General features: G+C 40.7%; 379 protein-coding genes and 1 pseudogene (1 of these 380 running past the window's edge). 221 read left to right on the forward strand and 159 right to left on the reverse strand.

Going from position 1 to position 443,217, the window contains the following annotated elements; genetic code table 11:
* Nucleotides 1-67, reverse strand: partial view of a hypothetical protein gene (locus IRQ78_RS01990; protein ID WP_194441204.1) — the 5' portion only. It extends 2,063 nt beyond the left edge of the window; the window shows 67 of its 2,130 coding nt (coding positions 1-67); the start codon lies at nt 65-67; its stop codon lies beyond the left edge, outside the window.
* 120 nt (nt 68-187) lie between these two features.
* Nucleotides 188-1,492 (reverse strand): NAD(P)/FAD-dependent oxidoreductase, encoded by a 1,305-nt coding sequence (locus IRQ78_RS01995; protein ID WP_054563253.1) that lies wholly within the window; start codon nt 1,490-1,492, stop codon nt 188-190.
* A gap of 258 nt (nt 1,493-1,750) precedes the next feature.
* Here IRQ78_RS01995 and IRQ78_RS02000 point away from each other — a divergent pair, with 258 nt between their 5' ends.
* Entirely contained in the window at nt 1,751-3,685 is a 1,935-nt protein-coding gene (locus IRQ78_RS02000; RefSeq protein WP_194441205.1) for a RecQ family ATP-dependent DNA helicase, read from the forward strand.
* A 7-nt stretch (nt 3,686-3,692) separates the two neighbouring features.
* On the opposite strand, the gene IRQ78_RS02005 is transcribed toward IRQ78_RS02000, so the two are convergent.
* From IRQ78_RS02005 to IRQ78_RS02020, 4 genes are all read right to left on the reverse strand, one after another.
* Nucleotides 3,693-4,613: a nucleotidyl transferase AbiEii/AbiGii toxin family protein gene (locus tag IRQ78_RS02005; RefSeq protein WP_194441206.1), complete on the reverse strand. Its 921-nt coding sequence runs from the start codon at nt 4,611-4,613 to the stop codon at nt 3,693-3,695.
* A 1-nt stretch (nt 4,614) separates the two neighbouring features.
* Nucleotides 4,615-5,139, reverse strand: coding sequence for a type IV toxin-antitoxin system AbiEi family antitoxin (abiEi, locus tag IRQ78_RS02010; RefSeq protein WP_194441207.1), 525 nt, complete (start codon nt 5,137-5,139; stop codon nt 4,615-4,617).
* A gap of 111 nt (nt 5,140-5,250) precedes the next feature.
* Nucleotides 5,251-6,618: a TrkH family potassium uptake protein gene (locus tag IRQ78_RS02015; protein ID WP_138599351.1), complete on the reverse strand. Its 1,368-nt coding sequence runs from the start codon at nt 6,616-6,618 to the stop codon at nt 5,251-5,253.
* Nucleotides 6,615-7,274, reverse strand: a complete 660-nt coding sequence (locus IRQ78_RS02020) for a potassium channel family protein (protein ID WP_054553462.1) — start codon at nt 7,272-7,274, stop codon at nt 6,615-6,617. The genes IRQ78_RS02015 and IRQ78_RS02020 overlap by 4 nt, the downstream gene beginning before the upstream one ends.
* A gap of 177 nt (nt 7,275-7,451) precedes the next feature.
* Here IRQ78_RS02020 and IRQ78_RS02025 point away from each other — a divergent pair, with 177 nt between their 5' ends.
* The 3 genes from IRQ78_RS02025 (at nt 7,452) to IRQ78_RS02035 (ending at nt 10,413) form a co-directional block, all read left to right on the forward strand.
* Entirely contained in the window at nt 7,452-8,756 is a 1,305-nt protein-coding gene (locus IRQ78_RS02025; protein ID WP_228482475.1) for a DUF4118 domain-containing protein, read from the forward strand.
* Nucleotides 8,749-9,417 (forward strand): response regulator, encoded by a 669-nt coding sequence (locus tag IRQ78_RS02030; RefSeq protein ID WP_194441208.1) that lies wholly within the window; start codon nt 8,749-8,751, stop codon nt 9,415-9,417. The genes IRQ78_RS02025 and IRQ78_RS02030 overlap by 8 nt, the downstream gene beginning before the upstream one ends.
* 126 nt (nt 9,418-9,543) lie before the next feature.
* A complete protein-coding gene (locus IRQ78_RS02035) occupies nt 9,544-10,413 on the forward strand; it encodes a diguanylate cyclase (RefSeq protein WP_161804351.1) in 870 nt (289 codons plus the stop codon).
* A 1-nt stretch (nt 10,414) separates the two neighbouring features.
* Here IRQ78_RS02035 and IRQ78_RS02040 read toward each other — a convergent pair whose 3' ends face one another.
* From IRQ78_RS02040 to IRQ78_RS02055, 4 genes are all read right to left on the reverse strand, one after another.
* Nucleotides 10,415-11,110: a class I SAM-dependent methyltransferase gene (locus tag IRQ78_RS02040; RefSeq protein ID WP_194441209.1), complete on the reverse strand. Its 696-nt coding sequence runs from the start codon at nt 11,108-11,110 to the stop codon at nt 10,415-10,417.
* Nucleotides 11,111-11,234: 124 nt separating this feature from the next.
* A complete protein-coding gene (locus tag IRQ78_RS02045) occupies nt 11,235-11,738 on the reverse strand; it encodes a GNAT family N-acetyltransferase (protein ID WP_054553467.1) in 504 nt (167 codons plus the stop codon).
* Between the two features lie 57 nt (nt 11,739-11,795).
* Nucleotides 11,796-12,413 carry a glutathione S-transferase family protein gene (locus IRQ78_RS02050; protein ID WP_054553468.1) on the reverse strand — a complete coding sequence of 206 codons (618 nt, stop codon included), beginning with the start codon at nt 12,411-12,413 and terminating at the stop codon, nt 11,796-11,798.
* 47 nt (nt 12,414-12,460) lie between these two features.
* Nucleotides 12,461-13,492, reverse strand: a complete 1,032-nt coding sequence (locus IRQ78_RS02055) for an NADP-dependent oxidoreductase (protein ID WP_206769703.1) — start codon at nt 13,490-13,492, stop codon at nt 12,461-12,463.
* A gap of 166 nt (nt 13,493-13,658) precedes the next feature.
* Between IRQ78_RS02055 and IRQ78_RS02060 the strand changes: the two genes are divergently transcribed.
* Together IRQ78_RS02060 and IRQ78_RS02065 are read left to right on the forward strand one after the other, a co-directional pair.
* Nucleotides 13,659-14,093 carry a hypothetical protein gene (locus IRQ78_RS02060; protein WP_054553470.1) on the forward strand — a complete coding sequence of 145 codons (435 nt, stop codon included), beginning with the start codon at nt 13,659-13,661 and terminating at the stop codon, nt 14,091-14,093.
* 11 nt (nt 14,094-14,104) lie between these two features.
* Nucleotides 14,105-14,947 (forward strand): SMP-30/gluconolactonase/LRE family protein, encoded by an 843-nt coding sequence (locus IRQ78_RS02065; protein ID WP_194441210.1) that lies wholly within the window; start codon nt 14,105-14,107, stop codon nt 14,945-14,947.
* Here IRQ78_RS02065 and IRQ78_RS02070 read toward each other — a convergent pair.
* The 3 genes from IRQ78_RS02070 to IRQ78_RS02080 form a co-directional block, all read right to left on the reverse strand.
* The gene (locus IRQ78_RS02070) at nt 14,944-15,177 is read right to left on the reverse strand and encodes a helix-hairpin-helix domain-containing protein (RefSeq protein ID WP_054553472.1); all 234 of its coding nucleotides are present in this window, start codon (nt 15,175-15,177) and stop codon (nt 14,944-14,946) included. The genes IRQ78_RS02065 and IRQ78_RS02070 overlap by 4 nt on opposite strands.
* Nucleotides 15,167-16,162: a hypothetical protein gene (locus tag IRQ78_RS02075; protein ID WP_054553473.1), complete on the reverse strand. Its 996-nt coding sequence runs from the start codon at nt 16,160-16,162 to the stop codon at nt 15,167-15,169. Before IRQ78_RS02075 ends, IRQ78_RS02070 begins: the two co-directional genes overlap by 11 nt.
* 159 nt (nt 16,163-16,321) lie before the next feature.
* Nucleotides 16,322-19,057 carry a TonB-dependent receptor domain-containing protein gene (locus IRQ78_RS02080; RefSeq protein WP_194441211.1) on the reverse strand — a complete coding sequence of 912 codons (2,736 nt, stop codon included), beginning with the start codon at nt 19,055-19,057 and terminating at the stop codon, nt 16,322-16,324.
* Nucleotides 19,058-19,316: 259 nt separating this feature from the next.
* On the opposite strand from IRQ78_RS02080, the gene IRQ78_RS02085 reads away from it, so the two are divergent.
* Nucleotides 19,317-20,522 (forward strand): anhydro-N-acetylmuramic acid kinase, encoded by a 1,206-nt coding sequence (locus IRQ78_RS02085; protein ID WP_194441212.1) that lies wholly within the window; start codon nt 19,317-19,319, stop codon nt 20,520-20,522.
* A 3-nt stretch (nt 20,523-20,525) separates the two neighbouring features.
* Here the strand turns inward: IRQ78_RS02085 and IRQ78_RS02090 are convergent, their stop codons facing one another.
* The 6 genes from IRQ78_RS02090 to IRQ78_RS02115 all read right to left on the reverse strand — a co-directional run bounded on the left by IRQ78_RS02090 (nt 20,526) and on the right by IRQ78_RS02115 (nt 28,751).
* Entirely contained in the window at nt 20,526-21,002 is a 477-nt protein-coding gene (locus IRQ78_RS02090; protein WP_054553476.1) for a hypothetical protein, read from the reverse strand.
* Between the two features lie 222 nt (nt 21,003-21,224).
* Entirely contained in the window at nt 21,225-23,567 is a 2,343-nt protein-coding gene (locus IRQ78_RS02095) for an arylsulfatase (protein ID WP_138617946.1), read from the reverse strand.
* A gap of 221 nt (nt 23,568-23,788) precedes the next feature.
* A complete protein-coding gene (locus IRQ78_RS02100; RefSeq protein WP_194441213.1) occupies nt 23,789-25,621 on the reverse strand; it encodes a GGDEF domain-containing protein in 1,833 nt (610 codons plus the stop codon).
* 149 nt (nt 25,622-25,770) lie between these two features.
* A complete protein-coding gene (arsH, locus tag IRQ78_RS02105) occupies nt 25,771-26,481 on the reverse strand; it encodes an arsenical resistance protein ArsH (RefSeq protein WP_054553483.1) in 711 nt (236 codons plus the stop codon).
* Nucleotides 26,482-26,544: 63 nt separating this feature from the next.
* A complete protein-coding gene (sigZ, locus tag IRQ78_RS02110; RefSeq protein WP_054553484.1) occupies nt 26,545-27,081 on the reverse strand; it encodes an RNA polymerase sigma factor SigZ in 537 nt (178 codons plus the stop codon).
* A 95-nt stretch (nt 27,082-27,176) separates the two neighbouring features.
* Nucleotides 27,177-28,751 (reverse strand): arylsulfatase, encoded by a 1,575-nt coding sequence (locus tag IRQ78_RS02115; protein ID WP_187489899.1) that lies wholly within the window; start codon nt 28,749-28,751, stop codon nt 27,177-27,179.
* Nucleotides 28,752-29,064: 313 nt separating this feature from the next.
* Here IRQ78_RS02115 and IRQ78_RS02120 point away from each other — a divergent pair, with 313 nt between their 5' ends.
* Together IRQ78_RS02120 and IRQ78_RS02125 are read left to right on the forward strand one after the other, a co-directional pair.
* Nucleotides 29,065-29,886 (forward strand): hypothetical protein, encoded by an 822-nt coding sequence (locus IRQ78_RS02120; protein ID WP_228482476.1) that lies wholly within the window; start codon nt 29,065-29,067, stop codon nt 29,884-29,886.
* Nucleotides 29,887-29,928: 42 nt separating this feature from the next.
* Nucleotides 29,929-30,405 carry a hypothetical protein gene (locus IRQ78_RS02125; protein ID WP_194441214.1) on the forward strand — a complete coding sequence of 159 codons (477 nt, stop codon included), beginning with the start codon at nt 29,929-29,931 and terminating at the stop codon, nt 30,403-30,405.
* Between the two features lie 34 nt (nt 30,406-30,439).
* Here the strand turns inward: IRQ78_RS02125 and IRQ78_RS02130 are convergent, their stop codons facing one another.
* The 3 genes from IRQ78_RS02130 to IRQ78_RS02140 form a co-directional block, all read right to left on the reverse strand.
* Nucleotides 30,440-30,775 carry a hypothetical protein gene (locus IRQ78_RS02130; protein WP_054553487.1) on the reverse strand — a complete coding sequence of 112 codons (336 nt, stop codon included), beginning with the start codon at nt 30,773-30,775 and terminating at the stop codon, nt 30,440-30,442.
* Between the two features lie 685 nt (nt 30,776-31,460).
* Nucleotides 31,461-32,498: a methionine synthase gene (locus IRQ78_RS02135; protein ID WP_194441215.1), complete on the reverse strand. Its 1,038-nt coding sequence runs from the start codon at nt 32,496-32,498 to the stop codon at nt 31,461-31,463.
* An 11-nt stretch (nt 32,499-32,509) separates the two neighbouring features.
* Complete coding sequence (locus tag IRQ78_RS02140; RefSeq protein ID WP_194441216.1) at nt 32,510-33,487, reverse strand: DUF1852 domain-containing protein; 978 nt, start codon at nt 33,485-33,487, stop codon at nt 32,510-32,512.
* 375 nt (nt 33,488-33,862) lie between these two features.
* Here IRQ78_RS02140 and IRQ78_RS02145 point away from each other — a divergent pair, with 375 nt between their 5' ends.
* The 3 genes from IRQ78_RS02145 to IRQ78_RS02155 all read left to right on the forward strand — a co-directional run bounded on the left by IRQ78_RS02145 (nt 33,863) and on the right by IRQ78_RS02155 (nt 38,400).
* The gene (locus IRQ78_RS02145) at nt 33,863-34,672 is read left to right on the forward strand and encodes a sulfite exporter TauE/SafE family protein (RefSeq protein ID WP_187489903.1); all 810 of its coding nucleotides are present in this window, start codon (nt 33,863-33,865) and stop codon (nt 34,670-34,672) included.
* A 130-nt stretch (nt 34,673-34,802) separates the two neighbouring features.
* Entirely contained in the window at nt 34,803-35,939 is a 1,137-nt protein-coding gene (locus tag IRQ78_RS02150; protein WP_194441217.1) for a serine hydrolase domain-containing protein, read from the forward strand.
* Between the two features lie 499 nt (nt 35,940-36,438).
* Complete coding sequence (locus IRQ78_RS02155) at nt 36,439-38,400, forward strand: TonB-dependent receptor plug domain-containing protein (RefSeq protein ID WP_194441218.1); 1,962 nt, start codon at nt 36,439-36,441, stop codon at nt 38,398-38,400.
* Nucleotides 38,401-38,439: 39 nt separating this feature from the next.
* Here IRQ78_RS02155 and IRQ78_RS02160 read toward each other — a convergent pair whose 3' ends face one another.
* Nucleotides 38,440-39,351: a LysR family transcriptional regulator gene (locus tag IRQ78_RS02160; RefSeq protein WP_171043833.1), complete on the reverse strand. Its 912-nt coding sequence runs from the start codon at nt 39,349-39,351 to the stop codon at nt 38,440-38,442.
* Between the two features lie 97 nt (nt 39,352-39,448).
* On the opposite strand from IRQ78_RS02160, the gene IRQ78_RS02165 reads away from it, so the two are divergent.
* The 3 genes from IRQ78_RS02165 (at nt 39,449) to IRQ78_RS02175 (ending at nt 41,278) form a co-directional block, all read left to right on the forward strand.
* Complete coding sequence (locus tag IRQ78_RS02165; protein WP_166338370.1) at nt 39,449-39,865, forward strand: VOC family protein; 417 nt, start codon at nt 39,449-39,451, stop codon at nt 39,863-39,865.
* 11 nt (nt 39,866-39,876) lie between these two features.
* Nucleotides 39,877-40,977 (forward strand): alkene reductase, encoded by a 1,101-nt coding sequence (locus tag IRQ78_RS02170; RefSeq protein ID WP_194441219.1) that lies wholly within the window; start codon nt 39,877-39,879, stop codon nt 40,975-40,977.
* 79 nt (nt 40,978-41,056) lie between these two features.
* Nucleotides 41,057-41,278, forward strand: a complete 222-nt coding sequence (locus tag IRQ78_RS02175; RefSeq protein ID WP_194441220.1) for a hypothetical protein — start codon at nt 41,057-41,059, stop codon at nt 41,276-41,278.
* Between the two features lie 110 nt (nt 41,279-41,388).
* On the opposite strand, the gene IRQ78_RS20555 is transcribed toward IRQ78_RS02175, so the two are convergent.
* The 3 genes from IRQ78_RS20555 to IRQ78_RS02185 are packed head-to-tail and all read right to left on the reverse strand — an operon-like array spanning nt 41,389 to nt 43,171.
* Nucleotides 41,389-41,679 (reverse strand): helix-turn-helix transcriptional regulator, encoded by a 291-nt coding sequence (locus IRQ78_RS20555; protein WP_228482477.1) that lies wholly within the window; start codon nt 41,677-41,679, stop codon nt 41,389-41,391.
* Nucleotides 41,680-41,709: 30 nt separating this feature from the next.
* Entirely contained in the window at nt 41,710-42,387 is a 678-nt protein-coding gene (locus tag IRQ78_RS02180; RefSeq protein ID WP_228482478.1) for an AraC family transcriptional regulator ligand-binding domain-containing protein, read from the reverse strand.
* A 1-nt stretch (nt 42,388) separates the two neighbouring features.
* Nucleotides 42,389-43,171: an SDR family NAD(P)-dependent oxidoreductase gene (locus IRQ78_RS02185; RefSeq protein WP_138617924.1), complete on the reverse strand. Its 783-nt coding sequence runs from the start codon at nt 43,169-43,171 to the stop codon at nt 42,389-42,391.
* Between the two features lie 176 nt (nt 43,172-43,347).
* Between IRQ78_RS02185 and IRQ78_RS02190 the strand changes: the two genes are divergently transcribed.
* From IRQ78_RS02190 to IRQ78_RS02225, 8 genes are all read left to right on the forward strand, one after another.
* Nucleotides 43,348-44,112 carry a metalloregulator ArsR/SmtB family transcription factor gene (locus IRQ78_RS02190; RefSeq protein WP_138617921.1) on the forward strand — a complete coding sequence of 255 codons (765 nt, stop codon included), beginning with the start codon at nt 43,348-43,350 and terminating at the stop codon, nt 44,110-44,112.
* A gap of 9 nt (nt 44,113-44,121) precedes the next feature.
* Nucleotides 44,122-45,144, forward strand: a complete 1,023-nt coding sequence (gene arsB, locus IRQ78_RS02195; RefSeq protein WP_194441221.1) for an ACR3 family arsenite efflux transporter — start codon at nt 44,122-44,124, stop codon at nt 45,142-45,144.
* A 13-nt stretch (nt 45,145-45,157) separates the two neighbouring features.
* Entirely contained in the window at nt 45,158-45,658 is a 501-nt protein-coding gene (locus IRQ78_RS02200) for a phosphatase domain-containing putative toxin (RefSeq protein ID WP_194441222.1), read from the forward strand.
* 2 nt (nt 45,659-45,660) lie between these two features.
* Complete coding sequence (locus IRQ78_RS02205; protein ID WP_194441223.1) at nt 45,661-46,671, forward strand: ArsJ-associated glyceraldehyde-3-phosphate dehydrogenase; 1,011 nt, start codon at nt 45,661-45,663, stop codon at nt 46,669-46,671.
* Nucleotides 46,672-46,676: 5 nt separating this feature from the next.
* Nucleotides 46,677-47,885, forward strand: coding sequence for an organoarsenical effux MFS transporter ArsJ (gene arsJ / locus IRQ78_RS02210; RefSeq protein ID WP_194441224.1), 1,209 nt, complete (start codon nt 46,677-46,679; stop codon nt 47,883-47,885).
* Nucleotides 47,886-48,025: 140 nt separating this feature from the next.
* Nucleotides 48,026-49,207, forward strand: a complete 1,182-nt coding sequence (locus tag IRQ78_RS02215) for a MerR family transcriptional regulator (protein ID WP_194441225.1) — start codon at nt 48,026-48,028, stop codon at nt 49,205-49,207.
* Complete coding sequence (locus IRQ78_RS02220) at nt 49,204-49,743, forward strand: GNAT family N-acetyltransferase (RefSeq protein ID WP_194441226.1); 540 nt, start codon at nt 49,204-49,206, stop codon at nt 49,741-49,743. Before IRQ78_RS02215 ends, IRQ78_RS02220 begins: the two co-directional genes overlap by 4 nt.
* Nucleotides 49,744-49,748: 5 nt before the next feature.
* Nucleotides 49,749-49,886 carry a hypothetical protein gene (locus tag IRQ78_RS02225; RefSeq protein WP_228482479.1) on the forward strand — a complete coding sequence of 46 codons (138 nt, stop codon included), beginning with the start codon at nt 49,749-49,751 and terminating at the stop codon, nt 49,884-49,886.
* Nucleotides 49,887-49,935: 49 nt separating this feature from the next.
* On the opposite strand, the gene IRQ78_RS02230 is transcribed toward IRQ78_RS02225, so the two are convergent.
* Nucleotides 49,936-50,337: a hypothetical protein gene (locus tag IRQ78_RS02230; RefSeq protein ID WP_194441227.1), complete on the reverse strand. Its 402-nt coding sequence runs from the start codon at nt 50,335-50,337 to the stop codon at nt 49,936-49,938.
* Nucleotides 50,312-51,196 (reverse strand): alpha/beta hydrolase family protein, encoded by an 885-nt coding sequence (locus tag IRQ78_RS02235; RefSeq protein WP_194441228.1) that lies wholly within the window; start codon nt 51,194-51,196, stop codon nt 50,312-50,314. The genes IRQ78_RS02230 and IRQ78_RS02235 overlap by 26 nt, the downstream gene beginning before the upstream one ends.
* A gap of 74 nt (nt 51,197-51,270) precedes the next feature.
* Here IRQ78_RS02235 and IRQ78_RS02240 point away from each other — a divergent pair, with 74 nt between their 5' ends.
* On the forward strand, nt 51,271-51,633 hold the full coding sequence (locus tag IRQ78_RS02240; RefSeq protein ID WP_194441229.1) for a MerR family transcriptional regulator: 363 nt from the start codon (nt 51,271-51,273) through the stop codon (nt 51,631-51,633).
* A 127-nt stretch (nt 51,634-51,760) separates the two neighbouring features.
* On the opposite strand, the gene IRQ78_RS02245 is transcribed toward IRQ78_RS02240, so the two are convergent.
* Nucleotides 51,761-52,660, reverse strand: coding sequence for a LysR family transcriptional regulator (locus IRQ78_RS02245; protein WP_194441230.1), 900 nt, complete (start codon nt 52,658-52,660; stop codon nt 51,761-51,763).
* Between the two features lie 101 nt (nt 52,661-52,761).
* Between IRQ78_RS02245 and IRQ78_RS02250 the strand changes: the two genes are divergently transcribed.
* From IRQ78_RS02250 to IRQ78_RS02270, 5 genes are all read left to right on the forward strand, one after another.
* Nucleotides 52,762-53,661: an EamA family transporter gene (locus IRQ78_RS02250; protein ID WP_194441231.1), complete on the forward strand. Its 900-nt coding sequence runs from the start codon at nt 52,762-52,764 to the stop codon at nt 53,659-53,661.
* 63 nt (nt 53,662-53,724) lie between these two features.
* On the forward strand, nt 53,725-54,699 hold the full coding sequence (locus IRQ78_RS02255) for a hypothetical protein (protein ID WP_194441232.1): 975 nt from the start codon (nt 53,725-53,727) through the stop codon (nt 54,697-54,699).
* Between the two features lie 37 nt (nt 54,700-54,736).
* Nucleotides 54,737-55,144 carry a hypothetical protein gene (locus tag IRQ78_RS02260; RefSeq protein WP_166338401.1) on the forward strand — a complete coding sequence of 136 codons (408 nt, stop codon included), beginning with the start codon at nt 54,737-54,739 and terminating at the stop codon, nt 55,142-55,144.
* Between the two features lie 336 nt (nt 55,145-55,480).
* Nucleotides 55,481-56,452, forward strand: a complete 972-nt coding sequence (locus IRQ78_RS02265; protein WP_194441233.1) for a calcium/sodium antiporter — start codon at nt 55,481-55,483, stop codon at nt 56,450-56,452.
* Between the two features lie 35 nt (nt 56,453-56,487).
* A complete protein-coding gene (locus IRQ78_RS02270) occupies nt 56,488-57,324 on the forward strand; it encodes a mechanosensitive ion channel family protein (protein ID WP_138602278.1) in 837 nt (278 codons plus the stop codon).
* 54 nt (nt 57,325-57,378) lie between these two features.
* Here IRQ78_RS02270 and IRQ78_RS02275 read toward each other — a convergent pair whose 3' ends face one another.
* Entirely contained in the window at nt 57,379-57,714 is a 336-nt protein-coding gene (locus IRQ78_RS02275) for a zinc ribbon domain-containing protein YjdM (protein ID WP_054553514.1), read from the reverse strand.
* A gap of 172 nt (nt 57,715-57,886) precedes the next feature.
* Here IRQ78_RS02275 and IRQ78_RS02280 point away from each other — a divergent pair, with 172 nt between their 5' ends.
* The 4 genes from IRQ78_RS02280 (at nt 57,887) to IRQ78_RS02295 (ending at nt 60,354) form a co-directional block, all read left to right on the forward strand.
* Complete coding sequence (locus tag IRQ78_RS02280) at nt 57,887-58,339, forward strand: TlpA family protein disulfide reductase (RefSeq protein ID WP_194441234.1); 453 nt, start codon at nt 57,887-57,889, stop codon at nt 58,337-58,339.
* Between the two features lie 82 nt (nt 58,340-58,421).
* The gene (locus tag IRQ78_RS02285) at nt 58,422-59,009 is read left to right on the forward strand and encodes a DUF4202 domain-containing protein (protein WP_194441235.1); all 588 of its coding nucleotides are present in this window, start codon (nt 58,422-58,424) and stop codon (nt 59,007-59,009) included.
* A 20-nt stretch (nt 59,010-59,029) separates the two neighbouring features.
* Nucleotides 59,030-59,545 carry a TFIIB-type zinc ribbon-containing protein gene (locus IRQ78_RS02290; RefSeq protein WP_054553516.1) on the forward strand — a complete coding sequence of 172 codons (516 nt, stop codon included), beginning with the start codon at nt 59,030-59,032 and terminating at the stop codon, nt 59,543-59,545.
* 65 nt (nt 59,546-59,610) lie between these two features.
* Complete coding sequence (locus IRQ78_RS02295) at nt 59,611-60,354, forward strand: hypothetical protein (RefSeq protein WP_323741519.1); 744 nt, start codon at nt 59,611-59,613, stop codon at nt 60,352-60,354.
* A gap of 96 nt (nt 60,355-60,450) precedes the next feature.
* On the opposite strand, the gene IRQ78_RS02300 is transcribed toward IRQ78_RS02295, so the two are convergent.
* From IRQ78_RS02300 to ndk, 11 genes are all read right to left on the reverse strand, one after another.
* Entirely contained in the window at nt 60,451-60,750 is a 300-nt protein-coding gene (locus IRQ78_RS02300; protein ID WP_228482480.1) for an MDR/zinc-dependent alcohol dehydrogenase-like family protein, read from the reverse strand.
* A 148-nt stretch (nt 60,751-60,898) separates the two neighbouring features.
* Complete coding sequence (locus IRQ78_RS02305; RefSeq protein ID WP_054553520.1) at nt 60,899-61,279, reverse strand: VOC family protein; 381 nt, start codon at nt 61,277-61,279, stop codon at nt 60,899-60,901.
* A 115-nt stretch (nt 61,280-61,394) separates the two neighbouring features.
* A complete protein-coding gene (gene der, locus IRQ78_RS02310) occupies nt 61,395-62,864 on the reverse strand; it encodes a ribosome biogenesis GTPase Der (RefSeq protein WP_054553521.1) in 1,470 nt (489 codons plus the stop codon).
* A gap of 75 nt (nt 62,865-62,939) precedes the next feature.
* The gene (gene bamB / locus IRQ78_RS02315) at nt 62,940-64,118 is read right to left on the reverse strand and encodes an outer membrane protein assembly factor BamB (protein WP_138601964.1); all 1,179 of its coding nucleotides are present in this window, start codon (nt 64,116-64,118) and stop codon (nt 62,940-62,942) included.
* 9 nt (nt 64,119-64,127) lie between these two features.
* Nucleotides 64,128-64,748, reverse strand: a complete 621-nt coding sequence (locus IRQ78_RS02320) for a YfgM family protein (protein WP_187489352.1) — start codon at nt 64,746-64,748, stop codon at nt 64,128-64,130.
* Nucleotides 64,749-64,772: 24 nt separating this feature from the next.
* Entirely contained in the window at nt 64,773-66,047 is a 1,275-nt protein-coding gene (gene hisS / locus IRQ78_RS02325; protein ID WP_194441236.1) for a histidine--tRNA ligase, read from the reverse strand.
* Between the two features lie 132 nt (nt 66,048-66,179).
* Nucleotides 66,180-67,298, reverse strand: coding sequence for a flavodoxin-dependent (E)-4-hydroxy-3-methylbut-2-enyl-diphosphate synthase (gene ispG / locus IRQ78_RS02330; RefSeq protein ID WP_054553525.1), 1,119 nt, complete (start codon nt 67,296-67,298; stop codon nt 66,180-66,182).
* Between the two features lie 5 nt (nt 67,299-67,303).
* Complete coding sequence (locus tag IRQ78_RS02335; protein ID WP_054553526.1) at nt 67,304-68,188, reverse strand: RodZ domain-containing protein; 885 nt, start codon at nt 68,186-68,188, stop codon at nt 67,304-67,306.
* Nucleotides 68,185-69,972 (reverse strand): type IV pilus biogenesis/stability protein PilW, encoded by a 1,788-nt coding sequence (pilW, locus tag IRQ78_RS02340; RefSeq protein ID WP_194441237.1) that lies wholly within the window; start codon nt 69,970-69,972, stop codon nt 68,185-68,187. Before pilW ends, IRQ78_RS02335 begins: the two co-directional genes overlap by 4 nt.
* A gap of 114 nt (nt 69,973-70,086) precedes the next feature.
* Complete coding sequence (locus tag IRQ78_RS02345; protein ID WP_194441238.1) at nt 70,087-71,217, reverse strand: bifunctional tRNA (adenosine(37)-C2)-methyltransferase TrmG/ribosomal RNA large subunit methyltransferase RlmN; 1,131 nt, start codon at nt 71,215-71,217, stop codon at nt 70,087-70,089.
* 170 nt (nt 71,218-71,387) lie between these two features.
* Nucleotides 71,388-71,819 carry a nucleoside-diphosphate kinase gene (gene ndk / locus IRQ78_RS02350; protein ID WP_036972405.1) on the reverse strand — a complete coding sequence of 144 codons (432 nt, stop codon included), beginning with the start codon at nt 71,817-71,819 and terminating at the stop codon, nt 71,388-71,390.
* A 766-nt stretch (nt 71,820-72,585) separates the two neighbouring features.
* Here ndk and trhP point away from each other — a divergent pair.
* Nucleotides 72,586-73,971: a prephenate-dependent tRNA uridine(34) hydroxylase TrhP gene (gene trhP / locus IRQ78_RS02355; protein ID WP_194441239.1), complete on the forward strand. Its 1,386-nt coding sequence runs from the start codon at nt 72,586-72,588 to the stop codon at nt 73,969-73,971.
* A 38-nt stretch (nt 73,972-74,009) separates the two neighbouring features.
* Here the strand turns inward: trhP and IRQ78_RS02360 are convergent, their stop codons facing one another.
* The 10 genes from IRQ78_RS02360 to IRQ78_RS02405 all read right to left on the reverse strand — a co-directional run bounded on the left by IRQ78_RS02360 (nt 74,010) and on the right by IRQ78_RS02405 (nt 82,490).
* Nucleotides 74,010-74,915 (reverse strand): AraC family transcriptional regulator, encoded by a 906-nt coding sequence (locus IRQ78_RS02360; protein WP_194441240.1) that lies wholly within the window; start codon nt 74,913-74,915, stop codon nt 74,010-74,012.
* A gap of 15 nt (nt 74,916-74,930) precedes the next feature.
* Complete coding sequence (locus tag IRQ78_RS02365) at nt 74,931-75,551, reverse strand: flavodoxin family protein (protein ID WP_194441241.1); 621 nt, start codon at nt 75,549-75,551, stop codon at nt 74,931-74,933.
* Between the two features lie 107 nt (nt 75,552-75,658).
* Nucleotides 75,659-76,594, reverse strand: coding sequence for an alpha/beta hydrolase (locus tag IRQ78_RS02370; RefSeq protein ID WP_194441242.1), 936 nt, complete (start codon nt 76,592-76,594; stop codon nt 75,659-75,661).
* A gap of 59 nt (nt 76,595-76,653) precedes the next feature.
* A complete protein-coding gene (locus IRQ78_RS02375) occupies nt 76,654-77,568 on the reverse strand; it encodes an alpha/beta hydrolase (RefSeq protein WP_138617873.1) in 915 nt (304 codons plus the stop codon).
* A 387-nt stretch (nt 77,569-77,955) separates the two neighbouring features.
* Nucleotides 77,956-78,369 carry an Rrf2 family transcriptional regulator gene (locus tag IRQ78_RS02380; protein ID WP_194441243.1) on the reverse strand — a complete coding sequence of 138 codons (414 nt, stop codon included), beginning with the start codon at nt 78,367-78,369 and terminating at the stop codon, nt 77,956-77,958.
* A gap of 1 nt (nt 78,370) precedes the next feature.
* Entirely contained in the window at nt 78,371-79,291 is a 921-nt protein-coding gene (locus IRQ78_RS02385; RefSeq protein WP_228482481.1) for a DMT family transporter, read from the reverse strand.
* Between the two features lie 98 nt (nt 79,292-79,389).
* Nucleotides 79,390-80,100 (reverse strand): AraC family transcriptional regulator, encoded by a 711-nt coding sequence (locus IRQ78_RS02390; protein ID WP_323741520.1) that lies wholly within the window; start codon nt 80,098-80,100, stop codon nt 79,390-79,392.
* Between the two features lie 59 nt (nt 80,101-80,159).
* Complete coding sequence (locus IRQ78_RS02395) at nt 80,160-80,762, reverse strand: LysE family translocator (protein ID WP_194441244.1); 603 nt, start codon at nt 80,760-80,762, stop codon at nt 80,160-80,162.
* A 26-nt stretch (nt 80,763-80,788) separates the two neighbouring features.
* Nucleotides 80,789-81,619, reverse strand: a complete 831-nt coding sequence (locus tag IRQ78_RS02400; RefSeq protein ID WP_194441245.1) for an AraC family transcriptional regulator — start codon at nt 81,617-81,619, stop codon at nt 80,789-80,791.
* Between the two features lie 94 nt (nt 81,620-81,713).
* Complete coding sequence (locus IRQ78_RS02405; RefSeq protein ID WP_194441246.1) at nt 81,714-82,490, reverse strand: DeoR/GlpR family DNA-binding transcription regulator; 777 nt, start codon at nt 82,488-82,490, stop codon at nt 81,714-81,716.
* A 200-nt stretch (nt 82,491-82,690) separates the two neighbouring features.
* On the opposite strand from IRQ78_RS02405, the gene IRQ78_RS02410 reads away from it, so the two are divergent.
* Nucleotides 82,691-83,839 (forward strand): MFS transporter, encoded by a 1,149-nt coding sequence (locus tag IRQ78_RS02410; RefSeq protein ID WP_194441247.1) that lies wholly within the window; start codon nt 82,691-82,693, stop codon nt 83,837-83,839.
* Nucleotides 83,840-83,966: 127 nt separating this feature from the next.
* A complete protein-coding gene (locus IRQ78_RS02415; RefSeq protein WP_138601940.1) occupies nt 83,967-84,821 on the forward strand; it encodes a DUF417 family protein in 855 nt (284 codons plus the stop codon).
* A 37-nt stretch (nt 84,822-84,858) separates the two neighbouring features.
* Here the strand turns inward: IRQ78_RS02415 and IRQ78_RS02420 are convergent, their stop codons facing one another.
* The 7 genes and pseudogenes from IRQ78_RS02420 to IRQ78_RS02445 form a co-directional block, all read right to left on the reverse strand.
* Nucleotides 84,859-85,743, reverse strand: a complete 885-nt coding sequence (locus IRQ78_RS02420; RefSeq protein WP_228482509.1) for an alcohol dehydrogenase catalytic domain-containing protein — start codon at nt 85,741-85,743, stop codon at nt 84,859-84,861.
* 60 nt (nt 85,744-85,803) lie between these two features.
* Nucleotides 85,804-86,610 (reverse strand): annotated as a pseudogene (gene dkgB / locus IRQ78_RS20560) (2,5-didehydrogluconate reductase DkgB); the annotation flags it as partial.
* A 9-nt stretch (nt 86,611-86,619) separates the two neighbouring features.
* Nucleotides 86,620-87,522 (reverse strand): TIGR03571 family LLM class oxidoreductase, encoded by a 903-nt coding sequence (locus IRQ78_RS02425; RefSeq protein ID WP_194441248.1) that lies wholly within the window; start codon nt 87,520-87,522, stop codon nt 86,620-86,622.
* Nucleotides 87,523-87,691: 169 nt separating this feature from the next.
* Nucleotides 87,692-88,894, reverse strand: coding sequence for a low temperature requirement protein A (locus tag IRQ78_RS02430; RefSeq protein ID WP_194441249.1), 1,203 nt, complete (start codon nt 88,892-88,894; stop codon nt 87,692-87,694).
* Between the two features lie 12 nt (nt 88,895-88,906).
* Entirely contained in the window at nt 88,907-89,272 is a 366-nt protein-coding gene (locus IRQ78_RS02435) for a cupin domain-containing protein (RefSeq protein ID WP_228482482.1), read from the reverse strand.
* A 9-nt stretch (nt 89,273-89,281) separates the two neighbouring features.
* Nucleotides 89,282-89,830, reverse strand: coding sequence for a redoxin domain-containing protein (locus IRQ78_RS02440; protein ID WP_054553544.1), 549 nt, complete (start codon nt 89,828-89,830; stop codon nt 89,282-89,284).
* A gap of 9 nt (nt 89,831-89,839) precedes the next feature.
* Nucleotides 89,840-90,421 carry an NAD(P)H-dependent oxidoreductase gene (locus IRQ78_RS02445; protein ID WP_054553545.1) on the reverse strand — a complete coding sequence of 194 codons (582 nt, stop codon included), beginning with the start codon at nt 90,419-90,421 and terminating at the stop codon, nt 89,840-89,842.
* A gap of 127 nt (nt 90,422-90,548) precedes the next feature.
* Between IRQ78_RS02445 and IRQ78_RS02450 the strand changes: the two genes are divergently transcribed.
* Nucleotides 90,549-90,905: a winged helix-turn-helix transcriptional regulator gene (locus tag IRQ78_RS02450; RefSeq protein WP_194441250.1), complete on the forward strand. Its 357-nt coding sequence runs from the start codon at nt 90,549-90,551 to the stop codon at nt 90,903-90,905.
* 29 nt (nt 90,906-90,934) lie between these two features.
* Here IRQ78_RS02450 and IRQ78_RS02455 read toward each other — a convergent pair whose 3' ends face one another.
* Together IRQ78_RS02455 and IRQ78_RS02460 are read right to left on the reverse strand one after the other, a co-directional pair.
* Nucleotides 90,935-91,996 (reverse strand): fatty acid desaturase family protein, encoded by a 1,062-nt coding sequence (locus IRQ78_RS02455; RefSeq protein WP_194441251.1) that lies wholly within the window; start codon nt 91,994-91,996, stop codon nt 90,935-90,937.
* Nucleotides 91,993-93,036: a flavin reductase family protein gene (locus IRQ78_RS02460; protein WP_194441252.1), complete on the reverse strand. Its 1,044-nt coding sequence runs from the start codon at nt 93,034-93,036 to the stop codon at nt 91,993-91,995. Before IRQ78_RS02460 ends, IRQ78_RS02455 begins: the two co-directional genes overlap by 4 nt.
* Nucleotides 93,037-93,359: 323 nt before the next feature.
* Here IRQ78_RS02460 and IRQ78_RS02465 point away from each other — a divergent pair, with 323 nt between their 5' ends.
* The 4 genes from IRQ78_RS02465 to IRQ78_RS02480 all read left to right on the forward strand — a co-directional run bounded on the left by IRQ78_RS02465 (nt 93,360) and on the right by IRQ78_RS02480 (nt 102,583).
* On the forward strand, nt 93,360-95,474 hold the full coding sequence (locus tag IRQ78_RS02465) for an EAL domain-containing protein (RefSeq protein ID WP_194441253.1): 2,115 nt from the start codon (nt 93,360-93,362) through the stop codon (nt 95,472-95,474).
* 87 nt (nt 95,475-95,561) lie between these two features.
* Nucleotides 95,562-96,830, forward strand: a complete 1,269-nt coding sequence (locus tag IRQ78_RS02470; RefSeq protein WP_194441254.1) for an ABC transporter substrate-binding protein — start codon at nt 95,562-95,564, stop codon at nt 96,828-96,830.
* Between the two features lie 9 nt (nt 96,831-96,839).
* A complete protein-coding gene (locus tag IRQ78_RS02475; RefSeq protein ID WP_194441255.1) occupies nt 96,840-99,098 on the forward strand; it encodes an ATP-binding protein in 2,259 nt (752 codons plus the stop codon).
* 20 nt (nt 99,099-99,118) lie between these two features.
* Nucleotides 99,119-102,583, forward strand: coding sequence for an ATP-binding protein (locus IRQ78_RS02480; protein WP_194441256.1), 3,465 nt, complete (start codon nt 99,119-99,121; stop codon nt 102,581-102,583).
* Nucleotides 102,584-102,879: 296 nt separating this feature from the next.
* Here the strand turns inward: IRQ78_RS02480 and IRQ78_RS02485 are convergent, their stop codons facing one another.
* The 5 genes from IRQ78_RS02485 to exbB are packed head-to-tail and all read right to left on the reverse strand — an operon-like array spanning nt 102,880 to nt 106,101.
* The gene (locus IRQ78_RS02485; protein WP_228482483.1) at nt 102,880-103,317 is read right to left on the reverse strand and encodes a YbaN family protein; all 438 of its coding nucleotides are present in this window, start codon (nt 103,315-103,317) and stop codon (nt 102,880-102,882) included.
* Nucleotides 103,310-103,915 carry a biliverdin-producing heme oxygenase gene (locus IRQ78_RS02490; protein WP_187489363.1) on the reverse strand — a complete coding sequence of 202 codons (606 nt, stop codon included), beginning with the start codon at nt 103,913-103,915 and terminating at the stop codon, nt 103,310-103,312. The genes IRQ78_RS02485 and IRQ78_RS02490 overlap by 8 nt, the downstream gene beginning before the upstream one ends.
* A gap of 23 nt (nt 103,916-103,938) precedes the next feature.
* Nucleotides 103,939-104,793, reverse strand: coding sequence for an energy transducer TonB (locus IRQ78_RS02495; RefSeq protein WP_138617835.1), 855 nt, complete (start codon nt 104,791-104,793; stop codon nt 103,939-103,941).
* Nucleotides 104,793-105,224, reverse strand: coding sequence for a biopolymer transporter ExbD (locus tag IRQ78_RS02500; protein WP_054553556.1), 432 nt, complete (start codon nt 105,222-105,224; stop codon nt 104,793-104,795). The genes IRQ78_RS02495 and IRQ78_RS02500 overlap by 1 nt, the downstream gene beginning before the upstream one ends.
* 4 nt (nt 105,225-105,228) lie before the next feature.
* Nucleotides 105,229-106,101 carry a tonB-system energizer ExbB gene (exbB, locus tag IRQ78_RS02505; RefSeq protein ID WP_228482485.1) on the reverse strand — a complete coding sequence of 291 codons (873 nt, stop codon included), beginning with the start codon at nt 106,099-106,101 and terminating at the stop codon, nt 105,229-105,231.
* A gap of 286 nt (nt 106,102-106,387) precedes the next feature.
* Here exbB and IRQ78_RS02510 point away from each other — a divergent pair, with 286 nt between their 5' ends.
* From IRQ78_RS02510 to IRQ78_RS02585, 16 genes are all read left to right on the forward strand, one after another.
* Complete coding sequence (locus IRQ78_RS02510) at nt 106,388-106,891, forward strand: sigma-70 family RNA polymerase sigma factor (RefSeq protein ID WP_200909101.1); 504 nt, start codon at nt 106,388-106,390, stop codon at nt 106,889-106,891.
* A 6-nt stretch (nt 106,892-106,897) separates the two neighbouring features.
* A complete protein-coding gene (locus IRQ78_RS02515; protein WP_138599164.1) occupies nt 106,898-107,863 on the forward strand; it encodes a FecR family protein in 966 nt (321 codons plus the stop codon).
* Nucleotides 107,864-107,964: 101 nt separating this feature from the next.
* Nucleotides 107,965-110,469, forward strand: coding sequence for a TonB-dependent receptor (locus IRQ78_RS02520; protein WP_194441258.1), 2,505 nt, complete (start codon nt 107,965-107,967; stop codon nt 110,467-110,469).
* Between the two features lie 17 nt (nt 110,470-110,486).
* The gene (locus tag IRQ78_RS02525) at nt 110,487-112,427 is read left to right on the forward strand and encodes a choice-of-anchor tandem repeat GloVer-containing protein (protein ID WP_194441259.1); all 1,941 of its coding nucleotides are present in this window, start codon (nt 110,487-110,489) and stop codon (nt 112,425-112,427) included.
* Between the two features lie 106 nt (nt 112,428-112,533).
* The gene (locus tag IRQ78_RS02530) at nt 112,534-113,172 is read left to right on the forward strand and encodes a heme acquisition protein HasA (RefSeq protein WP_138599167.1); all 639 of its coding nucleotides are present in this window, start codon (nt 112,534-112,536) and stop codon (nt 113,170-113,172) included.
* Between the two features lie 54 nt (nt 113,173-113,226).
* On the forward strand, nt 113,227-115,122 hold the full coding sequence (locus tag IRQ78_RS02535) for a hypothetical protein (protein ID WP_194441260.1): 1,896 nt from the start codon (nt 113,227-113,229) through the stop codon (nt 115,120-115,122).
* A complete protein-coding gene (locus tag IRQ78_RS02540; RefSeq protein WP_194441261.1) occupies nt 115,119-116,831 on the forward strand; it encodes a type I secretion system permease/ATPase in 1,713 nt (570 codons plus the stop codon). The genes IRQ78_RS02535 and IRQ78_RS02540 overlap by 4 nt, the downstream gene beginning before the upstream one ends.
* Nucleotides 116,828-118,111 (forward strand): HlyD family type I secretion periplasmic adaptor subunit, encoded by a 1,284-nt coding sequence (locus IRQ78_RS02545; protein ID WP_194441262.1) that lies wholly within the window; start codon nt 116,828-116,830, stop codon nt 118,109-118,111. The genes IRQ78_RS02540 and IRQ78_RS02545 overlap by 4 nt, the downstream gene beginning before the upstream one ends.
* 112 nt (nt 118,112-118,223) lie before the next feature.
* Nucleotides 118,224-118,739: a sigma-70 family RNA polymerase sigma factor gene (locus IRQ78_RS02550; protein ID WP_194441263.1), complete on the forward strand. Its 516-nt coding sequence runs from the start codon at nt 118,224-118,226 to the stop codon at nt 118,737-118,739.
* A 5-nt stretch (nt 118,740-118,744) separates the two neighbouring features.
* Nucleotides 118,745-119,725 carry a DUF4880 domain-containing protein gene (locus IRQ78_RS02555; RefSeq protein ID WP_194441264.1) on the forward strand — a complete coding sequence of 327 codons (981 nt, stop codon included), beginning with the start codon at nt 118,745-118,747 and terminating at the stop codon, nt 119,723-119,725.
* Between the two features lie 77 nt (nt 119,726-119,802).
* Nucleotides 119,803-122,505 (forward strand): TonB-dependent receptor, encoded by a 2,703-nt coding sequence (locus tag IRQ78_RS02560; protein ID WP_194441265.1) that lies wholly within the window; start codon nt 119,803-119,805, stop codon nt 122,503-122,505.
* A 29-nt stretch (nt 122,506-122,534) separates the two neighbouring features.
* Nucleotides 122,535-124,970, forward strand: coding sequence for a PKD domain-containing protein (locus tag IRQ78_RS02565; RefSeq protein ID WP_194441266.1), 2,436 nt, complete (start codon nt 122,535-122,537; stop codon nt 124,968-124,970).
* 622 nt (nt 124,971-125,592) lie between these two features.
* On the forward strand, nt 125,593-126,198 hold the full coding sequence (locus IRQ78_RS02570) for a hypothetical protein (RefSeq protein ID WP_152967131.1): 606 nt from the start codon (nt 125,593-125,595) through the stop codon (nt 126,196-126,198).
* 379 nt (nt 126,199-126,577) lie between these two features.
* The gene (locus tag IRQ78_RS02575; protein ID WP_054553587.1) at nt 126,578-126,823 is read left to right on the forward strand and encodes a YfhL family 4Fe-4S dicluster ferredoxin; all 246 of its coding nucleotides are present in this window, start codon (nt 126,578-126,580) and stop codon (nt 126,821-126,823) included.
* Between the two features lie 88 nt (nt 126,824-126,911).
* Nucleotides 126,912-128,231, forward strand: coding sequence for a methyl-accepting chemotaxis protein (locus IRQ78_RS02580; protein WP_054553588.1), 1,320 nt, complete (start codon nt 126,912-126,914; stop codon nt 128,229-128,231).
* Nucleotides 128,232-128,507: 276 nt separating this feature from the next.
* Complete coding sequence (locus IRQ78_RS02585; RefSeq protein WP_054553640.1) at nt 128,508-129,824, forward strand: methyl-accepting chemotaxis protein; 1,317 nt, start codon at nt 128,508-128,510, stop codon at nt 129,822-129,824.
* Nucleotides 129,825-129,826: 2 nt separating this feature from the next.
* Here IRQ78_RS02585 and IRQ78_RS02590 read toward each other — a convergent pair whose 3' ends face one another.
* Together IRQ78_RS02590 and IRQ78_RS02595 are read right to left on the reverse strand one after the other, a co-directional pair.
* Nucleotides 129,827-130,078: a TIGR03643 family protein gene (locus tag IRQ78_RS02590; RefSeq protein ID WP_054553589.1), complete on the reverse strand. Its 252-nt coding sequence runs from the start codon at nt 130,076-130,078 to the stop codon at nt 129,827-129,829.
* 45 nt (nt 130,079-130,123) lie between these two features.
* Entirely contained in the window at nt 130,124-131,008 is an 885-nt protein-coding gene (locus IRQ78_RS02595; protein ID WP_054553590.1) for a LysR family transcriptional regulator, read from the reverse strand.
* 102 nt (nt 131,009-131,110) lie between these two features.
* Between IRQ78_RS02595 and IRQ78_RS02600 the strand changes: the two genes are divergently transcribed.
* The 3 genes from IRQ78_RS02600 to IRQ78_RS02610 all read left to right on the forward strand — a co-directional run bounded on the left by IRQ78_RS02600 (nt 131,111) and on the right by IRQ78_RS02610 (nt 133,547).
* Nucleotides 131,111-131,740, forward strand: coding sequence for an NAD(P)-dependent oxidoreductase (locus IRQ78_RS02600; RefSeq protein WP_054553591.1), 630 nt, complete (start codon nt 131,111-131,113; stop codon nt 131,738-131,740).
* A gap of 68 nt (nt 131,741-131,808) precedes the next feature.
* The gene (locus IRQ78_RS02605) at nt 131,809-132,831 is read left to right on the forward strand and encodes a Kelch repeat-containing protein (RefSeq protein WP_054553592.1); all 1,023 of its coding nucleotides are present in this window, start codon (nt 131,809-131,811) and stop codon (nt 132,829-132,831) included.
* Complete coding sequence (locus tag IRQ78_RS02610; RefSeq protein ID WP_054553593.1) at nt 132,828-133,547, forward strand: SIR2 family NAD-dependent protein deacylase; 720 nt, start codon at nt 132,828-132,830, stop codon at nt 133,545-133,547. The genes IRQ78_RS02605 and IRQ78_RS02610 overlap by 4 nt, the downstream gene beginning before the upstream one ends.
* Nucleotides 133,548-133,583: 36 nt before the next feature.
* On the opposite strand, the gene IRQ78_RS02615 is transcribed toward IRQ78_RS02610, so the two are convergent.
* Nucleotides 133,584-135,176 (reverse strand): carboxylesterase/lipase family protein, encoded by a 1,593-nt coding sequence (locus IRQ78_RS02615; RefSeq protein WP_194441267.1) that lies wholly within the window; start codon nt 135,174-135,176, stop codon nt 133,584-133,586.
* Between the two features lie 253 nt (nt 135,177-135,429).
* Here IRQ78_RS02615 and IRQ78_RS02620 point away from each other — a divergent pair, with 253 nt between their 5' ends.
* Nucleotides 135,430-136,041, forward strand: coding sequence for a MarC family protein (locus IRQ78_RS02620; protein ID WP_194441268.1), 612 nt, complete (start codon nt 135,430-135,432; stop codon nt 136,039-136,041).
* A gap of 40 nt (nt 136,042-136,081) precedes the next feature.
* On the opposite strand, the gene IRQ78_RS02625 is transcribed toward IRQ78_RS02620, so the two are convergent.
* Nucleotides 136,082-137,080: a DUF4382 domain-containing protein gene (locus tag IRQ78_RS02625; RefSeq protein ID WP_194441408.1), complete on the reverse strand. Its 999-nt coding sequence runs from the start codon at nt 137,078-137,080 to the stop codon at nt 136,082-136,084.
* A gap of 229 nt (nt 137,081-137,309) precedes the next feature.
* Here IRQ78_RS02625 and IRQ78_RS02630 point away from each other — a divergent pair, with 229 nt between their 5' ends.
* Nucleotides 137,310-137,750 (forward strand): hypothetical protein, encoded by a 441-nt coding sequence (locus IRQ78_RS02630; protein WP_054553598.1) that lies wholly within the window; start codon nt 137,310-137,312, stop codon nt 137,748-137,750.
* A gap of 37 nt (nt 137,751-137,787) precedes the next feature.
* Here IRQ78_RS02630 and IRQ78_RS02635 read toward each other — a convergent pair whose 3' ends face one another.
* The 6 genes from IRQ78_RS02635 to IRQ78_RS02660 all read right to left on the reverse strand — a co-directional run bounded on the left by IRQ78_RS02635 (nt 137,788) and on the right by IRQ78_RS02660 (nt 143,963).
* Entirely contained in the window at nt 137,788-139,476 is a 1,689-nt protein-coding gene (locus IRQ78_RS02635) for a methyl-accepting chemotaxis protein (RefSeq protein ID WP_194441269.1), read from the reverse strand.
* Between the two features lie 98 nt (nt 139,477-139,574).
* Nucleotides 139,575-140,084 (reverse strand): GNAT family N-acetyltransferase, encoded by a 510-nt coding sequence (locus tag IRQ78_RS02640; RefSeq protein ID WP_194441270.1) that lies wholly within the window; start codon nt 140,082-140,084, stop codon nt 139,575-139,577.
* Between the two features lie 3 nt (nt 140,085-140,087).
* On the reverse strand, nt 140,088-141,431 hold the full coding sequence (astB, locus tag IRQ78_RS02645; RefSeq protein WP_194441271.1) for an N-succinylarginine dihydrolase: 1,344 nt from the start codon (nt 141,429-141,431) through the stop codon (nt 140,088-140,090).
* A gap of 48 nt (nt 141,432-141,479) precedes the next feature.
* A complete protein-coding gene (locus tag IRQ78_RS02650; protein WP_138617797.1) occupies nt 141,480-141,710 on the reverse strand; it encodes a helix-turn-helix domain-containing protein in 231 nt (76 codons plus the stop codon).
* A gap of 714 nt (nt 141,711-142,424) precedes the next feature.
* Nucleotides 142,425-143,438, reverse strand: a complete 1,014-nt coding sequence (locus tag IRQ78_RS02655) for a zinc-binding alcohol dehydrogenase family protein (protein ID WP_194441272.1) — start codon at nt 143,436-143,438, stop codon at nt 142,425-142,427.
* 93 nt (nt 143,439-143,531) lie between these two features.
* Nucleotides 143,532-143,963 (reverse strand): MarR family winged helix-turn-helix transcriptional regulator, encoded by a 432-nt coding sequence (locus tag IRQ78_RS02660; protein WP_054553603.1) that lies wholly within the window; start codon nt 143,961-143,963, stop codon nt 143,532-143,534.
* A 123-nt stretch (nt 143,964-144,086) separates the two neighbouring features.
* Between IRQ78_RS02660 and IRQ78_RS02665 the strand changes: the two genes are divergently transcribed.
* On the forward strand, nt 144,087-144,515 hold the full coding sequence (locus IRQ78_RS02665; protein WP_194441273.1) for an organic hydroperoxide resistance protein: 429 nt from the start codon (nt 144,087-144,089) through the stop codon (nt 144,513-144,515).
* 27 nt (nt 144,516-144,542) lie between these two features.
* Here IRQ78_RS02665 and IRQ78_RS02670 read toward each other — a convergent pair whose 3' ends face one another.
* Nucleotides 144,543-146,276 (reverse strand): GMC family oxidoreductase, encoded by a 1,734-nt coding sequence (locus tag IRQ78_RS02670; RefSeq protein WP_194441274.1) that lies wholly within the window; start codon nt 146,274-146,276, stop codon nt 144,543-144,545.
* Nucleotides 146,277-146,427: 151 nt separating this feature from the next.
* On the opposite strand from IRQ78_RS02670, the gene IRQ78_RS02675 reads away from it, so the two are divergent.
* On the forward strand, nt 146,428-148,551 hold the full coding sequence (locus tag IRQ78_RS02675; RefSeq protein WP_054553606.1) for a methyl-accepting chemotaxis protein: 2,124 nt from the start codon (nt 146,428-146,430) through the stop codon (nt 148,549-148,551).
* Between the two features lie 643 nt (nt 148,552-149,194).
* Here IRQ78_RS02675 and IRQ78_RS02680 read toward each other — a convergent pair.
* The gene (locus tag IRQ78_RS02680; RefSeq protein ID WP_138602336.1) at nt 149,195-149,446 is read right to left on the reverse strand and encodes a LexA family protein; all 252 of its coding nucleotides are present in this window, start codon (nt 149,444-149,446) and stop codon (nt 149,195-149,197) included.
* 59 nt (nt 149,447-149,505) lie between these two features.
* Between IRQ78_RS02680 and IRQ78_RS02685 the strand changes: the two genes are divergently transcribed.
* Entirely contained in the window at nt 149,506-150,621 is a 1,116-nt protein-coding gene (locus IRQ78_RS02685; protein WP_194441275.1) for an IS630 family transposase, read from the forward strand.
* 583 nt (nt 150,622-151,204) lie between these two features.
* A complete protein-coding gene (locus IRQ78_RS02690; protein WP_194441276.1) occupies nt 151,205-152,668 on the forward strand; it encodes a DUF3360 family protein in 1,464 nt (487 codons plus the stop codon).
* Nucleotides 152,669-152,701: 33 nt separating this feature from the next.
* On the opposite strand, the gene IRQ78_RS02695 is transcribed toward IRQ78_RS02690, so the two are convergent.
* Entirely contained in the window at nt 152,702-153,283 is a 582-nt protein-coding gene (locus IRQ78_RS02695; protein ID WP_194441277.1) for a TetR/AcrR family transcriptional regulator, read from the reverse strand.
* 102 nt (nt 153,284-153,385) lie between these two features.
* Here IRQ78_RS02695 and IRQ78_RS02700 point away from each other — a divergent pair, with 102 nt between their 5' ends.
* Nucleotides 153,386-153,928: a carboxymuconolactone decarboxylase family protein gene (locus tag IRQ78_RS02700; protein ID WP_194441278.1), complete on the forward strand. Its 543-nt coding sequence runs from the start codon at nt 153,386-153,388 to the stop codon at nt 153,926-153,928.
* 75 nt (nt 153,929-154,003) lie between these two features.
* On the opposite strand, the gene IRQ78_RS02705 is transcribed toward IRQ78_RS02700, so the two are convergent.
* On the reverse strand, nt 154,004-154,528 hold the full coding sequence (locus tag IRQ78_RS02705) for a hypothetical protein (protein ID WP_054553611.1): 525 nt from the start codon (nt 154,526-154,528) through the stop codon (nt 154,004-154,006).
* 52 nt (nt 154,529-154,580) lie between these two features.
* Here IRQ78_RS02705 and IRQ78_RS02710 point away from each other — a divergent pair, with 52 nt between their 5' ends.
* A complete protein-coding gene (locus IRQ78_RS02710) occupies nt 154,581-154,940 on the forward strand; it encodes a DUF1294 domain-containing protein (protein WP_194441279.1) in 360 nt (119 codons plus the stop codon).
* A gap of 50 nt (nt 154,941-154,990) precedes the next feature.
* On the opposite strand, the gene IRQ78_RS02715 is transcribed toward IRQ78_RS02710, so the two are convergent.
* Together IRQ78_RS02715 and IRQ78_RS02720 are read right to left on the reverse strand one after the other, a co-directional pair.
* Nucleotides 154,991-155,335 carry a PEGA domain-containing protein gene (locus tag IRQ78_RS02715; protein ID WP_138618862.1) on the reverse strand — a complete coding sequence of 115 codons (345 nt, stop codon included), beginning with the start codon at nt 155,333-155,335 and terminating at the stop codon, nt 154,991-154,993.
* A gap of 116 nt (nt 155,336-155,451) precedes the next feature.
* Nucleotides 155,452-157,410 (reverse strand): serine/threonine-protein kinase, encoded by a 1,959-nt coding sequence (locus tag IRQ78_RS02720; protein ID WP_194441280.1) that lies wholly within the window; start codon nt 157,408-157,410, stop codon nt 155,452-155,454.
* Nucleotides 157,411-157,669: 259 nt separating this feature from the next.
* Here IRQ78_RS02720 and tagH point away from each other — a divergent pair, with 259 nt between their 5' ends.
* From tagH to IRQ78_RS02875, 31 genes are all read left to right on the forward strand, one after another.
* The gene (gene tagH, locus IRQ78_RS02725) at nt 157,670-158,977 is read left to right on the forward strand and encodes a type VI secretion system-associated FHA domain protein TagH (RefSeq protein WP_138618866.1); all 1,308 of its coding nucleotides are present in this window, start codon (nt 157,670-157,672) and stop codon (nt 158,975-158,977) included.
* 26 nt (nt 158,978-159,003) lie between these two features.
* Nucleotides 159,004-159,462 carry a type VI secretion system lipoprotein TssJ gene (tssJ, locus tag IRQ78_RS02730; RefSeq protein WP_138618868.1) on the forward strand — a complete coding sequence of 153 codons (459 nt, stop codon included), beginning with the start codon at nt 159,004-159,006 and terminating at the stop codon, nt 159,460-159,462.
* Between the two features lie 10 nt (nt 159,463-159,472).
* The gene (tssK, locus tag IRQ78_RS02735; protein WP_194441281.1) at nt 159,473-160,801 is read left to right on the forward strand and encodes a type VI secretion system baseplate subunit TssK; all 1,329 of its coding nucleotides are present in this window, start codon (nt 159,473-159,475) and stop codon (nt 160,799-160,801) included.
* A 15-nt stretch (nt 160,802-160,816) separates the two neighbouring features.
* Entirely contained in the window at nt 160,817-162,094 is a 1,278-nt protein-coding gene (tssL, locus tag IRQ78_RS02740; RefSeq protein WP_194441282.1) for a type VI secretion system protein TssL, long form, read from the forward strand.
* Nucleotides 162,095-162,104: 10 nt separating this feature from the next.
* Complete coding sequence (gene tssM / locus IRQ78_RS02745) at nt 162,105-165,605, forward strand: type VI secretion system membrane subunit TssM (RefSeq protein ID WP_138618874.1); 3,501 nt, start codon at nt 162,105-162,107, stop codon at nt 165,603-165,605.
* On the forward strand, nt 165,587-166,315 hold the full coding sequence (gene tagF / locus IRQ78_RS02750; RefSeq protein ID WP_138618876.1) for a type VI secretion system-associated protein TagF: 729 nt from the start codon (nt 165,587-165,589) through the stop codon (nt 166,313-166,315). The genes tssM and tagF overlap by 19 nt, the downstream gene beginning before the upstream one ends.
* Complete coding sequence (locus tag IRQ78_RS02755; RefSeq protein WP_138618878.1) at nt 166,308-167,099, forward strand: PP2C family protein-serine/threonine phosphatase; 792 nt, start codon at nt 166,308-166,310, stop codon at nt 167,097-167,099. Before tagF ends, IRQ78_RS02755 begins: the two co-directional genes overlap by 8 nt.
* Before the next feature lie 155 nt (nt 167,100-167,254).
* Entirely contained in the window at nt 167,255-168,361 is a 1,107-nt protein-coding gene (gene tssA, locus IRQ78_RS02760) for a type VI secretion system protein TssA (RefSeq protein WP_194441283.1), read from the forward strand.
* 12 nt (nt 168,362-168,373) lie between these two features.
* Complete coding sequence (gene tssB / locus IRQ78_RS02765) at nt 168,374-168,877, forward strand: type VI secretion system contractile sheath small subunit (RefSeq protein WP_119853120.1); 504 nt, start codon at nt 168,374-168,376, stop codon at nt 168,875-168,877.
* Nucleotides 168,874-170,367, forward strand: coding sequence for a type VI secretion system contractile sheath large subunit (gene tssC, locus IRQ78_RS02770; protein WP_138618882.1), 1,494 nt, complete (start codon nt 168,874-168,876; stop codon nt 170,365-170,367). Before tssB ends, tssC (IRQ78_RS02770) begins: the two co-directional genes overlap by 4 nt.
* A gap of 27 nt (nt 170,368-170,394) precedes the next feature.
* Nucleotides 170,395-171,921: a type VI secretion system contractile sheath large subunit gene (tssC, locus tag IRQ78_RS02775; protein WP_138618884.1), complete on the forward strand. Its 1,527-nt coding sequence runs from the start codon at nt 170,395-170,397 to the stop codon at nt 171,919-171,921.
* 2 nt (nt 171,922-171,923) lie between these two features.
* Nucleotides 171,924-172,691, forward strand: a complete 768-nt coding sequence (locus IRQ78_RS02780; RefSeq protein WP_138618886.1) for a type VI secretion system accessory protein TagJ — start codon at nt 171,924-171,926, stop codon at nt 172,689-172,691.
* A gap of 13 nt (nt 172,692-172,704) precedes the next feature.
* The gene (gene tssE / locus IRQ78_RS02785; RefSeq protein ID WP_166338540.1) at nt 172,705-173,190 is read left to right on the forward strand and encodes a type VI secretion system baseplate subunit TssE; all 486 of its coding nucleotides are present in this window, start codon (nt 172,705-172,707) and stop codon (nt 173,188-173,190) included.
* Complete coding sequence (gene tssF / locus IRQ78_RS02790) at nt 173,187-175,013, forward strand: type VI secretion system baseplate subunit TssF (RefSeq protein WP_187489395.1); 1,827 nt, start codon at nt 173,187-173,189, stop codon at nt 175,011-175,013. The genes tssE and tssF overlap by 4 nt, the downstream gene beginning before the upstream one ends.
* A complete protein-coding gene (tssG, locus tag IRQ78_RS02795; protein ID WP_194441284.1) occupies nt 175,010-175,990 on the forward strand; it encodes a type VI secretion system baseplate subunit TssG in 981 nt (326 codons plus the stop codon). Before tssF ends, tssG begins: the two co-directional genes overlap by 4 nt.
* A gap of 19 nt (nt 175,991-176,009) precedes the next feature.
* Nucleotides 176,010-178,613, forward strand: coding sequence for a type VI secretion system ATPase TssH (gene tssH / locus IRQ78_RS02800; RefSeq protein WP_194441285.1), 2,604 nt, complete (start codon nt 176,010-176,012; stop codon nt 178,611-178,613).
* Nucleotides 178,614-178,837: 224 nt separating this feature from the next.
* Nucleotides 178,838-179,317 carry an Hcp family type VI secretion system effector gene (locus tag IRQ78_RS02805; protein WP_105181734.1) on the forward strand — a complete coding sequence of 160 codons (480 nt, stop codon included), beginning with the start codon at nt 178,838-178,840 and terminating at the stop codon, nt 179,315-179,317.
* Nucleotides 179,318-179,389: 72 nt separating this feature from the next.
* On the forward strand, nt 179,390-181,243 hold the full coding sequence (locus tag IRQ78_RS02810; RefSeq protein WP_194441286.1) for a type VI secretion system Vgr family protein: 1,854 nt from the start codon (nt 179,390-179,392) through the stop codon (nt 181,241-181,243).
* A 1-nt stretch (nt 181,244) separates the two neighbouring features.
* Nucleotides 181,245-181,601 carry a hypothetical protein gene (locus tag IRQ78_RS02815; protein ID WP_194441287.1) on the forward strand — a complete coding sequence of 119 codons (357 nt, stop codon included), beginning with the start codon at nt 181,245-181,247 and terminating at the stop codon, nt 181,599-181,601.
* Nucleotides 181,602-181,621: 20 nt separating this feature from the next.
* Nucleotides 181,622-181,912 carry a PAAR domain-containing protein gene (locus IRQ78_RS02820; RefSeq protein ID WP_135926857.1) on the forward strand — a complete coding sequence of 97 codons (291 nt, stop codon included), beginning with the start codon at nt 181,622-181,624 and terminating at the stop codon, nt 181,910-181,912.
* Nucleotide 181,913: 1 nt separating this feature from the next.
* Complete coding sequence (locus tag IRQ78_RS02825; RefSeq protein ID WP_194441288.1) at nt 181,914-182,903, forward strand: hypothetical protein; 990 nt, start codon at nt 181,914-181,916, stop codon at nt 182,901-182,903.
* A 2-nt stretch (nt 182,904-182,905) separates the two neighbouring features.
* Nucleotides 182,906-183,748 (forward strand): hypothetical protein, encoded by an 843-nt coding sequence (locus tag IRQ78_RS02830; protein WP_187489399.1) that lies wholly within the window; start codon nt 182,906-182,908, stop codon nt 183,746-183,748.
* Nucleotides 183,748-188,010, forward strand: coding sequence for an RHS repeat-associated core domain-containing protein (locus IRQ78_RS02835; protein ID WP_194441289.1), 4,263 nt, complete (start codon nt 183,748-183,750; stop codon nt 188,008-188,010). The genes IRQ78_RS02830 and IRQ78_RS02835 overlap by 1 nt, the downstream gene beginning before the upstream one ends.
* 212 nt (nt 188,011-188,222) lie before the next feature.
* Nucleotides 188,223-188,711: a hypothetical protein gene (locus tag IRQ78_RS02840; RefSeq protein WP_194441290.1), complete on the forward strand. Its 489-nt coding sequence runs from the start codon at nt 188,223-188,225 to the stop codon at nt 188,709-188,711.
* Between the two features lie 115 nt (nt 188,712-188,826).
* Nucleotides 188,827-189,276, forward strand: a complete 450-nt coding sequence (locus IRQ78_RS02845) for a hypothetical protein (protein ID WP_194441291.1) — start codon at nt 188,827-188,829, stop codon at nt 189,274-189,276.
* A gap of 127 nt (nt 189,277-189,403) precedes the next feature.
* Nucleotides 189,404-190,177 (forward strand): ChaN family lipoprotein, encoded by a 774-nt coding sequence (locus IRQ78_RS02850; RefSeq protein WP_194441292.1) that lies wholly within the window; start codon nt 189,404-189,406, stop codon nt 190,175-190,177.
* On the forward strand, nt 190,171-190,761 hold the full coding sequence (locus tag IRQ78_RS02855; protein WP_194441293.1) for a hypothetical protein: 591 nt from the start codon (nt 190,171-190,173) through the stop codon (nt 190,759-190,761). The genes IRQ78_RS02850 and IRQ78_RS02855 overlap by 7 nt, the downstream gene beginning before the upstream one ends.
* An 82-nt stretch (nt 190,762-190,843) precedes the next feature.
* A complete protein-coding gene (locus tag IRQ78_RS02860) occupies nt 190,844-191,110 on the forward strand; it encodes a hypothetical protein (protein ID WP_194441294.1) in 267 nt (88 codons plus the stop codon).
* A gap of 90 nt (nt 191,111-191,200) precedes the next feature.
* A complete protein-coding gene (locus IRQ78_RS02865) occupies nt 191,201-191,914 on the forward strand; it encodes a hypothetical protein (protein ID WP_194441295.1) in 714 nt (237 codons plus the stop codon).
* A gap of 140 nt (nt 191,915-192,054) precedes the next feature.
* Nucleotides 192,055-192,570, forward strand: coding sequence for a DUF6795 domain-containing protein (locus IRQ78_RS02870; protein WP_105181748.1), 516 nt, complete (start codon nt 192,055-192,057; stop codon nt 192,568-192,570).
* A 30-nt stretch (nt 192,571-192,600) separates the two neighbouring features.
* Nucleotides 192,601-193,767, forward strand: coding sequence for a lipase family protein (locus IRQ78_RS02875; RefSeq protein ID WP_138618920.1), 1,167 nt, complete (start codon nt 192,601-192,603; stop codon nt 193,765-193,767).
* Between the two features lie 36 nt (nt 193,768-193,803).
* On the opposite strand, the gene IRQ78_RS02880 is transcribed toward IRQ78_RS02875, so the two are convergent.
* On the reverse strand, nt 193,804-194,406 hold the full coding sequence (locus IRQ78_RS02880; protein ID WP_228482486.1) for a hypothetical protein: 603 nt from the start codon (nt 194,404-194,406) through the stop codon (nt 193,804-193,806).
* Between the two features lie 57 nt (nt 194,407-194,463).
* A complete protein-coding gene (soxR, locus tag IRQ78_RS02885) occupies nt 194,464-194,919 on the reverse strand; it encodes a redox-sensitive transcriptional activator SoxR (RefSeq protein ID WP_166338572.1) in 456 nt (151 codons plus the stop codon).
* Nucleotides 194,920-194,995: 76 nt separating this feature from the next.
* Between soxR and IRQ78_RS02890 the strand changes: the two genes are divergently transcribed.
* The 3 genes from IRQ78_RS02890 to IRQ78_RS02900 are packed head-to-tail and all read left to right on the forward strand — an operon-like array spanning nt 194,996 to nt 196,631.
* Nucleotides 194,996-195,460 carry a flavodoxin family protein gene (locus tag IRQ78_RS02890; protein WP_194441296.1) on the forward strand — a complete coding sequence of 155 codons (465 nt, stop codon included), beginning with the start codon at nt 194,996-194,998 and terminating at the stop codon, nt 195,458-195,460.
* 47 nt (nt 195,461-195,507) lie between these two features.
* On the forward strand, nt 195,508-196,032 hold the full coding sequence (locus tag IRQ78_RS02895; RefSeq protein ID WP_194441297.1) for a DsrE family protein: 525 nt from the start codon (nt 195,508-195,510) through the stop codon (nt 196,030-196,032).
* On the forward strand, nt 196,032-196,631 hold the full coding sequence (locus IRQ78_RS02900) for an SGNH/GDSL hydrolase family protein (protein WP_194441298.1): 600 nt from the start codon (nt 196,032-196,034) through the stop codon (nt 196,629-196,631). Before IRQ78_RS02895 ends, IRQ78_RS02900 begins: the two co-directional genes overlap by 1 nt.
* Here the strand turns inward: IRQ78_RS02900 and IRQ78_RS02905 are convergent.
* Together IRQ78_RS02905 and IRQ78_RS02910 are read right to left on the reverse strand one after the other, a co-directional pair.
* Nucleotides 196,628-197,296: a LytR/AlgR family response regulator transcription factor gene (locus tag IRQ78_RS02905; protein ID WP_166338578.1), complete on the reverse strand. Its 669-nt coding sequence runs from the start codon at nt 197,294-197,296 to the stop codon at nt 196,628-196,630. The two genes, IRQ78_RS02900 and IRQ78_RS02905, sit on opposite strands and share 4 nt — an antisense overlap.
* Entirely contained in the window at nt 197,289-198,323 is a 1,035-nt protein-coding gene (locus tag IRQ78_RS02910; protein WP_228482487.1) for a sensor histidine kinase, read from the reverse strand. The genes IRQ78_RS02905 and IRQ78_RS02910 overlap by 8 nt, the downstream gene beginning before the upstream one ends.
* Nucleotides 198,324-199,103: 780 nt before the next feature.
* On the opposite strand from IRQ78_RS02910, the gene IRQ78_RS02915 reads away from it, so the two are divergent.
* Both IRQ78_RS02915 and IRQ78_RS02920 read left to right on the forward strand, forming a co-directional pair.
* Nucleotides 199,104-199,973, forward strand: a complete 870-nt coding sequence (locus IRQ78_RS02915; protein WP_194441299.1) for an ABC transporter ATP-binding protein — start codon at nt 199,104-199,106, stop codon at nt 199,971-199,973.
* The gene (locus IRQ78_RS02920; RefSeq protein ID WP_194441300.1) at nt 199,967-203,119 is read left to right on the forward strand and encodes a M1 family aminopeptidase; all 3,153 of its coding nucleotides are present in this window, start codon (nt 199,967-199,969) and stop codon (nt 203,117-203,119) included. The genes IRQ78_RS02915 and IRQ78_RS02920 overlap by 7 nt, the downstream gene beginning before the upstream one ends.
* 77 nt (nt 203,120-203,196) lie before the next feature.
* Here the strand turns inward: IRQ78_RS02920 and IRQ78_RS02925 are convergent, their stop codons facing one another.
* Nucleotides 203,197-205,455: a TonB-dependent receptor gene (locus tag IRQ78_RS02925; RefSeq protein ID WP_138599237.1), complete on the reverse strand. Its 2,259-nt coding sequence runs from the start codon at nt 205,453-205,455 to the stop codon at nt 203,197-203,199.
* 256 nt (nt 205,456-205,711) lie between these two features.
* Here IRQ78_RS02925 and IRQ78_RS02930 point away from each other — a divergent pair, with 256 nt between their 5' ends.
* The 4 genes from IRQ78_RS02930 to IRQ78_RS02945 all read left to right on the forward strand — a co-directional run bounded on the left by IRQ78_RS02930 (nt 205,712) and on the right by IRQ78_RS02945 (nt 210,450).
* A complete protein-coding gene (locus tag IRQ78_RS02930) occupies nt 205,712-206,716 on the forward strand; it encodes a LacI family DNA-binding transcriptional regulator (RefSeq protein ID WP_054554018.1) in 1,005 nt (334 codons plus the stop codon).
* Nucleotides 206,717-206,820: 104 nt separating this feature from the next.
* Complete coding sequence (locus IRQ78_RS02935) at nt 206,821-208,077, forward strand: MFS transporter (RefSeq protein WP_054554017.1); 1,257 nt, start codon at nt 206,821-206,823, stop codon at nt 208,075-208,077.
* Nucleotides 208,078-208,079: 2 nt separating this feature from the next.
* Nucleotides 208,080-209,588: a trehalase family glycosidase gene (locus IRQ78_RS02940; protein WP_138599239.1), complete on the forward strand. Its 1,509-nt coding sequence runs from the start codon at nt 208,080-208,082 to the stop codon at nt 209,586-209,588.
* Between the two features lie 163 nt (nt 209,589-209,751).
* Nucleotides 209,752-210,450, forward strand: coding sequence for a helix-turn-helix transcriptional regulator (locus tag IRQ78_RS02945; RefSeq protein WP_054554015.1), 699 nt, complete (start codon nt 209,752-209,754; stop codon nt 210,448-210,450).
* A gap of 148 nt (nt 210,451-210,598) precedes the next feature.
* On the opposite strand, the gene IRQ78_RS02950 is transcribed toward IRQ78_RS02945, so the two are convergent.
* Genes IRQ78_RS02950 through IRQ78_RS02965 form a run of 4 tightly spaced genes read right to left on the reverse strand, consistent with a single transcriptional unit; the run spans nt 210,599 to nt 213,730 of the window.
* Nucleotides 210,599-211,372, reverse strand: coding sequence for a CsgG/HfaB family protein (locus IRQ78_RS02950; RefSeq protein WP_054554014.1), 774 nt, complete (start codon nt 211,370-211,372; stop codon nt 210,599-210,601).
* Complete coding sequence (locus tag IRQ78_RS02955; RefSeq protein WP_054554013.1) at nt 211,372-211,797, reverse strand: curli assembly protein CsgF; 426 nt, start codon at nt 211,795-211,797, stop codon at nt 211,372-211,374. The genes IRQ78_RS02950 and IRQ78_RS02955 overlap by 1 nt, the downstream gene beginning before the upstream one ends.
* Entirely contained in the window at nt 211,787-212,179 is a 393-nt protein-coding gene (locus IRQ78_RS02960) for a curli production assembly/transport protein CsgE (protein ID WP_138599254.1), read from the reverse strand. Before IRQ78_RS02960 ends, IRQ78_RS02955 begins: the two co-directional genes overlap by 11 nt.
* A 36-nt stretch (nt 212,180-212,215) precedes the next feature.
* The gene (locus IRQ78_RS02965; protein ID WP_138599242.1) at nt 212,216-213,730 is read right to left on the reverse strand and encodes an autotransporter outer membrane beta-barrel domain-containing protein; all 1,515 of its coding nucleotides are present in this window, start codon (nt 213,728-213,730) and stop codon (nt 212,216-212,218) included.
* Nucleotides 213,731-214,286: 556 nt separating this feature from the next.
* Here IRQ78_RS02965 and IRQ78_RS02970 point away from each other — a divergent pair.
* Entirely contained in the window at nt 214,287-216,785 is a 2,499-nt protein-coding gene (locus IRQ78_RS02970; RefSeq protein WP_194441301.1) for a S8 family serine peptidase, read from the forward strand.
* A 134-nt stretch (nt 216,786-216,919) separates the two neighbouring features.
* Nucleotides 216,920-218,137: a sugar efflux transporter gene (locus IRQ78_RS02975; protein ID WP_323741521.1), complete on the forward strand. Its 1,218-nt coding sequence runs from the start codon at nt 216,920-216,922 to the stop codon at nt 218,135-218,137.
* 49 nt (nt 218,138-218,186) lie between these two features.
* Here the strand turns inward: IRQ78_RS02975 and IRQ78_RS02980 are convergent, their stop codons facing one another.
* Nucleotides 218,187-220,586 carry a TonB-dependent siderophore receptor gene (locus tag IRQ78_RS02980; protein ID WP_194441302.1) on the reverse strand — a complete coding sequence of 800 codons (2,400 nt, stop codon included), beginning with the start codon at nt 220,584-220,586 and terminating at the stop codon, nt 218,187-218,189.
* Between the two features lie 152 nt (nt 220,587-220,738).
* Complete coding sequence (locus tag IRQ78_RS02985; protein ID WP_194441303.1) at nt 220,739-221,959, reverse strand: MFS transporter; 1,221 nt, start codon at nt 221,957-221,959, stop codon at nt 220,739-220,741.
* A 138-nt stretch (nt 221,960-222,097) separates the two neighbouring features.
* Between IRQ78_RS02985 and gtfA the strand changes: the two genes are divergently transcribed.
* Complete coding sequence (gene gtfA, locus IRQ78_RS02990; RefSeq protein WP_194441304.1) at nt 222,098-223,570, forward strand: sucrose phosphorylase; 1,473 nt, start codon at nt 222,098-222,100, stop codon at nt 223,568-223,570.
* On the opposite strand, the gene IRQ78_RS02995 is transcribed toward gtfA, so the two are convergent.
* On the reverse strand, nt 223,567-224,598 hold the full coding sequence (locus tag IRQ78_RS02995; protein ID WP_138599246.1) for a LacI family DNA-binding transcriptional regulator: 1,032 nt from the start codon (nt 224,596-224,598) through the stop codon (nt 223,567-223,569). The genes gtfA and IRQ78_RS02995 overlap by 4 nt on opposite strands.
* 129 nt (nt 224,599-224,727) lie before the next feature.
* Here IRQ78_RS02995 and IRQ78_RS03000 point away from each other — a divergent pair, with 129 nt between their 5' ends.
* Nucleotides 224,728-225,399 carry a YoaK family protein gene (locus tag IRQ78_RS03000; RefSeq protein ID WP_187489420.1) on the forward strand — a complete coding sequence of 224 codons (672 nt, stop codon included), beginning with the start codon at nt 224,728-224,730 and terminating at the stop codon, nt 225,397-225,399.
* Here the strand turns inward: IRQ78_RS03000 and IRQ78_RS03005 are convergent.
* A complete protein-coding gene (locus IRQ78_RS03005; RefSeq protein WP_194441305.1) occupies nt 225,389-226,297 on the reverse strand; it encodes an AraC family transcriptional regulator in 909 nt (302 codons plus the stop codon). The two genes, IRQ78_RS03000 and IRQ78_RS03005, sit on opposite strands and share 11 nt — an antisense overlap.
* Nucleotides 226,298-226,474: 177 nt before the next feature.
* On the opposite strand from IRQ78_RS03005, the gene exaC reads away from it, so the two are divergent.
* From exaC to map, 4 genes are all read left to right on the forward strand, one after another.
* Complete coding sequence (exaC, locus tag IRQ78_RS03010) at nt 226,475-227,995, forward strand: acetaldehyde dehydrogenase ExaC (RefSeq protein ID WP_194441306.1); 1,521 nt, start codon at nt 226,475-226,477, stop codon at nt 227,993-227,995.
* A 655-nt stretch (nt 227,996-228,650) separates the two neighbouring features.
* Nucleotides 228,651-230,135 carry a S41 family peptidase gene (locus tag IRQ78_RS03015; protein WP_194441307.1) on the forward strand — a complete coding sequence of 495 codons (1,485 nt, stop codon included), beginning with the start codon at nt 228,651-228,653 and terminating at the stop codon, nt 230,133-230,135.
* 72 nt (nt 230,136-230,207) lie between these two features.
* Nucleotides 230,208-230,414: a ParD-like family protein gene (locus IRQ78_RS03020; protein WP_138618367.1), complete on the forward strand. Its 207-nt coding sequence runs from the start codon at nt 230,208-230,210 to the stop codon at nt 230,412-230,414.
* Nucleotides 230,407-231,189, forward strand: coding sequence for a type I methionyl aminopeptidase (gene map / locus IRQ78_RS03025; protein ID WP_138599384.1), 783 nt, complete (start codon nt 230,407-230,409; stop codon nt 231,187-231,189). The genes IRQ78_RS03020 and map overlap by 8 nt, the downstream gene beginning before the upstream one ends.
* Nucleotides 231,190-231,197: 8 nt before the next feature.
* Here map and IRQ78_RS03030 read toward each other — a convergent pair whose 3' ends face one another.
* The 3 genes from IRQ78_RS03030 to IRQ78_RS03040 form a co-directional block, all read right to left on the reverse strand.
* Nucleotides 231,198-231,659 carry a hypothetical protein gene (locus IRQ78_RS03030; protein ID WP_054553999.1) on the reverse strand — a complete coding sequence of 154 codons (462 nt, stop codon included), beginning with the start codon at nt 231,657-231,659 and terminating at the stop codon, nt 231,198-231,200.
* A 110-nt stretch (nt 231,660-231,769) separates the two neighbouring features.
* The gene (locus tag IRQ78_RS03035; protein ID WP_323741522.1) at nt 231,770-232,939 is read right to left on the reverse strand and encodes a BamA/TamA family outer membrane protein; all 1,170 of its coding nucleotides are present in this window, start codon (nt 232,937-232,939) and stop codon (nt 231,770-231,772) included.
* Nucleotides 232,940-232,981: 42 nt separating this feature from the next.
* Nucleotides 232,982-233,773, reverse strand: coding sequence for a hypothetical protein (locus IRQ78_RS03040; protein WP_138599386.1), 792 nt, complete (start codon nt 233,771-233,773; stop codon nt 232,982-232,984).
* A 335-nt stretch (nt 233,774-234,108) separates the two neighbouring features.
* Here IRQ78_RS03040 and IRQ78_RS03045 point away from each other — a divergent pair, with 335 nt between their 5' ends.
* On the forward strand, nt 234,109-235,605 hold the full coding sequence (locus IRQ78_RS03045; RefSeq protein ID WP_054553996.1) for an arylsulfatase: 1,497 nt from the start codon (nt 234,109-234,111) through the stop codon (nt 235,603-235,605).
* Between the two features lie 47 nt (nt 235,606-235,652).
* Here the strand turns inward: IRQ78_RS03045 and IRQ78_RS03050 are convergent, their stop codons facing one another.
* From IRQ78_RS03050 to IRQ78_RS03065, 4 genes are all read right to left on the reverse strand, one after another.
* Nucleotides 235,653-237,893 carry a cytochrome c3 family protein gene (locus tag IRQ78_RS03050; RefSeq protein ID WP_194441413.1) on the reverse strand — a complete coding sequence of 747 codons (2,241 nt, stop codon included), beginning with the start codon at nt 237,891-237,893 and terminating at the stop codon, nt 235,653-235,655.
* Between the two features lie 126 nt (nt 237,894-238,019).
* Nucleotides 238,020-239,246, reverse strand: coding sequence for a threonine/serine exporter family protein (locus tag IRQ78_RS03055; RefSeq protein ID WP_082389304.1), 1,227 nt, complete (start codon nt 239,244-239,246; stop codon nt 238,020-238,022).
* A 149-nt stretch (nt 239,247-239,395) separates the two neighbouring features.
* Entirely contained in the window at nt 239,396-240,616 is a 1,221-nt protein-coding gene (locus IRQ78_RS03060) for a glycosyltransferase (protein WP_194441308.1), read from the reverse strand.
* Nucleotides 240,613-241,620: a LacI family DNA-binding transcriptional regulator gene (locus IRQ78_RS03065; RefSeq protein ID WP_194441309.1), complete on the reverse strand. Its 1,008-nt coding sequence runs from the start codon at nt 241,618-241,620 to the stop codon at nt 240,613-240,615. The genes IRQ78_RS03060 and IRQ78_RS03065 overlap by 4 nt, the downstream gene beginning before the upstream one ends.
* A 162-nt stretch (nt 241,621-241,782) precedes the next feature.
* Here IRQ78_RS03065 and IRQ78_RS03070 point away from each other — a divergent pair, with 162 nt between their 5' ends.
* The 3 genes from IRQ78_RS03070 to IRQ78_RS03080 all read left to right on the forward strand — a co-directional run bounded on the left by IRQ78_RS03070 (nt 241,783) and on the right by IRQ78_RS03080 (nt 246,157).
* Nucleotides 241,783-244,236 carry a S9 family peptidase gene (locus tag IRQ78_RS03070; RefSeq protein ID WP_194441310.1) on the forward strand — a complete coding sequence of 818 codons (2,454 nt, stop codon included), beginning with the start codon at nt 241,783-241,785 and terminating at the stop codon, nt 244,234-244,236.
* Nucleotides 244,237-244,351: 115 nt separating this feature from the next.
* Nucleotides 244,352-244,951 carry a hypothetical protein gene (locus IRQ78_RS03075; RefSeq protein WP_054553991.1) on the forward strand — a complete coding sequence of 200 codons (600 nt, stop codon included), beginning with the start codon at nt 244,352-244,354 and terminating at the stop codon, nt 244,949-244,951.
* A 108-nt stretch (nt 244,952-245,059) separates the two neighbouring features.
* The gene (locus IRQ78_RS03080; RefSeq protein ID WP_228482488.1) at nt 245,060-246,157 is read left to right on the forward strand and encodes a serine hydrolase domain-containing protein; all 1,098 of its coding nucleotides are present in this window, start codon (nt 245,060-245,062) and stop codon (nt 246,155-246,157) included.
* Nucleotides 246,158-246,181: 24 nt separating this feature from the next.
* On the opposite strand, the gene IRQ78_RS03085 is transcribed toward IRQ78_RS03080, so the two are convergent.
* Entirely contained in the window at nt 246,182-247,087 is a 906-nt protein-coding gene (locus tag IRQ78_RS03085; RefSeq protein ID WP_194441312.1) for a LysR family transcriptional regulator, read from the reverse strand.
* Between the two features lie 110 nt (nt 247,088-247,197).
* Between IRQ78_RS03085 and IRQ78_RS03090 the strand changes: the two genes are divergently transcribed.
* Both IRQ78_RS03090 and IRQ78_RS03095 read left to right on the forward strand, forming a co-directional pair.
* Entirely contained in the window at nt 247,198-247,956 is a 759-nt protein-coding gene (locus tag IRQ78_RS03090) for an SDR family NAD(P)-dependent oxidoreductase (protein ID WP_194441313.1), read from the forward strand.
* Between the two features lie 91 nt (nt 247,957-248,047).
* Nucleotides 248,048-248,665: a LysE family translocator gene (locus tag IRQ78_RS03095; RefSeq protein WP_194441414.1), complete on the forward strand. Its 618-nt coding sequence runs from the start codon at nt 248,048-248,050 to the stop codon at nt 248,663-248,665.
* Between the two features lie 58 nt (nt 248,666-248,723).
* Here IRQ78_RS03095 and IRQ78_RS03100 read toward each other — a convergent pair whose 3' ends face one another.
* Nucleotides 248,724-249,632, reverse strand: a complete 909-nt coding sequence (locus IRQ78_RS03100) for a LysR family transcriptional regulator (RefSeq protein ID WP_138599394.1) — start codon at nt 249,630-249,632, stop codon at nt 248,724-248,726.
* A gap of 118 nt (nt 249,633-249,750) precedes the next feature.
* Here IRQ78_RS03100 and IRQ78_RS03105 point away from each other — a divergent pair, with 118 nt between their 5' ends.
* From IRQ78_RS03105 to IRQ78_RS03165, 12 genes are all read left to right on the forward strand, one after another.
* Nucleotides 249,751-251,727: a ligand-gated channel protein gene (locus IRQ78_RS03105; RefSeq protein WP_228482489.1), complete on the forward strand. Its 1,977-nt coding sequence runs from the start codon at nt 249,751-249,753 to the stop codon at nt 251,725-251,727.
* A gap of 221 nt (nt 251,728-251,948) precedes the next feature.
* The gene (locus IRQ78_RS20565) at nt 251,949-254,129 is read left to right on the forward strand and encodes an extracellular catalytic domain type 1 short-chain-length polyhydroxyalkanoate depolymerase (RefSeq protein WP_228482490.1); all 2,181 of its coding nucleotides are present in this window, start codon (nt 251,949-251,951) and stop codon (nt 254,127-254,129) included.
* A 585-nt stretch (nt 254,130-254,714) separates the two neighbouring features.
* The gene (locus tag IRQ78_RS03120; protein WP_138618280.1) at nt 254,715-255,593 is read left to right on the forward strand and encodes an NAD(P)-dependent oxidoreductase; all 879 of its coding nucleotides are present in this window, start codon (nt 254,715-254,717) and stop codon (nt 255,591-255,593) included.
* A gap of 98 nt (nt 255,594-255,691) precedes the next feature.
* Entirely contained in the window at nt 255,692-257,944 is a 2,253-nt protein-coding gene (locus IRQ78_RS03125) for a polysaccharide lyase 6 family protein (RefSeq protein WP_194441315.1), read from the forward strand.
* A 9-nt stretch (nt 257,945-257,953) separates the two neighbouring features.
* Entirely contained in the window at nt 257,954-260,152 is a 2,199-nt protein-coding gene (locus IRQ78_RS03130) for a heparinase II/III domain-containing protein (protein WP_194441316.1), read from the forward strand.
* Nucleotides 260,153-260,163: 11 nt separating this feature from the next.
* The gene (locus IRQ78_RS03135) at nt 260,164-260,511 is read left to right on the forward strand and encodes a cupin domain-containing protein (protein ID WP_166338616.1); all 348 of its coding nucleotides are present in this window, start codon (nt 260,164-260,166) and stop codon (nt 260,509-260,511) included.
* A gap of 1 nt (nt 260,512) precedes the next feature.
* Nucleotides 260,513-261,808: an MFS transporter gene (locus IRQ78_RS03140; RefSeq protein ID WP_138618286.1), complete on the forward strand. Its 1,296-nt coding sequence runs from the start codon at nt 260,513-260,515 to the stop codon at nt 261,806-261,808.
* A gap of 57 nt (nt 261,809-261,865) precedes the next feature.
* The gene (locus IRQ78_RS03145) at nt 261,866-262,792 is read left to right on the forward strand and encodes a sugar kinase (protein WP_166338618.1); all 927 of its coding nucleotides are present in this window, start codon (nt 261,866-261,868) and stop codon (nt 262,790-262,792) included.
* 73 nt (nt 262,793-262,865) lie between these two features.
* On the forward strand, nt 262,866-263,486 hold the full coding sequence (gene eda, locus IRQ78_RS03150) for a bifunctional 4-hydroxy-2-oxoglutarate aldolase/2-dehydro-3-deoxy-phosphogluconate aldolase (RefSeq protein WP_138618290.1): 621 nt from the start codon (nt 262,866-262,868) through the stop codon (nt 263,484-263,486).
* 11 nt (nt 263,487-263,497) lie between these two features.
* A complete protein-coding gene (fbaA, locus tag IRQ78_RS03155) occupies nt 263,498-264,589 on the forward strand; it encodes a class II fructose-bisphosphate aldolase (protein ID WP_194441317.1) in 1,092 nt (363 codons plus the stop codon).
* Complete coding sequence (locus IRQ78_RS03160; RefSeq protein WP_194441318.1) at nt 264,577-265,542, forward strand: class 1 fructose-bisphosphatase; 966 nt, start codon at nt 264,577-264,579, stop codon at nt 265,540-265,542. Before fbaA ends, IRQ78_RS03160 begins: the two co-directional genes overlap by 13 nt.
* 765 nt (nt 265,543-266,307) lie before the next feature.
* Nucleotides 266,308-269,268: a TonB-dependent receptor gene (locus tag IRQ78_RS03165; RefSeq protein WP_194441319.1), complete on the forward strand. Its 2,961-nt coding sequence runs from the start codon at nt 266,308-266,310 to the stop codon at nt 269,266-269,268.
* A gap of 104 nt (nt 269,269-269,372) precedes the next feature.
* On the opposite strand, the gene IRQ78_RS03170 is transcribed toward IRQ78_RS03165, so the two are convergent.
* Nucleotides 269,373-270,104, reverse strand: a complete 732-nt coding sequence (locus tag IRQ78_RS03170) for a FadR/GntR family transcriptional regulator (protein WP_054553975.1) — start codon at nt 270,102-270,104, stop codon at nt 269,373-269,375.
* A gap of 255 nt (nt 270,105-270,359) precedes the next feature.
* Between IRQ78_RS03170 and IRQ78_RS03175 the strand changes: the two genes are divergently transcribed.
* On the forward strand, nt 270,360-271,004 hold the full coding sequence (locus IRQ78_RS03175; RefSeq protein WP_194441320.1) for an HAD family hydrolase: 645 nt from the start codon (nt 270,360-270,362) through the stop codon (nt 271,002-271,004).
* Between the two features lie 41 nt (nt 271,005-271,045).
* Here IRQ78_RS03175 and IRQ78_RS03180 read toward each other — a convergent pair whose 3' ends face one another.
* The 5 genes from IRQ78_RS03180 to IRQ78_RS03200 form a co-directional block, all read right to left on the reverse strand.
* On the reverse strand, nt 271,046-273,124 hold the full coding sequence (locus IRQ78_RS03180; protein ID WP_194441321.1) for a TonB-dependent siderophore receptor: 2,079 nt from the start codon (nt 273,122-273,124) through the stop codon (nt 271,046-271,048).
* 235 nt (nt 273,125-273,359) lie between these two features.
* A complete protein-coding gene (locus IRQ78_RS03185; protein ID WP_194441322.1) occupies nt 273,360-274,904 on the reverse strand; it encodes a hypothetical protein in 1,545 nt (514 codons plus the stop codon).
* 268 nt (nt 274,905-275,172) lie between these two features.
* Complete coding sequence (locus IRQ78_RS03190) at nt 275,173-276,054, reverse strand: EamA family transporter (RefSeq protein ID WP_138599398.1); 882 nt, start codon at nt 276,052-276,054, stop codon at nt 275,173-275,175.
* Between the two features lie 150 nt (nt 276,055-276,204).
* Nucleotides 276,205-277,773, reverse strand: a complete 1,569-nt coding sequence (locus IRQ78_RS03195; RefSeq protein ID WP_194441323.1) for a PepSY-associated TM helix domain-containing protein — start codon at nt 277,771-277,773, stop codon at nt 276,205-276,207.
* Entirely contained in the window at nt 277,770-278,060 is a 291-nt protein-coding gene (locus tag IRQ78_RS03200) for a hypothetical protein (RefSeq protein ID WP_054553967.1), read from the reverse strand. The genes IRQ78_RS03195 and IRQ78_RS03200 overlap by 4 nt, the downstream gene beginning before the upstream one ends.
* A 444-nt stretch (nt 278,061-278,504) precedes the next feature.
* Here IRQ78_RS03200 and IRQ78_RS03205 point away from each other — a divergent pair, with 444 nt between their 5' ends.
* Complete coding sequence (locus IRQ78_RS03205) at nt 278,505-280,520, forward strand: TonB-dependent receptor (RefSeq protein WP_194441415.1); 2,016 nt, start codon at nt 278,505-278,507, stop codon at nt 280,518-280,520.
* A 36-nt stretch (nt 280,521-280,556) separates the two neighbouring features.
* Here IRQ78_RS03205 and IRQ78_RS03210 read toward each other — a convergent pair whose 3' ends face one another.
* The 7 genes from IRQ78_RS03210 to IRQ78_RS03240 form a co-directional block, all read right to left on the reverse strand.
* Nucleotides 280,557-282,233 carry a methyl-accepting chemotaxis protein gene (locus IRQ78_RS03210; RefSeq protein ID WP_194441324.1) on the reverse strand — a complete coding sequence of 559 codons (1,677 nt, stop codon included), beginning with the start codon at nt 282,231-282,233 and terminating at the stop codon, nt 280,557-280,559.
* A gap of 151 nt (nt 282,234-282,384) precedes the next feature.
* Entirely contained in the window at nt 282,385-283,371 is a 987-nt protein-coding gene (locus tag IRQ78_RS03215) for a Gfo/Idh/MocA family protein (RefSeq protein ID WP_054553965.1), read from the reverse strand.
* Between the two features lie 2 nt (nt 283,372-283,373).
* Nucleotides 283,374-284,174 (reverse strand): class I SAM-dependent methyltransferase, encoded by an 801-nt coding sequence (locus tag IRQ78_RS03220; protein WP_194441325.1) that lies wholly within the window; start codon nt 284,172-284,174, stop codon nt 283,374-283,376.
* 4 nt (nt 284,175-284,178) lie between these two features.
* A complete protein-coding gene (locus tag IRQ78_RS03225) occupies nt 284,179-284,550 on the reverse strand; it encodes a hypothetical protein (RefSeq protein ID WP_054553963.1) in 372 nt (123 codons plus the stop codon).
* Nucleotides 284,551-284,604: 54 nt separating this feature from the next.
* Nucleotides 284,605-285,024 carry a DUF3429 domain-containing protein gene (locus IRQ78_RS03230; protein WP_138618328.1) on the reverse strand — a complete coding sequence of 140 codons (420 nt, stop codon included), beginning with the start codon at nt 285,022-285,024 and terminating at the stop codon, nt 284,605-284,607.
* A 78-nt stretch (nt 285,025-285,102) separates the two neighbouring features.
* Nucleotides 285,103-286,641 carry an AMP-binding protein gene (locus IRQ78_RS03235; protein ID WP_194441326.1) on the reverse strand — a complete coding sequence of 513 codons (1,539 nt, stop codon included), beginning with the start codon at nt 286,639-286,641 and terminating at the stop codon, nt 285,103-285,105.
* A gap of 92 nt (nt 286,642-286,733) precedes the next feature.
* Nucleotides 286,734-287,753 (reverse strand): AraC family transcriptional regulator, encoded by a 1,020-nt coding sequence (locus IRQ78_RS03240; protein WP_194441327.1) that lies wholly within the window; start codon nt 287,751-287,753, stop codon nt 286,734-286,736.
* Between the two features lie 141 nt (nt 287,754-287,894).
* Between IRQ78_RS03240 and IRQ78_RS03245 the strand changes: the two genes are divergently transcribed.
* From IRQ78_RS03245 to ahpF, 3 genes are all read left to right on the forward strand, one after another.
* A complete protein-coding gene (locus IRQ78_RS03245) occupies nt 287,895-288,398 on the forward strand; it encodes a 2,4'-dihydroxyacetophenone dioxygenase family protein (protein ID WP_194441328.1) in 504 nt (167 codons plus the stop codon).
* A 207-nt stretch (nt 288,399-288,605) separates the two neighbouring features.
* Nucleotides 288,606-289,175 carry an alkyl hydroperoxide reductase subunit C gene (gene ahpC / locus IRQ78_RS03250; RefSeq protein WP_054553958.1) on the forward strand — a complete coding sequence of 190 codons (570 nt, stop codon included), beginning with the start codon at nt 288,606-288,608 and terminating at the stop codon, nt 289,173-289,175.
* Nucleotides 289,176-289,330: 155 nt separating this feature from the next.
* A complete protein-coding gene (gene ahpF, locus IRQ78_RS03255) occupies nt 289,331-290,911 on the forward strand; it encodes an alkyl hydroperoxide reductase subunit F (protein WP_054553957.1) in 1,581 nt (526 codons plus the stop codon).
* 88 nt (nt 290,912-290,999) lie between these two features.
* Here ahpF and IRQ78_RS03260 read toward each other — a convergent pair whose 3' ends face one another.
* From IRQ78_RS03260 to IRQ78_RS03315, 12 genes are all read right to left on the reverse strand, one after another.
* Nucleotides 291,000-291,470: a DM13 domain-containing protein gene (locus IRQ78_RS03260; RefSeq protein ID WP_138618337.1), complete on the reverse strand. Its 471-nt coding sequence runs from the start codon at nt 291,468-291,470 to the stop codon at nt 291,000-291,002.
* Between the two features lie 2 nt (nt 291,471-291,472).
* Nucleotides 291,473-292,279, reverse strand: a complete 807-nt coding sequence (locus tag IRQ78_RS03265) for a substrate-binding periplasmic protein (RefSeq protein ID WP_138618339.1) — start codon at nt 292,277-292,279, stop codon at nt 291,473-291,475.
* Nucleotides 292,280-292,317: 38 nt separating this feature from the next.
* A complete protein-coding gene (locus tag IRQ78_RS03270) occupies nt 292,318-293,943 on the reverse strand; it encodes a methyl-accepting chemotaxis protein (RefSeq protein WP_194441329.1) in 1,626 nt (541 codons plus the stop codon).
* A gap of 194 nt (nt 293,944-294,137) precedes the next feature.
* Complete coding sequence (locus tag IRQ78_RS03275; protein WP_194441330.1) at nt 294,138-296,336, reverse strand: carbohydrate-binding family V/XII; 2,199 nt, start codon at nt 296,334-296,336, stop codon at nt 294,138-294,140.
* An 88-nt stretch (nt 296,337-296,424) separates the two neighbouring features.
* Entirely contained in the window at nt 296,425-297,261 is an 837-nt protein-coding gene (locus IRQ78_RS03280) for a patatin-like phospholipase family protein (protein ID WP_194441331.1), read from the reverse strand.
* Nucleotides 297,262-297,364: 103 nt separating this feature from the next.
* Complete coding sequence (locus tag IRQ78_RS03285; protein WP_194441332.1) at nt 297,365-297,817, reverse strand: NfeD family protein; 453 nt, start codon at nt 297,815-297,817, stop codon at nt 297,365-297,367.
* Nucleotides 297,818-297,825: 8 nt separating this feature from the next.
* Nucleotides 297,826-298,779, reverse strand: a complete 954-nt coding sequence (locus IRQ78_RS03290) for an SPFH domain-containing protein (protein ID WP_130052753.1) — start codon at nt 298,777-298,779, stop codon at nt 297,826-297,828.
* 170 nt (nt 298,780-298,949) lie between these two features.
* A complete protein-coding gene (locus IRQ78_RS03295) occupies nt 298,950-299,369 on the reverse strand; it encodes a DUF1801 domain-containing protein (RefSeq protein ID WP_194441333.1) in 420 nt (139 codons plus the stop codon).
* A 19-nt stretch (nt 299,370-299,388) separates the two neighbouring features.
* Nucleotides 299,389-300,306, reverse strand: coding sequence for a sensor domain-containing protein (locus IRQ78_RS03300; protein ID WP_138599411.1), 918 nt, complete (start codon nt 300,304-300,306; stop codon nt 299,389-299,391).
* Between the two features lie 222 nt (nt 300,307-300,528).
* Nucleotides 300,529-301,416 carry a bile acid:sodium symporter family protein gene (locus tag IRQ78_RS03305; protein ID WP_194441334.1) on the reverse strand — a complete coding sequence of 296 codons (888 nt, stop codon included), beginning with the start codon at nt 301,414-301,416 and terminating at the stop codon, nt 300,529-300,531.
* Between the two features lie 9 nt (nt 301,417-301,425).
* A complete protein-coding gene (locus IRQ78_RS03310) occupies nt 301,426-302,175 on the reverse strand; it encodes a class II aldolase/adducin family protein (RefSeq protein WP_228482491.1) in 750 nt (249 codons plus the stop codon).
* A gap of 9 nt (nt 302,176-302,184) precedes the next feature.
* On the reverse strand, nt 302,185-302,505 hold the full coding sequence (locus IRQ78_RS03315) for a DUF962 domain-containing protein (protein ID WP_054553946.1): 321 nt from the start codon (nt 302,503-302,505) through the stop codon (nt 302,185-302,187).
* A gap of 97 nt (nt 302,506-302,602) precedes the next feature.
* Here IRQ78_RS03315 and IRQ78_RS03320 point away from each other — a divergent pair, with 97 nt between their 5' ends.
* Nucleotides 302,603-303,550 carry an AraC family transcriptional regulator gene (locus IRQ78_RS03320; RefSeq protein WP_194441335.1) on the forward strand — a complete coding sequence of 316 codons (948 nt, stop codon included), beginning with the start codon at nt 302,603-302,605 and terminating at the stop codon, nt 303,548-303,550.
* Between the two features lie 49 nt (nt 303,551-303,599).
* On the opposite strand, the gene IRQ78_RS03325 is transcribed toward IRQ78_RS03320, so the two are convergent.
* Entirely contained in the window at nt 303,600-305,780 is a 2,181-nt protein-coding gene (locus tag IRQ78_RS03325) for a TonB-dependent hemoglobin/transferrin/lactoferrin family receptor (protein WP_194441336.1), read from the reverse strand.
* A gap of 179 nt (nt 305,781-305,959) precedes the next feature.
* On the opposite strand from IRQ78_RS03325, the gene IRQ78_RS03330 reads away from it, so the two are divergent.
* From IRQ78_RS03330 to IRQ78_RS03350, 5 genes are all read left to right on the forward strand, one after another.
* Nucleotides 305,960-306,487 (forward strand): MotA/TolQ/ExbB proton channel family protein, encoded by a 528-nt coding sequence (locus IRQ78_RS03330; RefSeq protein WP_054554592.1) that lies wholly within the window; start codon nt 305,960-305,962, stop codon nt 306,485-306,487.
* Between the two features lies 1 nt (nt 306,488).
* Entirely contained in the window at nt 306,489-306,833 is a 345-nt protein-coding gene (locus IRQ78_RS03335) for a DUF2149 domain-containing protein (protein WP_054554591.1), read from the forward strand.
* Nucleotides 306,830-310,732: a cobaltochelatase subunit CobN gene (gene cobN, locus IRQ78_RS03340; protein ID WP_194441337.1), complete on the forward strand. Its 3,903-nt coding sequence runs from the start codon at nt 306,830-306,832 to the stop codon at nt 310,730-310,732. Before IRQ78_RS03335 ends, cobN begins: the two co-directional genes overlap by 4 nt.
* 137 nt (nt 310,733-310,869) lie before the next feature.
* Nucleotides 310,870-311,763, forward strand: coding sequence for a cation diffusion facilitator family transporter (locus IRQ78_RS03345; RefSeq protein WP_054554589.1), 894 nt, complete (start codon nt 310,870-310,872; stop codon nt 311,761-311,763).
* A 579-nt stretch (nt 311,764-312,342) separates the two neighbouring features.
* A complete protein-coding gene (locus tag IRQ78_RS03350) occupies nt 312,343-314,616 on the forward strand; it encodes a response regulator (RefSeq protein ID WP_235523722.1) in 2,274 nt (757 codons plus the stop codon).
* Here IRQ78_RS03350 and IRQ78_RS03355 read toward each other — a convergent pair.
* Nucleotides 314,588-319,123: an EAL domain-containing protein gene (locus IRQ78_RS03355; RefSeq protein WP_323741523.1), complete on the reverse strand. Its 4,536-nt coding sequence runs from the start codon at nt 319,121-319,123 to the stop codon at nt 314,588-314,590. The two genes, IRQ78_RS03350 and IRQ78_RS03355, sit on opposite strands and share 29 nt — an antisense overlap.
* Before the next feature lie 168 nt (nt 319,124-319,291).
* On the opposite strand from IRQ78_RS03355, the gene IRQ78_RS03360 reads away from it, so the two are divergent.
* The 3 genes from IRQ78_RS03360 (at nt 319,292) to IRQ78_RS03370 (ending at nt 321,888) form a co-directional block, all read left to right on the forward strand.
* Nucleotides 319,292-319,846 (forward strand): isochorismatase family protein, encoded by a 555-nt coding sequence (locus IRQ78_RS03360; protein ID WP_194441339.1) that lies wholly within the window; start codon nt 319,292-319,294, stop codon nt 319,844-319,846.
* A 76-nt stretch (nt 319,847-319,922) separates the two neighbouring features.
* Nucleotides 319,923-321,389 (forward strand): methyl-accepting chemotaxis protein, encoded by a 1,467-nt coding sequence (locus tag IRQ78_RS03365; protein ID WP_166340753.1) that lies wholly within the window; start codon nt 319,923-319,925, stop codon nt 321,387-321,389.
* Between the two features lie 13 nt (nt 321,390-321,402).
* Nucleotides 321,403-321,888, forward strand: coding sequence for a DUF6436 domain-containing protein (locus tag IRQ78_RS03370; protein ID WP_082389332.1), 486 nt, complete (start codon nt 321,403-321,405; stop codon nt 321,886-321,888).
* A gap of 52 nt (nt 321,889-321,940) precedes the next feature.
* Here the strand turns inward: IRQ78_RS03370 and IRQ78_RS03375 are convergent, their stop codons facing one another.
* Complete coding sequence (locus IRQ78_RS03375; RefSeq protein ID WP_194441340.1) at nt 321,941-324,208, reverse strand: CHRD domain-containing protein; 2,268 nt, start codon at nt 324,206-324,208, stop codon at nt 321,941-321,943.
* Nucleotides 324,209-324,507: 299 nt separating this feature from the next.
* On the opposite strand from IRQ78_RS03375, the gene IRQ78_RS03380 reads away from it, so the two are divergent.
* Nucleotides 324,508-324,924, forward strand: coding sequence for a hypothetical protein (locus IRQ78_RS03380; RefSeq protein ID WP_194441341.1), 417 nt, complete (start codon nt 324,508-324,510; stop codon nt 324,922-324,924).
* A 57-nt stretch (nt 324,925-324,981) separates the two neighbouring features.
* Here the strand turns inward: IRQ78_RS03380 and IRQ78_RS03385 are convergent, their stop codons facing one another.
* A complete protein-coding gene (locus tag IRQ78_RS03385; protein WP_194441342.1) occupies nt 324,982-325,680 on the reverse strand; it encodes a hypothetical protein in 699 nt (232 codons plus the stop codon).
* A gap of 430 nt (nt 325,681-326,110) precedes the next feature.
* Between IRQ78_RS03385 and IRQ78_RS03390 the strand changes: the two genes are divergently transcribed.
* The 12 genes from IRQ78_RS03390 to IRQ78_RS03445 all read left to right on the forward strand — a co-directional run bounded on the left by IRQ78_RS03390 (nt 326,111) and on the right by IRQ78_RS03445 (nt 340,584).
* Nucleotides 326,111-326,440: a type II toxin-antitoxin system PrlF family antitoxin gene (locus IRQ78_RS03390; RefSeq protein ID WP_194441343.1), complete on the forward strand. Its 330-nt coding sequence runs from the start codon at nt 326,111-326,113 to the stop codon at nt 326,438-326,440.
* Nucleotides 326,441-326,442: 2 nt separating this feature from the next.
* Nucleotides 326,443-326,943: a type II toxin-antitoxin system YhaV family toxin gene (locus tag IRQ78_RS03395; protein ID WP_323741524.1), complete on the forward strand. Its 501-nt coding sequence runs from the start codon at nt 326,443-326,445 to the stop codon at nt 326,941-326,943.
* A 282-nt stretch (nt 326,944-327,225) separates the two neighbouring features.
* The gene (locus IRQ78_RS03400; protein ID WP_054554573.1) at nt 327,226-327,420 is read left to right on the forward strand and encodes a (2Fe-2S)-binding protein; all 195 of its coding nucleotides are present in this window, start codon (nt 327,226-327,228) and stop codon (nt 327,418-327,420) included.
* A 158-nt stretch (nt 327,421-327,578) separates the two neighbouring features.
* Nucleotides 327,579-329,111, forward strand: coding sequence for a phospholipase D family protein (locus IRQ78_RS03405; RefSeq protein WP_194441344.1), 1,533 nt, complete (start codon nt 327,579-327,581; stop codon nt 329,109-329,111).
* Between the two features lie 253 nt (nt 329,112-329,364).
* Complete coding sequence (locus IRQ78_RS03410) at nt 329,365-331,620, forward strand: acyl-CoA dehydrogenase (protein WP_194441345.1); 2,256 nt, start codon at nt 329,365-329,367, stop codon at nt 331,618-331,620.
* Between the two features lie 145 nt (nt 331,621-331,765).
* Nucleotides 331,766-332,713 carry an aminoglycoside phosphotransferase family protein gene (locus tag IRQ78_RS03415; RefSeq protein ID WP_194441346.1) on the forward strand — a complete coding sequence of 316 codons (948 nt, stop codon included), beginning with the start codon at nt 331,766-331,768 and terminating at the stop codon, nt 332,711-332,713.
* Between the two features lie 2 nt (nt 332,714-332,715).
* Nucleotides 332,716-333,687: a Gfo/Idh/MocA family protein gene (locus IRQ78_RS03420; protein WP_194441347.1), complete on the forward strand. Its 972-nt coding sequence runs from the start codon at nt 332,716-332,718 to the stop codon at nt 333,685-333,687.
* Nucleotides 333,688-333,830: 143 nt separating this feature from the next.
* Nucleotides 333,831-334,460, forward strand: a complete 630-nt coding sequence (gene upp / locus IRQ78_RS03425) for a uracil phosphoribosyltransferase (protein ID WP_054554568.1) — start codon at nt 333,831-333,833, stop codon at nt 334,458-334,460.
* A 9-nt stretch (nt 334,461-334,469) separates the two neighbouring features.
* A complete protein-coding gene (locus IRQ78_RS03430) occupies nt 334,470-335,708 on the forward strand; it encodes a uracil-xanthine permease family protein (protein ID WP_138599427.1) in 1,239 nt (412 codons plus the stop codon).
* Between the two features lie 138 nt (nt 335,709-335,846).
* Nucleotides 335,847-337,589, forward strand: a complete 1,743-nt coding sequence (locus IRQ78_RS03435; protein WP_194441348.1) for an HAD-IIB family hydrolase — start codon at nt 335,847-335,849, stop codon at nt 337,587-337,589.
* A complete protein-coding gene (locus IRQ78_RS03440; RefSeq protein ID WP_194441349.1) occupies nt 337,582-338,802 on the forward strand; it encodes a glycosyltransferase family protein in 1,221 nt (406 codons plus the stop codon). The genes IRQ78_RS03435 and IRQ78_RS03440 overlap by 8 nt, the downstream gene beginning before the upstream one ends.
* Nucleotides 338,803-338,814: 12 nt before the next feature.
* A complete protein-coding gene (locus tag IRQ78_RS03445) occupies nt 338,815-340,584 on the forward strand; it encodes a sugar phosphorylase (RefSeq protein ID WP_194441350.1) in 1,770 nt (589 codons plus the stop codon).
* A 12-nt stretch (nt 340,585-340,596) separates the two neighbouring features.
* Here the strand turns inward: IRQ78_RS03445 and IRQ78_RS03450 are convergent, their stop codons facing one another.
* Both IRQ78_RS03450 and IRQ78_RS03455 read right to left on the reverse strand, forming a co-directional pair.
* Nucleotides 340,597-341,640, reverse strand: a complete 1,044-nt coding sequence (locus tag IRQ78_RS03450) for an ABC transporter substrate-binding protein (protein WP_194441351.1) — start codon at nt 341,638-341,640, stop codon at nt 340,597-340,599.
* A gap of 170 nt (nt 341,641-341,810) precedes the next feature.
* Nucleotides 341,811-344,741, reverse strand: coding sequence for a TonB-dependent receptor domain-containing protein (locus tag IRQ78_RS03455; protein WP_194441352.1), 2,931 nt, complete (start codon nt 344,739-344,741; stop codon nt 341,811-341,813).
* A 300-nt stretch (nt 344,742-345,041) separates the two neighbouring features.
* On the opposite strand from IRQ78_RS03455, the gene IRQ78_RS03460 reads away from it, so the two are divergent.
* The gene (locus tag IRQ78_RS03460; protein ID WP_054554562.1) at nt 345,042-345,428 is read left to right on the forward strand and encodes a cytochrome b562; all 387 of its coding nucleotides are present in this window, start codon (nt 345,042-345,044) and stop codon (nt 345,426-345,428) included.
* A gap of 51 nt (nt 345,429-345,479) precedes the next feature.
* Here IRQ78_RS03460 and ykgO read toward each other — a convergent pair whose 3' ends face one another.
* Complete coding sequence (ykgO, locus tag IRQ78_RS03465) at nt 345,480-345,617, reverse strand: type B 50S ribosomal protein L36 (RefSeq protein WP_054554561.1); 138 nt, start codon at nt 345,615-345,617, stop codon at nt 345,480-345,482.
* Between the two features lie 18 nt (nt 345,618-345,635).
* On the reverse strand, nt 345,636-345,887 hold the full coding sequence (locus tag IRQ78_RS03470; protein ID WP_054554560.1) for a type B 50S ribosomal protein L31: 252 nt from the start codon (nt 345,885-345,887) through the stop codon (nt 345,636-345,638).
* 249 nt (nt 345,888-346,136) lie between these two features.
* On the opposite strand from IRQ78_RS03470, the gene IRQ78_RS03475 reads away from it, so the two are divergent.
* Entirely contained in the window at nt 346,137-346,364 is a 228-nt protein-coding gene (locus IRQ78_RS03475; protein ID WP_220095044.1) for a hypothetical protein, read from the forward strand.
* 69 nt (nt 346,365-346,433) lie between these two features.
* Here IRQ78_RS03475 and IRQ78_RS03480 read toward each other — a convergent pair whose 3' ends face one another.
* Entirely contained in the window at nt 346,434-350,210 is a 3,777-nt protein-coding gene (locus tag IRQ78_RS03480; protein ID WP_194441353.1) for a S8 family serine peptidase, read from the reverse strand.
* Nucleotides 350,211-350,446: 236 nt separating this feature from the next.
* Nucleotides 350,447-351,100, reverse strand: a complete 654-nt coding sequence (locus IRQ78_RS03485) for a DUF6058 family natural product biosynthesis protein (RefSeq protein ID WP_194441354.1) — start codon at nt 351,098-351,100, stop codon at nt 350,447-350,449.
* Between the two features lie 161 nt (nt 351,101-351,261).
* On the opposite strand from IRQ78_RS03485, the gene dapA reads away from it, so the two are divergent.
* The 25 genes from dapA (at nt 351,262) to IRQ78_RS03610 (ending at nt 373,923) form a co-directional block, all read left to right on the forward strand.
* Nucleotides 351,262-352,176 carry a 4-hydroxy-tetrahydrodipicolinate synthase gene (gene dapA / locus IRQ78_RS03490; protein ID WP_194441418.1) on the forward strand — a complete coding sequence of 305 codons (915 nt, stop codon included), beginning with the start codon at nt 351,262-351,264 and terminating at the stop codon, nt 352,174-352,176.
* A 105-nt stretch (nt 352,177-352,281) separates the two neighbouring features.
* Entirely contained in the window at nt 352,282-352,992 is a 711-nt protein-coding gene (locus IRQ78_RS03495; RefSeq protein ID WP_194441355.1) for a beta-ketoacyl synthase chain length factor, read from the forward strand.
* The gene (locus tag IRQ78_RS03500; RefSeq protein ID WP_194441356.1) at nt 352,982-353,767 is read left to right on the forward strand and encodes a lysophospholipid acyltransferase family protein; all 786 of its coding nucleotides are present in this window, start codon (nt 352,982-352,984) and stop codon (nt 353,765-353,767) included. Before IRQ78_RS03495 ends, IRQ78_RS03500 begins: the two co-directional genes overlap by 11 nt.
* Nucleotides 353,764-354,021, forward strand: a complete 258-nt coding sequence (locus IRQ78_RS03505) for a phosphopantetheine-binding protein (RefSeq protein WP_054554555.1) — start codon at nt 353,764-353,766, stop codon at nt 354,019-354,021. Before IRQ78_RS03500 ends, IRQ78_RS03505 begins: the two co-directional genes overlap by 4 nt.
* Nucleotides 354,022-354,046: 25 nt before the next feature.
* Nucleotides 354,047-354,292 carry an acyl carrier protein gene (locus IRQ78_RS03510; protein ID WP_054554554.1) on the forward strand — a complete coding sequence of 82 codons (246 nt, stop codon included), beginning with the start codon at nt 354,047-354,049 and terminating at the stop codon, nt 354,290-354,292.
* 119 nt (nt 354,293-354,411) lie between these two features.
* Nucleotides 354,412-354,867, forward strand: a complete 456-nt coding sequence (locus IRQ78_RS03515) for a COG4648 family protein (protein ID WP_228482515.1) — start codon at nt 354,412-354,414, stop codon at nt 354,865-354,867.
* Nucleotides 354,854-356,212, forward strand: coding sequence for an AMP-binding protein (locus IRQ78_RS03520; RefSeq protein ID WP_194441358.1), 1,359 nt, complete (start codon nt 354,854-354,856; stop codon nt 356,210-356,212). The genes IRQ78_RS03515 and IRQ78_RS03520 overlap by 14 nt, the downstream gene beginning before the upstream one ends.
* Nucleotides 356,196-356,549, forward strand: coding sequence for an ApeI family dehydratase (locus IRQ78_RS03525; protein WP_119853021.1), 354 nt, complete (start codon nt 356,196-356,198; stop codon nt 356,547-356,549). Before IRQ78_RS03520 ends, IRQ78_RS03525 begins: the two co-directional genes overlap by 17 nt.
* 3 nt (nt 356,550-356,552) lie before the next feature.
* Nucleotides 356,553-357,290, forward strand: a complete 738-nt coding sequence (locus IRQ78_RS03530) for a glycosyltransferase family 2 protein (protein ID WP_194441359.1) — start codon at nt 356,553-356,555, stop codon at nt 357,288-357,290.
* Nucleotides 357,290-358,258 carry an LpxL/LpxP family acyltransferase gene (locus tag IRQ78_RS03535; protein ID WP_187490020.1) on the forward strand — a complete coding sequence of 323 codons (969 nt, stop codon included), beginning with the start codon at nt 357,290-357,292 and terminating at the stop codon, nt 358,256-358,258. The genes IRQ78_RS03530 and IRQ78_RS03535 overlap by 1 nt, the downstream gene beginning before the upstream one ends.
* 1 nt (nt 358,259) lies before the next feature.
* Nucleotides 358,260-359,804: an HAL/PAL/TAL family ammonia-lyase gene (locus tag IRQ78_RS03540; RefSeq protein WP_194441360.1), complete on the forward strand. Its 1,545-nt coding sequence runs from the start codon at nt 358,260-358,262 to the stop codon at nt 359,802-359,804.
* Nucleotides 359,797-360,222: an acyl-CoA thioesterase gene (locus IRQ78_RS03545; protein ID WP_138616499.1), complete on the forward strand. Its 426-nt coding sequence runs from the start codon at nt 359,797-359,799 to the stop codon at nt 360,220-360,222. Before IRQ78_RS03540 ends, IRQ78_RS03545 begins: the two co-directional genes overlap by 8 nt.
* Nucleotides 360,222-360,740, forward strand: a complete 519-nt coding sequence (locus IRQ78_RS03550; RefSeq protein ID WP_138616501.1) for an outer membrane lipoprotein carrier protein LolA — start codon at nt 360,222-360,224, stop codon at nt 360,738-360,740. The genes IRQ78_RS03545 and IRQ78_RS03550 overlap by 1 nt, the downstream gene beginning before the upstream one ends.
* Entirely contained in the window at nt 360,737-362,956 is a 2,220-nt protein-coding gene (locus tag IRQ78_RS03555) for an MMPL family transporter (protein ID WP_138616503.1), read from the forward strand. Before IRQ78_RS03550 ends, IRQ78_RS03555 begins: the two co-directional genes overlap by 4 nt.
* Nucleotides 362,957-362,959: 3 nt before the next feature.
* On the forward strand, nt 362,960-364,201 hold the full coding sequence (locus IRQ78_RS03560; protein WP_138616505.1) for an NAD(P)/FAD-dependent oxidoreductase: 1,242 nt from the start codon (nt 362,960-362,962) through the stop codon (nt 364,199-364,201).
* Nucleotides 364,189-364,740 carry a DUF3261 domain-containing protein gene (locus tag IRQ78_RS03565; protein ID WP_194441361.1) on the forward strand — a complete coding sequence of 184 codons (552 nt, stop codon included), beginning with the start codon at nt 364,189-364,191 and terminating at the stop codon, nt 364,738-364,740. Before IRQ78_RS03560 ends, IRQ78_RS03565 begins: the two co-directional genes overlap by 13 nt.
* 2 nt (nt 364,741-364,742) lie before the next feature.
* On the forward strand, nt 364,743-365,906 hold the full coding sequence (locus IRQ78_RS03570) for a beta-ketoacyl-ACP synthase (RefSeq protein ID WP_194441362.1): 1,164 nt from the start codon (nt 364,743-364,745) through the stop codon (nt 365,904-365,906).
* Entirely contained in the window at nt 365,893-366,348 is a 456-nt protein-coding gene (locus IRQ78_RS03575; RefSeq protein ID WP_054554542.1) for an ApeP family dehydratase, read from the forward strand. Before IRQ78_RS03570 ends, IRQ78_RS03575 begins: the two co-directional genes overlap by 14 nt.
* Nucleotides 366,345-367,070: a 3-oxoacyl-ACP reductase FabG gene (gene fabG / locus IRQ78_RS03580; protein WP_063707666.1), complete on the forward strand. Its 726-nt coding sequence runs from the start codon at nt 366,345-366,347 to the stop codon at nt 367,068-367,070. The genes IRQ78_RS03575 and fabG overlap by 4 nt, the downstream gene beginning before the upstream one ends.
* On the forward strand, nt 367,070-368,296 hold the full coding sequence (locus tag IRQ78_RS03585; RefSeq protein WP_194441363.1) for a beta-ketoacyl-ACP synthase: 1,227 nt from the start codon (nt 367,070-367,072) through the stop codon (nt 368,294-368,296). Before fabG ends, IRQ78_RS03585 begins: the two co-directional genes overlap by 1 nt.
* Nucleotides 368,293-369,123, forward strand: coding sequence for a MipA/OmpV family protein (locus tag IRQ78_RS03590; RefSeq protein ID WP_194441364.1), 831 nt, complete (start codon nt 368,293-368,295; stop codon nt 369,121-369,123). The genes IRQ78_RS03585 and IRQ78_RS03590 overlap by 4 nt, the downstream gene beginning before the upstream one ends.
* Nucleotides 369,124-369,555, forward strand: a complete 432-nt coding sequence (locus tag IRQ78_RS03595; protein WP_054554538.1) for a hypothetical protein — start codon at nt 369,124-369,126, stop codon at nt 369,553-369,555.
* A gap of 67 nt (nt 369,556-369,622) precedes the next feature.
* Nucleotides 369,623-370,924, forward strand: a complete 1,302-nt coding sequence (locus IRQ78_RS03600; protein ID WP_194441365.1) for a DEAD/DEAH box helicase — start codon at nt 369,623-369,625, stop codon at nt 370,922-370,924.
* Between the two features lie 220 nt (nt 370,925-371,144).
* Entirely contained in the window at nt 371,145-373,391 is a 2,247-nt protein-coding gene (locus IRQ78_RS03605) for a carbohydrate binding family 9 domain-containing protein (protein WP_194441366.1), read from the forward strand.
* A gap of 25 nt (nt 373,392-373,416) precedes the next feature.
* Nucleotides 373,417-373,923: an Sbal_3080 family lipoprotein gene (locus IRQ78_RS03610; protein ID WP_138599449.1), complete on the forward strand. Its 507-nt coding sequence runs from the start codon at nt 373,417-373,419 to the stop codon at nt 373,921-373,923.
* An 18-nt stretch (nt 373,924-373,941) separates the two neighbouring features.
* On the opposite strand, the gene IRQ78_RS03615 is transcribed toward IRQ78_RS03610, so the two are convergent.
* From IRQ78_RS03615 to IRQ78_RS03625, 3 genes are all read right to left on the reverse strand, one after another.
* A complete protein-coding gene (locus IRQ78_RS03615) occupies nt 373,942-374,460 on the reverse strand; it encodes a protein tyrosine phosphatase family protein (RefSeq protein WP_194441367.1) in 519 nt (172 codons plus the stop codon).
* Between the two features lie 19 nt (nt 374,461-374,479).
* A complete protein-coding gene (locus IRQ78_RS03620; protein ID WP_187490031.1) occupies nt 374,480-376,216 on the reverse strand; it encodes an amidohydrolase in 1,737 nt (578 codons plus the stop codon).
* Between the two features lie 72 nt (nt 376,217-376,288).
* Nucleotides 376,289-377,266 carry a Solitary outer membrane autotransporter beta-barrel domain gene (locus IRQ78_RS03625; RefSeq protein WP_166340797.1) on the reverse strand — a complete coding sequence of 326 codons (978 nt, stop codon included), beginning with the start codon at nt 377,264-377,266 and terminating at the stop codon, nt 376,289-376,291.
* Between the two features lie 296 nt (nt 377,267-377,562).
* On the opposite strand from IRQ78_RS03625, the gene IRQ78_RS03630 reads away from it, so the two are divergent.
* The gene (locus tag IRQ78_RS03630; RefSeq protein ID WP_194441368.1) at nt 377,563-378,237 is read left to right on the forward strand and encodes an outer membrane beta-barrel protein; all 675 of its coding nucleotides are present in this window, start codon (nt 377,563-377,565) and stop codon (nt 378,235-378,237) included.
* Nucleotides 378,238-378,361: 124 nt separating this feature from the next.
* Nucleotides 378,362-387,688: an Ig-like domain-containing protein gene (locus IRQ78_RS03635; protein WP_194441369.1), complete on the forward strand. Its 9,327-nt coding sequence runs from the start codon at nt 378,362-378,364 to the stop codon at nt 387,686-387,688.
* Between the two features lie 54 nt (nt 387,689-387,742).
* Here IRQ78_RS03635 and IRQ78_RS03640 read toward each other — a convergent pair whose 3' ends face one another.
* The 3 genes from IRQ78_RS03640 to IRQ78_RS03650 all read right to left on the reverse strand — a co-directional run bounded on the left by IRQ78_RS03640 (nt 387,743) and on the right by IRQ78_RS03650 (nt 389,983).
* Nucleotides 387,743-389,338 carry an AbgT family transporter gene (locus IRQ78_RS03640; protein ID WP_135926342.1) on the reverse strand — a complete coding sequence of 532 codons (1,596 nt, stop codon included), beginning with the start codon at nt 389,336-389,338 and terminating at the stop codon, nt 387,743-387,745.
* Between the two features lie 77 nt (nt 389,339-389,415).
* Entirely contained in the window at nt 389,416-389,715 is a 300-nt protein-coding gene (locus tag IRQ78_RS03645; protein ID WP_054554529.1) for a hypothetical protein, read from the reverse strand.
* A 7-nt stretch (nt 389,716-389,722) separates the two neighbouring features.
* Complete coding sequence (locus IRQ78_RS03650) at nt 389,723-389,983, reverse strand: DUF3081 domain-containing protein (protein WP_054554528.1); 261 nt, start codon at nt 389,981-389,983, stop codon at nt 389,723-389,725.
* Nucleotides 389,984-390,184: 201 nt separating this feature from the next.
* On the opposite strand from IRQ78_RS03650, the gene IRQ78_RS03655 reads away from it, so the two are divergent.
* Nucleotides 390,185-391,051 carry a TlpA family protein disulfide reductase gene (locus IRQ78_RS03655; RefSeq protein WP_194441370.1) on the forward strand — a complete coding sequence of 289 codons (867 nt, stop codon included), beginning with the start codon at nt 390,185-390,187 and terminating at the stop codon, nt 391,049-391,051.
* A gap of 79 nt (nt 391,052-391,130) precedes the next feature.
* Nucleotides 391,131-392,411 carry a flavohemoglobin expression-modulating QEGLA motif protein gene (locus IRQ78_RS03660; protein ID WP_166340802.1) on the forward strand — a complete coding sequence of 427 codons (1,281 nt, stop codon included), beginning with the start codon at nt 391,131-391,133 and terminating at the stop codon, nt 392,409-392,411.
* Between the two features lie 82 nt (nt 392,412-392,493).
* Here the strand turns inward: IRQ78_RS03660 and IRQ78_RS03665 are convergent, their stop codons facing one another.
* The 6 genes from IRQ78_RS03665 to IRQ78_RS03690 form a co-directional block, all read right to left on the reverse strand.
* Complete coding sequence (locus IRQ78_RS03665) at nt 392,494-393,711, reverse strand: type III PLP-dependent enzyme (protein WP_188728802.1); 1,218 nt, start codon at nt 393,709-393,711, stop codon at nt 392,494-392,496.
* Between the two features lie 260 nt (nt 393,712-393,971).
* Nucleotides 393,972-394,799, reverse strand: coding sequence for a hypothetical protein (locus IRQ78_RS03670; RefSeq protein ID WP_166340804.1), 828 nt, complete (start codon nt 394,797-394,799; stop codon nt 393,972-393,974).
* Between the two features lie 17 nt (nt 394,800-394,816).
* Nucleotides 394,817-395,620 (reverse strand): DUF1338 domain-containing protein, encoded by an 804-nt coding sequence (locus IRQ78_RS03675; RefSeq protein ID WP_138616539.1) that lies wholly within the window; start codon nt 395,618-395,620, stop codon nt 394,817-394,819.
* A gap of 40 nt (nt 395,621-395,660) precedes the next feature.
* A complete protein-coding gene (gene astD / locus IRQ78_RS03680; RefSeq protein WP_194441371.1) occupies nt 395,661-397,133 on the reverse strand; it encodes a succinylglutamate-semialdehyde dehydrogenase in 1,473 nt (490 codons plus the stop codon).
* Between the two features lie 18 nt (nt 397,134-397,151).
* Nucleotides 397,152-398,186 (reverse strand): arginine N-succinyltransferase, encoded by a 1,035-nt coding sequence (gene astA, locus IRQ78_RS03685; protein WP_054554521.1) that lies wholly within the window; start codon nt 398,184-398,186, stop codon nt 397,152-397,154.
* Between the two features lie 46 nt (nt 398,187-398,232).
* Nucleotides 398,233-399,438, reverse strand: a complete 1,206-nt coding sequence (locus IRQ78_RS03690; RefSeq protein ID WP_194441372.1) for an aspartate aminotransferase family protein — start codon at nt 399,436-399,438, stop codon at nt 398,233-398,235.
* A 204-nt stretch (nt 399,439-399,642) separates the two neighbouring features.
* On the opposite strand from IRQ78_RS03690, the gene IRQ78_RS03695 reads away from it, so the two are divergent.
* On the forward strand, nt 399,643-400,071 hold the full coding sequence (locus IRQ78_RS03695) for an Lrp/AsnC family transcriptional regulator (protein WP_054554593.1): 429 nt from the start codon (nt 399,643-399,645) through the stop codon (nt 400,069-400,071).
* 34 nt (nt 400,072-400,105) lie between these two features.
* On the opposite strand, the gene IRQ78_RS03700 is transcribed toward IRQ78_RS03695, so the two are convergent.
* Together IRQ78_RS03700 and IRQ78_RS03705 are read right to left on the reverse strand one after the other, a co-directional pair.
* Nucleotides 400,106-401,032 (reverse strand): hypothetical protein, encoded by a 927-nt coding sequence (locus IRQ78_RS03700; RefSeq protein WP_138616545.1) that lies wholly within the window; start codon nt 401,030-401,032, stop codon nt 400,106-400,108.
* A 48-nt stretch (nt 401,033-401,080) separates the two neighbouring features.
* A complete protein-coding gene (locus IRQ78_RS03705; RefSeq protein WP_194441373.1) occupies nt 401,081-402,994 on the reverse strand; it encodes a putative bifunctional diguanylate cyclase/phosphodiesterase in 1,914 nt (637 codons plus the stop codon).
* 942 nt (nt 402,995-403,936) lie between these two features.
* Here IRQ78_RS03705 and IRQ78_RS03710 point away from each other — a divergent pair.
* The 11 genes from IRQ78_RS03710 to rluF all read left to right on the forward strand — a co-directional run bounded on the left by IRQ78_RS03710 (nt 403,937) and on the right by rluF (nt 420,559).
* The gene (locus IRQ78_RS03710; protein WP_054551968.1) at nt 403,937-404,236 is read left to right on the forward strand and encodes an isoamylase early set domain-containing protein; all 300 of its coding nucleotides are present in this window, start codon (nt 403,937-403,939) and stop codon (nt 404,234-404,236) included.
* Nucleotides 404,237-404,244: 8 nt separating this feature from the next.
* Nucleotides 404,245-406,221: a 4-alpha-glucanotransferase gene (malQ, locus tag IRQ78_RS03715; protein WP_194441374.1), complete on the forward strand. Its 1,977-nt coding sequence runs from the start codon at nt 404,245-404,247 to the stop codon at nt 406,219-406,221.
* On the forward strand, nt 406,221-408,458 hold the full coding sequence (gene glgB, locus IRQ78_RS03720) for a 1,4-alpha-glucan branching protein GlgB (RefSeq protein WP_194441375.1): 2,238 nt from the start codon (nt 406,221-406,223) through the stop codon (nt 408,456-408,458). The genes malQ and glgB overlap by 1 nt, the downstream gene beginning before the upstream one ends.
* Complete coding sequence (gene glgX / locus IRQ78_RS03725; RefSeq protein ID WP_138599467.1) at nt 408,448-410,505, forward strand: glycogen debranching protein GlgX; 2,058 nt, start codon at nt 408,448-408,450, stop codon at nt 410,503-410,505. The genes glgB and glgX overlap by 11 nt, the downstream gene beginning before the upstream one ends.
* Nucleotides 410,498-413,020, forward strand: coding sequence for a glycogen/starch/alpha-glucan phosphorylase (locus tag IRQ78_RS03730; RefSeq protein WP_194441376.1), 2,523 nt, complete (start codon nt 410,498-410,500; stop codon nt 413,018-413,020). Before glgX ends, IRQ78_RS03730 begins: the two co-directional genes overlap by 8 nt.
* Before the next feature lie 18 nt (nt 413,021-413,038).
* Complete coding sequence (gene glgC / locus IRQ78_RS03735) at nt 413,039-414,337, forward strand: glucose-1-phosphate adenylyltransferase (RefSeq protein ID WP_054551973.1); 1,299 nt, start codon at nt 413,039-413,041, stop codon at nt 414,335-414,337.
* 123 nt (nt 414,338-414,460) lie between these two features.
* Nucleotides 414,461-415,999 (forward strand): glycogen synthase, encoded by a 1,539-nt coding sequence (locus IRQ78_RS03740; protein ID WP_194441377.1) that lies wholly within the window; start codon nt 414,461-414,463, stop codon nt 415,997-415,999.
* Between the two features lie 91 nt (nt 416,000-416,090).
* Nucleotides 416,091-417,305 (forward strand): EAL and HDOD domain-containing protein, encoded by a 1,215-nt coding sequence (locus tag IRQ78_RS03745; protein ID WP_054551975.1) that lies wholly within the window; start codon nt 416,091-416,093, stop codon nt 417,303-417,305.
* A 7-nt stretch (nt 417,306-417,312) separates the two neighbouring features.
* Nucleotides 417,313-418,395 carry a DUF418 domain-containing protein gene (locus IRQ78_RS03750; protein ID WP_194441378.1) on the forward strand — a complete coding sequence of 361 codons (1,083 nt, stop codon included), beginning with the start codon at nt 417,313-417,315 and terminating at the stop codon, nt 418,393-418,395.
* A gap of 50 nt (nt 418,396-418,445) precedes the next feature.
* Nucleotides 418,446-419,525, forward strand: coding sequence for an ABC transporter substrate-binding protein (locus IRQ78_RS03755; RefSeq protein ID WP_228482493.1), 1,080 nt, complete (start codon nt 418,446-418,448; stop codon nt 419,523-419,525).
* An 89-nt stretch (nt 419,526-419,614) separates the two neighbouring features.
* Nucleotides 419,615-420,559, forward strand: a complete 945-nt coding sequence (gene rluF / locus IRQ78_RS03760; protein WP_194441379.1) for a 23S rRNA pseudouridine(2604) synthase RluF — start codon at nt 419,615-419,617, stop codon at nt 420,557-420,559.
* 72 nt (nt 420,560-420,631) lie between these two features.
* Here the strand turns inward: rluF and IRQ78_RS03765 are convergent, their stop codons facing one another.
* From IRQ78_RS03765 to IRQ78_RS03775, 3 genes are all read right to left on the reverse strand, one after another.
* The gene (locus IRQ78_RS03765) at nt 420,632-421,174 is read right to left on the reverse strand and encodes a hypothetical protein (RefSeq protein WP_194441380.1); all 543 of its coding nucleotides are present in this window, start codon (nt 421,172-421,174) and stop codon (nt 420,632-420,634) included.
* 729 nt (nt 421,175-421,903) lie between these two features.
* Nucleotides 421,904-424,975 carry an efflux RND transporter permease subunit gene (locus IRQ78_RS03770; protein WP_187490048.1) on the reverse strand — a complete coding sequence of 1,024 codons (3,072 nt, stop codon included), beginning with the start codon at nt 424,973-424,975 and terminating at the stop codon, nt 421,904-421,906.
* Nucleotides 424,975-426,060 carry an efflux RND transporter periplasmic adaptor subunit gene (locus tag IRQ78_RS03775; protein ID WP_194441381.1) on the reverse strand — a complete coding sequence of 362 codons (1,086 nt, stop codon included), beginning with the start codon at nt 426,058-426,060 and terminating at the stop codon, nt 424,975-424,977. The genes IRQ78_RS03770 and IRQ78_RS03775 overlap by 1 nt, the downstream gene beginning before the upstream one ends.
* A 117-nt stretch (nt 426,061-426,177) precedes the next feature.
* Here IRQ78_RS03775 and IRQ78_RS03780 point away from each other — a divergent pair, with 117 nt between their 5' ends.
* Nucleotides 426,178-427,089 (forward strand): LysR family transcriptional regulator, encoded by a 912-nt coding sequence (locus tag IRQ78_RS03780; RefSeq protein WP_194441382.1) that lies wholly within the window; start codon nt 426,178-426,180, stop codon nt 427,087-427,089.
* Nucleotides 427,073-427,381: an MGMT family protein gene (locus IRQ78_RS03785; RefSeq protein ID WP_323741525.1), complete on the forward strand. Its 309-nt coding sequence runs from the start codon at nt 427,073-427,075 to the stop codon at nt 427,379-427,381. The genes IRQ78_RS03780 and IRQ78_RS03785 overlap by 17 nt, the downstream gene beginning before the upstream one ends.
* On the opposite strand, the gene trhA is transcribed toward IRQ78_RS03785, so the two are convergent.
* The gene (gene trhA / locus IRQ78_RS03790; RefSeq protein WP_194441384.1) at nt 427,378-428,007 is read right to left on the reverse strand and encodes a PAQR family membrane homeostasis protein TrhA; all 630 of its coding nucleotides are present in this window, start codon (nt 428,005-428,007) and stop codon (nt 427,378-427,380) included. The two genes, IRQ78_RS03785 and trhA, sit on opposite strands and share 4 nt — an antisense overlap.
* 258 nt (nt 428,008-428,265) lie before the next feature.
* Here trhA and IRQ78_RS03795 point away from each other — a divergent pair, with 258 nt between their 5' ends.
* From IRQ78_RS03795 to IRQ78_RS03865, 15 genes are all read left to right on the forward strand, one after another.
* Nucleotides 428,266-428,544 (forward strand): hypothetical protein, encoded by a 279-nt coding sequence (locus IRQ78_RS03795; protein ID WP_054551984.1) that lies wholly within the window; start codon nt 428,266-428,268, stop codon nt 428,542-428,544.
* A gap of 220 nt (nt 428,545-428,764) precedes the next feature.
* Complete coding sequence (locus tag IRQ78_RS03800; RefSeq protein WP_194441385.1) at nt 428,765-429,343, forward strand: LON peptidase substrate-binding domain-containing protein; 579 nt, start codon at nt 428,765-428,767, stop codon at nt 429,341-429,343.
* A 62-nt stretch (nt 429,344-429,405) separates the two neighbouring features.
* Nucleotides 429,406-430,029: a sigma-70 family RNA polymerase sigma factor gene (locus IRQ78_RS03805; protein ID WP_054551986.1), complete on the forward strand. Its 624-nt coding sequence runs from the start codon at nt 429,406-429,408 to the stop codon at nt 430,027-430,029.
* Entirely contained in the window at nt 430,022-430,672 is a 651-nt protein-coding gene (locus IRQ78_RS03810) for a ChrR family anti-sigma-E factor (protein WP_194441386.1), read from the forward strand. Before IRQ78_RS03805 ends, IRQ78_RS03810 begins: the two co-directional genes overlap by 8 nt.
* Nucleotides 430,673-430,682: 10 nt before the next feature.
* Complete coding sequence (locus IRQ78_RS03815; protein WP_054551988.1) at nt 430,683-431,636, forward strand: YbgA family protein; 954 nt, start codon at nt 430,683-430,685, stop codon at nt 431,634-431,636.
* Nucleotides 431,636-433,027 (forward strand): deoxyribodipyrimidine photo-lyase, encoded by a 1,392-nt coding sequence (gene phrB / locus IRQ78_RS03820; RefSeq protein ID WP_194441387.1) that lies wholly within the window; start codon nt 431,636-431,638, stop codon nt 433,025-433,027. Before IRQ78_RS03815 ends, phrB begins: the two co-directional genes overlap by 1 nt.
* Nucleotide 433,028: 1 nt before the next feature.
* Nucleotides 433,029-433,475, forward strand: a complete 447-nt coding sequence (locus tag IRQ78_RS03825) for a nuclear transport factor 2 family protein (RefSeq protein WP_054551990.1) — start codon at nt 433,029-433,031, stop codon at nt 433,473-433,475.
* Entirely contained in the window at nt 433,475-434,185 is a 711-nt protein-coding gene (locus IRQ78_RS03830; protein WP_194441388.1) for an SDR family NAD(P)-dependent oxidoreductase, read from the forward strand. Before IRQ78_RS03825 ends, IRQ78_RS03830 begins: the two co-directional genes overlap by 1 nt.
* Nucleotides 434,182-435,438, forward strand: a complete 1,257-nt coding sequence (locus IRQ78_RS03835) for an NAD(P)/FAD-dependent oxidoreductase (RefSeq protein ID WP_194441389.1) — start codon at nt 434,182-434,184, stop codon at nt 435,436-435,438. The genes IRQ78_RS03830 and IRQ78_RS03835 overlap by 4 nt, the downstream gene beginning before the upstream one ends.
* Nucleotides 435,431-436,162: a DUF1365 domain-containing protein gene (locus IRQ78_RS03840; RefSeq protein WP_166340822.1), complete on the forward strand. Its 732-nt coding sequence runs from the start codon at nt 435,431-435,433 to the stop codon at nt 436,160-436,162. The genes IRQ78_RS03835 and IRQ78_RS03840 overlap by 8 nt, the downstream gene beginning before the upstream one ends.
* A gap of 22 nt (nt 436,163-436,184) precedes the next feature.
* Nucleotides 436,185-437,447, forward strand: coding sequence for an SAM-dependent methyltransferase (locus IRQ78_RS03845; RefSeq protein WP_166340823.1), 1,263 nt, complete (start codon nt 436,185-436,187; stop codon nt 437,445-437,447).
* Nucleotides 437,425-437,919: a DUF2878 family protein gene (locus IRQ78_RS03850; protein WP_166340824.1), complete on the forward strand. Its 495-nt coding sequence runs from the start codon at nt 437,425-437,427 to the stop codon at nt 437,917-437,919. Before IRQ78_RS03845 ends, IRQ78_RS03850 begins: the two co-directional genes overlap by 23 nt.
* Nucleotides 437,920-437,974: 55 nt before the next feature.
* Complete coding sequence (locus IRQ78_RS03855) at nt 437,975-438,472, forward strand: chalcone isomerase family protein (RefSeq protein ID WP_166340825.1); 498 nt, start codon at nt 437,975-437,977, stop codon at nt 438,470-438,472.
* Entirely contained in the window at nt 438,465-438,998 is a 534-nt protein-coding gene (locus IRQ78_RS03860; protein ID WP_054551997.1) for a DUF3833 domain-containing protein, read from the forward strand. Before IRQ78_RS03855 ends, IRQ78_RS03860 begins: the two co-directional genes overlap by 8 nt.
* 204 nt (nt 438,999-439,202) lie before the next feature.
* Entirely contained in the window at nt 439,203-439,478 is a 276-nt protein-coding gene (locus IRQ78_RS03865) for an HU family DNA-binding protein (RefSeq protein ID WP_004586404.1), read from the forward strand.
* 82 nt (nt 439,479-439,560) lie between these two features.
* Here IRQ78_RS03865 and ilvN read toward each other — a convergent pair whose 3' ends face one another.
* The 3 genes from ilvN to IRQ78_RS03880 all read right to left on the reverse strand — a co-directional run.
* Nucleotides 439,561-440,058 (reverse strand): acetolactate synthase small subunit, encoded by a 498-nt coding sequence (gene ilvN, locus IRQ78_RS03870; RefSeq protein WP_054551998.1) that lies wholly within the window; start codon nt 440,056-440,058, stop codon nt 439,561-439,563.
* Nucleotides 440,058-441,782, reverse strand: a complete 1,725-nt coding sequence (locus tag IRQ78_RS03875) for an acetolactate synthase 3 large subunit (RefSeq protein ID WP_054551999.1) — start codon at nt 441,780-441,782, stop codon at nt 440,058-440,060. The genes ilvN and IRQ78_RS03875 overlap by 1 nt, the downstream gene beginning before the upstream one ends.
* A gap of 791 nt (nt 441,783-442,573) precedes the next feature.
* Nucleotides 442,574-443,217: transposase (locus IRQ78_RS03880; protein WP_194441390.1), on the reverse strand; the 644-nt coding region annotated here is incomplete at its 5' end.

The following is a 443,217-nucleotide window of genomic DNA, read 5'->3' on the forward strand; positions in this document are numbered from 1 at the left end:
CTAATATCAGGTAGGCCCCACAGGCACAAAGCACTGCAAAAACGGTTAGCGAAATACCTTTTTTCATCTTCAATCCATGGAGCTATCTTGCTTGAAGTGTATGACTTTGTAGAGTGATGTCAATTACCTAGGGACGAAGTGCATAAATAGCCGACAAACAACTAATTTGCCGGCTTTATGCCGTAGCTTAATGCAGTTTCATTTTTGGCCTAACAACGCGGAGTACTTTTTCGCTGATCCACAGTGCAAAAGTTTTTGCACTGCCATGGATAGCACGTTGATGCATACGATAGAGCGAAATATACATAAATCGCGCTATTTTACCCTCTATAAAAAAGCTATTACTGGTTAGGTTGCCCATTAAACTGCCTACCGTGCTGTAGCGTGACAAATTAACTAAAGAGCCATGATCACTGTAGGTAAAGGCACTCAGAGGCTGGTCTTTGAGTGTAGCTATAAGGTTTTTTTCAACACATTGCGCCATTTGATGAGCCGATTGTGCTCTGGGTGGCACTTGTGTGCCATCTTCTTGAGTAAATGCACAGCAATCACCAATCACAAAAATATCGTCGTTAACGCTACTTTGCAGATATTGGTTCACCTTAATTTGGTTATTGCGGGTGAGCTCAAAGATACCAATATCTTTAATGAAATCAGGTGCTTTTACACCCGCAGCCCAAACCATAATGTCGGCTTTGATATGTTCATCGTTTTTGGTAATAAAGCTGTTTTCTGTGGCTTCTTTTACTTGCGTGCCTTCGCGGACTGTTACTCCTAATTTAACCAGTTCACGCTTAGCTGAGTTTGCAATGCGCTCGGGTAATGCGGGCAAAATTCGCGGCCCCGCTTCAATTAAATCAATGTGTAAGCGTTTCGCGGTCATTTTATTAAGGCCATACATTTTTAGCATGTCTGACACATGATAAAGCTCTGCCGACAGCTCAACCCCGGTTGCACCACCTCCCACTATAGCAATGGTTAAAGAATGCTGTGGGTCGTCATCTTGATGTAAACGGGTGAAGTTATCGAGTAGAGCATGCTGAAAGCGTTCAGCTTGCTGGTTTGAATCAAGGTAAAAACAGTGCTTGTTAACGCCAGGGGTATTAAAGTCGTTACTGACACTGCCTATAGCAAGTACAAGGTAGTCATAACTGACTTGGCGCTCGGGTAAAATTCGGTGGCCAAGCTCGTCTTTTAACTCGCTTAAAGTGATGGTTTTGTTGGTTTGATCTAAGTGGCAAAAGCTGCCGAGTTGAAAATTATAATGATGTTTTGCTGCATGAGCTGAGTATACAACGCCGTCTAAATCGGCATCAATCGACCCCGTCGCTACTTCATGAAGTAACGGCTTCCAAATATGGCTGCGGTTTTTATCGATTAAAAGTATCTCTGCTTGACGTTTTTTCCCGAGTTTGTGTCCTAATTGTGTTGCTAGCTCTAAGCCACCAGCGCCACCACCGACTATCACGATTTTAGGAGGTTGGTTAATCATTACGTTGCCCTCAAAAGTATAATACCTAAACACTCTTGCGAAAAAGCGCTTAGGTATTGCAAGTCCATCCATCAATACCCCATGGCAACGCGCCCATTGTGCGCCTTTTTACTGGTTTTGTCAGTACCTGTTAAGAACAATATAGTGCGCTTAGTTATATCAATGGCCTTGGGAGATTGAGTTAAACACGTTAACATGGCTAATTCGCAGTAAGAGACCTATCATTACCTGAAAAGGGAATGAAAGTGAGGGATCAGGATGACTACACCACTACACACTTCGTTGAATCAATACTTTGGCTTTAATGAGTTTCGCCAAGGTCAGCAACAAACCATTGAGCAGCTATTAAATCAGCAATCGTCGTTGGCAATTTTTCCAACTGGCTCAGGTAAATCTTTGTGCTATCAATTAACCGCATTGCACTTACCCAACTTGACCTTAGTGGTATCGCCATTATTGGCACTGATGAAAGATCAAATCAGCTTTTTAAATAGCAAAGGTATTTACGCGGCAAGCCTTGATTCAAGCCAAACCAGTGAGCAAAGCCATACGGTAATGAGTGATGTGCGAGCAGGGAAGGTGAAAATTTTAATGGTCTCAGTTGAGCGTTTTAAGAATGAGCGCTTTCGTGAATTTATTAAACAAGTGCCTATTTCGATGCTGGTGGTTGATGAAGCACACTGTATATCTGAATGGGGCCACAACTTTAGGCCTGATTATCTAAAACTGCCGCGCTATCGTGAAGAGCTTAATATTCCGTTGGTATTGCTACTTACCGCCACCGCAACTAAAAAAGTAAAGCGCGATATGTGTGAGCGTTTTGCCATTGCCCCAGAATGTGTAGTGCAAACAGGCTTTTACCGAAGCAACCTCGATTTATCAGTGCTCAGTGTTGCAAGCCAAGAAAAACCTCAGCAATTAGCAAATATCATAGCCAGCCAACAAGGGGCAGGGATTGTCTATGTCACCTTACAGCATACTGCTGAGCAAGTGGCCGAAGGCTTGGCAAGAGCGGGCTTTAATGCAGTGGCCTATCATGCAGGCCTTGAGGATGATAAACGCTGGCAAATTCAAGACGATTTTATGGCGGGTAAAATTAATATCGTCGTAGCAACCATTGCTTTTGGGATGGGTGTTGATAAGTCTGATATTCGTTTTGTGATCCACTATGATTTGCCAAAATCGATTGAGAACTATAGCCAAGAAATTGGCCGCGCAGGGCGAGATGGTTCGCCTTCAAACTGTTTTACCCTAGCAAACCTTGATGGCTTAAATACCGTTGAGAACTTTGTTTATGCCGACACGCCCGAGCAAAGTGGGATTGACTATGTCATTAATAACATTCGCAACGAACAAACGAACAACCAGTGGGAAATGCAAGAGTACAGCTTATCTAGCGAAAGTAATATTCGTGCTTTAGCGTTAAAAACCTTACTAGTGCAGTTAGAAATGCAAGGGGCTATTACGCCTTTATATGCCTATTACGCCGATTTTAAATATAAGTTTTTAACGGATCAAAACGAGCTACTTAGCCAGTTTGATGCTGACCGACAAGCGTTTTTACAACAGGTATTCAAACACACTGAGTTTAAGAAAATTTGGGGCACACTTAATTTTGATGCGTTAACCCGTGCCACTCAAGTTGATAGAAAACGTGTGGTTGCAGCGCTCGATTATTTGGCCGAGAAAGGTCATATAGCCCTTGAGACCAAACGCATCACGCAAGTGTATGAGGTGAATAACTCGGTAATAAACCACGCAGATTTAGCACAGCAACTGCACCAATATTTTATCGAAAAAGAGCAGGCTGAAATTAAACGTATCGCCACTTTAGTACGCTTTTTTGAGCTAGATAGCTGCTTAAGCTATAACTTAGCCCGCTATTTTGATGACCAGAATGCACCCCAGCAATGTGGCCATTGTTCAGTGTGTAGAGGCCAGCAAGTAAAGCTTAGTTATTCATTAGTGCATCAAATGCCTGAGCAAAATGTGATTGCCAGCAAAGTTGCTGAGCTTAAACAGCACTTAGCCTCTAAAGGGATTAGTGATGTCAGCATCGATACTCAGTGCCGGTTTTTAGCGGGCATGAGCGTGCCTTTATTTACTCGTAATAAAGTCAGACAACTTTCAGGTTTTGGCCTTTGCGAGCAACAACGATACATTGACATTAAAGCCTTGCTACAGCAGTTGTAGTAAGGTCTTACATTTTAAAATCAGGCTCTGTAGCTTCGGTAAACATTTTTGACAGAACTGTCTTGAATAACTCTGTCAGGGTGTTTTGTAAGTACAACTGAAACTTTTCTTTACCGAGAGTTCTATCGAATACTTCGGTATCTAAAAAGCGTTTCATTTCACCGATAAACTCAGGGCTCGTGGTAAGTTCGGGTAACCTATCAATTAAATGAGAGAGCATGGACTGATATTGCTCAAGTTGATAGTCAGCAACTTTATTTTTAACTAGTTCAATATCTAATTGAGCCCCTTGCTGTTGCAACCAAGCAAGATCCCAAATGTCTCGATGTCGCACATACTTTGTTGTGGCTGGTAATGAAATTATTTTGTCAGCCATCACCTCATCGAGTGTTTCAGCTAAGATCAGTGTATCGCTGTATCCATCAGGCAGAAAATCATAGTTCACATTCAGTGGTAAAGGCTGCTTTGTGTAGGCCGGAATATTGGCAACTTCTAACTTAATTTTTTGTTTGGGTAAATCCTTTCTTTGTGGTGCAGTTACTACTGTAACTTGCCACTTATCAATTTTTAATTCTGAGTATTTAGGGTCTTTTTTTAACTCTTTTGGTTCTTTAACTGTCACCTCAAGGCCGTATCTTTTGCCAATATACTTTTCAATACATGCTTTTATATCTTTTAACATGAGTGAATTGAATTCTTTACCACCAGCAAAATCTAAATCTTCACTAAAGCGATTTCCGCCATAACATAATCTTAAAGAAGTGCCTCCTTGAAATACTAGCTTATCAAGGAATCCACCTCGTTCGAGAGCAAATAGGATGTCGTAATGCAATAACTCTTTTTCTATAACAGCCCGCATATGAGAAACATTTGTGGTTTGCATAGCGAGATTTACCAGTTGCGCAAAGTTCTCTTGTTCAGCTTTCATCTTATGCTTCCTCTGCAATTAAATGAGTATTTCGGCCAACTCTTTTTAAATCCCTTAGAGCAGTATTTTTCGTTGCAAATCTCAAAGAGCGATCCGTTTTAATCGTGTTTTTTAGAATGTCTAAACGGTTTCGCTTAGTGTGAGTAAATTCAATCGTACCAAAAGGCGTTTTATATTCACCCGATCGACCTGTTGTCATAATGGTCAATCTGCCAACGGGGATTTGTGAAATAATTCCATACTCTGAAAGTGCAGACTCTAAACTAACGTAATTGTACTCACCACGGCGGATTGTTTTTGCAATTACCTCCAGCGTATCACTTCCTTTTGACTGAGCAAGAGCGTAAATAAAAATGCCATTTGCAACTCTAATTAAAAAGCCATCATCGATGAGTCGCGAGATCCCCGCTCTCAAGCTCCTATTAGTATCATCAAAAAAAATTTTTTCAAAATCAGACATTGTAAAAATATAACGTCCTTGTTTATCAAATTCTGATAGCTTTTTGATTGCATCTGACTTTTTCAATTTATTTCTCAAGTAATGATTAATGGCATATTTATATGTCATTATTGTAGACTTATTTTAGTGCTTTTCAAGTTCACAAATTTAACACTAAAAAGTGTCAAAATTGTACACTTAACCAATTTGAATACTGGTAGTCGGGTAGGTCAAAGGTTGGCCGTGCTGGCGAGCAAAACAATAAGCAAAGGTTAATGGCCCAACCCGACCTATCAGCATCAGCAGTATGATGATGAGCTGACTAGGCGCACTTAAATCCCCAGTTATACCCCGCGAAAGGCCTACGGTACTGAGTGCCGAAATTGCCTCAAAGGTGATATCAAGTAACGACCCTTGTTCAAGCTTGGTGATGATCATAATGCTGGTAAAAGCGATAAATAAGTACAGTATCATGACGCTTAATGCCTTGATCACTAACTTGTCGCTCAGCTGACGGTTAAACACGGTGACCGTGGTTTGCTGTTTTAAATAGCTGCGCATCGCTAAAATTAGGATCACAAAGGTGCCTAGTTTTATGCCGCTCGCCGTACTAACTGAACCACCGCCAATCACCATCAGCAGCATAGTCAAAAGCGTTGAATCTTGACTCAAGCCATCAATCGGTAAGGTATTGAACCCTGCGGTACGAGGTGTCACCGCTTGAAACCAAGTCGTTAATATTTGCTCAGACGTTGATAGCGGCGCTAATGTCGCGGGATTGGCGTGTTCAAAGAAAAAAATCAATATAAATGCGATGCAGTTGAGCACTAAGGTGGCAATTAGCACCAGGCGGGTATTGGTTGATAGTAATGACCAGCGCTTTTGTTTGTAGATATCAATCAGTACAGTAAACCCTAAACCGCCGATGATAAACAAAGCGGTGATCACTACGTTTACGGTTATATCGCCCTTGAATGCCGATAAGCTATCGCCACTTAGCGCAAAGCCCGCATTATTGAACGCCGAAATCGTATAAAACAGACTGTGATAGGCGCTTTTTAGTGCGCCATAGTCATCGAACCAACTAATAAAGAGTAAGCAAAATGCCACCGACTCAATCACTAATGAATACACTAAAACATACTTAGCAACTTTGATCACCGAGGTTAAATCGTTAGTGTCAAAAGCGCGGCTAGCGAGTAAGCGTTGTTGTAAGCCTAGGGTTTTTCCTAAACTTAAAATTGAAATCACCGCCACGGTCATAAAGCCAATGCCACCTATTTGAATCAGCAGCATGACCACGCTTTGACCAAATACAGTCAGATCAGTACCTGTGTCGATGACCACCAGCCCTGTTACTGTAACCGCAGAGGTTGCTGTAAATAATGCATCGAGCCAGCTGATCGGTTGGGTGCTTGCCATTGGTAGCATAAGCAAGCCCGTGCCGAGCATAATTAACACAATAAAGCCGATAGTAAGCACTAAAGGTGGGTTTATTTTTTGCCGCTTACGGCACTTTACACCGCTAAATTGTTTTGGATAAACGTTGGCTTGCCAGTTAATCATAATGCACGAAACCGTTTTGCTAATTTAGTTAAGTAAGTTTTAGAGCCCAGTAGCACCAGACTATCGCCGTGACGCAGTTCGGTGTCGTTAGTCAGCTCTGTATTGAAGTAATCATCACGTCGTAGTGTGAGTGGTTTAATATCGCTATTACGTTCTTTGAGTAGCCAGCCAATTTTGCGACCTGAAAGCTGCAGATCAATGCCTAGTTCAACAATAAACGTGGATTGGTTAAGCGGGAAATACTGATTAACCATTGGGTAGTTAAGCGCTTGCGCAACCCTCACGCCCATTTCTTCTTCAGGGTGAATTATGCGGTCAACGCCAAGTTTACTTAGTATTTGATGGTGGCTTTTGGTACAGGCTTTTACCCAAATTTGCTTTACGCCTAAGTTTTTTAAGTGCAATACACATAAAATACTGGCTTCAATATTCTCGCCAATGGCCACCAATACGGCTTGGCAACTGGGTAAATCGAGCCGTGCTAATTGTGTTTCATCACTGGCATCAACCACCACGGTAAAACTGAGTTGGTCGGCATAGTGATTAACGGTGCTTTCGCTAATATCGGCGGCACACACTGTATGACCTTGTTTTGAAAGTTCTAAACAGGCGGTTACGCCAAAACGTCCTAATCCGATTACTGCAAACTGAGCCATAGTCTTTCTCGCTATTGTGGGTACGCGCTAAATGCTAATGGCAAAAAAACAGAAGTCTCTAGAGAGCTTGAAAGCTTTATAAAGATTTTATGCCGAGATAAAAAAACTTTATAAAAACTTTATAGTGACAAAATTGAAAACCCTTTAATCTAATAGGGATAAACAATAAGTGAAAAGATGATGCAGTCAGTATTCAAAATACAGTATTTAAAAGCCGCATTTTTAAGTGTGTTTATGCCACTTGTGGTGGTGCTTGCGATATTCCCATTTCGAGAACTGTTTACAACCACCGATATTGTGATGCTTCAGCTTTTGTGGGTGACATGGGTTGCGGTGCGCAGTAATCGCCGTGTTGCAGCGCTTACCACCTTGGTGAGTGTTGCCTGCACGGACTGGTTTTATGTGGTGCCGTATTTCACTTTTCACATCGAAAATATTGAATATGTGGTCACCTTTTTAGTGATGTTGATTGTGGGGTTAGTGATAAGTCACTTAGCCGGGGAGCTCAATACTAAGGTTCGCGATGTGCAAGCCCATGCAAGTAATAGTCGCTTATTGTATGAGTTAGCAAAAAAGCTTAATGATCTCGATAGCCTTGAGGAGCAAAAGCAGCTGTTTTTAACAACCATGGCCGCGCATTTAAAGGTTGCGTGTGATTGGCAGCTAACAGCCTCTAAGCAGTTTATTTATTTAAACGAACAACAAGCTGAATTTGGCGGTATTGCGTTTACAAAAGCACTTAATGCAGAGCAACAGGCTTTGGCGAATACAGCGTGCTCTTTACTGTATCAGGTTCAAGAAAAAACCTTACTGCGAGAGCAATCAGCGGCGATAAAAGTACAGGCGGAGCTAGAGAGGTCAAAAAACACCTTGTTGCGCAGTTTATCCCATGACTTACGCACGCCATTAGCGACCATTATGGGCGCATCAAGCATGTTGGCTGATGATGATATCCAACTAAGCTCTGAGGTTATCAAAGAGCAAGCTGCTAACATTTATGAGCAAAGTAAAATACTTAACCAGCACTTTGATAAAGTCATGGAGCTCAGTAAAGTTAATAAGTTAGCTGAGAATATTAAATGGCAAAAGCTGCCTATTTTGACCTTAATTAGCGAAGCAAAATCTCGTCGTCAGCAGCAACTACAAAACTTTAAACTGAGCATCGAGGCTCAGCAACAAAGCATCTGTTTTGGCGATGAAACCCTACTAGAAATTGCCTTTGCCAATATGCTCGAGAACGCAGCTCGTTACGGAGATGGTTCGGCGAATATGCAATTTATTGAAACACACAATGAATATCAAATTGTGCTAACCAATCCTTTTGCGAATAAGCATGAGGCGAGTCAAGATGAAGGCGTTGGTTTGGGGAGTGTGATCTGCGATGTGGTTGCTAAATGTCATCAAGGGCGCTTTGAATTAACCCTCAATGAGCAAACAAAGCAAGCAACAGCTATATTAATTTGGAGTAACAGTCGTGGCTAATATTTTGGTTTTAGAGGATTCACCACCTCTGCAAAGTTTTTTAAAAACACTATTAAAAGCCAGTGATCATGAAGTTAGTGTGTGCGCCAAAGGGCTTGATGCGTTTGCACTATTAAGCCAGCAGCAGTTTGATTTAGTGCTGCTTGATTTAGGCTTGCTCGATATGGATGGGCAAGATTGGCTGGTGGAGTTTAGGCAGTGGAGCCAGCTCCCTTTATTAGTACTTTCTGCACGCGACGGCGAAACAGAAAAAGTCACCGCCCTTGATAACGGCGCCAACGATTATCTAACCAAACCATTTAGTGCAAACGAATTACTAGCGCGCATTCGGGTGCTACTTCGCACACAAACAACACCCAGCCTAACTTTGCAATGTGGCGATATTCACATCGACCCACATAAGCACGTGGTCCGTAAAGGCGCGGAAGAAGTCAAACTAACTAAAAAAGAGTACGCTATTTTACTGTTGTTGTTTCAGCAAAAAGATAAGGTGTTAACGCATAACGCTATTTTATCTGAAGTGTGGGGAGAGCAGTATATTAACCGTCCTGAATACGTGCGAGTACATATTGGTCAGTTAAGACAAAAACTTGAACAAAATGCGGCGAGCCCTAAACATATCTTAACCGAGCCCGCCGTAGGTTACCGCTTAGTTGAATAAACTATCTCTTTACCTCGCTTTGGGTTGAGTTTGTAACATTCCTTAGGTACTGTTTTAGATAATAATAATAAAGCGGAACTCCCTTCATTGGCCATGCATCAAATTAACAGACAAGGTATTAGTTCATTGTCGAATACACAGCTCGAAGATGTGATTGCAGAAATTGAGCAAGCTATTGAGTGGCACCAGTCATGGTATAAAAACTTATTAAGGTGTCTAATTGCAGATACTCCCGCAAATGAACAAGATTTAGCAGATAATGCTCATAACTTTTGTCGCTTTGGGCAGTGGTTTAATAAGCTACCTGATCAGACTATAAAGCTTCACCCTCACTTTTCTGAAATCGCTTCTGCACATAAAAAAATGCATCAAGGAGCGAAAGTCTTGTTGTCGTTAAAAGAGTCTAAGACTGTTATTCCAGTAAACTTATTAGACCAATTTCATGCGGATTTAGATAGATTACGCGAGTTATTTGACTGCCTTATCGATGAGTTTACTGAAGTGCTTCACACACGCGACCCTTTAACGGGTGCATCAAATCGTACGAACTTATTAGAAAACCTGCAAAAAGAACACGAGCTGTGTAAGCGCAAATCACTAAGCTGCGCACTGATAATGATCGACCTTGATCACTTTAAGCAAGTAAATGATGAATTTGGTCATGCTGCGGGCGATAAGGTGTTAATAGCCCTCGTGAAATGCATTAAATCTCAGCTAAGAAAATACGATCAATTATATCGCTATGGTGGCGAAGAGTTTTTAGTCTGCTTACCACAAACAGAGCTTGATGATGCTAAGTCATTTTCTGAACGGCTAAGAGCTGGCGTTGAGGCTTTAAAAATCGACATTAGCAACGATAATCACATTAATGTTACTGGCTCATTTGGCGTAACGCTGATAAGCGCCGATGATAATATTGAAACGGCAATCGAAAGGGCCGATGAAGCTATGTATCAAGCTAAAAAGTCAGGCCGCAATCGAGTGTGTGTGGCTTAAACTATTCTTTAACGGCGGTAAATGCTTTTATTAGGCCAGCTTGATAAAAAGAGTAAACGCCTGTAAAGCCTGATTCGGCAATGATGTTTTCGATGACTTGAGATTCTTTTAAAGCAACGTCATTTTCATAAGCTAGTTTTACTTTTTCAATTTGTTCAGGACTGACTGTGGCTGATGACATAACGCTTAACCAGTGACTAAGCAGCAGTGGGTAAGTTTTGGCACTTTGATTAGCACTTAAGTCTGCGCTGACAAGTAACCCACCTGCTTTTAAACGTTTGTGAATATCTGCAAAAAATGCCACTCGTTTAGGTTCATCCACAATAAACTGCGATACTAACACGGCTGTCGCTGCATCAAAGGGCATCAAGTTCTTAAGTGAATCTACGTAACCATTATGAAACTGGCAGCGATGTGCCACCCCTGCTTGCGTTAAATTGTGTTTGCATACTTTGATCATTTCACTCGAGGGTTCGACTGCGGTGAAACTAAATGTAGGGAAGGCCTGTGCTAAATGCAAAATTTCATTTCCGGTGCCCGCTCCAACGCAAAGAATATGCGCATTGCTTGGTAGTTTGCTGAATAAAGGTGTCATCATAAAATACAAGGCCTGGCTAATGGGGGCCATGTTTTGCCATTGTGAATCATAATTAGCTGCTTGTTGATCAAATAAGGCGGTGACTTCGTGTTGTTGCATAGTAAAAACCTAGTAGGTAACTTTAAGTGTTACAGAAGTGGATAGCTTACTTTATTTTAGGAAACTTTAAAAGTTACTTAATGGGGCATTCAAATGATTTGGTAATGTATGCATACTCATTTGCTTAATTTTTAGGTTTTAACAATGAAAAAAGGTGCGCATTAAATAAGTGTCCTTTCTTGAACATCGCGTTTTTTAAAACTGCATCTTGTTCGAAGCCTAATCTTTGCAGAACCTTCATTGAGGCAGGATTATCTTCGCACACGTAAGCAAACACTCTGGCGATTGTCGTTTTAGAGAATACTGTTTCGAGTAGCATAGATGCAGCTTTTACAGTGATACCTTGCCGCCAGTACTCTTTTGCCAGCCAGTAACCTAACTCACCTGAGCGATCAAATTCAAACTCACCTGGGTGCACACTCACGCATCCAATAAGTTTATCGTTAAATATAACGGCTTTAATGAGCTGACTTTGACTACCTTCATTAATCCACCACTGAGCATCCTCGTAACTATAAGGAGAGGGGATTTTAGTTGATAGGTATTGTGTAACATTTATGTCGTTAAGAATTGCAACAAGTTGTTTTGCATCTGACTCTACGAAGTCTCGAAGTGTAATCACGCTCATCCTTTGGAGTTTTGTAAGTGTGTGTGCGAAGGCATTGGAGTATGCCTTTGCTTGTCTTTATCCGTATTTGGCTTCTAACTCATTTGCTGTGCGATAGCTCTCATAGGTGTTTAATCGCTCGAAATACCGCTCTATTTCTGCAAAATGAGACAGCATGCCAGACTCAGCGACTTTCTCTATGACGAATGACATCATAAAATCAGCGCCAGTAAGGTTGTCATCAACAAAGTACTTTCTACCTTTCAGATGTTGATTAACATAGCTGAGTATTTTACCAATTTCATGGTCGGCATAATCAGCAATGAAGTTAGTTTTACAGCCATCTTTTGTAATAAATAGTTTTAATAAAAAAGGCACCATTGCTGAGCTTTCAGCAAAATGGAGCCATTGTTGATAATCAATGTAACTCTCACTTTGCTGGTTTGGCATAAACTTACCTTTGCCATACTGAGTTATTAGGTAGTCAGTTATCGCACCCGATTCAGTAATTACTTTACCGTTATCTTCAATCACAGGAGCTTTACCGAGAGGATGAATTTGTTTTAACTCATCAGGTGCTAAAAATGTCTCTTTATTACGTTGGTAGGCAATAATGTCGTAATCAACGCCAAGCTCTTCGAGCAGCCAAATAATCCGCTTAGAGCGTGATTTGTTTAAATGGTGTAATTTAATCATTTGTTATCCTTAATAGTGGCGCAACATTATTTGTTGCGCCTAATTTTTTAAATTGGCTGCTGAACTTGCACCACGGTTTTACCAAAGTTTTCACCATTTAACATGGCGTTAAAAGCATCTAGGGTTTTTTCGAAATCAGTTTCAAGGTGCTCTTTGTATTTTATCTTGCCGTCGTTCAGCCATTGTTGCATATCTTGTGCAAACTCACCGTAACGATCGCTGTAATCATCAAAGATAATAAAGCCTTGTACTTTAATACGTTTTCTAAGAATTAAGCCCATCAACATAGATAGGCGATCAGGCCCTGGTGGTAACTCAGTTGCATTATATTGTGATACTAAACCACATAGTGGGATTCGTGCTTTTGTGTTAAGTAAAGGCAGTACCGCATCTAAAACATGACCACCGACGTTCTCGTAGTAAACATCAATACCTTGATCACAGGCGTCCTTAAGCTGTTCTTCAAAGTTATCGGCTTTATGATCTATGCATGCATCAAACCCTAAGTTCTCAATCGCATGCTTACATTTTTGTGAGCCTCCAGCGATACCAACGACTTTACAACCTTTTAATTTGGCTATCTGACCGACGGTTGCTCCCACCGGCCCTGTTGCTGCAGCTACAACCACTGTTTCGCCTGCTTTTGGTTCACCAATATCTAGTAGTCCCATATAAGCAGTAAACCCTGGCATACCTAAAATACCGAGTGCATAGGAAGGAGTATCTGGACTTTCTCCTAACTTCATCAGTCCTTCTGTATTACTTATCGCATACTCCTGCCAACCAGTATAGGCAAGTACCCATTCACCTACTTTATAATCAGGGTGCTCTGATTGCTCCACCTGACACACTGTCGCACCAACCATCACATCGCCAACTTCAACAGGGTCAGCATATGATTCTGCATCGCTCATACGGCCTCGCATATAAGGGTCAAGAGATAAATAAATTGTTCTTAGTAAAACTTCACCTTGTTTAGGTGAGGCAAGAGTAGATGTTTTTAAAACGAGGTTATTTTCTGTTGCAGGGCCTGTTGGACGTGATTCAAGAATATACTGACGGTTTTTAATTTCAGTCATACTTATCTCCTATGATTTGTTTTAAATCCTGTTTAATAAATAGGTGCGGGCATGTAATTAGAAATCAATGGCGAAATTGTTACCGAGTAGAAAATGATAATTTCATTCAAACGACAATCCATTTTGCACGGTATAGTGTAAAGGTGTATGCTGGAAAAATATTCAAATGGCGAAACAAATTGATATGAAAGGTATTTCTCTTATAGCTTTTACGCTTGTTGCGGGTTTTATGGCAAGGAGTGCGCATGCTAATACAAGTGTTTTATCGGTTGATCCTATCACTCCAGGAAACGTATTTGCGTTTGAAAACGACGCAAGACGTTATCCAAAGCAAAGTGAGTTTAGTATTGTTCACAGTGTTTCGATGAGCAGTGAAAGCGGCCGACGATTAGCTGTGGTAACTGTTGAAAACAAAGCATCAGGATCGCGTATCTTACAAGCAGACCATATTATGGCTTTATTTGCCGATGGGCGTCGCTTACACCCGTTAGCTTTTGATGAAGGTATCAAGTTAGATGATGGTGAAAAGCGCTCACTGACTTTATCTTTTGGTGAAAATGAATACCCCATTTTAGCGGTATACACGAGTTTAGATGAGTAAAAGGCAGGCCCATGAAATTACCTAAGCCACTGGCAATAACACTACTTTTAAGCTCACCGTTAGGTTTTGCTATTGATAGCCAAGACTTTGTTAAAGATAACGTGTTCACGCAAGGCATTGAAGGGCCAACCATGTATAACGGTGCCCTATACGCTGTGAACTATGCCCAGCAAGGAACGATTGGCCGCGTAGATAACATGGGCAAAACATCGTTGTTTGTGCGGTTACCGAATGACAGCGTTGGTAATGGCTTACAGTTTGACTCACAAGGTAATTTATTTATTGCCGATTACGTTAACCACAATATTTTAAAAGTACCTGCTGGCAGCAATAAAGCAGAAGTGTTCGCCCATGATAGCAAGATGAATCAACCCAATGACATTGCTATCACTCAACATGGGGCGCTGTTTGCAAGTGACCCTAACTGGGCGAACGAAACGGGTCAGCTATGGCGTATTAATGCGGATGGCAGCACCCATTTACTCGAAAAAAACATGGGGACTACCAATGGAGTAGCGGTTAATAACGACAATACCAAGCTATATGTGAACGAAAGTGTGCAACGAATCGTTTGGCAATATGACTTAGATGACAACTTAAACATTAGTAATAAAAAAGTTTTGATTAAATTTGCTGATCATGGCTTAGACGGCATGCGCGTTAATAATCAAGGGCATGTGTTTATTACTCGTTATGGCGCAGGGAAGGTGCTTGAAGTCTCGCCTACCGGCAAGCTTTTAAATAGCTATCAATTAAAAGGCCAGCATCCAACGAATTTGGCTTTCAACGAAACGCAAAACAAAGTGTATGTCACCATGCAAAAGCGCGGGGCAATCGAAGTGATTGAACTTTAGCCTTGCTTTGCTCGCGTAATAGCAGCGGTGATTGCCGCTTTTGCTTGCGGACTATTCTTCCAGCAATTTGAATGCAGCATCGACGCTACTCGCTCAGCAATAGTGTTGGCATCAAACCCAGCTAAGTCTTCAAACGATTCAATCCCAACTTCTTCGAACCGTTTTATAACCGTTGGCCCTACACCCTTGAGTGCTAAAAGCGCGCTGCGTTCTTGTTCGTTAAATGGCATGTTTTTGTTCCTTGTTCATTGCGTTTATAAACTGATGAGGGTCATCTAGCCCCAGGAAAACAGTGTTAATATCACCCATAGGTTCATTGAGCTTAATTTTAATATTCGGGTAGCCAGAGTAGTTGTAACGTTTGATTGAACGAGCGCGTGCAATAAAGTCGGTATTTAAATCAATGGATTTGATATTTTTTAAAGCAATATTGTAAGCAGGATAGAGCCCATAGCGAATAATGAGTTGCGATTTACTAATAGAAACAGGGCGCTTTGCAACTGCTCGGTATTCTGCAATGAAGAATAAAAGGCTAAATATAGTTAAACCAGTGATTATGTTTGCTGCTGTTGATGACCACACAAAGTGTATGAAGAAGTGCATCATGGGCAGTTCTAATAAGATAATAAAAATAAAGCCAAGTAAGTTAGCTTGTGCGCCGTCTTTATTATGATAACTAAAATGCTGTTCACCAGTGAAATAACTAGGTTTAATGTGTTTAGCGTAAAAAAAGAAAGCCCACATCCGTGTTTCGAAACATAAAAAGTTTGCAATAGCACTTTGTTTGAAAAGCTTGTTAATTGGCCGTTCGATAGCTATATCAGGATCTGTCTGCTGGCTTAAAGCGGATTTTATTGCCAGGTACACAGTAATGAGAGCACTTAGCTCTAAAATTACAATCAAAGCTAAAAGCCCGTAACGACCTTGCTCTAAGTAATTCATTAAAAATTTGTTTTGTTCGGGAATAATGTAACTCCCCACTAAAATAGCGAGTGAGCACATCATCAATGCTTTAAAAGCCGCTTCTTTCTTATTTTTAATTAATATTAAGCAAAGTACAGGTAATACTATCAGTGCATCAAGCAGGTATAACCATTCAAAATTTGCTTTGCCAAAGTCATTTAGTGGATGCTTTCCCTGATAATAAATGCCCCAAAAAAGACTAATACTGATTAGGAAAATAAATGGAATTTTTGACTTTATTGATTTGAGCATAACACCTTCCTTGCAGTTTTACTGCTTATATCTTAAACAACAATCTATTCACTGTCCCTTTTTATTCTGAATATACTCGTACTTTCTAAAATAAAAAAGCGCACCGGGCAGGGTGCGCTTGAGGGGATCAATCCTGTGTAGCTAAAACAGTAGGATTAATTAGAAGCTTGGGGCATATCTCAGTGAAACACCGACTGAACGGCCAATCACACTGTAATCACTCACGGTGTTAAAGTGGTTTGCGCCTACCTCAGGTGTTGGTGGTTCACGGTCTAATAAGTTATCGACACCAAAGTTAACAGCAAGTTCCTCGTTAACTTGCCATGCAGCAGCAAAATCTAAGTAATTTTGTGCTGAAATTGTTTCTGAACGGTCGACAGCATACTCTACTTCACCTATTCTGCGCCAGCCAAGTTGGAAGTTCATGTTGTCTAACTGCCAATCAATGCTTGCGCGATGTTTGTAGTCAGCTTGCAAGATACTCGCAAAGTCGCCCGAACAGGCGCTGCCATAAGTTCCTTTACAGTCAACTTCAGGCACTGTGCTGTTGTTTTGACGGGTTTGTTTAGTAACAAAGTTTCCTTGGTACGAGAATCTAAAACGACCACCCATTTGCTCTGGTGCATCAATCACATAATTTGCTGCAACGTCGATACCTTCTTGCTCAATGGCGGCTAAGTTAAAGTCATTAACGATGGCTGTGCTAATAAACCCCGTGTTTGGATCGCGAAGTACCGCACCACACAATGGGTTGTTCGGGTTCGGGTCATCAACATAACAGCTTTGTAGTGCCGCACCTGGCTGAATTTGGCTTACCGCATCTGTAACACGAATACTGTAGTAATCGAGTGATAAATCAAAGCCTTCTAAATAGCTAGGTGTATAAACAATGCCTAAGGTGTCTGATTCGGCTTGTTCAGGTTTAATATTTGGGTTACCACCATAGGTGTACTCTGCGGTACTTGAATCGAACTCAGTGCCAACAGGTGGCGCACCAAACGCAGCACATTGAGTTGCATCACCGGTGCCAAGTAAACATGGATCGCCGTTATAACGCCCTGCTAGTCGTGGCACAAACTGGTCGCTATTTTGGTCAAATAACGATAACGAGAGCGCTGTGATTGGGCTGGCAAATTCACCTAAGTTAGGTGCTCTAAATGCGGTTAAGCGGTTGGCGCGAATACGAATGTCGCTGTTTATTGCCCAGTTGATACCTAGTTTGTAAGTGTCTTCTGCTTCGGTATTTGAGTAATCAGAAATACGGTAGGCACCTTCAAAGCTAAGCTCTTCAGCAAACGGTTTATCAACTAAGATAGGCACTAAAATTTCAGCATAAAACTCTTCAGAGCTAAAGCTTGCATCCATATCAAATGCGCTAATGGATGCAAAGCTGGTGCCGTTTCTAAATGCATCGCCCGGTGTTTGTTTACCGGTTTCTTTACGGTATTCGTAACCGATTGCAAAATCGATAGCACCGGCTGGTAATTCAAATAAGAACCCAGAATCACCCGATAGTGTTGCTGAGATCACACTTTGAGTACGGTCGCGAGTGGTATAAAGCAGCGGATCGCTAAAGTCGCTGAAATCATGGTTGGGATCAAAAATATCGACTGAATTTGCAAGGGCAGCAAAACGACTATTACCGCTGTTATCATTGCGGTATGCGTTGTTGTAAATGGTGGCTACTTCGTCCGTTTTGCCGTACTGACCATATACGTCATAACGTAAGTAGTCAGTTAAATCACCTTTTAAGCCCAGTTGAAATTGCATTGAATCACGCACCGCTTCGGTGTGTTGCACGCCTAAACCTAGGTTACGTTCAACATTAACAAGGGCATTGCCTTCGCTATCAAACGTAAGTTGGTCGCGTAGTTCATCTGGAATATACGCATTGTCTTGCGTGAGGGTCACTTGCTCGTTTACAAAAATCGGTGTTTGACCACTGGCACCCGCACCATTTACGGTCACTTTAGAATACATTGCGCGGCCATAGGCAATGGCACTGTCGCTTACATCAACGTCAAATAATAAGCCCGCAGAAAAACGGTCCATCGGTTGAGTTAAATAACGGTCAGCTGTGAAATCAGTTGTTTGACGCTCACTTGTTACAGCACCAGAATCAGCAATACCGATGCTGTTGCCAGAGGCAACGTCAGTATAATAACCACCGCTGTTGATCATTGCCGTTGAGTTTTCAAGCGCATAGTCACGCTCGCCGGCTAATAGCTCTTTTCGTTCGGTGTAACCAATATAGCCAGTGACGTGGCCGCGACCGTCGGCGATATCACCACCAAAAATTGCTTCAAAGTTAAGCTTTTCGTTACCGCCGTCGGCACTTTCGTAACTGGTTGAGAATTCAGCGCCAGCAAAATCATCGTCTAAAACAAAGTTAACAACACCGGCTACCGCATCGGCACCGTAAACCGCTGCTGCACCACCTGTTAATACATCAACGCGTTTTATTAACCCGGCTGGAATAGTATTTACATCAACCGAGTTACGAAAACTAAATGGTACCGCGCGAGTGCCGTCAATAAGTACCAATGTGCGGTTTTGACCAAGGCCGCGTAAATCAATCGTTGATGAGCCAAATGAGTCACCGACTGTGGCGCCGGTGCTATTTGCACCTGCCGCAGCTTGTGGCAGTTTTGCGGTAATATCTTCAACGTTAACTGCACGGTCTAGGTGAATTTGTGCTTCATCAACACTCACCACTGGGCTACTTGAAACCAGCTCAGTACGTTGAATACGTGAACCTGTTACGGTGATCACTTCAGGTTTTTTTGCTTCAGTGCTTTGCTCTGCGTGGGCATAACTAATTACTGAGCTTACAGCGAGAGCTAAAGGTGAGAGCAGCAATAGTGAGCGATGCCTTGTTGATGTATTTGCTTTCATGATGATTCCCTTGCGTTTTATCATTTAAATCAACGCAGGTTGGTGTCTGACCTAGACCATTTAGTTAATTTAATGAGTCATACTTTTTGTTATGATGCTTGTGTGTTCTCCTTTTGGGGAGCTCACCGGTACAGTTTTAAAGCAATTTAAAAGTCTTTGCAATAATTATTCTTTAAATCTATTATTTTAAAATATAAACTATTCCAAGTCGTCAACCCGCTTATTTACATCTAATAAGCTGATTTTAAGTGATTTATTTATGCATCAACATATTGAAAAACTGTATTTAAGCGCAAAAAAAGAAAGAAAATTAATAATTGGTCTAATGAGTGGCACCTCATTAGATGGTCTTGATATTGCGCTATGCGAAGTATCAGGGCAAGGCATGGATACTCATGTCGAAGTAGTAAAGTTTACGACGGTCGACTACGACGATGATTATAAAACGCGTGTAAAGCGAGTGTTCGCCAAACGCGAATGTGACCTTGAAGAAGTCACTTTACTCAATCCTTGGATTGGTCAATTACATGGTGAAATGGTTGCCAAAACGTTAGCCAGCTGGGGAGTAGCAAAAGAACTTATTGATGTGATTGCCAGTCACGGACAAACTATTTATCACTGCCCTAAAAACCAACACAAGCGTGCAGAATATGGCAATGCAACACTACAAATTGGTGACAGCGATCATTTAGCCGTGACTGCAGGTATTACAACCATAGCTGATTTTAGACAAAAGCACATTGCAGCGGGTGGTGAAGGTGCGCCGCTTGCGGTATATGGTGACTACTTGTATTTCACAAGCACCAGCGAAAACCGTATTTTGCTTAATATGGGCGGCATTGCAAACTTAACCTATTTAGCTAAATCGGCAGACGCACGAGCAGTTTTTAGCTCTGATATAGGCCCCGGCAATACCATTATGGATGCTTATGTGCAGCGTTATTTTACACCACTTCATTATGATAAAGATGCCGCTATTGCAGCAAAAGGCACGGTAAGTGAAGATTTGCTCGCAGCGCTGTGTGATGATGCATTTTTTGCTTTAGAGTTTCCAAAAACCACGGGGCCAGAAGTGTTTAATCTAGCCTATTTAGCTGCAGCACAAGCACGCTCGAATACGCAGAACTTATCGCACTTTGATGTGATGGCAACCTTAGTGCAGTTTTCAGGAGCAATGATTGCTAAAGCAATTAACCAATGCAGCGAAGGTTTGACCGATGTGGCTGTATACGCCAGTGGTGGTGGGGTCCATAACCCATTATTAATGGACATTATTTTGGCTAATTGCCCAGCGCTTTCTGAGATAAAAAATACCGATTCGTTGGGGATTAATCCAGATGCAAAAGAAGCTGTGTTATTTGCTATTTTAGCGAACGAATGTCTGTCGGGTGGGCAACAACGCTTTGGTAATACCGAGCAAGGGATCCCCGATATTACCATGGGTAAAATTAGCTTTGCTGACTAGGCCCTAGAAAAAGGCTAAAAAGCTTGCGCCAATATTACTAATGTAATGGCGTAAGCCCTGGTTTTTAGCTTGCTCAGAAGTTAATAGCTCTGGTGATGTGCTAGCTGCAATGCTGACATCAAACTGGGCGCTGTCTTTAAGTGTTGCATGCAAGCCGTGTAGCATTAATTGCAATACAAATTCACCACTATGAGTAACGTTTTCTAAGGTAAGCATTATAACGTGCTGTTCTAGATCGTGTTGCGTTAAAGTGTGTGCAGTAAAATACGCCGATTCGCGCGCATCAGGGCGGGTTGCACTGATAGAGATCACATCGCCTTCATGGGCATCATCTGGTAGCACACAACAAAACACAACACGCTTTTGCTCATTAGCCGCAAAATGCAATTGTTCGTATTCCATAGTATGCGCAAGTGCAGCACATAAAGGGTCTTCACTAGAGGGGAGTGCAAACGAAAGTTGCACCAAGGCACTGTCCATTACTTCTTCATTACGTTAGGTGATTAAATTAGCGTCAATTATTGATCAGTTAAATGACAGAATTATGACTATTGTCATATTGCGGATTATATATTTTAGAAACAGAGAAAAGTTGAATGTTTGATTCGTTTGGTAGGATATTTGAACTAACTAGTTTGTATAATCTCACCAATAAAAGTATTAAAAAAAGGTGTGCCGCAGCACACCGTTTAATTTAGGTATTTACTTCAATACATATTCAATTTTATGTAACTGACCAGTAAAAGCGAATGGTGCTTTATCGTAGTAGCTTCGGGTAACTGTTGAGCCAAGATCCTGACCAACATCAAGCGTTTCAGTGGCAGAATAGCGAACCGGAGGCACTTTATCCACTTTGCCAGAGGCAACCTTTTTACCGTTTACTATCAGTGTCGCTTGGCCGCCGTTAGGTGCTTTTCCTTGTTGGGTATATTCAAGGGTAAGCGTGACCTCGCCAGTAGGTAAAGCTTGTTCAGATTTAACAACATAGTGGTGCTCGTTAAAGAAATTCATCACGTAAACAGGTTTACTGTCTTCAACATATAAGCTGTAGCCAGCGCTTGAACCTCCTACAGCAACTAATACACCTTCTACACCTTGCTTTGGTACATTAAACGTTGCCGTAATAGAATGCGAACGGCCATAAACAGCAGGTGCGCTCCCTTCAGGGATACGATTAGTACCAGCTAAATAAGTAAACTGAGTTTTTCCTTTGGTTACACTGGGGCGTTCAGGATTAGTTGCACGTTCAACAAAGCGGTCATCTAATGGGTAAACATTAAATTTTTTCGCTTCTTGATCAAAAATTGAAATTAAAGTTCTTAATTTATCTGGGTATTTAGCAGATAAGTCAACAGCTTCAGAAAAGTCTTCTTCAATATTGTAAAGCTCCCATTTATCATTATCGAAACCAACAGAACCATTCAAAGCCCATGGTACTCCATGAAACGAAGCAGCCACCCAACCGTCATGATAAATTGCACGATGACCACCGGTTTCAAAATACTGAGTCGTACGTTTGCCTTTAGCATCTTTATCGTTCAGCGAGTACAGCATGCTCACACCAGCCATCGGCGTTTGCTCTACACCGTTAACAACTTTAGGCTCAGGAATGTGGGCTGCATCAAGTATGGTTGGTGCTATATCAATCACGTGATGAAACTGTGAGCGCAAGCCACCATGCTCTTTAATATATTTAGGCCATGACACAACAAGCCCATTTCGGGTGCCACCAAAATGTGAAGGGACACGTTTCATCCACTGGAATGGTGCTGAGCCTGCCCATGCCCAGCCAACAGGAAAGTGGTTCTCGTGCAGCGGGCCACCTAGCTCATCTATTTTAGCTAGTTGCCCTTTGATTGTGTCGGCAATGCCATTTTGCGTCATCATATTGTTAAGTGTGCCAGTGACGCTGCCTTCAGCACTTGGGCCATTATCACCAGCGATAAAAACAATCATGGTGTTATCAGCATCAGGTAACTGCGAAACCGCATCCAGTAATCGACCAACATGATAATCTGTGTGCGCAGTAAAGCCTGCGAACACCTCTTGGTGACGGCTAAATAGCTTTTTCTCGTCAGCAGAAAGAGAGTCCCATGCTTTTATTTCTTTAGGTCGTTCTGTAAGTTTAGTATTCTGTGGGGCTATACCAAGCGACTTTTGCCGAGCTAATGTTTCTTCGCGAACTTTATCCCACCCCTGATCAAATTGACCTTTAAACTTGTCGTTCCACTCTTGTGGTGCATGAAGCGGGGCGTGTGTTGCGCCTGTCGCAAAATACATAAAGAACGGCTTTTCGCTATCGATAGATTCTTGTTGCCCCATCCATTTGATTGCGTCATCAACCAAGTCTTCGGTTAAATGATAACCTTGCTCAGGCTTTTTAGGTGGTTCAACCGGTGTGGTGTTTCTGAATAATTGCGGTTCCCATTGGCTAGTTTCACCTCCCTGAAAGCCATAAAAATATTCAAAACCTAGGCCTGTCGGCCAATGGTCAAATGGACCAATAGGGCTGGTTTCCCAGTCTGGAGTGTTGTGCCATTTACCCCAAGCCGCTGTGTTATAACCATTTTCTTTTAGAATCTGGGCAATACTCGCAGTTTCATCAGGCCAAACACTATGATAGCCAGGGTAGCCTGTTGAAAGCTCAGTAATTGTTCCCATGGCAACTTGATGGTGGTTTCTACCAGTAAGAAGAGCTGCGCGTGTTGGCGAACAAATAGCTGTGGTATGAAAGCGGTTAAACTTTAAACCTTCATTGGCTAGTTTATCGATTGATGGGGTTGGAATTGGGCCGCCAAAAGTACTTGGGTGACCAAACCCAAAATCATCTAATAAAATAACCACAACATTAGGTGCACCTTTTGGTGCTTTTATTGGTTGTGGATAATCTTGTTTAGAGTTTTCAAACGTTTTGCCAATCTTTCCTTGAAACTCTGGTGCGGCTATTGGTAAAACACTTCTATCTATTTCAGATGCGTTCACTTGGCTAAACCCAGAAAGCAATAGCAATGAAATAATACTACCTACTCGTTTTAAACGATTCATCCCTTTCTCCATGGTAATAATTACCGACATGTTGGTATGTAATAGTGAGTATTTAGTCACTAACTTAGTAACTATAGTCCAAGGTAATTGTTTAAATAAAGTACGTTTTGTGTTTTTAAAGGTTGTTTTTAGTGGTAATTCTTTTTGATTAATCCATTAAGGTTGGTTCTTTGGATTTGAGCTTAATAACGGTTTTTAAATTTAATTTGAATCTATTAAAGTTAAGAAAAGACAGTATTTCTGCCGCCTCTTTTTGCTTCATAAAGGTGTAAGTCGACTCTTTTGGCTGCCTGTTCTGACGTTTCGTTTGGTGCAATTTCAATAACACCTAAGCTTATCGTTGCGCTTATAAACAAAGATGTATGTTCCTTTTCGGCAACAGAAAGCCTAATACGTTCAGCAATGTCTTTTGCGTGCTCTAAAGACTGATTCTCAAGCACAATTAAAAACTCTTCTCCGCCGACACGTCCTACACGATCGGAACAACGGACTGTTTGCACAATCGTATTGGTTATGGATATGATTAATTCATCACCAATATCATGACCGTATTGATCATTGACCGCTTTAAAATGATCGATATCGATAGAAATTAATGAGCTGATTTGCTGATTTAGTTTGTTTTGCAGCATGACACTTTGTTTTAAATTTAAAATAGCTCTTCGATTCGCTATCCCTGTTAATTCATCTTTTAAAGCGAGAACTTCAAAGTACTTTTTCTGGCGAACTTGTTTAAATGTATAAACGGCGAATAAGAGTAAACACACGCAAGTTATTATCACAGTTAAGCCTTGCCAAAAAGACTTATCTTCGGCCACTGCTAAAAGTTTTTGTTGTAGCTTTGACTCATGCTCTAAACGAGAAATCTCAAGGTTCTGTTGTTCATAATTAAAGTTTAACCTGGCAGAAATAAGTGTGTTATTTGCGATAGCTTGTTGTTTATCCCTAATTAAAGCGATTAATTGTTGTTGAGATGCTATTTGTAAGTAAGTATCTCCTCTTGCAGCTGCGAGCCGAGAGGTTAAATTTAAATAGCGTTCTCTTAAGTTAGCGGGCCATGATTGATTATGCCCGGCTATCTTCTCATAAGATGTAAGGGCGGCTTGCAATTGAGAGTTAGCTAAGTACCATTCTGACTTAGTGAGGTTGTAAAGAGTCAAAATCCAGCTGTCTGTAACAGAAAGCGTGTTTAACTCAGTTAGATATGAATCAGCCTGAGATAAACTATTAAGTTTTATATTGAGTTCCGTAAGTTTTATCAATATGTAAGCATAGCCGTTGTCGCTTTCGAAACGACGAACATCTTTTTTAATCGACTTGTATAGCTCAATTGCCTTTATTAAGTCGCCTTTTTCTTCGTAGGTATACGCGAGTTGATCCGTTACTTTGTAGTGCTCTTGCTCATTGAATTTCGTTAACGCTAATTTGGCTCGCTGCAGTTGTTCAATTGCAAGTTCATAGTTGTACAACGCTATGTGAATATCGGCAATTTCTTTTAATGCAAGTGCTTTTTCGTAGTCATTACCTGCTTTTTCAAATAGCTGATAAGCAGTTTTAGCAGAGTCGAATGCCTCTTGATAGTTGCCTTTAGTTAACTGAATACGGTTAAGTACTATGTGGGCAGTAGCGATGGTCGACAATTGCTTAGGGGAGATTGTGTTTTCTACTGACGTGGTGTTAATTATTGGTTTTAAGTGTTCTAGAGCTGTTTGATAATTACCTTGTGTATACTCTTGGTTTGCTTCACAGACAGCAAGTTCCTGTATTAAGCTTAAATTGTTTGCTTGTTGAATGACTGGTTTGGCTGTTTCTAGAAACTGTTTGTATTCACTAATCCCGTTTGGAGTTGATACATTAGAAAACCAACATTTAAACGCCATTACTTGCGCATTATCTAGCGCATTTTCATAAGGCATTTGTTTTTCTAATTTGCTTAAGATAGCTATAGCCTCGGCTTTTGTTGTAAAGCCTTGAAAAACTTTGTTTATTTCGTTTTCTACTTCAGTAGCAGCAAGCTGAGAAGAGAATAATAGAAAGCAAAAAATCCTAAACATTTTAAATGTTACTCCGTCAGGAATTATTATCCATAATATTAATTTTGCAGATGTTCTGGCTAGCATTCATAGTGAATGTAGCAGGTTTGTTTTGGTCAAATAGCATAAGGCTGAACTTCATTGAACAGCCTTGTGGAAAGTTGTTAAAGTTAAGAGTTTGGTTCAAGCACTTTACTGTCATCCACTAATTTAGTTGTTTGTAAGTTCGCAGCCGCTTGTCTTTCGCTATATCGGTCTACGAGCCAGTCCAACTTGTCTCTGGTTAGTAAAGTAAATTTAATTAACTCTTCCATCACATCGACAATGCGCATTCTAAACGACGACTCTTTCATATTGCCAGCCTCGTCAAACTCTTGCCAAGCTTTTGCGACTGATGACTGATTTGGTATCGTTAACATACGCATCCAGCGACCAAGAATGCGCATGTTATTTACAGCATTAAAGCTTTGCGAACCGCCAGATACCTGCATTACGGCTAGCGTCTTACCTTGTGTTGGTCTAACAGCACCATCAGTGAGTGGGATCCAATCTATTTGATTCTTGAGCACAGCTGACATATTGCCGTGAATTTCAGGTGAGCACCAAACCTGTGCTTCGGACCATTTCACAAGCTCTCGCAGCTCTTGTACTTTTTGATTGTTTACTGACTCTCCATTATCAAATAATGGTAATCCATCTGGGTTAAATATTTTAACTTGAGCACCTAAGTGTTCAAGTATTCTTGCGGCTTCTTCACTAGCAAAACGGCTAAACGACGTTTCTCGTAAAGACCCGTATAAAATTAAAACTCGAGGTTTGCTTGTGCTTGCATTATCGAAAGTCGGGGTTACGTCAAACTTTGCATCATTTAAGTATTTCATTACATCTCCTGAATGATTGAGGCTTACCTAGTAAGACGTAATGTTTTTCAAAAAGACGAAGTGTTAGCAGAACTTTTTTTGTTTGGGGTGGTAATCAACTAAGTTGCCGTACTTATCGATTTCAAAGTCACAACAACAATCGAATAATGCCTTCAATTTTGATCGACTTTTTTGCAGCCTTGATTTGTAGGTTGAGTAACTGATGTTTAACTTCAAAGCTTCCTCTTTTTGAGAGTATCCTTCGAGATCTATTTTTCTAATTAGATCCGCTTCTTCTTCGGGCATAGCTTGTAAAAAAGGTTCAATGCACTTTATGAGTTCAGCTTTTACGGTTTTGTTTTCTTGTTGCGAAATAATATCATCAAGCTCTATTTCTACATGCTTATTTTGACGCCTATAAAAGTCAACAATAACATGGTGTGCTATTTGAAATAACCAAGCCTTTAAACTTCGCTGATCTTGTAAGTGATGAATATTAAGATGTGTTTTTAACAGAATATCTTGTAAAAGTTCTTCAACATCAGCAGGGTTCGATATTTTGGTGGTTAAAAAAGCACGTAAACTATTTTTGTATTCAAGCCAGATTTGTTCGATGGACATAATAGTATCGTTGTTGGGATTTAATCGTTAGTTTATCAAAAATAGTACAGAGCCTGCATGTGGCAGGCTCATTTTAATTACTATACCAAATAAGATTAGAGCCCGAGTCCTATATCCGTATTTGGGTATTTTTTCATTGTGGCTATGTGTGCTTTCATAAACTTAGTCGCTTGAGGCATGCCCCATTCAAAATATTGGTGCCCTGTGCTTGCCATTTCTTTAGGGTCCATATTTAAATTGAAAACCCAAGGCGCCGTTCCGATATCTAATAAGAATGATGCATCAATGTTGCGTCTTGGCACTGCAGTATTGAACACTTTAAAATGAATTTTGTAGTCTAACCAGCGAAGTGCTGTGAAATCTTCACGGCTCCACATATACACAACTTGACGTCGTGATTTGCCATTATCAGCTAGTAAGAAAGCTGTTTGATCTATGCCATCGAAATACATATTACTCGGAAGCTCATCAATAACACCACCTAATCGTAAAGAAGTCATGTAGATATCGGTGAGGTCCATTAAGCCATTATTGACCTGCCCAGCAGATATCATGCCTTTCCAGTAAGCAATGCCGGGAATTCTAACTCCTCCTTCCCATGTTGTTCCTTTACCACCACGCCACGGCGAATAGCCACTATCTGGCCAAGTATCTTCATTAGGGCCATTATCTGAAGTGAAAATAATCAGTGTATTTTCTAGCTGCCCTTTTTCTTTTAATAGAGCAACAAGTTCACCTGTAATATCATCAACTTCGACCATAGCATCGCGAACGGGCATTGCAGCTGGGCTTGCGCCTTTGTATTTTGGAGCTGGGTAGTTGTCGTTATGGATCTTTGAAAAAGAATGAATTAAATAAAATGGTTTCCCTTCATCAACAGCTTGGTTTATAAATTTTACAGACTCATCTCGCAATACCTGATCAATCATTGAGATATCTTCAATACTATTAATTGGATACGCAACTTCACGCTTACCACCTTTGCGGCCTTTTATCAGGCCTTCAGGACGCAGCTGAGAAGCTTTAGTGTAAAGCTCTTTGTTTGTCATCATGTCGGCATATTGGCGCTCTACCAAAAATTGGGTGTAATCTGATTGAACTGATGGGAGGCCATAGAAATAATCAAAACCTACCTCATGAGGAAGCATTCCCTCAGCTTCACCAACATGCCATTTACCGATTAGCGCCGTTTTATAGCCCACTTTAGATAATAGCTTACCTTGAGATACTTCTTTCTCCCACGGATTTTGTGTCACTTTATCGCCAGTTAGAATAGGGCGAACTAAGCCACTTCTTACGGGTAATCTACCAGTTGTCAGTGCAGCTCGAGAAGATGTGCAAGTTGGTTGTGAATACATTGATGTGAGGCGAAGCCCTTCGTTTGCCAGTTTATCTATATTAGGAGTGGGAGCACCTATCGCTGCACCGCCACCATACACTCCAGGGTCACCCCAGCCTAAATCATCTACTAGTAAAACAAGAACATTTGGTTTTCTGCCTTGCTTAGCTTCGAGATTCTTTAGCTTTGAGGCCGCAACTTTCTCTTGTTCAGGGCGAGGAATGGCTGGCTCCATATTTGGCTTTTCAACGATTGCATCATTGAATACATTTTTTTCTGCAACCACAGAAAATGATGCGATTAACAGACTGAGAACTAAAAACCTTTTCATACTTTACTCCTTGTTAAGGGGGATGAATTCATTCATATATATTAACTGTTTGATATAAAAATAATTATTCTTAATTTTTAGTCTTTATTAAGAATATCAGCTGTTGGAAATATGGCCAGTTTTATTGTGCTAGTTTTGGGAGGAGATGAACTTAATGGCTAGCTTATTAATTCTAGAATGAAATTTTAGTTCGTGTTTTTTTATAATCACTAAAGGTATGGCGTTACTATAAGTTTTATCTCAAAAATATGATTTTTGTGCCTTAAATGGTATTGTCCTCAGTGTAAATTTAATTAAAAGGAATTACTTTTTTATGCTAAATAAGATGCTTCTTAGTGGTGCTTTTCTATTTTCTGTTACTGCAATGGCTGACATGCCAGCCTACTTTAATAATGAGATAGATCAAGAGTATCGCGCGGTTTTAAAGCACATGGATGAAATGATGCCGCAAACCGATTTAGAGCTTGCTTACTTACCCTCTTTTTACCCGTTTAGCATCTTTGATATTCATGCCACAAAATTGAAAAATGACAAAGATAAGCAAGCGTTTACTAACTTTAATTTAGGCGTGCTTGGTAGTCAGTTTTTAAATGTAGAACCGCAGGTTGGAACAAAACTTCCTAATTTAGTTATTTGTAAAAAAGATAAGTGTACGGAACAAAGGCTAAAGCAAATTAGCTCATTTTTAGCTGTATCGGAGGAGCAAATCTTAGCTTTTAAAAATAACATTAGCTTGAACCTTGTACAATTAACTGCGCCGAATGTTTATCGTATTAACAATACTTTTTACTCCCCAACTCAATTATTAAGCTATACACCATCAAAGTATGCGGGTTTTGTACCATCTGCCGATTATAAAATTCTATCACCTGATACAGCCTCTAGTTTGATGGAGCTATCAGCTTATTCTCAAAAGCTCAGAGATTTAATGATTAAACATAAAGTTGCAGCTGTCACAAAAGATAAGAATGACAGCGTAAATGTAATTTTTGGCGGCCTTAGCGATAATCATTGGGGGGTGGTACTTTTAGACAAAAGTAATATACCTAGGAAAGGTGATAGAAATGCAATTGGCCTTGAGTATGACGTAATAAAACCACTCTCTGAGACAAGCTTTTATTATCAAACAAATTAAGTCGATTTTTATCAAAAAGTGTATAAATCATTAGAGTGAATTATGAGCTCATTTAAAAAATATAGATTAAAGAACTCTCGGTTTGGGTTGAAAAGTTTTGGTTTAATAGCACTATTTGTATCTTTAACAGGGTATGCCACCGAGCAGCAAATACAGCAGCAAGTTGATGCGTTTATTCAAAACCAATATAAAGATCATTTTCCAGAGTTAGTCTCTGATGATGAAGTTGGCCGGTTAAAGCGTTTTTATGAGCATATTGATGGCAGAGTCTCTATATTTTGGACTTATCAAGCAGGCAATGTTTGGTTAGAGAAGCTGACTCTTATTGAGGTACAAAATGACGGTTATAGCGAATTGTCGTCTATTTCTTTTAACGGAGTTGTAAAAAGTACAAAAAAGGTAGGCGAAGAGCTTGTCATACAATTACGTACATATGATGAAAATGATCCTCGTTGCTGTCCCAGCAAGAAAACCACGTTACGCTACAGTATTTATAATGGTGAGTTAATTAAGTTATAGCCTGATAATTTGTCACCAGGCTATAAATCAAGAATTAGCAAATATGATATTCACCACGTGGTTTGTTGCTGAACATAAAGGCCTGTAACTCAGATTTGAGTACTTCGATAATATCAGTTGTAAAGGGCGTTCTGATTTCGCCAGAGTCTAAATATCTAAGCAGATCAGTTTCATGCTTGAGTGCCGATTGAATAGAGTAGCTAATAGGATAAGTCACTTTAAACTGTTTGCGCGATATCACGTTATCGTGGTTTTCAATATCAACATAAAAAGTTAACTGTTCGTCTTCTTCGCAAATATCACTGCAGGTGCCTTGTTCGCGAATACAATCTAAGACAATATTTCTGATGAAAATATCAAATTCGTTCATATTAATCCTTTAATCTTTGCCCTTCCATTGGGTACAAATAAAACTAGCAAAAAGTAATTAATTTAGCCAATCCAATTTTGCATCTTTTGGATTAACTCTTTCTGAATGGGTTGATTTAATAGTATTAGGGGGTGGGCAGTAGTTAGTTGATAGAGGATAGGATGCGCGATACACGTTTCACGCCTACGTTGTAGCATCGGCTTTATGCTGTGGCATTGATAAATTTTTACGAGAAACGAGAAACGAGAAACGAGAAACGAGAAATGAGAAACGAGGGGTGATGGGTGAGGTAAAACGCGATGTGAAATCGCTGCTACACAAGCAGGTTCAGACTAAATTTAAAATCTGACGGGCTAAAGCCCGACCTACCATGTAGGTCGCCATTTATGGCGACAAGGCTCGAGGGAGATGCGCACCTCGTAACTTGACCCTAGTAACTCGCTAACTTACTTGCTCAATAATAAAATCATAAACGCGATGTGAAATCGCTGCTACACAAGCAGGTTCAGACTAAATTTAAAATCTGACGGGCTAAAGCCCGATCTACCATGTAGGTCGCCATTTATGGCGACAAGGCTCGAGGGAGATGCGCACCTCGTCTCTCGAACCTCGCACCTCGCAACTTTCCTCTTTCCCCTAGTTACTCGCTAACTACTCGTAGAGCCTAGAGCCTAGAGCTTAAAGCCTAGCTCCTCGCCCCTAAAACCTCGCCTCTTACAATCTCTGCACCTTTACTTAGCGCACTGAGTTTGGCGCTTGCTATGTGGCGAGGGAGGGGAGCCATACCGCAGTTTGTGCATGGGTAAAGCTTGTCGGCATCAACGTATTTCAGGGCTTCGCGTAATGTTTGTGCGACCTCTTCAGGGGTTTCAATTTCATTGCTTGCTACATCAATAGCACCAACCATCACTTTTTTTCCGCGTATGAGTGCTAATAGCTCAATGGGCACGCGAGAGTTGTGGCACTCAAGTGAAATAATATCGATATTCGATTTTTGAAGTTTTGGGAATACTTCTTCATATTGACGCCATTCATTGCCCAGTGTTTGTTTCCAATCAGTGTTGGCTTTGATGCCATAGCCGTAGCAAATGTGCACGGCGGTTTCGCATTTTAAGCCTTCGATTGCTCTTTCGAGGCACTTAATGCCCCAGTCATTAACATCATCAAAAAACACATTAAACGCAGGCTCATCAAATTGAATAATATCAACACCCGCAGCTTCGAGTTCTTTCGCCTCTTGATTGAGGATTTTGGCAAATTCCCATGCTAGTTGTTCACGGCTTTGATAGTGGGCGTCATACAAGGTGTCAATCATGGTCATAGGCCCTGGCAACGCCCATTTTATAGGTTGCTTGGTTTGCGAACGTAAAAACTTGGCGTCTTCAACAAACACGGGTTTGCTGCGTGACACCGGGCCAATCACACTTGGTACACTGGCTTCGTAACGATTACGAATGGTCACTGTTTTACGGTTCTCAAAATCAACGCCATTTAAGTGTTCGATAAAGGTCGTTACAAAGTGTTGGCGGGTTTGCTCGCCGTCGCTCACGATATCAACGCCAGCTTGTTGCTGCTCTTGTAAGGCAACACGCAGTGCGTCTTGTTTGCCGTCGATAAGTTCTGCACCTTGCAATTTCCAAGGTGACCATAAGGTTTCAGGCTCAGCAAGCCAAGCTGGTTTTGGTAAGCTGCCAGCTGTTGATGTTGGTAATAATTTTTTCATTTTTAATCTCATTAAATTGCGTAGTTGGCAGACCATTTTTCAAGTACTGATTGATAAGGCTTAATAAAGTGTTGCTCTGTAAATTTACCTTGTGCAATCGCCAGTCGGCTGCGCTCTTCACGGTCGTAAACGATTTGCGTAATAGAGTGATCGGCGTTTCTTAAATTTGGTTGATAGCAACTACCCGCCACAGCATTGGCGTTATAAATTTCTGGACGGTAGATTTTCTGGAATGTTTCCATGGTGCTAATCGTGCTGATCAACTCTAAGTTGGTGTAATCGTTCAGCAAGTCACCAAAGAAATAAAACGCCAGCGGAGCAACTGTGTTTGGTGGCATAAAATAGCGCACCTGCAAGCCCATTTTTTTAAAGTATTGCTCGGTTAATGACGACTCATTTGGTTGGTATTCAGCACCTAAAATTGGGTGTTGGTTTTCTGTGCGGTGGTACGTTTTGTTATCAGACACGCTTAAACAAATAACCGGTGGCTTTTTAAAGTGCTGTTTGTAAGTTTCTGAGTCAATAAAGTATTTAAAGAGTTTTCCGTGTAAGTCACCAAAGTTTTCGGGAATGCTAAATTCGCTTTTTGCTTTGTTATGATCAAGCAGCAGGACGCTAAAATCATAATCGCGCACGTAAGATGAAAAGTTATTACCAACAATACCTTCGATACGTTCATTAGTTTGGTGATCAATGATATTAGTTTTTAGTACTTCAATTGACGGGAATGCCTCTGCGCTTTGTGCAATTTCTAAATCAACAGAAATGATCTCAAGCTCTACTGAGTAGCGGTTGCCTTGCGGGTTATCCCAGTTTGCTAGCGCATTAAAGCGACTATCAATCATTTTTAAGGCGTTACGTAAATTCTGCTGGCGACTTTCACCGCGAGCTAGGTTTGCAAAGTTTGTAGTCAGTCGCGTGCTATTTGACGGATGATAATTTTCGTCGAGGCTAATGCTTTTAATTGTAAATCTGAAATCGTTGTTCATGGCAATGTATCCAAAAGTCCTGAGATAAATGATTGCTGCTCACCTTCCTTAAATAGCTAGGTCATTAACCTTGAGGTGGCTTGGGTATCTATTTATACGTTCTTACTATCATGAAGAAAAACGTTTTTATTTCAGGTAAAACATGAGACAGATTCATGAATATTTGCTGTTTTAGTAAAACATTTAGGAAGGGATAGTGAAAAAATGCTTCAAAGCTAATTTGGACGTCTGGATTTCTAAATCGGTTTGTTGGAGTTGCAGTAATTTCATATAAAACGTGAGTAATATTCACTAGTTAACAGGACTTTTGAGAGCAACCCCGTACTTTATTGTTGTTATACTCGTCTCCCTAAACCAACAACACAGACAAATACAATGAATGAATTAATCGTGCTTATTATCGCTTGCGCCATACTTGGTAGCGGGGTTGGCTTTTTAGCTGGGCTGTTAGGAATTGGTGGAGGCCTAGTGATCGTGCCTATATTAAGCATGATCTTGCTGTATTTTCAGGTGTTACCCGCAGAGCAAGTGGTGCTGGTGGCGATTGCTACATCGCTCGCCTCAATTCTTTTTACTTCAACGTCATCAGCTATCGCTCACCACAAAAATGGTAATGTGCCTTGGCAATTGGCTCCGTGGGTAATGACAGGGGTTGCACTAGGCGCACTTATCAGTGGCTTTTTGGCTTCGCTATTACCCGCAAATGTGGTGCGAATTGTATTCGCTGTGAGTGTGGTGCTTATTGCATTAAAAATGATTTTCAGCAGTAAAAACGATAGCCAAACATCACGAACGCTACCTAATAAAGGCCTTTTGACACTTTATACATCCATCACAGGGGGTCTATCTGCCATGATAGGTATTGGCGGTGGTGCGGTACTTGTGCCGCTACTGACGTTTTTCTCGGTTGATATGAAAAAAGCCATTGGCTGTGCTTCGGCGTGCGGTATTGTCATTGCGCTATTTGGCTCTGTGGGTTACATCAGCTCAGGCAGTCAGTACTTTACATTAAAAGAGGGCTTTGCTGGATTTGTTTATTTGCCTGCCTTGTTTGGTATTGTTTGTACTTCGTGGTTTACCGCACCATTAGGTGCAAAAGCAACGCATCATTTACCCGTCTCTACTATTAAAAAAATATTTGCTGGGCTGTTGGTTATTATGGCTGTGAATATGCTTACAAAATAGTGTTAACTTATTAATTCGACAACGCAAAAACGGTTTGTTAATGTCAGTTAAGTAGTAATTAGGCTGCTTAACTGCGCGCTTATTTTGGCTTTAGGCGCTAATAAAGGATTCATTTTTTAAGGAACCTGTTATGGATCGTCGGTGCTCTCTAGCAAGTAAAAAAACGCTAAGCGCTTTATTTGTTGCTCTATCAATGTTGGCTTTACCTGTGACTGCTGAGCCTACAAAGTCACTCGAAACTCATCACGCTTTAATGGGCCAAATTCTCAATGCAAACCAACAAACACCGCTTACAGATTTTGCACTTCATGTGATTGTTGATGATGGACATGCTTTTTCAACGGCAAAGCAAAGTAAAGAAAATGCGCCGCAAGTTATTAACCCAAACAGTTTATTTAGAATTGCCAGCGTGACTAAAACCTTCACTGCAGCAACGGTGCTACGTTTGCAGGAAGAAGGTAAATTAAACCTTGATACAACACTTGATAAGTTAATTTCTGACGACTTTTTTGCGCTTCTTGAAAGCGATGGCTATGTCCTTGATAAAATGACGCTTAAGCAAGTGCTGAGTCATACAGCAGGGCTATACGATCACGCTCAAAGCGATCAGTATTTAGCTGGCATAATGGCAAATCCGCAGCAAGATATTACGATGCGCGAGCAAATTAAAGGGTGTGTAGAGTGGGGCGACCCAGTTGGCAAACCTGGCGAGCTTTTTTCATATTCAGATACCGGATATGTGTTACTCGGCCATATTATTGAAAGAGTGACAGATTTACCCTTGCCTGAAGCGGTTCGAAAGTACTTAGGTTTTGACAAAAATCATATTGAAAATGTGATCTGGGAACGTGGTGATTCAGTTGCTGTGGATGATTCGCGACGCGTGCATCAATACTTGCACGGCACCGACACCTTTAATTGGAGTCCAACTGTCGATTTATATGGTGGCGGTGGGCTTGTTGCCAGTCCAATCGGTATGGCTAAATTTTATCAGGCTTTATTTTCAGGTAAGGTCTTCAAACACCCAGAAACGCTCAAACTGATGCTCTCTAATAAAGGCTTACCTGCAGGTAGCCCTTATCGTTTAGGTGTATTTGCAAAAGAATATAACGGCACTTTGGTTTATCAACATGGTGGCTTTTGGGGCACTTTGGTGATGTATGAGCCAACAACGCAGGTGGTGGTCGCAGGAGCTGTTACTCAGCAAAAAGACTATGCCCAGCTTGAAAAAGTGATGAGTGACTACTTAACATTACAAGCAAAATAAGCGCAATGAGTGTTACAATGACCCGTAACTTATTTCAGATTTAAATTAAATGTCTAAGCTTTGTTCAACTTGGTTGGTGATAATGTGTGTTTTGCTCTCTTTTGTAGGGCAGGTTATTGCGTCGCCGTCTGAGTTACCTTGTGAAAGTGAAGATATTTATCAGCTCGCTGCACTTGATAGCGCAACCATCCAAATCAGCCCGAGTGAAACTAATGATTGCTGCAATATCGATTGCTGTGAATTAGGGTGTTCTTGCATAGCAAGTTTATGCTCACCAATCTTGTATTTAGACCTTGAAGTTAAAAAAATTAAGCTGCCCTATTTTGCTGGTTTTCGATTCAGTGATCAGCAACAACCCCCCAACTTAATTGCACGGCAATTATATCGCCCACCCATTTTTACCTCTTAACCAAAACCTATAAGTTGGCATTTGCTCGCCTATAGGTGCTGGTTAATGAAAATTTATTTGTCATTACAATAAGCATTCTAAGAGGTAAAAATGCGTCAAAGACTATTTAAATTAGCCGCGGTTACACTGCTATTGCCATCGGCTGGTTATACAAGTGCACATGAAGATGAACATCATCATGAAGAAAAAAGTATCGAGCGAATTCAGGTCAGAGCGTCACGTTTAGGGCGTATTGTGACAGAATCAGCTACTCGCACTGAGATTATTAACGGTGAAGAAGTTCAAGAAAAGGCATTAATGCGGCCTGGAAATATTTCGATGTTAGTTGCTGAAACAGGGGGGGTTAGGGTGCAAACAACATCACCATCACTAGGCAGCGCGAATATTCGTTTGCAAGGTTTGTATGGTCGATATACCCAGTTACTAAGCGATGGCTTGCCGCTTTATGGTGGGCAAACGGCTTCGATTGGCCTTTTACAAATTCCACCTACTGACCTTGCAAACGTTGAAATAATTAAAGGTTCTGCCTCATCTTTATATGGTGGTTCAGCACTTGGTGGTGTAATTAACTTAATTTCGCGAACACCTGCCGACGAGTTTGGCGGCGAGGTATTGCTCAATGCGACATCTAAAGATGGTCAAGATGTAACAACCTATTTATCGGCGCCGATCAATGAGTCGTTCGCAAGCTCTCTGACGGCGGGCATTCATCATCAAGCAAAACAGGATCTGGATGATGATGGTTGGATAGATATGGCACAGTATGAACGGATCACTGCAAGGCCTAGGCTTTACTATCAAGGCGAAAATGGAGAAAACCTCTACGTTACACTTGGAGGGATGAAAGAACAGCGTAAAGGTGGCACAGAAGCTGGGGCTTTAATGCCTGATGGTCTGCCATTTGTGCAGCAGCAAGATACACTCAGAACAGACTTAGGTTTTGTTTATGATCAAGCATTAGCTGAAGAACTTGATTTAAATGTTCGTGGCTCAGCAATGGAACAAGATCATGATCACCAGTACGGTCATGTATTTGAAAAAGATAAGCATAATAGTTATTTACTTGAATCGAGTGTATCTAGTTATTTGCACAATACTGCTTGGTTGGTAGGTGTTGCTTATCAAACAGAGCAATTTTCCTCACAGACATTTTCGGCGTTTGACTATCGTTATGAGGTGCCAGGACTGTTTTCACAAATTGATTATCAAGCAACGGATGATTTATCAATGTCAGTGAGTGCTCGTGCAGATGATCACAGTGAGTATGGCAATCAATTTAGTCCTCGACTTTCTGTACTCTATAATCCAGAAAACTGGCTATTTAGAGGTGCATATGGCAAAGGGTATTTTGCACCAACTCCTTTTATTGAAGAAATTGATGAGGTCGGTTTATCACAGCTTGAGCCCATTAATGACTTACAAGCAGAGCAAGCAGATACAGCTTCATTCGATATTAGCTACATTGCTGGTAATTTAGAAACCAGCATAACGTTGTTTTCATCAAATATTGAGCATGTTACAGAGCTTGAAGCCTCTCAAGTTGGCAGTGAAAAAGCCGTTCGACTTGTAAACAGCCAAGGGCAAACACAAATCAGAGGCGCAGAGTTTTTAATGCGCTATCGCTGGCATGATATTAAGTTTACCGGCAGCTATTTATATACCGATGCAACGAAGCAAAATCAGGCAGGGTATGGTCGCGAAAAACTCACTCTAACACCAGAGCACTCGGCTGGGCTGGTTGTAATGTGGGAGGAGCATGGCAGTCATCTAGTTGGTTTTGAAGCCTATTATACTGGTACTCAGCATCTTGAAGACAACCCTTACCTTGAACGAAGCAAACCATATTGGCATTTGGGGCTGTTAGGTCAAATAACCACGGGCAACGTAAGCTGGTTTGTAAACGCAGAGAACTTACTTAACGTTCGTCAAACAAAAGAACATCCGCTCACCTTGCCTGAGCAAGCTGCAAGTGGACGCTGGACAACTGATATATGGTCTCGAAATGACGGTTTTACCGTTAATGCAGGCATGCGAATTCAATTTGGTGGTTAATTAATAAATACCCAAGCCGCTCATACTTTGTTGGGCGGCTTACTTATTTTTAAACCAACACTCAAAAAACTCTATAAACGCTTTCACTTGCCGAGGTTGAAATTGCCTGCTCGGATATATCACCTGTAGGCCGACACTTTTTTTATCGCTGTGGCTAAAGCCTCGAACATACTCATCTAGTATCAAAATAAGGTCGCCTGTTTTGAGGTCATTTTTGATATCAATGTATGATTTTAAGGCTATGCCATGGCCTTGATTTGCCCAGCGTCTTATCACCTCACCGTCTGAGCATGAAAGGTGGGGAGCTACTTTGATAGAAAAGTGCGTGTTATCTACCTCAAAATGCCAGTCATTTAGCGGTTGCCCAAGTCGCTCAAGTACAAGGCAACGATGATTTTTTAAATCTTCAGGATGTCTTGGCAAACCAAACGATTTTATATAGCTAGGTGAGGCGCATAGCACACGGCGGTTATTACATAGCGGGCGGCTAATCAAGTTACTATCAGGCAAATTGCCGAATCTAAATGCCAGATCAATACCTTCCTCAACAATATTGGTGACCCCATCTGTCAGTACTAAATGCGGTTTAACATTTGGGTGGTTATTGATGAATTCTGCTAATGCGGGTGCAACAAACTGGCGACCAAAGTCAGATGTTGCAGAGAGTTTTAGCTGGCCTCTTAGGCTTTGTTGTGACTCTTGAAGTATGTTTTCAGTATTTTCGACTTCTGCTAATACTCTTAAACAGCCACTATAAAAACGTTCGCCTGCATCTGTTAAGGCAATACTGCGCGTATTACGCGTTAATAATCGCGTATCGTAATTTTGCTCAATTTTATTAATTCGTGCTGTCATGCTTGCAGGCGAAAGTCCCAATTTTCTTCCCGCAGCGGCTAACCCTCCCGCTTTTACAACGTGAACAAAAAGCGCCATATCATCAATTTTTGACATTATTCTTCAGTTTTAATGAATACTGATTTAACTCTAAGGCTAATTATAAATTTAGTCAAAATAGTTAAACTCATTTCATCACTTGAAGGAGATAGAAATGCAGCTTAATCACGCTCTGCTTTTAGCAACGAATATCCAGCACATGGCTCAGTTTTTAGAGTCGTCGTTAGGCCTTAAAAAGGGGCCAAGGCCAGCATTTGGTTTTGATGGTGTTTGGTTATATGACGACTTGGATACGCCATGCATTCATATAGCAGCTAAGTTTGGCATAAATGAATCGCAATCTGATTACTTAAGCCAAGCTTCGGTATCAACAGAAGCAGTTGGCTTATCAACGGTTGACCACCTTGCTTTCTTTGCAACTGATTATCAAGAAGTTAAAGCACGGCTAAAAGCAACTTCAATACCATTCGTTGAGCGGGAAGTGCCGGCAGCGAATGAGCATCAAGTGTTTATTCAAGGGCCTGATGGCTTAAAAATAGAAATTTTATTTACACGCAGCGAGCTTATTTAAAAGGTACACACATGAAAAATAGAGTATTTAATCCAGACCAAATTGGTCATCATAAAACCGCAAATAAAATAGTAATGGCTCCTATGACCCGTTCACGTACGGCTCAACCAGGTGATATTCCGACAAGTCTAATGGCAGAATATTATGCGCAACGAGCCAGTGCGGGTTTTATAATATCAGAGGCGACGCAAATTTCTGCACAAGGAAAGGGCTACTCATTTACCCCCGGGATTTATACTGAAGAGCAAATCAACGGATGGCGCAAAGTAACGCAAGTCGTTCATCAGCACAATGGACTCATTTTTTCTCAGTTATGGCATGTTGGCAGAATGTCGCATAGTGTCTTTCATCCAGACGGCTTGCCGGTTGCGCCAAGTGCTATTGCCCCAAATGCGCAAGTGTGGGTGGTTGATGAAAATGGCGAAGGCCAAATGCTTGATTGTCCTACACCACGTGAATTATCGACCAATGAAATAAAGGGCATCGTTCAAGACTATAAACAAGCTGCTTTAAATGCGATTGAAGCAGGATTTGATGGCGTTGAGGTACATGCAGGTAATGGCTATTTAATTGATCAATTTCTAAGACAAACATCAAATAAACGTAGTGACGAATACGGCGGTAATATTGAAAATAGAGCAAAGTTCGCGCTGCAAATCATTACTGCAATTAGTCAAGCTATCGGCCCAGAAAAAACGGCTATTCGATTAGCACCTTTTATTACACAAAGAGGCATGGATGATCCGCAAGCAATCGATGTCATTCTATATTTAGCTAAAAAGTTTGATGAACTTGGCATTGCTTATCTGCATTTAGCGGAAGCTGATTGGGATGATGCTCCCTTCGTAACCGATGAGTTTAGAGTTAAATTACGTGAAATCTTTAATGGAAAAATTGTGGTGGCAGGAAACTACACATTAGCAAAGGCCGATAAACTCATTGGTGAAGGCTTAGTTGACTATGTTGCATTTGGCAGAAAGTTTATTGCAAATCCAGATTTACCTTATCGCTTAGAGCACAATTTACCTCTAAATGAAATATCAGATCCTACTACTTTATTTGGTGGTGATGAGCAAGGTTACACAGACTATCCAGTATTTCAGGGGGAATAAATGATGACATAGCAAAATGGATGTTACGCCAAGACAATGTGCCAAAAAATCAGCCCCGTACTTTTACAGAGGATTTGTTATGAAATACACCGTAACCTTTATTGCACTACTTTTATCTGGTTGCGCCTCACAGCAGCAAACGGGTGAGTTTGAGGATGTAGTAATCGCAGAACATCACTGCCCAGGGGAAATAGATCGAAGCTATAACACCACGATTTATAGCTCTGATGAACCTGAAAAAGTTGGCAAAACTGAAGTTATAACGCGTTGCAATCCAGTTAAAACAGAAACTGAATTTTAAAGAGATTTAAGGCAGAAACATTAGCTTTTACGTATCGGTTATGGTGTGTCCAGTAAGGCTGCTATTGTTAAGCAGCCTTTAGCTAGGCTTTTAGTTGGCTTAACAAAAAACTAGTGTCTCACTTGTGTGCGCTTATGGGCGGGAGAAACGCCCGTCCAACTACTGTATGCGCGAACAAACGAATTTGTTTCGCTAAAACCGAGTAAAAAGGCGATTTCGATAATTGGTAACTCAGTTTGCATTAAGTAGTGCTGTGCAAGATCTTCTCGTACTTGTTGTAAGACTTTTTGATAACTTTGCTTTTCAGCTGTTAGTTTTCGTTGTAGAGAGCGTTTGCTGAGTGCCAGCTCTGAGGCAATATGCTCAATGTTACTTTGCCCTTGAGGTAGGGATTTAAACAAAATACTTGATACCTTATCAGTAAGGCTTTGTTAGCTGATAACATCTTGCAGCTTACGTTTTAAATCTCCATCAAAGCATGACAACATCACCTGATTACTGGTTAAAAATGGCGCTTTTGCATCTTCTGCTAAAAATGTCACGCTAGGGGTACTCCCCACTTTCAACGGGCAACCAAAGTAGGCTTCGTATTCCATGAGCTTTTCAGGTAGCTCTGGCACAATAACCGTAACAGGGTTAATTTGTTTTCGAGTAGCAAGGCGAGTGAGTTGTGTAAAAAATACCAGTTCAGCCAAGCTGTAGCACTTGGGCAGCGTATCAATAAAACCATAACAGCTTACTTGGGCTTTTGTATGAGTGTTGGTAATTTCAAGTGCTAGCTCCATAGGGCCAATTAGTGGTTTGTACTGTTGTAACCTCGCTAAAGCAGCATTTAAGTTTGGGCTACAAATCGCGGCAAAAATTGGTACGTCAAATGATTCTATTGTCATGACTTCGGCAAGTTTTAAGGGTAACTCAATGCCGTTTGCTGCTGTCTCTACACCCTGCCATAATTGGAAGTATTGAGCGGGCGTTAAGTATACTTTATCTTGAGAAAATAAACCTGAAGGCAACTGGGCATAAGCCAGTGCCTCTTCTAGGTTGATTTCTAAATCATTGAGTAATACTTGCCAGTTGGGAGGGATCAAAAACTTGCTGGCTCGTTTCATATTAGTTTCCGCTTTTTTCCATAAACTGACGAGAAATTTTTAACACAGTTTTGCGAGGCAATAAAGGGATCACCCAATTGAGCATAAATTTAAGCGGCGCTTCATTAAAAGCAATTAACTGACCTTTTTGCATTGCCTTGTAACCACACAGTGCCACAGAATGCGCTGATTTAGCATTCTTCCAAGCATCTACCCCTTGTAGATCACCTGCTTCAACAAAGCCTGTTGCTACTGTTCCTGGGCATAACGCGGTGACCGTAATGTTTTTATCTTTTACTTCTTCTGCAATTGCTTGACTGAATGAAGTCACAAACGCTTTCGTTGCATAATATACCGCTTGCAGTGGGCCGGGCATAAAGGAAGCTGTAGACGAAATATTTAAAATTTTGCCACGATTTCGCTCAACCATGCCTTGTAAGTAATAGTGGCTTAGGTTTGTTAATGTCACAATATTAAGTTGCATCATCGTTTGTTCTGCACTGAGATCACGCTCATGAAACTTGCCATGTCCGCCAATGCCGGCATTATTCACCAAAATATCTATGTGCAAACCAAGTGCCTCAGTACGTGTAAAAACATACTCAGCTGAATCTGACTTAGATAAATCGGCTGCAATAACTGTAACCTTTACGTTGTGTTTTGATTCAAGCTGTTGTTTAAGATCATTCAGTTTGTCTTCTGAACGAGCTACCAGCACTAAATTATCGCCATGCTGTGCGTGAATATGCGCAAGTTCTAAACCAATCCCGTTTGAGGCGCCAGTGATCAATGCTGTTGATGTCATATTTGTACTCCATTAATTTGAGCTGTTGTTTTGTTATATGCATGGTAGGCCATCTTTTGGTGTCACATGACATCAGATCGCGCCATCGTTATTGCAAAACGCGCCATTTATAAAATTCAGCTTGCAAATTCTATATAACAAAAATATTATATAACCAAATTGTTATGGAGTGAGTCGTGAAAGTTCTCTTTTTATGTACAGAAAATTCAGCCCGATCAATTATGGCTGAGGCGTTGCTTAAACATCATGGTAAAGGTGAGTTTGAGGTGTTTAGTGCGGGCACAGAACCTTATGCGGTAGACCCTCGCACGCTTGCTACGATTGAGCATTTTGGCCTAAAAACCGATGACTTACACTCAAAGCACTTAAATGATGTAACTAACCTGCATTTTGATTATGTAATTACATTGTGCGACAAGGCAGCAAAAGAATGTGCAAATCGTGTTGATGGCACACATTGTTTAGGCTGGGACTTTGTTGATCCTAAAACGCGTCCTGAACCTCACGCTTTTGAAAAAACGTTGCAAGAGCTCAATGAGCGAATCAAACAGTTTGTGCAATCCCATAACAAAGAAAAACCAGCATCGATTTCGCCAACCACATTTTATAAAGCGCTTGCAGATGATATTCGTTTAAAAAGCTTATTGCTTATCGCCGTTGAGCAAGAGGTTTGCGTATGCGAACTAATGACGGCACTTAACGAGCAGAGCCAACCAAAGGTTTCAAGGCATTTAGCGCAACTTAAAAAACAGGGCATTTTGTCGGATAGAAAACACCAGCAATGGGTGTTTTACTCTTTAAACCCGACTCTACCTATGTGGATGAAACAAACAATTACCTCGACCGTGGTAAACGAACCAAATTTCATAGAAAACGAGTTAGCAAGGCTAAATGCGATGGGCGATGATCGCCCAACCCGTGTTGCTCGTTGCTGCAATTAAGGACTAAAAATGGGTGTTTTTGAACGATATTTATCTGTGTGGGTTGCTGCTGCTATCGCCATCGGTGTGGCGCTTGGGGTGATGTTTCCGCCTTTATTTGAGCTAATAGCGAAAGCCGAAGTGGCGCATGTCAACATTGTTGTTGCACTGTTTATTTGGGTAATGATCTACCCGATGATGGTGCAAGTTGATTTTTCAACGATTAAAGAAGTCGGTAAGAATCCAAAAGGGCTGATGCTCACTTTAATCATTAACTGGCTTATCAAACCGTTTTCAATGGCCGCATTAGGTTGGTTATTTTTTGAAGGGTTATTTGCTGATTTTGTTAGCCCTGAAACGGCGCAAGAATATATTGCAGGCATGATTTTACTCGGTGTTGCACCTTGTACGGCAATGGTGTTTGTGTGGTCACAACTAACCAAAGGCGATGCAAATTATACCTTAGTGCAAGTATCTGTGAACGACATCATTATGATTTTTGCCTTTGCACCTATTGCGGGGTTGTTGCTGGGTGTATCTGATATTCATGTGCCTTGGCTTACACTGATGATTTCGGTTGTGTTGTATGTATTGCTACCATTCATTGCCGGGGTATTAACACGCAAAGCTCTTAATAATTCAGCGCAAAATGAAGCTGCTGTGCAGTCATTTTTAGAGAAAGTTAAACCTTACTCAGTTATTGGTTTACTGGCCACAGTGGTCTTGCTATTTGGGTTTCAGGCGAACACGATTTTAGCCCAACCGCTTAACATTGTACTGATTGCCATTCCGCTTGTTTTGCAAACCTACGGTATTTTTGCAATCACCTATTTCATTGCGTTAAAGCTTAGGCTTAAGCACAACATTGCAGGGCCAGCGTGTTTAATTGGTACTTCTAACTTTTTTGAGTTAGCGGTCGCAGTGGCTATTTCATTATTTGGTTTGCACTCGGGTGCAGCATTAGCAACCGTTGTTGGGGTGTTGGTCGAAGTACCTGTGATGCTGTCGTTGGTTGCAATCGTTAATAAAACTACACATTGGTTTAAAGAGTAATTGGGGAATCATAATGCAATCACATCCATTTGATATTTTACAGCTAGAAACTGGGGCATTTATTTTTACCCCTTGCCCTGGCACAAAAGGCGTTGGCTTATCACAGTCTGTTGCTGAGTTAAAAGCGGCAGGTGCAAAAGCCATTATTACGCTAATGTACGATGAAGAGCTTGTTAAAAATGGGGCGCAGCAGCTTGCAATCGAATGTGAGCAAGCCGGCCTTAGCTGGTTTCAGTTACCTATTTTGGATGATGACGCGCCAAACGAAGCGTTTAGTCTCGCTTTCAACAAACACCTTAACGACATTCTTGCCATCATAAAAAGCGGTGGTAGCGTGGCTGTACATTGTAAAGGCGGCTCAGGCCGTACAGGCTTAGTTATTGGTTTATTAATGCATGAGCTTGGCTATGCTAAAAACGACATAGTTACTCAAGTGCAGGCTATTCGCCCTAAATCGTTGCATAACCCAGTACAACGTTCATTTTTCGACAATTTTCAAAAAGTAGGAGCTTAACAATGGCAATTAAAGTAGGCATTAATGGTTTTGGCCGTATGGGTCGTTTATCGCTAAGAGCAGCGTTTGCATGGGATGACGTTGAGTTTGTGCAAATTAATGACCCAGCGGGTGATGCAGCTACACTGGCTCACTTACTAAAATATGATTCGGTACACGGTATTTGGCCTCATGAGGTTGAAAGTAACGACAATGCTGTGATTATCGATGGCCACGAAATTAACGTTACGCAAAATAAAGCGATTGCAGACACTGATTGGTCTGGTTGCGATATTGTTATTGAAGCCTCAGGTAAAATGAAAAAAACCGAATTACTGCAAGCTTATCTTGATCAAGGTGTGAAAAAAGTTGTTGTCACTGCGCCTGTAAAAGAAGACGGCGTGTTGAACGTTGTAATGGGTGTAAACGATGATTTATATGATGTACAGCAGCATGAAATTGTTACAGCAGCATCATGCACTACCAACTGTTTAGCGCCTGTGGTTAAAGTTCTGCAAGAAAAAATTGGTATCAAACATGGTTCAATGACCACTATTCACGATATTACTAACACGCAAACTATCTTAGATGCGCCCCATAAAGATTTACGCCGTGCTCGCGCATGTGGCATGAGCTTAATTCCAACTACAACCGGCTCTGCAACGGCGATCACACATATTTTCCCTGAACTTAAAGGCAAATTAAACGGCCACGCGGTTCGTGTGCCTTTAGCAAATGCATCAATCACAGACTGTGTGTTTGAAGTTGAAAAGCCAACTACCGCTGAGCAAATTAACCTATGGATGCAAGAAGCCGCAGCAGGTGAGCTAAAAGGCATTTTGGGCTATGAAGAAAAGCCACTTGTTTCTATCGATTACAAAACTGATCCACGCTCAAGCATTGTTGATGCGCTATCAACCATGGTTGTCAACGAGACACAAGTTAAGCTGTATGTTTGGTACGATAACGAATGGGGTTACGCAAACCGCACTGCCGAACTTGCCCGTAAAGTTGCGCGATCACTTAAAGGTTAAAAGCAATGACGCGTTTGGCTAATCTTCCCGCTGATATAAAGCAGTACTTAATTGTCACTGGGAATTACTGGGCATTTACGCTTACAGATGGCGCATTGAGAATGTTGGTGGTACTGCATTTTCATGCGCTTGGCTACTCGCCTTTGAGTATTGCCATGCTGTTTTTGTTTTATGAGATTTTTGGTGTTGTCACTAACTTAGTGGGCGGCTATTTAGGCGCAAGGCTTGGTTTAAACAAGACCATGAACATTGGCCTTGCCATACAGGTTGTGGCCTTGTTCATGTTGGCAGTCCCCCCTGAATGGCTGAGTGTTGCCTATGTGATGTTAGCGCAAGCGCTGTCGGGCATTGCCAAAGATCTCAATAAAATGAGCGCTAAAAGCTCAATTAAAATGCTGGTTGCCAGTGGCCAAGAAGGCACCTTGTTTAAATGGGTAGCGATACTAACAGGCTCTAAAAACGCCTTAAAAGGTGTGGGCTTCTTTTTAGGTGGCTTACTACTGACATTAATGTCGTTTAAAGGCGCAATGCTAACCATGGCTGCCACCTTGCTGGTGGTGTGGTGTTTTAGTATTTATGCACTTAAAAATGATTTAGGCAAAGCTAAAAACAAACCTAAGTTTAACGAGATATTTTCAAAGAGTAGTTCAATCAATATCTTGTCGGCCGCGAGATTGTTTTTGTTTGGTGCGCGTGATGTTTGGTTTGTAGTTGCACTTCCGGTGTTTTTATCACAAGCCTTTGATTGGGATCACTGGACTGTGGGTGCCTTCTTAGCTAGTTGGGTCATTGGTTATGGGGCTGTGCAATCTTTTGCTCCTAAAATCATTAAGCTCAATAAGCAAACATCACCAAGCGCAGAAACAGTTAAGTGGGCATCCTTGCTTGCTGTAGTCACCTTAGCCATTGCCCTTGCTATTGGCTTTGAGTGGGCTGTAAAACCAATGCTGATAGGCGGGTTGATGTTATTTGGTGTGTTATTCGCGATTAACTCATCTTTGCACAGCTACTTGATTGTGAGCATGGCTGACGCCGATGGCGTATCACTTGATGTTGGGTTTTACTATATGGCTAATGCCATGGGTCGCTTAATTGGCACTGTGTTGTCGGGCTTAGTGTTTCAAATTTATGGCTTAGCAGCTTGTTTAGCTATCTCACTGTTATTTATTGTAATTACCGCCCTTATATCGACTAAATTGCCAAAACAAATTTAGTTGAATCTAAACACGCCCTATAAAGGTAAGCTTTCTTGCTTACCTTATTTTCTTAAATTATTTTGCAAAAATATTTGACCTGTCTACAGCTTTACACTTCATACTTATTGTATTCAAAAGCCTTATAGGCCTATTTCATCATGTATTTAATTTCAGAGTTAGCTGCAAAGCTGGGTTTGTCGCGCACGGCTGTGTTGTATTACGAGAAGCTTAAAATCATTCAGGGCCGCAGGCTTGCAAATGGTTATCGCTATTACAGCGAGGCTGATTTACAACGCTTGGTTTTGATCCAGCAGTTACAAAGCGCGGGGTTAACCTTAAAAGAATGTCAGAGCTGTTTAGATGTAGAGCTAGATAAAGCGATTTTGCAACAGCGCTTAGCGCAACTTGAAGCTGAAATTACCGCTAAGTTACAAGCCAAAGATTTATTACTGAGTTTGCTTGGCGAACGCTCTCAAAAACACTTACATGATGAGCTGAATAAGCGTGCGCCAAGTGCACATTTAAATTGGTTGTTAAAGCAAGGATACACAGAAAAAGAGGCATTGCGGCTTCGTTGGTTATCAAAAGATATGAGTGACCATGAAAGCTACATGCACGATTTTATGACTGTGTTTGAGCCATTAGAGCGATGGGGACCTGGTAGCGAAGAAGCCACATTAAAAGCTTTTGCTGCTGTTCCTAACAATGCCAACCAAATTTTAGAAATTGGCTGTGGTAAAGGCTTATCAACATTACTAATAGCCAAGCAAACTGATGCCAAGATCACGGCTTTAGATAATGAGTCATCGGCACTTGCTTATTTACAGGAGCGATTGCTCGAAGAGCAATTGGCTGAGCATGTGTCTTTGACGTGCGCATCGATGACTGCGCTGCCTTTTAAAGCAAGTTCATTCGATGTTATTTGGGCTGAAGGGTGTGTATATGTCATGGGTATGCAAAGCGCACTGTCAAGCTGGAAACCGTTTCTTCGCCGTGATGGGGTGATTGTGGTCAGTGATTTAGTTTGGCTTAACAGCCAGCCTGAAATGGCGGTTAAAGAGTACTGGCAAGCGAATTACCCAGATATGCAATCAATCGAAAGCCGCGTTGCTTTATTTGATGAGCTTGGATATGAGCTTATAGAGCAGTTTTCGCTGGATCAGCAAGCTTGGCAAAACTATTGGCAACCACTTAAGGCGCGCCTTGCTGAGTTAGCGCCATCGATAAGTGAGTCTCAAGCTGTAAAAGACATACAAACAGAAATTGCTCTTTACGAAAATGAGACTGGACAAAACTTTACTTATCACTATTTTATTTTAAAACTTAAGGAGTCTAAGTGAATTTTTCAATTTACGAACAGAGCCAAAAAAACGAGATTATTGCGCTTTACTTGGCAACATTTAGTGCATCAGAGTCAATACAAGAAGGCGAGCAAGTTGCCCGTTTAGTCACTGACTTTTTAGCTGAGCCATATCCATCAACTGATTTATATGTGTTTGTCGCGACAGATGAGCAACGGATCGTGGGCGCTATAGTGCTGTCGCGTTTACAGTTTGCGCACGCTAAAGAGGTGTTTTTACTCTCACCTGTTGCAGTGGCAACGGATTATCAAGGACAAGGCATCGGACAAAAGCTGATACAATTTGGCTGTGATAAGTTAGCTGAACAAAATGTTAGCCTAGTGATGACCTATGGTGATATCAACTTTTATGGAAAAGTCGGGTTTTCTGTTGTGAGTGAAGAAATTATTCAGGCACCTCATAACTTATCTTATCCAAAAGGCTGGCTAGCTAAACCGGTTTTAGATGACGAAATTTTGCCAATTATTGGTAAGCCAAGTTGCCTAAAACCACTCGATAACCCTGCGCTTTGGTAAACATTATGCAAACACCATCACTGATAGAATTAGGCATGCGACCTTTCTTTCAACAACAGTTGAGTTTAGATGAGCTGGAAAACAGCCATTTAGGACGTGTTGTTGAGCATCACAAAACAGAGGTCGTTTTCAAAAATGGTTAATACTGTTCAAAAGCAAAATAGGTCAATTAAAAAGACTCAAGAGTGACCGCTAGTTGGATGTTTCTAAGCGTGTTTTTGCAACGAAAATAATGAGCCAAATAGCAACAACGGTTTCTAGCCAAATTAATACATGCATTGCGGTTGTCATAACGTTATTGCTATCAACCGCATAATGCAGTACCGATAACATGTTCATCGCAGCATAAAGATAGAGCAGCCACATGGCGTGTTTAATGCGTTGCTTAGCTAAACAGAGCAGCGCATATAAGCCAACAAAAGTCATGATAAACCAAAAGTAGTCGACCACGTTTGCTGCAAGCCAATCAGGTTCAGGATAGTGCTCAAAATACATAATATTGTGCACATAATGCAAAATACTGGCGATAAAGTTCGCGAGTACAATAAAGAGTAAACGAGCGTGTTGTTTAAATAGCACTGCTTTGTTTTGCATTATGAGTCTCATTTAACGCGGTTAATATGTCATGCCAAATTGCTTGATTATGTTTTCTGAAATAGCCAAAGTGGCCTACTTTTTTAGCGGGTAATTGTGCAGATTGATAACGCTTAAAAGCAATTGGGTGTTTGCTGGTTACATTGCGCCAAAAGTTATGCACGTTTTGCTCGGTACAGATTTCATCATCGTCAGCGGTAAAGACATAGGTAGGAATATCAAAGTTTTTATAGGTACCTTCGGCAATCGATTTACCGTAAAATTTATTCGAGAAAAACAACTGCTTTTCTCTACACCACGCTGACCATTCACGCGTAAAGCCAACGGGTAAGTCTTCCATAAAATTCATTTTTTTAGCGGGCACGTATTTAAATAATGCCCCCGTAATCGGCGAAAATAAACGAAAGAAGAAGTTAGCTTTAATACGGTAACCGGTTGGCATATAACCAAAGTATCCGGCAGAAACTGCAACCGCAACAAGGGCATCAAGCTTTTGGTAATTAGCAGCTAAACCTATTTGCTGACCGCCAGCACTATGACCAACGCAATAAAGTGGCAGAGTTGGATTGATGCTTTTAGCTTTATCAATCATGGCAGGCATATCAAAGCGGCCAATGTCTGAATATTGATAACTACAGCCTTTTAACTGGCTTGTTTTCGATTCGCAAAAGCCACGGTAATTCCAAACAACCACATCGAAACCTTGGCTGACTAAGAACTCCGCAAACGGTAAATAGTAGGTGGTTTTTGTTGCTGTACCTGGGTTTAATAGCACCGTTGCTTTAGGGTTGTTGGCCGCAAAATGAGTGCCACTTAAAGTGACGTTATCGGCTGTTTTAACACTAATCGATGTATTCATTTTTTTATTAGTATTGATAGAAGAATGCGTTGAGCATAAACTGTGGAGCTTACTCTACAGTCAAGCGTATTTTTATGAAAACCAAGCAAGTCACGCAATTAACCGGCCTCACAAAAGACACCATTCGTTTTTATGAAAAAGAGCAGTTGATCCCGCCACCTTCAAGAGATGTGAATGGCTATCGTATTTATAGTGAAAAAACAGTTGAGCAGCTCAACATGATCACAATGGCTAAAAACCTAGGCTTCACTTTAAAAGAGATAAAAGATCTCACACAGCTACTTGGCAAAAACAACTTAACTCAGCAAGCTATGGCCACCAAATTGATTGAAAAAAGTAAAGAAATAGACGCCAAAATCACTGAGCTTATGAACATAAAAACCTTAATCGACCATGCTTTAAAAGGCATGTGTGAGTATAAAGATAAGTTAAGCTAATCACGTTTGGCATATAACTAGCTTTTAATACGATAGTTTTTAATTGGCCTTTATTGCTGGAGCTATATAAATGATTCAATGTAAAGCAATCAATTCTACGCGATATAAAATCGCCGCTACAATTTTGCTAACTTGCTAAAAATTCATTTTTTAGCCATGCAATCAATTGTTGAATGCTGGTATGTTTTAATTTGTCAGCTTTGCAGGCATAGAAAAATGACTGCTGCGGATGGATTACTGCATTGCCTAGCTGCACTAATTCGCCATATTCGAGCTTTTCTAAAACAAATTGCTTATGGGTAACCAGTAGACCAAGTTCTCTCGTTACAGCTTGCAATGCTTGAGCTGTGGTTTCAAAAGAGCGGTTTTTTTGTGCTTTAGGGCAGGTAATGTGGTTATGCTCTGCCCAAATCTGCCAGTTATTGTTTCTGCGTGCATTAAGCACTTGAATGGCGGGAAAGCGGTTTAATAGTTCATTGATGTTGTTTGTAGTTTCTGACTTTAATAATGACGGGCTGCAAACTAAAACAAGTTCATCATCTGCTAATTTCTCACAGTGGTACTTTTGCCAATTTTGCGGATCGCCTTGAAAAATAGCCATATCGATATTGCGTCTTTCGAGATCAACATCACCTACAAAGTTTGATAAGCGAATATCTAACTCAGCATAACAATTTTGTAGCTTATCAACTCGTGGTATCCACCAATGTAATGCCAAAGAGTTCACCATGTTGAGTGAAATTGAATGATGATCTTTGTCTTTATTTTTAACCTCTTCGCTTGCTGAAATGATGGCCTGAACGGCGGGCGAAACGCGCTGATAATAAAGTTTCCCAGCATCATTTAAATACACTTGTCTGCCAACCCTATCGAACAGTCTTACCTCAAGCTGTTGTTCAAGAGACTTGATAGCTTGGCTGATAGCCGAGTGACTAACGTGAATTGAATCTGCGGCTTTAACCATGCTGCCAGTCTCTGCAACAGCAATGAAACTGTATAAGGATTTGAGCGGGATATTGTGTTTCATATGTTAGTTTTTCTTACATATTAATGCGGTTTTATTCGCTTTTTTATAATTTCAGCAGAGCGTATCGTGAGTGTCATCTACTCGCTTTATAAACAATGTAAATGAATATTAGTCACCGCTCTAGTGCGTTAATGCTGCTATCTACCCTCACTCTAGCACTGAATGGACTGGTTACCCAGCTGTTAACCCCCATGCTGCCAATTATTTTACTGTTATTCTTAAGGTTGCTCTTACCTGGTTGTTTAATGTTAGCAACGGCGCGAGCACGGTTTTGGAATTATGTTAGTTTTTCTGCATTAAAAAATGTGATGCTACGCGCTGTTTTTATCACCTTGTGCCAAGGTTTTTTTATTTTAGCGCTTTACAAACTTACGTTAATTGAGGCGGTTGTGTTGTTTAGCACTGGGCCTTTGTTTATCCCACTGCTTGAAAGTGTGGTGTATAAGCGAGAAATCGACTTGTTTGTCGTGCCGACTTTGTTGTTAATGATGATAGGGCTGATCATTCAAAGTATGACCGACCAAGGGATTACGTTACGTTGGGAGCTATTAATTGGTCTGGCGGCTGGCTTTTTTAATGCTTGCTCGCAATTGTGTTTATTTCAAATTAGTAAAGAGAAAACCCCGGTTCTGGTTGCCAATGGTTTTTGCTTTTTAATTGCAGCACTATTCAGTACGCTATTTTTCATTCTGCCGCTGTTTATTGGTGGGCTAAATGCTGAGCTCGCAGCAGGCAGCTTGGTGGTTGAGAGTGCTTGGTTATTATTAGGCTTATTAGTGTTATTAGCGGTATTTAGTAGTGCTACGCAATACTTTAGAAGCTCTGCATATAAACTAGTTACTACCGGCTCTGAACTAGCGCCGCTGATTTATACGTCAGTGGTGTTTTCATACCTTCTTCAGTTAACCATTCTAGATAGCCCGGTAAATGGGCAGCAATTAGTTGGGATTAGTTTTATTGTTATTGCTTGTTTAATGCAAACAAAGCGAAATCGCAGTTAAGTTTCGCTTTTATTATTGTTTTCTTGTAACTTACTGAGCAACAAAAATAATAAGTAGGTTGTTATGTCTGGGTATGCTTTTGTTAGGCAAGGAGTAAAGCCATTTTTAATTGTGGTTTTGGTATTGTTGTTCGTTATTTATATATATTTTTCACGAGAAGCTGCAATCTTTGCAACCAATTCAGAGTCATCAAATGATACAACAGCTTCGCAGCACGTTGAGGCACAAGCAAACATATCAGCCACAAAGCCTGATGCGAGTTTGTTAGCTGATGAATCTGCTGAGCAAGGGAGTGAAGCCAATGATAGCCGTGAATTTATTATCAAAAATGCACCGAAATGGCGTTTTGATGGTGTGTTTATTGACCATTTTACTGAGCTAAAGCAACGCGCTAAGCAAGGTGATGCTGAGGCTAACTATCTCATCGCACAAAATCTTAAGTATTGTTTTAATGCTCCTTTAGATGCTGAGGCGCTTGAGGCAACATTAGCCGAAAGCTATGAGTTTAGCGATGCTGGTGATACGCAAAACCGTGTTTTAGAGAAATATGAGTATTGCCAAGGGTTAGATTTAGCAACGCGGCGGTCTTTTTACCGTTATTTGACAATGGCAGCAGAACAGGGCTCTGCCTTTGCGCAGCAAACGTTTGCTGGGCTAACTCCCGAATTTTACATGAAGTCGCAATTTCCTGAGAAGTTGTCACGTGCCGAGTTCATCAAAAATCGTGATGGTTTTAAAGAGCGTAAAACCGTATTTTTAGAGCAAGCAGCGAAGCAGGGCAGTGAACAAGCGCTGATGAGTTTAGCGAGCATGTATTACAGCGAACAAGTTGGTGAGCATAGTGCAGCAAAAGCCTACGCTATAAATCGACTCATTATGGAAATCACGCAAAATAACGATGTGTATAATCGTTATGCGTGGTTTGAGCAAAGACAATACCCGACACTTTCAGATGAAGAGCTGAGTATCGCGAACAATTTGTTTGATCAATGGCTTTTGCAAATAAAGCAAAATGGTACATTATATCTAAAGCACTGAGTACCCAAAGAATTAATAACCCAAAGCAAGGATAGCAATGATGTTTGAACCAAACTATACAAGTTACACTCTTGAAGAGCTGTTAGATTGCAAAGCGAATATAGACGCACAAGCATGGCCCGATCGTCTAAGAAACATCGAAAACGCGTTGAGTGTTTATGCCAGTCAATCTGCTGAGCACGAAAAGCAGTACAAACAAGCTGTGTTTAATGCGTATTGTGAGACGTTACGCCACGATCTAACCATCAGTATCGACGATAATATTCTTTGGTTTTTAAGGCCGTTTTCTAAGCGAGCTAAAGATATTACCCCCAGTACGTTTGCTGGCGAAGTTTGCCCACTTTGCAAAGGAAATCTTAACGCAACCACATGGGCTGCTGGCTGGCAATTGAGCTGTGAAAATTGTCAAGTTACAGGGATTGTTGTAGAACATTTGAGCTTCTAAATAACAAGTAAAAAAGGAACAATTAGAGCTTTAATTGTATGACTTTTAGTTATATAGTCTTTACCTAACCTTAGGGGAGTAGTCTCTTAGATTAAGATGAACGTCAACAGTCTCCGAACCAATGTTCGTGGCGTTCATGTCCGCAAGCCGGATTGACAAGACCTAAGGCACGTATTGGGTTCAATGGGCGACCTTGATGCGTGTCTTATTGTTCTTCGCCCTAAGGAACCGTCTCGTGCTTGTTACATTTCTAGACCATTTATATGGTTATTTCTGTCCTCTTAAATCGGTTTATTTATCACATTTTGCTGTGCAACCCTTCTGTTGGAGAGCACTATGACCTTGTTTATCCTTGCCATTTTAGTTGGTTTTGTATTGCTGATTTGGAGCGCTGATCGCTTTGTTGATGGTGCAGCTGTAAGCGCAAAATATGCAGGTATACCTAGTTTACTCATTGGTATGATTGTGGTTGGGTTTGGTACGTCGGCTCCTGAGATGTTGGTATCGGCCATGGCTGCTGCTGATGGCAGCCCAGAGCTTGCTTTAGGTAATGCGCTGGGGTCAAACATTGTCAATATTGGGCTTATACTAGGGATAACAGCGCTGATTGCCCCGATTGCTGTTCACTCTAATATCGTTAAAAAAGAACTCCCACTATTGCTTGTGGTGAGTGTGCTATTTGCATTACTGATTTTTGATGGTGGCTTATCACGTTTTGACGCAGGTGTATTGTTACTTGGATTTTTTAGTTTTATGGGGTGGAGTATTTATTCTGGCCTTAAAAGCAAAAATGACAGCTTAGCAACAGATGTTGAGCAAGAACTTAACGTGCAAACAATGTCACTTAAAGCAGCTATTGTTTGGCTGGTAGTTGGGCTTGTTGTACTCATTATTAGCTCAAGGCTATTGGTATGGGGGGCAGTCAGTATTGCAGAGATTATGGGTATTAGCGACCTCATTATCGGTCTCACAATTGTGGCACTTGGCACTTCGCTCCCTGAACTTGCAGCTTCAATTGCCGCAGCCAGAAAAGGTGAACACGACATTGCCATTGGTAATGTGATTGGCTCAAACATATTTAATATCTTGGCCGTCACAGGTATTGCAGGGATGATAGCGCCAGCTGATAACCTTTCACCGGATCTATTATCGCGAGATTGGCTGGCGATGTTCTCTCTTTCAATATTTTTATTAATTTTTGCTTATGGGCACCGAGGTATTGGCAGGGTAAATCGCGCTGAAGGTATTGGTTTATTGCTGATTTTTATTGCCTATAACGCATGGCTTTTCTTTTCAATTTATCAATAAATGCAATTTCGAATTTAAAAAAATCAAGGATCTTTATGAAACAAACCCTCAATGAGTTTTGGCTCAATAACTCAGAAACAATCATAGCGCTAGGGTATAAATTGATACTCGCAATTGTTATTTTAATTGCCAGTGCAGTGCTTGCTAAGTCAGTGAAAAAGGCTATAAAAAACTCCAACGCGACGCTTAAAAAAGTTGATAATACCTTGCTGCCTATTTTGTCGTCTGTGGCAGGCTATGCGGTGTATATTATTGGCGGGGTATTTATTTTAGATATCTTTGGCGTGAATACGGCAAGCCTTATTGCCCTAATGGGGGCGGCAGGTTTGGCGATAGGTTTAGCCCTTAAAGACACTTTAAGTAATATTGCAGCAGGCATGATGTTACTTATATTAAGGCCGTTTAAAGTTGGTGACTTTGTTGAAATAGGCTCGATGCAAGGTACTGTCTCTGAGGTAAACCTATTCACCAGTGTTTTTCAAACGATTGATGGTCTTTATATTGCATCACCTAATGGCATAGTGTGGGGAAATAATATTAAAAATTTCACCCGAAATGGCAAACGCCGAATGGATATTGTTGTGGGTATTTCATATGCCGATTCAATCGATGATGGCTTTGCGGTGCTAAAAGATATTGCCGCGAACGAAAGCCGTTTACTGAGTGAACCGGCGGCGCAAGTGATGGTGACAGCCATGGCTGAGAGCTCGGTGAATATTCAGCTAAGAGCATGGGCTAAAAATGAAGACTATTGGCAAACCTATTGGGATTTAAACAAACGTGTCAAAGAGTCAATCGAGAAAGCTGGCCTGACAATTCCTTTCCCACAACGTACTTTACACATACCTGAAGGCGTGGTGACAAAGAAGTAACTTTACTAATGTTAGTAAGTAAATCTGGTTAGTCGATTTACTTACTATGCTTCTTTAAGCTTTTTTAACAAACTTAGCGGTCACCATCATTTCACCTACGCCATCGACTTTACAATCTAATTCGTGGTCTTTTTTATCTAGCACACGGCGGATCACGGCTTTGGTGCCAATTTTAATAACTTGCGAGCTGCCTTTAATTTTTAAATCTTTCGCAACAGTCACTTTGTCACCATCAGCCAATAAAGTGCCGTTAGCATCTTTCACATTGATCACATCATCGGTATCAACCGCATTGGGGTCCCACTCGTGAGCACACTCTGGGCAAACTAAATTGTTTTGATCTTCATACACGTATTCAGAGTTACATTGTGGGCAAGGAGGAAAAGACATAAATGGCACCATGGTTAATTATAAAAGCGTATTTTAATGGCTTATTCACAGCATTGCGAGTTTATCTAAAGCACCTCATAGAAAGTAAGTATGTGCAAACTCGCAATTGTAATGCTGGAGTGTTTTCGATAATTTGGTTATTGTGAGTTAATTAGAACAAAGAGCACTCACAATGAAAAAAGTTATTTATTTCGTTACCTTATTATTCTCATCATTCACATTTGCAACGACGTCGCCGTACAGTGGGGAAATTACTGCTGAGGATTTACTCGCACAATATCCTGCTTTTGCTAAAGAGTATAAAAGCTATTCACCATCTGAGGATGATTTAAACACGATTAAAACGCTCAGTGGTAAACAAGTATTAGTATTTTTAGGTACGTGGTGTCATGACTCTAAGCGTGAAGTGCCTCGTTTACTAAAGTTACTTGATGGTTCGGGTGTAAAGCTGGGAGCACTCCAATTAATTGCGGTTGGTTACGATAAGCTTGACCCTGATGGTTTAGCTAAGCAGTACGACCTTCGTTATACCCCAACGTTTATTGTAAGCTCTAACGGCAAAGAGTTACTTCGAATGATTGAAAAGCCTAAGCACAGCATCGCGATGGACCTTACTCGTTTGTAATAGAGTTGTTTGCTAGAGTAAAGTAGCTAAAGTAGTTGTTGCTCATTATAATCATGGCTATAAACCACCTAGAGAATGTTATATGTCTCAAACTGTTATAGAAGCCATAGATGCAGCGAATGCTGCAGATCCCAATCGTGTTAAGCATGCTGGGCAAGCGTTAGCTAAAGAATCTTTATATTCTATGCGTATGACCGATATGCTTAACCGTTTTAATCCGCAAGCCGATGAACTAATGCATATTGCTGCACGGGGCCAACATATTGAACGCTGGCGTTCTCCTCGCAGTGACTTCCCTATGGGTAAGCAAGGTTATTATCAATGGCGCACTGCTTTATATGATTTTCATGCCGAGCGTGTAACAGCCCTTATGAAAACCGCTGGTTACTCAACGAGTGAATGTGAGCGTGTATACGCAGCCGTGGCTAAAAAGAATATAAAGCGAAACCCTGATAGCCAATTGATTGAAGATATCGCAAGCCTTGTGTTTATCGAACATTACATGCTTGATTTTGCAACTAGCAAGCCTGATTACGATGAGCAAAAATGGTTGGGTATTATTCGTAAAACTTGGCAAAAAATGTCAAACGAAGCACATGAATTTGTGTTAGCTGGTAACATCAGCTTACCTGAGCCGCTTAAACCGATAATTACAAAAGCGCTAAGTTAAATTTAAAACAAGGAAGGTCTATGTTTTGCCCGCGTACTAAAACAGCACTTGAAGCAGTGAGCATTGGCGATGTTAACGTGTATTTATCAAAAAGCGGTGGTGTATTTTTTGATAATCGACAAATATTCCACTTTAGCGATCCAAGTTTAAAACCAGCGCAAGTGCTGGTGGCTCATTTACAAACTCTGCCAACAGAATGCGTTGATTTAGCAAAGCGAATTAATTGCCCGAAGTGCCCTGACGTGGTGATGATGCGACGCTTTTTCACGCCACTAAAAGTGGTTGAAATAGACGAATGTCCAAATTGTGCGGCTATTTGGCTTGATCATGGCGAGCTTGAAAAAATACATGAAAATCATTTAACGCCAAAAGAGCGTGAAATGCTGCGTATTGATATGGCCAATAATCATGGTTTTATTCAAGTTAAAATTCCCAAAAGGCGTTACTCGGTTCATGCTAAAAAGCCTGAGTCTAATGCAACGTCACCTTTAGAAAAACTAGCAGAACTTGCCTATTTATCGATTTTGAATGACTAGGAAGAGAATATTTAAAAGCTCCCATTATTAGCGCTAAATAATTTTTAAAATATAAGGTCAATAGTGTGAAAAAATTAGTGGTGTTTATGAGCGTGTTACTGGCCTGTTTGTTTACAACAAGTTGCACTACAGTACTCGATAAGGCGCATGGGTATCGCGGGCCCATCGTTGTGACAATTAAAACAGAAGATGGCTCAGTGTCGGAGTTTCCTTTTTTAATAGAGTCTGTGTACACAGAGTCGTGTGGTCATAGTAGCTGTGGCATAGACTCCGGTTATAGATATCTAAAAACGAGCTATGCCAATGAGCCAATTACCTTCCCGCGAGAGCGGTTAGACCTATTGCAAGCTAATGCCTACGCAACAATTCTTTTTAAAGTTACTCATCCTAATTATCACTACAACGTCTTTACTCGAGGTTTTGCGCCTACCGATGCTGATGACCCCATTTATGTAACGTTTACTGTTAAGCCCTTTGCTGAACAAATGAATAAAGTAGCTGGCTGGGCGGAAGGCCCTAAACAAGACATGCAAAAATTTGCACCAGATAGCAGAGAGTTTAAAAAAGCAGATATTAGGTATCGCCAAGCGCGTTTTAATTTAGGACAGATGATTGCAAGGCATATCACGTTGACTAAAACGGTTTACTTACCCCATTTTTCAGAAAGCATGCAACAACGTGTGATTGAAAAGTATCAACCTATTTTTAAAGCGTGGTATTACGGCGTACCTGAAACAGATTGTTGGGATATGGTTGACTGCAGAAAGCAAATTTTAAAACCAAGGAAGGCCGAGTATGAAGGTTTGTAAGGGCGAGGGATGCTTGTTTCGGCAATCGTATTTTTTAAACTTGCTTAATAAGAAGCCTGTACCAACTCAGATACAGGCTTTATTGGTTATTAAGTGTTATAGCTTAACCAGCATTTTTCCTTTATTTTTATCTTCAAACAGGCCAAGAAATGCATCAACGGCATTTTCAATGCCATGGTAAACCGTTTCTTCAGATTTAATTTTACCTTCGCTGATCCACGCACTCATTTGCTCAATAAACTCAGGGAACTGATCAAAATAATCAATCACGATGAAGCCTTGCATGGTGAGCTTTTTCGAGTTGATATAAAACAGGTTGCTTGGCCCTGGCTGTGCAGTGTCGTTATTGTAACCTGAGATCATGCCACATACAGGAATACGGCCGTAATCGTTCATTACATTGAGTGCAATTTAAAGTTGATGCTGAAGAATTAACAGCTAAGTTAATGGCACGCTCAAATATGAGTTTGGAGCGAATCGAGTTATTACGCGAGTTAACCCTTGAGCTGCATACTGACCTAACAAAAGCGGACCTTACAAAAAGCTAATCTTCTACTAAACACACTAAAGTGCCCTCAATAGCCCGAACATACGCATAATGCTGGGCGTCTTTTTTAGTGGGCGGGCACAATGGCTCAGCACCAGCAAGCACAGCTTTATCGTAACTTTCGACTAAATTATGGCAGCTGAATCTTAGCTCAAAACCAAGAGCAGGTTGCTTAGGATGAGCGCGAATATACCCTTGCTTGAAATATGCTTGCGCATGCGGGTGGGTCGCAAAAGCAAGTTTAACGGAACCTGTAACAAGTTCACCGTATTCGGCATCGTCACTGATATGGTTGGTATTTAAACCAAATGCTTGATAGTAAAAGTCGAGTACTTCTTCTACGTTATCGACGTAAATAACCTGACTTAAAAAGTCCATTTATGCTGCTCTATTTATTATTCGTTTATTAAATAAAGCATAGTTTCAGCAATAAAAAAACCTTGTAAGTCATACTTACAAGGTTTATTTAATACTTAAAGCTTAGTCGAAGAAGCTACGACTTGTTGCGGTTTTCTTTCGCAAATGCACGAATTTTACGTTTTTGCGATAAGGTCACTTTGTTAGTGCGGCCAGCGTATGGGTTGTCGCCTTCTCTAAATTCAATTTTGATTGGCGTGCCCATAATACCTAATGCTTTACGGTAATAGTTCATTAGGTAGCGTTTGTAGCTATCTGGTAAGTCATGAACTTGGTTACCGTGGATCACGATACGTGGTGGGTTATAACCCCCTGCGTGAGCATATTTAAGTTTTACACGACGACCGCGAACAAGTGGCGGTTGGTGATCTGCTTGTGCCATATCCATGATACGACGCAGCATCGCTGTGCTAATACGTTTAGTGGCTGATTCGTACGCTTCGTCTACTGATTCAAATAAATGACCCACACCGGTGCCATGTAAAGCAGAGATAAAGTGTAAACGTGCGAAATCGATGAAACCTAAACGACGGTCAAGTTCTGACTTAATACGTTCTTTAACGTAATCGTCTAGGCCGTCCCATTTGTTAACAGCCACAACCAATGAACGACCTGCGTTTAAGGCAAAACCTAGTAAGCTCAAATCTTGATCAGAAATACCTTCGCGCGCATCAACTACTAGTAATACCACGTTAGCATCTTCAATCGCTTTAAGGGTTTTGATCACAGAGAATTTTTCTACAACATCGCTTACTTTCTTACGTTTACGAACACCTGCGGTATCAATAAGAATGTACTCTTTGTCGTTACGTGTCATCGGAATATAGATAGAATCACGGGTTGTACCCGGCATATCGTAAACGATCACACGTTCTTCGCCTAAGATACGGTTTGTAAGTGTTGACTTACCAACGTTAGGGCGACCGATAATAGCAAGCTTTACTGGCTTATCAGCAAAGGCTTGCTGGTTGTCTTCGCCTTCTTCATCTTCGCTGTAAAGATCAACTAATTCGTCATCACTTTCTTCAAGCTCTTCAGCTTCGCCTGCAAGTTCGGCAATAACTGGCTGTAAAGTTGTTTCAAGTAGCTGCGTGATACCACGGCCGTGAGCCGCTGCAATGTGATGTACGTCACCTAAGCTTAACTGGTAGAACTCAGCACAATATGAGTCTGCATCAATACCATCGACTTTGTTTGCCACAACAAAACATTTCTTCTGTTGTTTACGAAGGTGGTTAGCAATCGCTTGGTCAGCGGCGGTCATACCTGCGCGGGCATCAACTAAAAATAACACGATATCGGCTTCTTCAATTGCCAGAAGCGATTGCTCAGCCATTTCAGTTTCGATACCTTGCTCAGAACCGTCAATACCACCCGTGTCTACCACGATAAATTCATAGCCATCGTAATCAGCTTGGCCATATTTTCTATCTCGTGTTAAGCCTGGAAAGTCGGCTACGAGGGCGTCACGAGTACGTGTTAAACGGTTAAATAATGTGGATTTGCCCACATTGGGTCGCCCAACAAGAGCGATCACGGGAAGCATAAACTACCTCTTAAAAAAACAACAAAAGGCTTCGCCAAGCGAAGCCTTAGAAAAATAACGTTTACTATTAGTAAGTTAGTTTGGAATTTTAACCGCGCTAACTTCACCATCTCGGGTGTATAAAATTAATTTGTCACCGGCAACAACAGGCTCAATAAAGAAACCTGAGCTGTCAAAGTCTTCGCGCGATACAAGCTCGCCCGTTTCTTTGTCTAACCAGTGTAGGTTACCTTCTTGGTCACCTAGTGCTAAATATTTACCAGCCACAGTCGGGCCTGTTAAGTACCAGCCGCGCAGTGCTGGTTGGCTCCAGCGCTCAATACCTGATGTTTTATCTAGACCGTAAATAACACCATCGCTATCAACAACATAGATAGACTGGCTATCCATCGATAAATCACGGTAGCTGCTATATTCACGTTTCCAAACAACATTACCTGAACGAATATCAACGGCTGCTAAGTTACCATTATAAGCGATTGCATAGGCGTATGGGCCGCTAATTAATGCTTGTGTATCTACATCAACTAAACGTTCAAACTCAGATGCACCCTTTGGAGAGGCAATTTCAGCACTCCATGCAGAGTAGCCGTTTTCTGAAATTAATACGCTCAGTTTACCTGTTTCAAGACCTAGTAATACACCGCCGTTTGCCACAGTTGGTGAACTTTGACCACGTAATGTCAGTGGTGGTACTTCTTGTTCGAAGCGCCAACGTTCTTCACCTGTATCTGGGTGCACTGCTAATAATTTACCAGAGCCTAGGTTTACAAAGATTAAGCCGTCGCCTGCAGCAGGTTTAGCAAGTACTTCGCCAGGCATCGTTTTACGCCAAACAATTTCACCTGTTTCACGGTCTAGCGCGGTTAAGTAACCATGCTCAGAACCAACAAAAATTTTGCCGTAAGCTTGTAAAATACCACCCGATAACTTTGCACTTTCTGTGGTTTCCCAAGGCCAAAAGGCAGGGTTTTCACGCACATCGGTTTGCCATAGCGTATCGCCATTTTCAAGCGAAAGGGCTTCAACTTCACCTTCGCGGTTTGCTACATACACAACATCGTTATGAATAGCCGGCGTTAAGCGCGAGAAATAATGCTGAACACCGTCACCAATTGATTCTTGCCATACTACGTCTGTCTCAAACTGATTAACAATTTCAGGCAGTACCAGTTCTTCTTCGTCATCACTTGACGAACACCCAGTTAGGGTTGCGATACACAGAGCAAGTGTTGCCGCTGTTAACTTCTTCATCTTAACCCCTTACGCCGCTGGGCTAGTTTGTGCTAAGTCATCAAGTTTAATTTGTAATAACGGGTTGTTTTCAAGGCCGCCATTATCCGCAGCAGCTTGGTATTGGCTGCGTGCTTCTGCCTTATCGCCTTGTGCAGCATAAACATCGCCTTTTAGTTCAGCGACTGCAGCAGTAAATGATGCTGGAAGCTGGGCGTTTAGCGTTGTTAGCGCTTGCTCATATTGCTTTTGCGCAAGGTGAACACGAGCAAGGCGCGTTGTTGCCGTTGCTTTAAGCTCAGGGTTTTGCTCGTTGGTGATGATCCAGTTAAGCTTTTCGCTTGCCGCATCAAGGTCATTCTTTTCTACGGCTTCTTTTGCCGCAACAAATGCTGTTAGCGTGCTGTAGCTTGACTCGTTATTTTCTTTAATAAACGTATCCGCTTTTTCTAGCACGGCACCGCTTTCAACAAGTTGTGTGAAAGAGTCAGATGCTTTCTCAGCCGTGGTGATTTGGTTTTGGTTATAAGCTTTCCAACCATATAAACCACCTAAACCAGCAACAATACCAATCGCAAGTGCTAAACCATTTTCACGGAAAAAGCGTTTGATCGCTTCTTCTTGTTGTTCTTCTGTTGAATAAATTTCCATGCTTACCTCTGTTGCTAGCTGGGCTTAAATAAGCTCAGCTAGTAGCGTTTTCGCTTCTTCTAGTTTTAAGGTGACTTGTTCTTTACGCTCACGTAAGTACTTAATAGTCACAACGCCTTGTTCTAATTCATCTTCGCCGATAATAACTGCGACTAGCGCATCGCTTTTATCTGCGCGTTTTAATTGCTTTTTAAAGTTGCCACCGCCTGCGTGCACCATAACACGAAGACCTGCAACATCTTTACGTAACTGAGCGGCAATGATAGGCGCTTGAATGCTGGCTTTATCGCCCATGGCTGCCAAATATACATCAGCACTACGGCGGATGTCACCTACACTTTCTAGCGCTTGAAGTAATAACACTAAACGCTCAAGACCCATTGCAAAACCTACCGCTGGTGTTGCTTTACCGCCTAGTTGTTCAACTAGACCATCGTAACGACCACCGGCACAAACGGTTCCTTGTGCGCCTAGGCTATCGGTTACCCACTCAAAAACGGTGCGGTTGTAATAGTCAAGGCCACGTACAAGCTTTTCATTTACCGTGTATTCGACGCCTGCAGCGTCTAAACGTTCACATAAATTTTCAAAATGTTCTTTTGATTCAGCGTCTAAGTGCTCAGATAGTTTAGGCGCATCAGTTAAAATGGCTTGTACATCAGGGTTTTTGCTATCTAACACACGTAAAGGGTTGGTGTGCATACGACGCTTAGAGTCTTCATCAAGTACATCGACGTGTTGCTCTAAGTAAGCAACAAGTGCATCACGGTAGTCTGCACGCGCTTCATTTGAACCCAATGAGTTAAGCTCAAGACGAACGTGTTCACTAATACCAAAATCTTTCCATAATTGGGCTGTCAGCAAAATAACTTCTGCATCAATATCAGCAGTGGCAATGCCGAATGTTTCTAAACCAAATTGGTGGAATTGACGGTAACGGCCTTTTTGCGGACGCTCGTGACGGAACATCGGGCCCATGTACCATAAACGTTGTTCTTGGTTATACAGTAAACCGTTTTGATTACCTGCACGCACACATACTGCCGTACCTTCAGGGCGAAGAGTCAAGTTATCGCCATTACGGTCTGCAAAGGTGTACATTTCTTTTTCGACGATATCGGTTACTTCACCGATAGAGCGCTTGAATAGGTCGGTTGATTCAACAATTGGAAAACGAATTTCTTGATAACCAAACGATGAAACTGTTTCACGTAAAATGTCTTCTACTTTCTGCCAAATTTGCGTATCGCCTGGCAGACAATCGTTCATACCACGAACTGCCTGAATTTGTTTTGCCACTGATAAATCCTAAATACTGTACGTGCGCTGAAAAAGTCGCGCCTCAAGAAAAACTAAAAATTGACCCGCTATTATACCGTTTGGGCTCTAAAGGTAAACGGCAAACCCAAGGGTTTGCCGAGTATATGCGAATTATTCAACGATTTTGATGTCGATTGGCGTTTCTTTCTCTTTTTTAGCGATAAAGTCGCGCACATAGCCTTCAAGTTGGTCGACAATGTTATCGTTATCGATACGTGCTTTTTGACGCTCACCATTGATGTATAAGCCAGAGCGACGGTTCGCACCAGCAAGGCCGATATCACTAACCAGCGCTTCACCAGGGCCATTTACCACACAACCAATCACCGACACTGACATAGGCTCAACTACGTCTTCAAGGCGCTCTTCAAGTTGGTTCATGGTGCTTACCACATCAAACTCTTGGCGTGAGCAGCTCGGGCAGGCAATAAAGTTAATGCCGCGTGAGCGAATGCGTAATGATTTTAAAATATCAAAACCCACTTTGATCTCTTGTACCGGATCGGCAGCAAGTGATACGCGTAATGTGTCACCAATGCCTTCGGCAAGTAGCATACCTAAGCCAACAGCTGATTTAACTGAACCTGAGCGCATACCACCCGCTTCGGTAATGCCTAAATGCAGTGGCTGGTCGATTTCTTTCGCAAGTAAACGATATGCACCGACCGCTAAAAATACATCTGACGCTTTAACGGATACTTTAAATTGGTCAAAGTCTAAACGTTGTAAGATCTCAACATGGCGCATAGCTGATTCAAGTAAAGCTTCTGGCGTTGGTTCACCGTATTTTTCTTGTAAGTCGCGCTCTAATGAACCGCCATTAACACCAATACGAATCGGAATGTTATGCTCACGGGCTGAGTCTACAACGGCACGAATACGCTCTTCGCTACCAATGTTACCCGGGTTAATACGTAAACAATCAGCACCATACTGAGCCACTTTTAATGCTATACGGTAATCAAAGTGAATATCTGTTACCAGCGGAATAGTGACTTGTTCTTTAATGCTCTTAAATGCTTCAGCTGCTTCCATGGTTGGTACAGACACACGCACAATGTCGGCGCCGGCATCTTGAATAGCTTGAATTTGTGCAACCGTTGCATCGATATCTAGGGTGTTGGTGTTAGTCATCGACTGAACGGCAATTGGCGCACCATCACCAATTGGCACGTTACCTACGTTAATACGGGTCGATTTTCTGCGTTTAATAGGAGATTCTGAAAACATTGCGATTACTCTGATAACGGTAAAGTAAATTTAGCTAAGCGATTTTTGGCAAAATGTGAGGTATCGACGGCTTGACCTTGAAAAGTAATATCGACTACTTGGTGTTTGCCGAGCACCACACTAAACGGCTGTGGGCCGGTTACTGTCATAACGTAACCTGCTTTTTTAACACCAAAAGCAATACGATCGCCGTTGCCATCGTGAATTTCTACCCAGCTATCTTCATTGAAGTGCATCACCACTTCGCTGTGCTCAGGATCAGCTTTTTTGGTTTGCGGCTGAGCAGTTAATTGGCTTTGTGATGCAGCCTGATTTGCTGCTTCGTTGTTAGTTATTGGCACAGTTTCTTGTGGCTCAATAACTTCTTTGTCTTCTGTAGGCAATTGAACTGTTTCTTCAACTGGCGCTTCGTCTGCTAAATTAGTGGTTAGCTCATTGCTTTCAAGCTGATTTGGCATCGCCGTTGTTACCGGCTCTTCGATACTTTGATTACTATTTTGCCACCACCAAACGACCGATGAGCCAATAATGACAGCTAAAATAAAATAACTGAATAGCATTAAACGGCTATCGTTTGCTTCTTTTTCGGTGCGACGAGAGAAGCTCTGCATATTAGATTTTTTAGCTGGCTCAACATGCTCAGGTAACAATTCAAGCATGGCTTGGCTATCTATTTTTAGCTCGCGACAATAGCTTCTGATATAACCTTTTACGAAGGTTGCAGGGCCTAGTAATTCATGTTCGTCGTTTTCTAATCGTTGTAATTGTAAAACTGATAATTTTAATGCACCAGCAAGCTGCTCAAGGCTCATTCCTGCATCTTCGCGGCGTTTTTTTAGCGCCTGGCCGAGCGTTTCTTGTGGTTGTTCTAAATTGTTTTCTTCATTCATAATGCGTATGAGTCTGGATCTACCAATAAAAGTCTATGCCCAGGCTTAAGGGCAACATCTGGGCTCAATTTGTTCCAGCGCATTAATTGATCGATTAATACGCTATGCTGCGTGGCAATGTCGTACAAAGTATCACCAGCATTAATGTCGTGATAAATATTCGGATCATTTAAATAGATGCGAGTACCGTTTTGTACGCGATCCGATTCTTTTAAGCCATTCCACAGCAAAATCTTCTGTAGTTTAACATTGTATCGCACTGAAATGCTAAATAGGTTTTCACCATTTTCAATAATATGGTAGGGGATATTCAGCGCAGGTACACGTGGGTTGAGCATGGGTAATTGTATTTGTTCAGAAGTCACTGAGTACGAGGTTTGACTCGTTTGGCCTGCATGGTTGGATTCTTCGCCAAAGACACTTTCATCTTTTTCAGGCTGATAAAATATCACTGTGCTTTCATTTTTGCTGACAGCTTTTGCAGAAGTCGAAGTTTGTTGCTTAATTTCAGGAGATGTGGGTGCCCCAAAAGAAACAATAGTGACTTCATCGTTAGCTGCTTTAGGTGTTGATATACTTTTCTTTTGTTCTGGTGTTTTTACCGCAAGCGCATTAACAACAGCTTCAGTATCGACAGGCTTAGTTGCAGTTGATGCTATTTTTTTTGACGATTCAGTCTTAAAACCCGAAGCTTCGGGCTGAATCTTTGCTTGCTCTACAACTAGGGCTGGCATGTTTGCAACAGATTGGGTTGATTCGACAGTTTCTTGTTCATTAATTGCAGGCACTTCTGACTTTTGCTGATTCGTAGCATATACTTCTTTTGCATTAGAAGTTTGTACATCTGTCTTATCTACAATTACTGTTTCATTCGCCTTTGTTGGGGCTTTTCTTTTTACGATTCGGATCTTTGGTTGGTCTTTGCTAACCGATGAGTTATCGCTTGAAATCTGGAGCTCTTCGAGTTGAGCTTGACGATATTTTTCTCGTAATATTTCAAACTCTGAACGTTTAACCTGCCCAGAAGTAATGGCTTTAGCTTCGTTTGAGCCGGGGTAAGTTTGTAAAATGATACCTGCAGTTGCTTCGGCTTTTTCTATGTGTCCCATACGTTGCTGGATAAGATAGCTGAGCATAAGTGCACGAGGTGTTACGCGGCCTGTTGATTCGTATTTTTCAATAATATCTTCAGCTTTATGTAGGTCACTTTTTGCGTAATACAAACCAGCTAAGCTTATCATTGAAGAAGGGCGCTGCGAGCTGTGATTAAGTGCTGATTTTAGGTATTTTTCCGCATTTTCGAAGTCATCAAATTCAATCGCACATAAAGCTAAGTTTTCGTAACTTTCAGCTACACGGATATAGCTAGGAATTGAAATCGCTTTAAGAAGCTCTTCTGCAGCGCGGTCATACTCACCAATGCCACACAAAAATACACCATAATTGTTTAAGGTGTTTGGATCATTAGGGGCAATTTTTAATGCGCGCTGATAGGCTTTATCGGCAAGTTCTGGTTCATCAACCTGTTGATAGTAATAAGCTAAAGAGTAATGAACTTCAGGGAGGTCAGGTGCAAAATCTGCGGCGCGTTCTAAATTATATTTTGCTTGTGAGTTATTGCCTGTTTTTAAGTACTGTAACGCAAGGGCGATACGGGTACGGGCAGCACCGGTATTGTTAATTTGTTTTTCAACAACGGGTCTGTCGCTACCTTCGTAGCTGTTTTCTGTAACACACCCTGTTAATGCAAATGCACTAACAGTAATGGCAAGTATAGAACGCATTACCTAATCTCTTCTTTGATTCCGTATGCCTATCTTACCGAAAAGCCTTTGTGTTGCATCTATTATTTTAAAAATAACGAGTTTGCCACAAAGGCTTAACTTCAAAAGTTACGCTTATGCTTGGTGAATGTTTACCGCAATTGCGTTATCTTCGCGCATTTTCTTTTTCGCTAAACGTTTAGTACGGTCAACGACATCACCCACTAATTGACCACAAGCTGCATCAATATCATCACCACGAGTACGGCGAACGATACAGGTAATACCTGCTGCTTGTAATACTTTAGAGAAGCGGTCGATACGGCTGTTACTCGAACGGCCATATTCATTACCCGGGAATGGATTAAACGGGATCAGGTTCACTTTTGAAGGTGTACCTTTAAGTGTTTTAACCAATTCCTGGGCTTGGTCGGTACTGTCGTTCACACCTTGTAGCATAACGTATTCGATAGTCACATCTTTGTTTGCTTTAGAACCATCAATATATCGACGACATGCGGCTAAAAACTCTTCAATTGGGTACTTTTTATTAATTGGTACTAGTACATCTCGCAGCTCATTGTTTGGCGCATGCAGTGAAATAGCCAATGCTACGTCAATCTTCTCTTTTAATAGATCAAGCGCAGGAACCACACCTGAGGTACTTAATGTAACGCGACGTTTTGATAAACCAAAACCCCAATCGTCCATCATAAGTTCCATTGCTGGTACGACGTTTTTAAGGTTAAGTAATGGCTCACCCATACCCATCATTACAACGTTAGTTACAGGGCGCTTAGTGCTGTCGCCGTCTAAACCAATATCTTTCGCGACACGCCAAACTTGGCCGATGATCTCAGACACCGCTAAGTTACGGTTAAAGCCTTGTTGAGCCGTAGAGCAGAAGGTACATTCAAGGGCACAACCTACCTGTGAAGATACACATAAAGTTGCACGGTCTTTTTCTGGGATCCAAACAGCTTCTACTTCTTGGCCACCTTGTAGCATCAGGGCGTATTTAATAGTGCCATCAGTCGCTACTTGTTTAACTGAGATCTCAGGAGCAACAATTTCACATTCAGCTTTTAGCTTTTCTTTAAGCTTTTTGTTGACGTTTGTCATGTCGTCAAAATTGTCTACGCCAAAATGATAAATCCATTTCATCACCTGATCGCCACGGAATGGCTTTTCACCGAATGATACAAAAAGCTCACGCATTGCATCTCGGTTTAAATCTAATAAATTAATCTTTTTTTCAGTGGTCATGAAACAACCTCAATCAGTGACGGTGGTAAGTAGTTTGGGTGCGCGATTGTACATTATTTAATCGACTTAGTCATTAGCTAAACAGATTTACAATGGGCTTAGCTAATGACTAAAAAAGGGCCCGAAAGCCCTTTTTCTTCTGCATCACAGACTTAGCTGTGAACTCGAAATTAACGAGTACGTGGGCAGATTTCTTCGTCAGCGAAGAAGTATGCGATTTCACGTGCAGCTGATTCAACAGCGTCAGAACCGTGAACAGCATTTTCGTCGATGCTGTCTGCGTAGTCAGCACGTAAAGTACCAGCTAGTGCTTCAGCAGGGTTAGTAGCACCCATGATTTCACGGTTTTTAAGTACTGCGTTCTCACCTTCAAGAACAGTAACCATTACTGGACCAGATGTCATGAACTCAACTAAAGCACCGAAGAAAGGACGCTCGCTGTGCTCAGCGTAGAAACCTTCAGCTTTTTCTTTTGAAAGGTGAACCATTTTAGCTGCAACGATTTTAAGACCCGCAGTTTCGAAACGGTTGTAGATAGCACCGATGTGGTTTTTAGCAACTGCATCAGGTTTTACGATTGAAAAAGTACGCTCTAAAGCCATCTTTATGCTCCAATAATTTTAAATTTAAAAGGTTAAATATTAACGGGCGCGAATTATACGCGCTTTACGTGAAAATTCCTAATTTAATTAAATAGTCATTTGATGGCATTTTCATGAATCTAAAAATGTTCAGCAAAACGAGTATAAAATGCGAACACCTTTTACAGTTAAGCACTTGTTTACACAATGAACTTAGCGTGGTTACGAGTATACATAGCGTGTTTGATATCACAGAAGTGTTTGTTAATGATTTTGATTATTACAGTGATGGCAACTATGCCTGTGTAGAGGACTTCGCAAGCGTATTACCCATTACAGCCCCTATATTTATTGAACTAGACCAAACCAAGCTCCTGAAGTTGGAAGTAGTCATATTTTTTATATCGCTATTCGTTTTGCAAACGGCAAAACCTTTGCGCTTGAAACTGAAGAAGTGCTGTTGTTGTAGTTTTTGTAATCAAAAAATCACATTTAGCATATAATATAACTACATAATTATTAAAGAATATATGTTGTAGCTTTTTGGGCTGTTAACATTAACAATTCCAAACCAATTACCCTGGATAGTTAATTGAGTTTGATCTAAAAAGGTGGCCATAGGATTGGTCACCTTTTTCTTTTTATAGGCTCACGGCTGGTTTGCTGAGTTTCTATCAAGCATGATCTAGATCAATAAAATTACTGGGCAGGTTATTATACTGCCGCGCTTCATTATCGTATTAATTCATGCAACCGACTTGTACTCGGTTCGATGTGTGGAGCTTTCATGTCGTCACCTATTTTGACCCCTCGTCCTTTTACGCCTGAGTTGTTATCACCTGCGGGTAGTTTAAAGAATATGCGTTATGCCTTTGCCTATGGTGCAGATGCCGTTTACGCTGGCCAACCTCGTTATAGCCTTCGTGTTCGTAATAATGAGTTTGACCTAGATAACCTGCAAATCGGTATTAACGAAGCCCATGCGCAAAATAAAAAATTGTATGTAGTGTCGAACATTGCTCCTCACAATGCCAAGGTAAAATCGTATTTACGCGACATTGAGCCAGTCATTGAAATGCAGCCAGATGCGCTGATCATGTCTGATCCAGGCCTAATTATGTTAGTGCGTGAGAAATGGCCAGATATGCCAATTCACTTATCTGTACAGGCCAATGCGGTAAACTATGCCACAGTGAACTTTTGGGCTCAGCAGGGCATTGAGCGAGTCATTTTATCGCGCGAATTATCCCTTGAAGAAATCGCTGAAATTCGCGAGCTATGCCCAAATACAGAACTTGAAGTGTTTGTTCACGGTGCGCTTTGCATGGCGTATTCTGGCCGTTGTTTGTTATCGGGTTATATTAATAAACGCGATCCAAACCAAGGAACGTGCACTAATGCATGTCGTTGGAACTACGATGTGAAACCGGGCACTGAAAATGAAACCGGCGAAATGGTACATAAAATCGACCCTAAAGCGGTGATCCCAACTCTAGGAGATGGTGCCCCAAGTAACGAAGTATTTATGCTTGAAGAGCAGGGCCGTCCTGGTGAGTATATGCCTGCTTTTGAAGACGAGCATGGTACTTACATAATGAACTCAAAAGATTTACGTGCAGTTCAATATGTTGATCAACTAACGAAAATGGGCGTGCATAGTTTAAAAATTGAAGGCCGCACTAAGTCTTTCTACTATGTTGCACGTACTGCGCAAGTGTATCGTAAAGCCATTGATGATGCCGTTGCTGGTCGTCCATTTGACGCAAACTTATTTAAAACCCTCGAAAACTTAGCGCACCGAGGCTATACAGAAGGATTTTTAAAGCGCCACGCACATCAAGACTATCAAAACTATGAGTATGGTCATTCGGTGTCAGATAAACAGCAGTTTGTGGGTGAAGTATTAGGCCGCAACGATAATGGCTTAGTTGAAATTGATGTGAAGAATAAGTTCTGTACTGGTCATTCACTTGAGCTTATGACGCCAAAAGGGAATATTAACTTCAAGCTAGATTTTATGGAAAACAAAAAAGGCGAAGCCATTAGCGATGCAAAAGGTTCGGGCCATATTGTTAAAATCCCTCTGCCAGAAGATATCGATTTAGATCACGCAATCTTGATGCGTAATCTAGATGCCGACCAAGATACCCGTAATCCATTTAATAAAGCTTAATAGAAGGTGCGCTAAGTCATACTTAGCGCATTTATCTCTTATAACTGTTGTTGCCTTAGCCTTTGCATATCTTTTTGCGGTGGCAGGCCAAATAAACGGCTATACTCGCGACTAAATTGCGAAGGGCTTTCGTAACCAACCACACCACTTGCTTGACCAGCATCAAGACCATTGATCAGCATTTGATCGCGAGCCTCTTGTAAGCGTAAGGTTTTTAAATACTGCAATGGGCTGGTGCCAGTAATGGTTTTAAAGTGCTGGCGAAATGTTGATGAGCTCATATGCGCTTGTTTTGCTAACTCGTCAATTTGTACTGGGCGCATAAAGTTGGTTTTAAGCCAGCTCACAACTCTGACAATATGACTACTTGGTGACCCCTCTGATGCCAGTTTTCTAAGGTGAGGCCCGTGAGGTCCCTGTAAAAGGCGAATAACAATTTCTTTTGCGAGTAATGGCTGTAAGCCATCGCGAAGTGCGGGATTATATTCAAGCTCAAATAACCGAGTGAGTGCATCAGTGAGTCCTGCATCGATATTATGAATAGAAATCGGCGCAAATGTCTCGTTGCGTGATTGTTTTGGCAGTTTAAGTTCTGCGGCTGTTTGCAAAATTAAGTTGTAATCAAGTTTTAGCACCATGGCAACAAATGGCTGGTGGCGTGTTGCTTCGGTCACATGGGATACCACAGGTAAGTCGAAGGTGGTTAACATGGTTTGCCCACCAGCGCAGGGCAGGACACTGTTTTCGACTGAAAGCACTTTTGCACCTTGTAGCACCACTGCAAGGCTTAATGTGTAAATACAATGCAAGGGGTCGGTTGGTGCGTTACGAATGTGCAATGTGAGCTCTGGCGTATGAGAGGTAATATCACCCGCTTTATTAGCGAATAACATAATCTTTTGCGCGAGTGGTTTAGCAATCTCTTGATGGTTGGTGTCTATCATGTTTTAAACTCACGGTTAGTTATCTTGGCTGTCAAATTTATTGAGCATATCTTGGCTACTAATTTGAGAGCCCATACGGCCACGATTCACATACCTGTGAGAAAACGTTTTTGCGCCATTTGCCCGAACCAGCTTTTCAAAATCATCAATAAAATGCTGTTCGAACTTACTGTTAAAGGTATTAAATAAAATCACATTTTTACCTGAAAAGTCATTATTTTTTGCAAACTGCCAAATCGGTGGGGCAGGGCTATAAAGCCAAATAGGCGAGCCTAAATAAATGGTTTGATACTTCTCAAGGTTTATATTGCTCGGGGTTATTGTTGCTACCTTGCTTCTGGCATCGTTTAGAACGGCTATCCAACCAGGAATACCTAGTTCGTAATCGGTAGCCGTTATCTCAAACAGCTCTGCGTTATGCTTTTGTGCTATGTGATCTGCTAAAACCCCAGTATTACTAGAGCGAGAAAAAACCACGACGGCTGTTTTGGCATCAAGCGTGATTTTCGGCTCAGCATTTTGTAGACGTAAGCTGTTTTTAGCATGCTGTGATTTTTCGGTTTGTGTAACCCAAATGGCAAGAGATAAAAGCCCTAATATTACAACTGCGAGTATTATAAATAGCCATTTAATCATTCGTTAACTCCTAAAATCGCAAATTCAAATCAACAACAAAAGTAAGTTAGGCCAAGCATGAGGCCTAACTTATTTGCTTTATGCATGCTCAGCTTACAAGTGCCTTTTTATAAATGCTTGGTTAAAAAAGGCAGTATTTGCTGCATCGCTAACGCAACGGGCTCAGGGTTATCGTACAGGTCATAGTGCGACCATTCTTCTAGTTCAACGAGTTGTCGGTCTTTTGATGCAAATGATTTTCCGTAAATTTCTTTACCGTCACGGTATGCACCAAATGCCCCTACTTTTTGACCAATTACAGCCATCATAGGTTGAGTCATTAATGTTTCGGCAAACGCGAAAGCATCCCACGTGAGGGTTTTTTGTGCATGAGAAAATAACATACGTGTTGCGCCACCTTCGCTTTGACCACGCGGTGTTTTGTAGTAATCAGTCGCTTCGAAAACATCACGCTCAGTCAGGCCATTGTCGCGGGCAAATTCAATGCTTGGTGGGAGTAATTCGTTAACTTGTAAGTCACCACCAAGTGCTTCAGCAGTACGTTGTGCTGCCATCGCTTCAAGTGCGCCGACTGGGTTAAACTCGGTGAATGCTTCTCTAAATAAACGACCTAAATTAACCGGCGTAATGCCGACCACGGCTTTTACGCGTTTTTCAGTCAGTGCAGAGTTAAATACATAAGCACCCCCACCACATACCCCAATGCTGCCAATGCGCTCGTTATCCACATAAGGCAGTGTCACAGCATAATCAATAACATGGCTAATATCTTCAACACGTTGTGATGGGTTTTCAATAAAACGAGGTGTACCGCCAGATTGACCTTGATAGCTGGCATCGAAGGCAATAACCACATAACCTGCTTCAGCAAGTGCTTTACCATATACACTACTTGAGGTTTGTTCTTTACAGCTACCAAATGGGTGAACACTGATCATGGTTGGGTAGGTTTTTGACTCATCAAAATTAGCAGGTGTTAAAACAAGTGCTGAGATAGCCCATGCCATATCGTGGTTTTTAATACTAACTGTTTGAATATTCATGTTTGTATCCTAAATACCGTTTAGGTATGAGCCCTGTGTGGGCTCATACGGATTAATAATTACAGGTTGCTTGTAAAGAAAGGGGCTAATACGCTGATTGCTTCAGTGATTTCACTTTCGCCATCGTATAGGTCCATGTGGTTCGCACCTTCAACGATGTACATTTTTTTGCTGCTTGATGCTGCGCGCGCCATTAGGTCATCGCTCATCCACTTGCTGCCTGCATTGCTGCCGACGACGGTCAGTAATGGTTGCGTTAAAAATGCTTCAGCTTTAAAGAATGCATCATAAGTGATGATTTGATTTAAGCTGCGTGCAGTCGCAAAACCCGGTGCAGTGCAATAAGCTGCGCGGTCTGTGTGGTAGTATTCCCACGCTTGGCGAAGCTCTTCGTTTGGTGCATCTTCTTCTTTAAGTGGTGCCATTGGGATGGTCGCAATCTCGTTACCACTTGCATCCGATGTGCGAGAATCAGAGCCAGCTTGGATATATGGGATAGCGTCGCTGTCTTTAACATTGTTATCCCAGCCATTACGGAACATTTGGCCAATATTTACCATGCTGACTGTGCCAACGGCTTTAATACGGCGGTCGTTAATTGCAGCATTTGCGGTGTAACCTGCACCCGCACAGATCCCCATTGCGCCAATGCGATCATTGTCTACATAAGGTAAGGTCGTTAAGTAATCGATTACTGCACTCACATCCTCGGTACGAACATGTGGGTTTTCAAGTTGGCGTGGCTCGCCTGTGCTTTCACCTTGGTAAGATGCATCGTATGCAATAGCGACAAAACCTTGCTCAGCTAGTTTACGTGCGTAAGTCCCTGCTGTTTGCTCTTTAACACCACCACCTGGGTGCGATACGACAACGGCTGGGTATGTTTTTGTTTCATCAAAATCAGCAGGTAAATTTAATAAGCCCGCAATAGTAATATCTAAACCGTTCGTGTTTGGAAAAGTAACTTTGTTCATGAGCGTAAATCCTCTTTGGGTTAATAAGTAAGGACAGAGACTATTCTCGATTGCAGAGCTGTTTGCTTTGCGTCCTTGATTGAGATTAAGTATAGGAGTGGGCTGAAACGAATGTTTGCCTAAAATGACAGGGTGTTTGTCTAAAATGCCGAAAAAGCACTATGGCAGGCAATCGGAAAATGACCAGGATAGATTGGGAATTTACTTAATTGCTTTAAATGGTCGGGTTTGTAGGGTGTTTAGAGTGCTTGCTCTACATGATGGCAGTGATGGGATTTTATTTCTAAAATCGAAATGCCGCTTGCTTTATAAGTATAAGGCCCGCTATGAGACTGTTCTTGCCTATTTTTATTGCCGTAAGCCAATTAATAGGCAATGTAACTATGTTTATTTTTTAAATTGACTGGCGAGCTCTGCAAGCGACACTTCAGCAAAACGTTTTAATAACAGGGCTTCTGCATCGTCCATTGCGTTTTGCAGGGCGCTGTTAACTGCATGTTCGATAGGGCAGTTGCTGTGCTCATCGGTTAGACCAATTACAAACAGGTTCTTTTCGCCAAGCGCTTGGTGAATATCAAATAAAGTGATGTCTGTTAAGGGAGTGGCCAGTAGCCAGCCGCCATTGTGGCCTTTGATTGCCGACACATAACCTGCTTGGCGCAGTAACGCCATTGTACGGCGCACGACCACAGGGTTGGTCATTAACATGTTTGCTAATGTCTCTGATGTAATAGGGTGGCTGTAACTGTCTAAATGGATCAGCACATGCAAAACCCGTGATAATCGGCTGTCTTTTCTCATCTTAAATCGTCAATATGCGTTTTTTGCAGTGTATCACGAACTGCTTAATATTGACCGTTTGAATTACCAAACTAACGCTCACTAAACTAATTCCAAGCCAGCCAATTTGCTGAAATTGCTCATTTAAAATCACAATAGCCAGTACGGTGGCGATAATCGGCTCAAGTAAAGTAATGAGCACGGCTTGGCTAGCCGCGATGGTTTTTAAGCCAATACTAAATAGCCAATAACCTAAAAACATCGGTACTATGGCCATGTAAAGCGCCACGCTGGTATTGGTAACTGTGGCAAAAAGCGTATCTCCAGTGATCAATAACGAAGGCAAGAGTACACATGCAGCGCCGCCAAATAAGCTTGCCATGGTCGCTCTTGAATGAACGCCGTTGCTAATTAAACGTTTGGCTGTCCATGAATAACCCGCATAGGTAAGCCCTGCAATTAAGCCAAGTAAAATGCCGATGTTTTGGCTAAACAGCCCCGTAGCGGCAAGGTTATGCTCTTTACCTGACGCGATTAAGCCAATGCCAATCGCACCAAAGCAAAAGCTGACTAGCCAGCGAGTTGAAATGGGCTTTTTCTCAATTAAGTATTCCAATAAGACGGTAAATAAAGGGGCGCTGGCAATCGAAACAACGGTGCCTATTGCCACACCAGCACTATTCATCGAGGTATAAAATGCCAGCGGATAAATAGCAACACAAGCTGAGCCAAGTAGGGTTAGGCGGCAGTGCTTACGCAGAGTACTGGCATTGTTTATTAGCTGAGTTAGTGAGGTTAAGCATAGTAATATGCCGCCAAATCCCATTGCAAACGCACCTATTGCAAAAGGGCTAATGTTTGGTGCAAAGCTTGCGGCTGTGCCTGTTGTACCCCAAAACACACTGGCAACTAAAACGGCCATGGTCGCGATGGTATGGTTCATTGATGATTCGCTTTAAATTTAAGATATCAAAAGCATAATTAAAATCGATGCAAAGTTTTTGACAAAAAGGACGGTTTTGTTGACCTTAAAAACTAAAGTTATTTTTTAAACTTGCTTGGTGATAAGCCAAAGTACTTTGAAAAACTACGGCTAAAAGATGAAAGTTCATTGTAACCAACTAGCTCACTAATACGCTGTAGCGGGTAATCGGTATGACTGAGTAAGGCTTGGGCTTTTTCCATTCGCTGTTTAGTTACATAGTTCATGACAGTTAATCCGGTTTGTTGCTTAAACAGTAGTTTAAATTGCGTAGGGCTTAAACAGGCAATGCTGGCAAGGTGTTTGATATGAAGAGGAGTGCTTAAGTGACTGTCAATATAAAGCAGTGCCTCGCTAATACGGCTGTCGACCTTAGGCTGCATAATTTGCTCAGCTAGCAGCAAATCGAAGGTGTTAAACATGGCAAGTTCTAATTCACGATTAACCGCTTGCTCAAGCTGCTTTGCTACAAACTGCAAAAATGCCCAAAGTGATTGATTAATAGCAAACACGCAGCGCTCAGCAGTGGCCAGGTTATCAGGTAGCGTTGGCATATCGGCCACCACAAATCGCGCCTCTGGCATTGCGGTAAAAAGATGCGTTTGAGAGGCTTTGACAACCACGCATTCACCGGGGGCGACTTTACCTTGAAAATCACCGACACTAATGGCAATCACACCTTTTAAGGGCAGTACAAGTTGATGATAGTCATGGCTATGACTAACAGGCTTAGTGCTGTAAGAGCGGATAGATAGATTGCCTTGCATCATTTTGTGATAGCCGTTTGCTGAATAAGGCTATTATGCCTGTTTGCGAGGGATGATCAATTTTAGGCCATTAACGGGGTTAGCACATGCTCATAGGCAATCATTAACGCGACATAAACCAACAAAACAGCCATCAGTTTATTAAACACATAAAAAACACCCGGCCGTGATACTTGTTTGCCAAGCACTAAGCCCGCTAACGAGTAACTTGTTGGCGCACCAAAGGCAAGGATGGCTAAAATAAAAGACCAAAATACGATTGCAGCGCCAGTAATATCGGCGCTTGGGAATTGAATCGTAGCAATTGGCAAAGTGGCCACCAAGGCTTTTGGATTTAATAGCTGCATAAACAGGCCATCGAAAAAGCTAAGTGAGGCATCTGCTGAGGTATCACTCACCTGTACATTTGCTTTTGCGACTTTCCAAGCAATATACAAAATATAGCCGCAACCAATTAAGCTCACATAAGGCAAAAACTGCGGATTGATCACTTGCAAGCCAAGGTAGCCAAGCAGCACAAATAAGATAAACATCGCGCTACCCACGCCGATAAAAAAACCAAGGTGTGAACGAGTTTGTTTATTTAAGCCGCTGCTTAAACCGAGTAAATTGATTGGCCCAGGGGTGTACATAATGCCAATAGCATATGCAAAAATATCTGCCATAACAGCTCCAAATCAGTAATTCAGCTCTATCTACGAGCCCATTGCAGTTGAAATTGTTTTGGTGTCATACCGAATGCTCGTTTGAAGTTACGATTGAGGTGGCTGGCATCTGCAAACCCTGATTCAACCGCCACGCTGGTGGCATCACGGCCAACCTGTAACGCTTTACGGGCATAATTAATACGACAGTTCAAAACATATTGATGTGGAGTAATACCGAAGTGCTCGCGAAAGCGGCGAATAAAATGAAATTTCGACATGGTGGCAGCATGGGCAATGTCATCAATAGAAATGTCATTGTCGATATTTGCCAAAATGTAGTCTTTTGCACGCAGAAGCAAGCTATCAACACGGGTGCTTAAAGTTGGCAAATCAAGGCTACCGTTGAGCCTGACTAAAGACTGCGCCATTTGCAATACTGAAGCTTCTCGCTCTATTTTGCTGGTGCTATTGGTTTGTAAAAGCCTTGATAAGTTAATCACCTGATTACGCAGTAATGGATCAGCATACAAGGTGTTTGCCATACGTAATGTGCAATCTTGCTTATACCCAAGCGCTTTGAACAAAGGCTTAAATTCATCGGGGTGAATGTACAGCATAAGATACTCTAGGTTTTGCTCAGTGCCAGAGTGACCATCGTGAATATCTTCAGGGTTAAACAAAATGACATTGCCAGGTACGCTTTTATAAAACGCATTACGACAAAAGAAATCTTGCCGCCCTTGTAGAGTAATGCCAATTGAATACTCTTCGTGAGCATGTTTTGCATAGGTAAAATCACTCATAGTTGCAGTCAACATCGAGATGCTCTGATGCTGTTCGTTGTTAATGTACTTAAAGTGATTGTCTTTGCTCACAGATGCTCCTGAAGGGTGTGCGCTTCGTTATTATTCCTACGCCAATATAGCGAAGCTGGCAACCTAAAAACTTGAACAAAATTGCTGTTTTATTTTATTCAGAGGTACAGACAAGTTCTAATTCAGTGTCTTTAAATTCAGCGAGTTTTATATCGTTTTTCTTGGCGTCAGTAATTAAAACAGAAATAGCGTCTAACGCTGTCACTTTATGCCTAGCGACTGAAGACAGCTTTTCTTCAGTAACGGCGATTAATACATTATTGCTTTGTTTTACTATAGCGTGTTTAAACTGTGCATCTTCAACGTCAAACGCTGAAACACCCACCTCAGCATCGATTGCGCAAGCGCCTAAAACTGCTAGGTCAAAATGCATTGTTTGTAATTGCTTTAACGAGCAACTACCAATTGCAGCGCCTTGTTGCTTACTTATTTTTCCACCTAACAGAATCACATCACATTGTTGATGTGATTGTAGTGCAATAGCAATTGCAGGCGTGTGGGTAACCACCGTTAAGGCAAGATCGTGTGGGATCATACTTGCAATGGCTAAATTGGTACTGCCAGAATCAATAAAAACAAATTCATGCTCTTTAAAGTATGGAATACACGCTTTAGCTAAAAGCTGCTTACGGTCACTATTTAAAACCATTCGTTGCACTAAACTGCCATCATTTTGTGCATTAATGACAGCGCCGCCATACACTTTTTTACACACCCCTTGATTTGCTAATTCTTGCAGATCTCGGCGGATCGTATGTTCTGAGACATTAAGTTCTTTGGCTAATTGAACACACACAACTCGGCCGGTTTGTTGTAAATGATCTTTGATCAGTGCTTGCCTCTGATCTGGGAATGAAGCATAATCGAGCATAAATAATCATAATTGAGCAGTTTAAACTGAGTCTAATGTAGCATTGCATGCTCGTTTTAGCAATTTTGTGATTATTCAGAGTTAAATAGCTCAATAACTAAGCCTTAGTTTAGTTATAAACTGGAATGAGGGAAGGTGACGGGTTTTAACCTAGTCACTTACCCTGCTCGATTATGATGTTTTATGGAAGGTTTTGCTTGATGTTGTTAGAAAAGTATCCGTTTAAAAAGCGCGAAGTACTCGTTACAAGGTTACTATTTTTGTGTGCAGGTTTAGCCACGGCTACGTGGGCATCGCTCATACCAGTCATTAAAGCGCATATTGGCATTGATGAGAGTACTTTAGGGTTGTTGCTTTTGTGTCTTGGTGCAGGTGCAATATTTGCTATGCCTGTATCAGGTGCGCTCGCAACTAAGTATGGTTGTAAACGTGTATTACAGCTCTCAACGATGATGATTATTTTTTGCCTACCATTTTTTGCTTTAGTAAATAGTGTGGCTAGCTTGGCAACTTTACTGGTGATTTTTGGCCTTTCTATCGGCGCAACTGATTGTGTTATGAACATTCAGGCTGTGTTGGTTGAAGAACGTTCTAAGCTTTCACTTATGTCTGGTTTTCATGGCTTTTACAGTTTAGGTGGTATTTTAGGGGCGGGTGCTGTAGCAATGCTGCTAATTGCTGGTTTTTCGGCATTCGAAATCTGTATGCTAATGGCGGCGATAGTATTACTGTGTTTGATCTTCGCAAAGAGAGACTTACTTCCTTTTGCAAGCCCCAATGAAGGTCCTGCATTTGCGCTCCCAAAAGGCCCGGTGATTTTAATTGGCATTATTTGCTTTGCAATGTTTCTCGCAGAGGGAACCGTTTTAGATTGGAGCGGAATATATTTAATTGATTATCAAAATGCATCAACAGGAATGGCGGCATTAGGGATTTTTAGCTTTTCAGTCACAATGACTTTAGGGCGCTTATTTGGCGATCGCATTATTGCAAAGCATGGGCAAAGGGCTGTTCTGACTATAAGTGGTTTAGTAGCAAGCCTTGGCTTGATAATCGCTATTGTATCAATGAGCTTTTATGTTGCGCTATTTGGTTATGTGTTAATGGGAATAGGTTGTGCCAACGTTGTACCAATTATGTTTTCTGCGGCGGGGAAGCAAACCTACATGTCGCAAGCTACGGCAATTCCTGCTGTAACAACATTTGGTTATTTAGGTGTATTAATGGGGCCTGCAAGTGTCGGTCAAATTGCACATTTTTCTTCACTTGCGTCTGCATTGGTCGTAATAGCGATGTTAATTGCTTTGGCGACTATCTTTTCACTCTTTGTGAAAGTTTCACAAGACTAACTTTATAATTGTTATTATTCAAAAGGTTATATGTATTTAACAGGAAAAGGTGATAGTAAATTATAAAATGGTGAATGTTTTTATCCCTAACTTAGGTCTTCTAATTGAGTTTTATAGAGGGGTTTAAATGAATTTACGTACATCAAATAATTTAGTGATTGCACTTATTACTATCAGTTTTTCTTTATTGGGTTTGTCTTTTATTTTGGGGGCAAACCCCAATGCTATTGGCAGTATATTTTCGTTTTATGGTTTAGAGACTCAGGTACCTGACCATCTCATGAGTATGATTGCAGGCTTTGCACTTTGTTTTGTAGGTATTACCAGCCTTCATTCTCATTTAGGATTTATTAATAGGGCGCTTCCCACCGTGACAGCTCTTATTATTGCACTTACCTGTTTACTTACATTGTTCAGTGCAAATCGTTGGCTTGCAAGTGAAGGGGGTTTTCCAGTAATTGGTTCGGGGCAGGGTATTATTAAGTATTTTGCTGTTATTCCTTTATTTTTATTTGTGTTTTACAAAGATGTTTTGAGTGATAAAGCGCATGTTGCTTTGAATTATGCATCGGTGGCATTAGTGTTGGTTTGGATTGGCGCAATGAAGTTTTTTGCTTTTGAAGCAAATGCGATTGTTAGCCTTGTTGAGTCTTCACCGTTTATGTCTTGGTTGTATATTGTTTTTAGCGTGCAAGGGGCATCAAATGCGATTGGCATATTTGATATTTTGAGTGTGGCGCTGTTAGGTGTTGGTTTGTATATCAGAAATGCGAAACTTATTTTACTTGCTGGACTAGCCTGTTGCTCGGTATTTATCATGACACAAACATTTTTAATTACCGCACCTAATGCGCTTAGCAGCGTTACAGTGTTTGAGCGATTAGGTCAGTTTGTAATTAAAGATCTGTGGTTTATAGCTAATTTAGTGATTATTTATCATTTAGCTGTATTCAACAATACACCTAAAGAAACAGCAGAATAAAATAAAAAGGCCTCAGAGGAGGCCTTTTAAATGATAACTAAACAACTACAACGGCTTTTTGCTTTTGAACTTTAGAAAACTCAAGGGCATCATTGAGATTGTTAAATTCAAAGTCAGTGGGTTCTTCAACATTTAAAGTACCCGACGCAATGTCATTAAGGAGCTTTTCGCCATCACTTACAAGACGTTGCCATTGCTGTGAATCACCATAATCGTGTAATGCACCAAGGGCAATTTCATGATAAGAAATAGTGCGCGTGAATGGTTCATCGACTGGGGTTTCAATGCGTCCTAAAATACTGATCACATGACCATTTGCCTGTAGAAGTGGCACTAACTTTTTAGCTTCTTCAGGGCCATTAGCATCAAAGAGTGCAAAGTAGCCACCTTCAGATGGTGCGTCGCGTAATACTAACTTAACGCCAAGCTTTTCGGCTTGCTCAGTCGTTAGGCTTTTTGATAAAGCATGTACTTCAAAGCCACTGTGATTCAGCATTTGTGTCAGCAGTTTATTAACAGCTCCCATGCCGGTTACTAATACTTTTTCGTCTTTGCGTAATGGTATTTTGCTAAAAGCTTGCCATGCAGTAAGCAGTGGGCAAGGTAATGCAGCAGCAACATTAGCGGCTAACCCTTTTGGCACCTGCATAACACGGTCTGCATAAAGTACTGTGTGTTTAGCAAAGCTGCCGTTTTCACTCAAGCTATGATGATAAGCGACTGTTTTACCTATTAGTTTGCTATCGACGCCATCGCCTACCTGCTCAACAACCCCAGCACCGTCTACACCAGGTGTATGTGTATCTGCCCAATTTATAGGGTCAGCTTGAATAAACTTCCAATCAACTGGATTAATACCAACCGCTAGGTTTCGGACCAAAATTTGCCCTGCTTTAAGTGCTGGTACAGCTTTCAATCCCAAAGCGAGTGCTTTATCAGCACCTTGAAACTGCCAAGCATGAGTTGTCTTTACTTCATCATGATCCCAGTCAGGAGCAAAATCCGGGTTTGCTTGCCTGTCGCCGCAACTAAGGGCATCAATTTGATTGATCTCGTCTTGGCTTAAGCTAAGCGAAAGGGCTTTTAAGTTGGTAGCCATATTTTCGCGTTTGGTAGATGACGGTATCGTCACCATGTCATGCGCTAACTCCCAAGCAATGACTACTTCAGCGGTGCTCACTTGGTGTTTGTCTGCAATCGCTTTGATGGTTGGATCTTTAAGTACTTTACCTACCGCAAATGGCATATAGCCGGTAACGAGAATGTCGTTTTGGGCACAAAAATCACGTACCTTTTGGTTGGTTAGGTAGGGGTGAACTTCAACTTGATTGGTAAATAACGCGCCTTTTGGCAAAATACTTAAGGCTTCTTCCATTTGTGCAATGGTAAAGTTTGAAACACCAATTTCTTTCGTTAAACCAAGCTCTTTTGCTGATTGTAACTCGGTTAAATACTCATGCATGCTTTCGCCATTGGCTGGGCTTGGCCAATGAATAAGCAGTAAGTCGACGTAATCTAGTTGTAGTTTAGTCAGGCTCTCTTTTACGCTGTTAATAAAGTCCGTTTTATTTAACTTATCATTCCATACTTTGGTGGTAATAAATAACTCACCACGTGCAACACCACTGTCTTTAATCGCTCGGCCAACAGCTTCTTCGTTACCGTAAATTTGCGCAGTGTCGATGTGTCTAAAGCCCTCTTCAATAGCTGTTAGCACACTTTGATATGCAACTTCGTCTTGTAATCTAAATGTACCAAAACCCAGTTTTGGCATAATTGATTGTGACATCATAACTCCTTAATTATGGAACGTGGGCAAAACATGTTCGCCGATGTGCTTTAATGCCCATTCAATGGGTAATTCGTTACGTCTAAAGTGCAGGCCAATGTGATTCACACCGGCATTTCTCATTGCCTTTAGTTCTGAGATGAGTCCGTTGACGCCTGTTTCAACCCCAAAACGGTGACGTTTTATAGGTGCATCAGGATCATCTAATAAATTTAAATGAATAAAACTAACGTACGGCTTATTTCCTGCGACCTCTCGCCACAAAGCGACACGCTTTTGATGATCATCTGGTGTGCCTGGGTAAGCAAGCCAGCCGTCCATGTTTTCGCCAACCCATTGAGGGCTTTGCTGAGCAAGACCTGCTACATAAAGTGGGAAATTTTTCACTTCTGGTAGTAGCTTTTGACCCGCTTCTAAAGGTCGCTTAGGGGCGCCTTTTAGTAGCGAAACAGATTCACGTAGTTGCTCACCACGGCTTGCAAAATCAATATCGAATAAAGGATATTCAATGGGTCTATCACCACTGGCAACACCTAAAATTAGCCGATCATTACTAAGCGCTTGCACAGTATTTGCTGCCTTTTTAACAAGCCAAGGTTGGCGCAATGGCAATACCACCGCTGCGGTGCCAAGTAATATATTCTTGGTTTTAGCCGCTAAGTAGCCAAGGTAGCTGAAAGTTTCATAAACTTGGGCGGCATCACCAAATTGCGGGTCATAAATCGGTACGTCGCGAACCCATGCCGCTGCGTAGCCAAGCTCATCAGCAAGTTGAACACGTGATTCATGGTTAGCTAAATTAGGGATCCCAAATGATTGATTTGATTGTTGATTGAAATGTGCCCAATCATTATCAAGTGGAAGTTCAACCCCAATTGAGAATGGTTTTTGCGCTAATTTATCAAAACTCATTATGACTCCAAACTTTAAGGGACATAGCTAAGCAATACTTAACAATTTAATGCCGCCCTGAAAGTGATTTATGATTAAGTAATGAGGGTATTGTGGCGCTAAATTTATTTGCGAAAAACAGCAAGGATAACAAAACACCTTTGTCGTTTTTGCAAAGGTGTTTTAATCGTTATGAATTAGCTTCTTCTTTTGAAAGGGTAAAGTATGCGCGAGTGACTGGGTAGGCAATTTGTGAAATCAGTGCTGTGCCCCAAAGCAAGTTGCCAATGAGCGAAGGCACATGGGGTAAAATGGGAATGGTAACTAAAGCGAGTATAACGCCAAACATTCTTACTTTAGCTGTTGCAAAACGATGGGCTACACGGTGTTCGATCATTAACTGGATCCACAATAAACTCAATAAGTAGCCTGCTAACCCTACACAGCCAATGACACCATATTTAAGTGGGTAGGGCTGCCAAAACCCAGCTTTCACTTCGCCGGCGAGCGCAACGCCAACCATAACTGCACATAACATTAAAAATAGGTGTGCTAACCACCAACTTACGAGTGTCCATTTATGCTGATTCTTAGGTTTACCATTGCCAACAAAGTCAAAGTAAATCCAGCATTGCACAAATACTGCAATACCGCCAAACATAAAGTTAGCCAGTACAGAGGGGTCGACTTTATAAATTCCTTTTTCTGATAAAGTAATCACCAATTTAAAGAAACCTTCGCCTACGACAATAAGCAGTAAAAGGGCAAAGCGCTCAGACATATGCCCAAGGCGTGGTAAAAAACGTTTATTTTCAAGTACACCAATTTTTGGAGCCATATACAAAACTTGGATAGCGGCAATCGCAGTGCCAAATACCCAATAACGATAGGGTGCAGGCATAAAAGCTGTGGTCGCAAAGATAATGGCAAGAGCAAAGTAGTTACGGCTCACACTGCGTGCTAATTTTGTTGATTCGACCCCCAGTTGATTGGTGCGATGAAATAAATACGCTGTAATAAGTCGGTTAGCTGCATAGGCCAATGCAAAATATGTCCAGCCTTTGTCAAGTACATGGGGAATAGAGGCTGCCATAACCATGGCGGTGACAATTTGGCAGGCCATGATCAGCCGATGTTTTACATCAGTACTGACATAGAGTGAATTAAAAACACTGGAGTCAGCCCACGCAAACCATACGGTGATGAACAAACCTGCAAATGTAAGAAAACCACTTAAATGTAAGTGGTCGCTTAAAAAATTACCTAGCAAAAAAATGATTACCACATGGATAAGGTCATAAAATAATTCAACCCAATGAACATGGTCATGTGAACTTTTTAAATCTAGGTGATGCTTAGGTAAGCGCCACATTGGGTGGTTTTCTAATGCCATAATTGATCCTACCTATTTCCTTTCGACAATAATTGCAGTGATGGTGGTTTCACCCTCATTTTTGACTTGATGAGTCCATGCGTCATGCCACATCACATAGCCATTAGGGATCTCAATTGTTGTTTGTGACTCTTTAGTACTGATGGTCGCTTTACCACCTGTCTCAAAATAGACTGTTTCAGCATTATGCTTATGCCAATTATCTTGCTCACCTGGTGCTAAAGTCATACGTAAAACAAGTACTTCACTGTTATCTAGCAATACTTCATAGTGATTGGGTGAAGCAATATGTGCATGGGGAAGTTGTGCTGAAAAAGCATGTTGTGAGCACATAATTGTGCTCACCAAGCCAATCAGCAAAGCTGTCATTTTGCTCATGGCTACACTCTACTTATGCATACCGCGAATTGGGTAATTATTTTTTGGGTCGCGTATCCAATTAAGCCCGCTTACCAAAGTTGCTAAATCAGGTCTTACAAATGGATTATTAGAATAATCAACTACATGTACTTTACCTTGCTCGTTAACCACAAACAGTGCGGGCTCTGCGAAAGGGTGATCCGTTTCTTGTGGTGAACGGGGATCAGAAATGTAAGTACCTAATGCTTGCATTTGCTCTGTAGTCAAACCGTAAGCAAGTGGAAATGACACAGATAGCTGCTCTAAATGCGCTTCTAACTGTTCTTTGCTATCACCTGAAACAGCAATTACATCAACACCCGTTTCTAATAGCGCCGCTTTGTACTGCTCGAGGCTATTTAAATAGCGGGTACATAAAGGGCAATGCTTACCACGATAAACAACAACAAGCTGCCAGCTTGCACCGTGTTGAGGTTGACCAAGAACAGCCTCTTCACCATTCAAAAGTGCAGCACTGATACTAGGAAATGCACTGCCCGGATGGAGTTTATTGCTATAAACAGATTCGTTACTCATGAGTGTTCCTTAAAAGTTCTCGTTTAAGTGTTTTTCAAAGCGCGCAAAGTCGCTGTCGATGTCTGCATTTTTCATCACGTCATAACAGGCGAAAGTTGGCATCGCTTGCATACCGAAAAACTTAAAGTTCATATGCATTGGGAAAACAAGGTCATCAACACTTTTACCTTCAAAAAAGTCAGCGGCATCTGCAAATGATTCTGCAGGCGCATTTAAAGTCAGCGACATCATATATTGAGTGTTAGTCAAGGTGCCGCCTTTACCGTAATTGGCTTTTGGATTGTCTTGATGACGACCATCACCATGGCAAAGCGCTCCCCCCATGCCCGCTGTGTACACTTCATCCATGTATTTTTTGAATGACCAAGTCATGCCCATCCAGTTAATAGGTGATTGCAAAAAGACGATATCTGCCCATTGATGGTTCTCAAGTTCAGTTTCTACATCAAATTCGTCTTGTGTATTAACCACGCGAGTTTGATAGCCTTTTGCTTTAAAAAAAGCGTCGGCTTTTTCGATTAAAGCAGCATTTAACTTACCTTCAGAAAAAGGGTAATAGTGATGTGCGTTAAGAATTAATACGTTTTTCATAGTTGAGTATCCGTTTGCTAATTACTTTATCGTGTTCAAAATATATTCCGTGGTATATAATAGTAACCTAGATTATTAAATCAACCAGTCACCTTTTTGTAACTAGTCTGAAAAATGCGAGGATGTTTTGGAAAGTTCAGTAGAAACAGATAGTAAGGGTAGAAAAAAAGTTTTAAATGCTTGCATGGAGCCGTGTGCAATTGAAAAAGGCATGCGTTTGATTGGCGGTAAATGGACGGGATCTATTATCTATCATTTAAAAGATGGCCCTGTGCGTTTTAATGATTTAACGCGCATGCTCGGTGGCGCAAGTAAAAAGATGATAGACCAGCGTCTAAAAGAGCTTGAAAGTAGAGCGATGATCACCCGTTATGTTATTAGCACGCGCCCGATAGCGGTGACCTATGAGCTAACTGACTTTGGCCGCTCAGCACTGCATATACTCGATGAGTTACGGGTTTGGTCTGAATCGAATGAGATTTAACGCCAGCACTATGCACTGGCGTTCATCAATTACGGAAAAGAGTAGCGCACAATTCGTTTTACGACAGAAAAGTACTGGCGAAAGAAGCCGCCGGTATTGTAGTGGATACCGTGTTCTTTAAAGATAGCTTGTACCTTAGGCGCAATTTCGCGGTAGCGTTTTGCGGGTAAATCGGGGAATAAGTGATGCTCTATTTGATAGCTCAAGTGCCCAGTCATTACATGAAACAGGTTACCCCCTTTGATATTTGATGACCCCAACGCTTGGCGGTAATACCACTGACCTTGTGATTCATTTTCGCAGTCTTGTTGGTTAAATGTTTCTACTTCACCGGTAAAGTGCCCGCAAAAGATAATGGTTGAGGTCCACAGGTTACGTAATAAATTAGCGGCAAGGTTGCCCGTTAAAACCCACAAAAATAAAGGCCCAGCAAGCATTGGAAAGAGCAGATAGTCTTTCACTAGCTGGCGTGCCCCTTTACTAAAAAAGCGCTTTTTCAGTTCGCTGTGCGGTACTTTGTAATCGCGGTCATCTTTTTTCTTGCCAAAAAATACTCGCTCGGCTGCCATTTCATGGTACGACACACCCCATTGAAACAGCACACTGAGCAACAGGTAAGTGACAAATTGCCACAGGTTTTTTAGCCGCCAACGAAAGTCATTCGATAAGCGCAGTAATCCATAACCGAAGTCGCGATCTTTACCAATAATATTGGTATAGGTGTGGTGCTCGTAGTTGTGAACGCGGTTCCAGCTAGCCCCATCGCACGCTATATCCCACTCGTAAGACTTTGAATTTATGTATTTATCATTCATCCAGTCGTATTGGCCATGCATCACATTGTGGCCAATTTCCATGTTATCGAGGATTTTTGCAGTGGCTAAACTAAGCACACCCACGAGCCATAAAACAGGCTGAATAAAGCCTAGCATTAATAGAATTCGGCCACTCCATTCAAACACTCGCTGGCAAACAATAACGCGGCGAATGTATTTCGCGTCTTGCTCACCGAGTTTTGATTTTACATCTGCTTTAACGCTATCGAGTTGAGCTGCTAATTTTTCATAATTGACTGTTTTTGTTGTGTTCATGCTGATAACTCCACGTCACTGACTGGTTGCGATATACAAAGTTGAATTAACTGCTCTGAGCTATCAGAGAGCTCACCGGTACGAATATCACGCACGATGCCTTGCTTTTTTACGCATTGGCATTGATGGCAAATCCCCATACCACAGCCAACTGTTACAGGTTGCTTATTCGCTTGTAAGTGGGTCAGTAAGGTTTGTTGGTTATCAATCGTGAATGTTTTGCCCTGATGAGTGAGTGTTAAATCGTGCTTATCAGAGGTTACTAAAACAGCAGGGACTGCACTGAAATGCTCACTGTCTATCGGCGTATTTAATTGCTTAGCTAAAGCGGCTGCTTGCTTATACAAAGCAGCTGGGCCACAAACTAACCAGTGTTTATGCGCGTTTGTTGTCAGCCATGTCGTCGCATCGCCATCTTTGTTGCGCTCAAGTAAGTGATAATCAAAATTGCTCAGTGATTGCTTTAATTGATCAAGCTCATCTTTAATCCAGTGGCTGTTTGGCTTTGCATAATAAAGCAGGGTAATAGTTTGTTTGCTGTATGTAGGTAAAGATTTAAGCATGGCTATAAATGGCGTAATGCCTGAGCCACCGGCAAGCATGATTAAAGAACGCGCGGTATTTGGCATAACAAACTGGCCTTTAGCCTCAGAAATATTAAGCCATTGCCCTGACCTCAAATTTGTTAGCTTTGATGTAAATGCGCCGATTTCTTGGCTGCGGATCAATAAACGAATTTGTCGCTGCTGCCTTGCTAATTGTGGTTCGCTTGCGATGGTAAATACACGCGTTAGCAATCGTCCATTTATTTGGATTGTTAACGCAATGTGCTGGCCTGCTTGATGAACTGGCCATGTTTTTTCTGGCTCAATAATCAACTCAACGCTTTGTTCAGCAAACTCCTGTACATGTTTTACTTGTGCACGAAAGTAGCCTTCGCGCCAGCCTGGTTTAAAGCACTGAACCACCGGCTCCCAGTATCCTGCCCATGACTGATGATGCAATAAATGTTTTGATAATGAATTTAATAACGCTCTCATTTTTCGCCTTTAGCTTACAAGTGTACGCTCATTTGGCGCACAAGTGTAAGCTGAAATGTGATAATTGCAAGTCTAATTTGAGTAATTATTCTAAAAAGCAGTTGACCAAGGCTTTTAAAAGCGGCATCGAAGCAAGACTATTTAGAGTAAGGCCAAGCAAAGCGCTCCTTTAGCTAGTTAAAAGGAATTGGCTTTGGCTTAGAAAGTTAAAGCAGTTAATGAAAATGGATTTAATTTTAATTTTTCTAATGAAAAAGTGTTGCCGCTTTTTTGATTTTCGAACTATGTTTAATCAGGTACAAATACGTAGTAGAGGGAAAAAGATGGTCGATAATTGCACTATTCTTATCATTGATGATGAAGAGATTAACACTTTACAACTTGAACACGCACTAGAAGATGTTGGTAACATAATCACCTTAAACGACAGTACCCAAGCACTGGAGTTAATCCATAAAGCAAAACCTGATGTTTTGTTACTTGATTTAGAAATGCCAAAAATTAGTGGCTTTGATATTTTACAAGAACTTCAATTCAACCCAGTGTTTGAACAGCTACGAATTATTGTTATTACTTCACATGGTGATCCACAAATTGAAGAATCAGCATTGTCTTTAGGCGCAATCGATTTTATTTCTAAACCTCTGAACTTAAAGTTATGTCGATTGCGAATAGAAAATCACGTTAAAGTTAAAGCGCAAGAGAATATTTTACAAAATACCCAAGCTGCTTTATTTGCTGAAAAAGAGCATTTACGTATCACGATTGATTCGATAGCAGACGGCGTTATTTCAACGGATCAACATGCCCAAATTACTTATATGAACCCTGTAGCGCAAAGGCTTACGGGCTGGTCTCAAACTGCTGCAAAGGGTCGTCATATTGAAGAGGTGATGAAATTAGCTGACTCCACAACAAAAACACCTTCAATAAATCCACTTACTGTTGCTCTAAAGGAAAACCGCCCTGTGGCGATGGCAATAAACACGCAACTAACGAGTAAACAAGGGGTTGAACACCGAGTTGAAGATAGCGCAGCACCAATTTTAAATGAAAAAAAACAACAATGCGGTGCTGTTATGGTTTTTCAAGATGTTAGTGAAACGCTCGCTATGTCGGTTCAAATGACGTACTTGTCACATCATGATCAACTAACCTCACTACCAAACCGCGTATTACTGCATGATAGATTAACTCAAGGTATTGCCAGAGCCTCTTTTAATGACACTAAGCTAAGTTTATTACTGCTCGATTTGGACAAATTTAAGTTTATAAATGATGCGTTAGGCCATCATATTGGAGACGAAATTATTGCTCATATTGGCCACTCTTTAGATTGCTTTGCTTGTAACGATATTACAGTTGCACGTGTCGGGGGGGATGAATTTGCGCTTGTTGTCCCTCATGAGTCACATTCTTTGAGTCTAGAGCCTTTGATAAATCAAGTGCTTAATGTAATTAGTAAGCCATTTCGCTCTGGTGGCGAACAACATATTCTTTCTGCAAGCTTAGGCATAAGTGTTTACCCTGATGATGCTAATTGTGTTGAAGAAATGCTTCGCCATGCAGACTCCGCTATGTATAAGGCAAAGAACGAAGCGGCAAATAGTTATTGCTATTTCAGCACAGACTTACAGGTTGAAATGAATAAACGCCTTGATGTAGGTAATAAGTTAAGAAAAGCCCTCGAAAATAACGCCCTTGATGTGCACTATCAACCTAAATACGATTTACGTAGTGGCGAAATGGTTGGCGTAGAAAGTTTAGTTCGTTTAAGTGATGATGAGGGCGGATTTATATCACCACTGAATTTTATTGAGTATGCTGAAGAAACGGGCTTAATTTTTAGGTTAGGCGAGCAAGTTTTAGAAAAAAGCTGTATTAGTGCAAAACGCTGGTTAGATGCAGGTGTGCCGACAAAAGTGGCCGTAAATATTTCCGCTAAACAGTTTACCGACTCAAAACTTGTAGACACAGTCGCGATGATTTTAGAGAAAACTCAGCTACCAAGTAAATATTTAGAGTTAGAAGTGACAGAGTCAGCGCTAATTGAAAACTATGAGTATGCGGTCAACCAACTTAAATTAATTGCCAAAATGAAAGTGAGTATTGCCCTTGATGATTTTGGTACAGGGTATTCTAGCTTGTCGTATCTAAGGCTGTTTCCTTTAAATGTATTGAAGATAGATCAGTCCTTTGTACGTGATATGCTAACTGATTCGCAAGCGCTTGATATTGTTTCAACGATTATTGAACTTGCGCACTCTCTTCATCTTCAAATTGTTGCTGAAGGAATAGAAACGGCTGAGCAAAAAAACAAACTAGATGAACTGGGCTGTGCCACAGGGCAAGGCTACTTGCTTGGTAAGCCAATGAATTATGAAAGCCTAACGCAATTGCTTTTACCCTCGTTGCACAATAACGACCAGTATGTTTGAGCTTAAGTTTATCTTTTGTATGTCTTTTGAATCAATTTTTGAAATTTATTCTACACTTTAAAAACTATAAATTCGTTGGAACTTCAAATGACTAACTCAGTTGATCGTCGGCGTTTTCTTAAAGGTTTAGGAGCTGGCGCGGCCGTCTCTACTCTTGCATTTAAAGCACCTTGTGTTTTTGCTAAAAATAAAGTCACATTAAGGGTGCTTGGCACACATGTTACATTGCAAGAAGAACTCAGAAGCAGGGCAATGCGTGAATTAGGCATTAACCTAGAGTTTACGCCAATGGGAAGCGCCGCCGTTTTACAAAAAGCAGCAGCAAATCCAAGTTCATTTGATTTGTACGAACAATGGTCAGACTCAATTAATATTTTATGGCAAGCGGGGGCTATTCAACCTATCGATATAGATAGGCTTGTTTATTGGGATGAAATAAACCCATTAACAAAAACCGGAAAAATAGTCCCTGAAGCTAAGCTTGGCGCGGGCGACTCTCCTAATAAACTGCTTTATGTTCAAGACGACGGTACGCTATCGCAAACTCCGAGCAAAGCAATTAGCTTTATGCCTTATGTTCATAATGTTGACTCATTCGGATACAACACCCAAGTGATAGAGCAAGGGATCCCTTATCAAACTGAATCATGGGCTTGGTTACTTGATGAAAAACACAAAGGAAAAGTTGCGCTAGTAAACGCCCCTACAATAGGTATCTTTGATGCGGCCCTTGCTGCGCAGGGTCAGGGACTAATGACTTTTAATGACATGGGCGATATGAGTATTGCCGAAATTGATCAACTTTTTGCTATTTTATTAGAAAAAAAACGACAAGGGCATTTTTCTGGCTTTTGGACATCGGTTCCACAATCGGTGGACTTTATGAAAACAAAACGAGTAAACATCCAAAGTATGTTCTCGCCAGGGGTGAGTGCGTGTCGTGGAGCAGGCATTCCCGTGGTTTATGCATCTCCAAAAGAAGGCTACCGAGCTTGGCATGGTGTTATGTGCTTATCAGCCAATACACAAGGGCATGTAAAAGATGCAGCATACGATTATATGAATTGGTGGTTATCTGGTTATCCTGGAGCCTTTATAGCAAGGCAAGGGTACTACATTTCAAACCCAGAGCGAAGCCAGCCCTTAATGTCAAAGCCGGAGTGGAGTTATTGGTATGAGGGTAAAGAAGCCGTTGTAGATTTACGCGGTACCGATGAAAAGGTATCTGTAAAAGCGGGTCAAAAGCGTGATGGTGGTAGCTATATTCAGCGATTTTCAAATATCGCAGTATGGAATACTGTGATGCCTAATTACGATTACAGCTTAGATAAATGGTTTGAATTGTTAAATTCATAAGGGCTTAGATTGCTTAACATCTTTTCTAAATCAATTGCTGCAAAGATGTCGCTGGCGCTGCTGCTATTACTTTTAGCATTGAGTGCTAGTTTTTTTGTAATGGATAAGCGATTAAAAACCATAGAAACGGCATTTGTAGAGATTAGCCGTATCAGTAATTATGCGGTGAGTATCTTAAGAATAAATAAAGACATTGTAGAGATGCAGCGTGATATTTCTGTGTACGGCAACTCAGGGAGTAAGTCTGTTTTTAATAAAATAGAAGATAACTTTCAAAGTATAAAAAAACGTTTAGGTAATATAAATTTTAATCAAAATGAAGCAAACAGTCAGGTTTATTTAGATTCGATGTCTGAGCTTTTGAGTCGATACGATGAGAACCTAGCAGTACTTACAAAACGCTATGAGGTCAGGGCACATTTAACCTATCAGGTTTTACCAAGTATATACACCAATGCGATAGCAGAACTTGAAACTTTGAAATCAAAGAGCATCAATACAGAAGATAAATTAAGTATCGCAGAGCTCACTAATCTATGGCATTCAATGCATCATGATGCGTATCAATTTTTATCGAAGAAAGACTATTCAAAAAGGGCTAAAGTGAATACTACACTGCGCTTGCTTAATCAAAAACTACAAGTGCTTCAAGGTCCTGCGATAACACTCGATAAAATGTCCCAGTTTACTGCTAATTATCAGCAGCAATTCTCTAAAAGTATTCAAGCTAACCGTCATTACTTAAGTTTAGTCAATGTGGTTATGGCAGGTGATGCTATTGAATTTAGTACCTTATCAAACCAGCTAAGAGAGCTTTCTTTATCGAGATTAAAACAAATTAAATCGGAGGCTGAAAAAACAGTTTCAAATTCTGAGCGTATTTTAAAGCTCCTTGCGATCGGTGTTGTTATTTATATTGTGGCTTTTGCAATTGCGTTTCATTTGCAAATTTCGCATGCAATTAAGCGCCTTACCGTTAGTTTTAAATACTTTTTGAGTGGTGACCTTTCGGCCAAAATTTATGATTTAAATCGCAAAGATGAAATTGGTGTTTTAGCGAATGCAGCAGAACGATTCAGGGTTTTAAGTAAAGACCTTGCAGATGCAAAGCAATCAGCTGAGCGTACAGCGAAAGTAAAATCTGAATTCTTAGCAAATATGAGTCATGAGATCAGAACTCCTATGAATGGTGTTTTAGGTATGGCTCGGCAGCTAAGTCGCACACCATTATCGGCAGAGCAAGCAAAGATGCTCAATATCATTAAATCATCAGGTGCAAGTTTACTGGTTATTATTAACGATATTTTAGATTTGAGTAAAATTGAGGCTGCTAAAGTAGAGCTTGAGTCAGGTCCAATTGAGTTAAACTCCTTGTTGAACGAGTTAACGCATTTATTTTCGCAACAAGCTGAAAATAAAGGTATTGAGTTATTTATTACGACAACGCCAGAGCTCACCGACTTTATATTTTTAGGTGATGAAACTCGGCTCAAACAAGTACTCATTAATTTATTAGGCAATGCAATTAAGTTCACTCATCGTGGTAGCGTGTTACTCAACGTCATTATTGAAGAAGTAGTGAATGATGAGTTTAAAGTAACTTTTAGTGTATCTGACACGGGTATTGGTATTGCCAATGAACAGCTAGATTCTTTGTTTGACGCTTTCTCTCAAGCAGATGCTTCTATTACTCGTCGCTTCGGTGGCACTGGGCTTGGCCTGACTATCTCAAGCAAGTTGTTACATTTGATGAGTTCGTCATTAAAAGTAGAAAGTGAACCTGATAAAGGCTCTATGTTTTATTTTGAGCTTAATGTTACCCGAACATTCATAACCCCTGCTATTAGTGAAAACCTTCTTGAAGAGAGTAGTGAAAAGTCCGTTGATTTTTCCCATGTAACTGCACTGGTGGTTGAAGACAATGATATTAACCAAGTGGTAATCGAGTCTATGTTGGCTGAGTTTAATATAAAGTCGATCAGTTTAGCTGATGATGGGGAACAGGCCATAGCACAGTGTGAAATAGGGGCGTTTGATATTATTTTTATGGATATGCAAATGCCGGTATTGGGTGGCCCTGAGGCAACATTGAAAATTAGAAAACTACCTGCCTATAAGCACACACCCATAGTGGCATTAACCGCAAATGTGCTTGCAGCAGACAAACAGCGATGCTTTGAAGCGGGTATGAACGACTTTATTGGCAAGCCAATTAAGTTCGAAAACTTAAAACGTGTTTTGGTTAAGTGGTGCTCTCAGCATCATTAATAAACTAACAAGGAAGCAATGTGAACAGTCTCAATATAGATAATAAAAGCACAATGTCATCTAAAACGTTTTTGTTATTTGTTTCATTAATTTTTAGCGTTTTTGCTGCCATCGCTGTCTACTTTTTCGAGGGGCATGTTAAACGGGATGCGTTAAACTCAATTGATCAAGAGTTTACAGAAACAAACCAGCGTTTAAAGAAAATACTCACATCTTCGATATTGCAGTCGAAATCTGATTTACGATTTTTATATTCAACGCCCCCTATAGCCGGCCTACCTCGGGCTCATTATAGTGATGGAATTGACCCCTACGATGGTACAACCTATCAGCAATGGAAGGAGCGGCTTGAAACCATTTTTATAGGCTTTATGGAGAACAACCTTGCGGTTGAACAGCTGCGCATAATAGCTGTGAGCGCAGAAGGAAAAGAGTTAATTCGTGTGCAACGTGTTGGCGCTTCAGTAGAAGCTGTACCTGACTATTCTTTACAAGCGAAAAGCGCAGAACCTTATTTTTTGCCAAGTTCATTATTAGAAGTGAACCAAATATACATGTCGCCTATGTCGCTAAACAAAGAGTTTGGCGAGGTAGTGTTTCCTTACAAACCCATGTTGCGTTTTTCTATACCCATATACAGTGATAAAGGAAAGCGTTTTGCTTTTTTAATCATGAATGTAAATGCCACCCCATTAATACAGAAGCTAAAAGAAACTATTTTTGATTATTCTCAGTTAGTGATCAGCAGTTCAGAGGGAGATTTTATTTATCACCCTTATGAAGGGTATCAATTTACGAGAGACTTAGATCCGTCTATAACATGGCAGTCAGTGTACGATCAGCCTGTTCAGCATCAAGGGCTATATTTAGTTACTGCAACTTCACCAACAACTCAGCAGTTTTATGTTCATTCAGAAAAAGTACAAACAAGACCAGGTAAAAGCTATGGCTTTATCAATTTTAATCTTTTAGTGGCTAAGCAATACGTTGATAAAGTAATAAATGAAAAGCGGGTCATGACCTATAGCTTATTAATTTTGATAATTCTTTTTACGGGGGTATTACTGTTAACGTTTTACCGAAACGCAAACCGGAGCCAGTTACTAGCAGAGGCTAGAAGAGAAGCGTCTGCTATCGTTGAAGGGTCGATAGATGCCATTGTTGGTTTAAATTTAGAAGGCAAATTGACAAGTTTAAATAAAACAGCTGAAAACCTATTAATGTTGGCAAGTTCGATGTCGATAGGAAAAGCGAGTAAAGATATTGATTTTTTGGCCCGATTACCTATTCCTGATTACATTGCGGATATTCAAAACTCAAAAACACAAATCAAAGATGAATGCAGTATTTCTGAAAACGGTGTGGTGAATTATTTCGCCATTTCGGTCAGCCCTGTTTTTTCGGATCAGCGCGTTTTAATCGGGGTTGCATTGATTATTAGAGATATTAGCAAAGAACAAGAAGCTGCGAATAAAGTTAAACGTTTAAATTCGGAGCTTGAGGCAAAAGTAAGGCAAAGAACTCAAGCACTTGCTGAAGCTAAAGATGAAGCAATAAAGCACAGCGATATCAAAAGCGCATTTATATCTAATATCAGTCATGAACTACGCACGCCATTAAATGGAGTGATTGGCACGTTGAATATTTTAAAACGTCAAACATTGCCCGATAATGCCCGTAAGCTTGTAGATATGATGGAGTTAAGTGCCTCAAATTTAAGGCTATTAATAAATGATATTTTAGATTTATCTAAAATTGAGTCGGGTAAACTCGATTTAAACATTCAAAAAATCAAACCTCAATTACTGATCGAAAGTTTAGTCGAGTCATGCTCTGTGAGGGCTTTTGATAAAGGTCTTGATGTTTATTTAGATACGAGCGGGCTGGCTTGTTACGAAGTTAAGACTGATCCACTTAGGCTTACTCAGATCATTAATAATTTGATTAGTAATGCGATTAAGTTTACAGAGCAAGGCTTTATCAAAGTAACGGCATCATCTGAGCAGGTTTCTAATACGGAGCATACCTTAAAAATTACCGTGCAAGATACGGGGATAGGAATAGAGTTAAATACTCAACGTCATTTATTTGATGCATTTCAACAAGCTAATAGTTCTATAGCCGACAACTATGGCGGAACAGGGCTTGGTTTATCAATATGCAAACAGCTGTGTAATATAATGAATGGTGATATTGCAGTTAATTCTGCAATTAATGAAGGGAGCGCATTTAGCTTTTACATTAAAGTTGGGAGTAGCCAAGCCCCTAAACCAGATGTTTCAGACTATTATAATCATAAACGTATTTTATTGATCAGTAACAACTCGCAATGCCATGATGTGATGCAAAAGTTACTAAAAGTATATGGGGCTGATGTTAAAGTTAGCGACATAAACACACTTGCTGATGAACATACAAGCAATGTTGATTATGTTTTTATTGATTATGAAAGTATTCAAGCGATAAACCCTCAATCACTGGTAAATAGCCTCGCGAATACATTAGAACAAGGCCGTATAATTTTACTGCATCTACCAACTAACCCCCTTCCAAAGGCGCTCGATACAAAAGTTACATCCCTTAATAAACCAATTACACAAACTAATTTATTGAGAGTTGCAGGTTTTGAAGTATCAGAAAATGAGCCACTTTATTTGCTGAGTGAAAACAGAACGACAGAAAATGACATAACAGCAGATGTTTTAACCCAACTTAAAGGCTGCCGAATATTAATTGTGGATGACAATGATATAAATATTGAAGTTGCACTTGGCGCCTTAGATGGATTGCCTATAGAGGTTATTACTGCTCAAAATGGTCAAGAAGCGCTGGAAATTTTATTAAATTCTAAAGCGAGTAACGAAGTTATTCATTGTATTTTAATGGACTGCCAAATGCCGGTTCTCAATGGTTATGAAGTGTGTGAAAAAATCCGAGCCGCAGAGGCTGGTCAGTACTATGCACAAATTCCCATCATAGCAATGACGGCAAGTGCTATGGCTGGTGAGAAGGAAAAGTGTATTGCAGTTGGTATGAGTGATTATGTTAGTAAACCTATCCAAGCTCACGAAGTTCAGTCAAAAGTTGTTAAGTGGTCTTTATCGAATTACGAGGGAGATTCGCTTAGTACTGAACAAAGTAATTTAGAGCCTCTTTGGGATCGTGAGCAAGCATTGGTTAGACTTTTAAATAAAGAAGCCTTATTAATCAAAATATGCGAGATGTTCATTACTAAAGCGCCGCTAAGGCTTAAAGAATTGCAAAGCCAAATTAATGCTAAAGATAGTGAGCAAGTTCGTCAGGTTGCACATGCCTTAAAGGGGATGTGCGGAGAAATAAGTGCCAGTCACTTGAGAAGTTTATTCGCTGACGTTGAAAAAAAAGCGAGCCAAGGCAATTTAAACCTTGAGAAAACTATTATAGAAATAGAGCAAATACTTACCCAGCTTATTACTGATATCACTCAATGGTTAGAAGAAAATTAGTTTATGTTTCATTCAAAGAGCAATTTAAAAATAAACACAATTTTACGATATCGAATTATACCAATTCGCTTAATAAAGTGGTCTATTTTGAGGCAATAAAACCTCGTTGAAAACAAGGCAAAAATTTCTTTATTCAGTTGTGCTCGGCAATTGCCTCTTGATTGCTCTACCTTCTGCATCCATGCGCTCGTAAAGCAGAAATTTTTAACGCAGATCGTGGGTTTAATCCCTGAAAATGATTAAGTATTATTGCAGATTAGTATTAGCTGTAACTTTAAACAGCTAACGTGAGTTTCTTACTCAGCTGCAACCGGCCTTGATAAGACATACCAAGCTGACAATAGCATGAACAAAGCGACTGCTGTTGTAAGCGGCCATGATGGTGAAGCACCAAGATAAAATAATATGAAGCCTACTGCCATTCCCACACAGGCAATGCATTTAACTTTACGCGAAATCGCGCCATATTGTTGCCAGTTTCTTAATGTTGGTCCGTAATGGCGATGATTTAAAAGCCAGGCTTCGAACCGCGATGAAGAGCGCCCAAAGCAATAAACAGCAACAATTAAAAAAACAGTCGTAGGCATCACGGGGAGAATCGCACCTATAATTCCAAGCCCTGTAAAAATTAAACCTGTGAGAAAGAATAGTGCCTTGAGTACTTTGGAACCTTCAGTCATTCCGTGTGTATTTTTTATTTTGTTGCTGCTCATTTTTATTTTTGGCTTATGCAAATGTTTTATCGACTAGCTCACGAACAAACGAAAATGCTTGTTGAGCAGCAATAAGCGCATTTTTCCGTTGTAAATCATCAAGCTCTATTTTATTGATTGAATTAGAAAACTGTTGCCATGCAGCACCGCGGCCTTGCTCGGCTGGTGCTAAATGTCTAGCGCCAAATGTCTCTGATAAATCAATACGTTTGGCGGCTTTTAATAAATATTCTGCACCGAGGTTTGAGCCTTCAACTACATACAGCCACGCTAAGCCTTGTTCAAATGAGAATGTGTGCTTATCAGCGTATTGCTTACGAATTTCATCGGCCTGCTGCTTAAATGATAAATCGCATAAATCATCGTACACAGCATCTAAGCGCTGCATACCTGCAAGCCCTGCAATGCAATCTTGAAACCTTTTATCATGATATAAAGGGGCGACCGTAATATGAAATGCTAGCTGTACTTGTAAAAACAATGCATAGCGTTCAATGTTTGAAAAAGGCCTTTTAGTCATAATCGCTTTATCTAAACCATCATGAATAGAAGTTGTTTCTGCTTTAAACTGGGCTGTTAAAGTGTTCTCTTTAATTGTTTCCATATCCAATGAAGACATGACTAACTCCGTGTAGCTAATATTTAATTTATAAAAAATTCAACAGGTAAGGTGAGCGTTAATGTAGTACCTGTTATTTCGTCTGGGGGTAAGGGTAATGGTTCTGCGCGTTTGACCAGAGCAAGTACCTCTTCATCAAGGGATGACACACCGCTTGCTCTAAATAAAGAGACTGCAATTACTTGGCCTTCTCGATCCATTGTAAATTTGACCCAAGGCACGCCTTGCTGACGTTTCAGTTTTGCCATTCGAGGATAGCGTTTACGTCTTTCAAGGTGAGCTGATAATTGCATTTGCCAGCGCTGCTTAGCCTCAGCTTGTTGCTTGCTAAATACATTACTTACTGGGCCTGTACGCTGTTCTGCTGGGGCTGCATCAATTGATTTTGGTGCAGTTGTCTGTGCAACAGCGCTGTCGTTCTGGGAATTTTGTTTTGTCTGTTCAACTTTCTCTTTAACAGGCTTAGCGTCATCAACAGCTGTTTCTTGCACTTTTTCAACTTTAGCTACTTTGGGTTTTTTAGTTACTTTAGGCTTTGTAATTTTAATTTCAGACTGCTTGGCGATAAGCTCTGGTTGCTCGACTTTAGGCTGTTCTTTTGGTTTGGGTTTAGGCTTACTCTCAGCTGAGGATTGACTTGCCATCTGTTGTTCAGGCCCCTCAGGTAGTGCATTTTTGGGTACTTTAGGTGCGGCTACCATACTAATGACGACGGCATCAGGCATTGCTGCATTTGCAGTTTGTGTTATTGCAACTGCTGGGCTCATAATAAAGTAAGCTGCAACCAATAGATGAACAACTAATACTGTTGAAACACAGAGTAACTGTAATTTACGATAGCCTGTTCTAAGCGTTGGCTGGCCAGCTATCATGCTCATTACTGCTGACTCGCTTGTGTTTTTTCTAGCCCAACTAACGCAATGTTCTTATAGCCTGCTTTAGAAAGAATATTCAGCAAATCAACAAAGTCCCCGTAATCCACACTGCGATCTGCGCGGATCAAAATTGCGTGCTCATGAGTGATTTTTTGCTGCAATAACGCTTCAACTAGTTCGGTTTTCGCGACAGACTGCTTTTCACCAATAACCAAAGACAAATCTTTTTGTAATGTAAGGTAAGTTGGTTTTTGTTCAGAGGCTTTCGTTTCAGAATCAATACTGGGTAGTTCAACAGGCACGCTAACTGTTGCTAATGGTGCAGCAACCATAAAAATAATCAGTAAAACCAACATAACATCAATAAACGGCGTGACATTAATGTCATGTTGTTCAACTAGTTCTTCATCATCTTGTTGTAAGTTAAAAGACACGGCTTTATTTCCCTGCAGCTTTGATTTGCTGATAGTCAATTAACTGCTCTAATGGTTTTGCTTGAGAATCTTTTGCTGATAAATCTCGGCTAAGGATTGTCATTATGACAGTCACTGTGTCTAATAATTGCGATTTATAGGCTGTTATAGAGCGTGAAAAATAGTTGTACATTACAACTGCGGGTATTGCTGCAACTAAACCAAGAGCTGTTGCAAGTAATGCTTCAGCTATGCCTGGCGCGACAACAGCAAGGTTGGTTGTTTGTGTTTTGGCGATGCTAATAAAGCTATTCATAATCCCCCAAACAGTACCAAACAAACCAACAAATGGAGCAACAGAACCAATGGTTGCTAAAACCCCCGTTCCTTTGTTCATATCTGCAGATAGCTCGGCTTTTACCCTATCTAATCGAGCTGCAACACGCTCTTTTAATGCATCACTTGTCGTTGCGTTATTACTACTTAAGATAAGCTCATGTAGGCAAGCTTGAATTAATAGTTTTGCCGTACTTGGCTCTTGAGTTAAACCTTGTTCTGCCATTTTTAAGTTATGACTATTTAATAGTTTGACTAATAAAGCCCTGCCTTCACGTTTACTTTTATTAAGATAAATAAGCTTCGCGATAAAAATACCCCAACACACAATTGAAGCTAGTAGTAGGCCAATCATAACGGTTTTAACAATCACATCGGCCGCTAAATACATACCCCAAGGCGACAGATCATGACTAACAAAAGCTGCGCTATCGGCTAATTGTGGGTTATCTAATTTAGTTACTTGGCTTACTATTTCATTTACTGGGTCTTGCTCAGATGAATAACTATGCCCGGAAAAAAAGCCAATAAGAGCCACAAAAAGCACTACTCCAAATTTCATTAAACCTACTCCAGCCAACTGACAAAAATGGCGAAAAAAATAAACGTCATATTTAATAAGACGCACCAAAATCATTTTCCCGTAATAAAAATTAAAATTTTTTGTCGACGGCGGGCATTTGCCTTAAGCGATTCGTTGTAATTCTCTGATTGAATGGAATGTTTTGAAAAGAGATTAGCCAAAAGTAGTAATTATCATATTTTAAACAACAAACTTGCCTTGAATAAATAACAATGATACGGTAATGATAATTGTTATCATTTGCCGTTGTTGGTAGGGAACCGCAGTGCTTAATTACACCGGTATGGATCTATTTGTTCGCGACAATCAATTTTGGTTATTAAGGTTTTTACAGAAGAAACTTAACCTTCATTGCCATCATGATGCACAAGACCTTTCACAAGACACATTTATTCGTGCTCTGACTTCGTCAATTGATTTATTTGAAGTGAAAGAACCCCGTGCTTACCTTGCTACAATTGCAAATCGTTTAATTATCGATAAAGCAAGACGTAAACGCATTGAGCAAGCCTACCTTGAAGCTCAGTTAGAGTCTTCACAAGAATATGCCCCTTCGTGTGAAGAAGTGCATGAAATGATTCAAAAACTAGAGGCGTTATCGCGCTTGCTTGAAGGGTTAGCAGATAAACCAAGGCGCGCATTCTTAATGGCAAGGTTAGATGGTCTGAAGTATCAAGAAATTGCTCAGGAACTGAATATATCGGTGAGTATGGTGCAAAAATATATCGCTCAAACATTGCTTCATTGTCACAGTCAATTACTCGATTAAGCCATAATGTCCGTACAGTACCCAGACTACAAATCTAAGCTTGAACAAGCCGCAAATTGGTGTGTCTTACTCAATTCTGACAACTTCACCGATGCCGATATTCAAGCCCATAGTCAGTGGCTCAAAGCCGATCCTGAAAATCAAAAAGCTTACTCAGAATTGCAAGCACTGTGGCGCGAATTTGACAGCACTGATAACAGCCATTTTGATTCGAAAATCCTCAATAGGGTACTAGATAAAGATAAGCCTAAGTCTAATCATTTCGCTAAATCGGTCGTTTTATCGGCACTTTTTGTCGGGTTTGGTCTCATAGCCAGTCATGTAGGTCTAACAGGAATCAGTTCTGATTATTACACTCTAAAAGGGGAGCAAAAAACTGTTGAGCTTAAAGATGGCTCCATACTGACTCTCAACGCGCAAACCCAAGTGGATATAGAATTTAGTTCTAAGCAACGATTGATTAAGTTGAATCAGGGAGAGATACATTTAGTGGCAAAAACTAATTCAAGTTGGCCATTAGTGGTGGAGACAGATAAAGCAACGGCAACAGCCTTGGGGACACAATTTACTGTTAAACGCCACGAACAAGATACCTTTGTCGTTGTGAGTGAATCAAAAGTAGAGCTGTGCTATTTACCTGCTCAAAAATGTGTCGTAGGTAAGGAAGGTCAAGCAATGTCAGTGGCTAATAGTCACCTCATTGGGCCAACAGCTGCAAACCCCGATATAGAATTAGCATGGTTAAATAATAGGTTAGTTGCTAATAATATGAGTTTAGCTAGGTTATTAAGTTTGCTTGAGCCTCATTATCAAGGCGTGTTTATTTACAACCAATCCGCACTAGAACATATCCGAGTTTCAGGTGTTTACCCAACAGACAATATTGCTATGGCGCTACAGATGATAGCGTCAGAACCCGCGGTGACCCATACCTCTGTCGCTAAGTATTTTGAATATATCTCATTGAAATAAAATAAGTTATAAAATTATTTTCATTAATTAATAAATTTTATTACTGCTTTTTGATTTTGCTGCGTCCTATTAATAGCTCTAAAAAATAATGAGAACTATTTATGTTAAAAGGCCGCTTATCGCGTTTAATTTTTACAGTCTTGCTATGCTTGCAATTTACATTTTCTGCAAAGGTGTTAGCGGATCAAGCCCACCAACTTGATATACCTCAAGGTAGTTTGGCTGAGGCACTTAATACATTTGCCCTCCAAACAGGCATCTTGCTGCAGTTTGATCCTAAGCAAGTTGGCGATCTGCAATCAACTGGTCTAAAAGGGGAATTCGAACTTGATACAGGATTCCAACAGCTCCTCTTAGGGACTGGCTTGTATGCCGAGAAAACGGCTAATGGAAGTTATGTTATACGTGTACTCTTAGCCCAATCAAATGGTGATATTTTACTCGATACCTTAGAAGTTCAGGCTACATCTAATAAACGTATAGAAATTTATCAATCAGCCTCTTCATATACTCAACTTGATCAAGCTCAGCTTCAACGTATTGCCCCACGTGATACATCAGATATTTTCTATAACGTTTCAGGTGTTACCACTTCCCAAACTCGGCAGGAGCCTGGGGTTGCAGTAAATGTTCGTGGCTTACAAGATTTTGGTCGAGTTAATGTGATGATTGACGGAGCTAGGCAGAACTTCAAACGAAGTGGTCATGGTGCCAATGGGATGGTTTATTTAGATCCTCAATTACTGTCGAGTGTCGAAATTGCAAAGGGACCAGTAGGCGAAAGTGGTGGTGCTGGCGCGATTGCTGGTGTTGTAAATTTTAAAACGCTTGAATTTGATGATTTAGCGGCTCCCGGTAAAGATCATGGTACTAAGCTAGCCATTTCATCTGGCAACAATGCCTATCACATGCAAGGCTTATTAGCGTCTACTGTGCGTGTGGGAAAAGATCTAGAACTTGTTGCTGCGGTAGGGCATAAGAATGTTGGCCGTTTTAAGCCAGGTCAACATGGTGGTAATGCTGATTCTAGTAATTACTTTAGCGCAATGAGTAACTTTACCGAGCAAGATAACTGGTCGTCATTACTCAAAGCTGATTACACAATAAATAAAGAGCAGTCAGTAAAACTTAGCTATATCGGCTTTTATGGCAACTTTGAAGAAGGCTCAACGACATCAGTAGATGCAGAGCCCGAAAGTAGCAGTTCACTTAATAACGATACGATTAAATTAGATTACACATGGGCTGCAAATTCAAATTACCTCAATCTTAATGCCAGTGTTTATTACAACCGCACTCAAATGCGTCAGCATGTTTATGAAATGGGAGAAAGCAGCAATCCCTACGGCGAGTTTAAATTGCAATATGAAACCAACACCCTAGGTATGGTTGTTGATAATCTTGCCTTTTTTAGTCTCAAGCATGATTGGTTAACACAACATGAGTCATTGTTATTAGTTACTTTAGGCGGCGAGTATTTTAAAGACTGGACAGAGCCTCAAGCAATACAGCAAACGCCAGGAACTGGCGACCCATCTTGGTTTACAGGTGCAACCCCTGAAGGTGATCGCTCTCTAGGCAGTGCTTATATTCAAGCAGAATGGCAATACGGCGAGCATTTTTCTTTTGAATCAGGTTTGCGCTATGAGCAATTTTCACTGCAAGGAGGTGGAGAAATATACTCTGGTTACATTCTTAACCCTCCCGGAGTTTCGCCTAGTCGCACTTTGATCTATACCGACTTTGACGTTGACCGGCATGAAAATTACCTTTCACCAAATATGCGTTTAGCCTATCGCTTTAACGATAAAATACAAGGCTACTTAAGTTCAGCTCAGGCAGTCAGGCCGCCTGAAATCACAGAGACCTTATTATTTGGTGCTCATGTTGGTAACTCTTTCCCTTTTTATCCAAACCCTGGACTTGAAGCTGAAGAAGCTTGGAATAATGAAATTGGTCTTAATTTTGAGTTGCTTGATATAGCCAAAGGCCACGATTTATTCATTAAAACAGCATGGTTCGAAAATACCATCGATAACTTTATTGTCCAAGGTCGCGTGATGAGACCTACTTCTATTGATGACAATGGAATGACATTGAGTTATGTCAATTTACAAGATGAAATCCGTTTTGATGGCCTTGAACTGCAAGCTGATTATGAATCAAAAAGGCTATTTGCTGAGCTTAATTACACCAAAATGAATGTTGACCTTGGCAAGGGAGGCTATGATCCATTTCCTCTAGGCAGCCAAGTAGGTTATCCAGAAGCAAGTATGGGTCAAGCTGGATCGGGAAGCTTGAACTATATCCCTCCACCAAAACACAGTGGTGCATTGACCCTAGGCTTAAAGTTATTTGAAGACACTTTAAAGTTAGGCGCTCGAATGCGTTACGAAGATAACGACGGTCGTGGTGGCAGCGCTTATGAAGACGTTGTTGACTGGCAAGTTTATGACTTTTGGTTGGAATATCAATTCACATCACAGTTTAAATTACGTATGTCGGTCGACAACCTGACCGATCTCAATTATGCCGAAGCAAATGGTACTTCATATTGGATTGCGCCTGGGCGCACCGCCACTGCTCAATTAACCGCAACATTTTAAATAATAAAGGAATAAAAATGCGACATACCTTTAAGCTAGCCCTTATTACCAGTGCATTGTTTAGCGCAAATCTTGCAAGTGCAGCTGAAATTAACCTACAACAATTACATGCATTTGGTACACCGCCGACCATTATGATGGGCGGCGATAAAGGCATGATGCCTGCAAAACCACCGACATTAAATACCCATAATGGTAAATTAATAGGTACTTTTCTTTCTGGTGGTGGTAGTGACTTTGCCACGCTAACGCAGTCGGGTATTTATAGCTTCACTCCCCAATTAACTGAAGGCGAGTTAACCGACTACACCACATATATAAACGAAGTTAATAACGACACGCTAGCCTTTGTAACGAATATCGTGGTTGATAGTCAGGGAGTTGTTTACGGTGGCGCAAACAGAACATTATTCAAATGGAGTGAAGGCGAAGTAATAGAGGATGCACTATCGCATTTGGATCTCTCTAGTATTAATGGCGGAGACTTCCGAGTACAAGGCTTGATGACGATAGATGCACAAGACAACATCTATTTTGCCGCTTATGAACGAGGTAGTGATTATAGTGCATTACTGCGTCTTAATAGTGAAGGTGAAATCGCAGTACTGATTGACTTTAGCCGTGATGAATACAAACAGGGCAATATTTTTACTAAAGGTGAAGCGCCTGCCTCACTGATATACAGTGAGCAAGATAATGCTATATATGGCCTTGCACATAAATCTTCAAAGTCTGATGGAGCAGGCAGTACCGAAGGCCTAGAAGATGGCGACTTCCCAAGCGGCACCTTGTTTAAGCTAGATTTAACCAATGTTAAAACGGATGGCAGCTCAGAAGTACAAATTTTAAAAACCTTTTCTAATAACCTACATGGTCTTATTGATGACCATACCTTAGCAACCAACTCGTTAGTAGAAAGCAGTGATTGGTTATACGGAACGTCAGCTAAAACAGTATGGCGTGCCCACAAAACCAATTTAGACGCATTTACCGTGTTACATACATTTGGATCAGAACAAGATGAAGCAGAAACAAACCTAAATGGTAAAACGCCAGCGGGTCCACTTGTAGTTGCAGCAGATGGAAATATTTACGGTACAACAACCGCCGGAGGCAGTGACGATAATTCAGGTGTGCTATTTCGTATTAATCTAAGTACAGATGCACGTGATCTTGATAAAGAGCAAGACAATTTTCAGCTTGTACTCCACTTTGCAGATCAAGCTTCACCTTTACCAGTAGGTTTAACTGCTGGTGCGCGAGAGAATGGCGAACAAATTATTTACGGTGCCACCAATGGCGACGCGGTAAACGACACAGGAAGCGTATATCAATTCACTGTAAAAGAGCATGCCTTGGAGTTTACCACTCAAACTTCAGAAATAACTTTAGGAGAGAGTGTTGAAGTCAACTGGCAGTCAACCAACTTAAGCCAATGTACTGCCAGTGGCGATTGGCAAGGTGCAAAAGAAACCAGTGGTACTGAATCAATTGAGCCAAGCTCTGAAGGTGAAAAATCTTATTTATTAAGTTGCCAAGACACTGACCAAAAAACACATGTTCAGTTAGTTAATGTGGTTGTAAATCCAAAACCAGAGCTGAACTTTACTTCTTCAGTTACCGAAATCACCTTAGGAGAAAGCGTAGAGTTAAATTGGCAAACATCTAACTTAAGCCAATGTACGGCTAGTGGTGACTGGGAAGGTACAAAAGAAACCAGTGGTACCGAAACTATCGAGCCAAGCACTGATGGCAACAAATCATACATTCTAACTTGCCAAGATAACGACCAAACTGACTATGTTCAAACTTTGGATATTTTAGTTAATCCTGCACCAGAACCAGAACCAGAGCCTGAACCAGAAGATAATAGCAGCAGTGGTGGGGCATTTGGCAGTCTAATCTTGGCTCTTGGCTTATTAGTTGGTAGACGCTTTCGTAACAAAATTAAAAGCTAAATTAGCAACCAGTTTTGCTAATTAACCCAGTCATATCAATCTGGCGCGCAATTGATATGACTATTTCAGACCTCTAGGTCATTACAAAAACAGAAAAGGAAATATTATGTCTATACAAGTTTCATATGGTGCAAATTATAGCTACGGCAGTTTAAATGACTTTTTCACCTACGCAAGTGAGTTTTTTACTGATACAACTTACGATGAAAGCATTGGTAGTTTCGCTGGTACTGAAAATCCAGATCCTATTGTAGATTTAGGTTTTTGGGGGAGCTTTGGCACATTCTCTGGCACGCAATTTGTGCAAGAGGGCACTTCAAGCGATGGCAGCCTAGGCTTTATCATTCAGGCTGCTGATGGCTCTTACTTAGATTACACCTTCTTCTCTAGCCCATCTCATACAATTTACGGTGAAATTGCCTCAATTTCCTTTGGTTACGGCATCACTCAAGATGCTAACGGTGAATACAGCTTCACTGATGAGTTAGTTAGTTTCGATGGTCTAGATACCATAGGCCTAAATGCCGGTATTGATACAAGCGGCAATGTGATTGACCGTACAACTGGTGACAATACCACCCATAACATTGTAGATGGCTTAAAAGATGCGGAGTTTGATTACTTCACTACTTTACTATCTGACAATGGAATTGACTTAACCCTAAACGACACTGGTGCTGCTAGCTTTGCATCACTTGAGACTATTGGTGTTTCAAGCTTTGTCGAATACGAACTCGTTGCATAATCTAACTGCACTGTAGCTTTGCTGCAGTGCTACTTAAAATTTATTGAGCTAGCTATGAAAACACTCTGCATTTTTTTATTCACTTTGCCGCTTTCTTGTTTTGCTACCACGGCGGTTGACGATGTTAGTGTAAATTACCTGACTTCACTTCATTATAGTGGCCCTGAAGGTTGGCCTACGGCAGGGAAACCCTATGCACCCCCTATCTATAATGCTGAGCGAGACCAACTGCTGGGAATATCATCCACAGGACATGTAGATATTTTTGGTAACGACACTAGGGCAGCAAATATGTGGGGGCTGGCGCCGGTGCAAGGTCATTATTTTTCATTGGCTAAAGATATTAAATCATACGTGGGTTTTGCTGAGCATCCACAGCTTGATAGGCTTTATAGTATTGATTTAGATGGTAACATTTTTTATGTCCACTCAGATGGCAGCAATAAAAATATTGTTTTTGATAACAGTGAGGAAGAGCTTAGCAGTCAACCTAACGTTCAGCCTATTTTTGATCAGCAGGGGAGGCTATTGTTTATAGACACTGACGGCGAATCTTACTCGCGGTTAATGCGCTTAGACGCCGATAACACCCTGATTGAACTGCATAGATTTAACAATAACCCGCATGGCTATTATACTGGTGCGGGAGGTATGTTATTGAGTGGTAATACATTATTTGGCTATTTGGCCTACCCCAGAGGCACACCATTTTTAGATACACTCTCGATTGATGATGATTTTATTGTCGGCGCCCTCTACGCAATGGACTTAAGTAACGACCCAGTACAAAGCCCTGAAATTATACACGAGTTTACCTTAGCCGAGGGAGAAGTTCCGTGGACAAGAGGTGAAGCTGCGCGTATAGCCACCTATTTGGTTGAAGACCAACAAGGTTATTTATACGGCACCACGTCGGTAGGTACTTGTAAAACAAAAGGAATAATCGTTCATAATCAGCAAGAGGCAAAATTTGATAATGGCATTTGTGGTGGTAGCTATGCCTTATATTCTGTGACCGATAAAGAAAACCTCATCCATACAGAATATCCTCATTATGATGGCAGTAACCCTTTTGGCTCTGTATTTAGAGTAAAAAAAGATGGTTCTGATTTTGTGTTAGTGCATACATTTAGTGACCTAGATGGCAGTCAGCCCCGCGGACCAATGGCGATTACGGACAATGGCTACCTTTATGGTACAACGATGGGGGGCGGTGTCCATAAAGATGAAGTTATAAGCGTAAAGCAAGGTAACCCATATCCTTCACAATTTGGGGAAGTAACCGGGAATGGCACCATTTATCGCATTCGCCTCGCAGATATTAAAGTTGAAAATGGCGTGGTCGTTGAAAGTGGTTTTGAACATGTACACTCTTTTAAAGCGGGGATAGATGTTGATGCCGACGGCAAAGTGCCAACCGGTATTATGTTAGCTGCAAACGGTAACTTATACGGCACCACCTTATATGGTGGCCGAGGGTATACCGATAATTCTGGTAATAAATACCTCAATGATAAATTCGGTACTGTATTTGAAGTAGATTTAAGTGCTCAACAGCCGACAGGCTCAGTGTCAATCAGCATAACTCCAGGGACTATAAAGCAAGGAGAGCAAGCCGAAGTGACTTGGTCCAGTTTTAATGCAACAGACTGTAAAGCAACGGGGGAAACAGTGATTGGCGACTGGCAACCTGATTCGCCACTAGAGCCGCAAGGCAGTATGGTTATTTCGCCACAGACAGGGGTTTATACATTGACAGTTAATTGTAAGGATAGCGATGTGAATAGTCGTTTTGCTGCCCTAGCAACCTTGTATGTGGATGCAGAAGCAAAAGCAAAAGACAGTGAGTCACTTAGCTATGGTAATGGCGGCAGTTTAGACTGGCGTTGGCTGTTTTTGTTAACTGCGGCAGCATTGTTTAAACCAGTTCGTGCAACGAGGTTTAAATGAACGCTTCGCAAGCGCTTAGTAAACCACTTAAAGATGCTTTAAAGCTGCAAATGCGCAGTTTTTATCATGTTGCAGGGTTTAGTGCGGTCATTAATGTATTAATGCTGTTGCCTGCAATCTACATGTTGCAGGTTTATGATCGCGTTTTGAGCTCAGCAAATTTAGACACCTTATGGCTAATCTCTTCGATGGTTGCGGTATTTTTCTTATTAATGGGGGGGCTGGAGTGGATCCGGAGCCGAGTATTAATAAGCATTAGTCAACAATTTGATAAAACTTTACACAACCGTGTATTTAATGCGTTATATCAGCATCAACTTAAAACTGGTAACGCTAACTCAGGACTACTGATTAACGATCTTAATCAAGTTCGTCAGTTTATGACAGGGAGTAGCGTGTTTGCCTTTTTTGATGCGCCTTGGGCGCCTATTTTCTTAGTCATTCTGTTCTTTTTTCACCCTTTATTGGGCACGCTCGCATTGGTTGGTAGTTTAGTGTTATTTGCTTTGGCTTTAGCAAATGAATTATGGGCTAAACAGTCTCTAGTTTTAGCCTCACAAGCAACTACAAATGCTAACAGACTCGCCAGCGATATCATTAATAATGCCGAAGTTGCTCAAGCCATGGGTATGCAGCAAAATTTACAAGAACGATGGCAGTCAGAACACTGGGCTGGAATTTGCCATCAAAGTGAAGCGAGTAATTTTAGTTCTGTGCTTACTGCAACCAGTAAAGTTTTACGACTAGCATTACAGTCAATGATGCTAGGTGCAGGCGCATGGTTAGCTGTTGCGGGAGAAATAACAGCTGGAATGATGATTGCGGGCTCTATTTTGGCAGGACGCATGCTCTCGCCAGTTGAGCAATTGGTTGGTGCTTTTAAACAATGGCAATCAGTAAAGCAATCACAACAACGTTTAAATGGCTTGTTATGTCAATATCCATCAGTAAAGGAAGGGCTTTGTTTACCTAAACCAAGCGGTAAATTAACCATTGAGAACGCCACTTTAATCCCACCAATGGCTCAGCATCCTGTTCTTAAAAATATTAGTTTTGAGCTTGAACCTGCAGAAATTTTGGCCATTATAGGCCCCTCAGGTGCTGGTAAATCATCAATTGCGAGAATGCTATGCGGTATTTGGGAGCCGCGTATAGGTAAAGTGCGTTTAGATGGCGCAGATGTATTTCAGTGGAATAAACAAAGCTTAGGCCCTTTTATTGGTTATTTACCACAGAATGTGAGCCTTTTTGCAGGCAGTATCGCGCAAAATATTGCACGATTTGGCGAGGTGGATGATCACTTGGTGATTAAAGCCGCGAAGTTGGCTGGGGTCCATGACATGATACTCAAGTTAAGTAATGGTTATGAAACGCAACTAGGTGAAGCAGGAACCGGTTTATCGGGCGGCGAAAAACAGCGCATAGGTCTTGCAAGAGCAGTGTATGCTGATCCTAAGGTGGTTATTTTAGATGAAGCAAATGCGAATTTAGACGACAGCGGTGAGGCTGCGTTAGCAGCAACAATCAAAACGTTAAAGCAAGCTGGCAGTAGTGTGATATTCATAACTCACAGAGCGAATATTTTAGCTATGAGCGATAAAATATTGTTACTAAACAAAGGCCATGTTCAGGCATTTGGCGCTAAAGAAAACGTATTAAACGCCATGCAAAGAGCCAAACAAAGTCAACAAGGAGTGGCAATAGCATGAATGCTCAACACGGCATAGCAGGTCGTAAATACATTCTTTGGGGCTGGATTATGACGGCACTAAGTTTGGGTGTTTTTTTACTTTGGGGAGCCTTTGCACCACTGGATAAAGGTGCTGTGATTGAAGGTCAAGTTATTGTATCTGGAAGAAAAAAACAAATACAAGCTCCACAAAGTGGGGTGCTTGCCCAGTTGTTAGTGCAAAATGGTCAGTGGGTTGAGAAAAATCAGCCTTTAGTGACCCTCGATAACCGAGTCGCTAAAAGTCAGCTTGAGGCCGCAACAACTCAATATTATATGGCACTGGCAGAAAAGGAACGTTTATATGCTGAGTTTACACAAACGCCGAAGTTGCATTATTCATCAGCGCTAACCGAAATAGCATTACCACAAGCCGAAGAGGCTATGCGCTTGCATCAGCAATTGTTTGTACAAAGAAAAGCAACACAGGATGCTAAACTCTTACTGTTAGAAAATAACAAACACACTACGCAATCGAGAATTTTAGGCCTACAAAATGTGGTTGCCAGTCAGCAACAGCAATTGGCGGTATATAAAAACTGGCTTAGAGACACACAAGCTTTAGTTGATAAAGGCTATCAATCACAAGAAAAACTTTATCAATTACAGGCACAAGCTGCGGAGATCAGTGCTGATTCAGCAAATTCACAAGCAGAACTAAAAGCACAACAGGCCAGGTTATTAGAGCAAGACACTCAATTACAACAGACAATAAAAGCTTACAAACAAGATCTCAGTCAACAGATGGCTACCAATCAAGCAAGTATTAGTCATTTCAAACAGCAGATCATTACGGCTCAATTTAGCCTGGATAATAGTGAAGTTCGCGCACCAGCAGCGGGGCAAGTCGTAGGCCTTAATGCGTTTGGTGATGTAGTATCCCAATCACAATTATTAATGGAAATAATGCCTAAAGGCCAAACTCTTATTGTCGATGCGAAAGTACCAGTTCATCTAATTGATAGCATCTTACTTGGTCAAGAAGTTGATTTGCTATTTAATGCTTTTAATACCAGCACCACGCCAAAGGTAAAAGGCAATATAGATAGCCTGACACAAGATATTGTCAACGACCAACGAACTGGGCAACCTTATTATCAAGTAACTATTCGCGTCAATGAACAAGCGCTGCTAAAAGATTTGGTGTTACAGCCAGGGATGCCAGTTCAAGCATTTGTTAAAAATGGAGAGCGTTCGATGCTGAGTTATTTGTTTAAACCTTTTATTGATCGTATTCCTCATGCAATGGCTGATAATTAAAAAGAATTTCACTTTAATTAATAATTAAGAAGGTTTACCTAATAAATTAGTTTGAATGAGAATGATTATTGTTTATAATGTCCGCCTGCCACGCAACGGGACTTTGTAAATTTTGACTAGCAAGACCACTAACAGAACTGGGTTCAACTCGCTGTATCAAGAACACCACGAATGGTTAGTTCGTTGGATTGCTAAGCGAACAAGTAGTGCTGATAATGCCCAGGATCTGGCGCAAGATACGTTTATAAAATTGTTAAATAAGCCAATGCTTTATGATGATATGCGTAGCCCTCGTGCCTGGCTTACGAAAGTTGCTGGTAACTTGATGACAGATCAATTACGCAGGCAAGTGCTTGAACGTAATTATCAAAGCATGCTCGAATCAATGCCTGAGTCTGACTACTTTTCGCCCGAAGAGCAATTAGAGTTGCTTAACTTACTTGAGCAAATTGACAAGTTACTCACGGGTATGAAAGCAAAAGAAAAAAAAGCTTTTTTAATGGTTAGATTGGATGGCATGAGTTATAAAGATGTCGCAAGCGAACTAAAAGTAAGTTTATCTTCAGTCGAAAAATATATCGCTAAAGCAACACTACAGTGCTACCAACTTGTTTATTTTGACAGCTAAATCTGATGAATTTTAGACTCAATCACAATCAAGCTCATATTCCAGAACACATAGTTCAACAAGCAATTCGATGGCAAATTAAAATTGAATCTGGCAGCATCAGTGAGGCAGAGCAGGCACATTTTGTGAAGTGGCGCAGTGCAGATCCATTGCATGAGCTGGCATGTGCTCGGTTACTACACCTTGATAAAGCATTTAGTGATGTTGCTGTTAAGTCCGCTGGGTATGCACGAGAAACATTACAAAAAACAGACCATGAAATTGATAATCTGCAGCGTAGACGTTTGCTCAAAAGCGCGCTTGGTACGACACTAAGTGTAGCTGGTGTGGCTTTTTTAGCTGAGCAGCAAGGCGTTCGTCATTATTTAAGTGCCGATTTATCAACCAGAAATAGTCGCGAAGAATTTACCGTTTTCAAAAATAGCCAACTGTGGTTAAACCGCCATAGTACGGTAGAAATTGATGAGCACAAGAGTAATTCTATTACGCTCACGCAAGGTGAGTTATTTTTAAAAACCGCAGCTATTGATGCACCAGTACAACTGCACACTGCGCATGGTGTATTTGCTACTCAAAACGCAGAAGTATTTGTTCGTCATGAGGCAAGCCATGCGGTTGTACAAGTAAATAAAGGCTTACTGCATTACAGTGCAGCGGCAAGTGAAAACAGTTTATCCCTACAAGCAGGCTCAACGTATCAACTCTTTTCCAATAAACAATTTACGTTAAATTCTGGGGTTTTTGATTACAGTAGTTGGCGTCAAAATCTACTCACTGCCAGAGCCATGCCGCTTGCCGATTTTTTACACGAATTGGCTCGTTATCGAAGCGGCCATATTCGTTGCCATCCAAGTTTAAACGACACGCTAATTTCTGGTGTATTTCAGCTTTCAGATACAGATTTAATTTTATCAACTGTTGCACAATCAGTGGGTGCAAAGCTTAACTATCTGACCCGTTTCTGGGCTGAAATTTTACCAAAGTAAAATAATTCTCATTTATTTTTACGGCTTTTCATTTTTCGTTCGGCTTTATAGGTATGTAACGAAAAAAGGAAACTCACATGCCGTCTCGTGTATTGCTTACTAGCTGTGCCATATTTGTTTCGAGCCTGTTGTCTGTGGCCCCAATTTATGCGGCGCAATCATCAGCTAGTTCAGCTAATTTCACATTAGTTCAATTTGACTTACCTGCAGGTAATCTAGGTGATTCATTAACGCTGCTTTCACGACAAGCAGGGATCACACTGAGCTTTGATGAGCAAATCGTAAAAAATATCTCTGTATTAGAGCTTAAAGGACGCTACAGCACAGAAACTGCTTTAAATAAACTTTTACAATCAACCTCATTAGAAGCGTTTTTGATTGCTCAAAACGCTTGGATCATTAAAGCAAAGCCACAATCAGATGTGATTGCTCTTGATACTATTCAAGTTCAGGGACAACACAATAAACTCAAAAATAAAACCTATACCGAGGCAAAATCGGTAAACGTCATCACTCAGCAAGATATTGAACGATTTCGCGGTACCAGTGTTGGCGATATATTCCAAGGTACACCTGGGGTATTAGTCAGTGAGAACCGTAACTCAGGTGGTTTAGACATCAATATCCGCGGTATGCAAGGTCAAGGCCGTGTGCCAGTTATTATTGATGGAAGTCGCCAAGAAACAACTGTTTATCGAGGGTATTCAGGTGTCTCTAGCCGCAGTTATATTGACCCTGATTTAATTGGCTCAATGACGATTAGTAAAGGCCCTGTTATGGACGCGCAAGGGACCGGTGCGACGGGCGGATTAGTAAGTGTTAGCACTCTTAATGCAGACGATATTGTCAAAGAAGGGGAGCTGTCAGGTGTACGTTTAAGAGCGAGTGCTATTGGTAATAGCTCAAACGCACCTCAGCCTGGAACCTATGCAGGCTATTATCTCCCTCGTAATGCTTATCGCTCAGACTGTCGCTTTCCAACTTATTGTACTGAACAGTACTTGATGCCTGAGCATTTTGCCCCAGAAGAAGGAATGGACAGGCCTAGTTTGTTAGAGTTTGCGAGTTACGCGGGGAGTGTCGCTGCAGCAAAACGCTTTAGTTGGGGTGACTTAGTTGGTGCTTACGCTAAGCGTGAACAAGGCAATTATTATGCAGGTAGCCATGGCCCTAAACCCGAATTGATTTATGGTGAGCCGGTTAAAATGGCTTGGTATACCGAGACCCCAGTGTCAGTGGAAGGTGCGTCAAGATTTCGTGCTAATGAGCGTATACCAAATACAAATTTCAATAGTGAGTCGGTATTACTTAAAACGAACTTGGTGATGCCAAAAGATCATAGCTTAGAGATGAGTTATATCCTTTATAACAGCGAATATGGCGAAATGATGCCTTCGCAAATTCGCTCTTTTGGTCAAGCAAGACAATGGCTTGACAGCGAAGTAACAAACCATACCTATACATTAAAATACAAATGGCAACCGCTTACTTATGATTGGGCCGACTTTTCGGCTAATTTGTGGCACACAGATGCGATTACAGATTTAAATACGCCAGATGTCGGCTCGGTGGATATTGCCGATAACATAGCTCGAAAAGATGACTATCAGCGTTGGGGTGCTGAATTTAGTAATAAAATGATGTTCTACAATCATGGCGAACTTGCATTGAGCTATGGCATTGCTGGGCAGTGGGAAGATATGGATACCGACACGCCCCAAACAGAAGGTTTTTATGCTGGTTCACGAAGCGGTTGGCGTAAAGAGTTTAGTGCTTTTAGCGCTGTCGATTGGCAAATTACAAAGCAGTGGCAATTAGAAGCAGGATTACGCTTTAGTCATTTCTCTTCAAAAGATAATAATCCTTTAGAGCTTAAGCCCAATGATCCCGCATGCACACCTGATGGGCAAGGAAGCTGTGTCCCTGTCAATTATCAGAATAGTCACTCAGGTAGTGCGCCGCTTATTGCTTTAACATGGCAAGCGTTAGACGGTCTTCAATTATACATTAGACACGCAGAAGCTTTACGCATGCCAAGCTTGTTTGAAAGTACTTCGGGCTGGTCTGTGAGCCCTGTGCTTGATATCCCTCTGAAACCCGAGCATGCCAAAAACCAAGAATTGGGTATTAATTATTTAAACGAAAAAATAGCGAATAACACAGAGCAACTGGCTATCAAGCTTGCCTATTTCGAGAATCATGTAGATGACTATTTGACTCGAACACAACCAAATGCATGGGAGCAATCACAAGGCGGTATGCTCGATTTTTTCCGCATGCGCAATATCGACAGTTTAGATCTTAATGGTGTTGAGTTGAACTTTAGTTACACAACACCTTTTTGGTTAGTTGAATTAAGTGGCACTAAATATTCCCATATTGAAGTGTGTAATGTTGGTAGCTATGTACGCTATTACTGTAATGACTGGGGGATCCCTGAGAGCTACATCAATAATATGATCCCGCCTAACTGGCATGCCAGCATGCATTTAGGCTTACGTCTTTTTGATCAAAAATTCGAGACTGGTTTACGCGCTACCTTTATGGGCGAGAGAAACTCAATTCCTCGATACAACGCACCAACAGGTTTTAATGAGCCTGTGCTATGGCACAGCTATAACCTTTTAGATTTCTACAGTTCATACCAATTTAACGATACGGCGACCCTTGATTTTACTATCGATAATATTACCGATCGTTACTACTTAGACGCATTGAGCTTAGGACTTGTGCCAGCCCCAGGGCGCACAGCCAAGCTTAGCTTAACTTTACAATTTTAATTGCCAGAAAAACCTGCAAGGAGACCCCGATGAAATTGATGCTACATACATTCACCGCTATAGGGCTAGCTTTAGCGCTAACCGCTTGTGGTGGAGGTGGTGGTAACGACGATAGCACCCCTGTTGTTGTTGAACAAAAACCGACGGCTGTTATCACTAGCAGTACAGAACAAACAACGTTCTCACTTAAAGATGGTGCAGTACAAATTCAACTAAGTGCTGATCAAAGTAGTAGCGCTGATAACAAAGAACTTAGTTATCAATGGCAACTTATTTCTCGCCCAGAACAAAGTGAAGCGGTTTTAACCAGCAATGATAGTCTTAGCACCGACTTTGTGGCTGATCTTCCTGGTGAATATGTCATTAGTCTTATTGTTAATGACGGTGTTAATAACAGTGAAGCAACACGCATTACTTTTAATGCAACATCACCATATCCGACAGCAATCACTGAGCCTGTATACAGTGTAAGTTTGGGCACAACGAGTGTCGGCCTAGATGCAAGTGCTAGTTTACCTCCTACAGGCGAGACAGGCAGTTTAGATTATCAATGGAAGATTGTTGAAAAACCGGCTGAAAGTGCGGGTTATTTAAGCAATGAAACACTTAGTTTAGCTACTCTATTTGTTGATGTAGCTGGAGATTACAAACTTGAGTTGGTTGTTTATTACGGAAATATTGCCAGTGAACCAAAAACGGTTACCGTAACTGTTTCATCAGGTAATGCTCCACCTGTTGCGATTGCTGACGATGTGACGGTTAAGCTTGGGCAAACAGTCACGCTTGATGCATCACAAAGTAATGACCCTGAAGGAGCGTCTTTACAATACCGTTGGAAATGGGCTTACAGTCCTGTTGAACCTGATGCTATTCCATTACCTGAATTAACAGGAAGAACAACAGATACACTTACTTTTACGCCAGCTGCAGCGGGAGAGTATTCATTGGTACTGTTTGTGTTTGATGGTGCAAGAAAAAGCGAAGAGCGTGAAGTTCTTGTAACTGTAGAGAAAGATCCTGAGTCTAATAAAAACAAAGCACCCGTTGGCGAGTTACTCGCAACAGGCTATTTCCCTTCTTATAGTATTGGTGAACAAGAAGTTGGTTTACGCGCTGAGTTTAATTTTTCAGGCTATGATCCAGAAGGTGAAGCACTGCAAATAATCAGTGCGGAACTTATAGAAAAGCCAGAAACAAGTACTGTTGAGTTAGTTGATATTGGTTCTTGGAAGCCAATGGGCAAAAAGATCCAAAAGCTTGATGTTGAAGGCATGTATAAAGTACGAATGGTTGTATCTGATGGTGTTAATCAACTAACAACCAATGCAACAATGGAAGCTAAAATTGGTAATGTTAATGGGCAGCCTTCAACACGCGGTGTAGATGCTCAATCTAAATCAGTGATTGTAGGTGATGCACTCGTATTCGATGCATCAAGTGAAGACCCAAATGATGATCCAATGACATTCCATTGGGAACTTGTTGATCGTCCAGATGGCAGTAACGCGGTTATTGAGCCAGTTATTGAACCTGAAACCCAAGAGTATCGCCGTGCTCGCGTGGTAACTGACGTACCAGGCTCATATACTGCGCGCTTGATTGTTGAAGATGACCGCGGACTTTTTGCAAAAACTTATGCAGAAGATGATGGCCTTGCAAAACTTACCAATACTGCGCCTGAAATTCGTTCTGTTGTGTGGGCACGTAGTTGGGGAAGACTACAGCCAGGTGAAGATTACTATCAAATCTTACCGTGCATGTCATTATTACATCGCCCTGTTACGGTTGATGCTGATGGTGACGAAGTATTCACCCATGAAGAGTTAATTAGCACGCCTGAAGGTGGTGAGTTCACAAGTTACCCTGATGAAGCTGATTGTCCTGCCACACGCGGTCAAGTGTTTACCAAACCAGGTACTTATACATTCCGTTATTCAGCGACTGATTTAATAGACGATGCACCACAATATGATTTTGTTGTTAAAGTTGATCCATTATCAGAAGCGAAAGGTGTTCGCTTACGAAGTATTAATGAAGATGGCGAAAGCTTATGGCACCCACTACCGTATGAAACAATTCCACCATTTGCAAATGGCTTTAGTGCAAGCTCGCGTCCATTCTTAGAAGAAGGCTATGTGCAGTGGGAGCTAAGTGCTATGGACAGTGCGTATACAGTTGAAAATGTTAAGGTGAGCCATATTAATGGTGGTCTTGCGAGTCTTACCCCTCGTTTTGAAAACCTATATGAAGGACGTGTTATTCAACAAGGCGAAAGCTTAGCATTTCAAACCGTAGTACCTGCAGTGCCTTGTATTCGTAATGACGATAAGTCTGAAGGCTTCCATTTCTCTTTCAATATTAGAGAAATCCCAGAAATTACTTATGTATACGAAATATGGCGCACAGCCAATGACGACAGTCTTTTCAATGAGTGGGAAGAGTGTGAAGAAGGTCAGCTAAATTAAACAGCCAATTTAAAAACTTAAACAAGCGAACCTTCGGGTTCGCTTTCTTAATATTACCCCTTCCTCGTTCCTTTAGACCATATCGTAAATCAAACAAACGCATTCAGAGTTCACTCTGATAATACTAGTGAGGGAATTGTACGCAAATATACTTTTCCATTGTGATAATGCAAAAGCGTATTGCTAACGATAATGTAAGGCGAGGCTTAAGGGCAATGAAGGAGTAGCGTGCTACTTCTTTTTGTTTACTTATCATTTAATGTAATTAGAAACATGGCTAGTATTTCAACTTGTTTCTGCCCCAAGACGAGTTAGGATAAATGCTCTCATGGCTGCTTTGCGCGTGCAAATATATAGTTGCTTATTTAGCCAAACTTAGGTGTAATGAAAGTATAATAAACGCTGAGCAATGCAGGCCGAGCTTACATAACACTAACTAACCTGATTAAACTAGCTAGGAAAGTGAGAGCCTCAAAAAAGCCTAGTTTTTATAAGTAAAGCCATAGCATAGACAATACCAACTCTGACACTCCGAGCAGGTAACAGCTCAGTCCAACAACCGATTATGCAACACAAACTGCGTGTCGCATAAATACTAAAATGTTAGTTAGCAAGGGAGTTTATGCGATTATATTTACTTATTTTGTTGCTTTTATTCTCCGTCGAAAGCCTTTCCAATGTACTTGTGAAAAGCGAACATTCTGTACCTGTGGGGATGGCTGAATTAAATACATTCAAGAAAACCTGCGGAAACAAATGTAGCTTTACTGGGTATATCAATGTCAACAAACTGCATTTTAGTGAAGATGTAGAGTCAGGTGCTTTTTTATTGGTGCGAAGCGAAGGTGGGACAAAATCATTTTCGGTTGGCATTAAAGCAAATGAAGATGATAAAAGCGCTGAACTGGTTGTTATGTTTAATGATGGTAAAAATAATTCTGACTCTATCGTTTTAGCAAAGTCATCGTTAAATGCTTGGGAGGGTTTCTTATTATCATGGCACGATAAAGAGTTACTAATTGAAAATTTGCGCAGCGTAAAAAAGATAGGCTTAAACAACACACCTTATTCACAAATTGAGAAATCTGGGATTACATACCAAACTACGCTGACTTTTAGTCCAGATCACATTGCATATATGTTTATGGGCAGTGATGCGGAAATGTGGATCGAAATGAAAAACCAGAATTATAACTCTAGCTGGAAAGAGCGGTATGATAAAAACTAACAAAAGAATTATGCCGTTGAGCAAGCTCAACTGTTACGCGATTTCGTCGCGCACCATACTCAGGAGTTACCGAATAAATACTCTAACGTGCTTTTGTCCAGTAACGAGTTATTATCTTATTAATGCTATTCATACTTAAAACATACATAGTCACCAAACCTCTCACTTATCTCATCACATAACTTAGTTCGGTAGATAATCCCACTACATTACAGCTTTAATAATGCTCTCGGAGGATCTTAACTACTTTTAAGCTTGATCTAGATCAAAGAAACTTAATACGCTGCAATTTATAGTGCGCGGCTGCAATTTTCGTTGTTTTTAAAAACTAGATTAGATTTTAAAAACAATACCCATTTATAGTGCTTAAAGGTGTGTCATGGCATTACTCATCAATAACAAATGTATTAACTGTGATATGTGTGATCCTGAGTGCCCGAATGAAGCTATTTATATGGGTGCAAAAATCTATCAAATCGATCCTAATAAATGCACTGAGTGTGTTGGGCATTATGATAATCCTACCTGCGTTAGTGTATGTCCTATCGACTGTATTAAGCCCGATCCTAATCATCGTGAAACCTTAGATGAGCTTGCTGAAAAGTATATTAAGCTGACTGAGTGAATTAAAAATAAAATTTACTGCTTATTAGTACACCTTGATTCAAATGTTCTACACTTACTTTAATGCACGTTAATCTCTTGAGGATCCTATGTTTTTCAGTAAGTCAGTAAACTCTGAGCTTGTGTCGTTAAAGACTGAGTTATTTCATCTACAGCAGGTGCGTGATGGCTTGAATGAAGAAATGATTTCGCTTAATGTACTTGAAAGCGGCGAGGTATCCTATATAAATCAAAACTTTATCAAAGCACTTGGCTACGATAAAGATGCGTTCCCTGGCACGCACCTATTTGACATCATTACAAATGAGTCCAAATCTACTGAACAATTTAGCCAATTCTCTTCTGCTTTAGAGCATTGTAAGCACTGGGTTGGGGCGCTGCAGTTTTATCACAAAAGTGGTAAAACAGAGTGGCTTAGAATTATTTCGCACCCAGTAAAAGGGCCTCAAGATCAAATTCTATTTTTCGCAATTTATGCCACTTTACTAACCGATACAATTGCTACCGCAAGAGAGCATAAAGACATTATTAAAGCGTTACACCGTGCTATGGCGGTTATTGAATTTGATTTAGAGGGTCATGTTTTAAGTGCAAATAGTCATTTTTATAATGCGATGGGTTACTCCGAAAAAGAGATAAAAGGTAAACATCACAGAATGTTTTGCGAACCAGAAGAAGCAAACTCTACTGAGTATGAGCAATTTTGGCAGCGTTTAAAAAATGGTGAGTACATAGCGTCTCGCTTTAAACGTGTTGATAAGTTTGGTAATACCGTTTGGCTTGAGGCCTCTTACAATCCGATTTTTAATGATTTTGGGGATCTCTATAAAGTAATGAAATTTGCAACTGTGATCACTGAACAAGTGAATCGTGAGCATGCAATTTCTCAAGCGGCAGAGATTGCTTACGGTACCTCAACAGGAACCGACAAACTCGCTGTAAAAGGAGCTGAAGTACTTAAAAACACAGTGGCTGTTATGGATGAACTTGCTTTACAGATGGAGCAAGCGGCGCAAGAAATCGCAGCCTTAGATAAGCAGTCGCAACATATAGCAAGTATTGTACAAAGCATTAGTAGTATTGCTGATCAAACTAACTTATTAGCGCTTAACGCTGCAATTGAAGCTGCTCGTGCAGGTGAGCAAGGCCGTGGTTTTGCGGTGGTTGCAGATGAGGTTAGGCAATTAGCATCTCGGACATCTAAAGCAACTGAAGAGATTGTGGAAGTTGTTCAGCGAAATCAATCATTAACTCAAAATACAGTAAAGGTTATAGAACAAGGGAAAGTCAAAGCAGAGCAAGGTCTTGCTTTGTCGAATGAATCAGGACAAGTAATGGAAGATATTCAACATGGAGCACAGCAAGTTGTTGATGCAGTTGGCCAGTTTGCTAACCAGTTAAATAAGTGATTCTAATTTGCAATAAGCTTTAGACATCTGCATGGATGCAGGTACAGATTATTATAAGCAACCTAATAACGAAATTTTGCTGTGTTATCAATGCGGTTCAATTTCCTTAAAGCTCCTCCTATTTTTTGCGAATTGGAAGGAATACCTTGTCTCACTTCTTGAAACTCCATATCATAGAAATATAGGGATATATTGTAATAGTTTAATATTCAGTAACTTTTTAAGTAAATGAGTTCACTGTTTGAATTTTAATTTAGCAATGAAGTGATGTACCCCATGTTTTCTACCAAGCCACTAAAAAATAAAATAACCAATCTTGAAGACGAATTATTTAGGGTTTCTCAAATAAAGCAAAATCTTGATGAGCTAATGCTTACATTAACGCTTGATGGCAAAGGCTGTGTTATTGATACTAATCCCCAAGTTCAAATTGAACTGGGTTTTAGCGCAAATCAACTTGATGGGATTGCATTACTTGATTTAGTGCCGCAATTGGCGCGAAAAACAGAACACTATCTGAACTTTAAACACGCACTACAAAACAAAAAGCCATGGGCAGGAGCCGTTCAGTTGGTCAATGCTAAAGGTGAAGAGGCTTGGCTAAGAGTGTTCGTTCATCCTGTGGTAAATAAGCAAAACCAATTTCTTCATTTTACATTGCATGCAAATGCACTAACACGCACGATTGAATCGTCACGCGAAAACCAGGACTTAGTAAAAGCAATTCATCGCTCTATGGCCGTAATCGAGTTTGATTTAACGGGTCATGTATTAAAAGCAAATCAGCAATTTTTACTGGGTGTCGGCTATAAAGAACACGAAATTATTGGTAAGCACCATAGTATGTTTTGTTCACCTGAAGAAGCAAGCTCATCAGAGTACGCGGCATTTTGGCAGAAACTACAAAAAGGTGAGTTTGTTTCCTCTCGATTCAAACGTGTTAATAAATATGGTGATCCCGTTTGGTTAGAAGCCACATATAATCCTGTGTTTAGTGAACAAGGGGAGCTTTATAAGGTTGTTAAGTTTGCAACGGTGATTACTGATCAAGTAAATCGTGAAATAGCTGTGTCTCAAGCAGCTGACATTGCTTATAGTACCTCGACTGAAACTGATCAAATCGCTCATCAAGGAGCTGAAGTACTCAGTAATATGGTTAGTGTTATGGATGAACTTGCAAATAAAATGGAACAAGCAGCAAATGAGATCACAGCACTTGATAAACAGTCTCAGCAAATCGCAAATATAGTTCAAAGTATCAGTAGTATTGCTGATCAGACAAACCTATTAGCGCTTAATGCAGCGATTGAAGCAGCTCGTGCTGGCGAACAAGGAAGGGGCTTTGCTGTTGTTGCTGATGAGGTAAGACAGCTCGCTTCACGTACTTCAAAAGCGACTGTTGAAATTGTTGATGTTGTACAGCAAAACAGGGCACTGACTCAAAATACAGTTGAAGTTATAGAACAAGGTAAGAGCAAAGCTGAACAAGGCTACAGCCTAGCAACTGAATCTGGCAAAGTTATGTCAGATATTCAAAATGGCGCACAAAAAGTGGTCGATGCGGTTGGTCAGTTCGCTGACCAACTTAAATAGTGTTACCTGTGCTTATATTGAGTTTTGCAATAACCTCTTAAAATATCGGGATGGCGAAGTTTAATATGTTTACTTTGTCTCCCTGATACGCGCTTTCGCCAGAGTTTAAAACTCGAGCTCGTTAATTGCTCACGCATCAGTGCAATAACGTTTTTTTCATTTAAACCAAACTGTTGGTTTATTGCTTCAAACGGGGTTCTGTCTTCCCACGCCATCTCTATGATGCGTGATACTTCATGATCTAAGTGCTGCATTCCGGCTCCTTTTTGTAGCTTATACGTATTTGCAGCAGGTTTAGATTATAAAATATCGTGTTGCCAGTGCTCTGCTAAAAAGTCGATGAACGCTCTGACTACATTTTGTTGGAAGTTACGCGATAAATACACCGCCCATAAGTGAGAGCCCATAGTAGTATGCTCTGGCAGTACTTTTACAAGCTCACCCGATGCCAAATAGTCATTGGCGAGATCGCATGGTAGGTGAGCCACCCCGATTCCTTGTTTTGCTGCTTTTAGAAGCACCCCCATATCGTTGGCAACAATGTTGCCCTTCACGGTCACTTTTTGTGTGTTGTCGCCGTGTTGAAATTGCCAAATAGTGTGTTTGTTATGAACAAGACAATTGTGAACAGATAAGTCACTCGGCTCAAAAATCTGTGGGTGCACAGCTAAATAATCGTTAGAGGCACATACGGCGGTTGCGATATACATTAGCTTACGGGCAATAAGACCTTCATCGGGCTGGTGGATGTAACGCAAAGCGATATCAACGCGGTCATCAACCAGCTGCGATAAACTATCAGAAAGTAACAGTTCAAATCGCGTCTGCGGGTGGCGTTTGGTAAACTCTTCGATGGCATCAAATAGCTTATGTTGGCCAAGCCCAATCGGGGAGGCAACGCGAATGGTACCTACCAATTCGTTGTTATGACTGTGTGCTCGGCTTTGTAAATCAGACACTTGATTTAATATTTGCTGGCAATAGCTAAGGGCTTCTTCGCCTTGAAGGGTCAAACTTACTTTGCGTGTTGTGCGATGAAACAACCTTAAATTTAGCCACTTTTCAATGTCTTGAATATGCCTAGAAACTTGTAATCGGCTTAAACCTAGATGCTCTGCAGCCTGAGTAAAACTGCCTGTACGGGCAACTTCGACAAAGCTAGTAATTGAAGTGAGTTTATCCATTGGTATCTTAAAATGAAACAATTTGTATCTATATAGTGTATTTATCAGTAATTGGTGAACAAGTAAACTGCAATCATTGAAACAAGCAACGGAGAATTCCTCATGAAATTAGCAGTTATTGGCGCAACAGGTTGGATTGGCAGCCACATTACTTCAGAAGCAATCGCACGTGGTCATCAAGTTAATGCATTAGTTAGAGACGCAAGTAAAGTAACCCAAGATAACGTCACTGTGACTGAATTTGATTTAACTAAAGACGATATCGCAACTGCAGCTGCAGGTAGTGATGTTGTTATTGCGGCAATTGGTGGTCGTGCTTTAGGGAATCATGAAATTGTTGCAAACACAGCAAAGCAATTATTAAACGCGCTTGCAGGTACTGGCACACGTATTTTATGGGTGGGCGGAGCTGGTAGCTTAGAAGTGGCACCCGGTGTAACTCTGGTATCAAGCCCAGACTTTCCTGCTGAATACAAAGCAGAAGCCATTGCTCAAGGTGAGGCACTTGATGTATTTAGAGCATCAGCAGCAGATACAGCTTGGACTTTTGTTTCACCGGCAGCGGTCATTTACCCTGGGGAGTCAGAAGGCCCGTACCGTGTTGGTGGCGACAGCTTCTTTACTGATGCAAATGGCGAAAGCAAAATATCAGTTACTGATTATGCTAAAGCGATGCTTGATGAAGCACAGTCGGCAGCGCATTTAAATCAACGTATTAGTATTGCTTACTAATAGCGAGCCTTTATTCAGGCTCATAAAATGGTATTCTTAAGAGACGTGTTAAGTTACCTGTTTAATTTATGAGCCTGTTATTTTCTATTGCACTTGCAACCATTCCTGCTTTACCTGAACCCGTCGCGAACAATGCTGTCGCCAAAGTTGTTATTGATGAGCAAGCCTACTTTTTAAGCTTTATGGGCTTGAGCTCAGGCAAGGCACATACCGATGTTCATAATAAAGTGTGGGTCCTTAAAGTGGGCGATAACGCCTGGCAAGCGGCTAAAGCTGTGCCAAGTACGTTGCCCCTTACTGGGCGCTTGGCAAGTACCGCAGTGGGGGTTGGTAAGCATGCCTATGTATTTGGTGGGTATACCGTTAGCGCCGATCATCAAGAAATCTCTACACCCGATGTATATCGCTATGATGTGCTCTCTAATTCATATACGCAACTTGCCAGTATGCCTGTTCCGGTGGATGACAGTGTGGCACTTAAGTACCAGCAGCGTTATATCTATTTGGTCAGTGGTTGGCATAACGATGGTAATGTTAACTTAGTACAAGTGTATGATACGCAAACAGATACTTGGCAACAGGCATCGCCGTTTTTAGGTCAACCGGTGTTTGGCCAAGCAGCGGCAATTAGTGGAAACACTCTATTGGTGTGTGATGGCGTTAAAACACAGGCGAATGCTGATAAGCGCCGCTCTTTTGCTGCGGTTGCACAGTGTTTAAAAGGCACGATTGATGCTGATAACCCATTAAAAATAGATTGGCGTACCGTGCCGCACCCTACAGGTGTTGCCCATTACCGTATGGCAGCAACCAGTTTTAATGGCGATATTTATATGATGGGAGGCTCTGATAACCCATATAACTACAATGGCATGGGATACGATGGCAAACCAGCACCAGCGAGTGATCATGTTTGGCGCTTTGATATTGAAAAAAACACATGGCAAGTAATGCCAAAAGCCGATACCGCGAGCATGGATCATCGAGGTTTATTAGAGCACCAAGGAAGTTTGTATCGTCTGGGTGGTATGGACAATAATCAACAAGTGACAGCCGATGCGCTTGGTTACAAGGTAAAGTTATCTCTATGAATACACTCTATATTACTGGAGCGGGAGTGAGTGCCGCTAGCGGTATACCAACCTTTCGTGGTGAAGATGGTTATTGGACCATTGGTAGCAAAAATTATACGCCGATGGAAATGGCAACCCGTGCTATGTACCAAAACAACCCTCGCGAATTTTTAGCTTGGTATTATCATCGTTTTGCAACCTACCGCCATCACGGCCCTAATGAGGTTCATCATTGGTTGAGTGATAAAAATCTCATTACGCAAAATATTGATGGCCTTGATGGCAAAGCTGGAAACACTGATTTTATTGCTATTCATGGTCGCTTAGATCAAATGACACTGTTTCACCATCAAGGTGACGATGTGATGGCTTTTAACGCGCCGTGGGATAAAGTAAACGAAGACAACCTCCACCACTCCTTGCTTGAGGTGTTCAATATTAATAATGAAAGCCCCAAGCTAAACGAATCGTTTAAGCCGTACGTGTTGTTATTTGATGAATACTACACTGAGCTTTATCGAATCTCTGAGGCGCAACAGCGTATGCTCGATGCCGATAAAATCGTCTTTATCGGCACCTCGTTTAGCGTCAACATTACGCAAATGGCACTCGACATTGCACGCAGTCAAGGCACGCCAATTGAAGTAGTAGACCCAGATCCTACTCACGTATTTCATCCTAATGTGACATACCACAAGATGACAGCGCTTGAGTATGTTCAGCAGCAAGGATAAAAATAAGGCGCTTATATTAAGCGCCTTATTTAATTATTACTTTTCAGCTTTGGTTGCTGTGATGTTTAACCGCGCTTGTAAGGGGTCCGGTAAAAACTCTGCAGTCCCTGATTTATTCATTTGCAGTATAAAAGATTCATCATTTTTATATGCTTGCCAAGTCGGCAAACCTGGGCCATTTGGTGTGCCTAACTTAATAAAGTTCGTCACATAACGGTGCATTATTTTAGCAGCTTGCTTATCTTGCTCAGTGGTTACATGTCCATATTTAGCAGCCACAGTATTAAAGAAGTACGGAATTTCGCTGGCGTGCTCTGCACCAGGTTTATCTAAGGTTTGCGCCACATAACCAAATCGATACAAAAAGGCATCGTTACCCATATCTGTCACACGTTTTGCAACGAACCTTGCTGGCTCTTGCATTAAAGCATCTTGCCCAACTTGGTAATTGAGTAAAGGCAATGGCGTTTCGCCGCTTGCATCGTAAGTCATTTTTGCTTGTGTACTGTGCGGGGCAAAACTTGCGAATAGCGCCTCTTTAGAAGCAAAATTAGCAAAGCCTAAATCCATATCTGTTGTGCCAACCATGGTCGCAACATGGCTAAATGTGCCTTTACTCAAGCGCGCTTCTGTCGCCGAATTGATGATAGTGCCATCAATAATTGGCCCGCCAACGTAAGTAGACTCATCATTATTTTGTCGATTTAATGTGCTCAAATTTAGGTTATCAACCACGTCTTCGGCAGATAACTCACGCAGTGCAGCAAGAGCATTTTCATCACTGCCTAAAATGGTGTGTTGTTTGGCAAAGTTTTCGCCAATTTTTTCGGCACTTAACACGGTGTCATCATCACTATTAAGTGGCAACTGCTTAAATAGCTCTCGTCCGCCCGCTGACATAATAATCGCTTGCTGGAATAAGCCATTAGCAGCAGGGGTTTGCATCATCGCATGTACCGATGCGCCTCCTGCAGATTCACCCATGAGTGTCACTTTTGCAGCATCACCACCAAATTGAGCGATATTTTGTTTCACCCATTCAAGTGCCGCAATTTGATCCATTAAAGCGTAGTTGCCAAGCGCATCGTTCTCAAAACGACTCAGAGCAGGGTGCGCAAAAAAGCCAAATCGGCCTAAGCGATAATTAAAGCTAACAAAAATAACCCCTTGTTTAGCAAAGCTCTCACCTGAATAAACAGCAGGTGATGCGCCACCATTTATAAAACCACCCCCGTGTATCCACACCACAACAGGGTAAGGAGTATCGCTGGGTTTAGTGGGTTTAAATACATTTAAATAAAGGCAATCTTCCGAAGGGGTTGTTGTCAGCGGCGCTGCATCGGCTGCAAACGGCTTTTGCATACAGTCAGGCGCGTAATCGTTAAGCACTTTTATATCTTGCCACTTGGGCACAGGTTGCGGTGCTCGCCAGCGTAACTCTCCCACCGGAGCTGCAGCATACGGAATGCCTTTATAGGCAATAAAACGTCCTTCTTTTTGCCCTTGGATAAGCCCGCCGGTGACGGCAATTTGATCTGATTGAGGTTGTTCTTGGCAACCTTGCAAAAATACAGCAGAGCCTAATAGAAAAGATGAGTAAAAAATCGATTTGAGAATACGCGATGTCATAACAAAGCCTAGGCTGTTTGGGTAAGGCTTATAATATTAACATATTCAGATAGTAACAACGAGAAAACCAGCATAGCTACAAGGGGAGGCTATGCCGGTTTTAGTATTTGGCTAATTAAGAGTTTTCCTGTCATTAAATCGTTACAAAAAGGCTCTAAAAATCTGCAGCTCAATAACTCAAGGATCTGTGTAATACTTATTAGTGCAAAAAATTGCTAATGTAAAAGGAGTGTATTCTCATTTTAAGGTACATATGTTAGATAAAGTTTTGCATGATTTTTTAGTCATTTGGGCAACAATAGACCCTATCGGCACAATGGCGTTGTTTGCTGCTTTAACAGCTAAATTGCCTGCCGATAGGCGGCGAAAGACTGCTTTTAAAACGGTGGGTTATGCTGCCATTGTATTAATTGGAGCGATTGTCATAGGGCAGTTGCTGTTAACTGCAATGGGTATTAGTTTGTTGTCGTTCCAAGTTGCTGGTGGCATTATTTTATTTCTGTTCGGTCTACAAATGATTTTTGCTGATGAGGCCCAGCAAGGTGATGTTGAGTCACAGCACGATATTTCTGTATTCCCTTTAGCAATTCCCGCAACAGCATCGCCGGGTGCAATTTTAGCGGTTATTCTAATTACCGATAACCATATTTATAGCGTTCAGGAACAAGTAATTTCGGCAATAACAATGCTGGTAGTGTTATTGATCACTTTATTATTGCTGTTGTTAAGTGAGCGAATTTTGAAAGTTATTGGGGTTGGCGGTGCATCGATACTAACGCGAATTATGGGGTTAATTTTAGCTGCATTATCTGTTGAGTTTGTGATGGAAGCACTAGGAGTCGCTAAATGGGTGGCCAATAATTAAAAAGCCCGCAGCGCGGGCTTTTTAATGGGGTATGCCAATATTATTCAGAAACAGTGAAAGACACGTCTAAGTCTTCACCCGATGTTACTGTAATTGGTTTTACTTGATAAAGCGTAAATGCTTCGTCTTGCGTTTCAGCGTCATCGATATGCGCTGCACAGGTATAAGCAAGTTGGTAGTCACCAGGTTGAATGAACGCAAGTTCAAATTCGAATTGGTTATCTTCGCTATCGAACACAACATCCGCCGTTGCAAGAGGTGCATCTAATGGTGTTTCATCTTCGTTAACTTCATAGTTGTCCATTGGCATTTCAACATCGCTGCTATATAGGTAAACAGCATGACCGAATGAGCCATCTTCTAGTGCGATATCGATATTATCTGTTTCACAGTTAGCGATAAGTACGTCGCTTACAGTGCCTTCGATATCTTCAGATTCAGCAAGGTTTTCTAAGCGAACACCGCGTGGTTTTAAGAAGATCTCATCATTATTTTGTGGATCAACTAATGACTTTTTAAGGTCAAATTCAATAACAAAGTCGTTACCAGCTTGGTTAAGGGTAAAGCCATCAAGTTGAATTTCACCGATACCATCGTTGCCTTTACGTTTAACAACCAGTGGTGCAATGCTGTCATCTTCGTAAACAACATGCGAAGTCATGGTTAAATCGTTTGTGTCACCATTGATCACATCTGCACGGATCCATTGATATTCGCCAGCAGGCACTTCTTCATCTTCTAATAAAGAAAATACATCATCACCTGTGTAGTCTAATAAATTAACCATTTCAGGCATGGTTTCATCATTATCTTCACGGGTCTCAAACGTGAATTCTTCTCCACCTTGGGTTTTCAATGTGATTGAATCAAACACAACATTTACAGCTTTTAAACCTGTCACTGGTGCATCAGACACACCTAATGTGAACTGTGCAGTTTGCGGCTGAGGATCAACCGAGTCGTTCTTGTCGTTATCTGAGCCACAACCAACAAGTGCAAATAAAACGGCGCTGCTAAGTAATGTAGTTTTAAAGTTCATCATTTCTTCCCTTTGTGTTCTAAAAATTTATTAGCAGTGTAATAACTAAAACTTAATGTAACTTGAACTTCTAATGATAAGTTTCGATTAACACCTTTGTACCTTTTATGTAACAAGCTGAAAGTCAGAATAAAAAATAACTGCAAGTTTAGAATGCTTTTTAGGTAAATCCATTTTTCTTCCACATTTTGCTGACACCATGACAAAAAATAAGAACCTAGGAACGAAAATGAAGGTTATTGACTTGGAAAAGCGCTTTGAGCTTATGAGCTGGGCATTATTAAGTGCAGTAAATATGCTTTTACTAGTGGGGTTTATGAATAGTAAATCGGAGGTAAGTAATTTACTTTTTAGTTTTTTGTTGTGCTCTGTTTCATTACTATTAGCGGTACTTGTATTCAATTCAAAACGCAATTTAACGGTATGCCGCCACGGTGTGCATTACCGCAATTTATTCGGGCAATGCCGCCATATGCATGCAAGACAAGTGCAATTTATTCACCATTACTCGTTTTTTGGTTTGCGATTAGTGCTTGTTATGGGCGAAAAATATATTTGCTTTGCGCCGTTTTATAGCCTTAATGACAAACACCAACAACGCTTAAAGCGCTACGATAACGATTTGTTTGATTGGTTAAAGAACTTACAAAAGACCAATGATTTTTGTTAAGCAGGCACATTTACCTGCTTAACCATGGCGCTAGATATTAGGTTTTATAACGACTTACATTTTGTTCTAACTGAGTTGCTGTGTCTGTCAGCTCGTGCATGTACGATGTGGCTACATCGGTATCATTGGCGGTTTTATTCGCAATATCGACAATGGTCGTCATGTTTTGGTTAATCGCTTCAGACACTGATGTTTGCTCTTCAGCAGCTGTGGCTATTTGTGCATTTTGTGACGTGATAGTGTTAACCGAAAGCAATACTTCATTGAGTGCTTTTTCGACTTCGCCCGCTTCATTAACACTGGTTGCACTGCCTGATTTGATTGACTGCATAATGTTATTTACAGTTGTTGTTCCTTGTTGTACTTGCTCAATCATCGCCTCTATTTCATGAGTGCTATCTTGCGTGCGTTTTGCTAGCGTTCGCACTTCATCAGCCACCACCGCAAAGCCACGACCCGCTTCACCAGCTCGGGCAGATTCAATTGCCGCATTTAGTGCTAGTAGGTTTGTTTGCTCGGCAATGTTTCTGATCACATCAAGCACACTACCAATTTGACTCGATTGTTGATTAAGCTGATCAACCGCATTCGCCCCTTCATCAACTTGTTTAGCAAGGCCGTTAATCACCTTTATGGCAATGAGCAACTGGTTGTTAGCCTGCTTAACTAAATGATCGGCATGCTCAGCAGCCGTTGAGGCCTCTTGCGCACTGCGTGCAACTTCCATTGACGCCGCCGACATTTCGTTTATTGCGGTTGCAACTTGTTCACTTTCTTCATGTTGGCGATTAATACCTGCGTGCATATTGGCAAGTAGCTCGTTGAGCTTATGTGACGCTTGATTCATCGATTGCGATGATTGGCGAATATCAATAACCATTTTACCAACGTCATCGGCAAAGCGGTTAAATGAACTGCCAAGCTTGCCGAGTTCATCGTCTCGTTTCACCATTAAACGTTGGGTTAAATCACCATCACCTTGTGATATATCGTTCATTGCTAGTACGGTTGTGTGCAAAGGGCTAGTAATACTGCGCGATACCACCACTGCAATAGCTGCGGTAATTGCGACAGCAAATACAGAAGCGATGATGGTGTTTATAAAGGCATTATCGATACCTTCATTAACGCGTTGTTCTGTCGCTGCGACTTGTTGCTCAAGACCACTGATCCAAAAACCTGTTCCTAGCACCCAATTCCATTTTGGTACCAAAGCGGCATAGCCGAGCTTAGGATTCACACTGCCATTGGTATTTTTCCAAGAATACTGCACATAACCACCGCCGTTCTTTGCAGCATCAATCAGTTCTCGAATGAGATAAACCCCATTAGGATCTTTGAAATCATAAAGGTTTTTACCCTCAAGAGAGGTATTAACCCCATGGGCAATGTTGACACCTTTTACATCATAAACAAACACATAGCCAGTATCGCCAGCATCATCAAAACGCAAATTACGTAAAATGCTTTTTGCTTGGTTTTGTAGTTGCTCAGTATTAGAGCCATCATCTTGTGCGATGAGGTTAGCAATCGAGCTCATGGCAATTTTTTGGTAATTGCTAACTTCAGACTTACGGTCGTTTTCCATTTGTGTTGCAAAACTTTCAACGGTTTGTGCACCACTGTGTTTTGATTGCACATAGTTGTAGAGTGTCAGCATAATTGCAATGAGTAGGGGGGGAAGTAGGGCTAGAAAGAGTACCCGTTGCTGTATTGATAGCGCCATTTATCGCTCCTAATAAAAATCCGCAGTACTAGTTTAGTACTTTTCAAAAGTTTTATTAGTCGACTTTATGGTTAGATCGATAGGCTATTGAAGCTGGTTTATGCGACCTGCTTATAAAAATACACTGTTGCATCAAATTCACCGGAGGAACTTTTCGCAAATCCAGGAATAGTGCCCGCTTCAATATAATCGAGTTTACGATACAAATATGAGGCAGTGTCACCTTGGCGGGTATCAAGTAATAGTAATTGAATACCTAAAATACGCGCGTCGGTCTCTAGGCTATTCATCAATTGTTTTGCAATTCCTTGGCCTTGATATTCGCTGTGCACCATGAGCTTTTCTACTTCACCGCGGTGAGCGCCATTAGCTTTGGCGCATAAAGAAAGCTGTACTGAACCAATCACCGTATCACCATCTAGGGCAAGGTAAAGCCTACGGTAAGGCGTTGCTAAATCTCTATCAACCCCTTGCCAGTAGTCGTGTGCTGACTGTAATGATAAAGGAGCAATAAAGCCAATTGATGCGCCACTGGCCACGCTATCAATTAGCAAATTATTGAGGGATTTCGACACCCCTTTTATAGAATGCACTGCTTTAATTTTCATTATTTATTCTTGTTGAAATGGATACACAGAACCTAAGTTAAGTAAGCTGGTTAGCTCATCAAGTGCCTGATAGCTTTCGGTTAAAAGCATCGGATCGGCAAAGTCGTCACTACTTAACGAGTCACGATAATGCTTATTCGCCCAATTTACTAGTTGGGTATATTTTTCTTCGCTGAATCGTACTGCCGGATTAACCGCTGCCAGTTCGTCCGAATTGAGTGCAACACGCAAGCGTAAACAAGCAGGGCCACCGCCATTTTGCATGCTTTGGCGCAAGTCAAAAAAGCGCACTTGCTGAACAGGGTTATCAGCCAAAATCATTTCTTGAATGTAATCGTGAACAGCTTGATTGCGCTGACACTCTTTAGGGGCAACCAGTATCATGCTGTCATCACTTAAGGTAATTAATTGGCTATTAAATAAATAGCTGCTTACAGCATCTGTAATGCTCACTTTATTGGTTGGCACTTCAATAATATGTAGCGGCTTGTTGCCAAGGTAGGCTTGTTTAATTTGTTTCAGCGTATCTGCTTGGTGCAAAAAGGCTTGTTCGTGGCATAAAAGTACATTGCCATTGGCCACAGCGATCACATCGTTATGAAAGACACCTTGATCTATCACATCAGGATTTTGTTGAATAAATAACTGATTTTCTGGCTTTAGCTGATGCAAACGGGCAACTGCTTGCGAAGCCTCAAGAGATTGTCTTGCAGGAAATTTAACAGGTTTTGGTAAGGCGCTATTAAAACTACTTGCCCCATAAACAAAGATCTCAAGCCCTGTATCTGCATGGCTGTCGCATAATCGATTATGATTTGCGGCGCCTTCATCACCAAAAAAGCCTTGAGCAGGTAAATGCGTATGATGGCTAAAGTAACGCTCATCGTTAAACATGGCTTTTAATAACGCTGTAGTTGTAACGGGTTCTAGCGAGCGGTGAAACTTATTATTTAAGTTAGCAGCCGTAAAGTGTACTTTGCCATCAAGGGTATCGGCTGAAGGCGAGATAGTGCCAGCATTGGCTGTCCACATTGCCGATGCACTGTAACAAGCTCGCAGTAAAACTGGGTCGGCTTTAAATGCTTTTTCAATAATCTGGCTATCGGTGCCTGTGAAGCCTAAACGCTTCAGCACATTAATGTCGGGGCGAGCATGAGGTGCAAAGATACCTTGCTCTAGTCCTAACTCGTGCATCGCCTTCATTTTTTCAAGGCCTTGAAGTACAGCCTCTTTAGGGTTTGAATGTGAAGAGGCATGACTTAGTGAAGCGACATTGCCATACGATAATCCCGCGTAATTGTGAGTAGGCCCCACTAAGCCATCAAAATTAACTTCTACTGCGTGCATACTTTGTCCATCATTTTTGTGCATGTATTTTAACCATACAGAAGTTATTTAGCTGAAGCCAGCTAACTCTAATTCGACATGACGCAAACTTTGTTGAAGGCGTTTCTGAGTGGCAATTAAATACGCTTTTTGTTTGTTCTGTTTAACTTGTTGCTGTCGTGCAGCTTTATATAACACACGCTTAGGAATGTGGTACTGCTCAGACGCTTCGGTGATTGTCAGTTGGTGCACCGAAATTTTTTTTAGCGCTTCAACAAATGCTGGGTCATTATTTAACATAGCGACGCTCCAAATCAGCAACATTATGCGGATCGTTTGCTTCATGTATATGCCATGTGCTGATGTCTAATCGCCAAAGTAGATAAAGAGTGTGAAAGAAGTTAGTCACGTTAGTCTCCTTGTTAGTGCCAGTTCACACTCACTATTGGAAGATCTGTGCCAAACCTTTATTAAATTTATATGCTTTAAAAATCAATAAGTTAACTCATGGTGGTTTGGGTACCCCTAAAATCAGGCACTAAAATAGTGAAAGGCAAATGCAGTAATGCACTTTAATGATGCGTGCTTTTATTGTTGAACGAGGAAATACGCGATGTGAAATCGCTACTACTTACTCGTATCTATTTCTCGTAGGAATGACTTTAGTCATGAATAATTAACCACTACACAAAAGTAAAACCTTGGCCGTAGGCGTGAAACTTGTTTCGCGCGCCAAGCAAGCGTGACGCCTACAGGTAGTAGCGGCTTTATGCCGCGATATTGGTTAGGTAGGGGCGATACGAGAATAAAACGCGATGTGGAATCACTGCTACATGCTCGCCCCTCACATCTCGTAACTTGAATCTTAATTTTTTGTTTCGCGCGCCAAGCAAGCGTGACGCCTACAGGTAGTAGCGGCTTTATTCCGCGACATGGGTGAGGTCGGTGCGATACGAGAATAAAACGCAATATGAAATCGCTGCTACGTGCTCGCACCTCGTTTTTCATTCCTCGTTACTCAAACCCTTCCAACACAAGCTTTCCGCGAGCTTTGTGAGATTCTAAAATCCCATGGGCTTTAATAAGGTTTGCTACGTTTATCTTACCTAAATGCTCACCCAATGTTGTTTTAATTGTGCCGTTATCAACCAAGGTGGCAAGTTCTGATAGAAGCTGATGCTGGGCAATCATATCCTCTGTTTGGAACATTGAGCGGGTATACATAAACTCCCAATGCAACGAAATACTTTTACGCTTTAACTTCAAAATATCAAAGCTTGCAGGGTCGTCGATCAGTGCCAATTTACCTTGTGGCTTGATCACTTCCATAATGCTATCAAGGTGTTGGTCGGTGTGCGTTAAGCTCACTACGTAATCAAATTCATTCAGGTCGGCCGCAAGACGTTGCTCGTTAAGGTTTTTGCTATGATCAAGCACATGATCAACACCTAAACCTTTAAGCCAGTTGGCGCTTTCTTCTCGTGCGGCGGTACCAACAACGGTTAAATTGGTAAGCTGTTTGGCAAGCTGCACTAAAATTGAGCCTACACCACCTGCAGCACCTATTACTAATACAGAGGTTGGCTTATTGTTTTGAGATTTTTCAATCTGTAAGCGGTCAAACAATAGCTCCCATGCCGTAATACTTGTTAAGGGCAGGGCGGCTGCTTCACTATTACTCAGGCTTGTTGGTGCAAGACCGACAATGCGTTCATCAACAAGTTGCAGCTCAGCATTACTGCCTTGGCGCGTTAAGTCGCCAGCATAAAACACACGGTCACCGACATTAAATAACGATACTTTGTCGCCAACAGCTTTAACCGTCCCCACGGCGTCCCAGCCAATAACTTTGTAGCCATTGTCTGGTGAAACGTTAGCGCGAATTTTAGTATCTACAGGGTTTACTGAAATTGCTTCTACGGCGACAAGAATGTCGTGACCTGTCGCAACGGGATCAGCTAATTCAATCGCTTGTAGTGATGAGTCAGATAACGTTGGGGTTGCTGTAGTGTATCCAAATGCTTTCATGATGGTGTCCGTATTGATGAGTTTTAAACACTATAGCGTATAGAATTATATTAAAAAGAGGTGTAATCCAAATTCACTTTCAAATAATTTTTGTTAATTAAGGTCACTATTTACTAAATCGAGTAATTCAATTAGTTGCAGTGCTTGTTGTTCGTTAATGCTCGGGAAGCGACAACGAATTTGCGACGGTATCTCAGCGGCTTGATCTTGCATCGCCTTGCCTTTGGCTTCGAGCTGCACGAGTCGTTTGCGTTTATCATGGCTATCCTTAGTGATTGACAACAATGCTTTATCGCTCATTTTTTTCAAAATTTGCGTCATCGCACCGCCATCTATGGCGGTTTTTTCAAGTAACTCAGCAATACTGATCTGATCTTTTTCCCACAGCGCCATCATAACTACGTACTGTGGGTAGGTTAAATCTAATTGATTGAGAGAATCTCGATACGCACGGGCAATCCCATTCGATGCCATATACAAGCGGTGGCATAGCTGGTTATCTAATTTTAGTTGTGGGTATTTCATACTCGATCCTCAAAATTCAACACGAGCATTTTAATTTGCATGCAAAGTATTTGCAATCCTGAAAAAGCTGATCTAATATATTTTGCATACAAAATATATTTTCACTCAATTAGGAGAGTAATCATGAAAGAACTACAAAGCGTCGCATACACAGCAAAAGCAACAGCAACAGGTGGCCGTGAAGGCACAGCAAAATCAGACGATGGTCGTTTAGATGTGGCACTATCAACTCCTAAAGGGTTAGGTGGTGATGATGGTCAAGGTACAAACCCTGAGCAGTTATTTGCAGCTGGTTACGCGGCTTGTTTTATCGGCGCATTAAAGTTAGTGGCAGGCCAAGCAAAAATTAAATTACCAGCAGATACTCACATTAACTCTGAAGTATCAATTGGTCCTATCGAAGGTGGTTTTGGTATTGCAGTTAAGCTTGCGGTATCGGTAGGCGATCTTGATAAAGAGACCGCTCTTGCACTGGTTAATAAAGCGCACGAAGTATGCCCATACTCAAACGCAACACGCGGTAACATTGCTGTAGAGTTATCAGTGATCTAATCGCTATTTACCAAAATAGGCCGTGCTTTATGCACGGCTTTTTTGTTTTTCAGCAATCGATTTTGCTAAATCGCCTGAACCAGTAAGTGCTGATACTAGACCTTCGCGTGGTTCACTAAATTGTATTGGTTTTATCTTACTTGCTCGGGCTGCATCGAATACCGGTATTTGGCTCATTGCGTATTCCGACAATGCGGTAATGGTTAATGATGGGTTTACCCCTAAATTACCCGGTATGATTGAGCCGTCAATAACACGTAGGTTTTGATAGCCGAACACTTCACCTGAGCTATCAACAACACCGTTAGAAGCATCAGTGCCCATGGCGACTCCACTCATTATATGCGCCGTCATTGGGGCACCAAAGAGCACTTCAGTTAAGGCTGAACCGGGCACGCCACCGAGTTTTTCGGCGTAGAGTTTGGTTGCTTCTTCTGCTTTTGGAAAACTAACGCTAAGCGGCGTGTCATTGTCTTTTTGCACCGCAGTAATGCTGTTTTTAAATAACCGATACCACTTGCGTCGCCATTCAAGGTGAATAAACGCCTCGGATTTTTGCATCACCAAAAATACAATTGAGCTGCGGGCTTTGCCTTTTGGCCGCAATACTTTAGCTGTTTTTATTGGATGGCGCAGTGTATTCACTAAAAACTTAGCAATGCGCTTGAGGCCTTTGCCTGTCACCATAGGAACGTAAGGTAAATATAGCCATGTGCCATCAGCGCCTTCTCTAAACCGGCAAATTTCAATGTTGGTGTCTTTGTCGACCGAAATAAATGAGCTGATCGCAACGCCATCATCAACTTTTTTAGTGGTATTGTTCGCGGTGGTGAGGGTTTCTGAGTTAGTGCGAATTTGCTGGCCTAGCCAAGCTGAAATATTTGGCAGTGTTTTGTCTTTATCGCGCATTTTTAAAAGCAAAGGCACAGTGCCCATCACCCCTGCGCTTAGCACGACGCCCCGTGTTGTCAGCGTATAAATATGGCTATTGCGATGGCTGGTATCTTTAATTTTAATTTTGTATCCGGCGCTGCCATCTGCATTAAGCGGGATGATTTTGATTACTTCAGAGCTAGGTCTTATCTCTACACCGTTGCGTTCTGCAAAGTACAGGTAATTTTTCATTAAAGTATTTTTGGCATTATGGCGGCAACCAATCATGCAGCTACCGCAGTAATGGCAGGTATTTCGCCTCGGACCATCGCCACTAAAGTATGGGTCGGGTAGCTCTTTTTTATAGGCTTCGCCGGGTTTTGCAAAAAGCACCCCGGTGTTCACGGTTTTGAATGAGTCGCCTTGCCCCATCTGATCAGCAATGTCTTTTAGTGTGTGATCGGCAACATTGGTATAGGTATTTTTGGCGCTACCTAACATGCGCTGTGCAAGGCCATAGTAGGGCATGAGGCTGTCTTTCCAGTCTGATTTTATCCGTGTCCAAGCAGGAGATTGAAAGACTTCATCATCAGGAATAAGGTGCACATTGGCATAAATTTGTGAGCCACCGCCAACACCAACGCCATGTAACACTGCGACTTTGCTGGTAAACGAAAATTGAATGCAGCCTTTAAGGCCAATTTCTGGCTGCCACATATAGTTTTTGATATCTAGGTTGGTCTTTGGAAACTCTTTATCTTCGCGGCGAAGACCTTTTTCAAGTACTAAAACTCGGTTACCTTTTTCGCTTAGGCGAAGCGCACTCACAGAGCCACCAAATCCCGAGCCTATAATAATTTGGTCAAAATCAAATGTGTGTTGCTGCATTGTTTTCGCCTATTGGTGTTTATTATTAATTTAGCTGATTATTAACTTACTTTTTAATTATTAGAAATCATACTTTTTTTATATTTATCCTAATGAAACCAGTCAAATGGTCTAAACTAAAGGTGATTTATAATAGTAGCAGGAAGAATCAATGCGGCAGTTAGCGTTAGCGAAAAAGTTGTTATGGCTTACAGTTGGAAGCATTTTCATAACCGTTTTTGTTTTATCAAGTGTTTTATGGTGGCAATTATCGAGCAGTAACCAAGATTTAGCTGCGCAATCAGAAAAGCTGATTGTCGCCGAAGTTGAAGAAAAGCTAGCCTCAAATGCCGTAGCGTATGGTGAACAAGTTGCAGGTTTCATAAACGAAGCCTATCGAGTACCTTACTCATTTGCAGCAATCTTAGGGGATCACGATGCAGCAGGCACCTTAACTCGAGATGCGGTGGTTGAGTTAAATCGCTCTTTGCTACAAAAAAATACTATTCTTTCATCTATTTATTCGCAATTTGAAGCAAATGCGTTTGATGGCCGAGATGCTAATTTTATTAGTGGATATGATCACTCAGTTGCTGGTGTAGGTACTTTAGAAATCTACTTTACTCGTAATAGAGATGGCAGCATAGAACAGCAGGCAGTTGACGATGCGGCTGAAAAATATGTGGATACGCTCAATGAATTTGGTCAGCGTGAAGCTGAGTGGTACTTGTGTGTAAAAGACACCAAAGTGCCATGTATTATGGAACCCTACTTATACGAAATCACCCCTGGTTATTCTGAAATGATGACCTCTTTAACTGTGCCCATTCTTCGTGATAACGAATTTATTGGTGTTGCCGGGGTTGATTTAACATTGCCTGTATTTCAAAGCATGACCGAGCAACTCTCAAAAGAATTGTATAACGGCAAAGCTCGCGTCACTTTATTAAGCTCACTCGATTTAGTGGTTGGTAGCAGCCATTACAAAGATAAGCTTGGCAGACCGTTAAAAGAGGCGGTGGCTAAAAGCACTTTAGACAATTACGTAAAAGCGAAAAAGCAAAGTGGTGTATTTAAAGTCGGTGATGAGTATTTAGTTAACTACCCAATTACCATAAAGCTTGCTAAAACACAGTGGAACTTACTGATTGAAGTACCCGCCGAGCTTGCCCTTGAAGGGCCTCAAGCGCTAGCAAATAGCATGAGTGAAAATGCCAATACACTAGGCGGTTTGATTTTGGTGACGGGTATTATTATTGCTGGTGCAGCCTTTGTGATCATGACCTTAGTGATCCGTACAATTGTGGCACCATTACAGCAGATTCAAAAGCGCGTTGATAACCTTGCTAGTGCTGAAGGTGACTTAACTCAGACCTTACATGTTGATACTCACGCTGAGCTAATTGCATTAGCAACTGGCTTTAATGCGTTTCTTGCTAAATTGCGCGATTTAATTGGTGAGCTTAAGAATGTATCAACGCAAACCAAAGAGCAGGCTCACCTAGCGACTAGTGTTGCCGTTGATACTAAGCACAACGTTCAAGCTCAATTCCAAGAAATTGAGAGCGTAGTGACCGCTATGAACGAAATGAGCGCAACAGCCCTTGAAGTTGCAAGAGCCTCAGAGCAGTCAGCGCAACAAGCCGATGAAATAAATGGGTTAGTTGTTAGCAGTGAATCGAGCTTGTCGTCTGCGGTTACCCAAGTTAAAACCATGTCGGACGAAATTAAAGAGGCTAATCAAGCGGTCGAAAAAGTTGCGGCACGCAGCAACGATATTACACAAATTTTAGATGTGATCCGAACGATTGCAGAGCAAACAAACTTACTTGCACTGAATGCTGCAATTGAAGCAGCAAGGGCTGGTGAACAAGGTCGTGGCTTTGCGGTGGTGGCTGATGAAGTAAGGGCTCTTGCTTCAAAAACGCGTTCATCAACCGATGACATCAGTGGTTTAATTGACAGCTTACAGCTAGAAGTAGGTAATGCGTCTAAGGTTATTGAACAAGGTGTTGTGCGTGCACAGACCGCGGTAGATGAAACCTCAGTTGCATTTGATGCATTACACGAAGTTGTAGTTAAAGTAGACGAAATCACGCAACAAATTACCCACATTGCAACGGCTGCAGAAGAGCAAAGCTCGGTCACAGAAGAAATAAACCGCAACCTGACGTTAATTTCAGATGCCGCATCACAACTCGCTGAGCTATCTACCCAAGCCGGTGATGGTAGCCAAACTCTTAATGCACTTGTTGCACAACAAGATGATGAGTTGAATAAGTTAAAAACGAAATAGAGAGGGAGCTATAAGTTCTAGTTGCGAGATAAGAGATGCGAGAAAAACGCGATGTGAAATCGCTGCTACAAGCTCGCATCTTGTATCTATTTATCGTAGGAATGACTTTAGTCATGAATGATTAATCACCACACAAAAGTAAACCTTGGCCGTAGGCGTGAAACGTGTTTCGTGCGCCAAGCAAGCGTGACGCCTACAGGTCGCAGCGGCTTTATGCCACGACGAAGGGTAAAAATATCGTTATGCGATGAAGTAATCGAATCTGAAATCGATTAAGGGTGGTTATACATCGCTCGTAATTGTTAGATATTTATTTTTACCAAAAGTAACGTAATAAATGGGTAAAAATAGACCCGATAGTAAGTTACTGCTCATAGTGTTCGAAACAGTTACTTTATTTGATTGAATATCTTTGACAGAAAGTTTAGGGCTAGAGCACCAATCAATGGAGAACCAGATGAATCTAGCGTCGTCAGGTATTGTGTAGTTGGTTAAAGAGTTGGGTTTGATTTTTCCGATCTTTTTAGAATCGGCCCATAAAGTGTAATCTCTAATTTTATCATGATGTTGTTTTGGTCTGGTTACTTCAATTTCCATTTGAACCTCACTAGTACCCTTTCACATATATTTTGATCAGTTGCCCTTACTTAAATTCAGGTAACTGATCTTTTCCAATCAATAATTCAATACTCCTGCTTTTTCCAGTAACTGATGTTATAAATTTCTTCTTCTTAAGAACTGAAATCATTGAATGAACACTTGAAGATGCGGTTCCAAAGTAGCGCTCAAAATCACTTTCAGCAGGCGCAATCCCATTCACTTTTGTGTAGTAATAAATAAATGCTAAATACTGACCTTGCTTTGCTGTAAACCGTGGCGACTCTTCTTTATTCATAATGAACTTTTACCCTAATCAACGATCCTTTAACTCATATAAACTTACTTAATATTGTTATGAACCGAAAGTATATTGTTGAATTATCAGAAGAAGAAAAACAAGAATTAGTAGACTATTGCAAAAAAGGCATGGTCAATGTTCGAAAGTACAAGCGGGCTGCTATTTTGTTAAAAGCTGACTGTTGTAGATATACAACAGAGCAAATATGTGAAGCTGTTCAAGTGAGTTCTTCAACCGTATTTCGAGTCAAACGCCAGTTCGTTGAAGAGAATCTAGCGGCAGCTATGAATGAAGGTGCACGAAGTGGTGCTATGAGAAAAACCTCTGCGAAAGATGAAGCAACGTTAATCGCCACAGCTTGCACTAAGCCACCAACAGGTCACGCTAGATGGACATTATCTTTACTTGGAGAGCGATTAGTTACGTTAACCGATTTAGATAGTATCTCGTATGAAACAATACGGAGGCGCCTTAAAGAGAATGCACTAAAACCATGGCAAAAAAAGATGTGGTGTGTGGCGACAATGGATGCTGAATATATCGCGCGGATGGAACATGTGCTCGAGTTGTATGCTGAGCCAGCAGACGAGTTAAACCCTATAATTAACTTTGATGAGGCGATGAAACAACTTGTAGATGATACTCGACCGGCACAACCAATGAAGCCGGGGCAGACTAAGCGGTTAGATTATGAATATAAACGTGTAGGTGTGGCCAACTTATTTGTATTCTTCGATCGCCATCGAGGGTGGCGGCATGTTAAAGCAACAGAAAGAAAGACGAAAATTGACTTTGCTAATTGTATGAGGGATTTAGTTGATCTTCATTATCCACATGCGAACAAAATAAAAGTTGTGTTAGATAACTTATCAACTCATACAGAAGGAGCGTTGTATAAAGCATTTTCTCCACAGGAAGCACGGCGGATTTTAAATAAACTAGAATTACATTACACACCAAAACACGCAAGTTGGTTGAATATGGTCGAGATAGAGATTGGCAATATGAATAAGCAATGTTTAGATAGACGTATAGCAAGTATGGAAGAACTAAAGACAGAACTCGCGGCCTGGGAATGGAGCCGGAATAAAGAAAGAACAAGTATAAACTGGATGTTTAATGTTGAATTAGCTCGTGAAAAACTTCAGAGGGCTTATGGTGCCCTCAACTAGTCAGAACTTGTGTGATGAAGTACTAGGATAGTAATTCCATTAAACTTAACGGGCTTATAGCTCGTTTTCTTCCATATTCAGTGTATTTTTATCAGAGCCGTTAATTAATTACTAGTCGTATAGTGCAAAGAAACTTAAGCTCATGCTCGCACCTCGCACCTCGCACCTCGCACCTCGCACCTCATTTATCGTAGGAATGACTTTAGTCATGAATGATTAATCACCACACAAAAGTAAACCTTGGCCGTAGGCGTGAAGCGTGTTTCGTGCGCCAAGCAAGCGTGACGCTTGTCTTCTGTGACTTAACAACTTGATTGTCTGCTATTCATACAATTTATTAGACTAATAGTTAATGTGTTTGAAAAATAACCTTTAGCTTACTCTTTCAAAGCATTTTTTATAAATAAAGCTATTTATATCAATGTATTAAATTTATTTTCGGATGCTCTCAGTTTATTAAAAACACCTATTTTATAAATTCATACCCTACCTTTTGCCTAATCGTGTTTTACGTCAGGCTGCTTTACCCTAACTGCATAATAAAAACTCACACAATTTTTCAAGATAGGTAGTAGGAGAACTTATGAATAAGAAGCAACAAAGCTATCAAGATCTTCATAAACCCAGCAGTGAATTTTCGAGTCGTGACGAATACCTTGAACACGAATTACAAATTATGCAGCCTAAGCGTTGGCGTCCAAATTTACCATTTCGTGACTATCGGTTTGAATTAGAAGACTCTATCCCTGCCATGGCAGGGACCATAGGCAAGGTGGTCATGGTGGGTGCAATTGCTGCAACATTTGCAGCGCCATTGGGCTTAGGTGAAGGCTTTATTTTAGAAAACGTGCGTTATGAGCTGTTAATTGTATCGATCTTCATTTTATTATTTTCGGGCTTCTTTTTACCAACAGCAAACTTAGCGGGTACGCATGGGCCGCTTATTCCTTTGATCCCGATAGTGGTGGCAGCGGGTGGTCACCCAATGGCCTTCGGTTTACTGATAGGGGCGTTTGGCCTATTACTGGCGCTTAGTAAAGGCGGGAGTTTACTGGCGGGGTTAACCAGCCGAGGCGTGTGTGGCGGTTTACTGCTTTACCTTGGCTTTATTGGTACGATTTCACAGGTTAAAAAGCTGTTTGCATGGGCTGAAGGCATTGATATGACCCATATTGCTTTCATTGTAATTTTATCGACTATCGTGTTGTACGCCTTACTTGAGCACTACAAAAAACGTTGGTTAGCCGTGCCATTAAGTTGCTTGCTTGGCGGTTTAATTGCATTTTTACTAGGGGCGCCGTTTGAGTTTAAAACAGCACCGGGTTTACCAAATATGAACCCAATGTATTGGTGGGGTGAAAATACCGGTTGGATGCTGGGATTACCAACCCTAGAGAGCTTTGTAGTGGTCTTGCCATTCGCGGTGCTTGCGGTTGCCATGTGGTCACCTGACTTTTTAGGACATCAAGTATTCCAAAAAATTAGTTACCCAGAACGCACTGAAAAAGTACAAATGAACATTGACGATACCATGTTTAGTGCTTCAATCCGCCAGACATTTGGTTCATTGTTAGGCGGCTCTAACTTTACCTCGTCATGGGGAACCTACATCGTGCCAGCAGCTATCGCTAAACGCCCAATTCCTGCGGGAGCGGTGTTAACAGCATTATTTTGTATCATTGCCAGTATTTGGGGCTACCCAATGGATTTAGCTATTTGGCAACCTGTGTTATGCGTCGCTTTGATTGTCGGTGTGTTTATCCCACTTCTTGAAGCTGGCATGGAAATGACCCGTGAAGGTAAAACTACGCAATCAGCTGCTATTGTGGTGTTTTCCTCGACCTTAGTGAACCCTGCATTTGGCTGGTCATTAACTATGTTGCTCGACAATCTGGGCTTAATTGGTTGTAAAGAGCGAAGCTCTGAGCTGTCTCCTATGAGCCGCTGGATTATTCCATTAGTGATGTTTGTTATCTTAACAAGCGTGATGGCAATGGTAGGTATGCTGCCAGGTATCCCGGCATTAATGTCAGACTTTAGACATTAATAAATGAGGGTAAGGTGATAAGCGCCTTACCCTTTAATATTTTTTTATAAGTGTGAACATCATACCAATAAGCTGCTCAGTCATCGGTTTCGACATTGGCCTGTGTAAATAACTTCTTAAACCAGTAAATTGAATCTGAAATAAACGAGCATATTCTAGCGCACTATGAGTGTTGGGTAGTTCACCACGCTGTTGTGCAATATCAAATAGAGTCGATAAGTCGTATTCAAACTGCTGCAAAAGGTCATCGGTTAATGTTTTAAGTTTAGGCTGAGTGTGATCGAACTCAGTACTTGCTTTGATTAACATACATACTTCACATCCATCTTCAGCACTTTCAAGTACCGTAACAACAAATGCATGTAAGCCATCAAGTACCGTTTCGCTATTCTCAATATGGCTCGCTAGCAACAGCTGAAGTTGCGTAGCATAGACTTTTAAAGACTCTGAATATAAACCTTCTTTTGAACCAAACGCTGAATAAATACTGCCCGGGCGCATATCAATGACCGTTTGAAGATCACGGGTAGATGTCGTAGAAAAACCATTTTTCCAAAATAGCATTTGCGCCTTCGTGATTACTTCATCGCGATTGAATTTAACTTTATTGACCATGACGAATACCAAAATTGAGCAGTTGTTCAATTTTAACTTGAACAACTGCTCAAAAACAACTAGGCTAATCATAAATCTTAGTCAGACACGATAGGAGATAACATGAAAAACTTTGAACTCTACACAAAAGAAACCGCGCCAGAGGCCTCAAAAGCACTTATCGATAACTCAGTATCAGCCTTTGGTATGTTGCCAAATTTACATGCCGTGATGGCAGAGGCACCTACACTACTTGAAGGTTACCAAGTGCTTCATGAGTTATTTCAAAAAACATCGTTTAATGCTCAAGAGCTGACAGTTGTTTGGCAAACAATTAATGTTGAACATAATTGTCATTATTGTGTACCTGCACATAGTGCAATCGCTGCGAGTATGAAGGTTGATCAAGAGATTGTTGATGCGTTAGTTAATAAAACTCCACTTGCTGATCCCAAGTTAGAAACTTTAAGAAATACAACCTTAGCAATGACGCGAAACCGAGGTGTAATTGACGAAAGTGAGTTAGAAGAGTTTTACAGTGCGGGTTATGGAAATCAGCAATTATTAGAAATTGTTCTAGGTTTAGCACAAAAAGTGATGAGTAATTATACGAACCATTTAGCTGATACGCCTGTTGATCAGCCGTTTAAAAAATTTATTAAGTAATAAATAAAGCACGGCTATATACCCAAACCACCTCAAGGTGCGAGTTTCTGCATCTTGAGGTGGTTTGGGCATAGCTTACTTAAACTTAACCGTTTTTTCGCTGCGGGTGTAAGTTCGGGTATCGGGTTTTGTCCATTGACCTTTTTTAAGGTAAGAGGTCGACACTACAAAGCTGTTATCTTTAAACTCGCTTGTCGATTTGACTTTAGTGATCCCATCTTTATTACCCGTTACATTTTCATAAGCAACAAACTGAGTAGGGCTAAGTACATTCATAGTGCCTTGGGTGTAAAACCCAGCTGTAGTGAAGTAATAAAACACCAAAGACTGCTTTTTATTGTCCCAAAAAATCATCGACTCACCACCATATTCACCTTCATTGATAGAGTGAATGGTTTTAATAGCCGTGCCATTGAGCGCGCGTTGCCAGGTACTCACATCTTGCACCGCAGGTTTACCTGCTGCGACATTAAAGTCTGACTGCCACGTGCCTAAGTAAGGTTCAAACACTTTTAGCTTGTCATCAAGTTGTTGCTCTGCTGCCATAACAGAAAGCGAACACAGGCAGATTGATAGTAAAAGTGATTTTAGGTATGCCATAATAGCGCCCCGATAAAATTAATTTGTTTTGCACAGTATAGGTGATACTTCGTTGATTAAGAAAACATTAATTACATTTTCATTGTTGTTTTTAGCGCTGCTATGGCTGACATCATGGCAACTTAATATTACCTACTTTATTGCAGGCACTTACAGTGTAGCGAGCTTAGTAAGCTTTTTGGTGTATGGCTGGGATAAACGTTTAGCAATGCAACATGGCGAGCATGTGATAAGAGTACCTGAGCGTACACTGCATATTTTAGGGTTAATCGGCGGTTGGCCAGGTTCATTCATTGCACAGCAATGGTTAAGACACAAATCTAAAAAACGTAGTTTTATTGCCGTACTTTGGTTAACAGTTATTGTTAATTGTAGTGCGGTATGGTCGCTGTATTATTTTAAGTTAATTTAAAAGAAGATCAAAAAAGGAAAGCAGTCGCTTTCCTTTTTTGTTAAAACCACTTATTGAGCAGCTTGAATTGATTCAATGCTATCAAGTTCAATTGTTAGAATTGTTTTCTTATCAACAACAACCCATTTGCGGTAAGTTAAGTAACCTGGCTTGGTTACTTCAATGTCGTACTTACCTTCATCAAGTTCAATACCATCTTCATAAACAGGTTTAATATTCATAATACGAACGCGCGCATCATCAGGTGTTGTGACTACCGTTAATGAAATTACAGGTACTTCTTCTACCACTTCAGCTACAGGCTCTACAATTGGCTCTGGCTCCGGTGAAACTTCTGTAGTTGATGAGCAGCCCGCTAGTATTACTAACGCACAAGCCAGACTTAATTTTTTCATAATTACTCCATTTAATTACACTATTTAGTAAACGTGAAAGAAGAAGAGTGGTGTTTTCAAAAGTAAAACTTTGCAAAATTGCTCTTCTCTGACGCTTGATTATTTAAGTTACTGAGTTAGAGGGTATTTTCTAGACTCTTCCGTATTTCTTCACTGCGTTCAACTAGCTTCTCTGCCGTTCGGTACATTTTTACTTTCATTAAGCTGCTTGCCATAGAAATATACGTTGTCGCTATCTGATCTTTGATCATTAAAATAGGCTCAAATGATTCAGGGAAAATTTCTGCTTCTTTGCTAAATGACTCATCAAATTCGATAAGCTGCTTATAGTCTGAAACATTAGCTAGTTGAGAGCTAAACTTTGCTAACTTTTCTTGATAAAAAATCTTTGCGTCATCGTCAGGGTAACTGACTGTGATCCCCTCACTGATTTTTTTCTTATATTCAGCTAAAGCGATCATGGCTGACTCTTTTTTCCTCAACGCAGTAACGAGTGGCTCAAGTTCTGAAGTATTTGAAAAAACTAATTCACCTACATCAAGTAGCCTTTTCTGTGTAACGAAATCCTCGTTTTCAATCGAGCTTAAAACAGCTAGTTTGAAATTATCTATGTGTTCTTGGTTGGGTGTGTATACAAAACTAGAATCAATAATGTTTATTTGAGATACAAGGCTATCTATATTATTGTCACCGCTCTCGGTATACCTCGATTGCGATAAAAGTACATCCAGACGATAGCTAAGATCAGAAAGGATCGACTGCCTTTCAGTAAGTAAACTTTCGAGTTTATTACTTAGTGTTTCAGAATCAGGGTAGACCTTTTTCGCTTCGTCATAGATATGAATAGCTTCATCATACGCTCTTGTATTTATGGAAGTTCGTGGTAAATCTTCAACCTGCTGAGAAAATTTTTCTACGATTTTATTTTGATGGACAGCTAAAAGCCCTTCTTTTAAAACTTTATATTGTGGAGGTATTTCATTTAGGCGTTGTGGTAAGCCATCACTAGACCAACCCATCCATGTTTCAAGTTGTTCAACTTTTGCGAGCGAGTTCTGATAGTTTGCTTCAATCAATTGCTGTGTATCACTTTGAGAGAAGTAAAGGTAACCAGCACCGCCAAGAAGTAAAGCGTAGCAAGCTGCATGGATAAATAGAGTGGTTCTATTATTGTTTAGTTCGGACCTAATTTCGGACAATGATTTAGGACGATTTGCAGCATCAAGTGAAATGCATTTTTTGAGTTTGAGCCAAACACTGATAGAGCAATTGCTTGGTTTCTTGACACTTGTATCTTTTGCTACTTGATTTGCAGCGACTCTATTGTACGGATGCTTGCTTGTTAATAACTCAAATACGAGGCAGCCAAATGCAAATACATCGTCTTTGGCGGAAGGTTTGCCTCCATTTAATTGCTCAGGACTCGCATAAGTAGGAGTATATCCATTGCTATTAGGTTGTTCATCTTTAGCTGGAGCTGCATATTTATCTTCATGTAGATTTGTCTTTGCAATTCCAAAATCCAAGATTTTTAAGTTTCCTTGTGAGTCAAGAATTATGTTTGAAGGCTTTAAATCACTATGAACTATTCCCTTAGAATGGGCATAAGTAAGGGCATCGATTAGCTGATTTATGATAGGCTTAGCTCTTTTTTGAGATAAACCACTGGGTTTATTTCTTTTAATTAATTGCTCAAGAGTTTCACCTTCAATCCATTCCATTACTACAAAATGGTACATGTCACTTGATGCAGCAGAAAAAACTCTCACAATGTTAGGATGAGAGAGAGCGCGAGTTTTAATAGTCTCATCTTTCAACAACAATAACGCATCTTCAGAGTCAGCTAGCTCTGGATGTAATACTTTTATTGCTACAATATCATCTTGATTAGAATGAGTATTTAGATAGGTGTCTCGTGCTCGGTAAATATAACCCATCCCACCTTCGCCAATTAATTCTTCAATTAAATAGCGTTTTGCGAGTGTTTTACCAATTAGATGAAGCTTGCTTTCTTTTTGTATTGCATTTTTATTTTTTATTGAGGCAATACGTGTTTTATCGTTTTCAGAAGTCATTATAATTCCTTTTTATAAAATCAATCTCCTTTTGACTGGTGCATATTTTACAAAAAATACACCAATAAGCAATCATTCAGTTTATATTAATGAAATAGTACTTAAGGTTTGGTTTTTAAGTGGGTACTACTTTATGTTCTTTTATTTTGTTTTTTGAAATTATTTTAAATTTCAAATTTGGGTATTTTTGCGCGTTGACTTTATTCCGTGAAGTATTTTATCCTATTAGAATGTTTGTATTTATGGGACTAACAATCAAATGGAAGTGATTCTAAATGTTACCAGTTATCACAGGCTGTCTCCTGAGATAGATGCGAAAAAAGTAGTAAAAAATGAATTAACTTTTGGTCGTTCAGAACAGTGTGATTGGTATTTACCTGATCCTGAAAAAGTAATATCTGGCCGTCATGGCAAAATCGTAAAAGAAACTGATGGCTTTTATGTATATGACTACTCAACCAATGGACTATTTGTAAACTTTTCTGTATCTCCTTTAGGTAAAGAAAATAAGCACCGCCTTAGTGATGGTGATGTTTTCACTATTGGTGACTATCAAATTGAATCTACAATCCAGCAAGCTAATCAACCACAAGGTTTTGAGTCGCAAATCAACTCATTTAACCCATTACAGCCTGAATTAAAGAGCTCAACTGAAGATTTTAGTGGCTCTGCTGAGCGACAAGTAGCTCATGACAGTTCAAATGTGCTGGAAGAGGCAATAGTAGCGCCTACTTTTACGGAAGCACCGAGTGATAATATCGACATATTTTCACAACAAAGCCTGAGTCAACCCATTCCAGAGGATTGGGATGAACTCGCACAACTTTCAGCTACGGCAGAAGAAAAAGAAAATAGCGTGCCTGTATTACCGGCAGAAGAGCCTGTAATTAGCACTCCAGCAGTTAACGATAGTAAGCCGTTTAATAATGGCAATAGTGCAATTGCTGCAAATAACGCCTCTGTTAGCGCACCTGTAAAAGATAATCAAATTCCTAACTCATCGAAGTTAATCTCTTCATTTTTAAATGGCTTAAGTGTCAATGAAAAGCTATCAGCGGAGCTGCAAAATGAAGACACATGGCAGCGTATGGGGGAATGCTTTAAGCTTTTCCTTGAAGGCTCGATGGATTTGATTCGCCAGCGAACAAATATTAAGAATCAACTTAAATTGAATCACACAACGTTTAAAGTTGAACAGAATAATCCACTTAAGTTTTCAGCAACCATTGATGATGTAATGCAGAATCTTTTTGTTCGCAATAGTGCAAGTTTTTTGCCAGCAAATGAAGCAATTAAAGAAAGCTTTGTTGATACAAAACTTCACGAGCAAGGGTTATTAGCAGGTGCAACAGGGGCACTTAATGGTCTTTTAGAACAATTATCACCCGATGGCATAAAAGCACAAAGCAATAATGGTGGGTTGCTTAGTTCATTGCCTGCTTATGGTGGTGCTTCTAGCTGGCGTATATATAACGAATTGTATGCTGATATTACAGATGATGTTAAAGCTAAAGGCGTTTTAGCATTTTCTGATGATTTTCTGAAGGCGTACAATGGTGGAAATTAGCTGTATTACAATGAAGGAATAATGCAATGTTGAAGTTCAAGCTTACCTTTGTAGGTGCTTTATGGGTATTTTTAACAGCCTGTACAACAGTAAATAAGTTTGTGCCCCCATCTACTGATTTAAATATTTCAGTGGCCTCAGATGTGAATCCAGATATCTCTGATCGTCCTTCACCTGTTGTTTACAAAGTGTTTGAACTGAGCTCTCGCACCATTTTCGATACGCAAGATTTTTTTAGTTTGTATGAAAATCCTGAAGCAGTACTTGGGCCTGATCTTCTAAAAAAAGATGAGCTAGAGCTACAGCCTGGTTCAACAATTGAATATAAAATGAATTTAAATAGAAACACTCGCTTTGTTGGTGTTGTAGTCGCTTATAGAGATATTGAAAAAGCCCGTTGGCGCGCGGTAATAGAGGTTGATCCAACAGGCTATGATGACATTGACGTAAATGTTGAGTCGTTAGCTGTATATATGAAAGATTAAAGGAATAAACATGAGTGATTACACGCGGGTCGCATGGACAGAAGGAATGTTCTTAAGACCTCAGCACTTTCAACAGGCAGATAAGCATGTTTCTAGTGTAATTAGAAGAGTTATAGAGGGCACTGTTCCTGATTCATGGGGAGTAATAGAGCTTGAGATTAATAGTGAGCTACTTGTAACAGGCCAATTTGCCATTGATAAGTTGTCTGCTATTTCAGCAGACTTATGCCCAATTCAGATGCCCGGCGATGAATACCTTCCTGAGCCTTTGATTGTAGCTAAAAGTGCCTATGATGAAATAGTATGCCTTGCAATACCGGCTCTGAAAGGAAGTGGCATTAATCTATCTTCTAAAGACGACGAATTGGTGACACGTTACCGAGTTGCAGATTTATCAGTAAGTGATGACAGTTTAGGCTCTCAAGCTCAAGAAATGATTCAAGTTGCTAAGCTTCATAGTAGACTGATGTTAATGTCTGATGATACATCAGGTTATGTCTTGCTGCCGCTTGCAAGAATTACAGAAGTGACTAGTGAAGGGGCAATTAAACTTGACTCTAAGTATGTTCCGCCAAGCCTCTATGTTAGCAGTAATAAGCCTTTAACAGCGCTTGTCAGAGAAGTATCAGGCTTAATTAAGCAACGTGCTGAAAGTATTGCAGTGAGGCTGTGCCAAGGGTATGCAGGTAGTACATCAGTGGCCGATTTTCTGATGCTACAAACTCTTAATAAATATGATGCAGTTTTTCAAAGCTTATTAACGCATTCACGTGTTCATCCGCGAGAGCTTTACACGCGACTAATTGAGCTTGCAGGAGAACTTGCAACTTTTAGTGCTGTTAACAAGCGGGTACCGCAACTTCCTAAATATGACCATACAAATTTACAGTTTGTTTTTGCAGAAGTTGTGAACTTCCTCTATCAATCATTAAGTCAGGTGATTGAACAAACAGCCACTGAAGTTAAATTAGAACAAAGCAAATTTGGTATCTCATTTGGTGCATTAAGAGATAAGTCGATACTTGACTCTGCTCAATTTGTACTCGCAGTTAAAGCGAGTATTCCGCATGAAGAGTTAAGAAAGCTATTACCTTCGCAAATTAAGATTGGTAGCGTTGAGTCGATCCGAGATTTAGTAAATAACCAATTGCCAGGGATCTCAATTAATGGCTTACCTACGGCTCCACGTCAAGTGCCTTACCATGCTGGGTATCATTATTTTGAGCTCAATAAAAACAGTGAACATTGGAGCAAACTCAAATCAAGCGGTGGTATCGCTATTCATTTGTCGGGCAACTACCCTGATTTAAACTTAATTCTTTGGGCAATTAGAAGCTAAAAAGGAAGCGTTTCAATGGATGAAACAATAATCAAACCACGTCCCGGCCGTTTAAGCCGAGATAAATCAAATGCTGATGCATCACAAGGTTCGAGTGACAAAACCGTTGTCTCTTTTAGTCACTCTTCACCTGAAAAGGCGAATGTTAGTTCTGTATCAATTTTTAAAAATGAATTACTCGATGCAGCTAATGACAGCTTTTCATTGATTATTTTTATTAATCAGTCATCACAAATTGACAGTTTAGCAGCTTTAAAGCATCGGGCTATTGAATCAATTAAGCGATTTGAAACCAATCTACGTGCAAAGTCTATTGAACTTACGGTCATTAATAATGCACGTTATTGCCTATGTGCTGTTATCGATGAAGCTGTATTAAATGCAAAATGGAGTTCGCTGGAATGGGCTGAAGAGAGCTTGCTATCTACTTTTCATAAAGAAACATTTGGTGGTGAGTACTTTTTTACTTTGCTTGATGATGCTTTAGTACACCCAGAAATGAACAGAAACTTCTTAGAGCTACAGTACCATTGCTTAAATTTAGGTTTTAAAGGTAAGTTTCGAGTTGAAGCCAGCGGGGAAAGTAAGCTAGAAGATTACCGTAATAGAATTTACCACATTCTTAATCAAATAGATGGACCACATAGCCAATTTTTAGCACCTAGCTGGATAAGCCGTGTTGCAGCAGGTATGGAGCTAAGAAATCAAATTCCACTTTGGGTTGTAATTTCGGTGCTTGCTTTAATTGCGCTTGTGGTTTATTTGTTTTTCAACATGCGCCTTAATGAGCAAGTTGACGCAACAGCTGAAAATTTGAAGTTAGTTCATCCTTTGTCATCTTCACAAGTTGAAGGCAATAAAAGTAAGCAATTGGACTTGTTAACCCAGTTATTACACACTGAAATACAACGCGGTATAGTCAGTGTTGAGCAACAAACAGATAGAATCAGAATAACAATAAATAATGAGAGTTTGTTTAACTCAGGCGAAGCGATACTTTTGCCGTCTTTCCAACCAATTTTAGAGAAGTTAGCGCTAAGCCTTGAAGGAACAAAAGGCAAAATCTTAATCACAGGTCACACCGACGATAGCCCAATAAGTACCAGTCAGTATCCTTCGAATTGGCATTTATCATTAGCTAGGGCTACACAAGTAGCAAACTCAATGGCTAAGAATACAGGCTTAATGGGAAGGTTATGGCCAGAAGGAAAAGGTTCAGCAGAGCCTTTAGTGAGCAATACGAATTCAGATAAGGCATTAAACCGCCGAATTGAAATCGACTTACTTTTTTAATGGAGTTGTGATGAGTTTTATTCAAAAGTGCAAGCGCGCTATGTACGCTGCTACTTCTCGTAAGGTAATGATTGTTGTTGGCTTTTTAGCTCTCTTCCTACTTATTTGGTTTGGTGGCCCATTGATTGCGATCGCCGATTATAAACCGTTTGAAAGTGTTGCAGCTCGTGCTATCACAATTTTAGCAATTTTATTGGTATATACCGTTGTTAAATTGATTGAGTTCAGAAATCAAAGCAAACGAAATACCAGCATGACAGAAGAACTGATTGAGGTTGATGCTAATTCTGCAGATGAAGTCCAAGAAGAAATTAAAACCTTAAAAACTCGTATGGTTGAGGCGATCGAGTTATTGAAGGATGCTAAGCTTTTTAATGGTCGTAATATCTATCAGCTACCATGGTATATCATGATTGGCCCTCCTGGTTCAGGTAAAACAAACTTCATTAATAACTCGGGTCTTGATTTTCCTTTAAAGGAAAAGCTAGGCACAGACCTAATTCACGGTGTTGGTGGTACGCGTAATTGTGATTGGTGGTTTACTAATAAAGCAGTGATTATCGATACCGCAGGTCGTTACACAACACAAAATAGCCATGCTTTACATGACTCAAAGGCATGGCAAGGTTTTTTAGGTCTACTTAGAAAATACAGACCCAAGCGGCCTGTAAATGGTGTGATCATCAGTATGGGGATATCCGAACTGATGAATCAAACTAAAACTGAGCGTAACTTACATGCCCGTGCGATAAAGCAACGATTACAGGAGCTTCAAGGGCAGCTTGGCATGACCTTTCCTGTGTATGTTATTTTTTCAAAAGTCGACTTGGTTGAAGGCTTTAGAGAGTTTTTTAGTGAGCTCAGTGATGAAGAAACGGAGCAAGTTTGGGGGGTAACTTTTGAACTAGATACTGACTCTGACAATCAAATTGAAGTGTTTAACAAAGAATTTCATGGATTAATTTCAAACCTTACTTCGTTATTAAATCGACGTTTGATTAACGAGCATGATTTAGTGAACCGCTCTAAAGTGTTTGAATTTCCGAAGCAACTTCGTGCTCTTCAAAGTGTTGGTTACTCTTTTTTGAAAGAAATATTTACACCAAATGCGTATGAAAGCCTGCCAATATTTCGAGGTGTCTATCTTACGAGTGCAACGCAAGAGGGAACACCTTCTAATTTGTTGAGTGATCAAAGCTCAGCAAAAAAAGATTATATTAACCAAACTAGAAGCTTTTTTATCAAGCGTTTATTAGAAAGTGTTATTTTTCCTGAACAGAATCTAGCAAGTACTAACAAACATCATGAAAAGCAAAGTAAGTGGTTACGCGTTTCATGCCTAGCCGTAACATGTATAACACTGATTACATTAAGTGTTTCTTGGTTTATTAGCTTCTCATGGAATAGTGATCTAATAGATGAAACGAATCAAGCTTTAGCTGAATATCAAGTATTAGATCAAAATACGGTCGATAAAAGTAATCTAATTATTTTGAATCAGCGTTTTAATGCGCTAAAGAACTTCCCTGTTAATAAAATTAATGCAGAAGACTTTGAAGCGTATGGTTTTAGTAAAGTTGAAGAGCTAACAGAAGCTTCGAAAAGCGCCTACTTACGTTCTTTAAAAACATACTTAGAACCATTTCTACTCAATGCGCTAACATCTGAGATGGAACAACAAGCAGACTATTTGAGTTATTTATATGAGACTTTGCGTAGCTATCTGATGTTATTTGAACCTGAGCATTATAACCAAGATGATTTACTTGCATGGTTTAGCGCCTACTACGAAAGAGCTCTTCCGGGTGATGTTAACGTAACCAATCGTGCTGATTTAATGGCTCATACACGAGCACTCCTCGATTATGGTATTTCTGGGCAAGAAATAGATCATCAAGCTGTTCGTCTTGCTAGAGCTGAACTAACAAAATTGCCAATCGCAGAAAGAGCTTACCAAAGATTACAAGCTGATTTTATGGAAAGTAGCATTCCACCAATAAAACTAACGGACATTATAAGCTACGAAAGCGCGAGAGAATTTAGTTTTCAAAATCCTGAAGCTACGATGAAAAGTATTCCGGGCCTTTATACTTATAATGGTTACCATGGCATCTTCAATGTCGAGAAAAGCAAGATGCTGGGTAATCTGATGGCAAGTAGTTGGGTTTACGGTGAAGAAGCTGCAAACACATACGATATTTCTAAAGCGGAGATCGAAAAGAAATTAGAGCAAAAGTATTTTCAAGATTATATTTATTACTGGCGTTCGTTTGTCGATGAGCTGACTTTAAAAGAGTTCAATTCACCAACAGAAGGTGTTCGCGTTACTAATGTTTTAGCGGGACCTGAAGCGCCAATAAAAAATATTATTACAACGGTTCAAAAAAATGTTCAATTGACTAAGTTGCCTATTTCTGAAAATCAAAAGGCTGCCGGTAAAGTGGCTGCAAATGCAGCTGAAGTCGCTATGCATACTAAGGCTAATAGACTTAAGCGCTACTTACCAAATGAAACTCCAAAGTTTGAGGTCAAGCTTCCTGGTCATCAAGTAGAAGAAGCATTTAGTGATATTTTAGAAATCGAACCACAGCAACTTGAAACAATACAAGCAAGTTTAAGAGAGCTAAATATTTACTTAAATCAACTTGATCGTGGTGGCTTACTTAAGTCTTCTGTGAAGAACCAATTAAGTGGCAAAAATAAACCAGAGTTTCTAAGCCAGCTTGAGTTTCAAAGTAAAGGGCTGCCTTATCCTGCCAGTCATTGGTTGTTGAACATAAGCCAAGATACGTCAAACATCACTAGAAAAAGTGCCAATCAACACCTTAACGAAATCTGGAGAAGCAGTGTTTTACGAGAGTACAACGCAGCAATTGTAGGGCGTTACCCGCTAGTACCTCACTCGGATAAAGAAATTAATCTTAAAGATTTTTCGGATTTCTTTGGGCCTGAAGGCACTATTGATAACTTCTTCACGACCTATATCGCACCAAGTGTCGATACGAGTAAGAGCCCATGGCGTTTTGAAAAAAATATAGGAGTAAGCGAGTCTGCACTTAGAATGTTTGAGCAAGCGGCCAGAATTCGCGAAGTATTCTTTGATGGGAATAGCAATACACCGCGAATAGAGTTTGGTTTAAAGCCAATTAAATTAGACCAAACGATTTCCAGTTTCATGATAGAAATAGATGGTCAGTCAATGATTTATAGGCATGGTCCGCCGAAAGTTAAGAGCATTGTTTGGCCAGGAGACGTTGCCCAAAGTAAAACCAGAATTGTGTTTACACCACCGTATGGGGGCAGAACAATCAATACTAGTTACAGTGGCGAATGGTCTTTTTATCGAATGTTAGATGATTTAAAGGCCCAGCGAGCCGAAACACAAAATGACTTAGAGCTACACTTTTCGCTGCAAGGTAATAATGCAATGGTTGAATTGTTGCCAAATTCAATTAGACATCCATTTTGGAACGCAAGTATAGAGAGTTTTTCATGTCCGACAAGGCTATAGGGATTGGCTATTTGGGCAAGGTTCCATTTTTGGGTGACTTTGTCCAAGAAGGAGTTTGTCAGCAGTTTTCAGAGCACTGGGAGCATTGGTTACAAGCTGCTATCGCAGTCAGCAAAGAGCAACTGGGTGCTCAATGGCAAGAGCGTTATTTAACAAGTCCAGTTTGGCATTTTGCATTGTCAGAAAATTTAATAACGAGTAGTGCTAAAAAAGGAACGCTTTTGCCAAGTGTTGATGCTGTAGGGCGCCATTATCCTTTTACGGTCCTCGTTGATAGCGATAGCACTCCCATTGCGACGTTAAATTCGAATCAACTGTCTCTTGATTATGAAGACGCTGTGTTATCTGTACTTGATGACAGTGTAGACTTAAGTTTATGGCAGAAGAAGGTGATGAGTACGCTTAAGGAGAGCCGTTCACCCGCTAAAATATTCAGTAAAAGCCTTTCTCCAGATGAAAATAAATCTGCTGTAGTTTTTGAGTTTCAAGGAGATGAGTTAGGTGGTGGAACTGTCGATGATGTATTGCATTCACTCTTACTCAATAAATATGGGGATTATAGTGTTTGGTGGACCCACGGTTCTATAGATATCAAGCCTGTTGTTTTTGTTACAGCAGGTTTACCACCAGTAAATCAAGTGGCTGCAATGCTAGATGGACGTTGGCAGCATTGGGAATGGAATTATACCCAGGTAAGTGAGTGTGAATAAAAATTTTATCAGTTATGCCGTGTCTCACCGTGGAGTTATTCGCGAGCTAAACGAAGATGCTTATGTTGAACTTAATAAATACAACCTTTGGATTGTAGCGGATGGCATGGGTGGGCATGAAGCCGGCGATTTTGCAAGTCAGCTAGTAGTTGACGTTATTAAGGCTGAAGTTGAAGAGTTACCCGTTTCATCAATTTCAACCGAGATGTTGATTAAAGCAATACAAAGTGCAAATACGAAACTGCTTGAATATAGCAGTGACTTTTTAAGTAATAAAACGGCCGGTACAACCGTTACTGTACTGTTTTTTAAAGACAATAAATATTCTGCTCTGTGGGTAGGTGATAGCAGAATATATAGATACAGGTCTAACTCTTTGTTGCAGTTATCACGGGACCATAGTCAGATTAATGATTTAATCGATGAAGGATTACTAACAGAGCAAGAGGCAATAAACCATCCTTTAGCTAACGTAATTACGCGTGCGGTGGGAGTGCAAAATGAGCTGTCTGTCGACTTTGTTGAAGGTGACTTATTAACTGATGATATTTTCTTACTTTGCTCGGATGGTTTAACAGGTGAGTTAAGTGATTCAGAAATTAGTATTGCTTTAGCGCCTAAAAATATCATTGATTCAGGAATGGCATTAATTCACTCCACTCTTGTGCGTGGTGCAAGAGATAATGTTACTTTTATTTTAGTGAAAAATGAAAAGCTGGATAATTCTAATGATAAAACATTGATTAATGATGACTTGACTGTGCCCTTATTATTAAATAGCTAATATATTATTTTAATAAGGTGGATAATTATTGTTTAATTATTTTATTTTTTGTAATTTAATTTTAATTAATGCTTTTGTGGCTTGAAATTATAAATAAGAGATGTATTATTTTACGTCTCTATTTTGGGTGTAAAAGGAATTTTTAAGGCGATGGAATGTTTGTTTTTGATGAATATTTAGCTCCGATTAGTGAAGATGCATTCGCAGGCATTGAGCCTAGATCAGATGTATCTCCTACCTCAACGTACTATTCCTTAAAAGATATGCGCAATCAGCTACGTGCTGCTGAAAGACTTGCGCTTGTTGATGATGAAGGGATCGCGTCTTTGGCACGTGATTGGCAACCATTATTAGAATTGTGTAGCACTGCATTAAAAACAGAAAGTAAAGATATTGAGTATTTGGCGTGGTTTACTGAGGCATTGTGTCGAATCCACGGCTTTAAAGGACTGGCTTTTGGTTTCAAAGTTGCAAAAGAGCTAGTTAGTAACCACTTTGATGCACTTTATCCAATGCTTGATGATGGTGATGAGATATCTGATAAGGTCTCTGCATTAGTTGGTTTAAATGGTGTCGCAAGTGAAGGGGCACTGATCATCCCTATTAAAAGTATCGCATTAACAGATAGCCAAAACTACGAAGCTTTTACTTACTGGGAATACCAGCAGGCCTATGACGTCTCACGACTCAGTGAAGAAAAAAGAGAAAAAAAAATAGCCCAGGGCGCAATTGACTTTGAATTAATAGTAAAAAGTGCACAAGAGACTCCCGCTGAACTTTTCCTAGCATTAAAAAATGATATCGAAGAGGCGCTTACTGAATTTAGTGCATTAAGCAGTGCGCTTGATACTGCTACAGAGCAATCACAGCCTACCTCTTATATTAAACAAGCACTTGAAGAGTGTTTGAATGCAGTTTTGCATTTAGGTGAAGACAAACTTAAATCCCTTGAAGCGAAGTCGATACAAGAACCTCAAGAAAATGAGCAAGTTGAAGGCGAAACACCTGTCGATGAGAATCCCTCTCGAAATGATACCCAAATCAATAGCCGAGAAAATGCGATAAACAAATTGCAAGAAATTGCGCAGTTTTTTAGAAAGACAGAGCCACATTCACCTATGTCTTACACCATTGAACAAGTTATTCGATGGAGCGAATTATCGCTACCAGAATTATTAAATGAATTAATAACCGATAGTGATGCTAGGACCGGATACTTTAAGCTGTCTGGCATCAAAGTTAGCGAAACAGAAACCGAGTAAAAGGAGTTTTGAATGAGTATCCATGACAAATTAAAACGTGTACGTAAACCAAGAGTACACATTACCTATGACGTTGAAACTGAAGGTGCAATTGTAAAAAAAGAGCTGCCTTTTGTGGTTGGGGTAATGGGGGATTTTTCAGGTCATAACCAAGAAGTATTAAAACCTTTAAAAGACCGACGTTTTATCCAAATTGATAGAGAAAACTTTAACGATGTTTTAAAGAAAATGAGCCCTTCCTTGAAGTTAGATGTCGATAATACTTTAACTGATGATGGCACTAAATTTAGCGTTGATCTCAACTTTAAAAGTATTGATGACTTTGAGCCAGCAGCTGTCGTAAATCAAGTTGAACCATTGCGTAACCTAATGGAGACACGTAATAAACTTCGTGACTTAATGACTAAGATTGACCGCTCAGAAGAGCTAGAGAATGTTTTAGAAGAAGTGTTAAGCAACACAGCGAGTCTTGACTCAATTGCTAAAGAGCTAAAGTTAGAGGAGTCTGAAAAATGAGTACCGAAACACTAGCCCAAGAATTAGACACAGCAACAGCGACTGAATCAGCATCGTTATTAACTCAAGCTATAGGCGCAACTAAGCAAACAGATGCAAGTCGAGCTGAAGAGCTGCTACGCACATTAACTGAAGAAGCTTTAAAAGGCACTGTTCAATGGAATAAAAACATGACAGTGACTTTCAATGAAGCGATTCAGATGATCGATCAAAAAATATCGAAACAACTCAGTGTTATTATGCACCATGAAGACTTTCAAAAATTAGAAGGTTCATGGCGTGGCCTAAATCATTTAGTGATGAATTCAGATACTGGCTCAACTCTAAAAATTCGCGTACTTAATATGAAGAAGAAAGAACTTCATAAAGATTTAAGTAAAGCGGTTGAGTTTGATCAAAGCCAAACATTCAAAAAAATCTACGAGTCAGAATTTGGTACACCGGGTGGTGAACCTTACGGCACTATTGTAGGTGATTTTGAATTTACTAATCACCCTGAAGACGTGGAAACTCTTGGCTTAATGTCAAACGTTGCTGCAGCGGGTTTCTGTCCGTTCATTTCAGCATCATCACCTTCACTCTTTGGTTTTGATAGTTGGGAAGAGCTTACTAAACCAAGAGATCTTGAAAAAGTTTTTGAATCTCTTGAATACACTAAATGGCGCTCATTTAGAGATAGCGATGATTCACGCTTTGTTTCACTCACAATGCCAAGATTTTTATCTCGTTTACCTTACGGTGCAGCATCTAAACCGGTTGAAGAATTCAACTATGAAGAGTTTGAAGTTGATGAACTTGCCGGTCGCTCTGTAAGTACCGATAACGCTGATTATTGTTGGAGTAATGCTGCCTACGCAATGGCAACGAATATGACAAAAGCATTCTCTCAATATGGTTTTTGTACAGCTATTCGCGGCGCTGAAGGCGGCGGTAAAGTAGAAGGTTTGCCGACGCATATATTCACTAGTGATGATGGTGATCCTGATCTTAAATGCCCAACAGAGATTGGTATTACTGATCGACGTGAAGCAGAATTAAGTAAACTTGGTTTCTTACCACTGTGCCATTATAAAAATACTGATTACGCTGTGTTCTTTGGTGGTCAAACTTGCCAGAAACCAGAAGTTTATTCAACGCCTGATGCGACTGCAAATGCTGCAATTTCTGCGCGTTTGCCATATATAATGGCTACATCACGTTTTGCGCATTATTTAAAAGTAATGGCGCGCGATAAAATTGGTAGCTACATGGAAGCTGAAGATGTTGAATCATGGTTAAATCGTTGGATACTATCATATGTCAATGCAACAGAGGGCGGTGGTCAAGATATTAGAGCCCGTTACCCTCTAGCCGATGCAAAAGTTTCTGTGAAAGAAATTTCTGGTCAACCAGGAGCCTACAATGCCGTTGCATGGTTAAGACCATGGTTACAAATGGAAGAGCTTACGTCATCGCTTAGATTGGTTGCCAAAATCCCTGAGATTGGCTAACCCTTTCTGCATTAAGGATGATGCAAAATGAACTGTGAAGAGTTTTCATTCATAGGAGAAGACGCTGTAATTTCAAATAATACAGCGTCTGATATCTTCGAAAATAGCGCTTTATTGGAACGATTTCTTAATGAGAAAGAAACATTTAAAGCGTTGTTATTATGGCTTGAAGGCTCTTCAGATTCCCCCTTACAGTGGGATAAAGAGTCAATTAGTTCATATTTGCAACTGACCATTGTCAAAATTGATTCGCTTATTTCTAAGCAATTAGATCAAATATTACATCACCCCAAGTTACAACAATTAGAAGCCAGCTGGCGCAATTTGTGGTGGTTAACTTTACAAACAGAACTTAATGATAAAGAAAAAAAAGTAAAGTTACGGCTGTTAGATTGTGACTGGAATACGTTATCGAGAGATGTTAATAAAGCAATCGACTTTGATCAAAGTAGCTTCTTCCAATTAATTTATCAAAATGAGTTCGATCGTCCAGGCGGTGAGCCTTTTGGTGTATTGATTGGTGATTACGAAATAACCAATGGCAATGCACCGGGTACAATTTACAACGATATAGACACCTTAAAAGAAATTTCGAAAGTAGCCGCAGCCTCTTTTTCGCCATTTATTACTGCTGTGTCTGCAAGCTTATTTGGTGCAAATAGTTTTACTGATTTAGGCTATCAATTTGATTTGTATACTCAGTTTGAACAGGTCGAATATACGAAGTGGCGTAGCTTTAGGAACATGGAAGATGCGCGTTTTGTTGGTCTTGTATTGCCGCATGTATTAGTTAGAGCACCCTATAAAAACGACGGCACACGTCACTTAGATTTTTTATATACAGAAAAAATAACCACGCCTGAAACAGAAATGTTATGGGGAAACGCCGCTTACCAATTTGTGTCGACATTAGTGCGAGCTTATGCAGAAAGTGGTTGGTTTGGTCAAATAAGAGGCATTGAGCCTGGCAAAATATCTAAAGGCATCGTTACCGGATTGACGAAAAATTACTTTTCAACCGATGTTTACAGAAAAGAAGCTAAGCCACCAATAGACTTGATTGTGACTAGTAAATTAGAAAAGCAGTTCTCTGAACTTGGGTTTATCCCAGCATCGTCAGTGACAAATACTGAGCATCTGGTTTTTTATAGTAATGCATCAGCTCAGCAAGCCAAACACTACGATAGTGAGGCTTCTACTGTAAACGCTCGCTTATCGTCTATGCTGCAATATATTTTATGTGTTTCACGCTTTGCTCATTATTTAAAGCTGTTAGCGCGTGATCGAGTTGGCTCTTATAGTACAGCCCAAGCCTGTGAACAAGGTTTGCAAGCATGGGTTAACAACTACACTACAGCATCGGATTCTGCCTCAGAGCAAATAAGAAGTAAGTATCCTTTGGCGAATGCAAAAGTAAAAGTGACTGAAAATAAATCGAGGCCAGGCCATTATTTTTCTGTTTTACAATTACAACCCCATTTTCAGCTTGATCAAATGATATCAAGTATCAAATTAGTGACTGAACTAAGTCCTCATCACCAAATAAAGGAATAGAAATGAAGAAGATCCATGAGTGTATTCGCAATGGAAAATTAGCTGATGCATTAGAGTATTGCGCACAGAAACTAAAAGATGATCCACTTAACTTTGATATTCGCAGTGCTTACACGGAACTATTGTGTGTGAACGGTGAGCTTGAAAAAGCTGATAAACAATTAGATTTTATGGTGACAAAGTCGCCTGAGCTAGCGGTGGGCGCTGTTAATTTAAGGCACCTAATTAGAGCTGAGCAAGCAAGACAGGATTTTTACGAAGGTAAAGCGGCCCCTAAGCTATTTCATGAAGCAGATGAGCTAGATGAAGTATTTCTTCAGATGCATATCGATTTACGCGAAGATGATTTTAAATCAGCGACTGAAAAGGCAGCTAAAGTTGAGTCTCTCAGGATAAGTACAGTAAATGAGCAACTTACTGCAATAAGAGATATTGATGATTCATTAAACCCATATTTGGAACTTTTGGGTACCAATGGCGAGTTTTATTTAGCTCGTTTCGATGAAATCGAAAAGTTTGAAGTTCAGCCAATAGAATCAATCGTTGAGCAAATTTGGCTACGCGTTGAAGTAACTATCAAAGATGGACCTGTCGGTACTGCTCATATCCCAGTTGTTTACCCACACTCAAAGAGCGAAATTGAAAAATTAGGTCAAGTGACTGAATGGCATGAAATAAGTGAAGAAATGTATTTAGGCCGCGGGATGAAAATGCTGTTCATAAATGATGAAGCGGTTTTATTGTCTGAACTTGGCTCTTTCATTAATTGAGCGTGAAATTTTCATGATTGCAAGCAAACAGCCGCTCAAAGCATCAATTTTAGACCGCTTGATAGATGACGAGCCTGAAGTACAGGATTCGCCACAGCGAACGGATGGTATCAGCTTATCACTTTTAAAAAGTTACGTTAGGCGAGATATCGAAGCACTGTTAAATGCTCGGATCCAGTGGCATACATGGCCAAGTCAATACAGTGAGCTTGCAACATCGTGTTTATCATATGGATTGCCAGACTTTTCAAGCATGGTTGTAAGTTCCCATGAGGGGCGAGCAGCGTTATGTGAAAAAGTTCGAGATGCAATTTTGCGATTTGAGCCTAGGTTTATTGAAGTTGAAGTGCTAGTTGATGAAGAGCTACCCCTTAACCGCATTTTAAACCTAAGAATTAATGCCTTGTTATATGCCGATCCTGAGCCTGAATACATCAGTTTTAACTCTGAAGTTGAGCCAGTTAGTTTAGGTATGAAAATCTATGAGTCTTCACTATGAATGATGAATTATTAAAGTATTACAATCGTGAATTAGCTTATGTGCGCCACCTTGGGAAAGACTTTGCAGAAAAATACCCAAAAGTGGCAGGCAGGTTAAAACTTACAGACGAAGTGATAGAAGATCCTCATGTTTCAAGGTTAGTCGAATCATTTGCATTTTTAACTGCCAACATTAGGCAAAAACTTGATGATAGCTTTCCTGAGTTAACGGATGCGCTATTAGGTCAGCTTTATCCTGACTACCAAGCACCGATCCCTTCATTATCAATTGTAAAGTTAGAGTCAGAAAACCTATCAACGACTGGGGTCATCATTCCGCGTGGGAGTGAGCTTGAAACTAATGTAGAAGGAATGAAACAGTGTAAATTTCAAAGCTGTTTTGATACCAATTTGTGGCCTGTAGAGATAACCGCTGCCCAGTTTGATAACAGTCCTTTTATTGCGCCTAAACCAAAGTTTAATGAACCAGCTAAAGCGATTTTTAAGTTACAACTGACAGGTGAGTATGATGGCGTTTCATTGCATGAAACAGAGCTAAATGATCTAAAAATTTATATTCATGGACAATGGCATTATGCACTCAAAGTTTACGAGCTATTGTTTAAACATTGTATCGGAATAGCAGTAGACAATGGCGATGAGGGAGTGCATTACCTCTCGAAAACTCATTTAAAATCAGTTGGTTTTGAGGAGCATGAGGCTGTAGTACCTTATTCAATGCGTTCATCATCAGCATATAGGCTATTAGTCGAGAACTTTATTTTTCCTGAAAAATTTAAGTTTTTTGAGTTACAAAATATTCGTTCTGTTCTACCACGCAATGCAAGCACTACAACGCTTTATTTTTATTTAGATGTTGAGTCGAGCGAGTTGGAGAAGCAAGTAGATAAAGACATGTTCTTGCTGGGCTGCACGCCAATCATAAATTTATATGAACAAGAACTTGAACCGATCCGCCCAGAGCTAAGCGAATATGAGTATAAGCTTGCACCACGTTATATCGACTCTGAAATATCAGAAGTTATTAGTCTTGAAGAAGTAGTTGCATTTGACCACAAGGGGAATAAACAGCTGGTGACGCCTTTTTATGCGCAAACACACCCTAAATATCAAGAGCATAAAGATCTCTATTGGCATACTCGACGAGAAACAGCCCTTTGGGCCGGTGGTTATGCAGAAGCGGGCACCGAAACTTATTTGTCATTAGTAAATGGTGGCTTTGAAAATAGTGCGCAAGCACTCAGTGAGGGAAATACGGTCGTAACAGCAAGGGCGCAGTGTAGTAACCGCAATCTACCAGCTAGTTTACCATTTGGTGATGATGAGCTTGGTTTTACATTACCAAAGCGTGGCGATGTCATCAAAAAAATCAGGTGCCTAGTTGCACCTACTCATGCGGTAAGACCTGTGTTGGGTAGCAATACTCGTTGGCAACTGATTAATCATCTGACTCTTGATTCATTCAGTGGTGAGCACAGCGTAGAGAAATTGAAAGAAACATTGAGACTATATGATTTTAAAGCAACACCCCAATCAAAAGGGATGATTGATAATATCTATAGCGTCAAAATTGAACCCGCAACTGCACGAGTTGTGCAAAATGGGCGGGTTGCATTTGCAACAGGTACCGATATTGAAATTACGTTTGCAAATGATGATTACGCTGGCAGTGGGGTGTTCTTTTTTGCTTCAGTTCTTGATTGTTTCTTCTCGCAATTTGCATCAATTAATAGCTTTACACGCTTAAGTCTAAAGTTAAAAGAACAAGACCGAGTTTATCATCAGTGGCCAGCTAGAGTCGGTTCAGAGGTGCTACTATGATTGCTCAATTGCTCGAGAACGCGACAGAAATAGATTTTTACAAAGCCGTGTTTGTGATCGAGTCGCAGTTATCGAGTACGGCTCAGCACTACCGGAAAGTTGGCTATGATTGTCAGCCAAAACTAGAGCTGATTAAGTTTAGTTCAACACAAAAGTTTGGCTTTGCGGGTAATGCGATAACTAAATTAAAACCTGCTAAAAGCGTTGCAGGGATCACTCAGTTTGATATGGAAATATCATTTATGGGGATGACCGGTTGCTCAGGCGCATTGCCACACTTTTATAGTGAATTGGTGATGCAAAGATTGCGCTACAAAGACAGCACAATGAGAGATTTTTACGATATGTTTAATCATCGTTTGATTTCGTTGTACTACCGAGCTTGGAAAAAGTATAAACCCGCGCTTAATTTTGCTAACAGCAATCAAGATAATCACACGAAAATTTTGGCACTTTTGAGTGGGGGCAATGCCCCTCATCAGCTTTATTTCAGTGGTCTTTTCAGTCGAAAAATGCGAAATATTGCTGATCTGCGAAATATTTTAACTTTCTATTTAGGTTGTGACGTCAGCATAAATCAGTTTGTGGGTCAGTGGCAGCCACTAAAAAAATCAGAGCAAACCCGCATTAACAGCGGGGGCTTTGCAGGACAACATGCAAGGCTTGGTATTGACGCAATAGCAGGTAAGCAAGTTTGGGACATCTCAACAAAGATAGAAGTTACTATTGAGCCCAAAAATGAGCACCAAACAGCCCGTCTTCTACCACAGCAAGAGCTTTGGAATTTAGCCCATCAAATAGTGAATGATTTTGTTGGTAATCAAATTCAGCATGCACTAATAGTAAAAGCAAACTTCTACAAACTTGGTGCAAAGCAACTATTAAAAGAGCGACTTCAATTAGGCTGTAATAGTTTTCTGTTTTCAGAAAAAGCAACTATAGACGGCAAAGTCTCTGAGCTTTCGTTCAAAGGATAAATAAATACAAGGAAATATTATGTCTACAATGACGCTAAATACACTCGTTGAAAAATTAAGCCCTGAGTGCAAAAAGAGTCTTGAACAAGCTGTTGCAATTTGTAATAGCAGAAGTCACTTCACTGTTGAATTAGAGCACTGGTTATTAGCAATGCTTGAACAACAACTTGATGACTTTAGAATTATTTTGAGCGCTTACGATATTGACAGCGACTCGTTAAAAAATGATTTGAATAAGTCTTTAGAAATGCACAAAACGGGTTGTAACTCATCACCGAGCTTATCGATGCATGTTACCAGTTTGCTTAAGCAAACGTGGCTTAGTACGAGCATTGATTTTACAGATACACAAATCCGTAGTGCTTACTTAATTTACACGCTGGTAAAAGATGACACTTTAGCAAGTTTAGTGAGTCGTTGTAGTAAAGAGTTCAATAAGATAGAAGCAGGGCAATTATTGCATGCTTGGCCTGAAATGGTCTCTAAGTCTCAAGAGCAAAGTCCTGTGGCAAATAGTCAGACTGAAACATCGGTATCTACAAGTTCTAAAACGCCGAGTTTAGATCAATTTACAGTTGATCTAACAGCTCAAGCAAAAGCAGGAAAAATAGATCCAATTTTGGGGCGTGATTTTGAAATTAGACAAATGGTCGATATTCTTACTCGACGTAGACAAAATAACCCCATTCTAACTGGTGAAGCTGGAGTTGGTAAAACGGCCGTTGTTGAAGGGTTAGCGCTTAGGATTGCACAAGGCAGTGTTCCAGATGTTCTAAAAAATGTAAAAATTCACACTCTAGACCTTGCTTTGTTACAAGCAGGTGCTGGTATGAAAGGTGAGTTCGAAAATAGACTTAAGTCTTTAATATCGGAAATTAAAAATACCCCAAATCCTGTTATTTTATTTATCGATGAAGCGCACACTATGATCGGTAGTGGTGGTCAAGCTGGTCAAAATGATGCAGCAAATCTATTAAAACCGGCACTAGCGCGCGGTGAACTCAGAACAATTGCAGCCACAACATGGGCTGAATATAAAAAATTCTTTGAAAAAGACGCAGCACTGGCGCGTCGATTCCAAGTCGTTAAAGTGGAAGAGCCTACACCAGAAAAAGCGATTGCGATGTTACGTGGTTTAGTACCCGTTATGGAAAGGCATCATAATGTGTTCATTTCAGAACAAGCACTAGAAAGTGCAGTGCATTTATCACACCGCTACATTACCGGCAGACAACTTCCTGATAAAGCGGTTGGTTTACTTGATACAGCCTGCGCTCGGGTTGCAATGAGCCAAGCATCAACACCTAATTCAATTGAAACGCTTGAAAATGAACGCTCAGAAATAGAGTCGCAAATCAATATGTTAACCCGTGAGCAACGCACAGGATTAAATCACAGTGAGGTGCTTGAGAGTTTAACAAATAAGTGCCAGCAAATTACTGAGCAGCTTGCACCATTAAAGTCGCAGTTCGAAAATGAAATGTTGCTTATTAAAGATGTAAAAGAAGTCATTAGTGGCCTGAATGATGAAATAGAACAGCCAAGTGAAGAAATTGAAAAGCTACAACAATGCAAAGAAAACTTAGCTAAATATGATTCAAACATGGTGCATTGGCAGGTTGATGATGAGTTAATTGCTCAAGTTATTTCTGACTGGACGGGCATTCCAGTTGGCAAGATGCATGAAGATGATGTGAAGAGTGTTCTTAATTTAGCCAGCACAATGAAAGAGCGTGTTGTGGGTCAAGATCATGCGTTGGAGCTAATTGCAAAAGTTGTACAGACATCTAAAGCGCACTTAGCAGACGAAAGCCGCCCGAATGGAATTTTTATGCTAGCGGGTCCAAGTGGTGTGGGTAAAACTGAAACGGCACTTGCGTTAGCGAATGAAGTGTATGGTAGTGAAGAAAACATCACTGTCATCAATATGTCAGAATACAAAGAAGAGCATAAAGTTTCGTTACTCCTTGGCTCACCTCCAGGTTATGTAGGTTATGGTGAAGGTGGCGTATTAACAGAAGCGATCAGACGTAAGCCATACAGTGTTATTTTATTAGATGAAATTGAAAAAGCGCACCCTGGTGTACATGACATTTTTTATCAAGTGTTTGACAAAGGCACCATTAAAGATGGTGAAGGTAGAGATATCGACTTTAAAAACACAATTATTATCATGACCTCAAATGTGGGTACTGATACAACAATGAGTCTTTTTGAAGATGAAGAAACTGCGCCAAGCGTTCAGGGTCTGCAAAAGGCTATTCAAACTGATTTACTTGAAGTATTTAAAGCTGCATTTCTTGGTCGTATCAACGTCATACCCTATTTGCCACTTAATAAAGAAACTCTTGCAGAAATTACAAAACTGCAATTATGTAAAATAAAAAATAGAGTTAACAAAAATTACAAATCTGATTTTTTATATTCAGATCTTGTTGTAGATTATATAGTTAACAATTGTAATGACTCTGGTTCAGGTGCAAGAAATATTCATGCGTTATTGCAAAATAATGTCTTGCCTTTATTATCTGAATCTTTACTTGATAGTCTTGTTAGTGGTAACAAAATCAATGATATATCATTAGATATAAATGATGGTTCTTTTGTTGTTAATATAAATTGATATATTTAAATTAGTTTCTTGTTTCTTTTTTGGAGTCGGATTATAATTTGTCCGTCTTCATTAATTGATGGAACATTGAGACATTGTCTTCGTCTAGGGAAAGGATATTGAAGACCTTTTCGTTGCGCAGTTAGAGATAATGATTTCAAAGGAATTTTGGGAAACCAAAAGTAAATGATCCAATGTAATGGATGTTATTTATAAATTAAAAGGAGCATTATCAAATGCAATCAAATACATATTTAAAATACGGTTCAATTAAAGGCGAAACTACTGCTGAGTCTTTTAAAGATTTAATCACAGTTTTATCATTAGATTGGAACGTAAGCCGTGAAATTTCAGCACACACTGGTACAGCAATGGACCGTGAATCTAGCTCAACTCGCTTAGGTGATGTAACTATCACTAAACTTCAAGATAAAGCGTCTCCAGACCTTTTCAAAGAAGCGACAATTGGTAAAGGCCTTCCGGCTGTTTTCCACATCACTAAGCAAGGTGATAAAGTTGAAGAAATCATGAAAATCGAACTTACAGATGCAATGATCTCTAGCTACTCTGTATCAGTTCAAAACGACCGTCCAGTTGAAACAATCACTATCAGCTACACAGAAATGATGATGACTGTTACTCCTACAGACGACAAAAATAACATCACTGCACCACTTGTTTATGGTTACAGCGGTGTTAAAGGTCAGCAAATGTAATTTTTTGCAGTACCTAATAGCTCTGAGTTTTACTCAGAGCTTTTTTGATCTTTAGGAAATAGGAAGCATGGAATGCAAAAAGCGACACAAGATAATAATGTAATTCAGATTAACACCCCAGCAGGTAAAGATGCACTTTACTTAACTCGGCTGGTGGTGCAAGAGTCTATGTCTGATTTGTTTGTGATGTCAGTGAATATGTTCACTATTGGTACACAAATAGCGCATGAAGATCTGGTGGGAAAACCTGTTTCTATTAAAGTAAAGAATGCCGATAGCGCAGGTGAGCGTTATTTTCATGGCATAGTTAGCCAATTAGTATCTAATGGTAGCCGCACCGCTGATATTGATGAGCAAAAAAATTATATAGATTACCACGCTACAATTGTGCCTTTCGCAGCATCAATGCGAAACCGAAAAAACAGTCGGATCTTTCAAAAGAAAACTATAAAAGACATTTTTGCCGATTTGTTTGGTCAACACAGTGTCGCTTTTAAAGATAATACAACTAAAACGTATCCTAAGTACGAGTATTGTGTTCAATACCAAGAGTCAGATTTTGACTTTATTCAACGCTTGCTTCAGCAAGAAGGTATTTTTTATTTTTTCGAGCATAGTAACAGTGCACATACGTTAGTACTTGCTGATGATATAACAGCTTACGAAGAATGCGCTGAAGCAAAAGTAGAGTTTACCTCTGGTCACCTCAGTGAGTCACACATAAATAAATGGCAAGGTGGTTTAAGTATTGCGCCTGGCAGCTACAAGCGTATTGGCTATGATTTTAAACAACCACCCAGATACCCTGATGGCGATCACAAAAAAGCTGATTTACCAACCCAGTCAGTCGCTGAAATTTTTGAATATACCGCAGAAGCCGAAACCCATCCAAGAGCTGCAGGTTTGGCAGCCGTTCAACTTGAATCATTACAGCGTAATATGAAGTTAAGTAGCGGTAGAAGTGATTGCCGTTCATTCTCGGTAGGTAAATTATTTAGCTTTAAAAAACATGAAGACCCGCGCCTAGAAGGTAAAACGTTTGCTATCACCTCGTTACTAACGTCTATAACGGTGCCAAATCAGTCAGGTACTCAGCAATCTGGCGCACAAGAGGTATTTACCAACCACTTTGAATGTGTGCCAAAAGATGTGCCATATCGTGCAGCTCACAGCATGCGCAAACCTGTTATTCATGGTGTGCAAACAGCCATAGTTACGGGCGACAGCGCAGATGAAATTATGGTTGATCAATACGGACGTGTGAAAGTGCAGTTCGATTGGGACCGAGAAGGTAAAAAAGACTCGCAAAGTTCATGTTGGATCAGGGTTGCGCAAAACTGGGCCGGTAAAAAATGGGGGGCATTTTTCTTTCCTCGTGTCGGGCAAGAGGTATTAGTCGACTTTATTAATGGGGATCCTGATCAGCCAATCATTAGCGGTGCAGTATACAACGCTGACTTAATGCCTCCTTATGCATTACCTGCAGATAAAACACAAAGCGGTATTAAAACACGCTCAACAAAAGAGGGCGGTGCCGATAATTTTAATGAACTGCGTTTTGAAGATAAAAAAGGCAGTGAGCTTGTATACATGCAAGCTGAAAAAGATAAGCAGCTGTATGTAAAAAATGATCAAAAAGAAAAAATTGATAATGATCGATTCCTTGAAGTGGGCAACAATGATGATGCTAAAGTAAAAGTGAATCGCACCGTCGATATCGGTGAAAATGACACATTGAAAGTGGGTAAATCACTCAATATCGAAGCAGGAAAAGAAATCGTTATTAAGACCGGATCGGCAAAAATTACTATGAGCAGTAGCGGGAATATTTCTATTGAAGGCACAAATATTAATATTAAAGGCAGTAATGTAAAGGTTGATGGGAGTGCAATTACCCTTTCTGCTGGCATGATCAAGTTGAACTAGCATGGAATTACTTAATACGTTTCAAGCAGGTGTCGTGCATGGCGCAGCAAGTAATGGCTTTACCGTTTATTGCCGTTATGGGCTTCCTCATTTGGTGTGTCTTTGTGTAAATCGCCCAGATGATCCGTTTTTAAACTTGCCAATAGATTATTTTAAGGGCCTAGATGGTTATTTTGCCGAGCAATTTTTTATAAACCTTCACCCTGTACTCAATAGTAGCAATGTGTTGTCGCATATTTACCAATACGCAACACAAACAAGCTCAATAATAAACGATCTCTCGTATGCAGAAATAGCGCAAGAGTTGGCAAAACTCGTGAGCACAAATAAGTTACAAGTTATTCCTTTAAACGAATAGCTAATAACAAGGAAAGGAATATGGGAAAACCCGCTTCAACGTTAGGGCACATGCATGTTTGCCCAAAAGTAACAGGTACAGTACCTCATGTTGGAGGGCCAATTGTAGTGGGTTCGGCCAATGTGTTGATTGGTAATATGCCTGCCGCAAGAAAAGGCGACATGCTTGTATGTGTTGGCCCACCAGATAGCATTAATAGCGGTTCTGGCACAGTTAAAATAAATGGGAAACCTGCGGCTAGAATGGGAGACAGTACTTCTCATGGCGGTAAAATTGTTTTAGGTAACCCAACAGTTTTAATTGGTGGCTAAGGTGTTATCACTCATTCTAAATGAGCATAAAGCAGCTCTATCAAATTTAAATATGATGCAGCAAAGTGCTTTTTATAGCATTGGGTTTATTGCTCAAGTTCGTCAGCAGTTAATTTTAAAAGTACAAGCATCTCAGAGCGCTAGCAATGTACAGTTTGAAATGGTGCAGTGCATTATTGAAGAGCTCGAGACGTTAAAACAGCAAGAAACGTCATTAGATGACGTTGCAGAAGCATGCTTGGTTGCGCAGCAATTAATGTCTAACTCTCAAAAGCAGAGGTTTTTGGGGTTATTAAACCGACATGAGTTTACGCTTTTAAAACATAAGCTTTTGCAGAAAAGCTTAACAATAAGTGGGCCAGCCAATAGCGATCTTTTGAATTGGGCAAATGTGTACGGTAAATCAGAGACACAGGCGATTATTTATAAAGCGATAAAACGTGCTGTAAAACAGCTGCCAGATATGCCTGAAATGCAAGAAACAGTAAACGTATTTGAAAAGGCTGCGATGATTAATTCACCGTTAATGTCTGTGTACCTATTATTGTTAGACCCACAAAGGATGAATTTTGTTTGCAACTATGTGAGCCAGCAGTTTACTCGAGAGCAAGCTATTGCGGTGCTATTGCAAACTGGGGCAACAAAATATGTCCCTATGGCTGTTGCGCTGTTGACCGAAGTGAGGTCGGCCAAGAATCTTGTTGCTGGTATTAAACGCTGCTTAGGTAGTCAGCTCGATGAATTAGTTGCATTTGATACTCAAATTCAGGCTGGCGATTGTAAGCAAGCCGCTGTTGATTTTCAGCGCCAATTTGCATTGAGTTGGCCAGAGCAAAAGATCAAATTTAATGATCAAACCCTGGTTTATGGCTTTGCGATGAATAGACCTGTTAGTGTTGCAAGCCTGCAAGGTGTTGATTTTTTTAGTTGGCAGGTGATTACAATTTTAAATGCGCTTAAATATGACTGTCGAAATAGTCAAGCGAGTTAGCATTGAGTGCATTTAAAATTTCAATACAGCAGTTTGATACACCTTATGAAGTAGCCCCAGAAGTATTAGTACTAGAGGGGAGCTCGGGTCATGAGCAAGTGCAAAACTGGCATTCATTTGATGCCTTTATTTATGACTGTATTGTAAAAGCAAAGTCAGTATTGAAAGAGTCAGACGTGCAGCAACCGTTAATTTGGTTATTACCGGCACTGCCTTTTCAAACTGATCATAAAACACTATTTATAAACAGCCTTCAGCAGCGTTATGGCATTGCTGTCGAACAGATGATTTTTGAAGGCGCAAACGCTATGCACAGTGCGATCGCATTAGCTAAAGAGCAAAATTTTAGTGCTTTTGATGTGGTAGCAATTGATGGTGTGTTTAAAGCCTCAAAGCATAACGGCTTTGAATATTTGGGTATTGCGGCTTGTAAGGCATGTGTTGAATTTACTCAGGTAGGCTGGGCGCTGCAATCTACGAGCATGTGTTCTTCTGTAGATATAGCAAAGCATCAGCCTATACATGCAGAGCTTGAACGTATTTTATCGCTAAATGAACAAAAAATAGATTTAGTGTTTGCCCCAGGAAATGGCCTAGAAAGTGATGATTGGGTAAGTTATTTACCTGTTTTAAGTAAAAAAATTAATGAACAAACGATGTTCCAACTTCCTAATTATAAATTAGGCAAAATGGGAGCAATAGAAGGGGTTGTAAACCTCGCAAGCCTGACAAATAGCGCCCTTTATGCTGAGCGTTTTGGGCAGGCGTTAATAATTTCGCAAGAGTACAACAAGTACCAAGCCGTCGCGTCATACTTATGGATAAGTAAGGAAATGTGCAACTAATGGATAGTAAAGCAGTTGTGTTACAGGGAACACGTTATCCCATCTGCCTCGTGTTAGCTAAACAGCCAGCCCCCAGTGGTTTTATTGCTGTCGCAACGAATACGCCGGATAGTGCCTACAAATTTGTAGCTGAGGTTGGTGCGGTATTAAGTGGCGATGCTGCTAAACGATTAGATCTTATTCAATTGTTAAATGTTGCTGGTATAAATTGTCCAAGGCAAGCAACAGCGCGCGAAACTGCATCGGCTTTGATAAAAGCCTTAACCTCAGGTGCCATTACGTGCTACCAGCAGCAAGTAAAAAGCACCATTCAAGTCAGTGATAATACTCGCTCATCGCAAAGTAGCAGTTCAGCGTCTTCGGCTGTGCCAAGTAATGCCAAAAAAGCAACACAAGCTCCTGCTAGCAATAAGGGCAGTGCCAGTAACACAACCGCAAGTGAAACGCCTATAACAGAACAAGAATGCCGTTCAGACCCGGTTTCGATGCTAACAGGCGAAGAAATTCTTCCTTTAACTGACTTCTCATTAGCCGCAAATAGGCCTTTAACGTGGCGTCGGTTATACCGTTCGTCTCACTGTAATCATAAAACAATACTGGGTAATGGCTGGCGTCACGATTATTTAGTGCAATTAACCGAGCATTACCTACCACCGCCGAAAGTGGGCCCAAAGAAAAAGGGCACTTACTGGCTTGAGTATCACGACGAACATGGTGCGACTCATAAGTTTGAAAAAGTGAAGCCGGGGCAATCGAGTTATCAGTTAAGTAGTAACTTGGTGCTTCATTATAAAGAAAATGGCAAGCAAGTATTAGTAACACCAGATGATAAACACCTGACGTTTATGCCGGGTGCATCAGCATGGTTGCTCGAAAAAATCATCAATGAAAAAGGTCAAAGCACCCGTTTTTATTATGATTCGATGGAGCGTTTACAACGTATTGAAGTAAACAAAGTACGCGGCTGTGTACTTAAATATAATAAGCACGGTTTACTCAAAACGGTGCACGCTTATCGTACTAACGAACAAGGCAAATTAGTACTTTTAGATCAGCCATTAGCTAGTTATGAGTATGATGAACAGTCAAACTTAGTTGCGGCAACAAACCAATTTGCTGAACAAGAGCGTTATGAGTATAACGCTGCAAATTTACTAATAAAGCGAACCAGAGCAAGCGGTTTTAGTCATCACTTTGAGTGGGACTCGTATGGTTATGATGCCAAATGTATTAAACAGTGGGGGGATGACAATACCTATTGCTATCAGTTCGAGTATCAAGGCAATAAAACAACCAGTATAGATTCACGCGGCAACCAAGAGCACTTTGTGCACAATGAGCAAGGTAAGCTGATTGAGCACACTGATGCCAACGGTAATATCACGCGCTATGATTACAATTCGCTAGGGCAAAAAGTAGCGCAAACTGATGCTCTAGGCTATCAAACGCTTTATACCTATACTGAATACGGCCAGCTTGAATCAGTCACCCAAGCTGATGGTAACCGCACTCAATTTGGCTATAACCAACTTGGTCAACAAGTCGTTGTTATTTTGCCAAATGGCGAGAAGATTAAACGCCAATACAGTGCCTCAGGGTTATTACAAAGTGAAACCCAAGCAGATGGGCGAATTGCACTTTATAGTTATGATAAGCAAGGTAATTTGACCCAGCATGTCACACCAAACGGTCATGTATTAAAATACACGTGGAATGAACAAGGTGAGCTACTTGCGAAGCAGCACAATGATGAGCTCATTCGTTACAGCTACGATACCCTCGGTCGTATAAATGCAACCATTAACCAAGCCGGTCTGCTTACTCAATATAAATATAATGAGCAAGGGCAACTAGTTGAAACAACCGCGTTTGAGCAAAGTAACCCTGATAACAAACAACAACAGCTTTTTTCTTATGATGATGCTGGTAGATTAGTTCGTTCGAAAAACGGTAATGGTGATACCACAGAGCAGCACTTTGAGGGACTAAGCCAACCTCACTGCGTGATCCAGCCAGATGGCAGTGCACTGCATTTAACGTATGATAAAGAGCGAAATTTAACCGCAATCGAGCGTAGTGACGGCCATATTTATCGCATTAATTACGATGCAAACGAAAACCCAACACAAATCACGGGTTTTGATGGTACTGAACAGCAATTTAAGTACGACGCATGTAATCGTTTAGCGGCTGTCACGCAAAGCGACAAACGCCATGTAAATATTAAGCGTGATAAGCTAGGCCGCGTTATTTCGCAGCACGCAAGTCTAGCCACAAATAAACACATAGTTAATAACGCTAACCACTACAGTTATACGACAGAGGGCAAAATAGCACGTGCTCACAATGAGCAATCAACGATTAAACAGTCGTTTGATAAAGGCGGACGACTACTGAGTGTTGAGCAAATTCACAACCAGTCTCAAACCCATAAACTCGCATATAGCTACGATGACTTCGGCAGACGACAGTCTCTTACCTTGCCAGATTCAACAACCCTTTATTATAACTACAATAGTTTTGGCCAGTTAAGTGCTATACAGGTAAAGCGAGCGGATGGTGAGTTAGCAAAACTCGTCGAGCTTGGCTACGACAGCCAAAATAATATCAAAACTCAGCGTTTTGGTAATCAGGTTACCCTTAATCAGACATTTGATGTATTTGGGCGTTTAACGCAGCAGCAACTATCGCATCCAGAGCACACACTATTTGATAGCTGTAATTATCAATATGATGCGATCAATCAACTTATTGCGCGGAAAGAACAAGGCATTAGCTGCCAAAATACACAGTTTGAATACAATAGCCTTGGCCAGTTAATTCAGCAAAATCTAGCTGATGCAAAGTCGGATACACAAGCGCCAGAAACTGCCAAGCAATTTCAGTGGGATAGCTTTGGTAACCCAGTTAGTCAAACTCAAGTGCAGCATGATGAAGCAGTCAATAAACAAGAAGCTAATGATGCTGTTACACATAGCCAAGCCGATGCCGACAGGTTAACGCATTTTGGCGATAGCGATTTTGAATACGATGACTGTGGTAACCAAGTACGCGAAACGGGCAAAGGCATAAAAACGCACCGTGAATACAATGCATTCAACCAATTAAGCAGCTTTAACAACAATGGCACGCTAACACATTACGACTATGACCCACTAGGTCGTCGTATCGCTAAGCAGACTGAGCATGGCAAGATTGATTATATTTGGGATAACGACCAACTAATAGGAGAATACCAGCACGGCGAGTATACCTGGTACATCAACCTGCCCAATCAATTTCACCCGGTCGCACTGATTAAACAAGGTGAGCTGTATTACTACCACCTAGACCAACTAAACACCCCACGTTTTGTTACCAACAATAACGCAGAAGTTGTATGGCAAAACCACGCCGATGTGTACGGCTATGAAGAACCAGAAGCTAATGCTGACTTTAATAAAGAAAACAGCTTCACTCAGCCAATACGTTTTCAAGGGCAATATTTTGATGAAGAAAGCGGCCTACACTACAACCGCTACCGTTATTACAGCCCCAAACAACAACGCTTTATAAACCAAGACCCGATAGGCTTAGTTGGCGGCATAAACCACTACCAATACGCGCCGAATCCGGTTAATTGGGTAGATCCGTTTGGACTTAGTTGTAAGGAAAATACATGGAATACGTTTCAGAAAAATACTAAAGGGCACTTTAAAAGTTCTGCCGAAGCAGCCGGGAGTTATAAGAAAGTCAAAGAAGTTTTAATTACTCCTAAAGCTGAACGCCCAGATCCATCAACATATCTGCCGCAATCTTATATCGATGCGCATGTAGCTCTGTTTAATCAACAAGGTGCAGGTTTCATTTCAATTCAAAGTTGGATGTTAAATCCTGAATATCCAACGTTACCGCCAAGAAAATTTGTAGGGCTGAAAAGTGAAATGGACGTTATTATCTCCAAATATACCAAGTCAGGGAATGATTGGAGAATTCTTAGAGATGAGCTCAGCTTGGGCGAAGATACAGATCTAAGCAATGATGAAATCACGTACATGGTAATTGAGCCAGGAGATGAACGATTTGAATATGATATTCCGAATGGTCGTGAAGGTGGAGCATACGATGGAGAATGGATCCCAGGCGGTAAAACAAAAGGTGGTATAACTGAAGCCGCACTAATAAATTCTGAAAGGGTCGTTCATAATAACAGTCTTGAAGAATTATCAAGTAACTTTAAAAGCACAAAGAAATTACGAACAGGTCAAGATAATAAAAAATGAAGTAGTAAGAAGTTACATCCCATAAAAATACAAAAGTATGGCTGTTGAATGTGAGTGTAGAATTGGGAAGTGGAGCGCTTAACTTAATAACGCGTAATGAAAATAAATAGTTAAAATACGCAACGTACTCCTAAAGTTAGTATACAGAGTTATTAAAGCTGCAGAAGATTTAAAGTTTTATGCTCCTTAACAGCATTGAATAGAGATATTATATGGTTACAAATTTATTTGAAGTTTCGATAGGTAAAAATGAGTCAAATAGCTTTTTTCGTGGAGAAAAAAATTATTTTGTAAAAACCCCTGATTTTGAACAACATAATCACGGTGCAAACCTTGGAGGCCATGTAGAATCATTTTTGAGAATGAGTAATACCAACGCTAAGGTTTTCGATAGAATTTTCATAGATTTTTTAGGGTCTTTAGAAATTACTAAAAACGATTTAACTCATTTTATGGCAAATCTCTCGGCATTTTTTGCTTTAAAATCCAGAGGCAGATTGGTGGGTTCAATGCTTTTTAAAAGCCCTAAAAGTATTGAATCAAGACTAGTTAAAAGTTACTTAATAGAGATCTCTAACAGTGACTTTTACCAAAGTGAAAAAGATAGGTTATATTTACATGCAAATTTCATCTCTAGAAATGGCAATGATATTTTATTAAAAACACTACGGGAAATTGATGGATGTGATTTAGGAAAGTAAGTTATTTTAACCTAGATATATTGGGAGAGAATATTAGCTACGGATAAAATAATATGGCAGGCTATTAAATTTATATTTTAGCAACGTACTTAAAAAATATGGACGTTTTAGGTTTATGATGAAACAGCTATTTATTAATGTTTGTTTGATTTTTACTTTTTCTTGTACCGATGCTTTAAGTAATGATGACAAAACGTATGTCAGCCTTGATGTTATTGAGATGAATGTTGAAAGGGTCAATGACAATTTGTTTCGTTGGCTTAAATTTCATCCTGATAGCGAGTTCCCTTGTTTAAGACTAGAGATTTTAGAAGCGGGTAGTAATGCGCTTATCAAACGAAAGAATATATGTAACGTGTATGATAAAGCGTTAAAAGTTACACATGATTTTAAAAAGTTAACATTTTTAGATATCTACAATCTGAATGTTAATTCACAAATTCTAACATTTGACTTAGAACTCTCTTTGTTGAGTCAGAATGTAGTTAATATGAATTGTTCAATTAAGATTGAAAATACAGGTTTTTCTCCACTTGAGTGTCACCGTTTAGAGGTGGAGGAATAGCCTGCGGCTGGATTGATGCTAGCCGTAATAAACATAATTAATCACTCAAAAGGAGTGATGGAACAAATTTATAGTTTGATAACAAAGAGCTCACTGAAGAGCTGTAATTAATGGATAGGGAAATACTATGAGTGAAATAAACACGGATGTTAACTATAAAACAATGGCAGGAAATGCCCGTTTGGTGATAATTGCAGAGTCTAGTCACAATCCACTATCGTATAAATATGAGGCAATTAAGGCACTCAAACAATTAAAAACAGCAGGCTTTACTCACTTTGCAATGGAAATGCTACCTCGCTCTATGCAAGAAAAAATAGATTTTTATCAACGTACAGGAAAGGGCTTTAAGGTAATTCAGCAATATTTAAATGAGAATTGGGCCTGGGGCTACTTAGTACCTAAAGCCTATGGCGAGCTGGTTAAGGCAGCTAGAGACATTGGTTTGAAAGTAATTGCACTAGATATTTCTTATGAATTGATGGAGCAAATGGATAAGGAATGTGAATATGACCAATATAAAGAGGGAGACTGTTTCAGTACCCACACTCGTCGAAATAAAATATGGGCTGAAAATATAATGGGGGTGTTAAATGCCTCAAAACAACATCGTGTAGTTGCCTTTATGCATCGCTGGCATGCAGTACAAGCCACAGATTATGAGCCTGGTCTTGACACTATTGTGCAAGAAAAGGGCATGAATAGTATAAGGTTTATTGATTTTATAGGTGGAATAACTTGCTTATCTCAAAGGCAATGTGAAGGTAGTTCTGCAGAAATTAATTCACTTAAACAACAATACTTTTCGCGTGAAGGCTTCCCTTATAAGCATGCTGTAAAAGCATTTCAGGTTCATATTCCAGAACAAAGAGTTAACCTAGATGGCACTTTAAAATGGTAAAACATCTACTTTTAGCACTTTTAGTTTTGGGCACAGTTACTCCCTATGCCGAGAGTAAATCGGTAACGGGCTCTTTATGGACCGAACTTGATATTAATGACCCTGCTTTATCTAAGGGGGCAGCAATGCGCCAATGCGAAAAGAGTTTGAAATATGCAGTTAACGAACTTGAAAGCTGGTGTGAGAAAGCCTACCAACTCGGAGCTTGGGAAGCGTTGCTTTATATTGGGTATCTTACAGGAGATGGCTCGCGTTACGTTCATGAAGTAAAACAACGTGCAGCTAATGATGAAATCAAGGCTATTCGTAAGTTAGCATGGCTATATGATGGTGGCTTATTCATTGAAAATAACCCAACTGAAGCGGCCCGTTTATACGAACTATTCCTCAAAAAAGCTACAGATGCTTCACCTCGTTTGTTAAGACGGATCCATTACGACCTGGCAAAAATTTATACAAAACTTGAGGATTGGCCGAGCGTAATTAACCATGCGGAATATGTGCTTGAACACAGTGAAGGGGATGGCACAGAGGCTCTGGCGAGAGAGTTGAGAGACTATGCAAAAACACGAAGTAGTCAATGAATGTAATTATTTAGGTTTATTTAATCAAGGTTTTAGAACTAAAAGGAGCTATAAACGCAGTTAAATGCGCTATAGAAACAGTATGGAACAACAACATCAACAAACACTCACCCAACTAGTCAACGATGTTTATAACAAACCGGACTTAATCGAAGAACATCAGGTTCTTATTCAACCCTTATTAAAAGACTTGCTAGCTAGTGCGCCAGCGGGGTTTGAGGGGATGGCTACGATGATCCACAGCCATTTAGTTAATGGCCTTAAATCTACCAATCCAAATATTCAAAAGTTTGAACTTGAGTCAGGGCTTTTAAAGCTTAAGCCTTATTTTCAAAGAATTAATCGGTAAGCTACAAAAGCTTGAGTTTAGGTAAACAAAGTACAAGGATGGTTTATGTCATTAATGAATGCGTGCATTTTAATGCTGCTGCTACAGCCATTGTTTGTTTACTTTGCGTTATTTGCAAAAGAAGTTGATCTTAATGAAGACTCGCAAGATTCGACTGTCATGCTATTTAACTTTGGTCTTTTGGGTATCACGCCTAGTGTTGCTTATTTTTACATGGAGCAGTTTTGGTTCGCAGTTGGGATGTTAACTGGCGTCACACTATTAGGTTTAACACTTGCTAAAATTTTAGAATCAAAGGGCAAAAGGCCATTGGATCTCATCCTAACTTTGCGTTTTTTGACGTCGTGGCTGCTTATTTTTGGCGTTATATATTGGTTAATTTCATTATTTACAGGCTCACCAGAAGTTCAGCCAACAATTCCTGATGCTGATCAGCAAGTTGAGCCGTTTTATCAGCTATTTTGGCCTTCATTTTACTATTTAGGTTTAATGGTTTTTACATTTTTACTTAAAGTACTCGAGTTTCGCTTTCAATTAAAGCCAGCTTTATCTGGTACTCTTTTGATACTTGCGGCAGCGTTAATCGGTATATCACCACTCGTTGATGGCAGTTTTATTCTTGGCTTGTTTATAAATATCGCCATATTTTTTATTTTTTGCTCTATGTATATGGAAATTAATAAAATAAATGACCCCTCTGGCGGAGCGATTGTTTTTTTATATGCATATATATTATCAATGGGAGTTGGGGTGGCTATTATCGTAAAAATTATACATGTAATATTTTTTACTTCTGAAGTTTGATTTTTAACCTTGCAAGGGAGGTTGTTTTTTAGTTATTATTTGTACCTGTTTTGTTGTTTTTATTCTGCGTAAATGAATAATGTATAAATCAGCATAATAAGGTTTTTGTTGCCATAAATTGCATTGCAAGGAGGCTTGGTGTGTTCTCATCAAGGGTTAGGCAGTTAGCTATATTAATTGCTACATTATTTGTTTTATTCACTACGACACAGGTATTTGCGAATATGTTTGGTTTTTTTAATAAAAGTGATTTTATTTTGTCTGCCCCTGTTAAAGGGCAGCTATTTGATGATGGGAAGCCTGTTGCAAATACCAAAGTGATGCGTTCACTTACTTACGGTGATGAATATATCGACGAAACAGTAACTGATGAACAGGGCTATTTTACGTTTTCAGAAAAAACAATTAAAACCAGTAAACCAGCTAACATGTTCGATAATGACTCATTGGTACAGCACATTTATTTAGAAAATGGCACGCCAGAGGGAATAGTATTGTGGTATACACTGGTTTCACTGCATGAAAATAGTCAAACCCTCAAACGATTACTTGCTGATTTAGAATGCGATATTTCTAAAGAGCCAGAAACATACGATATTCCTATCGAAGAAGATACAAGCCATACTTTTGCGATTTATACATCATGTAAACTTTAACCTAAAACATCTCATACAAAGGGAACTTATATGAATACCTTGACGCCTACTCAAGCGGTGCAACTCGCTGAGCTTGCTTATAAAGCAAAAAGTATTAAAACAACTAATTTACTTAATCACTCATTGCACGCTTCTTTGCGAAATAGCTTTAATTTCTCAATTAACCCAAGTGCTGTACAAGGTGTGTCGGGTGGTTTTTTCTCTCATTTATTTGGTTTAAGTACAGGTTTTGGTTTAGTTGCACACGGAAAAAATGAGTTTCAAGGTGATTCTGTTATCACCATTCGTGGCACAGCCTCTTTAAGAGATGGTTTAACAGATGCAAACTTCGGTTTAAGTGGTGGTTCAAACGGTAGTATGGTTCATGCGGGGTTTAATAAAACGTTTTACACCATGAAGCCGGGACTGCAAGAGTTTGTTACAGCAAATATACGTGACAAAGTAACAGGGTGCGTACATTTAGTTGGCCATAGCTTAGGTGGTGCACTTGCAACGTTAGCGGCAGATTGGATCAAAGCTGAATATTCGTTACCTGTAAAGCTGTATACATTTGGCTCTCCTCGTGTTGGTCTAGATAACTTTTCAAGAGCCGCAACAGGCAGAATCGATAAGATTTATCGTTGTACTCATGGTGCCGATCCTGTCACTAAAGTGCCGTTATGGCCATTTTCTCATGCTCCATATCAGGGCCAAGAAATTCGTTTAGATAGCGGGCAAGGTTTAAAAGGTGCTGCCCACAAACTCAGTGGAACACCTGGCTACATTAATACCGCAAATAGTAATGATTGGGGCAACCTGACAATCCGTGCAAATCATTATTTAAATACACCTGTGCGCTTAAACTTTGAAGATCGTAATCAAGCATCTTTCAATTCACACTGGGCTGATAAATTAGGTGCGGCGCTTGTTACCTTATTAAAAGACGCTGGTTATTACAGCGCTGTTGCTGCACAAGCAGCAATTGGAACAGGCCTGACATTTTACGATATGCTTGCTCGAACTTTAGATAAAATTGCGAAAGCATCAGCCTCATTTGCTGCACAAACATTGGGTCTTATTGGTCATATGTTGGTGTTTGCCGGCAAAGTTGTTAGCAAAGCCGTTGAACTAACATACAGTGTTATTAAGTGGGCTTTTGACTCGACTCTTGGTGCTCTTTATCGCGCCGCAAAAGATGGCCTAAATGGTTTAGATTAATAACAAATTGGGCATGCTGATTAGCATGCCCATTTCTTATTGTTGTTCGTTTTCTTTTAATGAGCTTATTTGTATTCCATTCTTACTCAGCTCACTTTTTAGTTTTAATGCACTGCTTTTTAAATTTGGTAACGTCTTGTTATTTATGATTTCGACCGCTTCACTTAACTGATTTGAAGCATGTTTGGCCGACATTTTTCTACTGATTGCTGCATCAATAATAAATTGACTTTTGCTGTAAAAACGACGAATTTCAGTTAAAAACTCACTGGGCGTTTCTAAGGTTGTGGGGGAATACTGCATGGTCTGCCAAATATACTTTTCGATGGTTGGCTTGTTATATTCAAGTTCGGACTTAGGTGGGCTTTTTGCTAATAAGATAGCAAATTCTTTGAGATGTTCAGCATTATCTTTAACTTCATCATATAGAGATGTTCTAAGATAATAATTATCTTCCATTTTACTGAATGAGTCGAATTTTAAAGCTTGTTCTAAGCCACTTTGAGCTGCAAGATAAACCCCAAAAATAGTTGAAAAAACGAGGAATAATTGGTTTAGCCAAAAGCCAGTACTTTTTAGTTCTTTATTATCAACGGTTTTAAATGCAGTGGTGATCTTTGGGTTGTTTCCTTTATCCATTATTAAATTCCTTTTACTATTTTGATTTAGTATCTCACAATTATTTGATTTGTATATTTAATCTCTTTCTAATAGCACAGCGCCACTGTGATCTTCACCTAAATAATCGTCTTTATTGTAGATTGGGCATTTAGCCATTGATAAACAGCCGCAGCCAATGCAACCGTTAACGCGCTCGCGCAATCGCTGCATGTATTGAATGCGTTCATCTAATTGCGTTTGCCAGACTTTAGAAAGGGCTGCCCAATCTTGTTTAGTGGGAGTGCGTTGCTCGGGTAGGGTGCTTAACGTTTGTTTAATGTCTTCAAGAGTTATGCCCATGGTTTGCGCAGCTTTTATAACGGCAATTCGGCGCAATACATCGGGTTTATAGCGGCGCTGGTTACCATTATTACGCCAGCTGCGAATAAGCCCTTTTGACTCATAAAAATGCAAGGTCGAAACTTTTACGCCACTGCGTTTTGCCACAAAGCCAACCGCTAGGTTTGCATCAATAAGTTTTTTATCTGACATAATTTGCTCCAAGGTGTTGACCTAAAGTTAGCTTGAGGTTTTACGCTGCACACATCATAAAAAAGGAGTGATAGTCATGCAACAAAAACCAACAACAAATACGGTAATTATTTATTCAAGTGCACGAAAAACGGGTAACACAAGCTTACAAGTTAATGATTATAAAGCCCAATATGGCGGTGATCTGGTATGTCTAGATGACTATGTTATCTCGCCTTATTGCTACGATAAGCAATATAAAAATGATGATTTTTATGCGGTATTTGAAGCGCTGTTGAATTATCAACACTGGGTACTGGCATCGCCAGTGTATTGGTATAACACCACACCGCAGTTTAAAGCATTTTTAGACCGGATCACTGACTACATGGATGATGACGCACTCAGGCCAAAACTGAGAACACTGCGTGAAAAGCAGTTTTCATTGCTCTCAAATGCAGGGTCTGCTCACGCACCTAACGCGTTTACCGAGATGTTTAAAAACACCTTTAATTACTTAGGCATGACCTTTAAAGCGCACCAACATATTGATGCTAGTTAAACGCGTTTAAACAAGGTAGGCTAGAGTAAAAAGCAACAGGAACTTTTATGAAATCAACACTGTTAGGTTTATCTTTAGCCTTATTATCTTCGTTTAGTCATGCAGAGCAAGCTGAGCCCGTTATCAAAGGCTTTGGTTATTATTATGACGTGCCAAACCATGCGACAATTTCAGATCAAACGATTTTTAAAGTGGCATTTGATGTAGCAGATGCGGCAGAAAAAGGGGCGCAGAACAACAATATGAACTCATTAGCACGGTTCATTAATATGCACATAGCCCATGGTGTGAAGCCTGAGAACATTCAACTTGCTTTAGTTGTGCATGGTGGCGCAAGTGTTGATGTACTGGAAAACAGTTTTTATAAACAGCGCTTTGCCAGTGACAATAAAAATCAGCAATTGATCTCACAATTGTTGGCACATAATACCGTTGTGTATGTGTGTGGGCAGTCTGCAACGCACATGAAGGTAAAGCAGCAACAGCTTATTCCTGGTGTGCAAATGGCGTTATCGGCAATGACCGCGCATGCACAGTTGCAGCAACAAGGTTACACATTGAATCCATTTTAATGAATATCTTATGTTTTGGTGACTCAAACACCTATGGTATTTCCCCCGTCGATGGTAAGCGCTTTGCAGCCGATGAGCGCTGGCCTAGTTTACTGGGTATTAAATTAGGTGCCGGCTACCAAGTGATTGAAGCCGGCCAGCCCAATCGTACACTGGTGAACGACCCACCTTTTAGTGGTGATAAACTGGGCATTAAATACCTAGAGCCTTACCTAGCGGCTTATCATTTAGATGTGATTGTAATTCAGCTCGGCACGAATGATTTAAAGCGCCGTTTTGCGCTGTCGGTTGTTGATATTGCCAACGCACTAGAAGCACTTATTTTAGATATAAAAAACTATTATCGGCACCGTGAATTACCCAAAATAATAATTTTAAGCCTGCCAGCGGTGTATGAGGTTGGCGCATATAAATCTATTTATGCAGGAGCAGAGCTAAAAGCAAAACGGTTAGTGGAAGAGTTTAAAAATGTTGCTGACAGCAACAACTGCTGTTTCGTTAACTGCTTTGAATTAATAACACCATGTTCTTCAGAAGGCGTTCATTGGCCAAGCTCACAGCATAAGACACTTGTAGATCACTTGAGAAGTTGTCTCTAAAGTAATACTTTGCTGTGTTCTTTAAATGATTTACCAATTTTTATCTTATCACCAGTATCTAGCTCTACATGTTCGTTCGTAACAGCTATGACTCTGCTGTTATTCACTATGTATGATTTATGGATTTGAGTGAATGAGCCTAATAGCTGCTCTAAGATCTGTTTTAGGGTTGTTGTTGCGAGGATCGTTTGGTCTTCTTGGTGTACTTTTACATAATTTCCATACGCTTCAATGTATTCAATTGTATCTAAGCTAAGCTTGCGTTTTTCGCGATCTACTTTTAGGGTGATTGTTTTACTTTTCGGTGTTTGGGAAATACGTTCACGGACTTTATTTATTGCTTGCTGTAAACGTTGTGCAGATACAGGTTTGAGTAAATAATCAGTAACATTTAGCTCGTAACCTGCGAGTGCATATTCTTCATAAGCACTCACAATGATAATTTGAGGCGGGTTAGCGAGTGATTGAATGAGTTCTAACCCTGACAACTCTGGCATGTTTATATCTAAAAAAACGACATCAATAGTTGATTTTGCTAATTGGTACAAAGCATCTTTTGCGCTGAAATGCTGAGAAACTACTTTGATATCTGAATACGACTCTAAATGATGAAGAATTACTTGATGAGCAAGTGGTTCATCATCAACAATAATTGCTTTAATCATTTGATAATTCCAAAGAGAGGGTGGTTTGCCAAAGTCCATTGTGGTTATGCACCAATAAAATATGTTTTTCTGGATATAGAAGCTCTAAACGGCGCCTTAAATTGTTTAGCCCCATGCCTGAATTATCATTATTGTTTTTGCGAGGAATGCTATTTTCGCAATATAACGTTAAAGCGTTGCCATTTAAGGATAGTTTTATCGTTACTTCAGCGTTTTCTTGTGCGTGTTCAACACCGTACTTTATGGCGTTTTCGATTAAAATAATAAGAAGCAGTGGCGCTATATAAAGAGGGTGACTAGTTTCAGGCCATGCTAGGTTAAATCTACAGTTATTTGCATGCCTTATCTTGTGAAGTTCAAGAAAGTTTTTAATGTAATTTAGCTCTTTTTCGAGTAGAACAAATGGTTTTTGCCCTTCATAGACGGTGTATCTCAGTAAGTCAGCCAGCTGTAATACCAATTCAGGTGTCTTTTCTGATTTTGTTAATGCAAGTGCATATAAGTTATTTAAAGTATTAAATAAAAAGTGCGGATTAATTTGCTGCTGCAATAGCTTTAGTTCTGTTTTTATTTGCTGTTTGGCAATTTCTTCTAATTTATGGTGGTGCTGCTGGCGTTCAAACGCCAAGATAATGGGTGTAGAGATACTTAAAAATAAAAACATAAACTGATAATTGTACTTATTGATAATGTCTAGGTTGCCTCCCGGAGTTAGATTGGCAACATTTGAGGGTAAGTCATTAACAGGCAATGTAAGCACAATAGCGGCAAGTAATGGTGTTAAAACAACCATGCTAATTAAGCATGCAGATACAAAAATGAGCACTCCATGCTTGGCTAAGAATTGACGTATTAAAATGTAACGATTAAATAAAAAAGTGCCGTGTACAATAATTACGTAGACCAAAAGCTGAGAAAAATACCAAATAAATTGATTATAGTTTGTAAGTAGCTTTTGAGTATCAAATATCAATGCAAAGGGTTGATTTAGCAAAGGTTCTTTATGGCTGTTGAGTATGCCAGCCATGACAAAGGCCCAGCCAAAACATATAACAAAAACAACTTTATTTAATGTAAACAAAGAGCTCATCCAACTGGTTAATTTGGATTTTTGGTTCTTCTTAAAGCGTTGGGATGAAAGCCAAAGTAAACTTGCTAGACTGCATAGTAACCAACATTGCTCTTGTAAGTAGTGCCATTTATCATAAGGTGGCAAGCTGTTGCTTAACAGATAAATGAGTATTGGGTAACCAATAAACCCAGATAACCACCATTTTGAAGCCTGCTTTGAAGAATGCTGTGATGCCATCCAGTGAGCGATTAAGAAAGGGATACACTCAAATATTAGCTGTAAATTTACTGTTAGATAAGTACTGGGTGAATCAATTCTCAGCGAAAGATAGCGAATATGACTTTCAAGTAGTATCGCAGCGATTAATGGTAGTAGAGCAACCATGTTTTTTGTGTTTTTAGGTGATGATAGATAGCTAATAGCTGCCAGCAAAATCTACTCCGTTCAGTTTTTATTTTTGCAACGTACACTGTTGTTTTTTCGAACATTTATATATTACCCTAATTTCTAAATAATGTGGAAACTGAGGGAGTAATACTCTGATTAAGCGTTATAATGGATTTAGCTTAACGTTTTTATTTCTTTATTCATCCACATCTTGATGAAAGTTCTTTTTTTGATGACGAAATAAGAATTTTTGCTTTCATCATCAAACTTGACTCATTGATCATTACTTCGTAGCAGCGAGCTTTGCCATTCCTTAATCTAGATTTGTGCTAATTAAGGAGCCAATAAATGCTAACACTTGAGCATATTTCGAAAACATACCCTGATGGAACTCAAGCACTTAACGATATAACCATTGAGTTACCCAGCGGCATGGTAGGGTTGCTGGGGCCAAATGGCGCTGGCAAGTCTAGTTTGATGAGAACTCTTGCATGCCTGCAAACTATTAATTCTGGCCGTATACAGTTTAGTGGCTTAGATATATTAAAAGACTCTGACAAGTTACGTAAGCAACTTGGTTATCTACCACAACAATTTGGTGTTTACCCACATATGGGATGTAGAGCATTACTTGAACACATCGCCATATTAAAAGGGCTTGAATCTAAAAAGACAAAGCAACAGATTGATGACCTGCTTACTGCATTAAACTTAACTCAGCATGCAAATAAAAGAGTCAGTCACTTTTCAGGGGGAATGAAACAGCGCTTTGGTATTGCTCAAGCATTGTTGGGTGATCCTAAATTAATCATTTTAGATGAGCCTACTGCTGGGCTTGACCCGGCAGAGCGAGAGAGTCTCAATAACTTATTAGTTTCAATGAGTAAGAATCGACTGATTTTGCTTTCAACACACATTGTGGAAGACATAGAAAACCAATGTCACTTTGTGGCGATGATTAAAGGTGGTCAACTGATCCAAAGTGGCCATATCGATACCTTAGTAAACCAACTCAAAGGTAAAGTATGGGTATTAAAAGCTTTGCCACGCGCACTGCCCAAAGACGCTTTAGTACTGAGCCAAAGTTATCGATATGGTGAGCCCGTCTTTCGAGTTTATGCCGCAGAGCGCCCAACTACAGGGGCTGTTTTGGCTGCAGAATCATTACAAGATAAGTACTTCTTTGAACTAAAATTTCGAAGAGGTGAATTATGCTAATAATCAATGAGTTAAAGTATCTTTTTCGTCAACCAATAGTTTGGGTATGCTTGCTTATTGCGCCAAGTTTTGCATTTTCACTTTCTTCAGGGCTTGCAACAAGTAATGTTGACCCATTACAGCACTATCAATTGCATTTAGTGTCATTACACATGATGCAATTGGCTTTATTGGTTGGAGCATTATCGCCAGCAATTTTCTTACGTGACCACCTCTTTCATATGGACGAAATTATTGCTGTTGCATCAGTAAGTTCAAAACAAAAAAACTATATTCGAATAGGTGGTTTTGTAAGTCTATTAATGATGGTTTCATTAAGCAGTACGTTGGTTATGAGTTACGTACATTTTCAAAATAATGGATTTAGTTGGCAAATACTTGGTTATACAGTTTTTTATAGTGGTTTTGTTCTACTCATAAACTGTTTTTTACTTATTGCTTTGGCATTTTGGCTTTGTCAAAGGTTTCGAAGCTCAATGATTATCTACGCCGCTTTTGCAAGTGTTTGGATTGCTTATTTGTTCGCTGCGAGTATAACGGGTAATCCAATTTTGGCAGGAAGTAATGTACTAAACGAAACGTTTTATCAGCTATTTATTTGGTTAGACCCATTTGCTTATACAACGGTAATAGCAAGTTTTAGCGAGTCGCAAAATACGCCTTTTTATACTAATCGCTTTATTTGTTTTACTCTAGCAATTGTTATTTTTACTCATGCTGTTGGCTCGCACCCCCAAGTATATGCAAGGACAAAGCAACCCAAACAACAATGTATTGAGTCTGACCTTAGGCCTTACACTCAATTTCAAACGGTAAAGCCTACATTTCGTCAAAGCTCGATTCTATTCGAGCTATACAAAGCTGCAATTTTAAATATATTAAAACAACCTATAACTCTTATTCTGTTACTTTTATGGCTAGGGTTAGTGTTTAATAGTGTTGCATCTTCTTCTCAGTATGCAGAACCAATGAGTGTTATTAAAGCAACTAGCATTGATGCTGTTAATCAATATGCCTTTGATATGTATATATTGCTCGGTTGTTTACTGATGGCTCTATGGAGTTGGCAACTTAGTTGTCATGCTAGGCACTACAAAATAGCAGAGATAATTGCGGCAGCGCCTATTAAGACTGCTTCTATTTTGCATAGCCAATTATTGGCAATAGTGAGTTTGGTGTTTGTTTTTTCGTTAATAGGTTTTGTTGGTGCATCGTTAGCTGAACTTTTTATTGGCAGTGACTTTGACGCTTATCACCCTATTTATACCTTAGCTTTAATGGGACTGCCGCTAGCTATCATTGCTTCGATATTTGTATGTATTTTTAATTTATTGCGCTCAGAGCTTGTTGCTTCTTTAGTGGTGTTTGCCATTTTGTTACTTAAATTTACCCCAGTAATGACTTATTTGGGGCTAACACACACGTTTTGGAGTGTAGCTTGGACACCATTGCAGCCGGCTAATGAATTTTGGGGATATCGAGCAAGTTTAAGTAGTTACTGGCCTTATGTCCGCGCGTGGCTAGTATTATTACTTAGTGTTGTGCTTGTTAGTCAGGCTTTTAATCACCGCGGGACAGGAATGGGCAGTAGGGCACTTAAAAATAAAGATGCTTGGCTGTTAATACCTGCAGTTTTGGCTATCAATTTATTTTGGCAGCTACATACTAATTTAATTTCAGAAAAGCCATTAAGTAACTCTTATAAACGAGAAACATTTAAAGCAAATTATGAAAAAATGTTTGCTGATTGGAAACATAAAGCTCAGCCAAAAGTGAGTCATATCGATGCAGAAATAGATTTCTATCCTTATAAGCAGTCAGCCCAATTTAACTTAACCTACTCATTTACTAACCCTCACAAAAAACCAATAAAACAGGTATTGATAGGTCGTGCAGGCTTCTATCAATGGGCAGATATTAAAATAGAAGGAGCTGAGGAAGTCGCATTTTATCCATCAATGAACCAAGCTATTTACGAGTTTAAATCCGCACTTCAGCCATTCGAAACAAGGCAACTTAAAACGCAATTTGTAGTAAAGCAAGCCAAGTTATGGCCTACACAAGGGCATCAAATCATAACGCCTGAATTTAGTTATATTCGTTCAGTTCCGCTATTACCGACGCTTGGGTATCAAAGAAACTATGAATTAGATGACGAGCAGTTAAGGTTAGATTATGGGCTTCCACTCTATGTTAAAACACCGCCTTCAAAGCTTTTTAATGCAACATACCAAGTACCATATAACTATGAACGCATCACCATGAAAAGCAAAGTTACCACCGCCCTAGGTTATCAGGTCGTTTCACAGGGGAAGAAAATAGCGCATATTGTTGAAGGGCAAAGAGCCGTTTTTAAATTTCAGACGACAGTGCCAATTAACAACTTACCTGCTTGGTTGTCATTTCCATTTGCAGCAACTGAGTTAATTTATGAGGGTGTGAAGTTACAGGTTTTTACTAAATCAAGTGCAACAGAAGCTAATAAAGATGCCGTAAAAGTTAACTTACAAGCTATGAGTGACACGCTTTTTTGGTTTAATAATAATCTTAATGCGTACAAAGGTTCAAATCTCAGTTTGATCGACGCAACAGGATTTGGTGGGACAGGGTATGCATTACCTGAAATCATGTTGATTGATAATAAGGTCGGTTTTAGAGCTAAACCAAGTGAAGGCGCAGGTTTTGATCAACGCTACCGCCGTGCAGTACATGAAACGGCTCATCAATGGTTTGGTCATGATATTGGCAATAGTGTTCCTGAAGATAGCGCTTTTTTGATTGAATCATTAGCTAAATATGTAGAGCTTGTGGTGATTGAAAAACGATACGGAAAAAAGGCTGTCAATGCATTAGTCAAATATGAAACTCAGCGATATCAACAAGCTTCTCGGCTAGATATTTCGACAAAGCAAGCGTTGGTAGACTCATCAAAAAGTTACGATCAGTATTCCAAAGCTACTCTTGTATTTGCAAAACTTAGAAATGAAATTGGCGATGCTGTGATTGTGGCTGCTTTAAAATCAGTATGGCAAAAATATGCATTTCCTAACCGACCAGCAACGTCAATGGATTTTATTAGAGCGTTGCAAGAACAACTTAATGAACAAGAGAAAGACTTAATTAATAAGCTTTTTTTGGAAGTATAAATACAAAAAAGCCACAGGTTGTAAAACACTGTGGCTTGGGTATTGATTGACTTACAGCCAAGGGATTTTAGGAGAGTTTAAAACTCATAACTTACGCTTAAACGCGTGGTGCGAGGCATAATATAACGGCCATTTGGTGCATCAGCATTACGAGGATCACCTTCGGTAATGCCTTGTTCATCAGTTAAGTTATCAATAGCTAACTGTATTTTAATACCTTCCATAGGCTCAACAATTAAACCTAGGTCAACTTTTTCATAGCCTTCTAATGTAACAGTATTTTCGTTGTCGCCCCAACGATCATCAACTGCTGAAATTGTGCCGTATAGAGTTGCATACATGCCGCTGACTTCAAAGTCATAGCTCGGTGTAACACGTACTTGCCATTTTGGCTGACGTTGGCTTTCGTTGCCTTCGTTGGTCGGGCTTTCTGTGATCTCAGTTTCTTGCAGTGTTGAGTTTAAGTTAACTGAGAAACCAGATTCGTGGTTATAGTTATAATCAAGCTCAATACCGTATGCTTCATTTGTTAAAATTTCAGCAGGGGCGCCTGGACGACGAACAAAAGTGTCACCTTTTACTTCATTCGTGAATAAAGTGGCATAAAAATCAGTGCTATCAGTCAAAAGCTTGTAACCGAATTCAGCCTGTGTCACTTCTTTGATTAACTTTTCGCCGCCTTGGTAAGCGCCGTAGTTATCACGAAAATCATCGAAATAAGGCATTTTATAACCACGGTTAACACGTGCAAATACACCCATATCATCATTAATTGAGTAGTTAATACCTGTTGTCCATGATGTTTTGCTTTCATCGTACTGGATAGATTTAGTAATAACACCATCTAGGCCTTCATCTACCGTGTATTCTACTTCGTGATTTTCAAAACGAATACCTGCATCAAGTGTGAATGCATCATTGATTTTATACTGAGCTGTTGAGTAAAACGCATTGGTGCGTGCATCACCTGTCGAGTTAATATCGTAGTTCCATGCACAACCTTCAGTACTTGCATTACACTCAATGTCATTTAACATCTCACCGCCTGCTTCAAGTACATGATAAGCAGCGTTTCCTAAGCTCCACCAGTCGTTTGCAGATGTGCTTGCTGTGTAATAACCGAATGCGGCAGACAGGTCACCAAAGTCTTTAGAAAAGGCAAGATCATTAGTGAATGAACTAATTTCTTTTAATACAACCCAGCGGCCAAGTTGTTGTACTGGTGTATCTGCATCATAAACAGTGCCTGTTGCTGCACCTGCTGCGGTTTCACCATTAGTTGCTACTTCACCCAATGTTGTTGCAGAGCCTGCTGGAACAAGGCCGTAGGTATTTGCATCACCTTTAGTAAAGTTAAAGCGATCTACAAACTGCCAGCCATTATCAAATTCAAGCTTGATGCTACCGCCAGACACATGACCTTTCCAACCGCGCCCTTCACCTAAGTCAATTTGATGTTCATCATTGTTAGGGCCAGTATATATAGTTGCTTGACGATTTAGAGTGCCAAGTTGTGTGTAGCCAGCATCAATACCTTCAACATTTAAAGGCGTAGGTAAGTACCACGCACCGTGATCATCGGTATGACGGCTGTATAAGTTGATGGTGCCATTGTCTAGCACCTTTGTAAGGTTAATCGTAAATTGATTGCCTTTTTCTGAGGTAAAACCTGCGTCACGAATACCAGGTGAACTCTTAACGTAACCACCTACCATGTAGTAAAAATCTTCAGAAATTTCACCACTTACCATCGCATCAATACGTTGTAGGTCATAATCAGATGTTGTGTACTTAAAAATAGCTTCGGTATCTTCGCTACCGCGCTTTAAGCGGAAGTTTGTTGTTAAACCGGGCTGACCGTTTGAAACAACTGGGTTAGGGCCACCGCGAAGTGCTTCCATTGTCTCAATTGTTTCATCAAGGCGGAAAATAGAAGAGTTTTCTAAAAATGAGAGCGTCGGAGCAGGGTAGATAGGAGAGCCATCAATGCTAATTGTTAAAAATGGTGCATCACCACCACCCGGAAAGCCACGTACAAATACGTTCGCGCCTGATTCACCACCAGAGCTTTCTACCCAAACACCAGGTACAGCTTTAAACAAGTCCGCGGTGCTTTTAGGTGAAAGTTTAACAATTTGGTCAGCATCAATATTCGTCACGGCATAACCAGCGTCAATTTTGCGAACACCTACACCACCTGGTGTACCAGATACAATAATGCGTTCTACTTTTTCTTCTGCTGCCTGTTGTGTCTGCTCTTCAGCAAAAGCAGTTTGGCCTGACATTGCTAAAAGAATTGCGGATGCAATTGCAGTTCGTGTGTGTTTTGTTGCCATAGTTTTTTCCCACTAATCTGTTGTTAAGTACACTGCATAACAAGATTTTAAAAAATTGTTAATGCTTTGCCTATTTAAACCATAGAAGTTTATGCAAACGTTTGCAAACAATTTTGTAACTGTTTTTCACAATTTTCTTGGTTTCTTCCAGTTAACTTGGTTTTGTTATTGATTTTTAATAAAAAATTTTAAGCAGTTGTTTGTTTAAAAAAATGCTATATTGTTATCCCAGTTTAAGGATTACTGTGTTACTGCCATGAACGATAAAAAATTAAAATTAGTTGATCTTGCTAAATTAGCAGGTGTATCTACCTCGACAGTGTCAAGAGCACTTAATGATAACCCTTTGATTAAACTAGAAACTAGGCAGAAGCTTCAGCGTTTAGCGAAGAAACACAACTTTAGTCTGAATACTGCTGCAAGCCGTCTTCGAACGCAAAAAACCAATGTGATTGCTGTGATGATCAATCTTGATGGTGACACAGAACAATCAATTAATGACCCTTTTTTACTGAAACTTGTTGGCGAAATTAACCTTGCACTGAATAAGCATGGCCTCGAACTGTTACTTTCTAACTCATTTATGGCAAGTGATGATTGGGTCAATTATTTCATCAACAGCCGTCGGGCTGATGGTTTGATTGTTGTCGGACAAGGTAAAAGCCAGGCGAATATTGAGGCAGCTGCAAATGCGGGTGTTCCATTGGTTGTTTGGGGAGATCCAAAAACAGAAAGTAATTACCCTATAGTTGGTAGTGATAATTACTTGGGAGGCCGTTTAGCCACTGAACGCTTACTTGAGCACGGTGCAAAAAATGTGTTGTTTTTGGGCGATCCTGCTCACGCTGAAATTGGTGAGCGCTACAGAGGCTACTTAGATGCAGTTTCAAAGGCAAAAGCCACGCCAAATGTACTGTCTATCGATATCACGAGTAAAGCTGCCTATCAGGGTATAAATCAGTTACTGGTAGATAAGGGGCTTTGTTTCGATGGGATTATGGCATGTAGTGATATGGTCGCTCTTGGCGCTATGAAGGCCCTTAAAGAACGCTACATCAGTATACCAAATGATGTTGGTCTTATCGGATTTGATGACATTTCTATGGCTGATATTAGTCATCCATCACTTTCAACTATTAAGCAAAATACCCAGCGCGCCTCTATTATTTTGGTTGAAAAACTACTTGCACAACTCGCAGGCCAAAAAGTTAACTCCCAAGTTGTTGAAATTGAAATGATAAATCGACAATCTAGCAAATAGAGCTCGGTTTTTTGTGAATAAATTGTGTATTTTGTTATTGCAAACGTTTGCAAAAGAAATTCCACTCAACTAGACTGAGTAAAAATTACTTTCGGTATAGTTAAATGGCTTCATTAAGAATTACCATAGCGTTAGCAAGCAGCTATTTTGTATTTGCAATTATGCTCAATAGTGTAGGCACTGTTATTTTACAAGCAATTAATAGCCTGGATGTTAGCAAGACGGATGCCTCTGTTTTAGAGGGATTTAAGGATTTGAGCATTGCCATTATGTCTTTTTTAGTCGCTTCATTCATTCCAAGGATAGGCTACAAAATCGCGATGCTCTGTGCGTTATTGTTAGTGTCGGCTCTTTGTTTATTGGTGCCAAGCATTGCTGAATTTTGGGTGCTAAAAGCATTATTTGCTGCAATTGGTTGTAGTTTCGCTGTAGTGAAAATCTCTGTTTACTCAATTATTGGTCAACTTTCTGATAACGCGAACAAACATTCGTCTTTGCTAAACACTATTGAAGGAGTGTTTATGCTTGGGGTGTTATCGGGTTACTGGATCTTCGCATTATTCATCGATGCTAATAACCCCCAAAGTAACGAATGGTTGAATGTATATTACATGCTAGCAGCGATCGTCTTAGTGACTACCTTTACTGTTTTAACAGCGCCAATTAAATCTCCTGAGTTACATAACCAGAAACAGTCACAAGTAGACGCTTTCTTAGATATGCTGAAATTAACTTACCAACCCTTAGTGCTTATTTTTGTAGTTAGTGCTTTTTTATACGTTTTAATTGAACAAGGAGTGGGTACCTGGCTGCCTACCTTTAACAATCAAGTTTTAAAACTCCCCGTTGATGTCAGTATTCAGCTCGCTAGTTTATTTGCTGCAGCGTTAGCGCTTGGCCGTTTGGTTGCTGGGCAAGTACTTAGGTTTATTAGTTGGTTCAAGATGTTATTGACTTGCCTGATTACAATGGGGCTGTTGATTTTACTTGTTTTACCTCTTACTCATGATGTTGATGGCAGCCAAGTAAAAAATATTTTTGATGTGCCTTTTGCGGCATATATGTTGCCTCTAGTCGGTTTTTTTATGGCACCTATTTACCCTTTACTCAACTCAGTCATGCTGAGTTCTTTAGAAAAGCATAAACATGCTGCGATGACTGGCTTAATCGTTGTTTTCTCGGCTTTAGGGGGCACCACGGGTTCAATAATTACGGGCTTTGTGTTCGATAAGTTTAGTGGCCAGCACGCCTTTTATTTAACTTTGCTGCCAATAGTCCTGTTGTTAGTAAGTGTTTCGGCGTTTAAAAAAGCGACGCTTGTTTTAGAAAATGGTCTGACACGTCAGGCAATTAAGGAATGATTATGAACTTTGTTAATAGCCAGCTATTTAAAGATGTGCAAATGGCAGAAATTTTTGCTGATTCTAAAACATTTGCAGATGCAGTCCCCAATTTATCTTGGCAGAGTGCGAGTGAGTTATACCAATTAGTAGGTCCTTTGCAAGGTGAAAAGCTTCGTGAGTTTGTTATGTCGCACTTTTCATTCGCCAACCAAGCTATACCAATGGCGAAACTCAATACGACATCGGTAAACCAGTATATACTCGATCTATGGCCGCACCTGCATCGCAGTGCCGATAGTGATTTATCAAGCTCTTTGATGCCTCTACAGTTTGACTACATTGTTCCTGGTGGACGTTTTCAAGAAATTTACTACTGGGATAGTTACTTTACAGCATTAGGCCTTGAGGACATAGGCGACCTGGCAACCATTGAAGCCATGGTTAATAATTTTATTGACTTGCAAAAACGCAATGGCTGCATTCCAAATGGAAATAGAGTTTATTACAGCTCTCGGTCTCAGCCGCCCGTTTTAGCTTTGATGGTTACGCTATTATGGGAGGCTAAATATGAGCAACGCAAAGACTTTTCTTGGCTAGAAAATGCGATAGCGGCATTAGAAGCTGAATATCAGTTTTGGATGAAAGGGTGTGAAGAGTTAGTTGACGATAAACAAGCTACTAAGCGTGTCGTTAAAATGTCTGATGGGGCTATTTTAAATCGATATTGGGATAGCGCCCGCTCGCCACGACCAGAGTCGTTGAAAGAAGATTTGCATGATGCGCAAAACCTTTCAGCTGATCAGCAGTTGAGTTACTTTCAAAATATTCGTGCTGCCTGTGAATCAGGGTGGGATTTCAGCAGTCGCTGGCTCAGTGAGCCAAGTGATTTGAAGAGTATTGAAACAACAAATATAGTACCTATTGATTTAAATTGTTTAGTTTATAACCTCGAAAAGACCTTAGAAAGGTTTTACAGCTTAATTAACAAAGAGCATAAAAGTCGAGCAATTGCTGAATTGGCATTATTTAGACTAGAAGCAATTAATCAATATTGTTGGGACAATGATAAAGGCGTTTATAGAGACTTTAATATTCGTTTGAATAAGCAAAGTCCCATTGATTCTATGGCAATGGCTGTACCTTTATTTGTCGGTGCTGCATCTGAGCAGCAAGCTCAGCAAGTAAAAACTAAACTAATGAGTGACTTTTTAAAACCTGGAGGGTTAGTTACAACATTATCCAATACTCCTCAGCAGTGGGATAGCCCTAATGGCTGGGCACCTCTGCAATGGTTTGCTGTTAAGGGTTTGCTTGACTATGGCTTTATCAGCGAAGCTGAAGCTGTCATGAAAAATTGGTTGAGTATGATCGAAATGCGTTTTGCTGAGGATAAGTGTCTTCTTGAAAAATACAATGTATGTGAATTGGTAAGTCGTGCTGGTGGCGGTGAATACACAGTACAACAAGGGTTTGGTTGGACGAACGGCGTAACATCACGTTTTTACAAACTACTCAATGACTCACTTTAAAAGGGGAGATGTGAGTATTGTTATTTACAATTTGTTAACTCATGCGTCTGGCCATCCAAATGGATTGGTGATGTTGTAAATTACTAAAATAAAGGATTGTAAATGGTTGAATCATGTATCCAAATTGGGTATTGTGAATAAAATGTTTCAAGGAAGAAATGAGATGATTCAACCAACTTCTGTTTTTCTAAAAGCACAACCAAAACTGCAAAACCGTAGTCAAAGCTATCAATATTTAATCAAGATGCTTGATGCATTCTTTGTCCGCGTCAAGGTAGATACAAGCTTACCCCAAGATGCGATGCGCGACGAATTTGATCTTTATCTGATAGATAGCACTAACACCGATTGGAAAGACCTATTACCAGCAGAATTAGTACAACTTGCTAAGCAAAACTCAGTGGTTATTTTTAATGCAGATGCTGACGCCATCTGTGAAAAGAACCTACTTTTAAATGGCATTAAAGGCGTGTTTTTTGCCGAGCAATCACCTGAAGATATTTTTTCAGGGCTTGTGAGAGTGATCAATGGTGAGTTATTTTTTAGTCGTAAAAGTATTTCTACAACCTTTAATCACATGCTTTATGCTATGTCTCGTAGTCAATTTAGTGCCAGTAATGATTCGGTAAATAACGATATTGATCTCAGCTTACTAACTAAACGCGAGAAATCAGTGATTCATCTACTTGCACAAGGCGCGAGTAATCGAGATATCGCAGAGCGTTTAAACATCAGCGATCATACGGTTAAAACCCATCTTTACAGCGCATTTAAGAAAACATCATCACGTAATCGCGTAGAACTAGCTAACTGGGCACAAAGCTACATGGCAGTGAGTTTGTCTTTACAAAATACACAGTGATTATAATCCAAAGGTGCAAGTATTGTGTTTAAAGGAGAGTGATTTTACCCAGTACTTAGCTCTAGCATGGTTAGTAGTAGTTCTTGGTGACGAAAGTCGGCAGTTCATTTTAAGTGTGTGACGCTGTGATGTCAGCGTCACAATTCAATTAGACCGCTTTTGCAGCCCAAATACCTTTGTTAATACCTTTTAGTACAAGATCACTTAATGCTTTTTCTATTGCTTGAGTTACGCAGATGCTCATAGGCTCGTTGTCGGTAAAACCGGCTTCTGCTTCAGCTAAACGCTTGTAACTGACATAGCGAAAGAACCCAGCGCGCATTTCTTGACTGAGCACTTTTTTGCTTGTCGCAACGGATAGCAAAACTTGGCCTGTGCGAACATCGACAGCACGTAAATAAATTGAGATTGCATCCTCACGGTATAACTCTGATGCGCCAATCCCGAAGTATTCCATCCCAATACCGCCCGTTTTAATATTAGTATCGTAGCTGATGATACCGCCTTCTAAGATTATTTTTGCAGTCGTAAGCGGTGGCAGTTCAGGCAGTTTGTCGTTTTCGGCTTGCGCGGCACGAATAATTTTGCGCTCAGTCAAAATATTTTGTAGACCTTCACGTTCTACCGGAATAAACCAATCTGATTCATGTAATGCTTGCACTAAAATAGAGTTTGCGCCTTGGGTCACTGCGGTAGAAAACGAACTGACATTAGCTTGAGGTTTGTATTGCCCAGTTTGGTCGCGAAATGAATACACAGAAACAGGAATGCTGCCCACTGGTTGTGGAAGTGCTTGCAATGCCTTAAAGGTTTCTGTTGGCTCTAGTGTACTTGCGAGTTGCTTTGTCGGTGGAATTAAATTGCCCATTGATGAACAACCCGACAAAATTACGATTAGTGTGGTTAAGATTAAACTTCTCATTATCCAAACCTCGGTACTTCAATAACTGTAATTGTTCCATCAGAAGTATTTGTTATTCTTACAGTAATAGAATCGCTAGTACTGGTAATGATCTGAATTTCATAATCACCTGTCATGAAGATAGAGTCACCGTTAAAAATACTGTCGTCGATTTCATCACCAAACGCCATATCGGTGATCTCACGAACCATGCGATTTAAATAGGTACGCTCTAATGAGTCTTGAAATTTTTCACCATAAGTTTGTTCGATTGTTGGCGCTTTATGTTTATTCTGGGATTGCGCTTTATTAAGCAGCATGCTGCCATTGAGTGGACTGCCACCAAAACTTGGATTTATAGGGGTATAAACGAGTTCAGTTGCCCAACTGTAGAGGGGGCAGAGTATTATTATTAGTGTTGTTAAGTATTTCATTTTACCATCCATTTTTTGCCATATCAGGTGATGATTGCTGCATTTTGTTACGCGCCATTGCATCCATTACGCTATACATGGCTTGTTTAACACGCTCATCTAATGGCTCTAAACGACGCCCTAGGTAGGTAACGTACACAATTTGGTTGTTCATTCTTAAAACAAGGCGAGTACCCGCTCGAGGTAATACCGTTTCTTTTATTTCGATATTAAAGCCAGCTGTTGAAGGTAAGTCACGCCAAAGATTGGCAAACTCAAAATAAAATTGATGGCCAAATCGGCTAATGCTTCTATCGAGTACTAAACCATCAATTTCGAGATCTTCGCCATAACTAGCAGCACTATGAGCTGCAAGCAAGATACAACATATGCGGAGAAAGTTATTTAATTTCATAGCGAAATGAGGGAGCAAGGCTCCCCCTAAATATGATTATTCTTGGGTTACAGTCGCGATATTGCCATCACCTAGCTGAGTGATAACGACCGTGCTGTTAGAGCCAATCATTGAGCCTTCTACAAGGTTAGCATTACCTTCTTGGACAACTACCAGTGAATTACCTTCACCACCTAACAAGAATGCGCCTTCACCAATGCCTGCAACAAAGTTTTCAGAACCAGTTTGGCTAATATCAACTGAATTGCTACTTCCTTCCATGATAAGGTCAATCGCATTCAGTTCACCAACTTGTGTGAAAGCAACCTGGTTATTGTTGCTATCAAGCACACTTGCAAACGTTAGTGCGGCTTCATTTAGATTACCTTCTTGGTTAATCGCAATATCATTATCATTTGAAGATAGCGATGTATCTGGATAAGAAGACTGAACCAGTACCGTGTTTTCATCACCTGCTTGTGCAATATCAACGTTATTATCGTTGCCATTGAAGTTAGCAATATGTGCACTGTTTGCATCACCAATTTGGTTTGCAACAAATTCATTATCATTGCCAATTGCGCCAAGGTATACATCATTGCCGTTACCATTTTGGAATGCCGTTAGCTCGTTATCATTGCCAATTGCATCTAAGCCTGCAGTATTCCCATCTTGCTTTTGATTAACAAGTAACGTATTGCCGTCACCAATTAATACCGCTGATTCAAAGCTATTGCTGTTGCCTTCTTGGTCTGATTTAACTTCGTTATCATTACCTGTAACTTCAGCAATTAACGCAGTGTTTGAGTCGCCATCTTGCTCAAGTTCAACTTCGTTGTAATCACCACGAACAGAAGTTAATGTTGCACTGTTAAACGCACCGGTCTGGTCAATTGTAATGTCGTTGCCATTGCCGACAATTTCATCTGACGTAAAGGCGTTGAATAAGCCTTCTTGAGCTACTTCAATCGTGTTGTCATCACCAATGACAGTATTAAATGTAGCTTCATTTAATAAACCAACTTGCTCAGAGCTTACTGTGTTGCTATTACCTTCTAAATCGAAGTTGTAGAACCAGTGGCCCCCATCACCTTGGGTTACAGTAATTGTATTTTCATCACCTGTAACTGTGTTAATAGCTTCATTATTAATACCAAAGAAGCCAGCACCTTGTTGTTCAACACGAATAGCATTGTCGTTACCTACTGTTTCAGACAGTGCGCCATTCATTGTGCCATTCTGAGTATGAGCAACATCATTGAAATCACCTGTATTATAAATAAGTGATAAGTTAGATGTTTGTGCTTGGTTAACTTGAACCATATTGCCGTCACCAATACTGACGGTTTCTGCACGTTGTCCAGTGCCTTGCTGGGTAATAACTGCTTCATTACCCACACCTGTGACAGATACTTGATCTAGAATAATTGAGTTGCTAACACCTAAAGTTGTTACCTGAGTAGCAAGCTCAGAGCTAGACTGCGCTTTGTCATCAGTATTTGCGTTAGCAGCAAAGCTTGAACCGAGTGCAAAGGTGATTGCACAGGTAAGAAGAGACTTTCTTAACTTCATGATTATTTCCTTTAAATTATTATTAATCAAAGCCCTAAAATATTATTTTTGCTTTTAGGGCCATGTACCGGCATGCCTTGCCGGATTAAATTGCGTGATATTCAAGTGTTCGCTAACAATCAGAAGTGAATGAAGCAAAATTGTTAAATGCACTGAAAAGATAAAGCAATTAACAGAAAATCACTTTAGACAGATATGGAATAATATAAAATCAGCAGTTTTTGTGGTTTTAATTAATTCTTTATTTTCATGATCTTATAATTATCTAATCAGGTTTTGATATGAGGAATTATTACAAAGCAGTAAAAAAGTTTGATAAATAACCTCGGGTAATTGACGCTCCATTTGTCACGAAAAAGGCTGATTTTTATCTGAATTTAGAATCTAAATTGGTAAAAAAGCATGGATTTGCTGCCTGTTTAATTTTTTTCCTTGCCTGTTATCTGCAATTCGCCATTTATGGGGTATGCCGCGTGATAATCATTTTCAGAAGTAATGAGCTTTGGTGGTCGAATCATGTTGATTCGGTCAGTATTACTAATTATGGATAGTAAATATGAAAACTAAATTATCTGTATTAAGCCTCGCCTTATTACCTTGTATAGGTGCTGCGCAAATCAGCACACCAGCAAAAACAACTCTCGTCGGTGCAAGTGAAGATTCTGTACTCGTTATGTATAAAAAGGGCACTTCTGCAGCAATGCGTGCTCATGCTCGTAGCTTAGTCAGAGCCACAATCAGCGATATGAATAAAGATGGTGTTGATGATAATTACTCAGCGATTTTATCTGGCCGTTTAGCTAAGTTTAAAATTGCAGGAATGAGTACAAAAGAAGCTATCAAGCGTCTACAAACTCATGCCGCCATAGAATATGTAGAACCAGATTATCGAGTCTCAATTGCAAGTGCGCCTAATGATCCAGATTTTTCATCATTGTGGGGGTTACACAATGAAGGTCAGACAGGTGGTGTAGATGATGCTGACATCGATGCGCTTGAAGCATGGTCTATCTCAACAGGTAGTCGCGATGTTGTTGTTGGTGTGATTGACACGGGTGTTGATTACAGCCATGAAGACTTAGCTGATAATGCATGGATCAACCCAGGCGAAATTCCAGGAGATGGCATCGATAACGACGGTAATGGTTATGTTGATGACGTTCACGGTATTAATGCTATCACTGACTCTGGTGATCCAATGGATGACCAAGGCCATGGTACTCACGTATCGGGTACAATTGGCGCGTCAGGTAATAACAGCACGGGTATTGTAGGTGTTAACCACGAAGTATCGATTGTAGGTTGTAAATTTTTAAGTGCAGATGGTACCGGTTCCACTTCTGACGCTATTAAATGTATCGATTACATGGTTGATCTTAAGAATCAAGGCGTAAATTTACGTGTTCTAAATAACAGTTGGGGCGGTGGTGGCTTTAGCCAAGCTCTAGCGGATGCTATCACAGCGAGTGAACAAGCTGATATCTTATTCGTTGCTGCTGCGGGTAACGATGCGGTTGATAATGACCAAAACCCTCACTATCCGTCAAACTACGAGCACGACAGCGTATTATCTGTTGCCAGCACTGATAGCAGAGATAACATGTCTAGCTTTTCACAATGGGGTTTAACCAGTGTTGATTTAGGTGCACCGGGTAGTGCTATTTTATCAACGGTACCGGGCAATGGTTATGCTAGTTATTCGGGTACTTCAATGGCAACACCACATGTTGCGGGTGCCGCAGCATTAGTACTATCGATTAATCCTGATTTAACAGCGCTTGAACTTAAAGAGTTGCTAATGAATAGCGGTGACCAGAATGAAGCACTGCAAGGTAAAACAGTGTCTGGCAATCGTTTAAATGTGAATCAGGCACTAGAACAAGCTGATCCGACTCCAAGCTTCAAAATCTCGGTTTCGCCAAGTTCACAGCAGATTACTGCTGGTGAAACGGCAACTTATACCTTTGAAATTGGCTCAATCGCCCAGTGGGAAGGTGTTGTTAGCCTAGCACTTCAAGCTGACTTAGCGGGCGCAACGCTATCGCAAACTGAGGCGGTTCCTGGTGATGTAGTTACTTTAACTGTACCAACAGAAGAGGCAACAGCGTGGGGTAGCTATAGTTTTGTTGTTGATGCAACATCGGGCGAGCTAGCTAAACAAAGCAGTGCGTCATTGTTTGTTAACCCTGTTGGCTTAAATGACTTTACTTACTCAAATGAAACACCAGTGTCTATTCCAGATAACAATGACACGGGTGTTGATTCAATCATTACAGTTGCAGATGAACTGACGGTTTTCTCAACGGATGCAAGTATTGATATTGCTCATACTTACATTGGTGATTTAATCGTTACATTAACGTCGCCGCAAGGTACAACAGCTACACTACACAGCCAATCAGGTGGTGGTGCCGACGACCTAGTACAAAGCTATTCGCTAGCAAACTTTAATGGTGAAGTTGCGACAGGTGATTGGGTACTTAATGTGAAAGACGTACTGTCAGCTGATACGGGTACTTTAAACAGCTGGTCACTGACGTTTAGCGCTATTGGTGAAGTAAGCCCGCAGCCACCACAAGCTGGCTTTGCATTTGAAACATCAGGCTTAAATGTCACTTTCACTAACACCAGCACTGATAGTAACGATGATATTGTTGCTTGGGCGTGGGACTTTGGTGACGGTGCTTCTTCAACAGATGCTGACCCTATGCATAGTTACGCACAAGCGGGTAGCTATGAAGTAACGCTAACTGCGACCGATAGCGAAGGTCAAACAGATACGTTTACACAAACGGTTGTGGTATCTGATGTCGAAATTGAGCTATCTGTTAAACGTGCAAGTAAAACACGATTAGGTACGATGCGTGTTGATTTAGGTTGGCAAACAGTGGCCGATCAAGTAAGCATTTATCGTAACGGTGAACTAATTGAAACAGTCGCTGATCGTGGTTTCTACCGCGATGTACAGCGTAAGGCTGAGTTGCCAAGCTATGAGTATCAAGTATGTGTAACTGAAACGACTTGTTCTAACCCAGTAACAGTGTCCTTCGACTAACATTGTTCCACACGACAAAGCCCAGTTTCCCCGCTGGGCTTTTTTATTTGTATTACAAAATGAGTTTTCTACTACAACAATGTATAATATGCGCCCTTTAAATGTTGACTTGTCGTATTGATGTGGGGTTGTGAGTGAAAGCATTGCTGAAACAGCATGGTGTAATTTTTATTCTTCTAAGTATGCTAACCGGGTTAATGGGGGCATTCGTTAACCCATTGATGAGCTTATTTATTGTAGAAGGGCTGCGAGCACCCCCTATGTACTTAGGTGTTTATGTGGTGGCGGTCACCATTATGGGGTTAGTTATCAGTCAGTGGCTAGGTAGCATGGCTGATAAAGGCACCAGTGCGCGAAAGTTATTTATGGTGGCTGTATCGGGTATGGTGTGTGCGTTAGTGGCCTTTGCGAATGCTACTGCATTTTGGCAAGTCTTGCTCGCAGGCGTGTTGTTTCTTGCAATGGGTAATGCGGCAATTCCGCAAATGATGACCGTGGCAAGACAATGGGCTGGGCGTCAACAGAACATCGACATCACCAGTTTTAATTCCCGTTTACGTGCTGCTATTTCCTTTGCGTGGGTGGGCGGTCCGCCACTTGGTTATTTGTTAGCCGCTGGAGGCGAGTTTAGCCGCTCGTTTTACTTTGCTGCGGTGTGTGCCTTGGTTGCTCTTATTTTTGCATTTAAGTTTATTCCTGACTACAGCGCTAAGAAATCACAAAACGGCAGAGAGCCTGCAGCCGCAGCGAGTTTATCATTTTGGTTGTTGGGCTTAGCTATTATGCTTGGTTCAACGGGCAATATTATGTATTCATCGGCACTGCCGCTTTATAGCATTACTGAACTAGGATTCGCTGAACATACGCCTGGGCTGTTTATGGGTGTAGTGGCGCTGTTAGAAATTCCTATCATGCTGTATGGGGCTAAGCTTGCTAAAAAATACAGTAAAGTCGCGATGCTTGCGGTGGCATTTTGTTGTGCCATTGTATTTTATTTAGGAGTGTTTTTTGCCACTCAAGTTTGGCATTTGATCGCGTTGCAAGTATTGAATGGGCTGTTTTACGGTATTTTTGCGGGCATTGGCTTAACCGTATTACAAGATCAGCTCCCCGAACGAATAGGGTTTACCTCAGCGTTTTACACGAACGCCATTAAACTGGGTGTTATGTGCGGGGCAGGGGCAACTGGGGTTGTTGCACAGTTTTATAGTTTTAGGTTTGCAACACTTGGCTCAATGCTAGCAGCCAGTTTGGCCCTTGGGTGCTTAATACTATTTAGTTATGTAAAACGAAATGAGCAGCAACTTAGTCAAATACAGCACCCTTTTGTTACTGTTGGTAAGAACACATAAAACGCAAAAAGCCCAGTAAACACTGGGCTAAAACGAGGGAGGAGAGTAATTAATAAAAAGAGTATTTTAAAGTAAGCGACGTTGTACGGCCGTTAATAGTACGGGCGCGGATAATGTCGTTATCTGGTACTGAGCCTTCTTCTGCTTCTGTGATACCTACGGTGTCGAACAGGTTGTTCACGTTAAGCGATAGACTTAAGTTTTCAGACAGATTGTAACTTACAAAACCATTCACTTGTGTATAGCCATCAAACTCAAGGTCGTTACTGTCTTGTGCGTAAGCATCCGTTGTACCAATAAAGCTTAGACCAGCAGCACCTTTATCAAAGTTGTAAGTTGCCATTAGTGAGTAAATAAGGTCAGCTTGACGACGTGGTGTATTACCGACTAACTCTGGCGATAACGCATCTTTAGCAATTTCTGCGTCTGTCCAAGTAAAGTTACCACGGAAGTCCCAATCACCTACGTAGTAGGTTGATTCAACCTCAATACCTTTTGCTTCGTACTCGCGGTCAAAGAACTTTTGTGATGTTGCTTCGAAGTTTTGCTCTTCAGTTTCTGCGTAGAATGCAGTTGCAAATACTGATAGTGAATCAAAACGTTTTTTCACACCGATTTCGTATTGATTTACTTCATCAATTGCATCGGCTTCGGCAACAGAGCCATCAGCGTCTACTTTACCAAATAATAAGCGGTCTGCATTCGCGCGGCCGCCTTTACTTAAGCGGGCAAATGTCGCAAAGCTTGGATCAATTTGGTAGTTCGCACCAATTGAGTATGAGCTGTAGTGCCAGTCGTAGTTAACAATGCTAGGATTTGCATTATCAATACCAGCAACACTTTGCTCAGGAATTGAGATGGTACCGTCGCCATTCATATCAATTGTTGATGTTACGGCACCTGCGTAGTTACCGCGTGCTTCACCTGAATCATAGCGAGCACTTGCATCAATGCTTAAATCGCCAAACTTAGTGGCTAAGTTAATGTAAGGTGCGCGTGTTTCGTATTCTGTGTCGTAGTTACGTTGACAGCAGTTACCCCAGTAAGGTGTACCATAAGCGTACAAGCCATTATCTGAGTAGCTGTCGCCATTTGCAGCGTAAACGTCAAGTAATGCAGCGTTGTCGCCTTTTAGCTCCATAACATATGAGTTCCAAAGCCACGACATATCAATCGATTGGCTTGATGCAAAGTAACCAAACGTAACACTGGTGTCATCAGAGAACGACTTAGTTAACTTAAGGTCATTAACAATTGAGCCCATGTCGTTTAGCGTTACATCGAATGTGTGAATACGCATTGCTAAATCGTCATCGCCATAGGCTTCGCCTGCTGAACCACCATTTGCATAAACAAGCGATGCACCATCACCAGCAATACTAGAAGCAATAGAGCTTGCACTTGCAACTTCAGCTGGAATAAGAGAAATAAAGTTACCGCTTACTGATGACGTTCTAAAGCGGTTTTCGATGCGCCAGTCGTTTTCTAAATCAAATGCTGCTTCAAAACCTACTGAGGTAACAACTGGGTTCATACCGTCGGTCATATCGCCCGTGCTGATTTGGTTATCACCATTTAAACGCAGCGTTTGTGTGAAAAGTGCTGAATGCGGCGTATCTGATTGCGCATCGAAACCTGAGATTGAATCGCCATCTGAGTACATAGGCATAGGTAGGTAACCTACGCTTTTATCATCGAGGTGTTTAAAGTACACACGTACATAACCGGCATCAAATTCTTTCGTTAGGTTTGCCTTAATTTGGCCACCTTTATTAGATGTATAACCAGTTTCACGCGGGCCTTCGCCTTGGCGAACAAAGCCACCAATGTGATAGCGCACACTGTCGTTTAGGTAAGTACCATACTCAAAGTCCGTACGAATAGAGTCATAATCAAGGCCAACAGTGGTTGATACACTGCCTGATTCGTTCTCACCTGTTTTTGAAATAAAGTTGATGATACCACCTGGGGCATCACTTGCTGCAGTTGATGCTGAGCCACCACGGATTGATTCAACACTTTGCACTGTTGAATCTAAGCGCATGAAGATATCTGCGTTACCAAAGGCAATATCGCCAAACTGCATAACAGGTAAGCCATCTTCTTGTAGTTGCAAGAATTTAGCACCGCCCGATGCAACCGGTAAACCACGTACCGCGATATTTGCGTTACCTTCACCGCCCGTCGATTCTGAACGTACACCCGGAATTGTTCTGAAGGCTTCTGCAGTAGAACGTGGTGTTGATACTTCAATTTCAGCTAATGTCACACTGCTAACCGATGAGCTTGATGCCATGATGGTTGTACGGCGTGGTACACCGGTTACAACGATAGTTTCAAGACCGCTTTTTTTAGCCTCAGGTTGTGCTTGCTCTTCGGCGTGTAAGTTTTGGCTTACTGCTAATGCAAGCGCGCTTAATGTATAAAGGGCATGTTTGTGTGTTGTCATAATGTGCCTCGTCTCAATCCCAGATGGTTTGTTGTCTAAATTGTTTTCTTAATCGATTAAGTTAAGATAACAATAATTTTACACAGTGCAAGTCTTTTTAGTGAAAAACTTGCACGATTTATGTTCGATAATTGATTTTTAACGATTTTTATTTAGTGGCTTAATGCACTGTGCTGCGCTAACGCTTGCTCAGCAGGGTTACGTAAGTAGTTATATAGCATGGCTAAAAACAGTAAACATGCGAAGCCTGTTGCGAGATAAAAGCCGTAACGAATGTGGCCAAAGTAGTCACTGATCACACCCATTAATAATGGGCCTGCTGCCGCAGAAAGGGCGGTAAAAAACAAAATAACTCCAGCTACCGCACCGTGTTGCTGCACCGCAAAGCAAGAAATACCTTTTGAGTTTAAAGTTGGGTAGATCATCGACATGAACAGCCCAGATAAAGGGAGTAAGAACACTGCCCAATCAACGCCACCGAAGATTAAGCCTAAATAACACAGTGCAATTCCTAAGCTTAAATACAGCATCGCCGCTTGCCAGCTTAAGTAATTTAATAGCCATACCGCTAAAAACCGCCCCGCTGCGCGTAAAATGAAAAATAAGGTCAGTGCATAGGTTGCCAGTAATTGCCACGGGCCGTCGTAATCGCCAAGTAGAGTAGGCATCCAAACGTATATTGCTACTTCGGTTGCAACATAAAGGGCAATTGCTAATGAAAAGCCCAGTGCATAAGGGTTTCTCATCATGCTCATAGTGGTTGCAAGAGAGGCCGGTTTTGCGTGTTCTTCTAGCTTTTTAGGTTTAGGGTAATCTGCACGCCAAGCAATTATGGTTAAAATCAAACATAAAACCCCAGCGATGACATAAAGGTAGGTCCAGCTAACCTGTTGGGTGATTAAAAAGCTGACAAGGGCAGGGCCTACAATGGCGCCAACACCAAAGAAACCTTCGACCAAATTCATGGTTTTTGTGTGCTCTAAATTGTTTGTAGAAATATCACCTAACAGTGCCAAAGCACCGGTTTTAAATAGGCCAATAGCAAGACCAATACAGCTAAGCAGCACTACAAATACGCTAAAACTACTGCTAACAGCAAATAGAAAACAACAAATGGTGAAGATGCCGAGTCCTAGCATGATGGTTTGTTTGCGGCCAAAGCTGTCGGCCAAAAAGCCTAAAAACAGGCCACTAAAAGCAATAAGTGCCATCGGTGCATAATGGAAAGCACTGGCTTGGGTCATGCTTAAATTAAATTCTTCGATAAGCTCAGGTATGATCATACCAACCGCATCAGAGGTCATCGCAAACATAAAAAACATCATGTATGTCAGCCATCTAATGGTTTGCAAAGGATCGTGTGTTCTATTCATTGTTGTATCCCCACCGAAAGGTCTGCGCCTTTACTATGTATATTAGTGTATAAAAACTATAAAAACTGCTTGAATAATTTGCTGTCGTGGTTAAAGATATATCTTAATCGATTAAGTTTCAACTTGGTATTAACAATTATGATCAACAATAAAGTGCAATTAATCACCTACGCAGACCGTATTACTGGTCAAGGTATTGATGAATTAAGTAATTTATTAAATGGCCCACTTAACAATGTGTTTGCAGGTGTACATTTGTTGCCATTTTATAATCCGATTGATGGCAGTGATGCTGGCTTTGATCCTATTGATCATAGTGAAGTAGACTCGCGCCTTGGTAGCTGGGACGATATAAAAGTCCTTGGTGCAAACTATGACTTAATGGCTGACTTAATTGTTAACCATGTTTCAGCACAATCTTTCCAATTTAAAGATGTACTCGCTAAAGGCAAGCAATCTGAATTTTGGGATTTATTTCTAACCAAAGATGATGTATTCCCAAATGGCATGTCTGAGGCTGAACAACAAGCGATTTATCGTCCGCGCCCAGGTAGTTGTTTTACACCAATTACATGTGGTGACGGCCAAACCTATGATTTTTGGACCACTTTTACCGATAACCAAATTGATATCAATGTGAAATCAACGGCGGGTATCGAGTATTTAAATACGGTGCTTGGCAAATTTGCTGATAATAATGTCAATATTATTCGTTTAGATGCGGCAGGCTATGCGATTAAAGAAGCTGGCACAAACTGCTTTATGTTGGATGAAACTTTTGAGTATCTAAATAAGCTTTCGGCGCAAGCAAATGAAGCGGGTATGGAAACCATTGCCGAGATCCATAGCCATTTCCAAACTCAGGTTGAAGTCGCAAAGCGTGTAAATATGGTTTATGACTTTGCTTTACCACCCCTTATTTTACACAGCTTGTTTAGCAATGATGCGCAAGCATTACTGAATTGGCTAACTATTTCGCCGCGTAACTGTTTAACGGTACTTGATACTCATGATGGCATTGGCATCATTGACGCAGGCCCGATGGGTGATAAACCGGGCTTATTAGACGCTGCGCAAATTGATAACTTGGTTGAAACCATTCATGAAAAGAGTGAAGGGCAAAGCCGCCTAGCGACTGGTGCAGCAGCAAGTAATGTCGATTTATATCAAGTAAACTGCACATATTACAATGCCTTGGGCGCAGATGACTTTGATTACTTATTAGCGCGTGCAATTCAGTTCTTCGCACCAGGTATTCCACAAGTTTATTATGGTGGCCTGTTCGCTTGTGAGAACGATATGGAATTATTGGCTCGTACCAATGTTGGTCGTGATATCAATCGCCCTTACTTAAATGCGCAAGACATTGATGCTGCGCTTGCTAAACCTGTGGTGAAAGGTTTAATCAAGCTGATTCAATTACGTAATGAGCATCCAGCTTTTAACGGTGAGTTTATTGCTAAAGGTGAAGGCAGTGTGTGCCGTTTAAGCTGGCATGATGATACCAGCTCAATCGAGTTAAAAGTTGACTTTGCTAGCCGTGAAGTGATCATTGTTGATCACCGTGAAGGCGAACAAAGTATTGTTGATTTGGCTGACTTTTTAGCTTAACTACTTTGACCCAATTGCAGTTGATAGTCGATTTCGGCTGTTTGCTGCTCTTTCGATAGAAACAAGGTCGCAGCAATACGGCCTTTTTCTTCGCTATTTTGATGAACAGTGGTGAGTTTTGGCACAAATCGTTGGCCTTCATCGATGCCATCAAAGCCAACAATTCTGACATCTTCAGGAACCGATAAGCCCATTTTTAATGCTTCGCGCATGGCGGCAAGGGCGATCAAATCACTCATACATAACAATACGTTTGGCCTTGGTGTACTGCTAAGTGCTTCTTTGGCGGCAATGCTTGCAAAGCGCTCGCTGCTTTCAGGAATATTCCATGTTCTATCATCACCCAGGGTGATGCCAGCATCGCTGATTGCTTGGTGATAACCGCGCAGTCGTTGATGAGCAATCGACTGACCTGCTTCAAACTCATGATGTTCGTATACTCGGCATAATACGTCGTTATCGAGTAAACGCAGGCCTAAAATAGCAACCCGATCATCATTTTTGTGAAGTGCGTGTTTTGCAATATCAAAGCTGGCTTGTTGGTTGTTTACGTTTACTGAGGCATCGCGACCGATATTAAAATCAACCGTTACCACATGTTTGGCAACCTGTTTTAATTGCTCAACAAGTTGCTTATTACGTGGGCGGCCGTAGCAAATAAAACCATCTACAAAGTCGACAACGCTATTTAGGTTATCGCTGTTGCCTGAAAATAATAAAAGGTTAATACCATTTTTTTCGAGCACCGCTGACACACCGCGCATAAAGCTGCTAGCAACCGGGTCAGATATCATATATTCAACGCTGTCTGGTAATACTAACGCAACAATATTAAAGGTGCCTCGGCGCAATGATTGTGCCGCCTTGTTAGGGCCAAAATAGCCAAGCTTTTTACAGGCAGCCAAAATCTCTTCGCGGCGTGCTTTCGATAATTGATCAGGGCGGTTAAACGCATTTGATACAGTGGCATTTGAAACACCTAACTCTTGGGCAATACTTTTCAGCGTCCAACTTTTTGGCTTTGTCATTGTAGCTTCTTAATCGATTTACTTAATTGTAAATTACCATATAAAGAGTCGAAAAAAAGTGTTTTTAGTCATAAAAATAGGCGTACCATAAAAGAATGAGTACGAGGGTGAGAAAAAGGCGAGTAGCGAGTGATTTCTAAGTTACCAAAATGGGTTGAGATTGGCGCATTTATTTTGGCGCTGGTGGCTGGGTGTGTGAATGCAGTTGGTTTACTTAGCTTTGAGCATCAAGCGGTATCGCATTTATCGGGAACCGCAACCTTGCTTGGCACAGATCTCATGCATGGCAATAGCCTTGATGCGTTACATTTATTAGGCGTATTACTGTCATTTTTAGTTGGGTCTGGTATTGCTGGTTTTTTGCTACATAGTTCAGCACTTAAACTAGGTCGTCATTACGACACGGCATTGCTGATCGAAGCAGGGCTTTTACTGGGCGCACTTTGGTTATTATTTAATGGCTCGGGCTATGGACATTTTTTAGCTTCTGCGGCATGTGGGTTACAAAACGCCTTGGCAACAACTTACAGTGGTGCAATTGTGCGTACTACCCATGTTACGGGTATTTTTACTGATTTAGGTATTATGTTTGGTCGGGTTTTTCGTGGCGAGGCGCTTGATAAACGTAAGGCTAAGCTGTTCGGCCTAATCATTATAGGCTTTATATTTGGTGGCTTAGCAGGGGCGTGGTTATTTGCAAAAATGACTTTTGCTGCGCTTTATGTACCAAGTGCCATCTGTATTTTACTTGCCTTAATCTATCGCGTTTATTCTCATCGAAATCCAGAATTTAATGATTAGCAATACTCTTAGGTGTTGTACCAAAGGCTTGTTTAAACACGCGACTAAAATGGCTCGGGTTATTAAAGCCTAATTGATAACAAACTTGGCTAATCGCCTCCCCTTTTTTGAGCAGTTTATACGCTTTTTGTAAGCGTAATTGCTGTTGCCAGTGAGCGGGTGTAACACCAAATGCTAGTTTAAATTGCTGATAAAATTTACTGCGGCTCATACACGCTATCTTGCATAACACATCAATATCAATATTCTCAGCAAGGTGCTGTTCTATATAACTAACTACATGACTTAACGGAGTTGCGAGCTTGCCTTGCTTACAACTTGCAATCATTAAATCTCGGCTTTGCTGCTGTAACAGGCGGGTTATGAGTTCATTAAGTGATAAATCAATTAAGTAATCGCGGTGTTGTTCATTTTCGCTAAATAGGGTGATCATGCGCTCCAGCAGTTGTTGAGTTTGCGGATTATGCTGGGCGTGCACTAACTTGGTTTGATATTGAAAAAAGTCATCTTGCGTAATTTGCTGGTTAAAATTAAGAGCATCAACTACTTGGCTTATTTTATCGGTACTGATTTCAATCGCTAAACAGGTTGTTGGCTGATTGAGAGATGCATTGGGAAAGTCTATTAGCACCCCTTGTTCTGGGGCAAGTACAAATGATTGGTTTGGTAAAAACTCTTCATGATAATCACTGTCGGCAACATGCATGATTTTTTTACCGCTGATCATGCCACAAAATAATAATTCAGTGGAATGTAACGCCACTTTTTGGGCATCTAAGTAAGTGTCGTAAATACTTAATTCGGCATGTTCGCCCGCAAAACTGACTTTATTTTCAATAAGCACATCAATACGTTGTCGTTTTTTATCTAAACTTCTGCTACTAACTGATGTGTTCATTGTTGCCTCGCTGTCGTCCTAAATTCTGGACAAATAGTCAAAAAGTCTGGACTAGGAATCAAGTGTGTTTTCAGTAACTGAGCTAACTTCAATTGTTAGCGGTTCATTAAACAATAACCTACCGCATAATTTAGTCAATGCTAAATAAAACACAACAATTTGAAGAGAGAACACATTATGATTTATGCAAATCCAGGCAGTGAAGGTGCAAAAGTTAACTTTAAAGCGCAGTATGAGAATTATATTGGTGGCCAGTGGGTTGCCCCTGTAAAAGGAGAATACTTTGAAAACATTAGTCCAGTAAACGGCAAAGTGTTTTGTAAAGTACCTCGTTCATCAAAAGAAGATATCGAGCTGGCACTTGATAAAGCCCACGATGCAAAAGCGGCATGGGGAACAACGTCGGTTACCGAGCGTAGCAATATCTTATTAAAAATTGCTGATCGCATTGAACAAAACCTAGAAATGCTGGCAGTGGCCGAAACCTGGGATAACGGTAAAGCAATCCGTGAAACACTTGCGGCAGACGTGCCACTCGCGGCTGATCACTTTCGCTATTTCGCAGGTTGTGTGCGTGCGCAAGAAGGTTCAATCGGTGAGATAGACGAAACCACGGTTGCCTATCATTTTCATGAGCCACTGGGTGTAGTAGGGCAAATTATTCCTTGGAACTTTCCATTGTTAATGGCGGCGTGGAAACTTGCACCAGCCCTTGCTGCGGGTAACTGTATTGTTTTAAAACCAGCTGAACAAACGCCTACATCTATATTAGTGTTGCTTGAAGTGATTGGTGATTTATTGCCTGCAGGTGTTCTAAATGTGGTTAACGGCTATGGTAAAGAAGCAGGCGAAGCGCTGGCAACCAGTACTCGAATTGCGAAGATTGCCTTTACAGGCTCAACGCCAGTGGGTTCACATATTTTAAAATGCGCTGCTGATAATATTATTCCTTCGACGGTTGAGCTAGGTGGTAAATCACCAAATATCTTCTTTAACGATGTCATGGAAAAAGACGATGAGTTTTTGAGTAAAGCGATTGAAGGGGCTGTACTTGCGTACTTTAACCAAGGTGAAGTGTGTACGTGTCCATCGCGTTTATTTATTCAAGAAGATATTTATGAGCAATTTATTGAGCGTGTTCTTGCCCGAACTCTACAAATTAAACGGGGTAATCCACTTGATACCGAAACTATGGTGGGTGCTCAAGCATCACAAGCTCAGTTTGATAAGATCCTAAGCTACATCGAAATTGGTAAACAAGAAGGGGCCGAAGTTCTCGCTGGCGGCGAAGTCGAGCAACTGTCTGATGAGTTTAATGGCGGTTACTACATTCAACCAACGCTATTAAAAGGCACTAACGACATGCGCGTGTTCCAAGAAGAGATTTTTGGCCCGGTTATTTCAATGTCGACTTTTAAAGATGAAGACGAAGCGTTAGCCCTTGCTAATAGTTCTGAGTTTGGCTTAGGTGCTGGTGTATGGAGTCGAAACATGAACCGTGCTTATCGCTTTGGTCGTAAGATTGAAGCGGGCCGTGTTTGGACCAACTGCTATCACATGTACCCAGCACACGCTGCGTTTGGTGGTTATAAAAAGTCAGGCATAGGCCGCGAAACACATAAACTTGCCCTTGATCATTACCAACAAACTAAAAACCTATTAGTAAGTTACAGTGAGAATCCACTGGGCTTCTTCTAAAAGCAATTTCTTATTGTTGTCGAAACTACCCAAACGCCACATCTAGTGGCGTTTTTATTTTATAACGGGCATAAAAAAGCCCGGCGAACACACAAGCCAGGCTTTTCGACAACAATTTGGTGGAGTCACCGCGTGTGCAGTGACTCGGAATAAAAAAGCTTAGAGAACACACAAACTAAGCTTTTGACAACAATTTGGTGAGTCACCGCGTGTGCAATGACTCGGAATAAAAAAGCTTAGAGAACACACAAACTAAGCTTTTGACAACAATTTGTTGAGTCACCGCGTGTGCAATGACTCGGAATAAAAAAGCTTAGAGAACACACAAACTAAGCTTTTGACAACAATTTGGTTGAGTCACCACGTATGCAGTGACTCGGTATATAAAAAAGCCCAGAGAACACACAAGCTAGACTTTTTGTGACAACAATTCGGTTAGCGCAAACACGCTCAATGGTGTGAAGCTGTTTAGCTTAAAAGCGCTGATGAGTTAACTTTAGAGTAATCCTTCTAATTCGACAAACGATTAAAATAAACCTGATAGATGAATTTTTTTAATCTATTAGCATGTGAAGTACTTTTTATTGCCACAACAATGCCTTAGTGATTAAATAGGGTGTTTTTTAAACATAATAATTATTTAAAATGGATTTTTATGAAACGTTTGACGCTTTACTTATCACTCATCTTTACAGCTCTAAACTTTAGCCCTTTTGGTGTTAATCTATGTCGCGCCGATGAGGGGCGTACAGTCACTCACTCTAAAATTAATTGGTCTGAACTTGCTATAAAAGATGTTGAAGCGGCTTACCAATTATCGGTTATCAATCACCCAGGGATGCATGATGCACGTAACCCTGGTTTTGCTAAACAGCTTGAAAAAGCAAAGCAAGAAGGCTTAAAGCTGGCTGTAAAAGCGCATAGTTCACAAGGTTTTGCTGCGGCTATTGCACGTTTTAGAACTGTACTACAAGATGGTCATGCGGGAGCGATTGATACCTTACCAAGTGAATTAAAACCACAAAGAAGTTGGCCGGGCTTTTCAACTGTATGGCGCGATGATGCGTTAAAAGTGTATTACAGCGAATTAGATACAGTTGCCAAGGGCGATAAGCTCGTAAGCTGTGATAATACAGCAATTAATACTTTGCTCGTTGAGCGTGTTTTTCGCTATTACGGCGAAGTTGAGCAACCTGGTAGTTGGTGGAATCATGGCTGGCGACTAACTATTGATGACGGAAACCCGTTTTTATCGCCACTTGAAAGCTGCACATTTGAAAAAGCCGACGGCTCTGTTTACAGCTTAAAGTTAAATTGGCGTATTAGGCCTGATGATGTCAGTGGTAAACTTAAACATGCTTACAACGGCGACAAGTTACCAATTGAGCTTAATTGGCCTTTAAAGGATATTGCGTGGATCAGTATGCCAACGTATGCACCCAATGAGCAGCAGCAAGCAGATTACCAAACGATGCTGAGCGCCATTGAACAGCAACATGATAAGTTAATGCAAGCTAAAGCTGTGGTGCTTGATCTTCGCCATAATCAAGGTGGCTCATCGATGTGGAGTGAGCAAATAGCCTCAGCACTTTGGGGTAGTGAACAGTTTAAATATGGCCGCTATGAGTTACACAAAAATACCCAAGTGTGGTGGCGTGCTTCTAAAGGCAATACTGACTATTTTGGCGATGTAGTCGCAAGATATGATAAAGCTAGCCCTTGGTATCAATGGTTAAAGACGACTCACGAAAGTATGCAGGCGGCTTATGAAAAAGGTGAACATTTTTATGTTGAGATACCTGCAGCAGAGCAGCCAGCATTGCCAAAAAACGCCAGCAAGTTTACTACACCGGTTTATGTGATTGTGCCAGGGCAATGTGCCAGCGCCTGTTTAGACGCACTTGATAGTTTTAAATTATTTGCAAACACACAGTTAGTTGGCGCACCAAGTAGTACCGATTCTACCTATATGGAAGTGAGGCTCGAAACCCTACCTTCAGGTTTTGCTAAAGTCATTCTGCCGATAAAGGTCTATGTGAACAGACCCCGAGAAAAAGGCTTTTATTATCAACCTGATATTCAATTCAATGAACTTGAATGGACAACGCAAGCGCTTGTTAAAATGATTGCTGAGTTGTAATTAAACAAGTTCTTCTTGCTTTTTTATATTATATGAATACGATCTATATACGTTTCATATATAGGTCACATGATGGGTATTGTTAAAATAAGCGATGAGCTACACGAAGAAATCCGTAAAGCAAGCACAGCGATGGTACGCTCAATCAACTCACAATCTGAGTATTGGATTAAAATAGGGATGCTTGCAGAGCTTAACCCCACCATGACTTACAGCGATATTATCAAAGAGCAACTTCGTCAAGCTGATGTGAAGGCTAAGGATATGAGTGATGAGTAAAGTTGTAATTAAAAATGCAGACGAAATTGCTTTGATGCGAGAGTCTGGTCGATTACTTGCTGATGTATTTGCTTATCTCGACCCTTTTGTAAAAGAGGGAGTGACTACAATGGAAATAAACGATCTCGTTGAGCGCTACATCGTTGAGCAGTTACAAGCAAGGCCATCAAGTAAAGGGCAGTACGGCTACCCTTATGTACTAAATGCCTCTGTGAACGAGGTGGTATGTCATGGTTTTCCAAGCGAGAAGGGTATTTTAAAAGCTGGCGATATTGTGAATATTGATATCACTCTTGAGAAAAATGGCTATTTAGCTGACTCGAGCAAAATGTACTTAATTGGAGATGTATCGCCTTTAGCAAAGCGTTTGGTAGATAGCACCCAGCAAGCCCTGTGGCACGCGATTAAAATGGTAAAACCAGGCGTGAGGCTGGGGGATATTGGTAATGCGATTGCAAACTTTGCTCATCAACATGGTTATAGTGTGGTTAAAGAATACTGTGGTCATGGTATCGGCCAGCAAATGCACGAAGAGCCACAGGTATTACATTATGGCAAGAAAAATACCGGGCTGGTATTAAAAGAGGGGATGACCTTTACAATTGAGCCAATGATCAATCAAGGGGCTGCTAAAGTAAAAACCAAGCCTGATGGCTGGACTGTGGTTACAAGAGATAAAAAGCTTTCTGCGCAATGGGAGCACACTTTAGCAGTAACGGCTGAGGGAGTTGAAGTGTTGACCTTACGCGAAGAAGAGCAACACTTTTTAAATTAAATAGTGTGTTAACAGGCTAATTCAGCAACGGGCTCTTCTGCTAACCAGTTAAGGGCCGCTGTTTTTGACTTAAATACATTCATTATCAAGCCTGCTCGTTTATACAAATTGCAGTAGGTATCACTCAGCAAGCTACCGCCTTCAAGCCCATCTTTTATGACTAAGGCTGTTTTGGCTGGTGCAATGCCCTTACGCTTGAGTTCAACAAAATACACCATTAACTTTTCAAGTGCATCAGGGGTTGCCATACACGAATTTTTAAATTCAACTAATTCAAACCACTGGCCGTAATCAGCGTTGAGCTTATTGATGTAATCCTTTTGCATAAAAGAGTGCGCGTCAATAATCTCTTCATTGAAAGGACCTGTTGCGGTTGTTAAAAGTGTATTTTCACGTTGATAAAACTCAACAAGGCCGTGAGGTTTAAAGTTTTTGAATGGATAATGGTTTGTTGATACTTTTTTATGCATCCGTTCAATCCCTGAATATTTATTGAGCTTTTGATAATAGCAGTGAAATCAACGAATTCAATCTTTTGGTTTGGATTTTCTTGAAAACTAGTGAAAAAGCACTGGTTTTGCTACCAGGTAGAACCTGCTTGAATGTATATAGCATTTTGTTCAGGACCATGGGCTACATCTAAACCAATGCTGATACCGTAATGTTCATCAATCAAATAGCGAAACCCTGCACCCACAGTATCAATGGTTTCAGCCTTTGATAAGTCAGAAAAGCTATCGGCTGCCCAGCCCATACCAGTAAACACATTGAGTTTTATTTTATGTGTGACTTTATAGCTTGCTTCAGCTTCAGTAACAAATACATCTAGGCCTTGATAACGCGTTGCTGACACCCCACGCAAGCTAATACTTGGCGGAATGTAAACCGGTAAGCGTTTCTCACCTCGATTATTAACCGAGTCATACTGCATGCGTAAAGCAAAATTAAACTTATCGGTGTAACGCCAATAGTTTAAGGCGGTTAGCTTTAGACTGGTGTAATTAACCTTACTGCCAATAGCCTCATCAAAATATAAATATTCGGCCTTGTAATTAAAGCCACGTTCAGGGTTAAGCGGGTTATCTCGGCTATCGTATTCCAGTAGCGGACCGATACCTGACGTATTTACATCAAGTGAAAGGTGCTCCTTGATAATGTCGTTTTCAAGTAAAAAATCTTCGATAGGGTTATCGGCTAAGCTAATATCAACTTGGCGATAAATCTGTTTAAAACCGTAAAAGAAGTTACTATCTTCATAGCGTAACTTAAGATTTTGGAACACAGCAGGACCTTCAATATTTAACGATAATGGCGTGAGAAGCTTTATTTCATCGAAGGTATAAAAATCAAGATTGATACTCGCCCAGCCAACAATCCCTTGATAGCGAATTCGGTCTTCATCCCAAAACGTAATGTGGCCAACAGCGCCGCCTTTGGTGCCATTTTTAGTGCCCATAAGGCCAACTAAACTAATGCTTTGTGGTAGGGTAGAGCCCTCTTTTTTCTCCTTTTTAGCCTTCTTCTCGTTGTCATGAAAAAAAAGGCCTACAACACCAAGGCCAGGCCCTACAGCTGGCTCTGTAATAAACGTCGGGATGGGCAAAAATGAAATAGGTTCATCAACTTTTTGTTGTTGATTGCTTAATTGTTGCTCGGCAGGTTTTATTGCATATTCATCGTAACTTGATGCAAAGCTTTCAGTGCTTAGTAAACTTACCGCCAACATATTTATTAGTACTACTTTTTTCACTTAATCCCTTACCCTGTAGTTTATTCTTCTTCAAATCTTAATTTATAGTTGATAATTAAACTCGAGACGGTGGTCGCCATCCACAAAGTCAACGTTTTCATTCCAATTTGCAAAATAGCGGAGATTCATTCGCGGGTTTATTTGGTAACTTGCGGCGAATTCATGAGTTAAAATATGGCTTTGGTTCAACCCATAGTAATGGTCTTTGTAGTTATCACTACCGCCGATAGTGGTTAGCCAAAATGGATTGTAGTTAAGCCATATTTTATCGTTAATTGTCACTTTAGCGTACATACCCACTAAACCATAAGCACCCATAATGGAATAACCACTGTCACGACTGCCGTCATCTTCTAGGGTATTTTCACCAAGCGATGCACCCACACCAGCTAACGGATAGAACGTGAAACGTCCCATAGGTTTTAAAGCTTTAATAAAGCTGTACGAAACATCCATACTTTCGTCAGCAACAAGATTGGCATTAAGGTTATAGTTAGCATCAATTTGCGTTGCACTCATAGAGCTCAAATCAACAGAGAAGTTTCGAAAGCGAAACGAGTCGATAGAATCTGTTGTTTTGCTGTCGCTTTCCCAGCCTAGTGCATCGCCATATATGCCTTTTACTTCAATAACATTCATTCCGGCAGTTGTTGCGATACCTGTATCGTATGCTTGGCCTACTTTTAAGTTTAGCCCTTTGTTAGTGGTACCAAAGCCTATTTGAGTATAAACAGCCAGAGGATCTGACATGTCTTGTACTTCTTTTTGATTATCCGCATAACTGGAAAAAGAAACCCCAATACTAATTAGTGTGATGAGGTGATATGAAGTCATGTGTTGTCCTTACACAGAGATAAAAAGGCTGTTTCATTAGTTAGTTATAGTCTATTTTTTGTTCTTGTTCAATCCTAATTGAGGGCGAAAATATGGGGATCCAGTACTTAAAATTTATGGAGTATTAGTTTTTTAGTATAGCTAAAAAGTTCACTAAGTATTTGTTGTTAGGTATTAATTATTAATTTCAAAAGCGGTTTATAGAAAATAGGTGGTTTTATTGATAGAGGCCAATGTATATAAAGGTAAGAGCTAGAATCGACCGTTTTTTCATCTATACTGATGAAAGCTCATTGTGAGTGAAAGGTATTGCTTTAACTAATAAAGGATGATTTATGAAAAAACTAATAGCGGCAGCTATTTGCGGTTTGGTTTCAACGGTAAGCCTTGCAGCTGATAAGCCAAACGTATTGGCCATAATGGTTGATGACGTTGCGCCAATCTCACTCAGTGCATACTCACACGGTATGACCTACCCAACCCCTAATATTGATCGCATTGCTAACGAAGGTGCATTGTTTACTGATCATTATGCACAACCTAGCTGTACTGCGGGCCGTGCAGCATTTTTAATGGGGCAGTTGCCTGTGCGGACAGGCTTAACCACGGTAGGTCAACCTGGTAACCCTCTTGGTATAAAAGAAGCCGATCCTACCTTAGCCGAATTTTTAAAAGCTCGCGGTTATATGACGGCTCAATATGGTAAAAATCATTTAGGTGATTTAGATGAGCACTTACCAACAAAGCATGGCTTTGATGAATTTTACGGAAATTTGTACCACTTAAATGTGTCTGAAGAACCCGAGCAGGCTGATTACCCTAAAGATCCTAAGTTTGTTAAAAAGTTTGGCCCGCGTGGTGTGATTGAATCTTACGCCAATGGCAAAATCACTGATACTGGCCCACTTACTCGCAAACGAATGGAAACGTTTGATGAAGAAGTGTTAGAGCGCTCACTTAACTTTATGGAACGCGCAGTTAAAGCGAAAAAACCATTCTTTATTTGGCATGCCACAAGTCGTATGCATGTTTACACTCACCTAAAACCTGAAAGCCGAAATTTAGCGACAGGCATTAGTTCTGAAGAAGATATTTTTGGTAGTGGCTTGATGGAGCATGATGGTCATGTTGGCAAGCTACTAGATAAACTTGATGAGCTAAAAATTGCCGATAACACCATTGTTATTTACACCAGCGATAATGGTCCTGAGCAATCAAGCTGGCCTGATGCAGGAACCACTGAGTTCCGTGGTGAAAAAATGACAACCTGGGAAGGGGGCGTGCGCGTGCCTTTCTTGGTACGCTGGCCTGATGAAATACCAAAAGGCTTAAAGCTCAATGGCATTTCATCACATGAAGATGTTTTCCCTACAGTTGCTGCTGCATTAGGTGAAAAGAACTTACGTGAAAAGCTTAAAAAGTCAGACAAAGTGTATATTGATGGTGAAAACAACCTAGCTTATTGGACTGGTAAAGCTGATAAATCTGCACGTAACTATTTCTTTTATTACTATGAGTCACAACTTACGGCGGTACGTTTTGGTCCATGGAAAATGCACTTCGCGACCAAACCAAATGGCTTATATTACGAAGATATGGTAACTCACAGTATGCCTAAATTATTTAATTTACGTAAAGATCCATTAGAACACTATGATGGGGTGACTGGTTTTCATCAAATCATGCGTAAGAGTTGGTTGATGCAGCCGATTATTGCTAAGTTAAATGAACATGTTCAAACCTTTGTTGAATTCCCTCCACGTCAAGAAGCAGCGTCACTTAACGTGAATGAAGCAATCGAAAAAGCAAAATCACTAAACTATGGGCATTAATTATTAACCATAAGTTGAAAAGGGCCTACTTGGCCCTTTTTTAATGCTTAATGATTAATGCTATTCATCATTTCAAGCTGTTTCACAAACTGCTCAACTTGCTGGTTACCCGGTACCAGGCGGGCTAGGTTTCTGGCATAAAACAGCGCTTGGCTGTAGTTCTCTTCTGCCACATACCACTGTGCCAAACTGTAGCTGATATCTGGGTTATTCGGTGTTAAATTAAATGCGCGCTCAAGGGCTGAGATGGCCGCTGGCATGTTGCCTAAATCTTGTAATAGCAAAGCGTAGGTAAACTGATAGTTTGCATTTTCTTGTGCAAACTGCGCTGCTTTTTGTAAATGGTTAAGAGCGGTGTTTTTTTGTTTTGCGCGAATAAGGCTCATTGCCAGGGCATAATGTATGTCGGCGCTTTCTAGGTTAACGTCTAAGCCTTGTATTAAGATGGCTTGCGCTGCTTTTTCATCGCCTTGATTACGGTATAAATCTGCTAAATTGACATAAGCGGGAGCAAAAATAGGCTCAACACTGATTGCTTGCAGGTAATGTGCTTTGGCTTGCTCAGGCTTTTGTAATGTGAGCGCCAAATTGCCTAAATTGGTGTGTGAATAGCCACGCTCTGCTTGGTACTCTTGAATGCCTTTGTATTCATCAAGGGCTGAATTTAAGCGCTTGCTGTCTTGCTCATTAAGACCTGCTGGAAATGGTTGAGTTAACATACCTGCAAGTGCTCGTGCAGCTTCGGCTCTGATAGGCAAATTTTCATCATCTAAAAGCGGGTTCAACAGGCGCCAGCGCTGGTTGATATCAAACGGCATCGCCGCCTCAATGGCTGCTTGGCGTTTTAATGGTTCGCTGTCTTTTACTGAGCGAGCAATCGCGACGACAGCATTGTTATCTTGGCTTGCGGCTAAGCGGCTTAATGCTGATGCACGGATGATCTCAGGAAAGCCTTTATCTTGCACGATTTTGGTCAGCATGGTTGATGCATTAGGCAAACGGATATCCGCGGCATAAAACGCCTCAGAAAAATGCGCAGTGCCAAGGTGCTTTGAATGTGGATGCCAGCCTTTTATTTTAGCAACCGCCCATTGTGGCGTCTTGTCTTCATGGCAGCTATTACAGGCATTTGGGGCATTGGTTTTTAATGTTAAGTCTGGACGTGGTACCCGAAAGCTGTGGTCGCGCCTTGCATCCACTTGCATATAGGTGGTCGCAGGCATATGACAATCAACACATTGGCTACCAGTACTTGCCACTTTATGACCGTGATGTTTTGGCGTGTCGAACACCTCTTGGCTATGACATTGCGTACAGGTTTGATTACCCGGTAGCTTTAATTTACCCGAATGAGGGTTATGGCAGTTACTACATGTTACCCCGGCATTGAACATTTTACTTTGTAAAAATGAACCCCAAACATAGTCTTCGTCCCACACTTGACCATCAACGTGATAAAGCTCTGGAGTGAGTAATGAGCCTTGAAAGTGTTGTAAAAAGCTATGTGGGTCTTTGCGGTCATCAAGCTGTGAGCGGCGAGCATGGCATGTTGCACACACTTGCACTTGCTCGCTTTTTACCAGAGGCTGCACGCTTTGCATACTGCCATCGATTTCTTGGGTAAAAAGCGGGGTTTGCTTTTTAATATTATGAGTAAAGCCTTTATCAGCAATACTGCTATCGCCATCAGCCCATTTTAAATGCGCTTGTGTGTCGCCATGACACGCTTTACAGCTCACGTTAATGCTTGAATAAGTTGAATCAAAGCTATTCGTTTTAAGGTCAAATTGCTTTTTGAAATCAGTTGAGTGACAATCGGCACACATATGATTCCAGTTTTGGCCTTTTTGCGACCAATGAAAAAGGTCGTGTTGTTTCTGCTCAGGATGCAGTACAAACCAGCGCTGACCGCCGTCTGTTTTAGTGCGTGAGTCCCACGCAAATGGAAACAGTTGTATGTGGCCTTTGCCCATATTAAACATGTATTGCTGCAATGGCTCATAGCCAAATGTGTATAAAACAGGGTAGTCAGTCAACTTGCCATCAAGGTTTGGCATGCTTATAAAAAGCTGTTGGTCTTTTTGAAAAAAGCGCGCCTGCTGACCTTGATAGTCGAGGGTTTGTTCGTTGAAATTGCCAAGCACTGAAGCGGGAGTGGCTTTTTCCATAGCATGAAAATGATGGGATGTTTGCCAGTCTGCAACTTGGCTTTGATGACAGTTAACACACTGGGACTCTGCAAACACACTAAATGCGAAAAAGCTACATAACAGCCAAGCCAATCTCATCACAGAATAAATCCTTTTTATTTTTACCACATGCACTTATGAGTTATATCAGTTTGTTACAGATAAGCAAAGTCGGCTTGTTAAAACGGGGATATAAAAAAGCCCGAGAAGCTCGGGCTTAGTAAGTTATAGACTTTTCTTCGGTGGCAGCGCAACGTTAGCGAAGATAAGCCCCGCCACTAATGACATAAATATCAAGAAGGTTTGTTGGCCTATATGCTCCGCATAAACGAAATCTTGACCTTCAATTAATGAATTCAAACCGATATAGGTTTTACTTCCAGGTACTAAAACAATTAAACCTTGCATGGCTACAATAGAGGCGGGTGCATTTGCAACACGGTTAAACAAGTTACTGAATACCCCGACAGATAAAGCACCAACAAATGTACCTAATGTGTAGTCTAGATACATGGCTGAACCAATACTTGTGCCATACGCGATAAAGCCAGAAGCGATTGACCAAACTGCATGCTTTAATTTTGTTCTAAAAATAACGATTAGGCTGCTACATAACATGAAGATAGCAAGCCAGGCTGTCCACTTTGGTAATGGTTCCGGTTGCACAAAATCACTTTGTCCAAAAATAGCAAAACCAATACCGATACCAATAAAAGCACCAAAATACAGTTTAAACAGCAGCATGAATGAGTCCATCACCCGAGCTGTACCAGATACTAAATGCCTTGCCGCTAACTCTGCTAAACCGAGGGCTAATGCTAAGCCGGGTATAAATACAATGATGGCTGAAAGTACCACCAGTCGTATGTTTATTTGGGCATCAAGGTATACGCTTACAGCGCAGGCAATCATCGCAGAAACAATGGCAACTAATGGTTCAAGCATATGCGCAACACGCTTAGAGCGTGTTGACCAAAGTACAAATAAATACACCACTAAGGTGATCAGTGCTGACCAAAATACATCATTCCAGCTAGTCCCCATCAACATGGCAAATGCCCCACCTGAGGTCGCAAATGCAACGCCAGTCATAAATTTATTATATGGGTTTGGCATGGTGTAAATAATATCGAGCTGTTTATCGACTTCTTGTAGCGTCAGCTCGCCATTAAGCATTTTGTTTACTAAGTCATCGGTATCTGCCAGCGAGCCTAAGTCATGATCGCCCGGATCAACACGCGCCACATGGGTATACTCTTCTTCATGACCATCTGTCCAGATCACAAAAGTCACGGATGTTGGCGACATAACAAAAGATGATTTTAAACCGAGGTAAGTCGCAACTTCCATTAAGTGCGCTTCTAGTCGGTATGCAGGTGTACCGTATTTATGAAGCATTTTGCCAAGCTTCACGATAAATTTTCGTTTTTCAGTAAACGTTGCGGTTTTCAAAGGCGTTTTGAACCAAAGGTTAAATTGTTCAGTTAAGGATAGACCAAAATTCAATAAGATATAGTCTAATAGCTAGACTATATCGCTTAAATTGACCAGCGCGATTTTAGCGACAAAAGCCGCTATGTCTAGTGTTATTTACGGCAAAATTACTTATTTTTTGCTTCAATCCACTGCGCCATGTATTGGGTCGAACGCATGGTGTGATGTTTAAGCATTTGGCCGGTAAAATTTTGCTGTCTATGCTGCGCTAATGACTCACTAATGGTGGTGATTTTAGCGATTAACTGCGACTGAAGTTTTGATTTATCATAATATTTTTGCAATAACTGCTGGCCATTTTGCTGTGCCTGAGTAAATAACGCTTCATCTTGATAAAGTGCTACTGCAGCACCTGCAAATTGCTTTGCATCTTCACAGATTGCGCCTGACCAAGGCTCATCTTGATGCATGCCTTCACTACCAATAGGGGTTGTTACGCTCGGCGTTTGCATGATCATCGCTTCGAGTAACTTACCCTTAATACCCGCCCCAAAACGCAGTGGCGATAAACATACTCGGGCATCTTCCATAACTTGATAAGCATCATCTGCCCAGCCTTTGATTAAGAAGCCGGTTTTTGGATTGTTAAGCGCTGTCGCCTTAGGCGGTGGGTAAGAGCCATAAATATGGAGTTCAGCATCGGGTAATTGTTTGCGGATCAGCGGCCAAATCTGTTGCAAGTACAACACTGCATCCCAGTTTGGCGCATGACGAAAATTACCTATGGTCATAAAGTGCTTACGCTCAGCAAATGCTTTGGTGCTGGTAGGAATATGCTGTAAATCAACCAAAAATGGTAAATGGTGAAGTAGGGCGCTATCAACTTTGAAAACGTCATTGAGTAGCTGCATCTCGTAATGCGAGATAATTAAGCTGATGTCTGAGCGTAAAATTGCCGCGATTTCTCGCTTTGCAATATCGCTGTGTAAATCACTATGGCTGAATGCTCGGCCTGCTTTATGAGCTTCGTGACGGGCATTTCTTAGGCACTGTAAATCTTCGGTATCAAGAATTTTAAGTGCGTTAGGGCAGTATTTATCGACTCGCCAACCGAACTGTTCTTCCATCATAAAGCGATCAAACATCACAATATCAGGGTTATACGCTTGCACGTACTCATCAAAGCTTGAGCAGTTTAATGCAATGACCTGTGTGGTAATGCCATCTTCGCTGAGATCCACCATGTGTTCGGTTTTTTGCGCTGGGCTTGCAAATTCAACTTGCCAGTTTTCTGCACGAAAGGCGCGCAAGAGTGACATCATGTGGGTGCCGGCTGCCGACGAATTAGGCTCAGGCCATACATAGCCGATCACTAACACTTTTTTCATTGACTTGAATCTCGTATTTTTAAGTTAACATCCACCAAGGTGCGAACGGGTGGCGTTGATTTATCTAATAGTTCTTTTAACACCTGACAGGTGCGTTTACCGATTTCATCGGCATTAATGGCGATGGTTGAAAGAGAGGGCAACATTAAGCGTGAATCTTCTAAGTCATCAAAGCCAATAACTTTAATGTCTTTACCCGGCTCAAGGCCGTGTTGGCGCATAGCTTCAATCGCGCCGTAAGCAATCACATCATTAAAACAGACAATGGCCTTGATATTTGGCGCTTGTTTTATAAGGGTATTAAAGGCTTCTCGGCCACCTTGGCGGTTTGTCGGCGCTTGAATAACGGGTTTTTCGTCAGTGATATTAAATTGCTCAAGCGCAGCTAAAAAACCACTTAAACGTTCATGGTAGTCAGATATTTCTGCCGTGCCGCCTAAAAATGCAACTTCTTCTATGCCTTGCGATAAAATATGGCTAGTCGAAATATGTGTGCCTTTTTTGTTATCAGGCAAAATACACGGCGCAGCTGAAAACGGAATTTCACGCATGATATTAATAACCGGAAAACCACTATTTATTAAATCATCTTGCCACTGCTGCTCTGTCCCCGGTGCTGGACACATAATAAACGCCGATACGTTGTATTCTTTTAGGGTTTTCACCACTTGAGTTTGCCTTTCGACACACTCTGCAATATTCACCAGCATTGGCAGCATGCCAAGCTCAAAGATGTGTTTTTCGAGACCAACAGCAAGCTGAGCTGAATACGGGTTGGTTAAGTCATTTATAACCAACGCGACTAGGTTTGATCGCTTGCTGCGTAGGGCTGCAGCATCGCGGTTATACACATAGCCAAGCTTATCAATGGCAGCCAGTACTTTTTCTTTACTTTTTTTACTGACCTTATCACTGTTGGTAAGGACCAAAGACACGGTTGACTTTGAAACCTGTGCTTGTTCAGCCACATCCCAAATTGTGACTTTGCCTGTCGATTTTTTCATTTTTATTAGCAAAAAGTGGCGAATAGAGTGCTCTTATTTTAGCGTAATTTAGCTGTTTAAGTCACTGATTGGCTGCCAAAAGGGTCGAAACTCTTTATGAAATGCTGCAAACATGTTCTACTTGTTTACAGAATCGAAAATAAAAACGAAAAAGGAACGAACATGAAAGCATTTAAACTGCTTTTTGCGCTAGTCATTGGCGCAGCTGTTTGCACACCCAGTTTTGCTAATCAAGGTTATCAAACTCCATCGCCGGCACTGGCTGCTGTGGTTGACGCTAAGCTTGCACCGAGTAGTTATTTATCGAATGATGGCCAGTGGCTGGCGTTATTTGATAGAAAACGCATCGATACCTTACAAGACTTAGCCAAAGAAGAGTTGAAACTTGCGGGTATTAAGCTTAATCCTGCTAATTTTTCGCGCTCACGAGTGCGTAATAAATTTACATCTTTAGTGCTTAAGCATGTTGAAACAGGCTCTGAAATTGTTGTATCTGGTTTGCCAAATGGAATTTTACGCTCACCAAGTTGGTCAAGCGACAGTCAATATTTGGCATTTGTGGTAGAGCAAGCATCGAGTGCTAACCTATGGGTCTATAATGTAAGTACTAAGCAAGCCCGCCAGTTAAGTGATACGCCTCTTAATTCTGTGCTAACGCGCACGCCTTATACGTGGTTGCCAGATAGCAGCGCTATTGTCGCAAATGCAGCGGTCAATATTGGTAAAGCACGTATCAGCAATGACAGCTCGCAGGTTGTGCCTGTTATTCAGCAAAGTAGTGGTGAAAAAGCGCCTGCGCGTACTTATCAAAACCTGCTAACTAGCCCATACGATGAAGCACAATTTAAGTTCTTTGCCCAAAGCCAGCTGACTTATATTCCGCTCAGTGGTCAAGGCCAACCGATTGGTCAACCGGGCTTAATTAAATCGTTTTCGGTCTCGCCTGATTCAACCAATATTTTGGTTGGCATGATTGATGAGCCTTTTTCGTATCAAGTACCTTACAGCCGATTTGCTGCGACTTGGCAAATTTGGGGCATGCGTGGCTATACGTTAGCAGAGCTTGCGAAGCAGCCTTTAGCAGATAACATTCCACAAGGTTATGACAGTGTGCGTACTGGTCGCCGCGAATTTCAATGGCGTGCAGATCAAGGCGCTGAAGTCATTTGGGCAGAAGCACAAGACGGCGGTGATATGAAAACCGACGTGCCTTATCACGATCACCTTTATAGCCTAAGAGCACCATTTAAACGTGATGCGAAGTTATTTGCGAAAGTTGAACGCCGTTTTGACTCAATTACTTGGGGCAACGGTAATATTGCTCTGTTATCTGAATGGCGCTTTAGCGACCGACAAGTTCGCACATTTGTTATTCAACCTCGTAATGCAGATAAAAACCGCGTGCTATTTTCTGAGCGCAGCTATAACGATGCGTATAAAGATCCAGGTTACCCAATTTATGAAAAGAATGATTTGGGCGCTGATGTATTAAAAGTTGTTGGTGGGCGTTATCTTTTCTTACGCGGTAACGGTGCCTCTGAACAAGGTAATATTCCGTTTTTAGACCGATATGATGTAAAAACCAATTCCACAACACGTGTTTGGCAATCAGAAGCGCCATACTATGAGCGTGTGCGTGCAATGCTTGATGATGAAGGCGAGCGTTTAATTACGATTCGCGAATCTAAAACTGAGCAACCTAACTTTTTTATTCGCGACCTAGACGATAAAACCCTGACTCAACTTACGACTTTTGAGCACCCTTACCCAGAATTTAAAGGGGTGACTAAAGAGCTAATTCGATACAAGCGTGATGATGGCGTTGAGCTTAGTGGTACGCTTTATTTACCGCCTGGTTATGATTCAACTCAAGGCCCGTTACCGGTTCTAATGTGGGCTTATCCGCTTGAATATAAAGATAAAGCTGTTGCGTCACAAATGCGCGAGTCGCCTTATGAGTTCACTTATATCGGTTATTGGGGGCCAATGCCTTATCTTGCAAAAGGTATTGCCGTATTTGACGACCCGAAAATGCCAATTGTGGGTGTTGATGGTAAAGAGCCAAACGACTTATTTCGTAAGCAGCTGGTGGCAAGTGCTAAGGCTGCAGTAGATGTACTTGTTGAAAAAGGTGTGGCAGATAAAGACAAAATTGCCATAGCTGGTCACTCTTATGGTGCCTTTATGGTGGCGAATTTATTAGCGCACAGCGATTTATTTAAAACCGGTATTGCCCGCAGTGGTGCTTACAACCGTACCCTAACGCCATTTGGTTTCCAAGGTGAAGAGCGTGACTTTTGGCAAGCGCAAGATGTGTACGCGGCGATGTCACCGTTTTTCCATGCTGAGAAAATCAATGAGCCTATGCTGATGATCCACGGTCAAGAAGATCCAAACTCGGGTACCTTCCCAATGCAAAGTGAGCGTATGTACGCTGCATTAAAAGGCCTAGGTAAAGAAGCCCGCTTAGTGATGTTACCTTATGAGGCGCATGGCTATCGTGCTCGTAAGAGCTTGCTGCATGTACTTTGGGAGCAAGAGCAGTGGTTAGAAAAATATTTATTAAGTGACGAAAAACCCGCAGAGCCAGTTGCCGCTGACGGTGTCACTCAGTAATTTGTTAAATGGTCATGTTAGGAATCCCCGCCCATTAAGCGGGGATTTTTGTATTGCCTACTTGCATATTCTTATTCGTAGATAAGCGGTTAGCAAATAAGAGGAAATGTTGTTCATGTTTATAATTCCAGATACCGACAAGAAAATTCGAGCAAAGATATCTAGCTATAAATCTGCTTTTAACCGAGAGATTAGAGATTATGGGTGTATCTCAGATGGTTATGGTAAGCGATATTTAATATTTCCTTTGTTGCTCGTACTCAATGATATGAAAAAAGCTGAGCAACACATACAGTGGCATGATTCACACTTTCCTGATGATATGGGTGAGCCAGTGCAAATGTTGTGTCGTTCGATACTAACTTTTCGTATTGGTGATATTAATAAGGCGTCTTACGAATTAGCTGAAACTATGTTTTCGAATGTATATTTATTGCCATGGCTACTTGATGAAAAAGTAGAGCCTATTGATATGCGCCATCTAACAAACTTCTCACTGTTAGAGTATTGTGAGGAAGTACCACACAGAGTTCTCGAAAGCATATCAGAGCAAGAGCTGGAGTGGATTTACAGCTGCTATCATTCAGAGGCTTTTGTAAAAGCAAGAACACGTTATATTGAAATCTACACGCGCTTAAAGCATGTTTCAGAAATGGATGAACGCGTTAAGCTATCTGATGAAGCTGAGAAGTTACTATCAGCTCTAAAAGTTTAGCAGGCAATAGCTTAAGGGAAGGTCCTAAGTGCTTGGTTTCTGCTTTGAATGCTATTTTAGTCAATTAAATTAGGCCTTTGATGCGGTCGTTATAAAACAAGGATGCTCATGAATAAGTTTATAATTCTAATATTATTTTTAATATCGTCTTGCTCATTACATGCAAAACAAACCAAAAGTTTAGAATTTTCTAAAGTGCTAGATAAGGAGATCCCGTTAATTCTTGAAAAAAGCAAAGCGCGTGGTATTGCTATATCGATTGTTCAAGGGAATGAGGTGCTTGGTTCATATTCTTATGGCCATGCTGACGCTGAAAATAGAACCCCAATCACACACAAAACTTTATTCAATGTTGGCTCCATTTCTAAAGTGATTACAGCTTGGGGCGCAATGATACTAGTTGAACAAGGTAAAGTTGAACTTGATAAACCAATTAATGATTACTTAAAAAGCTGGAAAATACCGAATTCTCAGTTTGATGCTAACAAAGTAACTTTACGTAATATTCTCTCTCATACTGCAGGGCTTTCATTAAGTGGCTACAATGGATGGAGTGCTGAAGATCCATTACCTACTCTTGTAGAGTCATTAGAAGGCAATAACACGGGTGATGGAGCCGTTAAAATTATTCATGAACCTGACACTAAATGGTCATACTCAGGTGGTGGTTACACGATAGTTCAGCTGTTAATTGAAGACCTGACTAATCAATCTTTCAGTAATTATATGACTGAAAACGTTCTTTTACCCCTCGGAATGGCAAATTCTTCGTTTGATATCAACCGTATTTCTCCAGCAAAGCTGGCTAGTCCTTACGATGAGAATGGCAACAAAACAGCTATGGTGTACTTTACAGAAACAGCTGCAGCTGGCTTTATAACAACGGCAGATGATTTAGCTAAGTTTAATCAGGCAGTGCTAAAAAATGAGCAAGGTAATTACATTGGTTCAAATATTTTATCAAATCAGCTTATTGCAAATATGATTCAAGCTCAGCCTCACACAGGAGGGCGATGGAGTATGAGTTATGTCGTAGACTCTGAGAATAACAGTCTAGGTTTTGCAGGGTTTAATAGAGGCTGGACATCCTTAACTCGCTCTGTGACAGATAAAAATATTGGTTATGTAATATTAAACAATAGTAGCGTTGGTGGAGTGAATAATGAAATTGATCAACTCCTGCTGTCTGTAATTAAAGGTAGTTAAACTGAAGCGCACATAGCAAGTATCTTAGCTATGGGTAATCGGTTTTAATTGCTCGCTTAACCAATCAATAAACACTCGGGTACGCCTTGGTAAATGGCGTCGATTTGGGTAGACGATATTCATAGGCATGGGCGGCAAATTATAGTCAGGCAAAACTTGGATAAGTTCACCACGACTAAGCTCGTCAAGAACTCCATGACGAGGCACTTGAATAAGGCCAAGCCCAGCTAAACACGCTGCTTTATAGGCATCCGTATTGTTGACTGTGAGCTGTGATTTCATGGTCAGGGTTTGCCAATCGCCTTGCGTATCTTGGTATTCAAAGCCAGGGTCAAGTTGGCCGAGTGTTTGGCTATAGCGAACAATATAATGCTCGGCTAAATCGCTAAGTTCAGTGATGTTGCCATAGTTTTCAATATAACCTGGGCTTACACAGTTAATCATCGGGCAGTGGCCAATTTTTTTCGCAATCAGCGATGAGTCTTCTAAATTACCGACTCGCACTACACAATCAAAGCCTTCTTCAATTAGGTTAACTCGTCTGTCAGAACTACTCAGTTCAATCTCTAATTGCGGGTGTGCAGATAAAAAGCTGTCTAGATTCGGCAGCACTAAACGTCTGCTAATTGGCTGTGGCATATCTACTCTAAGACGCCCTGATAACGCTTCGTCTTTTTTATGAAATAGGGTTTGTAGTTCGTCTAAATCAGCAAGCATATCTTTGCAGCGCTGATAAAAAACCGTGCCTTCGTTGGTCAGCGTAACTCGCCTTGTTGTGCGGTTTAGAAGCCGAGCACCTAGCGTATCTTCGAGTTGTTTGACCAACTGCGAGACGGATGATTTAGGCATGCTCAGTGCAAGTGCTGCTGCCGAAAAGCTTTTTAGCTCTGCAACCTGAACAAAGGTTTTCATGGCATTTAGTTCATTCATGATTGTTTGTTATTTGCGAACAGTTAATTCAATTTTACATGGTTTATCTGGTTTTGCAGTGTAAATATACTGGTTGCTCACAATTACTTCAAAGCAAAAGGGTAAGCACGATGAGCAACAAAATTGCAGTGATCACAGGCGGTAATCGCGGTTTAGGTAAAAATACGGTTTTAAGTTTGGCACGTAAGAACATTGATTGCGTATTTACTTACAGAAGCCATAAAGATGAAGCGCAGCACGTTGTAGAAGAAGTTGCAGCGCTAGGGGCAAAAGCCGTCGCCATTCAACTTGATGTGAGCGATATTTTAGGTTTTTCTGAATTTAAACAAACACTTGAAAGTACTTTGGCAACACAATGGCAAACGTCTCGATTTGATTATTTAATCAATAACGCAGGTCATGGCAGTGATAGTGCATTTGCTGATACCAGTGAAGCTATGTTTGATAATTTGATGAATGTACATGTTAAAGGTGTGTTTTTCTTAACACAAACACTGCATGAGATGATCAATGATGGCGGGCGTATTATTAACTTATCTTCAGGGCTGACACGTTTTGCATTACCAGGAAAAGCGGCCTACGCCACCATGAAAGGGGCCGTTGAGGTATTAACCAAATACATGGCAAAGGAACTTGCTGGTCGCAATATTGCCGTGAATGTCGTCGCACCCGGTGCAATTGCCACTGATTTTGGGGGCGGTGCTGTCCGTGATAATGAGCATGTTGCTCAATTGGTCAGTTCATTTACAGCCATGGGACGCGTTGGCCAAGCTGATGATATTGGCCCTATGATTGCGCAGCTACTCGGTGATGAAAACCGTTGGGTGACCGGACAACGCATTGAAGCATCAGGCGGTATGTTTTTATAAGCCTGTTAGCAATCGCGTGTATGTTTGCTTATTTAAGTGGATGTGATTTAATCGCTTTCTATTTTTAAGCAATAAACATGTGATTGCATTTATGCTCGATTTAGCAGTACTCGCGGTTTTTATTCCGACCTTTTTCTTTGTTTCTATTACACCTGGTATGTGTATGACGCTCGCCATGACGTTAGGCATGAGTGTAGGCGTTAGACGTACGCTGTGGATGATGGTCGGTGAGGTGTTAGGGGTTGCCACGGTAGCCATTGCTGCGGTAATTGGGGTTGCCAGTATTATGCTTAATTACCCTGACTTATTTGCCTTTTTAAAATACCTAGGTGGCGCGTACTTAATATACTTAGGTGTTAATATGTGGCGCGCTAAAACCAGCTTTAAACCTAACGATGACACACAGCAGCAAATTGGCCGTGGACAATTGTTTTCGCAGGGTTATATCACTGCCATTGCAAACCCAAAAGGGTGGGCATTTATGATTTCTTTACTCCCTCCGTTTATTAATGTTGATTTAGCAGTTGCTCCTCAGCTTGCTGTATTAGTAAGCATTATTATGCTGAGCGAATTTATCTGTATGTTGATTTACGCAACAGGCGGTAAAAGCTTAAGGCTGTTTTTAGATAAAGGCGATAATGTGAAGTGGTTAAACCGTATTGCTGGCGCGCTTATGATGGGTGTAGGCGTTTGGCTGGCGCTAGGTTAACGCTAAGTTGGATAATACCCATCTGCATATTGCAAATGGCTATTATCCTTTATGAGTCTTAATCAACTAATTCAACTTGCTTAGACACATGGTTAAAGCATAGTTTTAAAGTATCAATGGCAGTCCTTGTTTTTGCCGCTAAACTGTCTCGGGCTGGTGTTACAGCATAAACAGTATAGTTTGGCATTGCCCATTCAGGTGCTATTTCAACCAGTTCTTTCGATTTTAGTAAATGCCTAACTTCTGGTTCAGGTAACACGCCATAGCCAACACCATCAATCACAAGTTTGATTAAACTTTGCATGTTGTTCACTGTAATTTTAGCCTTTGGCAGTGGCTTGCTTTCTAATGTAGAAGGGTTAAATGCGTTGCTGTCAGCATTACTGTGTCCAATTCTGGCAAACTGGTTGAGATCTTGCCAGCGAGCCTGTTTTATTTGACTAATTGGATGATCTTTATGGGCGCATAACTTTAGTGGCCACGTTGCTAATTGCCTTGCTACTAGGTTGGAATCTGTTAATGGGCCAATAGCGATTGCTAAGTCAGCGCCGCATTTAATCATATCAATTGGCTCGTCAGTCAAAATTAACTGAATACGTAAATCATCAAATTCGTTAATTAAGCGCTCCAACGGCTCGCTTAATAATCCTCCACCAAAACCCACTGGCGCCACTAATTTAAGCTCGCCACTGGGCTTATTTTGCAAATGTTGTAATTGCGTACTGGCTTGATCAGCAAGTGCCAGCATTTTTAAACAGCTTTGATAATACAGATGGCCGGCTTCGGTTAAGGTAAGTTCGCGTGGGCTGCGGTTAAATAGGCTTAATCCGATTTCTTGTTCTAATTGCTTAATGTGTTGACTCACAGCCGATGTGGTCATCGATAACTCTGCAGCTGCACCGCTCATATTGCCTGTCTCTACAGTACGAGAAAAAACGCGTAGTGTTTTTATCAGCTTGGAATTCATAGTTCAGGCCTTCTTAATTCAGTTTTAAGAAATCGTAAATTGTGAAAATCGGGACTTCTCATTAGTATGCAAACGCTAATTATTATCATTAATAAACAAAATGTCACGGAGTATTATTATGACGAGGGTTGTTACGAACATTTTACCATTAACGGCAGCTATACTGGCTAGTTTGTCTTATTCTGCAAATGCAGATGATAAAAAGCAAGACATGGAAGTGATTGTAGTTTCTGCTTCAGGTTATGAGCAGATGCTTAAAGAGGCACCAGCCAGCATCAGTGTTATTGATCGTGAGCAACTCGAAAAGCGTTTTTATCGTGATCTAACCGATGCAATGACAGATGTTCCTGGTGTGGTTGTCACAGGTGGTGGCGACAGAAAAGATATCAGTCTTCGTGGTATGGCAAGTCAATATACTTTGATTTTAATTGATGGCCAGCGTCAAACCTCTCGTGAAACCCGCCCAAATAGTGATGGCCCTGGTGTTGAAGGAGCATGGACTCCGCCTATCTCAGCGATTGAACGCATCGAGGTTATCCGTGGCCCTATGTCGTCATTATATGGCTCAGATGCAATCGGTGGGGTTATCAATATTATTACCCGTAAAACACCAGAAAAATGGTACGGCGAACTGCGTTTAGATAGCACCATTCAAGAATCAAGTGAGTCGGGCAATATCAATCAAGGCAGTTTCTTTACTGCGGGTGGTTTAATCCCTGAGTTATTAGGTATGCAGTTATCAGGTCAGTTTTCAAAGCGTGATGAAGACGATTTTGAAGCCGGTTTTCGTGGCAAAGAGCAAAGCAATATCAAAGCAAAGTTTATCTTAACACCTTCTGATAACCACGAAATCATGCTGGAAGTAGGCTCTGCAAAACAAAAACTTGACGAAACATTAGGCAAAACAGTTGCTCCTTTAGCTGAAGGTGAAAGCTGTGGCCGAAATGGTTGCCCAGAGTCATCAACCACAGAGTACGACCAAGAAACGTATTCACTAAGCCATAACGGTTTTTATGATTTTGGTTCATCACGCAGTTACCTAAAGTACGATAAATTTGATAATACTTCGCGCGAAATGTACGTCGAGAATACCGATGCGCAAACCAGCTGGACGCTGCCATTTACTGATCACAACGCAACACTTGGTGCAGCTTATTTAAAAGAAGAGCTTGATGATTACACAAGTAACAAAATTAGTGATCTAACGCATGTTGAAAACGAGCAGTGGTCGGTGTTTGCCGAAGATGAGTGGGCAGCAACCAAGCAGTTTAAACTCACAACAGGTCTTCGTTATGACCATGATGGCAATTTTTCAGGCCATTTCAGCCCACGTTTGTATGGTGTGTATACAGCAACTAAATCGTTGACGGTAAAAGGCGGTATCTCTACAGGCTTTAGAGCGCCGAATATTCGTCAATCTACCGCGGCCTGGGGGCAAGTGAGCCGAGGTGGTAATATTTACGGTAACCCAGATTTAAGCCCTGAAAAATCTGTAAACTACGAAATGGGTATCTATTACGATGCAAACCGTGATTTATCGCTTTCAAGCACCGTATTTTACAACGAATTTGAAGACAAAATTACCCGTATTTCGTGCCCACTCACCCAGTGTACTGATGGACCAAACCAGTTTGGTTCGATGCCAACGACCTATGTCAATGTGGATGAGGCCGTTACACAAGGTTTTGAGTTATCAGTATCTTACGACATTACCAGTGAGCTTGATGTTAGTGCCAACTACACCTACACCGATTCTGAGCAAAAAACCGGTGAATACAAAGGCAGCCCACTTAACCAATTACCAAAGCATATTTTACAAACTTCAGTTAATTGGCGCCCGGTTGATAAGCTAGGTACGTGGCTGCGTGTACATTACCGTGGTGAAGAAAGTCAGCCGACAACAGGTCCGTCACAAGACAGCTTAATTGCGCCAGATTACACCTTGGCTGATATTGGTGGTAACTATGATTTAAGCCGCAGCATTAAGTTAGGGTTTGGTGTTTATAATTTATTTGATAAAGAAATCACCGAAGCTGAATACGGATATGTTGAAGATGGTCGCCGTTATTGGCTATCAGTCGGGTTTAATTTTTAAGCCCATACCTTAGCAAAAGCAAAGCCAACGAGTTACGTTGGCTTTGTTAATGAAATTGGTTTTAGTTTTGAAAATAACAACAAACCCGATGATGCTACCTTTGGGTTGTTTTTTAATGCCTGTATAGCACTATAGTTATAGTTCGCTTTTTAAATAGTTCTACTACATTGGGTTAGTCATCAACTGACAGACAACAATGATAACGACTATAAAGGCGATATATGCAAAAAGTAACACAATTATGTAAACGAAAATCAGCGTCGTTTACTCCGCTCGCAGTGCTCTGTGCTGCTATTTTCTCACAGCCAAGTTTTGCAGGGAGTTGGCAGCAAAATGTCAGCATTGGCGGTTTTAATAATGTTCACATTTACACTCCTGATACGCAATCAAGCATAGGCAATGGCCATTCTTTGATGCTAGTACTGCATGGCTGCGTGCAACCCATTAATAACTACTTAACTGCGAATCTTGAAGATGCAGCCGAAGCCCATGGCATGGTAATAGCCGTTCCTGATGCGATGAATAAAGCAGGCTATAGCTGCTGGTCATATTGGCAAGGAGCAATCAATAGAAGTTCTGGTGATTATAAAAATTTAATTAATTTAGCCAATGCATTGAGCGCTGATGCAACGCGTAATATTGACCCTAAACAAGTGTATATTGCAGGTTTATCATCTGGGGCTGCAATGGCTGCACAAACGGCTTGTGTGGCGCCTGATGTATTTGCCGGAGTTGCACCAAGTGCCGGGCCGACCATTGGCACAAGTTCAAGTGGGGCGATTTCGACCTGTGAAACAGTGTCTGAAAACACCTTTGTATCCCGCTGTGAAAGCTATGCTGGCAGTTATAAAGATCATTTCTCTACACAAATAGCGGTGATTGGTCACGGCACTGCCGATACCACAGTGAATACTTGTTATAACCAGCAAAACGCAGATGGCTTTGCTGCCCTTTATGGGGTTAATCAACTTTCAGGCACGACGACAATAAGTGATGATGCAACGCGTACCGCTGAGCAGTCACTTTGGCAAGACAATCGGGTTGCTATGCTGTGGTTTAATAATTTGGATCACTCGTGGTCGGGCGGGCAAGGTGCGTCTGGCGATTATGTGGCGGCAAACAGTATTAATTTTGCAACCTATCTCGGTGAGTACTTTGCGGCTAATAATAAACGAGTTGATCGTAATGCAGGCCCTGAAATTAGTAATTTAACTGCCACAGTCAGTAATAATCAGCTCACCATTACAGGCAGTGCAGTCGACCCAGAAGGCAGTGTAACCAATGTTGATATTAACGTGTATAGCCTAGCCGGTGGCGCGGCAAGCTTAATTGAGTCACTGAACGTGCAAGTCGATGCGAATAATACCTTTAGTGGGGTGACAAGTGCACTCAGCGAAGGACTTTATGAAGTGCGTGTCAGTGCCACAGATAACGAAGCGAAACAAGGTGATGAAGCTAATCTTACGGTACGCGTTGGGCCAGAGCCTGCGGCTACAGCACCACTACTGAGTGATACTGCGGCAAGTGTAAACGGGCAGTGCGCTTCAGTGACGGGAACGGTGATTGATGATAATCAAAACTTAAGTACTGTCGTGGTCAGTTTTAGCAATGGTGATGTGACGGCTACAGTGAATGGGCTTGAGTACTTTGCTGAACAATGCAATCTGGCTGGTGGCAATAATAGTGCAGTGATCACCGCAACTGATGATACTGCGCTGACATCAACAGATAGCATTAGTTTTGTCATCGATGCTGGTGTAACAGGCGATTACAATCTTCATATCAACGAAGGCCATATTAGCTGGGGCGAAGGTTACTCTGCCTGTTATTTAGCGTTTGGAACTGCTGCCTTTACTATGCGCGAGTATTCAGCGGGCACCAATCAATGTCAGTGGATTGCTGATGATAATTCAAGTTGTGCAGGGCCATTACAGGCATGCAAAACCACCACTGGACCGACTAATGACGCAGACAACGACGGTGTGCTCGACGGCGCAGATAATTGCCCAAATGTAGCGAATGCTGATCAAGCTGATAACGATAATGACGGGATTGGTAATGTGTGTGACAGCACTCCTGATGGTGAAACGAGTGACTCTGACAGCGATGGTGTTAGTGATAGCCTAGATAACTGCCCGCTGGTGGCCAATAGTGATCAACTGGATAGTGATGCAGATGGTGTGGGTGATGCGTGTGACTCAACACCGAATGGTGATTACCAATGCACTGAAACCACCTCTAGCAACTATGCACATGTGCAAGCAAATCGCGCAACCACGAATGGCTCTTACGCCTATGCTGTGGGCTCAGGTGATAACCTAGGTCTTTATAACACCTTTTATACCAGTACCTTAGCGCAAACTAGTGCTGGGTATTATGAATTAGGTAATTGCCCTAATTAATAAATGTGTGTCGCCCATGTGGGCGACATAGCTTTAGTTACTCTTATATTTAAACCATTACCGCCTACGTTAAAAATGATTACAGGGTTACCAGTGGAATTGTTGAAACAACTAGTCACGACGCTTTTTGCTGTTTTCAACAATATTTAAATGCTTCAAATTTGTTTATTAATTTAAGCTGGTTGGCATGATTGGTCATAAAGATGATTTTAGTGTTCTTACCAATTTTGTGTTTTTATGTTGCACGCTCATCTCAAAATTTTCTCAAACTTATCAATTCCCGTAAATAATCAAATAAAATTAACTAATTAAGTTTGTAAAGAATTTTACTTGATAGCTTTTATTTTTATCGGGACAGACTTTTTTGAATATTGGTCAATATTCTTTTCTTTTTTTGTAACGCCAATTGGTTGACAATGCAATTTATTGGTAATAACTTATGTTGTTATTGGTAACCTTGTTGTGCCAGTTTGTGTAAGTGCTGCTATTAAGATGTAGTGCTGTGAGATTTAAAAAATTTAACTAGGCGCACTTTTCGAAATGGTTAACTTCATTCAAAAGTGTCAATTTATTTAGGAGTTCTACATGTCAAAACCAACGATCGGTTTTATCGGCCTTGGCCTAATGGGTGGCAATATGGTCGAGAATCTACAAAACAAAGGCTATCAGTTGATTGTGATGGATCTTAATAAAGAAGCCGTTACAAAATGTGTAGAGCGAGGTGCTCAAACAGTATCGACAGGTAAAGAGTTAGCCGCTGCTTCAGACATTGTTATGCTTTGCTTAACAACATCAGATATCGTGGAAAAAGTAGTTTATTCAGATGAAGGTTTATTGGATGGATTAAAAGAAGGATCTGTTTTAATCGATTTTGGTACATCAATTCCTGCCTCAACTAAGAAAATTGGTAAAGACCTTGCTGCAAAAGGCGTAGGTATGATTGATGCACCTTTAGGGCGTACTCCAGCGCATGCAAAAGATGGCTTATTGAATATTATGGCTGCAGGTGACTTAGAGACGTTTAATAAAGTGAAGCCTGTATTAGATGATCAAGGTGAAAATGTGTTCCATTTAGGGGAGCTTGGCGCAGGTCATACAACAAAGTTAATTAATAACTTTATGGGTATGACAACGGTATGTGCGATGTCTCAAGCATTTGCTGTTGCTGATCGTGCCGGCGTAAATCGCCAACAACTTTTCGACATTATGTCTACGGGACCATCAAATTCACCTTTTATGCATTTTTGTAAAAACTATGCGGTGGATGGAGTGAGTGATCTTGGGTTTTCAATTGCAAATGCAAATAAGGACTTAGGTTACTTTTTACAGATGGTAGAGGATCTTGGCACTGTGTCAAAAATTGCTGAAGGCTCATCGGCGAACTTGCAAGCTGCATTTGATGCGGGAATGGGTCAAGGCAATGTGCCTGAGATTTTTGATTATTTCAAAAGCTTAGTTAAGTAAAGCCATTTGCCAAAGCGCTTCACATCGTGAAGCGTCTGAACACACATAATAAAGCTGATGGCGTTTTTCGTCGAAATATCAGTAAAAATGAGTTAACTATGCGATTGATTAAACTAAATATAATAAAGCTTAGCCTAGTTATTCTTGGTTGTTTTTCGACAACGATTGCAGCCAAAGACTACTTAATAGACAACAAACAAGCTTACGCAAAAATAGCCAACACGTTACAAGCAGGTGATACCGTAATTTTACAAAATGGGGTGTGGCATGACTTCGAAATTGTTTTATCTGGTCAAGGCTCTAAACAATTACCGATTAGATTAAAGCCGCAAACTAAAGGTAAGGTTATTTTATCTGGGCAGTCAAACCTTCGTTTAGCAGGGCAGTATTTGCATGCCAGCGGCCTTGTATTTAAAAATGGTTATACCCCGACATCCGCGGTTATTGAGTTTCGTAATGGTAAAGAACTCGCATTTAATTCGCGTGTCTCTGAAATGGTAATCGATAATTATAACAACCCAGATAAGCGCGAATCTGATTATTGGGTAGCGCTTTATGGTCAGCATAACCGTTTTGATCACAACCACTTAGAAGGTAAACGAAATAAAGGAGTGACAGTTGCGGTTCGGTTGAATTCTGAACAAAGTCAGCAGAATTATCATCAAATTGACCATAACTATTTTGGCTATCGTCCTGTATTTGGCTCTAACGGTGGAGAAACGTTACGTATAGGGACGAGCCACTACTCGTTGTCCGATTCGCACACATTAGTTGAGAACAACTATTTTGAACAAACCAATGGTGAGGTCGAAATCATTTCGATTAAATCAGGTAAGAACCATATTCGAAATAACGTTTTTTATGAAGCTCGCGGCACACTTACACTGCGTCATGGGAATGGAAATATCATCGAAGAAAATATTTTTTTCGGTAATGGTGTAGAGCATACTGGCGGCATTCGCGTTATCAACAAAGATCACATTATTCGTAATAATTATCTCGAGGGATTAACGGGATTTCGTTTTGGCAGTGGCTTTACGGTGATGAATGGTGTGCCTAATTCACCCATTAACCGCTATCACCAAGTTGAAAATGCGCAAATTGAAAACAATACCTTTATAAATGTTGAACATATTCAGCTTGCTGCTGGCAGTGATGCTGAACGCAGTGCTGTACCAATTGATAGTGTGATGAACAATAACCTGATCATTAACGACTCGCAGCAACCGTTCACAGCTTTTGATGATATTAGTGGCATTAAGTTTAGTAAAAACATTGCCAATACAGCCGTATTACCATCGCTTAGCAAGGGAGTAAAGCAACAGCAAGTTAAGTTAAAGCGTAATAAAGCGGGCTTACTTTACCCTGTTTCAGAGTCAGTTTTTGCGGGTGCTAAGGCTGATTTAACTGTACTGAAAAAAGCAGACACAGGAGTGAGCTGGTACCCTAAAAGCCCTGCAATTGTGGCTTTTGATTCGGGAAAAACACATCGAGTGGAAAATTCTGCGAAGGATCTCCTGCTTAAAATTGAACAAGCGCACTCTGGTGATGTACTTGAACTATCAGCAGGAGACTATGACCTTGCAAAACTGGTCGTGATTGATAAAACCCTTTCTTTTAAGGCGGCTCAAGATGGCGCTGTGAATTTGACTTTTGAGCGCTCTAGTTTGTTCGAAATTCATGATGGCGGCAGTTTAAAGCTAGAAGGGTTAGTTATATCTGGTAAAAACAGCCCAGACTCAGCGGGTAATTCGGTTATTCGTACTAAAAAATGGGGCATGGTTGAAAACTACCGCTTGATTATGGAGCGTTGCCAATTAATTGATTTAGACATTAATCATACCTTTGATTTTTTTAAAACGGGTAAAGGTGCACTAGCGGATGAAATCACTTTAATTAATAACCAGTTTAGTCAGGTTACTGGCGATATCTTGCGCCTTGACAGCGAGATTGAAAACTTAGGTGTGTATAACGCAGAGTACGTCACCTTAACAAATAATCATTTTGATAATGTTAGTGGTGCGCTAGTTAAGCTCTATCGTGGCGGCACTGATGAAAGTACGTTTGGTCCACACTTTTTGTTAAAAAATAATACACTGAACTCAGTGGGTTTAGGGAAGCGAAATCAAACTAATGCCAGTGTTTACTTACATGGTGTGCAAGTTACCGAAATCGTCGAGAACGCGTTTACCAATTCTGCGCCGATTGTCGTTGATCATACTGTTGGTGAACCGCAAACGCGTATTATCTCAAACACGTTCACTAATACAGCAAAACCACACATTAAAGAGCTAAATATTGCAGGCTCGCATACGGCTATTTTAAAAAATAACCAAGTGATTCAGAAGTAGGGAGCAAGCATGAAAATATTTAATTTTTACACAGGCTTAAAAATAGCGGTAACTGCTCTGGCTATTACCACATGCAGTGCTTTTGCGACGCACCCAAATTTAGTAATCACCCAATCTGATGTTGAGAAGATGCGCAGTGCGCTTAACCAATCGGGTCGCTTTAATGATCGGTATCTTGAGCTAAAGCAACATGTAGATCAGCAACTTGCTTTTGGGATTGTTGTGCCGTTACCTAAAGATGGTGGCGGTGGTTATAGCCATGAGCGTCATAAAAAGAATTATCAGCTGATGTATGGCGCTGGCATAATTTACCAGTTAAGCCAAGAGCAAAAATATGCCGATTTTGTGCGCGATATGTTACTTGAATATGCCGCACTCTATCCAACGTTAGATGTGCACCCCAAACGTAAAGTTAAGTCGCAAAACCCAGGAAAATTATTTTGGCAAAGCTTAAATGAAGCTATGTGGTTGGTATACACAATTCAAGCTTATGATTTGATCGTTGAGACACTCACAGATCAAGACATTAATGACATTGAGCATAAGCTATTAAGACCTGTGGCACTCTTTTTATCACAAGGACAGCCTTCTACTTTTAATAAAGTACATAATCACGGCACTTGGGCTACAGCTGGAGTTGGCATGGCAGGCTACGTGTTAGATGAGCCACAGTGGGTTGAAAAGGCGCTGTATGATTTAGATAAATCTGGTAAAGGTGGCTTCTTAAAGCAGCTTGATATGCTTTTTTCACCTCAGGGGTATTATAACGAAGGCCCCTATTACCAACGCTTTGCGTTACTCCCTTTTGTTACGTTTGCCCAAGCTATTGCACATAACGAACCTGAACGAAAAATTGCACACTATCGTGATGGCATTTTGCTAAAAGCCATAGATACTACAATTCAACTAAGCTATAACGGTTTGTTTTTTCCGATTAATGATGCAATTAAGAGTAAAGGGATCGACACCATTGAACTTGTGCATGGTGTGACGGTTGCTTACGGTTTAACGGGTGATACAGGCTACTTAGATATTGCTCAGCAACAAGGGCAAATTATTCTTTCGGGAGATGGTTTAGAGGTTGCAAATGCGTTAGATGAAGGATTAGCAACACCCTATCAGTTCAGGTCCGTCGCATTTGGAGATGGCAGCCAAGGAGATGAAGGGGCGCTTGTTATCATGCGCAGCAAACCCAATGGCGAACAGGCATTACTCTTTAAACCTGCTTCTCAGGGATTAGGGCATGGCCACTTCGATAAGTTAACCTGGCAGTTTTACGACAAGGGACAAGAAATTGTTTCTGATTATGGTGCTGCGCGTTTTTTAAATGTTGAAGCCAAATTTGGGGGTCGTTACTTACCGGAAAATAACAGCTATGCAAAACAAACCGTAGCGCATAATACAGTCGTTGTGGACGAAATCAGTCATTTTAATTCAGATGTAAAGCAAGGAAACAAACATGCCCCAACGCTAAATTTCTTTGAAACATCGGAATACGGCAGTGTATCGAGTGGTCAAATAAATACAGCTTACGAAGGGGTTGAGCTTGAGAGAACGTTTGCTTTGGTCGAACTTAAAGAACTAGGTAGTACTATTGCTATTGATTTATACAGTGTCAACGCATCACAACCTCACCAACTAGATTTGCCTTTGCATTATAAAGGGCAATTTATCGATAGTAATTTTGATTTAAATACGCAGAGTCAACAGATGACGGCGCTGGGTAAAAAGAATGGTTATCAACATCTTTGGTTAAGAGCGCAAGCTCGTCCTGAGAAGGGGTTAGCTAAGGTCACATGGTTAAATGAAAATGGCCGCTTTTATACTTTATCAAGCTTAGTGAATGGCGAAGAGTCGTTTTTATTCACGCAAGTTGGTGCAAACGATCCTAATTTCAATCTACGTAATGAACATGGTTTTATCCGCCGAGTGAAAGGTGTAAATAGGCATCAATTTATTTCAATACTAGAGCCTCATGGTGAATATAACCCGAGCAAAGAATATACCCTCGTTGCACAAAGCCGATTATCTGCCTTGTCACACACACAACAGGGGGAGCTTACGCTTATTGAGTTAACTGTGGCAGATAAGCCTTATTTAATTGCCATTAATAACAACAAAGACGCTAGTAAAAGATCATTTAAATATAAAAATCAATCATATTCATTAGACGGCCACTTAGGCGTTTATTTGATGACCAACATTTAGGAATAGTTGCCATGACTAAACAAAGTGAACATTTTACATTTGCAAGCGACGCTGAAGTTGAAGACCTAGGGAATGGCCTAAAACGTCAAATGCTTGGTTATAACGAAGAACTAATGGCCGTTAAAATTTGGTTTGCACAAGGTGCTATTGGCTATAACCATGCTCACCGTCATTCACAAGTTACTTATGTTGTTGAAGGTGAATTTCATTTTAATATTGATGGTGTTACCAAAATATTAAAAGCAGGTGATAGCTGTTTTATTCCTCCTTATGCAGATCACGGTGCAACTTGCCCAACGGGTGGTATTTTAATTGATACCTTTAGCCCAGCTCGTGAAGACTTTTTAGAGGATGAATAATATGAAACTTCAAGGTTTACGCTGGTGGGTAATTGCTCTAATAGCACTGGCAACTATTATCAATTATATCGATAGACAAGCGCTTAGTGTGCTATGGCCTGATATTGTTGAAGAACTGTTTCCTGATGAATCAGCTTTAGAGCGAAAGCAAATTTATGCCAATATTTCGATTGTTTTTGTATTTGCTTATGCATTTGGGCAAGCAATTTTTGGCAAAATTTTTGATTGGGTTGGTACGCGCTTTGGTTTTGTTTTATCAATAGGTGTGTGGTCGCTAGCAACCGTGGCTCATGCATTTGCCCAAGGAGTAATGAGCTTAAGTCTTTTTCGCGCTATTTTAGGCGTTGCAGAAGCTGGGAATTGGCCGGGAGCTGCAAAAGGCAATGCTGAATGGTTTCCAACTAAAGAACGTGCCTTAGCACAAGGAATTTTTAACTCTGGTGCTGCAATTGGCGGCATTATTGCAATCCCTCTTATTGCTTATTTAACTGTCTACTTTAGCTGGCAAATGGTGTTTGTTGTGGTAGGTGTTATGGGCTTCTTATGGCTAGTGCCTTGGCTTATTCTAGTGAAAGCTCCACCAGGCTCTCATCCATGGATCAGCGAAGAAGAAAAGCAATACATCTTAACCGGCCAACGTCAGTCTACAGCCGATAACACCAATGATGAAGAATACAACCCAAGCACGACTGAGCTTTTAAGTCGTAAACAAAGCTGGGGCGTTATCATTGCATCAGCAGCAATTGACCCTATTTGGTGGTTGTTTGTTTTTTGGATCCCAATTTACCTCAATGAAGTCTATGGCATGGATGTTAAGTCAATTGGAATTTATGGTTGGGTGCCTTATGTTGGCGCTATGTTTGGTGCATGGTTTGGTGGTTTACTTGCGCAAAACCGTTTAAAAGCCGGATGGAGCACGGATAAAACACGTAAGCTCACCATTACATTAGGCTGCTTAATTATGTTGCCAGCCTTAATTGCCATGGCAAACCCAGGCGCGCCCGTAGTAGCTGTATTGATTATGGCTGTGATTTTATTCGGTTTTCAAACAGCGATTGGTAATGTGCAAACGCTACCGAGTGACTTATTAGGGAAAAAAGCAGTCGGCACCTTATCGGGTATTTCTGGTATGGCTGCAAAACTAGGTGCTGTAGGTCTAACGTCATTGGTGCCTTACTTAACTGCCGGCGGTAATTACACACCTGCATTTGTGATTGGCGCATCGCTTGCGATTATTGCGATGTTGGCTGTTTGGCTATTGATCCCAAAAATTGAACCACTAAGCAGTAAAAAGTAACCCAAATAAAGGCTTTTTAGATTCTCTAAAAAGCCTTTTTAATTACAGGATAAAATAATGAAAAAAATCTTCTTTCTGGGTGAATGCATGGTTGAGTTAAAAGCTATTTCAGATAGCACGCTAAATCAATCATTTGCTGGCGATGTTTATAATTCAGCGGTGTATTTAAAGCGTTGTTTTAGCTCACTTGAATGTGGGGTTGTAAGTGCTATCGGTACGGATGCGCTCAGTATTAAAATGCGGCAGCGATTTGTCGAAGAAGGCCTAGCGACACAGCTTGTCTTCACACATGCTAATAAAGTACCCGGTATTTACTACATTGAAACTGATGAGCAAGGGGAGCGCAGTTTTACCTACTGGCGACATGACTCAGCAGCCCGTAAAGTGGTGGATTTTTTTAACCCAAGTGTTGAAGAAGAATTAGCCAGTGCAGATATGCTGTTTATCTCGGGTATTTCATTGGCTGTCATTGAACCAGCAAGCCGAGATTTATTTTGGCAAATCGTTCAGCGGATAAAAAAAGCGGGCGTTAAAATCGTTTTTGATCCCAATTATCGAGCCCGGTTGTGGCAGAGTGAGCAAGAAACTAAAGGGCAATACACTATTGCATTCGAACTAGCTGATATTTGTCTACCAGGTATTGAAGATTTAACGACACTTTATGAGCTTCATAGCGCACAAGCCGTTATGGACTATTTAGCGCAATTTAATATCTCAGAAGTCGTTGTTAAAAATGGCCCAAGCTCTGTCTTTACAAAAATAAATGGTCAATTGTTTGAGCATCAAATTACACCAGTTACACATGTTGTCGACACCACATCAGCAGGCGATGCATTTAATGGTGCTTACCTAGGTGCCAGAATGGCAGGTATGGATGAACATAAAGCTGTACAGCTTGCTGCAAAAGCCGCTGCTGTGGTGATCCAGCAGCCAGGAGCAATTACACCAAAAGAACACTTTGTGAAGGCCATGCAGAGTACTTAATTTCAAAACTACCTTTTAACTGCTCGTTAGCAGCAACTTGATCTTTACCAATTAATTTAAAGAGAGAACGAACATGATCCGCTTTTCTGAACTGATGTCAGGGCAAACACTGCTGCCTCTTATTCAAGCTGAGACACCTGAACAAGGGGTAAAAATAGCCAAAGCAATGGCTGATGCAGGGCTAGGGCTGGTTGAAGTTGTACTTAGAACGAAGGCTTCATTAGCGACTATTTCAGCGATAAAACAACAATTGCCCCAACTCACGGTTGGTGCAGGGACGGTTATCAACGAAGGTATCCTACAGCAAGCAATTAAAGCAGGTGCAGATTTTATTGTTACACCTGCTGTGTCAGCAAACTTACTTCAAGCGCTAAAAAACTGTGGTTTACCGGTTGTTCCCGGTGTGTCTAATACTGCAGACATTTTACTGGCATTAGAGGCCGGCTTTACTGAGCAAAAGCTATTTCCAGCTTCTTTATCAGGAGGGCCGGCGTTTTTAAAAGCTGTGTCGAGTGTGTTCCAAGATGTTCGCTTTTGCCCAACAGGTGGCGTGAATGAGCATAATAAAGATGAATATTTAGCATTAGATAATGTGATTGCAGTAGGAGGCACGTGGGTCGCTAAACAACAATGGGTTGAGCAACAAAACTGGCAAGCGATTACCGATGCATGTATTGCAGCGAATAAAGCATAACGGAGGCTGAAATGTCGTTGTTAGATACAGCAGTTAAAGCAGGGGTGGTTGTTGGTAGGGATGTTGCAAAACTATACGATGATGCTAGAGAGAACCACTATGCCTTACCGGCAGTGAATGTGGTGGGTACATCATCAATCAATGCAACACTGGCAGCTGCAAAAAAGGTGCAGTCTCCGGTTATTATTCAGTTATCAAATGGGGGCGCACAATTTTTCTGTGGTAAAGACTGTGGCTTGGAACCGCAACATGCTGCGATTTTAGGTGCTGTCAGTGCCGCGCACTATGTGCATGGTGTTGCAGCGCATTATGGTGTGCCAGTTATGTTGCATACAGATCATGCCGCAAAATCATTACTACCTTGGATAGATGGCTTACTAGATGAGGGAGAACGTTACTTTGCAAAAACGGGCAAACCTTTGTTTAGCTCTCATATGATTGATTTATCTGAACAGTCCTTAGAGGAAAATATCGAAACATGTGAACGTTACTTAGTTCGTATGGCAAAAATAGGAATGACACTTGAAATCGAGCTGGGCTGTACTGGGGGCGAAGAAGATGGGGTTGATAATAGTCACCTTGATAGTTCAGCGCTTTACACCCAACCAGAAGATGTTGCTTATGCCTATGAAAGACTCAGTAAAATTAGTCCTAATTTTATAATTGCCGCCTCGTTTGGCAATGTGCACGGCGTGTATAAACCGGGTAATGTAGTATTGACCCCGCTTATCTTAAAACAATCTCAGCAGTTTGTAGCCAAGAAATTTAATTTGCCACATAACAGTTTGAACTTTGTGTTTCATGGCGGTAGCGGTTCAGAACCAGCAAAAATTACTGAGTCGCTAGGCTATGGTGTGGTAAAGATGAATATCGATACTGATACACAATGGGCATGTTGGGATGGGGTGTTAAATTATTACCGCCAACATAGTGCCTATCTGCAAGGTCAAATTGGCAATCCAGACGGCGACGATAAACCAAACAAAAAGTATTATGATCCAAGAGTTTGGTTGTACCAAGGCGAGCAAGCAATGACAGCGCGGTTATTGCAGTGTTTTAGTGATTTAAATTGTATCAATAGGTACTTACCATGCAACGATTGATCCCCGTATTAAAAAAAGATGCTGTCGAGACTGAGCTGATCATGCTGATCAGAACTATTTTAGCGGCATGTAAAGAAATTGCTTTTCGCGTGAGTCAGGGAGAGTTGGCAGGGGTACTTGGCTCCACCTTGGATGAAAATATCCAAGGTGAGGTGCAAAAGAAGCTCGATGTAATCGCAAACCAATTACTTAAAGACATGTTACTTGAAGAAGCATCGGTTGCGGCTATTGCATCTGAAGAAGAAGATCATGCCGTAGCTGGTAACGCTAAAGGCCACTATATCGTTGCTTTTGACCCCCTTGATGGCTCTTCAAATATTGATGTTAATGGCCAAATTGGCACTATTTTTACTATTTATCGCAAACGTGATGATGTTCCCTTTGATAGCTATGAGCAATTCTTACAGGTTGGTGAAAGTCAGATATGCGCAGGTTATGTTTTATATGGAGCATCGACGTTATTGGTTATGAGTACGGGCGGACCAACTCGCTGCTATACCTTGGATTTAACCCATGGAGGCTTTTTGCTAACAAAACAGCAGATGCAGGTTGCAAATACACGTAATGAGTTTGCTGTAAACATGGCTAATTATCGCTATTGGCATGCTACGGTACAGCATTACTTTGACCAGCTTCTATACGCTGATGAGCAATTTGACAAAAGCGCTATGCGTTGGAATGCAGCCATGGTAGGAGATGTACACCGGATTTTAACGCGAGGTGGCGTTTTTATGTACCCAGCAGATCGCCGAGTGGGTAATGAGAATGGTAAAATACGACTACTTTATGAGGCAAACCCATTGGCAATGTTAATTGAAAATGCACAGGGACAAGCCACTACTCAAGGGCAGAGAATTATGTCGATAATGCCAACTAATTTACATCAACGAGTACCCGTAATTATTGGCTCACCTGAGCAAGTAAAAGGGTTTAATCAGACTGTTTTTGAATAAACTAATTTAGAGAGTAGGTTATGTTAGGACTCATTCGCGGATTAGCATTAGGGGCTTGTTAGTCTATTCGAACTGACTAAACCACCAAATGATAAAAGCGCTTTGTATTTTTTGGAAACATTCATTATTTATCGTTGGGATAACTGAAGTGGAATTAACTTAGGCTACTTTTACGCTGATGCAAACATTGAGTTTGAAGGTAGCACTTGTATTTATACTTATAATACCGATGAGAATGGAGACACAATTAACTAAGGCAACCATGGTGTCGTAAATAAATATGGTCCTCACTTATTTACTGGAGTGATATTTAAGTATTAACCTATTATTTAAGGATAATACCAGCCTACACTAAGAGATGTTATTTTGAGGTATAAAACTAGTCGCTTCTTGCGTTAAAAATACTATTTACGACCGCATAGGTATAAAAAGAGCGTATATTCGCTCTTTTTTTTTGCTTTAACTTATTGGTTAACCAATTTTTAGGTGTTTTCACACGAAGATCACATGTAAATTGTTATTGATATGTGTTTTTACGTACACCTAAACCATTTAAGTTTATGTTTTTTATCTGCTTGTTTGTTTTTGTTAGTTGTAAAAAATATTGGTAATAATTTTTATTGAATATTTTTTAAATAAAGTTATTACCAAAAGGTTGATCTTTTTTGTGGTGAGTGTAATTATTTGGTTAACCTTTTGTGGGGCAGTTAGCAATTTTACAACAACAATTATTTACATCATGCGTTTGAATACACAGGAAACACTATGAAACACACACTCTCTAGTATTACGTTAGCGATACTCTCAGCAAGTACACTCAATGTTGCATTTGCGCAGCAAGAACCAAGTCAAACAAAAACGGAAGAAGAATTTGAAGTGATTGAAGTCTCAGGAATTAGACAGTCACTTACTAACGCACTAGCGGAAAAGCGCTCAGCGGACAGTTTAGTTGAAGTCATTCAAGCCGTAGACATAGGTAAATTACCAGATCAGAACTTAGCTGAAGTACTAGAAAATGTTACTGGTGTTCAAATTACTCGCCAAGCAGGTGTTGGTACAGGTGTTCAAATTAGGGGAACTAATGCTAATAGAACAGAGATAAATGGTGTATCTACTGTTGGCTCAGGTTCAGGTCGCACGGGCATTAGCTTTGAAGATGTGTCTGCCTCAATGATTTCTGCTGTTGAAGTTATTAAGTCACCGGAGGCGAAGACCATCGAAGGCTCAGTAGGTGGAACAATTAATCTACGTACAATTCGCCCTCTACAACTCAATGAAACACTTGCTGCAATTCGTGTTCAAGGTGAAGATAGTAGTTTATCTACCGATGGTATGAAGCCTAGAGTCTCAGCATCATGGGGCGATAATTGGGAACTATCTTCTGGTGGTGAGTTTGGTGCTGTTTTTAGTGCAAGTTATGCGGAGCAGGATGTCACGGCTTTTAGACCTCGTGCAGATAGAGATAACTCTGTAGCTGCCGAGAGTGGAGCTCAAAGCGCTCAATCATTTGACTTTCTACCAATTCAGTTCTTGATCCAAGATTACGATAATTACGAGTCCGAAACCGTAAACTTTGCAGGTACACTCGAATGGGCGCCAAATGATAGTACAAAATTTTTCTTTGATGCTGTTGTAAATGATCAAGATCGCCGTCAAGAAAGCTCTCGTGTTCAGGCCTCTGGTGTGAGTGATCTTAGGAATGTATCTGTTCCAACGGAATTTGAAACGATTCACTTTGGCACCTTAGACGGTCAAGACCTTGGTAGTATTGAGGCTGCTCTAAAGGGCGTTATTCCAGTAGAAGATGGCGGAGCAGATCCAAATCTTCGATTCTCAAGTGATACAAACTCACGTCAAACTGATAGTCAGATTTTCCGTTTAGGCGGCCAGTGGCAAGGAGATGATCTATTTGTTAGCGTTGAAGCATCTACATCTCGTTCAGATTCAACGACTCCAAGTTTCAATACAACATTGAATTTTATTAACCCGAATGTTGCTACAAATGACTCTAATGAAAATGGAACCCCCTTTGAGTATGACTTAAGTGGTGGTGCTTTATCCTTTGGTATTGCCCAAAGTGAAGCAAATGCGCCAACCAGCTCACAGTTACTCGACCCTGCAAATGTCGTCTTACGCGATGTAAACCAAGGTCGTGACACAACTGAAAATCAAGAAGATGCATTTCGCACTGATTTTGTTTATTACCTCGACGGTATCGTTACATCAGTTGATTTTGGTTATCGTTACAACAAATCTACAAGTACTTCAGACCAAATTCGCAACAATGTTGGTCTTCGTAAAATGGCTGACAGCCCATCGGGTGAGCTATTCGCAGAACTTTTAGTTGCAGGCCCAGATAATTTTAATGCGGCAGATGGCCGCAAGCTATACATTAAAGATTTTTTACTTATTAACCCTGAATTAGCAGGTTCAAATCCAGACTACGTATTAAGCGTTTTAAATGATGCAATTGCGGCTAATAATGCCATTACCGGTTCTGATCGCGCACCAATCAGCTCGCCAACTTCACAAGTAAGTGCGTTTTTTGATATTGAAGAAGTTACTCATGCTTTGTATGCACAAGCTAATTTTGAGTATGAAATGTTTAGAGGTAATATCGGTGTTCGATATTTACAGACAGATATTACCTCTGTAGGTAATTCTGTCACTGTCGATGATGAAGGGAACCAAGTAGTATCGCAAATTGTTTCTGAAGCAGATTATGATTTTATTTTACCGCGTCTTAACCTAAGCGCGAATGTCTCTGAGGATGTGATTGTTCGTTTAGGGTGGTCAAAGGATATTCGTCGTCCAGATTACGATGACCTATCGACTTCAGTTTCATATAGCACAAGTCCGAACAGCGCGGTGTCAATTGGCAACCCAGGTCTTGAGCCAGAGGAAGTAACTTCGTTTGACATCTCTACTGAGTGGTATTTTGCCCCTTCAGCATTAGTGAGTGTTGGCTACTTTCATAAAAAACGAAAAGATTTACATGTAACTCGACAAGTTGACCCTTATGAAGACCCAGCTACAGGCTACCGTGATACCACAGGACCTGTTTGTGAAGAAGGTGGTACTTTTAATCCGATCGCCGATATTAATGTATTTGGCCCGGAACCAGGGGTTGGGCTTTGTGTGCCAACACAAACTACGATTAATGATTCAGATACGCGAACACAGCAAGGTGTAGAACTGGCATTTCAATATGACTTGTCAGAGTTTGAGAATGATTTAGGTTGGGCTTCAGGTTTTGGCGTCATGGCTAACTATACCTATCAAAAGTCTTCTGGAGGAGAGGCTATAGATACGGCTACGAGTAGAGCTAATGCCATTTTCGCATTAACAACGGGTATTGAAGATATTACCGTTTCTGCTAAGCAGCCATTAATTGATCTTTCTGAAAACGCGTATAATTTTACTTTATATTATGAAAAATATGGGTTTTCAGCTCGTGCCCGCTACACGTGGCGTGAAGGTTATCGTTCAGAAGACTTTGGTAGTACATCAAGCTATCCGTGGGGTTTCCCGGTTGTTCAAGAGGATCGTGGACAATTAAATGCGAGTGTTAGCTATGATGTGACAGAACAACTTAATTTAGCTGTTGAAGCAGTGAATTTAACTGAGTCAGAAGTTAGCCAATCATGTGTCAATGAAGGGGCTTTACTTTGTTATCAAGGTTTAACTGACCGCCGTATTACATTTGGGGTAAGTTATAAATTCTAACAGTTCGATTTAGAAAAAAAGCAAGCTGAGTAGCTTGCTTTTTTTATATTTAATTAGGGGTGTTTGAAACTTTTTAAGAATCCGCCTTAAAGTTCTGCTTATCTTTATTGAGTTAAATGTGAGATCGAATACAAACCACGAGTCTCATTCGTTTTTCTTCTGATCTCTTCAAGTGCTTTCTTTTCACTTGCCGCAAATAGTGAGTTAATTAAACGATTAAAGTGGTTGTGCATTGCTTTACGAGCCGCAGATGAATCCTTATTCGCAATTGCCTCGTAAATACTTGTGTGCTCTTGAAGGCGTTGCTCATCACTTTGCGAACAAACATCTTCATAGGCAGCGATTATTTGCGGCTCAGAACGCCTTAATTTCCATAAGTTCTGAATAGACATCACAATGGCATTATTTCGAGTCGATTTAGCAATAATTTCATGAAAACGCTGATCAGCTTCAATTGCCATATCGGGCACTTTCATATCTTCTAAACTTTGCTTTAGCGCAGCAAGTTCTGGTTCTTGAATTGTCGCAGCTGCTAATGCTGCTGCTTCAGCTTCAACCAAAGCACGAGCTTGGGTTAGCTCAAATGCACTGATTGGTTGATCTACAGTCTCTACTTTGCAGTTATCGGTAACAAATACACCAGAGCCAGTTTTAACTTCTACACGGCCACGAACTTCTAACGCGATAATTGCTTCACGTATTGTTGGTCGGCTTACTTGATGAGTGTCGGCTAATTCGCGTTCTGCAGGTAAGCGACTCCCTACAGGGTAGATCCCACGATCTATCTGAGACTCTAATTTATCAACAACGGTCCAAAAACGTCTCCGTCTTTTCATTATATCTCTCCCGATCTTCAAATTAGTCATAACTATAAAAACGATTTTGAGTCTTAGATAACTAATGCGAAGAACGCTTATTAATTGGTAAGTTTTCTGGTAAAACAATAATTATAATTGGTAAATTACATACCTAAGCTAATCTTGTCAATTTGCTTTTATAAATAACTGAAAGTGCTGATAGGTAGTGGACTTTTCAATACACAAACTGATTCTAAATTTTAGTAATTGGCAATAATAAAACCGGAGCAATCAATGCAAAACTATGAAGGGTATCTTTTTGATATGGATGGCACATTGGTTAATTCTGAGCCGCTTAAAGCAAAAGCTTTAGCAATGACATGCTTAGAATTTAACGTAAAAATCAAAGCTGAAATATATAAAGAAGTAATGGGGCAAAGTTGGCAAGCTGTACTTGAATATATTTTTAGCCACGCAAAAATTAGCAAAGTACCAGAAAGCTTCAACCCGTGCTTTGAAAAAAACTACAAAACGTTATTGAGAGCAGAGCTAAAATTAAATAATGGAGCTAAAAAGCTCTTAAACGATGTTAAGAAAAATGAAAAAAAATGTGCCTTAGTAACCTCAGCGTCGCAGTGGATGGTCGATACTGTTTTATCATTCATAAATTTAGAGGATGTTTTTGATGTGATAATTACTAATGAACAAGTGACAAATTTAAAGCCTCACCCAGAAGCGTATCAACTCGCATTAAAAAAATTAGCTATAACCAGTAAACAAGCCATTATTTTTGAAGATTCTAGGTCTGGAGTAATTGCAGCACAAGCAAGTGGCTGTGAAGTAATAGGCTTTCTGCACAACTATAATCAAAAGCATAATCTTGCGGAGTTAGTCCCGTGTATTGATAGCTTTAACAACTATAGTTTGACTGACAGATAGATAAGTGTCGCCTACGAAGACGACACTGTTCTAAATAAGGTTTAAAACTTATAAGTCAGAGTGAGGCTACCGTTTGTTGGTGCGCCATAATAACCTACAGTTTGTAAGCTATTGATGTACTGCTCATCAGTAATATTATTAACGTTTGCCTGTACTGCAACTTGGTCATTAATATTCCAGCGTGCGAAGGCGTTTAGCAGCGCGTAACTACCTTGCTTAACATTGTAATCAGTGCTTTCAATTTTAGATTGCCAACGGCCATTTAAACCAACCACCACTGCATCTGTTAGTGCATAATCCACTGTTACACCGACAACATCGCGAGGTGCCCATTTATTGGTGTCATCACCATTTTCATCTGTAACATCAATATGCGTATAAGATGCGACGATATTCATAGCGTCGGTGATTTTACCAGTGACTTCAAATTCATAGCCTTCTGACTCAATAGACACGCCTTCATAGTAATAAATACCATCTTCAGTGAGGCCCGCATATTGTGCAAAGTTATCTTGCTCAGCAGTAAAATAGGCAAATGTTGTCATTAGAGCATCATCAAACCAAGAAGCCTTAACACCGGTTTCAAAGTTAGTACCTTTGGTAGGTGCTAAGTATTGGCCGTTGTAATCAGCTTGCTCTTGCGGCTGATAAATGTCTGAGTAACTAGCATATAAGTTTAAATCATCGTTTAACTTATAGGTAAAGCCGATATATGGGCTTGTTTCGCTCTCGTCATTATCGATAGATGCACCGGCATTCATGCCTGAGCGTTCAAATTCAATAGCGTTAAAACCAACCACGGTAAATAATTTATCAGTAATATTTAACTGAGCAGAGCCAAAGTAACGGGTTAGCTTTTGCTCAATATCTGAATACAGAACCGGCGTTAACCATTCAGGTTCTGGGATCGCATCTAAATCGTACGGGAACGCAGGCGTTGGTCCATAAGCTGGTGTATTTGCAAAATCAAACGGGTGTTGATACATCACATCATCACTTTTTGCATGGCTTACACCAAAGCTTGCTTGGTGCTCTTTACCAAACAATTCAAAGGCACCAAATGCTTTGATTTCAAATAAATCAGCATCTACTTCACTGTCGTAACGACCCGGCCAACCACTTAGGCCAAGATTGGTGTCTTTATCAATGCTGCCACTGGCATAAAATAGTTTGTCTTGCTCTTCAAAACCACGGAAGTTGTAGCTCGCTTGAAGTTGCCACGCGTTTGCAAAGACATAGTTGTATTCAACAAATGCAGAGGTGTTAATGGTGTCCCACATTGTCCACTCTTGGGTGGTTGTGTCGCTGACATCCCATTTAGCTTGCGTACCATCTGTATAGTTATAAACAAGGCCGCCCCAAGTATTGCCATCGGTATCTGCGTCTTGATATGAGTAACCGATAGTAACCGTTGAGTTATCTGTAAGCTGACCATCTACTACCGCAGAGAAAAACTCTCGGTTGTTCTCAAGTCCATCGAGATATGACTCTTTATCTTCTGCAGCAGCCACAAAGCGTGCAGCCCAACTACCTGATTCGGTTAATAATAGTGAATAGTCAGCTTGTAGACGTTTAAAATCCCAAGAGCCAACAGAGACACCGATTTCGCCGCCGTTTTCGTTTTTAGGGCGTTTGCGCACATAGTTAAGCGTACCCGAAGCATTACCTACACCAGTAAGTAAGCCATTGGCACCACGAATAACTTCAATTTTTTCATAGCCGTACGCTTCCATTGCGCCAGTGACAATACCCCAGTCATTCGGTAAGCCAACACCATCGATTTGTGTATTCTTAATTTCAAAACCACGTGATGTATAGTTAGTACGGTTAGTTTCCCATTCTTCAACATTGATACCAGGTGCTAAGCGTAGAGCATCATTGACGTTAAAAGCAGAGTAATTTTTTAATTGCTCAGCAGAGATCACACTAATTGATTGCGGAGTTTCATCAATTTCGAGTGCTAAACCTGTCGCGCCTTCACTAATACGGTTCTGACGTATGCCAACAATTTCGATTTTTTCGACATTGGCCTCTATGTCAGTCGTTTGTTCTGCAAAACTGATTTGAGGGTACAATGCACAAAGAATAGCGGTTGCAATAGGCAACTGAGTGAACTTCATTTTTATCTCCGCGTGTTATTTAGCAAATTTTTATAGGGTTATTGTTTTTAATAAGGAAACAATCGGCGGGTAAGTTATCACAACTGATAATAGTTATCATCACCATTTATCGAAAAAGTGATATGTTAATACAAATAAATGTAACAAATTATGTCAAAGAGTTTTGTGTATATGAAAAGGCGAGTTAATTTAAGGCATGAAAAAGACGCCCAGAGGCGCCTTGATTTAGGTGTATTTATTTTCTGCGGAGGGTATATGTGTCTTCATCACGAACAGTAACAGTTTGAGCAAGGCTTACTTCCTCAATATCCATAACATGTACTCGTTCTTTAGCGTGAAGTAATTCTTCATCCATAGATTGCTCTTCTTGAAGGAAGTAGAAATGCTTGCCTAATTGACCACCGTCATGATCAATATCGGCTTGGTATAGATTGTAATCTTTGTTACCTGCAACTGTTTCTAGTGTGCCCGAAGTACCCGAACCAGGTAAAATTGCAAAATAAGCCACTCGTTCAGGAACATGACCTTCATTCAAACTTTCTTGCTCATAAAATGCTGCTTTAAAGCCTGTTGTTGCTAAACTTTTGGCACGCGTATAGGCACTGTGTCCGCCATTGTAGGTTTGAATTTGCAAAAAGACGTAAGGTTTTGCGCTAAATGCTTCCGTAAATACAACATCTGTAAACTTTCTAGAGTTAGACAAGCTAAAACTACCAATTTCAACAATTGTACCGTCGCTCATTGTATAGCGACCTTCATTCATTGTTAAAAAGTCAAAAGACTCAGTTTCGTCATGTTTTGTGTTTAAATATTGCCAATTCTGGAATGAAATCTCAGAGCTATTCGTTTCAATATTCTTTAAACGAATAACACCACCATTTTCATCATGCACGGTTACTGCTGATGAAAACACTGCTGGTTTTGTAAAATACTGATCTTGAAAATCAAATGACTGCCATTCACCACCTAGTTGGTTATTAACTGTTTCTGAGTAGTAAGGAATGCCATCATTTGCAATAGCGCAAGGTGCTTCAGTGTAACAACTTGTTGAGTTTAATGTGTTTGTTGTTAAGTCACTGATGTGAATCGGCAAGGTTGCAATAAGGCAAGTTTTTCCTGAATAAGGGCTAAGTTTATAAAGTTTAGATTCGTTTTGATCACCATGATCATTGATAATTACACGACTGATTAAAACGTCACCTTTTTGGCTTAATGTTGCACCTGTGACATTAACAAGGTTGTGATTGGCTAATTTAGTATATGAATAGTCATTACGATCAATGCTATATACCGAAGTCGCTGTTACTAATAAAAGGTCACCATTTTTAAAGACTAAATCAGCGCGGCTTAAGCCATCAACACCACTGAAGTCAGCTAGTACAGTTTCTTCGCCAGTGTATTTGTCTATGCGATATAGCTTTGAAAAGCTCACTGCAAAAAATGAATCAGTATCTGAAGCGTATGCCATACCGAAAACTGATTTAGTCTTACCTACAACAACATGCTCGCCTGTTGCGTGATCAAAATAGGCTAAGCGACTGTATTTATATTTGTCACCTCTAATAGGTAAACTTGGAAATTGCTCATCACTGATATCAAGGTGGCTAACATCTACTTTGAATTCAAGTGGAATAGGTGAAGACACATAATAAGTGCGGTTAGTTGTTTCGTCATATGCAATTGCAGCAGAACTAAATTTTGCAACAGAGTCTGCTCTAGCGGTTTTTTGCAGTTCATCGAGACCGAATACAACACCTAATTCGCCTCTGCCGGCATTCATTGCTACTAATTCCCCTTGACAGCTATTAGCGACTGCATAAGAAGTCAAAAAGCTACTTGAAAGAGCTAGGGTTGATAGAAATAATTTGGCTTTTATCGACATAAGTAAATCCCACTGTTAGGTTTCTAGCGACACAAAGAGATAAGACCACTTTGTATTAATAGTGAGCATTATAGTGAGAACTCTCACTTTACGAATGCCGATAAAAGCTGTTTTTAAGTCTGAAATTTAATCTTTAAGTACTAAAAAAAGCATGTTTAATGTTAAATTAGCTGTTTTTCTGACTTTTCTGATCTTGTGAATCACTCGACATCGAACTGCCAACCGAGGCGGTAATCACTAATAAAATGGCCAGCCACTGCCATACACTTAAAAATTCAGAGAGAATTATAAAACCAGCCAATGCTGCGATCGCAGGCTCTAAACTCATCATGATGCTAAAGCCTTGTGCGGGCATATTGCGAAGTGCCACCATTTCTAACGTATAGGGTAGTGCGCTAGACATAATAGCCACTAAAATACCAAGTGGTAATACTTCCCAACTCAATAATGCAGCGCCTTGCGAAACGGCACCGTAAGGTACAAGCACAATCGCGGCGACGCTCATCCCCATGGCTACAGTCATCCCGCCAGAGCCTTGGTTTCCAGTTTTTTTGCCAAACAATATATAAAACGCCCAACATGCACCTGCTGCAAGGGCTAAGATCACGCCCACAGGATCGAGGCTGTCTTCGCCTTTCATGTCAGGTAGCAATAAAATAATGCCAACAATGGCGCAGGCTACCCAAAACAGATCGCGCTTTTTACGAGATGAAAGTAGGGCAACAGCAAGGGGGCCAGTAAACTCCAGAGCAACACCAATGCCTAAAGGAATGCGCTCAATCGCGTAATAGAACAGGATATTCATGCCACCTAAACTCAGTCCATAAACGATGATCGGCATGCGTTGCCCTATCGGCGGAAAAGCTCGCCAAGGCTTAAAAACCAGGCACAAAATAGCAGCTGAAAAACCTAATCGAAGTGCTGTGGTACCTTCAGGGCCTATTAAAGGGAATAATTGCTTTGCAACAGAGGCACCAGATTGAATGGTAACCATTGCAAGAAGCACGCAAATAACAGCAATAAAAAACGGTGGAATGGTGCGCTGCATCACTGTCCTTATGAAAGTTAATAGTTCAAGTTTGCGGCGATTCTACTGATGTTTTGAGGGAGAAGAAATGTTTTTCGTTAAACGGACACAGATTTTCGATAAAGCAAAATTATGGGTATCAAATTGCTTTGATACCCATAAAGAGAGTGCTTAACTTTGTCCTGCTTGTTCAAAGGTCGGCATGATGGTTTGCGTGGCCTGTTTTTGCTGCTGGCGTTTTGCCACTTTAAAGAAAGTAGCCGCAAAAATAGCAGCGACAATATCAACTAAATAGCTTGAGTAAAATAGTGAGTTGGTGTCGCTGGCAAGTTTTACTAGCGTAGATAACACCATTAATGCACACAGACTTGCGAGTAAATAAAACCCAACCGTGGTTGCCTTTTGCACAGGTTTTAAGAAGCTATATATTACAAAAACAAAAAAGGCTGCATAGTAACTGTATAGGGTAGCGTAGTTTGTGTTGCTAACAAATGCAGGTAGCCATTTGGCAGCGACGAGTGTAAAAGCAACGGCAATCATAGACCCTAAACAAACGCCAATGGTGAGTTTTGCCATAAACAAGGTACTGCGTTTATTAGGATCTTTTTTGAAGCGTTTGTCTATCCACAGTAGATTACCTGAATAGAATAAGAAGGCGCCAAGTAATCCCATAATGAAGTAACCCCAACGACCCCAGTCTCCTCCATAGGTGCCAAAATGAAGTGAGAAAATACTGGCAACCATGTTACCCCACACTGCATCTTCGCCTTGCGGGTAGCTTGAGTTAACCACTTCTAGTGTGTACGGGTTCATGAATAGGTAATCAGTATCTGGTCCACGCACTACCGCATTATTGTTACTCATCATAAACACCGCAGAAGGTGATGCTGAATTTAAATTACTATAGCGAATATGGATTGGCTCATAGCCGGGGGCATAGTTTTTCGCTGCGAGTACTTGCTCATCAATGCGTGGCAAGTTTTCAATATGAAAACTTTGCGCCGCAGGCGTAGGGCGCTGAAATAGCGGCTTACCATCATAAAATTGTGCTAAACCACCATAAATAAAATCATGAAATGCAAATACCACCACGGTAAAAGCAATGACTAAATGAAACGGTAAACTCGCTATACCGACCATGTTATGGCTATCGAGCCAGAGTCGACTAGGCCCTTTTTCTTTTCGCAGTGCAAAAAAAGTTTTAACTAATGTCGGTAGTAAAATAATCACTCCAGAGACCAAAGCTAAAAAATACAAAATACAGGCAATACCAAGAATATAGACCCCTGATTGATCATGACCAATTTCGCCTATAAAGCCTGCTGTACGGTGTAAATAATCAACTAAATCAGCAAGTTCATTTTCGGTTTGTACGCTGACGTTTAAACTGCCATCAGCATTTAGGTGGGCGAAGTTCAGTTGTTTATCAAGCTCCATGCCTCGGGCATTGCCTTTGATATACCACGAAAGAGGTGCATCTTGGGTATGTAAATCAAGGTTAAAACCTTTGGCCAGTTGCTCACTATGTTCATTAATTGCCGTATCTACCAGCGTTTGGTAGTCATAATTAGAGCTGGTGACTTTAGGAGCTTGAATGGGGGCAGCCCATTGCTGGATTTCGTGTTTGAACATGGTCAAGCTGCCAGCATAAAAACCTATGAATAGCACTAAACCTGCAATGATGCCTGTCCATGTGTGTACTCCTTGATAGGTGCGAAGAATATCCGATCTGACTTTCATAATGCGTTCCTTAGCATAAAAAATACGCCATAAAGCAGCACAGTTAACCCACCAAGTACAAGCCAAGCTTGTTTTGCTGAGTTGAACAAATAACTAAAACTAAAAATGGTTAGCCAAACCGGCGTGATCATCCACATGTTAAATTGCACTTTATCGCGAGCATCAATGCCTCCAGGGCCATACCAAGCAAAAAAAGCAACGAAAATAAATGAAAGTGCTAACCCTAAAATTGCACCTGCTAGCGTTTTCCCTAACCAAGTTGGTTGGCGTTTAGCTGAACTTGTCATGAGTTATCCTTTTCTTCGCAGCAGGCTCGCAAAAGGGAGCAGCATCAACATTAGCATCACACTAAAGATGATGTAGAACACGGCCGCTGTGACTGAGAATTGTTGAAGGGCAAGTATTGATGCGCAAATAGTTAACGCAATTGAAAGTAATCGCCATTGTTTTTTAATTGGTTTTTTTAAGAATCGCTGCTGTTTTCTGGTGCAATATAAAATACTGACAGCGAAAAAGATAAGCAAAGTAACAGTAAAAATGAGCATGAGATTATAGTTGTAGTTGATATTAAATCTCATTGTAAATGATAACTAAACTCAATTGCAATATCATTAAGCTTGTGTTAATTTCCTAGCGCTTTTTTATCAAACTCAATTTGTTTAATTCTAATAATCTCTTACGGGGAAAGGACATTGGCTACAGCATTTAAACTTAATTCACTCACCAAAGTTATGCTTGCATCATTACTTGTTACGCAATGCTCAGCGTGGGCCGACGACGATCAAAACAGTCGAAAATCAATGGATACCATTGTTGTTACAGGTGAAAAAACTGAGAAGTCACTTAAAGAGACGATGTCGTCAGTGGCAGTTGTTGATAAGTCGCTATTAGAAAACGGCCAACTTGCATCGATATCTGAAGCACTGTCAGAAATGGCGAACGTTGTTGTGTTAACGGGCTCGGTGCCAGATATGCGAGGTGTGTCTGGTAATGGTGGCGCAACGGGCTTTAACTCATTTAGTGGTGGTTCAAAGGCTCGTGTCTCAACCTTGATTGATGGTGTAAGCCAGCCGTTTGTAGCTGATTTAACTGGTGATACGGGTCTGTGGGATGTAGAACAAATTGAGGTTTACCGAGGGCCGCAATCAACCAGCAATGGTCGTAATAGTATTGCGGGTGCTGTCTACATGACAACTAAAGCGCCAACTCAAGATTTTGAAGGCGCTGTGCGCGTCGGTTATCGCAACCAAGATAGCTACCTAGACACTGCCGCAGTGGTATCAGGAGCGTTAGTTGAAGATGTATTAGCATTTCGTTTATCAACTCAGTACGTTGATGGCGAAACATTTTCAAATCCGCCGGTATACGAAACAAACCCAACTGATCGTGAATTAAACAAGTTAAATACCAGTAGCACACGCGCTAAATTACTTTACACACCAAGCCAAGATTTAGCAGTACAGCTAACATATTCAACTTATAGTGAAGAGGGTAACTCGGGTCGTAAGTACTTTTTAGCGGATGAGCCATTTGATTATGAGCCACTATATCAACGTATTATGGATACTGAATCTGACACCACGCAAGTGAATGTTGATTACAAAATTAACGATGATTTTTCGCTAGATGTTTTAGTTGCTTATATGGATTACAAATGGGGCTTTGAAGCATATGAGCCACTTGAAAGCGCAGAATCTGATGTATCAATGGATGAGAGTAACATCACTGTCGATACCAAATTGAACTTTGGTTTAAGCAATGATTTTTACTCTGGTTTTGTGGGTCTTGCCTATTTTGACCGCGACCAAGACTTTGAAAGTGTTGGAGCGACTAATTATTACGGTGACGATAGTAGTAAATCGACGGCAATATATGGTGAAACAAGCTTTAACTTAAGTCGCGATTTCACATTAACAGCGGGTCTGCGCATTGAGCGTGAAGAACAATTACGTAATTTTAATATGGCATTTCGCGGTGATATGCTGGTTGAACAACTTGATAACTCTCACACACTGCGTTTACCAAAGCTCGCGATTCAATATGATATTAGCGACGAAACGACTTTATTTGCTAGTGCTCGTCGTGGTTACAATGCAGGGGGCGGCGCCCTTGATTTTACCGCAGAAGATTATTACTACTACGATGAAGAAACGGTTAATACCTATGAAATTGGCTCACGCAGCGTTTTAAATAATGGCGATATTAATATTAGTGCCAACGTGTTTTACAACAACTTCAACGGTTATCAAGCGCTAAGCTCTGAGCGTAAAATCACTAATATTGAAGATGCCCATAGCTATGGTTTAGAAGTTGAAGCTTACAGCATGCTGGGCGAACAGTGGCAATTACATGGCGGTTTTGGTTTATTGAAAACTAAAATAGATGAATCAATTGCGTTCCCAGAAGCCGTTGGCAATGAACTAAATTCTGCGCCGGAGTTAACCGCGAGTTTGGGTGTATCTCACTGGTTTACTGATAGTTTAAAAGTAAATTTAAGTGCTAATTATGTTGATGAGTTTTATGGCGATTTAACCAACACTGAAGAGCGCGTTGCAGGTGATTACACCATTACGCGTTTATCGATGAGCTACGATACCGAACAGTGGCTGATCAGTGCTTTCATCAACAACGCCTTAGATGAAGAGGCGTATACTGCAAAAGAGCCTGCTAGTGGCCGTTACCCACAAGGCTACGTTGCAGTTGTAAACCCACAAACAATCGGTGCATCTGTTACTTACCGATTTTAAATAAACTAATCGCTAGTCGCTGAGGAGAACCAGCGACTAGCCCAATTTAAAGCGGTTAATCTGCCCGTTTAAGTTATTTGCTAAGTTAGCCAATTTGCTTGAAGAATCTGAAATACTTTGTGTTTGTTGCTGCGACTGACGACTTGTATCTTGGACTTCGTTTAAGCGCTGGGCTATTTCTTCGGTCACTTGAGATTGCTGCTCAGATGCAGAAGCTATGGTCATATTGGCATCAGAAATCGCTTTTGCTTGAAGGCTAATTTCATCAAGCATATGGCCTACTTTTTCTGAATTGAGCACCGCCTCTTTAATTTGCGCATCGCTTGAACGGATCCTTTGCGTTACTGCATTGGTTGCAGATTGTAATGAGTCAATTTTATCTTGGATCTCAAGGGTTGAGCTCTGTGTGCGGCTAGCCAATGTTCTTACTTCATCAGCAACCACTGCAAACCCTCTGCCTTGTTCACCCGCTCTTGCGGCTTCGATTGCAGCATTCAGTGCTAGTAAATTAGTTTGTTCGGCAATGTTACTTATTACACTTAAAATAGCAGTGACTTCATTTACTGAGGCTTCCAGCTGATTAAGATCTGTTAGCGATTTGGTTAAGGTGTCGGCCACTGACTCAACAGAGCTTACCCCTTGTTGGACAACCTGTAGGCCTTCTTTGGTTTTTTGATTAGCAGCGGTGGCACTGCTTGCCGCTTCTGCACAGTTTTGAGAAACCTCTTTTACGGCCGTTGAGTTTTCATAGACTGAGCTTGAAATTACCTCAATAGCTTGGCTTTGAATATCATTGAGTGTTTTAGCTTGCTGTGATATTTCATCTAAACTTTTCGCCGCCACTTGTGCTTGCTCTGATTGATTATGTATTTCTTTTAGAAGCTGGGAGAGCTTATCAACCATAATGTTGAAGCTGACCGCAAGTTGGCCTATTTCATCATCAGCTTTATGGTCAATATAGCGAGAGAGATCTCCTTCAGAGATACGCTTGGCCTCATTAATTAAAGCATGAGTTGCTTTAATCACTTTTTTCTCTAATTGCCAATAACACACTATCAAGGTAGCAATGATGGTTAGAACTAAAGCGGTGCTAACTAGGCTTAAAGTTACCACACGGTCATGATTATTTTTTACCTCTGCTGCACTTTTTTCCTCAATTGAATTTAAAAAGGCCTGTACAGGCTGCTGAATTTTCTCAACTTCGGCCATGTAAGCATCGTTGGTTAAAAGCGTAATAGCTTGCACCCATCTTTTATGCTCGCTGACGGTTAAGTTGTTAGTATCTCGACCAAGTAAATCACTGACTAAGCTAAATGCTTTTTCTTCTGTTTCGACTAGTTTGAGTGATAAGTCGTTGGATTTTTGTAATAAAGCCAAATCATCGGTAGCGACATTAAAGGCTTTTAAGCGCTGCACATAGTTTTTTTTCTGACCATTGAGCCAAGCTGCTTTTCCTTGAATTTGGTCAACAAGATGATGGTATTCAACTTCATAGCGAGGATCTAAGGTTACGACATGTTGACGAGCAAGCTCAGTAAGGCGAATCGAATTTGAAGATGAAAACTGAGCAAGATGGCTTAGCTCATAACGCTGTTGAGCCGACTCCATACTCTCATCTTGGCCTGATTGTAAAAATAAAATAATGAAGAGAAGTCCGGCTGCAAGGGTAATGGTTGCTGCGAAAACGGTTCTGAGTAAAAAGCGTATAGTCAAAGTATTACCCTTCATATTGAAAGTAAGTACTATTAACCATAGTACAAAATTTTTGATTCAATAAAAATTACGGGTAAGTTATTTAGAGGTGGTCATTTAAGCTTATGTTGAAAATGAAAAGGGCAGAGTCAACCACCCTTGAGTAATGCATTTATTGGTCTGCTGGATACACAACGCCAAGCTGATTTCGTGCTTCATCAAGTACAGCCATAACTTGTTTTGACAGTGTATGAGTATTAACAGATGACTCAATTTGTCCTGCATTCGCAGCTTGAATAAAGTGGCTGACCTCATGGCGCATAAAGTGATCATCAAATGGCTCAGACAGTTCTTCAACCGTGCCATCGTTACCAATAAATTGCATGCGCTTTAATAATGACACCGCTTCAATACGTATTCGGCCTTTCTCACCTTGAATTTCAGTAAAATTATCGCCCTGCGAGATTTTCGAATAGCTGATCACCGCTTGCTTATCAGCGTAATTTAAAAGCACATCGCCAGCGCCATCAACACCAGTTTCAAGCAACACACCACTGGCTTTTACACTCTGAGGCGCGCCCCATAATGCGAGTAAAATATACAGCGGATAAATACCTAAATCGACTAATGCACCGTTAGCAAATTCTGGCAAGAAGGTATTTGGGCGTTCGCCGTTTTTATATTTATCGTAACGCGATGAGTACTGACTATATTGGCCAATATATTTGCGTGGCGTGCCTATCTTTGCCATGGCACTTTTTAAGCGTGCAAAGTTTGGTAAATGGGTAGTCATCATCGCTTCCATGTATAAGCGTTGATGCGTTTTGGCCGCCTGAACGATGGCCTCAAGCTCTTTGCTATTAGCAGCCGAAGGCTTTTCACCTAAAACATGTTTACCAGCTTTTAAACACATTACAGCATAGTCTTTATGTAAGCTATTTGGTGCAGCAATGTAGACGGCATCGACTAATGGGTCTTCGCATACTTGCTCAATATTGGTAAACACTTTAGCGTTTTGAGCATCGTGCTTTATAAGGAAAGCCTCGCCTGTTTGCTGCTCTCGAGAGCACACACCATATAAGGAGAAATGTTCAATTTCTTTAGCTGCACTCAGTAGTGTATCGCTTATAAAATTGGTACCTACAATCACAAAGTTCATGGTTACTCCTCGCTGTTTTGTACAAGCCATGCTTGCCAATTCTGTTCAAATTTTTCCATTTGTTTATGTTTTTTGCTTAACAAATGTTTGTCTTCATCTTCTTGGGCCATATAAGGGCCAACGCGGCATAATGCACAGTATTTTTCACCTAAATAAGCAGGAAAACTAAGCTTAGGGGTAATTTCATTGTTAGTTTTTTCGCTAAATACATAGGTAATGCCGCTAGTATCTTTAACGTGTTTATCGCGATCAACATTGCGAATTTTATAGCCCGGAAACACGCTAATATCGAATGGCATTTGGCCAAGATATTGGCAATTAAGCCCTTGATTTAAGCTGCCCTCAATATTCCATTCGCGGTAAGGTTTTACATCTTTAGAGGTGATGTAACATAACATCGGGCCGTTTTTATCTAATGCAAACTGGCTAGCGTAGTCTAGGTAGCGATGCAACAAAGCACGGTTTAATACATTCATACCCCCTTGTTGGGTGTGTGCTTTAAATGCGGCTTCACCTTTAAATGCAGGTATCAGTGGAAATTGAAAAATAACCACATCGAAACAAGCGCCATCTAAGCGCTGCCATGAGTCTGGCCTTGTTACATCAAACTCAGTGAGTGTTTCAATATTAAGTTGTTGCAAGGCGCCAAGTGCATTGTCGGCATATTTTTGTTCTATGGTGTTTGCATCATCATAAGTTGAAGCAACAAGCTTGGCTGGTTTTATATAACGAGCAACAGAGTGTGAAAATGATAAATCACCATCGCCTACCGTTAATATGCGCCAACTAGGGTCTAAATACATGGGGTTATTTGCCTTGTTCTGGCGCTATTTCAACTGAAATTTTAGGGCAAAGGGCTAAGCGAGTTTTAAGGCCTTCTATGGCTATTTGCTTAAAAATTAGATTGAAACTAATTAAAACAGCAATAACGATATGAATAGGGCCATGGGTAAAACCTGCTTCTGTATCAAAAAGCATTAAGCCGAATAACAAGAACATGGTAGCTAAAAATATTTCAATCAGCTGATTTGAGTATAGCTTTAAATTGCCTTGGTTTTTATGATCTTTTTTGATGTGAATTGCACAAAAAAATGGGATCACTTTTATTTTAAAGTGAGCGTTTTTTTCTACATAATTTTCACCTAAGTGATCTAGTTTAGCGCGCAGTTGATCTATCATAGCAAGTCCTTAAAAAACTGAGCCGCGGATGTTACCGCAAACGCAAGAAAAGGGCTACTCAGGATAGATACTCATGCCAATTACAAATATGTGGCATACAAACACCACAGACGTTAAAACGAATCGCATTTTTTGATAATCAACGTGATAGGTTTGCCACTGCGGTGTGCTTTTCTCAAACAACAGCACGAGCCAAAAGCTCGCAGCAAGCCAAGCCAGTATCCAGCTTGACGGTAAAAAGCTTAAAAAACCAATCGGTAAGATAGGAATAATTGCTTTAATAGCATCAGCATGCGTTTGCTGGCCTGCATGCCATAAATTACCTGCCATAAAGGCTAAAATGGCGATGCTATAAAAAGTGAAAAAGTCTAAGTTAACAGCATTACTACCTGCTATAAGCGGCCAGCCTACACAGCCTAAAAAAGGCAGTAAACCTAAGTAACCAAGTTGAATGTGATTAATAAACTTTTCCATAATGACCTTTAAATTGCCTAACTGGTATAAAATAACTCGTAGTTATTTTATACCAGTTAGGCGGCTAAAACGATCGCTTTATTGCTGACGTAACTCTCGACGTAGAATTTTGCCAACCGTCGATTTAGGCAATTGTTCCATAAAAATGATTGATTTAGGCACCTTATAAGCACTTAAGTTTTCGCGGCAGTAGTCACTCACTTGTTGTTCATCAACCTGCTCTTTTAAAGTAATGTAGGCACACACACGCTCACCGGTTTTTTCATCTTTTGCACCAATAACAGCCGCTTCGCAGATAGCCGGATGCAGACAAAGTATGTTTTCAACTTCGTTAGGGTACACGTTAAAACCAGAGACAATAATCATGTCTTTTAAACGGTCTACAATTTTGTAATTACCACTTGGTAGCTTTAGACCCACATCACCGGTTTTGAAAAAACCACGTTTCATGCATTTACCGGTTTCATCTTGGCGTTGCCAGTAGCCCATCATTACTTGCGGGCCTTTAACAACTATCTCGCCAGACTCACCGTCTGCAACGGGCTCATCGTTTTCATCCCAAATTTCCACGGTGGTGTTTGATAGTGGGCGACCAATGCTGCCTATTTCTTCATTTTGAAAATCGTTTAATGTCACAACAGGCGAGGTTTCTGATAAGCCATAGCCTTCTGTGATTGTACAACCTGTGGTGCTCATCCACGCATCAGCTGCAGCATGCGTTAAAGCTGCGCCTCCTGACACGGTCATTTTTAGGTTTGAAAAATTTAGAGCTTTAAACCTTGGGTGCATACACAGACCAATAAACAAGGTGTTAATCCCTGAAAAGTAATTAATATCAAAAGGTTCGATTTGTTTAACTAAGGCATCTAAATCACGAGGGTTTGGAATAAGTACATTAAATTGCCCCATGGCAAATAAGCTAACCATGTTCACCGTAAAGGCATATATATGATAAAGCGGAAGCGGGCAAATACCGGTTTCTTGACCAGGCGTTAAAATGTTGTCAAAGCGCTCATTCATTTGCTCGGCATTGGCTAAGATGTTGCCATGACTAAGCATCGCTGCTTTGGCAACTCCTGTGGTACCGCCGGTGTATTGTAAAACAGCAATATCGTCACGACTTGCTTGATGAGCGTCAAGAGGGGCAAGTCTTTCACCTTGGCGAATGAGTTCGTTTAACGAAAATTGACTCTCTTGTAATGCTGGCTCAGCTAAAGCGGCTGCAACAATAACGGTTTTAATGGATGTATCATTAATAATTGTTGCTAATTTTTCGCTAAGGGCATCAAGAATAACAATGGCTTTCACATCTGCATCATTAAACTGGTGTAGCATTTCACGGGCAGTATAAAGCGGGTTGGTATTGACTACGATTAATCCTGCACGAAATGCTGCATAAGTTACGATAGGGTAATCAACAATATTAGGTAGTTGAATAGCAATTCTGTCTCCTGCAACAAGACCACTTTGCTGTTGAAACCACTGGGCTAAATAGCGAGATTGTTGTTCTACTTGAGAAAAAGTGAATGTTCTTCCCACACTTGTGTAGGCAGGAAAGTCAGCATAAGTCTTACAACTATGCTCAATTAATTGCGTGAGGTTATCATGTGTGTTCATGGTTATTCCTTAGCTTGTTTGACTAATGAATATATACAATTTGTTAACGTGAGACTTAGCTTTAAACGACTTGTTTTTGACTTTTTACGCCATTAATGGGAATGAAACTTGCGGTAATCTCTAGGTGGAATACCATACCAACGTTTAAAAGATCGAGTAAATTCGCTGTAATTAGAAAAGCTCAAGATATCTGATATGTTTGATAAACTGAGGCTAGACTCTGTTAAATATTGATGTGCCAAATGACAGCGTACATCATCGACTAATTCACGAAACGTTGTGCCATGCTTTGTTAAGTGGCGCTGTAAGCTACGGGTACTCATCGATAACTTTTCGGCTACAAGGTTTACCCCAAACTCCTCGTGTAGTAAGTACTGCTTGATCATCACTTCAACATGATCTGAGATATTTTCACGTTTGGTGTTTTGAATCAGCCCAAGCTGTTGGCTGAGTATAGAAAACAACTGCTTATCTGAGTTCTTAATAGCGAGTTTAAGGTATTTTTTTTCAAACACGACTGCTGTGTGTGCACAATTAAACACAGGAACTTGACCTAATGCTTGGCGATAAACACTCGGATTTTCATTACAACTATGGGGAAGTTCCAAACGGTGCAGTTTTATTTGATCATCGGTTAGTTTCTTTAATAAATTAACCCCAACACTCAGGGCTAGATCAGCGCCATGATAGACACTCACTTTTAAGCTACTACGAACTAAAAATGATAGTTTTACATAGTTTTGGTCTACTTCAAGGAGTAAATCAGCGCTATTTTGATGAATGTGATAATACTTAGTTAAATTTTTAAGTGCCAATTCAAGGGTGTCGCAATTACCCACCAAATAACCAACAGAGCCCAAAATGTTCAAGCTTTGCCAACGCCCTAATTCTAACCCAAAATAGGGCAGGTTTAGTTCTTTCGCCGTGGTCTCTAACAGTTGAATGAGTTGCTGATACTGCACAAAGCTATTGGCATCTTGTAGTTGTTTTCTGTCTAAACCAACGTGTGATAAAAGTATATCAGGGTTCACCAATTTGCTTTCGATCAGCTCAATATAGCCATGTAGAGCAGATACTCTAATTAGATCAGGTGCTTGTGTTAATCGGGGCATAGTATGCTCTTTTTTGTGTTCTGGCGTAAAAAGTAAAAAAAATTGCGTGCAAAGTAAAGTAATACAGGTCATTAAAGTTTAACAATGTATTAACGTCAACAATACGCTGATTTACTAACACGCATTAAAGAGGGCACACACATGGCATTACCAGATATTATTAATCATCAAGATTTTTTACTCACTATTCATACCAATGATGAAAAGCTAATTAAAAACGCTTTATCAGGCGTGCACATTTATCCACTCATGCTGGATTCTGAGAATGGGGTATGGGTTTTACGCGTTTTATTTGAACCGGGTACAGTTTTGCCAAAGCACTTTCACACTGGTGTTGTGCATTTATATACCATGGCGGGCAGCTGGCACTACACTGAGTACCCTGACGATTTACAAGTAGCGGGTAGTTATTTATTTGAACCAGGCGGTTCGATTCATCAATTTCAAGTCCCAGCAGACAACACTGAAGTGACCGATACCTTTATGATAGTAATGGGAGCCAATATTAACTTTGACCCAGATGGCAACTATATGAACATTATGGATGCAGGTTGGATTGAACAAGTTATGTTAGCAGCTGCAAAAGAGCAAGGAATTGAGCCTAACTACATAAAACCAAAGAGTTTATACGGTTTTAGTAAGTAATTTTATTCCCTGAAATGAAGGCCCTTGATTGCGTAAGTTATTGAGGGCTTTGTAGTTTTTGCTATTTCCAATCTTTCAATCTAAAAAATAAATCAATTTAATCTAAACAATCAATTTTATTTTAATCGCTCAGGCCTCTATTGTATTAATCAAGCAGACGCAAGGCTGCGTTAATTAAACTTTTTAAATACATCAATGAGGAATATTATGAGCACTTCATTAATTAACACAAAACTACAACCATTCAATGCAACAGCTTACCACAACGGTGACTTTGTAGAACTAACAGAAAAAGACGTGCTAGGTAAGTGGTCAATCTTCTTCTTCTACCCAGCTGACTTTACTTTCGTATGTCCTACAGAGCTTGGTGATGTTGCTGATTACTACGAGCAGCTTCAAGAAATGGGTGTTGAGGTTTACTCAGTATCAACTGACACGCACTTCACTCACAAAGCATGGCACGATACGTCTGACACAATTGGTAAAATCAAATTCCCAATGATTGGTGACCCTACAGGTCGTATTACTCGTAACTTCGGTGTGATGATTGAAGACGAAGGTCTTGCTCTTCGCGGTACATTCGTAATGAACCCTGAAGGCGAAATCAAAGTAATCGAAACTCACGACTTAGGTATCGGCCGTAGCGCGAAAGAGTTAGTACGTAAAGTACAAGCTGCACAGTACATTGCTAACCACGACGGTGAAGTATGTCCTGCATCATGGCAGCCAGGTGAAGAGACACTTGCTCCTTCACTAGACCTAGTTGGCAAAATCTAATTTGTCACAGCATTAAACGATAGCAAAGCTTTGCTTTGCTATCTCAATGCAACCTTAATTGCCCATCACAACTCATATTAAGCACATTAGCGGGTGATGGGCAGTTATCCCTAAAATTTTTCTAGATTATTGATTCTGAACTCAAGGGCTAAGCCATGTTAGATACGAATATCAAAAACCAATTAACAAGCCACTTTGCTTCTATTACCAGCCCTGTTGAGCTGCTTATCGCCTTGGATGACAGCAATAAATCAACAGAACTTAAAAACTTAGCGAACGATTTAGCATCGTTAAGCGACAAATTCTCGGTGCGAGATAACCCTAACCAAGACGTACGTCGTCCGTCTATGGTGGTATCTTCACCTATTAACAATACGCAAATCACATTTGCGGGTGTGCCTATGGGCCACGAATTCACAAGCTTGATCCTTGCACTTCTTCACACTGGAGGTCATCCAAGCAAGGCATCAGAGACTGAAATTGAACAAATTAAATCATTGCCTGGGCCACTCAACTTTGAAGTATATATTTCATTAAGTTGTCAAACATGTCCGCAAGTAGTGCAAGCACTTAACTTGATGGCGGCACACAATGAAAATATTACGGCGACTATGATTGATGGCGCCTTGTTCCAAGACGAAGTGAACGAGCGTAATGTGTTAGCAGTACCAGCTGTGTACTTAAATGGAGAGTTATTCAGCCAAGGCGCTGTTAACCTGACCGACATTCTAAATAAAGTAGATACCAAAGCGGCTGCACGCCAAGCCGAAGCACTGAACGATAAAGAGTTATTCGATGTACTTGTTGTTGGTGGTGGTCCGGCAGGGGCTTCTGCGGCAATTTATTCGGCGCGTAAAGGCTTAAATACCGGTGTTGTGGCAGAGCGTTTTGGTGGTCAGGTTTCAGACACCTTAGCAATTGAAAACTTTATCTCAGTAAAAGCGACCGAAGGTCCTAAATTAGTTGCTCAACTTGAAGAACACGTAAAAGAATACGACGTAGATGTGATGCAAAACCAACGTGCGGCATCGCTTACTAAACAAGGTAATTACCAAATCACGCTAGAAAATGGCGCGGTGTTAAATGCTAAGTCAGTGGTATTAGCAACTGGTGCACGCTGGCGTGAAATGAATGTACCCGGTGAAAAAGAGTATCGCGGTCATGGCGTTGCTTACTGCCCTCACTGCGATGGCCCGTTATTTAAAGGTAAAGCGGTTGCGGTTATCGGTGGTGGTAACTCAGGTATTGAAGCGGCAATCGACCTTGCAAACATTGTAGAGCATGTCACTGTGCTCGAATTTGCTGATACCTTACGTGCTGACGAAGTACTTATTCGCAAAGCAAATAGCTTAAACAACATTACGATTATCAAAAACGCGCAAACAACAGAAGTTGTAGGTGATGGTAAACGAGTAACAGGCTTAAGCTATATTGACCGTATCTCTGGCGATGAAAAATCACTTGAGCTTGCAGGTATCTTTGTGCAAATCGGCTTGGTGCCAAACACTGAATGGTTAAAAGATTCAGAACTAGTACTGACTCGCTTTGGCGAAATCGAAATAGACAGCAAAGGTGCAACATCATTACCGGGTGTTTACGCGGCAGGTGATGCAACAACAACGCCGTTTAAGCAAATCATTATTGCCATGGGCAGTGGTGCAACGGCAAGTTTAGGTGCATTTGATTACTTAATTCGCCACAGCGATGAGATTCAAAACACCGAAGATGCAGCTTAATTAGCGACTCTTGATTAGGCAGCTCACACCCATAGCTGCCGCTTTAAAGCCGCCCTCTCCAAAGGCGGCTTTGTTTTTATTCATCGAGCTACTGATACTGTGCTGCAGTTATAAATTCCTCAAAACTTTCACACCAAATAATCACAGTATTGTAATCGCTGACATCAATACCTTGTGGCACAACTAATTTAAAGCCGTTGAACGAACGCACCCCTGCAACACGCTGCATGGTGCCTTTTTGTGCTAAAAAATCGGTTTCGTTATCAATAAAGTTTCGCGACAGATAAAGTTGATAGTCAGGCCCTGGTGATAACGTGCCTTGCATTGAAATAGCATCATTCGTTAGATACACCATACCATCACCATAATGAAGGCGATCTGAGCCTTTAAGATCAGGTTTAAACTCTGCACTAAACAGAGCTCTCGTTTGATGTTGTTCAAGAGTCTTGATTTCAGGGGCTGGTTGCTCAGTTAAAATTGGCAAACTGTATATCCCAGCCATAAAGCCCGCAGCAAAAATAGCCAATGCTATGATGAAAATTAACAGTGCTTTTAGCATTATTATTCCCTATTTTTTAAGTTTATGATGTGGCGTTGACTTAAAGAAAATTGCTTTTCAACATCACCAAAGTGTTGTAAATAAAGCTGCTCAAGTTCACCCGATTGCTGTATCTTTTGCATGCCTTGTTCTAGCAAATCCCTAATATTTTGATTTTCTTTACTTAAGTAAAAGTAATAGTCATTGGGGTATTGCAACATAATGTCTGGCGCAATGACAAAGTTTGTTTGTTGTAGTCGCTGAAGTTCTACACCTATTGCTAATGCAGAACGAGGAAAGTAATCTGCTAGACCACTTTCAAGTGCTTTGACCATTCCTGCGTAATCAAGCTCTCCATTTACAGATAAACCATTTGCTTTTAGCACATCATAATCTGACCAGCTTTGTTGTTGCACAGCAAGTAGCGGTCTTAATTGTTCCAAGTTTTTGATAGCTTTAAATTTTAGTTGCTCTTTTTTATGAATAATTAGTAGCCGCTTACCGTGTAAGCCTTTATAAATAGGAATAGTTGTTTTTACTAAGGTATTACTTAACTGAGAAGGTAAAGACAGCCAGGCGAGAGTTATAGCTTTGTTGTGGCTAAGTTGCTCTACTATTCGTTTATCATTCATTGGTTGCGAATCATATCGGATGATAATATCAGCATTTACCGCGGCAAAGCTTTTCGTAAGTATTTTATGAATGTATTGCTGTTTGACTGCATCAGTATAAATAGGTTTAGCAAGTTGGATTACAATTTGACTTTGCGCGATTGCGTAAGAACAATGCAAAGCTAAAAATAATAATAACAGGCGCCAAATTGTAGTCATTTATTAGGTTCTCTGTGTGCAAAGTAATCAGTTGCCCATCATACTTTGAATACATGGACCTGTTGCTGTAATCGCGACGCTAATGAAGCTAATTCTTGACTTGCTTGAGCGTTTTGCTGCGAGCTTTCGCTAACTAGTGAAATACTACTGCTAAATTCATTTATATTACAACTAAGTTCGTTGGCAACGATTGTTTGCTCATCTGTTGCGGTAGAAACTTCGTTGTTCATATCGGCAATAAGTGCCATTTCTTGAGTGATTTCAGTCAGTAATTGTGATGAGCGTTCTGCGTATTCAACACTTTGTTTAGCACTTTCGTCGGCATTGCCCATGGCGGTCACTGCTTGCTGCGCCATTGCTTGTAGTTTACTGATCATTTCGTTAATACTCGCTGTGGCTTTTTGCGTGTTGTGCGCAAGCTGCCTTACTTCATCAGCCACCACAGCGAAACCGCGACCCGACTCACCTGCGCGTGCTGCTTCAATGGCCGCATTTAACGCAAGTAAATTGGTTTGTTCAGCAACCCCTTGAATCATCATTACCACTTGATTGATATCTGTTGATTGTGTATTTAACTCATTGATAAGTTGAGTATTGGTATTAACTATATGCGACAAGTGGTTAATTGCATCGATATTTTCTTGTACAGACTGTTGGCCAAGCTTCGCTGTCTTATCTGTGTGGGTGGCTTTTTCTGAAGTCGCAAGCGCATTAGCTGCAACTTGTTCAATAGCACTGCTCATTTGCGTAATAGCAGTAGCAATCATTGCCGATTGTTGTTCTTGTTCAGTGGCAGTGCTGGCAACTTGGTCGCTAATTGAGTTCATTTGCTCAGCGGCAGATGAGAGAGTAAGTGTTGCGCTGGTTACATCATTAACAAGAGCATGAATGCGCTCCATCATAGCGTTAAAGTGGTTTGCTGCCTGAGCTATCTCATCATTACCATGGGTTTTTGCGCGGAGCCGCAAATCAGCGTTTTCAGAGATTGAACCTATTGTTTCGCTTAGCGATAACAGAGGGTTGTGAATAGAACGATAAATAACAAAGGCAATAAACAACAAGATAATAATTAAAATAGTTATCGAAGCTGTCATTGCGATAGTGACTTGGGAAAAGTCTTTATCTGCGGCGTTTTTAAATTTGTTGGCTTCATTGATTTGTAAGTTTATTAGCCCTTGATAACTTTCACTGAGTGGGTCAAACACATCGTAAAGATTTTTTACAAACACCTCATTAGGGATCGCTTTTAGCTGGTTACTGTTAACTTGGTTTAAAAACCTGCTAAGTTCACTTTCGACTACAGAGAGATTCTTTTCAACAATATTAACTAAGCGTTGTTCTTCGGAAGTGAGTTTTGTTGCTAAATAGCTTTTCCATTTATTGTCAGCAACATTCTTTGCGTTTTCAACTGCGGCTAGAAAGTCAGCTTTGGAGATTTGATCAGCGCGGTATTTATGAAATAAATCAACAATGTTAACAGCGTAATTGTCCGATACTGTTTTTATTTGCTCTAACGGAAGTACTCTGTCTCTATACAAACTATCAATTCCTTTGACCATATTAGACATCATCGACATCGTGAAAATAGATGTGATCACAAAAACAGCAACTGGTAACAAAGCTAAGACAGCTAATCTCGTACGAACAGTGTAGTTATTTAACATGAGCGAGCAAACTTTTGTAGGGACTTATTATTAAAACTAATAGAGAAATGGTTTTAAGCAAGTTTTTGCAATTGTTTGATGGGTTTTTCTTTTGATAGACCTCATTTAGTTAGTAAAGTCACCATATGCAGCCTTTATATTGTAGGCAACAAAGCCAATTTTCACGTTGGCTTTGTTTTGTTCCTATTTTTACATTAATGGCCGCGATTAGGCATTTGCCTTGGTATCTGTCTTTGTGTATTGCGGCGCATTTGTTGACGCTGCATACCTTGCTGACGTGCTCTGTTCGCGCGATTTAATTGCTGTATACGATTTTGCTGCCTGTTTTGCATATGCTGACGCTGCTGTAATGTTTGTTTCGCTTTACTTTTATCTATGCTTTGCAATTTATTTTGCACTTGCTGGCGGTCAATGTTTTGTGCCCGATCTTTGATTTGTTGCTGTTTATCAGAAGGTAATGTTTGCCATTTTCCCTCAACACGCTGTTGCCATTTATCGGCATCACGCTTGAGCACGTTTCCATTTTTATCCGCAAACACGTTGTTTGCTTTATCGCGTTGGCTGATGGCGGTTTTTAAATCGCGTTTCACTTGCTGCTTTGAAGCGAGACGAGACTTACTTTGATCGCGTTTATAAATGTTATGTCTTGGCTGTTTATTAAGATGACCAGGTTTATAGCCGACATTAATTTTGTTACCAATATTGATGTTGCCATTATTAATAAAAACTGGGCCGCGGTAACCACCGCCATACCAGCCATTACAGCAATGATAAGGTCGGTAATTTGTTGGCCAGCCGACATGCCAATTCATACCTAGATTCAAAAAGCCATTGCTCCAGCTCAAGCCAAACGACCAACCTGTCCAGTTGTTATAGCCAATATTAAAACCCCAAGTCGGTGGGCGAGGGTAGTAGTAGCCACCGCCCCAGTATGGTGGGTAATACCAACCTGTACCATACACTGGCACGCCATAATAAGGGTATGACCACATGTAACCTGGGTAATAACCAACATACACCACTTCAGGAGTTGACTCGTATATCTCGACATAAGTGACGTTGTAAACGGGGGAACTTGGAGGAATTTTTGCAATATCGTCTTTGGGGATGCTATCAGCAATAAGCCAAGGGCCTTGTGCGGAATCTGCTTTAAACCACACCGCATTATCGACTGCATAATATTTGCCTTTAATTTGCAGCACTTGTGCATCGGTATTAATGGCATAAGAAACCTGTGTGCCTGGGATACGTTCAAACTTAGGCTTGCCATCATAGTACACAGTTAAACTCGTATCTTTACGGCTGATAGCCGCTGTTTGCGGCACTTTTGCATCTAGTACAGCTTCGTCAGCTTCTTCTGTGCCGGCAACTGAAACTCTGAGGCCAGCTAAATCTGATTCAGGTGGAATATTGGCAAAGCTTTCTGGTAGTTCGTCGCCACGTACAAATGTCCAAGGGCCTGTTTGTTGTTTTGCGCGATACCAGCGCCCAGATAACAAGACATACATGTTATTCGTTTGCATTTCACGTAGCCACGGGGTTTCAGTGTTAAACACATACATGAGCTCGCCACCGGTTAGGCTTTTCCATTTAGCTGCGCCATCAGTTGCAATAAGTTCGGTGGGTTTAGTGGCTACAACAATGGCTGGTGGTGCACTAAGACCTGAACTTTCATTATCTTTAGGGAGCATTTTTACAAGTTCGGTCGGTGGCGTTTGAGTGAATTCATAAGGTCCTTTGGCTTGTTTTGCCTGATACCAAAATTGCCCATCGGTGAGATAACAAAGTTTACTTTTGCTATCTTTAATCACTGTCATGGCGGTGTTTAAAGCACGCTCATATTGGCTGTTTTCAACTTTACTAAACTTAGGTTCACCATCAAAACTCAGCAGTACCGACAGTTGCTCTTTGAATATAATCGTTGGAGGGTCGGTTTTTAATTGCGTTAAACTCTGCTCTGCCGCTTCTGCACTTTCAAGGCTGGCGGTGAGTTGCGAAAGCGAGGTTTCGAATTGGCTGGCTTTTATTGCTTCATTAACGACAGCAGTAAATTTTTGTTCTCCAGCATCTTTTGACTCAGGCCAGCGTACATCGGTGACTGTCATATTGCGAACGGTGACGGTATCGTTTTCGCGGTCAGTATCTAATTTAGCTCTAAACCAAAACACGCCGAACACAGCATCATTGCCTGAAAGCGAAAAAGACATTGCTGCACGGGCTGTTAAAGTATTACCGTTTAGTTTCTCGGGTTGTGGCTGGTAAACAATGAGTGTGCCTTGGTTTGTTTTTACTTGTTGAGGCCACTCAATAGCTTTGCTAAAAAATGAACATAAACATAAAGAAGAGAGTATTAATACCCTGAAGGCAGTGATAAAAGGTAGGAAGAGTTTCATGGTCAATCCTTGGCTAAAGTAACTCTTTAAAGTATAGCCAATGGCACCGAAAACGCTTGAAAACAGCGCCTATTTTTAAAGTGTTAGCTTAGGCGCCTTGAGTTAAAAATTGCGAGCCCGCATTTAAGCCCATTTCATAGCCTGCACTGAGTTTTTCAAATGATTTCGTTGTTCGACCAACAGCAAAGTCGGGTGGTGGTGCAATAATATTAATTTTACAATCGCTTGGTGGGTTGGCAATAAAATCAATACTTTGATTGTAATTTTCTGCACGTCTTAAGGTGGCTTCTGCTAATGCCGGGGTGTTCTTATAAAGACGTTTAACAAACCATGGCGCTTTTGAAGGCTTTTTCTTATAGCCAAGAGGCTGAGATAAAATCACGGTGATTTCTTTATTGCCCATTTCGTATGCTTTACGAATTGGAATCGAATCTGCCACGCCGCCATCAGTGAGTTGTAAATTGTTGATAACAGGGAATTCTCGATAAGCAATGGGTAGTGCGCATGAGGCTTTTAATTGCTCTTCAAGAAGTGTTGTACTTGCTTTTAAATACTCAGCCTGACCAGTTTTTATATTGGTTGTGACAATATAAAACTCACTAGCTTGTTTTTCGAAAGTGTCGAGATCAAGGCGAATATCACGCATGGTTTCTTGCCACAGCCAGTCTAAATCAAATAGGTGGCCACCTCTAATAAATCGAACAAAGTCGATGAACTCAGGTCTGCAAGAGTAATCGGTGATCACCGCATGGTTACGTTTGTATTGTGCGCACAAATAAGCGGCAATGTTAGTGGCTCCGGCAGAAACACCATAGCATTGAGTAAAAGGTTGGTAATTAGCTTGAATAAAAGAATCCAGTACGCCAGTGGCAAAAATACCACGCATTGCGCCACCTTCTACAACGAGAGCCCTGTTATTGTTCATTTTCGCAACCTTGCTTGTAACCGTGAATGCTTCTAACCATAGCAAACACGGTTACAAAACGAAATAGAGTTTTGACTCTAAGTGAAGTTTGACGCTAGCTGAGTTATATCGCCTCTACCCAAAGTACACCGACTTGTTTATCGGTGACTTTTACTGTGCTACCCGCCGCAATGGGAAAGTGACTTTTTAATTGCCATGTAATCCCCGAATACTGATGCGTGGTTAAACCTTTATCATCAACATCAGCGTTAACGACAAAGGTGAGCTCAGCAAAATCGCTTTGTATTGGTTTTGTATCGGTTTTATCTTGCATGCGTTTGAGTGGTTTCCAAAGCACGAGTGCAAAACCAAGAGTAAATACAATATTGCTCCAAAGCGCGGTGGTGTAACTTGTATCAAGTAGGCCTATATTCATTAGTAAGCCACTGGCAAATAAAGATAAGCCTAAAAACAGTAATACATAAGTACTCATACCTAGTACAGCAACTTCAACAATGAGCGCGATAACACCTATAATCATCAGTGCTTCGGCTAAATGGGTATCTAAAAATGCCATTAGCTCACCTAACTTTGTTGCTTTTTATTCAAAGAGTTAATAATAGACATGCCTTGAGCTACAAGCGAGCTTGCATCTGTGCCACTCTCTGGCAGTAATACCACAGATGACTCACGAGCAATGGCTTCTTTAGCGGCAATGGCTTTAGTAGCAAGGTCAAGTTGAATTGCTTTTTGGCCTTGCTCTGTATCGGCGGCTTCACCTACTTTACGTAGTGCATCTGCTTGTGCTTCAGCAACGGCGATAATCGCTTTTGCTTCACCTTCAGCACGTAAAATTTGCTCTGCTTTTTCAGCTTCTGCTGCAAGAACTTGGGCTTGCTTTTTACCTTCTGCCACATTGATAGCAGACTGACGATCACCTTCTGATTCTAAAATTTGTGCACGTTTTACACGTTCTGCTTTCATTTGTGCTTCCATCGCTTCCATGACAGAGTTAGGTGGCACAATATCTTTAATCTCGTAACGTAAAACCTGAATACCCCAAGGCTCAGAAGCTTGGTTAATCGCGGTAACTATGTTGGTGTTTAACATGTCGCGCTCTTCAAAGGTTTTATCTAGCTCCATTTTGCCAAGCTCAGAGCGCATTGTTGTTTGTGATAGTTGAGTAACCGCAAACACATAGTCATCAACACCATACGTGGCTTTATAAGGGTCAAGCACACGGAAATACAGCACACCATCGACGATGAGCGAGATATTATCTTTCGTGATCGCAGACTGCGAAGGTACATCTTGCGCTTGTTCTTTTAAACTGCGATCAGCGGCTATACGGTCAATAAATGGCACAATAAAGTTTAAGCCCGCTTCTTTGGTTGAATGGTATTTACCAAAACGTTCGATTAACCAAGCACGGTTTTGTGGTACAAATTTAACGCTGCTTTTTAGTAGCACTAAAACAAAAATTAGAAGAAAGACTTCTACATTTAACAACAGGTCTAAAATGCTAGAAATGGGATCCATGTACTTTCCTTAATACAATTAATATTATTTTTCACTGCTCAGATTACCACCACAAAGCAACCTGCGCCAATGATTTATAAGGCTAAATTAGCGAGTAATAGTAACAGCATATGTCACTACATTCAGAATGCTATACATCAGATAGATAGATTTTAAGCAGTTTATAGTCATTAACTACATTGGTACTTTGCTCGCATATCTGCCACAACTTTAATTAAGAATTGCTCAAGCGCATTTAGATCTATATCGCTGAGTTTATTAATGTAAAGGCAAGATTTAGCGTGCTTTATTTTGCCTAGCGTTAAAAGTTCATCACTGAAAGTGCTAAACCCTTGCATTACATATAGGGTTAAATTACTTTTTCGCGGCGAAAAGCCAGTCATCAACCAGTTGTATTCCCCTTTTGAGTTGCGATAACTGTAGTTACCAAAACCAATGATTGAGTCGCCCCACATGATTGGCGCTTGTTCGGTTACTTTACTAAATAGTTCCAGTAACACCTTTGCATCAGCCTTTCGGGTTGAGTGTTCAATACGGCTAATATATGTATCTACATCGGTATTATTGGGTTTAGTTTTTAATTCGCTCATTAAATTTTTGTCCTAAAAACTAACAATTAGCATGGTGAGGCAAAGTTCGTTTTATAAGGTACATTTTTTGGTCAGCTTGTGCGACAATTTCATTGGCCGATTTTTGAGTTCCAAAAAACATAGTAACCCCAACACTCGCAGAGCCGAAGTAATTGACATTTTGGTATATAAATTGGGTTTCAATTGCTGATTGTAGTTTATCGGCAACACGATGAGCGTTTTTTTTGGCGGCTTGTTCATCACGGCCAAGCCTTTCAAGCATGATTACGAATTCATCCCCGCCGATGCGCGCTAAACAGTCTTTGTCGCGAACGACCGCTTTCATCCTGTTAGCAACTTCTATAAGGTATGCATCTCCAATGAGATGACCATATTGGTCGTTTAACTCTTTAAACTTGTTAAGATCGATAAAGATGACAGCACCATAGTTTAGGTCTTGTTTACTAACTTGTAACGCAAGTGATAGGCGAGAATAAAAATATCGGCGGTTTAAGAGTTTTGTTAAAGGATCTGTAGATGCATCATAGAGGAGCTGTTTTTCAAGTTGTTTTCGTTCAGTAATATCTGTCGAAATACCTAAAATCCCAATAACCTTATTTGGCTCTGTGTCACAAAAAATTGGAGTTTTTACTTCCCAAAAAATATATTTGTTTCCATCAGGGAAATTTAACTCCACTTCTTCTCTTGTGCGCTCTCCTTTGATCACACGCGAATCGATTTTAGCTAGTTTCTTAACATCATTAAGCGCAAAGAAATCTTTATCGCTTTTGAATTGAAGTTCCTGCTCTGTGCACGCCAGTAGACTGAGTGTAAGTTTATTAGCATATACATAATGGGATAGTTCGTTTTTTATATAAACGTATGCAGGTACGTTATCAAGTGCAAACTTTAATTCAGCAATATGGACAGGCAGTTTAGTGTTAGTAAGTTCGGCCACAATATGTCCTTATATGACAAGCCATAAATTGATAGTGAATGAAAAAATGCTATTAAACAAGACTGACCACAGTGTTAATCTCACAACTAATAATTTAGGTATAGTTTTGAAAAATAAATAGAAAGTTATTAGTTAAGATGGTTGATGAACTTTGTTATTACTTTTGGGTGATGTGCTCTTCATGCTAAAAACATCCTTGTTTTTAGTCATCACTTTTGGCTTTTAAGCTTTGTTGAGAATGGCAAGCTGCTTTGTATGATGCGCGCTAAATAAGCGACAAAAAATATAACCCGTTACAAACATTGATAAGCTATATGTTGCACCAGGTATTGCCATCGCGGCATTATTGATTAAGGTACTTGCAATTAAAATGGCAAGGGTGCCATTTTGTAGCCCAACTTCAACAGCAATGCTCATTTGTTGCTTGTGATCTAAGCCCGATATTTTTGCAAAAAACAGCCCTAGTAACAGCGTGCTGAGGTTTAATGTCAGCGTTGCAATGCCACTAGTCGCAAAAAAGCTCAGCATTTGGTCAGCATTTTTATGAATAATGCTGAGCACTATCACAATTAAGAATACACTCGAAAAACGACGAATAAAGGGTTCTATTTTCAAGCTCAAATGGGGTTTAAAGTGATTAAATACCATTCCTAAGCAAACAGGAAGTACCGTTATCATTAGCATTTGCACTATGGTTTTAATCACTGGCAAAGCGAATTCGTGACCCGGCACACTCAATGTTTGCATGGCAAAATGCATAATTAGTGGCAAGGTAAACGGTGAGATAAATGTTGCTAACGTTGTTAGACTTATTGATAGCGCAACATCCCCTTTGAATAAATAGGTATAGAGATTTGAAGTCACACCACCCGGGCAGCAAGCCACTAAGATCAGGCCTATAGCGAGCTCAGGGGTTAGGGTAAAACTCATTGCTATTAAAAACGCAACGCTTGGCAATAACAGTAGTTGGCAGCTTAAGCCTATTGGAAGTGCTTTGGGGCTAATAAATAATGCCCCGAAGTCTTGCTTTTTAAGCCCTAACCCCATGCCAAACATGATGATAAATAGTGCTAAAGGCAGCACTATTTTAGTCATGATATCAATTTGCATGGTGTATCCTTATTGATCGTAACCCGGGCTTTTATTGTCGAGTAAGCGCAGTAAGGCAGGCCAAGCAATTGCGCCACCCAATCCCTTTGTAGCAACCTCAGTTTGCCCTTTGATACCATCAATAATCGCGCTAGGTACTTGTACGAGTTGTTCGGTATTTTGTGACGTACGAGTTTGTACAGCGCATGCCGCTTCAAAAACATACATAAACAAAAATGCATCAGCGACCGTTTTACCCACAGTTAATAGGCCATGATTACGTAGCATTAAAAAGTTATTAGAACCTAGGTCATTCACTAAACGGTCTTGCTCAGCAGGATTGAGGGCAATGCCTTCGTAATCGTGATAGCCCAAACCTGAGTGCACAACAACAGCTTGCTGAGAGATAGGCAATAAACCGTCTTTGTTGGCAGACACTGCCGTGCCATTGAGCGAGTGGGTGTGAATAACGCAATGGGCATCATCTCGAGCCATATGAATACAGCTATGGATATTAAACCCCGCAGGGTTAACTGGGTATTCGCTGTCATGCAGCTTATTACATTGTTGATCTACTTTGATAAGACTTGATGCGGTAATTTCGTGAAACATCATGCCATACGGGTTTATCAAAAACTCGTTGTCTGTGCCGGGAACGCGCATTGAAATATGGGTAAAAATTAAATCATCCCAGCCATATAAAGCCACTAGGCGATACGCGGCAGCGAGCTCAACACGGGCTTGCCATTCTTGTTCTGATACTGTGTGTTTCATGGTCATGGTGTTTTCCTAAAATGGTACTTTGCGAATAATAATGTCTTTAAACATCACCCAATCACCAATAAAGCTATAAAAAGGGTGTGTAAAAGTAGCGGGGCGATTTTTCTCAAAAAAGAAATGACCAACCCAAGCAAAGCCATAGCCCACAACAGGGCATAAAATTAACCAGCTATATTGCTGCTGATAAATAGCGGTAAACAAAATAGCCAAAACAACCCAACTGCCAAAGAAGTGTAAGCGTCGACAGACTTTATTTTTATGTTCTTGTAAGTAGTAAGGGTAAAACTCTTTAAAGCTCGCGAACTCGCGTTTACTTGCTACAGTGCCCATATTGTTGTCTCCGTTGTTAATTACAGGTTAACAATAGGCTTTTATTCTTTTATTTACTTGATAGTATAGGTCATTAAATTGTTTGTTTAGGACGCGCATGAGAACCTTATCAAGCTGGTGGCTTCGTGCTATGGCTGAGTCGTTTAAATGGCAGGGCTTACCAATTAATGAGTTGTTTGCAGCGGCAAATATTCCTTTAGCAGAATTAAGTAGCCAAACAGCCCGATACCCGCAAGCGAGTGTCAGTAAGCTTTGGAAGCAGGCGCAAGCGATGTTACCAAACACGCATTTAGGTCTTTATGTTGGCAGTAACATGAATGTACGGGCTATTCCGGTAGTAGGTATGGCTATTATTCAGTCAACACAGCTATTGAGTGCTTTTCGGTTGATATTGCGTTATCAAAAATTGATGGGCGATACACATAATGTGTCTTTGATCGATCACGGTAGTGAGTATGAACTTCGCTTTAACTTTAGTGATGGTGAGCGGGATATGTCACTGCTAAGCTACGAGGCACCCATGGCGTTTTGTGTGAAAATAGCGCGCACTGTGAAGGGAAAAGATTGGCACCCAACGCGAATTTGCTTGCAACGTAAAGAGCCTCATAGTGAGATTAATGCGCACTTTAATTGCAAAATTGAATACGGCGCTACGACCCATAGCCTATTTTTTAGCGAAAATACCGATAGTGAACCTGTGTTATCAAGCCAGATGAAACTGGTGACGCAAACGAATGTGACGCAGGTTCTGAGAATTTTACTTGAAGAGCATTTAATTCAAGGCCAAACCACCAGTAAAGCAATGGCAAAAGCACTTAATATGAGTGAAAAAACGCTGCAACGACGTCTTGCAAAAGAGGGCACAAATTTTAGTAAAGAATTGGCAAGATTAAGACAGCTAAAAAGTGTGTCATTGTTAAACGAAACAGACTTATCAGTCACAGAAATAGCCTTTTTATGTGGCTACTCTGAAATTAGTGCATTTCATCATGCATTTCATCGCTGGTATGGCATGTCGCCAAAAGTGTACAGGCAAAAAAATTAATGCCATAAGTCGAGTGCATTGCTGCACTCGACAAGGTTTTAAAAACTAATTAGAAGCTATAACTAATGCTTGCAGAAATACTACGACCAGAACTTTCGAGCCCTTCTAAGCTATCTGATGCAGAGTGGTTCGCAAGGCTGCCATGCTGATAATAAGTTTTGTCGAACAAGTTGCGAATAGCTAAGTTTAGATTAGCTTGACCAAAGCTTGCTCGTGCTAACCAATCAACCGTACCATAACCTGGTGTTTCGTAATTGCCTTCGTTCACTTTGGTCATTTTTTTAGCAAAGTTCACGATTAAATCACTACCCAATGTGTCACCTTGGAAGCTAACACCCAAGTTACCTGATAGAGGGTTGATTGAGCTGATGTATTCATCGGTTTCGTCATTTTTACCGTCTTGATAACTTGCATTCAAAAACACAGAAATAGCATCTGTTGCATAGTAAGTTGTAGAAAACTCTGCACCTTTGATGGTTACTGAATCAATATTTTGATACTGATATTTATCGTGGATATATCCAAATGAGCCGTCGTCATTAAATACAGTTTCACGATCTATTAATTCGGTTGCTAAAAAGTCATCAAACTTATTGTGGAATACCGCTGCTGTAACAATAAAATCGCCTATGTGGCCACGTAAACCAAGCTCGAAAGTATCGCTTTTCTCTGGATCTAAATCATCCGCAGGTAATACTTCATAAATGTATTCAGCGGTAGGTTGGTTATAATGCTCAATGTAAGCTAGGTCATAAGCAGGTACTTTAAAGCCTTGCCCGTATTGCGCATAAGCGCTCAACATATCATTGATGTAATATAAGCCACCTAAATTAAATGAGAGGTTGCTTTCATCAATTTTAGCGTATTCTTCACCATCTGTTTTTAAAGCGCCGTTTGGATCCATACTGTAATAATCAAAACGAACACCTGGCGTTATAACCAGTTTGTCGTTTAGTAATGAGATTTCGTCATTGATGAATAAACCAGCACGAAGAGTATCATTTTTAGGGAACTTATTGGTGGTATCGTCTTTGGTTGTTTCGCCTTCAACTTCACGATATTCATGCACAGTGCGTAAGCTTTCGGTTGTTTCAACATCAATACCATAACCAAGAGTGTGATGTTTATTTAAGGCTTTACTTGCATGGGAGATTAAACCATAGGTTGTTTGCTCGTAGGTGCCTGTTTTCCACATGTCACGCATTTCAACGGTACCAAACATTGGCGCATTGATGTCTAATAACGCATACTCTTGGTCGTCTTGGCGGTTATTAGTGTAGTAAAGGTTAAACTGAGCGCTATCCCATAAGCGATTGGCTGAATTATTGTTGTAACTAAAGCGATATGAGTCGCTATCTTTTTCTGTTTGCGTGTTTTCGGTGGCAATATTGTAGCCATATTCTGCTAAGCCACGGAAATAGGTAAGTAGGCCATCAGCACTGTCGCCATTGACATCTTGGCGCCACAGATCAGCAGAGAAGTTAATGTAATCTTTATCGTTTATGTTGTATTTAAGTTTGTAAAGAAGGCTTTGTGAGTCAATTTCGAATGGCGCATTGCTTTGGTGTTTATTTTGCTCTTCCTCGCCATCACGAGCGGTTACACTTAATAGGTGATCAAAGTTACCATGCTGAGCATACAGTGTTGCACCTAAACTGGTTTGATCATCTAAGTCGCTGTAACCTAATTTCACACGGCCGCCAAACTGCTCACCGTCTTGTAAATAGTCGCTTGCATCTTTAGTTGTAAACACCACGATTCCGCCCAGTGCATCTGAGCCATAAAGCGAAGATGCAGCACCCTTTGCAACTTCAACTTGCTTTAAAGTATCGGTATCAATAAAGCCACGACCCACAATATCGTTCAAGCCGTTTGCACCGTAGCCTTCGTTCATTCGCATGCCGTCTTTAATCATCAGAATACGATCAGAACCCATACCTCGTACTTGAATGTTTTGTGCACCGCCAACACGGCCAGTTACCTGAATACTTGGGTCATATAAGAATAATTGACTCATATCAGTAACAACTTGTTTTTCAATATCGTCACTTGTTATTACAGAAATACTCGCAGCAACATCTTTTAATGGTTTTTCAGTACGCGAGCCACTAACAACAATTACTTCTAAATCGTCAGCTTTGATTGACTCATCGGCAATGGTAGGTGTTGCAGAAGCTGCAAGAGTCGCAGCGATTAAAATGCGTAAAGAATGTGTTTTAGCTAGGCGCATTATTGGTTTCCTTAGGAGCTTTATATTATTTGTGTACAAAGAACTGTTTAATTTTTGCCAGAATAATACGCCTATTTTTATAAAGATCAATATAAATGCAAATTGTTCCTATTTGCATTATTGTAATGGTGTGTGTTTTCACGTACATTTGAGCCCGTCAAATTTACTGGGGCAATAATGTGAATATCCAAATAATCGAACAACTTATGGCTGATGTGTCAGCTCTTCTAATGGCACCTGTGATTTTAGTGATTGCAGTACTCTTTGTTTATGCGTTTTTCGCAGCAGGGAGGTTTGTATCTGAATATCTAATCAGAAGAAAAAATCAGCTTGCTTATCAGCGAGATATCGATACTAAAACGGCCACGAATTACAGAGGCTTTTATGTCCATAATTACTATGTAGCGAATCCAACTGCATCTGAGGATGAGCTTGAAGTGTTTGCGTTAAAACAACTAGAAGTACTTAGAGTTGTTACCCGTATTGCACCTATGCTTGGACTAATTGCGACGATGATCCCAATGGGACCTGCATTAAAAGCCCTTGCCGATGGCAACATTCAGGGGATCAGCGAAAATTTAATCATTGCCTTTGCAGCGGTTATTTGGGGCTTGGTTATTTCGACCCTAACGTTTTGGCCAGCTTCGGTTAAAAAACGTTGGTGCGCTCAAGAACTTATCAATATTCGTAAATTAAGAGGGCAATAACATGCGCTTTTTAGACGAAGATGAAGAGTTAAACCCAATTGTCAGTGCCGTTAATCTGGTTGATGTATTTCTGGTGATTATTGCTGCACTTCTTATTGCAATTGCACAAAACCCACTCAGCCCTTTTACGGCAGAAAACGTGACTGTTGTTAAAAATGCCGGTGAGCCAAATATGGAAGTAATTGTTAAAGAGGGCAAGGAGATTAAACAATATAAATCTAACGGTGAAATCGGTTCTGGCGAGGGCATGCGCGCTGGTGTGGCTTATAAAATGGCTGACGGTAGCTTTGTATATGTCCCCGAAAGTGATGGCTCAGCAACGGGCAAACAAGAGAATACACAATGATAAGAATAATAACGTATGCGCTGCTTTTATTCAGCGCACTGACTTCACATGCAGCACAAAAGCCTGAAGTGCTTATAATGATGTCGGGTCATGTGGCTAAATCGAAAGGGGCATTGCTAACAAGCCTTGCTGAAGATCAACCGTTCACCTTTACTAATTTTAGTACTAAAGGCAAAACAGACGAAGAGATTAAACAAGCTTGGCAAAATGCTGAGCTGATTTTGTTGGATGGCATCAACCCTGCGCTTTCAAAATATATGTTTGCTAAGTATCAGCCATATTTAACTGAGTACCCCAATGTGCCAGTGATCTCACTCGGTGATATGGAAAACTCAGCAATGAATAGCGGTTTATCTGAGCAGCAACATACTCACCTTGGCGGTTATTACAATAATGCTGGGCGCGATAATTATCGTAATATGATGCTTTATATTGCAAATGCCATTTTTAAACTCTCAGATGTGCCAGCAGAGCCAGTTAAAGTCATTCCAAACGTTGGTTTATATCACCCTGAGTTTGACGGCCATGTTAGTGCTGATGAAACGCAGTTTTTTAATTGGTTAGAGGCTAAGCCAACTCAACCAGTTATAGCGATAGCGATTCATCGTTCAGTCATTGATTATGAACAGCAACAAATAGTTGATGCATTAATTACTGGTCTTCAGAACAAAGGTGCGAAAGCATTGGCGTTTTTCTTTGAAGGCAATGACGAAGCATTAACCTACCCAGAGTTACTGAGTGATGAAACTGGCTCACGGGTAGATTTAATCATTAACTATCGCTCATTGCACTATGTTGAGAAACGCCGCGCAGAGTTTATGCAAATTGGTGTGCCTGTTATTCATGCACTTAACTATACCGAAGGCGATGAACAGGCTTTTAAAGAAGATCATGCGGGTGTATCACCAGCACTCACTCCGTTCTTTCTTGTAATGCCAGAAGATACGGGTAGCACCGACCCAGTTATTATTGCCGCTAATGAAAAGGGCAGTAAGGTGGCAATGCAAGCGCAACTTAATGCGTTGGTTGAGCGTGCATTTAACCATGCCAATTTAGCGCACATTAAAAACACAAATAAAAAAGTCGCCACCTTTATTTGGAACTACCCGCCGGGTGAAAAGAATATTGGCGCTGCATTTTTAGATGTACCGAGTTCGATTGCTAACATCGCAAAAGCGATGCTCGATAAGGGTTACCAAGTAAAACAAACGGATACAGCCACGTTAGTTGAGCAAGCGGGTAAGTTGCTCCGTCCTTATTATCGTGGTGAAGATGCTGAGGCTTTGGTAAAACTCGGACTCGCAGATTATTTACCGCTAAGTATCTATCAAACTTGGTTTGATAGCCTGCCTCAGGATGTCACTCAGCCAATTATTGATAAATATGGCCAACCAAGTGAAAGCGGTATGTTGCGTATGCACAATGGCGAAATGATGTTTGTCATTCCGCGCATGGAACTGGGTAACATGATTGTACTTCCTCAAGGTGTGCGTGGTGAAACGGCAAAGCAGCATGCTGCCCAGTATCACAGTACTAAATCGGTCATCAATCATAGTTACTTAGCTATTTATCTATACGCACGTGATGTTTTTAATGCTGATGCGGTGATGCATTTAGGTACTCATGGTTCACAAGAGTGGCTTAGTGGTAAAGAGCGAGGCTTATCGGTTTATGATGCGCCAAACTTAGCGATAGGCAATATTCCTGTTTTCTATCCGTACATTATTGATAATGTCGGTGAAGCGATGCAGGCAAAGCGTCGTGGTCGTGCCACCATGATCAGCCACTTAACCCCAGGCTTTGCAAAAGCAGGGCTATACACTGAAGTGGCAAAATTAAACGAACTGATCACCAACTATTTAATGTTGGATGAAGGGCAAACAAAATCAAATACGCAGCAAGAAATAATTAAGCTTGCTAAGCAATTGAATATGTTAAAAGACCTCGACCTTGATGAAGCTACTTTAGCAGCTCAATTTGCTGACAAGATTACCGTCTTACAAGATCACTTAAACACACTGGCACAGATGAGCCAGCCGCTGGGAGTTCATATTTTTGGTGAGCTACCAATCAATGCCCATCTTTACAGTACTATTTTGCAAATGCTTGGTGATGATTTCACTAAACAAGCAGGTGAATTTGAGCGAGAAATCGGTATTGCTATTGGCGAGTCTGAACGTGAGGACGAGCGCAAGGTTGTAAAGTTAGAGGCATTAGAAGGATTTCAGTTACTAGCGCGAGTGCTGGGCGAAAATAGTAACTTAGCCATCCCTGAGTCGTTACAAAGTGATATTGCGACAGCAAAAGAGTACTGGCAAAACTTTCACAAAAGTGAAGAAATCACCGGTTTGCTAAACGGTTTGAATGGTCAGTATATACCAGTAAGTCACGGTAATGACCCTATTCGTAATCCGGCGGCTGTACCAACAGGTCGAAACTTAATTGGCTTTAACCCAGCGAAAGTACCTTCGAAAGAAGCTTATCAGGCTGGGGTAAAGATGCTTGAACAAACTGTACAGCAGTATCAAGCAGAACATGGCCGCTACCCACAGAAGCTTGCTTTTTCACTTTGGTCACTTGAAACAATGCGTCATCAAGGTGCATTAGAAGCACAAATTCTCCATGCAATGGGGATAAAGCCGAAGTGGAATAATCAGGGCAACATTGTTGGCACTGAAGTGATCCCATACTCAGAGCTTGGCAGGCCACGTATTGATGTAGTGGTTTCTGCGACAGGCTTGTACCGTGATGCATTTCCTAATGTCATGCTTTGGATTGCCGAGGCAATAGATAAAGTGGCAAAGATGAAAGAAGACAATAACTTTGTTTATCGTCACTCAATGACCCTCAAGCAAACACTATTAGACGAAGGTAAAAGTGAAGAGGATGCAGATTACTTATCTTCTGTACGTATTTTTTCTAATGAAAGTGGAGCATACGGTACAGGGCTTGCGGGGGGAGCGCTTGACTCTGATAGCTGGGAAAATGACAGTAAGCTGGCTAATTTGTATTTAGAACGAATGGGCTTTGGTTTTGGTAAAGATGAGGCTCGCTGGAGCGAAAATTTATCAGAAACAGGGCTATACGAAAAGGTGTTGTCGGGCACAGATGGGGTGGTGTTTTCTCGTTCAAGTAACCTTTATGCACTCATGACAAATGATGATCCGTTCCAATACTTTGGTGGCATAGGCCTAGCGGTTCGTAATATTGATGGTAAAACACCACAAATGTATGTCTCTAATTTGCGCCGTAAGGGGCAGGAGAAAATTCAAACTTTAGATCAGTTTATCAGTAACGAGATGCGCAGTCGTTATTTTCACCCTCGCTGGATTAAAGCGATGCAAGACTCAGGTTATGCTGGGGCTACTGCTATTTTAGACCGTATGAACAACATGTGGGGCTGGGAAGTTATGACCCCCGACGCGGTAAGAGATGATCAATGGCAAGAATTCTTTGAAGTGTATGTTGATGATAAATACGATATGCAAATGCGCGAATTCTTTGAGCAACATAACGCTGAAGCATTAGCACAAATCATTGAGCGAATGTTAGAGGCTGTTCGCAAAGGTTATTGGCAAGCTGATGCCGAGACACTGAAGAAAATGCTTGAAACCTACACTGAAATTGCTAATCAACATGATGTTGTTACAGACAATGAAACATTTACCGAGTTCGTAAAAGAGCAAAATGCTGGCTTTGGTCTTGCACCTTTAGTACCTGGGCAAGCGGCACCAGAACTTGCCAACAGTGTAAGTTCTGCTAGTCAGCAAGTGAGTGGCCAAAAACTTGAACAGGTTGAACAAGGTAAACAGACAGAATCTGACTATACATTATGGTGGCTATTAGGCGGGATTTTCTTTACTGGAATGATTAGCCCCTTTATAAGAGTGAAACAATAGCATTACCTTACAAAAGGCGGTCGAGGCTAGGTTTTTGGCCGCCTTTCATAACTTTTTAGTGCGTTTAGCCGCGTCACGTATTACAATTGCGACTTTATATCATTTCCATCTCCAGCGAATAGGTTTTCCACTTCTTCATGACAGATATTACAACACACCAAGCTTCTAGACGCCGCTTGTTAATTGCTTTAGCCATAACGTGCTCGTTTATGGTTATTCAGATTATTGGTGCCTATTATTCTAATTCGCTTGCTGTACTTGCTGATGCTGGGCATTTGTTTGTTCATAACAGTTCTTTATTTATTGCACTTATTGCTTCAAGCATGGCGATTTACTTTGCAAAAAACTTTAACGATGGTTACCAACGAGCTGAACTGACCGGTGGCTTGATCAATGGTGTTTTGTACTTAAGCATTAGCTTAGTTATTCTTTACGAAGGTGGAGAACGTTATTTCCATCACAGTGATGGGCATGAACTACAAATCAATAGCTATTTGATGTCAGTTATATCTGCTATTGGATTTTTGTTTCATGGCGCAGCTGCATGGGTTTTGTATAAAGGGCGTAAGGCAAGCATTAATGTATATGCGGTATTTCTCCATTCGTTCTTTGACTTAATTTCGACAGTTTCTACTTTCTTTGCTGGAATTTTAATCTACTTAACCGGGTGGGCAGAAATCGATATTATTTCGAGTATGCTCATAGCGATCTTTGTATTGTTCACTGGGGTTAAAGTGATTATTCGCTGTATTAAAGGGTTACTGGAAAACCGTAGTAAGCTTCCTGATGTAGCAGCTATTGAGCAAAGTATTGCATCAATAGAACACGTTCAAAATGTGCATAATGTAACGGTAATGCGCCAAGACAAAGATATTGTTGTGGGAGCACATGTGGTGTTAAAGCAGCATTGTACCGTGGAAAAGCATGATGAGGCGTGTCGACTTAAAGTAGAACAGCTATTGCTTTCACGCTTTAAAGTAAACAAAAGTGTTTTACAAATCGAAAGTCATGAATGCCATTATGTTAATTAAAGTGGCAAAATGTTTAATTTTCTTTTAATTTAAAGGTATCGCTAGGGTGTTAGGATGCCTTTTTTGCTTCAAAATAAGCCATTTTATATTAACTTTTTAGCTGCGCTGTTGCTTGGTTGCATTGCAGGTCTAGTTAATTTATTGCCAGTATTTTTTTTGGATAGCTCTGAGTTTCTGCTTGGGCAATTTTTTGTCATTTTAAGCCTGCTTTTACTCGGTTGGCGCTATGCAATTATCACCTTTATCATTAGTACTGGCTTCATATTTTATCGCTGGGGCCATGCTTGGCCATCCATTGTTTTTGCCTTAGAGCTTATATTTTTACAATTATATTGCCTGTCTAAGGCGCGTCCTGTCTTTTTGAGAGGGATGCTTTTTTGGTTTGTTATAGGTTCACCCATTCTTTGGGTATTTGGGCACTATTTTTTAGCATTACCCACACTCACTCTGTTGATAGCATTGGCTAAGTACTGTTTAAATGCAGTTATTTACTTGTCTGTAATAGATTTATTGAGCTTTTTCTTTAGTCGATACTCTTGGCACAAATATTATTCCTCTTTGGATAAAATACTTAATTACGTGGTTAGCTTGTTAGTCATTTTAGTGGTAATACTCACTTCAATTGTTTTGACTAACAATCACTATGCTCGCATAGAGTATGAGGTTAACGCTCAACTTAATGAAAAAGCGAATGAAATAGCGCGAGTTATCGATTCGCATTTAGAGCACCATAAAAAAGGAGTGGTTCTAACCGCAAAAAGTATTGCTCATGGGCTACCCAAACAGGTTGCACTTGAGAATATGGCTAATCTGTACCCAGATTTTAGAACTCAAATCATCACTGATGCTTTTGCAGATGTTACTCATTTTTACCCCCAATCATTAGCTGTAAGTTTGCAGCAGTCAAACATTCGCGCAAATGTTTCAGATCGTGATTACTTTATTCATGCACCGTCCAATAAGCAGGGTTATATTTCGACTATTTTTAAAGGGCGTGGTTTTGGTTCTCTGCCCATTGTTGCGGTTTCAGCGCCTATTTATATTGAGGATATGTTTACTGGCGTGGTCGAAGGCTCGCTGATGTTTGATTACTTTGCTAGTTTACGTCCAAGTTTATTTAGTCATCAAGGTGATTTACTAATACTCGATGCGGCTAATAAAGTTGTGTTTAGCACCATCGATGATTTTAAAGAGATGCAACAACTAAGCAATGAAGAGATTGATTCATTTGCGAATGAAGAGCGTTTTATCATATTTGATGCACACAATGAGCAGCAATATTATGCTAAGCAAGCGCGCTTAGCTGACCATAATTGGATGGTTATGACCATGCTAAACCGAAAACACGCGAATGATGTCGCTGTAAATGCATGGGGACAGTCATTGGTTATGATCATTTTTATTATTTTACTAACAAGCGTTTTCATCACTCAACTAAGTCGTTGGCTGACAACACCGATACGCAAACTTGCTGAACAAATTGATAAATTTGAGCCAGAAAATGCTGATACTGACACGTATTTACCGCAAACTTGGTTAGAAGTGAGCCGCTTGCAATCACAATTTTCGAGCCTTGCGAATAAGCTTGCACTGAGCTTCAATCGTCTACATCAAGCGAACCACGAAAATGAATTACTAAACGTAAGACTGAAAGACTTTAATGCACAACTAGAAAAACAGGTTGATGATAAAACCAATGAGTTGGTTGAAGCTGTACGGGCTGCAAATAATGCTAACCGCACTAAATCTCAGTTTTTGGCTAATATGAGTCACGAAATTCGAACTCCGCTAAATGGTATTTTAGGGATGACTCAGCTGTTACTAGATAATAAAGATTTAGCAGAAGAAGAACACGAAGAGTTAGTGATGATCCATCAAAGTGCGAATAACTTACTGCTGATTTTAAATGATATTTTAGATTTCTCCAAAATAGAGGCGGGTGCTTTAAAATTAGAGTATCGTGCAGTTGAAATAACTAAGTTACTTGAACAAATTGCCAAGGTGTTTAGTAGTACAAGCGTAAAAAAAGGGGTGACGTTTAAGCTTAACATTAGTGACTCTGTACCAAGTTGTATCAGTTTAGACCCTTTAAGGTTTAGCCAAGTTATAAATAATATTTTGAGTAATGCCGGCAAGTTCACAGAGTCGGGCGACATTACCATGAGCTGTACTATGGTTAATGACCGAATGCAGATCAGCATTCGTGATACAGGCATCGGGATTTCAAGTGAGCAGCAGGCAAAACTGTTTACCGAGTTTACTCAAGCCGACATTTCTACCACACGTAAATATGGCGGAACGGGACTTGGGCTAACCATTAGTAAGCGAATTATTGAGTTAATGGCAGGGGAGCTTAAGCTAACAAGTCAAGAAGGCGTTGGTAGTGAGTTCACCATCACGATGCCTGTAATTATTAGTAATTCAGCCTCAGTGGATAACCAAAGTACTGCGACTCCCCAATTAGCAGGTTTGAATATCTTACTAGTTGAAGATAACCCTGTTAATCAAATTGTATTGAAAAAGATGCTGCGTTCCACTCAGTGTAATCTCAAACAAGCAAATGACGGCCTTGAAGCACTTGAGATACTGCAGAGTTATCAAGCTGATATTATCCTTATGGACTGCCAAATGCCAAATATGGATGGCTATCAATGTACAAAAGAAATAAAACAGAACCCGCACTTGTATGGTCAGGCTATAATCATTGCCATCACTGCGAATGCATTTGAAGAGGATCAGCAGCGTTGCCTTGTTGCTGGCATGGATGATTTTATCTCAAAGCCAATTAATAAAGACCAATTATATGCGTGTTTAAACAAATGGCTTAAAGCTCTTTTAAACGAGCAACAATAGATTGCAAGTTTTGTTCTGCAAGTAGGTCTTCAGAAAGCATAGGTTTTGCAAAGTAGTAACCTTGAAAGTCATCACAGCCCATGTGTTGTAAAAATTTAATTTGCTCAATAGTTTCAACGCCTTCGGCAATACAATAAAGGCCTAAATTAGCGGATAACGCATGGATTGTTTTGATAATTGATTCGTTACTTCGATCATGCCCAATATTGCGCACAAAACTTTGGTCTATTTTAATGACGTCAATTGGAAACTGACTGAGGTAAGTCAGTGAAGAATATCCGGTACCAAAGTCATCAAGTAATAGTTTAAAACCCGCATTTTTTAACTTTCGTAGTTGCTTTGAGGCTTTATCTTTGTCTTCTAGTAATGTGTTTTCAGTAATCTCTAAGCGCAATTGCGCAGGCTTAATGCGAAAATTATTCAGGATCAACAAGAGTCTTTCGGTTAAGTTCGCCTTTAATATGTGCGTTGGCGATACATTTAAAGAAAGGTAAAAACGAGGGTTTGATCTTAAAATTGGCTGCAATTCTGTTAAAGCTCGATTTAAAGCCTGTTCTGTAAGTACATCGATTAAACCAATTTCTTCTGCAATAGGGATAAACTCAGCAGGTGAAATAAAACCTTGTTCTGTCTTCCAGCGCATTAATAATTCAACACCATTAATTTGCTTCGTTTTAGCATTAACAATTGGCTGATAATTATTAAAAAGCTCATCATCTTTAAAGGCATCTTTTAACGCATTTTCGAGTAATAACTTTTTAGTGAGCTGGTTATTCATCTGCTCGGTAAAGTATTTGAAATTGTTTCGCCCAGATTGTTTGGCATGCATCATGGCAATATCAGAATTGCGTATTAACTCATCAGCTGTTTTAGCATCAAAAGGATAGAGTGCAACCCCAATACTGGCTGAAATATTGATAGAAAAATCGTCAATAATGACTTTATTTGCTAATTCTTGTGTAAGTTGCTTAACTAATTCGCTCAACGTTTGAGGCGAATGAAGATCTTTGACTAACACTAAAAACTCATCGCCACTTTGTCTACCAACCGTTGCATTATTAGGTAAAAGTAAACTTACACGTTGCGTAATATTGCACAGCAATTGGTCACCAACAGCATGGCCAAAAGAGTCATTCACTGGCTTAAATTTATCTAAATCAATAAATAACAAGGCTGCTAACTTGTTATGCTTTTTAGAATGATTTATACAATTATTGATTTTTGAATGCATTAATGAACGATTTGGTAAGCCCGTTAATGGATCGTAATTCGCTAAATAACGTAACTCATCTTCAGCACGCTTTTGTTCTGTAAGATCTGAAATTACAATCACATAATGACTAATCGCTTGATTATCTTTCGCAACTGCAGTAACACTGATATGAACAGGGTGGGATGGATTTTTTTGAGTGTGTATATAAGCTTCTGTTTTCCAGTTTTGTTTTGGTTTTAATGTTTTTAACACATTGATGTATCTTAAGAACTGAGCCCTACCTATTGTGCGAACAAAGTCCTTAATTGTTAGATCAGTTATATTGCCTGTAATATCAAACGTATCACTGAAGCTTGTATTTGCTGAAAATGGTTTTAACTGGCTGTCTAAAATTAAAAGCCAGTCATTTATCTGGCTGAAAGCTTCACCGAGCACACTTGCTTGTAGTGCATTTGCTCTTTGTTCGGTAATGTTGGTATAGATACCTGTTACTTTTATTGGCTTATTTGCTTCATCAACTTCGACGACACGGCCAATGTCCTGATACCATAACCACTTACCATTTTGATGATTTAAACGGTAGGTGATATTCCATTGTTCTTGATTTGATTGTTTTGCAAAGGCATTCCAATGGTTTAAGTAGGCACTACGGTCTGCTGGATGAATAAAATCAAGGAACTCAATGAGGGCTAAACTCTCGTTACTCTTGTGGTAACCCAGCTCTGTCACAAAGCGATTATTTAAAAGCGTTTGCTGGCTTAAATTGGCTTCCCATACCCCACTTTTGTTACTGCTCAGTGCTAATTCAGTTTGTTGTTGCGATTTAACAACATCAGCATGCGCTTTATTCAGTACTTGTTGACGTGCTCTGTATTGCCAAAAAAAGAAAAAGAGTATGGCAAAAATGAGCAGCACATAACCTGTTATCGCAACTGGTGAAGACCAAGGTGCATAGGCAATATTAAACTGTAATTGTCTTGTTGCTGAACTGACTTTGGAGCTCTCGGAGTTAGAAGCAACAGACAAGATATATTGTCCGGGAGGTAGCTTGGTAAAAAATACTTTGTTAGTGGTTAATTTGTCGTAATTTAATGACGTTGGTCCCTCTAAAGTTACTTTATAAGTTGTTTTATCCTTATTGATAGTATCAAAGTTAGAAAAGCTAACCTCAAGACCGATGTCTTCAGCAGTCATTTGAAGAGGGTTATTGATATATTTGTATGGATGATAGTTCAGCTCGCGAGAGAGCAAAGAAACATGAGTAATTTCAGTATTTATCGCATCTAATTCTGTTGGTGAAGTTAAAAAGTCTTCAGGTGCGATTAACAATAAGCCCCTTGTCGAACCAAAGCCAATTTGGCCATTGTCTAGCGTTGCATCGGCATCAACATTAAACTCATTAGCTGAAAGGCCATCACGGATAAAATACGAATTGACACTTCTTGAACTTAAATCAATTCTATACAGGCCATTTTGCGAACTAGCCCATAAAAAACCAAAGCGGTCGATTTGTAAGCCATACACTGATTTTGCATTGAGACCAGATTGAGTGCCTAAGCGATGTTTAACAGCGTAGGAGTGAGAGTCAACAGCAATTAACCCTTCGTTAGATGAAGCCAGCCAAAGTGTATCATTGTGGTCAATAACCCAATCATCAATCACAGAAAATGTGAGTGGATTGAAGTTTTCGACTTGATAAACAAGTGTCAATTTTTCAGTTTGCTCATTATAACGATACAAATGGCCAGACATACTTAACAAATAGTCGTTAGGGTGACTCGAGAGCGGCTTTAAAAAAGAGTGCGCATTGATAATATCGACTTGTTCTTTTAGTCCCTTAATAGTTCGTAATTCACCTGTTTTACCATTGTAGCGATAAAAGTTTTCTTGAGTAATAAATGCAAATTGATCTGAACCTAAAGTATGAAAGCCCCAACTTGGCTCATTTTCTAATATATTAATCACTTCTTTACTGCCTTTTAAAGGCACTAAATCACCGCTGATCTTATCAAAGAGCGCTAAGCCTCTGTACTTCATAAGCCACAGAAAGCGTTCAGATGGTTCTATTTCTGCCTGTGCAATGCCATATACAGCATGTTCTCCATGAAAGGCTTTTATATCGTCATTAACTAGGTAAGGGCTGATGGAGTTTGTTAATTGGTTATACTTCAGCATGCCATTTTCGGTGCCGAACCAAATAATGTTTTCGCTGTCTTGCAATACCGCCCAAACACTATTGTTGACATTACCAGAAGTAGACGTTGATTCGATATGCTTAAAACGCCTTGCTAAGGTGGACCATGTAAAAACTCCCTGCGAACGAGATGCAAGCCATAGCAATCCTGTTTTATCAATCATCACGTCGACAATTGTATTGTCGGTCATTAAAAATTTACTTTGCTCATAGCTCAAAATAAATTCGGCGGATAGAGTTTCCCTATTAAATTCGAATAAGCCTTTTTCAGTGACAATATACTCACCAAATTTACTAGATGCGAAATCCCAAATATTTAATTCAGGAACCAATAGTTTGGTTTTATCTACTGCGAGAAGTTTATCTGCATTAAATGGAATGTTGTACATTCCTTCGACTGTACCAACTAACAGACCTAATTGAGGATCCAGATGCAAAAATTTTGCGTTTTTATTATCGTTATTTAATTTATTTTCATCAGCAAGCTCAATACGAGAAACATGATCATCCACTAAGTTTTTTGAAAAAAGTCCTGCGGTTGTTCCAATGTATAAAAAATTATCATGCAGAGCTAAAGCACGAATAAAGTCATCTTGCTTATCGATTGAAAACTCATGCAAAAACTTTTTGGTTTGCTTATGGTAAGAATAAAGGTGCTGATTGATTGCGAAAAAGAAATGACTGTCATCTTCTTCGAGTGCAAGAATAGGGGAAAAATAAACATCTTCAGGGGTTAGTTTTCCTGAATAGACTTTTTCGACACTGAGTGTTTTTGGGTTTATGAAGTAAGCACCTGAAAACTCAGTACTCACAAAAATCTTGCCATCACTGGTTTTAGTCATAAAAGTGATCTGTCGTTGATCAAGCATATATTCGCCAGCAAAAGCGGCTACTTGATAGCCGTCATATCTATTTAAGCCTTGATAAGTGCCAACCCAAATAAAGCCTAAATCATCTTGCACGATTTTAGTAACACTACCTTGGGTTAACCCTTCATCTGTAGAGATCCGCTGCATTTGCAAAGCATAGTTTTGTGCATTCACTGAAAAGGTGAGCGTGAAGAACAGCAAATTGAATATCAAAAGAAAAAGTTTAGGCACCGACTGATTAACCCTAAATTATTATTTGCATATAATTTTTAACAAAATATAGCACAATTATGAATGTTATTGAGTCAGCTGAAAAGATAAATTAGTAAATGTTTAATTAAGGTACAACATAGTGTTAGCTGTGCTATAAATAGCCCATAGGCAACCTAAGGGAAAGTTATGCGTCATTCATTTATAAGTCAAAAGAATCATGCCTTGTTATTAATTATTGACCTTCAAGCAGGGCTTGAGCCTGTCATAAGCGACTTTGGCCAAGCTGTTAATTACACCGAAAAGTTGATAAATGCAGCTAAAGCTTTAGACATTCCGTATTTATTTACTGAACAAAACCCAACCAAGTTAGGTAAAAGTAGTGAACAGCTTTTACCCTTCATAAATGGTAATAATTGCTATCACAAAATACATTTTAGCGCATGCCAAGAAGTGCAATTTAACCAACAATTAGCTGGCTTCAATCGTAAGCAAATAGTGGTGACGGGTACAGAGTCGCATGTGTGTGTACTGCAAACCTGTTTAGACTTAATTGCTAATGGCTATCAGGTGTTTGTGGTTGAAGATGCCATTGCATCACGCAACGAAAAACACAAAGAGTTAGCAATTAAGCAGCTATTGGCAGCAGGTGCTATTATTACCTGTACAGAAAGTGTGATATTTCAATGGCTAGAAAAAGCAGGGACCGATCAATTTAGAGCATTATTGCAATTAATAAAGTGAACCACGATGCGGTTCGAACCGTATTGGCTCGATTAATTGTATTTTTGTAAAGTATTTAATCATTAAGGCTTTATCTATGACGAGTGTGCGCCGCCTTTTTACTTATTTGTTCCTTTTATTGTTTGTTGAGTCTTTGGTTTTAGGCTTTATCTATTCGACCCTAATTACCGGTGTGGTAACTGGTTTATTATTGCTGTCTTTACCACTTTGGATGCTCCATCAATACCCAACGAGCAAATTAACAGCCCACGTTGTTGCTGCCGGTTGCATGATGTTTTCGTTTTTACACATCCAACAAAGCTACGGCCTCATTGAAGTACATTTTGAAATTTTCATTTTAATGGCCGTATTGATCATGTTTGTTGAATGGCGCGTGTTTATAACTGCACTTGCTTTTGTGGCCGTTCACCATTTGAGCTTTTATTTTTTACAGATCAACGAAGTTGGCTTATATGTTTTTGACCCAGACCGATTGTACTTTAGCACCGTACTTATCCATGCTGTGTATGCCATTGTTGAAGCAATTGTAGCGGGTTACATTGCTAAAACCCTTCACCGCGAACGCAGTTCTGGCTTATCGTTAAGTACAACGACTGAGCAAATAATGGCTGACGAAAACAGCATTAATATAAGTTTAAGAGCAGACGACTCCCACAGTGAAGCCGTGGCGGGCTTTAACCGCTTACTGGGTTTTGTATCAAGTGTGATCGGTGATGTTCAAAGCCAAAGTAGTGTTTTAAAAAATCAGTCTAAACAATTGCTTGAAGTACACGACGAGTTACATGAGCAAGCACTTCATCGTGAGCAGTTATCTGCAGATATCGCGCAGTCAGGCGAGCGAGTCGCCGAAGGCTTTGCCCAAGTTGAACAAGAAAGTAATGAACTACAAACACAATTTGAGCAGCTCCATTTAAGTGCTACAGAGGCACTCAATGAAGTGGCGAATACCGACAGCAAAACAGCTGAGCTTGCTAATAATCTTCAAGAGGCTGACCAAAATATTAGCCAGCTGGTGAGTGCATGTTCGCATATCTCAGAATTACTCAATGAAATTTCGTCAATTGCTGAGCAAACAAACTTACTTGCACTAAACGCTGCAATTGAAGCCGCCCGTGCTGGAGAACAAGGCCGTGGCTTTGCGGTGGTGGCTGATGAAGTGAGAAACTTGGCAACGCGCAGTAAACACACGACAGATAAAATAACCAATACGCTTGAAAGTTTGATGCAAAATAGCGCCTCATCAACTAAGTCGATGCAGGGTAGTGTTGCGCTTATAGAGCAGTTGTCGGCCATTAGTTCGCAGATGAAGTTGCAAATTACCGAGATGACAGAGCAGGTGAATGTTGCTGCAAGCAGCTCACAATCGGTTGCACATGTAGTGCAAAATCAAGCGGGTAATACGCGTGCTATTGCCGATAATTCACAAGCCTTAATTGCTAACCAAGCCAACGATAATCTGATGATTGAAAAACTCACCGATCGCGTACAGTTAATTGATGTAAGTATCGATGTACTGGAGCAAGGTATTGCTAAATTCAAATAGCAAATGGCTGATAATGGCAACTCTACTTTGGGTTGCCTCTGTGGCATTAGCCTTGGTATTTGCTTATTCTCAACAAGCAAGCACCTTTGATCCAGATAAAAAGCTGGCAACAGCTAACTGGCTGACTACATTTCAACAAAGTATGGGACTTGGCATCACCCATACAGATACCTTGTACATTATTGATGAAAATACCTGTGTATGCTCAGAGCGCTCACAACCGCACATAACAAGCCTTAGCAGCTATGCAGCAGAGCACGGTATTGAAGTAATAAAACTTAAACCAACATCTGCGGTTGCTGCAATATTACCCGCTCAACCTGCCGCAGTACTTGTTTCTGAAAATCAACAGCTTGTGTATGCAGGGCCATTATCAAAAGGACTCGCGTGTTCAAGTCAGAATGGCTTTGTTGAGTTAGTAATTGCAAACTTACGAGCGGGTTTTAATAGCCAGTTTATTAATTCAGACGCCGAGGGATGTTATTGTGAAATTAATTGAGCTTGAAAGGTAAGTAAAAGAGGCCAAGTATGTTGGCCTCTGTATTTAATATTTATTGAATTTGGCCTCGTATCTCACCGCTTGGGTTTGCAGGGGTATGAATGTTTACATAATGACCGCCTGAAGCTAAAACTGAAAAGATATCGGCGTCTATCATTAAGCCTGTGCTACTCATCCAGCGATTCATATCATCACTGTCTTGTACAAGTGGAGCTAACACTGGGCCATTTTCACCTGCTACACCGGTATGAATATGGGCAGCAGTTGCATCGCTTACACCTGATGTAAGCACTTGCAACTCAACACTGTAATCATTGGTATTCACTAGCGCATAACCATCGCCAGACGCATCCGTTGTGACCGCAGGTACTTCTTGTTCACCACTTAGCGGAAAGGTGACAAACACATAGTTGTCGGTAAGGATTTGACCGCGAAGTTCGCCACTTGGGTTAGCAGGAGTATGCACATTAACGTAATGACCACCTGATGCAAGTACTGCAAAAATATCTGCATTAATCATGGTATTTTCAGGTGTTTGCCATAAGTTCATGTTATCGCTTGATTGCTCTAACGCGGCAAGAACGTCGCCATTGGTGCCTATACGACCCGTATGAATGTGAGCAGCAGTGGCGTCACTCACACCTTCGGTTAACGCTCTTAATTCTAGATGGTAGTTATCCATGTTAACTAATGCATAACCACTACCTGATGCCATCGTATCAACCGCTGGAACTTCTTGCATACCACTAAGTGGGAAAGTAACAAGTTGATAGTTATCTGTTAGGATCTGACCTCTAATTTCGCCACCCGTGTTAGCAGGTGTATGTACGTTAACGTAATGACCACCTGATGCAAGTACCTCGAAGATCTCTGCGTTGATCATGGTATTTGCTGGCGTCATCCACATGCCTGCATCAGTTGTTGACTGCTCAAGCGCTACTAGAACGTCGCCATTGGTGCCAATCCGGCCAGTATGAATGTGTGCACCTGTCGCATCATCAACACCCATTGTGTTTACTAATAGCTCTAAGCCATAGTTATCCATGTTAATTAATGCATAACCTTCACCACTTGCATCAGATTCGACAGCAGGAACTTCTTGCTCACCGCTTAGTTTAAAGCTCGTAAAACCATAGTTACTGGTTAGGATTTGCCCACGAAGCTCGCCGCCAGCATTAGCAGGTGTATGAACATTGACATAGTGACCGCCAGAAGCCAGCACTGCAAAAATATCCGCGTTGATTTGTGTGTTGCTTGGTGTCATCCAGACGTTACTGTCGTCCATTGATTGTTCAAGAGCCACTAATACATCGCCATTAGTCCCGATACGACCTGTATGAATATGCGCAGCACTTGCATCGTCTAAGCCTGATGTTACAACAGTAAGCTCTACGCTGTAGTCTGTTGTATCAACAAGGGCATAACCATCACCATCAGCCATGGTGCTGACCATAGGCACTTCTTGATTACCACTTAAGTCAAAGGTCGCAACTGCATAGTTGTCTGTTAAGATTTGGCCGCGAATTTCGCCACCGGCAAATTCAGGCGTATGAACATTAACATAGTGACCGCCGTCTAAAAGTACTGCCAGAGTGTCGCTGTCGATCATGGTATTTTCTGGTACAACCCAGTCAGTCATGACTTCGTCGTCTTGCTCTAAAGTTACGAATACGTCACCATTTGAGCCTAATTTACCCGTGTGGATATGAGCTGCTGTTGCGTCATCAACACCCATAGTCACCGCGCGAAGCCGTAATTCTGTCGTGGCGCTGTCATAAGATGCATAGCCATAACCCATTGCGTCACTGTCGTTCATAGGCACTTGTTGATCGCCATTTAAAACAAACGTGATGATACTCGTTGTATCTGGCACAATTTGCGCACGAAGTTCACCGTTTGCATACTGTTCGGTATGAAGGTTTATATACCAATCGCCATCCATTAAATCAGCAATTAGGCTTTCATCAAGGTCGGTAATTGCGACTTCATACATACCATCGGTAGTGGCTTCAAATGCAAAAGCAACATCACCATTAGCGCCCAAATCGCCGTCATGGATGTGTGCTGCGGTAAAACCTTCGACTGAGCTTGCATCAAGTGTTGCACGAAATTGCATTAAACTTTCGTCAAGCTCTACCGTTGCAGTCGCTGTTTGCATTGAGTCATTCATTGGCACTTCTTGTTTGCCACTTAAAGTTACAGAATAGGTTTTACTTGGAGTGAATTCTTGAACTGGGGTTGGGGTAACAACTTCGGTATTATCATCATCGCTACACGCGGTGAGAAAAAGTAAGCTGCTAGCCAGGAGTATGTATTTCATCGTTGTTCCTTATATCTTTGTATGTTCGGACGTTACGACGTGTCCACTTCAATAAGGCGTACGGGCGGTGTTTAAAAAAAGATCAAAAAAGGTTGTTTAAAAGTTAAAAAGTAGTTCTTTAGTGTTGGTTTATTTGAAGTGAGGATTCAAAAGTTAAAGTTTAATAACGCTAACTTTAGAGGATTTGACATATTTAGCCGTATAATGGCTTTTGGGTTTCAAATGGGTACGGATCGTGCATCTAGTTTGATTTTAAAAAGTTTATAGCTAAACGCCAAAAAATTAACGATAGGAAAACTATGCAGCTAACTTCGTACACTTCTTCATTCCTAAAAGAACCATTATTAGATCAGCAAAATAAAAATGAGCTAAACCCAGCAAGTGAAAGAGCAACAACCCTTCAAGGCTCTAAACAACAAGAAGCGGGAGTTGATTCTGAACCGGAAGTTGAGGCTCAACCAAAGACATCACAAACACAACAAGAGCTAGTAGTAAAAATAAAGGAGTTACAAAATAAGATTAATAGTTTAAAAAGCAATAAAGACCTAGCTCCAGAACAACGAGAAAGTGAGTTACTAGAGCTTAATAAACAACTTGATGAAGAAATAAATGCAGTCCAGCTTGCCGTAAAAAGTAATGTTTCTACGATGATAAACTCATTGTTTGCTCCTACTTCTAGTAATCACTCTGGTATGCTGTTTAACAATAAAGCGTAAGTTTAAGGCAAAGCGCTTGTTCGCAGTTACTTTGCCAATTGCATATTTATAAGTCCGCTAAATTACATACTTTATAAGTGAGTAGATGAGAGTACATATAAAGGTAAATAGGAAGAACCATTTTATGTGAACTGTTATTGGTGACCCGCGTTTGGCTGTTCTGATCATAGTTACTGGGTAATCATACTCAACAAGTGTCTTGAAAAGCTCAGGATGTTCTAAGCTCCAGTCATTTAAAGGAATTGAATCACCATAGCGAGTTTTAAAAATAACAGAAAATAGATAGGCACGCCTAGGTTGTGGATCGTTAATATCGTAGCCGCTTTTGGTGCGCGTAAAATTCCATACGGCCTCAACATTAAGTAAATCTTCTCTTTTAAGTGTTCGTGCTTTTCTGTCATCGAATAAAAGTGCAGGCAGGTAAACCTCTTCTTTGTTTATTTTAATTTCACACAAGGGAGATTCATGGATGAAATAACGCTTATTGGCAATAAACATCTGAATTAAAAAATAACTGAGATAAGTAATGACCACAGCGGCAATTGCACCTGCACCGGATTGTGTTTTCCAAACAAGGTGACATTCAATAATGAAAATAACGGCAGTAATTAATTTTGCCTTGAATTTCTGTGCTTTCGGTAAAGGCACTGCGCATCTTATGATAGGTATTTCAGGTTGCACTTTCGTTTTTATGAAAGTCTGAAAAAAGATTGAGTTAAAGTTATCACGGGTTAATTCAAAAGTAGGCGCTTCCATGTGTCCTCGGTTACAGATTTAGTATTAGACGTAAAATAGCAAACGCAGTGCTTTATTACCAACTAAAGGGTTGGCTTTGTTGTGTTATTTAAAAATGGTTTATTTATCATAACGAGTAGCCAACAGGCTCAGGTCTTTCTTTTGCCCTTTAGCATATTGAAGCCTAATTTTTAGTTATTAACTAACCAAGATTGATACGTGAAAGGATGGCTAGGCCATTACGATTAGAGTTTGCAGGTGCTTTGTATCATGTTACGTCGTGAGGGAATGAGCGCACACTCAGCTAGCTGAGGTCTAGACAAGTCCCCCCTTATAGCATTAAGCAACTTGAGTATTTTCTAGCTCATTTTAAAAAGGTAATGCATTTGCATTGCCTGTTCGTTCGTACTAAAATCAAAGCTAATGAAGCAAATAAAAGACAGAGGTTGTTATGGCACAAGTTGCTTTAGAAACTGAATCAACATTGACAGACCGTTTTCAAACTACGGTGCCTAGCCCTGTTCGTAAGGCGTTGCACTTAGGTAAAAAAGATAAAATTAAATACACGATTCAATCTGATGGCAGCGTTGTTATTTCGCGTGCAGCAGTGCAAGAAAGCGATCCTGTACTTGGCGAGTTTTTATCATTCATAGCGCGTGATATGCAGGCTCACCCTGAAAGAATAGAACCGTTATCAGCAAGTGTGCGAGAAAACGTTGATGTGTTGATTGAAGGTGTTGAAATCGATTTAGATGCTCCGTTATTGGATGAGGACGAGTAAGTTTGCAAAAAACGATACCAATGGCCGTAAATGGTTGGACACTTTACACTCATCCATTGTTTAAAGAGCAATACATAAGCCTTAAAGTTCAAGTTGAGGCTCTTCGGAATAAAGATCCAAAGGGCTACCTTAAAAAAAATGCCACGAAACGATTAGCCGCTATTCAACGGTTAATCTTTGAACTAATACCGCACGATCCTACCAGCCCTGAGTTTCGTCAAGGAAGCACATTAGGTGATGATAACAAGCACTGGTTTCGAGCAAAGTTCTTCCAACAATACCGTTTGTTTTTTCGATATCATTTAGGGTCAAAAATCATCGTTTATGCATGGGTCAATGATGAAAATAATAAACGTGCATACGGTAGTAAAACCTATGCCTACAAAGTATTCGAAAAGATGTTAAATTCTGGTCATCCACCTGAGGGATGGGATGAACTTTTAAAGCAGCTAAGGACGAGTTGCTCTTCCCATAATCAAGGCGCGTGTTTTTCCAGTTGTTGAAGTGTTGGGTTCTTTGTTTTTTCATCGCCTAATGCTCTGTATCTGAGCCATCCTCTCTTTTTCTTTCAACTGCAACACTAACCACCCCTCAAAAAAGTTAAAAATTTTTCTTTACTCGCCTTTAACTAACTGCCCAAATCATAAGGGAAAATTTTTAGCTGTGTGCCATTTATGAAATATTGGTATAAAAGTTATGCAAATATTGCCTATAACACTATTGCGAACTATTACCGTTTAGATTAATATGCTGACCATCAAGAGAAATGAGAGTGGTTTGCATTCATGTATATCTGTTTATGTCATGGTGTGACTGATAAAAAAATCGAACAAACAATTGATGATGGCGCTATGACGATGCGCGATTTATCAAAAGAGCTGCAAGTGGGTAGCCAGTGCGGCAAGTGTTGCGGTTGTTGTAAAAAAATTCTTAATCGCAAACTGATCGAAATTGCAGATATCACTGAGCAAGTAGCGTAATTACTTGCTCTTAAGCATGCGTGCTTAACAATTTTTCCTTTGTTTAATTGTTCTAATTAATCCCCATACTTACGAGTTTTTATTTGCTTTTAACCCCTTCATTTATTAGGGTTATAACAAAGCAGATACGTGTATCACACGGTCATTGGTAGGAAGCCATGATAATAGACTCTTCAAAATCACTTTTTTGTGCAGTACTCATTTTAATCACCGCGGGCTGCGCGCAATTACCTTCACGAGAGTCCATTCAACCAAGCTATGCCATTGCAGCAGATACACCCAGTACCATAGGAGATGCAGTGGGTAATAATCATCCTGGGTTATCAGGGTTTTATCCTTTAGCAGATGGGGTCGATGCCTTTGTAGCTAGGTTGGCGCTCATTGATTCTGCAGAGCACACCATTGATGTGCAGTACTATTTATACCACAGGCAGCAAACCACCATTTTATTTACGGCCTTTTTATTAAAAGCCGCAGATAGGGGGGTAAGAATTCGCTTGTTGCTCGATGACTTATCGCAAGCCGACAGTGAGCTTGATTTAGCCGCACTGGCTGTACATCCAAATATTGAAGTTCGATTATTTAATCCATTTCCTAACCGTCGTTTTAGGGCGCTCGGCTTTATTACCAACTTTAGACAGCTTTCTAGGCGCATGCATAATAAGAGCTTTATAGTCGATAATCGTATTTTTATTACTGGTGGGCGAAACATTGGTAATGCGTACTTTTCGGCTGAAGATCATTCTGAGTTTATTGATTTAGATGTTATGAGTGTTGGTGAAATTGTTCCAAATGCATCTAAAGCATTTGATTTATATTGGAATCATCAATTGTCTTATCCAGTTGAAGATTTACACGGTAAACGTGATGAACAATCACTTATAGATATCACTAAAACATTGTCGAGCTATGTTGAACAAAACCGACAGAGCAATTATGTTCAGCAGCTACATGAAAGCGAGTTTGTTAAACGCTTGCTTGATGACGAAATTACATTTGACTGGCAAACCTCAGAGCTGTTTTTTGACCATCCTGATAAGGTTTTAAATGATGTACGTGAAAAGTCGTCAAATATGTCGCCACGTTTACTTAAAAGACTTGGGCAACCACAGCAAAGAGTTATTATCATTTCGCCTTACTTTATTCCCAAAGAGCAAGGCGTTAAGTTGCTAACAAACTGGGTGCGGCAGGGCGTTAACGTTACTGTGCTAACAAATTCACTAGCCGCCACTGATGTCTCAGCTGTGCATGCAGGATATAAAAAGTACCGCAAAGATTTAATTTCTGGAGGGGTAAAACTTTGGGAATTAAAGCCAAGTGACTTGATGGCCGTTAAGCGCAAAGCAGGGCGTAAGGTTACTGGGTCATCACAAGCAAGCCTACACGCAAAAACCATGACCTTTGATGATGAAAAGGTCTTTGTCGGTACCATGAACCTTGACCCTCGCTCACTTGATTTAAATACTGAAATGGGTGTATTGATCAACAGCTCTAAATTAAGCCGATCACTATCAAAGTGGGTTGATACTGATATGGCTGAGTATGCTTGGAAAGTTGATTTAAAGGATGATGATTTAGTTTGGCTCGACACAGTGAGTAATGAGCAATTTGATGAAGAGCCACAAACGTCTTCTTGGCGACGCTTTCAAGTGTGGTTTATTTCGTTATTCCCTATCGAGGATGAGCTATAAAGCATTCCTTCAGCATTTACACGTAAGCCCAACTTTTTAGTTGGGCTTTTTATTGTCAGCCTTTAGTTGTTAACCATTTTGGGATAAAAAATAGCGTTTGAGCTTACACGTGTAAACCCATTGTATTCAAGTGCTTAGCATGCAAAGAAAAAATAAATATAAAAAAATGTTAAAAAAACTGGTTGGACCAATTGATCTATTGCTTATTTTATGACGTAATGTAGGTATTGCTATCTGGTCGGATGAGTTTATTATGAGCTTACGTACAAAATTAAAAAAAGTATTACCTAGTATTTCAATTACAGAACAAGAAGCGTTAGATGCGGGTGATGTTTGGTTAGAAGGTTCAATCTACCAAGGTAAACCTGATTTCGATGCACTTCGTGACGTGCCAGCAGCTAAGCTGAGCGCTGAAGAGCAAGCATTCTTAGATGGCCCTGTGAAAGAATTATTATCAATGATTGATGATTCTGAAATTCAAAATGGTGTTCATCTTCCTGACTACATTCTTGATTTCTTGAAAAAAGAGCGCTTCTTCTCGCTTATCATTCCTAAATCATTCGGCGGTTTAGAATTCAGCCCATATGCAAACTCAACAATCGTTGCGACTATCGCGACTAAGAGTTCTGCGGTTGCGGTAACCGTGATGGTTCCTAACTCATTAGGCCCAGGTGAGCTATTACTTCACTTTGGTACTAAAGAGCAACAAGATCACTACTTACCACGTCTTGCAAATGGTCGCGACATTCCTTGTTTCGCACTAACTAGCCCAGAAGCGGGTTCAGATGCGGGTGGTATTCCAGATATCGGTGTTGTTAAACGTGGTCAGTTTAATGGCGAAGAAGTGCTAGGTTTAGAAATTACCTGGGACAAACGTTACATCACACTTGCGCCAATTGCGACAGTATTAGGTTTAGCATTTAAAGTAGTTGACCCTGATGGTTTACTCGGTGGCAAAGAAAACCTCGGTATTACCTGTGCGCTAATTCCTAAAGATCACCCTGGTGTTGAACTTGGTAATCGTCATGATCCTATGGGTATCCGTTTTTACAACGGTACGACTCGCGGTGAAAAAGTATTTGTACCAATGGACTTCATCATTGGTGGTCAAAAGAACATCGGCCGTGGCTGGCAGATGCTGGTTAGCTGTTTAGGTGCAGGCCGTGGTATCTCTTTACCGGCACTAGGTGTTAGTTCATCACAGGTAGCATTTAAAGGTGCTTCTGAGTACGCAGCAGTACGCGAGCAGTTTGGTCTGGCGATTGGTCAATTCGAAGGTATCCAAGAAAAGCTTGCTGATATTGCAGGTAAAACTTATCTTCAAGAAGCAATGCGTGTATTAACAACAGAAGGTTTAGGCATGGGCTTAAAACCATCTGTCGTCACTGCGATTGCGAAATACCACATGACAGAAATTGGTCGTAACGTGCTTGATTCAGCAATGGATATTCAAGCAGGTAAAGCAATTCAAAATGGCCCGCAAAATACATTAGCAAGTGGATATGTTGCACAACCAATCGCAATCACGGTTGAAGGTGCAAACATTCTTACTCGTAACCTAATGATTTTTGGCCAAGGTGTAATGCGTTGTCACCCTTACCTTCAATCTATGGTTGAGTCTATCCATAGCGAAGACAAAAATGCAGATAAAGAATTCAACAGCATCTTACGTAAAACAGTAGGTTACAGCGTAGCTAACAGCTTACGTGCTTTCCGTTTAGGTGTATTACCGTTTACTGCCGGTGCTAAATCGTCACTACCCGAAGTACGTGAATACGAAAAAGCAGCGCATAAATTATCTGCAAAACTAGCAGTTTACGCTGACTTCTCGTTATTGGTACTGGGCGGCAAACTTAAGCAAGCAGAAATGTTATCTGCACGTTTAGGCGACGTAATGAGCTTCTTGTATGCGGCGATGGCATCAATTAAATATTACGAGCAAAAAGTAGCAAGCAGTGAACGTGAGCAAGCTGCGCCTTACTTCCACTATGCGACTCGCTTTGCACTACAAAGCGCTGAAGAAGCATTGCATAAGTTCTTAGATAACTTCCCTGCAAGTGGTACTCGTAAGTTTATGCGTTTCATTACGATGAACCACTCAATGAAAATGCCTAAGATCAGCGATGATTTAATCCGTGAACTTGCGACTCAAGCGCAGATGGATACCGTATTTAAAGCGCAAATCACTCACTTGGTTAACCCAATTGAAGGTGATGGTCATTACATCAATGAGCAAGCGTACAAAGCGAAAATGGCGTGCCTTGATTTACTTGCAAAAGTTAAAAAAGCACTGCGTGCTAAAACTATTAAGCCGGGTGTTCGTTTTGCAGAAACGCTTGATAATGCACTTGTTGCAAGTGTTATCAACGAAGAAGAGTATGCAAAACTGATTGATTACAACAAGAAACGTGAAAAAGCGATTCGTGTTGATGAGTTCGACTTTGACATGAACTTACTGGATGACAATGCAAAGCCAGTAAACCCACTTAAAAGTGTGGTAAACGAGTAATTCAACAATGCAAGTCCTGAGCAGTATTAGGACTTTATCTTCGAAAACCCGTGCTTAGCACGGGTTTTTTATTGCTTATAGGTCGTTGTACCAATAGCCAATATCACCTACCATTGCCATCGGTTTATATAAATTACAGAGCGTTATGGATCTTAGGCAATTTGTTACTTCTCACTTTTCAAACATTACAGAGCTACAGCAAGCGGCATCAGTATGGAGTGAATGCGGTGAGATTATTCGTTGCCAAATAGATGGTGCGGCTAGGGTAATTAAAGCGATTGAAGTGCCAAGTCAGATCAATCATAGTCGTATAAAACAAAGTGATTTTGCGCTTGCCAGAAAGCGGCAATCTTACTTAGTCGAATTTAATTGGTATCGGCATTACGCTAAGCAATTGCCACATGAAGCTGCGGCTATTCATTGTATTGAGGCAATCCAAGAGGGCAGTAAGCAAGCGCTGTTATTTAGTGATTTCAGTGCACTTGGCTACCAGCAAGCAAGTGCTACACACCGCGACATTGAAGCAATTATAAACTGGCTTGCACACTTTCATGCTTTTCATTTAGCAAGCTCTGCCGATGGCCTTTGGCCGCGAGGTAGTTATTGGCATTTAGCAACACGGCCCGATGAGCTAAAGCGTATGAGCGATTTAAGCTTAAAAGCGCAGGCACACGCTATTGATACTGCGTTGAATGAGTCACCTTACCAAACATTAATTCATGGTGATGCTAAGCTTGCCAATTTTGCTATTGTGCCACAAAACCAGCATGTTCTTGGCTATGATTTTCAATATGTTGGCAAAGGTGTTGGGGTGATTGATGTCATGTATTTTTTAGGCAGTTGCTTAGATGATACTGCATTAAAATCAGTTGCAGATGACTATTTAAATCGCTATTTTGACACCCTCACACAGGCACTAAAACGTTATCAGCCGAGTGTCAATCCAGCGCATGTCGTTAGCAGTTGGCGAGCGCTTTGGTGTTACGCATGGAGCGATTTTTATCGTTTTTTAGCCGGTTGGAGCCCAGAACATGCAAAAATAAACGGCTACATGCAGCAGCAATTTGTAACGTACTTAAAAATAAAGGATTAGCAATGAATAAGCCAATGCGATTTGCCATTATCGGCTGTGGTGCTGTAACCGAAGTGAAAAGCGGCCCTGCTTATCAACACGCAGAAGGTATTGCGCTTATTGGGATAACACGCCGCGACTTAGAAAAAGCCCATGATTATGCTAAACGCCACAATGTTGCAAAGGTGTTCGCATCGCCGAGCGAACTCATTAACGATAACAGTGTTGATGCCGTGTATATTGCCACGCCGCCAGATAGCCATAAAGCGTTTGCTCTTGATGTTGCTGCGGCAGGTAAACCGTGTTGTATCGAAAAGCCACTGGCGCCAAGTTATCAAGATAGCCTTGACATTGTTACAGCATTTAAAGAGGCTAAACAGCCGCTATTTGTCGCTTATTATCGCCGTTCATTACCACGCTTTAATCACGTTAAACAATTACTTGAGCAAGGTGCCATTGGTAAGCCTCGTCATGTAAGTTGGCATTTAAGTAAAGCACCTAACGCCCTTGATTTATCGGGTGAATACAACTGGCGCACAGATCAAAACGTGGCTCGAGGAGGTTACTTTGACGATTTAGCCAGCCATGGTCTTGATTTACTTGCTTACCTTTTAGGTGATTTTAATAAGGTGCATGGTTTATGTGCTAATCAACAAGGCTTATATTCAGCATTCGATGCTATTACCGCGCACTGGCAGCATCAATCGGGTGTTACAGGCACTGGGAGCTGGAACTTTGCTTCATCTAATCGTTTTGATGATGTGATGATTTTTGGCAGTGAAGGCGAGCTTAGCTTTAGTGTTTTTGACGAAAAACCGATTTTGCTTAACAACGCACAGGGCAAACAAGAGTTCGTAATTGATAACCCCGCGCATATTCAACAATATCATGTTGAAAACATGGCGAACTATTTTCATGCTCAGCAACCACACCCATCAAGCGGTGAAAGCGCACTTCATACAAGTTGGGTTATGGAGAAAATACTATCGGGTTGAAGAAGTTATACAGGTATGTTTGCTTTTTATTGAATAAAATTAAGTCATTTAAAAGAATTAATGCAAATGTTGTGCATTTTTTGCAGTAGAGCTCATTAATTTACGCTAAAATAGGCGTAATTTATTTCATTTAGGTTCTACTTATGTCTATCCATGTAATTACTCATCCGTTAGTTCAACACAAACTTGGCCTTATGCGCGCAGAAGGTATTAGTACTAAAAGTTTCCGTGAGCTAGCGTCTGAAGTAGGTACCTTGCTTACTTACGAAGCAACAAAAAACCTACCATTAGAAAGCGTACAAATCACTGGATGGGATGGTTCAACATTAGATGTAGAGCATATCAAAGGTAAAAAAATTACTGTTGTGCCTATTCTTCGTGCCGGCCTTGGTATGATGGATGGTGTAATGCAGTTATTACCTGCGGCAAAAGTAAGTGTTGTTGGTCTTCAGCGTAACGAAGAAACACTTGAGCCAGTACCTTACTTTGAAAAACTAGTGGGTAAAATTGATGAGCGCTTAAGCCTCGTTATTGACCCAATGCTGGCAACTGGTGGTTCAATGATCGCAACTATCGATATGCTTAAAAAAGCTGGCTGTAAAGATATTAAAGTGATTGTATTAGTAGCAGCGCCAGAAGGCGTAGAAAAAACCCTTGCAGCGCACCCTGATGTTGAAATTTTCACAGCATCATTAGATAGCCACTTAAACGAAAAAGGATACATCATTCCAGGCTTAGGAGATGCCGGTGACAAGATTTTTGGCACAGTGTAAGGCGCTCACGTGGAAAATCATCAAACATTTTCGTTAAAAACCATTCTAACTGGCGCGCAAATGCTGTTTGTTGCATTTGGCGCCTTGGTACTTGTGCCGCTACTGACAGGCCTTGATCCTAATGTGGCTTTATTTACCGCAGGTTTAGGAACCTTGTTGTTTCATGTGGTTACCAAAGGCCAAGTTCCTATCTTTTTAGCATCGTCTTTTGCTTTCATCGCACCTATTATCGCCTCGGTACAAATGTGGGGCATTCCCGCAACTATGGGCGGTTTGATGGTGGCAGGCTTTTGTTATGTTGCGCTTAGCTTGATTGTAAAATTTAAAGGCGTGAATGCACTGCACAAGGTGTTACCGCCTGTGGTTGTTGGCCCTGTGATCATGGTGATTGGTTTAGCATTAGCCCCCGTCGCTGTGAATATGGCAATGGGTAAAACAGGGGATGGCAGTGCACAATTAGTTCCTTATGATCAAGCAATTTGGGTGTCTGGTTTATCATTACTGGTTACGCTGATTTTTGCGGTATGGGGCAAAGGTGTATTTAAACTTATTCCTATTCTTGCTGGTGTGGTAGCAGGTTACCTTGCTTCGTTATTTATAGGTATTGTTGAATTTAATGCGGTCACTGAAGCAAACTGGCTAGCAGTGCCTGCATTTACTTACCCTGAGTTTAAGTGGCAAGCTATTTTGTTTATGGTGCCAGTAGCCATTGCACCAGCAATTGAACATATTGGCGACATGATGGCTATTAGCCAAGTAACAGGTAAAGACTATTTAAAGAAACCAGGTTTACACCGCACTTTACTAGGTGATGGCTTAGCAACCTCTGCGGCATCAATTTTTGGTGGTCCACCTAATACAACGTACTCTGAAGTAACGGGGGCGGTAATGCTTACGCGTAACTTCAACCCTCGCGTGATGCTTTGGACCGCTATCATCGCTATTGTGCTCGCGTTTGTGGCAAAAATGGGCGCGGGTTTACAAACTATTCCGGTTCCTGTGATGGGTGGCATCATGATTTTACTATTTGGCTCTATCGCCGTTGTTGGTTTAAATACCTTAGTAAAATCAGGTGAAGACCTTACCGCGCCTCGCAACTTGACTATCATCGCACTGATTTTAGTGTTTGGTATTGGTGGCATGCATATCGGTGGTGATGAGTTTAGTTTACAAGGTGTGAGCTTATGCGCAATTTTGGGGATTATCTTAAATGCAGTTCTCCCCAAAGCAGTGCAACAAGCTGATTAGAACTTAAAAACTGCTTGAATATTGCACCAAAAAAGCGCATTAAATATGCGCTTTTTTTGTAACCATCTAAAAAATAAGGAATTATAAAACTGGTCTACTAACTGCATTTATCTCTATGTCATACTGGTAGGAGCGATTATGCAAGAGGCAAATGTTGTGGATATTACCCCGTTTTTAGCGAAGCATCAGTTACCACTCAAGTATCAATACTTAAGTGAGCAGTTTTTTATACCCCTCGCGCACGATATCTTAAGCGCAAAAATGACCGGCCAACCTATGCTGGTGGCGATTAACGGCTGCCAAGGCTCAGGTAAAACGACCCTCGCTGACTTCTTAGTGACCTGGGTTAATAGCAATACCGAATTTAATAGCGTGTCATTATCAATCGATGACTTTTATTTAAGTCGTGCTGCGCGCAATGAGCTTGCTAAAGATGTTCATCCTTTGTTTGCGAGTCGTGGTGTACCGGGTACGCATGATACGCAATTAATGGAACAAACCTTATCAGCTTTGTTGGCTGGTAAAGTAGATGTGCCATTACCTCAATTTGATAAGCTAACTGATGATCCGGTGCCAAAAGAGCTGTGGCCTAGTAACCAAAAGCCGATTGATATCGTGTTTTTTGAAGGCTGGTGTGTAGCCAGTACTCCACAACAGCCTTATCAACTGCAAACTCCGGTAAATGAATTAGAGCAACTAGAAGATGCCGACGGCATTTGGCGTCGCTGCGTAAATAGTTGCTTAGCGAATGAATATCAAAATGTATTCGCAATGGCCGATTACACCATTATGTTAAAAGCGCCTTCATTTGAAGATGTGTATACGTGGCGCTTAGAGCAAGAGCATAAACTAATTGCCAAAAAAGGCCAGGGGCAGGGCACGTTTGACGAAGTGAGTTTAAAGCGTTTTATCTCTCATTTTGAACGTATTACGCGGGAAAACTTAGCCACGCTTGCGCACAGCGTTGATGCGTTACTATTGCTTGATACTGAGCGTGATATCACCAAGATGGAGCTACTCGCGGATCAAATTTCTCAACCACTTATTTTTACTGACTTAGATGGAACATTGCTCGATCACGATAGTTACGAATGTGAGGTGATCAAACCATTTTTGGCAAAGTTAAATGATACCGGTGTCAATGTGATTTTTAACACCAGTAAAACCTTTGCTGAAGTCACTGATATTCAAAAAGGTTTGGATCATCACCAGCCCTTTATTGTGGAAAATGGTGCGGCTGTTTATATCCCGAAAGACTATTTCAAAGTAAAGCCGATTGGCTGTGATGACTATAAAGGTTATTGGCGCTTTGCCATGACGCAAAGTACCGATAAATTGCACGACGATCTTAAACAATATGCGAGTCAATTTAGTCATTGTGTACGCTTATTTAGCCAATTTAGTGCACAAGAAATAGCTGAATTGACAGGGCTCCCCGTTGATAAGAGTGAACTAGCTTTACAAAGACAGTACTCAGATCCGGTTTGTTTTTCGGGCAGTGATGAAGAAAAGCAGGGCTTGATAGATGCAATGAGCCAAGCAGGCTACGAAGTGCTTGTTGGCGGCCGTTTTATCCATTTAACCAAAGGTAACAATAAAGGACTTGCACAAAAGTGGCTGTTAAATCAGTTCAAAAAAGCCTATCGCAATCCATTTACTGTGATAGCGCTTGGCGACAGTCAAAACGATGTAGCCATGCTAAAAGCGGCCGACACCGCTATTTTAATCAATAACCCTGGCAGCCAAGTACAATCACAAATATTACAAAAAGCATGGCAGCTCAGCGAAAAGCCCGCCCCTGCAGGTTGGGTTCAAGAAGTTTCTGCGTTAACTATCATCAAAGCGCGTTTTGCAGCAAAACAGGAGCAATCTCATGGCTGATTTTTATCAAAATGGCATTATCACGACCTTACACAATATTGCTGACCGCCCAGTAGAAGAGCTAGAAAAAGAGTTGTTGGGCTTTTCAAAACAACGCCCAATGGGCCTGATTTTGCCTTCGCTTTACAGTGAGTTAGAAGGACCCGCTCTGCAAAATATTATTACTGAGCTGAAACATGTGCCTTATTTATCGCAAATTACCATTGGTCTAGATCGCGCTGATGAAAGCCAATATCGCCATGCACTGCAGTTTTTTGCGGAGCTTGATCAGCCTCATAAGGTACTTTGGAATGATGGCCCGCGTTTACAAGCGCTCGATAAAGAACTACAAAAATTGGGCGTTGCGCCACGAGAGCTAGGTAAAGGTCGCAATGTTTGGTATTGCATGGGCTATAAGTTGGCAACCTCAAAAGTAGAGTCAATTGCACTGCATGACTGCGATATTTTGACTTACGACAGAGCGTTATTAGCACGTTTAATTTACCCCGTTGCTCACCCTCGTTTTAACTATGAATTTTGTAAAGGGTTTTATCCGCGCACCGCTGAGGGCAAAATTAATGGCCGTGTGTCACGTTTGCTGGTAACGCCGTTATTGCGTTCGTTTAAAACAATTTTAGGTAGCAACGATTATTTAGAATATATGGATTCGTTTCGTTACCCATTAGCAGGTGAGTTTTCATTCCGCCGTGATGTACTCAACGATATTCGTATTCCAAGTGACTGGGGCTTAGAAATTGGCGTGTTATCAGAGATGTATCGTAACTACTCGCATAACCGTTTGTGTCAGGTCGATATTGCTGATAACTATGATCATAAACACCAAGATTTATCGTTAGAAAACCAAGCGGCGGGCTTGTCGAAAATGTCGATTGATATCACCAAAGCTTTATTCAGAAAGCTCGCTACCCAAGGCGTTACCTTTACGACAGAAACGATTCGTTCATTAAAGGCAACCTATTACCGAATTGCACTCGATTTTATTGAAACCTATCACAACGATGCGTTAATGAATGGCTTAACACTTGATATTCACCACGAAGAAAAAGCCGTTGAAATGTTTGCACAAAATATTATGAATGCGGGTCAGCACTTTTTAGAAAATCCAATGGAAGCACCCTTTGTGCCGAGTTGGAACCGAGTAGCTTCGGCAATGCCGGAGATGTTTGCTCGCTTAGAAGAAGCCGTAGAGCTTGATAACAAAGAATATATTTAACGGGGAAGGCACGTGACTTTAGAGCTTTTGCAACAAAGGGTTATTCAGCATTTAACCTGCATCTACAGCGAGGTTGAGCTATCAACAACGCTTGAACAACTCGCAGATAGATTAATCGATACCATGTTAGGTGATGATCCTGTTCGAGACCCAACGCCGCATAAAAACCGTTGGGATGAGCAAGATATGATTTTAATTGCTTACGGTGATTCGATTATTCGTCATGCTAATACGGATGAAGCCGTTGCTAAGCCTGAAGAGCCACCTTTGCATACATTACATCGCTTTGTAAAAAACCAATGCTTACCTGAACTTAATGCACTGCATATCTTGCCATTTTACCCATATAGCTCAGATGAAGGCTTCGCGGTAATGAACTATGTGCAAGTGAATGAAGCGTTAGGTAGTTGGCAACATATCCGCGATATTTCAGCGGATGTTAGGTTGATGGCAGATTTGGTGATCAACCATTGCTCTAGCCGCAGCGTTTGGTTTGAAAACTTTATTCAGGGCAAAGTGCCGGGAAAAGGGTATTTTAAAACGGCAAGCCCAAGTGATGACCTTGTGCAAGTTGTTCGCCCGCGAACATCGCCCCTTTTACAAGCGGTTGAAACAAAAGATGGTTTGCAGCATGTGTGGTGTACCTTTAGTCACGACCAAGTTGACTTTGATTTTGCTAACCCAGATGTGCTCAATGAATTTGTCAGCATTATTCGTCATTATTTAGATAACGGTGTGCGTATTTTCCGCCTTGATGCGGTGGCTTTTTTATGGAAAAAACTCAATACCCGCTGCATTAACTTACCTGAAACTCACGAAGTGATTAGGCTGCTTCGCACCCTTATTGAGCACTTTGAGCCTAATGTGATTATTATTACAGAAACTAATATCCCGAACCGCGAAAACCTATCGTACTTTGGTAATGCCAACGAAGCGCACTGTATTTACAACTTTTCATTACCACCGCTGTTATTACATACCTTACTCAGTGGCGACAGTACCGCATTAAAGCACTGGATGATGAGTATGCCACCTCCTCAAGAAGGGACGGCATACTTTAACTTTATAGCTTCACACGATGGTATTGGCTTGCGCCCCGTTGAAGGCTTGTTGGAGCAAAGTGAAATTGCCGAAATGGTAAATACGACTGCGAAATATGGCGGTAAAGTCTCATTACGTACCGCCCCAGATGGCACCAATACCCCTTATGAGTTAAATATTGCCTTATTTGATGCATTGCAAGGTACCCATAAAGGCCCAGATAAATGGGGGGTTGCACGATTTTTATGTGCGCATGCCATTATGTTTGCGCTTGAAGGTATTCCTGGTTTGTATATTCATAGCTTACTCGGTACTACTAATGATTATGATCGCTTTGAAAACAGCCAACATAACCGAGCGATTAATCGTCACCGCTGGCAAGAGTCAGATTTACTAGCAAAGTTAAGTAACGAAAATGCCCATCATCGTACTGTGTTTAAAGCGATGAAAAACCTAATGGCTATTCGTAAGGCGCAAAGTGCATTTCACCCTAATGCGACGCAATATACGTTACATTTAAGCGAAGGGCTCTTTGGTTTTTGGCGACAAAGCATCAATCGTTCGCAAAGTATGTTTTGTGTTTATAACATTAGTGACGAGCAACAAACGCTTACGCTTGCTGACTTAAATTTGATTGGTACCGAACAATGGCGAGATTTAATTAGCGGTGAGCAAATTACCGAGCAAACACAAACAATTTCGCTAACCCCATATCAAGCTGTATGGCTCAGTAATAAGTAATGTAAACGCCCTTTACAGTGCGCTTTTGGTTGCTTCTAACAGAAGTGATTCAACACTGAAGGGAAGGGGATTTTCATTTGATTTACTGAAAACGCGAAAGTTAATTGCTAAGTTATCACTGTGAATTTGTTCAACAAGCTTGAGTGTTTGTTCGTTATGTTGGCTGAAAATAGCCACTTCATGATGCATAGGTGCGGTTTCGTGTTTATTCAATAAATCATAAATATTTACCAAAGCAAACGCCCCCAACGTAACATGGCCGCCGATAGTGACGTCTATCTTCTCTGCTACGGCTCTGAGCGGCCAATTTATTGCGCCAACTAATACATCTTTGCGTTTGTTTAACTCATCAAGCGCAGTAATTGCTCCTAATGCCATAGCATCGTTGGCAGCCCAGACAATATTCATGTTTGATTGATGGCTAAAGTAGCCAAGACTATGGCGATACGCTTGTGTTGCTGACCAGTTGGCAACCGTTTTTGCGGTGATATTAGCATTCTCATGCGTTTGAACACTTTGATTTAAACCTTCTTCTCTATCAAGTGCTGCATGGGTGGTGTAATCGCCATTTATAGCGAGAAAATTGGCCGCGTACTGAGCTTTTTCAATCAGTTTATCTGCGAGTAATTGCCCTGCTTGTTTGTTGTCGGGTTCCACACTACCTGCGATTTTAATGCCATGATCAATCAAACGTTTTAGTTCTAATTCTGATGGGCGGTTAAGTAGAAAATAAATAGGTGTAGAGGTGCTATTTAAGCTTAAAAGTTGTTGGGTGAGCACGCTTTTTTCGTCAACTAAAATCAGCATATCAGGCTTTGCTTTAATCGCCTTAGCTACTAATGACTTCATTTCAATATGATTTCGATTGGCATAATGAATCGTTAAATCGAGATCAAAGTCTTTGGCAGCATCACGCATCAACTGAGACACTTCAAACCAAAATGGGCCTGTGACATTCGTATTTTCATAGCCAGGGTTTATAAAAATAATACTTTGTTTGGCAAAAACACTTGGTAAGCAAAATAGCAAGATTATGAAAAATACTGTTCTTAGCATGATATGATTAGGTTAAAAGGTTGATATGGTGAAGTATAGCGCGAATCGTTTGCTTTGAAGTAAATGATTGGAGTAGGCTTTGAGGGCTCATACAAAAAAGGGCTGCACGAATGTACAGCCCCAAGAGAATCAAATTTGTATATTGTTACTTTTTAAAATTAAATCGTTATTTAAAATTCGTAAGTAACATTTGCGAATACGCGGCGTCCTATAGTGTCGTATTGAGAATACAATGCGGCATTACCTACTTGGAACTCTGTGCTTGATAAGCGAGGAGGCTCTTTATCAAATAAGTTTGCAACACCTATCGTTGCACTCCAACCATCTGAGAAGTTAGTAGAACCTGAAAGCGTGTGGTACGTTGTCCATCTAGTTTCACCAATGAAACGAACTTCTTCTCCACGGTATGATGTTAGATTTGAATCATTGTTATATTCATAATCGTTTGTAGAGTCAAAATAATTTGCAGTCCATGTCAGGCTGTAATCATCCCAACTATAAGTCAATGATGCGTTACCAACATGCTTAGGTTCACCCATCTCGCCAACTTCATTGTTCAGCTCACTATTTTCGAATAACTGATAAGTACGCTCAATTTGCATTGTGTGTTCTAAACGGAATCGAATTGAGCCAAAGTCAAACATATCTTGGTATGTGAAGTTATAATCAACACCGCGTGCATTTTGACTCGCAACATTTACATATCCACTATAGATTTCATCAATCCCATAATCATTGTTAGTTCCATCTCGGCGAGTGAAAAGGTCACACAGAGGCTCATTTGTAAAATCTTTAGATTCATAACATTGAGACGTGATATTACTGCCACTTAGGCTAGTTACCTCATCATCAATCGAGATGTTGTAATAATCTATTGAAAGAGCATAAGTGTCTTCTGGGCTTCTCCAAACAAAGCCAATAGTTTCTGTGACTGCAGTTTCCGCTTTTAGTCGTCCTTCACCACCACTAGTATAAATAATCGCAGAGCTACCGCCTAAAGCATAATGAGCTGGAATACCATCTGCTTGACAGTTATTAGCAACTGTTTGAGTAATATTGCCTGCGGCAAACTCTTCAGACCAATTTAAACAAGGATCGACTGCTAACTGGCCACCAAAACCAGATTGGTTCGCTAAATATAGTTCATATAATGCTGGCGAACGGAAAGAACTGCCTCGGTTTGCTCGAATATTAAAGCCTTCAGCTACTTCCCAATTTAGTCCTAATTTATATGTCGTATCGTTCCCATAAGTATTTACGTCTGTCCAACGAAATGATGCTGATAAATCAAGTGAGTTCATTAAGAATAGCTCTTTTACAACAGGTATTTTAACTTCACCGTATACTGCTCTAGTGACTTGTGAACCTGCAGTGATGCCTGCACCTGTAAGACCCCAAGAGTTGCCCTCTAATGTATGTTTTCCAGGTGTGTCTTTGATTTCATCCTTTTGTATTGAAAGACCAAATGCAGATCCAACTGTTCCTGCAGGTAGCTCAAATAAGTCACCAGTAATGTAAGCATCTAAAGTTTGTTGCTTATAAATAGTATTACCGATATCTTCACCAAAGATAAAATTTCTAACCTCTTGAGAAGGGTTTCCTGCTAAGAAGCTCGGATCTGTCCAAGGGATATCCACACAGGTTCTTTTTGAAATCTCAGTTACTTCACCATTACATTGAACATCATTCGCTAAATTTAGCTGTGACATTACAAGCGAATCTCTTAAAAAGATTTGTTGCTGATATTCACCATCATTGTAACTATTTTGGTAAGATACATCCCACAACCAATCCCCTAGGCTACCTTCTAGACCAACTACAGCACGCGTGTAATCAACAGTTGTCTCAGAACCGTAGTGATCAGATAAAGCAACAGGCATTAAAAATGCGTCTCCAGAGAAACCATCAAATAGGTCTGCAGCTTGAGGGCCTATATCACCAATCCAAAACTGTCTATAACTACTCATTATAGTCGTTCGTGAGCTATGGATTAATTCGCCGTATAATTTCATATCATCAGTAATTGCATAATCACCTTGGGCAAATACAGACCACACTTCCGTTTCTGGACGCATACTTTCATTATCTAAAAATGGATGTTGTAGATTCCACCAGCCATCACTTTCTTTGTCATAAGAAACAGGATACCAACCATCTGGCGTAGTTAAATCACCGGGCTGAGAAGCTGTAGTATTATAATTATCAAAGCCATTCGCACCAAAAAAACCATCATAATCATATGCTAAGTTTGGTCCACTACCCACAATGTTTGATGCACCCGCACCATATACCCAAAGGCCATACCCAGTTTCATTACAGTTAGCTTTACCCGTTCTAGGATCAATTGGATCAGCTTGAGTGCCATCCTCATTATATAAAAGTCGCTCGGTACAATTTAGAAAGTCTCTATCACCGCGTTTAAGCTCTTTTGAAATTTTATAATCGGCTGTTACACGAAAAGAACCTTTGTTGAATTCTTCACCATAGCTAACATTGAAGCGTTGTTCTTCACCACCCGATTCAAATGGTTGGCTAATATCAATATTTACAGATTTATCGTCACCTTTCTTAGTAATGATATTGATAACACCTGCAATCGCATCTGAACCGTATAATGAAGATGCACCATCTTTAAGGATTTCTACACGTTCAATTGTAGATAGTGGAATAGTATTAAGATCAAAAGCAGAAACTTGCCCACGAGTACCCGCAGGGCCAGCTCTACGACCATTTAGAAGAATTAAGGTCCGTGATGCCCCTAAGCCTCGTAATGATGCAGTTTCAGTGCCTTTACCACCTGCAGTAACATAACCTACACTCATTGCTGAGGTGATTTGATTTGAACCTGCAGCGGCAGTACTTGTTCTAAGTAAATCAGCTAGCGTTTTAATACCTTCATTTTTAGCATCTTCTACCGTAATTATATCTATAGGGGTTTCACTTGCGAAACTGTCCGTTCGAATACGAGAACCGATCACTTGTACTTTTTCGATAGCTTCAGCACCTTCTTTTTCTGCGGAAAGTGAATACCCAGAAACAGAAAGTATTGAAGAATAAAGTGCGAATTTTATACTTGCAGTTAATAAACTATTATTTCTCATTAATAACACCTGTTGTTTTTATTTTACCTAAAGGTTTTTTGTTAAATGTTTGTTTACACACAATTAACTAATGGAATCTAACATTGGCGATCTTTGATTCAAATTAAATCAATGTAGCAATTTGTACGTAGCTTCTTTTTGAAATGTGGTTATTAACGGTTGCTTTCTTGTTTCACTACCATCTGAAAAGATGTTGCTTAAAAATCCTTATTTTATTTTTACGTTAGCTAATCAATACAAGGTGGATGGGCTTTATTTTTGGGTTTAAAATACATCAATATCTTTTTGAATTGGGATTTTATGAAAGCCATTATTATTAGTATTTTAATCGTTTTTTCGAGTGTGAGTGTAGCCTCTGATATTGATCTTGAGGCCAATATGAAAAATATGGGGCTTGCTTATAAAAACTCCGTACGGGCTACTGATTTAGCTACCTTTAATGCCGCTATTGATGAGTTTATTGTGTTGTTAGAGACAGCTAAAACAGCTGATTTTAAACAGCATAAAACAGCGTCTCTAGAAGGGCTTGATAAAGTCATAAATCAAGCAAAGCAAGCGAAGCAACTTGCAACGACTCGTGGCCTTGAAGCTGCAAAAGCGCCGCTTAAATCTATTGATGAGTTACGTAAAAAATACCATGAGCTACATGAGCCGCCAGGCTTTTGGGAGTTGTTATTTGGCAACTAAGCTATTGAGTTAGATTTACTTTAATTAAAAAAAGGTGCCGAGGCACCTTTTTTAACGCTTTTTCTTTTTACCTTGAACTGCTTTAAAACGCGGGTTGTCTTTATTAATAACATAGACACGACCTTTACGTTTTACGATTTGGCAGCCCGGGCGGTTCTTAGCGCTTTTTAATGAACTTAATACTTTCATGTTCTTTCCTTAAAGCAACTATTTGCTCGCCAAGTTTTTGAAACGACGATTAAACGCTGCAACACGGCCATCGCTCGCAACGGCTTTTTGTTTACCGGTATAGAACGGGTGCGAATCGCTTGATACGTCAATTGGTACATAAGGATAAGTTTTGCCTTTAAGTTCGATCGTACGTGTAGTTTTGATTGTCGAACCAATAATAAAGTAGCTGTCTGCCGCTGTATCATGAAAAGCGACTTGCTGGTAATCAGGATGGATATTTGGCTTCATAATGCACCTATCTGTTATGTGATAATGTAGCGATTATAGGGTGGTTGATTATTTAGATCAAGATAAAAATGATTCTTATTTATATCGCGTTGTCTTAAATTTGTACAAGCTGAACAATCAATAAGCAGTTAGATTTAAAAAGCTGGATATTGTCGATAAGGCTGTTATAACTAGGAATGCGTGCTTATTTTTAAGAGGGATATGGAAGTGAATGATAAAACTAGCCGTGAAGAACTAGATCAAAATGTAATGAACACGCTTCGTGATAAAGACCATTCTGTTTTAGCTAATCATGTAGACACCTTGTCGTGTACTCACAACGATATTATTGAATTATTGGCCCAGTATTTAGCGTTAAGTGAACAAGATGATGATGAGCGTTTCGATACCTGGTTTGATAATCTAAGTAAAGAGCAACACACTGTTGTGAAGACTTTTGAAGTGTACCGAGGTCAGTACGAGCATTTAGATTCTTAATACTTGATCATGTTGTTTTTACATGAAAAAAGCCACCCGAAGGCGGCTTTGCTGATTAGCGCTAACTAATTAATCTAACATGTAAGCTCGCATGGTAATTTGCTCTGCTTGGCTTGAACCATAATCAGAAACAATCGTACGAATATGGACAAAGTCACCGACGTTTCCAGTATTAGGGATCGTAGCTACCCATTCACCGTCAATGTGTTCAACTTGTGCATCTAACCAGTTTTCGCTTGAGAACTTCGTTGATACAGGGCAATAGACATAAGCAGGCACGTTAGCAATCGTACATTCTTGGCCGTATGCATATTGGAACTGTACATCTGCCAGCGCCACTTCACCTACACCGTCTAGTAAACCCGTTAACTTAACTTGAGCGGCTTCACCTGCTTTCATGCTGTTGTTAATATCAACCGGTAAATCAACCATAGGCACTAAAATTGGCTGAACACCTTGTTGCTGCTCGTCAGCGGTAAATGTATAGAAACCTTGGTAAAGAGAACCTAGCTTATCATTTATTGGAGAGCGCTCACCAACACCACGGGCATAAGAACGCATTTCTAAGGTAATTTGATGAGAGCCCGGCTCAAGTGTTAACGTACCTTGATACGGAGATGCTGGCTCACCATTTACTTTTAAACCAAAGGCTGAGCTACCCATAAAGCCAAAAATACCATCATGGTTTGCGGCATCGCCAAACGGAGCAAGGTTAAAGTAAAGAACATTGGTATCGCGGCTAATAATCGCCGAGCCACTGCTGCCTAAGCTACCAGCACGTGGACCTTTAAACCAAGTGGTACTTTGCTCAGCACCTTCAGTCATTGCACGTGGACCATCAAAATAAGCGCCTGCGCTTTGAATTTGGTAGTTTGGCATAACGACATTCGTCCATGCATTTTTTGCACTTGCTGTGAAATATTCATCACGTTGATGAGGTAACATAATTAACTGCGAGCTACCTGTCGAGTAGAACTCACCGGTACTGTTGGTCATTGCCATAACATCAGTCCATGCCGGGCGCTCATCATTTTGCGAGTGATAAGACGCACTTATTTTATGCATTTTATGTTCAGCAATATTGATTTGCCCAGATTGAATTCGGCCATCAACAATATGGTTTATTGAATAAGCATAAGGTGAGCGTTCAGCCGCAATACCAGACCAGCTAACGATATTGTTGCCAGCCTCTATTTCTGCCATTAAGGCTTCACCTTGTTCGGTACTAATACCAATCACGGGTACTTTTGGTGTGCCTGTGATCGCGCCTTTATATCGGCCACCACGATCAGGGCGATAAAAAATCACGCCAATGGCGCCATGTTTCATCGCGTTACCAACCATGTACGACGTGAGGTAATTAGGGTTAGCAATAAGCGCAATTTTTCCATCTAACTCAAATTGACTCCAATCAGTGCTGTAGCCTGCATCACCTACAGGTACGACTTCTGCAGAGCCTTCACCATGAAAAGACAGTGCTAAACCTTGTTTGATGTAATCAAGTTCAACCCCGTTTTGCATAGTGACGGTTGTTTCTGGAGCTACCGCGCGGGTGGTGATAAATGAACGAAAACGGTCGTCATGACCTTGTGACCATGCATACATATCATTTACGTAATCAGGTGCCATTTCGATAGCAGCAAGCTTCGCAACTTCTTGATCGTCAATCGCGTAAGTAAAGCCAAACGAATAACCTTGTGGATCAAGAGGCTGGTCAGCTTTAAAGGTAACAGGCTGAGCGTTACGTGCATCAAAGTTAATCTCTGTTTTGCCATCAATCTTACGATTTAATACAGCCATTTGTGCCGCTGAATCAACTAAACCAGAGCTGGTTTGCGGGTTATCGTAAGTCATAATGTTAGCAATCAACGTATAGTAACCAGCAGGTACATCGATATTGGCTTTACCGCCAGTGAGCCTAACAAGACTGCCCCAATCATCTTCTTCATTAATTAAGTAAAGCTTAGATGGAGAGCCTGCTTGATTACCCCAGCGATCAGTCAGGTTTACCGTTAAATTAACGTGAGGCTGGTCAATCCAAAATGACACTGGTACAGTCACTTGCTGATCTGTATTGCCAACGGTTGTGCCTGTGATACGACCTGTAATTGCACCATAAGCACTGTTATTAAGTGCCACACTTGGGTCAATCCACATAGGAACTTGAGCAACACCTTTGGCTGGGATTGTCACAGATTTAATATCTAATTCTGCTAGAGTTGCTGGCAATTGTGTTTTGCCATCTTCGCCAATTAAGTCTAATTTCAATTTTAATTTAATATTTTCATCAGAGGTGTTTGTTAACGTGATCTGTGTTTCGGTAAATGCACTATTGGCATTATCAAAGTAGCCAAGTTCACGGTTTGCAGGGGCTACAATAGCTTGATCAATGGCACGGTCGATATTCATGGCACCGGCACCTTGCTCAAGTACGTGAGAATCACCACTAAATACAGATGATGTAAGCACGTCTTTAATTTCTTTTGGTGTAAGGTCTTGGCGAGCTTCCATAACAATTGCAGCACCACCGGCAACATGAGGGGCTGCCATCGAAGTACCTGAATACACACGGTAAGCCGTATCACCTAAGCCACCAGAAGCCGCAGCAACAATAGATACACCTTGCGAAGCAATATCTGGTTTTGCTGAGTGGCCATCTGGCGATGGACCGCGTGAAGAGAACGACGCCGTATTGCCATCACGGTCAATTGCACCTACGGTTAGTGCACTTGGTGCACAGCCTGGTGAGCCAATCGTTTCACGGGTAAAGCTATTGCCTGCAGAGATAACAAATAAGGCCTTATCGCTCAGCGCTTCAACCATCTCAACCAATGGGCCACTACAGGTTGTTGCTGTGCCACCCAACGACATATTTACAATGTCAGCGTGCTCTGAAAGCACCGCCCATTGCATGCCATTTAAAATACCGTAAGTTGATCCTCCTCCTGTATTGCCAAGTACTTTACCGATTATTAAATCGGCAGCAGGCGCCACACCGACCCATTTACCTTCTGACTCATGGCCATTGCCTGCAACGGTTGAGGCTGTATGAGTACCATGACCATTTAAATCATCTACACCGTTGCTTGAGTAAGTAAAGTCTCGTGATGCTATTACTCGCCCCTGTAAATCAGGGTGCTCAATGTCGTATCCTGAATCGAGTACGGCAACTTTAATACCTGCGCCATTATAGTTAATCGCTGACTCACCATATGCGCCGGTAAGCGGGACTGTTGGATTCAGTGTTTCTGACTGGGTAACATTGTGAGCATGAACGACAGCATCAAGCCAAAGACCTTCAACGTCAGCTTGTGCAATCAAGGTTTGCCAAGTTTGCGCTGCTTTGTCTTTGCTGATTGCAAATGCAGCGCTGTCGATTAGCTCAATTTCACCGGTTAATGACATACCAGCAAGCGTTGCTGGGACTGCCGGTCCTGCAAGGGTACCGTCGCGGTATTCAACAATGACGGGGAGCGCGTCTGTTGATGCATCATCGTAACCCGATTCATATAACTTATTAATGTTAAATAACTCTAAATCAATCGCATTTGAATCAACTAAGGCTTGAGCATGGTTTGGAACAACATAGGTGTTGTTACCACGTTTAAAGATACTGGTGAATGTATCTGAACCATCTGCATTCACTAATCGAATGCCGCCTAGCTTGCCGTCTTTATTGACAACAGCCGATACTTTGTCCCCAGTGATCAAAGTGAATGTAAGGGCATCCGCTTTACTTTGTTGTGTAACAAATGATTCTTCTGCGGTTGCTGGCTGGGCAATCGATAAGCCGAGCATGGCTAAGTAGGTCGCCTTTAAGCGACCAAGCCTTGGAAAAGGTTTCATTTTTTCATCCTGTATTTTGATGTAATTAGTTTGGAAGAAAGAAGTTATTGCTAGGTGTCAAAATAACAAATATGACAAGAGCAATAACTCGACCAGACCAATCTATCGATCAAGCAGATGAAAACCTACAAAACAAAAGTAGCAAATTGTATTAACCTATTTACAACAAAATAAACATAGTTGTAACTTTGTTCGGCCATTCAGTTTCGCTTCATTTTAAGCGCAAAAATGAGAGGTTATTTTACCGATAGATCGTACTTTGCCACTACGTCATCAATATAACGATGGCGTAAGGTATTTTTACCTTCGTTGCCCGTACCATGGCTTAACGCGCGATTTATTAGTTTTAGTGCCTTATGCAAGCTTTGACGTTCATCCATGTTTAAACCTGTTTTAGTGCGCATTTCAGTAATATCATCAATCAATAGCTTGGCCACATCTAGCTGAACGGCTTCTTCAACTAAGCCATTTTGTGTGAGCACACCGTATTTACTGCATAAAAACTGTTGCCAAACTTGCTGTAAGTGCTCGTCAATTTCACTGCCAAATAATTCTTCATTGATAGCAAAGCCTTGCTCGGCAAGCTTACTAAGTTGATTCGAATATTGCTGAGCAAAATAATTAAACGCTTGGCAGGATGAGGTTATGTCATGTTTGATAATTAATTGCCCCCAACTAGCGGCGCCACGAGGGTAATAGTCTTGATATTCTTCGCATTGATAAATGCCAGAATACGAACTGCATTCTAATTGACTCTGCAAACAGTAACTCGGTTTTGGAAATAAACTACTTTGTTGCCATGCCGATAGCGTTTCCTCATCAATTGAGAGGGTATAGCACAGCTCTTCGGTAGTATAAAAGTAGGTTGCCAAAAATTTAGAAAGTTGCATTATCAAATACTCACAATAAATACTGTTAATTTATACAGTATTTGATTTTGGCTTAACTTTGATTTTTTCTCAAGTATTTTTATTTATTGCAGCTCATTACTCGGAAAATGCCTGTGTTTATGATACAACTAGCGCAAATTTTCCAAACATTAAAAAAAGTTATGCGCAACCTAGAAACAATTAAACAAGCAAGTTTGATCACCGCTATAAAAACACCGTATTTAACTAATGGTGACATTGATCTTGCATGTTATGACGACCTTGTTGAGCAGCAAATTGCAGCTGGTGTTGAAGGCATCATCGTCGGCGGTACCACAGGTGAAGGCCAATTAATGAATTGGGAAGAACACTTGATGTTAATTGCACACAGTGTTAGCAAATTCTCTGATCGTTTATTAATTGTTGGTAATACAGGGAGCAACAACACGCGTGAAGCGATTAAAGCAACCCAGTATGGTTTTGCCACCGGTATGGATGCCGCACTGCAAATTAACCCTTATTACGGGCGCACGTCACTGGCGGGTGTGAAAGAGCACTTTAACCGTTTACTTGATATTGGTCCTGCGTTTATCTACAACGTAGCAGGTCGTACAGGCCAAGATTTAACACCAGATATCATTGAGCCACTCGCTAAGCACGAAAACTTTATCGGTGTAAAAGAGTGCGGTGGCAATGAGCGTATTGCTCATTATGAACAGCAAGGTATTGCTTGTTGGTCTGGTAATGACGATGAAGCACATGATGCACGGCACATTCATAATGCTCACGGTGTTATTTCGGTTACATCTAACATTATTCCAGGCTTATTCCGTCAGTTAATGGATGAGCAAAATGATGCACTTAATGCAAAACTGCAGCCACTTATGGGCTGGCTATTCTGCGAACCTAACCCAATCGCGATTAATACGGCGCTGATGATGACAGGCGCGGTAAATCCTGTGTTCCGTCTTCCTTATGTGCCACTAACAAGTGCTCAGCAAGAAATCGGTTTAGGTTACATTAACGAACTTGATGTTGCTGATATAGTAGGCGAAAAAGCTCAACTTTTAGACGAAAAAGACGTTATTTTACGATAAAGATGAATGGGTGCTTAATTTCACTACAATTAAGCACCATTATTTTACTTTTTTATGCCTTATGGGTAAAATTAGCAATCGTTTGGCGCTAAAAGAATAATATTTGTGAAATTTGTTGTTAATAATTTGTGTGTATGGGTTGCGCCCGAGCAACAAATTGCAGAATTAAGCCATCTTGATCACCCTGACCTTGATTTAAGCTGGGTTGCACCAATGCAGCGCCGCCGTCTAAGCCCGTTTATGAAAATGGCACTTCATACTATGCATCAAGCGCAAGGTGAGCATCAGCAGTTAGCCGTTAATTTTTCATCTCGTCATGGCGACTTACCTAAAACAGCGCAACTATTGCATTCACTTGTTGAACAAGAACCGCTTTCTCCGACCGCATTTGGTTTGAGTGTACATAATGCTGCAACAGGCTTGTTCTCGATTATTGCAAAAAACAAAGCCCCGATGAATGCCATAGCAGGTGGTCAAGACAGCATTATTTCAGCCATGATTGATGGTTTTGCACGTGTCCAGAGTGGTGTTGAGCAGCAAATTTTGGTTGCCCATGCCGAAAGTGTATTACCTGATGAATACTTACCATTTAGCGATGAGCAACAAATTGCTCATAGTGTGTCGTTCATATTATCCAAAGTTCAGGTAGACAAACCGTATTTTGAATTAACACAACTTCCTGAATCTGAACACTCTCAAAGTGACTCGTGTTTACCCTTGAGTCTACAGTTAGCAGCTGCTTTAGCAAGCAAAGGATCACAATCGCTGCTGACACATCAACAATCAGCTTGGATGCTACAGTACCATGGTGGCTAATTTATATAAAAAGCTGAACAAAATTTGGCGTGTATTAGCAACTGGTTTTTGCTTTGCTGTTTTTGGGTTTGGCGGTATTTTACTTACCTTGTTGATTTTACCTATTCAACGATTTTTGGAGCCTTGTGAATTTAAACGTAAGCAGAAAGCCCGTTTAACTGTTCACTATAGTTTTAAATTCTTTGTTGCTTTAATGCATTACACCGGTGCTATCCATTTTTCTGTGCAAGATAAACAGAAATTTCATGATCTTAAGGGGCAGCTAGTGCTTGCCAATCACCCCTCATTAATTGATGTTGTAGTGCTGATATCTGTGATTAAAAATGCTGACTGCGTGGTCAAAGCACACCTATTTAAAAATCCATTTATGCGCGGTGTAATTAAAGGCACAGGTTATATTAGTAATGAAGACCCGCAAGAGTTACTGAATGATTGTGAAGCATCACTCGCTGCTGGAAATAACCTGATTATCTTTCCTGAAGGCACCCGCACAACCCCTGGTGAACAGTTAAAATTTAAGCGTGGTGCGGCAAATATTGCTGCGCGTTGTAAAGCCCCAATTACTTCAGTGCTGATTAGTATGAAACCCAGTACTTTGACCAAAGGCACACCATGGTATTGCGTTGCCGCAACAAAAGCGCATTTTGAGATGCGCTTTGCCACTGATCCATTTACGTTTAACGACACATTTAATAATGAACAACCCGCCATGCAAGCACGACAATTAACCCGTGATTTGCAACATTACTTTTCAGAGGAACTCAGGCACCTATGACTGAACTAAAGAACAAAATAAAACAATTAATCATTAGCAGCTTAGATCTTGAAGATATTACCGTGGATGATATTGAAAATGACCAACCTTTGTTTGTTGATGGTTTAGGCCTAGATAGCATCGATGCGTTAGAGCTTGGCTTAGCCATTAAAAAAGAGTTTAACGTTAAAATTGACGCAAACTCAGAACAAACAAAAGCCCATTTTGCATCAGTAGATGCACTGGCAGAATTTATTAACCAACACCAATCATAATACAGACTTAGAAGTAGGAATAAGCATGAAAACCGCTGCTGACATTTACAACGTTTTACAGGGCATTTTAGTAGATGAATTTGAGATTGATGCTGATGATATCAGCCTAGATGCGCACCTGTATCAAGACCTAGATCTTGATAGCATTGATGCTGTTGATTTAGTTGTAAAACTACGCGAAATCACTGGCAAGAAAATTGAGCCAGATGCATTTAAACAAGTGCGTACTGTGCAAGATGTTGTAAATGAAGTAGAAAAACTCGTTTCATAAACATTACTATGCTCAAAGCGATAACCACAACACTGGTTTTAGTGTGCTTATCTTTATACCCATTTATTGTGTATTTTGGATTACAGCATATCTCAATAAGGCAAGTGAGCTTGGTACTGATGGTATTGTTAGGTTTAAGGCTTTTGCTGAGCAAAAAGCTGCTCACATCTATGCCATGGATAAAGCCCGCCTCTATTTGGGCTATTATCGCTTTAGCTACAACGCAGTTTTTTAACAATGATCTGGGCTTAAAACTGTACCCGGTCATTATAAATACAGTAATGGCCATAACCTTTGCTTATTCACTGAAAAGTGGCCCAACAGTCATTGAGAGTTTTGCTCGAATTAAAGAGCCTGAGCTTGATGAGAAAGGGGTTAATTACACGCGCCAAGTTACTAAAGTATGGTGCGCGTTTTTTATTATTAATGGCAGTATTGCGTTATACACTAGCCTATTTACATCGTTACAGACATGGACACTGTACAACGGACTAGTAGCCTATATTCTGATAGCTCTCTTGGGTCTTGTGGAATGGCTTGTTAGACAAAAGGTTAAAAATAATGGTATCGAGTAACCTGAAATTTCACCCAGATGCTGCATTTGTTATTGCAGGGCAGCCAATAACACACACACAGTTTTTTGCTGATATTGCGGCTTATCAAAGTAAGCTTACGGCGCTTAAAGCTGGCAGTCATGTGGTGTTATTCCACCCCGATACCTACCAATTTGCAGTTCGCTTATTTGCCTTAGCCTGTAGTGGTCATAATGTTATTCTTCCGCCTAATGGTCAGCACGAAACCTTAAGTTTATTGCTTGCTCAGTCTGCTTTTTTTGCAGGCGATGCGACCAATATCGATGATGATGTGCTATTTACCAACCTTGAACTCAGTCTGGGTCACACGCCTTTGCAAACTAACCGTTTACAATGGCCAACAAACACAGCGGTTATATTTTATACGTCAGGCTCATCAGGACAATCTAAACCGATAGTAAAACCGTGGCGGGTATTAAATCGAGAGCTTGCAGTACTTTCAATGTCATTTGACTTACCCAGCCAGTTTACGTTTTTAGCAACCGTTTCGCATCAACATATTTACGGCTTATTATTTCGTTTACTTTGGCCGTTGGCGAAAGGCCATATAATTGATAGTGAACAAATTCAGTACCCTGAGCATATTGCGCAAAGGCTAAAAAATATTCGTTATGCAGCGCTCGTTTCAAGCCCTGCGCAACTTGGTCGCTTATGTGCTGATAATGTGTTAATTCCTGAGCGTGACAAAATTAAGTGGTTATTCTCCTCTGGCGGACCGCTCAATAATGAGCATGCCGAAACTTTATTTAACCAGTTAGCTCGCCCAGCTACCCAAGTATTTGGTAGTACCGAAACTGGCGGTATTGCTTATCGACAAGTTACACAAGCCGCGGTTGATGTACCATGGCAGCCGTTTAATGGTAATTTTTTATCGCTGAATCATGAAGGACGCTTGATGCTAGATTCTGCGATTTTAGAGCAATCGAATTTTCCTTTAGATGATAGAGCACTCGTTCATAAAAATGGTCAATTTAAACTGTTGGGCCGTATAGACAGAACGATAAAAATTGAAGAAAAACGTTTAAATCTAGATGAGCTTGAGAGTTATCTGCAAAGCCATGACTGGGTAAAAGAAGTTAAAGTGGTGGTTATTCCAGCTAAGCGCGTGCAAATTGGTGCGGTGGTTGTGCTCAGTGATGAAGCTAATAAAGAGCTTGAACAGCAGGGGAAATTGGCAATTAACCGCACATTACAAGCGCACCTCTCAAACCGCTTTGAACGTATTTGCTTACCGCGTAAATGGCGCTACATCGATGCACTTCCTTTTAACAGTCAAGCTAAATTAAGTTTAAAAACATTGGAGCAGTATTTTGCCAAGTCTGAATAACGTGACCCCAGAGGTGGCCGTTTTATCACAAACAGAAACTAGCGTGAGTTTAGCGTTAACCATTGCGGCTGATTTAGATTATTTTCGCGGCCACTTTCCAGATGCACCAATTTTAGCAGGCGTAGTACAGCTGGATTGGGCAGTAAAATATGCTCAGCAATATTTGGGTTTTGGCAAACTAGTACAAGATTTAGAAGTGTTAAAGTTTCAGGTAGTAACAACCCCCGATATGACGGTAAACCTAACTCTTGAGCGTAATGCAAAAGGCAAGTGCCTGTTTAGCTATCACTCGGACAAAGGCCAGCATGCGTCTGGTCGAATTGTATTTTGTGATTAAGCCATGAACCAGTTTTGTATTGTTATTCCTAATTACAATCACACCCATGCTATCGCTGCAGTACTCGATGAGCTAAAAGCGTTAAAGCTGCCGATAATCATGGTTGATGATGGCAGTGACGCTGATGCCAAGCAAGTATTTGCAGAGCTTGACGCACAGTACGATTTTTTGACCTTGATAAGCCATGCTCAAAATCAAGGTAAGGGTGGGGCAGTTCAAACTGGGTTGATGGCTGCCTATCAGCAAGGGTTTAGCCATGCCATTCAGGTTGATGCTGACGGCCAGCATTCGTTAGCAGATATTAGTAAGTTGATTGAACTCAGTAATGCATCACCTAACAAGGTGATCAGTGGTTGTCCTATTTATGATAGCTCCGTGCCAAAGCACCGTTATTTGAGTCGTTACATCACCCATTTTTGGGTTTGGGTAGAAACACTCAGCTTTGATATTGTTGATTCAATGTGTGGTTTTCGGGTTTACCCATTAGCAGCCGTTGAGCAATTAATGGCTAAGCAAGCGCTTGGCAAGCGCATGGACTTTGATATTGAAATTTTAGTCAGGCTTTATTGGCAAGGTGTTAAAGTCACGTTTTTGCCAACCCAGGTTATTTACCCTGAAAATGGCGTATCTCATTTTCGAGCTTTACACGATAACGTGGGAATTTCGTGGCTGCATACGCGTTTATTCTTTGGTATGTTGCTACGCTCTCCCAAGCTACTTTGGCGTAAGGTGGCTGGCTAATGGCTGTAAAGCACTGGTCAAAAATGCAAGAACGTGGCAATCGCTTTGGCATGCAAATATTGCTCGTGTGCTATCGCGTATTTGGTCGTAAAGGCTTGTGGTTGGTGTTGTTTCCGGTGGTGTTTTATTTGTTTTTAACAGGCAAAACTGCCCGTCAAGCGTCACATGCATTCTTAACCCAAGCGCGTAAAGTGAATGGCAATAACAAAGCGGTTACTTGGCGCGATAGCTTCCGTCATTTTCGCTGCTTTGCTGACAGCGCCTTTGACAAAATAGATGCATGGCTTGGACGAATTCAGCAACATAATATTCTTTACACCAACGAAGCGCTGTTTAAACAACTCGATGAGCAACAGCAAGGGGCTATTTTTATTGGCTCACACCTTGGCAATTTAGAGGTGTGTAGAGCACTTAGCCAACACCGAAACAGTAAAACGATCAATGTATTGGTGTTTACGCATCATGCTGTTGAATTTAATAAATTACTGAAAAGTATCAATCCGGATGTTGCAGTAAACCTCATTCAAGTAACCGATCTTGGCCCAGATATGGCAATTATGCTCAAAGAAAAAGTCGAGCAGGGTGAAATTGTGGTGATTGTCGGTGATAGAACCAGCACCACCACCGCAGGAAGAGTTATTGAAGCGGACTTTTTAGGTAAGCCAGCCCCTTTTTCACAAGGGCCATTTATTTTAGCTGCGCTGTTAGATTGCCCGGTGTTTCATCTGTTTTGTTTAAAAGATAAAAAGCAAAATGGCGAGACATGTTACCGCGTGATTTTTGAAAAATACGCCGACAAGCTCGTTTTACCTCGTAAAACGAGGCAACAAACATTACAACAAATTGTTAGCGATTATGCGCAAAGGCTCAGTTTTTATGCTGCGGCCTATCCGTATCAATGGTTTAATTTTTATGATTTTTGGCAAAATGACGAGCAAGTGTCTCGTAGTCAAAACAAGGAGAACTAAGGTGTCAGAGCACTCGACTACCGTATTTGGCCAACAGCGTTTATCAATCGAAGATATTGTTCATATTGCATTAGAGCAAGGTGCTGTAGCGTTAACATCAGACCGTCAATTTGCGAATAAAATAGACAGCGCCGTGGCCTTTTTAGACAAGTTGCTTGAAGATGATGGCGTGATATATGGCGTAACCACAGGTTATGGCGACTCGGTAACCGTAAAAGTGCCGCTTGATTTAGTTAATGAGTTACCACTGCATCTTACTCGATTTCATGGTTGTGGCCTTGGTGATGTGTTTAATCAAGTCCAAGGGCGTGCTATTTTAGCGAGCCGTTTAAGTTCGCTTTCACAAGGGTATTCTGGCGTTAGCTGGGAGATGTTGAATTTATTACGTGACTTTTTAAATCACAATATCGTACCGGTGATCCCGCAAGAAGGGTCAGTGGGAGCCAGTGGTGATTTAACGCCACTTTCATATGTAGCCGGTGCTATGGTTGGCGAGCGTGATGTGTATTACAAAGGCGAAATTAAAAACAGTCTAGAGGTGATGCAAGAACTTGGTTTAAAGCCATTAAAGCTGCGCCCGAAAGAAGGGCTGGCAGTCATGAATGGCACGGCCGTAATGACAGCTTTGGCATGCCTTGCTTATGATAGAGCAGATTATCTAGCTAAATTAACCAGCCGTATAACAGCCCTTGCAAGCCTTGCACTAAAGGGTAACAGTCATCACTTTGATGATATTTTGTTTTCGGTGAAGCCACATCCAGGGCAACAGCAAGTAGCTGCATGGATCCGTGGAGACTTAAACCATGTAGAACACCCGCGTAATGCTGACCGCTTACAAGATAGGTATTCAATTCGCTGTGCTCCACATGTTATTGGTGTGCTGCAAGATAGTTTGCCGTGGTTTAGGCAAATGATTGAAAATGAACTAAATTCGGCAAATGATAATCCAATTATCGATGGTGAAGGTGAGCACGTATTGCATGGTGGTCACTTCTATGGCGGTCATATTGCAATGGTAATGGATAGCATGAAAACCGCTGTTGCTAATTTAGCTGACTTAGCAGACAGACAAATCGCATCCTTAGTTGATACGCGCTATAACAATGGTTTGCCTTCTAATTTATCGGCGAGTAATGATGAACGTCGCTACATTAACCATGGTTTTAAAGCGGTCCAAATTGGTGCCAGTGCATACACGGCTGAAGCATTAAAACTAACCATGCCAGCAAGTGTGTTTTCTCGTTCAACCGAGTGTCACAATCAAGATAAAGTGAGCATGGGAACCATCGCTGCACGAGATTGTTTGCGTATATTGCAACTTACCGAGCAAGTGGTTGCTAGTACCTTGCTTGCGAGTATTCAAGGTTTGCGTTTACGTATTAATAGTGGCGAGCTTGAGTTTGCTAGTTTAACCCCTGATGTACAAAGTATGTATCAAGACATTAGCGAGTTTTTCCCGCTGCTTGATGAAGACCGTCCTCTAGAGGCTGTTCTTCGCTTTACGGTTGACGCTATTCAAACAAAACGTTGGAGTTTATATGCATAGTCGTGGCTCGTTGCTGAGCACTCATGTTGAGATTGAAATTCCTTTTCATGATTGCGATCCAATGAATGTGGTGTGGCATGGAAATTACCCGCGCTATTTAGAAGTCGCGCGCTGCGAATTACTGCGTTTGTTTGATTATGATTATGTGCAAATGCAAGAATCTGGCTATGCGTGGCCGATTATTGACATGCATATTAAGTACGTCGGCTCAGCATTGTTTACACAAAAAATCCGCGTTGATGCCTACTTAAAAGAATATGAAACACGATTACGTATCGATTACGTAATCACTGATTGCGCTACAGGTAAAAAGTTAACCAAAGCAACGACTATCCAAGTTGCGGTTGATATAGAGAAAAAAGAAATGCAGTTTGTTTCGCCGCCTGTGCTACAAGAAAAACTTCAAAAGGTGATTTAATGCGATTAAGCGTGTTGTTACTGAGTGTGCTCGTTTTTTTTCCTGTGTTTGCATCGAGCGCAGTGACAGAGCAAGGCACATTTAGCCAAGAAAAGCATTTTAAAGGGTTTAGTAAACCTTTTATATCAACAGGTTCGTTTGAACTTGCTGAAGATGGCCTCACTTGGCAGGTTGAATCTCCGGTTAAAAGCACGCTATTAATCAAGCAAGGGCAAGTATATACCCTTAACGCTAAAGGTGAGCCGCAGCTACAAAAAGGCGCTGAGCCTTACGTTAATTTACTGCAAGCGATTTTAAAGCATGATGAAGTGGCACTTGCTGAGCAATTTACGATGACAGATCATGCAGAGCCCGGTTGTCAGACTTTATTGCCTAAAGATGACTTGCTAAAACAGCTATTTAGTCAGTTCGAATTATGTGTAGCAGCAAAGCAAGTGAGCCGTGTGCGTCTTCAAGAAGCAAATGGTAACTTTACGGTATTACGCTTTGCGTATCCTCAAATTGAGCAAAAACAGTGAAAGCATGGGGCCTAACGCTTGCTTGGCTGAGCCTATTAGTTAGCGCCTTAGTGGTTGTTTTTATTCTAAAACAGCCTACGTTGAATAATGATATTTTGGCTTTGTTACCAAAGTCAGAGCCGCGCTTACAGCAAGTCGAAGAACACTTTTTTGCGGCTAATAAACAGCAGTTGAGCTTTTCTTTTCGTGGTGAGAATGCAGTAAAAGCTTATGATGATTTAGAACAGTGGCTTTCTAGCAAACATATTGAGCCTCGTTTTAAGTTACCAGAAATATCCCAGTTGGCAGCATTTTACGGTCAGTACGCCGGGCATTTAGTGTCCGAGGAATATAAGCAAGCGATTGGCGACGCTAATCGCTTTCAACAGTATTACTTTAGTCAGTTGAGTAAAGTCGCTGATCCTTTTGTTTCAAGTACTATCAACCAAGACCCAACACTTGCTACAGCAGGGTTCCTATCTGAGGCAATGGCGCACATGCAGCAATTTGAGCTGCAAGATGGCCGAATTAACATTAACTATCAAGGTGATGAGTATTTAATGTTATTCGTGCAAAGTGCTGACAATGCCTTTTCAATAAATCAATCAATAGCTTTAAGCAATGAGATTGTTGCCTATATCGCTGAGCTTGAAGGCCGCTATCCAGATACACAAATTCGCTATGCCGGTGCTTTATTTCACACCGCAGCAAATGCGCAGCAAGCCAAATTTGAAATGACCTTGTTTGGTTCGGTGAGCTTGCTGGCGCTTATTGTGATGGTGGTCTGGGTGTTCCGCTCGATAAATGCATTGTGGTTGGCCTCTGTAACCGTGATAAGCGCCGCTATTGGCGGCACCATTGCGCTGATCAGTATTTTTAGTCAGGTGCATGTATTAACCATGGTGTTTGCCGTGACACTGATTGGTATTGCCATTGATTATGCATTTCATGGCATGCTTGATTTAACCGAGCAGCTGCAAGGTTTTAGTCAAGGGCTTAAGCTGGCACTGTTGTTGTCGTTACTAACCACCACACTCGGTTACGCGAGTTTGTTTTTCTCACCGGTGCAGTTACTCAGTCAAGTGGGCGTGTTCGTTGTTGCAGGGCTAGTTACAGCTTGGCTTTGCACCCGTATTTTATTGCCTTATTGGCAAGCTGGTTTAACCATTAACACTGTTGCGCATCAGTTAGCAAACAGGTTAAGTGGTTATTTAGAACGATTAACGCATTATCGCGTCTCACTCAGCATGCTGATGCTAGTGTTTCTGAGTGCTTTTGCTTTACTAAAACCCCCTGTGATTAATGATGATGTAAAGCTGTTAAATGCAAGCCCTGCTGATTTAATGCAAAACGAAGCGCTGCATATGTCTTTATTAGGTAAAGATAATGGCCAAATCATGATTTTATTTGCCGATAATGCGCAGCAATTATTAGTAGAACAAGAAGCATTAAAAGCAACTATTCTCGGCCTTAATGGCACTGCTGTAATGCTTAGTGACTTAGTGCCTAGTAAACAATTACAACAGCAAAACTACGAGCAACTGCATTTGGCCCAGCAAGCGATGAGTGTGGTTAGCCAAATGACAGAGACGCCCGTTGAGCTTTCAACATCAATGCTTGATTTAAACGCGGCACTTAATTCACCGTTAGCGCCGTTAATCGCTAACCAAGTGATCTCAAACAATACACTAACCGCAAGCTGGTTTATGGTAACCGGTGTAAATAAATCCGAGCTGATGGATTTAGCCAACGCTTACCCAGATTTAATTGTTTACGATAAAGTCGCGATGATAAGCGAAGGTTTAAGCCATTACTCAAATTCGTTACTGGTGACATTGGCCATTGCGATGACCTTTGCGTTATTACTATTTAGCGTTAAATTTGGTTTTAAAACGGCGTGTAAGCAAACGTTAGTGCTTGTACTAACTACTGCAGCTGTACTGCTACTCTGCAGTGCATTGCAATCTCAGCTGTCGATTTTTAATTTATTAGGCTGTTTATTGATATTAGCGTTGGCAATCGATTACTTGGTGTTTTATCAAGTCAATAATTTAAGCCCTAGCAATGTACTCGCAATTAGTTTGTCAGCGGCATCATCGATGTGGGTATTTGGCATGTTGGCCGTTTCGAAAACGCCGGCCATTTTCAGTTTCGGATTAACGGTATTAGTGGGGCTAATATGTATCTATATATTTGCGCCGCTCAGTATTGCATTACCTAAAAATAAGGAAAAATAATAGGTGAATAATCAAGTTCAACAGGCTGATGTTGTTATTATTGGTGCGGGTCCTTCAGGTGCCGTGGCTGCCAGTTTACTGGTGAAAAAAGGTTGGCATGTGGTGGTGTTAGAGCAGCAAACCTTTCCGCGTTTTTCGATTGGTGAAAGTTTATTACCCCAGTGCATGAGCTTTTTAGCAGAAGCAGGCCTTGAGCAAGCGGTGCAAACACAGGCACTATCGCTTGGTTTTCAGTTTAAAAATGGTGCGGCGTTTCAGCGTCGTGGCAACCACACAACAATCGATTTTACCGAGAAATTTAGCGAAGGCCCTGGCACGACTTTTCAGGTAAAACGCGCTGACTTTGATAAATGCTTAGCCGATGCTGCTATGCAGCAGGGGGCTGAAATACGTTACCAACATAGCGTGTTAGCGTTCAGCAATTGTGAGGATGGCGCTTTACTTGATGTTACGGATGAAAACCAGCAAGGCTATCAAATTAAAGGGCGTTTTGTGCTTGATGCCAGTGGTTTTGGCAGAGTATTACCTCGCTTACTTGATTTAGAGTCAGCATCAAATTTCCCTGTACGTTGGGCTTTTTTCAGCCATTTTAAAGATAATATTAGCGATCCCCTGTTTGACCGCGAAAAAATCTTAATTAATGTTCATCCAGAGCATAAAGATATTTGGTATTGGCTGATCCCATTTAGTGATGGTACGGCAAGCATTGGTGTGGTCGGTAAACCAGAGCAACTTAATGATAAACAACCACTCGCTGGTTTAAATGAATTTATTGAACAAGATAGCTATTTAAGTGAGTTATTAGCCAATCGTGAAGCACTTGGTGAAGCGCGCGCTATCAAAGGCTATTCGGCTAATGTGTCGAGCTTGTATGGTGAGCATTTTGCACTACTTGGTAATGCTGGTGAGTTTTTAGATCCGGTGTTTTCATCTGGGGTGACGATTGCATTAAAATCAGCTTCATTGGTTGCTCCTTTAGTTGATAGCTACTTACGTGGTGAGCAAGTTGATTTCAAAAACGATTACAGTGAACCTTTGCAACAAGGGGTTAATTGCTTTAGAGCCTACGTCAGTGCCTGGTATGATGGCTCATTTCAGGACGTGATTTTTTACAGTGAGCAAAATCAACAAGTGCGTGAGATGATCAGTGCTATTCTTGCGGGTTATGCATGGGATTTACGAAACCCATTTGTAAAACAAAGCAACAAACGCTTAAATACGTTGGTTGAATTATGTCGCGATTAACACGCTCTTTGCTTTTAACCTTGAGCATATTAGTGGCAAGTTGTGCCAGTGAATTTGCAGTAAAAAAGGGTGTTGATTTAGCGCCAAATGCAGGGATTTATTTGCTTGATCCACCGCCATCATTAGTTGCCGATAATTGGCAGCAAGTACTTGAAGTACACCATGGCGATGAGCAGCATACATTACTAGCGCAGCTGAGTTTAAACAGTGAAACGGGTATTAACTTGGCTGTTATGACGGCTCAAGGTATGCCGATATTTCAGTTAGAAAAAGCGCTACTAGGGCCGATTAAAAGCGAAAAAATGCTCCCTATCAACGCGGTTGATCCTCGCTATATTCTTGCTGATATCATGCTAGTACACTGGCCGGTTACTGTGCTTAACTCGCAGCTTTATGGCTTGAACTTGGTTGAACAAGGCTCAACGCGACGCTTATATCAGGGTGAGCAGTTAATTAGTGAAATTCGCTATTTAGACGGTGCAACAGAACTTGTAAACTTTCAGCGAGATTACAAAATTAAATTTCAAAGGGTTAATTGATTATGCCATTTTGGCTTAACGACTTAGGTATTGTTAGTGCATTGGGGGTTGGTCATCAACAAACAATGCAAAGTATCAGCTTGCAACCTAAACAAACACTCACAGAGGTGACGTCGCTTGCATTTGAGCAGCGCCCAACTTTTGTGGGGTTGGTTAATGAACTGCCATTAACCGCATCAATGCGGTTTTATCAGCTAATCGATTTAGCGCTGGCGCAAATTACTGACACATTGACAGGCATAAACATTCCGAGTAGCCGTATTGCTGTGGTTATTGGTACCAGTACTGCTGCAATTCAAGAAGGTGAAAGAGGCCGAATTGCCCATGCAGCGAAGGGAAAGTGGCCAGAGGAATTTGATTATTACGACCAAGCACTCGTTGCACCCGCCAATTATATTGCCAAAAAACTCGCTGCGAAGGGGCCAAGTTACAGCATTTCAACTGCGTGTAGTTCAAGTGCCAAGGCGCTTATTAGTGCGCGTGCCTTACTCAGTGCTGATTTAGCCGATGTGGTAATTTGTGGTGGGGTAGATAGCTTGTGTCAACTCACTATTAATGGCTTTGATTCGTTATCTTCGATCAGCGATGAAATCTGTAAGCCGTTTAGCAGCGACAGAGCTGGTATCAATATTGGTGAAGCCGCAGCATTATTTATTATGAGTAAAGAGCAGCACACAAAACAAAGTATTGCCTTTTTAGGTGGTGGTGAAAGCTCTGACGCTCACCATATTTCAGCACCGATTGCAGACGGTTCTGGTGCAATCGCAGCTATGACGATGGCATTGCAAGACGCGAATTTAACACCTTCAGATATTGACTACATTAATGCCCATGGAACAGCTACACCGCAAAATGATGCGATGGAATCTCTGGCAATCAGTGAGGTATTTGGAAAAAATACTAAAGTGAGCTCTTCTAAACATTTGACCGGCCATACTCTAGGTGCTGCAGGTGCCTTAGAAGCGGGCTTATGTTGGCTCTATTTGGCCTACCCGGAATTTAATCAATTAGTATGTAATCAGGTGATAAAAGACGACTCTTTGGCTGAAATTGGTTTAATAACACAGCCAGAAAAGGCAGTAATTAACACCTGTTTATCAAATTCGTTTGCCTTTGGTGGCAATAATGTCAGTGTAGTACTAGGACATCTAAATGAATCACTATAAAATTGAGCAAGTCGTCCCTCATAGCGAACCAATGATATTGCTCAATCGCCTATCTAGTTACAGCGAAGAGTCAGGTTGCTGTGAAGTGGATATTAGTTCTCAAAGCCCGTTTTATGACGAGAGCTTAAATGGGGTTGCCAGTTATATTGGCTGTGAATATATGGCGCAAACTATCGCAGCTTACGCGGGTGCGCTGGCAAAAGACAAAGGAAATGAAGTACAAATTGGTTTTTTAATTGGCACGCGCAAATATAAAACCTATGCACCGGTATTTAAAAACGAGCAAACGCTTAAAGTCTCGGTGACAAAATTATATCAAGAAGAATCAGGGTTAAGTGTATTTGAGTGTCAAATACACAGCGATGAAACATGCTTAGCAGAAGCAAAAATCAATGTGTTTCAACCACAAGACCCCATGCAGTTTATAAGAGAAAATCAATGACAAAACGTATTTTAGTCACCGGCTCAAGCCGTGGTATTGGCAAAGCAATCGCACTTAGATTAGCTAACGATGGCTTTGATATTGCTGTTCATTGTCGCAGTGGTGTGGCTGAAGCAGAGCAAACCTGTGAAGAAATTAGTGCGCTTGGTCGTCATGCAAGCCTATTGCAATTTGATGTTTGCGATAGAGAACTAGCTAAACAACAAATTGAAGCTGATATTGCTGAGCACGGTGCGTATTATGGGGTGATCTGTAATGCAGGTATCACAAATGATATGGCGTTCCCTGCGATGCAAGGTGATGACTGGGATAAAGTGATCCGCACTGGCCTTGACGGATTTTACAATGTGGTGCATCCAACGGTGATGCCAATGGTGCAAGGTCGTAAAGGTGGCCGTATTGTCACTATGGCGTCAGTGTCGGGGATTGCCGGTAATCGCGGGCAAGTTAACTACAGTGCCGCTAAAGCGGGCATTATTGGTGCGACCAAAGCGCTTTCGCTTGAGCTTGCAAAGCGTAAGATCACCGTTAACTGCGTGGCACCAGGGTTAATCGAAACCGAAATGACAGACGATTTACCGGTTGATGAAATGCTAAAAATGATTCCATTAAAACGTATGGGTTCAGTTAATGAAGTAGCTGGCACTGTGTCGTTCTTGTGTTCCGATGACGCTGCGTATATCACCCGCCAAGTTATTTCTGTGAATGGCGGTATGGTGTAATGAAGCGTGTTGTTGTTACAGGCATGTCTGCCATCACTGCATTAGGTGATACCTGGGGCGAGTTTAAAACCGCTTTGCAAAAAGGTGAAAATGCCGTTCAGTACATGACTGACTGGGATGTGGCGCCAGAACTAAACACTCGACTAGCGGCACCTGTTACTCATTTTACTAAACCAAGTCATTATAAGCGTAAACAAGTTCGCTCAATGGGGCGTGTTGCTATGATGTCGACCCGTACTACAGAGCTTGCTTTAGAAGAAGCTGGGCTATTAGAGCATCCTAGCCTAACCGATGGCTCTACAGGGATTGCTTTTGGCTCGTCAACGGGGTCAACACCACCATTATTGGCTTTTGCAAAAATGATGGAAACCGGCGAAATGACGGGCGTAACGGCCACCAGTTACATCCAGATGATGGCACATACGGCGCCTGTGAATGTGGGTGTCTTTTTTGGTTTAAAAGGTCGCGTGATCACCACCAGCTCTGCCTGTACATCGGGCTCGCAAGGTATTGGTTATGCTTACGAAGCGATTAAGTATGGCCGTCAAAAAGCCATGGTGGCTGGTGGCGCAGAAGAGTTATGCATCACAGAAGCCGCGGTATTTGACACCTTGTACGCGACCAGCACAAAAAATGATGCTGCGAAAAGCACGCCACGACCATTTGATCAAAATCGTGATGGTCTGGTTATTGGTGAAGGTGCAGGCACACTCATTTTAGAAGATTATGAGCATGCCCTTGCCCGTGGAGCGACCATTTATGCGGAGCTAGTTGGTTTTGGTTGTAACTCAGATGGTCAACATGTTACGCAACCTACCGCAGAAACAATGCAAGTGGCTATCGAAATGGCCCTTAATGATGCACAGCTTACTGCCGACCAAATTGGCTATGTGAATGCTCATGGTACGTCAACAGATCGAGGTGATATTGCGGAGTCTCTAGCGACTTTCAATGCCCTTGGCAAGAAACCTATTAGCTCATTAAAGAGTTATTTAGGTCATACCTTAGGTGCGTGTGGCGCCATTGAAGCATGGGCGAGTATCAATATGATGAATGATGGTTGGTTTGCACCTACTATTAATTTAACAGATGTCGATGCTGAGTGTGCTGACCTAGATTATATCAAGGGCAATGGCCGTGAAATGCAAACAGATTACATTATGAGTAATAACTTTGCGTTTGGTGGTATCAATACCTCGTTAATTTTTAAAAAGTGGCAAGCATGATCAAGCGCTGCATCATAAGTATTTTATTTATTCTAACTTTTAATGCTTATGCTGCAGAAGATAGTGGAGAAAAGGGCACTGCAAAAATGGAGTTCGGTGCAGGCCTTTTTTATGCAGATATCCCGCATTATTTAGGTTCAGATGAAAGTGAGCAATACCTATTGCCTGTGCCTTATTTTCGTTATCAAAGTGACACAATGGCCATAGACCGTAATAGTTTCACTGGCTTTTTGTGGCAGCAAGAAAATCTCCATTTAGATTTATCTGCAAGCGTAGGTCTTGCAGTTGATAGTGAAGACAACAAAGCCCGAGAAGGTATGGATGATCTAGATTGGGTGTTTGAATTAGGACCTTCACTTAATTACTACCTAATAGGTGAACCAAACGCTAAACAGCATTTGTATTTAAGCCTGTTTGCACGCAAAGCCATTGCGACAGATTTCTCAGGTATTGATGATATTGGCTGGCGTTATGGGCCAAGTGTGTATTATCGAGTGCCGATCATCGAAAAAGCGGATTCACAATTTTCATTAGCGTTTCGTGGCAATATCAACTTTGCTAGCGATAAATACCTTGATTACTACTATGGAGTGAGTGACTTACATAGCAATGAAACTCGCCAAGCATACTCAAGTCGTTCAGGTTTTTCTGGCGCTGATGTATCAATTGGGGTACATTTTGACACAACACAGTATTGGTTAGGTGGTTTTGTTAAATATCATCACCTTGCTAACAGTCAACAAGATGCAAGCCCACTCGTGAAGCAAGATTATAATGTTTCGGTCGGTTTTGGCGTTGCATGGAAATTTTATAGAAGGAATTTTTAAATGAAGTTATTGACCCTTGCATGTGTTTTAGTAGCTTGTTTGTTTTCAGCAAACAGTTTTGCACGTGATGATTTACAAACACTACCTGTACAAGCATTACTTGAAACCACCAAAGCGAAACAAGCATTGTTAGATATTCCGCTGTATTTTGCTGATCAAAGTCATAACACGATTAAAACAACTTATGGTGAAGTGATCACCAACAAGAAAACCAATGCATTTAATAAAACTGACCGAGAGGCGTGTGAATGGGTAATGCTCAGTGCTTTAAAAGCATTACAAGAGCGTGCTGTTCGTGAAGGCATGAATGCAGTTGTAAATATTCAGTCGTATTACAAGAAGCGTGAGTTTGTTAGCCAAACAGAATATCAATGTGGTGCGGGTACGTTTATCGCTGGTGTGGCATTAAAAGGCACTTTAGTTAAGTTATAACTAACTAAAGTCATTTTTTTTCTGTATAATTTGCGACCCTTGATATGATGGCCGCAGGTTATACAGCATGAATTTTAAATCATTTAGTTTTTCTTCTGAGCTTTTACAGGCATTAGAAGAGCTTAACTTCGAAACGCTTACTCCCGTTCAACGTAGTGCAATTCCTGCAATAAGAAAAGGCAAAGACGTACTTGTTAGTGCGCAAACAGGCACGGGTAAAACCGCTGCATTTGCTTTACCACTTATCCAAAAATTATCAGAATCAGCGGTTAACGAAAATAATGCACCGAGTGCACTAGTGCTTGCACCTACTCGCGAGTTAGCTGAGCAAATTGCTAATAACTTTAAAGCGTTTGCAAAATACACTGAACTCAAAACAGTGTGCTTGTTTGGTGGTATCAATCTAGCGGGTCAAGCTAACGATTTGAAAGCGGGTGTTGACATCGTAGTTGCAACGCCAGGGCGCTTACTTGATCATATTCGTTTAGGTAACATCAGCTTAGCTAATGTTAAGCATTTAGTGCTTGATGAAGCTGACCGTATGCTAGACATGGGCTTTATCAGCGATATGCAAACGGTTATTAATGGCTGTGATGAAGCGCGTCAAATCTTATTGTTCTCTGCCACTTTCCCGGCGGCAATTAAACAATTTGCGAGTAAAGTACTAAAGCAGCCTGAAATCATTCGTGTTGATCAAACAAACAGTACTGCAGAAACAGTGCAACATGTTGTGTATCCTGTAGAAGAGCGCCGTAAGCAAGAGCTTTTATCTGAATTGATAGGAAAGAAAAACTGGCAGCAAGTACTTGTTTTCGTAAACATGAAAGAAACTGCCGATGAGCTTGTAAAGGAGCTTAACCTTGATGGTATTCCAGCAGTTGTTTGTCATGGTGATAAAACCCAAGGTAACCGCCGCCGCGCTTTACGCGAGTTTAAAGAAGGTAAAGTTCGCGTGCTGGTCGCAACCGAAGTAGCTGCCCGAGGTATTGATATTGAAGGGTTACCACGTGTGATCAACATCGACCTACCTTGGCTTGCAGAAGACTACGTACACCGTATCGGCCGTACAGGTCGTGCTGGTAAGCCGGGTCAAGCTATCTCGTTTGTGAGCCGTGAGGAAGAAAACACTTTATTCGATATCGAAAAGCTAATCGGACAGCGCATCAAGCGTGTTGTTTTACCAGGTTATGAAGTAAGCAGCCGTGAAGTACTGATTGATAAAATTGGTAAAAAGCCGTCGCATTTACGCCGTAGCCGTACAAATAAGGCTTCAGGTCAGGCAACGGGTGAAGCGCGTGCGAAGAATCGTTCACGTATCGCAAATGTTCGCAAATCTTTGAAAGGCAATAAATTAAGCCTCAAAAAGTAATAAATTTCGATATTAAACAATAAGAGTTTCTATAAGATAGCCCTATTGCTGTTTAGCGATAGGGCTTTTTTGGCTCTGCTAATCGTACAAATGGAGTATTTTGTTAATTTTTATACAGTTAAATGCAAAATTAGATTAACAAATGTACCTTGATGAATTACAATCGCTTTGAAATCAGTCAAGTAGCGTTTCTAACGCGTTAGTGTCTAAATGGATGTTTATGCAGTACATAAAAAGAATAATAAATAAAATAATCGCCCCTACTTTTTTACTCAGTGTTGCTAGTGTGCCTTTTTCTGCTAATGCATTTGATAAGGCTGAGTTCTCCCTTGCCCATATTAAAGAGTCTATTAGTGTTGATGGTGTGATGGATGAGCCACACTGGCAATACGCCACTAAAGTGCCATTAAAATATCAGAACGAACCAACCGAAAAAGGCATACCGCTCGTGCAAACCGATGCTTACATGTACGAAGATGGCACGTACTTGTATGTGGGTTTTATTGCAAAAGATAATGATCCTTCGCAAATTCGTGCCGCTCTTCGAGATCGCGACACACTTTGGCAAGACGACAATGTTGCCTTGATGATTGATACTTTTAATGATGAACGAACTGGCTATGAGTTTTATGTAAACCCATTGGGTGCGCAAGGTGATATGCGCATGACAGATATTGATGATTGGGTGGAAGACCCATCATGGGATGCTATTTGGGATAGCGCAGGGCAAATAACAGAGGACGGCTATGTTGTTGAAATGCGTATTCCATTCACTGCACTTCGCTTTCCAAAAGACCAGGCCGAATTAACGTGGAGTTTTGCAGTATGGCGAAATTACCCGCGTGATGTGTATTATCAAATGTCGAACGTTGGTTTTGACCGAGATGTAAAATGTAGCTTTTGTCAGTTTGATAAACTCACAGGTTTTGCCAACATGACAGAAAGCCAAAATATTCAGCTTACACCCACTTTAACTGCGCTTCGTCATGATAGCAAAGACACAGTGCCGGGTGATTGGCAAAATGGCGATATTGATACTGAAGCAGGCTTGGACTTACGTTGGGGTGTGACGCAAGATGCGGTTATCAATGCCACTATTAATCCTGACTTTTCGCAAGTCGAGGCAGACTCACTCGAACTTGATGTAAACACCACTTATTCAATTTATTATGCTGAAAAGCGCCCATTCTTTTTAGATGGCGCCTCTTACTTTAATACCAGCCAACTAGAACTTTTATATACGCGAATGATTGCTGAACCTGATGTAGGTTTAAAATTAACAGGTAAAACCGGTGCGCACAGCTATGGTTTTATGTACGCTGATGATCAGAATACCAGTGTTTTACTTCCGACAAATCAAGGGTCGGGCTTTGCTAATCTGGCAGATAAAACGCAAGCAGTAGCGGGGCGTTATCAATTTGATATTGGCCAAAAAGGCACAATTGGTGTGATGAGCACTCACCGTGAAAATGATGATTACCATAATACCGTGTTATCGATTGATGGTAGTTATTGGTTTAACCAATCAGATAGTTTGCAGTATCAAGTTGCAAGCACAGATACCACTAATTCAGAATTTTTAGTTGATTATTATGGCGTTGATAAGAATCAATCCGATCAAGCTTATGCTATTGAATTTACTAGAACTAAGCGTGATTACGAAGTCTACGCTAATTACGAAAATATAGGTAAAGAATACCGCTCTGATTTAGGCTACCAAGCTAAAGTTGATTACGAACAAGTACAATTAGGTGGTGGGCAAACTTGGTATCGTGATGCTGATGATGCAATCACAGAGTACAGCTACAATGTTGAGTGGGATAAAACGTGGGCACAAAATGGCGACTTACTCGAAGAAGAATACGATGGCTTTATTACTTTTAAAGGTAAGATGCAGTCGCAAACAGAAATTGGCTTTATTCATCGTAATGAGTTTTATGCCGGCGAGTTCTTTAATCAAAATATAGGCTATATCTACGGTGGTTTTAGACCTATTCGTGATGTGCGGTTCTTATTGTATGCTCAATATGGCAGCAAAATTGATTACAGTAATGCAGCTTTAGGTACCATGGTTCGTATTGAACCTGAGATGACATGGGATATTAACGATCATTGGCAGGTTCAACTAGAGCACAGTTACAGCTATCTAGATAACGAACAAAATGATCGTGTTTATACTGCAAATTTAACTGATTTACGTGTTTATTATAAATTTAATATGCGCTCAATGCTAAAACTCGTTTTGCAGTTTGAAGATGTCGATCGAAACAACGAAGCTTATCGATTTGATGTCAGTCAAACTAACCGCGATTATGGCAGTCAGCTGGTGTATTCATACAAAATTAACTCTCAGACGCTGTTTTACTTAGGTTATTCAGACAAAGGATATCAAGACGACTCTTTGAAAAGTCTTGAGCGTGACGAGCGTACCTTTTTCACTAAACTAAGCTATGCATGGCAGCTCTAAGTAATTATAAAAAAGGAAAATCATAATGAAATATTTAAAAATGTCAGCTGTTGCTGCTGCGGTAACTATCCTTGCTGGATGTGCGGCGAAACAGGATGTAAGTCGTTTTGAAGCGGAAAAACCAAAAACTGTGTGTATTGCAGAGCATCAAGCAGTTAAAGAAGGTGTTGTAACATCATTGCAAACAGGTTTTGCAAAACATAACGTGCAAACACGCGTGATACCGGCTAACTATGTTATGAAACACCAAGCGTATCAAACAGACATCTCAACTGCTAACACAGACGGTTGTGATGCAATTGCATTTTATGTTGCGAACTGGCATTGGGATTTAGCTCTTTATATGGCCTATGCCAATATCTGGGTCACTAATGTTGACCAATCTAAAACAATTGCGCAAGCAAGCTATCGAACGGGTGGTGGTTTGGATAAATTTATTGATGCAAACGATAAAATTATCGAATTAGTGGATTCAATGTTCCAGCAAGTTGAAGCCAAGAAACAACAAGAGAGTCAGAAAAAAGCAATATAAACTAATATGTTGGTCAGCTTATGGCTGACCAACCTCTTCGTTAACTTTGCTTCTTACCACCCCTTCAAGGCTTTTTAAGCCCCATTGTTTACCAATCTCAACAGCTTCATCAATTGGCTTTTTCAAGGTTACCGCATTGTATAGCGCAACGAGAGCACCGACACGGTTGCTGCTCGCGCAGTGAAGTAAGGTAGTTTGCTGTTGCTGTTTATTGAGTAAGGCCTGAAGTTTCGTAGCGTTTTCAATGGTAATATCAGCTTTAGATTGCACAGGAATATGGTAATAGTTCATACCAAGCTCAGTGACTGACTCTTGCTCAGACCAATTCGTTTCGTTATCACCACGAAGGTTTATGACGTTCTGAACACCAAGTTGTTTTAACTTGGCAAAATCCGTTTGACTTGGCTGCCCAGAAGTTAGCACATTCTCAGACTGCGCCTTAAGATTTAAAATATCCAGTTTTGTAGTAACGGTTTGTGCTGCAAATGCAGAAAAAGACAGCAGCGCAGCACAGGCTAATTGTATGAACTTATTCATGTTACTCCTTAAAGTGTGTTTAATTTTTGCTGTAGACGGTTTCACCACGACTAATGGTTTCTAACACTTGTAAGTTATGTAGCTCTACAGGCTTTATCTTTAGCGGATTCTTATCAAGAATTATCAAGTCTGCTTGCATCCCTTGTTTTAATTGCCCTTTTGAACTTTCTTCAAAATGTTGATACGCAGGCCATGTGGTCATTGCTTGTAGTGCAGTATACACAGAAACACGTTGCTCTGGCCCTAATACTTGATCTGTACGGGTTGTGCGGTTAACAGTTGCATCTAATACACGTAGTGCATCAGGTAGGGCGACTGGTGCATCATGATGGGTGCTAAACATTAATCCTTGTTTGCGAACAGCTTGAGTGGGTGAAATAAAATCGGCACGGGGGTGACCTAGCACTGAATTTACATGCCAGTCGCCCCAATAAAAAGTATGCATTGGGAAGAGCGATGGAAATATGCCTAATTCTTTAAGACGATTTACCTGATCTTGTCGAATTGTTTGACCATGAATGAGTACAGGGCGGCGATCTTTTTTGCCGAGCTTGTTATTGGCACTTTCAACGGCATTTAAAAACTGCTCAATGGCGGCATCACCATTTGCATGCGTCATTACCTGCCAGTCATTGGCAAAGGCCGTTTCAATATACTGATAAGCTTGCTCATTATTAAAAGTAGGGTAGCCTGCATAACCTTGCTCTTGGCCTTCGGGGGCTTTTAAGTATGGCTGAGATAACCAAGCGGTTTTACCTTGCGGTGAGCCATCAAAGTTAAGTTTTACACCCCCAATGCGAAAATGATTTGTGTAGTTTTTACTGTTATAGGCTGAGTCCATAAATCCGCTGCTGGTGGCCATATCGGCATAGGCAACTATATCAATCACGAATTTATCTGCCTTTGATGCTCTTACCATCGAGTCATAAGCTTCTTGGGTAGCACGTCCTTCTTGGGCCGTTGTGTAGCCGTATTTTGTATAGAGTTTTTGCCCTTCTTGCAGCATTAAATCTTGTAAATCAGGATCAACAGATTTCATCAGTTTGAACAGTAATCCAAAGTGCGCGTTTTCTTCGAGCACCCCATTAGGCTCTTGTGAGTTTGTCATGCGACGAATTATCCCGCCGTCAGGATTTTCTGTGTTTTCATCGATGCCAGCCATGGCTAACGCTTTAGTGTTTGCCACACTTAAGTGCCCTGAGGTATGAATGATGATCACAGGCTTTTCGGTGCTAACTCGGTCTAAGTCCATTTTTGTAGGGTATCTATCAAGCTCAGCATCATCGTACCCAAATCCTAAGATAGCGCCGGTTTTTTCAATAAAAGTGGTGTAATCAGGGTTGTTCTGTGCAGCTGTGAGAATATTAACGATTTGTTCAACGCTGTTAGCATCACCATCTGGACTAGGTAATACATTGGCTACCATGGCTTGTAAGCCTACCGCGTACACATGACTGTGGCCATCTACAAAGCCAGGCATTAGGGTCTTGCCTTGTAAATCAATCAGCTTCGTTTTACCAAACTTATGCTCAAGGGCTTTAGTTTTATCACCCACAAAGATAATTTTGTCGCCTTGCGTTGCGATTGCTTGCGCATACTCTGGTTCATCGCCAGTCATTGTAAGAATATCACCACCATAATAAATGGTATCTGCTGCACTCACTTGCAGTGGAAGCGTTTTAGCTGTTTGTTCAGAGGTTTTATCGCAAGCCGTTAAGGCAAGCAATGAACATGCAATTGCGAGGTGATGTTTCATATAATCTTCCTTGAATTCTAAGTATTTCTAATAATATAGTCTGTTTGCTCAGTTTGTGTTTTTATATTGGACTTAAATTTCATTAAAGTACAAGACAATAGCAGCGCCATCTAGGCTACTGCCATTATGAATGTTGATACCAATACCAAAGTTATCGAACCATGACGTCCATTTTCTGCTATCCCATAAAAAGCCAATACCGTATTCATAAAAGTGATCGGTCCCAAATGCTACCCGACTATCGCCGCCTAAATCGATACGTTGGCCTTTGATGTAAAAAGCTTGCTCAAAAACCCCGATTTTGAACATGTTAAATTTAGCTTTAATACCATTGAGTGTGCGCCATGTTTCTGGCGCCGCATTATTTATTCCATCAGGGTGAGAGAGCGCCCAGCCATAGTAATAATTAAAGTTAAGTTTGTACTCGTAATAGCCCCAATGCCTAGGTAAGCGATAGATCATGGTCGCATTAGGGTTTAACACCAGTGCATTACTATTGAGGTTGGTGTAAAGATTTTCAGCTAAAGGCTTAAAATTACGTCTAGACTCGGGAGAGTTGTACTCATAATCATTGTTGTAATGTAAGTAGTGAGTATTAAAACCAAATTGATATGACCATTTAGAGCCAAGTGCTTTTTCGGCATTAAAACCGATCATCCCGTTATACACTGTTTCTGAAATATAGTCGTCAGCCACATTATCAAAAAGCGAAATGAAATCTGATTGATTTAAATAGCTTACTTTGCTGGTCAGGCTTAGTTTGTGTTGATAAACAGGCTCATCAAGCTGCCAAGTGTAAGGAATACTGTAGAGTTTGAGTTCTTTTCTAAGCGCAATACTGTCTTCATCTTTGTTGGCATGTTGCGAGTCAAACAGTGTTTGTGGATCAAAATCACCAAAACCCAAGGTAATACTATCACCATCGGTTAAAACCAACGACGTGGCAAAGGCCGATTCGAGCTGCTTAGTCGGGTTTGCAAAAACCGCTGAGCAGATACAGAAAATAATAGGGGTATAAAAAATAAATTTAAATCTATAGCTATTTTTCATTAATAAAGCGGGAATCATTATTTTATGAATAATAATAGCCCATTTAGTTCAAACTATGACTAGTTATTTAGAATTGATTTTTTGTCAATTATTCAAAATCACCAAATAACTAATAACAATGTCTGTCGGAAATTTCATAAGCTCATAAATTTAGGAAGATTCTGATTCGGATCACTCATCTTTTCATCTAATGTAAAACATAAATGCAGAGTTGATATTCTGACTTTTAAATCTACATATTATTGTATTTAAATCAATTCTGTGCCCGTTTAATTAGATTAAGAGAGTGCTTTATTTTGAACCATAAATACTTTTTAACTAAAAGTTCTAGTTGTTTTTCATGGGCTTTTATACTGATTCTTTTTTCTGGTGGCTCACTATTCAGTACAGATGGGCAAGCTAAAGAAAATAATTGGTATTTGTATGGCCAAATAGGCCACGCTTCGACAGATTTTAAGGCAGACGCTGTTAAAAATGAGCTTGTTGCACAGAGTGTCAATTATGAAAACTTATCAGTGAAAGATGCTGACGTAGGTTATCAACTAGGATTTGGATATCAGCTAGATTCTATATTTTCAGTCCAACTGGGTTATTTAGATTTTGGCGATAGAAATTTTCGTTTAACAGGAGAGGTGACTGATTTAGACAATTTTCATGATGTAATGCAAGCAACTTACCCTGAATCTGCAAAAGGGCCACACCTAGTTGTTTTAGCATCATGGCCTCTAACAAATGACCTATCACTAACAGGTAAACTTGGGTACCTTGATTGGCAACAAAATTACCAATATCAAATCAATACATCAGATGTTTTTAAAGCGAAACGCAGCGGCAATAGTGTGACTTTTGGCGGTGAAATCAGCTATTCAATATTTGAAAATACCCTACTTTTCTTAAGTTACGACCAAGCTAGGTTAGATGATTACTCAACGTCAATGTTTTCAATTGGCGCTAAGTATCAGTTTAACTAATCAACTCCAAATGTATGCAGGGGGCGTACATTTTTAATTATCTCAAGGAATAGCTGAGTCTACTTACTAAACCACTCATCGTGAATTAGCAAACAGCTTGAAGTTTCTACAGGATTAAAATGCCATGTTATCAACAATTATTAAATATTTATACTTAGTCGCACTTATTGCGCCCATGTCGATATTGGCTATGCCAATTACAATTATCGCTCCTAGTAAAACCTTTACGCTTGATGTAGAGCCCAGTGACAGTATTGGTACTCTACGACAATTAATAAGCGATGAAACGAGTATCCCGTATGACAGAGTGGTCATTACCCAAAGTAGAGATAACTCTACCGCTGTGTTGGATGATGATAATCGTTCTTTGTCAGATAGAAATATACAGAAGGATGATACATTAACAGTCTCAAAGAAAAATACAGCGCCTAGTTTTAGTACAAGTGCCTGGGAATTAGTTGGTAGTGCACGTTTTGCAGGAGTGCCTGAAGGGCTACAAGGGGCGGATGTTGGGGTTGATAACAACGGAATACCTTGGGTTATTTTCTCTAATAATGAAACTAAGAAACTCAGTGTGATGAGATTCAATGGAACTGATTGGGAAGATGTAGGATTTTCAGGTCGGGCTGTTAATACAGCTACTAAACCTAACATCATTTTCGATAATGCTAATAAACCTTACATCTCATATGCTGATAGTGAAAGTCCTATAGTTGAGGGAAGACTCAAGGTAATGACTTTAAATGGTAGTGATTGGCAGGATGTTGGGGCATATGTCTCTACTGAATATGGTTCCAGCTCTAACTTACAATTTGATAACAATGGGTTTTTACATGTTGTTTATATTGATATTGCCACTAGTTCCAAATCATATGAGAATAGGATAGCAGTAAAGAAATATAATGGTACATCTTGGGAAGTTATTGGTATTGAGGGATTTGCCCCAGTTAGAAGTTCTACGCCTTCACTCGCATTTGACAGTTCTAATATGCCCTATGTTTCATTTCTTGATAATTCATTAACACCTACCTCACCCTCTGTTATGTCATTTAATGGGACAGAATGGAGCTATGTGGGTAGCCCTGTGATTACTGAATACCCTTCAAGGCAACCAATTATTGCGATAGATAGTAATGATAATATTTATTTGAATTTTTCTCAATTAGTCGACAGAAAGGGAAAGCATGCACTTTTTAAATATGACGGTGAAATATGGAAAAACCATGGATTTGATGGTGTTAGAATTACAATGGGAGACGTCGACTTCAAGCTAGGCAATAACGATGTACCTCATGTGTTTTTATCAACAAATAATAAAGGGAGTGTTTTAACTTATGAAAATAACAAGTGGGAGTATGTTGGAAACGTAGGGTTTACGGAAGCCTATAGCAGGCTTAATCGTATTGCCCTAGATAGCAAAAATAATATATTTGCATTTTATGCCGATCATTCAGTTATAGATTTTAACTACAGTTCTGTTCCTGGGACAACTAAAAAGTATGCAACAACAACATTCTCAGATTCATCTAGAATAATTACTCAAGGAGACTCAATAGGTGATCCGTTTGCTGATTTCGGAATATCTGACGAAGACGATGACGATGTTGTATTAACGATTACACTTTCTGACACTAACGCGGGGAGCTTTTTAGGTACTGCTAGCGGTGGGGCTAATTATAACTTCGACACTAACAGCGGTGTATTAACAATTTCTGGTAGTGTTAGTGATGTAAAGGCAACGATTGAAAACTTAACTTTTACTCTTGATGGTAACTACACAGGTGAATTCACATTCACTAATGAGTTGACTGATGGCACAGAGAGCGCCTCGCCGGTAACTTTAACATTTAACGTTGTTACACCTAATAAAACGCCGTCTATTAGCACTAATAAAGGTCTTTCAATCGATGAGGGTGCTGTAAAAGTAATTTCTGCGCTTGACTTATCCGCTACAGATGCCGATGACTCTGGTACAGGACTTACATTTACACTTAAATCAGTGCCTACTAACGGCAGCTTGTTTGTTGATGCCAATGATAACGGCAGCTTAGACTCAGGCGAAGCGCTTGCTGTAAATGGTACATTTACCCAGCAAACGCTGGATGATTCAAATCTTTATTACAAACACAATGGCTCGGAGACTACCTCTGATAACTTTACATTTGACCTAGCAGATGGCTTGGAAGATGGTGTTGAGCCAGTTACCAATCAAAACTTTGCTATTTCTGTTTTTTTAATAAATGATGCACCAGAGATTACCACCAATCTCAAATGGGATTTTGTGGGTGATGCGGGTTTTTCTAAAAAGAATGCCAATTACATTAGGCTTGAGTTAGATAGTCATGATACTCCCTATGTAGTTTTTTCAGACGGTTCATATGTTGGTGGCGGCATATCAGGAATGAAATTTGAGGGCAATTCTTGGCAATATGTAGGACTTCAACGTTTCCATACTGGAGTTACTGTTAAATTAGAAATGGCTATGGACAGTCATAATGCCCCCTATATTATACATACAAAGACTCAAGATAGGGCTTTCGTCCAAAAGTTTATTAACGGAAGTTGGCAAGCCGTAGGTGAGGGGTTTGTCAGTTATAGCAGCGCAGATTATTTATCAATCGCAATTGATAGCGCAGACAATCTTTATGTTGCTTATCAAGATGGTCATCACTCTAAAAAAGCAATTGTTAAAAAGTGGGATGGTAAAAATTGGCTGACTGTCGGTGGTACTCATGTTTCACCTAGTGATGCAAGGTTTATCTCACTTGCATTCGATGACAGTGACACACCTTACCTTGCCTATATTGATAAAAGAAACGACAAGTGGTTCGGCAGTGTTAAAAAGTTTGTGAATAATAGTTGGGAGCAGGTAGGTCCTGTCGATTCCCTTGAAAATGTTTATATCTCTAGCTTTGCTATAAATAATAATACGCCTTACTTTGTGAATACTGATATGGCTGAAAAGATTACCTTAGTAAGAAAATTCGATGGCACAGATTGGGTTTTAGTAGGAGAACGAGGCTTTTTTGCAGAAGGTGGATCTAAACCCGATATTGAGTTTGATAGTAAAAATAGGCCTTATGTCGCTTATACGAATAGAACTGAAGGCCCTGAGGTGAGAGTGATGAGATTTGATGGCACAAGCTGGCATAAGCTATCTCCCCTAAGCTCTAGATCAAATACAGCCGGTCTGTCTGGATTCGCGATTGCGAGTGATGACAGCTTATATTTTTCTTTTAATGATGCTGCTGATGATTATAAGGCTTCGGTTATGAAATCCAGCCGAGCAGTATTTGATAGTTATGCGCTTTCTGTTGCAGAAGACAGTGACGCAAGCTTACTATTCGATAATTATCAAATCACCGACGAAGAGGGTGATGATGTTACCCTGACAATTACACTTGCTAATAACACATCTGGCTTGCTAGCAGGCGCGGCGAGTGGCAGTGCTGTCGTTAAGTACGATAATGAAAGTGCTAAATTAACACTTAGTGGATCGTTAACAGATGTCACCGCTTCGCTGGCAAGTTTATCATTTAAACCAGCGGCTAATTTTTCTGGCTCACTGGGTATTACATTTAACTTAACTGATGGCAGCAATAGTATAACGCCAGTGAATGGCACGATTACGGTGACTGGTGTAAATGACGCGCCGAGTATTTCATCAATTGCGGTGACTCAAGCAACAGAAGATACGCTTTATTCGTATCAACTGACAGTATCTGATGCTGATAAGGACGATACATTTACATACAGAGCGACCCAATTACCAAGTTGGTTATCGCTAAACCCATCCGGTCTGCTGGCGGGTACACCGACTAATGATGATGTAGGTGATCATACGGTGACTATATCAGTGACCGATCAGGCAAATGCAAGTGACATTCAATCATTCACGATTTCAGTTGAAAACGTGAATGACAAGCCTGTGATTTCTTCCACGCCGATTAGAGCAGCAACACAGGACCAGCCATACAGCTACACCCTTGTTGCGAGCGATATCGATAAAGGCGATACGTTGACTTATACAGCAACGAAGATCCCTGGATGGTTAGGCTTTACAAGGTCTACGGGCGAACTGTATGGTACCCCAAATAAGCATACCATTGGTACATATGCCATTACTTTAACAGTTACTGACAGTACTGGCGCATCTGTTTCGCAATCATTCTCTATTACGGTTGAAAATGTGAATGACGCGCCGGAAATTTCTTCTGTGCCAATCACATCGGCAACCGAAGACAGTTTTTATAGTTACACGTTAACAGCAAAGGATGCTGACAAAGGTGATACCCTAACGTATGCGGCAACGAAGCTCCCTAATTGGTTGACGATCAACCCATCAACGGGCGTACTTTCTGGAACACCAAGCAATGATGATGTGGGTGAGCATGCTGTTATTTTGAGCGTCAAAGACGGTGCTAATGCACTTGATACTCAATCATTCACTATCTCGGTTGTAAACGTGAATGACGAGCCGGTGATTTCTTCAACGCCAATTACAGTGGCAACGGAGGATAATCGTTATATCTATACTTTGAATGCAAGCGATGTCGATAAAGATGATACCTTGAAGTATGGAGCAACAAACTACCCTGACTGGATGGTGTTTAACGGTTCAACAGGTGTGCTTACTGGTACGCCTCGCAATGATGATGTCGGTGTGCACTCTGTGACGCTAACCGTCACCGACAGTGCCAATGCAACGGTTGAGCAAACTTTCACTATTACGGTTGAGAACGTGAATGACGTACCTGATGTGCAAAATGACATCGCCAGTGTCGATGAAGATAACAGTGTTGCGATTGATATTCTTGCCAATGACAGTGATGTCGATAGTAAGCTAAACCCAGCAAGCGTGATGATTGTTACACCGCCAACACAAGGTCAAACTAGCTTGAATACGGCGAATGGTGTGATCACTTATACGCCGAATGAGAATATTAACGGGACCGATACATTTAGCTATACAGTCGATGACATAGAGCATGGCCGTTCAGATGTGGCGACGGTGACCATTACTATTAATCCTGTTAATGACGCGCCTCTTGCAAATAGCGATAGCGCGATGACCGAAGAAGACATGGCCATTGAAATTGATGTTGCACTAAACGATGCTGATATTGACGAAGGAGACTCACTCGACTTATCAAGCTTAGTAGTCGTTTCTGCACCTGAAAATGGTCAAGCAAATGTCCAAAACGAGCGCATTGTTTACACGCCTGCGTCTAACTTTAATGGTAGCGATACATTTACGTATCGTATTGCAGATAAAGCAGGTGCAGTGTCAAATATTGCACGTGTTTTAGTGACTATCGGTGAAGTTAATGATGCACCAGTGGCGACCAATGATTTAGGTGTACTTGATGAAGATACATCAATTGAGTTGTCTATTCTTGACAACGATATTGATGTTGATAGTGAGTTGCTTATAGGGAATGTGACGATCACGAAAGCCCCTAAGCATGGCGAGCTAACTGTCAATAAAGAGTTAAGCACAATCCGCTTTACACCACATTCAGATTTCTTTGGTACTGATAGCTTTGAATATAGTGTCAAAGATGATCAGTCTTTAATGTCAAATATTGCGACAGTCACTTTAACGGTAGATAGTGTGAATGATGCGCCAGTTGCACAAAATGACACCGCCGTATTACTTGAAGACACATCTCATAATATCAATGTGTTAGGTAACGATAGCGATGTTGATGGCACCCTTGATAAGACGAGTCTAGAAGTTGTTACACAGCCTGAACACGGTAATGTACAAGTGAACAATGGCGTGTTCAGTTACACACCAGATAGTAATAGTTATGGAGCAGACACATTTACTTATCGTGTTAAAGACGATTTAGGCCTTTGGTCAAATCATGCAGAGGTGTTCATTACGGTGACAGCTGTTAACGATGCACCATTGGCAAATAATGATGTGATCCAGACCAATGAAGATGAGAGCGTGATTATTGATGTGACGCAGAATGATTCAGACATTGATGGTCATCTTGATGAGGATTCAGTGAATATTGTAACAAACCCTGCATTTGGTCATATTACCAATAATGTAGATGGTACAGTTACTTATACGCCTGTTAGCAATTATGTGGGCTTTGATTCATTTACTTACTCTGTACTTGATAATGAAGGTGCACAGTCAAACACAGCCTCAGTGACCATCACCGTGTTAGCAGTCAATGATGCGCCTGTTATTGAATCTCACCCAGTCACGTCGGCTACACAAGATGAAGCGTATAGTTATGTTGTTATTGTTAAAGATATAGACAGTGCAGATAGCTATAAATTAAGTGCGCTAGAGCTGCCAAGCTGGCTTGATTTTGACCCTACAACAGGCGAGCTAAGCGGTACGCCGAGTAATGATGATGTAGGTACTCATAGTATCAACTTAGTTGCCACTGATGCAGGAGGATTAACCGATACTCAAACCTTTGCTATCACAGTGGCCGATGTTAACGATGAAGCCACGGGCGGGATCAGTATTACTGGTGAAGCAAAAGAAGGTGAAACCTTAGCTGTTGAGTCGACAATCGAAGACCCAGATGGCGTAGGTGAGTTTACCTACCAATGGATGCGTAACGGCGAAATCATTACTGGTGCAACGCTTGCAGAGTACATGCTAACCGAAGCTGATATTGGCGCGACAATCACAGTTGTCGTAACCTATGTTGATGGCCATGGTAATACAGAAACCTTTACCTCAGATGCAACCAGTGTTGTCATTATCGCGAATGTTGCACCGGTTACCCATGACGAACAGTTCAGCATGGATGAAGATGAAAGCATTACCTTTTCGCTAAACTATTTCGACGAAAACGGTGATGAGGTTACGCTTAATCTTGTGACACCTGTGAGTAATGGTACATTGATAATGGATGCAAACCATCTGGTGTATCAACCAAACGCTGACTTCAATGGTACTGATAGTTTCAGTTACACCGTATCGGATGGCATGCTGAACTCTAATATTGCGACAGTGACTATTGTCGTTAACGCAATCAATGATGCGCCAGTGTCTATGCCAGATAACTTTACCGTCAATGCGGATTTAAATGAGTATGTGGTGCTTGATGTGCTCGCAAACGATATTGATGTTGACGGTGATGAACTTACTCTTGTTAAGGCAACCGTGAGTGCTGGCACGATCCGCATTGTCGATAACAAACTAGAGTACTTAGCCCCAGTTGGCTTGAATGCTGATGTTGTAATTACTTATCAAATTAAAGATTCAAATGGTGAAGTGGTTGAAGTCACATTGGTGGTATCTGTTGTGTCTACGGCAGCTGAAATTACGATTACAGCACCAGAAGACAAAACAATTGCATCTAAAGGTCTTTTCACCAAAGTGAATATGGGCACTGCTATTGCGAAGGATGCACTGGGTAACCCAGTTCGTGTCACCGCAAGCTCAAAAGGTTTCTTTGCACCGGGGACTCACACTGTGATTTGGAGCGCCGGGGAAGGCGATGATCAAGTTTCTGCAACGCAGTTAATCAATGTTATTCCTCAGGTTAACTTTAGTAAAAATCAAACTGCAACTGAGGGGACGGCCGTTTCTATTAAAGCAATTCTCAATGGTGATGCCGTTAACTACCCAGTGGTTGTGCCATATACAGTATCTGGAGATGCGCTAGAGGGTGCAGACCATGACCTAGTTGAAGGTGAATTTAGATTTGAAAAAGGGCAACGTGAAGCGAGTCTGATTGTTAACGTGTCATCTGATGACATTGATGAGAGGTCTGAAACACTGGTTCTTCAGTTTTCAACGCCTGAGAATGCTGTTGTCGGTCCGTTAGGTGAGCATACTCTTACCATCGAAGAAGGGAATGTTGCGCCAAGCATTGAGGTCTTTGCAAATCAGCAAGGGATAGTGACGCGAATCATAAATAGACAAGGTGGTGATGTAACGTTAACGACACTAGTAACGGATGCAAACCTAACCGATACACACATATATGGTTGGTTAACGTCTGATAGTGCCATTGTCGATACAGACAGTGTTGAAGAGAGTTTTACTTTTGATCCACAACTTCTTGAGCTAGGGACGTATCAATTTGAAGTCGGCGTGTTTGACGGACAACAAGCGGGATCTTCACTATTAGAACTGACTATTGTTGACTCAATGCCTCAATTATCTTCTGAAGATACTGACTTTGATGGTATTCCTGATAATGAAGAAGGTTACGGGGATGCTGATAATGATGGCATACCTGATTATTTAGATGCTGATTCGTTAGCGCTCAACGTTGTACAAGAAAAACTGAACGAAAGTGAATTTTTCTTAATGGAAACCGAGCCAGGTTTGCAACTTAGCCTAGGTCATGTAGCGTTTGTAGCACATGGCACCAATACCGGAGTGTCAGAGCAAGAAGTAATGCATTACGGGAATTATGGTTCAGGTGCCACAGCAGATGCTGGATTTGATTATGCTAGCGGAGTCTTTGACTTTAACGTTAGCCAAATCCCCGTAGCGGGTCAGTCAGTCGGCATTGTTATAGCTCAGTTTGCACCCATTCCGAGCAATGCTGTATATCGTAAGCTAATGCATACCGGATGGACTGAGTTTGTCGTAGATAGTCGCAATAGCATTGCATCAGCACCTGGTGCAGAAGGTTTCTGTCCACCACCACATGATGCTCAGTATACCCAAGGATTAACTGAAGGACATTGGTGTGTTCAACTTACTATTGAAGACGGTGGCCCAAATGACGCCGACGGAAAAGTAAATCGTATCATCGAAGATCCAAGTGGTATTGCCAGTACAATGAGTACAAATACTCAACCGGTTGCTGAAGATGATATGGTTAGGGTTAAACGCAACATTAGTACATACCTTGATGTACTCTCGAATGACACAGATGCGAATGATGATTCGTTAATTCTGACATCCGCAGCAGTAGACATTGGTGAAGTAAGTATTGTTAATAATTTACTTTATTTTGTCCCGCAAGCAGAGCACCTAGGAATTGCAACGATTAGTTATAGCATTTCAGATAGTCAGGGAGGGGCTGATTTTGCGACAGTGATAGTTGACGTCGTAGCCAATGAAGCGCCGATGATAGATGCCATCATTGATGTTAGCACCGATGATCAAAGTCCAGTCACGATTGATATTTTGGCAAATGTGACAGATGAAGATAATAATGACTTCACTATAATTTCAGCCACAGCAGAGAATGGCAGTGTGGTCATTAACGATGATGGGACGATTACCTATACTCCAAATGCAGGTTTTGAAGGTACTGACACAGTCACCTTTGTTATCTCAGATGGTGATGGCGGAACAACACAAGGACAATTTAATGTGGTTGTTAAAGCGTATAAGCAGGTGAGTGTAGAACACAAAACCAGTGGCGGTGGTACGCTGCCAATGAGCTTAATCTTGTTATTATTCGCATTGACAATGATAAGACGCAGTTATTATCGAACATATCGATAAACATTAAAAAGCCAAGCTTCAAAGCTTGGCTTTTTTACACCTTTAAGAAGCGCTTTAAGGCTGATAGTAAATCGGTGATTCAGGGCCAACTGGGAAACCCAGAACAAATACCCATAAGTAGAATAACGCGACCCAACCAACAAAGAAGATCATGCTGTAAGGAAGCATGGTCGCAACCAATGTACCAATCCCCATGTCTTTCTTATACTTAGTCGCAACAGCCAGTATCAAACCAAAGTAACTCATCATCGGGGTGATAAGGTTAGTAACCGAGTCACCAATTCGGTACGCCGCTTGAATAGTCTCTGGCGCATAGCCGATTAGCATTAACATTGGTACGAAGATGGGGGCCGTTACAGCCCATTGTGCAGATGAAGAACCTAAGCTTAAGTTTACTAATGCACACATTAAAATGAATAGCACGAATACTTCAGGGCCAGTTAGGTTTAATGCTTGTAAAAGAGCAGCACCGTTAATGGCTAAAATTGTGCCTAGGTTGGTCCATTTAAAGAAGGCAACAAACTGTGCTGCAAAGAAAACCAGCACAATGTACATACCCATCGAGCTCATACTTTTACTCATGGCATCGATGACATCTTTATCGTTTTTCATGGTGCCAACAACGCGGCCGTAAACAAAACCCGGAATACCAAAAGTCACAAAGATAAACACCACAATGCCTTTTAAAAATGGTGAATGTGCCACAAGGCCTGTTTCTGGATTACGTAAAATGCCGTCTTCAGGAACAATTGTCCAAGCAAGTAATAGTGACACCACTAACAGTGACACACCCGCCCATTTTAGTCCTGACTTTTCTTTATCGGTTAAACCGGCAATATCATTTTTAGGCAAATCGTTGCTTGCTTCATCAGGGTTGTACTTACCAAGGCGCGGCTCAACGATTTTCTCGGTAACAAACGTACCTAAAATGGCAATTAAAAATACCGAAATCATCATGAAATACCAGTTTGCTTCAGCGCCAACTTGATAATTTGGATCAATCATTTGTGCTGCTGGCGTGGTGATACCAGCAAGTAGCGGGTCAATGGTACCGAGTAATAAATTGGCACTGTAACCACCAGAAACACCGGCAAATGCCGCAGCAAGACCGGCAAGAGGGTGACGACCAAGGCTGTGGAATATCATGGCTGCTAATGGAATAAGTACGACGTAACCAAGCTCAGACGCCGTATTTGATAAAATCGCAGCAAACACCACCATAAAAGTAACTAAACGCTTAGATGCGCCCATTACCATGCCGCGCATAGCAGCAGAGAGTAAACCTGAGTGTTCTGCAACACTTACACCTAATAAAGCGACTAATACCGTACCAAGTGGTGCAAAGCTGGTGAAGTTCGTAACAAGGCCAGTAACGATACGCTGCAGGCCTTCGGCACTAAGTAGGCTGACAACTTCAATAACACCATCAGGGTCTCGACCAGCAGCGCCTTCAGGGCGTGGGTCGATAGCGCTTAAACCATACCAATCGGCAATGCCGCTAAAAACGATAATAGCAACGCAGAACATTGCAAATAAAGTGATAGGGTGGGGGAGCATATTACCCAAAAATTCAACGGTGGCTAAAAATCGGTTAAACAACCCATTATTGCCACCCTCATGGGTGTTGTGAGAGTTTATAGTTTTTGACATGTCCAGTTCTCGTTATTTCAAAATGGCGCTAACCTAGCATTTTTTACCGGACAGATCATGTTTTAGCGGTGGGAGAACTAATAGGTACGTTCCAAAATGCCCTTGTATAGCAAGGGATAGCGGCGCAAACGTTTGCCAATGTAATCATCGGCTAGAATTTGCGCACAGATTTGCTCTACATCGTTACTTGCTTCAAATACCCAATCAAAGCGCTCAATAGCTAGTAGAAAACCACGCTTGAGGAACTGTTGTTCACGATAGTAACTAAGGTTTTCGCGAATGATATCTAACTTATCTGGGTTAGATTTTAGCTCATTAATAACTTGGTTAATAAACGCTTGCTGTTGCTTTGACTCAGCTTTTACCCGTCGTTTCATTACTTCTTTACAGTTCCTGTTCTGCGATATAAAGCACTTTCTTTAAAAAGTCCTCTTTGTTCTTTTCATGTTGATAGTCAAGGTGATAAGTATTGTGAAAACCAAAGCGCAGTAACACGCCACTGCCTTTTAGATAGACCGTATAACCATCGATATCCGAAAAAGCGCAAATACCCTCATATAGCTTTCCATCTTCATGATCTTCACCGTGTTGAATGATTTTTTCATACACTGAGAGGATCAATTTACCGTCTAGCTCATTTTTCATAATGACTCCTTTTTTTGTGTAATACGTTTCAAACCTATAAAAAGTTTAGTGTTATTTTATGTAGGCATTAAACGAGTTGTGAATTTTAAAACCTTACTTTGCGATAAATCAGTAAAATCACATTTAGATAGCAGATGTCGAAAATTTACAATATTTTCTCTTACCTTAAACTTAAGATAGATTTTATTTGAGGGACGCACAATGAAATATAAGTTTATACCCCTGATACTACTAGCAGGCTTGTTACTTGTAAGCAAAAGCATATCAGCAAATACAGCCCCCCTGATGTTAGAAAATGAAGCAGGGCAAATAGTTAAGCTTAACAGTTACTTAGGCAAGAAACCCGTTTACTTAAAGTTTTGGGCAACTTGGTGCAAGCCATGTATGGAGCAAATGCCACATTTTCAGCATGCATATGAGCAATATGGCGATAAAATTCAATTTGTGGCTATTAATATTGATCTCAATGATGATGCAGACGCTGTTGCTAAGGTTAAAGAGCGTTTTTCACTTACTATGCCAATTTTTACTGATCACACAGGGCAAGTTGCTAAACATTATGAATTTATGGGCACCCCTTTTCATGTATTGATTGATAGTGATAAAAAGGTGATTTTTCAAGGCCACGAAGCTGATAAACCGCTTGATAACACATTACGTTTGTTATCACACAATGGCAAAGTTGATGAAGCGCGCTTATTAAACGAAAAGCAAGGCCAAGCCACTCCTTTGCTTATTCCGAACAAAGGAAAAAAAGCCGTATTATTTACCGCAACATGGTGCGACTGGTACTTAGCCGACACGCGCCCTGCAATGGCAAAACAGTGTGAATTAGCACAGCAACATGTTAATCAGTTGGCAGAGCAAGGAGTTGATGTCGAGGTTAAAGTGAGTCAGTTATGGACTGACCAAAGCGCAGTGCAAGAATATGTTGATAAATTCTCTGCAACCATGCCAGTTTCAATCGATTATGGTAATGATTTATTTATCGAAAATGGCATTAATTCGGTACCCAGTTTACTTCTCTACAACGACGGAAAATTAGTCTCTAAAAAAGCTAAATTTTAGCTAAAAAACGCTTAATTTTGCTTTGTAATTATGCAAATTTAGCCTATGCTCTAGGCTCATTACACAGTGAGCCTAGAGCATGATAGATAAGGCATTATTAGCAAAAACACGCGAGTTATCTGACCGATTAATCGCACTGCAAACACCCATTCGTATCCTTGATGCGATTAATTGGGATAAACAAATCAAAGAAGAGTTTTTTAAGCATAAGTGCCAAAAGAACCCAACAGTTGATCAAGCCTATTACCAACAGCGTGACCTTGGTTTTGTACCAAGTGAGTTACGTCGTGCGTTTTCTGATTTAAATCGCGATATCATCAGCCAGCTAGGGCAATTAAACCCAATTGCGCAATATATGAGCAAGATGTGTACTGAATATAAAACCGTACTCAGTATGATTGAATATCGTGGTACTCCTGAATTTCATGATTTGTCTGTTGAGTTGTTTGGTCATCCAAAAGATTTATTCCATGCTGGAGAGCCTTCACTTTCTGAACTTGCAACCATGCTTGAGCAGCCGCTAAAAAGCATGCTTGATGCTGATATCTTGCCAGATGATCCAAAAAACATTGATGCAGAAGATGCAGTAAAAATTTTAGCATCACAAGTAGCTCAAACGATGCCAGGCATTGATGTTGAGGTTATTCTGAGTGATGGTATTGTGAGTGATGCTGCGGCAGGTGCAAATAATATTAAACTTAATCAAGATGTTAAATTTTCTCAAAGAGAGCTAGATATTCTTGAGGTGCATGAAGGCTGGATCCATGTTGGGACCACGCAAAATGGTCTTGCACAGCCATATTTAACTTGCTTAAGTAAAGGCACTCCAAGCTCTACGGTCACCCAAGAAGGTCTTGCTGTCTTGACCGAAATTATTACCTTAAAGTCAACGCCGCGACGTTTAGCAAAATTAGTGAACCGTATTCAAGGTATTACTAAAGTCATTGATGGCGCAGAATTTGTTGATATTTATCGTGATTATGTAGCGCAAGGGTTGAGTAAAGACGAAAGCTATACACTTACTCAACGCGTGTTTAGAGGCAGCACAGCAACAGGCTTACCTTTTACCAAAGATATCGCCTACATCAAAGGTTTCGTGTTGGTGTATAACCTTATTCGGGTTGCCATTCAATTAGGCCGAATTGATCAATTGCACTTATTATTAGTCGGTAAAATCTCAATTGATGATTTCAGGCTGATATCGCAATTACATGATTTAGGTGTGATTGAAGACCCTAAATTTATACCACCACACTTTAAAGACTTACGAGGCCTAGCAACCTGGCTAAGCTTTGGCCGTTTTATTGGTAACTTGTCGTTTGAACAATTAGAAAACGACTACAAACCACTGTTTCTTTAAGCAAAAAAATGCAGCTGGAATGAGCAGCTGCATTTTAAGAGTTAAAGCATGTTGCCTTACATGCTTTTAGTCGAGGAAACGATTAACCGGTGAGTGCGTCAACCTGCACTACATCATTCAGTACGATAACTTCTGCACGTTTGAAGAAGTTAAAATCTGTTGCAGTTGCTAATGTGTAAGCACCCATCATACGGCTGATGATTAAATCGCCATTGTTTAATTTTGGTAGCATGATTGATTCACTTACTACGTCGATGCTATCGCAAGTCGGGCCTGCTAACACGGACTCAACACGTTCGTTTGATTGTTTAAACGAGTCGATAGGGTATGAGGCTTCATCAAACAATAAACCACTGAATGAGCCATAAATACCATCATCTAAATAGTACCAAGGCTTACCATCACGCACTGCTTGACCCATGACCGATGCAACACTGGTAACCGCACTGGCTACAATAAAGCGACCTGGTTCAGCAATTACGCGAACTGTCTCTGGTAACTGTGCTAAGGCATCATTGATTGGCGCACAAAATTCCTCAATTGGCAGCACGTCTTTGTTGTAAGGCACAGGGAAACCACCGCCAATATCAAGCGTACTAAGCGCAGGTAATCCTAATGCGGCTACGTCGTTAATCACTTGGTTACATGCAGCAATAGCAGTGACATACTTAGCCGGACTTGCTGTTTGCGAGCCAACATGGAACGACAACCCTTTGATACGAATACCTAATTGTTGCGCGTAGCTAATGATTTCAATAGCCATTGCTGGGCTGCAACCAAATTTTTTCGATAAATCAGCGAATGCTTCCGCATTACGAAAACTTAAGCGAACAAGTAACTCAACCTGGTCTTTGTATGCAATGAACTTTTCTAGTTCGTTGATGTTATCTACCACAAACACATTGCAACCGTATTCAAGTGCATCACGGATATCACGATCACGTTTGATTGGGTGCGTGTGAATAGTACGGTCACTTGGTACGCCTTGGCTGGCGACTAAGTCAACTTCGCCGCTGGTTGCTAAATCAAAGCTGGCACCTTCTTCTAAAAGCGTACGAACAACCGCAGGATGAGGAAGTGGCTTTAATGCAAAGTGTAAAGCAACGCCAGGTAAAGCACGGCTTAATGCACGGTATTGATGACGAACTGATTCACAATCAAGCACCATTAATGGCGCGCCATGTTGTGCAACGAGTTGCTCAATAAATTGGTTTGAAGGTTGTGCTACTGGTTCGTTTGCTGCAACCGACGCTGCAGGTACTTTGATTGTTAAGTCTTGTGTAAGTGTTGAAATAGCCATTTTACTCTCCGGCAATTAAGCAACTGCTCGGAAAAAAGTGGAAGTCCGAGTCAGTTGAGTGTTATTAAGCGCACAGTTTGTTCTGTGCAATCAAATACACTCTTGGATAGTTGCTCTATCGCCTTGCTACAAACAGGGTTCGTAATGTACTCGGATTGGCTATCATCAAGAAGCGGCGAGATAATAGATCTGCGTTTTTATTTGCGCAAGTGTTTTTTGATAATATTTTGAGTTATTTTTATGCAAAAGTTAGAGGCTGCTTAGTCGTTTTGAAAGAGTATTCCATATTCGTTTGTGTAAATTTTAAGCATTGCTTCTGCGTCGCTAGGATCGTTCATTTGCTGGTGGAGTTCTTTGATATAAGCAGCCATTTCTACCTTTTGCATATAATCATTTATAAGCGACATAGCTCGATAACCTTCTGTGTTTTTACTACATGTAAAAAAGCCATTTATAAATTCTGGGTATTCAGCAATACGTCTTGATGTGAGTTGGTTTAATTCATGAGCTGGAATGTGTACATCAAGTGTTTGTTTGTATGCAACGATGTAATCAATACGTTTGCTGAAAAGTAGGCGGCTTAATTGCAAAAAAGCATTTTCACCGTAAATCGTTGCGACATTGAATTTTTTATCAGCGAAAATGCTATCAAGTTCGCGGTAACTAGTTGAGCCAACAATCCCAAAGCTAGCTTTGCTTTTTAGTAGCTCTGTAACAGAAACAGGCTCCGAACCTGACTTTAAGGTACTTTTAAGGGCGTATAAACGACGCTGTACATGCATGTACGTGGGTATCGTCGAAAATATCATAGCTTTCGATCGATTTTGGGTTTTGATGGCATTGTAAGTGCAACTAGCTTCGTTACCAGATAAGCGTTTTAATAACCGAGCATGATTTGTTATTTCGACATCTATATCGAATTCATCTGCAAGGGCTGGTTTGATTACAGCATTTAGGTGACGGTTGACACTATTTTTGTCAAATTCATTAGCAAAATATGCATGAGACAGAATTGTTAGCTTAGGCTTTTCTGTTGCCGTAGCAGTGTTTAGAGTAAATAAAATTACGATAAACCCAATTAGCCTCATACATAAACTCTTTTTAGTTATCGAGCATTGGTGCTCTCAAATATTTTGTCAGCTGATGCTGCAACAAAGCCAGTGTATAGCTCACCATCTGGTTTTGCGTAGCGCAAAGCAAACTCATAAAAACAACTTGGTACGGCAACAACACCATCGCTAAATTCAACTTCGCTGTCATCAGCAAGGGTTGAAGATTGCTCGAGTAATACCTCTGGTGAACCTTTGATTTCGCCGCCAGATGTATTTAGCGCAAAACCCGCATCTTTAAGTGCTTGGTTTACACTTTCGATATCATCGAATTTAGCCAATTCATTGATGCTCACCGTAAAGTGATTAGCACGGTAACCCCATGCTGACATCCATGCTGCATATTCACTTTCTGCGAGCAGTTTTTTGTAAGTGTCTGAACTTACTTGCCAGTGCGTACCTGAATACAGGAAATTATCGGCTGTAACAGCGTTTTCGTCAATCTGTGCAACCATGTCGTTGACAATCGTTTGCAGCTCTTCTGAACATTGCTCAACAAGTAATTCAGAAATGAAAACTTTAGGTTGCTTAGGATCTGAGTGTTCGAAGTGCTTAGCGTATAGTTTTTTCGCTTCGAAGTGGTACTCGCCGCATTCTTTGTAGCCAACTGCTAAAAAGTGCGCAGCTAGTTTTTCTAAACCAATTTTTTCATGGTTAAAAGTACGTAAAGCAATGTGATCGTTAATCACGTCATCTTTTTGGGTTGAGCCAAGTAACTCATGTACTTTTACCGCCGATGGCGTAACTGATAAATAGTTGTCCCATAGGTTTTCGAATAGGGCGTTTACATCTGTGTGCATGTTTAATTCCTTCAATTAAGGCGGCGAGGCCGCCAAACAATTATTCAATAATTAAGCCCGGCGCAAGGGTCTGTGGTAAGTTAACTTTTTCGGCTTCAACAGAAGCAACAGGGTATGCACAGTAGTCAGCAGCGTAATAGGCACTTGCTCTGTGGTTACCACTGGCACCAATACCACCAAATGGGGCAGCGCTTGATGCGCCTGTAATTGGTCGGTTCCAGTTAACGATACCGGCACGAATTCGTTTTAAGAAATGCTGGTAGTCATCGCTATCATCACTTAATAAACCAGCAGATAAACCAAATGAGGTGTTATTTGCTTCATTAATCGCGCTATCGAAATCTGTGTAGCGATAAACTTTGATAAGAGGACCAAAGTGCTCTTCATCAGGCATCTCTTTAACAGCCGTTACATCAATAATACCAGGGCTTACAAAACCAGTACCCGGTTCAAGATGCTTAAGTTCGACAAGAGAGGTTGCTCCCATATCAAGTAACTGCTGCTGAGCTGCAACCATACCTAGTGCTGCTTTTTCGCTGATCATTGCACCCATGAACGGTTGATCTTCGCTAAAGCTGTCGGCGACTTTAATTTGCTTTGTTGCAGCAATTAATTTTTCTAAAATTGCATCACCATTTGCCGAGTTTTCAATGAATAAACGACGAGAACAGGTACAACGTTGGCCAGAGGTGATGAAACCAGACTGAATAATGTCGTGAACAGCCGCACTTACATCTGCGACATCTTTTACGATCAGTGGGTTATTACCCCCCATTTCCAGCGCTAAAATTTTACCTGGGTGACCTGCAAATTGCTTATGTAATAGGTGACCTGTATTTGAGCTACCCGTAAAGAATAAGCCATCAATATCTTGATGAGAGGCAAGTGCAATACCTGTGTCTACTTCACCTTGCACTAGGTTGATGACACCGGCTGGTAAGCCTGCTTTAAGCCAAAGTTTTAAGGTGAATTCAGCAACATGTGGTGTTAGTTCTGATGGCTTAAATACAACGGTATTACCCGCTAAAATAGCTGGCACAATATGGCCATTTGGTAAGTGACCCGGGAAGTTATAAGGGCCAAACACTGCAACAACACCATGTGGCTTATGACGAATAAATGCTTTAGCGCCAGGCATTGGGTTTTCTGTGGTACCCGTACGTTCGTTATAGGCTCTGATTGAAATGGCGATTTTACCCGTCATTGCACCTACTTCAGTACGTGTTTCCCAAAGCGGTTTACCTGTTTCGCGGGCAATGATCGTTGCAAATTCTTCGCTATGCTCTTTAAGCTCTGCTGCAAAGTTTTCAAGAATAACGATACGCTCTTCAAGAGTCATATCAGCCCAGCCTAACTGCGCACTACGAGCTGCTTTGATTGCATCAGCGACTTGTTCAGCTGTGGCTGTTTTACCTTGCCAAACAACCTCGCCATTACTTGGGTTGATTGAACTAAAATCATGACCAAGGCCTTCTTGCCATTGGTTATCGATAAGTTGAGTTGTGACACTCATTTTAAACTCCTTAAGTGGTTACAAACGGAAAAACCGTGCTGCATCCCCTTGTTTTAATTTAAGTGCATCTGCCACTTCTTGGCTGACGATTAATGTGTGCTTAGCGTGGTTATAATGAGCATGCTTGGTGAATGTGGCTCTAAAATCATTCACGCCTTGGTTGCAAATAGCTAATGTATCTGAGCTTTGCTCATTGATATGCGCAAGTTCACCAATGCTGATAGGGCAAACTTGTGACTCACGGACACTGCGAATATTGCCAAGCTTTGCTTCTACCGTTGGCCCTGCATCGAATAGGTCGACATAACCACGGTGCTCAAACCCTTCTTTTTCCAAAAGTTTAAGCGCAGGCTTGGTTTTTTCATGAACCTTACCAATCACAGCTTGTGCTTTTTTGCTCAGTAAGTTGGCATAAATAGGGTACTTCGGCATTAACTCGCTGATGAAGACTTTATCGCCTAAACCAACTAAATGGTCAGCCTGTGGGAACTCAATGCTAAAAAAGTGTTCTTGTAACCACTGCCAAAAAGGTGAATGGCCATCTTCATCACTTACACCACGCATTTCTGCGATAATGGTGTCAGCAAAACGCTCGCTATGCTGGGCCATAAATAAAAAGCGAGAACGCGATAAAAAGCGACCTGTTAAACCTTTGCGGTTTTGCTCACGTAAGAACAAGGTACAAATTTCAGAGCAACCAGTGTAGTCATTACACATACTCAGAATATCAACCGTGTTATATACATTGAGAGTAGGTGAATGGTGAACAGTTTTACCTTGGTGGTAATGATATAAAGGAACCGACATTCCTACAGCAGCTTCGATAGCCGTTGTGCCGATAACATCACCCGTTTTACTGTCTTCTAAAACAAATAAATAGGTTTCGTCTTGTGGTTTATTAATGTCTTTTGCAAAACTGCGTTCTGCGCGTTCAATTTTTTCTTGTAGTAAATTGTCGTCAACTGGTAACGAGGTAAAACCATGACCAGATTCAACAGCAATTTGTTTTAACGCAGCAAAATCATTTGCTGTTATAGGACGTAATACTTGCATTAAGTGCACTCCAATGGCGCATGCTTTAAGCATGCGCCAACTAGGATTAACCGTTTACAACGTCTGCAACCGCTTTTTCAAAGCGAGCTAACCCTTCTTTGATATCCTCTAATGGAATAACTAAAGATGGTGTAAAGCGCACAACGTTTGTACCAGCAACAAGGCTCATTAAACCGTGCTTAGTGCTTGCTACTAGGAAATCACGTGCACGGCCTTCAAATTTGCTGTTAAGTACTGCACCTAATAATAGACCTTTACCACGTACTTCACTAAATACGTCGTATTTTTCGTTGATTGCAGCAAAGCCATCGCGTAACAGCTGTTCGCGCTCTTTAACACCGGCTAGTACTTCTGCTGTGTTAACAGTATCAAAAGCAGCTTCAGCTACCGCACATGCAAGTGGGTTACCGCCGTAAGTAGAACCATGTGTACCTACTTTTAAATGCGCTGCAATGCTTGCTGTTGTGATCATCGCACCAATTGGGAAACCACCGCCTAACGCTTTTGCTGTTGTTAGGATGTCTGGTGTTACATCTAAGCCTTGGTATGCGTATAAATCACCTGTACGGCCAACACCTGTTTGTACTTCATCAAAAATAAGTAAAGCATTGTGTTTATCACATAATGCGCGAACACCTTTGATAAAATCGCTCGTTGGCGAAATGATACCGCCTTCACCTTGTAGTGGTTCCATCATTACGGCACAGGTGTTGTCACTGATAAGTGCTTCAAACGCAGCTAAATCGTTATAATCACAGTGATCAACAGCAGCAGGCTTAGGACCAAAACCGTCTGAGTAAGCCGCTTGACCACCTACGGTAACAGTGAAGAATGTACGACCGTGGAAACCTTTGTTAAACGCGATGATTTGGTTCTTTTGCTCGCCGTGTACATCTAATGCCCAGCGACGCGCTAATTTTAATGCCGCTTCGTTTGCTTCTGCGCCAGAGTTTGCAAAATACACTTTGTCTGCAAATGTCGCATCAGTTAACTTTTTAGCTAGGCGAAGTGCAGGTTCGTTTGTCATTACGTTTGATAAGTGCCAAATTTTTTCGCCTTGATCTTTTAGGGCATTGACAAGAGCTGGGTGACAATGGCCTAAACAGTTAACGGCAATACCACCAGCAAAGTCGATAAATTCTTTACCGTTTTGATCCCAAACACGTGAGCCTTCACCGCGAACAGGAATAACCTCTGATGGGTTGTAGTTTGGTACCATTACGTCGTTAAAAAGTTCTCTTGTTACTTGCATTTATTACACCTAAATCTGGCTTAGTATGAAAAAAGTTAAATTGCAAAAAATAGGTCAGTTAAGCCGTTCCTGCCTAATTAAGCACGATGAGATTATTCTTCTTATCTATTTTTCTTATTATCTGGGTTAGGGACTTAAATTTGCAGTGCTATTTTGTGAAAAATGACTAAAATAAAAAGCAAATTAACGAAAAGAGTAGTCAAAGTGATAACTTCACAAGATGAAAAACTATTAGCTATCTTAAGAACCAACGCGCGTGCGAGTATTTCAGACCTAGCGAGGGCGCTTAACTTATCGCGCTCAACAGTTCAAAGCCGAATGTTAAAATTAGAAGAAACAGGGGTGATCAAAGGCTACAGCGTAGACTATGGAGATGCTTATTTGAGCCAAATGGTATCAGCCCACGTTTCGATTAAAGTGAAACAAAAATTGACCACTAAAACGAACCTTGAACTAAAGCAGATTGATGCTATTTCACAGCTCTATGCAATTAGCGGTGAATTTGATTTGATCGCCGTTGTGCAAGCTCAAAACCTTGAAAAGTTGAGCCACTTGTTAGATGACATTGGTAACTTAGATGGTGTTGAGCGAACAACGTCGTCGGTGATTTTAGAAACGAAGTTTAAGCGTTAACCTTAACCTTTGATTTAGTTTTTGCCTATAGAACTTAATTTGTATCAGCTTGAGGCGCTTTGCGGATGACTTTCTTTTCGACTTCATCAAGCTTTATAACATAGGCATTACCACCAATGCCTTTAAACTCTTCGTCTGTAAAAACAATCGTGTTGTCATCGTAAAAAGTGATTGCTTCTTTTTGCGTAACAATGCCTAAGTCAATACGTGATACATCACCAGAAAAAAACTTATCACCCCGAAAGTTCTCAAATAACCAAATACTGGTGGAATCAAGTAGAACCAACTTAGTTCTATCTGGGCTAAGCGCCGCGGAAGTGATCCAACAAAGCTTTTCCATGGTGGTGCAAGTTTTGAACGAATCAATTAACTGTGCATCAAAATTAGCTGCATGATCGCCAACTTTGTAAACTTTAGTAATGCCATCAAATGGCTCAGTACGATTTTTGGTAAATAGATATAAATGTCGCCCTAAGGCTACAAAGGCTTCTAAATCAAAATTTCGCTGATCAGGTTGGATGGGGCGGCCATCCATTTCGGGGTATGTAAACTTGATAATCTCTGCTTCAGTGGTGTCGCCTTTAATATCGATTGGATTTTCGATTTTATAAATGGTTAACCATTTTCGGTCGTTTTTGTTATTGCCAAAATCCCCCAAAAAGAAATGACCAAATTTATTTTGCGTCATATCTTCCCAATCAATGTTTTTAGCATTGGTTACCAAGATTTCTTTTGCAATAGACCCATCTTGATTAAGGCGGTACAACTTGGGTTGATCGCCACTGTCGTTTATGGCCCAAAGTCGATTAAATTTATCAAATTCAATCCCTGAGATTTCTTTGACTTTGGGGTCTACAGACAATCTTTTCTTGCTATAGAGAGTGTAAATAGATGAACCAATGAGTAGGCTAGTGATCGCAAAGGAAACTAAAAAAATGGTTAATAGGCTTTTTTTTAACATCAACTGGATAAAAGTACAGATTAATAGCTGGGATTATAGCGGTTTATGCTATTTTTGTATATTCCAAACACCACGGCCGGTGGCTGATATAAAGTTTAAGTTATCTTGCAAAACTTTGTGCCCTACATTTAAAGATGACTCTGGGTGACTTATCAAATAACCTTGAATACTGTTGATACCCATAGATTTTACCAATTCAAATTGTTTTACATCTTCAACACCTTCAGCCACGACTTTTAAACCGAGCTTAGCACCTAGCTCGCTCACAGAATGCATTATTTTATGGTATTTAGCGTTATCTTTAGCTTGCGATACGAATAGACGATCTAATTTAATAACATCAATTGGAAGATCTGCAAGCGTACTTAACGAGCTAAAGCCAGTCCCAAAGTCATCAATTGCGATAGTAATACCTTCTGCACGCAATTGTTCAAGTGTTTGAATAATCTTATTGCTTGCTTCAATAAAAGTAGATTCAGTGATTTCAAGCATTAATGCGTGGGCAGGGAGGCCTGTTTTTGATAGTTTATCCATAACCCAATCATAGATATTGCAATGCTTTAACTGTACTCCTGAGATATTTACAGATATTTTAACTTTTCTCATACCAGCGTTGTACCATGCCGACATTTGCCTACATGATTCGAGCATTATCCAATCTCCAAGTTCTAGAATAATATTCGACTCTTCTGCGATCGGAATAAACTCCTCGGGAGAAATAAGTCCTTCTTTTGGGTGCTCCCACCTAACAAGCGCTTCAAAATAATCAATGGCGCAGTCATCAACATCAACAATAGGTTGAAACGATAAATGAAAATTTTCGCTTGCAATTGCAAGACGCATTTCGTCAAGTAAATAATGATATCGCCTAATTTTCTTGCCCATATCAGGTGAATAGACTTTAAAAATGCCTCGACCATCGGTTTTTGCTCTATACATAGCAACATCAGCCATCTGTAACAGTGATTGTGGTGTGGCTGCACTATCTGGGTAAACCGCAATGCCTATACTTGCACTAATTTTTATTAGTTTATTACCTAAAACGAAGTCACGTTCTATTTCGTGTAAAACATTTTGCGCTACATCTAAGGCTCTATTTTTACATTCTTTAAGGTCAATAAATATCGAAAATTCATCACCACCTAGTCGGGCTAAGTTTTGATCTAGTTGGCTCGTCGGAGATAAGTTAGATAACTTATGGTGTCGCATTATGCTACTTAAGCGTGATGCGACTTGCATTAGAATTTCATCTCCAAAACTATGACCAAAAGAATCATTTACTTGTTTAAAGCCATCTAAGTCGATAAAAAGTAATGCGCAACGATATTTTTGTCGCTCTGCGATTCTAAGTTGTTTGGCTAAATGCTCTATGTATGCGTGGCGGTCAAGCAGGTGAGTGAGCTTATCTTGAAATATACTTATTTCAGACTCTTTAGTGTAGTTAGTGATATGCGTGCGAAGAGCGTCATAGTTGACGCGGAGTTGCTCAATATGCGGTTGTTTAGCTGTAGAGCTGGTAGCTAAGTTGAGACTTTTAAGTAAATCAGATGCTTGAGTATTAAGCAATTTGAGAGTGTAACTCTCATTTCGAGTTTGTACTCTTATATTAACTATCCAGCTTACAGCCATTATCAATAATAATAGTATAATTATATTTATTGGAGCTAACAGTGTAGATAATATTATATCTGATGAAAGTGCCGCGACAGTCAGTCCTTGCTCAGAATTTATTACTATATAGGTTTCATTCTCTTTTATTATTATGTTTTGCCCACTTAATAAAATATTATACCAAGCCGTTTTTGTTATCTGCGATTCTACACCAGTTAAATAGTACAGCTCTATTCCGCTATCAATATAATTTAAATCATTAATTTTTTTTGTTAATAAGATACTCATCCCATAAGCGAAAGCAATTATAGTAATAATAATCGTGAATGAAGTTCGTATTGCATTTGTCATCTAGAGTACCATTTTGGTGCATTTTTATAAGTTGTGCTCACCTTTATAATGTCAGTAATTATATTGTTACAGATAAGTTAGCAAAAGCGTTTTATTGATAATGGTGTTTAGATTGGTACAAAATGTGAAAATTCACATCGTTTAGAGTATAAGCTCTATTTGTGGGGGTGGTAGTGAGCTAATAATATTCGCTTAGCGTTTACGATGTAAAATAAATTTACTTTACTGGAAAAACGTCCGCTTTTAAATTTTTAAAAGGTTTTTATTTTTATTTTAAAGCTGGGTCTGATGTTGGTTTGATAACTAGTTTTAAATTTTAAATTTACGATTTTGTACTTATTGTTTTTGTCTTTCTGCTTGGGTAGTTTTTAAATAAGTTAATTGGGTAGTAAAAATTAACGGTTGGTTTTGCTTTGTTTTGTAGGTTTTTTTCTGGAAGGAATAACGATTTATATATGTCTCATATAGATTTATATAATTTACCTTACAGAAACAATGTAATTTATTTTTGTAAATTATATGCTTATATTTTTTACGAAATGAAATAGTGTCTTTTTAGTGTTTTTGCTCTAATTGTTCACTTCAATTTAATTCACTTTACCCAACCCAATTTGTTATCTACTTTTTATAAGTCATTACGAGAGTAGATAAAACATACTGAAATTAAAGTGTATTTTATCATCAACTTGGTTCAGTTATTGCTCGTAATAATACAGCAATATGATTGTTGTAATTTTTGTTTAATTTACGCACTATCTTGGTGCGAAAAATAAACAGTTGCACTGTCATAATGCGTAAATATAGGTTTGATTTACTTAATGAACTTGATGATTTGGTAATCAAGTTTATGAAACCTGGAACGCACAGCCTCCGCTTATAGAGTCGTTGAATGCGGTACTGTGGCAAGGATTAATTTACCAATTGGTTGAATTGGAGCCCACTATGCTAAGCAAACGTTTTTTTAAAACTAAAGACGAAACCGAAGTTACTTTTGAATTTAAGCATCCTGATGCTGAAGATGTGCAATTAGTTGCGGAGTTTACAGATTGGCAGCCTGTGCCAATGAAGTTCAATAAAAAAGAGCAAGTTTTCAAATGCAAGCAGCGTTTACCACTTGATCAAGAGTTTCACTTCCGTTACCTAATCAATGGCGAAACATGGGACAACGACCACCAAGCTGATGGTTATATCCCTAACGGTTTTGGTACTGATAACAGCATTGTTAATACCCAGCGCGCTTAGGTGTTTTGATGCACTCACTTTCTCAGTTATATTACCTGCATGGCATAGGCTATGAATATACTAAATACACTGGTGAGCATGTTATTTTCGATGAAAGTACACGCAAGCAGGCGCTTAGTTGTTGCGGTATAGATACCCAAGATTCTGATGTAATAAACCAACTTAATTTTGCATTAGATGCAGGTACTTGGCTGAACTTGTTGCCTCATACAAGCATTATTGAGGCACACCATCCAATTTTGAAAGTACGCGTTGATGAGCGTTTATTAACACGCTCATGTACTCTAAGCGTGCCTTCGCTTGATATTCATTTTACTTGTGAAAACTTGCAAGGTTTAGCTGTATTAGGTGATTACGGCCTAAACGGCATTCGTTATCTTGAGCTTGCATTGCCAGTTCCTGAAATGCCAATCGGTTACCATGATGCACTCATTACAGTGGCAGATCAGCAAGCTCACAGTCAGCTATGGATCACACCTAAAGAAAGCTTTTCTATTGATGATAAAAAGCGTTTGGGCTTATCCATTCAGCTTTATAGCTTATGCAATGAAGAGGGGTTAGGAATTGGTGATTTCGCTGATTTAACAAAACTTATTAAAGCAGCCGCGACTAACAATATGGATTATGTGTTGCTTAATCCGCTGCATTTACTGTTTGAACACAGTCCTGAGAGGGCGAGTCCTTATAGTCCAAATAGCCGAGCGTTATTGAACCCGCTGTATATTGCTGTGTCATTATGCGAAGACGCCAAAAATAATAATGCACTTGATAAATTATTGGCAAATAAACCGCAAACCGATGCGACTTACATTGATTATACATCGGTTAGTGATTTTAAATATCAAGTGTTTAGCTGTTTATATCAACAATTTTGTGAGTTTGCTTCAGAAGAGCGAAAACAGCAGTTCGCTCGTTTTTGTGAAACCCATAAACACAGCCTGTCGACCATGTTGGTTGGCGACCGTGATTATGCTAGCTATTTACAATGGCAAGCTCACCTTCAATTAAATATCTGCCAGCAAGCTGCCCGTGATAGCGGTATGGCAATTGGCCTTATTAATGACTTAGCCGTTGGCTGTGCAGGTGATGGCAGTGAGTTCAAGAGCCAAAATGAGCTATTTGCCGAAAATGCACATGTTGGGGCTCCGCCTGATCCTTGGGCTGAACATGGTCAGAATTGGGGCTTGCCGGCACTGAATCCACAAAAGTTAAGTAAAGACAACTTTGCTTTTTATCGCTCACTTATCCGCGCCAATATGGAAGATGTGGGTGGTCTTAGAATTGACCATGTAATGGCAATTCGCCGTCTTTGGTGGTGTTTTGAGAATAATTCCCAGCAAGATGGTTGTTATGTTTATTATCCGTTTGAACAGTTATTAGCAGTGCTTAAAATTGAATCTCATCTTAATCAATGCGTCGTAATTGGTGAAGATTTAGGTGTGGTACCTAATGAAGTGCGTGAAGCATTAAAAGCAGGTGCAATCTATTCAAATGGGTTGTTCTACTTTGAAAAGGATTATCAAGGCGAGTTTTTAGCGGCTGAGCATTTTGCGCCTCATAGCCTTTTAATGATAGCCAACCATGATGTACCACCATTCAAAGGTTGGTGGATTGGCCACGATATTACGATTAAACAACAATATGGTTTGCTTGATGATGAGCAAACTCGGGCTCAATTCGATGCGAGAAACATTGAAAAGCATCGTATGCTTAATTTTATCGCACGAGAGTCACACCAGCATTTATCGTTAGAAACAGATGCCTTTACGGTTTATGAAGCGTTGGCATCCTCATTAGCGGCAGCACCAGCAAAGTTATTTACTATTCAAATAGATGACTTAGACCAGCAAATACTGCCTGTAAATATCCCCGGTACTGATAAAGAGTACCCAAATTGGCGGCGTTTATTGTCGCGTCCAGCTGCGCAGATTATCGAAGCGCAACAGTCATTCTTAGCCAATTTAATTTCGATAAGGAATCAATAATGCGAAGTCGTGTTCGTCAAGAGCAAAGTGCACAATCTGTTATTTATCAAAAACAAATCGATGCATTAGCCAGTGGTTGTTTTAGAGATCCTTTCAGCTTTCTTGGGGCGCATAAAAGTGGCCCTACAAGCTATGAAATTCGTTGCTTTTTGCCTGGCGCAAGCAGTGTTTCGATTCTGCTTGGCACAGAAAAAACCGTTGCGCAGCAACAAGGTGATAGTCATTTATTTGTCGCAAATATCAAATCAAAAACGAAACCTGACTACCAGCTGGATGTTAGCTATAGCAATGAATTTACTCATCAACAATATGATGAGTACAGCTTTGAAAGCAGCTTAGATGAACAGGCAATGTATCTGTTTAATGAAGGCAGTTTAGAGCATGCGTATCAACATTTTGGTGCACATTTTGTGACTCAACAAGGGGTTGATGGTGTTCGCTTTACAGTGTGGGCGCCGAATGCCAGTAGTGTATCGGTTATTGGTGAATTTAACTATTGGCAGCGTAATCGTCATTTTATGCGTTTTCATCCTGCCAGTGGGGTATGGGAGTTATTTATTCCTGGGCTTAAAGAGCATCAATGCTATAAATTTGCTATTACCACTCTAACAGGAGAAGTGCTTGATAAAGCTGATCCATTTGCGTTTAAGATGCAACAAGCACCGGGTACAGCGTCAGTACTGCAAAAGCTAAAAACGGGAATTCAACTTTCTGAAAAAGCGTTAGCAAATCGTGCAAAACGAAACAGTGTTAATGCCCCTGTTAGTATTTATGAAGTGCACGCGGGTTCTTGGCAAAGACGAGATAACGGTGAGCGCTATCTAACATGGCGTGAACTGGCTGATAATCTTATTCCTTACACTAAAGAGCTCGGCTTTACGCATCTGCAATTAATGCCAATTAGTGAATACCCTTTTGATGGTTCATGGGGTTATCAACCCGTTGGATTATTTGCCCCGACAAGTCGCTATGGCAGCTTTGAAGATTTTGTTTACTTTGTAGAGCAATGTCACGAAGCCGATATTGGTCTTATTCTTGACTGGGTACCTGGTCATTTCCCAAGTGATCCACATGGTTTACATCGTTTTGATGGCACCCACTTATACGAACATGCCGATGTAAGACAAGGCTTTCACCCTGATTGGAATACCTATATCTACAATTATGACCGTGCAGAGGTTCGTAGCTTTCTGATTGCGAATGCAATGTACTGGCTACATGAATTTGGTATTGATGGCTTACGCGTGGATGCGGTTGCTTCAATGCTTTATTTAGACTACAGCCGTGAAGAAGGGCAATGGGTTGCAAATCAATACGGTGGCAGAGAAAACTTAGGCGCCATTGAGTGCTTAAAACAAGTCAATATGCGCTGCTATGCAAAAAATCCGGGCATTATGATGGTGGCTGAAGAGTCAACTGCGTGGCCGGGTGTTACGCGCCAAGTTGACCATGATGGTTTAGGTTTTGGTTATAAGTGGAATATGGGGTGGATGAATGACAGTTTGCATTATATGCAGCGCGATTCCCTTTACCGTTCGCATCACCACCACGAAATGACCTTTTCGATGGTTTACGCCTACAGCGAGAACTATATTCTACCGCTTAGCCATGATGAAGTGGTGCATGGTAAAGGCTCATTAATTGAAAAAATGCCAGGGGACGACTGGCAAAAGTTTGCAAACTTACGTGCATATTATGCCTTTATGTGGGCGCATCCAGGTAAAAAATTATTGTTTATGGGTGCTGAAATCGCCCAGAGTAAAGAGTGGAATCACGACCAATCGCTTGATTGGCATTTACTTGAGCATATTAGCCACAGTGGCATGCAGCAAACGATTAAAGATTTAAATGCTGTTTACACTAGTACGCCAGCTTTATATGAGCAAGATACCAGCCCAGCAGGTTTTGCTTGGCTCGACAGCAACAATGCTGAGCAAAGTATGTTTAGCTTTATTCGCTATGCAAAGAAAGCAGAAGATTTTGTGGTTGTGATATGTAATTTAACGCCACAGGTGTATCACGACTACGTGATAGGTGTGCCAAAAGCTGGTACTTATCAAGTTATTTTGAACACAGATAAAGCGGACTATTTTGGTTCTGGCGTTGATGCAACTAGTCACGCAGAGCAAATCATCGTAAGCCAAGCGATTGAAAGCCATGGCTTTAATCAAAGCATCAGTGTGTCTTTGCCTGGTCTTGCGACAATTTACCTTAAGAAGGTGAGCGATGAGTCATAGTGTTGAACTCGAAGTTGGGGTGAGCTCGCCTTTAGGGGCATCTGTTGTTGGTGAGGGCGTAAACTTTGCTGTGTACGCACCACAAGCACAACATATGTCTCTGTGCTTATTTGATAGCAGTGGTCATTCAGAAATTCTCACCCTAGCGATGCATATGAACGAAGGCGGTATCTGGACACTAAAAGTGAGCCCTCTGAAAAGTGGCGCCTTGTATGGCTTTCGCGCTGATGGTGAGTACGCACCCGAAAAAGGACTATTTTTTAATAATCACAAATTGCTGTTAGACCCTTATGCGCGTGATTTATATGGCGAGTTTACGTGGAGTGAACGTCACTATGGGCAAATGCCTGTAGGAAAGTTAAGCCAGGTTAACAATGCTATTGATATGCCAAAATCTCGAGTCCGTGAGTTGGCACCTTACACAGGTAAAAAGCCGAATCACAGCTGGGGTAAAACGGTTATTTACGAATGTCATGTAGTTGGTGCAACCTGTCGTCATCCTGAGATCCCAAAATCGTTACAAGGTAAGTTTTTAGGTTTAAGCCATCCTAGCTTTATTGAGCATTTACGCACTATTGGGGTGACTTGCCTAGAATTATTACCTATTCATGCATTTATCAGCGAGCAGTTTCTTACCGCTAAAGGTTTACAAAATTACTGGGGCTACAACACGCTTAACTTCTTTACGCCGCATAAAGAGTATCTCGTTAATGATGATATTAGTGAGTTTCAAGAAATGGTGGCAGCGCTTCACAAAGCGGACATAGAAGTAATACTCGACGTGGTTTATAACCACACTGCAGAGGCGGGCACAGATGGGCCTATTTTATCATTACGTGGCTTAGACAATTTAGGTTATTACCGCACTGTTGCTGATAAACCGCAGCATTATATTAATGATACCGGCTGTGGTAACACGGTAAATATTGATTCGCCTCGTTCTTTACAGCTGGTACTTGATAGCTTGCGTTATTGGGTTGAAGTGATGGGGGTCGATGGTTTTCGTTTTGACTTAGCAACCATTTTAGCGCGTAACCCGAATGGTTTTAATCAGGCGCATGCGTTTTTCCAAGCGATTAATCAAGACCCAGTATTAAGCCAAGTTAAACTCATTGCAGAGCCTTGGGATATAGGCCCAGGAGGTTACCAATTAGGGGCTTTTCCGGCACCGTGGCGTGAATGGAATGATAAATATCGCGATACGATAAGACGCTTTTGGAAACAAGAACAGGGCGTAATTGGTGAGCTTGCAAAACGTTTACATGGTTCGTTTGACTTGTTTGAGCATAACCTACGTGGGCCACTTAACAGTATCAATTTTATCACTAGTCATGATGGTTTTACGCTTGCTGATTTAGTTAGTTACGAGAATAAACATAACGAAGCCAATGGCGAGCAAAATCGTGATGGACACAGTGACAATCACTCATTCAATTGTGGCGTTGAAGGGTTTACCAATGACCCACAAGTGAGCAAATTACGCTTACAGCAACAAAAAAATATGCTGTTAACTTTGTTGCTTTCTAAAGGCGTGCCTATGCTTTCATTAGGAAGCGAAATGGCACACTCACAAGGTGGTAACAACAACGCCTATTGTCAAAACAATCGCACAAGTTGGCTTGCATGGAAAGACTCACAATTTAGTCATCCTCTTACACGTTTTATTGACGATGTTTTGCGCATTCGTAAGCAGTTCAGCATTTTTAAACACCGCTTTTTTGTTCACGACAATGACCCGCGTTATGACGTCGCGTGGTTCACTGAATCAGGCACCAATATGCAACAAGACGATTGGCATCAAGGCGATCGCCAGGTGCTGATATACAGCCTGACAGACAAGCACACAAATCAAGCTTTATTGATCATATTAAATGCAGGATCAGAGCCTGTAACTTGCCAACTTCCTAACTTAGATAAAGGAAAATGGCAGTTAGCGCTGACCAGTATTCATCCAATGTCAACTCAGTTTGTTGACAAGGAACACGAGATTGCTGCAATGAGCAGCTGGGTTTTTACCGCCAATTCAGAGGATCTTAATCATGGCTAAAAATGCCGATCAAGTATGTGTTGTTAAGGGCTGGCAGGATGCGCCTACAGTTGATGAAAGTACTTTAGACGATGATTTATCACGCCATTTTTATTACACCCTTGGACGTGACAAAGTAGGTAAATCACAACTGTATTTATACCATGCATTAGCATTAACTATTCGTGACCGATTAGTTGCTCGTTGCCGAGTAACAAAACAGCAAATTCATGAACAAAAACGCCGTAAAACAGCTTACTTGTCTCTTGAATTTTTAATGGGCCGCGCCCTTGGCAATGCGATTTTAAACTTAGATTTAGATGAGCAAGTAGCTAAGGCGTTGCAAGAATACTGCACCGAACTTGAGCAAGTTGCGGAGGCTGAGCATGATGCAGGTCTAGGTAATGGTGGCTTAGGGCGCTTAGCTGCATGTTTTTTAGATAGCTGTGCAAGTCTTGCATTACCAGTGGTTGGCTATGGTATTCGTTATGAATATGGCATGTTTAATCAAGCTATTGAAAATGGTCATCAAATTGAACAACCAGATAATTGGTTACGTGAAGGGCACCCATGGGAGCTGAGTGCGCCTGAGCAATCAAAACGCGTAAAATTCTTCGGTCATGTTGAAAGCTATACTGATAAACAGGGTCGTGAACACCGTCAATGGCTAGATTCTCATGATGTCTTAGCTGTGCCTTATGATGTGCCGATTCCGGGTTACAAGAACGATATTGTAAACACCCTACGTTTATGGAAATCAGAAGCCACTGACGAATTTGATTTAAGCGAGTTCAATGCGGGTAGTTACTCAGAAGCTGTAGCGCGTAAAAACTTAGCTGAACAAATCACAATGGTACTTTACCCAAATGATAGTAGCGAGAACGGTAAAGAGCTACGTTTACGTCAGCAATACTTCTTATCTTCGGCGAGTTTACAAGACATCATTGATACCTGGGTTAGCAAACATGGCGAAGACTTCTCTGACTTTGCTGATTACCATGTTTTTCAATTAAACGATACGCACCCAAGTATTGCTGTTGCTGAGCTTATGCGTATTTTGGTTGATGAGTATGAGCTAGATTGGCAAGAAGCGTGGTCTATCACGACTAAGACCATGGCTTATACAAACCACACTTTACTTCCTGAAGCATTAGAGAAGTGGTCAGTATCTTTATTTGCCCGATTACTACCGCGTATCTTAGAAATTATTTATGAAATCAATGCGCGTTTCTTAGCCGAAGTTGCGTTAGCTTGGCCTGGTGATGTTGAAAAACAGCGTGCACTGTCACTGATCGAAGAAGGCCGTGAGCCGCAAATTCGCATGGCATATTTAGCGATTGTGGGTAGTTATTCGGTTAATGGTGTGGCTGCACTTCACACTGAGCTGCTTAAAGCCGGCTTATTTAACGAGTTTTATCAGCTATGGCCAGATAAATTCAATAATAAAACCAATGGTGTAACACCGCGTCGTTGGTTAGCACATTGTAACCCTGAATTAGCAAAACTGCTTAATCAACACATTGGTGATGAATGGGTTGCTGACTTTAGCAAAATTAGCCAGTTACGCCGTCTATATGACGACCCTAAATTCCATAAACAATGGCAAGCTGTAAAGCACACTAATAAGCAACGCCTTGTTGAATTGGTAAAAAACCGCTGTGGTGTACAGTTTGACGCAGAAATGATGTTTGACGTGCAAGTTAAACGTATTCACGAATATAAGCGTCAGCTATTAAACGTACTGCACGTTATTCACCTTTACGATCGTATTCGCCAAGGCGATACAGCAAACATTGTTCCTCGTTGCGTGCTACTGGGCGGTAAAGCTGCACCAGGTTACTACATGGCGAAGAAAATTATTAAATTAATTAATAACGTAGCAGAAGTGATCAATAAAGATCCGCTTGCTAAACCGTATTTAAGAGTTGCTTTTTTACCTAACTACAACGTAACAGCCATGGAAACTATTTGCCCAGCAACTGATTTATCTGAGCAAATTTCTACAGCAGGTAAAGAAGCATCTGGCACAGGTAACATGAAGTTCATGATGAACGGTGCTTTGACTATAGGTACGTTAGATGGCGCTAACATTGAAATTCGTGATGCAGTGGGTGCTGATAACTTCTTCTTATTTGGTGCACGTGCAGAGCAAATTGACGATATCAAAGCACACTATAATCCTGAGCAGATTATTCACCAAACTGACAGCCTCTATAAAGTAATGCAATTACTTGAGAGCGGTCATTTTAACCTGTTTGAGCCTAATTTATTTGACGACATTATTGCGGCGATTAAGAGCCCGCACGATCCATGGTTAGTCGCTCATGATTTTGCCAGCTTTGTAGAAGCGCAAGAGCAAGTTGAACAAGCCTACTTAGATACTGCTCACTGGACAAAAATGAGTATTTTGAACACTGCAGCCAGTGGCATGTTTTCGAGCGATAGAACCATTAGTCAATACAGTGACGACATCTGGCATTTGGAGCCATTAATGGATACTAGTGCACAGCAAAACACACAGAAGAAAAGCAGCTAGCTTAAGACGGAGAGAGTTATGCCAAGTTATGCAAACCGATATATAAGTAGTTTAACAAGAGAAACGTATGCCCTCATCCTAGCAGGAGGGCGAGGTTCACGTTTACATGAATTAACAGACTGGCGTGCTAAACCAGCAGTCTATTTTGGTGGCAAACACCGAATCATCGACTTTCCACTGTCGAACTGTATAAATTCAGGTATTCGTCGAGTTGGTATTGCTACTCAATATAAGTCGCACTCGTTAATTCGTCACGTAAATCGTGCATGGGGCCATTTCAAAAAAGAATTGGGAGAATCAGTTGAAATACTTCCTGCCTCTCAGCGAAATGGAGATGACTGGTATTGTGGTACAGCTGATGCGGTATTCCAAAATATGGATATTATCCGCCATGAGCTGCCTAAGTATGTGATGATCCTCTCGGGTGACCACGTTTATTGTATGGACTACGGTGGTTTGTTGGCTAAACACGTTGAGACAGGTGCTGATATGACGGTATGTTGTATTGAGGTACCTTGCGAAGAAGCGGCAGATACATTTGGTGTAATGACAGTTGATGAAAGCAATCGTGTTCGTCGTTTTGATGAAAAACCTGCTGAGCCTACTTCTGTGCCTGGTAAGCCAGGGACCTGTTTAGCATCAATGGGTAACTATATTTTCAATACTGAGTTCTTATTTGAACAATTGAAAAAAGACGCAGAAACTGAAGGTTCTGGCCGAGATTTCGGTCACGATATTATCCCTGCTATCATCGAAGAGCATAACGTATTTGCATACCCGTTTAGAGATGTACATGATGGTCAGCCATACTGGCGCGATGTGGGTACACTTGACTCATTCTGGGAAGCCAACATGGAGCTGGTAATGCCACAGCCACAGCTTGACCTTTATGATCCAAAATGGCCAATTTGGACTTACCAAGAGCAGTTACCACCTGCTAAATTCATTTTTGATGATGATGACAGACGTGGTATGGCTGTTGATTCAACAGTATCAGGTGGCTGTATTATTTCTGGTTCTAAAGTTAAGAAGTCACTACTTTTCTCAAATGTATATGTTCATTCATTCTGTGAAATCGAAGAATCCGTAATATTACCAGGTGTTAAGATCAACCGAAATTGTAAGATTAGGCGTGCTATTATTGACCGTAATTGTGAGATCCCCGAAGGACTTGAAATCGGTTACGATAACAAAGTCGACAAAGAAAATGGCTTTAGAGTCTCGAAAAAAGGGATTGTGCTGGTCACTCGTGATATGTTGAATGAGCTTGCAAAGAAGTTAGAGCAACAAGAGCAAGATAATAAACGCCTTGCTTAAGCAATCGCGCTAAGACAAAAAGGGAGGGCATGTCCCTCCTTTATTTATATTTGAATAATACCAGTTTGCTTAATTAAGTATTATTGCCAATTGGTATAAAAGTTTTATGGAGTACTGCAAAGCATGCATGTATTGATGGTAGCTGCAGAGAATGATGCATTACCGAATGCAAAAGTCGGTGGTGTAGCGGATGTTGTTAGAGATTGCCCTAAAGCGTTAGTAGAAAAAGGCCTTAGTGTTGATGTGGTGATCCCAGATTATGGCTTTGAGTATTTAGAGCGGCATCACATAGGTGTAGTGCACGTGCCTTTTGCAGGTCAAATGCAAAAACTGGATGTGTGGAAGCTTGCTAAAAGTGAAGAAGGTATAACGCAACTGCTTATTTCTCATTGGGAATTTAGCCGCCATAACGGCGCTGTTTATTGTAATGATGAACCGGGCCGTCCGTTTGCAACCGATGCAAGTAAGTTTGCTCTTTTTAACGCTGCTGTTTGCGAAGCCTTATTACAAGGGCTTATTCGCACGCCGGATGTTGTTCACTTACATGATTGGCACAGTGCTTGTGTTGCTCTATTACTTAAATCAGATAGCCGCTATAGAAAACTAGCGCACTTATTTTTAGCTTACACAGTACATAACCTTGCATTGCAAGGGATACGTCCTTTCAAAGGTGATAGCTCAAGCCTAGAAGCCTGGTTCCCAAGTTTAGGTTATAACGGCGAAAGGTTATGCGATCCGCGCTATTTTGATTGCTTTAACCCAATGCGTACTGCTATTAACCTGGTTGATAAAGTACACCTTGTTTCGCCAACTTATTGCCAAGAAGTACTGCGTCCAAGTGATGCTGAAAAAGGCTTTTTTGGTGGTGAGGGACTTGAAGCTGACTTGCAGGCTGCCTATGAACAAGGGCGTGTAGTGGGCATTCTTAATGGTTGCGAGTACCCAGGAATGAAGCTTGAAAACATCAGCTTAGCGAGTCTTTATCAACATGCCGAAAATGCGTTATTTCAATGGATGGCAAAAAGCCCAGTATTAGATTCAAGCTATTACATAGCGCATCAACGATTACTTCAATTTAAAACACGGCCGTTTTCAGGGCCATTAGTAACCAGTGTGGGTCGTTTAACGGACCAAAAAGCACTGTTACTTCGTCAGCCTTATGATAAAGGGCTTGTGTTAGATGAGTTATGTCAGCGTTTAAAACAACATAACGGCTACATGGTTATTTTAGGCTCAGGGGATACTGAACTTGAGCACATCATGACATCAGTTATGGCACGTCAAGATAACCTGCTATTTTTAAAAGGTTATGCGCATTATGTTGGTGAATACATGTACCACTTAGGCGATTTATTTTTAATGCCAAGTTCATTTGAGCCGTGCGGTATTAGCCAGATGTTAGCAATGCGAGCAGGACAGCCGTGCTTAGTACATGGTGTAGGTGGTTTACGTGATACAGTAGAACATCATGTGAGTGGTTTTAGTTTCCAAGGCGAGAGTTTGGCATCACAAAGCTACGAACTTGTTACTAGTTTTAGTGATACGCTTGAACTTAAAAAATCGCAACCAGAAAAATGGTGCTCAATATGTGAACAGGCAAGAAATGCCCGTTTTACGTGGCAATCCGTTGCAGAAGGCTATTTATCTGGCTTATATCAATAAAAAGTAAGTGATTCATGGTAATTAGGTGACTTTTTTACCAATTTCAGCTATTAATTACTTAGTGTGATATAAAATAAGAAAAGTAGGTAAAGTGGCTGTATTTGTTGCTAGGCAAGCGGTCTTTAATCGTCGTCAACAAGTTGTCGCCTATGAGCTACTATTTAGAGATAGTTTACAAAATAGTTTTCCTGATGTGTCAGAGAGCACGGCAACGGCTCGCCTAATTATGGAAAACCAGCTCAATTTAGGTACTCGTCATATAACGTCGGGTAAAAAAGCATTGATTAATATTGGTCCAGAGTCTTTGAAGCTGGACCTTTGCGCATTTTTGCCAACAAATGATGTCGTGATTGAGTTACTTGAAACCATTGAGCCAACGGACGAAAATTACGAATATTGCCGTGAGTTATTTCATAACAACTATAAATTAGCGCTGGATGATTTTGTTTACCAACCCGAATGGGACCGTTTTTTAAAACTTATTCGTTTAATAAAGTTTGATGTTCAGCAAACCCCTTTTGAAGAATTGGCCCCGATTGTTCATAAATTAAAAAAGTATCAAAAGATAAAGCTATTAGCTGAAAAACTCGAAACAGCTGATGATTACGAAAAAGCGCATAAAATGGGCTTTGATTTTTTTCAGGGTTATTTTTTTGCTAAACCGAAGATGATTCAGCATCGTGATATTGATTACAATTATGCGCTGGTATTATCGATTTATGCACAAGTCATGCGCCCAGATCCAGATATCAGTGAAATCGCTGGTTTGTTTTCTTTAGATACTGCACTTGCTTATAAACTGTTACGTTTAATAAATAGCGGTGTTTTTCCTATAAAGAGTAAAATTGGCTCATTAAAACAAGCGCTTGTTTATTTAGGTCATGAACGACTTAAAAAGTTTGTTAGCCTAATTATTACTGCTCACAGTGCCCAGTCAAAACCAGCCGAGTTGACTCGGCTTTGTGTTGTAAGAGCCCGTTTTTGTGAATTAATCGCTCAGCGTGTTGCTAAACAGCAAACTGGTGAGGCATTTTTAACAGGGCTATTTTCATTACTTGATGCCATATTAGATCAACCTATGGAAAAGTTATTGGATAGATTGCCGTTTCCTGACGAAATTCATGCTGCTCTCATGCAAGAAAAAAATATCCTCTATTACATACTTGAAACGGTTAAAGCGTACGAAACTGGTAGCTGGTGGGCGCTTGAACAGGCTGTTGCCTATCTAAGTATTGAAAGCGCAGATCTTCCCAAGATATACGAAAATGCAGTAAATTGGAGTGATAGCTGCAGGCAAAACCTATAAGGGATTTATGCGCAATATAAATATGGATGTGTTACGGGGTATTGCGGTACTCGGCTTGATGTTTATGAACATCTACACCTTTGCTGTGTTTGAGTATGACTATACCCCAAGTGCTACGCCACCCTTTTCAGACTCGCTAATTTTCACTATTAATACCGTGTTTATTGATGGGCGTTTTAGAAGCCTTTTTTGCTTGTTATTCGGAGCATCTTTAGTTATTCAATGGCAGCTTTGGCAAAATGTTGAAAAACAACATAAACGGCTAAAAGTTTTGGCATTTATAGGCCTTGCCCATGGTTTTTTATTATGGGCTGGTGATATTTTGTTTATTTATGCTTGTGCTGGCTGGTTAACGCTTAAATTTAGTCAGCAAGATGAAGAAAAAAACTTGCGTATGGGTATGTTGTTTTTACTTCTCGGCGCCTTTATTTCATTCTTACTTGCCTTTGTAGAGCCAGATTTTAACCCTGTAACGAGAAGCTCTGAGAGTTTCTTAATGGCGTATGATGCAGCGTATTCTTCTTACTTTGCAGGATTCGTCAGTAACTTTTTGATATTTATCATAATGCTTATTGCTGTACCCCTTATCACTGTGTGGATGGCTGCTGGGTTAATGATGATGGGTGTCTATTTATATAAGAAAGGCGTATTTGTTCAGGGTTTAACAAACTCCCAGTTCAAGTTGATTGTTCCAGCTGCGATAAGTTTAACGGCCCTGAGATTAATAATCGATCCAAACCAGAGTGTCTTTATGTACGCGATTGTAGAACCAATTAATTGGTTAGCTGCTTTATCCATGGCTATTTTTTATTGCCACATTATTGTGAAAGTAGTTAAGAATATCCCTAATAACTGGTTGCTGCTACAGCAAGCTGGGCGTATGTCATTGACGTTATATTTGATGCAAACAGTCATATTTATATTGTTTTTTAAAGTTGTATTTCCTACTGCTGCGCTTAGCTTTGATAGAATAGATTACTGGTTAGTTATTGCTGTTATGCTTGTTTTTCAATTGTTTTTTTGTAAAGTGTATAGTATGTATTTTAAACACGGTCCGTGCGAGTTAATTTGGCGAAAATTATCTAATTAATTCCTCGTATACAATAATTATAATAGAGTGAGGCGGTAATGCGGATTTGCTTGTTTGTTCTAACCTTGCTTAGCTATTCACCGCTATATGCTGGCGAGCAATTCTCTGTGCTGTTAGTTAACCCCTCAGTTAAAAGTGATTTATTTTGGCAAAGAGTGACTAATGTGATGCAGGTTGCTGCCAAGCAAAATAATGTCGCTCTTACAACAATTTATGGCGGTGGAAATCGCCACATTCAATTAGCTGAGCTGAAACAATACCTGCAATATAACGCTAAACCCGACTACGCAATTTTAATTAATTACCCAGGTGGTGCAGAGCAGTCAATGACCTTGCTTGAGCAGCACAAAATTAAATTTATCACCCTTGAAGAAACGATTGTTGGCGTAGAGCGAGACGAAGTCGGTAAACCCCGTCAGCGCTTTAAGTATTGGTTAGGTGAAGTATTTCACGATAACTTCAAAGCCGGTGAGCAACTTGGCAAAGCCTTACTTGATGAGGCAATAAATACAAAGCAAACGCCTCATTTTGTTGCTATTAATGGCCATTATGGTACTGAATCTGACACCCGCAGTGATGGCCTCGTTCATTATTTACGTAAACAAGATGTTGAGCTTGAGCAAGTTGTCTATGCAAATTGGAGTAAGCAGGAGGCTGCGAATAAAGTAAGCCGATTATTGCAACGACACCCTGATAGCAATGTGATTTGGTGTGCGTCTGATTTAATGGCGCAAGGCGCCCTAGAAGCTGTGAAAGGTAAAACAGATAAAGCCTATTTCATAGGTGGCATAGACTGGCTTGATGATAATTTAGACTTAATTGAACAACAAAAACTCACTGCCAGTGTTGGCGGGCATTTTATGATGGGAGCGTGGGCACTAATTAGCGTGGTCGATCATCATAATGGCAACCCTTATTGGCAGAATCACGATGCGATTAAGTTTAAGCTTGGGGTGATCACAAAGCACAATATTCAAAGTTACCGCTGGCTAAGAAACATCAAAGATTGGTCGGTTATCCCTTTTGAAGCCTTCTTACTGCAAAACAGTAAAAGCACTGAGTACGCCTTCGATTTTGATACGCTACATAGTTTATTGAGCGAAAAGCCCAAAAACGCAGCGCAACACTAAAAGTGTAGTCAAAGAGCCTAGATTCTACCTAGCTTGGTAAAGGCTTCTGGTATAAACTAGCGGCTTTAAAATCCAGACAGAAGTGTGCCATGACAGAGTTAAAGCGATTAAATAAATTTATCAGTGAAACAGGTTTTTGTTCACGCCGTGAGGCAGATAAATATATTGAAGAAGGTCGTGTTACTGTTAACGGCAGCTTGCCTGAAATGGGCGTAAAAGTCAGTGATGCCGATGATGTACTCATTGATGGCAAGCCTTTAAAAGCAAAGCCTAAGCTGGTTTATATTGCCTATAACAAACCAGTTGGTATTACTTGTACGACTGAGCGAAAAATCCAAAGCAATATTGTTAAAGCAGTTAATTACCCCGAGCGTATTTTCCCAATTGGACGCTTAGATAGACCTTCAGAAGGCTTAATTTTCTTAACTAACGAAGGCGACATTGTTAATAAAATTCTTCGCGCTGGTAATAATCATGAAAAAGAATACGTAGTAACGGTTGATAAACCACTTAATCGCCAGTTCGTTAATAAGATGGCAAATGGTATTCCTATCCTCGATACCGTTACTAAAAAGTGTAAGGTTAAACAAACGGGCCCGCAGCAATTTACCATTGTGCTAACACAAGGCTTAAACCGCCAAATACGCCGTATGTGTGAATATTTAGGCTATGAAGTGGTGACTTTAAAGCGCACACGAATTATGAACGTGACCCTAAAGGGTTTAAAAGTAGGGCAGTGGCGTCACTTAACCGAACAAGAAATGGCTGAGATCAATAACTCAATTGCCGACTCAGGTAAAACGGAAGAGCGTTCAATTGATGAAAACAAACAGCCAACGCAAGCTCGTGCGAAGCAAAAGCCACGCAATGAAGAAGAAAAAAAGCGCGACTTTTCTAAATACGTGAAAAAAGCACGCAATGATGCCAAGCAAGGTCAATCAAGATCAAAAGCTGGCAATCCACACTCATCAAAACCAAATCAAACGAAGCGTAGCAGTACTAAACGTACAGGTACATTAAGCCTGAAAAAGTAAGCTTCAGCGCATTAGAGCCCTGACTAGTCTTTACTGGTTCCCTCAGGGTTCTAAATGATACTGATTTCAACCTTAGCCTTTATTAGGGTAAATAGCATCATCTTCAAGACGGTCTCTTTTCTGTTTAAATTCTTTTTTAGTGAGTTTTTTCGAGATAATATCGATAAGTTGATGTTTTCTTACAAAGAATAGCTCTTTTGTATTGTCATCTTCAAATACTAATAGCGCTATTTCATTGTTTTTGACACTTGCTTCAATCAATTTGAGTCCATTCACAATCAAGTTAGGTCTAAAATACAGAGCAATTTGACTGTGTTGTGGAAAGTCGTAATGAGATTCAACAGCGCGGTTTGAAACAGAATCACACTCGAGCTCTAAATCGGCTGATTGTTGCCCTTCACAAATATCTGCGATTGGTGTGCCTATTTCCCCAAAAATCCATCTTGAGTTAAACATCAATCCATTTTGTCCTTCAATTGCTAAAATAGCATCAGATAAAGTTTCAACGGCAACGTGAAAAGCCACATTAGACTCATGCTGATAGTATGCTTTTTCATTGGTACTTAAAGTACCACTGAGTATTGCAATCAATAAGTAAAAACCACTTCTAAACATCTTAATTCTTCAAGTACTAAATCAGCAAAAATAGGTTAGCAAACAAGCTGATAAGTTAATCATTAAACAGACACCCACTTTATTAATAACCATAACAAGATCATCAAAAAATCATTAAATAGACACCCATTTTATTTAGAGCCATAACCAGATCATCAAAATGGACAGCCACGTTAAATAAATTTCACGAAAGCTAGTGCGCTTCCCCAAAAATGGACACCCACTTTAAATGGAAATCCACTTTAAAAGTAACTAGACACCCATCTTAAATAACCTTAACTAGACACCCACTTTAAAAGTAACTAGACACCCACCTTAAATAACAAAAATTTATACTAGACACTGGCGAGCTCTCGGCACCCGACGTTACCGAGAATAATAAATAAGTTAATGATTGATAGCTGACCAATTTTGCATGACTAATAAACTGGGTTATCAATGGCTAGCTTTCAGAATGTATTTATCTTTATTGCATCCCTATTGTTTGTTGGTTATGGGGTGTTGGGATTATTAACGGATAAAATTCGTGTAGGTAGCCGAAGTTATACAGGGAGCATTACCACCATCTATAGGCACCAAGAACCAGTGCGCTTTTATTTTTGGTGTTGCTTATTTTTATTTGCTGGCTGTGGCGGATTTTATTACCTTTTTGTTTATTAAAATAATAGGTAATAAAGAAAAAGCCCTAACAGTTTGCTGATAGGGCTTTTGGTTGAGAGTCAATCTGTATTAATTGGCGTGACGCTGTTTAGGTACTTTGATCTTAAACAGCATGGTATAGAGCACAGGCACAACAATCAGTGTTAGCACTGTCGCAAAACCAAGACCAAACATAATGGTTACCGCCATTGACTGGAAGAATACGTCAAATAGCAGTGGGATCATGCCTAAAATGGTGGTAATTGCTGCCATCGCTACAGGGCGAACACGGCTTACACCAGAGTCGAATACTGCTTTGTAAGGGTCTTTGCCACTATCGAGTTCAAGATTAATTTGATCAACTAATACAATGCCGTTTTTAATGAGCATACCGCTTAAGCTCAGTAAGCCAAGTAGGGCCATAAAGCTAAATGCTGCATTCATTAGTAATAAACCAGCTGATACACCCACAATGGCTAGTGGCACTGTTGCCCAAATCACTAAAGGCTTTTTAACTGAATTGAATAGTAATACAGTTATAGCGAACATAGCTAAGTAACCAAGAGGTAATGAGCCGAAAATAGCTTTTTGCGCATCTGTTGATGACTCATATTCGCCGCCCCATTGCAATTCATAGCCACGAGGTAGTTCAATAGCTTCAATGTCTTTACGAACACGTGCAAAGAGCTTCGCTGGAGTCTCATCGCCAATAACATCGTGGTCAGCCATTACAGTGATGGTACGCTTACGGTCACGTCGCATGATCAAGCTGTCTTCCCACTCAACAACAAAATCATCAACCACTTGTGTCACCGGAACAAACACTCCTAACACTGGGCTGTAAATTTGTAAGTCGCGCAAGCTTTCAACGTTTAAGCGCTCTTCAGCAGGTGAGCGAGCAATAATAGGCAGCATTTGCGTGCCGTCTTTATATACGCCCACTTGTTTACCCGATAAGCTAGTTAACAGCAGCTGATCAAGGTCTGATTTAGCAATCCCTAAACGACGGGCTTTTTGCTCGTTAAATTGTGGACGAATTAACTTCGAGCGAGCACGCCAATCGTCACGAATATTAAATGCCCCCGCATCTTGATGCAGAATGTCTTTCGCCTCTTTTGCTAATTGGCGAAGTACCACAGGATCAGCACCAGAAAAACGCGCTTCAATTTTTGCATCTGTTGATGGGCCAATTTCCATACGTTTTACTTTGAGCTGAGCATCAAGTACATGCTCGTGTTGGTAATCGCGTACTTTTTTGATCATGGTTGTAACAGCTTCGCGGTCTTTTACTCGAATAATCAATTGCCCATAAGCTGGGTATGATTTTTCAGGTGCGTAAGTCAGCATGAAACGCGGTGCACCTTGACCAACCGTTGTGGTTATTTCTTCAACCAGTGGGTCGGCTTGTAAGAATTTTTCGAGCTTTGCAACACCATCCATAGTGGTATGAATATCAGCGCCTTGCGTATGCCAATAATCTACATAAAACATAGGAGTATTCGATGCTGGGAAGAACGACTGCTTGATAAATTTAAAGCCATAAACTGAGCTAACAAGCATGATCACCATCAGCAGTAGCGTGGTTTTACGGTACCGCATTGCTGTATGCAACACGCCTTTATAAACATTGAAAATAACACCTTGATAAGGGTCTTCATCGTGATGCGGCTGTTTTTCAGTGGCTTGTTTAAACATTAAATCAGCGAAAAAAGGCGTTAAAGTAATAGCTGTGATCCAGCTTAGTAACAAGGAAATAAACAACACCCAGAACAAGCTGCCAGCAAACTCACCACTGGCATCTGAACTCAAGCCAATCGGCGCAAAGGCAGTAATTGCAATAACCGTAGCCCCCAGTAATGGCCACTTGGTTTGATTAACAATGTTAGTCGCCGCTTGCAGTTTTGTTTGTCCGCGCTTGAGGTTAATTAATATACCTTCGGTAACCACAATGGCATTATCTACCAGCATCCCTAAGGCAATGATTAAAGCACCAAGCGAAATTCGCTGTAAATCAATGGCAAATAACTTCATGAAAATGAAGGTACCTAATACGGTCAGTAGCAGTATTACACCAATCAATACGCCACTTTTAAAGCCCATAAATATTAAAAGTACAATAATAACGATGGCAACAGCTTCAAGTAGGCTGATAATAAAGCCACTAACTGACTTCTCAACCTCTTCTGGTTGGTTATAAACGCTGTTAATTTCCATACCATGTGGTCGTTGATACTCTAGTGACGCTAAATGGGCATCAATATTTGCACCTACATCAACAACGTTAACGCCAGTGCTAAACGACACACCTACCAGTAATGCTTGCTGCTGGTTATAGCGAATAATATTGTTAGGGACTTCGGCGTACTCACGAAAAACGGTGGCAACGTCACCTAAGTAAATAAGCTCATTTTCACCAGGCTTAGAAATAAGTAAATTTTCGAGCTCTTTTACGTCTTTAAATTCACCGGTTGGGTGTAAGCGAATTGATTCATCGCCAACACGCACTTTACCAGCGTTCGACACGCTATTTTGAGTTTGTAAAAGTTGATAAATACGATTAGGCGAAATACCTAACTGGGCAAGCTTGCGGGTTGAAATCTCAACCATGACTTGTGCTTGTTGCTCGCCACCCACTGTTACTTTACTAACGCCATCAACCAAAACAAGTTCACGTTTTAAATAATCAACGTAATCTTTAAGCTCATCGTAAGAATAACCATCGCCAGTGACTGCATACATCACCCCGTATACATCACCAAAGTCATCCATAATCTTGCTTGGATAGACACCTGAGGGCATAGACGATGCCTGATCATTGATTTTACGACGCAGTTCGTCCCATATTTGGCGTAAGTCTTGTTTACGATAATTGCTTTTCATCTCGACGGTAATTTGCGATTTACCCGGTGATGAAATACTGGTTACGTAATCAACATACGGTAGCTGCTGAATTGCATTTTCAATAGGGAAGGTGACTTCTTCTTCAACCTGCTGTGGTGACGCGCCCGGATAAAGGGTGATCACCATGGCTTTTTTTAGGGTGAATTCAGGGTCTTCAAGTTGTCCTAAGCCAAAGTAAGCGACGGTTCCACCAATCAGTAGAAACAGCGCGAACATCCAGCTAATGACTTTTCTTTCAATAGCGAGTGCAGCAAAGCTCATTATAAGCCTCGCTCTTTTTGCCATGGACGCACTTTCATGCCTTCTTCTAAAAAGTGCACACCAGCAGCCACAACGATTTGGCCTTCTTTAATACCTGAGAGTACTTCAATGCCATCACGATGTAATTGGCCAACTTCAACAGCTTGCTTGTGCACTAAACCGGTATTTTGGTCATAAATCCACACAAAGCTGTTGTCGTTTTCAGACTTGGTAGGCTCTGAGAATACCGCCTCAACAGGCAGCAATGTATAAGGTGATTGTGAACTGGTGATTTTGCTTAAGTCTATATCAACGCGGCCAGTCATACCGGCAAGTAGATTAAAATCTTCTGGCACAGGTAATGAAAACACAACTTTATACGTTAAAGTAATTGGGTCGGCTTGGGTATCAAACTCTTTAATGGTTAATTGATATGACTTGTTTGGATAACCATCAAATACAACATCAGGTTGATAGTGAACGTCTTTATCGATGCGTGCAATGAGTTTTTCGGGTACTTGAATAACCACGTCCATTAGGTCGCGGGTTTCAAGGCGTAGGATGTTTTGTTTTGCTTGAATGTTTTCAAAGTTTTTCACAAATACCTTTGCCACAGTACCCGCGAACGGCGCGCGTAATTCGCTATTATCTAGGTTGGTTTTGGCAATTTTAAGCGCTGACTCAGCAACTTGTTTATTAGCAAGGGCTTGGTCTAACTCAGATTGGCTGGCAATTGAGCGGTTAAATAGCTTTTGCACACGCTCAAGTTGAGACGCTGCAAGTTCATAACGTGCTTTGCGCTCATCATATTGCAGTTGAAAATCTTCAGGATCGAGTTTGGCTAAAAGCTGGTCTTTCTCAACGTGTTGGCCCGCAAGAGCAGGGAACTCAAGTAACTCACCATTTACTCGAAAGGCAAGGTAAGATCCTTGGTTAGCAACCACTTCAGCAGGAAAGCTGCGAATGCTCTGCTCCGAATTATTACCAATATTAAACAGTTTTACAGGGCGAACTACCGACTCTGCTTCACCTTGTTGTGCTTGCTCTGAACATGCCGCAAGTAACAGAAACATACTGCTCATTAACACGGCGGGTGCCAATCTCATTGTCTTCTCCATAGATAAGAAAGCATAAATTTGCTGCAGGATACGCTGCAAAGATATAAAATAAAAATTATTAAATTTTAGAAACAGCATAAGTTTTATTTATATAGTTTGCCATTAATGAATTTAAATCAATTAATCATTCTAGATGCTATTGTGCAAAGCTCTAGTTTGAGTCAAGCCGCACTTAAATTGCATAAGACTCAACCTGCGCTCACGCTAGCGATTAAGAAGCTGGAGTCAGAGCTAGGTTTTGAGCTGCTAGACCGTAGTCAATATCGATTACACTTAACTGAAAAAGGCCGAATTTTTTATCGAGAAGCCCGACAATTGCTTAATGCAAACAGTGAGTTAAGCTCACTCGCTAAAGAGCTTGCATTAGGTAATGAGGCCAATTACAAAATATGCTACGAGCAACTTTGTCATCAAAACAGCTATAACCAAGTGATCAGTCGTACATTTAAACGTTTTGCCAGTACAGAGTTTAGTATTTCTTCAGGTAAACGTTTTGTATCTCTTGAGCAAGTTAATAGCCATGAGGCTGATTTAGGAATTGGCCCTTGGTTTGATTTGTTTCATGCAACAGGGGATCTAGAAAGTTTGCCAATTGGTAAATTTGATATAGGTATTGTCAGCGCGCCTGATGTGGTGCCAAGTTCAATCACCTTTTCAGAAATTCAAAATTACCCGTGTTTAGCCATGTTTGAAAGCGACTTGAGCTTTGATAGCGATAGGCTTTCTTATACCTTAGGCTCTGCATTAATGAAAATTGACGATATAACCAGTGTTAAGTCATTTTTACTTTCTGGTGCGGGCTGGGCAATGATCAGTTTGCAACATTGCCAAGCAGAAATCGACGCTGGTTTATTACAACAAATTAAAATAATCGATCGTGAACACCAGTTTGGTGCAGAAATTCGTGTATTTAGACAGCACTCGGTTCATCATGGCCCTGTTGCAAGAGCTATTTGGCAAGATTTTAGCGAGGTCAGTAAACATTATTTGGAGTCGAGTCGTGCAGCAGGCAACTAAAGAAGAGTTAATTTATACCATTATTTGTGCCATTCCTGAGGGGAAAGTTGCCAGTTATGGGCAAGTAGCAAAGCTTGCGGGATACCCTAATAACTCAAGGTTGGTGGGGCGGTTATTAAAAGTGATGCCCGAGGGATCAAGCATTCCGTGGCATCGGGTGGTTAATAGTCAGGGTAAAATATCGTTTCCTGAAGGCAGCAATAAGTATCTTGAGCAACGACAAAAACTACTCAGTGAAGGTGTTACCTTTAATAAAGCTAAAATTAACATGCGCCTGTACCAGTGGGACTAATATACATACAAGCTAATTGATAAGTAGTGACAAACACAGCCAACTAACACGAATACATGCCAAATTGCATGACTGTAATGGCGGGTTTTAGCGCTGTAAAACACAGTACCTAAACTGTAGGCAATCCCGCCAGCTAGCAGCCACCATAAAGCGCTTAAATCAAGGTTCAAATAAAGTGGGTAAACAAGTGCTAAGGCAAACCAGCCCATCAATAAATAGGTAGCGAGAGAGACTTTCTTATTCGTGTTTTTGACCAGTAATTTATACGCAACCCCACTCAGCGCTAAAGACCAAATAAATACCAAAGCGGCAATTGCCCAAGCCCCAGATAACGAAATAACTAAATAAGGCGTGTAGGTACCGGCAATAAGCAAGTAAATCGCACAGTGGTCACATTTTTTATAAATGGCTCGTATGCGCTCTCTGGTACTGGCGTGATATAAGGTCGAGGCTAAAAATAATACCAGCAGACTTGAGCCATACACGATGGCGCTCACCGTAGCTGACACAACTTTAGATTGTGAAATTAAGTCCCACAGTACATATACCGAAAACAGGACTCCCATGCCGTGAGTAAGCACATTAAATTGTTCTTCTTGGTGTGAATAAGGGAGTTGTTCTGTCATATCTATCTACTAAAAATGAGTGAATAAAACAGTTTCAGTGTACAAGTGTGCGCTGAAGTTGGCAATGCTTATTTTTTCACTAAATGTTGGTCAAAAAATTTAAATTCGTTGGTTATATTAACCAGTCCTGAATGAGGTTGAAAAATAAAATTATATTTAAATTTTTAAAAATCAATTAATTAAAAAATATTTTCAGGGTGGCACAACCTTTGATTAAGTAATTACGACTAATTACTTAAAGAGACAAGGAATACCACTATGAATAACTCACTTAAATTAACTACTGCTGCGTTACTTGTATTAGGGTCAACTCAAGCAAGCGCTACTGACTTTGAATTAGATATCAGCAACACCATTACACAATCTGTTAAAAGCTATGTTCAACAAGCAAGCATTGAATTGAAAGAAAGCGTAATGAACAGCATTGAGTTTGATGCTCAAAAGCTACTAGATACTTACATGAGTGAAGATGCAATTGCTTCGAAAGAAGAAGAGTTAAAAATTGCTCAAGCTCCTAAAGCAACAAACAAGCAGTAAGGAAACAAGACAATGAGTAGTGAAATCAGCTTATTTTTACTTATGGTTGCACCGGTTTTGAGTTTACTCAGTGCGTATGCATCAATCGAATTATTTCGTAACGTTGCGCAATGGTTCAACTTCTAGAGTACAAAGTAGATATTAAGATTTCATGAAATATTGATCGGCGGATTAAAAACGCACGTAATTAAAGGCATGTGGTTTTAGAATAGTAGACTTTATGAAGCGTGCGATTTTTCCTTTACCGGTTTTTATTTTACCTGAAGGGTTCACCAAGCTAAGAATTTTTGAGCAGCGTTACTTAACGATGGTCAAAGAAGCGGTACAAGATAATACAGGTTTTGTGCTGTGCACTTATCAACACGATACAGATCTTAACTTGCCCGAAATAGGTTGTTTAGTGCAAATAACCGACTTCAATCAAGATGATAATGGTCAATTACTAATTGATGTTTATGCTGAACATGCAGTGTCTATGTATAACGCATATCAGGATAAGCAGCAACTACGCCATGCTGACATCGAACTAATTACATCGCCTTCATGGTATGTAAACACACCAATCAATGACGAAAACACTCTATTGAGCGACACGCTTCGTGCTGTGTTTGCAAATCAGCCTGATTTAGCTGGCCTTTATAAAACCCCACAATTTGATAACCTTGCTTGGGTTGTTGCCCGCTGGCTCGAAATTTTGCCTATTTCATTAGTTAAAAAACAACAACTTGCCTTTAAATCTAATTTTGAAAACTTGCTAAGTTTCCTCCATACTCTAATTAACAACGAATTTACTGATTAATGTGATCTCACATCAACTTTTTGGCGTATAAGTTTTTACGACAATAATTGGATGACACAAAGATGGTAAGTCAACAACTTCAAACCGGTTGTAAACCTAACACAGGTCAATATTCTGCCATGCCAGATACACCAAGCAAAGAGCTTGCTGATGCCTTATTTGCTGTAGCAACACACCGTGATAAGCGTGCGTTTGCAGTGCTGTTCCAATATTTTTCGCCAAAAATAAAACGTTTTGGAATCAAACAATTTGGCTCTGAAGCGCAAGCGATGGAATTAGTTCAAGAAACCCTTACCTCTGTATGGCGCAAAGCGCATCTTTACCACAAAGAGAAAGGTGCTGCGACCACTTGGGTGTATACCGTGATGCGTAATGCTTCTTTCGATATGCTTAGAAAAATGAAGAGCAGTAAAGAAGAGTGCATTAGTGAAGATATCTGGCCATTGATTGATGAAGCCGAGCCAGGCCAGCATGAATTTAGTGACCATTTAGAAGATAAACAGATTAAACAATACCTTGATAAATTACCCCTTGCGCAACGTGAAGTTGTGCGCGGTGTATATTTCCAAGATATGTCGCAAGAACAGCTTGCTGAACATTTAAATATTCCCGTAGGCACAGTGAAGTCTCGTCTTCGCTTAGCCTTGCAGAAGTTACGCAATGAAATGGGAGATCACCATGATTAAGCACCATCCTAGCAACGAATTACTTGCCAAGTTCAGTGAAGGTAATTTACCTGCCACTTTGAGTGTTGCAGTCGCTATTCATGTTGAAATGTGTCCTGTGTGTCAAAAAGAGCTCGCTGCGCTTGAAGCGAAAAATGCAGATAATGTATTTGCCGAATCTGATGTTGATCTGGATGACATGGTCGATTCTAGTTTGTTTGATGCGATCACCGCTGATGAATCAATTGATGAAGTGTACGAGCAAGCGCAGGTATCGGTTAATGTTAAAGACAAAACCTACACCTTACCCAGAGCGCTCACGCGTATTGGCCACAGCAAGTTTATGCAAATTGGTAAGCTTGCCCGCTCTCGTATTGATTTAGATGATGGCGCGTTACGAGCAAGCTTGCTTCATATTGATGCGGGTGGTGAAATTCCAGATCACACACATACAGGTTTTGAGCTCACTTTATTATTAGATGGGGAGTTTAGTGATGAAGACGGACACTATGTTCCAGGTGACTTTATGATGTTAGATGGCCGGCACAATCACACACCAAAAACGATTGAAGGGTGCTTGTGCTTTACAGTTGTAAGTAGTGCCCTACACTTCAATAAAGGTATTAGTAAATTACTGAACCCAATTGGTAATCTTATCTATTAGTAGAGTTTATATGCAGCAATCGACAATTAAAATTGGTTTAAGCGCCTGCTTAGCAGGCGACAAGGTTCGCTTTGACAGCGGGCACAAAAAATCTAATTTTTGCATGGATGAGTTGGCTAACCATGTTGAATATAAAAAGTTTTGTCCTGAAGTAGCGGTAGGGTTGCCAATCCCTCGGCCAACGATCCGCCAAGTGCGTGTTGGCGATACTATTAAAGTGTGCCGCCCAGATGGCACTGGCGATGTTGGTCCTAAGTTAACAGAATACGGTAAACGCGTTGCGACAGAACAAACGGCAGAATTAAGTGGCTTTGTATTTTGCGCGAAAAGTCCTAGCTGCGGTATGGAACGAATTAAAATTTATAACGAAGCGGGTACAGGTAACACCTCGGAAGGCGTTGGCTTTTTTGCAGAGCAAATAATGGCACATAACCCATTGTTACCATGCGAAGAAAACGGTCGTTTAAATGATATGCACCTTCGCGAAAACTTTGTAATGCGTGTTTATACCTACAAGCACTGGCAAACATTAAGCGAACAACCACTCACAGTACATCGATTGACTCAGTTTCATGCCCAATATAAGTACTTATTGATGGCTCATAACTACGAAGCTTACCGTAGTCTAGGAAATCTACTTGGCACTTTTGATGGCGAAGATATCCAAACTTTGGCTGATGAATATATTTTAGGGTTAATGACAGCCCTTAAAAAACCGGCTTCACGTAAAAATAACGCAAATACCTTAATGCATTTGCAAGGTTATTTTAAAAAATCGCTTTCTAAGATTGAAAAGCAAGAACTACGTGATGCCATCGATGAATATCGCCAAGGCTTGGTGCCACTATACGTACCACTTACGCTAATTAAGCATCATTTAAAAGTGCATCCAAACGAGTATCTTGCTAAGCAAGTGTATCTTGACCCCTATCCGAACGAATTAAAACTACGCTACGGAATTTAATGAATACATTATTTTGGTTTAGGCGCGATCTGCGCCTTTTTAATAACGACGCCTTGTATCATGCAATCGAAAATGGTTGCAGAAATGCGGTATTTTTTATTACTGAAAAGCAATGGCAAAAGCATGATGTGGCTGCTATCCAGCTAGATTTATTAAAGCGTAGGCTTAGCTTCTTGGGGGAGCTTTTAGCTAGCAAAGGTATTGAATTACATATTATTGATGCAGCTGATTACGCAGGCTGTGTTGAAAAATTAGCGTCATTTTGCGAGCAGCATCAAGTAAAAAATGTATACGCTAACAACGAATATGAGCTTAACGAGGTAAACCGAGATAAAGCCTTTTTACAGCACGCTGACAGCAATGGGATTGCTTTTTACGCATACGACGGCGATGTGATTGCGCCACCGGGAAGCATCAAAAATCAAAGCGGCGAAATGTTTAAAGTATTCACGCCATTTAAAAATGCATGGCTAAAAGTTTACCAAGACACCCACTTTTATTTTGCTGAGCCGCCACAGATGTTCGAGCCAATTGAGTGGCAGCCAAATGAGTTATTGGCCCCAGACGGCAGCTCAGAAAAATGGCCTGTTGATGATGAAACGCTCAGTCACGTTTGCGCGCGCTTTATTGAAGAAAAACTCGCAACATATCAAGACCAACGAGATATCCCAAGCATTAAAGGCACCTCGGGTTTAAGCCCTTATTTAGCCCTTGGTATTGTCAGCGTTCATCAATTATTGGCACTGATCCAGCAGCGTCACCCTGATGTACTACGTAGCAGTAAAAGTAACTTGTTTTGTTGGGTTAACGAATTGATTTGGCGTGAGTTTTATCGCCATCTTATCGCGATTTATCCAAACCTAAATAAGTACGAAAATTTTAATGATAAATACAACGCTGTGAAATGGCGTGATGATGACAGCGACTTTAAAGCATGGTGCGAAGGTAAAACAGGCTACCCGTTAGTTGATGCTGCAATGAGGCAGCTTCTGCAAACTGGCTGGATGCATAACCGATTACGCATGGTGGTTGCGAGCTTTTTAACCAAGCATTTATTAATTGATTGGCGTAAAGGCGAGCGTTTTTTTATGCAGCACCTAATAGACGGCGACCTTGCATCTAATAACGGTGGCTGGCAATGGGCTGCTAGTACAGGGTGTGATGCTCAGCCATATTTCCGAATTTTTAACCCTATCACCCAAAGCGAGCGGTTTGATCCAGATGGTGAATTTATCCGTAAATATTTACCAGAGCTGGAAAAAATACCTGCTAAGCAAATCCATTTTCCGCATGATTATCTAGCGAAACAGGGTAAGTCGAGCAGTTATTGGCCAGCAATTGTTGATCATAAAGCCGCGCGAGAGCGAGCGCTTAACGCATTTAAGGTGTGACATGGACAAGGCGATCCTTGATAGGTTTATTGATGTTTATCAAACACTCAATAAAGACAATTTACAGTTACTGAATGAAATCTATCATACAGATATTCATTTCGCAGATCCCTTGCATGCGGTAAATGGTCTTGGGGAACTGCGTGAATACTTCAAAAACCTTTACGCCAATGTACTTTCTTGCGAATTTGTTATTGAAGACAGCTATGTTACTGAAAATACCGAGGGCAAAGACGACATCGCGTTTATCTACTGGACTATGCAATATCGACATCCAAAGCTTAACAAAGGCCAAGCAATCTCGGTTGCAGGCCATAGTCGTTTGAAGTTTGCTGGCGATAAAATAATTAATCATCGCGACTATTTTGACGTAGGCGCTATGCTTTACAGGCATATTCCCGTGCTTGGCTCGGCTGTGAAATACATCGATAAAAGAGCGAGTGCATAATGACGACATTAATTACAGGTGCAACTTCAGGTATTGGCGAGTCATTAGCAACGCTTTATGCAGACAATAATGAACAGGTCATTGCATGCGGTAGAAATTCAGAAAAGCTTGCTAAATTGAGCCAACATCAAAATATTGAGTCTTGCCAGTTTGATGCAACAGACCTTCAAGATATTCGTTCTAGCACAGTGGCTTATACGCAATTTGACCGGGTTATTTTAAATGCTGGCAATTGTGAGTACATTGATGATGCTCGCAATTTTGACAGTAGTTTGTTTGAGCGGGTGATCACAACCAACTTGCTCAGTATGGGCTATTGCCTTGAGGCGCTATTACCAAAAATAAAGCCCGGTGGTCAGCTGGTGCTCGTAAGCTCTAGTGTGACTTATTTACCCTTACCGCGCAGCCAAGCATATGGTGCGTCTAAAGCCGGTGTAAGTTATTTAGCTAATAGCTTAGCGGTTGATTTAAAAGATATCGATGTCACTTTAGTTCACCCTGGTTTTGTTAAAACGCCGCTGACTGATAAAAACGACTTTCCTATGCCTATGGCGGTGAGTGCAGAAAAAGCGGCAAATTATATTTATAAAGGGGTCGCGAAAAGGCGCAAAGAAGTGCACTTTCCGCACCGTTTTACCTTCATTTTAAAATTTTTAAGAATGCTTCCTACGCCACTTTGGCTGAAGCTTGCAAAAGGATTATCACGTTGAAAAAAGTGGCTGTTATTGGATCTGGCATAGCGGGTTTAAGCTGTGCGCACCTATTGCATAAACACTACGATGTAACCGTATTTGAGAAAAACGACTACATAGGTGGCCATACTGCAACCATAGACGTAAAAGTTGATGGCGTTGAGTACGCTGTTGATACAGGCTTTATTGTCTTTAACGACCGAACTTACCCATATTTTGAAAAACTACTTAAGCGCTTGGGCGTTGAGCGTCAGAAAACCCAAATGAGCTTTAGTGTGCATAACGAACAAACAGGCTTTGAATATAACGGTCATACTTTTTGGAGCTTGTTCGCACAAAAACGCAATATCTTTCGCCCTAAATTCTGGAAACTTTTAAAAGACATTGTGCGCTTTAATGATGTGTGTAAATCATTACATGCTGAAAAAAATTACAAAGCAAATCAAACTCTAGGTGAGTTTTTAGACGAGCATGAGTTTAACGAGTTCTTCCGTTTTCATTATATCTTGCCGATGGGCGCTGCTATTTGGTCAACAAGCATTAAAGAGATGGCGCAAGTTGGCATAGAGTTTTTTGTTAAGTTCTTTTATAACCATGGTTTGTTGGACATCACTAATCGTCCGCAGTGGTATGTTATTCCGGGTGGCTCTCGCGAATACATTAAACCTATGATCCAAGGTTTTGCTGATAAAATTCGTTTAAATAGTAATATCAGCTCGGTATCTCGAAAAGATGACAATGTGCATGTTCATTTTGATGATGGCCATAGTGAATCATTCGATAAAGTTGTGTTTGCTTGCCACTCAGATCAAGCTTTAAAGCTGTTATTAGACCCAAGCGAAGACGAAAAAAGTGTTCTCTCAGCGATACCTTATACGGCTAATTCAGTGGTACTACACACTGATACTACACTGCTACCAAAACGCAAAGCAGCATGGGCGAGTTGGAATTATCTGTTAAATAACAACACAGACAAAGCTGCTGTTGTAACTTATCAGATGAATATTTTGCAAGGGATTCAAAGCGATACGCAATTTTGTGTCACGCTTAACCATCTTGATGGCATTAAAAAAGATAAAATTTTACGCGAGTTTACCTATCATCACCCGGTATTTAATAAGCAGTCGATTGCCGCTCAGCAGCAAAAGTCTCTTATTGACGGTAAAAATAACAGCTATTTTTGCGGAGCGTACTGGTACAACGGCTTCCACGAAGATGGTGTAAGAAGTGCTGTAAATGTGGCAAAGCAACTCGGAGTCGAGTTTGAATAGCGCCATTTATGTAGGTGATGTTCGCCACAGGCGCTTTGCCGTCAAAGAGCATCACTTTAAATACCCGCTTTATATGATGTGGGTCGATTTAGCTAAGCCTGATGAGCTTAATGGAGTTCATCCTTGGCTTGGCTTAAGTGGTTTCAAGGCGCTTAAATTTAATCAGAGCGACTATTTTAATTATCAAACCGATATGCAGTTGCCACTCAAGCAGCGTGCACTTAACAAAATTAAAGAGCTTGGCATTGACGATCAATTTACCCATGTTTTTATGCTCGGACAGGTGCGCTGTTTAGGAATTTATTTTAGCCCGGTTAACTTTTTCTTCTTCCAAACTAGTCATGGCGAGTTCACTCACATGCTTGCTGAAGTCAGCAACACACCCTGGAATGAACGTCATTATTATGTCGTACCCCTTGAAAAAAAAGTGAACTTTAAAAAGGTTTTCTCCGTATCACCTTTCATGAACTTAGATATGAACTATCATTGGCATATTAGAATGAATTCTGATAACACCATGATTCATATTGAAAATAAAAAAGACGACACTCTTTTGTTTGATGCAACCCTGCGTTTGCAAAAGCAGCCTCTCACGAAAGAGCAGGTTAGTGCCGTGCTTAAACAGTTTCCGGCTATGACGTTAAGTATTTTTAAAGGTATTTACCTTCATGCTTTGAAGTTGTTTTGCAAACGTGTGCCATTTATTGGCCACTCGGGCAAATAAGAGAATTCAACTAGGTGATGTGATGGAAAAAGTATCAAATTTAACACAAGCCCAAACGACCGGCTGGATGACAAAGCTTTATAAAAAACTGGTAATAGGTGCATTCAATAGTATCAACATCGGTTGCATTACTCTTAAAGAGGGTAACCAAACAGAGCAATTCGGTGACATTACAAGTGATTTACACGCAACGGTCACGGTAAATGATGCTGCTATGTATAAGTCATTTGCGTTATCTGGTAGTGTGGGTGCCGGAGAAGCGTATATTCTCGGCTATTGGGATTGTGACAACCTCACTAAACTTATTGAAATATTTGCCCTTAATCAAGATCAGCTAGATGCATTCGAGAAAAAATTCGCCTTCTTAAGTGGCATTGCGCACCGAGTTAATCACATTAAAAATAAAAACTCTGCCAGTGGTTCGAAAAAGAACATCGCGGCGCACTATGATTTAGGCAACGATTTATACAGTGCATTTTTAAGTGACGAAATGTTGTATTCATGTGCTGTTTACCCGTCAAAACAAGCTAGCCTTGAGCAAGCCCAAGCGCACAAACTCGCATTGATTTGTGAGCAGGTTGATTTACAACCCGGTGATTCGGTGATTGAGATTGGCACAGGGTGGGGCGCATTTGCGATTTATGCAGCAACACATTTTGATTGCCATGTAACAACGACCACCATTTCTGATGAGCAACATGCCTATGTTGAACAAAAGGTTAAAGAGCTTAACCTTGAGCATAAAATAACGTTATTAAAGCAGGATTACCGCCTCTTAGAGGGCAAGTACGATAAGCTTGTATCAATTGAAATGATTGAAGCTGTTGGTCATGAGTATTTGCCTGGCTTTTTTGCAAAATGTCAGTCTTTATTAAAAGACAGTGGTGCCATGCTTATTCAAGCAATCACCATAGCTGATCAGCGTTATAGCCATTACCTTAAAAATTCCGATTTTATTCAGCAGTACATCTTCCCAGGTGGTTGTTTGCCTTGCTTAGACGAAATGAATAAGCAAATAAAGCAGCAAACAGACATGGTTGTGCACAGTGTAAAAGATATTGGTGTTCACTATGCAAGAACACTGGCTGATTGGCGCGAGCGCTTTGTCGCTAGCTGGCCTGAAATAGATAAAGTGAAATTTGACCAGCGATTCTATCGTTTATGGTTATTTTATTTAGCTTACTGTGAAGGTGCGTTCAGAACCCGTGCTATAAGTACAGTGCACTTAGTTGCCCGTAAACCTCGTTTTGGCCATTCTGGCGATGATATCGCGCTCGATTATTAATTTTGTTTTGTTTCAAGGAGTCTGGTTTATGGCCTTACTCCTTGAGCACAACTCTCTGATACCCGCTTTAGCTGTTGTCGCTTTGATGATTTATCTATCAAAGCAACGCCAGCAAGATAGTTGGCTACTCTTATGTGGTTTGCCTCTCGCACTGGGCTATGAATGGCTTGCCAGCAGCTTAAATTTACTTGCCTTTAAAGTAAGCCCTTTTCCTCTATGGCTTGCTGTACTTTGGGCTGCACTACTTTTAACCATTAATACTTCGATGCACTTTCTACAAAAGCTGCCTTGGTATATTGCTTGGGGTGTTTGCGCGCTATTTGCTCCTGCTAGTTACTATGCTGGAATGCGCTTTGAAGTGCTTAATACTGAGCTCGTTCTGTGGCAGTTTTGGCTCGTTTATGGTTTGGGTTGGGCAAGCATGTTTATGGCGATAATCGCTATTAATAAGCGATTTTTAGCGGCTAAATGATCAGTTTTAGGTGGTTTTTCGTAGTGTTTTACAACACAACTTTAAGGATTATTCGATGAAACAGTCACTTAATTTAAGTTTATTTGCTGCGTTATTGTTCTCTGCGGGCGTGTATGCAAATGGCTTTAAAACGGTGGGCCAAGCGAAAATGGAGTATCTGTTTTGGGATGTGTATAACGCCAAATTAGAGACCCTATCGGGCTCGTATCAATTTGGCCAACACCCCAGCAAACTTACACTCACTTATTTGCGGGATTTCGATGCGAAAGACATCGTCAAAGCAACCAACGAGCAATGGCAACATTTAAAGCTCAATGACATGGTAGGTGCTTACGATAAACAATTATTAGCCCTTTGGCCTGATATCAAAAAAAACGATTCTTTGTCGTTTCAAACCAACGAGCAAGGAATTGGTACTTTCTACTTTAATGATAAAAAGCTAGGTCAGATCGATGATAATAGATTCGCTGACAACTTCTTAGCAATTTGGTTAAGCGCCGACACGTCTGAACCATCACTTCGTAAACAGCTTATTGGAGGGAAACATGATTAAGCTCAAAGCACTCTTTATTTTTGCTATGGTACTGTTAATTACCAGCTGCTCTGCGCCAGATGTTGATTATTATCACGGAACAGAGCCTAAGTTTGACTTTAAGCAGTTTTTTAGTGGTGAGCTCAAAGCCTACGGCGTTGTGCAAGACCACAAGGGCGAGTTAACTCGTAAGCTGGTAGTTGACATGCAAGCATCTTGGAACGGCAATCAGGGAGTGATTGACGAGCAATTTGTTTATGATGATGGCGAAACGCAAACCCGTGTTTGGTACATCACCATTAATGATGATGGCAGTATCACAGGAACAGCATCAGATGTGATTGGCGAAGCAAAGGGTGAGAGCAATGGAAGCGTGTTCCATTGGACATATTCTGTCGAGCTTCCATATGATGGTAGTACTTTAGTGGTAAATTTCGATGATTGGATGTACTTGGTAACACAATCACGCTTGATAAACCGTACCGCTATTGATAAGTTTGGCTTTGAGGTCGGGGAAGTTACCTTGGTTATCGAGAAAATTGAATGATGGTTTGGCTATCATAAAATTTTGTGATGGAAGTTAAATTAAGTCTTTATTAATACTGATGTCACTAACCTTGTGATTGATAGTTAAATAGTAGTCATTTTTGAATAAATTACGTAAAAATAGCAATTTGCTGTTGCTAACTTCTCAAAAATGCATAAAGATAGGTTTTGCGAAGGCAAAATAATAACGAATAGGAATCTAACAATGAATAAAGCTCAATTAGTTGAAAAAATTGCTACTGATGCAGAAATCTCAAAGGCGGCAGCAACTCGTGCACTAGATGCATTCACTGGCGCAGTTACTAGCTCTCTTAAAGAAGGTAACTCAGTAGCATTAGTTGGTTTCGGTACTTTCTCAGTAAAAGAGCGCGCAGCGCGTACTGGCCGTAACCCACAAACTGGTGCAGAAATCCAAATCGCAGCAGCAACTATCCCAAGCTTTAAAGCGGGTAAAGGTCTTAAAGACCAAGTTAATCCTTAATAGGGTAACTTACTAATTATTGAAAAAAGGGCTTATAGCCCTTTTTTTGTATCTGGAGTTTTGTCGCGCTAGCGAAAAAGGCTTATGCCTTTAACGCTTTATCACCACGACCAATACCAACCGCACCTGAACGTACAACTTCAATAATGTCTGATTCATGACGCAAAGTATCAAGGAAAGATTCAATTTTTTCTGTGCTCGCGACAAGCTGCAGTGTGTAGCTGTGGCGCCCCATATCTAAAATAGCACCTTGGAATACATCAGCAACACGCGTTACTGCTGCTCGAGTGGTTTCATCTTGGGCAAAAACTTTCACTAATAATAGTTCACGCTCGATGTGCGCCATTTCGGTTAAGTCAATAATCTTAAGAACATCTACAAGCTTGTTCACTTGTTTAGTGATTTGCTCAACGATGCGATCATCACCCATGGTTGTAATGGTAATACGCGAAAGAGAATGATCGTCAGTTGTGCCAACAGTCAGGCTATCGATGTTGTAAGCGCGCTGTGAAAATAAGCCTACAATGCGCGATAACGAGCCAGGTTCGTTTTCTAATAAGATTGATAAAATACGGCGCATTATGCTTTTACTCCTTTACGTAACCACATATCATCGACTGCCCCTAGCTTGATTTGCATAGGGTAAACATGTTCTTTTTCATCTACACAGATGTCTAAAAATACCAGTCTGTCGTTAATAGACATGGCTTTTTCAATAGCAGGTTGTAGTTCATCAATATGATCAACGCGAATACCTACGTGGCCATAGCTTTCTACTAATTTCACAAAATCGGGAAGTGATTCCATGTAAGAAGATGAGTGACGACCTGAATACATCATATCTTGCCACTGACGTACCATGCCCAGTGAGCGGTTATTTAACGACACTACTTTCACAGCTAAATTGTATTGTAAGCAAGTTGATAGCTCTTGAATGTTCATCTGTATTGAACCATCACCCGTCACACAGATAGACTCTTTATCAGGGAAGGCAAGCTTAACGCCCATTGCTGCAGGTAAACCAAAGCCCATGGTGCCTAAGCCACCAGAGTTAATCCATTGGCGAGGGTGTTTAAACGGATAATACTGAGCTGCAAACATTTGATGCTGACCTACATCAGAGCTAATGTAAGCATCACCATTGGTTGCTTTGTAAATTGCCTCGATAACCGCTTGTGGTTTGATTTTATCGCCATCCGTGCTGTAGCTCAGGCATTTTTGTTCACGCCAGCTAATGATTTGACGCCACCAGTCTTCTTGTGCAGAACGATCAATTGAAATAGGGCTCTTATCAATCGCCGTTTGTAACTGCTCAAGCACTGTTTTCAAGCAGCCAACAACCGGGATGTGCGCTTTAATTGTTTTAGAAATTGAGGTTGGGTCAACATCAACATGAACGATAGTGGCATTAGGGCAGAACTTTTTAACGTTATTTGTTACCCGATCATCGAATCGAGCGCCTAAAGCTAAAATAACATCAGCATTTGCCATGGCTTTATTTGCCTCAAGGCTACCATGCATACCTAACATACCAATAAAGTTAGGATGAGTACCGCTGATACCACCTAGACCCATTAAGGTGTTAGTGATTGGCGCGTTTAATGATTCAACCAAGTGAGTTAGTTGCTCAGAGGTATTTGATAGAATAATGCCGCCACCTGAGTAAATAACCAGTTTTTTAGCTTCTAAAATTGCGTTCACTGCTTTACGAATTTGTTTTGAGTGGCCTTTAGTGTTCGGGTTATAAGTTCGAAGCTCAGTTGTTTTTGGAAATTCGAATGGGAACTTTAACTCAGGGTTAAGCATATCTTTAGGTAATTCAACCACAACCGGACCAGGGCGGCCTGTGCTGGCTAAGTAGAATGCTTTAGCTAAGATTGTTGGAATATCTTTTGCGCTTCGACAGTTATAGCTGTGCTTTACGATAGGGCGAGAACAACCAACAATATCAGTTTCTTGGAATGCATCATCACCAATTAAACCAGTAGGAACTTGGCCAGATAACACCACCATTGGGATAGAATCCATGTACGCTGTCGCGATACCTGTTACACAGTTTGTAGCGCCAGGGCCAGAAGTTGCTAGCACCACACCGACTTCACCGGTAGCACGGGCATAACCATCAGCCATATGAGTAGCGGCTTGTTCGTGACGTACTAAGATATGTTCAATATCTTCTTGTTGAAATAACGCGTCATATAAATCAAGAACAGACCCACCAGGGTAGCCAAAAATATACTTAACATTCAATTCTTTAAGTGCCCGAACAACTAGTTCGGATCCATTGTATTCAGTTGTACTCATCCTCATTCCTCTGTGTGTGCAAGCATAAATGCATAAAAAAACCCCCGCATATGGCGGGGGTTTTTTAAAAAGCGTGCTTTCACCTTTTAATAGCCTCCCGCTGGGCTTGTAACTAAGACCAGTACGAGAACGTTGACGACTAAAAGGTGACGGCGAATATTCATTATTTTTTAATTTTCTTCTAAAAAATGCACAGCCGACTAGATGGCTGCTGTTTAAAAAATGTTAGTAGTATTTTTAAGTGTTTTGGAAACTGATGTCAACCGCAAATGTGGCTTTTTGCATTAATTTTTCTTTATTTGAGTTTTTTGATATTTTTGTTGCATCTAGATGCCTAGCTGTCATTGTTTTGGGGTGTAACTATGCATTGAATTGTTCGTGTGGAAAATGGCTAATCAAACCAATAGATAATACATTTACGTTACTGCCTTGCATAACTTAGCTACTATCAGAATGGTTTCTTTTTTATAATTAGACACCCACTTTAACACCTCGCTACAATAAGGTTTGGATATTTTTAAATAGACACCCAACTTATATTTAATCAGTTTAATGAGACACCCAACTTATTTTTAAACAGATGTAGCTTAAGTAAGATGTGAATTATTGAGAACAAGCTGAATTGCTAGAAAGAATAGTGATTTTTCATTGTCATTTATTAAATTTCAGCCTTATGTGCTGAGTTAATCTTTAATTTTACACACTGGTCAGCGCTAGTTGCAAAAGTCGTTATGCCTCTAGAATTAAAAGGATTGGATTTGTAAGACTGATTTTTAGTGTCGAATGCGTACCTAAGTAAATAAGGCTAAGCTATTAGCTATAGAACTTCTTCGTTTTCGTTTCATATGATTTGTATAAGCTGTGATAGCTTGTTCTTTACCCGCCGTATTCTTAAATGAGCGTGAAAAAGAGGTGGTGAGTGTAAGCCAGTTATCAATACAAATATTTAATCGTTCAAGAATTGGTAACGCATCTTCGGGGATTCTCCCTGGCTTATCTTCTCGTATTGAGCGGCCAGTCCAATCAACGAGTTGCAGGTATGTTTTGAGCTCATACGGCAGACCTTTAGGCATATGCTTATGTGGTTTACCTGCAAAGCGCATAAGTGATTTTGGTTGCTTATTGTTTTGAGCTGACTCAATGCGTGTTTTTATACTGGTGTAGTCAGATTGCTCAGGTAAATCAGCCGCTTTCGCTCTTACAGGGTTTAGGTCAACATACGCAAGACAAGCTGCAAGAGCTGCTTCATCAAGTAATGCTTGTGACTTGAACCGACCTTCCCAAAAGCGACCTTTACAGTCATCTTCTTGATTTGCTTGTCGTGCAATACTCTCATTAAGAACGCGCATAAACCAACTGATGCTACTGAGCCTCTCTCGATATAAATTTACTCTGGTATTAACCGCAGAAAGCTCTGCTTTTGTTAGCAATTCGC

It is taken from the genome of Pseudoalteromonas simplex (genome assembly GCF_015278155.1).
GTDB lineage: Bacteria > Pseudomonadota > Gammaproteobacteria > Enterobacterales > Alteromonadaceae > Pseudoalteromonas > Pseudoalteromonas simplex.

Coding starts and splice junctions, on each gene's coding strand:
- IRQ78_RS03020 (WP_138618367.1), top strand. CDS start 230,208: ATGGGTATTGTTAAAATAAGCGATGAGCTACACGAAGAAATCCGTAAA.
- arsJ (WP_194441224.1), top strand. CDS start 46,677: ATGACGCGTTTGGCTAATCTTCCCGCTGATATAAAGCAGTACTTAATT.
- IRQ78_RS03130 (WP_194441316.1), top strand. CDS start 257,954: ATGAAAATATTTAATTTTTACACAGGCTTAAAAATAGCGGTAACTGCT.
- IRQ78_RS02610 (WP_054553593.1), top strand. CDS start 132,828: ATGAATACACTCTATATTACTGGAGCGGGAGTGAGTGCCGCTAGCGGT.
- IRQ78_RS02365 (WP_194441241.1), bottom strand. CDS start 75,551: ATGATTAAATGGCTATTTATAATACTCGCAGTTGTAATATTAGGGCTT.
- IRQ78_RS03775 (WP_194441381.1), bottom strand. CDS start 426,060: ATGAGATTGGCACCCGCCGTGTTAATGAGCAGTATGTTTCTGTTACTT.
- IRQ78_RS02515 (WP_138599164.1), top strand. CDS start 106,898: ATGTCCGTACAGTACCCAGACTACAAATCTAAGCTTGAACAAGCCGCA.
- IRQ78_RS02255 (WP_194441232.1), top strand. CDS start 53,725: ATGTCTGGGTATGCTTTTGTTAGGCAAGGAGTAAAGCCATTTTTAATT.
- IRQ78_RS02300 (WP_228482480.1), bottom strand. CDS start 60,750: ATGAACGATTACGGCCGTATTCCTGTATGTGGCATGATCTCAGGTTAC.
- IRQ78_RS02430 (WP_194441249.1), bottom strand. CDS start 88,894: ATGGCATTAGAAAACCACCCAATGTGGCGCTTACCTAAGCATCACCTA.
- IRQ78_RS02305 (WP_054553520.1), bottom strand. CDS start 61,279: ATGGACTTTTTAAGTCAGGTTATTTACGTCGATAACGTAGAAGAAGTA.
- IRQ78_RS03335 (WP_054554591.1), top strand. CDS start 306,489: ATGCGCTTTTTAGACGAAGATGAAGAGTTAAACCCAATTGTCAGTGCC.
- IRQ78_RS03595 (WP_054554538.1), top strand. CDS start 369,124: ATGAAGTTATTGACCCTTGCATGTGTTTTAGTAGCTTGTTTGTTTTCA.
- IRQ78_RS03065 (WP_194441309.1), bottom strand. CDS start 241,620: ATGAAAAAATCGACAGGCAAAGTCACAATTTGGGATGTGGCTGAACAA.
- arsB (WP_194441221.1), top strand. CDS start 44,122: ATGGGTGTTTTTGAACGATATTTATCTGTGTGGGTTGCTGCTGCTATC.
- IRQ78_RS02955 (WP_054554013.1), bottom strand. CDS start 211,797: ATGGATGGTAAAATGAAATACTTAACAACACTAATAATAATACTCTGC.
- IRQ78_RS02495 (WP_138617835.1), bottom strand. CDS start 104,793: ATGAGCATGATAGCTGGCCAGCCAACGCTTAGAACAGGCTATCGTAAA.
- IRQ78_RS03345 (WP_054554589.1), top strand. CDS start 310,870: ATGACAGATATTACAACACACCAAGCTTCTAGACGCCGCTTGTTAATT.
- IRQ78_RS03640 (WP_135926342.1), bottom strand. CDS start 389,338: ATGTCAAAAACTATAAACTCTCACAACACCCATGAGGGTGGCAATAAT.
- IRQ78_RS02390 (WP_323741520.1), bottom strand. CDS start 80,100: ATGATGCAAGGCAATCTATCTATCCGCTCTTACAGCACTAAGCCTGTT.
- IRQ78_RS02720 (WP_194441280.1), bottom strand. CDS start 157,410: ATGACTTCTGAAAACGATAAAACACGTATTGCCTCAATAAAAAATAAA.
- IRQ78_RS03200 (WP_054553967.1), bottom strand. CDS start 278,060: ATGACAAGTTCAGCTAAACGCCAACCAACTTGGTTAGGGAAAACGCTA.
- tssE (WP_166338540.1), top strand. CDS start 172,705: ATGATTGCAAGCAAACAGCCGCTCAAAGCATCAATTTTAGACCGCTTG.
- ndk (WP_036972405.1), bottom strand. CDS start 71,819: ATGGCTTTAGAGCGTACTTTTTCAATCGTAAAACCTGATGCAGTTGCT.
- IRQ78_RS02780 (WP_138618886.1), top strand. CDS start 171,924: ATGAAGAAGATCCATGAGTGTATTCGCAATGGAAAATTAGCTGATGCA.
- IRQ78_RS02555 (WP_194441264.1), top strand. CDS start 118,745: ATGAATTTTAGACTCAATCACAATCAAGCTCATATTCCAGAACACATA.
- pilW (WP_194441237.1), bottom strand. CDS start 69,972: ATGCGTTCTATACTTGCCATTACTGTTAGTGCATTTGCATTAACAGGG.
- IRQ78_RS02650 (WP_138617797.1), bottom strand. CDS start 141,710: ATGTTAAATAATGACCCAGCATTTGTTGAAGCGCTAAAAAAAATTTCG.
- glgB (WP_194441375.1), top strand. CDS start 406,221: ATGCGAAGTCGTGTTCGTCAAGAGCAAAGTGCACAATCTGTTATTTAT.
- IRQ78_RS03660 (WP_166340802.1), top strand. CDS start 391,131: ATGATAGATAAGGCATTATTAGCAAAAACACGCGAGTTATCTGACCGA.
- IRQ78_RS03265 (WP_138618339.1), bottom strand. CDS start 292,279: ATGACTACAATTTGGCGCCTGTTATTATTATTTTTAGCTTTGCATTGT.
- IRQ78_RS03500 (WP_194441356.1), top strand. CDS start 352,982: ATGGTGGCTAATTTATATAAAAAGCTGAACAAAATTTGGCGTGTATTA.
- eda (WP_138618290.1), top strand. CDS start 262,866: ATGATCCGCTTTTCTGAACTGATGTCAGGGCAAACACTGCTGCCTCTT.
- IRQ78_RS03605 (WP_194441366.1), top strand. CDS start 371,145: ATGCAGTACATAAAAAGAATAATAAATAAAATAATCGCCCCTACTTTT.
- IRQ78_RS02150 (WP_194441217.1), top strand. CDS start 34,803: ATGGATCGTCGGTGCTCTCTAGCAAGTAAAAAAACGCTAAGCGCTTTA.
- IRQ78_RS02575 (WP_054553587.1), top strand. CDS start 126,578: ATGGCATTACTCATCAATAACAAATGTATTAACTGTGATATGTGTGAT.
- IRQ78_RS02875 (WP_138618920.1), top strand. CDS start 192,601: ATGAATACCTTGACGCCTACTCAAGCGGTGCAACTCGCTGAGCTTGCT.
- tssF (WP_187489395.1), top strand. CDS start 173,187: ATGAATGATGAATTATTAAAGTATTACAATCGTGAATTAGCTTATGTG.
- IRQ78_RS02995 (WP_138599246.1), bottom strand. CDS start 224,598: ATGACAAAGCCAAAAAGTTGGACGCTGAAAAGTATTGCCCAAGAGTTA.
- IRQ78_RS03235 (WP_194441326.1), bottom strand. CDS start 286,641: ATGAACACACATGATAACCTCACGCAATTAATTGAGCATAGTTGTAAG.
- tssK (WP_194441281.1), top strand. CDS start 159,473: ATGAGTGATTACACGCGGGTCGCATGGACAGAAGGAATGTTCTTAAGA.
- IRQ78_RS02250 (WP_194441231.1), top strand. CDS start 52,762: ATGAATATTAGTCACCGCTCTAGTGCGTTAATGCTGCTATCTACCCTC.
- IRQ78_RS02280 (WP_194441234.1), top strand. CDS start 57,887: ATGAAAAAAGTTATTTATTTCGTTACCTTATTATTCTCATCATTCACA.
- IRQ78_RS02275 (WP_054553514.1), bottom strand. CDS start 57,714: ATGTCTTTTCCTCCTTGCCCACAATGTAACTCTGAATACGTGTATGAA.
- IRQ78_RS02580 (WP_054553588.1), top strand. CDS start 126,912: ATGTTTTTCAGTAAGTCAGTAAACTCTGAGCTTGTGTCGTTAAAGACT.
- IRQ78_RS02890 (WP_194441296.1), top strand. CDS start 194,996: ATGCAACAAAAACCAACAACAAATACGGTAATTATTTATTCAAGTGCA.
- IRQ78_RS03470 (WP_054554560.1), bottom strand. CDS start 345,887: ATGAAGCCAAATATCCATCCTGATTACCAGCAAGTCGCTTTTCATGAT.
- IRQ78_RS03620 (WP_187490031.1), bottom strand. CDS start 376,216: ATGAAACATCACCTCGCAATTGCATGTTCATTGCTTGCCTTAACGGCT.
- IRQ78_RS02960 (WP_138599254.1), bottom strand. CDS start 212,179: ATGAAATTAAATAACTTTCTCCGCATATGTTGTATCTTGCTTGCAGCT.
- IRQ78_RS03315 (WP_054553946.1), bottom strand. CDS start 302,505: ATGGGCACTGTAGCAAGTAAACGCGAGTTCGCGAGCTTTAAAGAGTTT.
- IRQ78_RS02945 (WP_054554015.1), top strand. CDS start 209,752: ATGATTCAACCAACTTCTGTTTTTCTAAAAGCACAACCAAAACTGCAA.
- IRQ78_RS02670 (WP_194441274.1), bottom strand. CDS start 146,276: ATGCAGCAACACACATTTGATTTTGACCAAATTATTATAGGCTCGGGA.
- IRQ78_RS02980 (WP_194441302.1), bottom strand. CDS start 220,586: ATGACAACACACAAACATGCCCTTTATACATTAAGCGCGCTTGCATTA.
- IRQ78_RS02085 (WP_194441212.1), top strand. CDS start 19,317: ATGCATCAACATATTGAAAAACTGTATTTAAGCGCAAAAAAAGAAAGA.
- IRQ78_RS02075 (WP_054553473.1), bottom strand. CDS start 16,162: ATGCTCAAATCAATAAAGTCAAAAATTCCATTTATTTTCCTAATCAGT.
- IRQ78_RS03385 (WP_194441342.1), bottom strand. CDS start 325,680: ATGGAAGCGCCTACTTTTGAATTAACCCGTGATAACTTTAACTCAATC.
- IRQ78_RS03435 (WP_194441348.1), top strand. CDS start 335,847: ATGCAAGAGGCAAATGTTGTGGATATTACCCCGTTTTTAGCGAAGCAT.
- IRQ78_RS02055 (WP_206769703.1), bottom strand. CDS start 13,492: ATGACTGAAATTAAAAACCGTCAGTATATTCTTGAATCACGTCCAACA.
- IRQ78_RS02090 (WP_054553476.1), bottom strand. CDS start 21,002: ATGGACAGTGCCTTGGTGCAACTTTCGTTTGCACTCCCCTCTAGTGAA.
- IRQ78_RS03665 (WP_188728802.1), bottom strand. CDS start 393,711: ATGGCTATTTCAACACTTACACAAGACTTAACAATCAAAGTACCTGCA.
- IRQ78_RS02590 (WP_054553589.1), bottom strand. CDS start 130,078: ATGCAGCACTTAGATCATGAAGTATCACGCATCATAGAGATGGCGTGG.
- IRQ78_RS03370 (WP_082389332.1), top strand. CDS start 321,403: ATGGCAACTCTACTTTGGGTTGCCTCTGTGGCATTAGCCTTGGTATTT.
- ahpC (WP_054553958.1), top strand. CDS start 288,606: ATGAGCACTTCATTAATTAACACAAAACTACAACCATTCAATGCAACA.
- IRQ78_RS03050 (WP_194441413.1), bottom strand. CDS start 237,893: ATGAGATTGGCTTGGCTGTTATGTAGCTTTTTCGCATTTAGTGTGTTT.
- IRQ78_RS02815 (WP_194441287.1), top strand. CDS start 181,245: ATGGAATTACTTAATACGTTTCAAGCAGGTGTCGTGCATGGCGCAGCA.
- IRQ78_RS02925 (WP_138599237.1), bottom strand. CDS start 205,455: ATGGCAACAAAACACACACGAACTGCAATTGCATCCGCAATTCTTTTA.
- IRQ78_RS02120 (WP_228482476.1), top strand. CDS start 29,065: ATGCTAAATAAGATGCTTCTTAGTGGTGCTTTTCTATTTTCTGTTACT.
- IRQ78_RS03645 (WP_054554529.1), bottom strand. CDS start 389,715: ATGAAACGACGGGTAAAAGCTGAGTCAAAGCAACAGCAAGCGTTTATT.
- IRQ78_RS02545 (WP_194441262.1), top strand. CDS start 116,828: ATGAATGCTCAACACGGCATAGCAGGTCGTAAATACATTCTTTGGGGC.
- IRQ78_RS03545 (WP_138616499.1), top strand. CDS start 359,797: ATGCATAGTCGTGGCTCGTTGCTGAGCACTCATGTTGAGATTGAAATT.
- IRQ78_RS03765 (WP_194441380.1), bottom strand. CDS start 421,174: ATGTTTAGAAGTGGTTTTTACTTATTGATTGCAATACTCAGTGGTACT.
- IRQ78_RS03700 (WP_138616545.1), bottom strand. CDS start 401,032: ATGTTAAAAAAAAGCCTATTAACCATTTTTTTAGTTTCCTTTGCGATC.
- IRQ78_RS02375 (WP_138617873.1), bottom strand. CDS start 77,568: ATGAACAAAGTTACTTTTCCAAACACGAACGGTTTAGATATTACTATT.
- IRQ78_RS02620 (WP_194441268.1), top strand. CDS start 135,430: ATGTTAGATAAAGTTTTGCATGATTTTTTAGTCATTTGGGCAACAATA.
- IRQ78_RS02655 (WP_194441272.1), bottom strand. CDS start 143,438: ATGAAAGCATTTGGATACACTACAGCAACCCCAACGTTATCTGACTCA.
- IRQ78_RS02020 (WP_054553462.1), bottom strand. CDS start 7,274: ATGGCTCAGTTTGCAGTAATCGGATTAGGACGTTTTGGCGTAACCGCC.
- IRQ78_RS02240 (WP_194441229.1), top strand. CDS start 51,271: ATGAAAACCAAGCAAGTCACGCAATTAACCGGCCTCACAAAAGACACC.
- IRQ78_RS02565 (WP_194441266.1), top strand. CDS start 122,535: ATGAAATTGATGCTACATACATTCACCGCTATAGGGCTAGCTTTAGCG.
- IRQ78_RS03415 (WP_194441346.1), top strand. CDS start 331,766: ATGGATCTTAGGCAATTTGTTACTTCTCACTTTTCAAACATTACAGAG.
- IRQ78_RS02470 (WP_194441254.1), top strand. CDS start 95,562: ATGACTAACTCAGTTGATCGTCGGCGTTTTCTTAAAGGTTTAGGAGCT.
- exbB (WP_228482485.1), bottom strand. CDS start 106,101: ATGAAATTTGGAGTAGTGCTTTTTGTGGCTCTTATTGGCTTTTTTTCC.
- IRQ78_RS02700 (WP_194441278.1), top strand. CDS start 153,386: ATGAAAAACTTTGAACTCTACACAAAAGAAACCGCGCCAGAGGCCTCA.
- IRQ78_RS02360 (WP_194441240.1), bottom strand. CDS start 74,915: ATGATAGACACCAACCATCAAGAGATTGCTAAACCACTCGCGCAAAAG.
- IRQ78_RS02810 (WP_194441286.1), top strand. CDS start 179,390: ATGCAAAAAGCGACACAAGATAATAATGTAATTCAGATTAACACCCCA.
- IRQ78_RS03270 (WP_194441329.1), bottom strand. CDS start 293,943: ATGTTAAATAACTACACTGTTCGTACGAGATTAGCTGTCTTAGCTTTG.
- IRQ78_RS03295 (WP_194441333.1), bottom strand. CDS start 299,369: ATGAGCGAATTAAAAACTAAACCCAATAATACCGATGTAGATACATAT.
- IRQ78_RS02095 (WP_138617946.1), bottom strand. CDS start 23,567: ATGAATCGTTTAAAACGAGTAGGTAGTATTATTTCATTGCTATTGCTT.
- IRQ78_RS03410 (WP_194441345.1), top strand. CDS start 329,365: ATGAGCTTACGTACAAAATTAAAAAAAGTATTACCTAGTATTTCAATT.
- IRQ78_RS02860 (WP_194441294.1), top strand. CDS start 190,844: ATGGAACAACAACATCAACAAACACTCACCCAACTAGTCAACGATGTT.
- IRQ78_RS03850 (WP_166340824.1), top strand. CDS start 437,425: ATGATATCGCGCTCGATTATTAATTTTGTTTTGTTTCAAGGAGTCTGG.
- IRQ78_RS03160 (WP_194441318.1), top strand. CDS start 264,577: ATGCAACGATTGATCCCCGTATTAAAAAAAGATGCTGTCGAGACTGAG.
- IRQ78_RS03165 (WP_194441319.1), top strand. CDS start 266,308: ATGAAACACACACTCTCTAGTATTACGTTAGCGATACTCTCAGCAAGT.
- IRQ78_RS03505 (WP_054554555.1), top strand. CDS start 353,764: ATGACTGAACTAAAGAACAAAATAAAACAATTAATCATTAGCAGCTTA.
- IRQ78_RS03485 (WP_194441354.1), bottom strand. CDS start 351,100: ATGCAACTTTCTAAATTTTTGGCAACCTACTTTTATACTACCGAAGAG.
- IRQ78_RS02465 (WP_194441253.1), top strand. CDS start 93,360: ATGGTCGATAATTGCACTATTCTTATCATTGATGATGAAGAGATTAAC.
- IRQ78_RS02380 (WP_194441243.1), bottom strand. CDS start 78,369: ATGAGAAAAGACAGCCGATTATCACGGGTTTTGCATGTGCTGATCCAT.
- IRQ78_RS03365 (WP_166340753.1), top strand. CDS start 319,923: ATGACGAGTGTGCGCCGCCTTTTTACTTATTTGTTCCTTTTATTGTTT.
- IRQ78_RS02050 (WP_054553468.1), bottom strand. CDS start 12,413: ATGATTAAATTACACCATTTAAACAAATCACGCTCTAAGCGGATTATT.
- map (WP_138599384.1), top strand. CDS start 230,407: ATGAGTAAAGTTGTAATTAAAAATGCAGACGAAATTGCTTTGATGCGA.
- tssB (WP_119853120.1), top strand. CDS start 168,374: ATGAGTATCCATGACAAATTAAAACGTGTACGTAAACCAAGAGTACAC.
- exaC (WP_194441306.1), top strand. CDS start 226,475: ATGATTTATGCAAATCCAGGCAGTGAAGGTGCAAAAGTTAACTTTAAA.
- IRQ78_RS03145 (WP_166338618.1), top strand. CDS start 261,866: ATGAAAAAAATCTTCTTTCTGGGTGAATGCATGGTTGAGTTAAAAGCT.
- arsH (WP_054553483.1), bottom strand. CDS start 26,481: ATGAAATACTTAAATGATGCAAAGTTTGACGTAACCCCGACTTTCGAT.
- ispG (WP_054553525.1), bottom strand. CDS start 67,298: ATGTTTTCAGAATCTCCTATTAAACGCAGAAAATCGACCCGTATTAAC.
- IRQ78_RS03535 (WP_187490020.1), top strand. CDS start 357,290: ATGGCTGTAAAGCACTGGTCAAAAATGCAAGAACGTGGCAATCGCTTT.
- IRQ78_RS03825 (WP_054551990.1), top strand. CDS start 433,029: ATGGACAAGGCGATCCTTGATAGGTTTATTGATGTTTATCAAACACTC.
- IRQ78_RS02180 (WP_228482478.1), bottom strand. CDS start 42,387: ATGAAACGAGCCAGCAAGTTTTTGATCCCTCCCAACTGGCAAGTATTA.
- IRQ78_RS02660 (WP_054553603.1), bottom strand. CDS start 143,963: ATGAAATACCCACAACTAAAATTAGATAACCAGCTATGCCACCGCTTG.
- IRQ78_RS02835 (WP_194441289.1), top strand. CDS start 183,748: ATGGATAGTAAAGCAGTTGTGTTACAGGGAACACGTTATCCCATCTGC.
- IRQ78_RS03285 (WP_194441332.1), bottom strand. CDS start 297,817: ATGGCATTTTTAGATACCCATTTAGCCGAAGCACTGATGATTATAGGT.
- IRQ78_RS02230 (WP_194441227.1), bottom strand. CDS start 50,337: ATGCAAAACAAAGCAGTGCTATTTAAACAACACGCTCGTTTACTCTTT.
- IRQ78_RS02170 (WP_194441219.1), top strand. CDS start 39,877: ATGAAAAATAGAGTATTTAATCCAGACCAAATTGGTCATCATAAAACC.
- IRQ78_RS03180 (WP_194441321.1), bottom strand. CDS start 273,124: ATGAAGTTCACTCAGTTGCCTATTGCAACCGCTATTCTTTGTGCATTG.
- IRQ78_RS03650 (WP_054554528.1), bottom strand. CDS start 389,983: ATGAAAAATGAGCTAGACGGTAAATTGATCCTCTCAGTGTATGAAAAA.
- ilvN (WP_054551998.1), bottom strand. CDS start 440,058: ATGCGCCGTATTTTATCAATCTTATTAGAAAACGAACCTGGCTCGTTA.
- IRQ78_RS03190 (WP_138599398.1), bottom strand. CDS start 276,054: ATGCAGCGCACCATTCCACCGTTTTTTATTGCTGTTATTTGCGTGCTT.
- IRQ78_RS03855 (WP_166340825.1), top strand. CDS start 437,975: ATGAAACAGTCACTTAATTTAAGTTTATTTGCTGCGTTATTGTTCTCT.
- IRQ78_RS02840 (WP_194441290.1), top strand. CDS start 188,223: ATGGTTACAAATTTATTTGAAGTTTCGATAGGTAAAAATGAGTCAAAT.
- IRQ78_RS02880 (WP_228482486.1), bottom strand. CDS start 194,406: ATGGATAAAGGAAACAACCCAAAGATCACCACTGCATTTAAAACCGTT.
- IRQ78_RS03860 (WP_054551997.1), top strand. CDS start 438,465: ATGATTAAGCTCAAAGCACTCTTTATTTTTGCTATGGTACTGTTAATT.
- IRQ78_RS03810 (WP_194441386.1), top strand. CDS start 430,022: ATGATTAAGCACCATCCTAGCAACGAATTACTTGCCAAGTTCAGTGAA.
- IRQ78_RS02225 (WP_228482479.1), top strand. CDS start 49,749: ATGCAAACACCATCACTGATAGAATTAGGCATGCGACCTTTCTTTCAA.
- IRQ78_RS02940 (WP_138599239.1), top strand. CDS start 208,080: ATGAACTTTGTTAATAGCCAGCTATTTAAAGATGTGCAAATGGCAGAA.
- IRQ78_RS03195 (WP_194441323.1), bottom strand. CDS start 277,773: ATGAAAGTCAGATCGGATATTCTTCGCACCTATCAAGGAGTACACACA.
- trhP (WP_194441239.1), top strand. CDS start 72,586: ATGTCGTCACCTATTTTGACCCCTCGTCCTTTTACGCCTGAGTTGTTA.
- IRQ78_RS02855 (WP_194441293.1), top strand. CDS start 190,171: ATGGTAAAACATCTACTTTTAGCACTTTTAGTTTTGGGCACAGTTACT.
- IRQ78_RS03875 (WP_054551999.1), bottom strand. CDS start 441,782: ATGAGTACAACTGAATACAATGGATCCGAACTAGTTGTTCGGGCACTT.
- IRQ78_RS03405 (WP_194441344.1), top strand. CDS start 327,579: ATGATAATAGACTCTTCAAAATCACTTTTTTGTGCAGTACTCATTTTA.
- IRQ78_RS02690 (WP_194441276.1), top strand. CDS start 151,205: ATGAATAAGAAGCAACAAAGCTATCAAGATCTTCATAAACCCAGCAGT.
- IRQ78_RS03800 (WP_194441385.1), top strand. CDS start 428,765: ATGAAGCGTGCGATTTTTCCTTTACCGGTTTTTATTTTACCTGAAGGG.
- IRQ78_RS03780 (WP_194441382.1), top strand. CDS start 426,178: ATGAATTTAAATCAATTAATCATTCTAGATGCTATTGTGCAAAGCTCT.
- IRQ78_RS03815 (WP_054551988.1), top strand. CDS start 430,683: ATGCAGCAATCGACAATTAAAATTGGTTTAAGCGCCTGCTTAGCAGGC.
- IRQ78_RS02335 (WP_054553526.1), bottom strand. CDS start 68,188: ATGAATGAAGAAAACAATTTAGAACAACCACAAGAAACGCTCGGCCAG.
- IRQ78_RS03215 (WP_054553965.1), bottom strand. CDS start 283,371: ATGAACTTTGTGATTGTAGGTACCAATTTTATAAGCGATACACTACTG.
- IRQ78_RS03740 (WP_194441377.1), top strand. CDS start 414,461: ATGCATGTATTGATGGTAGCTGCAGAGAATGATGCATTACCGAATGCA.
- IRQ78_RS02635 (WP_194441269.1), bottom strand. CDS start 139,476: ATGGCGCTATCAATACAGCAACGGGTACTCTTTCTAGCCCTACTTCCC.
- IRQ78_RS02605 (WP_054553592.1), top strand. CDS start 131,809: ATGAGCCTGTTATTTTCTATTGCACTTGCAACCATTCCTGCTTTACCT.
- IRQ78_RS02820 (WP_135926857.1), top strand. CDS start 181,622: ATGGGAAAACCCGCTTCAACGTTAGGGCACATGCATGTTTGCCCAAAA.
- IRQ78_RS02445 (WP_054553545.1), bottom strand. CDS start 90,421: ATGAAAAACGTATTAATTCTTAACGCACATCACTATTACCCTTTTTCT.
- IRQ78_RS03005 (WP_194441305.1), bottom strand. CDS start 226,297: ATGAACACATCAGTTAGTAGCAGAAGTTTAGATAAAAAACGACAACGT.
- IRQ78_RS02155 (WP_194441218.1), top strand. CDS start 36,439: ATGCGTCAAAGACTATTTAAATTAGCCGCGGTTACACTGCTATTGCCA.
- IRQ78_RS02850 (WP_194441292.1), top strand. CDS start 189,404: ATGAGTGAAATAAACACGGATGTTAACTATAAAACAATGGCAGGAAAT.
- glgC (WP_054551973.1), top strand. CDS start 413,039: ATGCCAAGTTATGCAAACCGATATATAAGTAGTTTAACAAGAGAAACG.
- gtfA (WP_194441304.1), top strand. CDS start 222,098: ATGATCAACAATAAAGTGCAATTAATCACCTACGCAGACCGTATTACT.
- IRQ78_RS03030 (WP_054553999.1), bottom strand. CDS start 231,659: ATGCATAAAAAAGTATCAACAAACCATTATCCATTCAAAAACTTTAAA.
- IRQ78_RS02490 (WP_187489363.1), bottom strand. CDS start 103,915: ATGTCTTCATTGGATATGGAAACAATTAAAGAGAACACTTTAACAGCC.
- IRQ78_RS02560 (WP_194441265.1), top strand. CDS start 119,803: ATGCCGTCTCGTGTATTGCTTACTAGCTGTGCCATATTTGTTTCGAGC.
- IRQ78_RS02625 (WP_194441408.1), bottom strand. CDS start 137,080: ATGAACTTTAAAACTACATTACTTAGCAGCGCCGTTTTATTTGCACTT.
- tssH (WP_194441285.1), top strand. CDS start 176,010: ATGTCTACAATGACGCTAAATACACTCGTTGAAAAATTAAGCCCTGAG.
- IRQ78_RS02675 (WP_054553606.1), top strand. CDS start 146,428: ATGCGGCAGTTAGCGTTAGCGAAAAAGTTGTTATGGCTTACAGTTGGA.
- IRQ78_RS03220 (WP_194441325.1), bottom strand. CDS start 284,174: ATGTATTTAGACCCTAGTTGGCGCATATTAACGGTAGGCGATGGTGAT.
- IRQ78_RS03260 (WP_138618337.1), bottom strand. CDS start 291,470: ATGCTAAAAGCACTGTTAATTTTCATCATAGCATTGGCTATTTTTGCT.
- astB (WP_194441271.1), bottom strand. CDS start 141,431: ATGCACGCAGTAGAAGTTAATTTTGATGGCTTAGTGGGGCCTACTCAC.
- IRQ78_RS03185 (WP_194441322.1), bottom strand. CDS start 274,904: ATGAATGCCGGCAGAGGCGAATTAGGTGTTGTATTCGGTCTCGATGAA.
- IRQ78_RS02530 (WP_138599167.1), top strand. CDS start 112,534: ATGTCTATACAAGTTTCATATGGTGCAAATTATAGCTACGGCAGTTTA.
- IRQ78_RS02060 (WP_054553470.1), top strand. CDS start 13,659: ATGGCGAAACAAATTGATATGAAAGGTATTTCTCTTATAGCTTTTACG.
- IRQ78_RS03450 (WP_194441351.1), bottom strand. CDS start 341,640: ATGCTAAGAACAGTATTTTTCATAATCTTGCTATTTTGCTTACCAAGT.
- IRQ78_RS02630 (WP_054553598.1), top strand. CDS start 137,310: ATGAAGGTTATTGACTTGGAAAAGCGCTTTGAGCTTATGAGCTGGGCA.
- IRQ78_RS03080 (WP_228482488.1), top strand. CDS start 245,060: ATGAATAAGTTTATAATTCTAATATTATTTTTAATATCGTCTTGCTCA.
- IRQ78_RS02040 (WP_194441209.1), bottom strand. CDS start 11,110: ATGCAACAACACGAAGTCACCGCCTTATTTGATCAACAAGCAGCTAAT.
- phrB (WP_194441387.1), top strand. CDS start 431,636: ATGAATACATTATTTTGGTTTAGGCGCGATCTGCGCCTTTTTAATAAC.
- IRQ78_RS03570 (WP_194441362.1), top strand. CDS start 364,743: ATGCCATTTTGGCTTAACGACTTAGGTATTGTTAGTGCATTGGGGGTT.
- IRQ78_RS02000 (WP_194441205.1), top strand. CDS start 1,751: ATGACTACACCACTACACACTTCGTTGAATCAATACTTTGGCTTTAAT.
- tssC (WP_138618882.1), top strand. CDS start 168,874: ATGAGTACCGAAACACTAGCCCAAGAATTAGACACAGCAACAGCGACT.
- IRQ78_RS03125 (WP_194441315.1), top strand. CDS start 255,692: ATGCGATTGATTAAACTAAATATAATAAAGCTTAGCCTAGTTATTCTT.
- tssC (WP_138618884.1), top strand. CDS start 170,395: ATGAACTGTGAAGAGTTTTCATTCATAGGAGAAGACGCTGTAATTTCA.
- dapA (WP_194441418.1), top strand. CDS start 351,262: ATGCGCAACCTAGAAACAATTAAACAAGCAAGTTTGATCACCGCTATA.
- IRQ78_RS03655 (WP_194441370.1), top strand. CDS start 390,185: ATGAAATATAAGTTTATACCCCTGATACTACTAGCAGGCTTGTTACTT.
- astA (WP_054554521.1), bottom strand. CDS start 398,186: ATGCAAGTATTACGTCCTATAACAGCAAATGATTTTGCTGCGTTAAAA.
- IRQ78_RS02115 (WP_187489899.1), bottom strand. CDS start 28,751: ATGAAAAGGTTTTTAGTTCTCAGTCTGTTAATCGCATCATTTTCTGTG.
- IRQ78_RS03770 (WP_187490048.1), bottom strand. CDS start 424,975: ATGAGCTTTGCTGCACTCGCTATTGAAAGAAAAGTCATTAGCTGGATG.
- IRQ78_RS02970 (WP_194441301.1), top strand. CDS start 214,287: ATGAAAACTAAATTATCTGTATTAAGCCTCGCCTTATTACCTTGTATA.
- IRQ78_RS02845 (WP_194441291.1), top strand. CDS start 188,827: ATGATGAAACAGCTATTTATTAATGTTTGTTTGATTTTTACTTTTTCT.
- IRQ78_RS02070 (WP_054553472.1), bottom strand. CDS start 15,177: ATGCCATTTAACGAACAAGAACGCAGCGCGCTTTTAGCACTCAAGGGT.
- IRQ78_RS02215 (WP_194441225.1), top strand. CDS start 48,026: ATGTATTTAATTTCAGAGTTAGCTGCAAAGCTGGGTTTGTCGCGCACG.
- IRQ78_RS02915 (WP_194441299.1), top strand. CDS start 199,104: ATGCTAACACTTGAGCATATTTCGAAAACATACCCTGATGGAACTCAA.
- IRQ78_RS02370 (WP_194441242.1), bottom strand. CDS start 76,594: ATGAATATTCAAACAGTTAGTATTAAAAACCACGATATGGCATGGGCT.
- fbaA (WP_194441317.1), top strand. CDS start 263,498: ATGTCGTTGTTAGATACAGCAGTTAAAGCAGGGGTGGTTGTTGGTAGG.
- IRQ78_RS02685 (WP_194441275.1), top strand. CDS start 149,506: ATGAACCGAAAGTATATTGTTGAATTATCAGAAGAAGAAAAACAAGAA.
- tssG (WP_194441284.1), top strand. CDS start 175,010: ATGATTGCTCAATTGCTCGAGAACGCGACAGAAATAGATTTTTACAAA.
- IRQ78_RS03090 (WP_194441313.1), top strand. CDS start 247,198: ATGAGCAACAAAATTGCAGTGATCACAGGCGGTAATCGCGGTTTAGGT.
- IRQ78_RS03520 (WP_194441358.1), top strand. CDS start 354,854: ATGGTATCGAGTAACCTGAAATTTCACCCAGATGCTGCATTTGTTATT.
- IRQ78_RS02320 (WP_187489352.1), bottom strand. CDS start 64,748: ATGGAAATTTATTCAACAGAAGAACAACAAGAAGAAGCGATCAAACGC.
- IRQ78_RS03420 (WP_194441347.1), top strand. CDS start 332,716: ATGAATAAGCCAATGCGATTTGCCATTATCGGCTGTGGTGCTGTAACC.
- IRQ78_RS02920 (WP_194441300.1), top strand. CDS start 199,967: ATGCTAATAATCAATGAGTTAAAGTATCTTTTTCGTCAACCAATAGTT.
- IRQ78_RS02395 (WP_194441244.1), bottom strand. CDS start 80,762: ATGGCAGATATTTTTGCATATGCTATTGGCATTATGTACACCCCTGGG.
- IRQ78_RS02405 (WP_194441246.1), bottom strand. CDS start 82,490: ATGCTCGATTATGCTTCATTCCCAGATCAGAGGCAAGCACTGATCAAA.
- IRQ78_RS02985 (WP_194441303.1), bottom strand. CDS start 221,959: ATGAATAGAACACACGATCCTTTGCAAACCATTAGATGGCTGACATAC.
- IRQ78_RS03105 (WP_228482489.1), top strand. CDS start 249,751: ATGACGAGGGTTGTTACGAACATTTTACCATTAACGGCAGCTATACTG.
- IRQ78_RS03460 (WP_054554562.1), top strand. CDS start 345,042: ATGAAAGCCATTATTATTAGTATTTTAATCGTTTTTTCGAGTGTGAGT.
- IRQ78_RS02285 (WP_194441235.1), top strand. CDS start 58,422: ATGTCTCAAACTGTTATAGAAGCCATAGATGCAGCGAATGCTGCAGAT.
- IRQ78_RS03170 (WP_054553975.1), bottom strand. CDS start 270,104: ATGAAAAGACGGAGACGTTTTTGGACCGTTGTTGATAAATTAGAGTCT.
- IRQ78_RS03360 (WP_194441339.1), top strand. CDS start 319,292: ATGCGTCATTCATTTATAAGTCAAAAGAATCATGCCTTGTTATTAATT.
- IRQ78_RS02410 (WP_194441247.1), top strand. CDS start 82,691: ATGTTGTTAGAAAAGTATCCGTTTAAAAAGCGCGAAGTACTCGTTACA.
- IRQ78_RS03015 (WP_194441307.1), top strand. CDS start 228,651: ATGAAACGTTTGACGCTTTACTTATCACTCATCTTTACAGCTCTAAAC.
- IRQ78_RS02415 (WP_138601940.1), top strand. CDS start 83,967: ATGAATTTACGTACATCAAATAATTTAGTGATTGCACTTATTACTATC.
- IRQ78_RS03120 (WP_138618280.1), top strand. CDS start 254,715: ATGTCAAAACCAACGATCGGTTTTATCGGCCTTGGCCTAATGGGTGGC.
- IRQ78_RS03510 (WP_054554554.1), top strand. CDS start 354,047: ATGAAAACCGCTGCTGACATTTACAACGTTTTACAGGGCATTTTAGTA.
- IRQ78_RS02205 (WP_194441223.1), top strand. CDS start 45,661: ATGGCAATTAAAGTAGGCATTAATGGTTTTGGCCGTATGGGTCGTTTA.
- IRQ78_RS02425 (WP_194441248.1), bottom strand. CDS start 87,522: ATGAGTTTTGATAAATTAGCGCAAAAACCATTCTCAATTGGGGTTGAA.
- IRQ78_RS03085 (WP_194441312.1), bottom strand. CDS start 247,087: ATGAATGAACTAAATGCCATGAAAACCTTTGTTCAGGTTGCAGAGCTA.
- IRQ78_RS02665 (WP_194441273.1), top strand. CDS start 144,087: ATGAAAGAACTACAAAGCGTCGCATACACAGCAAAAGCAACAGCAACA.
- IRQ78_RS02160 (WP_171043833.1), bottom strand. CDS start 39,351: ATGTCAAAAATTGATGATATGGCGCTTTTTGTTCACGTTGTAAAAGCG.
- IRQ78_RS02615 (WP_194441267.1), bottom strand. CDS start 135,176: ATGACATCGCGTATTCTCAAATCGATTTTTTACTCATCTTTTCTATTA.
- IRQ78_RS02175 (WP_194441220.1), top strand. CDS start 41,057: ATGAAATACACCGTAACCTTTATTGCACTACTTTTATCTGGTTGCGCC.
- IRQ78_RS02805 (WP_105181734.1), top strand. CDS start 178,838: ATGCAATCAAATACATATTTAAAATACGGTTCAATTAAAGGCGAAACT.
- IRQ78_RS03070 (WP_194441310.1), top strand. CDS start 241,783: ATGAAAGCATTTAAACTGCTTTTTGCGCTAGTCATTGGCGCAGCTGTT.
- IRQ78_RS02600 (WP_054553591.1), top strand. CDS start 131,111: ATGAAATTAGCAGTTATTGGCGCAACAGGTTGGATTGGCAGCCACATT.
- ahpF (WP_054553957.1), top strand. CDS start 289,331: ATGTTAGATACGAATATCAAAAACCAATTAACAAGCCACTTTGCTTCT.
- IRQ78_RS03290 (WP_130052753.1), bottom strand. CDS start 298,779: ATGGATCCCATTTCTAGCATTTTAGACCTGTTGTTAAATGTAGAAGTC.
- IRQ78_RS02200 (WP_194441222.1), top strand. CDS start 45,158: ATGCAATCACATCCATTTGATATTTTACAGCTAGAAACTGGGGCATTT.
- IRQ78_RS03480 (WP_194441353.1), bottom strand. CDS start 350,210: ATGAAACCTTTTCCAAGGCTTGGTCGCTTAAAGGCGACCTACTTAGCC.
- tssJ (WP_138618868.1), top strand. CDS start 159,004: ATGTTGAAGTTCAAGCTTACCTTTGTAGGTGCTTTATGGGTATTTTTA.
- IRQ78_RS03095 (WP_194441414.1), top strand. CDS start 248,048: ATGCTCGATTTAGCAGTACTCGCGGTTTTTATTCCGACCTTTTTCTTT.
- IRQ78_RS03320 (WP_194441335.1), top strand. CDS start 302,603: ATGAGAACCTTATCAAGCTGGTGGCTTCGTGCTATGGCTGAGTCGTTT.
- fabG (WP_063707666.1), top strand. CDS start 366,345: ATGACAAAACGTATTTTAGTCACCGGCTCAAGCCGTGGTATTGGCAAA.
- IRQ78_RS03325 (WP_194441336.1), bottom strand. CDS start 305,780: ATGCGCCTAGCTAAAACACATTCTTTACGCATTTTAATCGCTGCGACT.
- IRQ78_RS03305 (WP_194441334.1), bottom strand. CDS start 301,416: ATGCAAATTGATATCATGACTAAAATAGTGCTGCCTTTAGCACTATTT.
- IRQ78_RS03670 (WP_166340804.1), bottom strand. CDS start 394,799: ATGAGGCTAATTGGGTTTATCGTAATTTTATTTACTCTAAACACTGCT.
- IRQ78_RS03310 (WP_228482491.1), bottom strand. CDS start 302,175: ATGACCATGAAACACACAGTATCAGAACAAGAATGGCAAGCCCGTGTT.
- IRQ78_RS02525 (WP_194441259.1), top strand. CDS start 110,487: ATGCGACATACCTTTAAGCTAGCCCTTATTACCAGTGCATTGTTTAGC.
- malQ (WP_194441374.1), top strand. CDS start 404,245: ATGCACTCACTTTCTCAGTTATATTACCTGCATGGCATAGGCTATGAA.
- IRQ78_RS03515 (WP_228482515.1), top strand. CDS start 354,412: ATGGTATTGTTAGGTTTAAGGCTTTTGCTGAGCAAAAAGCTGCTCACA.
- IRQ78_RS03805 (WP_054551986.1), top strand. CDS start 429,406: ATGGTAAGTCAACAACTTCAAACCGGTTGTAAACCTAACACAGGTCAA.
- IRQ78_RS03400 (WP_054554573.1), top strand. CDS start 327,226: ATGTATATCTGTTTATGTCATGGTGTGACTGATAAAAAAATCGAACAA.
- IRQ78_RS02005 (WP_194441206.1), bottom strand. CDS start 4,613: ATGAAAGCTGAACAAGAGAACTTTGCGCAACTGGTAAATCTCGCTATG.
- IRQ78_RS02130 (WP_054553487.1), bottom strand. CDS start 30,775: ATGAACGAATTTGATATTTTCATCAGAAATATTGTCTTAGATTGTATT.
- IRQ78_RS02905 (WP_166338578.1), bottom strand. CDS start 197,296: ATGATTAAAGCAATTATTGTTGATGATGAACCACTTGCTCATCAAGTA.
- IRQ78_RS03390 (WP_194441343.1), top strand. CDS start 326,111: ATGGCACAAGTTGCTTTAGAAACTGAATCAACATTGACAGACCGTTTT.
- IRQ78_RS02440 (WP_054553544.1), bottom strand. CDS start 89,830: ATGAGTAACGAATCTGTTTATAGCAATAAACTCCATCCGGGCAGTGCA.
- IRQ78_RS02965 (WP_138599242.1), bottom strand. CDS start 213,730: ATGAAGTTAAGAAAGTCTCTTCTTACCTGTGCAATCACCTTTGCACTC.
- IRQ78_RS20565 (WP_228482490.1), top strand. CDS start 251,949: ATGCAAAAAGTAACACAATTATGTAAACGAAAATCAGCGTCGTTTACT.
- tssM (WP_138618874.1), top strand. CDS start 162,105: ATGAGTTTTATTCAAAAGTGCAAGCGCGCTATGTACGCTGCTACTTCT.
- IRQ78_RS02930 (WP_054554018.1), top strand. CDS start 205,712: ATGAACGATAAAAAATTAAAATTAGTTGATCTTGCTAAATTAGCAGGT.
- IRQ78_RS03240 (WP_194441327.1), bottom strand. CDS start 287,753: ATGCCCCGATTAACACAAGCACCTGATCTAATTAGAGTATCTGCTCTA.
- bamB (WP_138601964.1), bottom strand. CDS start 64,118: ATGAAGAAGTTAACAGCGGCAACACTTGCTCTGTGTATCGCAACCCTA.
- IRQ78_RS03140 (WP_138618286.1), top strand. CDS start 260,513: ATGAAACTTCAAGGTTTACGCTGGTGGGTAATTGCTCTAATAGCACTG.
- IRQ78_RS02460 (WP_194441252.1), bottom strand. CDS start 93,036: ATGAGAGCGTTATTAAATTCATTATCAAAACATTTATTGCATCATCAG.
- IRQ78_RS03275 (WP_194441330.1), bottom strand. CDS start 296,336: ATGAAACTCTTCCTACCTTTTATCACTGCCTTCAGGGTATTAATACTC.
- IRQ78_RS02100 (WP_194441213.1), bottom strand. CDS start 25,621: ATGTTTAGGATTTTTTGCTTTCTATTATTCTCTTCTCAGCTTGCTGCT.
- upp (WP_054554568.1), top strand. CDS start 333,831: ATGTCTATCCATGTAATTACTCATCCGTTAGTTCAACACAAACTTGGC.
- ykgO (WP_054554561.1), bottom strand. CDS start 345,617: ATGAAAGTATTAAGTTCATTAAAAAGCGCTAAGAACCGCCCGGGCTGC.
- IRQ78_RS02695 (WP_194441277.1), bottom strand. CDS start 153,283: ATGGTCAATAAAGTTAAATTCAATCGCGATGAAGTAATCACGAAGGCG.
- IRQ78_RS03585 (WP_194441363.1), top strand. CDS start 367,070: ATGAAGCGTGTTGTTGTTACAGGCATGTCTGCCATCACTGCATTAGGT.
- IRQ78_RS03750 (WP_194441378.1), top strand. CDS start 417,313: ATGCGCAATATAAATATGGATGTGTTACGGGGTATTGCGGTACTCGGC.
- tssA (WP_194441283.1), top strand. CDS start 167,255: ATGTTTGTTTTTGATGAATATTTAGCTCCGATTAGTGAAGATGCATTC.
- IRQ78_RS02270 (WP_138602278.1), top strand. CDS start 56,488: ATGAAACAAACCCTCAATGAGTTTTGGCTCAATAACTCAGAAACAATC.
- IRQ78_RS03455 (WP_194441352.1), bottom strand. CDS start 344,741: ATGAGAAATAATAGTTTATTAACTGCAAGTATAAAATTCGCACTTTAT.
- IRQ78_RS02595 (WP_054553590.1), bottom strand. CDS start 131,008: ATGGATAAACTCACTTCAATTACTAGCTTTGTCGAAGTTGCCCGTACA.
- IRQ78_RS02705 (WP_054553611.1), bottom strand. CDS start 154,528: ATGGCATACCTAAAATCACTTTTACTATCAATCTGCCTGTGTTCGCTT.
- IRQ78_RS02245 (WP_194441230.1), bottom strand. CDS start 52,660: ATGAAACACAATATCCCGCTCAAATCCTTATACAGTTTCATTGCTGTT.
- IRQ78_RS03175 (WP_194441320.1), top strand. CDS start 270,360: ATGCAAAACTATGAAGGGTATCTTTTTGATATGGATGGCACATTGGTT.
- IRQ78_RS03590 (WP_194441364.1), top strand. CDS start 368,293: ATGATCAAGCGCTGCATCATAAGTATTTTATTTATTCTAACTTTTAAT.
- IRQ78_RS02045 (WP_054553467.1), bottom strand. CDS start 11,738: ATGAGCGTGATTACACTTCGAGACTTCGTAGAGTCAGATGCAAAACAA.
- IRQ78_RS02640 (WP_194441270.1), bottom strand. CDS start 140,084: ATGAAAATTAAAGCAGTGCATTCTATAAAAGGGGTGTCGAAATCCCTC.
- IRQ78_RS03690 (WP_194441372.1), bottom strand. CDS start 399,438: ATGCAAGTAACAAGAGAACTTTTTAACGACGTAATGGTACCAAACTAC.
- IRQ78_RS02950 (WP_054554014.1), bottom strand. CDS start 211,372: ATGAGAAGTTTAATCTTAACCACACTAATCGTAATTTTGTCGGGTTGT.
- IRQ78_RS02585 (WP_054553640.1), top strand. CDS start 128,508: ATGTTTTCTACCAAGCCACTAAAAAATAAAATAACCAATCTTGAAGAC.
- IRQ78_RS03600 (WP_194441365.1), top strand. CDS start 369,623: ATGAATTTTAAATCATTTAGTTTTTCTTCTGAGCTTTTACAGGCATTA.
- IRQ78_RS02140 (WP_194441216.1), bottom strand. CDS start 33,487: ATGAACAACGATTTCAGATTTACAATTAAAAGCATTAGCCTCGACGAA.
- IRQ78_RS03565 (WP_194441361.1), top strand. CDS start 364,189: ATGTCGCGATTAACACGCTCTTTGCTTTTAACCTTGAGCATATTAGTG.
- IRQ78_RS03440 (WP_194441349.1), top strand. CDS start 337,582: ATGGCTGATTTTTATCAAAATGGCATTATCACGACCTTACACAATATT.
- IRQ78_RS03060 (WP_194441308.1), bottom strand. CDS start 240,616: ATGAAAAAAGTGTTAGTGATCGGCTATGTATGGCCTGAGCCTAATTCG.
- IRQ78_RS02080 (WP_194441211.1), bottom strand. CDS start 19,057: ATGAAAGCAAATACATCAACAAGGCATCGCTCACTATTGCTGCTCTCA.
- tagH (WP_138618866.1), top strand. CDS start 157,670: ATGGAAGTGATTCTAAATGTTACCAGTTATCACAGGCTGTCTCCTGAG.
- rluF (WP_194441379.1), top strand. CDS start 419,615: ATGACAGAGTTAAAGCGATTAAATAAATTTATCAGTGAAACAGGTTTT.
- IRQ78_RS03795 (WP_054551984.1), top strand. CDS start 428,266: ATGAATAACTCACTTAAATTAACTACTGCTGCGTTACTTGTATTAGGG.
- IRQ78_RS02125 (WP_194441214.1), top strand. CDS start 29,929: ATGAGCTCATTTAAAAAATATAGATTAAAGAACTCTCGGTTTGGGTTG.
- IRQ78_RS02235 (WP_194441228.1), bottom strand. CDS start 51,196: ATGAATACATCGATTAGTGTTAAAACAGCCGATAACGTCACTTTAAGT.
- IRQ78_RS02290 (WP_054553516.1), top strand. CDS start 59,030: ATGTTTTGCCCGCGTACTAAAACAGCACTTGAAGCAGTGAGCATTGGC.
- IRQ78_RS02025 (WP_228482475.1), top strand. CDS start 7,452: ATGATGCAGTCAGTATTCAAAATACAGTATTTAAAAGCCGCATTTTTA.
- IRQ78_RS03225 (WP_054553963.1), bottom strand. CDS start 284,550: ATGATAGATCAACTGCGCGCTAAACTAGATCACTTAGGTGAAAATTAT.
- IRQ78_RS02135 (WP_194441215.1), bottom strand. CDS start 32,498: ATGAAAAAATTATTACCAACATCAACAGCTGGCAGCTTACCAAAACCA.
- IRQ78_RS02165 (WP_166338370.1), top strand. CDS start 39,449: ATGCAGCTTAATCACGCTCTGCTTTTAGCAACGAATATCCAGCACATG.
- IRQ78_RS03245 (WP_194441328.1), top strand. CDS start 287,895: ATGGCATTACCAGATATTATTAATCATCAAGATTTTTTACTCACTATT.
- cobN (WP_194441337.1), top strand. CDS start 306,830: ATGATAAGAATAATAACGTATGCGCTGCTTTTATTCAGCGCACTGACT.
- IRQ78_RS02185 (WP_138617924.1), bottom strand. CDS start 43,171: ATGACATCAACAGCATTGATCACTGGCGCCTCAAACGGGATTGGTTTA.
- IRQ78_RS03040 (WP_138599386.1), bottom strand. CDS start 233,773: ATGACTTCATATCACCTCATCACACTAATTAGTATTGGGGTTTCTTTT.
- IRQ78_RS03845 (WP_166340823.1), top strand. CDS start 436,185: ATGGAAAAAGTATCAAATTTAACACAAGCCCAAACGACCGGCTGGATG.
- IRQ78_RS02895 (WP_194441297.1), top strand. CDS start 195,508: ATGAAATCAACACTGTTAGGTTTATCTTTAGCCTTATTATCTTCGTTT.
- IRQ78_RS03705 (WP_194441373.1), bottom strand. CDS start 402,994: ATGACAAATGCAATACGAACTTCATTCACGATTATTATTACTATAATT.
- tssL (WP_194441282.1), top strand. CDS start 160,817: ATGGATGAAACAATAATCAAACCACGTCCCGGCCGTTTAAGCCGAGAT.
- sigZ (WP_054553484.1), bottom strand. CDS start 27,081: ATGTCCATCGAACAAATCTGGCTTGAATACAAAAATAGTTTACGTGCT.
- IRQ78_RS03475 (WP_220095044.1), top strand. CDS start 346,137: ATGAACACGCTTCGTGATAAAGACCATTCTGTTTTAGCTAATCATGTA.
- IRQ78_RS02435 (WP_228482482.1), bottom strand. CDS start 89,272: ATGAGCAAAATGACAGCTTTGCTGATTGGCTTGGTGAGCACAATTATG.
- IRQ78_RS03100 (WP_138599394.1), bottom strand. CDS start 249,632: ATGAATTCCAAGCTGATAAAAACACTACGCGTTTTTTCTCGTACTGTA.
- soxR (WP_166338572.1), bottom strand. CDS start 194,919: ATGTCAGATAAAAAACTTATTGATGCAAACCTAGCGGTTGGCTTTGTG.
- IRQ78_RS03575 (WP_054554542.1), top strand. CDS start 365,893: ATGAATCACTATAAAATTGAGCAAGTCGTCCCTCATAGCGAACCAATG.
- IRQ78_RS02935 (WP_054554017.1), top strand. CDS start 206,821: ATGGCTTCATTAAGAATTACCATAGCGTTAGCAAGCAGCTATTTTGTA.
- IRQ78_RS02540 (WP_194441261.1), top strand. CDS start 115,119: ATGAACGCTTCGCAAGCGCTTAGTAAACCACTTAAAGATGCTTTAAAG.
- IRQ78_RS02015 (WP_138599351.1), bottom strand. CDS start 6,618: ATGATTAACTGGCAAGCCAACGTTTATCCAAAACAATTTAGCGGTGTA.
- IRQ78_RS03615 (WP_194441367.1), bottom strand. CDS start 374,460: ATGAATAAGTTCATACAATTAGCCTGTGCTGCGCTGCTGTCTTTTTCT.
- IRQ78_RS01995 (WP_054563253.1), bottom strand. CDS start 1,492: ATGATTAACCAACCTCCTAAAATCGTGATAGTCGGTGGTGGCGCTGGT.
- IRQ78_RS02455 (WP_194441251.1), bottom strand. CDS start 91,996: ATGAACACAACAAAAACAGTCAATTATGAAAAATTAGCAGCTCAACTC.
- IRQ78_RS03375 (WP_194441340.1), bottom strand. CDS start 324,208: ATGAAATACATACTCCTGGCTAGCAGCTTACTTTTTCTCACCGCGTGT.
- IRQ78_RS02570 (WP_152967131.1), top strand. CDS start 125,593: ATGCGATTATATTTACTTATTTTGTTGCTTTTATTCTCCGTCGAAAGC.
- IRQ78_RS03530 (WP_194441359.1), top strand. CDS start 356,553: ATGAACCAGTTTTGTATTGTTATTCCTAATTACAATCACACCCATGCT.
- IRQ78_RS02900 (WP_194441298.1), top strand. CDS start 196,032: ATGAATATCTTATGTTTTGGTGACTCAAACACCTATGGTATTTCCCCC.
- IRQ78_RS03675 (WP_138616539.1), bottom strand. CDS start 395,620: ATGCACACAGATGTAAACGCCCTATTCGAAAACCTATGGGACAACTAT.
- IRQ78_RS03710 (WP_054551968.1), top strand. CDS start 403,937: ATGCTAAGCAAACGTTTTTTTAAAACTAAAGACGAAACCGAAGTTACT.
- IRQ78_RS02715 (WP_138618862.1), bottom strand. CDS start 155,335: ATGAAAAAATTAAGTCTGGCTTGTGCGTTAGTAATACTAGCGGGCTGC.
- trhA (WP_194441384.1), bottom strand. CDS start 428,007: ATGACAGAACAACTCCCTTATTCACACCAAGAAGAACAATTTAATGTG.
- IRQ78_RS02535 (WP_194441260.1), top strand. CDS start 113,227: ATGAAAACACTCTGCATTTTTTTATTCACTTTGCCGCTTTCTTGTTTT.
- IRQ78_RS03135 (WP_166338616.1), top strand. CDS start 260,164: ATGACTAAACAAAGTGAACATTTTACATTTGCAAGCGACGCTGAAGTT.
- IRQ78_RS02265 (WP_194441233.1), top strand. CDS start 55,481: ATGACCTTGTTTATCCTTGCCATTTTAGTTGGTTTTGTATTGCTGATT.
- IRQ78_RS03280 (WP_194441331.1), bottom strand. CDS start 297,261: ATGAACAATAACAGGGCTCTCGTTGTAGAAGGTGGCGCAATGCGTGGT.
- IRQ78_RS02680 (WP_138602336.1), bottom strand. CDS start 149,446: ATGAATAAAGAAGAGTCGCCACGGTTTACAGCAAAGCAAGGTCAGTAT.
- tagF (WP_138618876.1), top strand. CDS start 165,587: ATGTCCGACAAGGCTATAGGGATTGGCTATTTGGGCAAGGTTCCATTT.
- IRQ78_RS03380 (WP_194441341.1), top strand. CDS start 324,508: ATGCAGCTAACTTCGTACACTTCTTCATTCCTAAAAGAACCATTATTA.
- IRQ78_RS03230 (WP_138618328.1), bottom strand. CDS start 285,024: ATGGAAAAGTTTATTAATCACATTCAACTTGGTTACTTAGGTTTACTG.
- IRQ78_RS03205 (WP_194441415.1), top strand. CDS start 278,505: ATGCTTGCATCATTACTTGTTACGCAATGCTCAGCGTGGGCCGACGAC.
- IRQ78_RS03830 (WP_194441388.1), top strand. CDS start 433,475: ATGACGACATTAATTACAGGTGCAACTTCAGGTATTGGCGAGTCATTA.
- IRQ78_RS02520 (WP_194441258.1), top strand. CDS start 107,965: ATGTTAAAAGGCCGCTTATCGCGTTTAATTTTTACAGTCTTGCTATGC.
- der (WP_054553521.1), bottom strand. CDS start 62,864: ATGCTTCCCGTGATCGCTCTTGTTGGGCGACCCAATGTGGGCAAATCC.
- IRQ78_RS02910 (WP_228482487.1), bottom strand. CDS start 198,323: ATGGCTGGCATACTCAACAGCCATAAAGAACCTTTGCTAAATCAACCC.
- glgX (WP_138599467.1), top strand. CDS start 408,448: ATGAGTCATAGTGTTGAACTCGAAGTTGGGGTGAGCTCGCCTTTAGGG.
- IRQ78_RS02145 (WP_187489903.1), top strand. CDS start 33,863: ATGAATGAATTAATCGTGCTTATTATCGCTTGCGCCATACTTGGTAGC.
- IRQ78_RS02345 (WP_194441238.1), bottom strand. CDS start 71,217: ATGACCACTGAAAAAAAGATTAATTTATTAGATTTAAACCGAGATGCA.
- IRQ78_RS03635 (WP_194441369.1), top strand. CDS start 378,362: ATGTTATCAACAATTATTAAATATTTATACTTAGTCGCACTTATTGCG.
- IRQ78_RS03610 (WP_138599449.1), top strand. CDS start 373,417: ATGAAATATTTAAAAATGTCAGCTGTTGCTGCTGCGGTAACTATCCTT.
- IRQ78_RS03075 (WP_054553991.1), top strand. CDS start 244,352: ATGTTTATAATTCCAGATACCGACAAGAAAATTCGAGCAAAGATATCT.
- astD (WP_194441371.1), bottom strand. CDS start 397,133: ATGAGTGTCACAACTCAACTTATCGATAACCAATGGCAAGAAGGCCTT.
- IRQ78_RS03045 (WP_054553996.1), top strand. CDS start 234,109: ATGAAAAAACTAATAGCGGCAGCTATTTGCGGTTTGGTTTCAACGGTA.
- IRQ78_RS02260 (WP_166338401.1), top strand. CDS start 54,737: ATGATGTTTGAACCAAACTATACAAGTTACACTCTTGAAGAGCTGTTA.
- IRQ78_RS02385 (WP_228482481.1), bottom strand. CDS start 79,291: ATGAACCATACCATCGCGACCATGGCCGTTTTAGTTGCCAGTGTGTTT.
- IRQ78_RS03865 (WP_004586404.1), top strand. CDS start 439,203: ATGAATAAAGCTCAATTAGTTGAAAAAATTGCTACTGATGCAGAAATC.
- IRQ78_RS03625 (WP_166340797.1), bottom strand. CDS start 377,266: ATGAAAAATAGCTATAGATTTAAATTTATTTTTTATACCCCTATTATT.
- IRQ78_RS02065 (WP_194441210.1), top strand. CDS start 14,105: ATGAAATTACCTAAGCCACTGGCAATAACACTACTTTTAAGCTCACCG.
- IRQ78_RS03550 (WP_138616501.1), top strand. CDS start 360,222: ATGCGATTAAGCGTGTTGTTACTGAGTGTGCTCGTTTTTTTTCCTGTG.
- IRQ78_RS03730 (WP_194441376.1), top strand. CDS start 410,498: ATGGCTAAAAATGCCGATCAAGTATGTGTTGTTAAGGGCTGGCAGGAT.